General features: G+C 73.7%; 404 protein-coding genes, 1 tRNA gene and 8 pseudogenes (2 of these 413 running past the window's edge). 162 read left to right on the top strand and 251 right to left on the bottom strand.

The features are described from left to right. The 7 genes from EV376_RS25820 to EV376_RS25845 form a co-directional block, all read right to left on the bottom strand. On the bottom strand, positions 1-769 hold the 5' portion of the coding sequence (locus tag EV376_RS25820) for a L,D-transpeptidase family protein (protein WP_165438120.1). Its footprint begins 11 nt before the window's first position; 769 of the gene's 780 nt are visible here — the first part of the coding sequence; its start codon is at positions 767-769; its stop codon lies off the left edge, out of view. 411 nt (positions 770-1,180) lie between these two features. Further along, complete coding sequence (locus EV376_RS25825) at positions 1,181-1,936, bottom strand: DUF4184 family protein (RefSeq protein WP_130327377.1); 756 nt, start codon at positions 1,934-1,936, stop codon at positions 1,181-1,183. A 16-nt stretch (positions 1,937-1,952) separates the two neighbouring features. After that, positions 1,953-2,654 carry an HAD family hydrolase gene (locus tag EV376_RS25830; RefSeq protein WP_130328867.1) on the bottom strand — a complete coding sequence of 234 codons (702 nt, stop codon included), beginning with the start codon at positions 2,652-2,654 and terminating at the stop codon, positions 1,953-1,955. Between the two features lie 210 nt (positions 2,655-2,864). Beyond that, positions 2,865-3,728, bottom strand: a complete 864-nt coding sequence (locus EV376_RS31105; RefSeq protein WP_486482807.1) for a helix-turn-helix domain-containing protein — start codon at positions 3,726-3,728, stop codon at positions 2,865-2,867. A gap of 37 nt (positions 3,729-3,765) precedes the next feature. Then, on the bottom strand, positions 3,766-3,993 hold the full coding sequence (locus EV376_RS31110) for a helix-turn-helix domain-containing protein (RefSeq protein WP_486482808.1): 228 nt from the start codon (positions 3,991-3,993) through the stop codon (positions 3,766-3,768). Positions 3,994-4,075: 82 nt separating this feature from the next. Then, complete coding sequence (locus EV376_RS31115; protein ID WP_130327379.1) at positions 4,076-4,582, bottom strand: DUF892 family protein; 507 nt, start codon at positions 4,580-4,582, stop codon at positions 4,076-4,078. A 203-nt stretch (positions 4,583-4,785) separates the two neighbouring features. After that, the gene (locus EV376_RS25845) at positions 4,786-7,521 is read right to left on the bottom strand and encodes an MGH1-like glycoside hydrolase domain-containing protein (protein ID WP_130327380.1); all 2,736 of its coding nucleotides are present in this window, start codon (positions 7,519-7,521) and stop codon (positions 4,786-4,788) included. Between the two features lie 42 nt (positions 7,522-7,563). On the opposite strand from EV376_RS25845, the gene EV376_RS25850 reads away from it, so the two are divergent. The 7 genes from EV376_RS25850 (at position 7,564) to EV376_RS25880 (ending at position 16,660) form a co-directional block, all read left to right on the top strand. Beyond that, positions 7,564-9,501, top strand: a complete 1,938-nt coding sequence (locus tag EV376_RS25850) for a glycogen debranching enzyme family protein (RefSeq protein ID WP_130327382.1) — start codon at positions 7,564-7,566, stop codon at positions 9,499-9,501. A 146-nt stretch (positions 9,502-9,647) separates the two neighbouring features. Further along, positions 9,648-10,976, top strand: coding sequence for a glycosyltransferase family 4 protein (locus EV376_RS25855; protein WP_130327384.1), 1,329 nt, complete (start codon positions 9,648-9,650; stop codon positions 10,974-10,976). Positions 10,977-11,137: 161 nt separating this feature from the next. After that, positions 11,138-12,889, top strand: a complete 1,752-nt coding sequence (locus EV376_RS25860) for a serine/threonine-protein kinase (protein WP_130327386.1) — start codon at positions 11,138-11,140, stop codon at positions 12,887-12,889. A 140-nt stretch (positions 12,890-13,029) separates the two neighbouring features. Then, positions 13,030-14,643, top strand: coding sequence for a serine/threonine-protein kinase (locus EV376_RS25865; protein ID WP_486482935.1), 1,614 nt, complete (start codon positions 13,030-13,032; stop codon positions 14,641-14,643). Between the two features lie 102 nt (positions 14,644-14,745). Beyond that, a complete protein-coding gene (locus tag EV376_RS25870) occupies positions 14,746-15,555 on the top strand; it encodes a metal-dependent hydrolase (protein ID WP_130327388.1) in 810 nt (269 codons plus the stop codon). Positions 15,556-15,626: 71 nt separating this feature from the next. After that, on the top strand, positions 15,627-15,758 hold the full coding sequence (locus EV376_RS25875) for a DUF1707 domain-containing protein (protein ID WP_130327390.1): 132 nt from the start codon (positions 15,627-15,629) through the stop codon (positions 15,756-15,758). Between the two features lie 11 nt (positions 15,759-15,769). After that, positions 15,770-16,660: an amidohydrolase family protein gene (locus tag EV376_RS25880; RefSeq protein WP_486482809.1), complete on the top strand. Its 891-nt coding sequence runs from the start codon at positions 15,770-15,772 to the stop codon at positions 16,658-16,660. Between the two features lies 1 nt (position 16,661). On the opposite strand, the gene EV376_RS25885 is transcribed toward EV376_RS25880, so the two are convergent. From EV376_RS25885 to EV376_RS25895, 3 genes are all read right to left on the bottom strand, one after another. Further along, positions 16,662-17,255 carry a nucleotidyltransferase family protein gene (locus tag EV376_RS25885; protein WP_130327392.1) on the bottom strand — a complete coding sequence of 198 codons (594 nt, stop codon included), beginning with the start codon at positions 17,253-17,255 and terminating at the stop codon, positions 16,662-16,664. Positions 17,256-17,391: 136 nt separating this feature from the next. Then, on the bottom strand, positions 17,392-19,077 hold the full coding sequence (locus tag EV376_RS25890; RefSeq protein ID WP_130327394.1) for a bifunctional 3'-5' exonuclease/DNA polymerase: 1,686 nt from the start codon (positions 19,075-19,077) through the stop codon (positions 17,392-17,394). Between the two features lie 36 nt (positions 19,078-19,113). After that, on the bottom strand, positions 19,114-19,965 hold the full coding sequence (locus EV376_RS25895) for an AraC family transcriptional regulator (protein WP_486482810.1): 852 nt from the start codon (positions 19,963-19,965) through the stop codon (positions 19,114-19,116). Between the two features lie 50 nt (positions 19,966-20,015). Between EV376_RS25895 and EV376_RS25900 the strand changes: the two genes are divergently transcribed. Further along, on the top strand, positions 20,016-20,438 hold the full coding sequence (locus EV376_RS25900; protein ID WP_130327396.1) for a DUF2000 domain-containing protein: 423 nt from the start codon (positions 20,016-20,018) through the stop codon (positions 20,436-20,438). A gap of 62 nt (positions 20,439-20,500) precedes the next feature. On the opposite strand, the gene EV376_RS25905 is transcribed toward EV376_RS25900, so the two are convergent. Beyond that, on the bottom strand, positions 20,501-21,400 hold the full coding sequence (locus EV376_RS25905) for an oxidoreductase (RefSeq protein WP_130327398.1): 900 nt from the start codon (positions 21,398-21,400) through the stop codon (positions 20,501-20,503). 90 nt (positions 21,401-21,490) lie between these two features. Beyond that, complete coding sequence (locus EV376_RS25910; protein WP_486482936.1) at positions 21,491-22,126, bottom strand: ArsR/SmtB family transcription factor; 636 nt, start codon at positions 22,124-22,126, stop codon at positions 21,491-21,493. A gap of 126 nt (positions 22,127-22,252) precedes the next feature. On the opposite strand from EV376_RS25910, the gene EV376_RS25915 reads away from it, so the two are divergent. After that, positions 22,253-22,915: a cytochrome P450 family protein gene (locus EV376_RS25915; RefSeq protein WP_130327402.1), complete on the top strand. Its 663-nt coding sequence runs from the start codon at positions 22,253-22,255 to the stop codon at positions 22,913-22,915. Beyond that, positions 22,912-23,649 (top strand): isocitrate lyase/PEP mutase family protein, encoded by a 738-nt coding sequence (locus EV376_RS25920; RefSeq protein WP_130327404.1) that lies wholly within the window; start codon positions 22,912-22,914, stop codon positions 23,647-23,649. Before EV376_RS25915 ends, EV376_RS25920 begins: the two co-directional genes overlap by 4 nt. Positions 23,650-23,698: 49 nt before the next feature. Here EV376_RS25920 and EV376_RS25925 read toward each other — a convergent pair whose 3' ends face one another. The 6 genes from EV376_RS25925 to EV376_RS25950 form a co-directional block, all read right to left on the bottom strand. Next, a complete protein-coding gene (locus EV376_RS25925; protein ID WP_486482937.1) occupies positions 23,699-24,385 on the bottom strand; it encodes a LysE family translocator in 687 nt (228 codons plus the stop codon). 90 nt (positions 24,386-24,475) lie between these two features. Continuing rightward, the gene (locus EV376_RS25930) at positions 24,476-25,432 is read right to left on the bottom strand and encodes a carbohydrate ABC transporter permease (protein WP_130327408.1); all 957 of its coding nucleotides are present in this window, start codon (positions 25,430-25,432) and stop codon (positions 24,476-24,478) included. A gap of 11 nt (positions 25,433-25,443) precedes the next feature. Continuing rightward, entirely contained in the window at positions 25,444-26,385 is a 942-nt protein-coding gene (locus EV376_RS25935) for a carbohydrate ABC transporter permease (RefSeq protein ID WP_130327410.1), read from the bottom strand. Positions 26,386-26,410: 25 nt separating this feature from the next. Further along, complete coding sequence (gene ngcE / locus EV376_RS25940; RefSeq protein WP_130327411.1) at positions 26,411-27,811, bottom strand: N-acetylglucosamine/diacetylchitobiose ABC transporter substrate-binding protein; 1,401 nt, start codon at positions 27,809-27,811, stop codon at positions 26,411-26,413. Between the two features lie 25 nt (positions 27,812-27,836). Next, positions 27,837-28,586 (bottom strand): SIS domain-containing protein, encoded by a 750-nt coding sequence (locus tag EV376_RS25945; RefSeq protein WP_130327413.1) that lies wholly within the window; start codon positions 28,584-28,586, stop codon positions 27,837-27,839. Continuing rightward, positions 28,583-29,539 (bottom strand): MurR/RpiR family transcriptional regulator, encoded by a 957-nt coding sequence (locus tag EV376_RS25950; protein ID WP_130327415.1) that lies wholly within the window; start codon positions 29,537-29,539, stop codon positions 28,583-28,585. The genes EV376_RS25945 and EV376_RS25950 overlap by 4 nt, the downstream gene beginning before the upstream one ends. Before the next feature lie 190 nt (positions 29,540-29,729). Here EV376_RS25950 and EV376_RS25955 point away from each other — a divergent pair, with 190 nt between their 5' ends. Continuing rightward, the gene (locus EV376_RS25955; protein WP_130327417.1) at positions 29,730-30,716 is read left to right on the top strand and encodes a BadF/BadG/BcrA/BcrD ATPase family protein; all 987 of its coding nucleotides are present in this window, start codon (positions 29,730-29,732) and stop codon (positions 30,714-30,716) included. Between the two features lie 197 nt (positions 30,717-30,913). On the opposite strand, the gene EV376_RS25960 is transcribed toward EV376_RS25955, so the two are convergent. The 3 genes from EV376_RS25960 to ngcE (EV376_RS25970) all read right to left on the bottom strand — a co-directional run bounded on the left by EV376_RS25960 (position 30,914) and on the right by ngcE (EV376_RS25970) (position 34,208). Further along, positions 30,914-31,822: a carbohydrate ABC transporter permease gene (locus EV376_RS25960; RefSeq protein ID WP_130327419.1), complete on the bottom strand. Its 909-nt coding sequence runs from the start codon at positions 31,820-31,822 to the stop codon at positions 30,914-30,916. Continuing rightward, on the bottom strand, positions 31,819-32,727 hold the full coding sequence (locus EV376_RS25965) for a carbohydrate ABC transporter permease (RefSeq protein ID WP_130327421.1): 909 nt from the start codon (positions 32,725-32,727) through the stop codon (positions 31,819-31,821). Before EV376_RS25965 ends, EV376_RS25960 begins: the two co-directional genes overlap by 4 nt. Before the next feature lie 68 nt (positions 32,728-32,795). Next, positions 32,796-34,208, bottom strand: a complete 1,413-nt coding sequence (gene ngcE, locus EV376_RS25970) for an N-acetylglucosamine/diacetylchitobiose ABC transporter substrate-binding protein (RefSeq protein ID WP_130327423.1) — start codon at positions 34,206-34,208, stop codon at positions 32,796-32,798. A gap of 185 nt (positions 34,209-34,393) precedes the next feature. On the opposite strand from ngcE (EV376_RS25970), the gene EV376_RS25975 reads away from it, so the two are divergent. Beyond that, entirely contained in the window at positions 34,394-35,809 is a 1,416-nt protein-coding gene (locus EV376_RS25975; RefSeq protein ID WP_130327425.1) for an acyltransferase family protein, read from the top strand. Here EV376_RS25975 and EV376_RS25980 read toward each other — a convergent pair. The 4 genes from EV376_RS25980 to EV376_RS25995 form a co-directional block, all read right to left on the bottom strand. Then, positions 35,781-37,271 (bottom strand): CoA-acylating methylmalonate-semialdehyde dehydrogenase, encoded by a 1,491-nt coding sequence (locus EV376_RS25980; protein ID WP_130327427.1) that lies wholly within the window; start codon positions 37,269-37,271, stop codon positions 35,781-35,783. The two genes, EV376_RS25975 and EV376_RS25980, sit on opposite strands and share 29 nt — an antisense overlap. Then, complete coding sequence (locus EV376_RS25985; RefSeq protein ID WP_130327429.1) at positions 37,268-38,575, bottom strand: aspartate aminotransferase family protein; 1,308 nt, start codon at positions 38,573-38,575, stop codon at positions 37,268-37,270. Before EV376_RS25985 ends, EV376_RS25980 begins: the two co-directional genes overlap by 4 nt. Positions 38,576-38,679: 104 nt before the next feature. Further along, positions 38,680-39,525 (bottom strand): hypothetical protein, encoded by an 846-nt coding sequence (locus EV376_RS25990; RefSeq protein WP_130327431.1) that lies wholly within the window; start codon positions 39,523-39,525, stop codon positions 38,680-38,682. A gap of 7 nt (positions 39,526-39,532) precedes the next feature. After that, on the bottom strand, positions 39,533-40,408 hold the full coding sequence (locus tag EV376_RS25995; protein WP_130327433.1) for a hypothetical protein: 876 nt from the start codon (positions 40,406-40,408) through the stop codon (positions 39,533-39,535). A 99-nt stretch (positions 40,409-40,507) separates the two neighbouring features. On the opposite strand from EV376_RS25995, the gene EV376_RS26000 reads away from it, so the two are divergent. Beyond that, positions 40,508-41,491 (top strand): hypothetical protein, encoded by a 984-nt coding sequence (locus EV376_RS26000; protein WP_130328871.1) that lies wholly within the window; start codon positions 40,508-40,510, stop codon positions 41,489-41,491. 34 nt (positions 41,492-41,525) lie between these two features. Here EV376_RS26000 and murD read toward each other — a convergent pair whose 3' ends face one another. Next, complete coding sequence (murD, locus tag EV376_RS26005; protein WP_130327435.1) at positions 41,526-42,872, bottom strand: UDP-N-acetylmuramoyl-L-alanine--D-glutamate ligase; 1,347 nt, start codon at positions 42,870-42,872, stop codon at positions 41,526-41,528. An 86-nt stretch (positions 42,873-42,958) separates the two neighbouring features. Here murD and EV376_RS26010 point away from each other — a divergent pair, with 86 nt between their 5' ends. Then, a complete protein-coding gene (locus EV376_RS26010) occupies positions 42,959-44,308 on the top strand; it encodes a MurL-like N-terminal domain-containing (RefSeq protein WP_130327437.1) in 1,350 nt (449 codons plus the stop codon). 180 nt (positions 44,309-44,488) lie between these two features. On the opposite strand, the gene EV376_RS26015 is transcribed toward EV376_RS26010, so the two are convergent. Further along, positions 44,489-46,378: a PucR family transcriptional regulator gene (locus EV376_RS26015; RefSeq protein ID WP_130327439.1), complete on the bottom strand. Its 1,890-nt coding sequence runs from the start codon at positions 46,376-46,378 to the stop codon at positions 44,489-44,491. Positions 46,379-46,464: 86 nt separating this feature from the next. Beyond that, complete coding sequence (locus EV376_RS26020; protein ID WP_486482938.1) at positions 46,465-47,340, bottom strand: TrmH family RNA methyltransferase; 876 nt, start codon at positions 47,338-47,340, stop codon at positions 46,465-46,467. Between the two features lie 243 nt (positions 47,341-47,583). On the opposite strand from EV376_RS26020, the gene EV376_RS26025 reads away from it, so the two are divergent. Next, positions 47,584-49,011: a glycoside hydrolase family 10 protein gene (locus EV376_RS26025; RefSeq protein ID WP_130328872.1), complete on the top strand. Its 1,428-nt coding sequence runs from the start codon at positions 47,584-47,586 to the stop codon at positions 49,009-49,011. A 175-nt stretch (positions 49,012-49,186) separates the two neighbouring features. Then, positions 49,187-51,034: a thiamine pyrophosphate-requiring protein gene (locus tag EV376_RS26030; protein WP_130327442.1), complete on the top strand. Its 1,848-nt coding sequence runs from the start codon at positions 49,187-49,189 to the stop codon at positions 51,032-51,034. Positions 51,035-51,044: 10 nt separating this feature from the next. On the opposite strand, the gene EV376_RS26035 is transcribed toward EV376_RS26030, so the two are convergent. Then, positions 51,045-51,227, bottom strand: a complete 183-nt coding sequence (locus EV376_RS26035) for a DUF397 domain-containing protein (protein WP_130328873.1) — start codon at positions 51,225-51,227, stop codon at positions 51,045-51,047. Next, positions 51,224-52,024 (bottom strand): Scr1 family TA system antitoxin-like transcriptional regulator, encoded by an 801-nt coding sequence (locus EV376_RS26040; RefSeq protein WP_130327444.1) that lies wholly within the window; start codon positions 52,022-52,024, stop codon positions 51,224-51,226. Before EV376_RS26040 ends, EV376_RS26035 begins: the two co-directional genes overlap by 4 nt. 187 nt (positions 52,025-52,211) lie before the next feature. On the opposite strand from EV376_RS26040, the gene EV376_RS26045 reads away from it, so the two are divergent. Beyond that, positions 52,212-52,754: a hypothetical protein gene (locus EV376_RS26045; RefSeq protein ID WP_130327446.1), complete on the top strand. Its 543-nt coding sequence runs from the start codon at positions 52,212-52,214 to the stop codon at positions 52,752-52,754. Positions 52,755-52,781: 27 nt separating this feature from the next. Here the strand turns inward: EV376_RS26045 and EV376_RS26050 are convergent, their stop codons facing one another. Beyond that, positions 52,782-53,297, bottom strand: a complete 516-nt coding sequence (locus EV376_RS26050; protein WP_130327448.1) for a winged helix-turn-helix transcriptional regulator — start codon at positions 53,295-53,297, stop codon at positions 52,782-52,784. A 112-nt stretch (positions 53,298-53,409) separates the two neighbouring features. Here EV376_RS26050 and EV376_RS26055 point away from each other — a divergent pair, with 112 nt between their 5' ends. Genes EV376_RS26055 through EV376_RS26065 form a run of 3 tightly spaced genes read left to right on the top strand, consistent with a single transcriptional unit; the run spans position 53,410 to position 55,664 of the window. Next, positions 53,410-53,967, top strand: a complete 558-nt coding sequence (locus tag EV376_RS26055) for a dihydrofolate reductase family protein (RefSeq protein WP_130327450.1) — start codon at positions 53,410-53,412, stop codon at positions 53,965-53,967. A gap of 6 nt (positions 53,968-53,973) precedes the next feature. Beyond that, positions 53,974-54,306, top strand: coding sequence for a YciI family protein (locus tag EV376_RS26060; protein ID WP_130327452.1), 333 nt, complete (start codon positions 53,974-53,976; stop codon positions 54,304-54,306). 47 nt (positions 54,307-54,353) lie between these two features. After that, the gene (locus EV376_RS26065) at positions 54,354-55,664 is read left to right on the top strand and encodes a phospholipase D-like domain-containing protein (RefSeq protein ID WP_130327454.1); all 1,311 of its coding nucleotides are present in this window, start codon (positions 54,354-54,356) and stop codon (positions 55,662-55,664) included. 80 nt (positions 55,665-55,744) lie between these two features. On the opposite strand, the gene EV376_RS26070 is transcribed toward EV376_RS26065, so the two are convergent. The 4 genes from EV376_RS26070 to EV376_RS26085 all read right to left on the bottom strand — a co-directional run bounded on the left by EV376_RS26070 (position 55,745) and on the right by EV376_RS26085 (position 60,636). Then, a complete protein-coding gene (locus EV376_RS26070) occupies positions 55,745-57,961 on the bottom strand; it encodes a transglycosylase domain-containing protein (RefSeq protein WP_130327456.1) in 2,217 nt (738 codons plus the stop codon). Between the two features lie 132 nt (positions 57,962-58,093). Continuing rightward, entirely contained in the window at positions 58,094-58,912 is an 819-nt protein-coding gene (locus EV376_RS26075; protein WP_130327458.1) for a hypothetical protein, read from the bottom strand. Positions 58,913-59,051: 139 nt separating this feature from the next. Further along, positions 59,052-60,164 carry an SPFH domain-containing protein gene (locus EV376_RS26080; RefSeq protein ID WP_130327460.1) on the bottom strand — a complete coding sequence of 371 codons (1,113 nt, stop codon included), beginning with the start codon at positions 60,162-60,164 and terminating at the stop codon, positions 59,052-59,054. Between the two features lie 4 nt (positions 60,165-60,168). Continuing rightward, positions 60,169-60,636, bottom strand: a complete 468-nt coding sequence (locus EV376_RS26085) for an NfeD family protein (RefSeq protein ID WP_130328874.1) — start codon at positions 60,634-60,636, stop codon at positions 60,169-60,171. 85 nt (positions 60,637-60,721) lie between these two features. On the opposite strand from EV376_RS26085, the gene EV376_RS26090 reads away from it, so the two are divergent. After that, entirely contained in the window at positions 60,722-62,035 is a 1,314-nt protein-coding gene (locus EV376_RS26090; protein ID WP_130327462.1) for a serine hydrolase domain-containing protein, read from the top strand. A gap of 57 nt (positions 62,036-62,092) precedes the next feature. Here EV376_RS26090 and EV376_RS26095 read toward each other — a convergent pair whose 3' ends face one another. Next, complete coding sequence (locus tag EV376_RS26095; RefSeq protein ID WP_130327464.1) at positions 62,093-62,908, bottom strand: DUF3097 domain-containing protein; 816 nt, start codon at positions 62,906-62,908, stop codon at positions 62,093-62,095. Between the two features lie 216 nt (positions 62,909-63,124). Between EV376_RS26095 and EV376_RS26100 the strand changes: the two genes are divergently transcribed. Further along, positions 63,125-63,919: a hypothetical protein gene (locus EV376_RS26100; protein ID WP_130327466.1), complete on the top strand. Its 795-nt coding sequence runs from the start codon at positions 63,125-63,127 to the stop codon at positions 63,917-63,919. 139 nt (positions 63,920-64,058) lie between these two features. Here the strand turns inward: EV376_RS26100 and EV376_RS26105 are convergent, their stop codons facing one another. The 4 genes from EV376_RS26105 to fabG form a co-directional block, all read right to left on the bottom strand. After that, positions 64,059-64,838, bottom strand: coding sequence for an HAD-IIA family hydrolase (locus EV376_RS26105; protein WP_130327468.1), 780 nt, complete (start codon positions 64,836-64,838; stop codon positions 64,059-64,061). A gap of 37 nt (positions 64,839-64,875) precedes the next feature. Then, positions 64,876-65,907 carry a ferrochelatase gene (locus EV376_RS26110; protein WP_130327470.1) on the bottom strand — a complete coding sequence of 344 codons (1,032 nt, stop codon included), beginning with the start codon at positions 65,905-65,907 and terminating at the stop codon, positions 64,876-64,878. 112 nt (positions 65,908-66,019) lie between these two features. Then, entirely contained in the window at positions 66,020-66,787 is a 768-nt protein-coding gene (gene fabI / locus EV376_RS26115) for an enoyl-ACP reductase FabI (RefSeq protein WP_130327472.1), read from the bottom strand. 17 nt (positions 66,788-66,804) lie between these two features. After that, positions 66,805-67,509 carry a 3-oxoacyl-ACP reductase FabG gene (gene fabG / locus EV376_RS26120; RefSeq protein WP_130327474.1) on the bottom strand — a complete coding sequence of 235 codons (705 nt, stop codon included), beginning with the start codon at positions 67,507-67,509 and terminating at the stop codon, positions 66,805-66,807. Positions 67,510-67,664: 155 nt separating this feature from the next. Between fabG and EV376_RS26125 the strand changes: the two genes are divergently transcribed. The 5 genes from EV376_RS26125 to EV376_RS30360 all read left to right on the top strand — a co-directional run bounded on the left by EV376_RS26125 (position 67,665) and on the right by EV376_RS30360 (position 72,042). After that, on the top strand, positions 67,665-68,891 hold the full coding sequence (locus EV376_RS26125; protein WP_130327476.1) for a histidine kinase: 1,227 nt from the start codon (positions 67,665-67,667) through the stop codon (positions 68,889-68,891). Beyond that, positions 68,888-69,550 (top strand): response regulator transcription factor, encoded by a 663-nt coding sequence (locus EV376_RS26130; protein WP_130327478.1) that lies wholly within the window; start codon positions 68,888-68,890, stop codon positions 69,548-69,550. Before EV376_RS26125 ends, EV376_RS26130 begins: the two co-directional genes overlap by 4 nt. Positions 69,551-69,651: 101 nt before the next feature. After that, positions 69,652-70,551 carry an alpha/beta hydrolase gene (locus EV376_RS26135; protein WP_130327480.1) on the top strand — a complete coding sequence of 300 codons (900 nt, stop codon included), beginning with the start codon at positions 69,652-69,654 and terminating at the stop codon, positions 70,549-70,551. Then, complete coding sequence (locus EV376_RS26140) at positions 70,548-71,654, top strand: acyltransferase family protein (RefSeq protein ID WP_130327482.1); 1,107 nt, start codon at positions 70,548-70,550, stop codon at positions 71,652-71,654. The genes EV376_RS26135 and EV376_RS26140 overlap by 4 nt, the downstream gene beginning before the upstream one ends. Before the next feature lie 235 nt (positions 71,655-71,889). Next, a complete protein-coding gene (locus tag EV376_RS30360; RefSeq protein WP_165437928.1) occupies positions 71,890-72,042 on the top strand; it encodes a hypothetical protein in 153 nt (50 codons plus the stop codon). Between the two features lie 49 nt (positions 72,043-72,091). Here EV376_RS30360 and EV376_RS26145 read toward each other — a convergent pair whose 3' ends face one another. The 3 genes from EV376_RS26145 to EV376_RS26155 are packed head-to-tail and all read right to left on the bottom strand — an operon-like array spanning position 72,092 to position 75,119. Next, a complete protein-coding gene (locus tag EV376_RS26145) occupies positions 72,092-73,042 on the bottom strand; it encodes a VWA domain-containing protein (protein WP_130327484.1) in 951 nt (316 codons plus the stop codon). Continuing rightward, on the bottom strand, positions 73,039-74,040 hold the full coding sequence (locus tag EV376_RS26150) for a DUF58 domain-containing protein (protein ID WP_130327486.1): 1,002 nt from the start codon (positions 74,038-74,040) through the stop codon (positions 73,039-73,041). Before EV376_RS26150 ends, EV376_RS26145 begins: the two co-directional genes overlap by 4 nt. After that, positions 74,019-75,119 carry an AAA family ATPase gene (locus EV376_RS26155; protein WP_130327488.1) on the bottom strand — a complete coding sequence of 367 codons (1,101 nt, stop codon included), beginning with the start codon at positions 75,117-75,119 and terminating at the stop codon, positions 74,019-74,021. Before EV376_RS26155 ends, EV376_RS26150 begins: the two co-directional genes overlap by 22 nt. 240 nt (positions 75,120-75,359) lie before the next feature. Between EV376_RS26155 and EV376_RS26160 the strand changes: the two genes are divergently transcribed. From EV376_RS26160 to EV376_RS26170, 3 genes are all read left to right on the top strand, one after another. Further along, positions 75,360-75,584 carry a hypothetical protein gene (locus tag EV376_RS26160; protein ID WP_130327490.1) on the top strand — a complete coding sequence of 75 codons (225 nt, stop codon included), beginning with the start codon at positions 75,360-75,362 and terminating at the stop codon, positions 75,582-75,584. A 22-nt stretch (positions 75,585-75,606) separates the two neighbouring features. Continuing rightward, positions 75,607-76,188, top strand: a complete 582-nt coding sequence (locus tag EV376_RS26165) for a PH domain-containing protein (RefSeq protein ID WP_130327492.1) — start codon at positions 75,607-75,609, stop codon at positions 76,186-76,188. Between the two features lie 422 nt (positions 76,189-76,610). After that, positions 76,611-77,927, top strand: coding sequence for a PH domain-containing protein (locus EV376_RS26170; protein ID WP_130328875.1), 1,317 nt, complete (start codon positions 76,611-76,613; stop codon positions 77,925-77,927). 3 nt (positions 77,928-77,930) lie between these two features. On the opposite strand, the gene EV376_RS26175 is transcribed toward EV376_RS26170, so the two are convergent. Next, positions 77,931-78,974 carry a phosphatase PAP2 family protein gene (locus tag EV376_RS26175; RefSeq protein WP_130327494.1) on the bottom strand — a complete coding sequence of 348 codons (1,044 nt, stop codon included), beginning with the start codon at positions 78,972-78,974 and terminating at the stop codon, positions 77,931-77,933. 104 nt (positions 78,975-79,078) lie between these two features. Between EV376_RS26175 and EV376_RS26180 the strand changes: the two genes are divergently transcribed. The 3 genes from EV376_RS26180 to EV376_RS26190 all read left to right on the top strand — a co-directional run bounded on the left by EV376_RS26180 (position 79,079) and on the right by EV376_RS26190 (position 81,724). Then, the gene (locus EV376_RS26180; RefSeq protein ID WP_130327496.1) at positions 79,079-79,474 is read left to right on the top strand and encodes a thioesterase, FlK family; all 396 of its coding nucleotides are present in this window, start codon (positions 79,079-79,081) and stop codon (positions 79,472-79,474) included. Next, positions 79,471-80,298: an MBL fold metallo-hydrolase gene (locus tag EV376_RS26185; RefSeq protein WP_130327498.1), complete on the top strand. Its 828-nt coding sequence runs from the start codon at positions 79,471-79,473 to the stop codon at positions 80,296-80,298. The genes EV376_RS26180 and EV376_RS26185 overlap by 4 nt, the downstream gene beginning before the upstream one ends. 190 nt (positions 80,299-80,488) lie before the next feature. After that, entirely contained in the window at positions 80,489-81,724 is a 1,236-nt protein-coding gene (locus EV376_RS26190; RefSeq protein WP_130327500.1) for a multidrug effflux MFS transporter, read from the top strand. A 10-nt stretch (positions 81,725-81,734) separates the two neighbouring features. Here the strand turns inward: EV376_RS26190 and EV376_RS26195 are convergent, their stop codons facing one another. Next, positions 81,735-82,670, bottom strand: a complete 936-nt coding sequence (locus tag EV376_RS26195; protein ID WP_130327502.1) for a PfkB family carbohydrate kinase — start codon at positions 82,668-82,670, stop codon at positions 81,735-81,737. A gap of 361 nt (positions 82,671-83,031) precedes the next feature. Between EV376_RS26195 and EV376_RS26200 the strand changes: the two genes are divergently transcribed. Then, positions 83,032-84,147: a lytic polysaccharide monooxygenase gene (locus tag EV376_RS26200; protein WP_130327504.1), complete on the top strand. Its 1,116-nt coding sequence runs from the start codon at positions 83,032-83,034 to the stop codon at positions 84,145-84,147. Between the two features lie 55 nt (positions 84,148-84,202). On the opposite strand, the gene asnB is transcribed toward EV376_RS26200, so the two are convergent. Continuing rightward, positions 84,203-86,164 carry an asparagine synthase (glutamine-hydrolyzing) gene (asnB, locus tag EV376_RS26205; RefSeq protein WP_130327506.1) on the bottom strand — a complete coding sequence of 654 codons (1,962 nt, stop codon included), beginning with the start codon at positions 86,162-86,164 and terminating at the stop codon, positions 84,203-84,205. Between the two features lie 133 nt (positions 86,165-86,297). Here asnB and EV376_RS26210 point away from each other — a divergent pair, with 133 nt between their 5' ends. From EV376_RS26210 to EV376_RS30365, 6 genes and pseudogenes are all read left to right on the top strand, one after another. Then, the gene (locus EV376_RS26210) at positions 86,298-87,779 is read left to right on the top strand and encodes an aminopeptidase P family protein (RefSeq protein ID WP_130327508.1); all 1,482 of its coding nucleotides are present in this window, start codon (positions 86,298-86,300) and stop codon (positions 87,777-87,779) included. 404 nt (positions 87,780-88,183) lie between these two features. Next, a complete protein-coding gene (locus EV376_RS26215) occupies positions 88,184-89,935 on the top strand; it encodes a hypothetical protein (protein ID WP_165438121.1) in 1,752 nt (583 codons plus the stop codon). A 585-nt stretch (positions 89,936-90,520) separates the two neighbouring features. Beyond that, positions 90,521-92,212 carry a right-handed parallel beta-helix repeat-containing protein gene (locus EV376_RS26220; RefSeq protein ID WP_130327512.1) on the top strand — a complete coding sequence of 564 codons (1,692 nt, stop codon included), beginning with the start codon at positions 90,521-90,523 and terminating at the stop codon, positions 92,210-92,212. Positions 92,213-92,487: 275 nt separating this feature from the next. After that, positions 92,488-94,084 (top strand): annotated as a pseudogene (locus tag EV376_RS26225) (right-handed parallel beta-helix repeat-containing protein). Between the two features lie 354 nt (positions 94,085-94,438). Continuing rightward, positions 94,439-96,055, top strand: a complete 1,617-nt coding sequence (locus tag EV376_RS26230) for a right-handed parallel beta-helix repeat-containing protein (RefSeq protein ID WP_130327514.1) — start codon at positions 94,439-94,441, stop codon at positions 96,053-96,055. Between the two features lie 198 nt (positions 96,056-96,253). Continuing rightward, positions 96,254-97,777 carry a right-handed parallel beta-helix repeat-containing protein gene (locus tag EV376_RS30365; RefSeq protein ID WP_165438122.1) on the top strand — a complete coding sequence of 508 codons (1,524 nt, stop codon included), beginning with the start codon at positions 96,254-96,256 and terminating at the stop codon, positions 97,775-97,777. Positions 97,778-97,837: 60 nt separating this feature from the next. Here the strand turns inward: EV376_RS30365 and pulA are convergent, their stop codons facing one another. The 5 genes from pulA to EV376_RS26260 form a co-directional block, all read right to left on the bottom strand. Next, complete coding sequence (pulA, locus tag EV376_RS26240; RefSeq protein WP_130327516.1) at positions 97,838-103,345, bottom strand: pullulanase-type alpha-1,6-glucosidase; 5,508 nt, start codon at positions 103,343-103,345, stop codon at positions 97,838-97,840. A gap of 149 nt (positions 103,346-103,494) precedes the next feature. Further along, entirely contained in the window at positions 103,495-104,163 is a 669-nt protein-coding gene (locus EV376_RS26245; protein WP_130327518.1) for a cellulose binding domain-containing protein, read from the bottom strand. Between the two features lie 73 nt (positions 104,164-104,236). After that, entirely contained in the window at positions 104,237-104,935 is a 699-nt protein-coding gene (locus EV376_RS26250; RefSeq protein ID WP_130327520.1) for a hypothetical protein, read from the bottom strand. A 140-nt stretch (positions 104,936-105,075) separates the two neighbouring features. Further along, positions 105,076-105,465 carry a hypothetical protein gene (locus EV376_RS26255; RefSeq protein WP_130327522.1) on the bottom strand — a complete coding sequence of 130 codons (390 nt, stop codon included), beginning with the start codon at positions 105,463-105,465 and terminating at the stop codon, positions 105,076-105,078. 37 nt (positions 105,466-105,502) lie between these two features. Next, positions 105,503-106,207, bottom strand: a complete 705-nt coding sequence (locus EV376_RS26260; protein ID WP_130327524.1) for a C40 family peptidase — start codon at positions 106,205-106,207, stop codon at positions 105,503-105,505. Positions 106,208-106,264: 57 nt separating this feature from the next. Here EV376_RS26260 and EV376_RS26265 point away from each other — a divergent pair, with 57 nt between their 5' ends. Continuing rightward, positions 106,265-106,450 (top strand): hypothetical protein, encoded by a 186-nt coding sequence (locus EV376_RS26265; protein ID WP_130327526.1) that lies wholly within the window; start codon positions 106,265-106,267, stop codon positions 106,448-106,450. Position 106,451: 1 nt separating this feature from the next. Here the strand turns inward: EV376_RS26265 and EV376_RS26270 are convergent, their stop codons facing one another. After that, complete coding sequence (locus tag EV376_RS26270) at positions 106,452-106,838, bottom strand: thioredoxin domain-containing protein (RefSeq protein ID WP_486482811.1); 387 nt, start codon at positions 106,836-106,838, stop codon at positions 106,452-106,454. Positions 106,839-107,059: 221 nt separating this feature from the next. Here EV376_RS26270 and EV376_RS26275 point away from each other — a divergent pair, with 221 nt between their 5' ends. Beyond that, positions 107,060-109,915, top strand: coding sequence for an aconitate hydratase (locus tag EV376_RS26275; protein ID WP_130327530.1), 2,856 nt, complete (start codon positions 107,060-107,062; stop codon positions 109,913-109,915). A gap of 82 nt (positions 109,916-109,997) precedes the next feature. On the opposite strand, the gene EV376_RS26280 is transcribed toward EV376_RS26275, so the two are convergent. The 7 genes from EV376_RS26280 to EV376_RS26310 form a co-directional block, all read right to left on the bottom strand. Beyond that, a complete protein-coding gene (locus EV376_RS26280; protein WP_130327532.1) occupies positions 109,998-110,600 on the bottom strand; it encodes an ATP/GTP-binding protein in 603 nt (200 codons plus the stop codon). Further along, positions 110,581-110,967, bottom strand: coding sequence for a DUF742 domain-containing protein (locus EV376_RS26285; protein WP_130327534.1), 387 nt, complete (start codon positions 110,965-110,967; stop codon positions 110,581-110,583). Before EV376_RS26285 ends, EV376_RS26280 begins: the two co-directional genes overlap by 20 nt. Positions 110,968-110,972: 5 nt before the next feature. Beyond that, positions 110,973-111,392: a roadblock/LC7 domain-containing protein gene (locus tag EV376_RS26290; protein WP_130327536.1), complete on the bottom strand. Its 420-nt coding sequence runs from the start codon at positions 111,390-111,392 to the stop codon at positions 110,973-110,975. A 95-nt stretch (positions 111,393-111,487) separates the two neighbouring features. Continuing rightward, positions 111,488-114,154, bottom strand: coding sequence for a nitrate- and nitrite sensing domain-containing protein (locus EV376_RS26295; protein WP_130327538.1), 2,667 nt, complete (start codon positions 114,152-114,154; stop codon positions 111,488-111,490). A gap of 108 nt (positions 114,155-114,262) precedes the next feature. Next, the gene (locus EV376_RS26300) at positions 114,263-115,867 is read right to left on the bottom strand and encodes a prenyltransferase/squalene oxidase repeat-containing protein (RefSeq protein ID WP_130327540.1); all 1,605 of its coding nucleotides are present in this window, start codon (positions 115,865-115,867) and stop codon (positions 114,263-114,265) included. Further along, complete coding sequence (locus EV376_RS26305) at positions 115,864-116,751, bottom strand: terpene synthase family protein (protein WP_130327542.1); 888 nt, start codon at positions 116,749-116,751, stop codon at positions 115,864-115,866. The genes EV376_RS26300 and EV376_RS26305 overlap by 4 nt, the downstream gene beginning before the upstream one ends. 7 nt (positions 116,752-116,758) lie before the next feature. Continuing rightward, positions 116,759-118,153 carry a cytochrome P450 gene (locus EV376_RS26310; protein ID WP_130328876.1) on the bottom strand — a complete coding sequence of 465 codons (1,395 nt, stop codon included), beginning with the start codon at positions 118,151-118,153 and terminating at the stop codon, positions 116,759-116,761. Positions 118,154-118,419: 266 nt separating this feature from the next. On the opposite strand from EV376_RS26310, the gene EV376_RS26315 reads away from it, so the two are divergent. Then, positions 118,420-118,674 carry a DUF2630 family protein gene (locus tag EV376_RS26315; RefSeq protein ID WP_207228437.1) on the top strand — a complete coding sequence of 85 codons (255 nt, stop codon included), beginning with the start codon at positions 118,420-118,422 and terminating at the stop codon, positions 118,672-118,674. A gap of 81 nt (positions 118,675-118,755) precedes the next feature. Here EV376_RS26315 and EV376_RS26320 read toward each other — a convergent pair whose 3' ends face one another. From EV376_RS26320 to EV376_RS26330, 3 genes are all read right to left on the bottom strand, one after another. Next, positions 118,756-119,691: an RIO1 family regulatory kinase/ATPase domain-containing protein gene (locus EV376_RS26320; RefSeq protein WP_130327546.1), complete on the bottom strand. Its 936-nt coding sequence runs from the start codon at positions 119,689-119,691 to the stop codon at positions 118,756-118,758. Between the two features lie 155 nt (positions 119,692-119,846). Next, positions 119,847-120,491, bottom strand: a complete 645-nt coding sequence (locus tag EV376_RS26325) for an HAD family hydrolase (RefSeq protein ID WP_130327548.1) — start codon at positions 120,489-120,491, stop codon at positions 119,847-119,849. 59 nt (positions 120,492-120,550) lie between these two features. Next, positions 120,551-121,420, bottom strand: a complete 870-nt coding sequence (locus tag EV376_RS26330) for a carbon-nitrogen hydrolase family protein (RefSeq protein WP_130327550.1) — start codon at positions 121,418-121,420, stop codon at positions 120,551-120,553. Positions 121,421-121,512: 92 nt separating this feature from the next. Here EV376_RS26330 and EV376_RS26335 point away from each other — a divergent pair, with 92 nt between their 5' ends. The 6 genes from EV376_RS26335 (at position 121,513) to mug (ending at position 126,247) form a co-directional block, all read left to right on the top strand. Continuing rightward, complete coding sequence (locus EV376_RS26335) at positions 121,513-122,085, top strand: TetR/AcrR family transcriptional regulator (RefSeq protein WP_130327552.1); 573 nt, start codon at positions 121,513-121,515, stop codon at positions 122,083-122,085. A 102-nt stretch (positions 122,086-122,187) separates the two neighbouring features. Then, the gene (locus EV376_RS26340; RefSeq protein ID WP_130327554.1) at positions 122,188-123,102 is read left to right on the top strand and encodes a TIGR04222 domain-containing membrane protein; all 915 of its coding nucleotides are present in this window, start codon (positions 122,188-122,190) and stop codon (positions 123,100-123,102) included. Then, positions 123,099-123,917, top strand: coding sequence for an MbnB/TglH/ChrH family RiPP precursor modification enzyme (locus EV376_RS26345; protein WP_130327556.1), 819 nt, complete (start codon positions 123,099-123,101; stop codon positions 123,915-123,917). The genes EV376_RS26340 and EV376_RS26345 overlap by 4 nt, the downstream gene beginning before the upstream one ends. After that, positions 123,914-124,357 carry an SCO6045 C-terminal-like domain-containing protein gene (locus tag EV376_RS26350; protein ID WP_130327558.1) on the top strand — a complete coding sequence of 148 codons (444 nt, stop codon included), beginning with the start codon at positions 123,914-123,916 and terminating at the stop codon, positions 124,355-124,357. The genes EV376_RS26345 and EV376_RS26350 overlap by 4 nt, the downstream gene beginning before the upstream one ends. Before the next feature lie 565 nt (positions 124,358-124,922). Beyond that, the gene (locus EV376_RS26360; RefSeq protein WP_130327562.1) at positions 124,923-125,684 is read left to right on the top strand and encodes an SDR family oxidoreductase; all 762 of its coding nucleotides are present in this window, start codon (positions 124,923-124,925) and stop codon (positions 125,682-125,684) included. After that, positions 125,684-126,247 (top strand): G/U mismatch-specific DNA glycosylase, encoded by a 564-nt coding sequence (gene mug, locus EV376_RS26365; protein WP_130327564.1) that lies wholly within the window; start codon positions 125,684-125,686, stop codon positions 126,245-126,247. The genes EV376_RS26360 and mug overlap by 1 nt, the downstream gene beginning before the upstream one ends. Here the strand turns inward: mug and EV376_RS26370 are convergent. From EV376_RS26370 to EV376_RS26385, 4 genes are all read right to left on the bottom strand, one after another. Next, positions 126,244-128,220: an ABC transporter ATP-binding protein gene (locus tag EV376_RS26370; RefSeq protein WP_130328877.1), complete on the bottom strand. Its 1,977-nt coding sequence runs from the start codon at positions 128,218-128,220 to the stop codon at positions 126,244-126,246. The two genes, mug and EV376_RS26370, sit on opposite strands and share 4 nt — an antisense overlap. Before the next feature lie 113 nt (positions 128,221-128,333). Beyond that, complete coding sequence (locus tag EV376_RS26375; RefSeq protein WP_130327566.1) at positions 128,334-129,101, bottom strand: enoyl-CoA hydratase/isomerase family protein; 768 nt, start codon at positions 129,099-129,101, stop codon at positions 128,334-128,336. A 46-nt stretch (positions 129,102-129,147) separates the two neighbouring features. Next, entirely contained in the window at positions 129,148-129,375 is a 228-nt protein-coding gene (locus EV376_RS26380) for a helix-turn-helix domain-containing protein (protein ID WP_007072022.1), read from the bottom strand. A 264-nt stretch (positions 129,376-129,639) separates the two neighbouring features. Continuing rightward, positions 129,640-131,244 carry an ABC-F family ATP-binding cassette domain-containing protein gene (locus EV376_RS26385; RefSeq protein ID WP_130327568.1) on the bottom strand — a complete coding sequence of 535 codons (1,605 nt, stop codon included), beginning with the start codon at positions 131,242-131,244 and terminating at the stop codon, positions 129,640-129,642. Positions 131,245-131,487: 243 nt separating this feature from the next. Between EV376_RS26385 and ypfJ the strand changes: the two genes are divergently transcribed. Next, on the top strand, positions 131,488-132,402 hold the full coding sequence (gene ypfJ / locus EV376_RS26390) for a KPN_02809 family neutral zinc metallopeptidase (protein ID WP_130327570.1): 915 nt from the start codon (positions 131,488-131,490) through the stop codon (positions 132,400-132,402). A gap of 53 nt (positions 132,403-132,455) precedes the next feature. Continuing rightward, positions 132,456-132,651 (top strand): annotated as a pseudogene (locus EV376_RS26395) (IS481 family transposase); the annotation flags it as partial. Positions 132,652-132,657: 6 nt separating this feature from the next. On the opposite strand, the gene EV376_RS26400 reads toward EV376_RS26395, so the two are convergent. The 21 genes and pseudogenes from EV376_RS26400 to EV376_RS26505 all read right to left on the bottom strand — a co-directional run bounded on the left by EV376_RS26400 (position 132,658) and on the right by EV376_RS26505 (position 154,963). Further along, positions 132,658-133,326 carry an acVLRF1 family peptidyl-tRNA hydrolase gene (locus EV376_RS26400; protein WP_130328878.1) on the bottom strand — a complete coding sequence of 223 codons (669 nt, stop codon included), beginning with the start codon at positions 133,324-133,326 and terminating at the stop codon, positions 132,658-132,660. A gap of 300 nt (positions 133,327-133,626) precedes the next feature. After that, a complete protein-coding gene (locus tag EV376_RS26405; protein ID WP_207228439.1) occupies positions 133,627-134,745 on the bottom strand; it encodes an ABC transporter permease in 1,119 nt (372 codons plus the stop codon). 86 nt (positions 134,746-134,831) lie between these two features. Then, entirely contained in the window at positions 134,832-135,497 is a 666-nt protein-coding gene (locus tag EV376_RS26410; protein ID WP_130327574.1) for an ABC transporter ATP-binding protein, read from the bottom strand. After that, a complete protein-coding gene (locus EV376_RS26415) occupies positions 135,494-136,852 on the bottom strand; it encodes a peptidoglycan-binding protein (RefSeq protein ID WP_165438123.1) in 1,359 nt (452 codons plus the stop codon). Before EV376_RS26415 ends, EV376_RS26410 begins: the two co-directional genes overlap by 4 nt. A 37-nt stretch (positions 136,853-136,889) precedes the next feature. Further along, entirely contained in the window at positions 136,890-137,759 is an 870-nt protein-coding gene (locus EV376_RS26420) for a hypothetical protein (RefSeq protein WP_130327578.1), read from the bottom strand. A 126-nt stretch (positions 137,760-137,885) separates the two neighbouring features. After that, on the bottom strand, positions 137,886-138,266 hold the full coding sequence (locus tag EV376_RS26425; RefSeq protein ID WP_165438124.1) for a peptidase inhibitor family I36 protein: 381 nt from the start codon (positions 138,264-138,266) through the stop codon (positions 137,886-137,888). A gap of 29 nt (positions 138,267-138,295) precedes the next feature. Then, positions 138,296-138,718, bottom strand: coding sequence for a peptidase inhibitor family I36 protein (locus EV376_RS26430; protein WP_130327582.1), 423 nt, complete (start codon positions 138,716-138,718; stop codon positions 138,296-138,298). 129 nt (positions 138,719-138,847) lie between these two features. Next, positions 138,848-139,255 (bottom strand): peptidase inhibitor family I36 protein, encoded by a 408-nt coding sequence (locus EV376_RS26435; protein WP_130327584.1) that lies wholly within the window; start codon positions 139,253-139,255, stop codon positions 138,848-138,850. Positions 139,256-139,620: 365 nt separating this feature from the next. Then, positions 139,621-140,016 (bottom strand): hypothetical protein, encoded by a 396-nt coding sequence (locus EV376_RS31120; RefSeq protein ID WP_486482812.1) that lies wholly within the window; start codon positions 140,014-140,016, stop codon positions 139,621-139,623. Between the two features lie 1,123 nt (positions 140,017-141,139). Then, positions 141,140-141,551 (bottom strand): annotated as a pseudogene (locus tag EV376_RS26450) (acVLRF1 family peptidyl-tRNA hydrolase); the annotation flags it as partial. A gap of 97 nt (positions 141,552-141,648) precedes the next feature. Further along, positions 141,649-145,356: a reprolysin-like metallopeptidase gene (locus EV376_RS26455; RefSeq protein WP_486482813.1), complete on the bottom strand. Its 3,708-nt coding sequence runs from the start codon at positions 145,354-145,356 to the stop codon at positions 141,649-141,651. Between the two features lie 214 nt (positions 145,357-145,570). After that, on the bottom strand, positions 145,571-146,203 hold the full coding sequence (locus tag EV376_RS26460) for a LysE family transporter (protein ID WP_130327588.1): 633 nt from the start codon (positions 146,201-146,203) through the stop codon (positions 145,571-145,573). 384 nt (positions 146,204-146,587) lie between these two features. Then, positions 146,588-146,989, bottom strand: coding sequence for a metal-sulfur cluster assembly factor (locus EV376_RS26465; protein WP_130327590.1), 402 nt, complete (start codon positions 146,987-146,989; stop codon positions 146,588-146,590). After that, complete coding sequence (gene iscB, locus EV376_RS31125; protein WP_486482814.1) at positions 146,986-148,398, bottom strand: RNA-guided endonuclease IscB; 1,413 nt, start codon at positions 148,396-148,398, stop codon at positions 146,986-146,988. The genes EV376_RS26465 and iscB overlap by 4 nt, the downstream gene beginning before the upstream one ends. A 220-nt stretch (positions 148,399-148,618) precedes the next feature. After that, on the bottom strand, positions 148,619-149,110 hold the full coding sequence (sufU, locus tag EV376_RS26475) for a Fe-S cluster assembly sulfur transfer protein SufU (protein WP_130327594.1): 492 nt from the start codon (positions 149,108-149,110) through the stop codon (positions 148,619-148,621). Next, entirely contained in the window at positions 149,110-150,414 is a 1,305-nt protein-coding gene (locus EV376_RS26480; protein ID WP_130327596.1) for a cysteine desulfurase, read from the bottom strand. Before EV376_RS26480 ends, sufU begins: the two co-directional genes overlap by 1 nt. Positions 150,415-150,437: 23 nt before the next feature. Beyond that, on the bottom strand, positions 150,438-151,211 hold the full coding sequence (gene sufC, locus EV376_RS26485; protein WP_130327598.1) for a Fe-S cluster assembly ATPase SufC: 774 nt from the start codon (positions 151,209-151,211) through the stop codon (positions 150,438-150,440). After that, positions 151,211-151,537: a non-heme iron oxygenase ferredoxin subunit gene (locus EV376_RS26490; protein ID WP_130327600.1), complete on the bottom strand. Its 327-nt coding sequence runs from the start codon at positions 151,535-151,537 to the stop codon at positions 151,211-151,213. Before EV376_RS26490 ends, sufC begins: the two co-directional genes overlap by 1 nt. Next, positions 151,537-152,679, bottom strand: coding sequence for a Fe-S cluster assembly protein SufD (sufD, locus tag EV376_RS26495; RefSeq protein ID WP_130327602.1), 1,143 nt, complete (start codon positions 152,677-152,679; stop codon positions 151,537-151,539). The genes EV376_RS26490 and sufD overlap by 1 nt, the downstream gene beginning before the upstream one ends. Positions 152,680-152,765: 86 nt before the next feature. Next, on the bottom strand, positions 152,766-154,196 hold the full coding sequence (gene sufB / locus EV376_RS26500) for a Fe-S cluster assembly protein SufB (protein ID WP_130327604.1): 1,431 nt from the start codon (positions 154,194-154,196) through the stop codon (positions 152,766-152,768). After that, entirely contained in the window at positions 154,193-154,963 is a 771-nt protein-coding gene (locus tag EV376_RS26505; protein ID WP_130327606.1) for a helix-turn-helix domain-containing protein, read from the bottom strand. Before EV376_RS26505 ends, sufB begins: the two co-directional genes overlap by 4 nt. 116 nt (positions 154,964-155,079) lie before the next feature. Between EV376_RS26505 and EV376_RS26510 the strand changes: the two genes are divergently transcribed. Beyond that, complete coding sequence (locus EV376_RS26510; protein ID WP_130327608.1) at positions 155,080-156,027, top strand: COX15/CtaA family protein; 948 nt, start codon at positions 155,080-155,082, stop codon at positions 156,025-156,027. Positions 156,028-156,254: 227 nt separating this feature from the next. On the opposite strand, the gene EV376_RS26515 is transcribed toward EV376_RS26510, so the two are convergent. The 3 genes from EV376_RS26515 to EV376_RS26525 form a co-directional block, all read right to left on the bottom strand. After that, entirely contained in the window at positions 156,255-157,166 is a 912-nt protein-coding gene (locus tag EV376_RS26515) for a hypothetical protein (RefSeq protein ID WP_130327610.1), read from the bottom strand. An 18-nt stretch (positions 157,167-157,184) separates the two neighbouring features. Then, positions 157,185-157,520, bottom strand: a complete 336-nt coding sequence (locus EV376_RS26520; RefSeq protein ID WP_130327612.1) for a hypothetical protein — start codon at positions 157,518-157,520, stop codon at positions 157,185-157,187. Between the two features lie 251 nt (positions 157,521-157,771). Further along, positions 157,772-158,728, bottom strand: coding sequence for a heme o synthase (locus EV376_RS26525; RefSeq protein ID WP_130327614.1), 957 nt, complete (start codon positions 158,726-158,728; stop codon positions 157,772-157,774). A gap of 266 nt (positions 158,729-158,994) precedes the next feature. Between EV376_RS26525 and tkt the strand changes: the two genes are divergently transcribed. From tkt to pgl, 6 genes are read left to right on the top strand one after another with little or no spacing between them, the layout of a single operon-like run. After that, positions 158,995-161,133: a transketolase gene (gene tkt, locus EV376_RS26530; RefSeq protein ID WP_130327616.1), complete on the top strand. Its 2,139-nt coding sequence runs from the start codon at positions 158,995-158,997 to the stop codon at positions 161,131-161,133. A 16-nt stretch (positions 161,134-161,149) separates the two neighbouring features. Next, positions 161,150-162,328 carry a transaldolase gene (tal, locus tag EV376_RS26535; RefSeq protein WP_130327618.1) on the top strand — a complete coding sequence of 393 codons (1,179 nt, stop codon included), beginning with the start codon at positions 161,150-161,152 and terminating at the stop codon, positions 162,326-162,328. Beyond that, a complete protein-coding gene (locus EV376_RS26540; protein ID WP_130327620.1) occupies positions 162,325-163,974 on the top strand; it encodes a glucose-6-phosphate isomerase in 1,650 nt (549 codons plus the stop codon). The genes tal and EV376_RS26540 overlap by 4 nt, the downstream gene beginning before the upstream one ends. Before the next feature lie 37 nt (positions 163,975-164,011). Continuing rightward, entirely contained in the window at positions 164,012-165,529 is a 1,518-nt protein-coding gene (gene zwf / locus EV376_RS26545; protein WP_130327622.1) for a glucose-6-phosphate dehydrogenase, read from the top strand. Between the two features lie 34 nt (positions 165,530-165,563). Further along, entirely contained in the window at positions 165,564-166,577 is a 1,014-nt protein-coding gene (locus tag EV376_RS26550; protein ID WP_130327624.1) for a glucose-6-phosphate dehydrogenase assembly protein OpcA, read from the top strand. Continuing rightward, positions 166,574-167,341, top strand: coding sequence for a 6-phosphogluconolactonase (gene pgl, locus EV376_RS26555; RefSeq protein WP_130327626.1), 768 nt, complete (start codon positions 166,574-166,576; stop codon positions 167,339-167,341). The genes EV376_RS26550 and pgl overlap by 4 nt, the downstream gene beginning before the upstream one ends. Before the next feature lie 51 nt (positions 167,342-167,392). On the opposite strand, the gene EV376_RS26560 is transcribed toward pgl, so the two are convergent. From EV376_RS26560 to rapZ, 8 genes are all read right to left on the bottom strand, one after another. Next, complete coding sequence (locus EV376_RS26560) at positions 167,393-167,743, bottom strand: RNA polymerase-binding protein RbpA (RefSeq protein ID WP_130327628.1); 351 nt, start codon at positions 167,741-167,743, stop codon at positions 167,393-167,395. 142 nt (positions 167,744-167,885) lie between these two features. Beyond that, on the bottom strand, positions 167,886-168,146 hold the full coding sequence (gene secG, locus EV376_RS26565; RefSeq protein ID WP_130327630.1) for a preprotein translocase subunit SecG: 261 nt from the start codon (positions 168,144-168,146) through the stop codon (positions 167,886-167,888). Positions 168,147-168,241: 95 nt separating this feature from the next. Then, a complete protein-coding gene (gene tpiA, locus EV376_RS26570) occupies positions 168,242-169,033 on the bottom strand; it encodes a triose-phosphate isomerase (RefSeq protein ID WP_130327632.1) in 792 nt (263 codons plus the stop codon). Continuing rightward, on the bottom strand, positions 169,034-170,233 hold the full coding sequence (locus EV376_RS26575) for a phosphoglycerate kinase (RefSeq protein ID WP_130327634.1): 1,200 nt from the start codon (positions 170,231-170,233) through the stop codon (positions 169,034-169,036). Continuing rightward, entirely contained in the window at positions 170,230-171,234 is a 1,005-nt protein-coding gene (gap, locus tag EV376_RS26580; RefSeq protein ID WP_130327636.1) for a type I glyceraldehyde-3-phosphate dehydrogenase, read from the bottom strand. Before gap ends, EV376_RS26575 begins: the two co-directional genes overlap by 4 nt. A 266-nt stretch (positions 171,235-171,500) precedes the next feature. Further along, positions 171,501-172,481: a DNA-binding protein WhiA gene (gene whiA / locus EV376_RS26585; RefSeq protein WP_130327638.1), complete on the bottom strand. Its 981-nt coding sequence runs from the start codon at positions 172,479-172,481 to the stop codon at positions 171,501-171,503. A gap of 54 nt (positions 172,482-172,535) precedes the next feature. Beyond that, the gene (locus EV376_RS26590; protein WP_130327640.1) at positions 172,536-173,702 is read right to left on the bottom strand and encodes a 2-phospho-L-lactate transferase CofD family protein; all 1,167 of its coding nucleotides are present in this window, start codon (positions 173,700-173,702) and stop codon (positions 172,536-172,538) included. Then, the gene (gene rapZ / locus EV376_RS26595) at positions 173,699-174,583 is read right to left on the bottom strand and encodes an RNase adapter RapZ (RefSeq protein WP_130328880.1); all 885 of its coding nucleotides are present in this window, start codon (positions 174,581-174,583) and stop codon (positions 173,699-173,701) included. The genes EV376_RS26590 and rapZ overlap by 4 nt, the downstream gene beginning before the upstream one ends. Positions 174,584-174,821: 238 nt before the next feature. On the opposite strand from rapZ, the gene recQ reads away from it, so the two are divergent. Next, positions 174,822-176,672 carry a DNA helicase RecQ gene (gene recQ / locus EV376_RS26600; protein WP_130327642.1) on the top strand — a complete coding sequence of 617 codons (1,851 nt, stop codon included), beginning with the start codon at positions 174,822-174,824 and terminating at the stop codon, positions 176,670-176,672. A gap of 164 nt (positions 176,673-176,836) precedes the next feature. Here the strand turns inward: recQ and uvrC are convergent, their stop codons facing one another. Then, a complete protein-coding gene (uvrC, locus tag EV376_RS26605; protein ID WP_130327644.1) occupies positions 176,837-178,816 on the bottom strand; it encodes an excinuclease ABC subunit UvrC in 1,980 nt (659 codons plus the stop codon). Between the two features lie 202 nt (positions 178,817-179,018). Between uvrC and EV376_RS26610 the strand changes: the two genes are divergently transcribed. Then, complete coding sequence (locus EV376_RS26610; RefSeq protein ID WP_130327646.1) at positions 179,019-182,255, top strand: penicillin acylase family protein; 3,237 nt, start codon at positions 179,019-179,021, stop codon at positions 182,253-182,255. Positions 182,256-182,419: 164 nt separating this feature from the next. Here EV376_RS26610 and EV376_RS26615 read toward each other — a convergent pair whose 3' ends face one another. The 3 genes from EV376_RS26615 to rsgA all read right to left on the bottom strand — a co-directional run bounded on the left by EV376_RS26615 (position 182,420) and on the right by rsgA (position 187,356). After that, on the bottom strand, positions 182,420-182,899 hold the full coding sequence (locus EV376_RS26615; RefSeq protein WP_130327648.1) for a Rieske (2Fe-2S) protein: 480 nt from the start codon (positions 182,897-182,899) through the stop codon (positions 182,420-182,422). A gap of 237 nt (positions 182,900-183,136) precedes the next feature. Beyond that, positions 183,137-186,079 (bottom strand): excinuclease ABC subunit UvrA, encoded by a 2,943-nt coding sequence (gene uvrA / locus EV376_RS26620; RefSeq protein ID WP_130327650.1) that lies wholly within the window; start codon positions 186,077-186,079, stop codon positions 183,137-183,139. A 197-nt stretch (positions 186,080-186,276) separates the two neighbouring features. After that, positions 186,277-187,356 (bottom strand): ribosome small subunit-dependent GTPase A, encoded by a 1,080-nt coding sequence (gene rsgA / locus EV376_RS26625; RefSeq protein ID WP_130327652.1) that lies wholly within the window; start codon positions 187,354-187,356, stop codon positions 186,277-186,279. A 170-nt stretch (positions 187,357-187,526) separates the two neighbouring features. On the opposite strand from rsgA, the gene EV376_RS26630 reads away from it, so the two are divergent. Together EV376_RS26630 and EV376_RS26635 are read left to right on the top strand one after the other, a co-directional pair. After that, a complete protein-coding gene (locus EV376_RS26630; RefSeq protein WP_130327654.1) occupies positions 187,527-188,243 on the top strand; it encodes a maleylpyruvate isomerase family mycothiol-dependent enzyme in 717 nt (238 codons plus the stop codon). Between the two features lie 8 nt (positions 188,244-188,251). Further along, positions 188,252-188,905, top strand: coding sequence for an MBL fold metallo-hydrolase (locus EV376_RS26635; protein ID WP_130327656.1), 654 nt, complete (start codon positions 188,252-188,254; stop codon positions 188,903-188,905). 145 nt (positions 188,906-189,050) lie between these two features. Here EV376_RS26635 and EV376_RS26640 read toward each other — a convergent pair whose 3' ends face one another. Further along, on the bottom strand, positions 189,051-189,653 hold the full coding sequence (locus tag EV376_RS26640) for a VTT domain-containing protein (RefSeq protein ID WP_130327658.1): 603 nt from the start codon (positions 189,651-189,653) through the stop codon (positions 189,051-189,053). Between the two features lie 92 nt (positions 189,654-189,745). Further along, positions 189,746-190,426, bottom strand: coding sequence for a 50S ribosomal protein L11 methyltransferase (locus EV376_RS26645; protein WP_130327660.1), 681 nt, complete (start codon positions 190,424-190,426; stop codon positions 189,746-189,748). A gap of 186 nt (positions 190,427-190,612) precedes the next feature. Between EV376_RS26645 and EV376_RS26650 the strand changes: the two genes are divergently transcribed. Further along, positions 190,613-190,816 (top strand): cold-shock protein, encoded by a 204-nt coding sequence (locus EV376_RS26650; protein ID WP_130327662.1) that lies wholly within the window; start codon positions 190,613-190,615, stop codon positions 190,814-190,816. Between the two features lie 69 nt (positions 190,817-190,885). Here the strand turns inward: EV376_RS26650 and EV376_RS26655 are convergent, their stop codons facing one another. The 3 genes from EV376_RS26655 to EV376_RS26665 form a co-directional block, all read right to left on the bottom strand. Then, positions 190,886-191,755: a hypothetical protein gene (locus tag EV376_RS26655; RefSeq protein WP_130327664.1), complete on the bottom strand. Its 870-nt coding sequence runs from the start codon at positions 191,753-191,755 to the stop codon at positions 190,886-190,888. Between the two features lie 183 nt (positions 191,756-191,938). Next, the gene (locus EV376_RS26660; RefSeq protein WP_130327666.1) at positions 191,939-193,576 is read right to left on the bottom strand and encodes a CocE/NonD family hydrolase; all 1,638 of its coding nucleotides are present in this window, start codon (positions 193,574-193,576) and stop codon (positions 191,939-191,941) included. A 9-nt stretch (positions 193,577-193,585) separates the two neighbouring features. Beyond that, the gene (locus EV376_RS26665) at positions 193,586-194,098 is read right to left on the bottom strand and encodes a MarR family transcriptional regulator (protein ID WP_130328881.1); all 513 of its coding nucleotides are present in this window, start codon (positions 194,096-194,098) and stop codon (positions 193,586-193,588) included. A 167-nt stretch (positions 194,099-194,265) separates the two neighbouring features. Here EV376_RS26665 and EV376_RS26670 point away from each other — a divergent pair, with 167 nt between their 5' ends. Continuing rightward, positions 194,266-196,392, top strand: coding sequence for an efflux RND transporter permease subunit (locus EV376_RS26670; RefSeq protein ID WP_130327668.1), 2,127 nt, complete (start codon positions 194,266-194,268; stop codon positions 196,390-196,392). Between the two features lie 46 nt (positions 196,393-196,438). Here the strand turns inward: EV376_RS26670 and EV376_RS26675 are convergent, their stop codons facing one another. After that, positions 196,439-197,296, bottom strand: coding sequence for a transglycosylase SLT domain-containing protein (locus EV376_RS26675; RefSeq protein WP_130327670.1), 858 nt, complete (start codon positions 197,294-197,296; stop codon positions 196,439-196,441). A 62-nt stretch (positions 197,297-197,358) separates the two neighbouring features. Beyond that, positions 197,359-198,825, bottom strand: a complete 1,467-nt coding sequence (locus tag EV376_RS26680; protein ID WP_130327672.1) for a DedA family protein — start codon at positions 198,823-198,825, stop codon at positions 197,359-197,361. Between the two features lie 136 nt (positions 198,826-198,961). Here EV376_RS26680 and typA point away from each other — a divergent pair, with 136 nt between their 5' ends. From typA to EV376_RS26695, 3 genes are all read left to right on the top strand, one after another. Further along, entirely contained in the window at positions 198,962-200,830 is a 1,869-nt protein-coding gene (gene typA / locus EV376_RS26685) for a translational GTPase TypA (protein ID WP_130327674.1), read from the top strand. 96 nt (positions 200,831-200,926) lie between these two features. After that, the gene (locus EV376_RS26690) at positions 200,927-201,787 is read left to right on the top strand and encodes a serine hydrolase (RefSeq protein ID WP_130327676.1); all 861 of its coding nucleotides are present in this window, start codon (positions 200,927-200,929) and stop codon (positions 201,785-201,787) included. 155 nt (positions 201,788-201,942) lie between these two features. Continuing rightward, positions 201,943-202,638, top strand: a complete 696-nt coding sequence (locus EV376_RS26695; RefSeq protein WP_130327678.1) for a lysoplasmalogenase — start codon at positions 201,943-201,945, stop codon at positions 202,636-202,638. Here EV376_RS26695 and EV376_RS26700 read toward each other — a convergent pair. Further along, positions 202,607-203,404 (bottom strand): tyrosine-protein phosphatase, encoded by a 798-nt coding sequence (locus EV376_RS26700; protein WP_130327680.1) that lies wholly within the window; start codon positions 203,402-203,404, stop codon positions 202,607-202,609. The two genes, EV376_RS26695 and EV376_RS26700, sit on opposite strands and share 32 nt — an antisense overlap. 44 nt (positions 203,405-203,448) lie before the next feature. Here EV376_RS26700 and EV376_RS26705 point away from each other — a divergent pair, with 44 nt between their 5' ends. Together EV376_RS26705 and EV376_RS26710 are read left to right on the top strand one after the other, a co-directional pair. Then, entirely contained in the window at positions 203,449-204,546 is a 1,098-nt protein-coding gene (locus EV376_RS26705) for a dipeptide epimerase (RefSeq protein ID WP_130327682.1), read from the top strand. 59 nt (positions 204,547-204,605) lie between these two features. Further along, positions 204,606-205,523, top strand: coding sequence for an NlpC/P60 family protein (locus EV376_RS26710; RefSeq protein ID WP_130327684.1), 918 nt, complete (start codon positions 204,606-204,608; stop codon positions 205,521-205,523). An 88-nt stretch (positions 205,524-205,611) separates the two neighbouring features. Here the strand turns inward: EV376_RS26710 and EV376_RS26715 are convergent, their stop codons facing one another. Then, positions 205,612-206,610, bottom strand: coding sequence for a TerC family protein (locus EV376_RS26715; protein ID WP_130327686.1), 999 nt, complete (start codon positions 206,608-206,610; stop codon positions 205,612-205,614). Positions 206,611-207,047: 437 nt separating this feature from the next. Between EV376_RS26715 and EV376_RS26720 the strand changes: the two genes are divergently transcribed. Beyond that, positions 207,048-207,341 (top strand): antibiotic biosynthesis monooxygenase family protein, encoded by a 294-nt coding sequence (locus EV376_RS26720; RefSeq protein WP_130327688.1) that lies wholly within the window; start codon positions 207,048-207,050, stop codon positions 207,339-207,341. A gap of 101 nt (positions 207,342-207,442) precedes the next feature. Here EV376_RS26720 and EV376_RS26725 read toward each other — a convergent pair whose 3' ends face one another. The 4 genes from EV376_RS26725 to uvrB form a co-directional block, all read right to left on the bottom strand. After that, positions 207,443-208,303: a Scr1 family TA system antitoxin-like transcriptional regulator gene (locus EV376_RS26725; RefSeq protein WP_130327689.1), complete on the bottom strand. Its 861-nt coding sequence runs from the start codon at positions 208,301-208,303 to the stop codon at positions 207,443-207,445. A 140-nt stretch (positions 208,304-208,443) separates the two neighbouring features. Then, positions 208,444-208,812, bottom strand: a complete 369-nt coding sequence (locus tag EV376_RS26730; RefSeq protein ID WP_130327691.1) for a VOC family protein — start codon at positions 208,810-208,812, stop codon at positions 208,444-208,446. Positions 208,813-208,835: 23 nt separating this feature from the next. Continuing rightward, positions 208,836-209,687, bottom strand: a complete 852-nt coding sequence (locus tag EV376_RS26735) for a helix-turn-helix transcriptional regulator (RefSeq protein ID WP_130327693.1) — start codon at positions 209,685-209,687, stop codon at positions 208,836-208,838. A gap of 4 nt (positions 209,688-209,691) precedes the next feature. Then, positions 209,692-211,794, bottom strand: coding sequence for an excinuclease ABC subunit UvrB (uvrB, locus tag EV376_RS26740; RefSeq protein ID WP_130327695.1), 2,103 nt, complete (start codon positions 211,792-211,794; stop codon positions 209,692-209,694). A 528-nt stretch (positions 211,795-212,322) separates the two neighbouring features. Between uvrB and EV376_RS26745 the strand changes: the two genes are divergently transcribed. Beyond that, positions 212,323-213,870 (top strand): hypothetical protein, encoded by a 1,548-nt coding sequence (locus EV376_RS26745; RefSeq protein WP_130328882.1) that lies wholly within the window; start codon positions 212,323-212,325, stop codon positions 213,868-213,870. A 4-nt stretch (positions 213,871-213,874) separates the two neighbouring features. Here the strand turns inward: EV376_RS26745 and coaE are convergent, their stop codons facing one another. Continuing rightward, positions 213,875-215,056, bottom strand: coding sequence for a dephospho-CoA kinase (coaE, locus tag EV376_RS26750; RefSeq protein WP_207228441.1), 1,182 nt, complete (start codon positions 215,054-215,056; stop codon positions 213,875-213,877). Between the two features lie 254 nt (positions 215,057-215,310). Further along, the gene (rpsA, locus tag EV376_RS26755) at positions 215,311-216,795 is read right to left on the bottom strand and encodes a 30S ribosomal protein S1 (protein ID WP_130327699.1); all 1,485 of its coding nucleotides are present in this window, start codon (positions 216,793-216,795) and stop codon (positions 215,311-215,313) included. 373 nt (positions 216,796-217,168) lie between these two features. On the opposite strand from rpsA, the gene EV376_RS26760 reads away from it, so the two are divergent. The 3 genes from EV376_RS26760 to EV376_RS26770 are packed head-to-tail and all read left to right on the top strand — an operon-like array spanning position 217,169 to position 218,674. Further along, positions 217,169-217,984: a class I SAM-dependent methyltransferase gene (locus tag EV376_RS26760; RefSeq protein ID WP_486482815.1), complete on the top strand. Its 816-nt coding sequence runs from the start codon at positions 217,169-217,171 to the stop codon at positions 217,982-217,984. Positions 217,985-218,037: 53 nt separating this feature from the next. Beyond that, positions 218,038-218,256: a hypervirulence associated TUDOR domain-containing protein gene (locus EV376_RS26765; RefSeq protein ID WP_130327702.1), complete on the top strand. Its 219-nt coding sequence runs from the start codon at positions 218,038-218,040 to the stop codon at positions 218,254-218,256. Beyond that, on the top strand, positions 218,243-218,674 hold the full coding sequence (locus EV376_RS26770) for a DUF3140 domain-containing protein (protein WP_130327704.1): 432 nt from the start codon (positions 218,243-218,245) through the stop codon (positions 218,672-218,674). The genes EV376_RS26765 and EV376_RS26770 overlap by 14 nt, the downstream gene beginning before the upstream one ends. 10 nt (positions 218,675-218,684) lie before the next feature. On the opposite strand, the gene polA is transcribed toward EV376_RS26770, so the two are convergent. After that, on the bottom strand, positions 218,685-221,384 hold the full coding sequence (polA, locus tag EV376_RS26775) for a DNA polymerase I (RefSeq protein WP_130327706.1): 2,700 nt from the start codon (positions 221,382-221,384) through the stop codon (positions 218,685-218,687). A gap of 115 nt (positions 221,385-221,499) precedes the next feature. Here polA and EV376_RS26780 point away from each other — a divergent pair, with 115 nt between their 5' ends. Next, on the top strand, positions 221,500-221,745 hold the full coding sequence (locus EV376_RS26780; protein WP_130327708.1) for a hypothetical protein: 246 nt from the start codon (positions 221,500-221,502) through the stop codon (positions 221,743-221,745). Between the two features lie 105 nt (positions 221,746-221,850). Here the strand turns inward: EV376_RS26780 and EV376_RS26785 are convergent, their stop codons facing one another. The 7 genes from EV376_RS26785 to EV376_RS26815 form a co-directional block, all read right to left on the bottom strand. After that, a complete protein-coding gene (locus EV376_RS26785; RefSeq protein WP_130327710.1) occupies positions 221,851-222,561 on the bottom strand; it encodes an ABC transporter ATP-binding protein in 711 nt (236 codons plus the stop codon). Further along, entirely contained in the window at positions 222,551-223,489 is a 939-nt protein-coding gene (locus EV376_RS26790) for an ABC transporter ATP-binding protein (RefSeq protein WP_130327712.1), read from the bottom strand. Before EV376_RS26790 ends, EV376_RS26785 begins: the two co-directional genes overlap by 11 nt. Further along, positions 223,482-224,639 (bottom strand): ABC transporter permease subunit, encoded by a 1,158-nt coding sequence (locus EV376_RS26795; RefSeq protein WP_130327714.1) that lies wholly within the window; start codon positions 224,637-224,639, stop codon positions 223,482-223,484. The genes EV376_RS26790 and EV376_RS26795 overlap by 8 nt, the downstream gene beginning before the upstream one ends. Then, positions 224,636-225,619 (bottom strand): branched-chain amino acid ABC transporter permease, encoded by a 984-nt coding sequence (locus tag EV376_RS26800; protein ID WP_130327716.1) that lies wholly within the window; start codon positions 225,617-225,619, stop codon positions 224,636-224,638. Before EV376_RS26800 ends, EV376_RS26795 begins: the two co-directional genes overlap by 4 nt. A 61-nt stretch (positions 225,620-225,680) precedes the next feature. Then, the gene (locus EV376_RS26805) at positions 225,681-226,829 is read right to left on the bottom strand and encodes a branched-chain amino acid ABC transporter substrate-binding protein (RefSeq protein ID WP_130327718.1); all 1,149 of its coding nucleotides are present in this window, start codon (positions 226,827-226,829) and stop codon (positions 225,681-225,683) included. A gap of 303 nt (positions 226,830-227,132) precedes the next feature. Then, positions 227,133-228,311 (bottom strand): hypothetical protein, encoded by a 1,179-nt coding sequence (locus tag EV376_RS26810; protein ID WP_486482939.1) that lies wholly within the window; start codon positions 228,309-228,311, stop codon positions 227,133-227,135. Positions 228,312-228,385: 74 nt separating this feature from the next. After that, positions 228,386-229,006 (bottom strand): response regulator, encoded by a 621-nt coding sequence (locus tag EV376_RS26815; RefSeq protein ID WP_130327722.1) that lies wholly within the window; start codon positions 229,004-229,006, stop codon positions 228,386-228,388. 94 nt (positions 229,007-229,100) lie between these two features. Between EV376_RS26815 and EV376_RS26820 the strand changes: the two genes are divergently transcribed. Both EV376_RS26820 and EV376_RS26825 read left to right on the top strand, forming a co-directional pair. Next, positions 229,101-229,184: transfer RNA gene (locus EV376_RS26820), tRNA-Leu, on the top strand. A 47-nt stretch (positions 229,185-229,231) separates the two neighbouring features. Continuing rightward, positions 229,232-229,966 (top strand): transcriptional regulator, encoded by a 735-nt coding sequence (locus tag EV376_RS26825; RefSeq protein WP_165438125.1) that lies wholly within the window; start codon positions 229,232-229,234, stop codon positions 229,964-229,966. Between the two features lie 21 nt (positions 229,967-229,987). Here the strand turns inward: EV376_RS26825 and EV376_RS26830 are convergent, their stop codons facing one another. Then, the gene (locus EV376_RS26830; RefSeq protein WP_130327726.1) at positions 229,988-231,166 is read right to left on the bottom strand and encodes a PLP-dependent transferase; all 1,179 of its coding nucleotides are present in this window, start codon (positions 231,164-231,166) and stop codon (positions 229,988-229,990) included. A gap of 83 nt (positions 231,167-231,249) precedes the next feature. On the opposite strand from EV376_RS26830, the gene EV376_RS26835 reads away from it, so the two are divergent. Together EV376_RS26835 and EV376_RS26840 are read left to right on the top strand one after the other, a co-directional pair. Continuing rightward, complete coding sequence (locus tag EV376_RS26835) at positions 231,250-231,729, top strand: Lrp/AsnC family transcriptional regulator (RefSeq protein WP_130327728.1); 480 nt, start codon at positions 231,250-231,252, stop codon at positions 231,727-231,729. Positions 231,730-231,775: 46 nt separating this feature from the next. Next, the gene (locus tag EV376_RS26840; RefSeq protein ID WP_486482816.1) at positions 231,776-232,786 is read left to right on the top strand and encodes an LLM class flavin-dependent oxidoreductase; all 1,011 of its coding nucleotides are present in this window, start codon (positions 231,776-231,778) and stop codon (positions 232,784-232,786) included. Positions 232,787-232,949: 163 nt separating this feature from the next. Here the strand turns inward: EV376_RS26840 and EV376_RS26845 are convergent, their stop codons facing one another. Next, positions 232,950-235,202 (bottom strand): rhamnogalacturonan lyase family protein, encoded by a 2,253-nt coding sequence (locus EV376_RS26845; protein WP_130327731.1) that lies wholly within the window; start codon positions 235,200-235,202, stop codon positions 232,950-232,952. A gap of 206 nt (positions 235,203-235,408) precedes the next feature. Here EV376_RS26845 and EV376_RS26850 point away from each other — a divergent pair, with 206 nt between their 5' ends. Further along, positions 235,409-236,842: a pyridoxal-dependent decarboxylase gene (locus EV376_RS26850; protein ID WP_486482817.1), complete on the top strand. Its 1,434-nt coding sequence runs from the start codon at positions 235,409-235,411 to the stop codon at positions 236,840-236,842. Between the two features lie 197 nt (positions 236,843-237,039). Here the strand turns inward: EV376_RS26850 and EV376_RS26855 are convergent, their stop codons facing one another. The 6 genes from EV376_RS26855 to EV376_RS26880 form a co-directional block, all read right to left on the bottom strand. After that, on the bottom strand, positions 237,040-238,068 hold the full coding sequence (locus tag EV376_RS26855; RefSeq protein ID WP_130327733.1) for a sulfite exporter TauE/SafE family protein: 1,029 nt from the start codon (positions 238,066-238,068) through the stop codon (positions 237,040-237,042). Between the two features lie 120 nt (positions 238,069-238,188). Beyond that, positions 238,189-238,659: an RrF2 family transcriptional regulator gene (locus EV376_RS26860; protein ID WP_130327735.1), complete on the bottom strand. Its 471-nt coding sequence runs from the start codon at positions 238,657-238,659 to the stop codon at positions 238,189-238,191. A gap of 85 nt (positions 238,660-238,744) precedes the next feature. After that, positions 238,745-239,629 (bottom strand): acyl-CoA thioesterase, encoded by an 885-nt coding sequence (locus tag EV376_RS26865; RefSeq protein WP_130327737.1) that lies wholly within the window; start codon positions 239,627-239,629, stop codon positions 238,745-238,747. Beyond that, a complete protein-coding gene (pyk, locus tag EV376_RS26870; RefSeq protein ID WP_130327739.1) occupies positions 239,626-241,074 on the bottom strand; it encodes a pyruvate kinase in 1,449 nt (482 codons plus the stop codon). The genes EV376_RS26865 and pyk overlap by 4 nt, the downstream gene beginning before the upstream one ends. 229 nt (positions 241,075-241,303) lie before the next feature. Then, a complete protein-coding gene (locus EV376_RS26875; protein WP_130327741.1) occupies positions 241,304-241,669 on the bottom strand; it encodes a YciI family protein in 366 nt (121 codons plus the stop codon). Between the two features lie 208 nt (positions 241,670-241,877). Further along, entirely contained in the window at positions 241,878-242,717 is an 840-nt protein-coding gene (locus EV376_RS26880; protein ID WP_130327743.1) for an alpha/beta fold hydrolase, read from the bottom strand. A gap of 240 nt (positions 242,718-242,957) precedes the next feature. On the opposite strand from EV376_RS26880, the gene EV376_RS30375 reads away from it, so the two are divergent. Further along, positions 242,958-244,298 carry a pentapeptide repeat-containing protein gene (locus tag EV376_RS30375; protein ID WP_165438126.1) on the top strand — a complete coding sequence of 447 codons (1,341 nt, stop codon included), beginning with the start codon at positions 242,958-242,960 and terminating at the stop codon, positions 244,296-244,298. 203 nt (positions 244,299-244,501) lie between these two features. On the opposite strand, the gene EV376_RS26890 is transcribed toward EV376_RS30375, so the two are convergent. Beyond that, positions 244,502-245,935, bottom strand: coding sequence for a DEAD/DEAH box helicase family protein (locus EV376_RS26890; RefSeq protein WP_486482940.1), 1,434 nt, complete (start codon positions 245,933-245,935; stop codon positions 244,502-244,504). Positions 245,936-245,949: 14 nt separating this feature from the next. Between EV376_RS26890 and EV376_RS26895 the strand changes: the two genes are divergently transcribed. Then, positions 245,950-246,333: a PIN domain-containing protein gene (locus EV376_RS26895; protein ID WP_130327747.1), complete on the top strand. Its 384-nt coding sequence runs from the start codon at positions 245,950-245,952 to the stop codon at positions 246,331-246,333. A gap of 9 nt (positions 246,334-246,342) precedes the next feature. On the opposite strand, the gene EV376_RS26900 is transcribed toward EV376_RS26895, so the two are convergent. Beyond that, a complete protein-coding gene (locus EV376_RS26900) occupies positions 246,343-246,774 on the bottom strand; it encodes a hypothetical protein (protein WP_130327749.1) in 432 nt (143 codons plus the stop codon). Positions 246,775-246,965: 191 nt separating this feature from the next. On the opposite strand from EV376_RS26900, the pseudogene EV376_RS26905 reads away from it, so the two are divergent. Further along, positions 246,966-247,789, top strand: a pseudogene (locus EV376_RS26905) (IS5 family transposase). A gap of 128 nt (positions 247,790-247,917) precedes the next feature. Here the strand turns inward: EV376_RS26905 and EV376_RS26910 are convergent. After that, a complete protein-coding gene (locus tag EV376_RS26910) occupies positions 247,918-248,136 on the bottom strand; it encodes a winged helix-turn-helix domain-containing protein (protein ID WP_130327751.1) in 219 nt (72 codons plus the stop codon). Positions 248,137-248,409: 273 nt separating this feature from the next. Then, positions 248,410-248,628, bottom strand: coding sequence for a winged helix-turn-helix domain-containing protein (locus tag EV376_RS26915; protein ID WP_130327752.1), 219 nt, complete (start codon positions 248,626-248,628; stop codon positions 248,410-248,412). A gap of 257 nt (positions 248,629-248,885) precedes the next feature. Here EV376_RS26915 and EV376_RS26920 point away from each other — a divergent pair, with 257 nt between their 5' ends. The 3 genes from EV376_RS26920 to EV376_RS26930 all read left to right on the top strand — a co-directional run bounded on the left by EV376_RS26920 (position 248,886) and on the right by EV376_RS26930 (position 250,342). Continuing rightward, the gene (locus tag EV376_RS26920; RefSeq protein WP_130327754.1) at positions 248,886-249,113 is read left to right on the top strand and encodes a hypothetical protein; all 228 of its coding nucleotides are present in this window, start codon (positions 248,886-248,888) and stop codon (positions 249,111-249,113) included. Then, positions 249,110-249,310: a hypothetical protein gene (locus tag EV376_RS26925; protein WP_130327756.1), complete on the top strand. Its 201-nt coding sequence runs from the start codon at positions 249,110-249,112 to the stop codon at positions 249,308-249,310. Before EV376_RS26920 ends, EV376_RS26925 begins: the two co-directional genes overlap by 4 nt. 573 nt (positions 249,311-249,883) lie before the next feature. Further along, a complete protein-coding gene (locus EV376_RS26930; RefSeq protein ID WP_130327758.1) occupies positions 249,884-250,342 on the top strand; it encodes a hypothetical protein in 459 nt (152 codons plus the stop codon). Positions 250,343-250,352: 10 nt separating this feature from the next. Here the strand turns inward: EV376_RS26930 and EV376_RS31130 are convergent, their stop codons facing one another. The 7 genes from EV376_RS31130 to gltB form a co-directional block, all read right to left on the bottom strand. Continuing rightward, entirely contained in the window at positions 250,353-251,384 is a 1,032-nt protein-coding gene (locus EV376_RS31130; RefSeq protein WP_486482818.1) for a hypothetical protein, read from the bottom strand. Then, positions 251,384-253,993: an FtsK/SpoIIIE domain-containing protein gene (locus tag EV376_RS26940; protein WP_130327760.1), complete on the bottom strand. Its 2,610-nt coding sequence runs from the start codon at positions 253,991-253,993 to the stop codon at positions 251,384-251,386. Before EV376_RS26940 ends, EV376_RS31130 begins: the two co-directional genes overlap by 1 nt. 100 nt (positions 253,994-254,093) lie before the next feature. Next, the gene (locus EV376_RS26945) at positions 254,094-256,778 is read right to left on the bottom strand and encodes a type 1 periplasmic-binding domain-containing protein (protein ID WP_130327762.1); all 2,685 of its coding nucleotides are present in this window, start codon (positions 256,776-256,778) and stop codon (positions 254,094-254,096) included. A 119-nt stretch (positions 256,779-256,897) separates the two neighbouring features. Beyond that, a complete protein-coding gene (locus tag EV376_RS26950; protein WP_130327764.1) occupies positions 256,898-257,695 on the bottom strand; it encodes an SGNH/GDSL hydrolase family protein in 798 nt (265 codons plus the stop codon). 184 nt (positions 257,696-257,879) lie between these two features. Then, entirely contained in the window at positions 257,880-259,334 is a 1,455-nt protein-coding gene (locus EV376_RS26955) for an MFS transporter (RefSeq protein WP_130327766.1), read from the bottom strand. 209 nt (positions 259,335-259,543) lie between these two features. Next, entirely contained in the window at positions 259,544-261,052 is a 1,509-nt protein-coding gene (locus EV376_RS26960) for a glutamate synthase subunit beta (RefSeq protein ID WP_130327768.1), read from the bottom strand. After that, the gene (gene gltB, locus EV376_RS26965) at positions 261,045-265,796 is read right to left on the bottom strand and encodes a glutamate synthase large subunit (protein WP_130327770.1); all 4,752 of its coding nucleotides are present in this window, start codon (positions 265,794-265,796) and stop codon (positions 261,045-261,047) included. The genes EV376_RS26960 and gltB overlap by 8 nt, the downstream gene beginning before the upstream one ends. Before the next feature lie 153 nt (positions 265,797-265,949). Between gltB and EV376_RS26970 the strand changes: the two genes are divergently transcribed. Next, positions 265,950-266,786 carry a GNAT family N-acetyltransferase gene (locus EV376_RS26970; protein WP_130328885.1) on the top strand — a complete coding sequence of 279 codons (837 nt, stop codon included), beginning with the start codon at positions 265,950-265,952 and terminating at the stop codon, positions 266,784-266,786. A gap of 37 nt (positions 266,787-266,823) precedes the next feature. Here EV376_RS26970 and EV376_RS26975 read toward each other — a convergent pair whose 3' ends face one another. Both EV376_RS26975 and lgt read right to left on the bottom strand, forming a co-directional pair. Beyond that, positions 266,824-268,011: an FAD-dependent oxidoreductase gene (locus EV376_RS26975; RefSeq protein ID WP_130327772.1), complete on the bottom strand. Its 1,188-nt coding sequence runs from the start codon at positions 268,009-268,011 to the stop codon at positions 266,824-266,826. Between the two features lie 14 nt (positions 268,012-268,025). Continuing rightward, positions 268,026-269,291, bottom strand: a complete 1,266-nt coding sequence (lgt, locus tag EV376_RS26980; RefSeq protein WP_130327774.1) for a prolipoprotein diacylglyceryl transferase — start codon at positions 269,289-269,291, stop codon at positions 268,026-268,028. Positions 269,292-269,394: 103 nt separating this feature from the next. On the opposite strand from lgt, the gene EV376_RS26985 reads away from it, so the two are divergent. Next, positions 269,395-269,958 carry an NUDIX domain-containing protein gene (locus EV376_RS26985; protein WP_130327776.1) on the top strand — a complete coding sequence of 188 codons (564 nt, stop codon included), beginning with the start codon at positions 269,395-269,397 and terminating at the stop codon, positions 269,956-269,958. Between the two features lie 30 nt (positions 269,959-269,988). Here the strand turns inward: EV376_RS26985 and trpA are convergent, their stop codons facing one another. Genes trpA through trpC form a run of 3 tightly spaced genes read right to left on the bottom strand, consistent with a single transcriptional unit; the run spans position 269,989 to position 272,859 of the window. Then, a complete protein-coding gene (gene trpA, locus EV376_RS26990) occupies positions 269,989-270,786 on the bottom strand; it encodes a tryptophan synthase subunit alpha (RefSeq protein WP_130327778.1) in 798 nt (265 codons plus the stop codon). Positions 270,787-270,791: 5 nt separating this feature from the next. Beyond that, positions 270,792-272,024, bottom strand: coding sequence for a tryptophan synthase subunit beta (gene trpB / locus EV376_RS26995; protein WP_130327780.1), 1,233 nt, complete (start codon positions 272,022-272,024; stop codon positions 270,792-270,794). Positions 272,025-272,055: 31 nt separating this feature from the next. After that, positions 272,056-272,859, bottom strand: a complete 804-nt coding sequence (gene trpC, locus EV376_RS27000) for an indole-3-glycerol phosphate synthase TrpC (RefSeq protein WP_207228616.1) — start codon at positions 272,857-272,859, stop codon at positions 272,056-272,058. 512 nt (positions 272,860-273,371) lie between these two features. Between trpC and EV376_RS27005 the strand changes: the two genes are divergently transcribed. Further along, positions 273,372-273,635, top strand: a complete 264-nt coding sequence (locus tag EV376_RS27005; RefSeq protein ID WP_130327784.1) for a hypothetical protein — start codon at positions 273,372-273,374, stop codon at positions 273,633-273,635. Between the two features lie 69 nt (positions 273,636-273,704). Here the strand turns inward: EV376_RS27005 and EV376_RS27010 are convergent, their stop codons facing one another. The 3 genes from EV376_RS27010 to hisI all read right to left on the bottom strand — a co-directional run bounded on the left by EV376_RS27010 (position 273,705) and on the right by hisI (position 276,345). Continuing rightward, positions 273,705-274,220 (bottom strand): Trp biosynthesis-associated membrane protein, encoded by a 516-nt coding sequence (locus tag EV376_RS27010; RefSeq protein ID WP_130328886.1) that lies wholly within the window; start codon positions 274,218-274,220, stop codon positions 273,705-273,707. Between the two features lie 155 nt (positions 274,221-274,375). Beyond that, a complete protein-coding gene (locus EV376_RS27015; RefSeq protein WP_130327786.1) occupies positions 274,376-275,923 on the bottom strand; it encodes an anthranilate synthase component I in 1,548 nt (515 codons plus the stop codon). Further along, positions 275,920-276,345 (bottom strand): phosphoribosyl-AMP cyclohydrolase, encoded by a 426-nt coding sequence (gene hisI, locus EV376_RS27020; protein ID WP_130327788.1) that lies wholly within the window; start codon positions 276,343-276,345, stop codon positions 275,920-275,922. Before hisI ends, EV376_RS27015 begins: the two co-directional genes overlap by 4 nt. Positions 276,346-276,471: 126 nt before the next feature. On the opposite strand from hisI, the gene EV376_RS27025 reads away from it, so the two are divergent. The 3 genes from EV376_RS27025 (at position 276,472) to EV376_RS27035 (ending at position 278,634) form a co-directional block, all read left to right on the top strand. After that, positions 276,472-277,200, top strand: a complete 729-nt coding sequence (locus tag EV376_RS27025) for an ABC transporter ATP-binding protein (RefSeq protein WP_130327790.1) — start codon at positions 276,472-276,474, stop codon at positions 277,198-277,200. Beyond that, positions 277,197-277,952 (top strand): ABC transporter permease, encoded by a 756-nt coding sequence (locus tag EV376_RS27030; protein WP_130327792.1) that lies wholly within the window; start codon positions 277,197-277,199, stop codon positions 277,950-277,952. Before EV376_RS27025 ends, EV376_RS27030 begins: the two co-directional genes overlap by 4 nt. A gap of 85 nt (positions 277,953-278,037) precedes the next feature. Next, positions 278,038-278,634, top strand: a complete 597-nt coding sequence (locus EV376_RS27035; RefSeq protein WP_130327794.1) for a TetR/AcrR family transcriptional regulator — start codon at positions 278,038-278,040, stop codon at positions 278,632-278,634. 103 nt (positions 278,635-278,737) lie between these two features. Here the strand turns inward: EV376_RS27035 and EV376_RS27040 are convergent, their stop codons facing one another. The 3 genes from EV376_RS27040 to EV376_RS27050 form a co-directional block, all read right to left on the bottom strand. Then, positions 278,738-279,475, bottom strand: a complete 738-nt coding sequence (locus EV376_RS27040; protein ID WP_130327796.1) for a DUF2470 domain-containing protein — start codon at positions 279,473-279,475, stop codon at positions 278,738-278,740. A 65-nt stretch (positions 279,476-279,540) separates the two neighbouring features. Next, entirely contained in the window at positions 279,541-281,325 is a 1,785-nt protein-coding gene (locus EV376_RS27045; protein WP_130327798.1) for an ABC transporter ATP-binding protein, read from the bottom strand. Beyond that, positions 281,322-283,202 (bottom strand): ABC transporter ATP-binding protein, encoded by a 1,881-nt coding sequence (locus EV376_RS27050; RefSeq protein WP_130328887.1) that lies wholly within the window; start codon positions 283,200-283,202, stop codon positions 281,322-281,324. Before EV376_RS27050 ends, EV376_RS27045 begins: the two co-directional genes overlap by 4 nt. A gap of 179 nt (positions 283,203-283,381) precedes the next feature. Between EV376_RS27050 and EV376_RS27055 the strand changes: the two genes are divergently transcribed. The 3 genes from EV376_RS27055 (at position 283,382) to EV376_RS27065 (ending at position 287,044) form a co-directional block, all read left to right on the top strand. Next, a complete protein-coding gene (locus EV376_RS27055) occupies positions 283,382-284,011 on the top strand; it encodes a TIGR03085 family metal-binding protein (protein WP_130327800.1) in 630 nt (209 codons plus the stop codon). Between the two features lie 124 nt (positions 284,012-284,135). Further along, positions 284,136-285,077, top strand: a complete 942-nt coding sequence (locus EV376_RS27060) for a terpene synthase family protein (RefSeq protein ID WP_165438127.1) — start codon at positions 284,136-284,138, stop codon at positions 285,075-285,077. A 140-nt stretch (positions 285,078-285,217) separates the two neighbouring features. Beyond that, positions 285,218-287,044 (top strand): AMP-dependent synthetase/ligase, encoded by a 1,827-nt coding sequence (locus tag EV376_RS27065; RefSeq protein ID WP_130327804.1) that lies wholly within the window; start codon positions 285,218-285,220, stop codon positions 287,042-287,044. 52 nt (positions 287,045-287,096) lie between these two features. Here the strand turns inward: EV376_RS27065 and EV376_RS27070 are convergent, their stop codons facing one another. Both EV376_RS27070 and yczR read right to left on the bottom strand, forming a co-directional pair. Next, positions 287,097-288,410: a low temperature requirement protein A gene (locus EV376_RS27070; protein ID WP_207228443.1), complete on the bottom strand. Its 1,314-nt coding sequence runs from the start codon at positions 288,408-288,410 to the stop codon at positions 287,097-287,099. 56 nt (positions 288,411-288,466) lie between these two features. Further along, a complete protein-coding gene (gene yczR / locus EV376_RS27075; protein WP_130327806.1) occupies positions 288,467-289,924 on the bottom strand; it encodes a MocR-like transcription factor YczR in 1,458 nt (485 codons plus the stop codon). Between the two features lie 59 nt (positions 289,925-289,983). Between yczR and yczE the strand changes: the two genes are divergently transcribed. Together yczE and EV376_RS27085 are read left to right on the top strand one after the other, a co-directional pair. Beyond that, the gene (gene yczE, locus EV376_RS27080) at positions 289,984-290,628 is read left to right on the top strand and encodes a membrane protein YczE (protein WP_130327808.1); all 645 of its coding nucleotides are present in this window, start codon (positions 289,984-289,986) and stop codon (positions 290,626-290,628) included. Positions 290,629-290,775: 147 nt separating this feature from the next. Beyond that, positions 290,776-291,237 carry a hypothetical protein gene (locus tag EV376_RS27085; protein WP_130327810.1) on the top strand — a complete coding sequence of 154 codons (462 nt, stop codon included), beginning with the start codon at positions 290,776-290,778 and terminating at the stop codon, positions 291,235-291,237. Between the two features lie 98 nt (positions 291,238-291,335). Here the strand turns inward: EV376_RS27085 and hisF are convergent, their stop codons facing one another. The 11 genes from hisF to hisD form a co-directional block, all read right to left on the bottom strand. Beyond that, positions 291,336-292,103 (bottom strand): imidazole glycerol phosphate synthase subunit HisF, encoded by a 768-nt coding sequence (gene hisF, locus EV376_RS27090; RefSeq protein WP_130327812.1) that lies wholly within the window; start codon positions 292,101-292,103, stop codon positions 291,336-291,338. Between the two features lie 89 nt (positions 292,104-292,192). Continuing rightward, positions 292,193-293,191 carry an MDR family NADP-dependent oxidoreductase gene (locus EV376_RS27095; protein WP_130327814.1) on the bottom strand — a complete coding sequence of 333 codons (999 nt, stop codon included), beginning with the start codon at positions 293,189-293,191 and terminating at the stop codon, positions 292,193-292,195. Next, a complete protein-coding gene (locus tag EV376_RS27100) occupies positions 293,188-293,613 on the bottom strand; it encodes an organic hydroperoxide resistance protein (RefSeq protein ID WP_130328889.1) in 426 nt (141 codons plus the stop codon). Before EV376_RS27100 ends, EV376_RS27095 begins: the two co-directional genes overlap by 4 nt. A gap of 5 nt (positions 293,614-293,618) precedes the next feature. Next, complete coding sequence (locus EV376_RS27105; RefSeq protein ID WP_130327816.1) at positions 293,619-294,062, bottom strand: MarR family transcriptional regulator; 444 nt, start codon at positions 294,060-294,062, stop codon at positions 293,619-293,621. A gap of 93 nt (positions 294,063-294,155) precedes the next feature. Beyond that, complete coding sequence (priA, locus tag EV376_RS27110) at positions 294,156-294,881, bottom strand: bifunctional 1-(5-phosphoribosyl)-5-((5-phosphoribosylamino)methylideneamino)imidazole-4-carboxamide isomerase/phosphoribosylanthranilate isomerase PriA (protein WP_130327818.1); 726 nt, start codon at positions 294,879-294,881, stop codon at positions 294,156-294,158. A gap of 15 nt (positions 294,882-294,896) precedes the next feature. Continuing rightward, positions 294,897-295,220, bottom strand: coding sequence for a hypothetical protein (locus EV376_RS27115; protein WP_130327820.1), 324 nt, complete (start codon positions 295,218-295,220; stop codon positions 294,897-294,899). Positions 295,221-295,253: 33 nt separating this feature from the next. Beyond that, entirely contained in the window at positions 295,254-295,886 is a 633-nt protein-coding gene (hisH, locus tag EV376_RS27120) for an imidazole glycerol phosphate synthase subunit HisH (protein WP_130327822.1), read from the bottom strand. Next, positions 295,883-296,056, bottom strand: a complete 174-nt coding sequence (locus EV376_RS30380) for a hypothetical protein (RefSeq protein ID WP_165438128.1) — start codon at positions 296,054-296,056, stop codon at positions 295,883-295,885. Before EV376_RS30380 ends, hisH begins: the two co-directional genes overlap by 4 nt. After that, entirely contained in the window at positions 296,056-296,667 is a 612-nt protein-coding gene (gene hisB / locus EV376_RS27125) for an imidazoleglycerol-phosphate dehydratase HisB (protein WP_130327824.1), read from the bottom strand. Before hisB ends, EV376_RS30380 begins: the two co-directional genes overlap by 1 nt. Then, positions 296,664-297,737 carry a histidinol-phosphate transaminase gene (locus EV376_RS27130; protein WP_130327826.1) on the bottom strand — a complete coding sequence of 358 codons (1,074 nt, stop codon included), beginning with the start codon at positions 297,735-297,737 and terminating at the stop codon, positions 296,664-296,666. The genes hisB and EV376_RS27130 overlap by 4 nt, the downstream gene beginning before the upstream one ends. After that, entirely contained in the window at positions 297,734-299,056 is a 1,323-nt protein-coding gene (gene hisD, locus EV376_RS27135; RefSeq protein ID WP_130327828.1) for a histidinol dehydrogenase, read from the bottom strand. The genes EV376_RS27130 and hisD overlap by 4 nt, the downstream gene beginning before the upstream one ends. A 106-nt stretch (positions 299,057-299,162) precedes the next feature. Between hisD and EV376_RS27140 the strand changes: the two genes are divergently transcribed. Further along, positions 299,163-299,867 carry an LON peptidase substrate-binding domain-containing protein gene (locus tag EV376_RS27140; protein ID WP_130327830.1) on the top strand — a complete coding sequence of 235 codons (705 nt, stop codon included), beginning with the start codon at positions 299,163-299,165 and terminating at the stop codon, positions 299,865-299,867. Here the strand turns inward: EV376_RS27140 and EV376_RS27145 are convergent. The 25 genes from EV376_RS27145 to mraZ form a co-directional block, all read right to left on the bottom strand. Then, positions 299,782-300,636, bottom strand: coding sequence for a DUF2567 domain-containing protein (locus tag EV376_RS27145; RefSeq protein WP_130327832.1), 855 nt, complete (start codon positions 300,634-300,636; stop codon positions 299,782-299,784). The genes EV376_RS27140 and EV376_RS27145 overlap by 86 nt on opposite strands. 56 nt (positions 300,637-300,692) lie before the next feature. Beyond that, positions 300,693-302,057, bottom strand: a complete 1,365-nt coding sequence (locus tag EV376_RS27150; protein ID WP_130327834.1) for an AAA family ATPase — start codon at positions 302,055-302,057, stop codon at positions 300,693-300,695. A gap of 77 nt (positions 302,058-302,134) precedes the next feature. Further along, positions 302,135-303,160 (bottom strand): hypothetical protein, encoded by a 1,026-nt coding sequence (locus EV376_RS27155; RefSeq protein ID WP_130327836.1) that lies wholly within the window; start codon positions 303,158-303,160, stop codon positions 302,135-302,137. A gap of 48 nt (positions 303,161-303,208) precedes the next feature. Further along, positions 303,209-304,153: an RluA family pseudouridine synthase gene (locus tag EV376_RS27160; protein ID WP_130327838.1), complete on the bottom strand. Its 945-nt coding sequence runs from the start codon at positions 304,151-304,153 to the stop codon at positions 303,209-303,211. Then, positions 304,150-304,830: a signal peptidase II gene (gene lspA / locus EV376_RS27165; protein WP_130327840.1), complete on the bottom strand. Its 681-nt coding sequence runs from the start codon at positions 304,828-304,830 to the stop codon at positions 304,150-304,152. Before lspA ends, EV376_RS27160 begins: the two co-directional genes overlap by 4 nt. 66 nt (positions 304,831-304,896) lie before the next feature. Beyond that, positions 304,897-305,316 carry a TraR/DksA C4-type zinc finger protein gene (locus EV376_RS27170; RefSeq protein WP_130327842.1) on the bottom strand — a complete coding sequence of 140 codons (420 nt, stop codon included), beginning with the start codon at positions 305,314-305,316 and terminating at the stop codon, positions 304,897-304,899. A gap of 221 nt (positions 305,317-305,537) precedes the next feature. Then, positions 305,538-307,037, bottom strand: a complete 1,500-nt coding sequence (locus EV376_RS27175; RefSeq protein WP_130327844.1) for a potassium/proton antiporter — start codon at positions 307,035-307,037, stop codon at positions 305,538-305,540. 34 nt (positions 307,038-307,071) lie between these two features. Next, positions 307,072-307,386 carry a DUF167 domain-containing protein gene (locus EV376_RS27180; RefSeq protein WP_165438129.1) on the bottom strand — a complete coding sequence of 105 codons (315 nt, stop codon included), beginning with the start codon at positions 307,384-307,386 and terminating at the stop codon, positions 307,072-307,074. Further along, entirely contained in the window at positions 307,379-307,969 is a 591-nt protein-coding gene (locus EV376_RS27185) for a hypothetical protein (protein ID WP_130327848.1), read from the bottom strand. Before EV376_RS27185 ends, EV376_RS27180 begins: the two co-directional genes overlap by 8 nt. Before the next feature lie 72 nt (positions 307,970-308,041). Beyond that, positions 308,042-308,848, bottom strand: coding sequence for a DivIVA domain-containing protein (locus EV376_RS27190; protein ID WP_130327850.1), 807 nt, complete (start codon positions 308,846-308,848; stop codon positions 308,042-308,044). A gap of 44 nt (positions 308,849-308,892) precedes the next feature. Then, a complete protein-coding gene (locus tag EV376_RS27195; protein WP_130327852.1) occupies positions 308,893-309,198 on the bottom strand; it encodes a YggT family protein in 306 nt (101 codons plus the stop codon). Between the two features lie 31 nt (positions 309,199-309,229). Then, entirely contained in the window at positions 309,230-309,919 is a 690-nt protein-coding gene (locus EV376_RS27200; protein ID WP_130327854.1) for a cell division protein SepF, read from the bottom strand. Positions 309,920-310,114: 195 nt separating this feature from the next. Then, positions 310,115-310,861 (bottom strand): YggS family pyridoxal phosphate-dependent enzyme, encoded by a 747-nt coding sequence (locus EV376_RS27205; protein ID WP_130327856.1) that lies wholly within the window; start codon positions 310,859-310,861, stop codon positions 310,115-310,117. A 9-nt stretch (positions 310,862-310,870) separates the two neighbouring features. Then, a complete protein-coding gene (gene ftsZ, locus EV376_RS27210) occupies positions 310,871-311,986 on the bottom strand; it encodes a cell division protein FtsZ (protein ID WP_130327858.1) in 1,116 nt (371 codons plus the stop codon). 227 nt (positions 311,987-312,213) lie between these two features. Then, on the bottom strand, positions 312,214-313,077 hold the full coding sequence (locus EV376_RS27215; RefSeq protein WP_130327860.1) for a cell division protein FtsQ/DivIB: 864 nt from the start codon (positions 313,075-313,077) through the stop codon (positions 312,214-312,216). Beyond that, positions 313,074-314,606: a UDP-N-acetylmuramate--L-alanine ligase gene (gene murC, locus EV376_RS27220; protein ID WP_130327862.1), complete on the bottom strand. Its 1,533-nt coding sequence runs from the start codon at positions 314,604-314,606 to the stop codon at positions 313,074-313,076. The genes EV376_RS27215 and murC overlap by 4 nt, the downstream gene beginning before the upstream one ends. Then, positions 314,603-315,709: an undecaprenyldiphospho-muramoylpentapeptide beta-N-acetylglucosaminyltransferase gene (gene murG, locus EV376_RS27225; protein ID WP_130327864.1), complete on the bottom strand. Its 1,107-nt coding sequence runs from the start codon at positions 315,707-315,709 to the stop codon at positions 314,603-314,605. Before murG ends, murC begins: the two co-directional genes overlap by 4 nt. Further along, a complete protein-coding gene (locus tag EV376_RS27230; protein WP_486482941.1) occupies positions 315,709-317,133 on the bottom strand; it encodes an FtsW/RodA/SpoVE family cell cycle protein in 1,425 nt (474 codons plus the stop codon). The genes murG and EV376_RS27230 overlap by 1 nt, the downstream gene beginning before the upstream one ends. A gap of 278 nt (positions 317,134-317,411) precedes the next feature. Further along, positions 317,412-318,536, bottom strand: a complete 1,125-nt coding sequence (gene mraY, locus EV376_RS27235; protein ID WP_130327866.1) for a phospho-N-acetylmuramoyl-pentapeptide-transferase — start codon at positions 318,534-318,536, stop codon at positions 317,412-317,414. Then, complete coding sequence (locus tag EV376_RS27240; RefSeq protein WP_130327868.1) at positions 318,533-319,969, bottom strand: UDP-N-acetylmuramoyl-tripeptide--D-alanyl-D-alanine ligase; 1,437 nt, start codon at positions 319,967-319,969, stop codon at positions 318,533-318,535. The genes mraY and EV376_RS27240 overlap by 4 nt, the downstream gene beginning before the upstream one ends. Then, complete coding sequence (locus EV376_RS27245) at positions 319,966-321,510, bottom strand: UDP-N-acetylmuramoyl-L-alanyl-D-glutamate--2,6-diaminopimelate ligase (protein WP_486482819.1); 1,545 nt, start codon at positions 321,508-321,510, stop codon at positions 319,966-319,968. The genes EV376_RS27240 and EV376_RS27245 overlap by 4 nt, the downstream gene beginning before the upstream one ends. Positions 321,511-321,601: 91 nt before the next feature. Beyond that, positions 321,602-323,764: a peptidoglycan D,D-transpeptidase FtsI family protein gene (locus tag EV376_RS27250; RefSeq protein ID WP_130327870.1), complete on the bottom strand. Its 2,163-nt coding sequence runs from the start codon at positions 323,762-323,764 to the stop codon at positions 321,602-321,604. Positions 323,765-323,767: 3 nt separating this feature from the next. After that, positions 323,768-324,361: a cell division protein FtsL gene (ftsL, locus tag EV376_RS27255; RefSeq protein ID WP_130327872.1), complete on the bottom strand. Its 594-nt coding sequence runs from the start codon at positions 324,359-324,361 to the stop codon at positions 323,768-323,770. Continuing rightward, complete coding sequence (rsmH, locus tag EV376_RS27260) at positions 324,351-325,454, bottom strand: 16S rRNA (cytosine(1402)-N(4))-methyltransferase RsmH (protein ID WP_130328892.1); 1,104 nt, start codon at positions 325,452-325,454, stop codon at positions 324,351-324,353. Before rsmH ends, ftsL begins: the two co-directional genes overlap by 11 nt. Before the next feature lie 205 nt (positions 325,455-325,659). Next, positions 325,660-326,091, bottom strand: a complete 432-nt coding sequence (gene mraZ, locus EV376_RS27265; RefSeq protein ID WP_130327874.1) for a division/cell wall cluster transcriptional repressor MraZ — start codon at positions 326,089-326,091, stop codon at positions 325,660-325,662. Between the two features lie 356 nt (positions 326,092-326,447). Here mraZ and EV376_RS27270 point away from each other — a divergent pair, with 356 nt between their 5' ends. From EV376_RS27270 to EV376_RS27280, 3 genes are read left to right on the top strand one after another with little or no spacing between them, the layout of a single operon-like run. After that, the gene (locus EV376_RS27270; RefSeq protein ID WP_130328893.1) at positions 326,448-327,695 is read left to right on the top strand and encodes a MurT ligase domain-containing protein; all 1,248 of its coding nucleotides are present in this window, start codon (positions 326,448-326,450) and stop codon (positions 327,693-327,695) included. Beyond that, positions 327,685-328,404 (top strand): type 1 glutamine amidotransferase family protein, encoded by a 720-nt coding sequence (locus EV376_RS27275; RefSeq protein WP_130327876.1) that lies wholly within the window; start codon positions 327,685-327,687, stop codon positions 328,402-328,404. Before EV376_RS27270 ends, EV376_RS27275 begins: the two co-directional genes overlap by 11 nt. Before the next feature lie 47 nt (positions 328,405-328,451). Then, positions 328,452-329,135, top strand: a complete 684-nt coding sequence (locus EV376_RS27280) for a TVP38/TMEM64 family protein (protein WP_486482942.1) — start codon at positions 328,452-328,454, stop codon at positions 329,133-329,135. Positions 329,136-329,175: 40 nt separating this feature from the next. Here EV376_RS27280 and EV376_RS27285 read toward each other — a convergent pair whose 3' ends face one another. Both EV376_RS27285 and EV376_RS27290 read right to left on the bottom strand, forming a co-directional pair. Further along, complete coding sequence (locus tag EV376_RS27285) at positions 329,176-329,832, bottom strand: response regulator transcription factor (protein WP_130327880.1); 657 nt, start codon at positions 329,830-329,832, stop codon at positions 329,176-329,178. Beyond that, positions 329,829-331,049 carry a histidine kinase gene (locus EV376_RS27290; RefSeq protein WP_130327882.1) on the bottom strand — a complete coding sequence of 407 codons (1,221 nt, stop codon included), beginning with the start codon at positions 331,047-331,049 and terminating at the stop codon, positions 329,829-329,831. The genes EV376_RS27285 and EV376_RS27290 overlap by 4 nt, the downstream gene beginning before the upstream one ends. Positions 331,050-331,181: 132 nt before the next feature. On the opposite strand from EV376_RS27290, the gene EV376_RS27295 reads away from it, so the two are divergent. Both EV376_RS27295 and EV376_RS27300 read left to right on the top strand, forming a co-directional pair. After that, a complete protein-coding gene (locus EV376_RS27295; RefSeq protein ID WP_486482820.1) occupies positions 331,182-332,096 on the top strand; it encodes an ABC transporter ATP-binding protein in 915 nt (304 codons plus the stop codon). Continuing rightward, positions 332,093-332,947 (top strand): ABC transporter permease subunit, encoded by an 855-nt coding sequence (locus EV376_RS27300; RefSeq protein WP_130327884.1) that lies wholly within the window; start codon positions 332,093-332,095, stop codon positions 332,945-332,947. The genes EV376_RS27295 and EV376_RS27300 overlap by 4 nt, the downstream gene beginning before the upstream one ends. A gap of 71 nt (positions 332,948-333,018) precedes the next feature. Here EV376_RS27300 and leuS read toward each other — a convergent pair whose 3' ends face one another. Beyond that, a complete protein-coding gene (leuS, locus tag EV376_RS27305; protein ID WP_130327886.1) occupies positions 333,019-335,859 on the bottom strand; it encodes a leucine--tRNA ligase in 2,841 nt (946 codons plus the stop codon). A 468-nt stretch (positions 335,860-336,327) separates the two neighbouring features. Here leuS and EV376_RS27310 point away from each other — a divergent pair, with 468 nt between their 5' ends. Genes EV376_RS27310 through EV376_RS27320 form a run of 3 tightly spaced genes read left to right on the top strand, consistent with a single transcriptional unit; the run spans position 336,328 to position 341,168 of the window. Then, entirely contained in the window at positions 336,328-337,380 is a 1,053-nt protein-coding gene (locus EV376_RS27310) for an AAA family ATPase (protein WP_130327888.1), read from the top strand. Position 337,381: 1 nt separating this feature from the next. Continuing rightward, on the top strand, positions 337,382-338,680 hold the full coding sequence (locus tag EV376_RS27315; protein WP_130327890.1) for a DUF58 domain-containing protein: 1,299 nt from the start codon (positions 337,382-337,384) through the stop codon (positions 338,678-338,680). A gap of 16 nt (positions 338,681-338,696) precedes the next feature. Further along, positions 338,697-341,168 (top strand): transglutaminase TgpA family protein, encoded by a 2,472-nt coding sequence (locus tag EV376_RS27320; RefSeq protein WP_130327892.1) that lies wholly within the window; start codon positions 338,697-338,699, stop codon positions 341,166-341,168. Between the two features lie 152 nt (positions 341,169-341,320). On the opposite strand, the gene EV376_RS27325 is transcribed toward EV376_RS27320, so the two are convergent. From EV376_RS27325 to EV376_RS27360, 10 genes and pseudogenes are all read right to left on the bottom strand, one after another. Beyond that, positions 341,321-341,722, bottom strand: a complete 402-nt coding sequence (locus EV376_RS27325; protein WP_130327894.1) for a DUF3040 domain-containing protein — start codon at positions 341,720-341,722, stop codon at positions 341,321-341,323. A gap of 115 nt (positions 341,723-341,837) precedes the next feature. Then, entirely contained in the window at positions 341,838-343,097 is a 1,260-nt protein-coding gene (locus EV376_RS27330) for a DNA polymerase IV (protein WP_130327896.1), read from the bottom strand. 40 nt (positions 343,098-343,137) lie between these two features. Continuing rightward, entirely contained in the window at positions 343,138-344,382 is a 1,245-nt protein-coding gene (locus EV376_RS27335) for an alkaline phosphatase family protein (RefSeq protein WP_130327898.1), read from the bottom strand. Then, on the bottom strand, positions 344,379-345,146 hold the full coding sequence (locus EV376_RS27340; protein ID WP_130327900.1) for a methyltransferase domain-containing protein: 768 nt from the start codon (positions 345,144-345,146) through the stop codon (positions 344,379-344,381). Before EV376_RS27340 ends, EV376_RS27335 begins: the two co-directional genes overlap by 4 nt. A 37-nt stretch (positions 345,147-345,183) precedes the next feature. Beyond that, entirely contained in the window at positions 345,184-345,360 is a 177-nt protein-coding gene (locus EV376_RS30385; protein ID WP_165438130.1) for a hypothetical protein, read from the bottom strand. A gap of 99 nt (positions 345,361-345,459) precedes the next feature. Then, positions 345,460-348,852 (bottom strand): error-prone DNA polymerase, encoded by a 3,393-nt coding sequence (locus EV376_RS27345; protein WP_130327902.1) that lies wholly within the window; start codon positions 348,850-348,852, stop codon positions 345,460-345,462. A gap of 279 nt (positions 348,853-349,131) precedes the next feature. After that, positions 349,132-349,485, bottom strand: a pseudogene (locus tag EV376_RS31135) (DNA polymerase Y family protein); the annotation flags it as partial. Between the two features lie 174 nt (positions 349,486-349,659). Further along, positions 349,660-350,940 (bottom strand): annotated as a pseudogene (locus tag EV376_RS27350) (DNA polymerase Y family protein); the annotation flags it as partial. Beyond that, positions 350,937-351,719 (bottom strand): hypothetical protein, encoded by a 783-nt coding sequence (locus tag EV376_RS27355; protein WP_130327906.1) that lies wholly within the window; start codon positions 351,717-351,719, stop codon positions 350,937-350,939. The gene EV376_RS27355 and the pseudogene EV376_RS27350, both read right to left, overlap by 4 nt. 117 nt (positions 351,720-351,836) lie before the next feature. After that, positions 351,837-352,286 (bottom strand): SAV_6107 family HEPN domain-containing protein, encoded by a 450-nt coding sequence (locus EV376_RS27360; protein WP_130327908.1) that lies wholly within the window; start codon positions 352,284-352,286, stop codon positions 351,837-351,839. A gap of 455 nt (positions 352,287-352,741) precedes the next feature. On the opposite strand from EV376_RS27360, the gene EV376_RS27365 reads away from it, so the two are divergent. The 6 genes from EV376_RS27365 to EV376_RS27390 all read left to right on the top strand — a co-directional run bounded on the left by EV376_RS27365 (position 352,742) and on the right by EV376_RS27390 (position 358,143). After that, the gene (locus tag EV376_RS27365; protein ID WP_130327910.1) at positions 352,742-353,230 is read left to right on the top strand and encodes a YbaK/EbsC family protein; all 489 of its coding nucleotides are present in this window, start codon (positions 352,742-352,744) and stop codon (positions 353,228-353,230) included. 73 nt (positions 353,231-353,303) lie between these two features. After that, the gene (locus EV376_RS27370) at positions 353,304-354,044 is read left to right on the top strand and encodes a monooxygenase (RefSeq protein ID WP_130327912.1); all 741 of its coding nucleotides are present in this window, start codon (positions 353,304-353,306) and stop codon (positions 354,042-354,044) included. Next, entirely contained in the window at positions 354,041-354,604 is a 564-nt protein-coding gene (locus tag EV376_RS27375; protein WP_130327914.1) for a GNAT family N-acetyltransferase, read from the top strand. Before EV376_RS27370 ends, EV376_RS27375 begins: the two co-directional genes overlap by 4 nt. Further along, positions 354,601-355,470, top strand: coding sequence for a carotenoid biosynthesis protein (locus tag EV376_RS27380; protein ID WP_130327916.1), 870 nt, complete (start codon positions 354,601-354,603; stop codon positions 355,468-355,470). Before EV376_RS27375 ends, EV376_RS27380 begins: the two co-directional genes overlap by 4 nt. A 46-nt stretch (positions 355,471-355,516) precedes the next feature. Next, positions 355,517-356,644, top strand: coding sequence for a glycosyltransferase family A protein (locus EV376_RS27385; protein WP_130327918.1), 1,128 nt, complete (start codon positions 355,517-355,519; stop codon positions 356,642-356,644). 11 nt (positions 356,645-356,655) lie between these two features. Continuing rightward, positions 356,656-358,143 (top strand): phytoene desaturase family protein, encoded by a 1,488-nt coding sequence (locus EV376_RS27390; protein WP_130327920.1) that lies wholly within the window; start codon positions 356,656-356,658, stop codon positions 358,141-358,143. A gap of 102 nt (positions 358,144-358,245) precedes the next feature. On the opposite strand, the gene EV376_RS27395 is transcribed toward EV376_RS27390, so the two are convergent. Further along, a complete protein-coding gene (locus EV376_RS27395) occupies positions 358,246-358,935 on the bottom strand; it encodes a CDP-alcohol phosphatidyltransferase family protein (RefSeq protein WP_130327922.1) in 690 nt (229 codons plus the stop codon). A 44-nt stretch (positions 358,936-358,979) separates the two neighbouring features. Beyond that, on the bottom strand, positions 358,980-359,897 hold the full coding sequence (metF, locus tag EV376_RS27400; protein WP_130327924.1) for a methylenetetrahydrofolate reductase [NAD(P)H]: 918 nt from the start codon (positions 359,895-359,897) through the stop codon (positions 358,980-358,982). 148 nt (positions 359,898-360,045) lie between these two features. Here metF and EV376_RS27405 point away from each other — a divergent pair, with 148 nt between their 5' ends. Next, positions 360,046-361,128, top strand: coding sequence for a polyprenyl synthetase family protein (locus EV376_RS27405; RefSeq protein ID WP_130327926.1), 1,083 nt, complete (start codon positions 360,046-360,048; stop codon positions 361,126-361,128). Positions 361,129-361,184: 56 nt separating this feature from the next. Here EV376_RS27405 and EV376_RS27410 read toward each other — a convergent pair whose 3' ends face one another. Continuing rightward, positions 361,185-361,553 carry an Rv2175c family DNA-binding protein gene (locus tag EV376_RS27410; protein ID WP_130327928.1) on the bottom strand — a complete coding sequence of 123 codons (369 nt, stop codon included), beginning with the start codon at positions 361,551-361,553 and terminating at the stop codon, positions 361,185-361,187. 231 nt (positions 361,554-361,784) lie between these two features. On the opposite strand from EV376_RS27410, the gene pknB reads away from it, so the two are divergent. Together pknB and EV376_RS27420 are read left to right on the top strand one after the other, a co-directional pair. Further along, positions 361,785-363,770, top strand: a complete 1,986-nt coding sequence (pknB, locus tag EV376_RS27415) for a Stk1 family PASTA domain-containing Ser/Thr kinase (protein ID WP_130327930.1) — start codon at positions 361,785-361,787, stop codon at positions 363,768-363,770. Continuing rightward, positions 363,761-364,663 carry a deoxyribonuclease IV gene (locus EV376_RS27420; RefSeq protein ID WP_130327932.1) on the top strand — a complete coding sequence of 301 codons (903 nt, stop codon included), beginning with the start codon at positions 363,761-363,763 and terminating at the stop codon, positions 364,661-364,663. The genes pknB and EV376_RS27420 overlap by 10 nt, the downstream gene beginning before the upstream one ends. A gap of 198 nt (positions 364,664-364,861) precedes the next feature. Here EV376_RS27420 and EV376_RS27425 read toward each other — a convergent pair whose 3' ends face one another. The 5 genes from EV376_RS27425 to EV376_RS27445 all read right to left on the bottom strand — a co-directional run bounded on the left by EV376_RS27425 (position 364,862) and on the right by EV376_RS27445 (position 371,067). Continuing rightward, positions 364,862-365,932, bottom strand: a complete 1,071-nt coding sequence (locus EV376_RS27425) for an IS110 family RNA-guided transposase (RefSeq protein WP_130326087.1) — start codon at positions 365,930-365,932, stop codon at positions 364,862-364,864. A gap of 226 nt (positions 365,933-366,158) precedes the next feature. Next, positions 366,159-367,178: a GntG family PLP-dependent aldolase gene (locus EV376_RS27430; RefSeq protein WP_130328895.1), complete on the bottom strand. Its 1,020-nt coding sequence runs from the start codon at positions 367,176-367,178 to the stop codon at positions 366,159-366,161. A 117-nt stretch (positions 367,179-367,295) separates the two neighbouring features. Next, positions 367,296-368,702 (bottom strand): class II 3-deoxy-7-phosphoheptulonate synthase, encoded by a 1,407-nt coding sequence (locus tag EV376_RS27435; protein WP_130327934.1) that lies wholly within the window; start codon positions 368,700-368,702, stop codon positions 367,296-367,298. A gap of 82 nt (positions 368,703-368,784) precedes the next feature. Further along, complete coding sequence (locus tag EV376_RS27440; protein WP_130327936.1) at positions 368,785-369,264, bottom strand: nuclear transport factor 2 family protein; 480 nt, start codon at positions 369,262-369,264, stop codon at positions 368,785-368,787. Positions 369,265-369,441: 177 nt separating this feature from the next. Next, on the bottom strand, positions 369,442-371,067 hold the full coding sequence (locus tag EV376_RS27445) for a glycosyl hydrolase family 18 protein (RefSeq protein ID WP_130327938.1): 1,626 nt from the start codon (positions 371,065-371,067) through the stop codon (positions 369,442-369,444). Between the two features lie 873 nt (positions 371,068-371,940). Between EV376_RS27445 and EV376_RS27450 the strand changes: the two genes are divergently transcribed. The 8 genes from EV376_RS27450 to EV376_RS27485 all read left to right on the top strand — a co-directional run bounded on the left by EV376_RS27450 (position 371,941) and on the right by EV376_RS27485 (position 379,579). Next, positions 371,941-373,269, top strand: coding sequence for a quaternary amine ABC transporter ATP-binding protein (locus EV376_RS27450; protein ID WP_130327940.1), 1,329 nt, complete (start codon positions 371,941-371,943; stop codon positions 373,267-373,269). After that, a complete protein-coding gene (locus tag EV376_RS27455; RefSeq protein WP_130327942.1) occupies positions 373,266-374,153 on the top strand; it encodes an ABC transporter permease in 888 nt (295 codons plus the stop codon). Before EV376_RS27450 ends, EV376_RS27455 begins: the two co-directional genes overlap by 4 nt. Positions 374,154-374,252: 99 nt before the next feature. Next, entirely contained in the window at positions 374,253-375,155 is a 903-nt protein-coding gene (locus EV376_RS27460; protein WP_130327944.1) for a glycine betaine ABC transporter substrate-binding protein, read from the top strand. Positions 375,156-375,273: 118 nt separating this feature from the next. Next, a complete protein-coding gene (locus tag EV376_RS27465; RefSeq protein ID WP_130327946.1) occupies positions 375,274-375,768 on the top strand; it encodes a glutathione peroxidase in 495 nt (164 codons plus the stop codon). A 119-nt stretch (positions 375,769-375,887) separates the two neighbouring features. Then, entirely contained in the window at positions 375,888-376,739 is an 852-nt protein-coding gene (locus EV376_RS27470) for a DUF4397 domain-containing protein (RefSeq protein ID WP_130327948.1), read from the top strand. Further along, positions 376,736-377,425, top strand: coding sequence for a class F sortase (locus tag EV376_RS27475; protein ID WP_130327950.1), 690 nt, complete (start codon positions 376,736-376,738; stop codon positions 377,423-377,425). The genes EV376_RS27470 and EV376_RS27475 overlap by 4 nt, the downstream gene beginning before the upstream one ends. A 65-nt stretch (positions 377,426-377,490) precedes the next feature. Beyond that, a complete protein-coding gene (locus EV376_RS27480; protein WP_130327952.1) occupies positions 377,491-378,783 on the top strand; it encodes a DUF1343 domain-containing protein in 1,293 nt (430 codons plus the stop codon). Positions 378,784-378,919: 136 nt separating this feature from the next. Further along, entirely contained in the window at positions 378,920-379,579 is a 660-nt protein-coding gene (locus EV376_RS27485; RefSeq protein WP_130327954.1) for a flavoprotein, read from the top strand. 138 nt (positions 379,580-379,717) lie between these two features. Here EV376_RS27485 and EV376_RS27490 read toward each other — a convergent pair whose 3' ends face one another. From EV376_RS27490 to EV376_RS27505, 4 genes are all read right to left on the bottom strand, one after another. Continuing rightward, positions 379,718-380,521, bottom strand: a complete 804-nt coding sequence (locus tag EV376_RS27490) for an SGNH/GDSL hydrolase family protein (RefSeq protein ID WP_130327956.1) — start codon at positions 380,519-380,521, stop codon at positions 379,718-379,720. A 206-nt stretch (positions 380,522-380,727) separates the two neighbouring features. Beyond that, positions 380,728-381,546: a pyrroline-5-carboxylate reductase gene (gene proC, locus EV376_RS27495; protein ID WP_130327958.1), complete on the bottom strand. Its 819-nt coding sequence runs from the start codon at positions 381,544-381,546 to the stop codon at positions 380,728-380,730. 73 nt (positions 381,547-381,619) lie between these two features. Continuing rightward, the gene (locus EV376_RS27500; protein WP_130328896.1) at positions 381,620-382,648 is read right to left on the bottom strand and encodes a 6-phosphofructokinase; all 1,029 of its coding nucleotides are present in this window, start codon (positions 382,646-382,648) and stop codon (positions 381,620-381,622) included. Between the two features lie 149 nt (positions 382,649-382,797). Further along, positions 382,798-383,322, bottom strand: coding sequence for a polyadenylate-specific 3'-exoribonuclease AS (locus tag EV376_RS27505; RefSeq protein ID WP_130327960.1), 525 nt, complete (start codon positions 383,320-383,322; stop codon positions 382,798-382,800). 261 nt (positions 383,323-383,583) lie between these two features. Between EV376_RS27505 and EV376_RS27510 the strand changes: the two genes are divergently transcribed. Further along, positions 383,584-384,276, top strand: a complete 693-nt coding sequence (locus EV376_RS27510) for a Crp/Fnr family transcriptional regulator (RefSeq protein WP_130327962.1) — start codon at positions 383,584-383,586, stop codon at positions 384,274-384,276. A 13-nt stretch (positions 384,277-384,289) separates the two neighbouring features. On the opposite strand, the gene EV376_RS27515 is transcribed toward EV376_RS27510, so the two are convergent. Beyond that, positions 384,290-384,994: a lysophospholipid acyltransferase family protein gene (locus EV376_RS27515; protein ID WP_130328897.1), complete on the bottom strand. Its 705-nt coding sequence runs from the start codon at positions 384,992-384,994 to the stop codon at positions 384,290-384,292. A 202-nt stretch (positions 384,995-385,196) separates the two neighbouring features. Here EV376_RS27515 and EV376_RS27520 point away from each other — a divergent pair, with 202 nt between their 5' ends. From EV376_RS27520 to EV376_RS27530, 3 genes are all read left to right on the top strand, one after another. Continuing rightward, entirely contained in the window at positions 385,197-386,561 is a 1,365-nt protein-coding gene (locus tag EV376_RS27520; protein ID WP_486482821.1) for a serine hydrolase domain-containing protein, read from the top strand. Between the two features lie 193 nt (positions 386,562-386,754). Next, positions 386,755-387,576: a DUF308 domain-containing protein gene (locus EV376_RS27525; protein WP_130327965.1), complete on the top strand. Its 822-nt coding sequence runs from the start codon at positions 386,755-386,757 to the stop codon at positions 387,574-387,576. 213 nt (positions 387,577-387,789) lie between these two features. Continuing rightward, on the top strand, positions 387,790-389,208 hold the full coding sequence (locus EV376_RS27530; protein WP_130327967.1) for a trehalose-6-phosphate synthase: 1,419 nt from the start codon (positions 387,790-387,792) through the stop codon (positions 389,206-389,208). An 8-nt stretch (positions 389,209-389,216) separates the two neighbouring features. On the opposite strand, the gene EV376_RS27535 is transcribed toward EV376_RS27530, so the two are convergent. From EV376_RS27535 to EV376_RS27560, 6 genes and pseudogenes are all read right to left on the bottom strand, one after another. Next, on the bottom strand, positions 389,217-390,032 hold the full coding sequence (locus EV376_RS27535; protein WP_130327969.1) for an alpha/beta fold hydrolase: 816 nt from the start codon (positions 390,030-390,032) through the stop codon (positions 389,217-389,219). Positions 390,033-390,084: 52 nt separating this feature from the next. After that, complete coding sequence (locus tag EV376_RS27540; RefSeq protein WP_130327971.1) at positions 390,085-391,494, bottom strand: NAD(P)-binding domain-containing protein; 1,410 nt, start codon at positions 391,492-391,494, stop codon at positions 390,085-390,087. Between the two features lie 93 nt (positions 391,495-391,587). Then, a complete protein-coding gene (locus EV376_RS27545) occupies positions 391,588-392,289 on the bottom strand; it encodes an endonuclease/exonuclease/phosphatase family protein (RefSeq protein WP_486482943.1) in 702 nt (233 codons plus the stop codon). Between the two features lie 7 nt (positions 392,290-392,296). Next, positions 392,297-393,253, bottom strand: coding sequence for an ROK family glucokinase (locus EV376_RS27550; protein ID WP_207228448.1), 957 nt, complete (start codon positions 393,251-393,253; stop codon positions 392,297-392,299). Between the two features lie 381 nt (positions 393,254-393,634). Next, positions 393,635-394,231, bottom strand: a pseudogene (locus EV376_RS27555) (hypothetical protein); the annotation flags it as partial. Between the two features lie 28 nt (positions 394,232-394,259). Next, on the bottom strand, positions 394,260-394,715 hold the full coding sequence (locus tag EV376_RS27560) for an SRPBCC family protein (protein WP_130327976.1): 456 nt from the start codon (positions 394,713-394,715) through the stop codon (positions 394,260-394,262). 127 nt (positions 394,716-394,842) lie between these two features. On the opposite strand from EV376_RS27560, the gene EV376_RS27565 reads away from it, so the two are divergent. The 5 genes from EV376_RS27565 to EV376_RS27585 all read left to right on the top strand — a co-directional run bounded on the left by EV376_RS27565 (position 394,843) and on the right by EV376_RS27585 (position 401,858). Beyond that, positions 394,843-396,642 carry an AMP-dependent synthetase/ligase gene (locus EV376_RS27565; RefSeq protein WP_130327978.1) on the top strand — a complete coding sequence of 600 codons (1,800 nt, stop codon included), beginning with the start codon at positions 394,843-394,845 and terminating at the stop codon, positions 396,640-396,642. 14 nt (positions 396,643-396,656) lie between these two features. After that, entirely contained in the window at positions 396,657-398,348 is a 1,692-nt protein-coding gene (locus tag EV376_RS27570) for a sensor histidine kinase (protein WP_130327980.1), read from the top strand. 7 nt (positions 398,349-398,355) lie between these two features. Next, positions 398,356-399,021: a response regulator transcription factor gene (locus EV376_RS27575; protein ID WP_012014490.1), complete on the top strand. Its 666-nt coding sequence runs from the start codon at positions 398,356-398,358 to the stop codon at positions 399,019-399,021. Positions 399,022-399,175: 154 nt separating this feature from the next. Beyond that, entirely contained in the window at positions 399,176-399,985 is an 810-nt protein-coding gene (locus EV376_RS27580) for an SAM-dependent methyltransferase (RefSeq protein ID WP_130327982.1), read from the top strand. Positions 399,986-400,205: 220 nt separating this feature from the next. Further along, entirely contained in the window at positions 400,206-401,858 is a 1,653-nt protein-coding gene (locus EV376_RS27585; protein ID WP_207228619.1) for a bifunctional diguanylate cyclase/phosphodiesterase, read from the top strand. 76 nt (positions 401,859-401,934) lie between these two features. Here the strand turns inward: EV376_RS27585 and EV376_RS27590 are convergent, their stop codons facing one another. From EV376_RS27590 to EV376_RS27605, 4 genes are all read right to left on the bottom strand, one after another. Beyond that, a complete protein-coding gene (locus EV376_RS27590) occupies positions 401,935-403,059 on the bottom strand; it encodes a glycosyltransferase family 4 protein (RefSeq protein WP_130327984.1) in 1,125 nt (374 codons plus the stop codon). Between the two features lie 61 nt (positions 403,060-403,120). Continuing rightward, complete coding sequence (locus EV376_RS27595; protein WP_130327986.1) at positions 403,121-404,380, bottom strand: M48 family metallopeptidase; 1,260 nt, start codon at positions 404,378-404,380, stop codon at positions 403,121-403,123. A 221-nt stretch (positions 404,381-404,601) separates the two neighbouring features. Further along, complete coding sequence (locus EV376_RS27600; protein ID WP_130327988.1) at positions 404,602-404,814, bottom strand: hypothetical protein; 213 nt, start codon at positions 404,812-404,814, stop codon at positions 404,602-404,604. 160 nt (positions 404,815-404,974) lie between these two features. After that, the gene (locus tag EV376_RS27605; protein WP_130327990.1) at positions 404,975-406,528 is read right to left on the bottom strand and encodes an NYN domain-containing protein; all 1,554 of its coding nucleotides are present in this window, start codon (positions 406,526-406,528) and stop codon (positions 404,975-404,977) included. Positions 406,529-406,657: 129 nt separating this feature from the next. Between EV376_RS27605 and EV376_RS27610 the strand changes: the two genes are divergently transcribed. The 5 genes from EV376_RS27610 to EV376_RS27630 all read left to right on the top strand — a co-directional run bounded on the left by EV376_RS27610 (position 406,658) and on the right by EV376_RS27630 (position 412,172). Continuing rightward, positions 406,658-408,415: a DEDD exonuclease domain-containing protein gene (locus EV376_RS27610; protein ID WP_130327992.1), complete on the top strand. Its 1,758-nt coding sequence runs from the start codon at positions 406,658-406,660 to the stop codon at positions 408,413-408,415. Positions 408,416-408,543: 128 nt separating this feature from the next. Further along, the gene (locus EV376_RS27615) at positions 408,544-410,331 is read left to right on the top strand and encodes a RelA/SpoT family protein (protein WP_130328899.1); all 1,788 of its coding nucleotides are present in this window, start codon (positions 408,544-408,546) and stop codon (positions 410,329-410,331) included. 52 nt (positions 410,332-410,383) lie between these two features. Further along, positions 410,384-410,926 (top strand): NUDIX domain-containing protein, encoded by a 543-nt coding sequence (locus EV376_RS27620; RefSeq protein ID WP_130327994.1) that lies wholly within the window; start codon positions 410,384-410,386, stop codon positions 410,924-410,926. Between the two features lie 65 nt (positions 410,927-410,991). After that, entirely contained in the window at positions 410,992-411,888 is an 897-nt protein-coding gene (locus EV376_RS27625) for a sugar phosphate nucleotidyltransferase (protein ID WP_130328900.1), read from the top strand. Next, a complete protein-coding gene (locus tag EV376_RS27630) occupies positions 411,885-412,172 on the top strand; it encodes an Lrp/AsnC ligand binding domain-containing protein (protein ID WP_130327996.1) in 288 nt (95 codons plus the stop codon). Before EV376_RS27625 ends, EV376_RS27630 begins: the two co-directional genes overlap by 4 nt. Before the next feature lie 80 nt (positions 412,173-412,252). Here EV376_RS27630 and EV376_RS27635 read toward each other — a convergent pair whose 3' ends face one another. The 5 genes from EV376_RS27635 to ctaE all read right to left on the bottom strand — a co-directional run bounded on the left by EV376_RS27635 (position 412,253) and on the right by ctaE (position 417,349). After that, positions 412,253-412,930 carry a DUF4142 domain-containing protein gene (locus EV376_RS27635; RefSeq protein WP_130327998.1) on the bottom strand — a complete coding sequence of 226 codons (678 nt, stop codon included), beginning with the start codon at positions 412,928-412,930 and terminating at the stop codon, positions 412,253-412,255. Between the two features lie 134 nt (positions 412,931-413,064). Then, positions 413,065-414,687: a cytochrome bc1 complex cytochrome b subunit gene (qcrB, locus tag EV376_RS27640; RefSeq protein WP_130328000.1), complete on the bottom strand. Its 1,623-nt coding sequence runs from the start codon at positions 414,685-414,687 to the stop codon at positions 413,065-413,067. After that, a complete protein-coding gene (qcrA, locus tag EV376_RS27645) occupies positions 414,684-415,772 on the bottom strand; it encodes a cytochrome bc1 complex Rieske iron-sulfur subunit (RefSeq protein ID WP_130328002.1) in 1,089 nt (362 codons plus the stop codon). Before qcrA ends, qcrB begins: the two co-directional genes overlap by 4 nt. A 67-nt stretch (positions 415,773-415,839) precedes the next feature. Further along, positions 415,840-416,676 carry a cytochrome bc1 complex diheme cytochrome c subunit gene (qcrC, locus tag EV376_RS27650; protein WP_130328004.1) on the bottom strand — a complete coding sequence of 279 codons (837 nt, stop codon included), beginning with the start codon at positions 416,674-416,676 and terminating at the stop codon, positions 415,840-415,842. A 73-nt stretch (positions 416,677-416,749) separates the two neighbouring features. Further along, positions 416,750-417,349: an aa3-type cytochrome oxidase subunit III gene (gene ctaE, locus EV376_RS27655; protein WP_130328006.1), complete on the bottom strand. Its 600-nt coding sequence runs from the start codon at positions 417,347-417,349 to the stop codon at positions 416,750-416,752. Between the two features lie 108 nt (positions 417,350-417,457). On the opposite strand from ctaE, the gene EV376_RS27660 reads away from it, so the two are divergent. The 4 genes from EV376_RS27660 to EV376_RS27675 all read left to right on the top strand — a co-directional run bounded on the left by EV376_RS27660 (position 417,458) and on the right by EV376_RS27675 (position 420,408). After that, positions 417,458-418,402 carry a cytochrome c oxidase assembly protein gene (locus EV376_RS27660; protein ID WP_130328008.1) on the top strand — a complete coding sequence of 315 codons (945 nt, stop codon included), beginning with the start codon at positions 417,458-417,460 and terminating at the stop codon, positions 418,400-418,402. A gap of 94 nt (positions 418,403-418,496) precedes the next feature. Continuing rightward, a complete protein-coding gene (locus EV376_RS27665) occupies positions 418,497-418,892 on the top strand; it encodes a hypothetical protein (RefSeq protein WP_130328010.1) in 396 nt (131 codons plus the stop codon). 82 nt (positions 418,893-418,974) lie between these two features. Beyond that, positions 418,975-420,033, top strand: a complete 1,059-nt coding sequence (trpD, locus tag EV376_RS27670; RefSeq protein WP_130328012.1) for an anthranilate phosphoribosyltransferase — start codon at positions 418,975-418,977, stop codon at positions 420,031-420,033. Positions 420,034-420,198: 165 nt separating this feature from the next. Next, positions 420,199-420,408, top strand: a complete 210-nt coding sequence (locus EV376_RS27675; RefSeq protein ID WP_130328014.1) for a hypothetical protein — start codon at positions 420,199-420,201, stop codon at positions 420,406-420,408. Positions 420,409-420,590: 182 nt separating this feature from the next. Here EV376_RS27675 and EV376_RS27680 read toward each other — a convergent pair whose 3' ends face one another. Both EV376_RS27680 and ctaC read right to left on the bottom strand, forming a co-directional pair. Beyond that, positions 420,591-421,016 carry a cytochrome c oxidase subunit 4 gene (locus tag EV376_RS27680; protein ID WP_130328016.1) on the bottom strand — a complete coding sequence of 142 codons (426 nt, stop codon included), beginning with the start codon at positions 421,014-421,016 and terminating at the stop codon, positions 420,591-420,593. A 10-nt stretch (positions 421,017-421,026) separates the two neighbouring features. Beyond that, positions 421,027-421,998 (bottom strand): aa3-type cytochrome oxidase subunit II, encoded by a 972-nt coding sequence (gene ctaC, locus EV376_RS27685; protein WP_130328018.1) that lies wholly within the window; start codon positions 421,996-421,998, stop codon positions 421,027-421,029. A gap of 309 nt (positions 421,999-422,307) precedes the next feature. Here ctaC and EV376_RS27690 point away from each other — a divergent pair, with 309 nt between their 5' ends. Together EV376_RS27690 and EV376_RS27695 are read left to right on the top strand one after the other, a co-directional pair. After that, positions 422,308-423,459, top strand: coding sequence for an aminotransferase class V-fold PLP-dependent enzyme (locus EV376_RS27690; protein WP_130328020.1), 1,152 nt, complete (start codon positions 422,308-422,310; stop codon positions 423,457-423,459). Continuing rightward, the gene (locus EV376_RS27695) at positions 423,456-423,689 is read left to right on the top strand and encodes a sulfurtransferase TusA family protein (protein ID WP_130328022.1); all 234 of its coding nucleotides are present in this window, start codon (positions 423,456-423,458) and stop codon (positions 423,687-423,689) included. The genes EV376_RS27690 and EV376_RS27695 overlap by 4 nt, the downstream gene beginning before the upstream one ends. 31 nt (positions 423,690-423,720) lie before the next feature. Here EV376_RS27695 and EV376_RS27700 read toward each other — a convergent pair whose 3' ends face one another. The 3 genes from EV376_RS27700 to EV376_RS27710 form a co-directional block, all read right to left on the bottom strand. Continuing rightward, positions 423,721-424,698: a carbohydrate kinase family protein gene (locus tag EV376_RS27700; protein ID WP_130328024.1), complete on the bottom strand. Its 978-nt coding sequence runs from the start codon at positions 424,696-424,698 to the stop codon at positions 423,721-423,723. Positions 424,699-424,861: 163 nt separating this feature from the next. Then, positions 424,862-425,230, bottom strand: a complete 369-nt coding sequence (gene erpA, locus EV376_RS27705; RefSeq protein WP_130328026.1) for an iron-sulfur cluster insertion protein ErpA — start codon at positions 425,228-425,230, stop codon at positions 424,862-424,864. Between the two features lie 155 nt (positions 425,231-425,385). Beyond that, entirely contained in the window at positions 425,386-426,522 is a 1,137-nt protein-coding gene (locus tag EV376_RS27710) for a glycerate kinase family protein (RefSeq protein ID WP_130328028.1), read from the bottom strand. A 68-nt stretch (positions 426,523-426,590) separates the two neighbouring features. Between EV376_RS27710 and nadA the strand changes: the two genes are divergently transcribed. The 3 genes from nadA (at position 426,591) to EV376_RS27725 (ending at position 429,997) form a co-directional block, all read left to right on the top strand. Then, positions 426,591-427,766 carry a quinolinate synthase NadA gene (gene nadA / locus EV376_RS27715; protein ID WP_130328030.1) on the top strand — a complete coding sequence of 392 codons (1,176 nt, stop codon included), beginning with the start codon at positions 426,591-426,593 and terminating at the stop codon, positions 427,764-427,766. Positions 427,767-427,974: 208 nt separating this feature from the next. After that, a complete protein-coding gene (gene murA, locus EV376_RS27720) occupies positions 427,975-429,330 on the top strand; it encodes a UDP-N-acetylglucosamine 1-carboxyvinyltransferase (RefSeq protein ID WP_130328032.1) in 1,356 nt (451 codons plus the stop codon). Positions 429,331-429,403: 73 nt separating this feature from the next. Further along, positions 429,404-429,997, top strand: a complete 594-nt coding sequence (locus EV376_RS27725; protein ID WP_130328034.1) for a DUF3043 domain-containing protein — start codon at positions 429,404-429,406, stop codon at positions 429,995-429,997. A gap of 55 nt (positions 429,998-430,052) precedes the next feature. Here the strand turns inward: EV376_RS27725 and EV376_RS27730 are convergent, their stop codons facing one another. After that, complete coding sequence (locus EV376_RS27730; protein ID WP_130328036.1) at positions 430,053-430,361, bottom strand: AzlD domain-containing protein; 309 nt, start codon at positions 430,359-430,361, stop codon at positions 430,053-430,055. Then, positions 430,355-431,101 (bottom strand): AzlC family ABC transporter permease, encoded by a 747-nt coding sequence (locus tag EV376_RS27735; protein WP_130328038.1) that lies wholly within the window; start codon positions 431,099-431,101, stop codon positions 430,355-430,357. Before EV376_RS27735 ends, EV376_RS27730 begins: the two co-directional genes overlap by 7 nt. 66 nt (positions 431,102-431,167) lie before the next feature. Between EV376_RS27735 and EV376_RS27740 the strand changes: the two genes are divergently transcribed. Next, complete coding sequence (locus EV376_RS27740) at positions 431,168-431,728, top strand: XRE family transcriptional regulator (protein ID WP_130328040.1); 561 nt, start codon at positions 431,168-431,170, stop codon at positions 431,726-431,728. Here EV376_RS27740 and EV376_RS27745 read toward each other — a convergent pair. Genes EV376_RS27745 through EV376_RS27755 form a run of 3 tightly spaced genes read right to left on the bottom strand, consistent with a single transcriptional unit; the run spans position 431,674 to position 434,346 of the window. Continuing rightward, entirely contained in the window at positions 431,674-432,687 is a 1,014-nt protein-coding gene (locus tag EV376_RS27745; RefSeq protein WP_130328042.1) for an ATP-binding cassette domain-containing protein, read from the bottom strand. The two genes, EV376_RS27740 and EV376_RS27745, sit on opposite strands and share 55 nt — an antisense overlap. After that, positions 432,684-433,502 (bottom strand): ABC-2 family transporter protein, encoded by an 819-nt coding sequence (locus EV376_RS27750; protein WP_130328044.1) that lies wholly within the window; start codon positions 433,500-433,502, stop codon positions 432,684-432,686. The genes EV376_RS27745 and EV376_RS27750 overlap by 4 nt, the downstream gene beginning before the upstream one ends. After that, complete coding sequence (locus EV376_RS27755) at positions 433,495-434,346, bottom strand: ABC-2 family transporter protein (protein WP_130328046.1); 852 nt, start codon at positions 434,344-434,346, stop codon at positions 433,495-433,497. Before EV376_RS27755 ends, EV376_RS27750 begins: the two co-directional genes overlap by 8 nt. Positions 434,347-434,577: 231 nt before the next feature. Between EV376_RS27755 and EV376_RS31140 the strand changes: the two genes are divergently transcribed. Both EV376_RS31140 and EV376_RS27770 read left to right on the top strand, forming a co-directional pair. Next, positions 434,578-439,374 (top strand): WG repeat-containing protein, encoded by a 4,797-nt coding sequence (locus EV376_RS31140; RefSeq protein ID WP_486482822.1) that lies wholly within the window; start codon positions 434,578-434,580, stop codon positions 439,372-439,374. A gap of 68 nt (positions 439,375-439,442) precedes the next feature. Next, positions 439,443-440,441: an aldo/keto reductase family protein gene (locus EV376_RS27770; RefSeq protein ID WP_130328047.1), complete on the top strand. Its 999-nt coding sequence runs from the start codon at positions 439,443-439,445 to the stop codon at positions 440,439-440,441. An 87-nt stretch (positions 440,442-440,528) separates the two neighbouring features. Here the strand turns inward: EV376_RS27770 and EV376_RS27775 are convergent, their stop codons facing one another. Further along, a complete protein-coding gene (locus EV376_RS27775) occupies positions 440,529-441,326 on the bottom strand; it encodes a site-2 protease family protein (RefSeq protein ID WP_130328049.1) in 798 nt (265 codons plus the stop codon). Further along, on the bottom strand, positions 441,326-441,526 hold the full coding sequence (locus EV376_RS27780; RefSeq protein ID WP_130328051.1) for a hypothetical protein: 201 nt from the start codon (positions 441,524-441,526) through the stop codon (positions 441,326-441,328). The genes EV376_RS27775 and EV376_RS27780 overlap by 1 nt, the downstream gene beginning before the upstream one ends. 116 nt (positions 441,527-441,642) lie before the next feature. On the opposite strand from EV376_RS27780, the gene EV376_RS30605 reads away from it, so the two are divergent. From EV376_RS30605 to EV376_RS27800, 4 genes are all read left to right on the top strand, one after another. Continuing rightward, a complete protein-coding gene (locus EV376_RS30605; RefSeq protein WP_207228450.1) occupies positions 441,643-443,535 on the top strand; it encodes a serine/threonine-protein kinase in 1,893 nt (630 codons plus the stop codon). Positions 443,536-443,605: 70 nt separating this feature from the next. Then, entirely contained in the window at positions 443,606-445,573 is a 1,968-nt protein-coding gene (locus EV376_RS27790) for a bifunctional adenosylcobinamide kinase/adenosylcobinamide-phosphate guanylyltransferase (protein ID WP_130328053.1), read from the top strand. Then, a complete protein-coding gene (gene cobS / locus EV376_RS27795) occupies positions 445,563-446,336 on the top strand; it encodes an adenosylcobinamide-GDP ribazoletransferase (protein ID WP_130328055.1) in 774 nt (257 codons plus the stop codon). The genes EV376_RS27790 and cobS overlap by 11 nt, the downstream gene beginning before the upstream one ends. 67 nt (positions 446,337-446,403) lie before the next feature. Continuing rightward, the gene (locus EV376_RS27800; protein WP_130328057.1) at positions 446,404-447,699 is read left to right on the top strand and encodes a DUF2314 domain-containing protein; all 1,296 of its coding nucleotides are present in this window, start codon (positions 446,404-446,406) and stop codon (positions 447,697-447,699) included. Positions 447,700-447,740: 41 nt separating this feature from the next. Here EV376_RS27800 and gcvT read toward each other — a convergent pair whose 3' ends face one another. After that, positions 447,741-448,871, bottom strand: a complete 1,131-nt coding sequence (gene gcvT / locus EV376_RS27805) for a glycine cleavage system aminomethyltransferase GcvT (protein ID WP_130328059.1) — start codon at positions 448,869-448,871, stop codon at positions 447,741-447,743. Between the two features lie 160 nt (positions 448,872-449,031). On the opposite strand from gcvT, the gene EV376_RS27810 reads away from it, so the two are divergent. Then, positions 449,032-450,603: a leucyl aminopeptidase gene (locus EV376_RS27810; RefSeq protein WP_130328061.1), complete on the top strand. Its 1,572-nt coding sequence runs from the start codon at positions 449,032-449,034 to the stop codon at positions 450,601-450,603. 153 nt (positions 450,604-450,756) lie between these two features. On the opposite strand, the gene EV376_RS27815 is transcribed toward EV376_RS27810, so the two are convergent. Continuing rightward, complete coding sequence (locus EV376_RS27815; RefSeq protein WP_130328063.1) at positions 450,757-451,086, bottom strand: hypothetical protein; 330 nt, start codon at positions 451,084-451,086, stop codon at positions 450,757-450,759. 181 nt (positions 451,087-451,267) lie between these two features. On the opposite strand from EV376_RS27815, the gene lpdA reads away from it, so the two are divergent. The 6 genes from lpdA (at position 451,268) to EV376_RS27845 (ending at position 457,745) form a co-directional block, all read left to right on the top strand. Next, positions 451,268-452,656, top strand: coding sequence for a dihydrolipoyl dehydrogenase (lpdA, locus tag EV376_RS27820; RefSeq protein ID WP_130328065.1), 1,389 nt, complete (start codon positions 451,268-451,270; stop codon positions 452,654-452,656). A gap of 67 nt (positions 452,657-452,723) precedes the next feature. Continuing rightward, a complete protein-coding gene (gene sucB / locus EV376_RS27825) occupies positions 452,724-454,544 on the top strand; it encodes a 2-oxoglutarate dehydrogenase, E2 component, dihydrolipoamide succinyltransferase (protein WP_130328067.1) in 1,821 nt (606 codons plus the stop codon). A 107-nt stretch (positions 454,545-454,651) separates the two neighbouring features. Continuing rightward, entirely contained in the window at positions 454,652-455,983 is a 1,332-nt protein-coding gene (locus tag EV376_RS27830) for a low temperature requirement protein A (protein WP_486482823.1), read from the top strand. 49 nt (positions 455,984-456,032) lie between these two features. Further along, complete coding sequence (locus EV376_RS27835; protein ID WP_130328071.1) at positions 456,033-456,302, top strand: type II toxin-antitoxin system prevent-host-death family antitoxin; 270 nt, start codon at positions 456,033-456,035, stop codon at positions 456,300-456,302. Continuing rightward, complete coding sequence (locus tag EV376_RS27840; protein WP_130328073.1) at positions 456,292-456,708, top strand: type II toxin-antitoxin system VapC family toxin; 417 nt, start codon at positions 456,292-456,294, stop codon at positions 456,706-456,708. Before EV376_RS27835 ends, EV376_RS27840 begins: the two co-directional genes overlap by 11 nt. An 83-nt stretch (positions 456,709-456,791) precedes the next feature. Next, entirely contained in the window at positions 456,792-457,745 is a 954-nt protein-coding gene (locus tag EV376_RS27845; RefSeq protein ID WP_130328075.1) for a TIGR03621 family F420-dependent LLM class oxidoreductase, read from the top strand. Positions 457,746-458,057: 312 nt separating this feature from the next. Here EV376_RS27845 and EV376_RS27850 read toward each other — a convergent pair whose 3' ends face one another. From EV376_RS27850 to EV376_RS27865, 3 genes and pseudogenes are all read right to left on the bottom strand, one after another. Continuing rightward, entirely contained in the window at positions 458,058-458,249 is a 192-nt protein-coding gene (locus EV376_RS27850) for a DUF397 domain-containing protein (protein WP_130328077.1), read from the bottom strand. Continuing rightward, positions 458,240-458,934 (bottom strand): annotated as a pseudogene (locus EV376_RS27855) (DUF5753 domain-containing protein). Before EV376_RS27855 ends, EV376_RS27850 begins: the two are co-directional and overlap by 10 nt. 504 nt (positions 458,935-459,438) lie before the next feature. After that, on the bottom strand, positions 459,439-459,825 hold the full coding sequence (locus EV376_RS27865; protein WP_486482824.1) for a MerR family transcriptional regulator: 387 nt from the start codon (positions 459,823-459,825) through the stop codon (positions 459,439-459,441). A 54-nt stretch (positions 459,826-459,879) separates the two neighbouring features. On the opposite strand from EV376_RS27865, the gene EV376_RS27870 reads away from it, so the two are divergent. Then, positions 459,880-460,887 (top strand): aldo/keto reductase, encoded by a 1,008-nt coding sequence (locus tag EV376_RS27870; RefSeq protein ID WP_130328081.1) that lies wholly within the window; start codon positions 459,880-459,882, stop codon positions 460,885-460,887. A gap of 46 nt (positions 460,888-460,933) precedes the next feature. Continuing rightward, a protein-coding gene (locus tag EV376_RS27875) for a TIGR01777 family oxidoreductase (RefSeq protein ID WP_130328083.1) crosses the window boundary here: on the top strand, positions 460,934-461,373 show its beginning. The gene runs 460 nt beyond the window's last position; the window shows 440 of its 900 coding nt (coding positions 1-440); the start codon lies at positions 460,934-460,936; its stop codon lies beyond the right edge, outside the window.

A 461,373-nucleotide genomic window follows, 5' to 3' on the forward strand; every position in this document is an offset into this window, starting at 1 on the left:
ACAGGTTCTGGACCGGGCACATGACGATGCGCGGGTTCGCCCGGGGGTCCAGCCACCGCAGCACTCCGACCAGGTGGTCGTGGGACAGGCCGACGCAGCCGGCGGTCGCGTTGCCCCCGGCGGTGCTGAACTCGTGCAGGAAGATGGCGCTGCCGGCGTACGGAACGGGCTTCGGCACCGACGGCGGCATGTTGTAGGTGATCACCGCGAAATGCGTGTACGCGGGCTTCACCGTCCACAGCGCCTCGCTCCACCCGCCCGGATTCGTGCTGGTGTGCTGGAACGTGTTGTACGCCGCCGACTCCGGGTTTCCGTTCCACCAGTCGTTGGTCACCAGCCGGTGGTAGGGGTAGCGGACGCCCGGGCTGGGGGCGATGCCGTACATCGTCGGGCCGATCGCGTACGCGCCGGTCGGCGTGGTGGACCCACCCTCGACGTGGTTGTCGCTGAAGCCCTTTGAGCCGATCCGCGCCGGCAGCGGCGCCGAGACGGGCCGCCAGCGCCGGCCGGAGAGGGCGAAGCTCTCCAGCGTCGCGTAGGAGGTGCCGTAGCCGGTGGCGGTGACCAGGATGACCTGCCGGGTGTCGGCGGGCAGGGTGGTGAGCTTGTCAGCCTTGGTCTTGCCCAGGTAGCGCCGCGGAAGAGGGCCGGTGGGCACGGTGCCGCCCGCGTCGGGATCGGTCACGACCGCAGCGGCGGGGGCGGCTCCGGCGACGACGGGCGCGGCCACACCGGCCGCCGCGCCGAGGATGAGGGTACGCCGTTTCATGCCGACGATCCTGGCAGGCGACGCGGACGTCCGCTGCCCCGAAAACCATGACATTTCCGACCGGTACGCCATCGTGATGCTCTGCGGCGAAAGGGATGGGTCAGGACCGGGTCCGCAACTCCCCGGTCCTGACCCCAGCCGTCCGGCGTGGTAGCGGACATCGCCATGGTGGACCCGCGGGCGGGGCACGCCGCCCACGCAGGGCCACCACAGCGAGCCGGCCCGCCTGCACTCAGCTCCACGGTGCCCAACTACCGGACTCGGCGCGCCCCCGACTCACCCCGAAGAGCCGTGGGCGCCGGCTCAGGTTAGGAGCGTCTCTCCAGCTCGGACAAGGTGTGCGACGCCCGCGAGAGCGTGATTGATGTCAACCTGCAAAAGCGGCATGTCGGCGTAACACGACGCCCGGGCTCAACGCTGTTTCCCCTCGAAGCGAGGACTACGCCCACCCCCGATCAGGGCGGCCGCGAACGCGCCGGCGATCAGGGCGCACGCCAGCACGTGCAGCAGGCGTACGCCGGTCGGCGCGACCTGGTCCGCCGCCGGCAGCACCGCGACCAGCCCCACCCCGGCGGCGAGGGTCACGGTCGCCACCGGCAGGAACGCCGCCGATCGGGCCGGATCCGTCCGCTCGTCCCCGGGCAGGATGTCACGACGCCGGGCGACCCGCCCGGCGAACCACACGGCGACCACCGCGCCGAGGAGGGTGCTGGCGGGATCCGAGACCGTCCACCAGTGCAGACCGGTGGCGGCGTACCAGTCGACGCCGAACGTCCGCAGCCAGTCGGTGTGCGTCACCAGATCCCACCCGATGTGGCTGGCGGCACCCAGCAGCGCCGACGCGGCGGTGACGGCCAGCGGGTGCCGGTGGGTGCCGAGCACCGCGTAGTCACGCCAGCGGAACACGCGACCGCCCGGCAGATGCGGAACGACCGCCGCGACGACACGGCGGGCCAACCAGGCGTACGCGAGCGCCACCGGCAGGCACCACCAGAGCAACCCGGCGAGCGTGTGCGTCCGTGGCAGCTCCCACGGCGTCCCGACGAACAGGTACGCCACATCCGGTGACACGGCTCCGGTGACCAACGCGACACCGTCGAACCAGCGTGGACGCCAGAGCTTCAGCGGTAGGACGGCTGCCGGGTGGGAGGGGAAGGTCAACGGCACGCCGGGAGGCTATCGCTCAGAAGTGGTCAAGCAGCTCCGGGAAGGCGGCGAGCTGCAGCACCCCCGCGTCCGTCGGGTCCAGCTCGTCGTGCTCCAGCACCCACGTGTGCTGGTTGGGGATGTACACCGCGTTCAGGCCGGCCGCCCGGGCCGGCGCGATGTCCGACTTCGGGGAGTTGCCGATCATCCAGGCCCGGGCCGGGTCGAAGTCGTGCTCCTTCGCCAGCCACCGGTAGGTGTCCGCGTTCTTCTCCGGCACGATGTGCGCGGCCCGGAAGTGGTGCAGCAGGTCGGCCGCGTCGAGCTTGCGCTGCTGCTCCTCCCGCTCGCCCTTGGTGAGCAGCAACAGCTCGTGCCGGCCGGCCAGCTCGTCCAGCGCCTCGGCGACCCCCGGCATCAGCTCCACCCGGTGTTCGATCAGGGCGACGGCCAACTCCTGGATCTCCCGCCGCTCGGCCTCGGTGGCCGGCCGCTCCCGCAGGCGCTCGAAGCACTCCCCCAGGCTGCGCAGGAACACCTTGCTCCCGTAGCCGTGCACGACCGAGTTGGCGCGCTCGATGTCGTCGAGGATGCCCCGGATCTGCGTACGGTCCAACGTCGGGTGGTCCATCCAGTCGAGGAAGTCGTCGATGACCCGCTCGAAGACGACGTTGTTCTCCCAGAGCGTGTCGTCGGCGTCGAAGACCAGCACCTGCCCGTGCCGTCGCGTCCCGTCCAGCATCCCTGTCCTCCCGTCGCGGCCCGGGCCACCGTACTGGGCGCCGCCCGCTCGGTCACGGGCTTTTCGGCGGGACAGCCGCCGGTTCGACGGAGGTCACCGACAGCCGCGGTCCTCGGATCCGGGCCCCTGCTGACGGAGGGCCGTTCGGGCGGCAAGGGTCAGCCGGTTGCGGATCTGGGCCCGGGACAGGAATGCGACCTCACCCGGTCAACCCACCCCGTGGGTGACGGCGAGCCGCGTGATCATGGTCGGGGCGCGCGGGTCCCGGGCTACCTCGGCGAGGACGTCCCGGGCGGCGGGCCGGTGCAGGACCTCGGCCGGCGCGGCGCGCTCGACCTCGATCAGCATCCGGGCGGCGTTGATCGCATCATCGGCGTGCAGGAAGGCACGTGCGACGTTGAGCAGATGCGCGGCGCGGTGTTCGGCCGGTAGCCACCGCCAGCCGGCCCGTTCGGTGACCTTCTCGTGCCAGGCGATCGCCTCAGCGGCTTCGCCGGATTCGACGGCTACGGCGACGCGGGCAAGGTCGACGGCGGTGGGTCCGAATCCCGTGCGGTGATGGTCGTGCCCGTCGCCGACCCGCTCAGCCATGCTGGCGGCCTCGTCGATCAGCTCGGTGGCGGCCCGCTCGTTTCCGCACTGTGCCGCTGCCAGGGCAGCTTGGATGAGCAGGGTTCCGCACAGGGACAACTCCGGCGGTGTGCCGTCTTCAACCGCGGGCGGGGCAATCTGGTACGCGGCGGCGAGCATCAGCGCCTTCGCCGCCCGCGCCCGCCCCGACGCGCGCAACACCTGGCCGAGCTGCACGGCTGCGGCGGCCACCAGGTCCCGGTGACCGGTGGCGGCCAGCATCGCCCGGTCAGTGGCGAGCCACGCCGACTCGGCGTCGCCGAGCTTCACCAGCACAGCGGCGGTGACTCGGTACGCCTCGACCAGCGGCACCCGACCCGCCACCGGGGCTTGGGCGTGCGTGCGTTGCGCATTGGTGAGCAGGTCCGGTACCAGGTCAATCACCTGCGGATAGCGGGCGTACTGGAACGTCGTCCAGGCGTGCCCCACCTCGCGCAGCATCCGGTCCACAGGCAACACTGACCGGCGAGCCGCCGGCCTACTCAACGGGATCTCGTACCGGGACAGCGCCCGTCCTGATCCGGTCGACGCCCTCGGCGCGATCCGTCGCCCCGACCGGCTCGGCGTCCCGACCGACCAGAACGGCGGTGTCGCTACGGAGCACGCGGGCGATCTCCTGGAGCGTGGACAGCCTGTCCAGCGACCGGACTCCACGTTCGACCTTGTCGACCCAGCTCGTCGACTTGCCGAGCCGGTCGGCGAACACCTGCTGCGACAGCTTCCGCCGCCCCCGCTGCCCTACGAGCCTTCGACCTCTCGCCTGGTCCCGGCGGTAGCTGACGGAAGGCTCACGCGGAGCGCCCGACGGGTGCCAGGAGTCGGACACCCAGCTCGTGGCCGTATCGTTCGATTTCGGCCACGCTCTCCTGCTTCTGCAAAATGTTGGCGTGCAGGCACTGCACGCACTTGCCCTCATGCATGAGGACCGCCCAGTCGAAAAGGGATTTGTGTGCCGCAATGGTGACGTACAAGAATCGGATCATGGTGTCGACTGCAAATTGATCGATAATGCCCGGTGAGGGATCCAGGCGCACGAAGGTCTCGAACCGTCCATACATGCCTTGGGCGATATCAGACCGTGCCGCACGCAGCGAGGTATCCATTTCCGCCGCACAACATTGGAGGTTCTCCTCCCACCCCGAGCATTCCTCTTGCTTGTTCCGTACGATTTGCCGGAGGTCGTCGCTACTGACCCGGTGAGCCAAAAAGTCCAGGTTCTGCCGCCCGGCTCTTTCCATCTCACTCAGAATGCCCAGCTCATAGATGAATAGGTCGCGCGTCGTGTGGATCCCCATGTGCTCCCCCTGATCTCGCTGGCGAGACGCCACGGCCTACCCACCTGAAGACCGGGAAAACCGCTGCCGGTTGTGTCCGGTCTCGGGACCTGTGACGTTCAGAAGCGGCGGGTCACGTCAGGCTCGCGGGACGTCATCCTGAATGACACGTGGGCGCGCGCCAGCACGTCAACCGGGGAGACGGGCGGCCGTGGCTGACGGGTTCACCGGCGAAGGGTGAGGATGAGGTCGGCGACCAGGGCCGTCCAGCCGGTCTGGTGCCAGGCGCCCAGGCCGGCGCCGTTGTCGCCGTGGAAGTACTCCGGGAAGCAGATCAGGTCCCGCCAGTCCGGGTGGGTCTGGAAGAGCTGCGCCGCGCCGTAGATCGGCCGGCGGCCCCAGCCGTCCCGAGTGAACAGGCTGATCAGCCGCGCCGACAGGTCGTCGGCGATCTCGTCGAGGCTGCGCTTCACGCCGGACCGGGTCGGGTACTCCACCTGCAGGTCGTCGCCGAAGAAGGCGGCGTAGTCGCGCAGCGCGCTGATCAGCAGGAAGTTCGTCGGCATCCAGATCGGACCGCGCCAGTTGGAGTTGCCGCCGAACAGGCCGCTGGTCGACTCCGCCGGCTCGTACCCGACGCAGAACTCCTGCCCGCCGAGGGTGACCGCGAACGGCTTGTCCAGGTGGGCGCGGGAGAGCGTGCGCAGCCCGTACTCGGAGAGGAACTCGTCGGTGTCGAGCATCCGGGCGAGCAGCCGGACGAGCTGCTCCGGCCCCACCATCGACAGCAGGCGCTGCTGGCGGCCGTCCGGGCCGAGCCGGCGCTCCCCGATCACGGCGGCGTACTCGGGACGGTTGGTGAGGAACCAGCGCAGCCGGGCGCCCAGCTCGGGCAGCCGCTGCAGGGTCCGCGCGGTAAGCCGGGTGACCGCCGCGAGCGGCAGCAGCCCGACCACCGAACGCACCTTCAACGGAACCTTGGTGCCGTCGGCCAGCCGCAGCACGTCGTGGAAGAAGGCGTCCTCGTCGTCCCACAGACCCTGCTCGTACGCGGCGGCGGCAATGTAGGCGAAGTGCTCGAAGAACTTCGTCGCGGTGTCCACCCAGGTGCGGTCCTGCTCGGCGAGGACGATGGCGATGTCCAGCAGGTTGAGCGCGTACATCGCCATCCAGCCGGTGCCGTCCGACTGCTCCAGCACCCCGGCGACCGGCAGCGCCGCCGAGCGGTCGAACGGCCCGACGTTGTCCAGCCCGAGGAACCCGCCCTCGAAGACGTTGTGGCCGCCGGTGTCCTTGCGGTTGACCCACCAGGTGAAGTTCAGCAGCAGCTTGTGCATCACCCGGGCGAGGAACGCGTGGTCACGACCCCCGTCGATCTCGAACACCTTGAGCGCCGCCCAGGCGTGCACCGGAGGGTTGACGTCGCCGAACGCCCACTCGTACGCCGGGATCTGCCCGTTGGGGTGCAGGTACCACTCGCGCAGCAGGAGCAGCAGCTGCTCCTTGGCGAAGCCCGGGTCGACCCGGGCGATGCTCACGCAGTGGAACGCCAGGTCCCAGGCGGCGTACCAGGGGTACTCCCACGGATCCGGCATCGAGATCACGTCGAAGCTGGTCATGTGCCACCAGTGGCTGTTGCGCCCGTGCCGGCGGCCGGCCGGCGGCGGGGCCGAGCCGGGATCGCCCTCCAACCACCGCTGCACGTCGAAGTGGTAGAACTGCTTGCCCCACATCAGCCCGGCGATGGCCTGCCGGGCGATCAGCGCCTCGTCCGGCGTCGCCGCCGCGGGGATCAGTCCGGCGAAGAAGCGGTTCGCCTCGGCCCGCCGCGCCCACACCACCGCGTCGAACCCGTCGCCGAGGTCGGCCGGCGGGGGCGGCGCCGCGCCGGGCGGCGGCGCGGTCCGGGTCAGCCGCAGCCGGATCTGCCGCTGCTCGCCGGCCGGCACGGTGAGCACGTAGTGCAGGGCGCCCTTGGTGCCCTGCCGCTCCGGGTTGACCGTCGGCGCGCCGCCGACCACGTGGTCGTTGATCCCGTCCTTCGGGTAGCGGGACCGGCTCGGCAGCCCCCACAGCCGCTCCGCGTTGGTGTCGTTGTCGCAGAGCAGCGGGGTGGGCTCGCCGTCGCCCTCCAGCAGCAGTTGGCCGAGCACCCAGTGCTCGCCCAGCAGCCGGGCGCCCGGGCCGCCGGGCGCCGGGTCGGCCGCCGATCCCACGAGCAGCGGCACCCGGTCACCGCCGGGCAGCCCCCACGCCCAGGTGTTGCGGAACCACAGCGTCGGCAGCACGTGCAGCGTCTCGGCCCGGTCGCCCCGGTTGGCCACGGTGATCAGGACGCACAGGTCGGTCGGGCCGGCCTTGGCGTAGTCGACGGTCACCGCCCAGTACCGGTCGTCGTCGAAGATCCCGGTGTCGACCAGCTCGTACTCGGTGTCGTCCCGGCCGCGCAGGGCGTTGACCGCGACGAGTTCGTCGTACGGGAAGGTGGCCTGCGGGTAGTGGTAGCGCCAGCGCATCCACGAATGCGTCGGCGTGCTGTCGAGATACCACCAGTAGTCCTTGGCGTCCTCCCCGTGGTTGCCGCCGTCCCCGCCGAGGCCGAACATCCGCTCCTTCAGGATGGGGTCCCGCCCGTTCCACAGGGCGAGGGCGAAGCAGAAGGTCTGCCGGTCGTCGCAGACGCCGGCCATGCCGTCCTCGCTCCACCGGTAGGCTCGGGACCGCGCGTGGTCGTGGGGGAAGTAGTCCCACGCCGTGCCGTGTTCGCTGTAGTCCTCCCGTACCGTCCCCCACGCCCGCTCGGACAGATAGGGACCCCATGCGCGCCAGTCCTGCTCCCCCGCGTCGGCCTGGGCGAGCCGGATCCGCTCAGGGTCGGGGGCGGGAGCGTCGGAGGGCGGCACGTCGGTGATCACTCGCCCATCTTCGACGCCGCCGGGGTACCTCACCACAGCGGCCATTCTTCCCATGCCGTGTCACTCCGCGCCGCCGGTGGAGGGAAATTGATCGACATCGCGTTCGGCCCGCAGGTGTGCGGCGACCTGAGCAGCGCCGCGACCCGCGAATGGCTGGTCACCGACGGCCTCGGCGGGTACGCCATGGGCACCGTCGCGGGGCTGCGCACCCGCCGCTACCACGGGCTGCTGGTGGTCGCCGGCGTCACCCCGGCGTCCCGGCGGGTGGGACTGGCCAGCCTCGATCCGGCGGTGCTCCTCCCGTCCGGCGCCCGGGTACGCCTCGGGGCACACGAGTGGGCCTCCGGTGACGTCGACCCGCGCGGATTCGAGCTGCTGGAGCGCTTCGACCTGACCGACGGGCTGCCCCGCTGGCGGTGGCGCATCGGCGACCTGGTGATCGAGCGGGAGCTGGCGGCGGTGCCCGGCCGGCCCGGCGTCGCGGTGGTGCACCGGCTGGTCAGCGGCGGTCCGGTGCGGCTGGAACTGGCCGCGGCGTGCACCTGGCGGGACGCGCACGGCGAGCGCCGCGCCGACGGGCCGGCTCCGCGGATGGACCCGGTCGCCGACGGCGCCGTGATCGAGGGGGCGTTCCGGCTGTCGGGCCCCGGCTGGGCGCCGGAGGGCCAGTGGTGGCTGGGCGCGCACCACCGCGAGGAGGCCGCGCGGGGCCTGAACCCGGACGAGGATCTCTGGTACGCGGGCCGCTTCGCCGGTGCGCTGGACCGGCCCGGCGACACCGTCTCGGTGCTCGCCTGGGCGGGCGATCTGGCCGCCGAGCCACCGGCGGGGCCGGAGGTGGTGGCCGCCGCCCGGGCCCGCAACCGGGCCGTTGTGGCCGCCGGGCAGCCGGCCGACCCCGTCGAGGCGACGCTCGTCCTGGCCGCCGACGCGTTCGTGATCGACACCGATCGCGGGCCGGACGTGGTGGCCGGATATCCGTGGTTCGGGGCCTGGTCGCGGGACACGATGATCGCGTACGAGGGGCTGTTCCTGTGCACCGGTCGCGCGGACGAGGGCCGGGCGCTGCTGCGGTCGTACGCGGCGACGCTGTTCGAGGGGATGCTCGCCAACACCGCCGACACCGGCCGGGTGGAGTACAACACCGTCGACGGCACCCTGTGGTTCCTGCACGCGGTGAGCCGCCACGTCGCGGTCACCGGCGACACGGACCTGGCCGCCGAACTGCTGCCCGCGCTGCTGGAGGTCGTCGGCGCGCACGTGGCCGGCACCCGGTACGGCATCGCCGTCGACGCGGCCGACGGGCTGCTCACGCAGGGCGCCCCGGGCGCCGCGCTGACCTGGATGGACGCCCGGGTGTACGGAGTGCCGGTGACCCCGCGGACCGGCAAGCCGGTCGAGGTCAACGCGCTGTGGATCAACGGGCTGGCCGGGCTCGCCGAGCTGGCGGAGGGGGTCGGGCAGGACGCCGCCGAGCTGTGGCGCCGGCACGGCCGGGCGGTCGCGGCGTTCCGGGAGCGGTTCCCCGCGCCGACCGGGTGGCTGTACGACGTGGTGGACGCGCCCGCGCCGGCGTACCCGCTCGGCGCGGCCGCGGTCCACGACGACGACCTGCTGCGTCCCAACCAGCTGCTGGCCTGGTCGCTGCCGTACGCGCCGCTGGACCCGGACGAGCCGACGCTGCGCCGGATCGCCGCCGAGCTGCTCACCCCGCTCGGCCCCCGCAGTCTGGCTCCCCGGGCACCCGAGTTCGTGGGCCGGCACCGGGGCGGCCCGGCGGACCGGGACAGCGCCTACCACCAGGGCACGGTGTGGCCGTGGCTGCTCGGGCCGTTCGTGGACGCCGGCCGGCGCGCCAAGCTCCCGGTGGACGGGCTGTTCGTCGGCGTGGAGGCCCACCTGGCCGAGTTCGGCCTCGGCTCGGTCAGCGAGACCGCCGACGGGCTGCCCCCGCACCGGGCGACCGGATGCCCGTTCCAGGCGTGGTCGGTGGCCGAGCTGCTGCGGGTCCGCCGGGCCCGCTAGGCGCGCTTTACAGTCTCGCAACGACCGCGTCTCCGCTGGTTAGCCCGCAGCCAGCAGGATGAGTCCCGATCCGGTCGCGACGAACGGGGCGCCAGCGAGGGTGCCGGTCGGCGCGTGCTCGGGAACAACTCAAAGGGGGGCCACGCGTGTCAGCAGACGCCGACGTGATCGACATCCAGCCCGCCCGACAGCAGCGCGTGCTGATGCTGTCCTGGGAGTACCCGCCGGTGCTCGTCGGCGGCCTCGGCCGCCACGTCCACGCCCTGTCCGTCGCCCTCGCCGCCGCCGGCCACCACGTCACCGTCGTCACCCGCCACGCCGACGGCGCGCCCTTGGAGGAGTACGCCGACGGCGTGCGCATCATCCGCGCCGCCGCGGACCCCGTCCGGTTCCCCCTGGCCACCGACTCCCTGCTCGCCTGGACCATGGCGTTCAACCACACCCTCACCCGCGCCGCCCTGCGCGCCACCGAATCCGGTTCGTACGACGTCATCCACGCCCACGACTGGCTCGTCGCGCACACCGCGATGACCCTGCGCGAACACCTCGGCCGGCCGCTGGTCAGCACCATCCACGCCACCGAGGCGGGCCGCCACCAGGGTTGGCTGCCCGCGGAGATGAACCGCACCATCCACGGCGTCGAACACTGGCTCGCCAACGAGTCCGGCCGGCTCATCACCTGCTCCCGGTACATGCGCGACCAGGTCACCACGCTCTTCGACATGCCGGCCGGCCGCGTCGACGTGGTGCCCAACGGGGTCGACGACCGGGCGTGGCGGGCCCGTCCCCGGGCGGTCGCCTCCGCCCGGGCCCGGTTCGCCGGGGACGGCCCGCTGGTCGGCTACGCCGGCCGGCTGGTCTACGAGAAGGGCGTGCAGCACCTGGTGGACGCGGCGCCGTACCTGCGCCGGCGGCACCCCGGGCTGCGGGTGCTGATCGCCGGTGACGGACCGTACCGGGACGAACTCGTCGAGCAGGCGCGGCGGCTGCACCTGGACGGCACCGTCCGCTTCGCCGGGTTCCTGGACGCCGGACAGCTGCCGGCCGTGCTGGGCGCCACCGACGCGACCGTGGTGCCCAGCCTCTACGAGCCGTTCGGCATGGTCGCGCTGGAGGCGGCAGCGGCGGGAGCGCCACTCGCGGTGTCCGCGACCGGCGGCCTCGCCGAGATCGTCGAGCCGGGCGTCACCGGTGTGACCTTCCCGCACGGCGACCCGGACGCCCTCGCCGGGGCGGTCGACGAACTCCTCGCCGACGAGGTGTTCGCCCGCCGGGTGGCGCGCCGCGCCCGGGCGATGGTCGGCGAGCGGTACGGCTGGGCGGCGATCGCGGCGCGGACCGCCGGCACCTACGTCGCCGCGCAACGGGAGCACGGCCCGGCCGGACGGTGCGTCGCGGCGCGGCCCGGCGATGGCCGGCCGGCCATCGAGATCCCCGACGGCAACCTGCTCGCGGTCGGCGGCGCCTCCGGCTGAACCAGCCGACGCCGACGGACGGCCCGCCACCGCGCCCGCTTCGGCCGATGGGCGCTCCCTCCCTTGGCCGGAACGCTCTCGGGTGACGCGCGGGTCCGCGCGGGCAGCCCGGCCACCCCGACAGCCTCTAGGGTGTACGCCGGGCCACGGATGGGAGCACTGTGGAGCGAGTGCTGATCGCCGGCCGGTACCGGCTTCTCGAACTGGTCGGTCGCGGCGGCATGGGCCGCGTCTGGCGGGCCCGCGACGAGGTGCTGCACCGCGAGGTCGCGGTCAAGCAGGTCGTTCCGCCGGCCTGGCTGACCGGCGCGGAACGCGACGAGGTCCGCCGCCGCACGCTGCGCGAGGCCCGCACGGCCGCGCGCATCGACCACCCGAACGTCGTCAAGGTGTACGACGTCGTGTCGGTGGGCGACAGCCCGTGGATCGTGATGGCGTACGTGCCGTCGCGGACCCTGCAGGACCTGCTGGACGCCGACGGGCCGCTGTCACCGGCCCGGGCCGCCGCGGTCGGGCTGGACCTGCTCGCCGCGCTGCGCGCCGCCCATGACGCCGGCGTGCTGCACCGGGACGTCAAACCGCCGAACGTGCTGATCACCCACGACGGTCGGGCGCTGCTCACCGACTTCGGGCTGGCCGTCTTCGACGGCGGCGACGGGGCGATGACCCGGCCGGGAATGGTGCTCGGTTCACCGCAGTACGTGGCTCCGGAACGCGCCGCCGAGGGCATGTCGAGCGTGGCCGCCGACCTGTGGTCGCTCGGTGCGACCCTGTACGCGGCGGTGGAGGGAAAGTCCCCGTACGCCCGCAGCACCGCGATGGCGACGCTGAGCGCGCTGGCCGCGCAGCCACCGGACCGGGCGGTGAACGCCGGGCCGCTGGCCCCGGTGCTCGCCGGGCTGCTGCGCCGCGACCCGGCGGACCGCGCCGACCACGAGGAGACGCGCCGCCGGCTGGCGGCGGTGGCCGACCTGGCGACCACGCCGGCGGTCGATCCCGGCCCGGCGACCGGGCCGGCGGCGGCCGTCCCGGCGGCGGAACGGGAGGCCGGTGACGACCGGACGACGCAACCACCGGCCGATGCCGGCCCGACCGGCACGTCCGCGCCGACGGGACCGGTCACCGGGGTCGACGGGCCGGGCGGGCGGGCACGGCGACCGCTCACCCGGGGCTGGGCGCTGGCCGCCACGGCGACGCTGGTCGCGATCGCCGCCGGCGTGGGCACGGCCCTCGCGGTCACCGACGAACCCGGCTACCGGGCGGACGGGTTCGTCCCGACCGGGAGCCCGGTCCGCGGTGAGCGGCCGGGATCCGGGGCACCGGACGGCCCTGCCGCGACCGCCGTGGACCGGCCCGGCCATCCCCCGCCACCGCGCGGCCGGGGCGGCTTCCCGCCGCCGCCGTTCCCCTGCGTCCGCCCCGACGTGGTCGGCGAGCCGGTGGTCGCGGCGACCCCACCCGCCGGTGAGCGGTTCCGACCGCCGGACGGCTGGGTGTGGCACGCCGACCGGCGGGGCTTCCGGGTCGCGCTGCCGGCCGGTTGGCGCCACTCGGGTGACGGTGACGTGGCCTGCTTCCAGGACCCGACGACCGGGCGGGCACTCAGCGTCGCCGGCGCACGGGACGCGGCGGGCAGCGCCCTGGACCGGCTGCGCGCCGTCCGGCAGCGGGAACTCGCGGCCGGCACGCTGCCGGCGTACGAGGAGTTCCGGCTCGGCCCGGCCGGCCGGGCGGCGGAGTGGGAGTGCGGGTGGGAGACCCCGCACGGCAGCCGGCTGCGCGCGGTGCAGGCGGTGCCCACCGAGGGGCCCGCCGCCGGCTGGACGCTCGGCTGGATCATCCACGGCGACGACTGGGCCGCCGCGAAGGAGCAGTTCGCCACCGTCCGGGCCAGCCTGCGCGTCGACCCCTGACCCGACACCGCCGCGCCCGGATGAGAAACCCGGCGACGCTGGATATCTTGTGACCGGGGGTGACCGAGGGGGAACGCGACGTGCGGCAGCGGCTGATCGCGGGACGGTACCGGCTGCTCGACCTGGTCGGCACCGGCGGCATGGGCCGGGTCTGGCTGGCCCGGGACGAGATGCTGCACCGCGACGTCGCGGTCAAGGAGGTCGTCCCGCCGGGCTGGCTCGCCGAGCGGGAACGCGACCAGGTACGGCTGCGCTCGCTGCGGGAGGCACGGACCGCCGCCCGGCTCACCCACCCCAACGTGGTACGCGTCTACGACGTCGTGCACGTCGGGGACAACCCGTGGATCGTCATGGAGTACGTGCGGTCCCGCTCACTGCACCAGATCATCACCACGGACGGGCCGCTGAGCCCGCGGCGTACCGCCCGGATCGGGCTGGCCGTGCTGGCCGCGCTGCGGGCCGCGCACGCGGCGGGCGTGCTGCACCGGGACGTCAAGCCGCACAACGTGCTGGTGGCCGACGACGGCCGGGTGGTGCTGACCGACTTCGGGCTGGCCACCTTCGACGGTGGCGACGGCGCCATGACCGGGCCGGGCATGGTGCTCGGCTCGCCGGAGTTCGTCGCACCGGAACGCGCCCGCGACGGGGTCTCCGACCCGCGCACCGACCTGTGGTCGCTGGGCGCGACGCTCTACGCGGCGGTCGAGGGACGCTCCCCGTACGCCCGGGCCAGCGCGATGGCGACGCTCAGCGCGCTGGCCGTCGAGCCTCCCGACCCGATGCGCCGGGCCGGGCCGCTGCGACCACTGCTGACCGGCCTGCTGCAACGGGAACCGTGGCGGCGGTTGACGGCGATCGAGGCCGAGCCGCTGCTGCGTGCCGCCGCGGCCGACCCGGAACGTGCCGTCGGGCCGGCGCCACCGCCGGACGCGGGCAGCGGCCGGTCACCGTCCGGCCGCGACGGCCCACCGGCACGGCCCGGACAGCCACCCCCGCCGCCTGGCCCGGACGGCACGGCAGCCGGCGGCGCCGGTACGCCGGCCCCGGCCGTACCGCCGCCGCGGGGGCCCGGCGGTCCGGCACGACGGCGATCACCACCGCGCCGGATCGCCGTCGCGGCGGTGGCCCTGGTGCTCGCCGCGGTGGGGATCGGCGGGAGCCTCCTCACCCGGGCCGGCGGCCCGGTCCACCAGCCGGACGGCACCGGCGGAGGCGCGACACCGGAGCAGCGCGCCCCGTTCGCCTGCGCGGCGCCCCCGGCGGTCGCGACACCGGTGCCCTCGGTGCCGCCACCCGCCGGCGCGCTGCGCCTGGTCCCCGGCTGGACGTGGCACGTGGACCCGGGCGGGTGGCGGATCGCCGCGCCGGTGGCCTGGCTGCGCTGGACGGAGGGGCCGGTCACCTGCTTCCGGGAGCCCGGCGGCGTGCGGGTGCTCAGCGTGGAGACGGGACCGCGCCGGCCCGACCCGGTGTCCTGGTGGCGGGCCGAGGAACGGCGGCTGACCGGCGACGGGTCGCTCGCCGGCTACCGGAACGTCGCCATCTCCGCCCTGGGCGACTTCTTCGAGGGCGCCGCCGTCTGGGAGTGCGCGTGGGTGAGCGCGGCCGGCGAGCGGGTGCACACGGCACGGCTGCTGGCGAACGTGTCGCCCGGGCGCTCGTACACGGTCTCCTGGCTGACGAAGGAGTTCGACTGGGCGGTGAACAGCCAGTACTTCCTGATGATCCGGCAGAGCTTCGCACCCCTGTCGTGACCGTCCACGCCGGAGCGGCCGGGCGTCACCCCACGCGGTGCGGCCCTGAACTACAGTGACGTAGTTTCCGGCGTCCAAGATCCTCAGGATGGTGAACGGGCAATGATGGGACCGTCGCACGCGCTGTCCGGCGCGGCGGTATGGCTGGCCGGGTCCTGGGCGCTGGACCACTTCGCCGGCTACGAGCAGTCACCGCTGGCGCTGGCCGTCGGCACCGCCGTCTGCGCCGGTGGAGCGCTCTTCCCCGACCTCGACCTGTCCGGCAAGGTGACCCGCAACCAGGGCGGGGCGACCGTCGCCCGCACCTTCGGCGTCTTCTCGCTGTTCATCGCCGAGGTGATGGAGAAGGTGTCGCTCGGCGTCTACTACGCCACCAAGCTCAGCAAGGACCCACGCCGCACCAACGGCCACCGCACGCTGACCCACACCATCCCCTTCACCGTGCTGGTCGGCTGGGGCACCACCGCGCTGTGCGCCGCGTACGGCAAGTGGGCGGTGATCGGCATCCTGTTCTTCATGTTCGGTCTCGCGCTGCGCGGTCTCTTCGACGAGTGGGCCGAGCGCGCCGGCTGGGTCGTCGTCACCCTCGCCTCGCTCGGCGCGGCCTGGTTCACCTTCGCCACCCTGCCGGGCGACCGCGGCTACCCGATGATCGGGCTGGCCGTCGGCGTCGGCTCCTTCGTGCACATCCTGGGCGACATGATCACGAGGGCCGGGGTGCCGATCCTGTGGCCGATCCCGATCAAACGCCGGATGTGGACGATGATCAGCCTGCCGGACTCGATCGCCCTGCGCGCGGGCGGCAAGACGGAGGTCGTGGTCGTCCGGGCCGCGCTCACCGTCGTCGCGGTGCTCGCCGCCGTCGGGCTGGTGGCGCCGGCGGTCCTGCAACGGTTCGACGTCGGCGGCTGACCGAGGTGACCGGGGCCGGCACGGGCCGGCGCGCCGTCGCCGCGGTGCGCAGCCCGACTAGGCTCCCGGTCGTGGAGCCGGAACGGTACGCCGACCCTGATCGACTGCGAGTCTCCGAGCGGGAGGAGGCCGTGGCACCGCTCGGCGGGGCCACGGCCGAGGGCCCGCTCACCCTCGACGAGTACCGCGAACGCCGGTGGTGACGCCCGGTCCGGTGAGCACCGTCGACGACGCCGACGTGCCGGCGTTCTGGCAGCGGCTCGGGCTGCCCGGCCTCGCCGACGTGCACGTGCACTTCCTCCCGCCGCGGCTGCTGCGCCGGGTGTGGGCGTACTTCGACGCGGCCGGGCCGCTGGTCGGCACCGAGTGGCCCATCCGGTACCGGTGGAGCGACGCGGAGCGGGTCGCGCACCTGCGCCGGCTGGGCGTACGGGCGTTCACCGCCCTGGCGTACGCCCACAAGCCGGACATGGCCGTCGAGCTGAACCGGTGGACGCTGGACTTCGCCCGCGCGACGCCGGGCTGCCTGCCGTCCGCGACGTTCTTCCCCGAGCCGGGCGCGCCCCGGTACGTCGCCGACGCGCTCGCCGAGGGCGCACGGGTGTTCAAGGTGCACGTGCAGGTCGGCGGGTTCACCCCGACCGACCCGGCGCTCGACCCGGTCTGGGGGCTGCTCGCCGATGCCGGCGTACCGGTGGTGGTCCACGCGGGGCACGCGCCGGTCGGCACCGCGCACACCGGCCCCGACCCGTTCGCCCGGGTGCTCGCCCGGCACCCGGCGCTCACCGCCGTCGTGGCGCACCTCGGGGCGCCGGACTATTCGGCGTTCCTCGACCTGGCCGAGCGGTACGAGCGGGTCCGGCTGGACACGACGATGGCGTTCACGTCGTTCTTCGATCGCTTCGTGCCGTTCCCCACCGGTGACCTGCCCCGGTTGCGGGAACTGGGCCTGGCCGGCAAGGTGCTGCTCGGCAGCGACTTCCCGAACCTGCCCTACCCGTACGCGGAGCAGCTCGCCGGGTTGGCCCGGCTCGACCTGGGCGACGACTGGCTGCGGGCGGTTTGCTGGGACAACGCGGCCACCCTGTTCGACCGGTCCGCCTGACTCACACGCCGACGCGCTGTTCCGGGACGGTCAGGCCGTAGAGGGCCATCAGCTCCGGGCTGTCGACCCGGCTGCCGTCGGCGACCGAGTCGCAGGCGATGTCGACGATCTGGTCCTTGTGGGCCAGCAGGTACGGCCGCGCGCCGACGTCGGCGTTGGCCAGCGTGGCGATGCCGGACCAGTGCCGGCGGCCGAACAGCATCGGGTACCCGCGCAGCCCACCGTAGGTGGCGCAGACGAGCACGTCCGGGTACGGCAGCGCGACGACCCGGCGGACCGCCGCGACGGTCAGGCCCGGCATGTCCACCGGTACCACGACGACCGCCTCGATCCCGTCGTCGTCGATCGCCGCGAGGCCGGCCCGGATGGACGAGCCGACGCCGGTCCCCCACGCCCGGTTGACGACCACCGTGGCGCCGGTCAGGTCCGCCGTCTCGCGCACCTGGTCCGCCGCGGCACCCAGGACGACCACGATCTGCTCGCAGCCCGCCTCCGTCATCGTGTCGATCATCCGGCTCACCAGCGGCTTCTCGCCCTGGTGCAGCAGGGCCTCCGGGCCGCCGATCCGGCGTCCCCCGCCCGCGGCGATGATCATTCCTGCGATCCGGTTCAGCGGTGCACCTCCGTCGTAGGGACGGACCGGGCAGAAGCTGCTGCCCGGGCCGTGACGCACAACGGACCCAACGAGCGCGGCACGGCGCGGGTAGCGGGGCAAAATAGGAAAATTGTGCCTAAGCCGCGTCGGCGTAGCAGTCCACGATCGACAGGTCGAGGGGAAACCGCACCGGGGTGTCGCCGAACAGCAGCGCCGTGGCCCGCTCGCCGGAGCGGACCACCGCCGCCGCGACCGCGTCGGCCCGCTCCTTCGGGCAGTGCACGACCACCTCGTCGTGCACGAAGAACACCAGCTCGCCGCCGGTGCCGGTCAGCTCGCCGCGCAGCGTGGCGAGCAGGGTCGACGCCCACTCGGCGGCCGTGGCCTGGATGACGAAGTTGCGGGTGAACCGCCCCCGCGACCGGGCCCGCGCCGACCGGTCGCCGCCCTCCGGGGCCGGCTCCTCCCCGTCGAACCCCACCGAACCGGGCGGGCAGGTACGCCCCAGCCAGGAGCGCACCAGCCCGCCCGCCTCCCCCGTGCGGGCGGCCGCCTCCACATACGCGAACGCCGTCGGATAGCTGCGGCGCAGCACCTCCAGCGCCGGCACCGCCGACCCGCCCGTCTGCCCGTACATGGCGCCGAGCAGGGCCAGCTTGGCGCGGGCCCGGTCGCCGCCGAAGGCGTCCCGGGCCAGCGCGGCGTAGAGGTCGCCGGCACCGCCGGCGGCGGCGAGCCGGGCGTCGCCGGAGACCGCCGCGAGGACCCGCGGCTCCAACTGCCCGGCGTCGGCGACGACGAACGTCCAGCCCGGATCGGCCACCACCGCGCGACGGATCACCTTGGGGATCTGCAACGCGCCACCGCCCCGGGTGGCCCACCGGCCGGAGACCACACCGCCGGGAACGTACTCCGGCCGGAACCGCCCGTCGCGCACCCACGCGTCCCGCCAGGCCCGACCGTGCGCCGTCCAGATCCGGTAGAGCTCCTTGTACTCCAGGACCAGCGGCACCGCCGGATGGTCGACGCCGCGCAGCACCCAGGCCCGCGTGTTCGGCACCTCCACGCCGGCCCGGGCGAAGGCCTTCACCAGCTCCGCCGGCGAGTCGGCGTGCAGCTGCCGGACCCCGAAGGCGTCGGCGATGCGGGCGGTCAGCTCCGCCAGCCGCCGGGGCGGCCCGCCGACCCGGGACGGCTCGCCGAGCAGCTCGGTCAGGAGCGTGTCGTGCACGTCGACCCGCCATGGCAGCCCGGCCGCACCCATCTCGACGGCGATCAGCGCACCGGCCGACTCGGCGGCGACCAGCAGCCGGAACCGGCCGGGATGCTCGGTGGCCGCGCCCCGGGCGAGTTGGTCCGCGTACACCCGCCGCAGGGCCTCGACGCCGGGGCCCGGCGGGCCCGGCAGCGTCTCGAAGAGCGCGTCCTGGCCGTGGCCGGGCGGCTCGGCCGGGCGCGGCGGCGGGTCCGGCGGCACCGGCGCGCCGGTGAGCCGCGCCCAGGCGGCGGCCAGCGAGCGCGGCTCACCCCAGCGGCCGGCGTGCCCGAGCAGCAGCGCCTCGGTCAGCTCGACGTCGTGGCAGCGGTCGACGCGGACACCGGCGCGCACCAGCGCCGGGTAGAGCGCCGCCCCGGACGCCCACACCCAGCGTGGCTGCCCGGCGCGCTCGCGGGCCGCCACGGCCGCGGCCAGGTCGGCGACCGGCTCGGGCGGCGCGGTGGGCCGCCCGGCGGCGTCGAGGGGTTGCAGCACTCCCCCGCCGCCCTCGCCCGCCACCACCGCCACCAGCACGAACGTGATTCTGCCTCGCCGGTGCGACACTCGCGTCGGGACGTGCCGCGCCCGGCCGGGACGCGGTCAGGGCAGCCGCCGGCGCCGGCCGTCGACGGCCGCACGCCGGGGCGCGGTCAGGCCGGCGTACCGGGCGGGGCTTATCCCGAGGTGACGCTTGAAGTGCCGGGTCAGGTGGGACTGGTCGTAGAACCCCGCCGCTGCGGCGACCTCGGCTGGACGCTGGCCGGCGAGCAGCAGCCGGCGGGCGACCTCGACCCGCCGACCGGTCAGGTACGAGTGCGGCGGCAACCCGTGTGCCCGGGTGAACGCCCGGACCAGGTGGGTGGGGTGCGCGTGCAGCACGTCGGCGGCCTCGCGGAGCGTGACGCCCTCGGTGATCCGGGCGTCCAGCAGTTCGCGCAGCCGGACGGCGAGGACGTGGGCGCCGCCCGGCTCGTCCCGGACCCCGGCCCGCCCGCGCAGGTGCCGGTCGAGCCGCTCCAGGACGAACGCGAGACGGCTGTCCGCCTCGAACGCCTCCCCTGGCTCGACGAGCGCCTGGTGCAGCTGGTGGATCCGGTGCCGCAGCCGGTGGTCGGGCAGGATCGGCCGGTCGGCGGCGGCGCCGGCCAGATCCGCGCCGAGCAGCGACGTGTCGAGGTACAGGACCCGCTTGCGGAAGCCGTGCCGGGTGGCGGCCCGCCCGTCGTGGGGCACCTGCGGCGGAAGCAGCGCGACCGACGCCGGCAGGGCGCCGTGCTGATGCCGGTCGAGGTCGAAGCGGATCGCGCCCGCGTCGACGATCAGGAGCGTCCAGACGCCGTGCGTATGCGCCGGGTACGCGTGGTCCACGAAGTGCGCGTGGAACACCTCGGCGATCCCGGCAACCGCGGGTCGCCAGGCGGTGACGTGCGGACCGGCCGGCCGGATGGCCACGCTAACAACGTACAAGACCGGTCCGCCGCGGCCGGGGCAGGCTCGAAGCCATGAGTGAGCCCATCCGCTTCGACACCAAGATCGCTGTACTGGTCCGGGACGACCTGGCGGTCTGGCAGCGTCTGAACGTCACCGCGTTCCTGGTCAGCGGCGTCGCCGGCGCCGAGCCCGAGTTGCTCGGCGAGGAGTACCTCGACGCGGACGGAACGCGGTACCTGCCCATGTTCCGCCAGCCGGTGCTGGTCTTCGCGGGCGACCGGACCACCCTGACCAACGCGCTCGCCCGAGCCTACGATCGCGGCCTGCGCGCCTCGATCTTCACGTCCGAACTGTTCGGTACCGGCAACGACCGTGACAACCGGGCAGCCGTGCGAGCGGTGTCCCGCGAGAAGCTCGACCTGGTCGGGCTGGCGCTGCACGGCCCGCGCAACGCGGTGGACAAGGTGGTCAGGGGAGCCGCCCTGCACCGCTGATCGCTGGGCCGGTCCGGCCGGTCCCGCCGGACCCTGCCGACGTACGGAAGCCGGCCCGGCGCTCAGGCCGAGGCCAGGGTCGGCCCGTACCCGACGCCGGTCAGCCGCTCGGACTCGGCCCACAGGTCCCGGGCCAGCACCTCGTCGTGCGCCTCGGCGGTCGCCTGGACCAGTTTCGGGGCGCCCCGCAGCTCGCCCAAGCCGCCCGGGCCGTAGTACTGGCCGCCGACGGCTTCGGGGTCCGTCGCGGCCCGCAGGATGGCCAGCGCACCCCGCTCCGGCGACTGCGTCATCAGCCGGCCCAGCGTGTTCACCAGCAACGTCGGGTTCGCGTCGCGGAACAGCCCGGTCCAGACGCCACCCGGGTGCGCGGCGAGCGACCTGGTCGCCGCACCGGCCCGCGCCAACCGGCGGTGCAGTTCGAACGCGAACAGCAGGTTCGCCAGCTTGGAGCGCGCGTACGCCGCGGTGTGCTGGTAGCTGTCGAGCATCGGCAGGTCGGCCAGGTCGATCGCGCCGGCGCGGTGGCTCACGCTACTCACCGTGACCACTCGCGAGGCCGGCGTGGCCAGCATCGCGCCGAGCACCAGGCCGGTGAACGCGAAATGCCCGAGGTGGTTGACGCCGAGCTGCAACTCGAACCCGTCGCGGGTCTCGGTCCGGGTGGCTGACCACGCGCCCGCATTGTTGATCAGCAGGTCGATCCGGGGATACGCGGCGGTCAGCTCGGTGGCCGCCGACCGCACCGAGTCGAGCGCCGCGAGATCCAACCGGACCACCGCGGTCGAACCGCCGATGCGCGCCGCCGCGTCGGCGCCCCGCGCCGGGTCCCGCACGGCCAGCACGACGTGGCACCCGTGCTCCGCCAGCGCCTTGGCCGTCGCGAAACCGATGCCGGCGCTGGCACCGGTCACCACGGCGACCCGACCGGTCTGGCTCGGCATCTCGTCGATGCTCCACATACCACTCTCCCCGACGTCGGCTCCCGTGAACCGCAACCTACCCGCTCCACGCCGGCCCTGGGCACCGTGATCCGCCGAGCGCTGGACGCACTAATCGATTCCGGACAGGCCCAGGAGGTCCCGCAGCGCCGCCTTTCCGTCCGGGGTGAGCCGCACCGCCCGGGCGGACCCGATCCGCACCACCCAACCGTTGGCCAGGAACGTCTTGCAGAGCTTCGCCCCGGCCAGCCCGGCGAGATGCTGCCGCCGCTCGGTCCAGTCGAGGCAGCCACGCACCAGCGGTCGTTTCCCGGGCCGTAACGCCTCCCGGTCCAACCCGAGGGTGTCGGTCAGCCAGGTCATACCGTCCGCCGTCAGGGCGAAGCCAACCGTCTGGTCCAGCAGCCCCGCCCCGGTCATCGCGTCGGTCACCGCGACGCCCAGCCGCCCGGCCAGGTGGTCGTAGCAGGTGCGGCCCCGTCGCAGGGCCGCGCTCGCGGTCACCGCCCGAAGCCCGCTCGACGCGGCCGGGCGGCGCTCGATCCGGGCCGCCAGATCCTCCAGAAGCTGCGCGACGGAGGGACCGGCAAGCCGCACGTACCGGTGCCGGCCCTGACGCTGCTCGACGAGCAGCCCGCCGTCGACGAGGCGGTGCAGGTGCTCGGTCGCGGTGGAGCGCGCGACGCCGGCGTGGGCCGCCAACTCGCCCGCGGTCCAGGCGCGGCCGTCGAGCAGCGCGAGGCACATCGCCGCCCGCGTCTCGTCGGCCAGGAGAGCCGCGAGCGACGCCAGGTCCGATGCGGAGGTCACCTACCCAGCCTAGGCCGGGTCCGTTCGGCGACCGCCGAACGGACCCGGCCGTACCGTCGCCGCATGCAGCAGATCAACGGTCACGACGCCGCGTTCGCCGTCCTGAACGACCCGGCCTTCGTGGTACCGCCGGTCCCACCCGCGGACGCCGGGGTCGCCTGGCTACGCGCCACAGTCGGTCGATTCAGCACCGGAGCGGCCCACGAGCGTCGGCGTGCGCTGTCAACCGCGATCCTCGACGCGATCCCGCTGAGCGTCCTGCGGGAGCACGGTCCGGCGCACCCGGTGGCGATCCTCGCCCGCACGATGGGCATCGACGAGCCCGTCGTGGACCTGGTGCGCGACGTCGCCCAGGCGTACCACCCGGGCACCGGCGACGAACCCACGGCCGGCGCGGCGGTCGCCCGGCTGGTCGCGCTCCTCGGTGGCGACTACGACGAGCCGACCGCGGCCCGCATCGGGGTGCTGGTGCAGGCGTGCGAACCCACCGCGGCGCTGATCGAACGGGCCCGGCGCCGCCACGTCGAGGCGGCGTTGCGCGACGATCCGCCGGTCGCGGCGACCAGGCGGCAGGCGCTGGTCCGGACCACCGTCGGTGACGTCACGGTCGAAGCCGGCGAGGTGGTGCGGGTACGCCTCGCCGGTGAGCTGGCGTTCGGGGCCGGGCCACACCGCTGCCCGGGCCGGGCGCACGCCCTCGCCCTCGTCGAGGGAGCCCAGGCATGAGGGACTTCGCCGCCCTGCACCGCGCCGGCGAACCGCTCGTCCTGCCGAACGTGTGGGACGTCGCGTCAGCCCGGTGTCTGGTCGAGGCCGGTTTCCCCGCGCTCGGCACCACCAGCCTCGGCGTCGCGGCTGCGCACGGCCTGCCCGACGGTGCCGGTGCCGCCGACGCCGAGACGCTCCGCCTGACCGCGAGCCTGGCGAGCCTGCCGGCCCACCTGACCGTCGACATCGAGACCGGCTCGGTCGACACCGCGGTCGCGGTGGCCGCGGCCGGGGCGGTCGGCGTCAACATGGAGGACGCGCTGCGCCCGGCCGCCGCCCACGCCGCGTTGATCCGAGCCGTGAAGCGGGAGGCGCCGCAGCTGTTCGTCAACGCCCGGACGGACACCCACTGGCAGCGACCCGGCGACCTGGCCGAAACCATGCGCCGGGTGCGGCAATACGCGGGCGCCGGCGCCGACGGCGTGTTCGTTCCCGGCCTGGCGGAGCCCGCCGACATCGCCGCCGTCGTGGCGGCGGTCGACGTGCCGGTGAATGTCCTGTTCCTGCCCGGCCGGCACACCGTCGCCGCCCTGGCGGACCTCGGCGTGCGGCGGGTCAGCACCGGCTCCCTGCTCTTCCGCGCCGCGCTGGCAACGGCCGTGGACACGGCCGTTGCCGTCCGCGACGGGCACCCCGTCCGGCCGGACCTGCCGTCCTACGTGCAGGTCGACGCCGGGTCGACGGCACGCTGAAAAGCGGACGGAGGGCGGCCCGGGTGGGCCTCGGCGCGGGTCGCGGCGGTCAGCGGCTGGCGGCTGCCACCCGTAGCCCCAGGGCGATGAGCACGGTGCCGCTCACCGCTTCCAGCCGGCGGCGGATCACCGGTCGACGGAACCACGCGCCGGCGCGCCCGACCACGGCTGCCAGACCGAGGTAGAGGACCACCTCGACCGCCACCTGGAGCAACGCGAGCAGGGCGGTGGTCGCGAACAACGGCCGGTCGGCCGGCACGAACTGGGGATAGAACGCGATCATGAACATGGCGGCCTTCGGGTTGGCGAGCATCACCACCGCACCCTCGCCGAACGCCTTCCACCAGCCCCGCTTCGGGTCGGCCAGCAGGTTTGCGGTCGGCTCCTGGACCGGCCCCGGCTTCCGGCTCCGCCAGGCGGTCCGCCAGGCCTTGACTCCCAGGTAGATCAGGAATCCGGCACCGATCACCCGGAGGACGAGGAAGGCCGCCTCCGAAGCGGCGACCATGGCTGCCAGACCTGCCGCGGCGAACAACGCCCATAGGTACAGACCGGCCTCCAGGCCCAGTACGGTCGGCACCGCTCCGGCGAATCCGCGCAGCGCGGCCCGACGCAGGATCAGCGCCATCGCAGGGCCTGGCGACGCCGAAATCAGCACAACGGCAACGACGAAGGCCGGTAGCGACGCGACGACATCCACCAGCGGATCATCCCGGCCGCCGCCGCCGCGCTCAATCCCTTTCCAGAGCCAACCGGCGACCGCGCCGCAGCGGGTGGCCGTTGCCGTGGAACGACCACCCGCTGCGGCGGTACGTGTGCCCGCGGTCTACTTGCCGACGCCGGCGGTCAGGCCGGACTGCACCTGGCGCTGGAAGACGATGTAGACGACCAGCACCGGCAGCATCGCCATCGTGACCCCGGCGAACAGGCCGGACCAGTCGGACTTGTAGCCCTGGTTGACCGACAGCTCGATCAGGCCCTGCGCGATGACCTGGTTCTTCGGCTCGCCCGCGACCGACTGCATGAGCAGCGTCGGCAGGTACCACTGGTTCCACTGGCCGAGCACGTTGAAGATGCCGATGCTGATCAGGCCGGGCTTGGCCATCGGCAGCATCACGCTGAAGAACAGCCGGCTGTGCGACGCGCCGTCCACCATCGCGGCCTCGGCGATCGCGTTGGGCAGCGTCCGGAAGAACGAGTGCATGAAGAAGACCGTGAACGACAGCGACCAGGCCACGTAGACCAGGATCAGCATGACGTGCTTGTTCGGCCCGAGCGGCGGCAGGACCACGCCGGTGTTGTAGACGCCCTTGAACAGCGGGACGGCGGCGAGGTAGATGGGCAGCGTCAGCCCGGCCAGGAACATCCAGTAGATCAGCCGGTTGCCGGGGAAGTCGTAGCGGGCCAGCACGTACGCGGCCATCGAGCCGAGCAGCATGGTGAGGGTGACGCTGCCGGCGAGCACCAGCAGCGTGTTGAGGAAGAAGCTGTCGATGCCCGCCGTCCAGGCGCGGGCGAAGTTGTCCCACTGCAGCGACTCCGGCAACAGCGACAGCGGTTCGCGGATCACCTCGGAGTCGGTCTTGAGAGCGGACATCACCACCCAGACCAGCGGGTAGACCACCATGACCGCCCACACCGCGAGGAACAGGTGCGAGAAGCCGTTGAAGATCCGCGCGCCGGCGCCCTTGCCGCCGGGCTCGTGCGACCGGCCCGACGTGGGGCGGGTCGGCGGGACCAGGTCCGGCCGGGCGCGGCCGGAGTCGTGGGTCACCGTGCTCATCACCAGTCTCCTCAGTACTCGATCCGCTCGCGACGGGTGATCCGCAGCTGCAGCGCGGCCAGCAGGATCGTGAAGATCGCCAGCGCCACGGCGATCGCGCAGGCGTAGCCGAACTGGCCCTTCTGGAACGCGTTGAAGTTGATCACCGAGGCGAAGATCTCGCTGGCGTGGTTCGGTCCGCCCTGGCTCGGCGTCATCACGAAGACCAGGGCGTACATGTCCAGGGCGATGAAACCCAGGTAGACCCAGGCGACCGAGACGGTGTCCCGCAGCAGCGGCAGGGTGATCCGGAAGAACGTCTGGAACCGGCCGGCGCCGTCGAGGATGGCCGCCTCGAAGACGTCCTTGGGGATCGACTGCATGGCCGCGGAGAAGAGCACCATGTAGAAGCCGGCACCGCTCCACACCGCGATCAGCAGCAGCCACCACAGCACGGCGGGGACGCCGAGGAACGGCTCCGGGTCGTTGGTGAACGCGATCGGGTTGTCCGCGTCCACCAGCCCGAACTTGATCAGTACGCCGTTGATCAGGCCCTGGCCGTCCGTGCGGTAGATCTGCTGCCACATGACGGCGATGACGACCAGCGACAGCACCTGCGGGAAGAAGAAGATGACCTTGTACACGCCGGAGCCGAAGACGCCCCGGATGCCGGCCCTGTCCTCGCGTCCGCCCACGTTGAGCAGGAACGCGAGGAACAGGGCCAGCGCGATCGTGAACAGCGGCACGGTGACCAGGAAGAACACGTTGTGCCAGAACGCCTTCCTGATCAGCTCGTCGGAGAGCAGCCGGACGTAGTTGTCCAGCCCGACGAACTGCTGCCGGTCGGAGTAGCCACCCCAGTCGGTCAGCGAATACCCGGCGGCCTGGGCGAACGGCCAGACCACGTAGAAGAGGTAGAGCGCGACCGGCAGGGCCAGGAAGCCCGTGACGAACCGCGCGACACCGTGCCGCATTGGACTCACTCTTTCCGTTCGGGGGTCAGGCGTCCCGCGTCTGCTTCTTGATCGACGAGTCCTTGGCGACCTTGTCGGCGGCCGCCTGCATCTTGTCGATGAACTGCTGGGCGGTCAGCCGGCCGGCCATCAGCTCCTCGGAGAGGTTCTGGCTCTCCTTGTCCAGGTCGGCGTAGAAGTCCCAGAGCTTGACCGAGATGAGGTCGGAGCCCGCGTTCTTCATCAGCGCGTTCGCCGACGCCAGCGCCGAGTCCTGCACGTTGTCCCCGGAGCCCTTGGTCGAGGCCAGCGACTTGGTCAGCTCGGCGAACTTGGCCGAGCCCGCCTTCGAGAGCACCGCCCGCAGGAACTCCTTCGCGGCCTCCTTGTTGGGCGCCTTGCTCGGGATCACGAAGCCCTCACCGGAGCCCGCGTAGACGTCCTTCGCCGCCTTGTCGCCGGCGTTGCTCCAGTAGTCCGACAGCGTCAGCTCGAAGCCCGGCGGGATGGTGGCCGCCATCTCGTTCTTCAGCCACGTGCCGACCTGGATGAACGCCGCCTTGCCGTCGAGCCACGCCTGCTGCGACTGGGTGTGGTCGAGCTTGCCCGGCAGCAGCAGCTTGTCCTTGACCAGCTTCTCCCACGGCTCGAGCGCCTTGAGGACGCCGTCGGCCTTCCAGGCGTTGTCCTTGAGGTTGTCGATGTCGACGACCGCCTGCTTGCCGGCGGACTTCCAGATGCTCGCCATGAGCGCCCAGCGCGGGTAGTAGCCGTGCACCGCGTCGTGGACGTACGGGGCCATGCCCTTGGCCTTGATCTTCGGCGCGAGGGCGAAGAACTCCTCCCAGGTGGTCGGGGCCTGCCAGCCCTCCCGCTTGAAGAGGGCGGCGTTGTACCAGTTGCCCCAGACCGTGTAGGCGATGTTGACGACGTAGAACTTGCCGTTCTGCGTACCGTCGGAGACGGTGCCCGGCAGCAGCGTGTCGGCGACCGTGCCCTCGCTGTCCCAGGCGGGCGCGCTGAGCAGGTCGTCGAGCGGCTCGATGGCGCCCTCGTTGATGAGCGTGCTGCGGTCCATCGAGTCGGCACCCGAGTTCATGATCAGGTCGCTCGGCTGGGTCGCCATCTTCGGCTGCTCTTCGGTCTTGATCTTCTGGGTGGAGCTCATGTTGACCGTGATGTTCGGGTGCTTGGCCTTGAAGATGACCTCGTCTTCCTTGGCCCACTGGTCGCCCAGGCCGCCGTTGAAGATGACCACCTTGACGGCGCTGCCGTCCTTGACGCCGAACGGGTTGTCCTTGCTCTTCGTGCCTTCGTTGCTGTCGTTCTTGGCCGGCTCGCTGCCGGCACAGGCGCTGAGCAGACCGGCGGCCGGTGTGACCAGCAGACCCGCGGCCGCGGCGCGACGCAGCAGGGTCCGGCGGTTCAGTTCGGGGGAAACGGACATGATGCGACTCTCCTTGGGGTTCGGGTCAGGCGGTCCGCCGGAGGCGCCCGGCGTACCGCGACTCGAGGGCGTGGTTGTGCTCGTCCCCGCCGGGGACGTTGGCCGAGAGGTAGATAGGGGGCACCTCTCCGGCCTGGTGGAACCGTCGTACGACCTCCGCGGTCAGCAGCTGCGCCAGCAGCGCAGCGGTGACCGAGGAGACCGCACAGACCGCGCCGCCGCCCTCGAGCGGCAGCAGTGCGTCGCCGTACGGCGCGCCGTTGTCCAGCACGACGTCGGCGAGTTCGGCGAGCCGGCGACCGGACGGGTGCCGGGGGGCCACCCGCGCGGTGTGCTCGACCGAGGTGACCGCGATCAGCGGGTGACCGCGCCCGGTGACCAGCGCCGCCAGCTCGACCACCGAGCCGTTGATGCCGGACTGGGACGCCACCACGAACACGTCCTGCGGTTGCGGGGCCGCCAGGGCGTAGATCTGGTGGGCGATGGAGGGGTCGCGCTCCAGCTTCGGATCGGCGAGCACGTCCCGTGGGGCGTTGCCGTGCAGCACCAGGTCGTGGATGGCGAGCCGGTTGGCGGGGACCAGCCCGCCGGCCCGGGCGACCAGTTCCGCGGCGAACGCCTCGGAGTGCCCCGCGCCGAACGCCTGGAGCACGCCGCCGGCGCGGAGGCTGGCGGCGATCAGGTCGGCGGCGGCGGCGAGCGCGTCGGCGCTGGCGTCGACCAGCCGGTCGAGCACCGGCCGGACCGCCTCGGCGTACCGCTGCGCACTGATCACTGCGTACTCCCCTTCGCGGCCTTGTGCCCGTCGACGGCCTGGGCGGTACGCCGGAAGGCCGCGTGGGCGCGGTCGTGCGTGCGTTGGGCGACGGCGATGTAGAGCAGGTCGAGCACGACCAGCTGGGGATGCCGGGCCGACAGCGCGTCGGGGCGGAAGGTGGTGGCCTGGCTGGCGGTGAGCAGCACGATGTCCGCCAGCTCGGCCAGCGGCGAGCGCGGGAAGCCGGTGACGGCGACCGTCGTCGCGCCACGGCTGCCGGCCTCCGCCAGCATCTCGATGGTCTCCCGGGTCTGGCCGCTGTGCGAGACGCCGAGCGCGACGTCGCCGGCGCGCAGCAGGGCCGCCGAGGCGAGACCCTCGTGGACGTCGTTCCACGCCCAGGCGGCGACGCCGATGCGGTGCAGCATGAACTGCATCTCCTCGCCGACCAGGGCGCTGCCGCTGGCGCCGAAGATGTTCACCCGGCTCGCCCCGGCGATCGCCACGGCGGCCCGTTCCACCTCGGCGAGGTCGAGCAGGGCGGCGGTGTCGTGCATGGCGCGGGTGTCGGCGGCGATGATCTGGTCGAGCACCCGGCGCAGCGGGTCGCTCGGCTGTATCTCCCGTCCGATGTCGACGGTCCAGCCGGCCGAGCGGGCCCGGCCGGTCTCGGCGGCGATGCCCAGCCGCAGGTCCGCGTATCCCTCGAAGCCCATCGCGCGGCAGAAGCGGGTGATGGTGGCCGGTGAGGTGCCGCTGCGCTCGGCCAGCTCGACGATCGTGGCGCGGGCGGCGCCCTCCGGGTCGCTGAGCACGTGCTCGGCGACGCGCCGCAGCGCACCGGTCAGCTCGCCCGCACCGGCCCGGACCCGGGCCAGCACGCCCTCGGCCGGGCCGCGGCCGCGACGGTCGAACCCGTCGGTGTCCACCACCGCGGTCCCCGCGGCGGTGTCCACCTCGTGATCAACCATCGGGCACCCTTTCGGAAAAGACTGTTAACTGTTAGTGGTAAAAGTTCTTACTGAAGGGGTGTCTATGTCAAGGGCGTGGGCGAAGTTTTCAAACTGTTACCTGGCGCACAGCTGCGACGGCGCCCTCCGCCTTGCCCCCGGGCACGAGGCCGACCAGCATTAACCCCGCTTCGATCAAGGAGGTGGGCCGGTGTCCGGCGCCGTCGTGGTCGGTCTCGACATCGGGGGTACGTCCACCCGGGCGACCGCCCTGACCCTGGACGGGCAGCGCCTCGGCACCGGCCGGGCCGGCGGCGGCAACCCCACCAGCCACGGCGCGGACGCGGCCGCCCGCGAACTGCACGCCGCCCTGAACGCCGCGCTCGCCGACGTCGACCCCGCCCGCGTCCGCGCCGGGGTGATCGGGCTCGCCGGCGCCGGCCGGCTGCTCGCCGACCCGGACGGGCGCGCCGCCTTCGACCGGGCCTGGCACGACGCCGGACTGCGCTGCCCGTACGCCGTGCACGGCGACGCGCTGGTCGCCTACGCCTCCGGCACCGCCGCGCCGGACGGCACGGTGCTGATCGCCGGCACCGGCGCCATCGCCGCCCAGGTGTGCGGCCTGCGGCTGGACCGGGTCGCCGACGGGCACGGCTGGCTGCTCGGCGACGCCGGGTCCGGCTTCTGGCTGGGTCGCGAGGCGGTCCGCCGGCTGCTGGCCGACCTGGACGCCGGCCACGCCCCCGGCCCGCTGGGCCGGCAGGTACTCACCGACCTGCTCGGCTCGGCCGAGGTGGCACCCCGCTCCCGGGACACCGTCGACGTGGTCGTCCAGGCCGTCACCCGGCGCCCGCCGGTGGAACTGGCCCGGCTGGCACCCCGGGTGGTCACGGCCGCCCTCGACGGCGAACCGGCGGCCGGCCAGCTCGTCGCCGAGGCCGCGGCGCACCTCACGCGCACCGCGGCGCGGATCCGGCCGGCCGGCGACAGCACGCCGATGGTGCTCGGCGGAGGGCTGCTCACCGGCGACACCCCGCTGGCCACCGCGGTCCGCGCCGAGGTGGCCCGGCGCTGGCCGGACGCCGACGTACGCTCCGCCGGGGACGGCGCCGCCGCTGCCGCCTGGCTCGCCGCCCTCGACCTGCCCGAGGCCGGTGACCCGGCCGCCCTGCACGCCCTGCTGGTCCCCGCCCGCTGAGCGTCCCGCCCCGTCCGGCGGGCCGCCGGCTCGCCTCCCGGCCGGACCGGCGGGCCGGCGGGCCGGCGGGCCGGCCAAGGTCACCCTCGAACGCCGAAGTAGTGGCCTCCCACACGGCAAGCGGCAGGAGGCCACTACTTCACGGATCGAGCACTATCGTGCAGCGGGTCAGATCGTTTCCGGACGGGCCAGCCGCCTCACTTGAGTTGGCCGGCGGTCAGGCCGGTCTGGATCTGGCGCTGGAACAGGATGTAGACGGCCAGCACGGGCAGCGTGGCGATGGTCAGGCCGGCGAAGAGGCCACTGTAGTCGCCCTGGTAGCCCTGGCTGACCGCGAGCGCGGCGAGCCCCTGCGCCAGCACCCACTTGGAGTCGTCGCCCTGCATGAGCACCTGGGGCAGGATGAACTGGTTCCAGTGGCTCAGGAAGTTGAAGATCGCAATGCTGATCAATCCCGGTCGGGCCATCGGCAACATGATCCGGAAGAACAACCGGAAGTGACCACAGCCGTCCATCAGCGCGGCCTCCGCGACCGCGGTCGGCAACGTCCGGAAGAAGGCGGACAGGAAGAAGACCGTGAACGGCAGCGAGTACGCGGCGTAGACCAGCATCAACCCGGTCCAGGTGCCGAACAGGCCGGCGTTGCGCACCACGAAGAACAGCGGCACGAGGGCCAGGAAGACCGGGAACATCATCCCGCCGACGAACAGGTAGTACAGGAACTGCCGGCCGCGGAACTCGTACCGGGCGAAGACGTACGCGGCCGTCGCGCCCAGCAGCATGGTCAGCGTCAGCGAGCCGGCCACCACGATCGCGCTGTTCAGGAAGTACCGGCCGATGTGCGCCTCGGTCCAGGCGCGCGCCCAGTTCTCCAGCCGCAGCGCGCCGGGCAGGCCCCACGGGTCGGACAGGATCTCCCCGTCGCTCTTGAACGAGCTGAGGAACATCCAGAGCAGCGGCAGCACGGTCAGCGCGCCCCAGAACAGCAGGAACCCGTGCGAGAAGACGTTCACACCGCCGGCCTCGCGGCCCGGTCTGCGCTCCTTGGCCGCCGGCCGGTCCCCGGCCGCGCTCGCGGCGGAGGCGTCCTGGTCGAGAATGGTCACGAGTACTCGATCCGATCACGCCGGGCGGCCCGCAGTGCCAGCACCGCCACCGACAGGGTCAGGAAGAACAACACGACACCGATGGCCGAGGCGTAGCCGAACCTGCTCTCGCTGCCGAACGCCGTCTCGTACATCCGCAGGCCGATCACGTCGGAGGAGAAGTTCGGCCCGCCGTTGGTCATCAACTGGACCAGGATGAACCCGTCCAGCGCCGCGATCGCCAGGTAGATCCAGGCCACCTGCACGGTGTCCCACAGCAACGGGATGGTCACCTTGCGCATGGTGGTCAACCGGGACGCCCCGTCGAGCATCACCGCCTCGTAGATGTCGCGCGGGATGGCCGACATGGCCGCGCCGAACAGCACCACGTAGAAGCCGACGTTGGCCCAGACCATCACCGCCAGCACGCACCAGAAGGCCGTCCGCGGGTCGCCGAGCCAGGTCGGCGCGGGCAGGCCGAGGGCCCGCAGCGTGCCGTTGAGCAGACCGCTGTTGGGGTGGTAGACCTCCCTCCACAGCAGGGCGATGATGACCACCGAGAGCACCTGCGGGAAGAAGTAGACCATCCGGTAGAAGGGGGTGCCGCGCACGCCGGTCACCCCGGCCCGGCCCTTGCGACCGCCCATGCTGAGCATCGTGGCGAAGAAGAGGCCCAGCCCGATCGTCACCACCGGCACCACGGCCAGCAGCCAGGCGTTGTTCTTGAGCGCGTTCCACACCCGCCCGTCGTCCAGCAGCCGCTCGAAGTTCGCCAGGCCCACCGAGTTGGCCTCCGCCGAGTAGCCGAGCCAGTCGGTGGTGGAGATCTGGAAGGCCTGCAGGTACGGCGAGATCACGAAGATGCCGTACAGCAGCAGCGGCGGCACCAGGAACGTGATGATCAGCGGGTACTTGCCATGTTTCACGTGAGGGACCTACTCCTGAAGGCGGTGGGCCGGTGGGGACGGATGATGCCGTCCCCACCGGCCGGATGTCACGCGGCCCGCTTGTACTTCTTGATCGAGCTGTCCTGGGCGATCGAGTCGGCGCCCTGCTGGCACTGGTCGAGGAACTCGGCCGGGCCGATCCGGCCGCTGAAGAACTCGCCGCACGCCGCGTCGACGAGCTCGCGCTCCAGCTTCCGGTAGTAGTTGTTGTAGACCCAGTTGAAGCCGTTGCTGCCGGAGGCGTCCAGCGCCTTGGTCACGGAGCTGAGGCCGAACGGCAGGTCGATGCCCTCGGTCGCCCCGGCCACCACGGTCAGGCTGGAGACCTTGCGGGTGAAGTCCTGGGCGCCCTTCTTCGACAGCATGATCCGGAAGTACTCCAGGCCACCGGCGATGTTCTTGGCCTTGGCCGGCACCATGAACGGCTCGCCGGCGGTGCCGCGGATCGCCTCGAACGGCAGCTTGTCGCCGCTGCCCAGGCTCGGCGTCGGCTGGATCGTCATGTTGAAGCCCTCGGGCGTGACCTTCGCCTGCTCGCTCTCCAGCCACGACCCGCAGGAGATGAAGGCGGCCTTGCCCTGGCACCACGCGGTCTGCGACTGCACGTGGTCGAGGCCGGGCGAGCCGTCCAGGATGTACTTGTCCTTGACGATCTGGTGCCAGGCGTCCGCCGCCGCCTTCATCGCGTCGGACTTCCAGGCGTTCGGCTCGAGGTTGTCGATCGCGGTGGCGACGGAGGGCCCGCCGAACTTGATGGCCGTGGCGATCAGCGGCCAGCTCATGTAGCGGGGGTGCTTGCCGGCGTACGTCCACGGCGCGATGCCGGCGGCCTTGATCTGCTTGCAGAGCGCGATGTGCTCGTCCCAGGTCTTGGCGTACTGCCAGCCCCGGTCGGCGAACAGCTTGGTGGAGTGCCAGATGCCGTACGCCGTGTAGGTGTAGTTCAGCACCAGGAACTTGCCGTCGTAGGACCCGACCTCGACCGCGCCGGGCAGCAGCGTGTCCTTGACGGTCTTGCCGGGGATGTCGAGGCTCGGGGCGTTGAGCAGGTCGCCGAGGTCGGCGATGGCGTTCTGCGAGACCAGTCCGTTGAAGTCGATCTGACCGGCGCCGGAGTTGTTCACCACGTCCGGCGGGGTGCCGTCGACGAAGCGCGGCTGGAGCGTCTTGTTGATCTCCTGCGTCGCCGAGTGCTTGATCGTCGCCTTCGGGTACTTCTCGGTGTACATGGCCTCGTGGGCCTTCGCGTACTCTTCGCCGAAGCCACCGTTGAAGATGACCACCTCGAGCGGGGCGTCCTCCTTGACGCCGAGGGGGTTCTGCTCGCTCTTGGTGCCCTTGTGGGTGCCGGCGTCGCTGTCGTCACCACCGCCGGTGGCGCAGCCGGCGAGCAGGCCGGCGGCGGGGGTGGCCAGGAGGCCGGCGGCGGCGGTACGCCGCAGGATGTCACGCCTGTTCATGGTCGCTCCTCGGATCGGGTCTCCGGCGGCCGCCGGACACGGGGGTGGCGGGCCGTCGCGCGAGGCGGGGGGAAGTTTGTCTTCAGTTTGTTGAATCTTGCTGAAGAATTTCTACGACAGGAGCGCCCGGACTTCAAGCCCCGAACACCGAACCGTTACCGCCGGGGTCGCCTACGCTAGCGGCCATGGGCCGACTGCGCCGGCTCGCCGAGGCCACCCCACCGGGCCGGGACCGCTACATCGACCTGCTCCGGGCCCTCGCGATCGTGCTGGTCGTCCTCGGTCACTGGGCGGTCGCCGCGATCGCGTACGACGACGGCCGGCCCACCGCCCGCTCCGCGCTGCCCGACCTGCCCTGGGCCTACCCGCTGACCTGGGCGGTTCAGGTCATGCCGGTCTTCTTCCTGGTCGGCGGCTACGCCAACGCCGCCTCCCTGACCACGCACCGCGGCCGGGGCGGCGACGGCACCGGCTGGCTGCTCGGCCGCAGCGCGCGGTTGCTGCGACCGACCAGCGTGCTGGTGCTCGCCCTGGCGGCCGGGGCCCTGGCCGCCCGGCTCCTCGGCGCCGAGCCGTCGCTGATCCGCACGGTGGTCTGGTTCGCCACCATCCCGCTGTGGTTCCTCGTCGCGTACCTCGTGGTGGTGCCGCTGACGCCGCTGATGTACGCGCTGCACCGCCGCTACGGGCTTCTCGTGCCGGCGGCCCTGGCGCTCCTGGTGGCGGCGGGCGACCTGGGCCGCGCCCTCGGGCCGGGCGAGGCGGCCCTGCCGAACTACGTCCTCGGCTGGCTGGCCGTGCACCAACTCGGCTTCGCCTGGTACGACGCCCACCGCGAACCGCCGGCCGAGGCCCGGGGCGGACCGCGGACCCGGCGGTTGCCGCTGTCGAGGCGGGCCGGCTGGGCGCTCCTGCTCGGCGGCCTCGCGGTGGCGGCGCTGCTCACCGGGCCCGGCCCCTACCCGATCAGCATGATCAACATCCCCGGCGAGCGGCTGGACAACGCCGCGCCGCCCAGCCTCGCGCTGCTCGCGGTGACCACCGCGCAGCTCGGGCTGATCCTGCTGCTGCGCGGGCCCGCGCGGCGCTGGCTGCGCCGCGACCGGCCCTGGCTGGCGGTGATCGCGGTGAACGCCGTCGTGCTGACCGTCTTCCTGTGGCACCTGAGCGCGGCGATCCTCGCCGTCGGCGGCCTGCACGCGCTGGGGCTGCTGCCGACCCCGCCGGCCGGCTCGGCCGCCTGGCTGGCCTGGCGGATCCCGTGGCTGCTGCTGCTGGGGGTGGTGCTCGCCGCCCTGGTGGCCGTCTTCGGGCCGGTCGAGGCGCGCACCGGCCGTCCCCCGGCCGCCCGCGTCCCCCCGCCGTCCGGGGGCCGCGCGACGCCGGCCGACCGGGGGGCGCCGACCGGCGGCCGCGCCACCGTCCGTACCGCCCTCACCGCCGCCGGTTTCGCCGCCGTGGTGTACGCGCTGGCCGACAACGCCGTCACCGCCCGCGCCGCCCCGGAGCCGCTCGGGCTGCCCGGCCCGGCCCTGGTGGCCTACCTGGCCGGGGCGGGCACCCTGCGGCTGCTCAGGACTGGGTGGGGAAGCCGAGGTTGACCCCGCCGTGGCGGGGGTCCAGCCACCGGCTGGTGACCACCTTGCCCCGGGTGTAGAAGCGCACCCCGTCCTCGCCGTGCGCGTGCAGGTCGCCGAAGAGCGACGCCTTCCAGCCACCGAAGGAGTAGTACGCCATCGGGACCGGGATCGGCACGTTGATCCCGACCATGCCGACCTCCACCTCGTGCTGGTAGCGCCGGGCGGCGCCACCGTCGTTGGTGAAGATCGCCGTCCCGTTGCCGTACGGGTTGGCGTTGACCAGGTCGACCGCCGCGTCGTACGAGCCGACCCGGAGCACCGACAGCACCGGCCCGAAGATCTCGTCCGTGTAGATCGACATGTCCGTGCTGACGCGGTCGAACAGGGTCGGGCCGAGCCAGAAGCCGTTCGGGTCACCGTCCGGCCGCACGTCCCGCCCGTCCACCACCGGGACCGCGCCGGCCGCCACGCCCGCCTCGACGTACGACCGCACCCGCTCGGCGTGCGCGGCGGTGACCAGCGGGCCCAGGTCGCAGCCGCGCCGGCCGTCGCCGGTGCGCAGCCCGGCCATCCGCTCGGCGATCCTCGCGACCAGCGCGTCGCCGACCGGCTCCACCGCGACCAGCGCCGAGATCGCCATGCACCGCTCCCCCGCCGACCCGAACCCGGCGTTGACGGCCGCGTCGGCGGCCAGGTCCAGGTCGGCGTCGGGCAGCACCACCATGTGGTTCTTCGCGCCGCCGAGCGCCTGCACCCGCTTGCCGGCCATCGACCCGCGCTGGTGCACGTACCGGGCCACCGGCGTGGACCCGACGAACGACACCGCCTTCACCGCCGGGTGCTCCAGCAGGGCGTCCACCGCCTCCTTGTCGCCGTTGACGACGTTGAGCACCCCGTCCGGCAGGCCCGCCTCCGCGAACCACTCCGCCAGCAGCAGGGCCGCGCTCGGATCCTTCTCGCTGGGCTTGAGCACCACCGCGTTGCCGGCGGCCACCGCGACCGGGACGAACCACAGCGGCACCATCACCGGGAAGTTGAACGGGCTGATCACCGCCACCACGCCGAGCGGCTGGCGGATGCTGTACGAGTCGACCTCGGTCGACACGTTCTCGCTGAACCCGCCCCGCAGCGCCGACGGGATGCCGCAGGCGTACTCGATGACCTCGAGCCCGCGCTGCACCTCGCCGGCGGCGTCGGCGAGCACCTTGCCGTGCTCGGCGGTGATCACCTCGGCGAGCCGGTCGCGCCGCGCGTGGACCAGCTCGCGGAAGGCGAACAACACCGCCGTCCGCTTCGCCAGGGAGGCGTCCCGCCAGGTCCGCGCGGCACGCTCGGCGGCCTCGACCGCGACCGCGACGTCCGCGACCGAGGCCAGCTCGACCTGCCCGGTACGCGCGCCGGTGGCCGGGTCGAAGACGTCGCCGCGCCGCTCGGCGGCGCCCGAGACGCGCTTGCCGTCGATGAAGTGCCCGATCAGGTTCATGCGTCGGCCCCCTCGACCGTGCCGGCGTGGATCGCGTCGACCAGGATGGCCAGCCCCTCGCGGGCCTCGTCCTCGGTCAGCGTGAGCGGCGGGCCCATCCGCAGCACGTTGCCGTACAGGCCGCCCTTCCCGACGAGCAGGCCGCCGACCCGGCACGCCTCGAAGACCCGGGTGGTCAGCGCCGGGTCCGGCTCGCCGGTGCCCGGCCGGACGAACTCGACGCCGAGCATCAGGCCCTTGCCGCGTACCTCGGCGACCTCGGGCAGCCCGCCCACGGCGGCCCGCAGTCCGTCGGCGAGGATCGCGCCGACCCGGGCCGCGTTGGCCTGCAGGTCGTGGTCGAGCAGGTAGTCGAGGACCGCGTTGCCGGCGGCCGTGGAGACCGGGTTGCCGCCGAAGGTGGAGAAGCTGATCGCCGGCACCGACTCGACCACCTCGGCCCGCCCGACCACGCCGGCGAGGGCGAAGCCGTTGCCGATGCCCTTGGCGAAGGTCAGCAGGTCCGGGGTGACGCCGTGCGCCTGGTAGCCCCAGAAGTGCTCGCCGGTACGCCCCCAGCCGGTCTGCACCTCGTCGCAGACGAGCAGGATGCCGTGCTCGTCGAGGACCTTCTTCCACGCCGCGAAGAGCCCGTCCGGGCCGTGCACGAATCCGCCGACGCCCTGGATCGGCTCGGCGATCAGGCAGGCCACGTCCCCGGCGGTCTGGGTGGCGAGGACCTCGCGCAGGTCGTCCACCGCCGCGTCGATCCGGTCCGCCTCCGGCAGCCGGGCGAGCAGGCCGCGCAGCCGCTCGCCCGAGTGCAGCCAGGCCACCTGCAACGGGTTGAGCGGGCTGGCCGACCAGCCGCGGTTGCCGGTGACGCCCATCGCCGCGTACGAGCGGCCGTGGTAGCTGTTGCGCACGGCGAGGACCTGGTGCGAGCGGCGGTGGTTGGTGGCCATCAGCAGGGCCGCCTCGTTGGCCTCGGTGCCCGAGTTGGTGAAGAACACCCGCGCGTCCGGGATGCCGGACAGCCGCGCCACCTTCTCGGCCAGCTCCACCTGCTGCCGGATCAGGTACAGGGTGGAGCTGTGCACGATCCCGGTACGCAGCTGGCGCTGCACCGCCGCGCGGATCTCCGGGATGTCGTAGCCGATCATGTTGGTCAGCACGCCGCCGAAGAAGTCCAGGTAGGTGCGGCCCTGCGCGTCGGTGACCCGGCGGCCCTCGCCGGAGACGAGCTCGATCGGTTCGGCGTAGTACAGCGGCATCCAGGACGGGAGCACGGCCCGGTGCCGGGCCAGCAGGTCGTCGGCGGTCATCGTGCACCTCTCAGCGCGGTAGGGGTCTTCGCACGCTCTCACCGGGCCGCGCCGGGGACAACTGGCACGGTGTAGCGTGCCCGGCCCCGCCGCCTGACAGGACGTCAGGCGACGGGCTTCGTCCGCGTCCGCGGCCACCGCCGCGGCCGGCGCGTCCCGGCGCCGCCGGACGGACCGTCGGCGCCGGCCCGCCGCCACCGTCGACCGCCGCCGCCGCGGGGCGCCGGCCCGGCGCCCCGGACCCACACCGGCAGCTGCAGCGCCGCGGCGACCAGCGCGTACGCGGCCCAGGCAGCCGCCAGGGCGGAGCCGGTGGAGACGTCCTGGAGCCGGTGGTAGGCCGCGAGGAAACCGACCAGGGCCAGGCTGTTGCGGCTGAAGTGCCGGGTGAACTCCACCAGGTGCCGGCGCGCCTCCACGGCGACCAGGACCCCGGAGTACGGAAACGTGACCACCATCCCCCGCAGCAGGTGACCGAGCAGGCCGGTGCAGACCGACCCGGCGAGGATCACCGCCAGCTTCGCCGGCGCCGACAACCCGTCCCCGCCGCCCGCGCCCGGCTCGACCGGGTCCGCGGCCCGGCCGGCCCACCGGTGGCCGGCCACCATCGCCCCGGCCCAGAGCAGGAGGGCCACCGCCAGCGCGGCCCCGAACGGCAGCGGGACGGCCAGCAGCACGGCGCTGGTCGCCACGTACAGCCCGATCCCGGCCAGGTCGGCGAGGGCGATCGGCCACCGCCACCGCTGGTGGGTGAGGGCGACCGTGCCGAAGAAGAGGTTCAGCCCGACGACCCCGAGCAGTTGCGCGCCGTCCACCCGGTGCCCGGTGGCGACCAGGGCGAGCGTCATCGGCAGGGGCAGGCTGTAGACGAGGGCCCGCAGCCGCACCGACCGGATCAGGCTGACCGCCCAGACCACGGCCGTCACGAGCAGGACGCCGCTCCACGTCACCGGGCGGTCAACCGTCCTGGTAGGTCGCGGCCGCCGCGCACCGGTCGAACGCCCGCGACAGCCGCTCGACGTCCGGCGGGTGGACCGAGAAGATGTTCTCGGTGACCTCGCCGTGCGCGCTCATCCGGGCCTCCCAGCAGCTCGTGCCGTCCCAGACCGCCAGGTTGCCGTGCCACCGCGGGCCGATCACGCCCAGCTGCAGCAGGCCGACCCGCACCCCGGCCCGGCGCTGCTCCGCCACGAGCGCCGACAACTCCTCGGACGCACCGACGTAGACGAAGATCCGGGTGATCGCGACGCCGCGGCCGAGGGCCGCGAGGTTGGCCGCCCAGTACCGCCGCCCGATGTCGCTGCGCCACCACGCCAGCTCCCCGCCCAGCCGCGGCACCACGTTGGTCACCGCGTCCAGCCGGCGCACGCACTCCCGGGTGGCGGCGAGCAGGTCCTCGTCGTCGTCGCCCGGCCGGCTGATCCGGCCGGCGGCCAACTGCTCCGCCTCCTGCCGGAACTCCTCGAAGCGGCGGCGCGCCTCGGCGGCCACCCGGGTGCCCGCGTGCTCCTCGGCCGCCGTGCGCACGGCGGTGACCAGGTGCGGCGTGGCCTGCGCCAGCCAGGGCGGGCCCTCCAGCAACGACCGCAGCTGGAAGCGGCGCTCGCCGCGGGCGAGCGAGTCGACCAGCAGCGAGATCGTGATGCCCATCAGACCGGCCAGCAGGGACTCGACACCGGTCGCGGCGTTGGTCAGGTCCAATGTGATCGACAGCAGGACGGACAGCCCGATCCCGGTCAGCGCCACCGGATCGGTGTGCGCCAGCAGCCGGACCACTCCACCGGCCGCCCTGCCCCGCCGGCCCGCCCCGCGCCGGAGCACGTCACCCACCATCGGTGCCCTCCAATCGGGATCCGCCGCCAGCGTACGAGCCGGACACAAGGCGTCACCACCCCACCACGCCGGGTACGTCGTTAGGATCGTCCGGTGCGGATGGAGACTGTGGCCCTGCCCCGCGCAGCCACCGGCACGGACGCCGGACGGATCGCCGCCCAGGTGCGGGACTGGGTCGAGTCGGCCCCGCTGCGGGCCCTCGTCGCGCGCTTCGGCGGCACCTGGCCGAGCGGCGACCTCGCCGACGTCCTCGACGGGTTGGACGCCTTCTCCGCACGGCACTGGGGCTTCCGCGCCGGCCGGGAACGCCCGGACGCCCGCGAGCCGGTCCTCGACCCGGCCACCGCGAGCCTGGTGCTCGACGCGGCCGCCGCGCTCGGCCTGGTCCACCCGGTCCCGCCGGCCCGGTCCGGCTACGCCCACCTGGTGGTGCTCGGCGGCCTGGCGCACGCCTGCGTACGACGCGTGGCGTACGCCGCCCACCTGCTGCGCGCCGGCGTCTCGGCGAGCGGCGAGCTGGCCGTGCTCGGCAGCTTCCGCCCGCTGTCCGACCTGGAGCGGCGGGCCCTGGCCGACGCCGGGCTGCCGGCCGGCCCGACCGAGGTCGACGTGCTGGACGCGGCCGTGCGGCGGCTGTTCGGTGTACCGGCGCCGGCCGAGGAGGACGGGCACGCGGCCGGCCACCCGCACCACTCGTGGTCGTCGCGCACGTACCGGCCCGGTGGCCTGCCGCCGGTGCGGGTGCTGGCGGCGCCGTCGAGCGAGCCGGAGCGGCGGCGGGCGCACACCGCCGACACCCAGCGGTTCTGGGCCGGGCACGTCGCCCTCTCCCCCGGCGATCCGGTGCTGCTGGTGACCGCACCGATCTACGTGCCGTTCCAGCACTGCGACGCGCTGCGCACGCTCGCCCTGCCGCACGGCTGCGGCATCGAGACGGTCGGCGTCGACCCGGCCCTGCCCGAGGTGGCCGTGCTGCCCGAGCCGACCCTCACCCCGGGCCGGTACCTGCAGGAGATCCGCTCGGCGATCCGCTCGCTGCGCGCCCTGCACGCCGCGCTGCGGTGCGGAAGGGCCCCTTCCTGACGCCTGGCGTCGTAGCGGATCCCTTCCGCACACGTCACCCGGCGGTGTCGCGGACCGCCTGGGCGAACACCTCCGAGCGGTGCTCGAAGTTGCGGAACCGCCCGTAGCTCGGCGCGGCCGGGGACAGCAGCACCACCCCGCCGGCCGGGGTGACCTGCCGGGCCAGCCGGACCGCGTCGACCAGCTCCTCGACGGCCTCGCAGCGCACCTTCGGCAGGCCGTCGAGCGCGGCCACGATCCGCGGCCCGCTGTCCGGGATGCCGATCACGGTGAGCTCCCGCTCGGCGAGGTGCTCGCGCAGCGGCGTGTAGTCCAGGCCCCGGTCGGTGCCGCCGACGATCACCGTGAGCGGCCGCCCGTCGTACGCGTCGATGGCGTGCATGGCCGCGTACGGGCTGGTGGCGAGCGTGTCGTCGACGAAGGTGAGCCCGGACGGGTCGACGATCTCGGTGAGCCGGTGGGCGAGCCCCTGGAACTCGGCGACCGCCACGGCGAGGGTGTCCCGGCGGCCGGCCACGTCGACGCCGAGCGCGTCGAGCACGGCCAGCGCCACGCAGAGGTTGCCCTCGTTGTGCCGGCCCACCAGCGGCAGCACCGCGCGCGGGAAGAGCGGCTGGTCGCCGAGGTGGAACCAGGACGCCCCGTCCGGGCCGCTCGCCACGTGGGTGGTGTCCGGCGCGCCGGCGCGTACCGCGGGCCGGTCGCCGAGCTCGGCGGCGAGCCTCGGGTCGGCGCCGTTGACGACGATGGTCTGCGGGTCGTGCGCCAGCAGGTTGAGCTTGTCGTGGTAGTACTCCCGTTCGCCGCCGTGCGCGTCCAGGTGCTCGGGGAAGAGCGCGGTGACCACGGCAACCCGGGGCGAGTCGGTCAGGTCGCTGCACTGGTAGCTGGACAGCTCCAGGACGTACAGCTCGGCGTCCGGCAGGTCCAGGGTCGGCACGCCGATGTTGCCGCCGAAGACGTTGGGCCGGTCCACGGCGGTGAGCAGGTGGCTGATCAGGCTGGAGGTGGTGCTCTTTCCCTTGCTGCCGGTGACGCCGACCGTGCGCGCCGCGTGGTCGGCCATCCACAGCGCGGTGCCCTGGGTGACCGGCACGCCGCGGCCGCGCAGCTCGACCAGCCACGGGTGGGTGTTCGGCACGCCCGGCGACCGGACCACCACGTCGGCGGCGGCCAGCCGGTCGAAGCCCGCCGCGCCGGTGACCAGCGGCGCCGCCTCCGCGAGCGGGCCGTCCCAGGGCAGGCTGAGGAACGATCCGCTGTCGTCGACGGCGACCAGGTCCGCCGGGCCGTGCGCGGCGATCGCGGTCACCGCGGCCCGGCCCTCCCGGCCGGTCCCCCAGACGGCGACTTTGCGTCCGCGCAGGTCAGACAGGCGCACGGGGCTCTCCTCGAGGTGTCGACGACGTCGGCGGGCGGGTCCGGCGCACTCGGGCACGGCGGACGAACCAGGGCCTAGTATGGCGTGTGCCCAACGAGCAGCCGCGGCGGATGGACGCCTTCACCTTCCCGTCCTACTCCATCGACCTGTCCACCGGAGAGGCGTTGTTCGACTACGCCCTGACCGGGCCCGACGGCGAACAACGCTGCACCGAGGTGGTCACGCTCCCGCTGCCCGCGGCGCCGCCGTCGGACGAGCAGGTGGCGACCCTGGGCCGGGTCCTGGAGCTGTTGCACGTGGTCGCGGGCGTCAGCTACTACAAGACCGCCGCGCCGCGCCGGCTGGTGCTGCCGGCGCCGCTGGGGTCGGCCGCCGTCGAGCTGGTCACGGCCGTCTACACCAAGGGCCTCGGGGAGTACGCGTACCGCAACGCGCTGCCGCACGTGCTGGAGCTGCGTCCCGAGGTACCGCCCGGTGAGGTGGCGCCGGCCGTCGGGTACGACACCTACGGCCGCCGACCGGTCTCGGCGGTGGGGGGCGGCAAGGACTCGATCGTGAGCCTGGAGGCACTGCGCCGGGGCGGGTTCGACCCGATGCCGTTCTCGGTCAACCCGAACCGGGTGATCGAGTCGGTGAACGCGGCCTCCGGCCTGCCGGCGCTGGCGGCGCGGCGGCGCATCGACCCGGTGCTGTTCGACCTGAACGCGGCGGGTGCGCTGAACGGCCACATCCCGGTCACCGCGATCAACTCGCTGATCGCGGTCGCCACGGCGGTGCTGAACGGGCTCGGCCCGGTGGTGATGTCCAACGAGCGCTCGGCCTCGGACCCGAACCTGGTGTGGAACGGGCACGAGATCAACCACCAGTGGTCCAAGGGCGTCGAGGCTGAGGGGCTGCTGCGGGCGGCGCTCGCCGAGCACGCCGGGCTCACCGACCCGTACTTCTCGCTGCTGCGCCAGCTGTCGGAGCTGCACATCGCCCGCCTGTTCGCCTCGATCGACCGCTACGACGACGTGGTGACCAGCTGCAACGCGGCGTTCAAGCTGCGTGGCGCGACCGAGCGCTGGTGCCGGAACTGCCCGAAGTGCCGGTTCGTCTTCCTCGCCCTGGCGCCGTTCATGCCGCGCGAGCGGATCACGCACATCTTCGGCGGGGACCTGCTCGCCGACCCGGCGCAGCTGCCGGGCTACCGCGAACTGCTCGGCGTGGACGGGCACAAGCCGTTCGAGTGCGTCGGCGAGGTCGAGGAGTCCGTGGTGGCGCTCAGCCTGCTCGCCGAGCAGGACCAGTGGCGCGACGCCCCGGTGGTCCGCGCCCTGATCGACGCGGTACCGGAGACCGCCTGGAGCGCAGCGGCCAGCTCCGACGTGCTGACCCCCGGCGGCCCCACCCACACTCCCACCCTCTACCTGAAAACCCTGGACACCCTGACCTAACCCCACCCCACCCACCCCCACCCCACCCACCCCCACCCCACCCACCCCCACCGCGTTGATCAAGAAGTTTTGGTCCTGATCGAGGCTGAATCAGGACCAAAACTTCTTGATCAACCTGGTGAGCGGCCGGGGCGGCGGGGGCGGGAGGGCGGGGCGGGGTGGGGGCCGGGTGGGGCGGGGTTACGGGGTGCGGATGGCGTCCAGGGCCAGTAGGGCCACGTGCAGGCTGAGGCAGGCGTCGACCGAGTCGAGGTCGACGTCCAGGATGCGGCCGATGCGGGCCAGCCGCTCGTAGAACGCCGGGCGGGACAGGTGCGCCGCGCTCGCCGCCGCCGTCTTGTTGCGCCCCTGCTCCAGGTACGCGCGCAGCGTGCCGAGCAACTGCTCCCGCGGGTGCTGGGCGTCGTACGCCAGCAGGGCGCCCAGCTCGCGCTCGACGAACGTCTGCAGGCGCGGCTCGTCGCGCAGCAGGTGCAGCAGGCCGGCCAGCCCGACGTGCGGAAGCCGGAAGACCGGCAGGTCCCGCCGGTCCCGCCGGGCGGCGTCGGCGACCTGCCGCGCCTCGACCAGCGAGCGGCGCGCCTCCCGCAGGCCACCCACGCCCGAGCCGGCGGCGATGACCACCGCCCCGACCGCGGCGGTGGGCACACCCGCCTCGCCGGCGCGCGGCAGCGGGGCGCCGCGACCGATCGGGACGCCGTCCGGGCGATCGGCCCACGCCGCCTCGCCGGGGCCGGGCGCCCCGTCGGCGCCGGGCCGGTCACGGGCGGCGAACGCCTCGGGGCGATGCCGGCGCAGGGCGGCGGCGAACGCCGCCAGCGCGCGCTCCTCGGCCGCCGCGTCCGGCACCGCGAGCAGCGCGCCCACGGACTGGTCGTCGAGGGCGCTGGTCAGGGCGCTCACCTTCGCCTCGCGTACCGCGTGTCCGACCGCCTCGGCGAGGTCCCGCAATCGGGCCGGCCCGGCCTCCTGCCCGCCCGGGGCGAGCCAGTCGCCGGCGGGTTCGGCCCCGCCGTCCGGGGGCGCGTCGTCGCGGTACCGGACCACCACGCCCACCAGGTGCCGCCGCTCCAGCACCACGCCCAGGGCCCGGGCCCGCAGCGCCACCTCGTCGACCGGCCGGGAGTGGTCGAGCAGCGCCGTCAACAGGGTGCGGTGCAACTGCCGTTCGAGGCTCTCGGCGTCGCGGCGGATGAGCCGGCCCAGGGCCAGGGTCGAGGCGGCCCGCTCGACCAGGATGGTGAGCCGGGTCGGTGCGGTGTCCGGGGTACGGCCGGGGACCGGCGTCCGCCCGCCGCCGTCGGCCCGGCCGTGCGCGGGCGCACCGCGCCGGGTGGTCAGTTCGCCGTCGCCGGGCCAGCGCAGCAGCAGCCGCCCCCAGTCCTGCCCGCGGGCACCGACCATGGTCACCAGCCAGCCGCTGTCGGCGTCGTACGCCGTCCGCCCGGCCGGCCGGATCCGCCGGGAGTGCTGCTCCCAGCCGTCGAGGAGCAGCTCGGCGCTCTGCCCCGCCGGGTCGTACGCGAGCACCTGCCGGGAGAGGTTCTCCAGCACCACCGGGCAGCCGGACAGCTCGGCGGCCTGCCGGACCACCTCGCCCGCCCCGGCGCCCTCCACCGACAACTCGGTGAAGCGCTGGTGGATCTCCTCGGTGGCCCGCAGCTCGGTGAGCTGCGCGTCGACGATCAGCGCGTGCACCGCCTCGGTGATCCGCACGAAGGGCGTGGTCCGGCGCAGCTCCACCAGCGGCAGCCCGCGCCGCTCGGCGGCGGCGGCCATCACCCGGGGCACCCCGCCGACGTAGCGGCGGCCGAGCTCGACCACGAGGCCGGACACGCCGACGTCGGCCAGGCCGCCGATGAACGCCCGCAGCCCGGCGTCGTCGGCCGGCAGCCCGATCCCGGTGGTCAGCACCAGCTCGCCGCCGCCGAGCAGGGTGGCGATGTCGGGCACCTCCGCCACGTGCACCCAGCGGACCGGCCGGTCCAGCCCGGCGTCGCCCGCGACGAGGCGTGGCGCGCCGTGCCGCAGGGGCTCCAGCGCGAGGACCTCACGGACGGTAGGGAACACGGGCGATACGCTACCGTCCGTCACCAGGCAGGGCGAGCGGCCGAACCGGCGCAGCGTACGGCCCTCGTGCTGAGTGCCTCCGGCGGTCAGAGCGGGTCGTCGCGGCCCAGTTCCCAGGCGGCGACGGCGGTGGCGGCGGCGACGTTGAGGGAGTCCACCCCGCGCCGCATCGGGATCACCACCCGCACGTCGCTGGCGTCCAGGGCGGCCCGGGTCAGGCCCGCGCCCTCGGCGCCGAGCAGCAACGCCGCGCGGGCGCGCTGGCCGGCGTCGAGGTGCTGGATCGGGACCGCGTCCGGGGCCGGGGTCATCGCCAGCACGGTGAACCCGGCGGCGCGGACCTCGGCGAGCGCGTCCGGCCAGGGGTCGAGTTTCGCGTACGGCACGGCGAACACCTCGCCCATGCTCACCCGTACGCTGCGCCGGTAGAGCGGGTCGGCGCAGGTCGGCGACAGCAGCACCGCGTCGACGCCGAGCCCGGCGACGGCCCGGAAGATCGCGCCGAGGTTGGTGTGGTTGTTGACGTCCTCCAGGATCACCACCCGGCGGGCGGCGGCGAGCACGTCGGCTGCCGCCGGCAGCGGGCAACGCCGGAACGACGCCAGCACACCCCGGTGTACGTGGAAGCCGGTGGCCTGCCGCAGCACGTCCGGCGTGGCGGCGTAGACCGGCGCCTCGCCGGTGTCCAGGTCGGCGATCTGGTCGACTCGTTTGGCGTCCACCAGGTACGACCGGGGTGGGTACCCGGCCCGCAGGGCGCGGCGCAGCACCAACTCGCCCTCGGCGATGAACAGCCCGTGCGGCGGTTCCCAGCGGGTCCGCAGTTCGACGTCGGTGAGCGCGCGGTAGTCGGCGATCCGCTCGTCGTCGGGGTCGGTGATCTGGTGGACGGGCACCCGACGATTCTGCCGGACGGCGGGGACGGCTCGACGAGGACCGGCACCGGTCGCGTTATCGGGAATCTTCCGGCCGCTCGCCCCGACCACGACTTGGTCTGCTGGCCGTCATCTGCGGGAAACCAGTCGACATCGACGGTTGAGGCTTCCGGAAACATTCCGATAGCATCGATCCGCGCGGATGAGATTCTCCAGGTCGTGATCTTCAGCAGGCCTCCGGGCGGCCTGCGCGGGTCGCTCCCGGCGCGGATGGGCAGCGCCGGCCCCGGCACCCGCACCCACCATCCGACTTTCCCGGAAGGCATCGACATGAGCAACCCCCCGGTCCCACGTGGGGACCGATCGACCCGGGCCCATACCGCCCGGCGCCTCGCCCTGACCGTCGCGGTCACCGGCGCGCTCGTCGCCGGCGCGACGGTCGCCCTCGCCCCGACGGCCAGCGCCGGTACGACGCTGGGCGCGTCCGCCGCCGAGAAGGGCCGCTACTTCGGCGCCGCGGTCGCGGCGAACAAGCTCTCCGACGGCACGTACGTGGGCATCCTGAACCGCGAGTTCAACTCGGTCACGCCCGAGAACGAGATGAAGATCGACGCGACCGAGCCGCAGCAGGGGCAGTTCAGCTTCGCCAACGCCGACCGCATCGTCAACCACGCCCGCTCCAACGGGATGAAGGTACGCGGCCACACGCTGGCCTGGCACTCGCAGCAGCCCGGCTGGATGCAGAACATGTCCGGCAGCGCGCTGCGCCAGGCGATGCTCAACCACGTCACCCAGGTCGCCACCTACTACCGCGGCAAGATCGACTCGTGGGACGTGGTGAACGAGGCGTTCGCCGACGGCAGCAGCGGCGCCCGGCGCGACTCCAACCTGCAGCGCACCGGTGACGACTGGATCGAGGCCGCGTTCCGCGCCGCCCGGGCGGCCGACCCGAACGCGAAGCTCTGCTACAACGACTACAACACCGACGACTGGAGCCACGCCAAGACGCAGGCCGTCTACCGGATGGTCCGCGACTTCAAGCAGCGCGGCGTGCCGATCGACTGCGTCGGCCTCCAGTCGCACTTCAACAACCAGTCGCCGTACCCGAGCAACTACCGCACCACCCTGTCCAGCTTCGCCGCGCTCGGCGTGGACGTGCAGATCACCGAGCTGGACATCGAGGGCGCCTCGGCCGACACCTACCGCCGGGTGGTCGAGGACTGCCTCGCCGTCGCCCGGTGCAACGGCATCACCGTGTGGGGCATCCGGGACAGCGACTCGTGGCGGTCCTACCAGAACCCGCTGCTCTTCGACGGCAGCGGCAACAAGAAGCCCGCGTACACCGCGGTGCTGAACGCCCTCAACAGCGGCACGCCGCCGCCGACCACCCCGCCGCCGTCGACGCCGCCGCCGAGCACCCCGCCGCCCACCACCCCGCCGCCGACCACGCCCCCGCCCGGCCCCGGCGGGTGCTCCGCCGCGGTGAGCCTGCAGACCTGGAACGGCGGCTTCGTCGCCACCGTCCGGGTGACCGCCGGCTCCTCCGGCACCAACGGCTGGGCGGTCACCCTGGCGCTGCCCAGCGGCGCGACGCTGGTCAACACGTGGAACGCCACGCCCAGCGCCAACAGCGGAACGGTCCAGTTCAGCAACGTGAGCTACAACGGCCGGCTGGGCGCCGGCCAGACCACCGAGTTCGGGTTCCAGGCCAACGGCAACGCCAGCGGCACGCCGACCCCGAGCTGCTCGGCGAGCTGACCCTCGCCACGGCGCCCGGTGCGGGCTTCCCCTCCCCGCACCGGGCGCCACCCGTTCGGGGCGTTTCCACGCCGACGCCCGGGGAATGTCGCCCCCGCGCGTAAGGAAGGGCCCCTGTCAACGCCCGCGATAGAGGAAGGGCCCTTCTCAACACCCGGGCAGCGGAGGGGATTCGATGAGCATCGACGGTGACGGGTGGCGGCCGACCGCGCCGTGGTCCCTGCCCCGCAACCCGACGGTCGCCGACCACCTCGTGCAGCGGCTGGCCTGCTGGGGCGTCCGCCGCTACTTCGGCTTCCCGGGCGACGGCATCAACGGCATGACCTCCGCCCTGCAACGCACCGCCGAGAAGGCGCAGTTCATCCAGGTACGCCACGAGGAGACCGCCGGCTTCGCGGCGTCGGCGCACGTCAAGTACGGGGGCGGGCCGCTCGGGTGCGTGCTGGTCACCAGCGGCCCGGGGGCGATCCACGCGCTCAACGGCCTGTACGACGCGAAGCTCGACCACCAGCCCGTCGTGGCGCTGGTCGGGCACACCGCCCTCACCGCCGAGGGCGGCGGCTACTACCAGGAGGTCGACCTGCTCGCCCTCTACAAGGACGTCGCCGCCGCCTTCCTCGCCCAGCTCGACCACCCCGCCCAGGTCCAACACCTGGTCGACCGGGCCTGCCGGACCGCGCTCGCCCGGCGTACCGTCACCGCCCTGGTGCTCCCGCTCGACGTGCAGGACAAGCCCGCCGTGCCGGAACCCCCGTACGCCCACGGCTACTACCACACCAGCAGCGTGCCGAGCAGCGCGCCGACCGTGCCCCCGGAGGCCGACGTCCGCCGCGCCGCCGAGGTGTTGCGCGGCGGTGAGCGGGTGGCGATGCTCGTCGGGCAGGGCGCGCTGGGCGCCGAGACGGAGGTCCGCGAGATCGCCCACCGGCTCGGCGCCGGCGTGGCGACCGCCCTGCTCGGGTTCACTGCCGTCGACCACCGCGAGCCCTGGGTGACCGGCGCGATCGGCCTGCTCGGCAGCCGCCCGAGCTGGCAGCTCATGCAGGGGTGCGACCGGCTGCTGATCGTCGGCAGCAACATGCCGTACTCGGAGTTCTACCCGCCGCCCGGGCAGGCCCGCGCGGTGCAGATCGACCACGACGGCACCCTGCTCGGGCTGCGCTACCCGACCGAGGTGAACCTGACCGGCGACGCCGCCCCGACGCTGCGGGCGCTGCTGCGCGAGCTGGGCCCCGGCCCCGGGCCGACGCGCTGGCGGGAGACGATCGCCCGGGACACGTCGGCGTGGCGGCAGTCGCAGCGGGAGCTGGCCGGGCAGTCGGCCGACCCGGTCAACCCGCAGCTGCTCTTCAGCAGCCTCAGCGACCGGCTCCCCGACGACGTGCTGCTCGCCGTCGACTGCGGCACCGCCACCGCCTGGTACGCGCGGCACATCCAGGTCCGCCCGGGGATGCTGGCCAGCCTGTCGGGCACCCTGCTGTCCATGGGCGGCGCCATGCCGTACGCCCTCGCCGCCAAGTTCGCCCACCCCGACCGGCCGTTGGTGGCCCTCATCGGCGACGGCGCGATGCAGATGAACGGCGTCAACGAGCTGATCACGGTGGCGAAGTACTGGCGCGGCTGGGCCGACCCGCGCTTCGTGGTGCTGGTCCTGAACAACCGGGACCTGGCGTTCGTGAGCTGGGAGCAGCGCTCCAGCGAGGGCACCCCGATGTTCCCGGACAGCCAGCAGCTGCCCGACATCGGCTACCACCGGTGGGCGGAGGTGCTGGGGCTCGGCGGCGAGCTGGTCGACTCCCCCGACCAGGTGCCCGCCGCCTGGGATCGCGCCCTGAACGCCGACCGCCCCACGGTCATCAACGCCCTGGTGGACCCGGCCGAGCTGATGCTGCCGCCGCACTTCACCGCCGACCAGGCCCGCAAGACCGCCGCGGCGGTGCTGCGCGGCGACACCGACTGGGCCGGCATCCTCCGCCGGGGCCTGCCGGCCACGGTCAGCGCGTACAAGCCGCGCCGGGGTTGAGCGCCGCCGGTCAGTCGCGCTTCACCGCGGCGACGAAGACCCGCCAGGCGTACGGCTCGAAGCGCAGCGTCCCGCCGTCGCGGTCCTTGGAGTCGCGCACCAGCACCACGCCGGGAAGGTTGTCGGCAACCTCCACACAGGACCCGCCGTTCGACCCCGAGCGGGTCGACTTCCGCCACTGGGCTGCGGTCACGTCCATGGCTTGGCCACCTCCTCGATCAGTGCGAGTGACTGAATCCGCGACAGAGCTTCACCCCGCACCGTCTCCCACATCCCTTGAAGAGTAACGATGTCGTCGGCCTGCGCGACGACCTGCGCCCTGACCTGGTGGTCAAGGTGGGCCACTGTCGCTCCGTCCGGCAGCGTGCCCAGGATGAAGCCGCCCTGCAGTCCGGGGTGCAGGCCGGCGGTCGTCGGTACCACGGCCAGCTGGATGTTCGGCTGCCGCGCGCGGTCAAGCAGCAGCCGGAACTGCTCCGCCATGACGGATGGGTGGTTGGCCGTCGGCCGGCGGAGCGCCATCTCGTCGATCACCACGAGAACCTGCGGCGGGTTCTCCCGATGGAGGATCTCCTGGCGGGCGAGCCGGGCGGAGACCAGCTGATCCACCCGGGACGCCGGCAGCGGAACTCCGGCGAGCGTCGCTCGGGCGTACCCCTCGGTTTGGAGCAGGCCCGGGATGAACGCCGGTTCGTACCAGCGGAGCAGGACCGCCTCGCGTTCGACCTCGATCCATTCGCGCAGCCAGACCGGGGCGGCGTCGCCTTTGACCAGGTCGGACCAGAGCCGGACGAACAGCCCGCCGGTGTCGAGCGCCTTGTCGATCGCGGCGAGGTAGTCCTCGCGGGGCGGCCGGGTGCCCAGCTCGACGGCGCTGACCTGTTTGCCGGAGAAGTGCGCCCGCTCGCCCAGCTCGTCCTGGGTGAGGCCGGCGAGGGTGCGCTGGCGGCGCAGCTCGGCCAGGAGGAACTCCGACGCGGACACGCTCATCGGCTCTCCACTCGCTCTACGCCGACCCGGCGCGGCTCACGGTCGTTCTCCGGCACCGCGCCCGGGCTCCCCGGCTACCTGCGGAAGCTTCCCAGCGTAACGGTGTCGTCACCAGGCTGGGGGCGGCGGCGCCGGGCGTACCAGATCCCCCGCTCGTTCCGGCGCCGCCGCCTGTGGAAGGAGGCCCATGACCGCCCTACCGTTCGTGCTGCCGTTCTGTGGCGAGGCGGCGTCGGCGCGGATCGAGGTCTACTCGGCCGGTTCGCTCGACGCGAACGCGTACGCCTGCGACCTGCACACCGACCCGGCTCTCGCCGCGATCGGCCGGGCCGGCCTCCAGGGTCATCCCGTCCCCCTGGCCCCGGACGTCACCCGGCCCTGCGGGCACGTGCACGTCTACCCGACCGGCCGGCTGGGCGACCGCCGCGACCCCGGCCATCCGCCGTGGTGCGACCGGCGGGACTGCCGCGCCCGTGGGCGTCACCGGTCGGTCCGGCTGCCGATCGGCGGCGGCCAGCCGGAGTCCGGCGTCGTCCACCTGACGCTCGCCCAGGGTGTCGCCCCGGGTGCGGAGCCGGCTCTGGCGCTGGCGGCCGTCGACACCGGCGCCGAGGTCGCGGTGTCCCTGCGGCACGGGCGCGTCCTCACGTGCCAGATCCGCCGGCTGCTCGACCTGGCGGCGCACCCCAGCGCCCGGTCGCCGTTCGCACCGGTCGACCGGTGGCGCTGAGCGGGACAGGTCCACGACGGGCGGGTGTCACGTGGACGGTTCGGGATGCTGCTCGGTCACGGCCAGGTAGGCCTCGTGCAGGCGTTCGCGCACGCTCCTGCCGTCGGGTGTCGGCTCGACGGGGATGCCGAGGTGTTCTTCGCGAAGCTCGGCCATGAACCGCTCGTGGAGTTCCGGCCCGCCCTCCTCCAGCAGCTGCGCCCGGATCGCCAGGTCGGGGGTGACCGGCAGCCACCGACGACCCCAGCCGCCCAGGGCCGCCAGCACCGGGACGAGCTGGATGGACGCCTCGGTCAGGCTGTAGATCGTCTTCTGTTTGTGCCCCGGATCGGGGTGTCTGGTGAGCATGCCGAGATCGACCAGGTGCTTCAGCCGGGCGGCCAGGATGTTGGAGGCGATCCTTTCCTGCGAGCCGTTGAGCAGCTCACGGAAGTGCCGCCGCCCGCCGAAGATCATGTCGCGAAGGATCAACAAGCTCCACCTGTCGCCGAAGACCTCGAGCGACAGGTTGATCGGGCAACCCGAGCGGGGCGCGACGGCCACTCCGGTCCCCCCTCTCCGACGACTGGTTGCGATATGAAAGCAGTCTACGCTACGGTCGGCGAGCTGGTTGCAGACCGCAATCGGTCACGACGACGAGGCAGGGAGGCCCCGCATGGGCAAGCTGATCTACTCGATGATCACGTCACTCGACGGCTACGTCAGCGACCGGGACGGCAACTTCGGCTGGGGCGCACCCGACGAAGAGTCGCACCAGTTCATGAACGACCGCATGCGCTCCATCGGCACATACCTCTACGGCCGCCGCATGTACGAGGTGATGAGCTACTGGGAAACCGCCCACACCGTGCCGGACCAGCCACCGTTCATCCTCGACTGCGCGCGGATCTGGCAGGCGGCCGACAAGATCGTCTATTCCACGACGCTGGACGAGGTGTCCACCGAGCGGACCCGGATCGAGCGGACCTTCGACCCGGAGGCGGTGCGGAAGCTGAAGGCGGAGTCCGAACTCGACCTCACCGTCGACGGGCCACACCTGGCGGCACACGCGATCCGGGCCGGGCTGGTCGACGAGTACCAGCTCATCGTCGGCCCGGCGATCGTCGGCGGCGGCAATCCCTTCTTCCCCACGGATGTGCGCGCCGACCTGGAGTTGCTCGACGAGCGGCGGTTCAGCAACGGCGTGGTCTACCTGCGCTACCGGGGAAGGTGATCCACCGTGGCCAAGTTCGTGACGATCGGGTACGGCGACCAGGACGGCTACCACCGCACCGACACGGCGGTACGCGACGAGGCGCACGCGCACGATGCGCGGTTGCGCGCGGCGGGAGCCGACCTGGGCATCGCCGGTGAACCCGTGCAGGTGCGCAACCACGACGATGCCGGCGTCACCGTGGCGAGTGGCCGCTTCATGTCGTCCGCACTCCCGGTGGCCGGGTTCGCGATCATCGAAGCCGCGACGATCGAGGAAGCCATCGCCCTGGCGTCGAAGACGCCGTGTGCGGTCGCGCACGGCGTGGTCGAGGTCTGGCCCCTGCGGGAGTCACCCTAGGCCGGGAGGGGTAGCCGGGCGGCCGGCGCCGGTGACAGCATCCAGGGATGCAGATCTGTAGATTTCTGCCGTCGCGCGCGCTCCGGTCGGCGGTGGTCTTCACGACCGTCCTGGCCGCCGCCGGCGTCCCCGCCCTGCTCCCCGCGCCGGCCAGCGCCGCCGAACCCGATCCGGTCATGAACAAACCGGTGTTCAGCCGGCCGCTCGGCACGGTCGCCGAGCAGAACGCGATCTTCACGCAGCTGGCCCGGATCATCGACCGGGTCCCGGCCGGCGAGGAGATCCAGATGTCGTGGTTCCACTTCTCGTTCTCCGACGTGACCGACACGGCGAGCACCCCGGACATCCCCGGCCGCCTGATCCGGGCCCACCAGCGGGGTGTCCGGGTGAAGATCATCCTCGACCACTCCTCGGCGACCGGACGCCCGTTCCAACGCCTGCAACCGGTCCTCGGCTCGAACGACACCGCCGGCTCGTACATCGTGCACTGCTCGGACCGGTTCCCCAGCCAGGACCGCGGTTGCATCGGCACCCGGGCGATCAGCTACACCGACTCGACGGTCACCGCGTACAACCACAACAAGTTCCTCACCGCCTCGAAGGTCGTGCTCGACACCGGGGTGACCGTGCCCAACGTGGTCTTCCAGGGCTCGGCGAACCTGACCTGGTGGGACGCGAACGAGGCGTACAACAACGCGGTGACCTTCAGCGACGCCACGACGTACAACGCGTACCGGACGTACTTCGCGGATCTGCGCTCCCACCGGTACAGCTCGACCGGCGACAACAACTACTACTGGCTGACGCCGACCGGCAGCACCTACAAGGCGCACTTCTTCCCCCGCCGGGAACGCTCCGGCCAGCCGATCTCCGACCCCGCCACCGACACCGTCGTCAGCATCCTGAACTCGGTGACCTCGTGCAGCTACGACGACGCGGGCACCCGCCGGCAGACCGACGTCCGGGTCAACATGTACTCGTTCACCCGGCCCGAGGTGGCCAAGCGGCTCACCGCGCTGCGCAACGCCGGCTGCTGGGTGGACGTCGTCTACACCGAGGCGAACACGGCGGTGCTCAACGCGCTGGGCGGCAACATCCAGCTCACCAGGTGCAACTTCAACATCGGCCCGGGGCTGGACGTCCGGACCCACAACAAATACATGCTCATCGACGGCGCGTACGACGACGACATCGTGCCGCGGGTCTTCACCGGCAGTCACAACTACGCGGTCTCGGCGCTGCGGCAGGCCGACGAGACCCTGGTACGCATCATGGGGCGCGGCATGCACGACGACTACCTGCGCGACTTCTGGCACGTGCGGGACACCTGCCGGGCCCGCGGCGGAGCCGTCCGCTGAGCGGTGCCGCCGCGCGGGTGTGTTTGAGAAGGGCCCTCCTCCAACGCCTGGCGTTGGACAAGGGGGCCCCTCCGCGCACCTCAGCCGCGGCGGTCGAGCCAGCGGCGGAAGGTCTCCAGCGGATCCTCGGCGCGGTCGCGCTGCGGCCCGCGCTCGTCCCGCTCGGGGCGCTCCACCCGCTCAGGGCGCTCGACCGGGCGGCGCGGGTCGCCGACCAGCTCCGGGCTGGGCGCGGCGAACGCCAGCTCCGGCTCGCCCTTGACGGCGGTGGCGATCACCCGGGCGACCGCGTCGATCACCCGCGCCTGGACGGCCGCGCCGACCGCGTCGGTCGCGTCGTCCGGGTTGGCGGCGATCCCGGCGACCGCGACCTGCGGGGTGAAGCCGACGAACGTCTCGGTGGCGTTCTCCTCGGAGCTGCCCGTCTTGCCGGCGACCGGCCGGCCGTCCAGGATCCGGTTCACCGAGGTGGCGGTGCCGCCGTTGCACTGACCGAACGGGGACTGCTGGCCGACCGGGCAGCGGGCCGCGTCGGTGGCGGCCCGGGCCACATCGGCGTCGAGCACCCGCTTGCAGGACGGTTCGACCGGCACCGCCGAGCCGTCCGGCGCGGTCACCGAGACCACCGGCAGCGGCTTGCAGTACGTCCCCTCCGCGGCGACCGTCGCGTACGCGTTGGCCAGGTCGAGCGGGGTGGTGGAGGCGACGCCGAGAGTGAAGGCGCCCCAGTTCTCGGCGTCGTTCGCGGCGAACGCGGCGTCGGCGTCGGCCCGGAACGTGATGCCGAGGCGCTGGGCCATCTCGACGACCTTCTCCGGCCCGACCTGCTCGGCGAGCCAGACGAAGTACGTGTTCACCGAACGGCCGAAGCCGTCCCACATCATCCGGTAACCGTCCATCCACTCCGGGTTGGCGTTGGCCGGGCACCAGCGGCCGGCGCAGGCGCCGTCGCCGTCCGCGGCGTACCGGGTGGGCAGCCGGCTCGGCGCGTCGAAGCCGGTGGACAGGGGCTTGCCGGCCTCCAGGGCGGCGAGCACGGTGAACAGCTTGAACGTCGACCCGGCCTGGTAGCCGGCGACGCTGCCGCCACCGGAGATCAGCGGGTTGACGGTGTTCGGGTGGTTGGTCTGGCCGTCCGGGTTCGCCGCCAGGCTGTAGTGCCGGTTCACGGCCATCGCGAGGACCCGGCCGGTGCCCGGCTCCACCGCGGCGATGGGCAGCGCACGCTTGTTGCCGTACCCGTAGACACCGGTGGCCTGCTTCTGCGCGGTCGCCTGGATCTGCGGGTCCAGCGAGGTGACCACGGTGTAGCCACCGCGGCGCAGCGCCTGCTCGCGCTCCTCGACGGTCTCCCCGAAGGCCGGCTGGGTGAGCCACCACTGGCGCAGGTAGTCGCAGAAGAAGCCCCAGTCGTCGTGGCCGCCGGCCATCGCGGTGCAACCGTTGGGCTGGGCGGAGGGCCGCAGCGTCAGCTTCTCGGCCGCCGCCGCGGCGGCCTGCTCGGCGGTGATCGCGCCGGTGGCGACCATGGCGTCGAGCACGTACGCCCGCCGGGCCAGCGCCGCGTCGGCGTCGCCGTCGATCGGGCTGTACGCCTCCGGCGACTGCACCAGGCCGGCGAGCAGCGCCGCCTCGGCCAGGGTCAGGTTCGCCGGCGACTTGGCGAAGTACCGCTGGCTGGCTGCCGCGATGCCGTACGCCCCGGACCCGAAGTACGCGATGTTGAGGTAGCGGTTGAGGATCTCGTCCTTGCCGAGGCGCTGCTCCAGCGCGTTGGCGTACCGGATCTCCTGGAGCTTGCGCCCGACGGTCTGCTCGGTGGCGGCGGCGCGCTCCGCGGCGGTGCGGCCGGGGTCGGTCTTGAGCACGTTGCGGACGTACTGCATGGTCAGCGTCGAGCCGCCCTGCGCGGTCTCGCCGCCGGAGACGTTGGCGACCAGGGCGCGCGCGATGCCGCGCAGGTCGACGCCCCCGTGGTCGTAGAAGCGGCGGTCCTCGGCGGCCACGATCGCCTGCCGCATCACCGGGGCGATCTCGTCGAGGGTGACGTCGGTGCGGTTGACGTCGTAGAACGTGGTGATCAGCGTCTTGCCGTCGTTGGCGTAGAGGTAGGAGCGCTGCGGCGTGGCCGGGGTACGCAGGGCGTCCGGCAGCGCTTCGTAGCTCCCGAAGGCAGCGCGGGTGGCGTAACCGAGCAGCAGGTTGCCCGGCAGCGCGGCGACCGCCAGGACGAGGCCGGCGAGCAGGCCGGCGAGCAGCACGGTGAACAGCCGCGCGAGGGGCGTACGGGAGGCCATGGTCCCCAAGGATTGCCACGAAAGCCACCAATCGACCACCCTCGGGGGTGACCTGTCAGCAACCTCACGGCAAGTAATCACCCCCCTCCCAGCCGAACTCCCCCACTCCCCCCACAACGGGGCGGGCGGGGGTCAGGTGGGGAGGGGGCCTTGGGGGGTGGTTGGGGTGGTTGGGGCGGGGGGGATTCCGGGGGTCGCCGAGAGGCTGGCGGCCGTCGCGTCGCGGATGATGTCGCGCGGGATCAGGCGGCCGGAGCGGTAGCCGATGCCGATACCGGCGATCAGCACGAAGATCGCGCCGAAGGTCTGCAGCGAGCCGATCAGCGACCCGGCCAGGCCGAGCAGCGGCGCCGCGATCATCAGCATGGTGCCGTCCCCCATGCTGAACATGCCCGAGCGGGCGACCGCCCACCCGGTGGCCAGCCAACCCAGGCTGTAGCAGGTGGAGCCGACGAGCACCAGGGTGCGGGCGCTGGTACCGAAGACCGGCGTCTCCTCGGCCAGGCCGGCGAACGGCAGCATGAGCACGGTCCCGGCGAGGCTCAGCAGCAGCCCGGTCACCGCGGCCCGGCGGCTGCGGGCCGCCGCGAGCAGGCCGGTCAGGGCGAGCAGGGCGAGCAGCCCGAGCCAGACCGCCGCGACCCAGCCCACCAGGTAGAGCGGCCGGCCGTCGGCCGGGTACGGGTCGTTGCCGATGCCGCCGTCACTGGCCATCGACACGAGGCCGTAGAGCAGCGCGTACGCCGGGAGCAGCCAGACCGCCGCGCGGGCCAGCCGGCGCAGCGACCACGCCCAGGTGGCGTTGGTGGCCGGCGCCGTCCACTTGGGCTCGGCGACGAAGGGCAGCACCCCGAACCCACCCCCGGTACGCCGGGTGCCGAGGGGCGCGACCGGATCGTGTGCCCCGGTCTCCGCCGCCGAGGAGGGTGATCGCCTACCCGGATCCTTCATGCGTCACCTCGCTCCGCACGAGCGGTGCGGGACGCGCCGGGGCGCCCCGAGGCCTGGTCACCACCCGCCCTACGACCGATGGTGGCAGGCACCGGAGCGCCCCATGAGTGTTTCTCGTATTTGCTGGACCGGTCTCCGGTCAGCCCCGCTCGCGCTGGTCGGCCGGATCGGCGAGCAGGCTCGCCGGGGAGACCGGCTCGGGCGCCGGAAGCCCCTGCGGCGCGCCCTTGCCGCCGGTGGCCTGCGCCTCGGCGACACGTACCTCGTCGTGGATCTCCTGGGCGGCGGCCGCCGCGGCCTGCGCGGCCTCGGCCGCCTCGCGCTCGACCTGGCTGGCGCCGTCGGCGGCCTCCGGCGCCGGCTCGTCGCCGACCATCTTGCTCAGCCCGCCCAGCGCGCCACCCATGCCCTCCAGGGCCTTGCTCAACTCGGCCGGGACGATCCAGACCTTGTTGGCGGTGCCGTTGGCGATCTGCGGCAGCGCCTGCAGGTACTGGTAGGCGAGCACCTTCTGGCTCGGGTTCGCCTGGTGGATGGCGTCGAAGACGGTACGAATCGCCTTGGCCTGACCCTCGGCCTGCAGGATGCGGGCCTGCCGGTCACCGTCGGCGCGCAGCACCGCCGCCTGCTTCTCACCCTCGGCGGTGAGGATCTGCGACTGCTTGTGCCCCTCCGCGTTGAGGATCGCGGCGCGGCGGTCCCGCTCGGCGCGCATCTGCTTCTCCATCGAGTCGCGGATGCTCGGCGGCGGCTCGATCGCCTTGATCTCCACCCGGGTCACCTTGATGCCCCACCGGCCGGTGGTCTCGTCGAGGACGCCGGACAGGTGCCGGTTGATCTCCTCGCGGCTGGTCAGCGCCCGCTCCAGGTCGAGCGAGCCGATGACGTTGCGCAGCGTGGTGACCGTGAGCTGCTCGATGGCCTGGAGGAAGTTCGAGATCTCGTACGTCGCCCGGACCGAGTCCACCACCTTGAAGTAGAGGACCGTGTCGATCGAGACGACCAGGTTGTCCGAGGTGATGACCGGCTGGGGCGGGAAGCTGACCACCTGCTCGCGCATGTCGACCTTGGTGCGCACCGAGTCGACGAACGGCACCAGCAGGTTGAGCCCCGGGTTCAGGGTCCGCTTGTAACGGCCGAGCCGCTCCACCACGTCCTGGCGCTGCTGCGGCACGATCCGCACCGACTTGGCCAGGGTCACCACGGCGATGACCGCCACGGCGATCAGCAGGGCCGGGAACACAAATTCCATGTACTCACCTTTTCGCGTCGGGTAGCTCACCGGGGGAAGAAATGTCATCCCGCCAGACCAGGGCGGTCGCGCCACGAAGCTGGATCACCTGCACCCGGTCGCCGGGGGCGAACGTCTGGGTCGCGTCGTAGGAGCGGGCCTGCCACAGCTCGCCGTCGATCTTGACGAGGCCGTGGTCGACGTCGACCTGCTCCAGGACGAGCGCGGTGGTCCCCTCGATCGCCCCGACGCCGAACGGCTCCTCGTTCCCGGTGAGCGAGGAGCGCCGGCGCAGCGAAGGCCGGAGGCCCAGCACGGTCAGCGCCGAGACGATCGCGAAGACGATCGCCTGGATCTCCACGGGAGCGCCCAGCGCCGCGGCGCCCGCGGCGGCGAAGGCGCCGACCGCGAACATGATCAGGAAAAGTGTCGTCGTGAAAATCTCGGCTATGGCGAGAACCACGCCGAGCACGATCCACAGCACCGCGTCCACGTACACGATCGTGACACGCCAATGCACGTTTCATCGAACCGTCATGATCCGTAAGCTGCGGACAACCGCCCACCGAGGAGGAAACGTGCCCGTGTTGTCCGGTACCGCCCGCCAGATCGACACCATGGTCGCCGAGGTGCAGTCCGCCGGCCGGGCGCCATCGCTGGTCATGGGCGTGGTCCGCGACGGCGCACTGGCCCACCTCGCCACCGCCGGCGAGCACCCCCGCCCGGACGCCGACCTGCAGTACCGGATCGGCTCGATCAGCAAGACGATGACCGCCACCCTGCTGCTGGGCGAGCGCGACGCCGGCCGGCTCACCCTGGACGACCCGCTGGAGCGGCACCTGCCGGGCACCAGGGTCGGCCAGCTCACCCTGCGCCAGCTGCTCGGGCACGCCAGCGGCCTGCAGCGGGAGCCGGTCGGCGACTGGTGGGAGCGGGCGGCGGGCGGGGACCTGGCCACCCTGCTCGGCGGGCTGACCGCCGACAAGATCGCCTATCCGCCGTACCGGTCGTACCACTACTCGAACCTCGCATACGGGCTGCTCGGCGGCGTGCTCGAACGGATCACCGGCACGCCCTGGGCCGACCTGGTGCGGGAGCGGATCCTGGAACCGCTCGGCATGCGCCGCACCACGTACGCGGCCACCGAGCCGTTCGCCCGCGGCTACGTCGTACACCCCGTCACCGACACGCTGCGCGAGGAGCCCCGGACCGACACCGGGGCGATGGCCCCCGCCGGTCAGCTCTGGTCCACGGTCACGGACCTGGCCCGCTGGGCGGCCTTCCTCGCCGACCCCGCGCCGGACGTGCTGGCACCGGAGAGTGTCGCCGAGATGTGCGCGCCCGTGGTGATCAGCGACCTCGACTCGTGGACCAGCGGGCACGGGCTGGGGCTGGAGCTGGTCCGGCGGGGCGACCGCGTGTACGTCGGACACGGCGGCTCGATGCCCGGCTACGTGGCCGCCCTCACCGTGCACCGCCCGAGCCGCACCGCCGTGGTCGGCTTCGCCAACTCGTACGGCTTCCGCACCGGCGGAATCGGTCGCCTCGCCCAGCGGATCCTGGACCTGGTGCTGGACACCGAGCCGGCGCCCCCGGCCCCGTGGCGACCGGCCACCCCGGCGCCCGAGGGCATCGCCGAGCTGGCCGGACGCTGGTGGTGGATGGGCGTGCCGATGGACGTCACCTGGGACTCCGGCGAGGGTGAGCTGGTGGCCGCCGTGCGCGGGGAGCGGATCAGCCGGTTCGTGGCGGAGGGCCCGGACCGCTGGCGGGGCCGCCACGGGCCGGAGAACGGCGAGATCCTGTCGGTGCTGCGCGACGGCTCGGGGGCGGTGGTGGCGCTGGACATCGCCACCTTCGTCTTCACCCGCGACCCGGACGACGAGCCCTGAGCGGCCCACCCCGCTCCGCCGTGCGCCGGCCCGGCCCCCAGGGCCGGGCCCGCCGGCTCACCCCTCCGGCCCGGTCACGAAGTCGATCAGGCGCTCCATCGCGTTGATCAGCGGCGTCTCGACGTCGGCGAAGCTGTTCACCCGGGCGAGGATGCGCCGCCACAGCTCGGCGGGCTCGGCCACGCCGAGGGCGGCGCACACCCCGTCCTTCCAGGGCTGGCCCGGCGGCACCACCGGCCAGGCCCGGATGCCCAGCGCCGCCGGCTTCACCGCCTGCCACACATCGACGTACGGGTGCCCGGTCACCAGCACGTACGGCGAGGTCACCCGGGCCACGATCCGGCTCTCCTTGGAACCGGCCACGAGATGGTCGACGAGGACACCGAGCCGCCGGCCCGGGCCGGGAGCGAACTCGCGTACCTCCGCGTCGAGGGCGTCGACGCCGTCCAGCGGCTCCACCACCACGCCCTCGATCCGCAGGTCGTCACCCCAGATCCGCTCGACGAGAGCGGCGTCGTGGACGCCCTCGACCCAGATCCGGCTGGCCCTGGCCACCTGGGCGGGTACGTTGTCGACGGCGATCGAGCCGGAGGCGGTCCGCCGCCGGGCGGCCGGGACGACGGGCCGCGCCGGACGGCGCAGGGTCACCGGCTGGCCGTCGAGCAGGAACGCCGCCGGCAGCAGCGGGAAGTTGCGCCGCCGTCCGTGCCGGTCCTCGAGGACCACCGCCCCCGACTCGAACCCGACGACCGCACCGCAGAACCCCGAGTCGACGTCCTCGACCACAAGATCGATCTCGGCGTCCACCTCCGGGGTGACCCGGCGCCGCCGCCAGTCGCCCGCCAACACGTCCCGGTCGTACCGCCCCGCCATGTCGATCACGCTAACGCTCCCGACCCCGGCCCCGGGCCACGGCACGCCGCCGCCACCCCGTCGGTCTTGCACGTGGTGCCCGGGCGAACCGGTCTGAACGCCGCGAAGAGCGGGCCAGAACTCCATGATCGGCGCGAGAGGGGGCGACCTGGCGCGAGTCGGACGGCCGGAGCGGCAGTCGAGACAGGGGAGGCCGTCAGCACGTACCCTTTCGGCATGTCCACCCCCGCAGCGGGCGCGGTCACTCTTGCGCCGCGCCGGTCCAGCCGGTTCGTTGCCTGGGTGCGCGCGTGGCGCGCCGGGCTGGTGCCCTTCGACGAGGTCGCCGACGCCATCGCCGGCGACGAGGAGCACCTGGTCGCGGACGCCCCGGGCACCTGGACCGACGTCCCGCTGCCCGAGGCGCTGCCGACGCTCGCCAAGCTCTCGCCCGACGACATCCGCCTGGTGCTGCCCGCCCCCGGTGACCCGCGTGGGCTGCCCGGGCCCGGCGACTTCGCCGGCGCCGCGCTGCTCGCCGGCGAGGCCGTGGTCGCCGGCGTGCTCGGCCTGATCCCGCAGGTCCGCACGCACACCTCCGGCTCCGGGGACACCTTCGAGACCGTGCTGTGGCGGGTCTACCCACTGCCGGCCGACGCCCCGGCCGCCTCGCTCGCCCTGCCCGGCGCCGCCGAGGCCGAGGCGGAGCTGGCCGCCGCCCTGGCCGAGACCACCGCCGCGCTGACCCGGCTGGACGTCGCGCAGTGGCGTCCCGAGCTGGCCGGCGCGCTGGAGGCGCTGCGCCGCCCCGACGGCATCACCGACCTGCCGCCGGGATTCGACCCGCGGGCCCGCCGGCTCTTCGCCCGCGCCGCCGTGCTCGACCGGGTGCTGGCCCTGGCCGGGCACGCGGCGCCGGGTGGCGCGATCAACAACTACGAGGCCCAGCAGCGCGACGCCGCGCTGCGCCCGCTGACCACCGCCTGCCGGCAGGCGCTGGTCGCCGCCTGCAACGCCCCGCTGCGCCCGTAGGCCGTCCCGCCGGCCCACCAGCCGTCTCCGGCCCGCCCGCCGGCCGTACCGGCCGCGCGCCTGCCCGCCGTCCCGGTGGCTGCCGTCCCGTGCCTGCCGCGCCCGGACGGGCGGCCCGCGACGGCGACGGGCCCCGGTGTCAGATCTCGTCGATCAGGTCGGCGACCGAGTCGACGATCCGCGACGGCCGGTACGGGTAGCGTTCGGCCTCGACGCGGCTGCTGATGCCGGTGAGCACGAGGATGGTCTCCAGCCCGGCCTCCAGCCCGCAGAGGATGTCCGTGTCCATCCGGTCACCGATCATCGCCGTGGTCTCCGAGTGGGCGTCGATGGTGTTCAGCGCCGACCGCATCATCATCGGGTTCGGCTTGCCGACGAAGTACGGCTCCACCCCGGTCGCCTTCGAGATCATCGCGGCGACCGAACCGGCGGCCGGCAGCGCGCCCTCGACCGACGGGCCGGTGGCGTCCGGGTTCGTGCAGATGAACCGGGCCCCGTCGTTGATCAGCCGGATCGCCTTGGTGATCGCCTCGAAGCTGTAGGTGCGGGTCTCCCCCAGCACCACGTAGTCCGGCGCGAAGTCGCTGAGCACGTAGCCGACCGCGTGCAGCGCCGTGGTCAGGCCGGCCTCCCCGATCACGTACGCGGTGCCGCCCGGCCGCTGGTCGGCCAGGAACTGCGCGGTCGCCAGCGCGGACGACCAGATCGACGACTCCGGCACGTCCAGCCCCATCCGGGCCAACCGGGCCTGCAGGTCCCGCGGGGTGTAGATGGAGTTGTTGGTCAGCACCAGGAACGGCTTGCCGGAGGCGCGCAGCCGGGCGATGAACTCCGGCGCGCCGGGCACCGGCTGGCCCTCGTGCACCAGCACGCCGTCCATGTCGGTGAGCCAACTCTCGACGGGCTTGCGGTCATGCATCTCGTCAACCCCCGGGGGTGTCGGGCCGCCGGGGCGGTCAGTTGGGGCGGCGGGCCGGGACGCAGCAGACCGACGGGCAGGTGTCCCACATCGGCAGCTCGCCGAGGCGCCGGCGCAGCGCCGCGCCGTCCGGGTCGGTGCGCTCGCGGACCAGTTCCCGCACCATCGCCACGAAGCGGGGATCGGTGCCGGGCGTGCCGGCGCGGACGAAGTCCAGGCCGACCTGCTTGGCCGTCTCAAGGGCCTCGGTGTCGAGGTCCCACACCACCTCGAGGTGGTCGGAGACGAAGCCGATCGGACTGACCACCACGCTGGTGACGCCCTGCCCGGGGAGGGTGGCCAGGTGGTCGTTGACGTCCGGTTCCAGCCACGGCACCTGCGGCGGCCCGGAGCGGCTCTGCCACACCAGGTCGTACGGCAGGTCCGGGGCGGCGGCCGCGTGCACCAGGCGGGCGGTCTCGGCCAGCTGGGCGGTGTACCGGCCGCCGTGCGGACCGGCGCTGGCCGCGGCCGACAGGGGAACCGAGTGGGCGACGAACACGATCCGGGTGCTGTCCCGCCGCGCGGGGTCGAGCTGGGCCAGCGCCGCCCGCACCGCGTCGGCGTGCGGCTCGACGAACCCCGGATGGTCCCAGAACTGCCGCAGCTTCTCGATGACCGGGGCGTCCGGGCCGACCGCGGCGCGGGCGGTCGCGATGTCCTCCTGGTACTGCCGGCAGGACGAGTAGCCGCCGAACGCGCTGGTCACGAACGCCAACGCCCGCTCGACGCCGTCGTCGCGCATCCGCGCCACGGTGTCGGCGAGCATCGGATCCCAGTTGCGGTTGCCCCAGTAGACCGGCAGGTCGACGCCGTTGGCGGCGAAGTCCTCCCGGACGGCGGCGAGCAGCTCGCGGCACTGCTGGTTGATCGGCGACACGCCGCCGAAGTGCAGGTAGTGCTCGGCGACCTCGGCCAGTCGCTCCGGCGGCACGCCCCGGCCCCGGGTCACGTTCTGCAGGAACGGCATCACGTCCTCGGGCCGCTCGGGCCCGCCGAAGGAAACCAGCACCACCGCGTCGTACGCCATGGTCCTATTCTTGCCCGCCGGCCGCGGCGGCCGGACGAGGCCCCCGGGTCCCGGGCGTCAGGAAGGGGCCCTTCCGCTACCGGAGGCGTTGCGAAGGGCCCTTCCTTACCCCTCAGGCGCCGATGGCGTGGTAGCCGCCGTCGACGTGGACGATCTCGCCGGTGGTGGCGGGGAACCAGTCGGACAGCAGCGCGAGGCAGGCCCGCGCGGCCGGCTCGGAGTCGGTGAGGCTCCAGCCCAGCGGCGCCCGCTCGGACCAGGCGTCCTCGAACTGCTCGAACCCGGGGATCGACTTGGCGGCGATGGTGCGCAGCGGCCCGGCCGCCACCAGGTTGCTCCGGATGCCCTTCGGGCCCAGGTGCAGCGCCAGGTACCGGCTCGCGGACTCCAGGCCGGCCTTGGCCACGCCCATCCAGTCGTAGACCGGCCACGCCTTGGCCGCGTCGAAGGTGAGCCCGACCACGGCCCCGCCCGGCGACATCAGCGGCAGCGCCGCCATCGCCAGCGACTTGTACGAGTACGTCGACACGTGCACGGCGGTGGCGACGTCCTCCCAGGGCGCGTCGAGGAAGCCGCCGCCGAGGCAGCTCTGCGGTGCGAACCCGATCGAGTGGACGACGCCGTCGAGGCCGTCGACGTGCTCCCGGACCCGGTCGGCGAGACCGGCAAGGTGGTCGCTGTTGGTCACGTCCAGCTCGATCACCGGCGCCGGCTCCGGCAGCCGCTTGGCGATCCGCTCGACCAGGGAGAGCCGGCCGTAGCCGGTGAGCACGACCTGCGCGCCGTTCTCCTGGGCGAGCCGCGCCACCGAGAAGGCGATCGAGGCGTCGGTGATGACCCCGGTGACCAGCAGCCGCTTGCCGGCGAGCAGTCCTGACATGTCTCCTCCGTGCTTGTTCAGTGACCCATGCCCAGGCCGCCGTCGACCGGGATGACGGCGCCGCTGATGTAGCCGGCGGCGTCGCTGGCCAACCAGGTGACCACAGCGGCCACCTCCTCCGGCGAGGCGAACCGGCCGGCCGGGATGGCCTTGCGGTACTCGGTCTTGCGGTCCTCGGGCAGCTCGGCGGTCATGTCGGTCTCGACGTAGCCGGGCGCGACCACGTTCGCGGTGATGTTGCGGCTGCCCAACTCCCGCGTGATCGACCGGGCGACGCCGACCAGACCCGCCTTGCTCGCCGCGTAGTTGACCTGCCCCGGACCGCCAAAGAGGCCGATCACCGACGAGATGAAGATCATGCGGCCCCACCGCGCCCGCAGCATCCGCGTCGACGCGCGCTTGGCGCACCGGAACGACCCGGTCAGGTTGGTGTCGACCACCCGGGTGAACTGCTCCTCGGTCATCCGCAGCAGCAGCGTGTCGTCGGTGACGCCGGCGTTGGCGACCAGCACCTCGACCGGGCCGAGCTCGGCCTCCACGGCGTCGAACGCCGCGTCCACCGAGGCGCTGTCGGTGATGTCGCACCGTACGCCGAAGAGGCCGTCCGGCACGCCGCTGCCGCGGTGGGTCACCGCCACCCGGTCGCCCTGCTTGGCGAAGGCCTGCGCGATGGCCAGACCGATTCCACGGTTGCCCCCGGTCACGAGCACGGTACGGGCCACGCTTCCCCCTCTGCTCAGCCGATCTCCACGTCGCGTCGGAGCCTAGGGGTTACCGACAGGTAAGCGCTAACCGCGGACACCTCGTACCGGGGTACGAGACGCGGGTCAACCCACGGGGGCACGACCCGCCGCGCGTACCGACGTAGCCTGCGGTGATGGCCCGACCGGACAGCGCCGCGCGGCTGGCCCTGCGCGACCTGGGCCGGCTCCTCGCCGGTCCCGACGCGCCGGCGCCGGCGGTCCGCTGGACCCGGTGGCGGCAGTTCCTCGTCCAGGCGGGCCTGCTCGCGGCGATCGGCCTCACCGTCGCCGCGGCCCAGTACCTCCAGGACACCCGGGGGCTGCCGGAGCCGTGGGCGCTCGCACTGGGTGTCGCCTCCACCGTCCCACCCGCGCTGGCCGTGCGCCGGCCGCTGTGGGCGTGGCGCGTCGGCTACCCGGCGCTCTTCCTCGGTGTGCTGGGCACCACCGTCGAGGAGCCGTGGCCCTGGAACCCGGTGCAGATCATCGGCTGGCTGCTCGTCCTCGTCGCCGTGGCGGCCCGGCGGGACACCGGCGTGGCGGCCTGGGCGGGTCTGCTCACGCTGCTACCGGTCTACCTGTTCGTCGCCGAGCGGGCGAACGCGCACGGCGTCACCGTCCTGGTGGTCATCCTGCTGGTGCTCGGCGACCAGATCCGGCGCCGCCGGCAGAGCCAGGCGGCCCTGGTCGAGCAGGCCGAGCTGAGCGAGCGGGAACGCGACCGCCGGGCGGTGCTGGAGGAGCGTGCCCGGATCGCCCGCGAACTGCACGACGTGGTGGCCCACCACATGTCGATGATCGCCGTGCAGGCGGAGAGCGCCCCCTACCGGCTCGGCGACCTGCCGGAGCCCACCCGCGCCGAGTTCACCGCCATCGCCGGCTCCGCCCGGGCCGCGCTGGCGGACATGCGTCGGCTGCTGGGCGTGCTGCGCAGCGCGGCGGAACCGTCGCCGGTGACACCGCAGCCCGGCCTGCCGGACGTGCCCGACCTGGTGGACACCGCCCGCCGCGCCGGCATGACCGTCACCCTGGCCACCGACCCGCCACCGGCCGTGCCCGCTCCGGTCGGGCTCGCCGCCTACCGGATCGTGCAGGAGGCGCTGGCGAACGCGGCCCGGCACGCGGCCGGCGCCGCGGTGCGCGTCACGCTCGGCGCGCACCGGCGGACCCTGACCGTACGGGTCGAGAACGATCCCGCCCCGGCCCGCCCGGTCGAGCGCGGGAGCGGGCACGGACTGACCGGCATGCGGGAACGGGCGTTGGCCCCCGGCGGTACGTTCGCCGCCGGGCACACGGCCGACGGCGGCTACGCGGTGCACGCCGAGTTGCCCTGGGACCACACGGAGGACGGGAACGGATGATCCGGGTACTGATCGTCGACGACCAGGCGATGGTCCGGCAGGGCTTCGGGGCGCTCCTCGCCGCCCAGCCCGACCTGCTCGTCGTCGGCGACGCCGCGGACGGCGCGCAGGCGGTCGCCGCGAGCCGCCGCCTGGACCCGGACGTGGTGCTGATGGACGTGCGGATGCCGGTGCTCGACGGCCTGGCGGCCACCCGGCAACTCCTCGGCGACCGGCCGGCCGACCGGCCGCGCGTGCTGATCCTCACCACGTTCGACCTGGACGACTACGTCTATGAGGCGCTGCGGGCCGGCGCGAGCGGCTTCCTGCTCAAGGACGCGCCCGCCGCCGACCTGGTGCACGCCGTGCGGGTGGTGGCCGCCGGTGACGCGCTGCTCGCGCCCGCCGTCACCAGGCGGCTGATCGCCGAGTTCGCCGCCCGTCCCGACCGGCGGCGCCCCCGCCCCACCGCCCTGGCCGCGTTGACTCCCCGGGAGACCGAGGTGCTGCGGCTGATCGCCCGGGGCCGGTCGAACACCGAGATCGCCGCCGACCTGGTGGTCGCCGAACAGACCGTCAAGACCCACGTCGGCCGGATCCTCGCCAAGCTCCACCTGCGCGACCGCGCCCAGGCCGTGGTCCTCGCGTACGAGACGGGTCTGGTGGCCGCCGGCGAGTGACCCCCCGGTACGGGGTCGGGAACCCCGCTCGGGGGTGACGCCGCGGCGCCGGCGCCCCGCGCACGCTGCCCACCGCAGGATCTCGCGGAGGGAGAACGGCGATGCGGTGGAGCGGCGTGGTCCGGGTCGCGCTGGCGGCGGTGCTCGGCACCGGGCTGGTCGTCCCGGCCCGACCCGGCCCGGACCCGGTGACCGGCTACGTCGAGGCGTACCCGGTGACGGCGGCGGCGATGCGCGCGGCCGGTCCCCCGTACGACGGGTGGGCGCGGCAGGGGCGGCGGTTCCTGGCCTTCGACCCGCGCGGCGACGGCCGGGCCGTGGAGGTCGTCGGCGACCTGGCCGCCGCGGACCGGATCGCGGTCCTGGTGCCCGGGGTGGGCAGCACGGTGCGCGACTTCGACCGGGGGCTGGGCGGGATCGCCCGGCGGGCCCCCGGGCGGCAGGCCCGCGACGTGCACGCCGCGGTGCGGGCGGCGGAGCCGGGGGCGCGGGTGGCCGTACTGGCCTGGCTCGGCTATGACCCGCCCGACCGGGCGTTCGGTGCGGCCGGTGCGGCCAGCGCCCGGCGTGGCGGCGCGGCCCTGGCCGGCCTGCTGCGCACGCTGGCCGCGCACCGGCCCCGGGCGCGGATCACGCTGATCGGGCACAGCTACGGCGCGCTGGTCGTGGGCCACGCCGCCGTCGGCGCGCCGCCGCAGGTGACCGACCTGGTGACCCTCGGCGGCGTCGGCGCCGGCGTGGACCGGGCGGACCAGCTCGACGGCGTGCGGTTCTGGGCGGCCGAGGCGGCGACGGACTGGATCCGCCGGGTACCCCAGGTACGCCTGCCCGGCCTGGGGCACGGCACCCGGCCCGGCGACCCCGCCTTCGGGGCGCGGCCACTGCCCGTCGCCGGGGTCACCGGCCACGACGGCTACCTGGCGCCGGGTGGCCCGACACTGGACGCGGTCGCGTCGGTGGTGCTCACCGGCACGACGGAGCCGGCGGGAGCCGCCCGGTGAGCGGCCCCGGCGGGCCGCGCGACGCCGCCGTCGACGGGCTCCGGGCGTACGCGGTGGCCGGCGTGGTGCTCGGCCACTGGCTGGTCACCGGCCTGGTGCTGACCTCCGACGGCTCGTTGACGCAGGCCAGCCCGCTGGCCGCGATGCCCGGCCTCGCCCCCGCCACCTGGGCGTTCCAGACCATCGGCCTGTTCTTCTTCGCCGCCGGGTACGCCTCGGCCCGCTCGGCGTCCCGGGCGTCGGGAGGCCGCGCGTGGCTGGCCCGCCGGCTGGGCCGGCTGGTGCTGCCGGCGGTGGCCCTGCTCGGCGCCGGGTCCGCCGTGCTGCTCGCCGCCATCGTGGCGGGCACCCCGGACGCGACCCTCACGGTGGCGCTCACGCTGGCGGTCAGTCCGCTGTGGTTCCTGGCGCCGCTGCTGGTGCTGGTGACGCTGACCGGTCCGCTGCGGGCCGCCCTGCGCCGGTGGGGACCGGGGCGCTGCGCGGCCCCCGCCGTCGGCGTGGTGGCCGTGGCCGACCTGATGGCCCGCCTGACCGACGTCGAGCCGGCGCCGGTCGGGGTGCTGGCCGCCTGGGCGGTGCCCTACCTGCTCGGACTGGCCCACGCCGACGGCCGACTGCCCGGCCGGCCGTACGGGCCCCGGCTGGCCGCCGCCGGGGCGGCCGGGCTCGCCGCGCTCGTGGCGCTGGGCTACCCGGTCAGCGCCGTCGGCGTACCGGGCGCCGGGGTGTCCAACCTGAACCCGCCCACGCTGCTGGCGGTGGCGCTCGCCGTGACCCAGGTGGGCCTGGGGCTGACCGTCCGACCGGCGCTGGCCCGCGTGCTGAGCCGGCGACTGCCCGGGCGGCTGGCCGGCGCGGTCAACCGGGACGCGGTCCGGATCTGGCTCTGGCACCAGCCGGTGCTCGTCGGCGTCGCGGTGCTGCTCGGCCGCGCCGGGGTCGCGCTGCCCGGCCTGCACACCGCCCCGGCCGACCCGGCCTGGATCGCCGCGCGGCTCTGCTGGCTGCCGCTGCTGGCGGCCGTCCTGCTGGCGCTGGTCCGCCGGCCGGATCGGCCGATCGGGCGAGTGCGGACGCCGCGCTCGGCGGGTGTACGATGATCCCGTTTGCGAGCCGGTCGTTCGGCTCGTGTCTTCCGGGCCCCGCCGACCGCTGGAGGTGATCGCTGTGCGAGATAGCGATCCTCCCAGTCGTGGCCGGGCCGACCGTCAGCCCCGCTGAGCCCCACCGCGCCAGCCCCGGCTGACCAGCCCCGCTCCTCCGCGCCACCGACCCGGCCACCGGCCGGGCGGAGCACCGGTGCGCGGCCGGAGCCGCCCGGTCACGACTTCGTGTGTGCGTACTGACCCACCCTCGCGGGCCGCCCCGTGCCCGCGCCCAGCCGCCACCGGAGCCGATCCCATGAGCCGTTACGTCGCACCGCTGGGTTTCACCCTCGCCGCCGTCTGGGTGGCCGTCCTCTTCGTGCTGGCCGGCGGCGGCCACTGAGCCCCGCCGGCCCCACCGCCGGCCGTCTCCGTCGCCCGCGGCGCCCCGGTCAGAGGATCCGGGACGACCACAGCAGGCTCGTCGCCCCGGCGCAGAGCGCGAACAGCAACGCGATCCCGGCGTACCACTGGGTGATCTCGCGCGGTTCGGTCCGGAACCCGATCGACGAGCCCATGTCCTGGTAGACCTGCTTCAGCTCGGTCACCGAGGCCGCCTCGTAGAAGTACCCCTCGGTCGTCTCCGCCAGCTCCGCCAGGGCGAGGCGGTCCACCGGGACCCGCTGGAGCTGGCCGCCGATGTCCACCTGGCCGCCGTCGGTGCCGAACGCGATGGTCGAGACCGGCACGTTGGCCGCCTGCGCCGCCGCCGCGGCCTCCTCCACCGACCGGCCCGACGTGCGGTAGCCGTCGGAGAGCAGCACGATCCGCGCCGGCGGGATCCCGGCCGCCCCGTCGGCCGGGACCGCCCGGATCGCCTCCAGACAGGTGAACACCGCCTCCCCGGTCGCCGTGGACTCGGCCAGCACCAGGCCGTCGATGGCGGTCACCACGGCCTGCCGGTCCTTGGTCGGGGACACCAGCACGTTGGCGGCCTTGGCGAACGAGACCAGCCCGAGGTTGTAGCTCTCCGGCAGCTCGTCGACGAACTGCTTCGCCGCCTCCTGGGCCGCCTCCAGCCGGTTCGGCGCCACGTCGTCGGCCTGCATCGACAGCGACACGTCGACGGCCAGCATGACGGTGGCCCGTTCCAGCGGCTCCCGGGTGTCGACCGCCGGCCGGGCCAGGGCGGAGGCCAGCACCAGCAGGCACAGCAGGAACGCGGTCGCCGGCACGTGCCGACGCCAGCCCAGGCCCTTCGGCGCGAGGGTACGCAACAGGTCCACGTTGGTGAAGCGCATCGCGTACGCCCGGCGGTGCAGCTGCCGCCACACGTAGAGCGCGGCGAGGGCGAGCACCGGCAGCACGGCCAGCAGCCACCACGGTTGCAGAAAACGGATCATCGCGTTGTCCCCCGGGTGCGGGCGTGCCGCTGCGCGGCGACGAAACGCACCATGTCCAGCAGCCAGTCTCGGTCGGTGCGCAGTCGTAGGTGGGCGGCGCCGGCGGCGCGCAGCGCGGTGGAGATCTCCGTCCGCTGGGCCGCGGCCGCCTCGGCGTAGCGGTGGCGCAGCCGCGGGTCGGCGGTCTGCACCTCGTGCAGCTGCCCGGTCTCCGGGTCGACCACCGGCAGCACGCCCACGTCGGGCAGTTCCAGCTCGCGCGGATCGACCACCTCGACGGCCAGCACGTCGTGGCGTACCCGCAGCTTGCGCAGCGGGCGGGCCCACTGCTCGGTCGGGGCCAGGAAGTCGGAGACGACCACCGCCACGCCCCGCCGGCGCGGCGGCCGGTTGAGCATGTCGACGAGGACGCCGAGGTCGCCCCGCCCGGGGCGGATCTCGGTGCCGGCGACCGCCCGCACCAGGCCCTGCGCCTCCTTGCGGCCGGACCGGGCCGGCAGCCGGGTGAACTCGCCGGGCCCGGGCACCGGCCGCCGGCGCCACCGGCCACCGCCGGCCGCCTCGCTGCCGGTGCCGATCACCGCGCCGATGCGGTTGCCGCCCCGCACGGTCAGGTGGGTCAGCGCCGCGACGGCGGCCACCACCACGTCCCGCTTGAGCCACCGGCCGGTCCCGAAGTCGAGGCTGGCCGAGAGGTCCACCGCCAGCCAGGTCTCCAGCTCCCGGTCGGCCACCGTACGCCGGACGTGCGGCATGGTCGTCCGGGCCGTGACCGGCCAGTCCATCCGCCGCACGTCATCCCCCGGCCGGTACTCGCGCGACTCGCCCGCCTCGCTGCCGGGCCCGGGCAGCAGGCCGACGTAGTCGCCCTGGAGCAGGCCGTCGAGCTTGCGGGTGACGAGCAGTTGCAGCCGGGACAGGACGGCTTCGGTGCGGTCGTGGGGGGCGGCGTCGGGGGATCGGCGGGTGGGTGGGGTCACGGCCGCTGCCCGGGCCACCCGGCGCCCGCAGGCGGAGCGGCCGGTGTGGCGTTCTGCCGGGGCGCGACCGACGGCAGCGGGATGGTGGCCATCACCCGCTGGACGACGTGGTCGGCCGGCACGTCGTCGGCGAGCGCGTCGTAGCTCAGCACGAGCCGGTGGCGCAGGATGTCGGGCGCGATGTCCTGTACGTCCTGCGGCAGCGCGTAGTCCCGGCCGCGCAGCAGTGCCAGGGCCCGGGTGGCCCGGACCAGGCCGAGCGAGGCGCGCGGGCTGGCACCGTACTGGATCAGCTGGGCGACGTCCGGCATGCCGTGCTCGGCCGGGGTCCGGGTGGCCAGCACCAGCCGGACCGCGTAGTCGACCAGCGCGTTGTGGACGAAGACCTGGTCGGCCTTGCGCTGCAGCGCGACCAGGTCGGCGGTGGTGAACACCGGCGTGGGCTCCGGCGGGGCGACGCCCATCCGGTAGACGATCTCCCGCTCCTCGGCGTCGGTCGGATACCCGACGATGATCTTCATGAGGAACCGGTCCCGCTGCGCCTCCGGCAGCGGGTAGACGCCCTCCTGTTCGATCGGGTTCTGGGTGGCCATGACGAGGAACGGGTCCGGCACCCGGTGCGTCTCGCCGCCGATCGAGACCTGCCGCTCGCTCATCACCTCCAGCAGCGCCGACTGCACCTTCGCGGGCGCCCGGTTGATCTCGTCGGCGAGCAGGAAGTTGACGAACACCGGCCCCAACTCGACGTCGAACTTCTCGCTCGACTGCCGGTAGATCCGGGTGCCCATGATGTCCGCCGGAACCAGGTCGGGCGTGAACTGCACGCGCGCGAACGACCCGCCGACGACCTTGGCGAGGGTCTCCACGGCCAGCGTCTTGGCCACGCCCGGAACGCCCTCCAGCAGGCAGTGGCCCCGCGAGAGCAGCGCGACGACCATCCGCTCGACCATCCGGTCCTGCCCGACGATCACCCGCTTGATCTCGAACAACGCGCGCTCCAGCAGCGTCGCGTCCTCGGCCGGCGTGGTCGCCGGGGCGGGTGTCTCCGGGCCCGACCCGTTCGGGGTCGTGGCGTCGGGCGTGGTCGGCTGGGCCACCGGTCCTCCACAGCATGATCGGTTGTCGGGCGTGGTGCGTAACAAGACTGACATGCCCGGCTGCGTACCGAGGCGGCGAGAACCCGAATTCCGCCACGCCGTCCGCTTTGCCGAATCGCCGGTGCGGGGTGGACAGCGACGGGTGTTCCGCGTGTACCATTCACCCCGTCGCCGGGCGGCTCCCCCCGTGGCCGCCCGGCGCTCATCTCTCTTGTCTCCCGCCACCCTAGACTGGCCGGGATGGACGCCCCCGCACCCGACGCCCTGGTCTGCTCGGCCCGTGGCTGCCGCGCCCCCGCCGAGTGGGCGCTGCGGTGGAACAATCCCCGCCTGCACGACGCCGCGCGGCGCAAGACCTGGCTGGCCTGCGCCGAGCACCGCACCACGCTCGGCGAGTTCCTCGACGTACGGGGCTTCCTACGCGAGGTGGTCCCGGTCGCCGGATCGCCTACCCTCGAATCGTGAGCGCGCACAACGGATTCCCGCGGTGACCGGCGACGACCGGCTCGGGCCGGCTCCGGCACCGTCCGGCCCACCACCCGCCGACCGGCCGCCGGTGGATCCGCCCGCCGGTCCGCCGCCCGGTCCGCTGGAGCCGTGGCCGGAGACGGTCCGCTGGCAGTCCGTCTCGGCGGACCTGATCTGGGTCGAGCTGCTCCGGCTGGCGGCGCTGCTCGTCGTCGTGGCGGCCGGGCTCGCCGTGGCCTGGGCGGTCAGCGGCAGCGGTCTGTTCGGCGTGGCGCTGGCCGGCGTGGCCCTGCTGGGCGTGCTGCGCACCGTCGCCATCGTCCGGGCCGTGCACGCCTGGGGGTACGCCGAACGCGAGGACGACCTGCTGGTCCGGCACGGCCTGCTGATCCGGCGGCTGTCCATCGTCCCGTACTCGCGGATGCAGTTCGTCGACGTCAGCGCCGGCCCGCTGGAGCGCGCGTTCGACCTGGCCACCGTCCAGCTGCACACCGCCGCGGCGGCCAGCGACGCCCGGGTGCCGGGCCTGCGTCCGGCGGAGGCCTCCCGGCTACGGGACCGGCTCACCGCGCTCGGCCGCGACCGCGCGGAGGGCTTGTGAGCGATCCTGCCGCGCGGGGCCCGGACGGGGTCCGGCCCTCCGTCCCGGAGCCGCCCCCTGGCCCCTACCCGCCCGCCGGGCCACCACCACCCGCGGGCGCTCCGCCCGCGGGGCCCGGGGCGTCGCCCGGCGGGCCGCCGGCACACCCGCCACTCGCGCAGCCGGCACACCCGCCCGCCGGCCCGTACCCGCCGCCGGTCGCCGCGCCGCCACACGCCGGCCCACCCGGGTACCCGCCGCACGGCGGCGCGCAACCCCAGCCGCCCCACCCCGGCCCGCAGCACCCGCCGCCCCACCCCGGCCCGCAGCACCCGCCGTATCCGGGCGCGCCCGGGCACCCGTACCCGTACGGCCCGGCGTACCCGTACGGCGCTCCCCGTCCGCCGGGCGGGCCACCCGGCGGGGTCGAGCCCCGGCAGCGGCTGCACCCGCTCTCGCCCGCCCTGCACGGCGCCAAGTCGCTGGTCGTGGTCATCGCCGGGCTCTCCTGGTCGACGCTGAACCGGGTGGGCTTCGGGTGGTTCGCGGCGCTGGCGGCGCTGCTCGCGCTCGGCGCCACCGTGCTCGCCGTGGTCAGCTGGTACTTCACCGGCTACCACGTGGTCGGCCGCGAGCTGCGGGTGTACGAGGGCCTGCTCTGGCGGCGCACCCGGGCCATCCCGCTGGAACGGCTCCAGGCCGTGGAGGTGGTCCGGCCGCTGCTCGCCCAGCTCACCGGGCTGGCCGAGCTGCGGCTTGAGGTGGTCGGCGGCGGCAAGACCGAGGCGCCGCTGGCCTACCTGAGCGTGGCGGACGCGAACGCCCTGCGGCAGCGCCTGCTCGCCCTGGCCGGCCGGGCCCCGGCGGGCGCACCCGTCGGCCCCTCCGCGCCCGGCACCGCCCCGGCACCCGGCACCGCGCCGGCACCGAGCATCGAGGCCGTCCCGCCCGGCCGGCCGCTGCACGCGGTACGGAACGAGGACCTGCTGCTCAGCCAGCTGCTCACCCCGCAGGCGTTCATGATCCCGTTCGGCGTGGCGTTCGTGGCCGCGCAGTTCCTCTCCGAGGGCTCCTGGTCGTTCGTCGCGGTCGCGAGCACGCTGACCGCCATGGCCGGCGTGCTGCTGCAACCGATCCGCCGGGTGCTCGACGACTGGAACTTCCGGCTGGCCCGCGACGCCGAGACCCTGCGGGTACGCAACGGGCTGCTGGAGACCCGGGCGCAGACCGTGCCGCTGCACCGGGTGCAGACGGTCCGCGCGACCTGGCCGCTGCTGTGGCGGATGAAGGGGTGGCTGCGGCTGCGGCTGGAGGTGGCCGGCTACGCGGTCGGCGAGGCCGACGAGCGCAACCGCCCGGACCGGCTGCTGCCGGTCGGCGACCTGCCCACCGCCGAGGCGATCCTCGCCGAGGTGCTGCCCGGCGTGCGCCTCGACCACCTGCCACTGACCACGCCGCCGTCCCGCGCCCGCTGGCTGAACCCGCTCAGCCGCCAGGTGCTCGGCGCCGGGCTGCACGAGCGGGTGTTCGCCGTCCGCTCCGGCCTGCTCACCCGCCAGGTGGTCGTCGTGCCGTACGCCCGGATCCAGAGCGTGCGGGTCGTGCAGGGACCGGCGCAGCGGCGGCTGGGGCTGGCGACGGTGCACGCCGACACCGCCGGCGGCGCCGGTGCCGCCGCGCACGACCGGGACGTGACCGAGGCGTGGGCGCTGGCGGCGGACCTGACGGCCCGCGCGCACGCCGCCCGCCGGGCCGGCTGAGGTTCACCCGGCGCGGCCGGGCCTGGCGGTCAGCGCGGGCACCGCATCCTCGGCCGGTGCGGCGGCGTCCTCCCCCGCGGCCCGGTCCGGCGCGCGCCGCGCGCGCCGGGCGGCCCACCAGCGCTCGGCCAGGCCGACGACGAGGAAGGCCATCCCGACGTACGCCCAGCCGACCAGGACGTCGATCACGTAGTGCTCGCCGCAGTAGACCAGCGTGAACGTCATCGCGAGGGGGTACGCGAGCAGCAGCGGCCACCATCGCTTCCGGGTGGCGCGGAGGAAGAAGAGCACCACGAACAGGGCGAACGCGGTGTGCAGCGACGGCATCGCGGCGACCGGGTTCGAGGCGATCTGGCCGGCGTTGAGCAGGTTGCCCGCGCCGTGCAGCCCGAAGGCCTTCCAGCCCCGGGTGGAGATCCGCGCGACCTCCTCCAGCAGCCCGTTCTGCGCCGCCCACCACGGCGGGGCGGCCGGGTAGAGGAAGTACGTCACGAGGCCGGTGGCGCAGAGGAACCCCCAGCGGCGCATGAAGGCCGCCCACCGCCCCCGGTCCCGCAGCCACAGCACCGCGGCGGCGGCCAGCGCCACCACGAAGTGCGAGAAGTACACCCAGCTCGCCAGCACGTCCCACCAGCGCACGTCGGGCTGGTAGAGGTGCTGCTGGAGCCAGACCGTGGGCACCTGCCCGTCGGTGGCCCAGCCGAACATGACCCGGTCGGCGACGATCAGTTCGTACGCGTGCGGCACCGCCCCGTTGTCGGCGAAGCCGCGGGACAGGTTGTAGGCGACGAGGAGCAGCACGACCGGCAACCAGTCCCGGGCGAACCGCAGGTGGCTGCGCCACGGCCGGGCGGAGTTCCAGGCGACCGTGGCCGCCCAGATCCACAGGAACGCGTACGCCGGGTCGGTGGGCAGGCCGATGGCGAGCCAGCCGGCGACGAAGGCGACACCCCAGGCGGTCATCGCGACCACACGGCGGCGGCCGCCGTCGGCCACCGGGGGCGGGCCGGTCGGGGCGGGGGGCTGGGGGTCGGTCGCGACAGACATCGCGGTCAAGGTTAACGGCGGTCGCCGCGGCGGCCGACGCAGGACCGAGCGGGCGGTTCGGCGCTGGCGTGGCCCGCCGGTGGCAAAGCACTTAGGCTGTGGCCATGCAGGAGCAGCCCTTCGCGCCCGGGTTGACCGCCCGGGTCGAGCTGACCGTCACCGACGCCGACACCGCGCAGGCGGTCGGCTCCGGGGACGTGCCGGTGCTGGGCACGCCCCGGGTCCTCGCGCTGGCCGAGGCGGCGACCGTCGCGGCGACCACCGTCCAGATGCCGAGCGGCTGGACGACGGTCGGCGTGCGGGTCGAGCTGGAGCACCGGGCCGCCACCCCGGTCGGCCGCACCGTCGCGGCGCTGGCCCGGCTGACGAAGGTCGACGGGCGGCGGCTGCTGTTCGAGGTGTCCGTCACCGAGGGTGACGAGACCGTCGCCGAGGGCCGGGTGGAGCGGCTGCTGGTCGACCGGCAGCGCTTCCTGGAGCGCGCCGCCCGGGCGTCATGAACGGCCACTTCATCGAGGTCGCCGACCGCGTCCACGTGCTGTGCGAGCCGCTGCTGCGAGTCAACGTCACGCTGGTCGTCGGCGACGGCGAGGCGCTGCTCGTCGACACCCTCTCCACCGCCGGCCAGGCGGCCGAGCTGGCCGAGGCGGCCCGGGCGGTCACCCCGCACCCGTGGACGGTGGTGAACACGCACCACCACTTCGACCACTGCTTCGGCAACGCCACGCTGGCCGGCGACCCGCCCCGGCCGGTGTACGCGCACGAGCTGGCCGCCGCCGCGATGCGCGACCCGGAGCGCCTGCGCCGGGAGGCGTACGAGGAGGTGCGCGAGGAGCTGCCCGCCCTCGCCGCCGAGCTGTCCGGCACCGAGCTGCTCGCCCCGACGCACACGGTGCACACCGAGGAGGTGCTCGACGTCGGCGGGCGGCGGGTGGTCCTGCGGCACCCGGGCCGGGGGCACACCGCCGCGGACCTGGTGGTGCACGTGCCCGACGCCGACGTGCTGGTCGCCGGTGACCTGGTGGAGCAGAGCGGCCCGCCGGCGTTCGAGGAGTCGTACCCCCTGCAGTGGCCGGAGGCGGTCGCCGACCTGCTGCGGATGACCACGCCCGCCACGGTGGTCGTCCCCGGGCACGGCGACGTGGTGGACGTCGACTTCGTACGCGCCCAGCACGCCGAGCTCAGCGACCTGGCGTGGCTGATCCGTGCCGGCCACACCGGCGGCGCGCCCCCGGAGCGGGTGGCGGCGGAGGCCCCCTTCGGCGCCCGCCCCGCCCTGATCGCCGCCCGCCGCGGCTACGCCACCCTGACCAACACCCTGTAACTCCCCACCCCGCTTTCCCGTCGATCTTGCACCGTCTGCCCTCGATTCGCGGCCTCAGGTCCGGTTGGTCGGGGCAGGAAAGTGCACGATCGCGGCTGGGTGGGGTGGTGTTGAGCACGTTGGTGAGGCCGGGGACGGAGGTGGGGCTAGGGTCACGCGGGCAGAGGGGACCGAAACCGGGGGACTTGGCATGCGCACCGCTTCGTCGACCGCGACGGCAACGACGCCGACGGAGCGGCCGGACGGCACGGCCGGCGGGGGCCTCGGGCTGCTGATCCTGCTCGGCGCGATCACCGCGATCGGACCGCTGTCGCTCGACATGTACCTGCCGGCGTTCCCGGCGATGACCCGCGACCTCGACGCCGGCCAGGCGCAGATCCAACTCTCCCTGACCACATGCCTGGTCGGGCTGGCCCTCGGGCAGTTCGTCACCGGCCCGCTCAGCGACCGGTGGGGCCGGCGCCGCCCGGCGCTGGTCGGCCTCGGGGCGTACGCCCTGCTGGCCCTGGCCTGTGCCGCGGCGCCGAGCGCCCCGGCGCTCGCCGCGGTCCGGTTCGCCCAGGGCTTCGCCGGCGGCATGGGCGCGGTGGTGGCGCGGGCCGTCGTCCGCGACCTGTACTCGGGCCGCGCCGCGGCGAAGTACTTCTCCCGGCTCACCCTGGTCTTCGGCCTCGCCCCGATCGCCGCGCCCGCCGTCGGCAGCCTGGTGCTGCGGTTCGGGTCCTGGCGGGCCGTGTTCGTCACCCTCGCCGTCATCGGCGCGCTGCTCACCGTCGCGGTGGCCGCCCGGTTGCCGGAGACGCTGCCCGCGCACCGGCGCAGCACCGGCGGGCTCGGCGGGACCGCCCGGGCGCTGCGCGCGCTGCTCGCCGACCGGGTCTACCTGGGATACACGCTCACCCAGGGGCTGGCGTTCGCCGGGCTGTTCGCGTACATCTCCGGCTCGTCGTTCGCCTTCCAGGACGTGTTCGGGCTTTCGGCGGGGACGTTCAGCCTGCTGTTCGGCCTCAACGCGCTGGCGTTCGTGGTGGTCGGGCAGGTCAACGCGCGGCTGCTGGACCGGTTCGAGCCGCGGACCCTGCTGGTCGGGACGCTGGTGGTGGGCACGCTGGCCGCGGCCGGCGTGCTCACCGGGGCGCTCACCGCGGGCGTGGTGGTCGTCGCGGCGGCACTGCTGGTCTTCGTCGGTTCGCTCGGCATGGTGATGCCGAACGGCACCGCCCTCGCCCTGGACCGGCACGCGAACCACGCCGGCACCGCGGCCGCGCTGATGGGCGCCCTGCAGTCGGTGATCGGCTCGCTCGCCGCACCGCTGGTCGGGCTGGGCGGCGAGGGCAGCGCCGTCCCGATGGCGGCGGTGCTGGCGGCCTCGGCCGCGCTCTCGCTCACCGCCGTGCTCACCCTGGCGCGCCCCGGCCGGTCCTGACCCGGCCCGCTCAGCCGGCGAAGCGGCGGATCACCTCCGCCCTGGTGGGCATGGCCGTGGCACCGCCCGGCGACTCGCAGACCAGCCCGGCGACGCGCAGCGCGTACGCCACCCGCTCGTGCCAGCCCTCGGGCGCCACGGGCTCACCGTCGGCGAGCAGGTCCGCGACGAGCGCGGCCATCACCGAGTCACCCGCGCCGGTGGCGTCCACCGCGCTGACCTTGGGCGCCGGGACGCGTACCGGATCCCCGCCGGCGGGGGCGACCACCGCGCCCTGGTCGCCCAGCGTGACCACCACGGTCGCGGCCCCCAGTTCGCGCAGGTACGCGGCCACGCCCTCGACCGGCTCGGTGGGGTACAGCAGTTTGGCGTCGGCGCTGCTCAACTTGACCAGGTGCGCGCCGGCGGCGAACTCGGCCACCACGCCCCGCAGATCGTCCAGCGCCTGCGGGCCGGTCAGCAGGCGGGGACGGACGTTCGGGTCGAACACCCGCAGCCCGGCCGCGAGGGACCAGGCGCGGCGGGCGGCGGCCAGGGTCGCCGGGTACAGCAGGACGATCGAGCCGCAGTAGAGCACGTCGGCGCCCGCGACCAGGTCGGCGTCCAGGTCCTCGGCGGTGAGCAGCGCGTACGAGCGGGGCTCGCCGTAGAAACGGAAGTCCGGCTCGGGGCCGGTGTAGGTGGCCACCGCGAGGGCGGTCGGCGCCGGGACGGTGACCGCCCCGGCCAGCCCGACACCGGCGCCGGCGAGGAGACCCCGGATCCGGGTGGCGAGGGCGTCGTCGCCCAGCGAGCCGACGAACTCCACGGCACCGCCCAACCGGGCCACGCCGACCGCCACGTTCAGCGGCCCGCCGCCGACCGCCTGCCGGTAGACCGGCTCGCCGTCGTACTCGGTGTCGAGAAGGTCGACGAGCGCCTCGCCCAGCACCACCGCGTATCCCATGCAGACACGGTAACCGCTGGCGAGCAAGGGCCCCTCGGTAACGCTGGCGGTAGCGCACGGGCTCCCGCGCACCGTCCCAGCCGCCTGGGCGCGGCAATCAGCACATCGAGCAACGGCTATTGCATGGGGCGCGGCGCCGTGATGGGATGGCGGTTGCCGGGCGGCCCGGGGGCTGCCGCGCCGCCGGCACGGGCATCCACGCGAGGGCACCGGTCCGCAGGGACGGACCGCAGGGCGCGCGTGCCCTCCTCTCCCGCGCACGCCGCCGACCGTCGTGTCCGCTCGTCGCAGCGGGGCCGGCCGAACGCCACCCCGCGCGTCACCCGCGGGGTCGTACGCGCCCCGCGAGTCAGGAGTTCCCGTGTCCTACCGTTCCAGAACGGCCGCGCTGCTCACCGCGGCCGCGACCCTCCTCGTGGGCGCCGTGACGCTCACCGCCGGACCCGAACCGGCCGCGGCGCACGGCGCCGCGATGGTCCCCGGCAGCCGCACCTTCCTGTGCTGGAAGGACGGCCTGTCCCCCACCGGTGAGATCCGGCCGAACAACCCCGCCTGCTCCGCCGCCGTCGCCCAGAGCGGGGCGAACTCCCTCTACAACTGGTTCAGCGTGCTGCGTTCGGACGCCAACGGCCGCACGGTCGGCTTCATCCCCGACGGCCAACTGTGCAGCGGCGGCAACACCGGGTTCCGCGGCTACGACCTCGCCCGCACCGACTGGCCGCTGACCCACCTGACCGCCGGCCGGACGATGGAGTTCCGGTACAGCAACTGGGCACACCACCCGGGCACCTTCTACTTCTACGTCACGAAGAACACCTGGAGCCCGACCCGGGCGCTGGCCTGGAGCGACCTGGAGGAGCAGCCGTTCCTGACCGTCACCAACCCGCCGCAGCGCGGCGCGGTCGGCACCAACGACGGGCACTACTACTTCACCGGGACGCTGCCGGCCAACAAGAGCGGCCGGCACATCATCTACTCGCGCTGGGTCCGCTCGGACAGCCAGGAGAACTTCTTCGGCTGCTCGGACGTGACCTTCGACGGCGGCAACGGTGAGGTGACCGGGATCGGCTCCGGCGGCACCACGCCGCCACCGAACACCACGCCCCCGCCCAACCCGACCACCCCGCCGCCGAACCCCACGACCCCGCCGCCGAACCCGACCACGCCGCCGCCGCACAGCGGTGACTGCATGGCGGTCTACAAGGTGGTCAACTCCTGGTCGGGCGGCTTCCAGGGTGAAGTCGAGATCATGAACCACACCAGCTCGACCTGGTCGGGATGGACGGCGAACTGGACCTGGCCCAGCGGCCAGTCGATCACCCAGGTCTGGAACGGCACCCACACCGGTTCCGGGTCGTCGGTGACGGTGACCAACGTGTCGTACAACGGCACGCTGGCACCCGAGGGAAGAACCACGTTCGGCTTCCTCGCGAACGGCAGCAGCGCACTGCCCACGGTCACCTGCACCGGCCGCTGACCGGCGCACATGAAGGAGGGGCCCCTGGCGTCGTCCAGGGGCCCCTCCGCACAGCTCAGCGGACCATGCTCCCGACGACCGGCTTCGTCAGCAGGGCCGACTGGTTGCGCTGGATGCCCGGGTCGAGGGTCTTGGCCACGAAGATCGCGTGCCAGATGCAGAAGATGAGCACCGTCCAGACCTTGCGGGAGTGGTCGGCCTCCTCCCGCTTGTGCTCCTCCAGCAGCCGCAGCGCGTACGACAGGTCGAGCAGGTCGCCGGCCCCGGAAGTGGCCAGCACGTGCCGGGCCCACTCGTACATCTCGCCGCGCAGCCACACCCGCGTCGGGGTCGGGAAGCCGAGCTTCTTCCGGTTGACGATGGCCGGGGGCACCACACCCTGCAGCGCCTGACGCATCGCGTACTTGGTGGCGTCGGAGCGCGGCGGCAGCTTCAGGTCCACCGGGATCGTCGACGCCACCTCGAACACCTCGCGGTCGAGGAACGGCACCCGCACCTCCAGCGAGTGCGCCATCGAGATCCGGTCGGCCTTGACCAGGATGTCACCCCGCAGCCAGGTGTAGAGGTCGACGTACTGCATCCTGGTCACGTCGTCGAGCTCGGTGCACTCGGCGTAGATCGGGGCGGTGACGTCGGTGTAGCGCACCGACGGGTCGTAGCGGCGCAGCAGGTGCTGCTTCTCCTCCTCGGTGAACATCCGGGCGTTGCCGTAGTAGCGCTCCTCGATGGGGGTGGTGCCGCGCTCGAGGAAGCTCTTGCCCTTGACGCCCTGCGGGATCGCCTTCGACACCGCCCGCAGGCCCTTCTGCACCCCGCCGGGCAGGCCGTTGACGGCGCTCAGCGACAGCGGCTCGCGGTAGATCGTGTAACCGCCGAAGAACTCGTCGGCGCCCTCACCGGAGAGCACCACGGTGACGTGCTCGGCGGCCTTCTTCGCCACGAAGTAGAGCGGCACCAGCGCCGGGTCGGCGACCGGGTCGTCCAGGTGCCAGACGATCTTCGGCAGCGCCTCCATCATGTCCTGTGGCCCGATCTTGGTCGGGATGGTGGTGACGTCGAGGTGGCGGGCCGACTCCTGGGCGACGTCGATCTCGGAGTAGCCGGCGACGTCGTAGCCCACGGTGAAGGTCAGGATGTTCGGGTTGAACTCGCGGGCCAGGGCGACCACCGCGGTGGAGTCGATGCCGCTGGACAGGAACGAGCCGACCGGGACGTCGGAGCGCATGTGCATCCGGACGCTCTCCCGCAGCGTCTCCCGGATCTCGTGGTACAGCTTCTGCTCGTCGGGCACCGGCGCGGGCCGGAACACCGGCCGGTACCACCGGCGGACGTCGATCCGCCCGCCCGGCGTCCAGGTCAGGTACTCCCCCGAGCCGATCCGGCGGATCCCCTGGTGCAGGGTGCCCGGCTCCGGCACGTACTGAAGCGTCAGGTAGTGGCTGAGGTTGGCCGTGTCGATGCCGGCGTCACCGGCGTAGTTGGCCGGCGCGAACGGCAGCAGCGCCTTCTTCTCCGAGGCGAGGTAGAGACCGTCGGCGGTCTCCAGGTAGTGCAGCGGCTTGATGCCGAAGTAGTCGCGGCCGCCGAACGCGCGCCGCTCCTGCCGATCCCAGATGACGAACGCGAACATGCCGCGCAGCCGGGTGAGCACCTGCTCGCCCCAGTAGTGGTAGCCGGCGACGATCACCTCGCCGTCCCCGGCGGTGGCGAACTGCGCCCCGAACTCCCGGGCCAGCTCCTCGCGCAGCTCGATGTAGTTGTAGATCTCGCCGTTGAACGTCAGCAGGTAACGCCCGTTGGCGTAGGGCAACGGCTCGTGGCTGGAGGCCACGTCGATGATCGCCAACCGCTTGTGGGCGAACACCCCGTCCGCGTACCGGCCGGACGCGTCGCCGACCACCTCGACCCCGGTCTCGTCGGGGCCACGGTGGTGCAGGCATTCCAACGCCCCGGCGATGTGGTCGCGGTGGGCCGCGGCATCGCCGCGCGCGCTGAAGAAGGCCAGGAGTCCGCACATGGTCGTCATCTTTCCACGCGACCCTCACGACCGTCGCGGCCGTCCGGCTAACGGGGCGGCCGTCGCCGGATCCCCCGCCGGCTCCCCCGCGCGGTACCGTCGGGGCCAGCAACGACGCGAAGGGAGCGGGACCATGACCGAGGAGCGCACCGACAGCAAGCCGGCGGACGGCACCGAGTCGCACGACCCGGACTTTCCGGAGGCGTTCCTGGCGTTCATGCGGCAGGGCTGGCGGGACACCACGCTGCCGGTCGGCCCGCGCCCGGAGGTGCCCAACTACGCCAAGCGGCGGGCCGCGCTCTCGGCGGCCTTCCCGGGCGAGACGCTGGTGATCCCCACCGGCGGTGAGAAGGTACGCGCCAACGACACCGACCACCGGTTCCGGCCCGGCAGCGACTTCGCGTACCTGACCGGCGACTACGACCCGGACAGCGTGCTCGTGCTGCGCCCGAACGGGTCGGGCCACGACGCCGTCCTCTACATGCGGCCCCGCTCGTCCCGGCTGACCGACGAGTTCTTCCGCAGCCGGCATGGTGAGCTGTGGGTCGGCCGGCGGCACACCCTCGCGGAGAAGTCGTCCGAGCTGGGCCTGCCGACCGCCGACCTCACCGAGCTGGACGGGGCGCTGGCCGACCTCGCCCCGGCCCGGACGCGGGTGCTGCGCGGCTTCGACGCCCGGGTCGACGCGGCGGTGCGCCCCTACGACGGGCCCCGCGAGGAGGGCCAGCCGGCCCGCGACCGGGAACTGGCCACCGCGATCTCGGAGCTGAAGCTGGTCAAGGACGAGTGGGAGATCGCCCAGCTCCAGGACGCGATCGACGCCACCGTCCGCGGCTTCGAGGACGTGGCCCGGGCGCTGCCGGCCGACCGGGCGGTCTCCGAGCGGCTGCTGGAGGGGATCTTCGCCCTGCGCGCCCGGCACGACGGCAACGACGTCGGCTACGGCTCGATCGTCGGGGCCGGCGAGCACGCCACGATCCTGCACTGGGTGCACAACCACGGCACCACCCGGCCGGGTGAGCTGCTGCTGATGGACATGGGCGTGGAGAACCGCAACCTCTACACCGCCGACGTGACCCGGGTGCTCCCGGTGAACGGCCGGTTCACGGCGCTCCAGCGGCAGGTCTACGACATCGTGCACGCCTCGCAGCAGGCCGGCATCGACTTCATCAAGCCCGGGGTGAAGTTCAAGGACGTGCACCTGACGTGCATGCGGGTGCTCGCCGAGGGGCTGGCCGACCTGGGTCTGCTGCCGGTGAGCGTGGACGAGGCGATGGACGAGAAGTCGACCGTCTACCGGCGCTGGACCCTGCACGGCTTCGGGCACATGCTCGGCATCGACGTGCACGACTGCTCCAACGCCCGCAAGGAGATGTACCGGGACGGCTCGCTGGGCGAGGGCTACGTGCTCACCGTCGAGCCCGGCCTCTACTTCCAGCCCGAGGACGAGCTGGTCCCGGAGGAGCTGCGCGGCATCGGCATCCGGATCGAGGACGACGTGCTGGTCACCGCGACCGGCGCGGTGAACCTCTCCGCCGGGCTGCCCCGGACGGCCGAGGACGTGGAGCGGTGGCTGGCCGAGCAGCGGGAGGCGGGCCCGCGGCTGCCCGGCTGACCCGAGGCCTGACGTCGCTGACGGCCCGGCCGGATCTCGATCCGGCCGGGCCGTTCCACGCGTACGGGGATGTCTAGTTTGCCCCTAACGCGGGTATCCCTCACCTAACGCCCCCATTGCGAAGAAACCTCGCCTACGGTTTCCCCATCCGATATTGGTGCGTCTGCCGGCTACGAGCTGACGCATCTGTTGACTCCGAGGAGACATGGGTGAGGGATATGTCAACGAATGAGGCTGGAAGTACCGAAAGCGAACGACCGCCCGGGCGACGACGCCGTACTGTCTGGGTCGCAGCCGGTGTCGTCGGCCTGACCGGCGCGGTCGGCCTCGCGGCCGCCAGCGTTGCGGCCCTGCCGGATGGGACCGACACTCCCACCCGGCTCTCCGACCAGCACCTCGCCGACGTGTCCGCTCAGGCGGCGAAGGCCGGCGCCGACGGGAACGCGACCAGCCGCGACGGCGGGAAGCCGGGGCCGAAGGAGCCCACCGGCAAGGGCAAGGACGGCAAGGACCACCGCGTCACGGACGTGCCCTGCGACTCCGACCAACTGATCGTGGCGCTCAACCGGCTCAACGCCGGTCACGGTGGAACGCTGAAGCTCGCCAGGAACTGCACCTACCTGCTCACCCTGAGCCGGAACGGGAACGGCCTGCCGGAGATCGTCCGGCCGGTAACGATCAAGGGCGAGGGCGCCACCATCCTCCGTGCCGCCGGCGCCCCCGCGTTCCGGATCTTCAGCGTCGGGCTCGGCGGCGACCTGACCCTGCGCGACCTCACGGTCAAGGGCGGGTTCGCCCAGACCGATCTCGGCGGCGGCGGCCTGCTGGTGCAGGCCGGGGGCAGGGCGACGATCCAGGACAGCCGCATCACCCGGAACCAGAGCAGCACCGCGGGCGGCGGCATCACCAACTTCGGCGTGACCAGGATCCTCTCCGGCAAGGACGGCAAGGACGGCAAGGACGGCAAGGAGCACGGCGACGCCCGGAACGGTAGCTACGGGCCGGCTGGCCCGGCGGCCGAGAACGCCGGCGCCGACCAGCTCGCCCCCGGGGCCGAAGGCCAGCCGGCCGGGGAGGCCGTCCTCGAGCTGCCCGCCGCGGAGACCGCCGTCGGCCCGTCCGCGGCACCCGCCGTGGCCACCGAGCCGTCGGCCGCGCCCGCCGCGAGCAATGCGGCCTCCGCCGCGCCCGCGGTGGGCACCGAGCCCTCCGCCGCGCCCGCCCCGAGCAACGCGGCCTCCGCCGCGCCCGCGGTGGGCACCGAGCCCTCCGCCGCGCCCGCCGCCGAACCTGCGGCCGCCGAGACCGGCGCCCCGGAGGGGGGTACGGCGGGCGCGGCTACCGGCGACGGCTCTCCGCTCGCCGAGGCGACGGCCGGCGAGGGCACCACCTCGCGACCCGGCACGGGTGGCCAGGGCGAGGGGGAGGGTCACGGCAGCGAGGTCAGCTACAACACCGCGGTGAGCAGCGGCGGTGGCATCCGCAACGTGGGCCTGCTGTTCGTCGAGGGCACCCGGCTGAGCCACAACCAGAGCGGGGACGCCGGCGGCGGGCTGACCAACGCCGGCACCGCGGTCGTCGCCGACAGCGTGATCGCGGACAACCACGCGGCCGGCTCGGGCGGCGGAGTCCAGGCCGGCGGGAACCCCGTTGTCGTCACCACCATCAAGAACAGTGTCGTGACCCGCAACAGCTCCGACTCGTCGGGCGGCGGCATCGACAACGGGGGCCGGATGTTCGTGCAGGACAGCACGGTCAGCCGCAACGACGCGGACAGCGACGGCGGTGGCATCGCCAACTCCGGGGTGATCTTCGGTGGCCTGGTCGTGTCCAACAGCAAGGTCAACGAGAACGTCAGCCGGTTCAACGGCGGTGGTATCGCCAACCTCAACGGCGAGGTGATGATCTTCAAGTCGGAGGTCGACCGGAACCGGATCGCCGCGGAGGAGGTGAACGGCGGCGGAGGCGTCTACAACCAGGGCGGAACGGTGCACCTGGTCAAGTCGCAGGTCATCCGGAACTCGTCGCTGCGGGCACCCGGCGGCGTCTACTCGGACAACAACCAGGTCACCGTCGACGACAAGACCGTGATCATCAAGAACACGCCCACCAACTGCGAGGGCAGTGCCGTCCCGATCCCGAACTGCTTCGGCTGATCGAGGCGACCGCCGGCGTGCGACCGGCGTACGCGGGTGGGATCCGGCGCCGTCCGGGAGGGGCCGCGACAGCGGCTGCCCCCGGGCGGCGCCGCACCCTGTTCGCCCAGACCAGCCACAACCTGGCCGCGGCGAACCCCCATCGGCCCGTCCCCACGGCGGGCACCCCGTCACTGATCCACCGAGCGGCCCGCACACACCGAGGAAGGTCCGTCGCAGGCTCGCCCGATCTTGGACAGGTTCCGTTCGACGCGAGCGGAAACTGTCCAAGACCTCATGCCGACTCCCGTGAACAGGGCCGCTCGACAGCGCCCTGGTGTGCTGAACGACCATGTGACACCCCGGGGCGGTGTCCCGATCGCGGCCGTACGGCGCTCTTTGCGCTGGTCACACGGCTTCATACCGCACGGCACAGTTACGGACAGGCGACCGCGCTGCGGCGAATGTGGGGGTTTTTCGGATACGTCCTCGTCGCGAGGATCCTTCTCATACGGTGTTCATCAGAAGCTGCAACCGATTTGTAGCGGGACGCCCCGGCTTCGGCCGGTGCGGCCTTCTTCGGTAGCCGAAAGGGCGGAAGCTCTGATGTCTGATGACGTAGTGACTCCTGGCGGCGCGGCCGACTCCGGCCCGCCGAACCAGGGGCGGCGAAAACTGTGGGTCGCCGCAGGCGTTGCCGGGATCACCGGCATCGTCGGACTGGCCGCCCTGGGTGGTGTCGCCACCCGTGACAACTCCCGCGTCCCCTCGGACCGGTCGGACGCGCAGGCCAACGCACAGCGGGCGGTCAGCGACGCCGGTAGGGCCGACGACGCCGGCGAGGAGAAGGGCAAGGACGAGCGGTCCGGGAGCGGCAAGGACGAGCGCCGGGATCACAAGGACAAGGGCAAGGCCAGAGACGTGCCGTGCATCGCCGACAAGCTGATCCAGGCGATCGTGCGCGCCAACGAGACCGGCGGCGGCGTGCTGGAGCTGGCCAAGGGCTGCACGTACGAGCTGACCCGCGCCGAGCACGGCAACGGCCTGCCGGTGATCAAGGAGCCGATCGTCCTCAAGGGCCACGACACCAAGATCGTCCGGGCGGCCACGGCCGAACATTTCCGGATCCTCAACGTCGGGCGCGGTGGTCACCTGACGCTGAAGGACGTGACCGTCAAGGGCGGCCAGACCACGCCCCGGACGATGGCCGCACGGCCGATGGGTACCGGGCTGTTCGGTAAAGAGACCGGCGCCCCGGCGGCGTCCGCCGCGGCGCCGGCGGTGGCCGCACCCCGACCGGCGGCCACGGGCGCACCTCAGGTGTCTCCCACACCGGCGGCCGACAGCGGGCTGGTGGCTCCTTCACCGGTGGGCACCCCGGCACCCGCGCCGGATCTCACCCCGCCCACCACCTCGCCGCTCGGCAGCGCCGACGGAGCTGGCCTCCTGGTCCAGCGCGGCGGCCACGCCGACATCGAGCACAGCGCCTTCGTGCAGAACCAGGCGGGCGGAAACGGCGGTGGCATCGCCAACTACGGCACCACGAACGTCCGCCACAGTACGGTCGAGCACAACACTGCGGAAGCCTTCGGCGGCGGGCTGTTCAACGCCGGCGTCCTCCGTGTCGAGGAGTCGAAGGTCGCCAACAACACCGCGGGCGAGGGCGGCGGCGGGATCGCCAACGGCACCGCACCGAACGGCCTGACGGCCAAGGCCGGCACGGTCTGGGTGTGGAAGAGCACGATCAGCCACAACCGGACTCCCGGCCTCGGCGGCGGCGTCTTCGACAATGACGGCAACGTGACGATCAGCCACAGCCGCATCACCGACAACATCGGCAGCGAGGACGTCGGGGGTGTGATCGCCTTCCGCGGCACCAGGCTCAGCCTGGAGCACGTCCTGGTCGCCAACAACTACACCGAGGGTGAAGGCGCCGGCCTCGGGATCGGCGCGGGTGCCAACGCGGTGATCGAGCACAGCGTGATCAAGGAGAACGTCGCCGAGGGCTTCGGGGGCAGTATCTACACCGACAACCTGGGCAGCGCCACCCTCCGCGACACCGAGGTGCTGGCAAACCGGGCGGTCGGCCCGGACTCGGTCGGCGGTGGCATCATCAACGACTTCGGCCAGACCACGCTGATCAGGACCAAGGTGGCACACAACGTGGCAACCCGGCCGCCGGGCGGCATCTGGACCAACAACGACCGGGTCTTCATCGACAAGAAGTCCGCCGTCAACGACAACCGGCCGACGAACTGCCAGGGCAGCCCGGTCATCCCGGACAACTGCTTCGGCTGACTCACCCAGAGCGACACCACATAGAGGAGGGCTCCTCCGGGCCGCCGCGGCGGCCCGGAGGAGCCCCCGCAGTGCGGGGTCCGGGCGCTCGTGGTCGTCCAGGTTGTTCATTCTTCCGCCCGCGTCGAACCAAAAGCGGGACAGCATCACATACAACCGTATTATGAGAGATTTTCCCATACGGTGGATCTCGGGGGGTTGTAGCCGATTCATGGTTGGCCGCACCCTTCGGCGGGAGCGGTCCTATCTGGTAGCAGGAGAGGGCGGAAGCTCTTATGTCCAGAATTACAGCGAACCAACACGGCGAGCGCGCGCCGGGGACAGGACGACGAAGACTGTGGCTGGCCGCCGGGGTGGCCGGGGTGGTCGGCCTGGCGGCAATCGGCGGCGTCGCCGCGCGGGACACGTCGTCCGACGGCACCTGGGGCGGGTCGGACTCACCCGCCTCCGCGCCGAGGCAGAACGTCAGCGACGCCGGCCCCGCCGGCGGCAACGACTCCGGCGGGGTCGCGGACGACCGGGCCGGTGACGGGCAGAAACGCGACCGGCGCGAGAAGGACCGCAAGCACGACGGTCGCGCGCAGGAGGTGCCCTGCCACACCGACAAGCTGATCCAGGCGATCGTGCGCGCCAACGAGACCGGCGGCGGCGTGCTGGAGCTGGCCAAGGGCTGCACGTACCAGCTGACCCGCTCCGAGCACGGCAACGGCCTGCCGGTGATCAAGGAGCCGATCGTCCTCAAGGGCCACGACACCAAGATCGTCCGCGCGGCCACCGCCGACTTCTTCCGGATCCTCAACGTCGGCCGGGGCGGCCACCTGACCCTGAAGGATGTCACCGTCAAGGGCGGCCAGACGGCGGCCGACCTGATCGGGTCGATGCCGGCGCCGGTGCGGGTCGATGTCGCCGGCGCGAGGGCAGCCAAGGCAGCGCAGCCGGGTCCGGCGCCGGGGCGCGGGACCGTCGCGACGCCTCCGGCCACGAGCACCGGCGGTGCTCAACCACTGGTGTCGGGCGGGCCCAGCGACGGTGCCGCCATCCTGGTGCAGCGGGGCGGCAAGGCCCACATCGAGGACAGCAAGCTGCTGCAGAACCAGGCCGGCGGGCATGGGGGCGCCATCGCCAACTACGGCACCACCACCGTCGCCGGCAGTCTGATCGAGCGCAACAGCGCCGCCGGGGTCGGCGGCGGCGTCTTCAACGCCGGTGTGCTGCGGGTGGAGCAGTCCAGGGTCTCGGCGAACACCGCCGCCCTCGGTGGAGGCGGCATCGCCAACGGCGGTCCGACACCCGGCGGCACGGTCTGGGTGTGGAAGAGCACCATCGCCCACAACCGGACCAGCGGCGGGGGTGGCGGCGTGTTCGCCTCGGGCGGCGACACCACCCTCCGCGAGAGCAAGGTCATCGACAACTACACCGGCGCCGACGTCGGCGGCATCGTCGTCCAGGACTTCGGCAAGCTCTACCTGGAGTACGTCGAGGTGGCCCGCAACTTCGCCAGGGGCGACATCGGTGGAGTCGGGGCGCAGTCCAGCACCGCGGTCATCCAGCACAGCGTCATCCGGCAGAACGTGGCCAGCGGAGACGTGGGCGGCCTGTTCAACTTCCAGGCCTTCGTCACCGTGCAGGACTCCGAGGTCGTGGCGAACCAGGCGACCGGCGGGAGCGCCGTGGCCGGCGGCGTCTTCAACGCCATCGGCGTGACGAAGCTGATCCGGACGAAGGTCGTCCACAACATGTCCACCCTGCCGCCGGGCGGCATCTGGACCAACAGCGACGGGGTGACGATCGACAAGAAGTCCGCCCGTCAAGGACAACCGGCCGACGAACTGCCAGGGCAGCCCGGTCATCCCGGACAACTGCTTCGGCTGACCATTCCCTGCTACGCGAGGGTGCGGGCTCCTCCGCGTCGCCCCGGCGACCGGAGGAGCCCGTCACCGCCCGGCTCGTCCCCGCCCGAGCCGTCCGACCCAGAGGGCGCCACCTGCAGCGACTACGTTCCGTAATCGTCGGTGCGTGGGCCTAGCGACCGGCGTGCGCCGATGCTGCCGTCCCATGCCGCGCTCGGCGGACGCCGCACCGAATGTGGGGGTTTTTCAGATATGCCTCCGAGGCGAGGAAGATTCTCATACGGTGCTTCTGGGAGCTACAACCGATTTGTAGCAGGGGACGCTCGCCTGTGGCGTCGCGACCCTGTCTGGTACGAGGAGAGGGCAGAGAGCTCCGATGTCCAACTACCTAGCTAAGAACAACGCCGCCGAGCCGGGGGCGACGCCGAATCGGCGGCGCAGGCGCTGGCTCGTCAGCGGCGTCGCCGGTCTGACCGGCGTGGTCAGTATCGCGGCAGTCGGCATCGCCAGCGGCGCCGGCGCGGTCGGCGCCAAGGATCTGGCGTGGTCGACGGCTCAGGTCACCAAGGACGGCGAGAGGGCCGCCGAGGAGGACCGCTCGAAGGAGAAGGACCACAAGGACAAGCGGGACGACCGGTTCGACGACAAGAAGGAGCGCGGGAAGGAGGTGCCCTGCAACTCCGACAAGCTGATCCAGGCGATCATCTTCGCCAACAACAACCACGGCGGCGTGCTGGAGCTCGCGAAGAACTGCACCTACAAGCTGACCCGTTCGGACCACTACGGCAACGGCCTGCCGGTGATCAAGGAGCACATCACGCTCAAGGGTCACGACACCAAGATCGTTCGGGACTCGCAGGCCGACGACTTCCGGATCCTCAACGTCGGCCGGGGCGGGCACCTGAAGGTCAAGGGCCTCACCATCAAGGGCGGCAAGACCATCGAGCACGAGCGCCTCGGTGACACGCCGGAGGCGGTGTGGTCGCGGTTCTCGAACTCGGTCGAGGCGGGCAAGGCGGCCGAGGCCGGCAAGCCGTACCTGCCGCTGCTCCAGGCCCAGCCGAAGGGGGCGGCGCTGAAGGCCGCGCAGGAGGCCAAGGCCGAGTTGGCCATCGTCAAGGACGGCAACCACAACGACGGCGCCGGCGTCCTCGTGCAGGAGGGCGGCACCGCGGAGTTCGAGAAGACCCACATCGTGGACAACCAGGCCGGTGGCGTCGGAGGCGGCATCGCCAACTTCGGTAAGACCAGCCTCCACCACACCACGGTCGCCGACAACCACGCCTTCTTCTACGGCGGCGGCATCTTCAACGCCGGCATCCTGAAGGTCTCCGAGTCGACGGTGAAGAACAACGACGCCGTCATCGGCGGTGGCGGCATCGCCAACGGCGCGGCGTTCCTCTTCCGCCCGGACATCAAGGGCGGCACGGTCTGGGTCGAGAAGACCGAGATCGACAGCAACGAGGTTCTCGGCTTCGGTGGCGGCCTGTTCGACTTCGCGGGCGACACGACCGTCCAGCACTCCAAGATCACGGAGAACCTGGCGGTGCTCGCCGGTGGCGGCGTCGCGGCGGCCTTCGGCAGCAACCTGGACCTGAAGGGCGTCAAGATCGCCAACAACAACACCTTCGGTGTCGGCGGTGGCCTGGTCCTGGCCTTCAAGGCCGTCGCCAACGTGGAGAAGAGCGAGATCAAGGACAACAAGGCCGGCCTCTTCGGCGGCGGGGTGTTCGTCTTCGCCTCCGCGGTGACCTTCCGGGACAGCGAGATCTCCGGCAACTTCGCCGGCATCGCCGGCGGCGGGATCTTCAACGTCCTGGGCAAGGTCGACCTGAACAAGACCAAGGTGTCGCACAACAAGTCCACCTTCAAGCCGGGCGGCGTGTTCAGCATCGGCGGCGACGTGGACGTGGACGACAAGTCCGCGATCAAGGGCAACGACCCGACGAACTGCAAGGGCAGCTTCGACAAGATCGAGAACTGCTTCGCCTGACGCGACAGCACCGGAGCCCCTCCCCACCGCCGGTGGGGAGGGGCTCCGGTCAGCCGGAATGGACAGCGCGCACCGCTCAATTCGGACCAATGATGAGCAAAGCTCGTATACCGTCCTATTAAGAAACTCATTCCGGTTGGGGCAGGACCGCCCGCAGCGGGGCCGCCCTGTCCCTATCAGAGAGGACGGAGAGCTTCGATGTCCGATCATCTGACCAACGACCACCGAACGCCCCGACCGACCTCCGCGGCCCGGCGGTGGTGGGTCGCCGGCGTGGCCGGCCTGACCGGCATGGTCGGCCTCGCGGCGGCCGGCCTCGCGGCCACCGCGGGCGCCGCCGACACCGGCGGCCGGGGCGGCCTGTCGTCGGCGGCCCGCCAACTCGTCAAGGACGACGGCCCGGCACGGGACGACCACCGGCGAGCCGGCGAACACGGCGGTCAGGACCCCGGAGGTGGTCGGGACCGCGCCCGGGACCACGACGACCACGGCGGCAAGGTCCGCGAGGTGCCCTGCCACACCGACAAGCTGATCCAGGCGATCATCCTCGCCAACCAGGACCGCAGCGGGACGCTGAAGCTCGCCAAGGGCTGCACGTACCGCCTGACCAGGTCTGACCAGGACGGCGACGGCCTGCCGGTGATCACCGGGCGGATCGCGCTCAAGGGCGAGAAGACCACCATCGCCCGCGACGCCGCCGCCACCGAACGGTTCCGCATCCTCAATGTGGGCCCGGGCGGTCACCTCAAGCTGCACGGCCTCACCGTCACCGGCGGCCTGACCGCACCGCCGGCTCCGGCGCTCGCCACGCCGCCCTCCGCCGACGGCGCCGGCATCCTGGTGCAGTCCGGTGGTCGGGCCGACGTCAAGGACAGCCGTGTCGTCCGCAACGAGAGCGTCGGCAACGGCGGCGGCATCGCCAACCACGGCACCACCACCGTCGAGCACACCACCGTCGACCACAACACGGCGGCCCGCTTCGGCGGCGGCATCTTCAACGCCGGCCTGCTCAAGGTCACCGAGTCCCGGGTGACGTACAACAACGCCGTGCTCGGCGGCGGTGGCGGCATCGCCAACGGCGCGCTCGACGAGATCGAGGGCGTCACCGGCGGCACCGGGCCCACCCGCCCGCTCCAGAACGGCACCGGCATCGACGGCGGCACCGTCCTGATCGACAAGAGCACGGTCAGCCACAACCGGGTGGTCGGCTTCGGCGGCGGACTCTTCAGCCTCGACGGTGAGGTGAAGATCGGCCACACCGAGATCACCGGCAACGACGCCTCGCTCGGCGGCGGCGGCATCCACACCCGCGGCACCCAGGTGACGTTGCGGCACGTCAAGCTGACCCGCAACACCACCGCACAGGGTGGCGGCGGCGCCGCTTTCGACCAGAACAGCCGGGCCACGATCGAGAACAGCACCGTCAAGGAGAACCGGGCCGACGTGCTCGGCGGCGGCGTCCTCGTCGCCGTAGGCAGCATCACCACCGTACGCGACACCGAGGTGGCGGCGAACCAGGTGAGCAACCGGGGCGGCGGCTTCTACGTCACCGGAGTGAGCACACTCCGGCTGATCAACTCCAAGGTGGTGTTCAACAGCGCGGTCTTCGAGGGCGGCGGGATCTACACCGGCCCCGGCAACACCGTCACGCTGGACGACAAGACGAAGGTGTCCGCCAACCGGCCGGACAACTGCTTCGGGGTGCCGGGCTGCTTCGGCTGACCGGGACGGCACGCGACCGGCCCCCTTCCGCCAGCGCGGAAGGGGGCCGACGCGTCACCGCTACCGCTGCACGAAGACGGCCACGCTGCGGGCCGGCACCGTGAACGTGCCGCTCGACGTCGCGAACGACGCCGTACGCAGGGCCGGGTCCGCAGAGTCCCGCAGCACCGGGTGCAGGGCCACGTCCGCACCGCGCAACCCGGCGAGCCGCTGGGTCGCCGTCCCGGTGGTGGCGTTGAAGATCACCGTCAGCGACGTCCAGCGCCCGTCCAGGCCCCGACCGTCCAGCGTCATGGTGAGCACGCCGGGCGTCTCCGCCTCGCCGGAGAGCGGGAACGCCACCCGCTTCTGCACCTGCTCGGCGGTGGCCAGGCCGAACACCGGCGAGGACGCGCGGATCCTCAGCAGCTCCGCGTACCGGGCGTCGGTCAGGTCGATCGCCGCGCAGTCCGGCACCAACCTTGGGTCGGCCAGCAGCGGCTTCGCGTACGGCCACTTGTCCCGGTTGTCCTGCTCCGGCGGGAGTCCCACACCGAACCCGTTGCCCTGCGCGCAGTCCCAGCGGATCTGGTTGAACCAGTCCCCCGAGTTGTACGAGTTGCGGTCCAACGACTTGGACCGCAGCCGTTCGCTGCCGGTGGTGACGAAACCGGTGCCCTGCCCCAGCAGGACGGTGCCGAGCGCGAGCACCTGCATCCGCGCCCGGTCCACCGCCGCCGTGTCCTGCGGCAGCTTGTACGCCAGCGCGTCGTACAGGATCTCGTTGTCGTGCGCGTCGACGTAGGTGACCGCCTCCCCCGGCGCCGCCGTGTAGCCGGCCGGTGCGCCGTTGTAGTCCACCTCGGCACCGGTGACCTGCTCGCCGGCGGAGTTGGTGAACCGGTAGCCGCGCAGGTTGCCGGTGAGCCCCACCTTGATCAGGTCGTGCTGGTGCAGCAGCCGGGCCCGCTGGGCGGCGGCCGAGCCGTTGACCGGGTCACCGTTCGGGTCGGTGAACAGGCCGGAGGCGAAGCCCTGCTGGCGCGGGTTGGCGTCGAAGGGACCGCCGCCGCGGACGGCGTCGCGGAGCCGGTCGTTGAAGGTGCCGATGCCGGTGCCGGCCATGTTGGCCTGGGTGGCCTGGACGAACCGGGCGTCGTTCGCCACCTCGCCGAAGTTCCAGCCCTCGCCGTAGAGCAGGATCTTCCGGCCGTCGACCCCGTCCCGGCCGAGGGTCAGCCGGTCCAGGGCGGCGCGGACGGCGAGCATGTTCGCCTTCGGGTGGTGGCCCATCAGGTCGAACCGGAAGCCGTCCACCTTGTACGCCTTCGCCCAGGTGACGACGGAGTCCACCACGAGCTTGCCCATCATGGCGTGCTCCGGGGCGGTGTTGGCGCAGCAGGTCGAGTTGGCGACCGTGCCGTCCTCCAGCAGCCGGTGGTAGTAGCCCGGCACGATCTGGTCCAGCACCGACTTCGGGTCGGTGCCCGCCGCGGAGGTGTGGTTGTAGACGACGTCCAGCACCACGCGCAGACCGGCGCCGTTCACCCCGGCGACCAGCTGCCGGAACTCGGTGGTCCGATTCGCCGGGTCGACGGCGTAACCACCCTCCGGCACGGTGTAGTGCAGCGGGTCGTACCCCCAGTTGTAGCCGTCGGTGTCGGCGACCTCGGCGACGCACCTCTGCTGCTGGTCCGAGTCCGGCGGCAGGCCCGCCAGGTCGCAGGCGGGCTGCCGCTGGTCGGCCCGGCGCTCGGGGATCGTGGCGAAGTCGAACGCCGGCAGCAGGTGCAGGTGGGTGACCCCGGCGTCGGCGATCCCCCGCAGGTGCTTCATCCCGGCGGTGCCGGGGTCGGTGAAGGCGAGGAAGGTGCCGCGTCGCTCGGCCGGGACGGTGGTGTCGGCGATCGAGAAGTCGCGCACCGACAGCTCGGAGATCTGCACCTTCGCCGCGGGCACCGCGGCCGGCTTGCGCAGGTCGCCCCAGCCCTTCGGCGCGAGCCGCGGGTCGGCCAGGTCGACGATCCGGCTGTGCGTGGAGTCCGGTGCGAGGGCCAGCGAGTAGGGGTCGGTCACCGACGCGGTGACCATCTTCTGCGCCGCCGGCTGCCACGCCTCCACCCGGTAGCGGTAGTACTTGCCGATCCAGGACCGGGAACCGCGTACCGACCAGGCGCCGGTGCGGTCGTCCCGCCGCATGCTCACCGTCTCCGGCTGCGCGGCCGGCGAGTCGAACAGCTGCAACGACACGCTCCGGGCGGTCGGCGCCCACACCGCGAGCGCCGGCACGCCGCCGGTGAACGTCGGGCCGAGCCGCGCCTGGGTCGCCCGGGAGTAGACGTCGTCGAGTACGCCCGGGATCTGCACGCCGGTGGCCGCCAGCAGCGTGCCCTGGGCGTCCCGCTCGGTCACCACGAGCTGCCCGCGCAGCGCCGCCGGGACCTTCGCCAGCTGCGCCCGGTCCAGCGTGAAGGCCTGGTACGCCCACAGGTGCGGGAACCGGTCGCGCTGCGCCTCGGTCAGGCCGTTGCGCTGCGCCCGCAGCGGGATCGTCGTATACGTCCCGGTCAGCTCCCCGTCGGCGACGGTCACCCCGCCGGCCGGGGCGGCGACCAGGGCGTACGTCTTGCCGTCGGTCGGCCCGGTCGCCCAGGCGACGGTGGAGCGGTCGATCCAGTGCGCCTTCCGCTTCGTCACGTCGAGATCCTTGGCGGCGCCGGTGGTGGCCGCCGGCAGCAGCCGCCCCCGGGTCCCGGCGAGCAGCCACACCTCCCGGCCCGCGCCGGCGAAGTCCAGCCGCTGGTCTTCGGGCAGGTCCTTCTCGTCCCCCTTGTGGACGATGTAGCTCAGCCCGCTGGCGCCGGCCGCGAGCGGCACCCGGAACACCGCGCCGAAGGAGTCGACGCTGGTCGGCGGCATCGGGTTCGCCCAGTCGGTCGGGCTGGCCGCGCCGTCCCACAGGTGCAGGCCCCAACCGTCGTAGTTGCCGTCGGCCCGCCGGTAGTGGAGGATCGCCGTCCCCTCCTCGACGGGCGAGTCCGGCTCACCGGTGGCCGCCTGCCGGGTCGGGTGGATCGCCGGGTCGCCGGCCTTGAGCCAGATCTCGCCGGTCTGCGTCACGTCGACCGTGCGATCCTGGTCGACGTCCTTGGTGCCGTTCCGGTCGACGACGAGGAAGCCGACCGACCTCGCGCCGGGCTTGAGCTTCACCCAGGCGAACCGGCCGTAGGAGTCCTCGCCGGCGAACGGCTGCCCCTTCGGCCACTCGGTCACGTACGCCGGGTCGATGTCGCCCCAGGCGTACAGGCCCCAGTCGTCGTACCCGCCGGCCGGCCGCTGGTAGTGCACGACCAGCCAGTCACGGGACTGGCCCTGCTCCGGGGTGCCGACGACCGCGGCGGTGCGGGCGGTCGCGGTACGACCCCGGCCGTCCCGGACCACGGCCTTGTACTCGACCTTCGTGCCGCCGGCGAGGCCGGCCAGATCGTGGTGCACGGTGTACGGCGCGCGGTCGGCCGACCCGAGCAGCGTCCACCGGCCGCCCCCGACCCGGGCGGCCACCGTGACCGTGGCGAGCGGGTCCCCGGTGACCTGGGCGGTGACGGCGACGCGGGTCGGGACGACGGCGCCGGCCTCCGGCGCGGTGATCGTCACGGTGGGCTTCGCCGAGGGCGACGCGATCGGCGTGCCGGCGCGGTACGCGACGGCCGACAGGGCCGGCACGGTCAGCGTGAGCCGGCCGTCCCCGCCGGCCACCGGCGCGTCCGAGGCGCCGTGTACGCCACCGAAGGTGGCACCGGCCGACCAGGTGTCCACGGTGACAGTCTGCGGGGTGGTGGCGTTGTTGACGGCGACGACGTACTCCGTGCGTTGCCGCGGATCGACGCGGGACGCGGCGAAGACGCCCGGGCCGTCGGCCGCGTACCGGGTGACCTGGACGCCGTCGCGCAGCGCGGGGTGCTCCGCACGCAGCTTCGCGAGTTCGGCGATCGTCCGGTACAGCGGGTGCTGCGGGTCGAACTGGTCGACGGCGTGGGTGCGGTCGGTGCCGAGCAGGTCGTCGTCGAGGTAGTCGGCGGTCTTGGAGGCGAACATGTCCTGCCGGGCGTCCTTGTCCCCGCCGGCGCCGGTGAAGCCCTGCTCGTCGCCGGAGTAGATCACCGGCTGGCCGCGGGTGAGGAACATCAGCTCGTGGGCGAGCTGGGCGCGGCGCAGGTGCGTCGCGGCGTCGGTCTGCCCGTTGGCGATGAACGCGCCGATGCGGCCCATGTCGTGGTTGCCGAGGAAGGTGGTGAGCCGGTTCGCGTCGGTGTCCCGGGCGTGGTACAGGTCGTCGCGCGCGTACACGTCGGCGAGGGCCGTGGCGGAGCCGGCGCCCGCGACGAAGCCGCGCGCCGCGTCCTGGAACGGGAAGTCCAGGGTGGCGGGCAGGCCACCCCGGCGCACGTACGTCGAGGTGATCTCCGGGTCGGCGCTGTAGACCTCGCCGAACATGAAGAAGTCCGGCTTGCCCGCCCGGTCCGCGGCCTGCTCGACGCCCTGGCTGAACTGGGGCCAGAACTCCAGGTTGGAGTGCTTGACGGTGTCGATGCGGTAACCGTCCACCCCGGTCTCGCGCACCCAGTCGGAGTAGATCTTCGTCATGCCCCGGACCACCTCGGGACGCTCGGTCCACAGGTCGTCCAGCCGGGCGAAGTCGCCGTACTCGGCGTTCTCACCGACGAACGTCGAGTCGCCGCGGTTGTGGTACATCGTCGGGTCGTTCAGCCAGGCCGGGACCTTGACCTTGGCGTCCGCGGGGGTGGCGAACGTCGGCGTGTACGGGAAGGACTGCGTGTTCACCGCCGGGAAGTCGCGGCTGCCGTCGGCGTAGTGGCGGTCCTCGAAGGGCCGGCCCTGCGCGTCGCGGTACGGCGAGGTCTTCTTGTCGACGTAGGTGAACCGGTCCTCGGCGTACGTGATCACGTCGGCGGTGTGGTTGACGATGATGTCCAGGTAGACCTTCAGGCCGCGCTGGTGCGCGAGCCGGACCAGCTTCTTCAGCTCGTCGTTGCTGCCGAAGTGCGGGTCGACCTGGGTGAAGTCGGTGATCCAGTAGCCGTGGTAACCGGCGGAGACGTCGTCGTCCCTGCCCTGCACCGGCCGGTTCTTGAACACCGGCGCGAGCCAGATCGCCGTCGTGCCGAGGCCCTGGATGTAGTCCAGCCGGTCCATCACGCCCCTGAGGTCGCCGCCGTGGTAGAAGCCCTTGTCCGCCGGGTCCAGGCCGGTCTTCAGCCGGTCGCCGGTGAGGCCGCCCCGGTCGTTGCGCGGGTCGCCGTTGGCGAAGCGGTCCGGCAGGACGAAGTAGAACTGCTCGGCCCGGGCGCGGCTGTCGCCGGCGGCGAGCAGGGCCGCGGCGGAGGGCTCGGCGTCCCACTGCTTCGCGCCGGCCGCGGCGAGCGCGTCGGCGCCGGCCGCCGTGCCGGTCGGGCTGTTGCGCTGGTCGCCTCCCAACTGGTGGACGGCGACCGGCGCGCCGACGAGGGTGAGGGCGAGGAGCGAGACGAGGGCGAGCAGAGCCTTGCGCGATATCGGCGGGCGTTTCATCGACGGCCTTCCTCTGGTCGCTGATTCGCCCGCACGCTAGTCCTTGCCGAAACATTCTGCAATACCTTGCAAACACAGTCGCAACAATGCAGTCCGCTTTCAGGCGCCTCGCTGCCACCCGGACCGGCGTCCGATGTCCGACGTGGACGTCAGAGGATCACGCAGGGCCGGCCGTCGACCGTGCAGGAGGTCGGGCGGGAGTCCGTCCGCTCCAGGTGGAACCGCAGGCTGGCGGTGCCGCCCGGGGCCACGTCGACGCCACTGCGGTAGGTGAAACCGCCGTCGAAGACGGTGGCGGTCCCCTGCTCGACGCCCTCCACCCACGCCGTCACGAAACGTCCACCGGAGTAGGTCAGCCGGACCGTCCACCCACGCCGGTCCGCCGTCGCGTTGATGATCAGCACCTCGGCGATGAAACCGCCGTCGAACGAGCTCACCACCCGGTACCGGCCGGTGAGCCCGGCCGGGGGCGGCGGTGCGGGACGGGGAGCACCGGCGGTGGCGGCCCGCGTGGGAACCGGCGGCGACGCGACGCCGGTGGTCGGCGGGGCGGACGCGCGCGGCGACAGCCCCGGCCGGGTCGGTCGGCTCGGGCTCAGCGCCGGCTCACCGGTCGTGGGCGACGGTTCGGGCAGGAGCAGCGGCGGGGCGGGCGGCTCCGGCCGGGCGTCGACGCCGTCGCTCCGCCCCCGGTACGCCCCGAGCGCGACGACCAGCAGAACGACCATGACGACGACCCCGGCGGCCACCACGATCCACGGGGAGGAGGCGATGGCGGCGAGCGCGCGGGACCGCGGGGCGCGACGTGAGCCGGACATGTCCCTCCTCAGCGAGCCGTCGAGGAAGCGTACCGACCGGCGGGCAGGACCCGGCGGGCCGCCGGGCGGGCGCTCATCCGATGACGCAGTCGACACCGTTGACGGTGCACCGGCTCGGCTGGTCGCCGCCACCGTCCCGCCGGATCCGGAGCGCCAGCCGCTCCTGCTCCCCGGGGCGCAGGTCACCACGAAGGACGTACCGCCCGCGGCCGTCCGTCCACACCGAGATGCCGGAACCGCCGTACACCCGGATGCTCCTGACGGCGTCGGTGAACTGGAGTTCCACCCGCCAGTCCCGGCTCCGGTCGGTCCGGTTGGCCAGCAGCAGCTCCGCCCGGAACGAGTCGCGGTCGCTGTCGGTCACCTCGTACCGGGCGGTGACCTCGGCCCCGGCCGGGTCGGCGGCCTCGCCGTTGGCCACCAACGGCTGCGGGCTGGCGGAGCTCGACGCCCCGGAGCCCGGCCCGGGCGACGAGGTGCGGGCCGCGCGAGAGGGCGTGGCCGCCGTGGTCGGCGGCCGGGTGGGCGACGGCGTCACGCTGGTGGGCGACGGGTCCACGGGGGTGGTCACCGCGCGGGGCGTGGGCAGGGGAACCGGCGGCGCCGGCGCCGGGGGCAGCGCCTGCCGCTCCGGGCCACGGAAGGACAGCAGCGCCACCAGGAGCAGCGTCGCCAGCAGCCCGACGCCGAGGACCACGACGACCCACGGGAACGACGCGAGCAACCGGGACGCGGTCCGCCCGCCGGCCTCCCCGGCTGGCCGCAGAGACAATTGAGGTTCCCTTTCGTCGAGCCGACGCGCAGCCTATCCATCCGTTGCCCGGAGACGGAACCGCGTGGTCACCGATCCGACCGAACGGATGGCCGGCCGGCCGACGTCCGGTCCCCGGCCGGACCCCGGTGGCGTGACGCTCACGCGGACCGGACGACGGTGCAGATGACCGGCCCCTCATCGGTCGTGCGCAGCAGGTAGCGGTAGCGCTCGCCGGGCACCCGGCGGCCCTGGCTGTCGAGGAACTCCCACTCGACCGCCACCATCGTCAGCAGCGCCGACACCGGCTGCACGTCCTCGATGGTCGCGTGCGCCGCCACCAGCTCCCGGTCCCGGTAGTCGGGCGCGGCGCCCACGAAGGACAGTGCCACCGCCGCCGGGGACGTGAACGAGAAGCTGTAGGTGTCCGAGACGACCAGGCCCGGCAGGGCGTAGCAGCTGGTCAGGGCGGGCACGTCGCCTGCGGTCAGCGCTGCGCCGTACCGGCCGAAGAAGTCGGTCAGCGCGTCCAGGTCGGTGAAAGCCGTCACGACCGGAGAGATTTCCGGTGCGCGGCGAGCCCAAACCTCAGCGCGGCGGTACGCGCACCTCGATCTCCGCGCCGAGTCGCGCGCCGCCGGCCAGGCCGAGGTCGTCCCCGCTCCAGAACCGGCCCGGGTCGTACCAGTTCGGGTGCCGGCCGGGTGGCAGCAGCCCCATCGCCTCGTACGTGACGGCCACGACCTCCGCGCAGTACGCCGTCTCCAGCCGGTGCTCCGGCACCGCGCGGTCCCGGCCTTCGGGCGCCCGGCCGTTCAGGGCGTCCGCGCGGGCCGGACCCGCCGGCCGCCGCCCGCCGGGCAACCGCACGGGCGGCACGCGACCCCGCAGCCACCGCCAGGCGAGCTGGGCGGTGGACGGGAACGGCGTGCCGTCAAGGCGCGCGACGGTGCGCAGCACCGCGTTCTCCATCGCCGCGTCGGCCGGCGGGTCGAGCTGGCGCAGCCAGGCCCGCTGCCCGTACCGGTTGGCCCAGACGCCGACCGCGTCACGCAGGTCGTGCAGCTGCACGCCACGCTGGTGGGTGCCCGACCACAGGTCGGGCAGCGAACGGCCCAGCTCGGCGTGCCACATCAGTGGAGGCATGTCGTCCAGCACCACCGCCATGCCCACGTGGTTGACCGGGCTGTTGGTGGTGAGCTGGATGGCCCGGTCGGGCACGCTGCGACCACGGAACACCCACACGTCGCCGGTGCGGGTCAGCTCCACGGCCTCGTCCAGGTCGAGGATCACGCCGACGCTCCGCTCCGCTTGCCGAGGGTCACGTCCATAAGCGTCTACCCTAGGCCGATGCGGCGACGGATGCGGTGGTGGAAGGTGCTCGGGCTGGCCGGCCTGGCCGGCGTTGCGGCGTCCGGTGTGGTCATCGCCCGGGCCGAACGGCGGCGCCGGGCGTACACCCCGGAGGAGATCCGGGCCCGGCTGCGCGACCGGCACGCGGAGGCGGCGGCCGCGCCGGGCGACGACCGCCGCTGAGTCACTCGCCGCCGCGCCGCGCGCGCCGCACGGCCTCGGCCAGCGCCTGCGGGGTACGCCCGACCAGGGCGCTCCCGTCGTCGAGCAGCAGGATCGGGCGCTGGATCAGCTCCGGCGCCGCCACCATGGCCTCGACCCAGCGGGGTTCGCTGGCGTCGTCCCGCGGCCAGTCGGCCATTCCCCGGTCGACCGCGGCCGGCTCCTGGATCCGGCAGACCTCCCAGGCCCGGACGCCGAGCCGGCGCAGCACCTCGGTCAGCTCGGCCACGGTCGGCGGCCGGTCCAGATAGGGGCGCACCTGGTAGGCGACGCCGGCCTCGTCGAGGGTCTCCCGCGCGCCGACACACTTCGAGCAGGACGGGTTGTTCCAGATCTCCACGCCGGCCATCGTGGCATCCGGCGGTCGGAATGGACAGCTGCGGGCGGACCGGCGAGCCGCCCATGGTGAATCATGACGGAATCTCCTCGTCCGCACCGTGCACGAGGTTGCGCGAATAGCAAGACGGACGTACGGTTTGGATAGGCGCCCGAGGCGGGTAAGTGTCACCTAAGCACGGCACGTCCCCGGCCGGTGCGACAGACTGCTCAGGACTACTCACGGTCGCTGGTGTGAAGGAGTACGACGTGGCGAGCCTCGACACCTTCGGTGCGAAGACCCAGCTACGCGTCGGAGACGCGAGCTACGAGATTTTCAAGATCAGCAAGGTGGAGGGCCAGGAACGGCTCCCCTACAGCCTGAAGATCCTGCTGGAGAACCTGCTCCGGACCGAGGACGGCGCGAACATCACCGCCGACCACATCCGGCAGCTCGGCGCGTGGGACCCGACCGCGGACCCGAGCGTGGAGATCCAGTTCACCCCGGCGCGGGTGCTGATGCAGGACTTCACCGGCGTGCCCTGCGTGGTCGACCTGGCCACCATGCGCGAGGCCGTCCGCGACCTGGGCGGCGACCCCACCAAGGTCAACCCGCTCGCGCCGGCCGAGCTGGTCATCGACCACTCGGTGATCGCCGACCTGTTCGGCCGCGAGGACGCCTTCGAGCGCAACGTCGAGCTGGAGTACCAGCGCAACAAGGAGCGCTACCAGTTCCTGCGCTGGGGCCAGAGCGCCTTCAACGAGTTCAAGGTCGTCCCGCCCGGCACCGGCATCGTGCACCAGGTCAACATCGAGTACCTGGCCCGCACGGTGATGGAGCGCAACGGCCAGGCGTACCCGGACACGGTCGTCGGCACCGACTCGCACACCACGATGGTCAACGGCCTGGGCGTGCTCGGCTGGGGCGTCGGCGGCATCGAGGCCGAGGCCGCGATGCTCGGCCAGCCGGTCAGCATGCTCATCCCGCGGGTCGTCGGCTTCAAGCTCTCCGGCGAGATGCCGGCCGGCACCACCGCCACCGACCTGGTGCTCACCATCACCGAGATGCTGCGCAAGCACGGCGTGGTCGGCAAGTTCGTCGAGTTCTACGGCCCCGGCGTGAGCGCGGTGCCGCTGGCCAACCGGGCCACCATCGGCAACATGTCGCCGGAGTACGGCTCCACCGTCGCGATCTTCCCGATCGACGCCGAGACCGTCCGCTACCTGGAGCTGACCGGCCGCGACCCGAAGCAGGTCGCGCTCGTCGAGGCGTACGCCAAGGAGCAGGGCCTCTGGCACGACCCGGTCGCCGAGCCGGCGTACTCGGAGCGCCTGGAGCTCGACCTGAGCACGATCGAGCCGTCGCTGGCCGGCCCGAAGCGCCCGCAGGACCGGGTGCCGCTGGGCAGCGCCAAGACGCTGTTCCGCTCGGCCCTCAAGGACTACGTCGCCGCCGACGAGACCGGTGGCGACCCGGGCCGCAAGCCCGGCGTGCCGCAGCAGGATAAGCCGTACGGGGTCGTGGGCCACGCCGACGAGGCCAGCGCCGAGTCCTTCCCGGCCAGCGACTCCCCCGCCAACGGCGTCAACGACCCGGCCGACGCCCCGCGCGACCTGGCGACGGCCGCGGTCGGCGCCGGCGGGCGGGCCACCAACCCGATCCGGGTCACCGGCGACGACGGCAACGAGTTCGAGCTGGACCACGGCGCCGTGGTGATCGCCGCGATCACCTCCTGCACCAACACCTCGAACCCGCAGGTCATGATCGGCGCCGCGCTGCTGGCCCGCAACGCGGTGGAGAAGGGCCTGTCCCGCAAGCCGTGGGTGAAGACCACCCTCGCCCCGGGCTCGAAGGTCGTCATGGACTACTACGAGCGGGCCGGCCTCACCCCCTACCTGGAGAAGCTCGGCTTCCACCTGGTCGGCTACGGCTGCACCACCTGCATCGGCAACTCCGGGCCGCTGCCGGAGGAGATCTCCGCCGCGGTGAACGAGAACGACCTGGCGGTCGTCTCGGTGCTCTCCGGCAACCGCAACTTCGAGGGCCGGATCAACCCCGACGTCAAGATGAACTACCTGGCGTCCCCGCCGCTGGTCGTCGCGTACGCGCTCGCCGGCACCATGGACATCGACCTGGCCAACGAGCCGATCGGCGAGGACGCCCAGGGCAACCCGGTGTTCCTGCGGGACATCTGGCCGAACAGCGCCGAGATCCAGGACGTCATCGCCTCGGCGATCGGCGCCAGCGGCTTCAGCTCGGCGTACTCCGACGTGTTCGCCGGTGACGAGCGGTGGCAGTCGCTGCCGACGCCGACCGGGGACACCTTCGCCTGGGCGGACGGGTCGACGTACGTCCGCAAGCCCCCGTACTTCGAGGGCATGCAGCGCGAGCCGCAGGCGGTCGGCGACATCACCGGCGCCCGGGTGCTGGCCAAGCTGGGCGACTCGGTCACCACCGACCACATCTCCCCGGCCGGCTCGATCAAGCCCGACTCGCCCGCCGGCAAGTACCTCGCCGAGCACGGCGTACCGCGCCACGAGTTCAACTCCTACGGCTCCCGCCGCGGCAACCACGAGGTGATGATCCGGGGCACGTTCGCCAACATCCGGCTGCGCAACCAGCTGGTGCCCGGCGTCGAGGGCGGCTTCACGGTCAACCACCTGACCGGCGAGCAGACCACCATCTACGACGCCTCGGTGGCCTACCAGGAGGCGGGTCTCCCGCTGATCGTCCTGGCCGGCAAGGAGTACGGCTCCGGCTCGTCCCGGGACTGGGCCGCCAAGGGCACCATGCTGCTGGGCGTCAAGGCCGTCATCGCCGAGTCCTACGAGCGGATCCACCGCTCGAACCTGATCGGCATGGGCGTCCTGCCGCTGCAGTTCCCGGCCGGCGAGACCGCCGAGTCACTCGGCCTCACCGGCACCGAGACCTTCTCGATCACCGGGGTCACCGCGCTCAACGACGGCGCGACCCCGCGCACGGTCAGGGTCACCACCGACACCGGGATCGAGTTCGACGCGGTGCTCCGCATCGACACCCCGGGTGAGGCGGAGTACTACCGGCACGGCGGCATCCTGCAGTACGTGCTGCGGCGCATGATCGCCAGCTGACGCACCACCCCGACAGGGCCCCTTCCCGGCAGCGGGAAGGGGCCCTGTCGCGCTCTCGCCCGGCGCTCCCGGCTCGGCCTGGTCAGTCGGCCTCGCGGCGCGCCTCCAGGGTCTTCATGGCGTGCTCCATCAGCGTGATGAGCACCTCCTTGCCGGACTCCCGCTCCCGCGCGTCGCAGAGCAGCACCGGCACCCCCGGGTCCAGGTTGAGCGCCGCCTGCACCTCGTCCAACCGGTACCGGCGGGCGCCCTCGAAGCAGTTGACCGCCACCACGAACGGCGTGCCCCGCCCCTCGAAGTAGTCGATCGAGGGGAAGCAGTCGGCCAGCCGACGGGTGTCCGCCAGCACCACCGCACCGATCGCGCCGAGCGCCAGCTCGTCCCAGACGAACCAGAAGCGGTCCTGGCCCGGGGTGCCGAACAGGTACAGCACCAGGTCGTCGCTGATGGTGATGCGGCCGAAGTCCATCGCCACGGTGGTGGTGCTCTTGTCCTCCACACCGGACAGGTCGTCGACGCCGACCCCGCTCTCGGTCAGCACCTCCTCGGTACGCAGGGGGCGGGTCTCGCTGACGGCACCGACCAGCGTCGTCTTGCCGGCACCGAAGCCACCCGCGATCAGGATCTTGAGCGCGGTGGGCAGGGTCGGCGCTCCCGCCGGCCGCTCAGAGGGCCCGAAGTCCATTGATTACCGCCTCGAAAACACTGTTGTCGGGAAGGCCGGCCGTCGTCCGCGGCTCGCGTACCTGCACCAGGTCACGGGCCATCAGGTCACCGAGCAGGACCCGGACGGTCCCCACCGGAAGGTCCAGGTGGGCAGCGATCTCCGCCACTGACTGCACCCCCTGGCAGAGCCCGACGATGGCCACGTGCTCCGGGCCCAGACCGATCTCCGGCGTGACATCCGCCCGGGTGGCGGTCACCAGGGAGATCAGGTCGAACGTGCCGGCGACCGGGCGGGCCCGCCCGCGCGTCACCGCGTACGGACGCACCACCGGCCCGGCGTGGTCGTCGACCCACTGCTGCTCCGCGGACTCTCCCTGGACCGTCATCGCCGTTACTTCCCGGCGGCCGGCTGCTCGGTGCGTGACGGCGACGCCACGTACTTGCCGACGCGGGTCACCAGCATCGCCATCTCGTACGCGATCAGGCCCACGTCGGCGTCCTCGCTCGCCAGGACCGCGAGGCAGGCGTTGCGACCGGCCGCCGTGACGAACAGGAACGACGATTGCATCTCGATGATCGTCTGCTGCACCTGGCCGCCGCCGAACCGCTTGCCGGCGCCCCGCGCGAGGCTCTGGATGCCGGCCGCCATGGCCGCCAGATGCTCGCCGTCGTCCCGGCTCAGCCCTCGGGAGGCCGCCATCAGCAGGCCGTCCGTCGACAACGCGACCGCGTGCTCGGCCTGCTTCACTCGGCCGACAAGATCGTCCAGCAACCACGTCAGGTCGGCCGTCGAAGCCGTCTTCTGCGTCACTCGTCGCCCTCTTCTCCCCCGGCGCTGCTCGCCGGCTCGTCCTCGGCTGGCTGTCACGCCGGGGGCGTCCGCGACGCCTCGCCCGGCGGTGCCGATCAGGTTGCCTGCTGGTCTCCCGGGTCGGGGCCCGCGTCCGGCGGGTCACCCGCGCCGAGCAGCCTGGCCGCGTCGGTGCGGCCCCGGCGGGTTCCGGTCTGGTAGGAGCTCATCATCCGGCGCACCTGCTCCGGTGGACGCACGATCTCGACGGCCTCGACCTCGGCCGGCTCGTCGCGAAGCTCGGGGGCGATGCTGGCCTGCCGCACGCGCACCGGCAACCCCGACTCGGTCCGGTCGGGCACCGGCGGGGACCCGCCCTCCGGCGCGGCCGGCACCTCATCCGTCCCGGCGACCGCCACCTCCGTGGCCGCGGCGGTCTCCGCCGGCCCGGTCGGCGCGTCGGCCGGGCCGTGCGCGGACGACTCCTCCGACACCGCCGACTCCGCGACCGCGCCCTCGGCCACCGGCCCGACAGTCGCGTCCGCGGACGGCTGCCCGTCGGCGGTCGGCGCCGGGACGGAGGTCGTGGTGGCCGCCGCGGCGACCGGCAGGCCGGTCGGGATCGTCGGACCGTCCAGCGCGCCGGTGCCACCCCTGGACCGGACGGGCAGACCTTCGGCGGTCGCCTCGGCGAGGGCCTGGCCGCGCGACCGCACCGGCAGCCCATCGTCGATGTCACCGCCCGACCCGGGTTGCGTTCGGGGCCGGGGTGCGGCGGGCGGCTCGGCCAGAGCCATCGGAGCCGACGAGGGGGAGCGCTGCGGGTGCGCACCGGCGCCCGCGCCGGCCGGCAGCCCGGTCGCGCCCGCCCCCGCCAGGAAACCAGCCGGGGCGGCCGGGTCGTCCTCCGTGGTCACCAGCTCGGCGGGGATCAGCACGACCGCCGTCGTCCCGCCGTACGCGGACTCCTTCAACTGCACCCGCACGCCGTGCCGCTCGGTCAGCCGGCTCACCACGTACAGGCCGAGCCGGGTGGCGTTGGCCAGGTTCAGCTCGGACCGGTCGACGATGCGCTGGTTCGCGGCGGCGAGGTCCTCCTCGCTCATGCCGAGGCCACGATCCTCGATCTCGATGACGAAGCCGTTGGCGACCAACTGGCCCCGCACCTCGACGATGGTGTGCGGCGGCGAGAACGACAGGCCGTTCTCGATCAGCTCGGCGAGCAGGTGGATGACGTCGCCGACCGCCCGGCCCGCGAGCGAGACCCCGCCCAACGGCAGCACGGTCACCCGGGTGTAGTCCTCCACCTCGGCCACCGCGCCCCGGACGACGTCGACCATCGGGACGTTGCGACGCCAGGCCCGGCCCGGAGTGGCGCCGGAGAGCACGATCAGGTTCTCCGCGTTGCGTCGCATCCGGGTGGCGAGGTGGTCGACCCGGAACAGGTCCTCCAGCTCCTCCGCGTCCTGCTCGCGCCGCTCCATCGCGTCGAGGAGAGTGAGCTGCCGGTGGACCAGCGCCTGCGTGCGCCGGGCCAGGCTGAGGAACACCTCACGCACGTTCCGGCGCAGCTCGGCCTGCTCGACGGCGGTCCGGATCGCCGTCTCCTGGACGGCGTTGAACGCCTTGCCCACCTGGCCGATCTCGTCGTCGCCGAACTCCAGCGGTGGCGCCTCCGTGCCGACGTCGACCTCCTCGCCGCGGCCGAGGCGCTCGACCACACCGGGCAACCGCTCGTGGGCGAGCGCCCACGCCGCCCGGCGCAGCCGCTCCAGCTGGCGGACCAGCGCGCGGGCGGTGGTGATCGACACCACGATCGAGGCGATGACGGCGAGCAGGCCCAGACCGGCAGCCAGGATCAGCCGTACGATGACCCAGACGGCGACCGGCGTGGCCCGCTCGACCAGCGCGTCACCGCCGGCCAGCACCGCCTTCTCCTGCTCGTCGAGCGCGGGACCGACCACCGCCGCCCAGTCCGCGGCGCTCACCGGCAGGCTCGAACCGGGCCGCCCGTCCCGGATGATCCGGTCCTCCAGCTCCCGCAGCCCGGCGAACGCCGGGCTCCCGGCGAGCTGCTCGAAGCGGTCCCGGTCGGCGTCGGGCAGCTCGGCGGCGGCCTCGGCGGCGAGGAACCGCTGCGCGCCGACCAGCTGCGCGAACCGCGCGTACTCCTGCTCGGTGATCCGGCCCGCCGCCGCGACCCCGCTGAGCAGGGCGTCCTCCTGCGAGATCAGCTCACGGACGCGGACCAACTGCACGAGGGTGGTGGTGTCCTTGGCGATCTGCTCGTCGTCGAGCTTCGCGAGCGACCCGTACACGTGGAACAGCGCGTCGAGCGCCCCCGTGTAGGCGTCCGCGGCGCCGGCCCGGTCGACCGACCGGGCGGTCACCGCCTCCCGGACCGACGTCAGCCCGTCCAGCTCGACGATCGCGGCGTCGAGCCGTTCGATCAGCTCGTCGCTGGAGGCCAGTCGCGCCTGCCAGGTCCGCGACGACTCCTGGAACCGGGCGGTCAACTCGACCGTGCGCTCCCGCTGCTCCGCCAACTGCTGGAGGGTCTCCTCGGTCGGCCGCCCGAGGTAGACGACCGAGAGCCGGCGCTCCTGCTGGAGCTCGTTGCGCAGCGTCTCGCTCGGCTCGGCGACCCGGGTGTCGAGGGTCTGCACGCCGAGGACGTTGAGCCCGTCCTGCAGCGTCACCCAGGCCGCGAAGGCCCAGAGCGCGGCAAGCGAGACCAGCATGGCCACAACCTTGGTGCGCAGACTTGCACTGCGGGGACCCATCACACCGTCTCTCGCCCGTCTTGGTTCACGGTAAGGAAGGGCGGCACCTCATGTGGCCGGCCTCGGCGCACGCTAGCAGTGTCCACAACTTCACTCAAGCATCGCTGATCATGAACCAGTTGGTAGGTCGGTTACGGTGGCCAGTCGCGTGGCCTGCCACCGGGCGGCCACCACGGCCGCCCGGACGATCACCGGCGGCTGGTAGAGGTCCTTGTCGTGCCACAGCGGCGCACCGGTCGGCGCACCGTCCAACCCGGACAGCGCGGCCGCGGCCCGGGTGGCGGCGACCGCCGTCCCCGCCTCGGCCCTCGGCGCCGCCGCGAGCACCTGCACGGCGTACGCGGTCTCTTCGGCGGTCCCGTCCCACCGACCCCACGTCCCGTCGGCGCGCTGCTCGCCCAGCACCCACCGGACGGCGCGGGCGACGGCCGGCCGGCCGCGCGGTCCGCCGTACCGGGCGAGCGCCGCCGCCGCACAGCTCGCGGCGTAGTACGGCGACGCGTGCCAGCGGTCGGACCACCGCCCGTCGGCGGCCTGCCGGTCGACCAGCCAGTCGGTGAGCCGACCGACGGCGGCGGCGAGGCGCGGCGCCGGCCCGGGGGCCCGCGCCAGGTGCCAGCCCAGCACCTCCAGCACATGGGCGTTGGTGGTCACCGAGGCACCGTCCTCCCCCGGCCAGGTGTCGAAGTGGACGCCGGTGTCGTACGACCACAGCGACGCCGGGTCGACCGGCTGGCCGAACCGCGCGAGGGCGTACAGGGTGACGGCGGTGGTGTCGGCGTCGGTGGGCAGGCCCGGCCCGGTCGCCGCGCCGCCCGGTCCGACGGCGGCCCGCAGGCTGTCGAGCACGGCCTGCGGCGGTTGGACCGGCACGCCCGCCCGAGCCAGCGCCGCGAGCGTCCACGAGCGCTCGAAGACCGTGATCGGCGTCGCGCAGGGCACCGGGCCGGCGTGAGCGTCCACCGCCCGCTCCAGGTAGCTCACCGCCTCGCGCACCCCGGCGTCGGGGGTCCCGATCCAGCCGGCTGTCGCGGCGGGTGAGGCGCCCACCGCCCCGCCGCGGCCCGGCCGCACGCGGGCGTGCCGGCGGGCGCCCGGGCCGACGGCCTCCAGGGCGTGCAGCAGCTTGTCGGGCAACGGCGCGCCGGAGTCCACCAACCGGCGGACCCGGTCCAGCCGGCCGCGGTCCAGCCCGGGCGGCAGCGGGAGGCGGGGGTTCCACCCGCTCAGCTCGACGGGTGGGCGGGCCAGCCGCCGGCCGATCCGCTCGACCAGCCCCGGCACGATCAGGTCGGCGGCCGGAAGGTCCGGCAGTGTGCCCTTCCCGGTCTCCCCCAGCCGCTCGTGCAGCCGCGCCAGCGCCCGGTGGACCGCGCCCGTGACGTCGGCGCGCGACCAGCCGTCCGGCTCGTCCCGGTCGAGCGCGGCGAGCAGTCCCTCGGTGGCGCTGAGCGTGGGCACGACCCAGTACCCGTCCGGGCCGCCCCACCCGCCGTCCGCCCGCTGCGTGTTCAGCAGGAAGCGGATCCGCTCGGCGTGCCGGCGCACCCACGGCGCGAGCGACACCAGCCGGGCGGTCTCGTACACCGACGCGGTGGTCCGCCCCGCCGGCACCCGCACCAGGTCGGCCACCACCTCGGCGGCGGCGCGCAGTTGGGCGTCCGGCGCCGGCTCGACCGCCGGCGAACGGCCGACGACCGCCTCGGCCGTCACCGGACCCCCCAGAAGTCGGTCGAACGGTAGAAGCCGCTCGTGTACCCGAGTTGCCGGGACAGGTAGTCGACCTCGCGCGGCGCGTCGGGCCGCAGCCCGGCGAGCAGCTCACCGCACTCGGTCATCACGCCGGCCAGGTGCCGCTCCACGACCGCCCGGTCACCGACGAGCAGGATCGCGTTCAGGTCCCCGGTCCGGACGTCCCGGTCGACCGTCGCCAGGTCGTTCACCAGGCGCAGCGCGCGCTGCACCGCGTCGCTGGCCGCCACCAGCCGGTCGGCGTGCCGGGCCGCTTCCGGCCCGCCGGTGCGGATCCAGTGGGCGACGTTGACGACCGTGCACGCCAGGTTGTCGGCGTTGGCGAGGTACCCGTCGAGGTCCGGCGCGGTGCCGGGGTCGGCCCGCCAGTCCCACTCCCGGCTCATCGCGGTGAGCGTCCGGTCCACCGCCTCCTGCCATGCGCCGCTCAGCGCGGCGAAGGCCGGCGCGGCGGCCAGTTCGGCGCGGATGTCGGCCAGCAACGAGCCGAGCGCGTCGCCCGGCTCGGGCACCGCCCCCGCCGCGACGGCGCACTGGCGGCGCAGCAACTCGTCCAACTCGACCCGGTCGACCGCGAGCCGGTCGACCTGCCAGTCGAGCGCGAACCCCCAGAGCACCAGCCGGTTGGTGGTGCGCAGCTGCTCGGCCTCCGCACCGGGCTCGCTGAACGCGATCGCCAGGGCGATGTTGCTCAACAGCGTCGCGTCGAACGGGTCGTCCGGGAACAACGCCGGGTACGCGGACCGGCACCGGGCCAGGTCTCGCTGCCCGGACGCGGCGAGGGCGCAGACGCGGCCGTTAGCGGCGGCCTGCTGGATCGGGTCGAGGACGCTCGTCGTGCTCATCGGCGGCTCAACTGAGCACGTGCTGACGGTGCGGCGTGAGCAGCAGGTCGACCCGCTCTCCCGGGCGCAGCGAGGCGGCGAGCTGCGGCCTCGGCATGCCCGGTCGACAGAGCCGGAAGCGGTACCGGCTGAGCAGGGTGGCCACGATCAGCGGCGCCTCCAGTTGGAACAGGTACTGCCCGATGCACTGGTGCGCCCCGCCCCCGAAGGGGTAGTAGACGTAGCGGTGGGCGCGGCGCGGCTGGTCGGGACCGAACCGTTCCGGATCGAACACGTCCGCCCGGTCCCAGTACCGCGCCAGCCGGTGGGTGACGTACGGGCTGAGGACCACGATGCCGCCGGCTCGGATCCGGGTGCCGCCGATGACGTCGTCGTCGACCGCCGTACGGGGCACCAGCCACCCGGACGGGTAGGTGCGCAGCAGCTCGTCGAGGACCATCCGGGTGTAGTGCAGCCGTGCCAACTGCTCCCGCCCGACCACGTCACCGGGGGCGACCACCTCGTCGATCTCCGCGTACAGCCGCGCGGCGATGTCCGGGTGCTGTTCGAGCAGCGGAAACAGCCAGGTGAGCACCACGTACGTGGTTTCGGTGGTGGTGGCGAACATGGCGACGACGTCGTCGCGTACGCGCTGCTCGTCCAGCGGGCGCCCGGCGGCGTCGCGGGCCCGGGCCAGGGCGGCGAAGATGTCGTCGCCGCCGTCCGGGTGCGCGCGCTCCGCCCGCACGATCGGCAGCAGGATGTCGTCGATGTTGCGGACCGCCTGCCGGAACGCCCGGTCGCCCGGCATCGGCACCCGGTCGGGCATGAAGGGGGCGAGCAGCCGGAACCGCAGCGCGGTCGCGACGGTGTCCTGTTCGGCGACCACCCGCACGCCGTCGGCCACCTTGATCTTGTCGCCGAAGAAGACCCGGATGACCGCCTGGCAGATGATCCGGGAGATCTCCTTGGCGGCGTCGATCGGCTCGCCCCGACCGGTGGGCGCCGCGAGTTCGTCCACGGCGTCGCTGATCGCCTGGCTGAGCGCCTCCACCGCCGCGTCGACCCGCTTGGCGGTGAAGTGGGGCTGGAGCCGCCGCCGGCTCGCCTCCCACTCCGGTCCCTCGCCGAGAATGCCGTCGCCGGCGAGCTTCCGGACCGACTTCCACAGCATGCTGTTCCCGCCGCGGGTGTAGTTGGCGGCGTTGTCGCGGAGCACGTGCTGGACGTGCGCCGGCTCCGTCACCAGGTACGGGCGGATGGTGCCCAGGTTGACCTGCACGACCCGCCCCGGCGCGCGGTCGGCGAGGGCGACCAGCGTGCCGAGCGGGTCCCGCGACAGGCCCGGCAGGGTCCGATGAAGTGGCGCGCGGACGGGACGGCCAGCGGGCGCCCCATCGTACGAATCGTCATTCTGGGGCACCCGCACGGTTACCTCCACTCACAGAAGCGTCACTGTCGGCACATCGCGTCGTCGCCGAGCGTGAGTCCGTCTCGCAGAGCATGCCATTGACGCGACAACTTTCTCTAGGAGTCGCACGTGTGGAATTTTCATCAATAGCGGCGTCGGTCCTCTGTGGCAGGTCGGCGGGGCGCCCGCCCGGCGACGCACGCGAACCTGCGGAGGGAACGCCGAACCGGTGTGGCCGCCGGGAATCCGGGCGCGTGCGGGCACCCTGTGCCAGGCTCATGGCCATGGACGACAAGACCATCCTGAAGCGGATCTCCGAGCTGGTCGACGAGGAGCACCGGCTCCGCGCCGAGGCCCAGGCCAACGAGGCGGGCACCGACGAGGAGGGCCGCACCCGCCTGCGCGAGCTGGAAGAGTCCCTGGACCAGTGCTGGGACCTGCTGCGCCGCCGGCGCGCCGCCCGCTCCACCCACGGCGACCCGGACGCGCAGGGCGTACGCCCGCTGCCGGAGGTCGAGCGCTACATGCAGTGACGCGGCGGGGTACGGCCCGAACCGCGCGTCGGTCCACGCCCGGTCCCGGGCGGCCACGCCGGCCGCCCGGGACCGTCGTGGTCAGCGCAGGCCCGCCTCCCGAAGCAGCCGCTCGGTGAGGGCCAGCCGATCGGCCTGCGGCGCCGGCAGCCCGCGCGCCGCGAACCAGGTGGCGACCACCCGCACGTCCCGGGCCAGGAACTCCGGGCCCTGCGGGTTGGCGACCAGGTCGACCACCTGGGGCAGGTCGATGAGCACCAGGCGTCCCGCGTGCACGAGCAGGTTGTACGGCGACAGGTCCCCGTGTGCGTGCCCGGCGCGGGCGAGCACTGTGAGCGCTTCGACGAGCTGCTCCCACAGGTCGCGAAGCTCGGCGCCGTCCGGTCGCAGCTGCGCCAGCCGGGGCGCGGCCAGGCCCTCGTCGGCGTCGCCGATGAACTCGAGCATCAGTTCGGTGCCGCGTAGCTGGACCGGGTACGGCACGGCGACCGTGCCGTACCGGGCGCCGATCTCCCAGAGGCGCGCGAGCGCCGCGAACTCGGCCGCCGCCCACTGGCCGGCGATCATCTGACGGCCGAAGGCCGTCCGACCCGCCATCGCCCGCATCTCCCGGGACCGGCGGACCCGGCGCCCCTCCAGGTAGCCGGCGTCGCGGTGGAACAGCCGGTGGTCGGCGTCCCGGTACCGCTTGACCGCGAGCAGGCAGGACCGGTCGGTACCCGGCACGGCCCGGCGGACGAGGTGGACGTCCGCCTCCTTGCCGGTCTTGAGCACGCCGAGCTCGGTGTCCTTGGCGGCCAGCTCGGTGACCAGCCAGTCCGGGTGCGGCTGCGGGCCGTGGACCGCGTCGTCCCAGGACGACCAGGTCTCGCCCGTCTCCGGGTCCGGTTCGGTGTCGGGCTCGGCGAGCAGCGGCTGGGCGGGCCGGCCGCGCTTCAGGAAGTGTGGTTCGTCGTCGTCGAAGCGGCGCTTGCCGCGGGTGCGGCGCTCGGGCGCCGGAAAGTCATGGTCACGCACTGCGGTGAAGATCCCTTGGTCGAGGTTGCTGGAGGCCGGTGGAAGCGACCTGCGAAGACGGCCATGACCGACCCCCTCTCCTCGACCGGGCGTCGACGCCCGGGTGCACGATGCGGCACCATGCTCGCCGCCGGGCTGCCGGCGGGGCAACCGATTTACGCCCCGAGCACCGCCGCGATCGCGGCGATCACGCTGTCGACGGTGAACGTCGGGGCGAATCGCGCGTCGCTCCAGGTACGCCCCCGGTGCAGCCAGACGCTGGGCAGCCCCACCGCCGTCGCGCCGCCGATGTCCGCCTCCGGACCGTCCCCGATCACCCAGGCGCCCCGCAGCGGCATCCGCACCCGCTGCGCGGCCAGCGCGAAGATCCGCGGGTTCGGCTTGCTGACCCCGGCCTCCTCGGAGACGACCCAGTCGGCGACGTACCGGTCCAGCCCGGTGCGCCGGATCTTGCCCTCCTGGTGGCGCACCGCGCCGTTCGTTACCACCACCGGCACCCAGCCGGCGTCGTCGGCGATCCGCAGGGCGCAGGCCACCAGCGGGTCGAGGCGGGAGAAGGCGACCACCCCGTCGTGCAGTTCCTCGACCAGGTCGATGGACGGGATGCGCAGGGCGTACCGGTCGCGGATCGCGTCCGCCACGTCCCACCGGTCGGTCAGCCCGTCCGCGTCGATGGACAGCAACCAGTCGATGTCGGCGGTCGGCGCGCCGATCTCGGCCAGGAAACGCTCACCCCAGGCGCGGAACGGACCCTCCCGGTCGAGCAGGGTGTTGTCCAGGTCGAGGAGGAGCAGCGGCACTCGGGCACCTTACGGGACCGACGCGCCCCGCCGACAGGGTCCAGCGGCCCGCCTCCGGATCAGGCCGTGAGCGACGCGCGGGCGGCACCCTGGTGCGGAAGCCGGTCGAGCAGCATGGAGTGGGCTTTCCGGGTGCGGGCCAGCGCCGCCGGGTCCAGCGTGGCGACCAGCACCGCCTCCTCGGTGTCGCCACCGCGCGCCAGCGGGCGGCCCTCGGGGTCGTACACCGCGGCGCCGCCGTTGAACCGCCACGGGTCGGCGCCGCCGACCACGTTGGCGAACACCACGTACATCGTGTTGTCCAGGGCCCGTGCCGGGTAGTAGAGGTCGCGGCGGTGCTCGGAGCCGGCGAGATAGCCGCTCGGGCAGAGGTAGCCGTGCGCCCCGTCGCCCGCGGCCGCCCGGCCGTGCTCGGGGAAGCAGCCGTCGTAGCAGATGCCGAGGCCGAACCGCCAGCCGTCGACGACCAGCGTGGCGCCCCGGTCCCCGGGGTCGAACAGCTCCCGCTCGCCGCTCCAGAGCTGCTGCTTGTCGTACCCGACGTGGACGTTTCCGGCCCGGTCGACCACCAGGGCGGAGATGGTCCGGCGACCGTCCGGCTGCCGGACCGCCGCGCCGACCACCACCACCGCGCCGCCGTCGCGCGCGGCGTCACACAGCGGGGTCAGGCGGGAATCGGCGACGCTCCGCGCGTCGTCGGCCACGACGTCGGTGCCGGCCGGGTCGGCGGCCAGGGCCGGCGGATGGTACGCGGGCAGGTACAGCTCCGGCAGGACGACGACCCGGGCCCCCTCGGCGGCGGCCCGGCGCACCAGGGCGGCGCCGGTGACCGCGTTGGCGGCCACGTCGCCGGGGACGGGCGCGGACTGCACCGCCGCGACCGTCAGGGGCGTGGCGGGAAGGGTGGGGGCGGTGGGGGATGGCGTCACGGCCGGATCCTAACCGGCGGGCCGGTGGGACGAGCAGAACCAAGCCGTACGTACGGTTTGCATAACGCGGCGTTACCTGACACGATCCACGTGTGCCCAGAGTAAGTCAGGACCAGCTCGACGCGCGCCGGCAGGAGATTCTCGCCGCCGCCCGGGCCTGTTTCGCCCGGCACGGGTACGAGGGCGCCACCGTGCGCCGCCTCGAGGAGGCCACCGGGCTGTCCCGGGGCGCGATCTTCCACCACTTCCGCGACAAGGACTCGCTCTTCCTCGCCGTCGCCGAGGACGACGCGGCGACGATGGTCGAGACGGTCGCCCGCAACGGCCTGGTCCAGGTGATGCGGGACCTGCTCGCCGGCGCGGTCTCCCCCGACACGACCGGTTGGCTGGGCAGCCAGCTGGAGGTCTCGCGCCGGCTGCGCACCGACCCGGCCTTCGCCAAGCGGTGGGCCGAGCGCTCGGCGGCCATCGCGGACGCGACCCGGGAGCGGCTGCTGCGCCAGCGGGAGGCCGGCGTGCTGCGCGACGACGTTCCGATCGACGTGCTGGCCCAGTTCCTGGAGCTGGCGTACGACGGCCTGGTCCTGCACCTGGCGATGGGCCGGCCGGCCGGCGATCTCGGGCCGGTGCTGGACCTGGTGGAGGAGGCGGTCCGCCGCCGCTGACGGCGACAGGTTGCGGTCCGGTAACTGCGTCCCAGCGGCGGATCCGGTCTGGCGGGCCTGCTCCACAATGGGGCCGCGTTCCCCTCGCGACAGGAGCAGACCATGACCGTCCTCGCCGCCCCCGGCGACACCTGGGGCATCCCCGGCCCGGTGTTCCTCCAGCTCTACCTGCTGGCCGCGGCCCTGCTCGTCGTCGGCGGCCTGGTCCACCGGGCCCGGCTGCTGGGCGGCCCGTCGACCGCCGCCGGTCCCCTCGGCCCGCAGCAGGTCGCCTACCTCAACGGCGGTGCGCCGCTGGCCGTCCTGACCTCCATCGGCGGGCTGCGCAGCAGCGGCGCGATCGGCGTCACCCCGGGCCGGCAACTCACCACCGGCGGCCCGCTGCCCGCCGGCACCACCCCGCTGGACCAGGCGATCCACGTCGCCGCCGGCCGGGGCCTGCGCACCCGCGAGATACGCGACGACCAGTGGGTGCGGCAGGCCCTCGACGAGCTGCGCACCGGGCTCGAACAGCGCGGGCTGGCGTTGACGGCGGAGCAGCGGGCCGCGCTCCGCGTCGTGCCGCTGCTGCTCACCGCCCTGTTCGCGCTCGGCATCCTGCGGCTCTTCGCCGGCCTGTCGAACGACCGGCCGGTGGGCTGGCTGTTCCTGGCCCAGTTCCCGCTGCTCGTCGCGACGATCCTGCTCTACCGGCGGCCGTGGCGCACCCGCGCGGCCAACCGGGCACTACGCGAACTGCGCCGGGAGCACACGTACCTCTCGCCGCGCTCCGCGCCGGCCTACGCCACGTACGGCGCCGCCGGCGCCGCGATGGGAGTCGCTCTCTTCGGCACGGCCACCCTGTGGGCCATGGATCCGGGCTTCGCCGAGCAGGCGGAGATCCAACGCTCGGCGCTCGTCAGCGGCGGCGGCACCTCCGGCGGCTGCGCCGGCGGAGGCGGCGACAGTGGCGGTGGCGACGGCGGCGGCGGTGGCGGCTGCGGGGGCGGCGGCTGCGGAGGCGGGTGCGGCGGATGAGCGGACCGGCCGGGCTGGGCATCGGCTGGCGACCGGAGATCGCCGGTTTCGTCGCCGAGCTGCCCGGGCTGCGGTTCGTCGAGGTGATCGCGGAGTCGGTGCCGCCCACCGGCCCACTGCCGGAGGGGCTCGCCGCGCTGCGGGAGCGCGGCGTCACCGTCGTACCGCACGGGGTGCGGCTGTCCCTCGGCGGCGCCGAGCCGGTCGACCCGGCCCGGGTGGCCCACCTGGCCGCGGTCGCCGAGGTGGCCGGCGCGCCGCTGGTGAGCGAACACATCGCGTTCGTCCGCGCCGGCGGCCTGGAGGCCGGTCACCTGCTGCCCCTGCCGCGCAGCCGGGAAGCGGTCGCCGCGGTCTGCGCCAACGTGGCCCGCGCCCAGGCCGACCTGCCGGTGCCGATCGCGCTGGAACCGATCGCGGCGCTGTTCGACTGGCCCGACGACGAACTGGACGAAGCCGCGTTTCTCACCGAGATCCTCGACCGCACCGGCGCCCTGCTGCTGCTCGACGTCGCGAACGTCTACGCCAACGCCCGCAACCGCGACGCCGACCCGCTCGACCTGCTGGACCGACTGCCGCTGGAGCGGATCGCGTACGCGCACGTCGCCGGCGGGGCCGAGCACGGCGGCTTCTACCACGACACACACACCGACCCGGTGCCACGCCCGGTGCTCGACCTGGTGGGCGAGCTGTGCGCGCGGCACCGGCCACCGGCCCTGCTCCTGGAACGGGACGGGCACTACCCGCCCGCCGACACCCTCCGCGCCGAGCTGGACGCGCTCGCCGCCGCGTCCGGATTCCCGGTGGTCACGTGAGCGACCTGGCCGCCCGGCAGGCGGCACTCGTCGCCGCGCTGGTCGCCGGAGCGCCGGCGCCGTCGGGCTTCGCGCCGGGGCCGCTCGCCGCCGCGCGTACCGCCCTGCTGCGCAAGCGGGCCGGCGAGGTGGCCCGGCACTGGCCGCTGCTCGCCGCTGGCCTCGGCCCACGGTGGCCGGAGGTCTTCGCGGACTGGGCCGAGGGGCGACCCCCCGCGGGCAGCCTGCGCGACGGCTGGGACCTCGCCCGCGCCCTGCGCGACGCGGGCAGGCTGCCGCCGCTGGGCGCGGACGAGCTGGCCACCCGGGAGGCCGGCCAGCGCTACGACGGACGGAGCGCGCCCCGGCCGCGTCGGCTGCCGGCCTGGGGGCGCGCCGGCAGCGCCGTCGCGGTCCAGCTCGCCGGTCGGGTACGCCTGCTGCGCCCCGCCCGCCGCTGAGGTCCCGGGCCCGCGGGCCTCTCAGGCCGCACCTCCGGCGCCGACGTCGCCACCAGCACGGCCGCCGCGGATCACGCCTCCGGCACCGACGTCACCACCAGCACGGCCGACCGCCGATCGCACCTTCGCGGCACCGCCATCGCCGCGGCCGGCTTCGGGTCGCCCCCGATGTTCGGCGGCTTTGGAGCTGATCCGAAAACGTCATCAGGCGGTTGCCCCGTCTCCCGTACAGCACGGCGGCCGTCCCAACAGCTTCGGCCGCAGCCGGCGATCCTCGCGGTCCGCCAATGGCCGGCAGTCCACGCGATCCCCCCCCCCCCCCCCCCCCCCCCCCCCCCCCCCCCCCCCCCCCCCCCCCGCGACCCTCGCCCTCCAACAACCGCCCGCGACCCACACCGTCCAACAACCGCCCGCGACCAACGCAGCCCGGCAACCGCCCGCGACCCAACCGCCGGCGACCCACACCGTCCGACAACCGCCGGTGGCATCGGGACGTCCAGGCGATCCACCCACGACATCAGTTCCAAAGGACGGCACCGCAGACCAATAAGGCAGGATCAGCGGTATGGATCTCGGACTGACCGACCGGGTGTACGTCCTGACCGGCGCCTCCCGCGGGCTCGGGTACGCGACGGCCGAGTGCCTCGTCGCCGACGGCGCCCGGGTGGTCCTCTCCGCCCGCGACCCCGACGCGGTGACGGCAGCAGCGCGGCGCCTCGGCGGCCCGGCGCACGCCGTCGGAGTGGCCGCCGACCTGTCCGACCCTGAGCTGCCCGAGCGTCTGGTGGCGACGGCCCGCGACGCGTTCGGCCGGCTCGACGGCGCGCTGGTCTCGGTCGGCGGCCCGCCGCCGGGCAGCGCGGCCTCGGCGACCGACGAACAGTGGCGGCGGTCCTTCGAGACGGTGTTCCTCGGCACCGTCCGCATGGTGCGGACCGTCGCCGCCGCGCTGACCGACGGCGGCGCGATCGGGCTGGTCCTGTCCATCTCCGCCCGGGCGCCGCTGCCCGGCCTGGGCATCTCGAACGGCCTGCGCCCCGGCCTGGCCGGCGTGGCCAAGGACGTCGCCGACGAGTACGGGCCCCGGGGCGTACGGGTGGTGGGGCTGCTGCCCGGACGGATCCTGACCGACCGGAACGCGCAACTGCTCGCCGCGAGCGGCGACGCCGAACGGGCCCGGGCCGAGGCGGAGGCGGAGATCCCGCTGCGCCGGCTGGGCGAGCCGGCCGAGTTCGGCCGGGTGGCGGCGTTCGTGCTCTCCCCCGCGGCCGGCTACCTCACCGGGATCACGATCCCGGTCGACGGCGGCGCGCTGCGGGGGCTGTGATGGCCAGCCCCCGCTACCCGCGCCCGACCCGCGAGGAGCTGGCCGCGGCAGCCGACCGCCTTCTCCCGGACGTCATCGCGCCCGGCCTGGACGTGCTGTTCGTCGGGATCAACCCGGGCCTGTGGTCCGCCGCGACCGGATGGCACTTCGCCCGGCCGGGCAACCGATTCTGGCCGGCCCTGCACCGGGGCGGGTTCACGCCTCGCCAACTGCACCCGAGCGAGCAGCACGAACTGCCCGGCTACGGGCTCGGCATCACCAACATGGTGGCGCGGGCGAGCGCCCGGGCCGACGAGCTGACCGCCGCCGAGCTCGTCGCCGGCGCGGACGTCCTGGCCGGCAAGGTCGCCCGGTACCGGCCGCGGTGGGTGGCGGTGGTCGGGGTGACCGCGTACCGGATCGGGTTCGCCCGGCCGAAGGCCGGCTTCGGGCCGCAGCCGGCGACGCTCGCCGGCGCCCGGCTCTGGGTGCTGCCCAACCCGAGCGGGCTGAACGCGCACTTCACCCCGGAGTCGCTCGGCGCGGCGTTCGGCGAGCTGCGGACGGCCGTCGCCGAGGGCTAGTTGGCGGCGGCCGGAGGCAGTGCCTCGTCGGCTAGGTACGGGCGCATCGGCACCGCCACCGGCTCCGGCCCGGTCGCGTCCTGGTACGGCGCGGGCGAGTCGGCGACGGCGAACTGCGTCCGGTACAGCTCGGCGTAGAGCCCGCCGACGGCGACCAGTTCGTCGTGCCGGCCGCGCTCCACGATCCGCCCCTCGTCGAGCACCAGGATCTGGTCGGCGTCCCGGACGGTGGAGAGCCGGTGCGCGATGACCAGCGCGGTACGCCCGGTCAGCGCCACCGACAGCGCCCGCTGCACCGCCGCCTCGCTCTCCGAGTCGAGGTGGGCGGTGGCCTCGTCGAGGATCACGATCGACGGTGCCTTCAGCAGCAGGCGCGCGATCGCGATGCGCTGCTTCTCACCGCCGGAGAAGCGGTAGCCGCGCTCGCCCACGACCGTGTCGAGGCCATCCGGCAGGGCGCGCACCAGGTCCGCGACCTGGGCGCCGGCCAGGGCGGCCCACAGCTCGTCGTCGGTGGCGTCCGGCTTGGCGTAGCGCAGATTCTCCGCGATGGTCTCGTGGAACAGGTGCGAGTCCTGCGTGACGACGCCGATCTCGTCCCGCAGCGAGTCGAGCGTGGCGTCGCGGACGTCGACCCCGCCGACCAGCACCTGCCCGTCGGTCACGTCGTAGATGCGCGAGATCAGCATGGACAGCGTCGACTTGCCGGCGCCGGAGGGCCCCACCAGGGCCACCATCTGCCCCGGCTCCACGCTGAACGACACGCCCCGCAGCACCGGCTCGGTGACCGTCCGGTCGAGGGCGGCGACCTCCTCCAGGGACGCGAGCGAGATCTCGGAGGCGCTCGGGTAGCGGAACCGCACGTCCCGGAACTCGACCCGGCCGGCGCCCTGGGGCACCGGGACCGCGTCCGGCTTCTGCGTGATGGCCGGCTGGAGGTCGAGTACCTCGAAGACCCGGTCGAACGAGACCAGCGCGCTCATCACGTCCACCCGGACGTTGGACAGCGCGGTGAGCGGACCGTAGAGGCGGGTGAGCAGCAGCGCGAGCTTGACCACCGTGCCCGCGCTGACCACTCCGGCGACGGCGAGCCAGCCGCCGAGGCCGTAGGTCAGCGCCTGGGCCAGCGAGGCGACCAGCAGCATCGCCACGAAGAACGTACGCGAGTACATCGCTGACTGGATGCCGATGTCGCGCACCCGCTCGGCCCGACCGGCGAACCGGCGCGCCTCCTCGTCGGGCCGGCCGAAGAGCTTGACCAGCAGCGCCCCCGAGACGCCGAACCGCTCGGTCATCGTGGCGTTCATCTTGGCGTCGAGGTTGTAGGACTCGCGGGTGATCTCGGCCAGCCGGCGCCCGACCCGGCGGGCCGGGATGATGAAGACCGGCAGCAGCACCAGCGACAGCACGGTGATCTGCCAGGACAGGATCAGCATCGCGCCGGCGGTGAGTACCAGTTGGATGACGTTGCTGACCACGCCGGACAGCGTCGAGGTGAACGCGCGCTGGGCGCCGAGCACGTCGTTGTTGAGCCGGCTCACCAGCGCGCCGGTCTGCGTACGGGTGAAGAACTGCAGCGGCATCCGCTGGACGTGGTCGTAGACCCGGGTCCGCAGGTCGAGGATGATCCCCTCGCCGATCCGCGCCGAGTACCACCGCTGTGCCAGGGAGAAGAACGCGTCGGCGACCGCGAGCCCGGCGATGATCAGGGCGAGCCGGATGACAGTCGAGCCCGCCTCCGCGCCGCCGTCAGCGATCGCGTCGATCACCTCACCGGCGAGCAGCGGGGTCGCCACCCCGATGACCGCGGCGATCACCACGGTGAGCAGGAAGATGTGGATGTCGCGCCGGTATGGTCGGGCGAAGGCGAGGATCCGCTTGGCGGTGCCGCGCTTGAGCTGGTGGCTGGAGATCTCGTCGCGGTTGCGCATCGACCGGAGCATGCTCCAGCCGCCCATGCCGCCGCCGGCCATCGGGTTGGACACACTCACCTCCGGGTCGTCGGGCCGACCGCACCGTCTGAGTCAATTTTCCCGACGACTGTGACAACCTCGGTCGTAACCCGGATCTTCCCGAACGGTCCTTACTATTCTCCGCGCCCGGCGAGGTCCCGCAGCCGGCGGGTCTGTGCCTCCCGCTCCGCCCGCTGCTGCTCGGCATGGGTGCGGCCGGCGGCACCGGCGATCAGCGCCTTGATCTCCACCACCGCGTCCCGGTTGTTGGCGAGCAGCCCGGCGGTCAGGTCGCGGACCGCACCGTCCAACTCGCCGGGCGGCACCACCAGGGTGGCCAGGCCGATCCGGTCGGCCTCGGCCGCGTCCATCCGGCGCCCGGTGGCGCAGATCTCCAGGGCCCGCGAGTAGCTTACGAGCTCGACCAGGCGCTTGGTGCCGGCCAGGTCGGGGACCAAGCCGAGCGTCACCTCGGCCATCGAGAGCCGGGCGTCCTCGGCGAGCACCCGCAGGTCACACGCGAGCGCCAGCTGGAAGCCGGCACCGATCGCGTGCCCTTGCACGGCGGCGATCGAGATCAGGTCGGGCCGGTGCAGCCACGTGAAGGCGCTCTGCAAGTCGGCGATGCGGTCGGCGCACTCCTGCTCCGGCAGGGTGGACAGTTCGGCGAAGGAACCCGGCCCGGACGCGCCGGCCACCGACAGGTCGAGGCCGGCGGAGAACGCCCGGCCCTCCCCGCGGACGACCACGACACGCACGTCGCCGGGCAGGTCCCGGGAGAAGTCGCTCATCGCGCGCCACATCGCCGGGGTCTGCGCGTTGAGCACGTCGGGCCGACACAACGTGACCGTCGCGATCGGCCCGTCGCATTCCAGCCGGACCCCGGTCGCCTCGGCGGTCACCGGGCGGCCCGGGGAACGGCGCTGATGGACGACGCTGCTCGGCGGGTCACGCCTTCTTGCGACGCCGGGCGCCGCCGCGCTGCCGCAGTTGCACCCCGGACTCGGTGAGCACCCGGTGGATGAACCCGTAGGAACGGCCGGTCGAGGCCGCGAGGGCGCGGATGCTCTCTCCCCCGGTGTACCGCTTTACCAGGTCCTTGGCGAGCGTCTGGCGCTCGGCTCCGACGATCCGGCGACCCTTCTCAGTGCTGGTGGCTGTGCCGGTGGCTGCCATGCTGTGTCCTCACGTCCCAGACTGTGCGGTTCGGATACGGTCCCACCTATTAGACCGCCTCGAACGATCATGCGCCAGATATCAACTATTCGCCAACCGACACGCTGCGCGATGTCAGCTTCCCGATAGGGTGACCCGCGTGGTGGTCGGCACGTTCGGCGTGGCCGACGTGACGATCGCCATCGGCGCGGTCATCCTGGTCACCTCCGGCGTCCTCGGCCACCTGCTCGACCTGACCGCCTGACCGGCCGCCGCCGCCCGCGGTCAGGCCAGTTCGACCAGTTCCAGGAGGTCGTCACTCCACGCGTCCTCGTCCCCGTCGGGCAGCAGGATCGCCCGGTCTGGCTTGAGCGCGGTCACCGCGCCGGGGTCGTGCGTGACCAGCACGATCGCCCCCGGGTAGCGGGCGATGGCGTCCAGCACCTGCTCGCGGCTGACCGGGTCGAGGTTGTTCGTCGGCTCGTCCAGCAGCAGCACGTTCGCGCCGGAGCAGACCAGGGTGGCCAACGCCAGCCGGGTCTTCTCCCCGCCGGAGAGCACCCCGGCCGGCTTGTCCACGTCCTCCCCGGAGAACAGGAACGCGCCGAGGATCTTCCGCAGGTCCGTGTCGCTCTGCTCCGGGGCCGCGCTGCGCATGTGCTCGAGGATCGTCCGCTGCACGTCCAGCGTCTCGTGCTCCTGGGCGTAGTAGCCCAGCCGCAGCCCGTGGCCCGGCCGCACCTCCCCGGTGTCCGGCTCCAGCAGGCCGCCGAGAATCCGCAGCAGGGTGGTCTTGCCCGCGCCGTTGAGACCGAGGATCGCCACCCGGGAACCGCGGTCCACCGCGACGTCCACGTCGGTGAAGATCTCCAACGACCCGTACGACTTCGACAACCCGGTGGCGGTCAGCGGGGTCTTCCCGCACGGTGCCGGGGTCGGGAAGCGCACCTTCGCCACCTTGTCGGCGACCCGCACCTCGTCCAGGCCGGACAGCAGCCGCTCGGCCCGGCGGGCCATGTTCTGCGCGGCGACCGTCTTGGTGGCCTTGGCCCGCATCTTGTCCGCCTGCGCCATCAGCGCGCCGGCCTTCTTCTCCGCGTTCGCCCGCTCTCGGCGGCGCCGCCGCTCGTCGGTCTCCCGGGCCTCCAGGTACGCCTTCCAGCCCAGGTTGTAGACGTCCACCACCGACCGGGTGGCGTCCAGGAACCAGACCTTGTTGACCACGGCCTCCAGCAGCGAAGCGTCGTGGGAGATCACGATCAGGCCGCCCTTGTGGTTGGCGAGGAACCCGCGCAGCCAGGTGATCGAGTCGGCGTCCAGGTGGTTGGTCGGCTCGTCGAGCAGGAGGATGCCGCCGCCGTTGTCGCCCGCGTCCCGGAACAGGATCCGGGCCAGCTCGATGCGGCGGCGCTGGCCGCCGGAGAGGGTGCCGATGGGCTGCGCCAGGGCCCGGTCGGGCAGCCCGAGGTTGGCGCAGATTCGGGCCGCCTCCGCCTCGGCGGCGTACCCGCCCAGGGCGGCGAACTGATCCTCGAGCGCGCCGTAGCGGCGGACCAGCTTGTCGTCGGGCTGCTCGGCGAGCTGCGCCTCCAGCTCCTTCATTCGGGCCATCAGCACGTCGAGGCCGCGGGCGGAGAGCACCCGGTCCCGGCCGGTCACCTCGAGGTCGCCGGTGCGCGGGTCCTGCGGGAGGTACCCGACGTTGCTGCGCCGGTCGATCTGCCCGGCGTATGGCTGGCCCTCGCCGGCGAGGACCTTCAGGGTCGTGGTCTTGCCGGCGCCGTTGCGGCCGACCAGCCCGATCCGGTCGCCGGGCTGTACCCGCAGCGTGGTGTCGGACAGCAGGATCCGGGCGCCGGCGCGGAGCTCCAGGCCGGTGGCAGTGATCATGTCGGAGGACTCGCTCTCGAGGTCTGGAAGGGCTGACTCAGGGCACGCGAGAGCGCCGGCGGGCCTCAGGACCGTCGGCGCGGGGCGGTTCAGCCTTCGCAGAGCAGCACGCGGCAAGTGTACCGGGCGCCGCCCGGCGCTCCCGCCGGATTACCGGCCAAGATCATCGGGTACCGAAACGGACGTCCGGACCCGGTCCGGTACCGCAACCACAAACGGATTCAGACGCTGATCGGGGTAGACATGGAGCTGAACGAGAACGCGCGGATCGACACCAGCCAGGTGGACGACCGGCGGGGATCCGGGGGCGGCGGTGGCATCGGCGGGATCCCCATCCCGATCGGCGGCGGCCGCGGTGGCATCGTCGGCATCATCATCGCCGTGCTGGTCGCCCTCGTCGGCGGCGGTTTCGGCCTGAACGCGGCCATGGACGGCGGCGAGCAGCAGGGCGACAACACGTCCCTGGAGCAGAAGTGCTCCGCCGACGACGCCCTCCAGCAGCTGGACTGCCGCAACACGCTGTACGTCAACTCGATCCAGGCGTACTGGCGGACCGCCCTGCCGGAGGCGTTCGGCGAGCAGTACGGGGCCACCGACACGGTCTTCTTCAACCAGGCGGTGAGCACCGCCTGCGGCCAGGCCGACTCCGGCGTGGGGCCGTTCTACTGCCCGGCCGACGCGCAGGTGTACATCGACCTCGCCTTCTACCAGGTGCTCGCTCGGCAGCTCGGCGCCGAGGGCGAGTTCGCCCAGCCGTACGTGCTGGCCCACGAGTACGGCCACCACGTGCAGAACCTGCTCGGCACCAACGAGCAGGTACGCCGCCAGCAGCAGCGCGACCCGGACGGCGCGAACGCCCTGTCGGTTCAGCTGGAACTGCAGGCCGACTGCTACGCCGGCGCGTGGGCGCGCAACGCCACCGGCACCGCCGACGACAGCGGCCAGAAGATCTTCAAGAGCATCACCGAGCAGGACATCGCCCAGGCGATCGACACCGCCGAGAAGATCGGCGACGACGCGATCTCCGAGCGCGCCAACCGGCCGGTGAACCCGGAAGAGTTCACCCACGGCTCGTCACAGCAGCGCCGCGAGTGGTTCACCCGCGGCTACGAGACCGGCGACCCGAAGTCCTGCGACACGTTCCGCGGCGGCCGCTAGCTGTAATGCCCATGAGCGTTGTTGACGGCGTGGCGGCCTGAGACGAGGCGAGGCTGACCATCCACGGCCGGCGGCTACTCATCAGGCGTGTCATCGACCAAGGTCGCCTGGTCGCCCATGTCGTGAAGGAACTGGGCTGTTCCCGCGCCACCGGCTACAAGTGGCACGATCTGCACCGCCTGGCCTGGCTCGACCGGCCCACCGGCCAGGTCATCCGCCCGCTACGAACGCGACCGGCCCGGCGAGCTGAACCGATCACCGCTCGCGGGTAGCGTCGACCTCCGTCTCCCGTATCAGGATGCGTACCGACCGAGCGGCGGCGACGGCGGCCACCAGCACCGCGTGCCGGGGTTCGGGCACGTCGAGCAGGCGCTCGGCCCGCAACTGCGCCAGCGGCGCGAGCCGGCGATCCGCCAGCACGGTGTCCACCCTCCGCCGGTCACCACCGCAGACCAGCGCGGTGAGCCTGCCCACCTCCGGAAGCAGCAACCGCTCGGCCAACTTCACCGCGTTGGCCGTGGCCGCCTTAGCCTGGTTGTCCCGGCGCCGAGCGAACCGCTGCTGCGACCAACCGCCGGCCGCGGTGCGACCCTGCACGTAGAAAGTGTCCACCTTGGACGTCTCCAGCGTTTCTCCCACCGCGACGCCGACCGCCACCGCGCCCTTCCGGGCGAGCAGCAGGCCGACCCTGCGGGGCGCGGTCGCGGCCGCCACGAATTCGGACAGATCGCGTGGGGCGGGTGCTCCGGGTGGACTATGCAGCTCGGCGGTGGTGCCGTCAGGCGCAGCGAGGAGTATCCCGTAATCGCGGCTGGTAGCCGCCGAAGTACCGTGCCGCGCGGTGAAACGGTCGATCCAGCGGGCAAGGCGGATCGGGTCGACGTCAACCCACCGGCCGCCGTGACCTGCGGGTCGGCTACTCATGCGCAGAACCGTACAGCCCCTGCCGCCAGACCAGCCATCCTGGGAACCAACGGTGGTCAATGGTCGAGTTGCGCGTTGCGCCGGTTTGCCTTCGCGCCTGTAGTTCGCGCACTTCTGGCTGATGACGTCCCTTGGCCACGAACAGCCCGATCGCCACGTTCACCAACCGCCTTCGCCGCCCGCTCCAAGATCCGACACCCCGATTACTCGTCAATACCGGTTCGGAGCGCCCCAGCTGGTTACGGCCCTGGCCGACACGGCACCTGCCGATCGCAAAGAGGAGGGCAGGTGAACGGACGATCAGCGTCGAAGCGCCCGGTTCGGCGCGATCATGGCAGCCCGTACCGCGGGGTACGTCCCGGCGACCAGTCCGACCCCCGCGCCCAGCAGCGGTGCGCCGAGCACCGTCCACGGGGCGATGATGGCCGTCCACTGCTGACCCAGGGCGACACTGACCACCACCGTAGTGCCGAGCCCCCCACCCACCATGCCCCCGAGCAGCCCGAGAGTGGTCGACTCGGTGAGGAATTGAGCGGCGACGTGACGTGGCCGCGCGCCGAGGGCGCGACGGAGCCCGATCTCCCCGGTCCGCTCCAGGACGGATACGAGTGTGGTGTTGGCGATACCCACCGCGCCTACCACCAGCGAGGTCAGCGCGAGGAGGAGAAAGAGCGTGTCCAGGTCGTTGGCGACCTGGCTGCGCAGCACCTGCGGGCTCTGCGGGACGACCGCCTTGATCCGCGCCGGCAGATCCGGTCGTAGGGCGAGTGGCGCCTGGGACGCGATCAACTCTGCCGCCCCCAGTTTCGTCTCGACCAGCATCTTCGCCCGTTGTCCGGTGGGAACCCCGTAGTCGGCGAGGGCGGTGGCGGTGGGAATGATGATGCTGAACAGCAACTCGGGCATTCGCTCGAAATCCTCGACAACGCCGAGCACGGTGTAGGGCATCTGATCGACGAAGACCGCCGGATAGCCGTCCAGTCGGGTTATCCCGAGCCGCGAGGCTGCTGCCGCGCCCAACAGCGCCACCCGCTCCCCACGGTCGTTGTGAAAGCGGTCGTAGAGTCGCCCTTCGCGCAGTTTCGGGTGCATCGCGCTGAGTCCGGTGGGCTCAACCGCCGTGATAGTCAGGCCCGCGGCATCCATCGCCATGTCCGGCACCGCACCGATCTGCGCGGCCCGCGGCGAGACCGGCCACCAGAGACCAGCGTGTACGACGCCGTTCAAGGACTCGATCCGGGTCGCCGCGTCCTCGGGGAAGGAGAGCGCCGTGTCCGCCGGATTCGAACTGCCGACGTCCTCGATGACGACCTCGGTAGCGGCCAAATCAGTGAAGCGCTTGTCTATCTGCCCGCCTGCGGTGGCGGTGAGTCCCAGCACCGCAACGGACGCGCCGACCCCGAGCACGGTGCCGAGCATGGTCAGCAGCGAACGGGAGGGGCGTTGGAGTAGGCCGGCGAGGGCTTCTCTGAGCAGGTCCGGCAGCGGTAGGCGACTCGACCGGATCATGTCAGCGCCCCGTCACGGATTGTCACAGTCCGTTGTCCTCTAGCCGCCACGTCCCGGTCATGCGTGATCACCATGATCGTCATGCCTTCGCGGTGCAGCTCATCAAGCAGATCCAAGACATTCCTGGCGGTTGCGGTGTCCAGACTGCCGGTGGGCTCGTCACAGAGCAGCAAGCTGGGCGAGTGGGCCACGGCCCGGGCAATGGCCACCCGCTGCTGCTCCCCTCCGGAGAGCATCGTCGGCAGTGCGTGCGCCCGGTGGCTCATGCCGACCCGGTCCAGGGCCTGCCGCGCCACGGTTCTGCGCCGGCTCCGGTTGACCCCGCTGTAGAGCTGGGCCAGTGCCACGTTGTCGAGTGCAGTGCGGTACGGCAGGAGGTGGAAGGCCTGGAACACGAAGCCGATGTGCTGGGCGCGGAAGGCGGACCGTTTCCGCTCCCCCAACTGCATGACGTCCATTCCGGCGAGTTCGTACGCACCCTCGGTGGGACGGTCCAACAGCCCGATGACGTTCAACAGGGTCGACTTGCCGGAGCCGGACGGGCCGACGACGGTCACGTACTCGCCGGCTGCCACGTCGAGGTCACTGGGGAGCAGCGCACGCACCGGCGGAGGGCCGGGATAGACGAGCCCGACCCCGGTGAGGCTGATGACCGCGCTCATGCGCCCGCACCCACACCCACCACCACCTCGTCGGCTTCGGTTAGTCCGCCCGCAACCGGGGTGACCTCGACGAATCCGTCGCCGGAGATGCCCGGGCGCACCTCGACCCTCCGGATCTGGCCGGTTGACTCGACCACCGAGACTGTTGTCTGGCCGTCCGCTCCAGCGGAGACCGCAGACAAAGGTACGACCAGTACAGGGGCCTTGGTGCGGGCGGCAGTGATGGTGACGCGCACGTCCAGCCCTGCCCAGCCCGCCGCCAACGGCTTCTCCGGCGTCAGCATTGCCGGGTGGTGGGGCGGCTCTTCCTCGCCGTCGCCAGCGGAGAGGTCACCGATCGAGGTGACCTTCGCGTCCACCTGTTGCCCCAACGCCTCGGAGGCGAGCTTCACCGGCATGCCTGTACGTACCAGGCTGGCCTGCTCCGGACGGAGCTTCACCGAGACCCCAAGCCGCCCGGCCGCCAGCGTGATCAACGGTGCACGCACCTGGTCCGCAACCTTCGCCGACAGCGCGGCAACCCGGGCGGGAAAACTCGGCACGAAGACGAACTCGGCGAGCGGGAGCATCGGCCCACTCTTCGCGATCAGCTCCGACCGAGCCTGCTGCGCACCGGCCAACCGCTGCCGCAACCGGGTTAGCTGATCGCGCAGCGGCTCAGCGCCGGCCGGTGCGGTCTCTCCGGCTGCGATACGCCGCTCGAGATCCGTCACTGCCTGGTGCGCACTCTCCACCTCTCTCTCGGCGGCCGACAGGGCAGCCCGGCCCGCGGCGGCATCCGGCCCGTTGTTCTCAGGCACGTCGTAACCGACCCGGCTGTACAGCCGCCGTACTGCGGCCTTTGTCGCGGCGCCGAAGTGACCGGCGGGGTCCCCGCCCCGATAGTGCCCAAGCACGTCCAGAGCACGTTGGAGTTGCTTTACGTCGGCGCCGCTGTCGCCGGGCTTGAGATCCCGGTAACCCGGCAACTTCCCCGGCAACGCGATCAACGGACGGCCGGAGACAGCTAACAGCACCTGACCAGGCTTAACCGTGCCTCCCACCTTCACGTTGATCGCCGTGACCACCTGCGCAGCAGCCGATGCGACCACCGGAGTCACCTCAAGCCTGCTCTCCGCCTCCACGGTGCCGCGGGTGACCAGCGTGTTCGCCAGTACCTTCCGCTCGACCTGAGCGGTCAGTCGGGAGGCCGTCGGCGGACCCGCCTCCGCACGAACCTGCTCCGGTGACCTGACGAATGAGTCAGCGAGCAGGCCGCCAACCGACAGCACACCGAACACCAGCACTGAGGTCACCAGAATGATCTGGCGGCGCAATAGATGAGCACCCTGCCCGTCGGGCTTCGCCTCGGACACCGGCATTCCTCGCTTTCAGGTGAAGGTTCCCCAGTCGTCAGGACCGGCCGGCCACCACATCCGCCGCCGCCCGCAGCTGCTTCTCCAGTCGCTCCCGGGCCGCCCGCAGCTGCTCCGCATGCTGGTCGATCGACCGCCTCTGGTAGGCCGACTCGACTGCCGCCATCAGGTCGATCAGACTCGACTCCCGTTTGCATCGCACATCAGCAACGGCGGTTGCGATCTCCCCTTTGGATGCCGTCGCGGTGGCGAAAACCGGATCATCATTCGCGCGCCCGGGATCCGGGTAGTTGTAGCCGGCCCGGCTCATGCACTCGCTCCAGCGGGCAACAGCCGCGACCACCCGGCTGTCCTTCTGCGTCCGGCTGTAACTCTCGTTCGTAAGCCTATGAACAAGTTCCCGGCCGGACTCCGCGCCCTGGTCGGCACCCAGGCCCTTGCTTGCCTCACCCAGGCAACCGCCTTCGGGTACGGACAGTCCACCCACGACGCTCGCCCCCTCACCGCTCATCACAGAGCGGGCCTCCAGCGACAGCTCCGGTTCCGCTGGCCGTGGCGCCTGAGTTATCTCCGGAACCTTGTACCCGTATGTCTGAGCCCGCTCCTCATCGGCGATCAGATAGCGCAGCTGGTTGTTTCCGATCGACGATGGCTCCGGCAGCTCCGGGGCCTTGATAGCGAAGCCGAATCTGGCCAGACATCGAAGGGCAAGAATGTTGCGGGCCTCAGTCAATGTACGTGCCTGCCTCGGGTCGGGGAGGTAGGCGTCCAGCGGAAGCTGAAACGTGGTCATATCTATCTGGGGCAGCGCCGCAGGTAACGACGGTTCACCCTGCGGCACCGCCTCCGCCTGCACCGAACATCCGACCGGAAGCAGCATCGACAGGACTGCCGCCGCGAAAATCACACTTCGCCGTCTCATTCCAGATTCCCCTTAATCTGAGACATCGCTGATGGCTGCGGAGTCTCCACTCCGCAGCCATCAGCGCTGTTCACCCGTGGATCCTCGCGCTGACCGACGGTCTAGCGTCAGTCAGCACAGGCCACAGAAAACGAACTTGTGCGACGAGAACATGTTTCCCCAGTAGCTACCGAAGCTCCCGTTCGACTTACCCTTCATAAGCCAGTACGCGTCGCCGCCGTAGTTGGCGTGCTGGTAAAGCAGAACGTCCGACCACGATGCCTTGTTCTGTGCCGAATCCACAGCGTCATTGAGCCAGACCGAAGAGTTCCAGAAGTGCCACGCCGTGTAGTTGGAGACGTTGTCGTAGAAGTCAGCGCGCGCGCCCGTGTAGTTGACCCCGTCCCAGAGACACACCTCGCCTGATTCGCAGCTGCCGTTGAAGTTGCCGGCGTGGGCAGGCATCGATACGAGCCCCATACTCACGGTGGCGACAACGGCGGCAAGCAGCATTGCAATCGATTTTCTCATGCCACTACCCCCTATTTGCAGAACCTGAAGTCATGTGATGACACCTTGTCGTTCAGGTCGACGTTCCCGTTGTTAAGGCTCGTCATCCATTCGCTCTTGGTCATGATGATGAGCCGACCACCGTAGTTGGCGTGCTCAAAGAGGTACGGGCAGGTGATCCATGTATTGGCCTTCGCTGACCGAGTATTGTCATTCAGCCAGTAGCTAGAATTGTAGAAGTGCCAGGCCGTGTAATTCGATACGGCATCGTAGAAGTCCGCGCTGGGCCCCGAGAAATTGTACTGGTACCAGAGGCACACTTCGCCCGACTCACACTTTCCGTTGAAGTTCCCGGCGGCGGCCGGCGCGGCCGAGGTCAACGCCAAGCCGGTTCCGACCAGCGCGCTGACCAGTACGGATGCAAGCCACCGAGGGGCCGAAATCTTGCCCGACATGTGCTTCCTCCTTGCATAGTTTGATAAAAATGCAACCCGGCCAACGCAGAAGGAACCGACGGCAATGCCTACAGGCTGACCGGACGCGTCTGGGCAACTGGGCGGAACCACTCGGCACGAGTTGCAGGGTTAGCAGAGGATCCAGTCGTGTGACGATCCCCTGTCGTTCATCCACCCGAAGTCCGAGACGCTCTGACCCGGCGTGAAATGTCTCCAGGTGCCACCGTAGTTCGAGTGCTCGTACAGCTTCGCACACCAGAAAACGGCCCGACTCTTGCCAGAGCGCGTGTTGTCGTTGAGCCAGGCACTGGATTTGTAGAAGTGCCAGCCGCTGTAATTCGGCACCTCGTCATTCATATCCGCGATGTACCCGCTGTAGCCGCTGAGGTAGTAGAGACAAATCTCGCCCGACTCACAGCTACCGTTGAGCGTCTCGGCTGAGGCCGGCGCGGCCGTTCCGACCGCCACTATTGCGCCCGCTGCCAGCGAGACCGCAGCTACGGCGGATCGACGCACCGAGGCCCGAGCAATGCCCATTCTTCATCCTCCCGCTCCTGGTGACCTGGGAACCGGCAGGCGTACTGCCGCCGTACTGCGAACGTAGACATAGGCGTGGTCCACAGCAATAGATGACGGTGCTCGATGCGGTTTTCCGCAACGGACGATGTGGGACGGACCGGCTGCACAATCAGCAAGAGGGGGAAGTCAGGGCTATTGCATAGGGGTCACTCCTGGTCACGGCGTCGATGAGGGTCGTGTGGACGGTGGTTGGCGCGTCGGGTGGCCTCGGCGAGTTGGTGGCGCCGTTGGTGCGGTGGTGGGCCGACCGAGGTGTTAGGGAGCGTGGCGAAGACGGTAGGGGCCGTTGCCGGTTCGGGTCTGATGGGCGTCTTCACGCAGCGTCACGTCCTGACGTAGTGCACGCGATTCTCGATGTGCCGCTCAGACCGTGGCCAGGTGCCCAGGTCGGCGGGCTGGGCCTGTTCGGCGGGCAGGGACATGGCCGTTTCGCGGGTAGTTCTGCCCTCGATCGTGCGGTCCCGGCCGGACGGCCTGCTGTGCGTGGGGAAAGCCCAACCCCCCGGGGTCTGGATGGTGATCGCTTTGACGGTTCGGGTCTCTTTACTGCAGTGGCGGGGTGTCCGAGTCTGTCCCCCGACCGGCACCTGTTCCCACGGCAGGGCCTTGAGCTGCGCGAACAGCTTCGGTTGGTTCCCCTTGACCGCGGGAACTCGATCAGTGAACCCGAGCCGGCCCCACACCGATCGATCCTGATCGCGCACCCAATCGGCGATCATGGCGTGTGAATGCCCTGGCCAGCGCCTTCGTGGCTGGCGTCGGCCAGGGTCGGCGGATCCAGCGTGGCGGCCGCCCAGTAGAGGGCGCCGGTGACGTCCAACCGCTGGGCGCAGGTGAGGTCATGGAGGTGTCCGGGGCACCGCGTCGGACGTCCAGCTCGGTAGCCCGTTCGGGCGCGTGATTGCGATGGACTTCGCCCCGGGGTCGCGGTGTTTCCCGGAGCACCAGGCGTCGATGGTGTCTCCCTTGGCGCTGGTGGTGGTTTCGACGAGCCGGTCGTGGAGGAGCCCACTCGGAGAGCGGGCCGTATCGCAAAGACCTGTCTACCGATGGCTCCACATCCTTAACCAACGCCATCCGCTATGGACGCTACGCCCGTTTCATCCGCGATCCGCTGCTCTCACCTTGCTGAGATCACCTCGATAGCCCTGGGGGACAAGTTGAGGCATAAGTAATAAGACGCGTCATCCCCCAATGCCACAGATTATCGGCCGGAGAAACCCTTGGCGTCCGAGCCCAAGCACACCGCACCGTGGCCCGAAGGAAGAACCAGGGAAAGCCAAGAAATGAGACTGAAGGACACCAATATTCCCAGCCAACTGCTAGCATGATTTATGCCGGACTGGCGCGAAATGGTCCACAGGCGACCACGGGGGAAGGAGCTGTCCTGTCATGGATACCAATGCCTCACATGCCGCAGCTTCTAGAAGAAACACACTTCTTAGACTCAATGGAGACGAACGTCGGCTGCTGCACCTGCTGCTGTCTGGACATACGGTGGCATCCGCAGCGTGCCAGTTATTCATCAGCGCTCGGAAAGCTGAATTGATGCTAGCCGGCCTTCGGGCACGAACCGAGACCAGCAACCTGTATGGCCTGGGTGCCGCAGCTGAACGGCACGGCTGGCATGCGTCCTGGCCGGAGAACCAGCCGCATCCGCCGGCCGGGCATCGCGAGGAGGCACAACCGGACGCGTAGGTGAATCGGGGTCGGCAACCCCCGGTAAGCCGGCTCTTCATTGCCGGGGCGGTCCAGGGTGTAGGTCGACAACCGCTTCGCCTTCGACGGCGGCCGGTCCGCCCGCCTTCGTCACGGCGACGCCTTCCACCTTCCGCCACGGCCGTCGGCCAGCGCCGCCTTCGCCTGGTTGTCCCGCCGTCGCGCGAACCGCTGCTGGGACCACCCGCCCGCCGCCGTACGGCCCTGCACGTAGCGGGTGTCCACCTTGCACCGGCAGCCGCTCCCCCTCCGCGACGCCGACCGCCACCGCGCCCTTACGGGCGAGCAGCAGCCCGATCCGGCGGTCCGCGGTCGCGGCGGCCACGAAACCGTCGAGGTCGGTGGCGGCGGGGGCACCGGGTGGGGTGTGCAGCTCGGCGGTCGCGCCGTCCGGGGCGGCCAGCAGCAGCCCGTACTCCCGGGCGGCGACGGTGGGCGGGCCGTGCCGGTCGGCGAAACCGGCGACCCAGCGGGTGACGCGGGCCGGGTCGACCTCGACCCACCGGCCGCCCCCGGCGGCGGGTCGGCTGCTCATGCTCCCGACCGTACGCCACCGGGAACCTCCGCCCGACGGCGGGAAACCGAACGCGGGAGGACACCTGGAAACGGTGTCCTCCCGCGCTGTCAACCGGTCAGTGCACGGTGAGGTTGCCGCTGGTCAGCTTCACCTCGCCGGTCCCCTCACCCGTCCAGTCGGAGGAGAGGAGCAGGGTGCCGCCCTGCCACAGGGTGACGCCGACGGTGTCATTCCGGCCCGGGGCGCCCCGGTCGGTCACCGTCACCGCCAGTGTCAGGCCGGCGGCCACCACCCGGCCCTGGCTGTCGTACAGGCTCGCCCGGTAGCGCACCTCCGCCACCTTGCCGGCGGAGGTGACACCGAGACCGTCGATGGCGCTGGCCTTCACCCGGTACGTCCGGCCGTCGGACCGGAACTCGATCTCCGCGGCGCCGGAAGCCGGCTTGCCGGACCTCGGTGGCTTCGCGGTCAGCTCCACCGCGACCGTGGACCGCGGGTCCGCCGGGTGGGTTCCCGCCGAGCGGGCGAGGGTCACCGCACCGTCACCGGTGAGGAACCCGCCGTCCGAGGCGCCCACCGTCACCGTGGCGCTGGTGCTGCCGGCGTAGTGCCCGCCGACCGTCGCGGTGACCGTGTGCCGTCCCGCGGGCAGGCCAGCCTCGCACGCCGCGGCCCCCGTGGTGGTGGCTGCGGCAAGCAGCTCGACCGGGGCCGTGCAGAGCGTGGCCCCGCCGGCGGTGAAGGTCACCGTGGCATTGCGCAGGTCACCAGCGGTGGTGTCCGACGCCGACGGGAGCACCGAGCTGTCCCGCAGGACCGCCCGGAGCAGTGCCGTGCCGCCGGCCCCGCTGCCCGCGGTCGTCACCAGCGTGTCACCGGCCCAGGTCGCCGCCGCGTCCTCCGCGGTGACCGTGACGGTGAACGACGTGCTGGCCGCCAGCCCGCTGTCGTCGGAGACGGTCACGGTCACCGGATAGGCGCCCGGGGCCGCCGTGGTGGCGCCGGTGACCGTCCAGCTCCGGGTGCCCGGTCGGGCGTCCGGGGCCGAGGCGCCGGCCGGGGCCAGCGACAGGCCCGCGGGCAGGCCGGAGGCGACCGCGGTGAGCGCCGGGCCGGCGCTGTCCGCGTCGGACGCGGTGACCGTCACGGTCGGGGACAGCGCGTCGCTGTACTGGACGGCGACCCCGCCGGCCGGGGCGTCGGTGGAGACCTCGGGCACCGCCCGGATCGTGAGGTCGGCGTCGTTGAGGTCGAAGAAGACGTTGCCGACCGCCTCGATCCTGATCCGCGCCTGGTCGGTGGCCACGTTGGGCAGGGTCACCGTGGCGCTGCCGGTGTTCGGGACGCTCTCCGCCAGCACGTGCGGGAAGGTCTTCCCGCCGTCGGTTGACAGCGTGATCCGCACCTGGCTGACGTTCACCGGCGCCACGTCGGTGCCCGCGACGTCCCAGGTCACCGGCTGGGTCGAGGCGCCGTCGAGGACGGCGCCGGCGTCCTGCGAGGTGACCAGGAACGGCCCGGCGTCCGGGGCGAGCACCACCGCGACGTCGGCGCTGCCGATCCCGCCGCCACCGAGCCGCCCGTCCCGGGCGGTCAGCTTGAAGTGCATGGTCCGGTCGTTGGTGAAGCCGACCCAGTCCCGGGTGGGCAGGAACTCCGAGTAGCAGTCGAGGATGTCCGCCGGCACGTTGGAGGCGCCACCGCTGGCCGGCGGCGGCGGGGCCGCCGGGCAGGCACCCGTCCTGGCGTTGGTGTTGTTGGCCGCGATCTGCGCCAGGTCCGGGAACACCCGCGTCGGATCGGTGGTGACCGCGTTCTGGCCCGGCGAGTGGTACTTCAGGGTGTCCTCAGGGGACACCCACGCCGGCTCGCTGAACACCCGGAACAGCGGACCGTTGGTCTTGGTGTTGTTCATCAGCGCCGTGCCGGCGCTGCCACCGCGGTCGTTCTGCTCCCAGAGGTACGTCAGCGTGTCGCCGTCGGCGTCGGTGGCGCTGCCGGTGAGGGCGAACGGGGTCCGCACCGGGATCGTGACGGTGTCCGGCACGGTGACCACCGGGGCGTGGTTGCCGGTCTGCTCGACCAGGTGGCCGCCGTTGTCGATGGCGCCACCCTTGGCGGTCTCGCCGACGAACCCGGACGCGCCGGAGGTGTTGGTGAGGGCGAGCTGGCCGACGTTGGTGGCGGCCAGGGTGCCACCGAAGGTGACCTGGAAGCCGGTGTCGGCCAGCGCGCCGCTGCCACCGAAGGCGGCGACGGTGACGGTGGCGCCCGCCGGCCAACCCGGGATCGCCTCGATCGCGGCCTTGATGCCGGCGGTGGTGTAGTTGGTCCCGCGCACGATCGGCGCCGAGTCCGCGCCGCCGTAGCTGACCGTGAACGAGTCGCCGTCGGTGTCGAAGTCGCGCAGCGACACCGTCTGCACCTCGTTGATCGCCGGCCGGGTCGACGTGACGTAGTTCGTGATCTCCGTGTAGCTGCGGTGCGACCAGTACGGGTCGGTGTGCGGCTGGAGGTTGTCCTGCTGGCAGATTCCGGCGTACGCCATGATCGAGGAGCCGCTGCCCGGCTCGTACGAGTTGGCGGCGCTCCGGTTGCCACCGGAGCAGTTCCACTGGTTGCCGTTGAAGGTGTGGTTGCCGGCGAACTGGTGACCGATCTCGTGCGCGACGTAGTCCACCGCGAAGAAGTCACCGATCGGCGTCGGCAGGCCGGTGCAGCCCTGCGCCTTGCCGTTGCCGCCGACCACGCCGAGGCTGGCGATGCCGCCGCCGTTGACGCCGAGGCCGATGTGGCCGACGTCGTAGTTGCTCGCCCCGACGAGCTGTCCCAGCACGACCCGGTTGCGTTGCAGGGTGCTGCTGCCGCAGGAGGTGAGCTGCGCCGGCGTGAAGCAGGCCGCCGCGCCGCACGGGCCGTTCGGTTCGGTGGCCAGCGCCGGGGTGTTCAGGTTCGTCTTCTCGGTGTCGTCGATCAGGACGAGCCGGATCGCGGTCTCGTCCTCGTAGATCTGGTTCACCCGGTTGATCAGCGTCACCTTCGCCGCGGTCACGTTCTCCGCACCGAAGAAGGTGGCGTACGACGGGTCGGTGACGAACGCGAGGCGGTAGGTGCGCAGCGTCACCAGCGGACCGACCACCGGCTCGCTCTGGGCCGCGGCGATCTCGTCCTCCAGCGCCTGGGCCGCCGACGCCACGTCCTCCCGCTCGACGAAGTCGCCGTGCTGGTTCACCAGGTCGCGGGCGAAGTAGCTCGCGTACAGGCTCTGGTCGCGGTGGTAGTACGGGTCGACGTACCACGTGCCCGCGGCAGAGCGGACCGCGGCGTGGAAGCCGAGCGGGGTAAGGTCGGCCCGGACCGTCGCGGTCGGATCGTCCACGCCCTGGCCGACGTACGTGCTGATCTCCGGGTGGGCCGCCGCCAGGCCGGCCTCCAGCACCGGCGACTCGACCAGCGCGAAACGCTGGAAGGTGCCGTCCGGGGCGGGCAGGGAAACCACCAGCCGCTGCTGGCGCGCCGCCCGGCGCTGCTCCATCGGCGCCCGGTCGAGCAGGCTCTCCATGCCGGCCCGGTCCAATGTGTAGGTCGACAGCCGCTGCGCGTCGACGGCGGCCGTCCGGCCCGCCTTGGTCGCGGCGGGCTTGCCGTCCGCTTTCCGCCACGGTCCGTCGGCTGAGGGCGCGGCGCTGGCCGGTGCGGTCACCGCCAGGACCGGAAGTAACGCCGCGGTCAGCGCCGCGGCCAGGATGGCGGCCAGTCGACCACGGCGTGCTGTGCCGCCGCTCGACCGTCCGCGCGCTCGGCGGGTGAGGTTGGTCCTCAATTCGTCCCCCTTTTCGTGCAGGGTGAGACCGGCCGCGCCTCCTCCGGGTCGCCGGAGGGAACGCGAATGATCTATGGATTGGCCTGCACCCTAGATGGACGAAGGAGGTCGGACATCAGCCGGAAGTCGGAAACGCCGCTGCCATGCGGCCGTCCAACCTGGGCAGCCGGCGGTGTGCGGCCGGGCTCACCGACGCTCTCGCCGGCCGTCGATCTCATCCACCGAGGACGGTCGCGGCGGCCAGCGCCCCGATGATGCCGCTGGAGAGCAGCGCGGTGACCAGCCGCCCACGGTCGCCGGTGAGGACCCGGCCGACCAGCGAGCCGCCCCCGGCGATCAGCAGTTGCCAGCTCGCCGACGCCAGGAACGCCCCGAGCACGAACGCGGCCGCGACCGCCGGGTCCGCGTCGCCGGCGTCCCGCCGGCCCAGGACGAGCGCCGCGAAGTAGACCACGGTCGCCGGGTTCAGCAGGGTCAGCGCCAGCACCCCGGCGAACGCCCGGCCCGGGGCCTCCAGACCGCCCCGCCGGCCGGGCGTGGCGGCCGCCGGCCGGTGCCGGGAACGCAGGGCGCGCCCGGCGGTGTGCGCGGCGAGCCCGAACAGCACGACGGCGGCCACCACCCGCAGCGGCCCGGCGACCGGCGTGATCAGAGCGGCCAGCGCGGCCCCACCGAAGGCGGCCAGCGCCGCGTAGAGACCGTCGGCGGTGGCAACCCCGAGCGCGGCGGCGGCGCCCACCCGGAACGAGGTCCGCGCGGCCAGCCCCATGATGAGCACGGCGATCGCGCCGACCGGGATCGCGACGCCGTAGCCGGCGACCAGGCCAGCCAGGAACGCCCCGGTCACGACGGGTGGCGAATCGAGCCGGACCCGGGCACGGTCCGCTGTCGACGCGCGGCGACGGCCGCGCGGACAGGAACCTGCCGGGGGTACGTCTCGATCACCCCGCCATCCTGCGCCACCGTCCGCCCCGCGGCCACTGATTTCCGTACGAGATCATCTCGATGCCAGCGGCATCGGAGCGTTCCTGCTCTGGCCATGCTCCGATGACGGCGGCATGGAGTCGATCCGCCTCGAAACGCGATCGGCCGGTCCGGGCTGCGGCGGGTGGGCGCACGGGGGCGGAACCGGATTCCGGGCCAGCACCGCGAGGCAGCGCACGGCGCGGAACCCGGACGCACCTCGGGCGCGGCACCCGCTGGGGTGCCGCGCCCGATCGGGACCGGTCGGTCAGACGTTGAAGCCGAGGGAGCGGAGCTGCTCGCGCCCCTCGTCGGTGATCTTGTCGGGGCCCCACGGCGGCAGCCACACCCAGTTGATCCGGATGTCGTCGACCAGGCCGCCGCCCGGCCCGGTGGTCAACGCCTGCCGGGCCTGGTCCTCGATCACGTCGGTCAGCGGGCAGGCCGCCGACGTGAGGGTCATGTCCAGGGTGGCGACGTTGTCGTCGCCGACGTGGACGCCGTACACCAGGCCCAGGTCGACCACGTTGATGCCCAGCTCGGGGTCGACGACGTCCTTCATCGCCTCCTCGATGTCGGCGACGGCGGCCTTGCCGTCACCCGGCACGGCAGCACCGGTTGCCGGGGCAGCAGTACCCGTGGTCGGCGTCGCGGCTTCTTCGCTACTCATGACATGCGCGGCGTAGACACCTGGCCGTTGAGGGCCTGGAGGAAACGCCGCTCCTCCTCTCGCGTGTAGGCCCATCCATCTGCTCGTTGCAGTCGGCGGATGTGACGGTGGTGCACGCCCTGCACGAGGGCGTGTCTGGTTCTGATGTTGAAGGAGCCGGTGTTGCGTACGGCGACTCGTCCGGTATGACGGCCGCGGTTCTTCCCGGAAGGTACAACCGCGTGTACCAGGTCGCCGGTCTGGAAGCCGCGTACGGATTTGCTCCTGGGCAGCCGCAGTCGGGGAAAGCCGTACCGGTCGCAGCGGGTGCGAGCGTACGAGCCGCGACCGGATGCGGCTGCCACCAACACCCATCCTGGGTATACCTTTACGGCGGTTAGCCTCCCGACGTGGAGGGCGTCGAGGGTGTGAGTCTTCGGCGCGCCGGTTCGGTGCCGGTTCCACTTCGTGCGGCCGCCGGTGGCAACTGCTACCGGCAGGCCGGTGCCGTGCAGTTCGTGCCACAGCCTCGCCCGGGTGGCCGACACGGCTGCGGCGTCGGGTAGCGGCAGCTTCTGCAGGGAGCGGATCCGGGCCAGCACAGCTGGCCGATCCACGAGGAAGATCTCGATCGAAGTGGCGCCCTTAGCCTGATTGCAGCCCACGCATGCCAGCGTCAGGTTCGACACACGGTCCGAGCCGCCCCGCGAACGCGGCACGATGTGATCGATGTTCAATGGCACCCCGGCCGCGCCGCAGTAGGCACACGCACGCCCCCACGTGGCGAGCAGATACTCGCGCACCTCGTAGCCGTGCAGGGTGCCGTGCTGGTACTCGACCCCTGCAATGTCAGGGTCTTGCATGAGTTGGGTGTCGAACGCGACCCGCTCGACGTGGACCTGCCGCACAGGTGCCCAGCGGCACAGCCGACCGACCCAGGACATGATGCCCTCAACCCGGTGTCGCAACGACGGTGCCAGCCATCCGTCCGGCCGAGTGCGATTGTCGAACCGGGGCGCACGGTAGCGCAGGTTCCGCGACCGGCGACCACGGCGGAAAGCGGCGCGAGCGGTCAACTTATCGCGGATCTGTCCGCCCCGATGACGAACTTCGAGCGCGAACAGACCCGTCCGGACCGCGTCGTCAGCGCGGAACACTGCGAAACCGCTGAACTTCGAACCCGGGTCGATGCCCAGTTCGACACCGGCCACCTGCGAGCACTCGACGTCACGATCCCTGAGCCGGATCACGAAAGGCGTGTGACGGTGTACCACCGCGCGCCCAGCGGCGAGCAGCTTCCGGGCCCGCGCCGGAGAGCACGGCTGCAGCGGCCGGTGGCGGCGGTCAACAACGAACACCACCGGATGGATGTGGGCCTCACGGCCCGCTCCGGTTCCCGCAGATGCGAGTTCCGGGTGACGCCGGCTCACGCCGGTCTCCCCTCGCCCATGTCGCACACCGGCTGCCTTGCGGCGTCCGCATCCCGTTTCGTGGCTTCTCGGGGCCGTGTCTGCTGACGCGGATTCCATAGTCCGGGGCTGAGGAAGCACCCCGGAGTGGGTCTTCACACCTGTGTACAACGTAGATCCCTCCCTCAGAAGTTTCTGGGGCTGGTCAACCACCCCGAGGAACCGAGCAAAGCTCACTCCTTCAGGGCCGAGAAGTTGACGCCTTCACCTCCGTCGGGCTCGCGCCCACGCCGGCGCGTGCCGCCGCGTCCTTGAACGCCATCCACGGCAACAGCGCGCACTTCACCCGGGCGGGGTAGCGGGCGACACCCGCGAAGGCCACCCCGTCACCGAGCACGTCCTCGTCCGGCGTGACCTGGCCACGACCGGACATCAACTCCACGAACGCCTCGTGCACCGAGAACGCCTCGCCGGCCCGACGACCGGTGAGCAGCTCGTGCAGCACGCTCGCCGAGGCCTGGCTGATCGAGCAGCCCAGCCCCTCGTACGAGACGTCGTGCAGCACCTCGCCGTCGGTGGCCACCCGCACGGTGACCTCGTCACCGCAGGTCGGGTTGACGTGGTGCGCCTCGGCGACGACGGTCGCCGGGTCGTCCGCGTCGCGCAGGCCCCGGCCGTGCGGATGCTTGTAGTGGTCCAGGATGATCTCCTGGTAGAGCTGGTCGAGCTGCATCAGCCGAACACCTTCCGCACCTGCTCCAGGCCCGCCACCAGGGCGTCGATCTCCTCCGTGGTCGTGTAGAGGTAGAACGACGCCCGAGTCGTCGCCGGCACCCCGAAGCGGGTGCACACCGGGCGGGCGCAGTGGTGGCCGACCCGGACCTGCACACCGAGCGAGTCGAGGACCTGGCCGACGTCGTGCGGGTGGATGTCACCCAGGGCGAACGAGATCGTGCCGCCCCGGCCGACCGGCACGGTCGGGCCGAAGATCCGCAGCCCGGGCACGGTCGCGAGAGCGTCCAGCGCGTACGCGGTCAGCTGCTTCTCGTGCCACTGGATGGCCGCCATGCCGACGCCGGACAGGTAGTCCACCGCCGCGCCGAGCGCCACGGCCTCGGCGATCGGCGGGGTGCCCGCCTCGAACCGGGCCGGCGGCGCGGCGAAGGTCGACCCCGACAGCGCCACGGTCTCGATCATCGAACCGCCGCCGAGCACCGGCGGCATCGCGGCCAGCAGCTCGGCCCGGCCCCACAGCACGCCGATGCCGGTCGGGCCGCACATCTTGTGGCCGGTGAAGGCGATGAAGTCCGCGTCGTAGTCGACGACGTCCATCGGCATGTGCGGCACCGACTGCGAGCAGTCGAGCAGCAGCAGCGCGCCCACCGCACGGACCCGCGCGGTGATCCGCGACGTCGCGTTGACCGTCCCGAGGATGTTCGACATGTGCACCAGCGAGACGATCTTCGTCCGCTCGGTGATCAGGTCCTCCAGGCCCGACTCGTCGAGCCGGCCGTGGTCGGTGACCGGGAACCACCGCAGCGTCGCGCCAGTGCGCTCGCAGAGCAGCTGCCACGGGACGATGTTCGAGTGGTGCTCCATCTCGGAGATCACCACCTCGTCGCCCGGGCCCAGCCGGAACCGCGGGTCGGCGTCGGGCCGCAGCGACGCGTTCGAGAACGCGTACGCCACGATGTTGATCGCCTCGGTGGAGTTCTTGGTGAACACCACCTCGTCCACGCTCGGGGCGTTGATGAACGCCGCGACCTTGGCCCGCGCCGCCTCGTACGCCTCGGTGGCCTCGGTGCCCAGCGTGTGCACCGAGCGCGAGACGTTGGCGTTGTGCCGCTCGTAGTGCTGGCGCAGCACGTCGAGCACCTGCCGCGGCTTGTGCGACGTGTTCGCGCTGTCGAGGTAGACCAGCGGGTGCCCGTTGACCTCCCGCCCGAGGATCGGGAAGTCGGCCCGGACGGCGGCCACGTCGAAGCGCGGCACGCCGTCGTACTGCGGCATGCCCGGTGGGATCGCGATGCTGGTCATCGTCGACCGACCCTTCCTTGAGGTCAGGCTCGCGCCGAACCGGCTCCGGCGGCGTACCGCTCGTAGCCCTCTTCCTCGAGCTTGTCGGCCAGTTCCGGGCCGCCCTCCTCGACGATCCGGCCGGCGACGAAGACGTGCACCTGGTCCGGCTTGATGTAGCGCAGGATCCGGGTGTAGTGGGTGATCAGCAGCAGGCCGGTGTCGCCGGTGTCGCGCACCCGGTTGACGCCCTGGCTGACCACGCGGAGGGCGTCGACGTCGAGGCCGGAGTCGGTCTCGTCGAGGATCGCAATCTTCGGCTTGAGCAGCTCCAGCTGCACGATCTCGTGCCGCTTCTTCTCACCGCCGGAGAAGCCCTCGTTGACGTTGCGCTGGGCGAACGCCGGGTCCATCTGGAGGCGCTCCATGGCGCCCCGCAGCTCGCCGCCCCAGGTGCGCAGCTTCGGCGCCTCGCCGTCGATCGCGGTCTTGGCGGTACGCAGGAAGTTGGCCACCGACACGCCGGGCACCTCGACCGGGTACTGCATCGCCAGGAAGAGGCCGGCGCGGGCCCGCTCGTCGACGGACATCTCGAGGACGTCCTCGCCGTCGAGGGTCACCGAGCCGCCGGTGATCTCGTACTTGGGGTGACCGGCGATCGAGTACGCCAGGGTGGACTTGCCGGAGCCGTTCGGGCCCATGATGGCGTGGGTCTCCCCCGAACGCACGGTCAGGTCGACACCGTGCAGGATCGGCTTGAGCTCACCCTCGGGCAGCTTGACCGACACCTGCAGGTCACGGATCTCCAGGGTGCTCATTATCGGGTCACTCCATTGCTCGGCGTCAGGCTGACGTAGATGTCGCCGTCGCGGATCTCGACGGGGTAGACGGGTACGGGTTCGGTGGCGGGCAGCCCGGTCGGCTCGCCGGTGCGCAGGTCGAAACGGGAACCGTGCAGCCAGCACTCCAACGTGCAGCCCTCGACCTCGCCCTCGGAGAGCGGGACCGCGGCGTGCGAGCACTCGTCGTAGACGGCGTAGAACACGCCGTCCTCGCCGTGCACGATCGCCAGCTGGGTGCCGTCGACGTCCGCGCTGATTGCGGTGCCCTTCGGCACGTCCTCGGTGGAGCAGATGCGGATCATCAGGCGCCGGCCTTCGTCAACCGGGCCTCGATGGTCTCGCCCAGCCGCTCGCGCAGCTCCTCGACCGGGATCTTGTTGAGCAGCTCGGCGAAGAAGCCGCGCACCACCAGCCGGCGCGCCTCGGCCTCCGGGATGCCGCGGGCCATCAGGTAGAACAGCTGCTCGTCGTCGAAGCGGCCGGTCGCGCTCGCGTGGCCGGCGCCGGCGATCTCGCCGGTCTCGATCTCCAGATTGGGTACGGAGTCCGCCCGCGCGCCGTCGGTGAGCAGCAGGTTCCGGTTGATCTCGTAGGTGTCGGTGCCGGTCGCCTCGGCGCGGATCAGCACGTCGCCGACCCAGACCGTGCGGGCGCTCTCGCCCTGCAGGGCGCCCCGGTAGCCCACGTAGCTGCGGCAGTCCGGCACCGAGTGGTCGACCAGCTGCCGGTGCTCCAGGTGCTGGCCCGAGTCGGCGAAGTAGACGCCGTACAGCTCGGCCTCGCCGCCACGCTCGGTGTACTCGACGGTCGTGTACTGCCGGACCAGGTCGCCGCCGAGGCTGACCTGGACGTGCAGGACCCGCGCGTCACGGCCCAGCCGGACCTTGAGGTGCTGCGCCTGCACGGCGTCGTCGGCCCAGTCGGAGACCGTGACCAGGGTCAGCTTCGCCCCGTCGGCCACCGTCACCTCGACGTTGTCGGCGAGGGTCGCCGAGCCGACGTGCTCCAGCACCAGAATCGCCTCGGCGAACCGCCCCACCTCGACGAAGGTGTGCCCGAACGCCAGGCCCTCGGTGCCCTGCCCGACCACCCGCAGCGTCACCGGCTCGGCCACCACGGCCTCGCGGGCGACCTGCACCAGCAGCGCCTCCGCCGCACCGCCGTAGGCCAGCGCGCTGATCCGGTCGACCGGCGTGAGCACGCTGCCGACGCGGGGGGCGTCCTTCGCGATCCGCTCGACGGTGACGCCGGCCGGCAGGTCAGCGTGCTCGTGCCGGACCGTGCCGGTCGCCGCCGGCGCCCCACCGGTCAGGCCGCGGAGGCGCTTGAGCGGAGTGAACCGCCAATCCTCCTCCAGGCCGGTGAGGGCCGGGAAGTCGGCGACGTCGTACGAGCGGAGCGCCTGCGACTTGGTGCTGGGCGGCGCGGAAGCCTGGGTAGTCATCTCTTCCTTGCTGTTCTGCGACGATGTCTGGTGCTCGGTGCGGCGGGCCGGGGTCGCCCCGACCCGCCGCTCGGGTCGGGCCGGCGTCAGCCGACCGCGCCCTCCATCTGCAGCTCGATCAGGCGGTTGAGCTCCAGCGCGTACTCCATCGGAAGCTCCTTGGCGATCGGCTCGATGAAGCCGCGGACGATCATCGCCATCGCCTCGTCCTCGCTGAGGCCCCGGCTCATCAGGTAGAAGAGCTGGTCCTCGCTGACCTTCGAGACGGTCGCCTCGTGCCCCATCGACACGTCGTCCTCGCGGATGTCGACGTACGGGTAGGTGTCCGAGCGGGAGATCGTGTCGACCAGCAGCGCGTCGCACTTGACCGTGCTCTTGCTGCTGTGCGAGCCCTCCAGCACCTGGACCAGGCCCCGGTACGAGGTGCGGCCGCCGCCCCGGGCGATCGACTTGGAGACGATGGTGCTGCTGGTGTGCGGCGCGGCGTGCACCATCTTGGCGCCCGCGTCCTGGTGCTGGCCCTCACCGGCCATGGCCACCGACAGCACCTCGCCCTTGGCGTGCTCGCCGGTCATGTAGACCGCCGGGTACTTCATGGTGACCTTGGAGCCGATGTTGCCGTCGATCCACTCCATGGTCGCGCCCTCGTGGCAGACGGCGCGCTTGGTGACCAGGTTGTAGACGTTGTTCGACCAGTTCTGGATGGTCGTGTAACGGCAGCGGGCGTTCTTCTTGACGACGATCTCCACCACGGCGCTGTGCAGCGAGTCCGAGGAGTAGATGGGCGCGGTGCAGCCCTCGACGTAGTGCACGTACGCGCCCTCGTCGACGATGATCAGCGTCCGCTCGAACTGGCCCATGTTCTCCGTGTTGATCCGGAAGTAGGCCTGCAGCGGGATCTCCACGTGCACACCCTTCGGCACGTAGATGAACGAGCCGCCGGACCAGACGGAGGTGTTCAGCGCGGCGAACTTGTTGTCGCCGACCGGGATCACCGTGCCGAAGTACTCCTTGAAGAGGTCCTCGTGCTCCTTGAGGGCGGTGTCGGTGTCGAGGAAGACGACACCCTGCTCCTCCAGGTCCTCACGGATCTTGTGGTAGACGACCTCGGACTCGTACTGCGCCGCGACACCCGCGATCAGCCGCTGCTTCTCCGCCTCCGGGATGCCCAGCCGGTCGTAGGTGTTCTTGATGTCCTCGGGCAGGTCCTCCCAGCTGGTGGCCTGCTTCTCGGTGGACCGCACGAAGTACTTGATGTTGTCGAAGTCGATCCCGGTGAGGTCGGCGCCCCAGGCCGGCATCGGCTTGCGCTCGAACAGCCGCAAGCCCTTCAGGCGCAGGTCGAGCATCCAGGCCGGCTCGTTCTTCTTGGCCGAGATGTCCCGCACCACCGCCTCGTTGAGGCCGCGCTGGGCGGACGCCCCGGCCACGTCGGGGTCGGCCCAGCCGTACTCGTAGCGACCGAGGGCGGCGAGCTGCTCCTCCTGGGTCAGGGGCTGGACGATCTGCTCGGTCATCTATCTGTCCTCACAGTGGTGACGGTCTTTCCGGACTGGGCGCGCCCCGGCTGGGCCGGGATGTGCGTCGTGCACACCCCGTCGCCGTGCGCGATGGTGGCCAGGCGCTGCACGTGGCTGCCGACCAGACGGGAGATCACCGCGGTCTCGGCCTCGCACAGCTGGGGAAACTCGGCGGCCACGTGCGCCACCGGGCAGTGGTGCTGGCACAGCTGGCCGCCCGAGGCGATCGTGGACGCGTTGGCAGCGTAGCCCTCGGCGGTCAGCGCCCCCGCGAGCGCCTCCGCGCGCGCGAGCGGATCGTCGCCGGCGTCCTCCATGGCGGCCCGGCAGCGGGCCTCCAGCGCGGAGACCTGCTCGGCGGCGAACGCGTCCACCGCGTCCGAGCCGCCGTTACGCGCGATCCAGCGCAGCGCCGCGGTCGCCATGTTGTCGTAGTGGTGCGTGCCACAGCGGACCCGGGCGGCCTCGGTCAGCACGAACACCTTGGCCGGGCGGCCGCGCCCCCGGTGACCCCGCACCACCTGCTGACGGGCGACCACGTCACCCTCGGCGAGCATCGCGTCGAGGTGCCGGCGGATGGCGGCGGGGCTGAGCCCGAGGGCGTGCCCCAGCTGCGCCGCGGTGGTGGCACCTCGCTCCAGGAGCAACTGGGTGACCCGGTCACGGGTCGAGAGATCGGACGCGGCAGACTGGGGTACGCCCGGCTGACCGGCGGCCCCGACGGGCGCCGGCCGGTGCCCGGAGACTCCCGCCGCGTTTTTCACAACGCCAACGTTACGTATTTCGTCAGGCGCCTGCAAACCCGGGGTCCGGTGATCCGAGCCACCGCGCGTACGGAGGTCACCCGATCGGGTTCCACTACAGTGCGTAGGATTTGGCCGTGACTCCTGCCGTCCGGTTCCCGGTCTCCCGCACCCTGCTGCGCCGTCTGGCGTTCGCCAGCATCGTCGCGAACGTCGCGATCGTCGTCACCGGTGGGGCCGTCCGGTTGACCGCCTCCGGTCTGGGGTGCCCCACCTGGCCCCGGTGCACCGACGAGTCATACACCACCACGCCCGAGATGGGCGTGCACGGGGTGATCGAGTTCGGCAACCGCCTGCTCACCTTCGCGGTCGGCGTCATCGCGCTCGCCGTGGTGCTGGCCGTCCTGCTGCACCGGCCCCGTCGGCGGGGCCTGCTGCCGCTCGCGGTCGGCGTGCTGCTCGGCATCCCGGCACAGGCGGTCATCGGCGGTATCACCGTCCTCACCAACCTCAACCCGTGGGTGGTCGGGCTGCACTTCCTCGCCTCGATGGTGGTGATCGCGGCCGCGTACATCCTCTGGCGACGCAGCGGGGAGCCGGACGGCCCGGTGACGCCCGTGGTGCCCGGCCCGCTGCGCGCCCTCGCCGTGCTCACCACCGTGGTCAGCGCGTCCGTGCTGGTGGTCGGCACCTGGGTCACCGGCAGCGGCCCGCACGCCGGAGACGGCGGCGCGGCCCGCAACGGCCTCGACCCGGAGCAGATCTCCCAGGTCCACGCCGACGGGGTCTTCCTGCTGATCGGCCTCTCCGTTGCGCTGGTCTTCGCGTTCCGGGCGGTCGGGGCGCAGCGCGCCTACCGGGCGGCGCTGGTGCTGGTCGCGGTCGAGCTGGGCCAGGGCGTGATCGGCTTCGTGCAGTACTTCACCGACCTGCCGGCGATCCTCGTCGGCGCCCACATGCTCGGCTCCTGCCTGGTGCTGCTGGCGACCCTCTCGGTGCTCTGGTCCACCCGCGAGCGCCACCCCGTCGGCCCCGCCCCGGCCCCCGCCGCCGCGACCGAGGCGTCCGTCCCGGCCCACGCCTGACCCGTCCCGACCCCGATCACGCCACCGGCACGCTCACCGCGGCCTGCCCGCTCCTGCTCGCCGGTGGGTCCGAGGGCGCCCCGCGCCCCGCGCCCGAGCCCGAGCCCGAGCCCCACGCGCGTCGGCACACGGTTCTCGCGGCCCCCACGCGACTCGACACCCGTCGCAGCCCCACGCGCGTCAGCACCCGCGTACGAGCTTGCGCGGGCACCGACGTCCGGCACCTTTCAGGTGAGGTGCGTGCGGATCGCTTCGGCCAGGCGGTCGGGAGCGCCGTCGGCGTACCCCAGGAACAGCGACGGCTCGGTCAGCTCCAGCTCGACCAGGACCGGCGCGCCGTCCGCGCCCGGGATCAGGTCGACCCGGGCGTAGAGCAGGCGGTCCGGCCCGCCCGGCACGGCCGCGAGCGTCTTCTCCGCCACCGCGAGCTGCTCCGGCGTGGCGGTGCGGGCGGTGATCCGCTCGGGCTTGTACAGGCCGTCCACGCCCAGGTCGGGGCCGGTCAGCATCGCGCCCTTGCGGATCGCGTGGCTGAACGCGAGCCCGTCGGGGCCGGCGAGGAACAGCAGCGCGGTCTCCCCGTCGGTGTCGACGGCCGAGAGGTACGGCTGGACCATGGTGACCCGGCCGGCCTCGCCGAGCCGCCGGACGTGCGCCCGGGCGAGTTCCCGGTGCTCGGGGTCGGCCAGGTCGTACCGGCCGGTGTCCTGGCTGCCGGCGCTGACCGAGGGCTTGAGGACGTACTCCCCCCGGTCGGCGGGGAGCTCCCACTCCGCGCCCGGCGCGACCCAGGAGGTGGGCACCGTGGGTACGCCGGCGGCGGAGAGCTCGTCGAGGTAGCGCTTGTCGGTGTTCCAGGCGATGAGGTCCGCCGGGTTGGCCAGGGCGGGCACGGCGGCGGCCCAGGCGACGAACTCGTCCCGCCGGGGCATGTAGTCCCAGGGCGAGCGGAGCACCGCGAGGTCGTAGGCGGCCCAGTCGACGGTCGGGTCGTCCCAGACGGCCGGCTCGGCGGTCACACCCCGGGCCGCCAGTGGAGCGATGACGAGACGGTCGTCGTCCTCCAGCTCGGCCAGGGCGGCACAGGTGACGAGAGCGACCCGGGGTCTCCCCCGGGTCGCCTGGTAGTGGTTGGTCAATTCGGTTTTCTCAATATCTCAACGGGCCATCGTACGCCGGGCCATCGACCGCCAGAGGTCGTTGCTCGGACGCATCTGGTCCATCAGTTCACGCTCCCAGGCGTTCTCGACGGTGACTCCCGCCTTGGCGCACGCCTGCCGCGCGACGACGGTGTCGTCCGCGAACTGGTCGCCCCAGGCCCCGTCGGAGCCGACGAGGACGATGCGTGCGCCGCGCTTGCCGACGTACTCGATGACCGCCTTCGCCCCGCCGTGTCCGGCGGCGAACGACTTGATCCCCGCGACCAGGCCGCTCGGGGCCGGGTCGGTGGCGGTCTGCTCAGCCGTCAGCGTCGTATCGGAACCATCTGCCATGACGCGAAGCCTAAGCAGACTTGCACCCGGCCGGGCGAGTTCCGTGAACCTTTTGTGATGCCAATTACCTTGAGGTTTAAGGAAGACCAAAGGTGATTCGCCCGGTTATATCCGTATTTTCCTCGTGATTTTGCCAGGACAAAGTTGCCCAGACGTGAACAGCCAGGTCAGGCCGGATGTGTGGGAAATACCTCCGACTCATTGTCGGAAGCAGGACAGGCCATCGATCGCGACGAAAGCTGGTGCGGCGGTCAGATCAGCGCGTCCACGGCGACCGCCGCGAACAGGATGGTCAGGTAGGTCGTCGACCAGTGGAACAGCCGCATCGGCTTGACCGCCTGGCCCCGCGCCGCCCGGCGCGCCAGCTTGTGCGACTCCAGGATGAAGACCGCCCCCACGACCAGGGCCGGCAGCCCGTAGACCGCGCTCATCCCGAGCGGCCAGACCGCGAGCGACGTCAGCACGGTCAGCCACGCGAAGATCAGGATCTCGGCGTTGACCCGCCGGGTCGACGCCACGACGGGCAGCATCGGTACGCCCGCCCGCGCGTAGTCGTCCTTGTACTTCATCGCGAGCGGGTAGAAGTGCGGCATCTGCCAGAAGAAGACGACGCCGAACAGCGCCCAGGCCGCCGGCGAGAGCGAGCCGGTCACGGCGGCCCAGCCGATCAGCACCGGGGCGGCGCCGCACGCCCCGCCCCAGAACGTGTTCGCCGTCGTGGTCCGCTTCAACCAGAGCGTGTACACCAGGTCGTAGTAGAGGATCGCGGCGAGGGTGAGGCCGGCGGCCAGGAGGTTGGTGAACACGGCCATCAGGGCGACCGCGACCACCGCCAGCACCACGCCGAAGATCAGGGCGTTGCGCGGCGTGACGGTGTGCGTCGGCAGCGGGCGGCGCTTGGTCCGCCGCATCACCTCGTCGATGTCCCGGTCGATGTAGCAGTTGATGACGCTGGCCGCGCCGGCCGCCAGCGATCCGCCGACGAGCACCACGGCCACCAGCCACAGCGACGGCATGCCACCGTGCGCGAGCATCATCGCCGGCACCGTCGTGACCAGCAGCAGCTCCACGATCCGGGGCTTGGTCAGCGTCAGGTACGCCGCGAACACCGCCCGCAGGTCGCGCCGGGGGGGAACCGGCTCGGTCGCCGCCGTGCGCCCCGGCCGCCCCGCAGTCTTCCTGACGGGACGCTCGGTGATCATGCTCACGGATTGCCACCCTTCCGGCGTCGGCTGGGGAGGTCGGTGTCGGTCAGGCCCGCTCGGGCCCGCACACCGCCCCACACACTACGCGCTGTCGTTTTGGCTGCCCGGGCGACCCGGTAACGGTGCGAGCCGTCACACCCACGATCGAACGATCCAACCACCCGGAGCCGTACAGAACGGCATGCAGAGATCCCCGGGCGGACGTTTAGGACCGCTCGATAGGGTCAGCAAGTGAGGGTTCCGCCCATCTGCCGAGGAGCACAACCAACGTGGCTGCCAACCGATCCGAGCATCCTCCACTGAACTGGTCCGACCTCGACCGCCGGGCTGTCGACACCGTCCGGGTGTTGGCCATGGACGCCGTCGAGAAGTCCGGCAACGGCCACCCGGGCACCGCGATGAGCCTCGCGCCCGCGGCGTACCTGCTCTTCAACCGGGTGATGCGGCACAACCCCGCCGACCCGACCTGGCCCGGCCGGGACCGGTTCGTCCTCTCCGCCGGCCACTCCAGCCTCACGCTCTACATCCAGCTGTTCCTCTCCGGTTACCCGCTCAGCCTCGAGGACCTCAAGTCGCTGCGGCAGTGGGGCTCGCTCACCCCGGGCCACCCGGAGCACGGGCACACCCCGGGCGTGGAGACCACGACCGGCCCGCTCGGGCAGGGTCTCGGCAACGCGGTCGGCATGGCGATGGCGGCCCGCCGCGAGCGCGGCCTGTTCGACCCGGAGGCCGAGCCGGGCGGCTCGGTCTTCGACCACGACATCTGGTGCATCGCCTCGGACGGCGACATCGAGGAGGGCATCAGCCACGAGGCGAGCGCCCTCGCCGGTCACCAGCAGCTGGGCAACCTCTGCGTGATCTACGACGACAACGAGATCTCGATCGAGGACGACACCCGCATCGCGAAGAGCGAGGACGTCGCGGCCCGCTACGAGGCGTACGGGTGGCACGTCCAGACCGTCGACTGGCGCCGCGGCGACGCCGACCAGGGCGACTACCACGAGGACGTGGAGGCGCTGCACCGGGCGCTGCTGGCCGCCAAGGCCGAGACCGGCCGCCCGTCGTTCATCGCGCTGCGCACCATCATCGGCTGGCCCGCGCCGAACAAGCAGAACACCGGCAAGATCCACGGGTCCGCGCTCGGCGCCGACGAGGTGGCCGCCACCAAGCAGATCCTCGGCTTCGACCCGCAAGGGACCTTCGAGGTCGACGACGACGTGCTCAAGCACGCCCGGCAGGTGATGGAGCGCGGCGCGGCGGCGCAGCGCACCTGGACCGCCGCCTTCGAAGGCTGGGCGCAGGGCAACCCCGAGCGCAAGGCCCTGTACGACCGGCTGGCTGCGCGGAAGCTGCCGGACGGCTGGGCGGACGCGCTGCCGGAGTTCCCGGCCGACGCCAAGGGCATCGCCACCCGCGCCGCGTCCGGCAAGGTCCTGGAGGCGCTCGCGCCGGTGCTGCCGGAGCTGTGGGGCGGTTCGGCCGACCTGGCCGAGAGCAACAACACCACCATGAAGGGCGAGCCGTCCTTCGTCCCGGCGGTGCACGCCACCAAGGACTTCCCGGGCCACGAGTACGGCCGCACGCTGCACTTCGGCATCCGCGAGCACGCGATGGGAGCGATCCTCAACGGCATCGCGCTGCACGGCGGCACCCGCCCGTACGGCGGCACCTTCCTCGTCTTCAGCGACTACATGCGCCCCTCGGTACGGCTGGCGGCGCTGATGAAGCTGCCGGTGGTCTACGTCTGGACGCACGACTCGATCGGTCTCGGCGAGGACGGCCCGACCCACCAGCCGGTCGAGCATCTGAGCGCGCTGCGGGCGATCCCGGGCCTGGACGTGGTGCGCCCCGCCGACGCGAACGAGACCGCCTGGGCCTGGCGGCAGGCGCTGGAGCACACCGACCGGCCGACGGCGCTGGCGCTGAGCCGGCAGGCGCTGCCGACCCTGGACCGCTCGACCCTGGCCGGCGCCGAGGGCGTCGCCCGCGGCGGGTACGTGCTGGCCGAGGCGTCGAACGGCAAGCCGCAGGTGATCCTGATCGGCACCGGGTCGGAGGTGCAGCTCTGCCTCACCGCGCGGGAGCGGCTGGAGGCCGACGGCACCCCCACCCGGGTGGTGTCCATGCCCTGCCAGGAGTGGTTCGCCGAGCAGGACGAGGCGTACCGGGAATCGGTGCTCCCGAGAGGGGTACGCGCCCGGGTGAGCGTCGAGGCGGGGATCGCCATGTCGTGGCGGGCGATCGTCGGCGACTGCGGCGAGTGCGTCAGCCTCGAGCACTACGGGGCGAGCGCTCCCCACTCGGTGCTCTTTGAGCAGTTCGGGTTCACCCCCGACCGGATCGTGGCCGCCGCGCACGCGGCGCTGACCCGGGTCGGCGACATCACCGGTTTCACGACCGGCAACTGAGGGGAGCGTGACGGGCATGACGGACAGGTTGGGTGAGCTCACCGCCGCGGGCGTGGCGATCTGGCTCGATGATCTCTCGCGGGTACGGCTGAGCACCGGCGGGCTGGACCAGCTGCGCCGGGAGAAGCACCTCGTCGGGGTGACCAGCAACCCGACGATCTTCGCCAAGGCGCTGAGCGACGCCGACGAGTACGACTGGCAGCTGCGCGACCTCGCCACCCGGGGGGTGGACGTCGAGGAGGCGGTCCGCAACCTCACCGCGTACGACGTACGGTGGGCGTGCGACGTGATGCGCCCGGCGTACGACGCGACGGCGGGCGTGGACGGGCGGGTCTCGCTGGAGGTGGACCCGCGGCTGGCGTACGAGACGGACAAGACCGTCGCCGAGGCCAAGGCGCTCTGGTGGCTGGTCGACCGGCCGAATTTGTTCATCAAGATCCCGGCCACCGAGGCCGGCCTGCCGGCGATCACCGCCGCCCTCGCCGAGGGGATCAGCGTGAACGTCACCCTGATCTTCGGCCTGGACCGGTACTCACAGGTGATGGAGGCGTTCCTCGCCGGCATGGAACAGGCGAAGGCGAACGGCCACGACCTGTCGAAGATCGGCTCGGTGGCGTCGTTCTTCGTCTCCCGGGTCGACACCGAGGTCGACAAGCGGCTGGAGAAGATCGGCTCGGAGCAGGCCCGGGCGCTGCGCGGCAAGGCCGCGGTGGCCAACGCCCGGCTGGCGTACGAGCGCTACGGCGAGGTCTTCTCGTCCGCCCGCTGGCAGGCCCTCGCCGATGCCGGGGCGCACCCGCAGCGGCCGCTGTGGGCCTCCACGTCGACGAAGAACCCGGACTACCGGGACGTGATCTACGTCGAGGAGCTGATCGCCCCGGGCACGGTCAACACGATGCCGGAGGCGGTGATCCACGCCTACGCCGACCACGGCGAGACCCGTGGCGACACCGTCACCGGGGCCTACGACGAGGCCCGGAAGGTCTTCGCGGACCTGGAGTCGGCCGGCGTCGACATGGCCGACGTGATCGACATCCTGGAGCGCGAGGGTGTGGAGAAGTTCGAGGTGAGCTGGAACGAGCTGATCGACGGCGTCCGCAAGTCGCTCGCCGCGGCCGCCGGCGGCACCGGCCACCCGGGCGACGCCGCGAAGGGCAACGCGAAGGCCGCCGAGCGGGCCGGAGGAAATGCATGAGCGAGCTTCTCGCGCAGCCGGCCGACACCGCGGCCGGGCTCACCGTCCACGGCGCCGACTCGGTCGACAAGGCCGCCGCCGCCTCCACCCGGGAGGCGGTCGTCGCGAACGGCGTGCCGGGCCGGCTCGCCGCGAAGGACCCGACCCTGTGGGGCCCGGAAGCGGAGGCCGAGGCGAAGATCCGGCTGGGCTGGGTGGACACGCACACCCGCAGCCGGGACCTGCTCCCCCAGCTCGCCGAGCTGCGCGCGGAGCTGGGCGACCTGGACCACGTCGTGCTGGCCGGGATGGGCGGCTCCTCGCTGGCGCCCGAGGTGATCGCCCGCACGCTCGGCCGGCCGCTGACCATCCTGGACACCACCGACCCGGGGCAGGTCCGGGCGGCGCTCGCCGACCGGTTGGACCGTACGGTCGTCGTGGTGGCCAGCAAGTCCGGCTCGACGGTGGAGACCGACAGCCACCGGCGGGCGTACTGGCAGGCGTTCCTGGACGCGGGGATGTCCGAGGCGGAGGCCGGGCGGCACTTCGTGATCGTCACCGACCCGGGTTCGCCGCTGGCGGCGACCGCCGCCGAGATGGGCGCGTTCACCGTGCTGGCCGACCCGAACGTGGGCGGCCGGTTCTCCGCGCTGACCGCGTTCGGGTTGGTGCCGACCGCGCTGGCCGGCGTCGAGGTGGTCGAACTGCTGGACCAGGCCGACGCGCTCGCCGCCGCGCTCAACGGCGAGCGGGACAATCCGGCACTCGCGCTGGGCGCCGCCCTCGGCGCGGCGGCCACGATGGGCCGGGACAAGGTCGCGCTGGTCTCCGACGGCACCGGCATCGACGGGCTGGGCGACTGGGCCGAGCAGCTGCTCGCCGAGTCGACCGGCAAGGCGGGGGTCGGCATCCTGCCGGTCGTCGTCGAGTCGCCGACCAGCCCGGGCGCCACCGGCGACGACGTGCTCACCGTGACGTACGGCGGGGCGCTGGCGCCCGGGGCCGTGCCGGGTGGCGGGTGCGAGCCGGACGTGGCGGTGAACGGGCCGCTGGGCGCGCAGTTCCTCGCCTGGGAGTACGCCACCGCGGTCGCCGGCGTGGTGCTCGGCATCGACCCGTTCAACCAGCCGAACGTCACCGAGAGCAAGGACAACACCAACCGGATCCTGGCGTCCGGCCTGCCGGCCGAGGCGCCGTCGAGCACCTCGGGCGCCATCGAGGTGTACGCCCCGGCGGGCGCACCGGGTGACCTGGCGGGCGCGCTGCGCTGGCTGGTCGACGGGCTCGGCGACGACGGGTACCTCGCGGTGATGGCGTACCTCGACCGGTTCGCCGAGGCGGACGCGGCCCGGTTGCGGCCGGCGCTGGCCGAGGCGGCCGGCCGGCCGGTGACCTTCGGCTGGGGCCCGCGGTTCCTGCACTCCACCGGGCAGTACCACAAGGGCGGCCCGCAGGTGGGCAGCTTCCTCCAGATCACCGGTGCGGTCGACGTTGATCTGCCGGTGCCCGGCAAGCCGTACACCTTCGGGGAGCTGCAGGCGGCGCAGGCCGCCGGCGACCGGCAGGCGCTGGCCGGCCGGGAGCGCCCGGTGCTGCGGCTGCACCTGACCGACCGGTCCGCGGGCGTGGCCCAGCTGCTGGATACGGTCGGGGCACTGCGCGCGTGACGATGACCGAGGTGACGAGGCGGAGCGAGGAGACGGTGTGACGAACCCGCTACGCGACCCGCAGGACCGGCGGCTGCCGAGGATCCCGGAGCCCTGCGCCCTGGTGATCTTCGGCGTCACCGGAGACCTGGCCCGCAAGAAGCTGCTACCGGCCGTGTACGACCTCGCGAACCGGGGACTGCTGCCACCGGGCTTCGTCGTGCTCGGGTTCGCCCGCCGCGACTGGGGCGACGGCGACTTCGAGTCGCTGGCCCACGAGGCGGCGAAGGCGCACTCCCGCACCCCCTGGCGGGAGGAGGTGTGGGCCCGGCTGGCCGGGAACATCAAGTTCGTCGGCGGATCGTTCGACGACGACGCCGCCTTCGACCACCTGGCCGCCACGCTCCAGGACCTGCGCCAGTCGCACGGCATCACGGGCAACGCCGCGTTCTACTTCTCCATCCCCCCGGCGGCGTTCCCGGTGGTGCTCAAGCAGCTCGCCCGCACCGGGATGGCCGACAACGACAAGTGCGGCGGGTGGCGGCGGGTGGTGGTGGAGAAGCCGTTCGGGCACGACCTGTCGTCCGCCAAGGCGCTCAACGAGCTGGTCGACGACGTCTTCACCCGCCGGGACGTCTTCCGGATCGACCACTACCTGGGCAAGGAGACCGTCCAGAACATCCTCGCCCTGCGGTTCGCCAACAACCTCTTCGAGCCGCTGTGGAACTCGAAGTACGTCGACTCGGTGCAGATCACCATGGCCGAGGACGTGGGCATCGGCACCCGGGCCGGCTTCTACGACTCGGCCGGCGCGGCCCGCGACGTCCTCCAGAACCACCTGCTCCAGCTGCTGGCGCTGGTGGCGATGGAGGAGCCGACCAGCTTCGACGCCGACGAGATCCGCACCGAGAAGCTCAAGGTGCTCAAGGCGATCACCCTGCCGAAGGACGTCAGCCAGGGCACCGTACGCGGCCAGTACCTGCCGGGTTGGGTCGCCGGCCAGCGGGCGGTCGGCTACCTCGAGGAGGAGGGTGTCCCGCCGGACTCCACGACGGAGACGTACGTGGCGGTGCGTCTGGGGATCCAGAACCGCCGCTGGGCCGAGGTGCCCTTCTACATCCGTGCCGGCAAGCGGCTGCCCCGCCGGGTGACCGAGGTCGCCATCATGTTCAAGAAGGCCCCGCACCTGCCGTTCAACGCGACCGACGTCGAGTCGCTGGGCAACAACCAGCTCGTCATCCGGGTCCAGCCGGACGAGGGTGTGGTGCTCAAGTTCGGCTCCAAGGTGCCCGGCACCGCGATGGAGGTCCGCGACATCGCGATGGACTTCCAGTACGGCGAGGCGTTCACCGAGGCCAGCCCGGAGGCGTACGAGCGGCTGGTGCTGGACGTGCTGATCGGCGACCGGACGCTCTTCCCCGACGCCGCCGAGGTCGAGCAGAGCTGGGCGGTGGTGGACCCGCTGGAGCACGCGTGGGCGGGCACGACGCCGGAACCGTACCGGGCCGGCGAGTGGGGCCCCCGCGCGGCCGACGAGATGCTGGCCCGCGAGGGCCGGGCCTGGCGGCGGGCGTGACAACCGAGCGACGCGAGCGGACCGGGAGGCTCCTGTGATCAGCCTGTGGGACACCACCGGCAACGAGGTGGTCAAGGCACTCGCTGCCGAGCGGCGCAGCGCCGGCGGGGTGGCCAGCGGCATGGCGCTCAGCCTGATCGTGGTGGTGGACGAGAAGCGGGTCCGGGAGGCGGAGGCGGCGGTGACGATCGCCTCCGCCGCGCACCCGTGCCGGCTGCTGGTGGTGGTCCGCTCCGACGTGGAGCGGGACCGCAACCGGCTGGACGCGGAGATCGTCGTGGGTGGCCGGCTCGGGCCCGGCGAGGCGGTGGTCACCCGGATGTACGGGCGGCTCGCCCTGCACGCCGAGTCGGTGGTGCTGCCGCTGCTGGTGCCGGACGTGCCGGTGGTCACCTGGTGGCACGGCGAGCCGCCGGCGGAGATCGCGACCGACTTCCTCGGCGTGGTGGCCGACCGGCGCATCACCGACGCGGCGCAGGCCGCCGACCCGATCGAGGCGCTGCGCCAGCGGGCCCGCGACTACGTTCCCGGCGACACGGACCTGGCCTGGACCCGGATCACGCTGTGGCGGACCCTGGTGGCGGGCGCGTTCGACACCACGGCGGCGGAGGTCACCGAGGCGACCGTGGTGGCGCCGCGGAGCGACCCGACGGCGGCGCTGATGCGCGGCTGGCTGGCCGCCCGGCTCGGCATCGAACCGCAGTGGGCGCACACCGACCAGCACCCGCGGATGCACGAGGTGCAGCTGCGCTGCGCCAACGGCGACGAGCTGACGCTGACCCGCAACGACAGCATGGCGGTCTTCCGGCGTACCGGCCAGGAGGACCGGCACCTGCCGCTGGTGCGCCGGCCGCTCGGCGACGAGCTGGCCGAGGAGCTGCGCCGGCTCGACGCCGACCAGGTGTACGCCGAGGCGCTCGGCGCCGCGGCGGGGCTGCCCGGGCTGGAGCAGCGCCCCGCCCAGCGGGTGCACGTCTGGAAGGACCCGGCGGAGGCCCAGCGGGCCGAGGCGGGGGTCACCGCGCACGCAGGGACCGCGCAGGCATGAGCGAGGCTGCTGTCGCGGTGCACGCCGACCCCGACCTGCTCGCGCAGGCGGTGGCGGCCCGGCTGGTGGTCCGGCTCCTCGACGCGCAGGCCGAACGCGGCCAGGCGTCGGTGGTGCTGACCGGCGGGCGGATCGCCGCCGCAGTGTACCGGGCGGTGGCGGCGCTGCCGGCCCGGGACGCGGTGGACTGGGCCCGGGTGGACGTGTGGTGGGGTGACGAGCGGTTCCTGCCGGCCGGCGACCCGGAGCGCAACGAGACGCAGGCCCGGGCGGCGCTGCTGGACGCGGTGCCGCTGGATCCGGCCCGGGTGCACCCGATGCCGGCCTCGGACGGCCCGGCCGGCGACCCGGAGGAGGCCGCTGCCGGGTACGCCGCCGAGCTGGCCCGGGCGGCCCGCCCGGGCACCGCCACGCTCCCCCACTTCGACGTGCTGCTGCTCGGGGTGGGCGAGGACGGGCACGTGGCGTCGGTCTTCCCGGAGCATCCGGTGCACTACGAGAGCCGCCCGGTCAGCGCGGTGCGGGGCAGCCCGAAGCCGCCGCCGGTCCGCACCACCCTCACCCTGCCGGCGATCAACACCGCCGAGGAGGTGTGGCTGGTGGCCAGCGGCGCGGACAAGGCCCGTGCGGTCGGCATGGCGCTCGCCGGGGCGGGCCCGGTGCAGCTGCCGGCGGCCGGCGTGCAGGGCACGAGCCGTACCCTCTGGTTGCTCGACCGGGCCGCCGCGGCCGACGTGCCGGCCCGCTTCCGCAGCCTGCGCTGACCGGCAACGAGGGGCCCTGCTCAACGCCGGGCGTTGTGGAAGGGTCCCTTCCTAGCCCTCCGGGCGGCCGCGGCGGCGGCGCAGCGCGGCCAGGGCCTCGGCGAGGATCGCCGCGCCCTCGGCGTCGGTGCGCCGCTCCTTCACGTACGCCAGGTGGGACTTGTAGGGCTCGGGCCGGGCGCGGCCGGGCGGGTTGCCGGGGTCGCGACCGGCGGGCTGCCCGCAGCGCGGGCAGTCCCACAGCTCGGGGACCGGGGCCTCGGCGGCGATGCGGATCTCGACGTGGTGGCCGTTGCGGCACCAGTAGGTGACCGGCCGGCACGGCACCGGCTCGTAGCGTTCGGTGGGGCGGGCCGGGGCGGACCCGACCCGGCTGCCGCGGAGGACGTTACCGTTGCGCACGGCTGCTCGCTCCTGTCGTCGGAGGGGAACCGCCGTCGGAGGGGGGTGGCGGCGGGCGACGCGGTGCAGCGGGTTTGAAACGGACTGCGCGCGGCCCGTCGAGGACGGACCGCGCGCAGATTCTACGACTTGGCGGGCCTGCTCAGGCGACGCCGGTCTGCTGGAGTCGCAGCCACAGCCCGAGCCCGACGATGCAGGCGAACCAGACGATGCCCACCAGCACGGTGTAGCGGTCCAGGTTCTTCTCGGCGACCGACGACCCGGCCAGGCTGGAGCTGACCCCGCCGCCGAACATGCTGGACATCCCGCCGCCCTTACCGCGGTGCAGCAGGATCAGCAGGGTGAGCAGGATGCTCGTGATGACCAGCAACACGATCAACGTGTATGCGAACCAGATCGGCATGGCTGGGGACAGTCCTCTCGTTGCGATCCTCGCCCGGACAGATCGGGCACCGTGGCACCGACCGGCGGACGGGCGGGGTCAAGGATACCGAGCGATCAGCCGGCGGTGTGCTCCGGGAACCGGCAGATCTTCGCGAACTCCTCGGCGTCCAGGCTGGCGCCGCCGACGAGGGCCCCGTCCACGTCCGGCTGGGCCATGATGGCCGCCACGTTCGCGGACTTGACCGAGCCGCCGTAGAGGATCCGGACCTGGTCCGCGGTGTCCTGGCCGAAGTTCTCCGCCAGGCGCTCACGGACCGCCCCGCACACCTCCTGGGCGTCCTCCGGGGTGGCCGTCTTGCCGGTGCCGATCGCCCAGACCGGCTCGTACGCGACGACGACCTTGGTGACCTGCTCGGCGGAGAGCCCCTTGAGGGCGCCGTCGAGCTGCTCGCTGCAGTGCGCCACATGGGTGCCCTGGTCGCGGACGTCCAGCCCCTCCCCGACGCACAGGATCGGCGTGAGGCCGTGGGTCAGGGCCGCCTGCACCTTGGCGCCCACGAGCGCGTCGTCCTCGTGGTGGTACGCCCGCCGCTCCGAGTGGCCGACCACCACGTACGTGCAGCCCAGCTTCGCCAGCATCGGACCGGAGATGTCCCCGGTGTACGCGCCGGACGCGTGCGGCGACAGGTCCTGCGCGCCGTAGCCGATCAGCAGCTTGTCGCCGTCCACGGCGGTCTGCACGGTCCGCAGGGCGGTGTACGGCGGCAGCACGACCGTCTCGACGTCGGTGAGCTGCTTCTCGGTGAGGCTCGCGGCGAGCTTCTGCACCAGCAGGTTCGCCTCGAGGTGGTTGAGGTTCATCTTCCAGTTGCCGGCCATCAGCGGCCGGCGGGTGCTGCTCGCCATTCAGTTCTCCAGAGCCGCGATGCCGGGGAGGGTCTTGCCCTCCAGGTATTCCAGCGAGGCGCCGCCCCCGGTCGAGATGTGCCCGAAGGACGACTCGTCCAGACCGAGCGTCCGCACCGCGGCGGCGGAGTCGCCGCCCCCGACGACGGAGAACGCGCCGGACTTGGTGATCGCCTCGGCGACACCCCGGGTGCCGTGGGCGAACGGCGCCATCTCGAACACGCCCATCGGGCCGTTCCAGAAGACGGTCTTCGCCTGGGACAGGGCGGCGGCGAAACCGGCCACCGTCTCCGGCCCGATGTCCAGACCGAGCCGGTGGCTCGGGATGCCGTCGGCGGGAACCGTGTCGTGGGCCGCGTCGGGCGCGAACGCGTCCGCGGCCACCACGTCGACCGGCAGCAGGATCTTGCCCGGTGCCCGCTCCATCAGGTTGCGGCAGGTCTCGACCATGTCCTTCTCCAGCAGCGAGGTGCCCACCTCGTGGCCCTGCGCCTTGAGGAAGGTGAAGCACATGCCGCCGCCGATGAGCAGCCGGTCGACCTTCGGCAGCAGCGCCTCGATGACCGCGAGCTTGTCGGAGACCTTCGAGCCGCCGAGCACCACCACGTACGGGCGCTCCGGGTCACCGGTGAGCGTGGACAGCACCTCCACCTCGCGCAGCAGCAGCCGGCCGGCGACGTGCGGCAGCCGCGCCGGCAGGTCGTACACGCTGGCGTGCTTGCGGTGCACCGCGCCGAAGGCGTCGTCGACGTACGCGTCGCCGAACGCGCCGAGCTGGTCGGCGAACGCGCCCCGCTCGGCGTCGTCCTTGCTGGTCTCGCCGGCGTTGAAGCGCAGGTTCTCCAGGAGCGCGACCTGGCCGTCGGCCAGCCCGTCCACGGTGGAGCGCGCCGAGTCGCCGACGGTGTCCCCGGCGAACCGGACCTCGGCGCCGAGCAGCTCACCCAGCCGTCCGGCGACCGGGCGCAGGCTGAACTGCGGGTCCGGGCTGCCCTTCGGGCGGCCCAGGTGCGAGCAGACCACGACCTTCGCGCCGGCCTCGACCAGCGCGCCCAACGTCGGCAGCACCGCGCGGATGCGACCGTCGTCACTGATGTCGCCGGTCTGCTTGTCGAGCGGGACGTTCAGGTCGGCGCGCACCAGCACGCGCCGACCCGACACCCCCTCGGCGAGCAGGTCGTCGAGGGTCCGGATGCTCACAGCGACGAACCCACCAGCTTGACCAGGTCCACCAGGCGGTTCGAGTAGCCCCACTCGTTGTCGTACCAGCCGACGACCTTCACCTGGTTGCCGACCACCTTGGTCAGCGGCGCGTCGAAGATGCAGGACGCCGGGTCGGTCACGATGTCGGCCGAGACGATCGGGTCCTCGTTGTAGGTCAGGATGCCCTGCAGCGGACCGTCGGCGGCGGCCTTCATCGCGGCGTTGACCTCGTCCACCGAGGTCTCCCGGCCGACGGTGACGGTCAGGTCGGTGGTCGAGCCGGTCGGGATCGGCACCCGCAGCGCGTAGCCGTCCAGCTTGCCCTTCAGGTCCGGCAGCACCAGGCCGATCGCCTTCGCCGCGCCGGTGGAGGTCGGCACGATGTTCAGCGCGGCGGCACGGGCCCGGCGCAGGTCCTTGTGGGGGGCGTCCTGCAGGTTCTGGTCCTGGGTGTACGCGTGGATGGTGGTCATCAGGCCCTGCTGGATGCCGAACGTGTCGTGCAGGACCTTCGCCATCGGCGCCAGGCAGTTGGTGGTGCACGAGGCGTTGGAGATGATCGTGTGCTTGGCCGGGTCGTACTGGTCCTCGTTGACGCCCATGACGACCGTGACGTCCTCGTTCTTCGCCGGGGCGGAGATGATGACCTTCTTGGCCCCACCGTCGATGTGCGCTTTGGCCTTGGTGGCGTCGGTGAAGAAGCCGGTCGACTCGATCACCACGTCGACGCCCAGGTCGCCCCACGGCAGCTTCGCCGGGTCCTTCTCGGCGTACGCCTTGATGGTCTTGCCGCCCACGGTGATCTCGTCCGCGGTGGCCTTGACCTCGTGCGGCAGGCGACCGAGGATGCTGTCGTACTTGACAAGGTGGGCGAGCGTCGCGTTGTCGGTCAGGTCGTTGACCGCCACGACCTCGACGTCAGCGCCGGACGCCAGCACTGCCCGGAAGAAGTTGCGGCCGATCCGGCCGAAGCCGTTGATGCCAACCCGGATGGTCACAGGTCCCATCTCCTCGCGTTCTGGTCCGCCGGCGTGGTGACCCAGGGCCGGCGGAGTGGTGTGCGCCGACCGTTGGAGCCGGCCGTTGACGATTCATCTCGGCCGCCCCGCCGCGGTCTGAAGGGACCTGACCGCCCGAGGCGGTGAGCACGACGAGGAGCCCGGTGCCGGCCCCCTTGCCGTACTCAGCGACCATATCCGAGCGCACGTGCTCGCGCTGCGGCGGGTGGTGATCCCGACCGCATCGTGAACCCGCCACCGTCCTATCAGACCACGAGCATGTCCGGCGTGACGGCCGCTTCGGTATCCGGGATGCCAAGGTCACGGGCTCGCTTGTCGGCGAGCGCCAGCAGCCGCCGGATCCGGCCGGCGATCGCGTCCTTGGTCAACGGCGGGTCGGCGAGCGCGCCGAGTTCCTCCAGCGAGGCCTGCCGGTGCTCCAGCCGCAGCCGGCCGGCCGAGGTGAGGTGGTGCGGCGCGTCGTCGGCGAGGATCTCCAGGGCCCGGGTGACCCGGGCGGCCGCGGCCACCGCGGCGCGCGCCGAGCGGCGCAGGTTCGCGTCGTCGAAGTTGGCCAGCCGGTTGGCGGTGGCGCGCACCTCCCGCCGGACCCGGCGCTCCTCCCAGGCCAGCACGCTGGAGTGGGCGCCGACGCGGGTGAGCAGCGCGGCGATCGCGTCGCCGTCCTTGACGACCACCCGGTCCACACCGCGCACCTCGCGGTTCTTGGCGGTGATGCCGATCCGGCGGGCGGCGCCGACCAGGGCGAGCGCCGACTCCGGGCCGGGGCAGGTGATCTCCAACGCGCTGGAGCGGCCCGGCTCGGTCAGCGAGCCGTGCGCCATGAACGCGCCCCGCCACGCCGAGACCGCGCAGCAGACGTTGGCCGCGACGACGTGCGGCGGCAGGCCCCGCACCGGGCGGCCGCGCACGTCGAGCAGCCCGGTCTGCCGGGCGAGGGACTCGCCGTCCTTGACCACGCGGACGATGAAGTGGCTGCCCTTGCGCAGGCCGCCCGAGGCGAGCACGTGGATCTCGCTGGGGTAGCCGTACACCTCGGCGATCTCGCGCCGCAGCCGCCGGGCCACCGCGCCGGTGTCCAGCTCGGCCTCCACCACCACCCGGCCGGAGACGATGTGCAGCCCGCCGGCGAAGCGCAGCAGTGCCGCCATCTCCGCCCGCCGACAGCAGGGCTTGGGCACGTCGACCCGGCTCAGCTCGTCCTTGACCGCCGCCGTCATCGCCATTGTGCGTCCCCTCACGGACCGGTTCCGGCGTGTCGCCGGAGATTACGTACGTGTCTAACGAGCGGCGCCCAGTACCGGCACCAGAGCGGCGCCGAGGGCGGCCGGATCATGACGGGGAGTGCCGTCGGTGACCGCGACGGGGGCGAGGACCAGTCGGGCACCCAGCGATTCTGCCGCACGCTCCACCGGTTCGGGGTCACCCACTGCCTTGGAATCACCGAGCACGTAGTCCACCTTCAGCTCCGGGAGGTACCACCGCAGTTCAGCCAGGTGGTCGGCGACCGACAGGCCGAACGTCTCCTTCTCGGCCGCGAGGTTCAGCGTGACCAGCCGGCGGGCCGGGCTCGCGACGATCGCGGCGGCCAGCTCCGGCACCAGCAGGTGCGGCAGCACGCTGGTGTACCAGCTGCCCGGGCCGAACAGTAGCCAGTCGGCGCCACCGATGGCGTCCAGCGCCTGCGGGCAGGCCCGCGGCGCGTGCGGGTTCAGCCGCAGCGACTCGACGCGCCCGGTGGTCACCGCCACCTGGTGCTGGCCGGTGACCGTGGTGACCTCGTCCGGACGCCCGGCATCGGCGCCGCGCACCCGGGCCTCGATGCCCACCGGCTCGCACGACATCGGCAGCACCCGGCCGACCGCGCCGAGCATGGCGCCGGCGTGCTCCAGCGCCGCCACCGGGTCGCCGAGCAGCTCCATCAGCCCGCAGAGCACCAGGTTGCCCACCGCGTGCCCGGCCAGGCCCTCGCCCTGCGGCGCCGGGACGCGACCGGTACGGGTCGGCGCGCCCGTGCCGGGCGGCGGAGCGACCGACGACGTCGCGTCCCCCGCCGGCACGATTGACCCGCCGGTCGCAGCCGGCGCGCCGGGCCCGGCGGCCACGACGGGCGCGCTGACCCCGATCGGCGCGCTGACCTCGGCGGGCGCGCTGGCCCCGGCGGCCGCGGCCGGTGCCGGCACCGCCGCGAAGCGGTGCTGGAACAGCCCGGCGCTGCGCCGCGTCGACGGGTGGTCCCCGGCCAGCGCGACCAGCGCCTGCCGCAGGTCCCCCGGCGGCAGGCCGCCCCGCTCGGCGCGCAGCCGGCCGCTGGAACCCCCGTCGTCGCCGACGGTGACCACGGCCGTGATGTCCAGGTCGAGCTCGGGGGCACACCGGCGCAGCGCGCGCAGTGCGGCGGAGAGGCCGTGCCCCCCGCCGAAGGCGACCACCCGGGTGGCCGTCACTCGCGCCCCAGGTCGCGGTGCTGGGCGTTGGCGGCGATGCCGATCCGCCGCAGCCGCGCGGCCAGCTCCTCGGCGATGGCGACGCTGCGGTGCTTGCCGCCGGTGCAGCCCACGGCGACGGTCAGGTAGCGCTTGCCCTCCCGCTCGAAGCCGGCGGTGGTGGCGTTGATCAGGTCCGCGTACGTCGCCACGAAGGCGTCGGCGCCCTCCTGGCCCAGCACGTACGAGCTGACCGCCTCCTCCTGGCCGGTGTGCTCCCGCAACTCGGGCACCCAGTACGGGTTCGGCAGGAACCGGGCGTCACACACGAAGTCGGCGTCCGGCGGCACGCCGTACTTGAAGCCGAACGACACCACCGTGACCCGCAGCCGGCGGGCGTCCTCGCCGCCGAACAGCTCCTCGATGCGGCGGCGCAGCTGGTTGACGTTGAGGTGGCTGGTGTCGATGATCACGTCGGCCTGGTCGCGGGCACCCTCCAGCAGCCCGCGCTCGACGGCGATGCCGTCGGCGAGGCGCCCCTCGCCCTGCAACGGGTGCGAGCGCCGGACGCTCTCGAAGCGCCGGATCAGCACCTCGTCGTCCGCGTCCACGAAGACCACTCGCGGCGCGAAGCCCCGCTCCTTGAGCTCGTGGATCGCCCCCACCAGGTCGGTGGAGAACGCCCGCGAGCGCACGTCCAGCACCATCGCCGTGCGCCGGGCCGCCCCACCGGCCTTCATCGCCAGCTCGGCCATGTCGAGCATGAGCGCCTGCGGCAGGTTGTCCACCACGTAGTAGCCGACGTTCTCCAGGGCCCGGGCGACCGTGCTGCGCCCACCACCGGAGAGGCCGGTCACCACGACCAGCGTGGTGTCCGACTCCGCCGGCGCCGGCCGGCCCATCGTCTCCTCGGCCGTGTCGGCCGGCACGCCCTGCTCCGGCGTCCGCGCCTCGCTCACCTGAAACCCCCACCTGGTCACACCGCGGCCGGTCGGGCCGCGCATGGTCAGTCAGCGACTCTAACGGCTGCGACCCCGCCCGGGATTCCACGGGTGACGGTGGGAACACCTGTTCGTCCGGTTCGTCCGGCTCCGCCGCGGCGTCGCCCGGCCCGTCGGTCGGCGCTCGTAGACTGCCCCAATGTCCTCCCCCACCCGCCTGCGGACCGACCGGGCCGAGCAGGTGCTCCGCCGGGTGTTCGGCTACGACGCCTTCCGGGGCTTCCAGCGGGAGGTCGTCGACCACGTGGTGGCCGGCGGCGACGCGCTGGTGCTCATGCCGACCGGCGGCGGCAAGTCGCTGTGCTACCAGATCCCGGCGCTGGTCCGCGACGGCGTCGGGGTGGTGATCTCGCCGCTGATCGCGCTCATGCAGGACCAGGTCGACGCGCTGACCGCGGTCGGCGTCCGGGCCGGTTTCCTCAACTCGACGCAGGACCTGGCGGCCCGGCGCCAGGTCGAGGCGGCGTTCCTCGCCGGCGAGCTGGACCTGCTCTACCTGGCCCCGGAGGCGCTCGCCGGCCGGGGCACGCTCCAGTTGCTGGAGCGGGGGCGCATCGCGCTGTTCGCGATCGACGAGGCGCACTGCGTGTCGCAGTGGGGGCACGACTTCCGCCCCGACTACCTCAACCTGTCCATGCTGCACGAGCGCTGGCCCGACGTCCCCCGCATCGCGTTGACCGCCACGGCGACCAGCGCCACCCGCGCCGAGATCGCCACCCGCCTGCGGCTGGCCGAGGCCCGGCACTTCGTCGCCAGCTTCGACCGGCCCAACATCCAGTACCGGATCGTCCCGAAGCGGGAACCGCGCCGGCAGCTGCTCGGCCTGCTGCGCGACGAGCATCCCGGCGACGCCGGCATCGTCTACTGCCTGTCCCGCGCCTCGGTGGAGAAGACGGCGGAGTTCCTGGTCGACAACGGCATCCCCGCCCTGCCCTACCACGCCGGCCTGGACGCGGCCACCCGCGCGACGCACCAGCAGCGGTTCCTCCGCGAGGACGGGCTGGTCATGGTCGCGACCATCGCGTTCGGCATGGGCATCGACAAGCCCGACGTGCGGTTCGTCGCCCATCTGGACCTGCCCAAGTCCGTCGAGGGCTACTACCAGGAGACCGGCCGCGCCGGCCGAGACGGCCTGCCGTCGACGGCCTGGCTCGCGTATGGGCTGCAGGACGTCGTGCAGCAGCGCAGGCTGATCGACACCTCCGAGGGCGACCTGGCCCACCGGCGCAACCTCGCCGCCCACCTGGACGCGATGCTCGCGCTCTGCGAGACGGTCCGCTGCCGCCGGGTCCAGTTGCTGGACTACTTCGGCGAGACCTCCACCGCCTGCGGCAACTGCGACACCTGTCTCGAGCCGCCCGAGTCCTGGGACGGCACGATCGCCGCGCAGAAGTTGCTCTCCACGGTGTTCCGGCTCGACCGGGAACGCAACCAGCGCTTCGGTGCCGGGCACTGCATCGACATCCTGCTCGGCCGCGACACCGAGAAGATCCGGCAGTACGGCCACGATTCGCTGACGGTGTTCGGCGTCGGCACCGAGCTGAGTGAGGCGGAGTGGCGGGGCGTGGTCCGCCAACTGCTCGCCGAGGGGCTGCTGGCGGTCGAGGGCGACTACGGCACCCTGGCCCTCACCGACACCAGCGGCGAGGTGCTCGGCCGGCGCCGCACGGTCATGCTGCGCCGGGAACCGGCCCGCACGCCGACCAGCCGGTCGGCGAAGCCGCGCGGCGCGGCCACCGTGGTCGCCGAGCTGGCCCCGGCCGCCGCCGGCACCTTCGAGCGACTGCGCGCCTGGCGGGCGGCCACGGCGAAGGAGCAGGGAGTCCCGGCGTACGTGATCTTCCACGACGCCACGCTGCGGCAGATCGCCACCGACGCGCCGGCCTCCCTGGCCGAACTGTCCCGGGTCAGCGGGGTCGGCGAGGCGAAGCTCGCGAAGTACGGCGAGCAGGTCCTCGCGGTCCTCGCCGACGGATCCGCTCCAGCGTGACCAGGCAGCGCTGCCCGAACGTCACCCGGCCCTCCCGGCCCGGACGGCCGCCCGGTTGATCGACTCGGGATGCGGGAACCGGCGGTGTCCCGCGGCCCGGACGACCCGACGGCCCGCGCACCGTGGCGGTCCCGCCGAGCGGCCGCGGGCGGCTGAGCCGTTGGTCAGTCGGCCGCCGGCGGGGTCGGGCCGCCGCCGAGGGCGGTGCGGATCGCCTCGGCCGTGCGCCTGCCGACACCGGGCACCTCGGTGATCTCCTCGACCGACGCGGCGGAGAGCCGCTTGAGCGAGCCGAAGTGCCGCAGCAGCGCCTTGCGCCGCACCTCGCCCAGGCCGGGCACGTTGTCCAGCGCCGACTCGGTCATCCGCTTGGAGCGCCGCTGCCGGTGGAACGTGATGGCGAAGCGGTGCGCCTCGTCCCGGATCCGCTGCAGCAGGTAGAGGGCCTCCGAGGCGCGCGGCAGGATGACCGGGAAGTCGTCGTCGGGCAGCCACACCTCCTCCAGCCGCTTGGCCAGCCCGCACAGCGCCACGTCGTCGACCCCCAGCTCCGCGAGGGCCTGGGCCGCCGCCGCGACCTGCGGTGCGCCGCCGTCGACCACCACCAGCTGCGGTGGGTACGCGAACTTGCGCGGCCGCCCGGTCGTCGGGTCGACCAGGGCGCCGACCCGCGGCTCGTCGGTGACCCCCTGCCCGGCCGGGGCGTCCGGGTCGTCGGCCGACTCCACGCCCGCCTCGCCGGTCTCCGCCCGGGCGTCGAGGTAACGGGCGAAGCGCCGGCGCAGCACCTCGGACATCGCCGACAGGTCGTCGGTGGCGCCCCGGATGATGAACCGCCGGTACTCGCTCTTGCGGGGCAGCCCGTCCTCGAAGACGACCATGCTCGCCACCACGTCGGTGCCCTGGATCTGGGAGATGTCGAAGCACTCGATGCGCAGCGGCGACGTGCGCATGCCGAGCGCGTCGGCGATCTCGTCGAGGGCCTTGCTCCGGGTGGTCAGGTCACCGGCCCGCTTCAGCTTGTGCCGGGCGAGCGCGTCCCTGGCGTTGCGCTCGACCGTCTCGAGCAGGGCCCGCTTGTCGCCGCGCTGCGGGACGCGCAGGGTCACCCGGCTGCCCCGGTGACCGGAGAGCCAGTCGGCGAGCGCGTCGGCGTCGGCGGGCAGCTCGGGCACGAGCAGCTCCCGGGGGACGTCGGCCTCGCCCTGCTCGCCGCCGTACACCTGGGTGCAGAAGTGGTGGACCAGGTCACCGGTGCTCAGCTCCTCGGTCTTCTCGACGACCCAGCCGCGCTGGCCGCGGACCCGGCCGTCGCGGACGTGGAACACCTGGACGGCCGCTTCGAGGGGGTCGTCGGCGAACGCGACCACGTCGGCGTCGGTGCCGTCGCCGAACACCACGGTCTGCTTCTCCATCGCCCGGCGCAGGGCGGCCAGGTCGTCGCGCAGCCGGGCGGCGCGCTCGAACTCCAGCTCCGCGCTCGCCTCGGCCATCTCGCGCTCCAGCTTGCGCACCATGGTGTCGGTCCGGCCGGCCATGAAGTCGCAGAAGCCGTCGACGATGGCCCGGTGCTCCGCGGCGGAGACGCTGCCGACGCAGGGCGCCGAGCACTTGCCGATGTAGCCCAGCAGGCAGGGGCGCCCGACCTGGCCGGCCCGCTTGAACACGCCCGCCGAGCAGGTGCGCGCGGGGAACACCCGCAGCAGCAGGTCGAGCGTCTCGCGGATGGCCCAGGCGTGTGAGTACGGCCCGAAGTAGCGCACCCCCTTGCGCTTCGCACCGCGCATCACCTGCAGCCGGGGGAACTCCTCGTCGAGGGTCACCGCCAGGTACGGGTAGGACTTGTCGTCCCGGTAGCGGACGTTGAACCTCGGGTCGTACTGCTTGATCCAGGTGAACTCCACCTGGAGCGCCTCGACCTCGGTGGCGACCGAGATCCAGTCCACCGACTCGGCGGTGAACACCATCTGTCGGGTGCGCTGGTGCAGGTTGACCGGGTCGGCGAAGTAGGAGTTGAGCCGGCTGCGCAGGTTGCGCGCCTTGCCGACGTAGATCACCCGGCCGGTGCCGTCGCGGAACCGGTAGACCCCGGGTGACTCGGGGATCGTGCCGGGAGCGGGGCGGTAGGTCGAGGGATCAGCCACGCCATCGAGCCTAGTCGCCGGGGCTGACAGCCCCGGTCACACCGACGCCGCCATTCTCCCGATCGACATCTTCCGATCCCCGGCCCAGGACCGTTACCATCCGTTAACCGAAATTTCTTCGCGTCCTGCTGTCCGGTCCGACCCGCCGCCGACCCGTCCCGCTGCCCGGCCCGTCCTGATCCCCATCCCCCGGGAGATCGCCATGACCCGTCCCCGCCGCCTGCTGGCCGCCGCGACCACCCTCACCGTCATCGCCGCACTGCTGACCGCCGCCCCCGCCACCGCCGGCGCCGCACCCGCGACCACCGCGACGCGCGGCTCCGTCACCACGTTCCACCCCGACGACCACTGTCTCGGCGAGTGCTCCGACATCCTGCCGCCCGGGCAGAACGGCAACGCCACCCTGATCGAGATCCTCGGCAACCAGGCCCTCGGCACCCTTCCCCGGCACTCCGCCGACCAGCTCGGCCGGTACGCCAACCTCGTCTACGGCTACGCCGGCCTGCGCGAGGACCAGATCGGCAGCTTCTTCAACGACGCCTCCTTCGGGGTCCCGCCCGGACAGGTCGAGCGCGACTACTCGCCCCGCGCCGACGTACGCATCGTCCGCGACCGCGCCACCGGCGTCCCGCACATCACCGGCACCACCCGGGGCGGCACGATGTTCGGCGCCGGTTACGCCGGCGCCGAGGACCGGCTGTTCACCATGGACCTGCTGCGCCACGTCGGCCGGGGCACGCTCACCTCGTTCGCCGGCGGCGCACCGGGCAACCGGGCACTCGAGCAGAGCGTCTGGCGCAACTCGCCGTACACCGACGCCGATCTGGAGGCGCAGGTGCAGGCGCTGCGGACCAAGGCCGGCGCGCGCGGCGAGCAGCTCTACGCCGACGTGCGCGAGTACGTCGCCGGCATCAACGCCTACATCGGCACCTGCATGGCGAACCGCAACTGTCCCGGGGAGTACGTGCTCGCCGGCCACCTCGACGCGATCACCAACGCCGGCGGTCCGAAGCCGTTCCAGATGAGCGACCTGATCGCCATCGCCGGGGTCGTCGGGGGCCTGTTCGGCGGCGGGGGCGGCGCCGAGATCCAGTCCGCGCTGGTCCGCGTCGCCGCCCGCGCCCGGTACGGGCCGGTCGAGGGCGACCGGGTCTGGAACGGGTTCCGGGGCCGCAACGACCCGGAGACCGTGCTGACCCTGCACGACGGGCAGAGCTTCCCGTACGGTGACGCCGCCGACGACGCCCCCAGCGTGGCGCTGCCCGACGCCGGGTCGGTGCGGGTCGAGCCGGTGGTCACCGACGCGACCGGTTCGGCGACCGCCACGGCCACCACCAGCCGTTCCTCGCAGCTGGCCGCCGCGCTGTCCGGGCTCACCATCGGCACCGCGAACCGGGGCATGTCCAACGCCGCCGTCGTCTCCGCCGCGCATTCGGCCACCGGCCACCCGGTCGCGGTCTTCGGCCCGCAGACCGGCTACTTCGCGCCGCAGCTGCTGATGGTCCAGGAACTGCAGGGCCCCGGCATCAGCGCCCGGGGCGCCGCGTTCGCCGGGCTCAACCTGTACGTGCTGCTCGGCCGCGGGCGGGACTACGCCTGGAGCGCCACCTCCTCGACCCACGACATCACCGACACCTACGCGGTTCCGCTCTGCTCCCCCGACGGCGCGCCGCCGACCCTGGCGAGCAACCACTACCTGTTCCGCGGCACCTGCCTGCCGATGGAGGAGGTCACCCGGGTGAACCGGTGGAGCCCGACGGTCGCCGACGGCACGCCCGCCGGGTCGTACAAGCTGGTCGCCCGGCGGACCAACCTCGGCCTGGTGGCGTGGCGCGGCACGGTCGACGGCCGGCCGCACGCCTTCACGCAGCTGCGCTCCACCTACCGGCACGAGGCGGACTCGGCGATCGGCTTCCAGATGTTCAACGACCCCGACCAGATGGGGACGGCCGACGCCTTCCAGACCGCCGCGAACCACATCGAGTACGCGTTCAACTGGTTCTACGTCAACTCCACCGAGTCGGCGTACTTCAACTCCGGCCTCAACCCGGTCCGGGCCGCCGGGTCCAACCCCAACCTGCCGATGCGGGCCGAGCAGCGCTACGAGTGGCAGGGCTACGACCCGACGACGAACACCGCCGCGTACGCGCCGCAGTCCGCTCACCCCCATTCGATTGACCAGGACTACTACGTCAGCTGGAACAACAAGCAGGCCCGGGACTTCGGCGCGGCCGACGGCAACTTCAGCTTCGGTCCGGTGCACCGGGGCGACCTGCTCGACAAGCCGGTACGGGCGGTGATCACCGCCGGGCAGAAGTTCGACCGCGCATCCCTGACCGCGCTCGTGCAGAAGGCCGGCCTGACCGACCTGCGCGCCGCCGAGGTGCTCGGCGAGCTGATCCGGGTGCTGGAGAGCCAGCCCGTCACCGACACCGCGCTCGCCGCGGAGATCGACCGGTTGACGGCGTGGCGGGCCGCCGGGTCGCTCCGCGTGGAGACCGCGCCGGGTTCGAAGGTCTACCAGCACGCCGAGGCGATCCGCACCCTGGACGCCTGGTGGCCGCTGCTGGTCCGGGCCATGTTCCGGGCGCCGCTCGGCCCGGACCTCTACCAGTCGCTGGTCAACGCCCTGCAGGTCAACGAGTCGCCGTCCGGCCGCCAGGCCGGGGACGTCTCCACCCTGCCCACCTCGGCCAACAGCGCCCAGACCCACCGGGGCTCGGCCTTCCAGTACGGCTGGTGGGGCTGGGTCGACCGGGACCTGCGGGCGGTCCTCGGCGAGCCGGTACGTGGCGGACCCGGCCGCGCGTTCTGCGGCGACGGGAGTCTCGGCGCCTGCCGGCAGGTCCTGCTCGACACCCTGCGGACGGCGAGCACCACCCCGGCGAGCGAGGTGTACCCCGGCGACGAGCACTGCGCCGCCGGCAACCAGTGGTGCGCCGACGCGATCGTGCAGTCCCCGCTGGGCGGCATCAGGCACGCCACGGTCGCCTGGCAGAACCGGCCCACGTACCAGCAGGTCGTGTCGTTCCCGGCGCGACGCGGCGACGTCCTGCCGAACCTGGCGGCGGGCCGGACCGTCACGGCGTCCAGCAGCCAGCTGTTCCACGGTCCCGGGCGGGCGGTCGACGGCGACGACCGCACGCGCTGGGCGAGTTCCTGGTCGGACGGCCAGTGGCTCCGGGTGGACCTCGGGACGGCCCGGCCGGTCGGCCGGGTGGTGCTCGCCTGGGAGGCGGCGTACGCCCGGTCGTACCGGATCGAGGTCTCCACCGACGCGACCACCTGGCGGACCGTGTGGTCGGCCACGGCCGGGGACGGCGGCACCGACGTGGCCGCCTTCCCCGCGACCTCGGCCCGGTACGTACGCATGCACGGGCTCACCCGGGCCACCTCGTACGGCTTCTCCCTCTGGGAGATGGCGGTGTACGCCCGCTGAGCCCCCGGACGGCCGGCGCGGTCCGGCGGGCGGGACTTCCGCCAGGATCGTGCTCGAACGCCGATGTAGTGGCCTCGAACGCACGGCGAGGCCACTACATCGGCGTTGCAGCACGATCCTGCCCCGGCGGGCCGGCGGGTGCCGGCGGCCGGAGCGGTCGGTGGTCAGGCCAGCGAGATCTGGTCGCCGGTGACCTTGATGTCCTTCGGCGCGAGCGGCTTGGTGGCCGGGCCGGCCTTCACCGAACCGTCCTCGATGGAGAACTTGCTGAAGTGGCAGGTGCAGTTGATCGTGCCGCCGTCGACGGTCGACACCGGGCATCCCTGGTGGGTGCAGATCGGGTCGAAGCCCTTGAACTGGCCGGGGGACGGCTGGGTGATCACGACGCCCTGGGCGGCGAAGACGGCGCCGCCGCCGACCGGGATGTCGCTGGTGCGGGCCAGGGACTGGGCGCCCTGCCGGTCGCCACCGCCCGCGTCGCCGCTGCTGGGCACTGCCGGGCCGGGACTGACCGGCGCCTGGTCGCCGGAGTCCCCGCCGCCACAGGCGGACAGGGCCACCGCCACGCCGACCGCGCCCGCGCCGGTCAGCAGCGCGCGCCGGGTCTGCGTACCGGCCCCGGTCGGCACCTGATCGTCACTCATCCCGCACCCTCTCCTCGGCTGGTCGCCGCCCGTCATGATCCACGGCATCGCCCGGATACACGCACCACTCTGCCGGACGGTTCACCCGATCGGCGACCTGGCCCGGGGCGCCCACCCAGCCAGCCGACAGCCGCCCGGCGCCGCACGCCCACGCGCCATGCTTCGTTCGCCGGCGGGTTGACCCCGACCGGCGCTCAGCCGTCGTGCAGGGCCGGCGAAGTGCGCCCGCCGGTCGGGTCAGCGGGCGCCGGCCGGGACCTTGCGGGTCGGCCGCGCCTTCGTGCCGTTGGCCTTGGCCGCCCGCGAGGTGGCCGCCGCCGCGCCCTTGGCCTCGCCGTCGAGCTTGAGCACGTGGCGCAGGAACTGCCCGGTGTGGCTCTCCGGCACCTCGGCCACCTCCTCCGGAGTGCCGGTCGCCAGCACCGTGCCGCCACGGTGACCGCCCTCGGGCCCCATGTCGATGATCCAGTCGGCCGTCTTGATCACGTCGAGGTTGTGCTCGATGGTGATCACCGTGTTGCCCTTGTCGACCAGCCCCTCCAGGACCATCAGCAGCTTGCGGATGTCCTCGAAGTGCAGGCCGGTGGTCGGCTCGTCGAGCACGTAGACCGTCCGCCCGGTGGAGCGCTTCTGCAGCTCGGACGCGAGCTTCACGCGCTGCGCCTCACCGCCGGAGAGGGTGGGCGCGGGCTGGCCCAGCCGGACGTACCCGAGACCGACGTCGACCAGGGTCTTGAGGTGCCGGTGGATGGCCGGGATGGCGGAGAAGAACTCGGCCGCCTCCTCGATCGGCATGTCCAGCACCTCGGCGACCGTCTTGCCCTTGTAGTGGACCTCCAGGGTCTCCCGGTTGTAGCGGGCGCCCTTGCAGACCTCGCACGGGACGTACACGTCGGGCAGGAAGTTCATCTCGATCTTGATCGTGCCGTCCCCGGAGCACGCCTCGCAGCGCCCGCCCTTGACGTTGAACGAGAACCGGCCCGGGCCGTACCCCCGGACCTTGGCCTCGGTGGTCTCGGCGAAGAGCTTGCGGATGTGGTCCCAGACGCCGGTGTAGGTGGCCGGGTTCGAGCGCGGAGTGCGCCCGATCGGCGACTGGTCGACCCCGACGACCTTGTCCACGTGCTCCAGGCCGGCGACCCGGGTGTGCCGGCCGGGCACCAGCCGGGCACCGTTGATCTGGTTGGCGAGCACGGCGTACAGGATGTCGTTGACCAGGGTCGACTTGCCGGACCCGCTGACGCCGGTGACCGCGATCAGCTGGCCGAGCGGAAAGCTCACGGTGAGGTTGCGCAGGTTGTGCTCGCGGGCACCCTGCACGGTCAGCTCCCGGCCCGGCGTCTGCGGGCGGCGCTGCCGGGGCGTCGGGATCGCCTTGCGGCCGGACAGGTACGCCCCGGTGATCGAATCCGGATTTTCCAGCAGGGCCGGCACCGACCCGCTGTGCACGATCCGGCCACCGTGCTCGCCGGCGCCGGGGCCGATGTCGACGATCCAGTCGGCGGTGCGGATCGTGTCCTCGTCGTGCTCGACCACGATCAGCGTGTTGCCGAGGCCGCGCAGCCGGACCAGCGTCTCGATCAGACGGTGGTTGTCCCGCTGGTGCAGGCCGATCGACGGCTCGTCGAGCACGTAGAGCACGCCCACCAGGCCGGAACCGATCTGGGTGGCGAGCCGGATGCGCTGCGCCTCGCCGCCGGAGAGCGTGCCGGCCGGCCGGTCCAGGGAGAGGTAGTCCAGGCCGACGTCCAGCAGGAACCGCAGCCGGGCGTTGATCTCCTTGAGGACCCGCTCGGCGATCAGCTTCTGCCGGTCGGTCAGCTCGATGCCGGCCAGCAGGTCCGCGCACTCGCCGACGGACAGGTTGCACACCTCGGCGATGCTCTTGCCGGCGAGGGTGACCGCGAGCACCTCGGGCTTGAGCCGGGCGCCGCCGCAGGCCGCGCAGGGCACGTCCCGCATGTAGCCCTCGTACTTCTCGCGGGACCACTCCGACTCGGTGTCCGAGTGGCGGCGCTCGATCCACTGCACCACACCCTCGAACCCGGTGTAGTAGGACCGCTCGCGGCCGTACTTGTTGCGGTAACGCACGTGCACCTGGTCGTCGGAGCCGTGCAGGATCGTCTTCTGCGCCCGCGACGGCAGCGCCCGCCACGGGGTGTCGACGTCGAAGTGCTCCGCCTCGCCCAGCGCCTCCAGCAGGCGCAGGAAGTATTCCAGGTTGTGGCCGGTCGACCAGGGCTGGATCGCGCCCTCGCGCAGGGTGCGCTCGGGGTCGGGGATGACCAGCTCCGGGTCGACCTCCTTCTTCGTGCCCAGGCCCGTGCACTCGGGGCAGGCGCCGTAGGGCGCGTTGAAGGAGAAGACCCGGGGCTCCAGGTCCTCGATGGCGAGCGGGTGGTCGTTCGGGCAGGCCAGGTGCTCGGAGTAGCGGCGCTCCCGGTCCGGATCGTCCTCCGGCAGGTCGACGAAGTCGAGCAGGACCAGGCCGCCGGAGAGCCCCAGCGCCGCCTCGACCGAGTCGGTCAGCCGCTGCTTGGCCGTCGGCTTGACGGTGAGCCGGTCGATGACCACCTCGATGGTGTGCTTCTCCTGCTTCTTCAGCTTCGGCGGCTCGGTCAGCGGGTGCACCACTCCGTCGACCCGGGCACGCGCGTAGCCCTTCGCCTGGAGCTCGGCGAACAGGTCCACGTACTCGCCCTTGCGGCCGCGGACGACCGGCGCGAGCACCATGAACCGGGTGCCCTCGGCCATGGTGAGCACCCGGTCGACGATCTGCTGCGGGGTCTGCCGGGAGATCCGTTCGCCGCAGACCGGGCAGTGCGGCTCGCCGATGCGGGCGAACAGCAGACGCAGGTAGTCGTAGACCTCGGTGATGGTCCCCACGGTCGACCGGGGATTGCGCGAGGTCGACTTCTGGTCGATGGACACGGCCGGGCTGAGACCCTCGATGAAGTCCACGTCCGGCTTGTCCATCTGGCCGAGGAACTGCCGGGCGTACGACGAGAGCGACTCCACGTAGCGCCGCTGACCCTCGGCGAAGATCGTGTCGAAGGCCAGGCTCGACTTGCCGGAACCGGACAGCCCGGTGAACACGATGAGGGAGTCCCGCGGCAGGTCGAGACTGACGTCACGCAGGTTGTGCTCGCGCGCGCCACGGATGATCAGTCGGTCGGCCACGGTGCGTGTACTCCCGGGTGCAGAAGAATGAGGTGGATCTGTCCACTCGACGGCCTGTCCGAGCGGTTGTGCGGGCGCGGAAAAGCGCCTGGGCAAGACTAGCCCCGAGGTACGACACTTTTCCTCGCCCGCACATTCCCCCAGCTCAACCCGGTCAGCCCGGACCGGGGAGGCGGCCCGGCCGGGGCGCGAACGGCTCAGTAGTCGCCCGCCGCGGGCGGCCGGGCCGGGCGGCCCGCCCGACGGCGCGTCCCGCGCCAGCCGCCCCGCCGCTCGGCCGCCAGCCGGGCGTCGCGGCGCCGCGTCTCGTGGGCCACCTCGCGCTGCAGCCGGCGCCAGCTCTCCCACCGCCGGGCGGACAGGTCCCCGGACTCCAGCGCGTCCCGGACCGCGCAGGCCGGCTCGCCGTCGTGCGAGCAGTCGCCGTACCGGCAGCCGGTGGCGAGCGCGGCGATGTCCGCGAACGCCCGGTCCAGCCCGGCGGAGCCGTCGAGCAGGCCCACCGCGCGTACCCCCGGGGTGTCCAGGACCGCCCCGCCGCCCGGCACCGGCACCAGCGCCCGCCAGGTGGTGGTGTGCCGGCCCTTGCCGTCGACCCGCCGGATCGACTGCGTCGGCATCACCACCGCACCGGCCAACGCGTTCACCAGGCTCGACTTGCCCGCGCCGGACGGACCGAGCAGGCCGAGCGTGCGGCCGGGCGCGACCTCGCCGCGCAGCGGGTCGAGGCCGTGGCCGCGCTCGGCGCTGACCGGCAGCACCGGCACTCCCGGTGCCACGGCGGCGATCTGCCGCGCCAACGCGGCCGGATCGGGGGCCAGGTCGGCCTTGGTCAGCACCACCAGCGGGCGGGCGCCCGACTCGTGCGCGAGCGCGAGCAGGCGCTCGATCCGCCCGACGTCGGGCTCCGGGTGCACCGGCTCGACCACCGCCGCGGCGGTGAGGTTCGCGGCCAGCACCTGGCCGCTGGCGTCCTTGCCGGCGGTCCGCCGGATCAGCGCGGTACGCCGGGGCAGCACCGCCTCGACCGTGACGTTCCGGTCCGGCCAGGTGCCCAGCAGCACCCAGTCGCCCGCGCAGGGCAGGCAGGTCAGATCACGCGCGGCGGCGGCCAGCACGGCCCCGCCGAGCGTGGCGCGGACGGGTCCGTCCGCGCCCAGGACGGTGCACACGCCCCGGTCGACCCGGGCCACCCGGCCCGGTCGGTGGTCGGTGCCCCGCCGTGTGTCGTTCGCCCGGTCGGCGTCCCAGCCGAGGGCGGTCAGGTCGATGGTCATGGCTCCTCAAGGGTTTCGGTTCGGATGGCTCACGCGTGCTACGACCGGCACGATTCACCACCTCCTCCGACCTCGCGGCGCCGCGTTGACGCCGACGGTAGGGCCCGCAACGGCGCACCGAAACCGATTTCCCCGGCGACGTGGGAGCACCCGAGCGCTAGGGTCGATACGTGACCTCCGATCCGCTTCTGCTGACCGGCGAGGTGGACGACGCCACGGCCCGTCTGCTGCGCACCGCGGCCACGTTCGACGACGCGGACCTCGCCGCCCCGTCCCTGCTGCCGGGCTGGTCGCGGGGGCACGTGCTGGCCCACCTCGCCCGCAACGCGGACGGCTTCGTCAATCTGCTCACCGCCGCGCGCACCGGCGAGCCGATCCCGATGTACGCGAGCCCGGCCGCACGTGACGCGGACATCGAGGCCGGCTCGTCCCGCCCACCCGAGACGCAGCTGGACGACCTGCGGCGCACCGCGGACCGCTTCGCCGAGGCCGTCGCGGCGATGCCGGTCGAGGCGTGGGGCGCCACCGTCGAGACGCGCCGCGGTCCCTGGCCGGCCGCGCTGCTGGTGTGGGGACGCCTGCGCGAGCTGGAGGTGCACCACGTGGACCTGGCCGCCGGCTACCGGCCGGCCGACTGGCCGGAGGTGTTCGGCCACCGGCTGCTGCACGAGGTCGCCACCGGCCTGGCCGGGCGCGCCGACGCGCCGCCGATGGTGCTGCGTTTCGACGGCAGCCGGCACGAGCTCGTCATCGGCGACCGGGCGGCGGCTCCGACGGTGACCGGCGTCGCCACGGAACTCGCCGCCTGGCTCATCGGCCGCAGCCCGGGCACCGTGCTCACCGTCACCCCCGACGGCCCCCTGCCGACCCCACCGGAATGGATATAGGCGATCTCATGACCTACACCGGAGACGTCACGCCCGGCGGCCCGCCGGCCGTGCGCCACCTCGACCTGCTCACCATCACCAAGGTGTCGGTGGGCCCGATGGACAACAACGCCTACCTGCTGCGCTGCACGGCGACCGGCGACCAGGTGCTGATCGACGCCGCCAACGAGGCGCCGCGGCTGCTCGAGCTGGTCGGCGACGCCGGGCTCACCGCGGTCGTGACCACCCACCAGCACATGGACCACTGGGTGGCGCTGGAGGAGGTGGTGGCCAAGACCGGCGCCCGGGCGCTGGTGCACGCCGAGGACGCGGCCGGGCTGCCGATCGAGGCCGAGTCCCTCGCCGACGGCGACACCGTGCCGGTCGGCGACTGCGCGCTCGAGGTCATCCACCTGCGCGGGCACACGCCGGGCTCGATCGCCCTGCTCTACCGCGATCCGGCCGGCATCCCGCACCTGTTCACCGGCGACAGCCTCTTCCCCGGCGGGGTGGGCAACACCAACCAGGACCCGGAGCGCTTCGGCCAGCTCATCGACGACGTCGAGCACCGGCTCTTCGACCGGCTGCCCGACGAGACGTGGTTCTACCCCGGGCACGGAAAGGACAGCACCCTGGGCGCCGAACGCCCCGCCCTCCCCCAGTGGCGTGCCCGCGGCTGGTGACCCACCCGACCGAGGACGGCTCCACCCGGCCGGCGCCGCGCCCGACGGTCAACTCCGAGCGACGTCGGGGTGGGGCCGACCGGGACCGGCGGAGGGATCGAGCCTGACCGCCCGGAGCCGGTCACGGTCGGCCCCGCAACCACGATCAGGCGGAAACCAGCCGCCGCCGCGTCGCCGCCAGCACCAACCCCGCCAGCACGACGCCGGCCCCCATCGTCACCAGCATCGGGCTCGGTTCTCCGGGCAGCAGGCCGGCGACCGTCCGGGACGCCGTGCCGAGCGCCAGGTAGAGGCCGGACCAGGCCGCCGCGCCGAGCGCCGCGCAGACGACGAACCGCCGGTACGACATCCGCAGCCCGCCCGCGGCCAGCGGCAGCAACGCGTTGAACACGGGCAGGAACGGCGCCACCAGCACCATGCGCCCGCCGCCGCGGCGCAGGATCCCCTCCGCCGCCGCCCAGCGCTCCTCGCCGATCCAGCCGCCGATCCGGCTGCGCCGCAGCCGGTCCCCGAAGTGCCGGCCGGCCAGGAAACTCAGCGACCAGCCGGCCAGGCAGCCGACGACGACGGCGGTGATGGTGGCGAGGCCGGTGCTCGGCCCGCCCGCCCCCACCGCCGCGAGGATGGCCACGTCCCCGGGGACCAGCACACCCAGCAGCGGCACGGCGTCGAAGACCATCACCACCCCGAGCACCCCCATCAGCAGGGTGGTGGGAAGCTCTCCGACCTGGGCCAACCAATCCGCCATGCCACGTACGGTATTGCCGCCGCTCCACGCGGGCATCCGGTTTGATCCCCCGCCCACCCCTGGTTCCCGCCTCGGGGTCGCCCCTGAACACGTCAGCTCGGCCGCAGCACCTGGACCGTACGTACCGGTGAGTCGGGCGCCGGTTCGGTGGTCGGCACGGGATAGTCCGCCACGACGGCCAGGCTCCCCGGCGGGACGTGCCCCCGGCCGGGATCGCCCACCAGTACCTCGACGCCGGCGGACGCGGCGCGGAGCAGGAAGGGCAGCATCCGGGCCGCCGTCGCCCGGTCGTAGAGCACGTCGCCGGCGACCAGCAGGTCCGTTCCGGCCGGCGTGGTGTCGAGCAGGTCCTGGGCGGTGGCCTCGACCGCCACGCCGTTGACGCGGGCGTTGACGGTGACGGCCGCGACGGCGTACGGGTCGGTGTCGTCGGCGGTGACGTGGGCCGCGCCGGCGAGCGCGGCGGCGATCGCGACCACCCCGGAGCCGGCGGCCAGGTCGAGCACGCGGCGGCCGGCGACCAGGTCGGGGTGGTCGAGCAGGTGCCGGGCGAGGGCCTGCCCGCCGGCCCAGACCGACGCCCAGTACGGCGGCGGCAGGGTGTGCCCGGCCCGGGCCTCCATCCGCGCCCACCAGACGATCGGGTCCTCGGCCAGGTGCAGCCGGACCTCGGGCACGAACGGGGCGGGCACCAGGCACAGCCGGTCCAGGCCACCGCCGGGCAGGGTGACCTCCCGTTCCAGCTCCACCAACGCGCTCGCGGCTGCACTCACCGGCGCCAGCATGCCGCACCGGGCGGGTCGCCGCGCCGTGTTCGGCCGTGCGGTTCGGAGAGTTCACCCCATCGCCTGCGGCACTTCGCCCGGCAGATTGGGGTTTGGCCGGTTACTGTCGGGAAGGTACCGGGCGATCATCGGCCCCCACGGTCGGCGGTCGCCTGCTTGGACAGGGAGAGATGCATGGCTACCGGCACCGTCAAGTGGTTCAACGCGGAAAAGGGCTTCGGCTTCATCGAGCAGGACGGCGGAGGTCCCGACGTCTTCGTCCACTACTCGGCGATCTCGATGAGCGGTTACCGGGAGCTGAGCGAGGGCCAGAAGGTCGAGTTCGATGTGACCCAGGGCCAGAAGGGCCCGCAGGCGGACAACGTCCGCCCGATCTGACCCGCGCGGGGCCGCGCACCGGCGCGGTGCCGGTCCCCGGGGCGGTCGGGTGACCGGCCGCCCCACCCGTCATTCGGCCAGCCGTCGGGCCAGCTCGTCGGCCACCTGCTGGGCGAGCGTCGGCGGGATCGCCGCGGCGATCATCTCCGGGGTGAGCCCGGCCAGGACGCCCTGGATGATCGCCGGCTCGTCGACCAGGTCGGCGCCGGCCAGGCCGGACAGCATCGGCGCGACCACCAGGGCCGCCAGGTTGGCCTTGATCGATTCGCCGATCGATCCCGGCCCGGTGTAGGCCAGATCGCGGTACGGCTTGCCGTTGGCCGCCACCCACAGCGCGTCGTAGATGCCGCGCGCGGTCGCCGATCGCACCTTGTCGAGGTCTTCTTTCGTGAGTGGCATGTCGCCCTCCAGGAGTCCGATGCTGGTGAGGTAGCGGCGGAACAGCGGGGTCTGGTCCCGGCCCGCTTTGATCGAGTCGCGGAAGAAGCTGAAGTGCGTGTGCCAGAGGTGGGACTTGTCTCCGCTGGTCCGTCGCCGCAGCCGGTCCCACCGGCGGACGGACTTGCCGTCCGGACTGTAGATGATCTCGCGGATGTCCTGGGTGTCCGCTGCGCCGGCGGCGCACTGCTCGACGCACCAGACCGAGAAGCTGCGCAGGTTGTGGGTACGGCCGCCGGAGCGGATCTCGAACATGCCGACGTCCAGCGCGGCCGCGTCGAGGGTCAACCCCGACCTGTCCCGCGGCGATTCGACGACCGAGTAGTCGTTGGCCACCACGCGGTCGGAGCCGCAGTGGTACCCGCCCCGGTGGTTGGCGTCGCCCACGATGCCGACCTCGCCCGGTTCGAGGTCACTGTCGCGTACGGCGCCGGGGTCGACGTTGAGATAGGCGAGGAGCAGTCCGCGCACGGTCAGCAGGTTTTCCGGAGCCCGCGTCATGGGTCCCCCTTCCGGATGGTCGGGGCCGGGCACGACGGTGACACCGCGTACGCGGTGTGGGGGCCTCACGAGCGAACCCGGCCGAGGTGCGCACGGCGCCGGGCGTAGCCCCACGATAACCCGACCGCAGGACAAACGCCCAGCTCAGAGCGGCACTGTTTACCGTGGACGCGAGACCGGGGCCTACTGGACGGTGGGCAGGACCACGGCGGAGGGATGCGCCGGATCGTGCAAGATTTCTCGCCATCCGGCACGCAGAGTGATCGCCGTGCCGAGCGGTTCGCCGGTGCCCGGGTTGCGCGCGTACCGGGGATGCGCGCCACCGGAGACCTGGACCCGCAGCCGGTGGCCGGCCGCGAACCGGTGCGCCGCCGGCCACAGCTCCACCGGCACCCGCACCGCGCCGGTCGGGTCGGCGGGGAAGGTGTCCGGGCCGACCCGGACGAGTCCGTCGCACACGTTCCAGGACCGCCCCCGGCGGTCCACGTCGCACAGTCGCACGAAGACGTCGAGGTACGGCAGGTCACTTCGGACGAAGACGGTGGCCCGGACCGGCCCGACGACGTGCACCGGCCGCGCCAGGGGGGCGCTGGTCCAGGTGAGCACGTCGGGGCGCGCCTCGACCGGCCGGTTGTCGACCGGCCCCGCCCGTTGGGCCACGAGCAGCGGGCCGCCCAGCGACGGGGTGGGGTCGGCCGGGTCGTACCAGAACCCGTCCGGGCTCGACTCCGGCGGCGGCGCGGTGTCCAGTCGGCCGTGCGGGTGCAGCCGCCAGGTGGTCGGCGTCGACGGCGGCGGCCAGTCCGGCAGGTCCCACCAGCCACCGCCGGCGCCCCCGACGTGCACGCGAACCGGGGCGCGGGGCGGGACCGGCCGCCCGCCCAGGTGCTCGTCGAGCCAGTCGAGCCCGTTGCGCAGCGCCGCGACGAACAGCCCGGGGCTGCCGTGCGTCCACGGCCCGACGGTGAGCCGGGGCGCGCCGCCGGCGGCGCGCAGGGCCGCGAAGTCGCGCAGCTGCGCGGGCAGGAAGATGTCGTGCCAGCCGCTGATCATGGCTACCGGGGCGCGGACCTCCGCCAGCCGGTCACCGAAGACGCGGCTGCGCCAGTACGCCGCGTCGGGGGTGTGGTGGCGCAGCCACTCCTGGAAGAAGGGCACGGTGACGCCGGTGGCCACCCGGTCCGCCTCGGCCAGCGGCAGGTGGGCGAGCGCCGCGGCGAGGCGGGGCTGGCCCCGCTTGAGCTCCCACTGCCGGGCCAGCCACGGCACGGTCTGCGCCTGGAGCAGTTCGGCCCAGGTGAGCACGGTGTCCAGGGCGAAGGACTCCCCCGCGTACGTCGAGTCGCGGGTGCCGGAGGCGGTCACCACGGCGACCATCGCGCGCAGTTCGTCGCCGGCGTCGGCGGCGAGCGCCCACTGCACGAAGCCCTGGTAGCTGGCGCCGAACATGCCGAAGGCGCCGTTCCACCAGGGCTGGCGGCGCAGCCAGTCGAGGGTGTCGAGCCCGTCGTCGCGCTCGTGTACGAGCGGGTCGAAGACGCCGCCGGAGCCGCCCGTGCCCCGGCAGGACTGGATCACCACGTGGTAGCCCCGCTCGGCGGCCAGCCGGCCGAGCAGGCGCATCGGTCCACCCCGCCCGTACGGGGTGCGGATCAGCACCGTGGGCGCGTCCGGCAGGTCCGGCGCGTGGTGGTCGGTGCGCAGCGGGACCCCGTCGCGGACCCGGACCGGCAGGTCACGGGTCAGGGCGACCCGTCGGGTACGCGGCGGCGGCAGGCGCAGCGCGGCCGTGGCCACCCGGGTCACCAGCGCCGCGAACATGGGTGGGGCTCAGCCGTTGGTGGGCCGCGGCTCGGGGCGGGTGGCCCGGACGGCGTCGCGGTGCTCCCGCAGGGTGGCCCGCATCGCGGCGACGAACCGGTTCACGGTCTCCAGCTCCTCGTCGGTGAACTCGGCCATCACCGCGTCGGTGCGGCGGCCGAGCGGCCGGAAGAACTCCATCGCCACGGCGGCGCCCCGGTCGGCGTAGTGCAGCAGGATCTTGCGCCGGTCGGTGGCGTCGCGGTCGCGGCGGATGTGGCCGGCGCGCTCCAGCCGATCGACCAGGGCGGTCACCGACCCGGAGGAGAGGTTGAGCTGCTCGCCGAGGCGGCCCGGCGTGATCGGGTCGCCCTGCAGCTCGGCGTCCATGACCGCGATCAGGGCCTGCAGGTCGGTCGCCCCCAGACCGTGCAGGCTGGCGAAGGCGTGGCCGACGTGCTGGGCGTCGACCGCGTACCGCCGGAGGTTGTTGGTGATCTCCGCGGCCAGCTGCTCGCGTCGGGTGTCGCGCCGCCGGTACATGCCGTGAGCTGCCACGTCCCGTCGCTTCTCCTCGTCCTCGCCTGCGGTTGCAGCATATCTGATCAGTCGATAATCTCGGCAATCGAGATACTCGACAGTCAGGATGTTCGCGTACGCGAGTTCCGGCGGTCGCAGCCGTTCTCCCCCGTCGAGCCCGTGAGGAAACGATGTCCCTGTTCACCCACGTCGCCCGGAGCCGGTGGGCCGCCTGGCTCACCGTGGTCGCCGCGATCGTCGTCGGCGCCGCCGTCTTCGGGCTGCCGAGGCCCGACAACCCGGCACCCGTCTCGTCCACCGGGCTGTCCGAGCGGTGGCAGTCCACCCAGGTGGAGCGGCTGCAGGAGGAACTGCCGGCCAGCGAGGTCCAGCCGGCCGTCGTGGTCGTCAGCCGCGCCGACGGCGGGTCGCTCACCGCCGCCGACCAGGAGGCGGTCACCGGCCGGTCCGGCGAGCTGAGCCGCCTCGCGGCCGGCGGCCGGATCCCGCCGCCGCAGGTCTCTCCGGACGGAACGGTCGCCCTGGTCGTCGTGCCGCTGTCCACCGCCGGCGGGCAGGAGCGCGTCGTCGACCGCGTGGCCGAGCTGCGGACCGCCCTGGCGGACCCGCCGCCCGGCCTCACCGTCGAGGTGACCGGCGCGCCGGCGTTCACCGCCGACCTGACCAAGGTCTTCGACGGCGCCGACGTCACGCTGCTGGCGGTCACCGCCGGCGTGGTGGCGCTGCTGCTGCTGATCACCTACCGCAGCCCGTTCCTGTGGATCGTGCCGCTGGTCGTCGTCGCCGCGACCGAGCAGCTGACCCTGCGCGCCATCGAGACGATCGTCCCGGCGGTCGGCATCAACCTGCAGACCGGGGCCGTCACCGGCATCGCCAGCGTCCTCGTCTTCGGCGCCGCCACCAACTACGCCCTGCTGCTGATCGCCCGCTACCGGGAGGAGCTGCGCCGCGAAGCGGACCGTTTCGTGGCGATGCGCGCCGCGCTGCGCCGCACCGCCGAGCCCATCCTCGCCAGCGGCTCCACCGTCGTCCTGGGCGTCCTCACCCTGTTGCTGTCCGAGCAGGAGATGAACCGGGCGCTCGCCGTCGCCTGCGCCACCGGCGTCGTCCTCGCGATGCTGTCGGCGCTGCTCGTGCTCCCCGCCGCGCTGGTGCTCCTCGGCCGGGGCCTGTTCTGGCCCTTCATCCCGCGCGTCGGCGGCACCGCCCGCGAGGGCCGGCTGTGGGGCCGGCTCGGCGGCGCCGTCGTGCGCCGCCCGGCGTCCGTCGCGGTCCTGGCGACCCTGCTGCTGGCCGGCCTCGCCCTGGGCGGCCTGGGCCTGCGCACCGGCCTGTCCGAGACCGAGCAGTTCCGGGTGGAGCCGGAGGCCGTCGCCGGCGCGAAGACCCTGGCGCGGGCGTTCCCCGCCGGGGCGACCCAGCCGATCGCCGTGCTCACCACCCCGGCGGCGGCCGGCACGGTCACCGAGGCCGCGGCGGCGGTGCCGGGTGTCGCGTCGGCGCGGCCGGGCAGCGCCGGCGAGACGGTCGCCCAGATCGACGTGGTGCTGGAGTCCGAGCCGGGCACGGCCGTCGCCGACCGGACGGTGGAGGCGCTGCGCGACGCGGTCGCCGCGGTCCCCGGCTCGGCCCCGCCCGCCGTCGCCGGCGTCGGCCCGTTCGACGGGGCCGTGGTCGGCGGCACGGTCGCCGCCACCTACGACTCCGACGAGGCGAACGCGAAGGACCTGCGGCTGATCCTGCCGATCATCCTGCTGCTGGTCGCCGCCGTCCTGGTGCTGCTGCTGCGCGGCCTGCTCGCCCCGGTGCTGCTGGTGCTGACGGTGATCGCGTCGTACTTCGCCAGTCTCGGGGCGGCGTGGCTGCTCTTCGAGCACGTCCTGGGCTTCCCCGCGCTGGACAGCGGGGTCATCCTGCTCGCGTTCGTGTTCCTCGTGGCCCTCGGCGTGGACTACAACATCTTCCTGGTCACCCGGGCCCGGGAGGACGCCCGGCGGGCGGGCACGCGCGACGGGATGCTCTCCGCCGTGCGGGTCACCGGCGGGGTCATCACCAGCGCCGGTGTGCTGCTCGCCGCCGTCTTCGCCGTCCTCGGCGTGCTGCCGCTGATCCTGCTGACCCAGATCGGGATCATCGTCTGCATCGGCGTCCTGCTCGACACCCTGCTCGTGCGTACGGTGCTGGTGCCGGCGCTGGCGTTCCTGCTCGGCGACCGGTTCTGGTGGCCCGGCCGGGTCCACCGCCAGACCGTCGAGGCGGCCCCGGCCGATCCCGCGCCCGCGGCCGGGAACCACTGACGACAGCCGCGGTCCGGGGCGGGCCGGTCCCCGCACCCCGGTCCGGTCAGTACGTGAGGCAGACGCACTCGGTCATCAGGGCGCGGACGTTGCGCACGTAGCGGGGGTTGGGGACGGTGAGCGGCTCCCCCTCCCGGGCGACCGCGCCATGCCCGTAGTTGTACGCCGCGATCACCGCGTTGAGCAGGCACGAGTTCAGCTCGGTGGTGCACAGGGCGGCGTCGAGCCGGTAGTCGGATTCGAAGTACATGTCGCCGATGTACTTCGTGAGCCAGGCCAGGTAGTTCGCGCCGAGGTACGCGTTGTCGCGGTAGTCGCGCACCTCGTAGCTCTGCCCGAACCGCTGGTTCATCCAGTCGGCGGTCGCCGGCATCACCTGCATCAGCCCGATGCCGCCGTCGCAGGCGATGATGTCCGACTGCCAGCCGCTCTCCTGCCAGGCCGTGGCCTTCACCAGGTCCGACGGGATCCGGATGTCCGGCGCGGACGTCGGCCAGTACGTCCTCGCCGCGGCGTCGGCCAGCGCCGCCTTCACCTGCGCGCGGGTCGCCCGGGTGCCCTCGTAGCGGGGCGTGCAGGCGGTCGACGACGGCTTCGGCGGCGCCGGCGGCACCTGCGTCTCCGTCGGCGGCTTCGCCACCCGGCGCGGGGCGGTGGCCCCGGTCGGCTTCGGCGTGGCCCGGGCACTGGGCGAGACGCTGGGCCGCGGCGCCGCCCCCAGCGCCTGCCGGGCCGACGGCGTAACCGGCACGGTCGGCTCGGCCGCGGCGGTCGCCTCGGCCGTCGTCTCCACGCTCGCCCCGGCCGGGGCGCCGACCGGCTCCGCACCGTCCCGCGCGCATCCGGACAGCCCGGTCACCAGCACGACCGCGAGCGCCGCCGCGCGCACCGAACGCCTGTCCACCTCGGCCCCTCTCCCCGTGCCCGCCGCACGGTAACAGGCACCGACGGTCGCCCGCCGCCCCGTCACCCGCCGGCGACGCCCTGCGGGGGCCGCGGGCCCGGATCGACGGTCGCCACCCCCGCCGGATCCCCGGCGCCCTGGGCCACGACGCCCCGATCCCCGGCGCTCTGCTCGCCGGCGCTCCGATCCCCGGCGACGGCCCGGTCGCGGGTCACCCACGCCACCATGAACACAGCCGTCCAGGCCACGCCGAGCAGCACGCCGGTCAGGGCGCTGCTGGCGCTGCTGAGCCCCAGGTAGAGGCGGGCGCCGCCGAGACCGACGGCACCGGCGGCGGCGACCGTCCACGCCGCCACCGCGACCGGCCAGCGCGCGCCCCGGGAGAGCAGCCACGCGAGGGTGCACAGACTCGCGGTGACCACGGCGGTCTGCGTCGGGAACCACACCGGCGGACCGGACTGGTCGGGCCGGGCCACGTCGGCCGCGATGGCCAGCACCACCAGCGGCACGAACGCCCCGGCGGTGCCCAGGACGCTGAGCAGATCGGCCTGCCAGGGCCGCTGCCGCCACGCGACCACCGCGGCCACCAGCGCCACCACCAGGATCAGCACCGGCCCGCGCACCATCGAGACCACCGCCAGGGTCACGTCGACGGCCTCCGGCGTACGGCGGGCGGCGAACCAGTCGGCGATCGCACCGTCAACGGCCGACAGCCCGCTGTGCCGGATCACCAGGCCGAGCGCCCAGGCGACGGCGAGCCCGGCCACGAACAGCAGCAGCAGACCGGCGGCCAGGTTCAGCAGCAGCGTCCAGCCCGGCCCGATGTGCATGGCGAGCAGGAAGAACAGCACCCCGTACCGACCGGTGAGCCAGCGCACCGGCGGCAGCGCGCCGGCCCGGGCCAGCAGCGCCCGCACCGGGTCCGGGTTGCGGCCCAGCCAGCGCCCGGCCAGCAGCACCGCCACCACTGACCCGAGCAGCACCAGCACCGCGCCGGTGGCCCGGCCGAGCAACTGCGACACCGTCTCGTACGACTCACCGGCCAGGTTGCCGGCGACCACCGAACCGCCCACCCAGGTCACCACGCCGCCGAGGTTCCACACCGCGAACCGCCGGTACGGCATCTCGGCGGCCCCGGCCAGCCGGGGCACCAGGGTGCGGGCGAAGGCCACCCACCGGGCGGTGAACACCCCCCGGCCGCCCACCTTGCCGAGCATCGCGTCGGCCCGCCGCCACCGGTGCGGCCCGACCCGGGCCCCGAACCGGCTGGCCCGCAGCCGCGGCCCGTACCGCCGACCCGCGCGGAAGGCGAGTGTGTCCCCGATCACCGCTGCGACCACCATCACCAGTAGCGCCGGGCCGAGCCGTAACGTCCCCGCGTACGCTAGAAAGCCGACCAGCAGCAAGGTCGCCTCGCCCGGCACCAGCAGTCCGAAGATCACGGCGGTCTCCGCCATCACGATCAGGGCGGCGACCAGGTAGATGAGCAGGGGCGGCAGACCCTGCAGCGCGGTCAGCAGGTCGTGCACGTGGCCCCCATGAACACGAGGGTCAGCATGCCAGCCGATCGAACGGCTGGGACAGGAGTTTCGCCAGAGACCCGGGCCATCTGGGGGTTGACCCCGACGCGTCCTGGGCGACCGCAGACAGGAGAGTATGGAGGGTATGCAGCTTCGCACCGACCTCCGCAACGTCGCCATCATCGCTCACGTCGACCACGGCAAGACCACCCTGGTCGACGCCATGTTGCGGCAGGCCGGCGCCTACGGCGCCCGGGGCGAGGTGACCGAACGGGTGATGGACTCGATGGACCTCGAACGCGAGAAGGGCATCACCATTCTCGCCAAGAACACCGGCGTGCGGTACCTGCCGGCCGACGGCTCCGACCCGGTCACCATCAACATCATCGACACTCCGGGGCACGCCGACTTCGGCGGTGAGGTGGAGCGCGGCCTGACCATGGTCGACGGGGTGCTGCTGCTGGTCGACGCCAGCGAGGGCCCGCTGCCGCAGACCCGGTTCGTGCTCCGCAAGGCCCTCCAGGCGCGGATGCCGATCATCCTGGTGATCAACAAAGTGGACCGCCCGGACGCCCGGATCAAGGAGGTCGTGGACGAGGCGTACGAGCTCTTCCTCGACCTGGACGCCGACGAGGAGCAGATCGACTTCCCGATCGTCTACGCCTGCGCCCGCGACGGCATCGCCTCGCTGACCCAGCCCGCCGACGGCTCCGTACCCCAGGACAGCCACAGCCTCGAGCCGCTGTTCCGCACCCTGCTCGACACGATCCCGCCGCCCACCTACGACGAGACGGCCCCGCTGCAGGCGCACGTCACCAACCTGGACGCCTCGCCGTTCCTCGGCCGGCTCGCCCTGTGCCGGGTGCGTCAGGGCACCATCGCCAAGGGCCAGACCGTTGCCTGGTGCCGCACCGACGGCAGCACCCAGCGGGTCCGCATCTCCGAGCTGCTGATGACCGAGGGGCTGGAGCGCAAGCCGGCCGACTCCGCCGGGCCGGGCGACATCATCGCCGTCGCCGGCATCCCGGAGATCATGATCGGCGAGACGCTCGCCGACGCCGAGGACCCGCGGCCGCTGCCGCTGATCACCGTCGACGAGCCGGCCATCTCGATGACCATCGGCACCAACACCTCGCCGCTGGTCGGCCGGGTCAAGGGCGCCAAGGTCACCGCCCGGATGGTCAAGGACCGCCTCGACAAGGAGCTGATCGGCAACGTGTCGCTGCGGGTGCTGCCCACCGAGCGACCCGACGCCTGGGAGGTGCAGGGCCGCGGCGAGCTGGCCCTGGCGATCCTGGTCGAGCAGATGCGCCGCGAGTCGTACGAGCTGACCGTCGGCAAGCCGCAGGTGGTCACCAGGGAGATCGACGGGAAGACCTGCGAGCCGGTCGAGCGGCTGACCATCGACGCCCCCGAGGAGTACCTGGGCGCGATCACCCAGCTGCTGGCCACCCGCAAGGGCCGCATGGAGCAGCTGGTCAACCACGGCACCGGCTGGATCCGCATGGAGTGGCTGGTACCGGCGCGCGGCCTGATCGGCTTCCGCACCGAGTTCCTCACCGAGACGCGGGGCACCGGCATCCTGCACCACGTCTTCGAGTCGTACGAGCCGTGGTTCGGTGAGCTGCGGACCCGCAACAACGGCTCGCTGGTCGCCGACCGCGCCGGCGCCGCGACCGCCTTCGCCATGATGAACCTCCAGGAACGCGGCACGCTCTTCGTCGAGCCGGGCACCGAGGTGTACGAGGGCATGATCGTCGGGGAGAACTCCCGCTCCGACGACATGGACGTCAACATCACCAAGGAGAAGAAGCTCACCAACATGCGCTCCTCCACCGCGGAGGAGACGGAGAAGCTGATCCCGCCGCGCAAGCTGTCCCTGGAGCAGGCCCTGGAGTTCTGCCGCGAGGACGAGTGCGTCGAGGTGACCCCGGTCGCGGTCCGCATCCGCAAGGTGGTGCTCGACCAGACGCAGCGGGCCCGCACCGCCGCCCGGCGCAAGCACGCCGGCTGAGCGTCGGGACGGGGCCCCGCCCGCGTGTCGGGACGGGGCCCCTCCCGCGCGCGAGGCGTCCGGAAGGGGCCCGGCCGCACCGGCTACCCTCGGCGAGTGATCTTCGACGATCTCGACGCGCGCCTCGACCGCGTGCCCGGCACGGTGTCGGCGTACGTGGGACGCCTCGACGCCGCTCCCACCTGGACCCGGCACCCGGACGCCACCCACTACGCGGCCAGCACGATGAAGGTGGCCGTCCTGGTGGCGCTGCACCGCGCGGCCGAGGCCGGCCGCCTGGACCTGGACGGCCAGGTGCCGGTCCGCAACGAGTTCGACTCCGCCCTTCCCGGCGCGCCCCGGTTCTCCTGCGCCCGCCACTACGACAACGACGACGCCGTCTGGGACCGGGTCGGTGGCAGCGCCCCGCTGCGCTGGCTCGCCCAACGGATGATCGTCCGCTCCAGCAACCTCGCCACCAACCTGGTCATCGGTCACGTCGGCCGGCCCGCCCTGGCCGACGTGTGGGCCCGCGCCGGAGCCCGGCACAGCGTCACCGGCCGCGGCATCGAGGACTTCGCCGCCCGTGACGCGGGCATCACCAACCTGGTCACCGCCGCCGACCTCGCCGCCCTGCTCGGCGCCCTGGCCTTCGGCGCCGACCGGCCCGGCCCGCTGGCCACGCCGCCCAGCTGCGCCGCCATGCTCGACACCCTCGCCGCGCAGGAGCACCGCGAGGACCTCGCCGCCGGCCTGCCCGACGGCACCCGCGTCGCGCACAAGAACGGCTGGGTCCGCGGCGTCCGCCACGGCGCCGGCGTCGTCTACCCCGACGACGCGCCGCCGTACGTGATCGCCGTCTGCACCACCACCGACCTCGCCGACGGCGGCCCGAGCGGCGACGCCGACGACGACGCCTGCCACCTGATCGCCGACATCTCCCGCGCGGCCTGGACCGCCCGCCACACCCTGACCTGACCCCGCCCAACCCCCGCGATCTTGCAGTTTCGGCCCGTGACTCGCGACTTGTGCGGCATATGTCCGGGCCAAGAGTGCAAGATCGCGGAGAGGGGCGCTGGCCGGGGTGTCCCGGGGCCGCCTACGCTGCTGCCACCCGCCCCGAGGAGCCGCTCATGCCGTCCAGCCGGGCCCTGCTGGCCGCGTTCGCCGTCGTGACCGCCGCGAACCTGGTTGCCAACGCCACCGGCAGCGTCGTCGGGCTGTGGCTGACCAAGCCGCTGCTGATGCCGCTGCTCGCCGCGTACCTCTGGCGGGCCGCCGCCGACCGCGGCGCGCGTCCGGACCGCCTGGTCCTCGCCGCCCTGGCCTTCTCCACCGGCGGCGACGTCGCGCTGCTCAACGACGTCGACGTCGCCTTCCTCGCCGGCATGGCGCTCTTCCTCGCCGCCCACGCGTGCTACGTCGCGGCCTTCGTCCGGAGCGGCGCCGCCGCCGCGCTGCGCCGTCGGCCGCTGGTCGCCGTTCCCCTGGGGTACGCGGTGCTGACCGTCACCGCCCTCGCCTGGATGTGGCCGGGGCTCACCGACGCCGCTCTCGCCGTGCCGGTGGCCGCCTACGCGGTGGCCCTCGCGACCATGGCGAGCACCGCCGCGGCACACGGCTGGCGGGTCGGCCTCGGCGGCGCCCTCTTCCTCGGCTCCGACCTGCTCATCGCCACCGGTGTCGCCGGGGTGGGCACCCTGCCCGGCCCGCCGATCTGGGTGATGGCGACCTACGCCGCCGGCCAGGCCCTCATCGTCACCGGCTGGGCCGCCCGCCGGCCCGCGCCCACGGTGCTCACTCCAGCAGCCGCGCCCGCAACGCCGTGATCGTCGACCGGTCGACCCCCAGCCCGTCGCACAGGTACGCCCCGAACGAGCCGTGCACCCGCCGCACCTCGGCGTACCCGGCGTCGAGGTACTCGTCGCGTACCTCCAGCACCGGCCGGATCGCGTCGACGTCCACCTCCGGGTTCCGCCGGCGCATCGCGGCCAGCAGCACCTCCCGCAGGCTCTCGCTGAGCGCGTTGTTGGCCAGGTAGTCGGCCCGGATCGCCGCCTCGTCGACCCCGAGGGCGTGCAGCAGCACCACCGTCAGCCAGCCGGTCCGGTCCTTGCCGGCCGAGCAGTGGTAGACCAGCGGGAGGTTCTCCGCCTCCGCCGCCAGCCGCACCGCCGCAGCGAACCCGGCCCGCGCCGACTCGCCGGTCACGAACCAGCGGTAGATGGCCGCCATCGCCGCCGGGGTGCCCTCCTCCGCCAGCTCGTCGTACGCGGTCAGGTCGTGGCCGAGCAGCACCGCCGACACGTACGTGAACACCGGGTGGGCGGCGTCGTGCACCGGCAGGTGCACCACCCGCGGCTCCCCCGGCAGCCGGTCCGGCGGGGCGACCGCCTGCTCCGCGGCGTCCCGCAGGTCGACCACGCAAGCCGGCCCGAGCTTCGCCAGCACCGGCAGATCCTCGTCGGTCAGCCGGCCGAGGGCCGGGGTACGGATGAGCACACCCGGGCGGATCCGCCGCCCGTCCGCGCCGACCAGACCACCCAGCTCGCGCGCGTTCGGCGCGCCCACCAGCTCCCACTGTCGCTCGGACATGCAGCCTCCCCATCGTCCCCCGGTCTCCTTATAGGGTGCCCGACATGACGATCACCGCGGTACGCACCCACCGGCTCTCCGCGCCGCTGCACACCCCGTTCGTGACCGCGCTGCGCCGGACGACCACCGTGGACACCCTCGTGGCCGAGGTCGTCGACGCCGACGGGCGGCGCGGGTTCGGGGAGGCGCCGCAGGTGTGGCAGGTGACCGGCGCGTCCGTCGCCGGCTCGGAGGCGTGCGTCCGCGAGGTGCTCGGCCCGCTGCTCACCGGCCGCGACCCGGACGACCTGGTGGCGCGCTGCACCGAGGTGCAGAAGGCGGTGGCCGGGAACGACGCCGCCAAGGCCGCCGTCGACGTCGCCCTGCACGACCTGGCCGCCCGGCGGCTCGGCGTACCGCTGGTGCGGCTGCTCGGGGGCACCGCCCACCGCGTCCCGACGGACGTCACGCTCGCCGCCGGCGACGCGGTGGACCTGGCGGCCGCCGCCCGGGCCCGGCGGGCGGAGGGCTTCCACGTGCTGAAGCTCAAGGTGGGTACGGACGCCGCCGGGGACCTCGACCGGGTCCGCGCGGTCCGCTCGGCGGTCGGCAACCGGCTCCGCATCCGACTCGACGCCAACCAGGGCTGGACGCCCCGGGAGGCGGTCCGGGTCATCCGGGGCATCGAGGACGCCGGACTGGACGTCGAACTGGTGGAGCAGCCGGTGCCCCGGTGGGACCTGGACGGGCTGGCCTGGGTGAGCGACCGGGTGAGCACCCCGATCCTCGCCGACGAGGCGGTCTTCGGCGCCCGTGACCTGGTGGAGGTGATCCGCCGCCGCGCCGCCGACCTGGTCAACGTCAAGCTCGCCAAGTGCGGCGGGCTGCACCCCGCGCGTACCCTGCTCGACCTGGCCGTCGCGCACGGCCTGGGCACGGTGGTCGGCTCGATGATGGAGAGCCAGGTCGGCATCGGCGCGGCGGCCAGCCTGGTCGCCGCGTACGGCACCAGCGCGGTGTCGGATCTGGACGCCGCCTGGTGGCTGGCCTGGTCGCCGGTGCGGGGCGGCCCGGTGTACGACGGGGCCTCCGTCGTCCTGCCGGACGCTCCCGGCCTGGGCATCGACTCCGTGAATGAAGTAAAGATTCAGCCAAATGTTTGATCTCCGGCGGAAAGTTTCATAGGGTTCGCGGCAGCGCACGGGTGAGCGGGGGGTGGACCGTGGAGCTGCAACCAGGCCGCGAGGCAGTCGTCGGGGTCGGCGTGGCCACCCTGTGGACAGCGCCGGAGGCGGTACGCCCGGTCGACCGTCCCGTCCTCGCCGCACAGGTCGACCTACCCGCCTGGATCGCCGCCCTGGACTCCGACCAGCAGGTCGGCGACTGCGTCCTGAGCCAGCTGCTGCTCGGCGAGCGGGTGCTCGTCACCGAGCTGCGCGCCGACGGCTGGGCCCACGTGATCGCCGTCGAGCAGCCGGCCGCGAAGCTGGACCCGCAGGGCTACCCCGGCTGGCTCCCGGCCGCCCAGCTGGCCCCGGTGACCGCCCACCCCGACGGCGACCCGGTCGTCGTGGACGCCGCCGTCACCGCGCTGCACGCCACCCCGGACGGCCCGGTACGGCTGCCCGGCGTCGTACTGGGCACCCGGCTGGCCGCCGCCGGCGCGGCCGTGGACGGATGGCGCCCGGTGCACGCCCCCGGCCAGGAGGCGCCGCTGTGGCTGCCCGCCGCGCACACCGCCGCCCTGCCGGACGCGGCCCCGACCGCCGAGCAGGTGCTCGGCGTCGCCCGCCGGCTGCTGGACGTCGGATACGTCTGGGGCGGCGTCTCCACCTACGGCATCGACTGCTCCGGGCTGGTGCACCTGGCCTGGCGACGCTTCGGCGTACGGCTGCCCCGCGACGCCGACGACCAGGCGGGCGCGACCACGCCCCTGCGGCCCGGCACCGAACGCCCCGGCGACCTCTACTTGTTCGCCCGCCCCGGCCGGCGGATCCACCACATCGGGATCGTCACCGCGGATCCGCGCCCCGGCGACGACCGCCGGATGCTGCACGCCTGCTACCGGCAGCGCCGCGTCCTCGAGGAGCGGCTGCCCGCCGAGCGCACCGCCACCCTGGTCGGCGCCCACCGGGTCTGATCGGCCGGCGGCGCCCACCGGGTCTGACCGGCCGGCGGGGCGCACCGGACGGCGCCGCGGTACGCGGTCGCGGCTGCGTGCGCGCCGGTCAGCCGCGGGCCTTGACCAGGCTCCGCCGGCGGTCCCGGGACGACTTGACCAGGCTGGCCACGGTCGCCACCAGCAGCGTGCCCAGGATGACCGTCAGCGAGAGCCAGATCGGGATGTGCGGGGCCCACGCGACGTGCTCACCGCCGTTGACGAACGGCAGATTGTTCTCGGCCAGGGCCTCCAGCACCAGCTTGACACCGATGAAGCCGAGCACCACGGCGAGGCCGTAGCTCAGGTAGATCAGCCGCTCCAGCAGGCCGCCGAGCAGGAAGTAGAGCTGCCGCAGGCCCATCAGCGCGAACACGTTCGCGGTGAACACCAGGTACGGCTCCTGGGTGATGCCGAAGATCGCCGGGATCGAGTCGAGCGCGAAGATCAGATCCGTCGTGCCGATCGCGATCATGACGATCAGCATCGGGGTGAACATCCGCCGGCCGTTCTCGTGCGTGGTCAACTTCGCGTCGTGGTAGTCCCGCGAGATGGGCAGCGCCCGCCGGCTCCACCGGATCAGCACGTTCTCGGTGAACTCGTCCTCGTCCGGCTCGCCCTGCCGCGCCAGGTTGACCGCCGTGTAGATGAGGAACGCCCCGAAGATGTAGAAGACCCAGGAGAACTGGGAGATCAGGGCGGCGCCGGCGGCGATGAAGCCGCCGCGCATCACCAGCGCCAGCACGATGCCGATGAGCAGCACCTTCTGCTGGTAGGCGCGGGGCACGCCGAAGCGGGCCATGATGATCACGAAGACGAAGAGGTTGTCCACCGACAGGCTGTACTCGGTGAGCCAGCCGGTGTAGAACTGCCCCGCCGCGCTCGGCCCGGAGGCGAGCCAGAGGCCCGCGCCGAAGACGAGGGCCAGCCCGACGTAGAAGCCGACCCAGAGGCTCGACTCGCGCACGCTGGGCTCGTGCGGACGCCGGCCGATGATCCACAGATCGGCGACGAGGATCGCGGTCAGTGCGACGAGGGTCCCCGCCCACACCAGTCCGGACACGTCCAAGGTTCATTCCTCCGGCAGACACGCAACGTCCGGCACACCGTACGCTCCTGCGGAGCGCGGTGTGCCGGTGACGCTGACTCTGGTGACTGTCGGAGGTCTCTTCCACCACCGTCCGGGGACGGTGACCTACGGGGCCGGGTCGTGTCACCGGGGGCCGGTGGACGACCGTGCTGACGACTCCGTCGCGGGGGAATACTCCCCTCCGCCGTTCATTGTCACCCACCACCACCGCTGACCGCATCCCGGGGGTTGGTGTCCCTCGCCACGCCGGCCGACCCCTTCCTGCCGTACGCCCCTGGTCGAGTGCCCCGCCGCACGTCACGCAGGGTGTCCTAGGAGGCTAGCCCTGGTTCGCGGAGCGGGCAGGCGGCTCCGCCCGCCCGCGGGGAACCCGGCCCCGCTGCGAACTCCCCGGGCCCCCGTGGGAGGCTGCGCATATGGTGCTTGAGGTCGCGCTGATCGACGTACTGCCCGGACACGAGGACGCGTTCGCCGCCGCGTACGCCGAGGGCCACCCGGTGCTCGCCGGCACGCCCGGCTGCCGGTCGGTGCGGATGACCCGGGGCGTCGAGTCCCCCACCCGGTTCGTGCTGCTGGTCGAGTGGGACTCGGTCGAGGCGCACGACGAGAACTTCCGCGCCACCGAGCGGTTCACCCGGTGGCGGGAACTGATCGGCCCGCACTTCGCCAACCCGCCGCTGGTCGAGCACTTCACCGACGTGCCGGCCTGAGGCTGTCGTACCCGCCGTCTATCGTGCTCCCGCACGCGCCGGCCGCCGGTCCCGACGGGCTCGGGGGCGCCGGGCCCGGTGGCCGCGCGGCGTGCCGCCGGTCAGCCGGCGAGCCGCCCGCCGAGCGCCGCCACCGTCTCCTCCGGCGAGAGCGCGGCGTCCAGCAGCCAGGCGGTCAGCCGCTCGTACCGGTCCACGTCCAACGGAGCGACCAGCCGGACGTCGGTGGTCAGCGCCTCCAGCATGACGGTGCGGGGGTCGGCCGGGTCCGGGAAGGAATAGCAGGAGTACGGCGTCAGCGGCTGCACCCCGCCGCGCGGCACCCGGTCGCGGGGGAGCAGGCGGATCGTCACGTTCGCCAGCTCGGCCAGGTCGAGAAGGTGCCGCAGCTGCTCCCGCCACACGTCCGGCGGCATGTCGCCCGGGTCGCACACCGCCTCCGCGAGCACGGCCGTGTACCGGGGCGGGTCCTCCCGCCGCAGCACGTCGTGCCGGATCAGCCGGGCGCGCACGTCGCCCTCGACGTCCACGGTGGAATCCACCAGGTGCGCCGCGCTGATCCGCAGCCGCGCGTACGCCGGGGTCTGCAACAACCCCGGCACGACGGCGGGCTGCCAGTCCACGATGCTCGCCGCCCCGGCCTCCAGCTCCGCGTACGTGCGCTGCCGCTCCCCCATCTCGCCCAGCGCCCGCCACCAGCCCCGGCTGGTCGCCGCGTCCCGCGCGATGACGATGAGCGCGTCCCGCTGCGCCGGCGGCACCTGGTAGACGTCGAGCAGGTCCAGCACGTCGGCGAGGTCCGGCCGGCTCTGGCCGAGCTCGATGCGGGACAGCTTCGAGGTGGAGGCCCAGCCGAGCCGGTCGCAGACCTGCTCCAGGGTGAGCGCCTCGCGTCGACGCAGTTGGCGCAGCTCGGCACCGAGTCGCGCGCGTCGGATGACCGGACTTGTTGGCAACGGCATTTCCCGCCTCCCCACCGAGGGAGAGTACGCAGGACGGTCACCCAGCGCAATAGAGCGCTCGCGGAAAGCGACGGTCCCGGGACCCCGGCCACCCCCGTGCGCCGGCCATCCCCGTGCGCCGGCCGGGCCCGGGTGCCGCCTCAGGGCCGGTACGTGCCGAACGACCAGACCTGCCCGGCCAGGTCGCGGGCCACGTAGTCGCGCGAGCCGTAGTCGGTGTCGAACGGGGGCCGGACGATCTCGGCGCCGGCGGCCCGGGCCCGCTCGTGATGCCCGTCGAGGTCGTCGACGGCCACGTAGACGCTGTAGTCGTCGTCGGCCGGACGGGCCCGCGGCCCGGGCCCCGCCCCGATCATGATCATGCCGTCGCCGAGGACGAGTTCGGCGTGCGCGACGCTGCCGTCGGGCGCGTCGTGCACGGCGTGGACCTGGAAGCCGAATGCGGCGCGGAGCCACTCGATCGCGATACGGGCGTCGGGGTAACGGAATACCGGGTAGATGCTTCGCATGCCTCGATCCTGCCGCGCGCCGATCAGGCCGGATTGGACGAATGTGATCCCGCCAGCGCGGCCGGGGTGGCGCCGGCGAACTGCCGGAAGTCCCGGATCAGGTGCGACTGGTCGAAGTACCCGCAGCGCACGGCCAGCTCGGCCCAGCCGGCGTACTCCCCGACCGGCACGGTGCCGCCCGTCGGGACGGGCAGCACATTCCGGGACAGGGTCGCGTACGCGCGCTGGAACCGCAGCAACCGGGCCGCCGTCTTCGGCGCCAGCCCGATCTCCTGCCGGAAGCGGACGGCCAGGTGCCGGCGGCTCCAGCCCAACTCGTCGGCGAGCTGGGCGACGCCGACCCGGCCCGCGGTGCGGGTGAGCAGCCGCCAGGCGTGACCGAGCCGGGGGTCGAGCGGCGCGGCCTCCGCCAGCCGGCCGGCCACCGCCCGGTCGAGCAGCGCGAACCGGGCGGGCCAGGTGGCCTCCGCGGCGAGCCGGTCGCGCAGCCGGGCCAGCCACGGGTCGGGCAGCCGATCGGCGGCGACCGCCCGGTTGGTGAGCTCGCCCAGCGGCAGGCCGAGCAGCCGGCGCGCGGCGAGCGGCGTGAGGAGCAGCTCCACCCCCGTCCCGACGCCCTGCGTGGACGTGGTGCACCAACCGTCGTACGGCCCGGCGACGAACGACGTCACACCGGCGGCGCCGAGGTCGGGCCCGCGCGGGTCGACCACGTCCAGCGGGTCGCCCCAGCCCAGGATGAGGACGACGAACGCACCGGCCGCCTGGCGGCGCACCAGCGGGACCCGGGCCGTCTCCCGGTAGCCGAGGTAGTGGTCCACGTACGGGCGCAGCCCCGCCCCGGGGGTGCCGACCACCATCTCGTCAAGGCCTGTCATGCCGTCACTTCACGCCGGCGGCGTCCATGCCGCGTAGCTCCTTCTTCAGCTCGGCGATCTCGTCGCGGATCCGGGCGGCGAGCTCGAACTGCAGCTCCCGCGCGGCCGCGAGCATCTGGTCGTTCAGCTCCTGGATCAGCTCGGCCAACTCGGCGCGGGCCATCCCCTCCCGGGCCGGTCCGGCGGCGGCCCGGCCCCGGCTACGGGTCTCCTTGACCGGCGCCTTGCCCCGGGACAGCTGCCGCACCGCACCGCCGATGCGGGTGTCGGTGTCCTCCGCCTCGCGATAGATGTCGTCGAGAATGTCGTGGATCTTCTTGCGCAGCGGCTCCGGGCTGACCCCGTGCGCCTCGTTGTGCGCGATCTGCTTGGCCCGCCGCCGGTTGGTCTCCTCGATCGCCTCCGCCATCGACGGAGTGATCTTGTCCGCGTACATGTGGACCTGGCCGGACACGTTGCGCGCCGCCCGGCCGATCGTCTGGATCAGGGACCGGCCGCTGCGCAGGAAGCCCTCCTTGTCCGCGTCGAGGATGGCGACCAGCGACACCTCGGGCAGGTCCAGGCCCTCACGCAGCAGGTTGATGCCGACCAGCACGTCGTAGTCGCCCTTGCGGAGCTCCCGCAGCAGCTCGACCCGGCGCAGCGTGTCCACCTCGGAGTGCAGGTAGCGCACGCGGATGCCGTTCTCCAGGAGGTAGTCCGACAGGTCCTCGGCCATCTTCTTGGTCAGCGTGGTGACCAGCACCCGCTCGTCCCGCTCGGTGCGCAGCTTGATCTCGTGCATGAGGTCGTCGATCTGGCCCTTGGTGGGCTTGACCACCACCTCCGGGTCGACCAGGCCGGTCGGCCGGATCACCTGCTCCACGTACTCGCCCTGCGCCTGCTCCAGCTCCCACGGGCCGGGCGTGGCCGACAGGAACACCATCTGACCGACCCGCTCGAGGAACTCGTCGAAGCGCAGCGGCCGGTTGTCGGCGGCGCTGGGCAGGCGGAAACCGTGGTCGATCAGCATCCGCTTGCGGGAGGCGTCGCCCTCGTACATGCCGCCGATCTGCGGGATCGTCACGTGCGACTCGTCGACGACGGTGAGGAAGTCGTCCGGGAAGTAGTCGAGCAGGCAGTGCGGCGGGCTGCCGGGCAGCCGGCCGTCGATGTGCATCGAGTAGTTCTCGATGCCGGAGCAGAAGCCGACCTGCCGCATCATCTCGATGTCGTAGGTCGTGCGCATCCGCAGCCGCTGCGCCTCCAGCAGCTTGCCCTGCCGCTCCAGCTCGGCCAGCCGCTCGCCCAGCTCGGTCTCGATGTCGCGGATCGCCCGCTCCATCCGCTCCGGGCCGGCCGCGTAGTGCGTGGCCGGGAAGATCAGCAGGTGGTCGACCTCACGGACCACGTCGCCGGTCAGCGGGTTGAGGTAGTAGAGCTTCTCCACCTCGTCCCCGAACAGCTCGATGCGGACCGCCAGCTCCTCGTACGCCGGAATGATCTCCAGGGTGTCGCCGCGAACCCGGAACGTGCCCCGCTGGAAGGCCATGTCGTTACGCGTGTACTGGATGTCGACCAGCCGGCGCAGCAGCTGGTCGCGGTCGAGCTCCTGGCCGACGGTCACCCGCACGGCGCGGTCCAGGTATTCCTCGGGCGTGCCCAGGCCGTAGATCGCCGAGACGGTCGCGACCACCACCACGTCGCGCCGGGTGAGCAGCGACATCGTCGCCGAGTGCCGCAGCCGCTCCACCTCCTCGTTGATCGAGGAATCCTTCTCGATGTAGGTGTCGGTCTGCGGGATGTACGCCTCGGGCTGGTAGTAGTCGTAGTAGGAGACGAAGTACTCCACCGCGTTGTGCGGCAGCAGCTCGCTGAACTCCTTCGCCAGCTGGGCGCAGAGCGTCTTGTTGGGAGCCAGGACGAGCGTCGGGCGCTGCATCCGCTCGATCAGCCACGCCGTGGTGGCGCTCTTGCCGGTGCCGGTCGCACCGAGCAGCACCGTGTTGCGGTCGCCGCGGCGGACCCGCCGCTCCAGCTCGTCGATCGCCGCCGGCTGGTCACCGGCCGGCTGGAACTCGCTGACGACCTGGAAGCGGCCGTCGAGCCGCGGAATGTCGAGCGCCATGACCCCAACGGTACGCCCGGGGTCCGACACTCCGGCGCCACTACCGACGGTCCCTGATCGGCTTCGATATTCCCATTGTGTGCCCCATCCCGCCGGGCTACGCTTTCCGCGTAGGCCGCTCGCGGCGGCCGACCGGGCCGGTGGCCAGCCCTCGACGGCCGGCCGCCCCCGGCACGAGGGGTCGCAGCACCCGCATCGGCGTGCGCACCCGACGTGGTCGCGCTGAGGGCGCCGACCGGCCGCCGCGAGCGCCCCTATACGTCACCCCCGGCGGGCGAATTCCGTTCAACATCCGTGGAGTCCTCCGCCCGTCCCCGCCGCACGCCCACCGAGTCCGGCCGCCGGCCGCGCACCGGTCCCGGCCCGGGCCGACCGGACCCGCCAGAGCCGGACCTGGTCGCGCCGGATCCGCCCGAGGCGGACCTGGTCGCACCCGACCCGCCCGAGGCGGACCTGGTCGCACCCGACCCGCCCGAGGCGGACCTGGTCGCGCCCGACCCGCCCGAACCGGATTCGCCCGAACCGGACCTGGCCGCGCCGGGCCGGCCCGAACCGGACCGCCCCGAGCCGGTCCCGCCGGTCGCCGGCACGGCCCCACGCGGCCTCCGCCGGCCATCACGCGCCGCGCGCGGCATCGGCCGTCGGCGCCGGGCCCCCGCCAGCATCCCGGTGCCGCCCGCGCACCGGCCGCTGCCGGCCGGCACCCAGACGGGACAGTTCCCCCGGGTGGTCACCGGCCACCGCCGGGCCGTCCTCGGCGCGCTCGCCGCGGTCGCCGTGCTCTCCGCCGCAGCCCTCGTCGTCGGGCTGAGCTGGGCGCCCGAGCGGCCCGAGCCGCGCGCCCTCACCGTCGACGAGCGCACCCGGCTCGCCGCCGTGCGGGTCACCAACTACCGGGACCTGCGGGCCGGAGTGCACGTGACCATGGGCACCGGGGCCGGGCGCACCGAGCTCATCGGCTGGGTCGACTGGTCCCGTCCGCTGGTCTACCTGGACGTCGGCGGCCCGGGGGCCGGCGCTGAGCGGGGGCTGCTCCAGGCGACACCCGGGGTGGCGCTGCTCCGCCCGGACCCGGCCGCCGTACCGACTCCGGCGTCGCCGCCGCTGGTACCGCCCGCCGACCGGTGGCGCCTGGCCGCGCTGCCCGCCGGCGGGCGTCTCGCGGTCCTGCTCGACCTGCTGTTCGGGCTCGCCGCCGACCGACCCGACCCGCCCGACCCGGGCGCCGCCCGCTGGACCGGGCGGACCGACCTGCCGGCCGGGCCGCTGGACGTCCTCGACGCGCCACTGCCACCGGCCCGCTCCGGCACGCCGGCACCGCCGGCCGCGGCGGGGCCGGCGCGCTGGTGGGTGGACCGCGACGCCCGACTCAACCGGCTGGAGGTCCGGCTGGCCGGCGCCGGCCCCGTCGCCGTGCAGCTGAACCGGACCGACCGGCCCACACTGCGCCCGGTGGAGGCACTCGGCGGACGGCCCGGGACGCCACGGGCACTCACCGCGGCCGAACGGCGCCGCCTGGCCGCGCTGCCCGCCCGGCTACGGGCGGCGGGCGGGGCCGCTGTCACGCTGACCGCTCCCCTCGCCCCGGACCGGAACCTGACCGGAGCCGGGTGGATCAGTTGGCGCCGGCACAGCGCGTACCTCGCCGTCACCGGCCTCGAGACGCCGGGACGGCGGACGCTGCTGCGGCACGACGGTGCCCGCGCCACCCAGGTCGAGGTGTCGGCACCCGTCGAGGGCGGGCCGCCCGGACAGCCACCGCTGCCGGCACCCGCCCGCGGCTGGACGCCGGCCCCGGTCGACGGCCTCACCGCCCTGGTGGCCGCCGCCCTGCGCACGGCGACCACCGCCCCGGCCGGCACGGTGCTGCGGGTCCGGGGTGAGCGGCTGGCCGAGACCGACCTCGACGTGCTGGAGATGGACACGCCGGACGGCCCCGTGCGCCACTGGCTCGACCGGTCCGGGTTGCCGCACCGCGTGGAGCTGCGGACCGCGGCGGGAACATGGGCCCAGCTGGACCTCGTACCGGGGCCGGTGCCCCGAACGGACGGCCCGGGCGGGCCGGTCCGACGCTGAGCGGTCAGGGCCGCCAACCGGTCTGCGCGGCCCACTCCTCCGCCCGCAGGTACTCCTCGTCGAACCACGGGTCCTTGGCGGTGGGGTACGCGGCGCTGTCCGGCGCGGACCCCGCCAGCTCGCGCTTGAGCTGCAGGTACGCGGACCGCTGGTCCGGGTCGGCCCGCAGGTGGTCACGCATCAGCAGCGCGTACCGCCAGCCCGGCGAACCCGCCGCACGGATGTGCAGGTTCACCGGCCGGCCCGGGTCCGCGCTGCCGTGCAGCCGCTTCGGCCACCGGTCCGCGCTCGGCAGCCGGGCCGTGTCCCACCACTGCCCGGGCAGCCGGGGGAACCCGGCGGCCGCGAGGCGCTCGGCCATCGGCCCGTCGGCGTCCTCGAGGCGCGGCACCGTGAGCTGGATGTCGATCACGTCCTTGGCGGCCAGACCCGGGACGGCCGTCGAGCCGATGTGGTCGATGCGCAGGTCCGCCGGGGCGAGGGCGTGCCGGATCCGGGCGGCCAGCCGGGCGTACTGCTGCGGCCACGTCGGGTCGGCGTCGACCAGCTCCACCCGGGACGTCCGGACCGCCCGCCGATGCCGGAGGTTCGCCTCGTAGGGCAGCAACCGGTCCGCCCAGAGGGCGTCGATCGCGGCGTGCAGCTCGGCGAGGGTGCCGTCGTTGGCGAGCACCACGTCCGCCGCCGCCCGGCGACGCTCGTCGTCGGCCTGCGCGGCGATGCGCCGCCGCGCCTCGGCCGGATCCATCCCGCGGTCGCGGGTCAGCCGCTCCAGCCGGATCGGCACGGCCGTCTGCACCACGACCACCAGGTGGTACGTCGCGGCCAGCCCCACCTCCACCAGCAGCGGCACGTCGTTGACGACGATCGCGTCGGCGGGCGCCGCGGCCACCAGCTCGGCGGTGCGGGCCCGCACCCGCGGATGCGTGATGGCCTCCAGCCTGCGGCGGGCCGCCTCGTCGGCGAAGACCAGGGCGCCCAGCGCGGCCCGGTCGAGCCCGCCGTCCGGGCGGAGCACGCGGTCGGAGAACGCGGCGACGACCTCGGCGAGGCCCTCCGTGCCCGGTGCGACCACCTCACGGGCGACCACGTCGGCGTCGACGATCACCGCGCCCCGCTGCGCCAGCCGGGCCGAGACCGCGCTCTTGCCGGACCCGATCCCGCCGGTCAATCCCACCATCAGCACCGCACCAGTCAACCGGATCAACCGCCAACCCGCAGACCCACCCCCTCCTCTCTCCCAAACCTCCGCGATCGTGCGGTTGTGCCCGCGAGACGCGGCTCTCGCGGCTCGCCCGAAACCGCGCGATCGCGGGCGGGGTGGGTTGGGGGTTGGGCATGCGGAAGGGCCCCGCCTCCGGCGATCTCTCGATCGCGGGGACGGGGCCCTTCCTCAGTGCCGGTGCCAGGCCGCCCTGCGGCGAACTGGACTTCGTCGGGTCACTTGCCGCCGGCGAGCTTCTCCCGCAGCGCGGCGAGCGCCTCGTCGGTGGCGAGGGTGCCAGCCGGCTCCTCGGCCTGCCGGCTCGGAGCCGGGCTGGTCGTGGTGGTGGTGCCGGTGGCCGGGGCCGGGTTGGCAGCGGCCTCGGCGTCGGCGGCGCGGGAGGTCTGCACCTGCTTCTGGTGGGCCTCCCAGCGCTGACGGGCCTCGGCGTACTGCTGCTCCCAGGTCTCGCGCTGCTTCTCGTAGCCCTCGAGCCACTCGCCCGTCTCCGGGTCGAAGCCCTCCGGGTAGATGTAGTTGCCCTCGGCGTCGTACGTCGCGGCCATCCCGTAGAGGGTCGGGTCGAAGTGCTCCTCGCCCTCGACGAAGCCCTCGTTGGCCTGCTTCAGCGACAGCGAGATCCGGCGGCGCTCCAGGTCGATGTCGATGACCTTGACCATGACCTCGGAGCCGACCTGGACGACCTGCTCCGGGATCTCCACGTGGCGCTCGGCCAGCTCGGAGATGTGGACCAGGCCCTCGATGCCGTCGTCGACCCGGACGAACGCGCCGAACGGCACCAGCTTGGTGACCTTACCGGGCACGATCTGCTGGATCGCGTGGGTGCGGGCGAACTGGCGCCACGGGTCCTCCTGGGTCGCCTTCAGCGACAGCGAGACCCGCTCGCGGTCCAGGTCGACGTCCAGGACCTCGACCTCGACCTCCTGGCCCACCTCGACGACCTCGGACGGGTGGTCGATGTGCTTCCAGGACAGCTCGGAGACGTGCACCAGGCCGTCCACGCCGCCCAGGTCGACGAACGCGCCGAAGTTGACGATCGAGGACACGACGCCCTTGCGGACCTGCCCCTTCTGGAGCTTGTTGAGGAACTCGGTGCGCACCTCGGACTGCGTCTGCTCGAGCCAGGCCCGGCGGGACAGGACCACGTTGTTGCGGTTCTTGTCCAGCTCGATGATCTTGGCCTCGAGCTCACGGCCCACGTACGGCTGCAGGTCACGCACGCGGCGCATCTCGACCAGGGAGGCCGGCAGGAAGCCGCGCAGCCCGATGTCGAGGATGAGGCCACCCTTGACCACCTCGATGACCGAGCCACGGACGACGCCGTCCTCGTCCTTGATCTTCTCGATCGTGCCCCAGGCGCGCTCGTACTGCGCGCGCTTCTTCGAGAGGATCAGACGCCCCTCCTTGTCCTCCTTCTGGAGGACAAGGGCCTCGATGTGGTCACCGACCGAGACGACCTCGGCGGGGTCCACGTCGTGCTTGATCGACAGCTCCCGAGAGGGGATGACGCCCTCGGTCTTGTAGCCGATGTCGAGCAGGACCTCGTCCCGATCGACCTTGACGACGGTGCCTTCGACAATGTCGCCGTCGTTGAAGTACTTGATGGTCTCGTCGATCGCGGCGAGGAAAGCCTCCTCGGAACCGAGATCGTCGACGGTGACCTTGGTGGCGCTCGAGGGGGCCTCGATGCTGCTCGTCATGTGGGCGGTTGCTCCGGTCGGATGGGTTGTCATCGCGGACGTCGGCCGCGGTGACCTGTTCGCGCCAGCGGATCCGCCGCCGGGTACACCGAACAGTCACCAAGTGAGATCATGATGAAGCTTCGCCAGTGGTCCCGGAGACCGCGCACCTGCTCCCTGCCGAGGCACACGATCCGCGAGCGCATCGTCTAGCCTACCCGCTGCATTACCACAGCGTGCAAGCCCTCCCACCTCATCGCCACCTCGTCAGCTGCGAAAGCGGAGATTTCGACCGGAAGTCGCCTCAGTTGTAGCACGAGTCACACCGGCCCCGTTGGTCGCACCGAGCACCGTAGCGGCCCCGCCGTGCGGCGGCGACCGGGCGCCGCCTAGCGTGAGGCGGGTGGACGACGACAGCCGGGTGACCCGCCGCGCCGTCGGCGACGCCGAGGCGCGCCGGGCGAACCGCCGCTGGTGGGACGCCGACGCCGACGCCTACCAGGCCGAGCACGGGGCGTTCCTGGGCGAGGTGGACTTCGTCTGGTGCCCGGAAGGGCTGCGCGAGAAGGACGCGCGGCTGCTCGGGGAGCTGGCCGGACGCCGCGTCCTGGAACTCGGCGCCGGAGCCGCCGCGGCCGCCCGCTGGCTCGCCACGCAGGGCGCGCGGCCGGTCGCACTGGACCTGTCCGCCGGCATGTTGCGGCACGCCGCGCTCGCCGCCGACCGCACCGGCGTACGCGTGCCGCTGGTGCAGGCCGACGCGCTCGCCCTCCCGTTCGCCGACGCCGCGTTCGACGTGGTGTGCACGGCGTTCGGGGCGGTGCCGTTCGTCGCCGACTCGGCGGCCGCGATGCGGGAGGTCGCCCGGGTGCTGCGCCCCGGCGGGCGGTGGGTGTTCTCGGTCACCCACCCGATGCGCTGGATCTTCCTCGACGACCCCGGGGAGGCCGGCCTGGTCGCGGTGCACTCGTACTTCGACCGCTCCCCCTACGTGGAGCAGGACGAGCACGGCGTCGCCACCTACGTCGAGCAGCACCGCACGCTGGGCGACCGGGTCCGCGAGCTGGTCGGCGCCGGTTTCCGCCTGGTGGACCTGGTGGAGCCGGAGTGGCCGCCGGAGCACGAGGGGATCTGGGGGCAGTGGAGCCCGCTGCGCGGCCGGCTGTTCCCCGGCACCGCCATCTTCGTCGCCGACAAGCCGGGCACCTGACGCCCAGATCCCCGGGGTCGTTACCACCCGGTCGGACCGGGTAACCGGGCCGCATGGCCGAGCAGGAGTTCCACGAGGGCGACCACGTCTCCTGGGCCAGCCACAGCGGCCGGGCCCACGGCGTGGTCAAGGAGAAGCTGATCGACCGGACGCACGTCCGCGGGCACCCGGTGAACGCCTCGCCGGAGCACCCGCAGTACCGGATCCGCAACGACCACTCGGGACGGGACGTCGCCCACCGGCCGGAGGTGCTGCGCCGTGAGCCGTCGTGACGAGGATCCGCAGCAGACGTACCGGGAGTTCACCGAGGCGGTGAACATGAAGCCCGGCGAGCTGTCGAAGTGGCTCGAGACCGAGGAGTCGAAGCACGTCGGCTGGCGGAAGTCCACCCGGGGCGGCGAGTCGGTCGGCCACGAGTCCGGACGCCGGATCATCGGCCTGCTGCGACGCAGGCGCGCCGACCTCACCGACGACGACTACCGGCACATGCGCAAGGTGGTCGGCTACGTCCGCCGGCACATGGCCCAGCGTCCGAGCGGTGACGTCCGCGCAACCCGGTGGCGTTACTCCCTGATGAACTGGGGCCACGACCCGACCAAGGGCCCGCTGCCGCCGCCCGGCGGCCCGTCCCGCAAGGCGCTGCAGCGGCACGGCGCCCCACCGAAGGAGCGCCGGGGGCCGGGACGCTGACCGCCGCCGGTCAGTGGTCGGCGCTGTTCCAGTCCCGGCCCTCGCCGACCGACACCTCCAACGGCACCGACAGCGGGTACGCCCCACCCATCTCCCGCCGCACCAGGTCCTCGAGGGCCTCCCGCTCGCCGGGGGCGACCTCGAACACCAGCTCGTCGTGCACCTGCAGCAGCATCCGGGACCGCAGCCCCGCGTCGCGCAGCGCCGTGTCGACGTGCAGCATCGCGACCTTGATGATGTCGGCGGCGGAGCCCTGGATCGGGGCGTTGAGCGCCATCCGCTCGGCCATCTCCCGCCGCTGCCGGTTGTCGCTGACCAGGTCGGGCAGGTAGCGACGGCGACCGAGGATCGTCTCCGTGTAGCCGTCGTGCCGGGCCCGCGCCACCACCTCCTGCAGGTAGTCGCGCACCCCGCCGAACCCGGCGAAGTAGTCCTCCATCAGGCCGCGCGCCTCCTCGGCGGTGATGCCGAGCTGCTGGGAGAGGCCGAACGCGCTCAGCCCGTACGCCAGGCCGTAGTTCATCGCCTTGATCTTGCGCCGCTGGTCGGCGGTGACCGCCTCGACCGGCACCGTGAACACCGACGACGCGGTGGCCGCGTGGAAGTCCCGGCCGGAGTTGAACGCCTCGATCAGGGCGTCGTCCGCCGACAGGTGCGCCATGATCCGCATCTCGATCTGGCTGTAGTCGGCGGTGAGCAGGCACTCGTACCCCTCGCCGACGACGAACGCCCGGCGGATGCGCCGGCCCTCCTCGGTGCGGATCGGAATGTTCTGCAGGTTCGGCTCGGTGGAGGAGAGCCGACCGGTGGCCGCCACGGTCTGGTTGAAGGTGGTGTGGATGCGGCCGTCGTCGGAGACCGACTTGAGCAGCCCGTCCACCGTGGTCTTCAGCTTCGCCACGTCCCGGTGGCGCAGCAGGTGCGCCAGCACCGGGTGCGGGTTCTGCGCGTACAGCCACTGCAGCGCGTCCGCGTCGGTGGTGTAGCCGGTCTTGATCCGCTTGGTCTTCGGCAGGCCCAGCTCACCGAAGAGGATCTCCTGCAACTGCTTCGGCGAGCCCAGGTTGAACTCCCGCCCCACCGCCGCGTACGCGCCCTGCGCGGCGGCCTTCACCTCGGCGGCGAAGTGCGCCTCCAACTCCGACAGGTAGTGCGTGTCGGCGGCGATACCGGTGCGCTCCATGCCGGCGAGGACCCGCATCAGCGGCAGCTCCACCCCGGCCATCAGCCGGGCCGACTGCTCACCGTCGCGGGACAGCTCGGCGTCGATCGCGTCGGCCAGGTCGAGCGTGGCGCGCGCGCGGAGCATCAGGTTCTGCTCGGCCTCGCCGTCGTCGCCGAGACCGTCGAAGGTGAGCTGGCCGGTGTCCGGCGTGTCGACCCGCAGCTCGCGGTGCAGGTACCGCAGGGCCAGGTCGGTGAGGTCGTAGGACCGCTGGTCGGGGCGGGCCAGGTACGCGGCGATCTGGGTGTCGCGGGCGATACCCGCCAGCGACCACCCGTGCGCGGCGAAGGCGAGCACGGCCGGCTTGCTGTCGTGCAGCACCTTGGGCCGGGCCTCGTCGGCCAGCCAGCCGGCCAGCGCGGCCTCGTCGGCCGCGACCAGCCCGGCCGGGTCGAACCACGCCCCCGCCCCGGCGGCGGTGGCCAGCGCCATGCCGGTCACCGAGGCGGTGTGCCGCCGGTTCGGGCCGGTGTCCAGCGTGACGGCGACACCGACCGGCGTGCCGGCCGGCGCGTGCGCGCCCAGCCAGGCGGCCAGCGCGCCCGGCTCGGTGAGCACCTCGCCGGCGAGGTCGAAGCCGGCCTCGGCCTCCGGCTCGACGGCCTCCAGGTACTGGTAGAGCCGGTCGCGCAGGATGCGGAACTCGAGCGTGTCGAAGACCTGGTGCACCGCCTCCCGGTCCCACCCCGGCCAGCGCGCGTCGTCCGGGCGCAACGGCAGCTCCAGGTCGGACACCAGGCGGTTGATCTCGTAGTTGCGGATCACGTCGGCGAGCCGCTCCCGCAGACTCTCGCCGGCCTTGCCCTTGATCTCGTCGGCCCGGGCGACGACCCCCTCCACGCCGCCGTAGGTGGCGATCCACTTCGCGGCGGTCTTGGGCCCGACGCCCGGGATGCCGGGCAGGTTGTCGCTGGTCTCGCCGACCAGTGCGGCCAGGTCGCGGTAGCGCTCCGGGGGCACCCCGTACTTCGCCTCGACCGCCGCCGGGTCCATCCGGGCCAGGTCGGAGACGCCCTTGCGCGGGTAGAGCACCGTGACGGCGTCGCCGACGAGCTGGAACGCGTCCCGGTCGCCGGTGGTGATCAGCACCTCCATGCCCTGGTCGCGGGCCTGACAGGCGAGGGTGGCGATGACGTCGTCGGCCTCGTAGCCCTCCTTCTCCACCACCGGCACGCGCAGCGCCGCCAGGACCTCCTTGACCAGGCTGACCTGGCCCTTGAAGTCGGTCGGGGTCTCGCTGCGACCGGCCTTGTACTCCGCGTACTTCTCCGTGCGGAAGGAGCGCCGGGACACGTCGAACGCCACGACGATGTGCGTCGGCCGCTCGTCGCGCAGCACGTTGATCAGCATGGAGGTGAAGCCGTAGACCGCGTTGGTCGGCTGGCCCGTCGTGGTGGAGAAGTTTTCCACCGGCAGGGCGAAGAACGCCCGGTAGGCCAGGGAGTGTCCGTCGACGAGGAGCAGGCGCGGCGTCGTAGCTGTCACGGTGGCGACTCTAGTCCGTACCCCTGACAGCGCCCGGCGCCACCTCGCAGGGGGACAACGAACTTCCGCCAGAGCCGTTAGAGTTAGACGATCTTCTCTGAAACGGGGGTTGCCAATGAAGAGATGGACCAGCCGTGCCCTGGCGACGACGCTCCTCGGGCTGACCGGGGTGATCGGCGTGGCCACCCCGGCCCAGGCCGGCTTCTGGATCCACAACACCACCAACCCGTACGGCACCGAGGCGGCCTGCCACGAGGCGGGCTCCCAGTACGAGGCCCACTACTGCACCTTCACCACCTACCCGAAGAACTGCGGCCGGTGCGGCAAGCGCGGGTGGTACCTGAGCTACTACATCAACTGAGGTCCGCGGCAGGACCGGGTGAACGACCCGTCGCACCGCGACGGTCCCCGCACGCGAGCCGGCCGGCGAGGGGTGCCTCGCCGGCCGGCTCGCGTCTGCGGTGCGTCAGGCGACGCCGAGGTACGCCTCCTTCACCGCCGGGTCGTGCAGCAGGTCCTGGCCGGTGCCCTCCTTGACGATCCGGCCGGTCTCCAACACGTAGCCCCGGTGGGCGCGGGAGAGCGCCTGCTGGGCGTTCTGCTCCACCAGCAGGATCGTGGTGCCCTGCTGGTTGATCTCCGTGATGATGTCGAAGATCTGCTGGATGATCATCGGGGCGAGACCCATCGACGGCTCGTCCAGCAGCAGCAGCTTCGGCCGGCTCATCAGCGCCCGGCCGACGGCCAGCATCTGCTGCTCACCGCCGGAGAGGGTGCCACCCGGCTGCTTCCGCCGCTCCCGCAGCCGCGGGAACATGTCCAGGATCCGTTCCAGATCGGCCGCGATCCCGGCGTGATCCCGCCGGGTGTACGCGCCCATCTCCAGGTTCTCCAGCACCGACATGCCGGGGAAGATCTGCCGGCCCTCGGGCGACTGGCACAAACCCCGGACCACCCGCAGGTCGGCCCGCAGCTTGCTGATGTCCTCGCCGTTGAAGCTGATCCGGCCCGCCGACGGCGCCCGCGTTCCGGAGATGGCCCGCATGGTGGTGGTCTTGCCGGCGCCGTTCGCGCCGATCAGCGCCACCACCTCGCCCTCGTTGACCGAGAGACTGATGCCGTGCAGCGCCTCGATCCGGCCGTACGACACGGTGACGTTGTCCAGCTCAAGCAGCATCGGCGGGCTCCCCCAGGTACGCGGCGATCACCCGCGGGTCACGGCTGACCTCGGCCGGAGCACCCTCGGCGATCTTGCGGCCGAACTCCAGCACGACGATCCGGTCGGTGACCCCCATGACCAGGCGCATGTCGTGCTCGATCAGCAGCACGGTGACGCCCATCTCCCGGATCTTCCGGATCAGGTCGTTCAGCTCCTCCTTCTCGGCCGGGTTGAACCCGGCCGCCGGCTCGTCCAGGCAGATCAGCTTCGGCTCGGTGCCGAGCGCCCGGGCGATCTCCAGCCGACGCTGGTAGCCGTACGGGAGGTTGCGCGCGGCGTCGTTGGCCCGGTCGGCGATGCCGACGAAGCGCAACAACTCCATCGCCTTCTCCTCGGCCGCCCGCTCCTCCAGGATGTGCCGGGACATCCCGAACGTCTTGGCGAACGTCCGCCGCAGCTGCTGCCAGGTGCGCACGACGCCGCCGTCGGCGGTGACCTCCGGCAGCTCCTCCGGCCTGGGCCGCTTGCGCGGGATCCGGAACAGCGCGCCGATCACGCTGGTCTTGTGCCGGGAGTCGGTGCCGACGATGACGTTCTCCAGCGCCGACATCTCGGGGAAGAGCCGGATGTTCTGGAAGGTCCGGGAGATGCCCATCCGACTGATCTGGTGCGGCTTACGCCCGGTCACCCGCTGCTCGCGGAACCGGACCGCCCCCGAGGTCGGCTTGTAGACGCCGGTCATCACGTTGAAACAGGTCGTCTTGCCGGCACCGTTCGGGCCGATCAGGCCGAGGATCTCCCCCTCGTGGATCTCGAAGTTGATCCCGTCGAGGGCGACCACGCCACCGAAGCGGAGCGTGACGTTGTCGATCTCCAGCAGCGGCTTGCGCGGGCCCGGCTGCGCCGGGATCTTCGGCGCCGCCGTGGTGGTGGTCTCGTCAGACATGAGCGGGCGCCTCCTCCGCCTCCGCCGCGCGGTCCTTCAACTCGCGGGCACGTCGCCGGCTGGGGATCAGACCCTGCGGACGCAGGACCATCACCAGCACCATCGCCAGGCCGAACGCCAGCCACCGGTAGTCGGCGATCTCCCGGAACCGCTCCGGCAGGTACGCCAGCAGCACCGCGCCCAGCGACACACCGATCATGTTGCCGGAACCGCCGATGACCACCATGGCGACGAAGAGGACCGAGAGGTTGACATTGAACTGGGTCGGGTCGATGAACGCGTACCGGCTGCCGAACAGGAACCCGGCGAAGCCGCCCAGCGCCGCGCCGATAGCGAACGCCCACAGCTTGAACTTGAACGGGTACACGCCCATCACCGCGGCCGCGTCCTCGTCCTCACGGATCGCCAGCCAGGACCGGCCGACCCGGCTGTTCTCCAGCCGCCGCACGGCGAACACCATCACCAGCACGACCGTGATCGCCAGCCAGTACCACGGCTTCACGTCCACCAGGCCGAAGACCTTGTTGTCCGCCGACGGCGGCCCCTCCGGCCCGGGGATCGCCGCGATGCCCTGCGGGCCGTTGGTGACGCCCTCCAGGTTGCGCGCGACGATCCGGATGATCTCGCCGAAGCCCAGCGTCACGATCGCCAGGTAGTCGCCGCGCAGCCGCAGCGTCGGCCAGCCCAGCAGCACACCGGAGATCAACGCCAGCACCAGCGCGATGAACGCGCAGACCGCCCAGGTCACCGCCCACGTCGGGGGCAGGTCGAACTCCTGCTGGAACCACTTGACCACCGGCGAGTTCACCGAGCCGAACAGCGCCACCGCGTACGCGCCGATCGCGAAGAAGCCGATGTAGCCCAGGTCGAGCAGGCCCGCCAGACCGATCACGACGTTCAGGCCGATCGCCACCAGCACGTAGACAGCGCAGGTGAACAGCACACCGGCCCAGTTGCTGCCGCCGTCGATCGAGTCGGTCCGCAGCCAGGTCAACCCCGGGATGCCGAGCAGCGGCAGGTAGTAGAGGAACACCACGAAGGCGAGGAAGCCCACGGCCCGCTGCCACTTCGGCAGCGCCCGCCAGCGGTCCCCGACCGCCTCCAGGGCACCGACCCGGCGACGATCCGCCTTGCGAAGCTTGTCGATCATGCTCGGGCCCTCCCCAGCGACTCGCCCAGCAGACCGGTCGGGCGGAACATCAGCACCACGACCAGGACCACGAACGCGATGACGTCCTCCCAGTTGGACGCGAAGAGCGTGGCGCCGTAGACCTCGACGATGCCGAGGACGAAACCACCCAGCAGCGCGCCGCGCAGGTTACCGATGCCACCGAGCACGGCCGCGGTGAACGCCTTGAGACCGAGCACGAAACCGATGCTGCTCTGGGTGAACCCGAACCGCATGCTCCACAACAGCGCCGCGGCGCCGGCCATGATGCCGCCGAGCACGAAGATCAGCATGATCACGCGCTCCTGGTTGACGCCCATCAGGGCCGCCGTCTCCGGGTTCTGGGCCACCGCCCGCACACCCCGGCCGTAGCGGGTCTTGTTGATGAACCAGTCCAGGATCGCCATCATCGCCACGGCGGCCACGAACACGATCAGCTGGATGTTGCTGATCCCCGTACCAAGGACCGTGAACAGCGTCTTCTGCTCGATGATCGTCGGCATGCCGAGGATGATCCGCTCCCGCTGGAACATCGACGGCACCACGCTGCCAAGGAGCCTCGGCAGCACCAGGCCGAAGACCTCGACCAGCACCAACGACAGACCGATCGCGGTGATCAGGAAGATGAGGGGCGGCGCGTTCTTGCGCCGCAGGGGCCGGTACGCGACCCGTTCGATCGCCAGCGCCGTGCCACCGGAGGCGATCGCCGCGACGATCAAACCGAGCACCAGGAAGAGCACCGCCTGCCCGATCGGCGGGTTGTTCTCCACCCCGAAGGCGGTCCACAGACCCAGCACCGCGAAGGTACCGACCATGAACACTTCGGAGTGGGCAAAGTTGATCAGACGCAGAACGCCGTACACCAGGGTGTAGCCCAGGGCGATCAGGGCGTAGATCGCTCCTTTGGACAACCCGTCGACGGTGTGCTGGCCGATGTGGCCAATGAGGTCGTCGAAATTCACCGGGGTCTCCTTGCATCGAGTGCGGCCGGGGCGAACACCCCGGCCGCACTCCCAATGCGGGTCAGCTGAGCTTGAGCTCCTGCATCGGCTCGAACGTCGTGCCCTTGATCTGGTACGACCAGATGACGACCTTGGTCGGGTCGACGTCGCCGTTGTCAGCGAACTTGATGTACTTCGACACGCCCTGCTTGTCGTACGACCGCACGTACTCCAGGATCTCGCCGCGGGTCTTCTTGCCGTCCTTGAAGGCGTCCACGAAGATCTGCGCGGCGTCGAAGCCCTCAGCACCGTAGGAACCCGGCGCCTGGCCGAACTCCTTCTGGTAGTCGGCCGAGAAGGTGCCGCCGGCCTTGTCCGCCGGGAGGCACGGGCAGGTGATGATGGCGCCCTCGGCGCCACCCGAGGCGCCCTGCGGGAACGCCGGGTCGTACAGACCGTCCGGGCCGACGAACTTCGCCTGCACGCCGGCGGCGCGCATCTGGCGGACCAGCGGAGACGCCTCACGGGTGTAGCCGCCGTAGAAGACGTAGTCGGCACCCGCCGCCTTGATCTTCGAGATGGTGGCGTCGAACTGCGACTGCCGCTCCTGGATCTTGTCGCTGCCGGCGAGCGCCGGGCCCAGGTTCTTGGTCAGCTCGGCGGTGATGCCCGCGCCGTACGCGCTGCCGTCGTCGATGAGGAACACCTTCTGGGCGTTCTGCGCCTTCATGAACGTCGCCACCGCGACCCCCTGGGTGGCGTCGTTGCCGACCACCCGGAAGAACGACTTGTTGCCCTTCTGGGTCAGGTCGGTCCGGGTCGCCGACGGGGCGACCATCGCCATGCCCGCGGCCTCGTACACCGGCATCGTCGCGTCGGTCTCACCGGAGAAGTGACCACCGATGACGCCCAGGAACGAGGTGTCACCCGCGACCTGGTTGGCGACCGGGGTCGCCTGGGCCGGGTCACCCTGCGTGTCGAACTCCTGCAGGGTGATCTTGCAGTCCGCGTTCGCGTCGTTGTGCTGCTTGATAGCCAGCTTCGCGCCGTTCAGCGACGGCAGCACCAGACCCGCGTTGTCACCGCTGAACGCGCCGAAGATAGCGATCTTGCCGCCGCAGTCGCCCGACGCGGTGTCACCGTCACCGCCAGTGTCCTGGCACCCCGCGGCGGCGACCAGCACCGCGGCGAGCGCGGCAGTACCCAGCGCCCTTGAATAGCTACGCCTCACGGCTTCTGACCTCCTCCAGAAGCAGGTCGGCGCCTGACTGCGAGGGGTGCCGACAGACCAGTCCGCGACCACCACCACCGGCAGGGACGCCCCCTGCGTTACGGCTCGTGATGGCGGAGCGTACCGACACTCACACCCGCTAGGAAGGCCCAGACGCGGGGTCTGCGAAACCGTTACGAAGACGTGCGTGATTGACCCCGAACCCGTAACAGGTCAATCCCCTGACCGGTCCTTAGACGATTGCCGTCCGGAAAGTGAGACGCCCACCCCCGCTCGGATCCCGAACTCCGGCACACTCCACGCTCAGCAGCTCAACTCAGCCGGAGCCCACCACAGACGCCCACCCCCGCCGTCATCCGTCGCCACCCACCAACGGTCACCCACCCCGACCACCGTGACGTCCTGATCGACCCCCGTCGGCACCGCGACCGGCAACGCCACCTCCCGCCACGACCCACCCCGATCCCCGGAGCACCACAACGCGTGCCCCGCCCCGTCCGACACCGCCGCCAGAAGCCCCCCACCCGTGGCGGCGAGACCCGCCACCGTCGGCACCCCCGAAGCACCCGGCACGCCGAACCCGCCGGCCGCCACCCACTCCTTCGAATCCTGCCGCCAGGCGCCGAACGACCGGCCCCGCAGCCCGACCGCCACCGGACCGCCACCGGCGAAGGCGACCCGCTGCAACTCCTCGTACTCGGTCGTGGCCGGCAGCACCGTGCGCCGCCAGGACCGCCCGTCACCGGACGTCCACACCGCCGGGTCCCGGTCGATCCGGCCCGGCGCCAGCAGCCCACCCACCGCCACCCACCCCGCCCGCCCGGCCGCCGCCGCATCGAACGCCCAGGTCACGCCCCGCGAGTCGGTCGCCAGCTCCGGAGCCCCCTCGACGATCTCGAACTCCGCCGCGTCCGGCGACACCCACGCCGCCGCACCACTGGACCGGTTACCCACGATCAGCCAACCCGCCGAGCCCCCGGCCAGCCGGGACACGTTCACCGCCTTCGGCCCGCCGTACGTCTCGAACGACGCCGCCTGCACCTCCACCAGCGTCCCGTCCGGACGCTGCCGCCAGGTGCTCACCCGCGGGTTGCCGTGCGCGCCGCCGACCTTGCCACCGACCACGGCGGCCACCCCGTCCCGGCAGCCGACCGCGAACAACACGGCCTGCCGGCCGTAGTAGGAATCCGCGACCACCGGCACCGACGACCAGGACAGCCCGTCCCCGCTGGACCAGGCGGCCGGGCGGGTCGCCCCGGACGGATCGGCCACCCCGCCGACCGCGAACCACTCGCCCCGGCACGCGACCGCGTCGCGCAGCAGCACCCGACCCGGCGAACCGGGCGGCGCCGGCAGGGTCACCGACGACCACGCCGGACGCAGCGGCTCGGGCTCCGGGTCACCGTCCACGGTGGTCCCCTGCTCGCAGCCCGCCGCGAACAGCACCACGACGGCCGCGAGCACCGTCGTCCACCGCCGCATCCGCACGCATGTGATCCTATCGATCAGGACGCGGAACGCGAGGGCCACAACGGCACCGGTGGCCCGGCTCGTGCTCAGGTGGCCGGACGCGTCACCTCACCGCCGGCGGTCTCCTGAAGGATCCGCTCGGCGACCTCCTTCATGGTCATCCGGTGGTCCATCGCCGTGCGCTGGATCCACTTGAACGCCTGCGGCTCCGTCATCCCGTACGTCGTCATCAGCGCGCCCTTGGCGCGCTCGACCGTCTTGCGCACCTCGAGCCGGTCGGTCAGCCCGGCGACCTCCGACTCGAGCGCGGCGATCTCGGAGTAGCGCGACAGCGCGATCTCCACCGCCGGGACCAGGTCGCTCTTCTGGAAGGGCTTCACCAGGTACGCCATCGCGCCCGCCGCCCGCGCCCGCTCCACCAGGTCGCGCTGGCTGAACGCGGTCAGGATGATCACCGGGGCGATCCGGGCCCCGGCGATCCGCTCGGCGGCGGCCAGCCCGTCCATGATCGGCATCTTGATGTCGAGGATGACCAGGTCGGGCTTCAGCTCCTCGGCGAGCCGGACGGCCGTCTCGCCGTCACCGGCCTCCCCGACGACCGCGTAGCCCTCCTCGGCGAGCATCTCGGCGAGGTCCAGCCGGATGAGCGCCTCGTCCTCGGCGATCAGTACCCGCCTGCGCTCGGCATCCGTCTGCGTCTCGGCCACGAGCCACTCCCACGATCGTTCCCGGCACGGCTACCACCCATGCTCTCGCATGAGCCTAGTCAGGTACAGTGAGCCACACCCTCACCAGGGTGAGGCCGGGATGATGGAATCGGCAGACATGAATGCCTCAAAAGCATTTGCCCGAAAGGGCGTGCGGGTTCGAGTCCCGCTCCCGGCACTTTTGTCATACGCCTGTTCGAAGATGCGCGTGTGCACCCACCCGAGATGCGCTCCCGCGCCCGTGCCCTGCGCACCCGTGGTCTGAACATTCACGCGGTAGCTCGCGCCCTCTCCCTGCCGTACTCGACGGTCTGGCACTGGTGCGTCGACCGGCCCGAGCCCGCGATCTTCGGCACGGCGACGCGCTGCTTCCGGTGCGCGCCGGATGTCGCCAATCTGACCGACCCCGCGGCCTACGCGTATCTATTCGGCCTGTATCTCGGCGACGGGCACCTGGTGACGACTGACCGCACACCCGTCCTCCGGATCTACTGCGCCAACGCCTGGCCCAACCTCATCGAGGCCTGCGACGCGGCGATGCGTGCGGTCCTCGCCAACAAGGTCCAGCACGTCCAGAAGCAGGGTTGCGTGGCGGTGCAGAGCACCGGAAAGCACTGGCCGTGCATGTTTCCGCAGCATGGTCCGGGCAAGAAGCACGAGCGGCCCATCGTTCTCGCCAACTGGCAGCGAGAGATCGTCGCAGTGCACGCCGGGCACTTCCTCCGTGGCCTCTTCCACTCCGACGGCACGCGGTTCACCAATCGGGTCAAGGTCCGCGGCAAGGAGTACGACTACCCCCGCTACATGTTCTCCAACCGGTCAACCGACATCATGGGCCTCTGCCAGTGGGCGCTCGACCTGCTCGGCATCGCCTGGCGAATGAACCTGCCGTGGTCGCTCTCTGTCGCGCGGCGGGAGGCGGTCGCCGCGCTCGACAGCCACGTCGGTCCCAAGTCTTGAGGATGCGCGGTAGACGCTCCGTCAGCCGACCGCCGAGAGCGCCTGTTCCAGGTCGGCGCGCAGGTCCTCCGGGTCCTCCAGGCCGACCGACAGCCGCAGCAGCCCGGCGACCGGCTTGGCCTCCCCCTGCACCGGCCGGTGGGTGAGCGACGCCGGGTGCTGGATCAGCGTGTCCACCCCGCCGAGCGAGACGGCGTGGGTGATCAGCCGGCAGGCACCGGCGACGGCGGCCGCGGCGGGCGCGCCGCCGCGTACCTCGAAGGCGAGGAGGCTGCCCGGCCCGGACATCTGGCGGCCGACGAGGCCGGCGGGGTCGTGCAGCGACGGGTGGTGGACGCGCTCCACGGCCGGGTGGTCGGCGAGCCAGGCGGCGATCTTCTCGGCGCCGGCCTGCTGGGCGCGGACCCGCAGTGGGAGGGTCTGCAGGCCGCGGTGGGCGAGGTACGCCCCGAGCGGGTGCAGGATGGCGCCGGTGAGGGCGCGGATCTGGCGGAGTCGGGTGGCCCAGTCGGCGTCGCAGGCGATGACGCCGGCGAGGACGTCGCCGTGGCCGCCGATGCTCTTGGTGGCGCTGTGCAGGACGAGGGCGGCGCCCTGCCGGGCGGGCTGCTGGAGCACGGGGGTGGCGACGGTGTTGTCGACGAGCAGCGGCGCGGGGCCGGCGGCGCGGGCGAGGGCGGCGATGTCGACGAGGTCGAGGGTGGGGTTGGCGGGGGTCTCGACGAGGACGAGGGCGGTGTCGGGGCGGACGGCGGCGGCGACCTCGTCGGGTCGGGCCCAGGTGACCTCGGTGCCGAGCAGGCCGGTGGCGAGGACGTGGTCGGTGCCGCCGTAGAGGGGGCGGATGGCGACGAGGTGGCGTTTTCCGTCGCGGGTGGCGGCGAGCAGGGCGGCGGTGAGGGCGGCCATGCCGCTGCCGAAGGCGACGGCGTCGGTGGTGTCCTCGAGGTCGGCGAGGGCGGTCTCGAAGCGGGCGACGGTGGGGTTCCAGAGCCGCTGGTAGACGGCGCCGCCGTCGGGCGGGAGGGTGCCGCCGGTGGCGAGGGTCTCGTACGCGTCGCCGCCGGTCTCGACGGAGGGCAGCGGGTTGGTGGTGGAGAGGTCGATGGGGGCGGCGTGGACGCCGAGGGCGGCGAGGTCGTCGCGGCCGGCGTGCACGGCTCGGGTGTCCACGGTCGTCATGGCGGAAGGATCGAACATACGGGAGGTGTTGGGCAACAGTTCCGAAGATGATTCGGTATTGCCTCTTGAAGGGTGAGTCGGATTCGGGAAAGGTTGGCGGCATGCCCGTTGCACCGAATGATGTGCGGCCGTACGTGAGCCTGGACGACACCGATCGCGCGATCCTGGCGGAGTTGGCCGCGGACGGCCGGCTGCCGAACAATGCCCTGGCCGAGCGGGTGGGGGTGGCGCCCTCGACCTGTCTGGCGCGGACGAGGGCGCTGCGGGAGTGCGGGGCGATCCGCGGGTTTCACGCCGAGGTGGATCCGGCGGCGGTGGGGCTGCCGCTGCAGGCGTTGGTGTCGGTGCGGTTGTCGGCGCACGACCGGGCGGTGGTGGACGCGTTCCGGGCGCGGTCGGTGCGGCTGCCGGGGGTGGTGGCGGTGTTCCACGTGGCGGGCGCGGAGGATTACGTGCTGCACGTGCGGGCGGCGTCGGCGGACGCGCTGCGCGACTTCGTGCTCGATCATCTGGCGGTGGATCCCGCGGTGCAGCACACCCAGACCGCGTTGATCTTCGAGCAGGCGCGGGGCGTGGGTTAGCGCACGTTCCGGAACAACGGGGCACGTCGCGGGGTTGGGCAGGGTTGTGATCGACGTACCGCTCTCCGTTCTTGATCTTGCTCCGGTGGCTCGTGGCGCGAACGCCGGGGAGGCCCTGCGGCACACGACCGAGTTGGCGCGGCGCACCGAGGAACTGGGGTACCACCGGTTCTGGGTGGCCGAGCACCACAACATGCCGGCGATCGCGTCGTCGGCGCCGGCGGTGCTGTTGGCGCACCTGGCGGCGCACACGGCCACGATCCGGTTGGGCTCGGGCGGGGTGATGCTGCCCAACCACGCGCCGCTGGTGGTGGCCGAGCAGTTCGGCACGCTGGAGGCGCTGCATCCCGGGCGGATCGATCTGGGTATCGGGCGGGCGCCGGGCACGGACCAGGTGACGGCGCTGGCGCTGCGCCGGACGATGGAGGGGCTGTCGGCGGAGGGGTTCCCCCGGGAGCTGGCGGACCTGATGAACTACTTCACCGGGGAGGAGCCGGGGCCGATCACGGCCACTCCGGGCCGGGGTCTGCGGCCGGAGGTCTGGCTGCTCGGGTCGAGCGGGTTCAGCGCGCAGCTGGCCGGGCTGCTGGGTCTGCCGTTCTCGTTCGCGCACCACTTCAGTGCGCAGAACACGCTGCCGGCGTTGGCGCTGTACCGGCAGAGTTTCCGGCCGTCGCGGTGGCTGGAGCGGCCGTACGCGATGGTGGCGGTCAACGCGGTGTGCGCGGAGACCGACGAGCGGGCGGAGTGGCTGGCCGGGCCGGCGGCGTTGTCGTTCCTGCGGTTGCGGGCGGGCCGTCCGGAGCCGCTGGCCACGCCGGAGGAGGCGGCCGCTTACCCGTACACGGAGCTGGAGCGGGAGTTCGTCGAGCAGCGCCGGGAGGGGCAGGCGACGGGGTCGCCGGAGACGGTCGCCCGGCAGCTCGGTGACCTGGTGGCGCGCACCGGGGCGGACGAGCTGATGCTCACCACGCTGGTGTACGACGTGGCGGACCGGGTGCGCTCGTACCAGCTGATCGCCGAGCGGGTCGCCGGTGGCCTGCACCGGAGGCCCTGAAACACGATCTTTACGCCGACGTCACCCCCGGGACGCCTGCCGCCCGTAGCTTTGGTTCCGGTGGTGGTAGGGCGTTCCCGGTCGGGACGGGTCGGGAGCGCCACGGTGTGGCGCACCGGGCCGGAGCTGGTGGATTCCTCGGCTCCGGCCCGGTGCCTCACGCTCAGCGCAGGTGGATGTCCGGCGCGGGCGGTGTGCTCATGCCGGCCCCGAGGAAGAAGCTCGGGTGCGGGGGCTGGTTGTAGGCGGTGTTCTGCCAGGCGATGGCCACGCGGTACTGCGGGTCGTGCATGAGGGTGTGCAGGCGGACGTCGGTGATCGTCGGGGTGCTGTAGACGCGCAGGGCGCGGCTGTCGCTGGTGCGCCAGACGACCTCCTCGCGCCAGTCGCCGAACAGGTCGGCGGAGAGCGCCGGGGTGGCCTTGGTGCCGTTGTTGGCGGCGACGTCGCTGCCGGTGAGCAGGCGGGTGTCGCCGCCGGTGCCGTACTTGTCGATGTGGGTGGCGTCGAGCAGTTCGCGGACGGGGTCGCCGTCCCACCAGATGAGGAAGTTCGCCGAGGAGGGCTTGCGGCCGACGTTCTGGCCGCGGGTGTTGGCGAGGCCGCTGACGGCTGACGACCAGGACTCGGCGCCGGGGCTGCCGGCCCAGATGTCGGCGGAGACGCCGCGGCCGTTGTCGCCGGAGGCCGGGGTGGACCAGATGACCTGGCCGGTGCGGGCGTCGGCGAAGTAGGAGCTGGGCTTGCTGCCGTCCTCGTTGACCTTGAAGACCTCCAGGCCGGCGCGGTTCGGGTCGAGGTCGCCGACGTGCATGGCGTCGCCGTGGCCGAGTCCGGTGGAGTGCAGCAGGCGGCCGTCGTCGTCGATGGTGGCCGCGCCGTACACGATCTCCTGGCGGCCGTCGTTGTCGACGTCGGCGACGGAGAGGTTGTGGTTGCCCTGCCCGTGGGCGGCGCTGTTGCCGGCGGCGTTGGAGTCGAAGGTCCATCGCTTGCGCAGGGTGCCGTCGCGGAAGTCCCAGGCGGCGATGACCGCGCGGGTGTAGTAGCCGCGGGCCATGATCAGGGAGGGGCGCCGGCCGTCGAGGTAGGCGGTGGCGGCGAGGAACCGGTCGACCCGGTTGCCGTAGTTGTCTCCCCAGGAGGAGACGGTGCCGCGTGGCGGGTCGTAGTTGACGGTGGACAGGGCGGCGCCGGTGCGGCCGTCGAACATGGTGAGGAACTCGGGGCCGGCGAGGACGTAGCCGCTGGAGTTGCGGTGGTCGGCCGAGGCGTTGCCGATGACCTGGCCGGTGCCGGAGCGGGTGCCGTCGGCGGTCTTCATGGCCACCTCGGCGTCGCCGTCACCGTCGTAGTCGTACACCTGGAACTGGGTGTAGTGGGCGCCGGCGCGGATGTTGCGGCCGAGGTCGACGCGCCACAGCCGGGTGCCGGTGAGGGTGTACGCGTCGACGTAGACGTTTCCGGTGTGGCCGGACTGGGAGTTGTCCTTGGCGTTCGACGGCTCCCACTTGAGGACGAACTCGTAGTCGCCGTCGCCGTCGAGGTCGCCGACGCTGGCGTCGTTGGCGGAGTAGCTGTAGGTCTCGCCGGTGGGGGTGGTGCCGCCGGGCGGGATCTGCAGGGGGACGTCGAGGTAGCCCGCCGGGAACTGGAGTGCCGGGGCCGAGGCGGCCTGTTCGGCGCCGTTGACGACGGCTCGGACGGTGTACGACGCGCCGGCGGCGGCGCCGCTGTCCAGCCAGGTGGTGGCGCCGGTGATCGGGGTCGCGTTGACCCGGGTGCCGCCGCGGTAGAGGTTGAAGGCGACGCCGCTGGTCTCGGTGCCGAGCAGGCGCCAGGACACCAGGTTGCCGGTGCCGGAGCGGACGCTGACCAGGCCGCGGTCGAGGTCCTCCAGCTGTGTCCGGCCGGCCGGTGGCGGGGTGGTCGGCGGTGGCGTGGTCGGCGGTGGCGTGGTGGGTGGCGGCGCGGTCGTGGGTGGCGGCGCGGTGGTGGCGGGCGCGCCGGTGCAGGTGGTGCCGTTGAGGGCGAACGTGGTGGGGTCGGGGTTGCTGCCGGACCAGGAGCCGGTGAAGCCGAACCCGACGCTCGCGTTGGTGGCGATCGCGCCGTTGTAGTCGACGTTGCGCACGGTGACCTGGGCGCCGGTCTGGATGACGACGCCGTTCCAGAGCTGGGTGACCTGTTGACCGGCGGCCCAGGTCCAGGTCAGCGTCCAGCCGTTGACCGGGTCGCCGAGGTTGGTCACGGTGACGTCGGCGCCGAAGCCGCCGGGCCACTGGTTGGTGACCCGGTAGTCGACCCGGCAGCCGGCGGCGGCGGCCGAGGCGGTCAGGGCGGTGAGCGCTCCGGCGGTGAGGATGGTCGCGGTGGCCGCGGCGAGCAGGGCGACGCGGCGGGTGGCGCGGGGCATGGGGCGTCCTCCGGTGGAGGTGGGTGCGGCCCGGGAACCGTCCGGCCTGCCCGGGGCCGGCGGGGACCGCGCTGGCGGCAGAGGGCCGACGCATCGACGTCGGTGAGCGTTGCTCCGCGCAGCAGTGATGCTAGGGCAAGCGCTTTCTCAGCACAATCGGCCAGATTCCCTTGCCCCGACCCCGGCATCCTTGATCCACTCGCGGGGTGGCTGCGCACATGACCCCGGAGGAGTTCCGCCAGGCCGGGCACGCGGTGGTGGACTGGCTCGCCGACTACTGGAGCACCCTGCCGGAGCGACCGATCACCTCGCCGGCCCCGCCCGGCGCGGTGTCCGCCGCGCTGCCGGCCGGCCCGCCGGAGCGGGGCGAGCCGGTCGAGGCGGTCCTCGCCGACCTGGACGCGCTGGTGACGCCGCATCTCACGCACTGGCAGCACCCCGGCTTCTTCGGCTACTTCCCCGCCAACACCTCCGGCCCGAGCGTGCTGGGCGACCTGGTCAGCGCCGGGCTCGGCGTGCAGGGGATGCTCTGGGCCACCGGCCCGGCCTGCACCGAGCTGGAGACGGCGATGCTCGACTGGCTCGCCGACCTGCTGGACCTGCCGAAGCGGTTCCGCAGCGACGGCGCCGGCGGCGGCGTCATCCAGGACTCGGCCTCCTCCGCGACCCTCGTCGCGACCCTGGTCGCGCTGCACCGGGCCGGGGGCGGCCGGTGGCGGGAGGTCGGGATCGACCGCCGCTACCGCGTGTACGCGTCCACCCAGGGCCACTCCTCGATCGAGAAGGCCGCGCGGATCGCCGGGCTGGGCGACGACGGGGTCCGGGTGGTCGAGGCCGACCCGGACACCCTCCGGATGTCCCCGGCGGCGCTGCGCGCGGCGATCGAGGCGGACCGCGCGGCCGGGATCGTGCCCGCGCTCGTGGTGGCCACCGTCGGGACCACGTCGACGACCGCGATCGACCCGCTGCCCGAGATCGGCGCGATCTGCGCCGAGTACGGGACCTTCCTGCACGTGGACGCCGCCTACGCGGGCGCCGCCGCGGTCTGCCCCGAACTGCGCTTCGGGCACACCGGCCTGGAGTACGCCGACTCGTACTGCTTCGACCCGCACAAGTGGCTGCTCACCGGGTTCGACTGCGACGCGTTCTGGGTGGCCGACCGCAGCGAACTGATCGAGGCGCTCAGCGTGCTGCCGGAATACCTGCGCAACGCCGCCACCGAGTCCGGCGCCGTCATCGACTACCGGGACTGGCAGGTGCCGCTCGGGCGCCGGTTCCGGGCGCTGAAGCTGTGGTTCGTGCTGCGCTGGTACGGGGCGGAAGGGCTGCGCGCCCACATCCGGTCCGGGGTGGCGCTCGCGGCGCGCTTCGCCGAGCGGGTCCGCGCCGACGGGCGCTTCGAACTGGCGGCGCCGTACCCGTACTCGCTGGTCTGCTTCCGGCTGCGGGCCGAGGACCCGGTCAACGAGCAGCTGCTGGCCCGGGTGAACGCCTCCGGTCGGGTGCACCTGACGCACACCCGGGTGGCGGGACGGTACACGCTGCGGCTCGCGGTGGGCTCACCGCAGACCACCGAGGCCCACGTCGACGAGGCGTGGCGGCTGCTGGCCGAGGCGGCGGGCGCTCTCCTTCCCCGGTGACCCGCACCTCGCCGGCGGGCCGGCGGGCCGGCGGGCCGGCGGGCCGGCGGGCCGGCGGGCCGGCGGGCCGGCGGGAGCATGTTTCCGGAACCAGCGATATGCCGGAGAGGCATATTCATGACGCACAGGAATATCGCTCTCTCGCGACATTGCCTGCCGGCCACAACCCGCCGTGAAGACCGCCAACGGCGGGTGGGCTAGCGGCCGGGCGCGGCTGCCGGCTCGGGTGCGGCGTCGGCAGCCGGAGCGAGCGGGTCGGCGACGTACGGGCCGCCGCCGGCCGCAGCGAGCGGGTCGGCGGGGCGCGGGTCGGCGGGGCGCGGGTCGGCGGGGCGCGGGTCGGCCGCGAGGGCGGCGACGGACCGGGCGCGGCGGGCGCGCAGCAGCGCCCGGACGGCGAACGCGAGCGCGGTGACCCAGGCGGCGGCCAGCAGCGCGTACAGGGCGGGCCGGGCAGCGCCGCCGACGTCGGTGGCGCGCATCAGCGTGCGCGCGTTGGTCAGCACGATCACGCCGCCGATCGCCGCGCCGAGCAACTGGGCGGGGACGATGCGCACCAGCCAGGCGGCCACCGGCGCGGCGATGAGGCCCCCCACCAGCAGCGCCGCCACCATCGGCAGCAGGAACCCCTCCGAGCCGAGGCCGATGAGGAACCCGACGCTGGCCGCGCCGGCGACGAGGAACTCGGCGGTGTCGACCGAGCCGATCACCTTGCGGGGCTCCATCCGGCCGCTGACCAGCAGGGCGGGCGTGGCGACCGGGCCCCAGCCCCCGCCGCCGGTGGCGTCGACGAAGCCGGCGACCAGGCCGAGCGGACCGAGGAAACGCCCCCGCAGCCGGCCGGCGCGCCGCTCGGCGCGCAGCGGCCGGGAGAAGCGCACCAACAGGTACGCCCCGAGCGTGAACAGGATGCCCGCCATCCAGGGCGCGGCGGCCTCGGTGGAGATGGCCGACAGGAACGTCGCCCCGGCGAACGCCCCGAGCGCGCCGGGCACGGCGATGCGCCCGACCACCCGCCAGTCGACGTTGCCGAACCGCCAGTGCGCCACTCCGGCGGCGAGCGTGGTGCCCATCTCGGCGAGGTGCACCGACGCCGAGGCGGCGGCCGGCGCGACGCCGACGAGCAGCAGCAGTGTCGAGGAGGTGAGCCCGTACGCCATGCCGAGGGCGCCGTCGACGAGCTGCGCGGCGAGCCCGACGAGCGCGAGGACGAGCAGCTTGCGCACCGCACCTCCCAGTTTTTGGGTATCTCCTATCGGCTTGGTCGACAATGCGGGACGGGCGGCGCCCGGTCAACCCTCTGTTCGGTCAGTGGGACGTGGGCCCGGTCCGGCGGGACGGGGGAATCAGGTCCAGGCGCGCGGGTCGGCGGCCAGTTCGGTGACGCGCGGCGGGAGCGTGCCGCCGGCCACGTCGGCGATCGTCACCAGCTCGAGGATCTGCCGCTCGCTGGCCCGCAGGGCGATCCAGACGTCCTGCAACGCCCGGGCCGCGCCGTGGTAGCCGAGTTCCTCCGGCCGCTGCCCGCGGACGTGCGCCAGCGGCCCGTCGATCACCCGGATCACCTCGGCCAGGGAGATCTCCTCCGCCGGCCGGGCCAGCCAGTACCCGCCCTCCGGACCGCGCTGGGCGTGCACGACACCGCCCCGGCGCAGCTGCAGCAGGATGCTCTCCAGGAACTTCGGCGGGATGTCCTGGGCGCGGGCGATCTGGTCCGCGGTCACCGGCCGTCCCCGCCCGGCGGTGGCTCCGCCGGTCACCGAGGCGAGCTCGGCGACCGCGCGGAGGGCGTAGTCGACCCGGGCGGAGAGGCGCATGCCGGAAAGGTTATCCGGCCGGCCGCCCCGGCCGGCTGATCACCCCTCGGCCGATCAGGCAACCCGCGACCACCGCCGGTAGGCGTCAGCCGCCGACGCGGCGCAGCAGGCCCTCCTGGACGGCGCTGGCGATGTACCGACCGTCCCGGGTGAACATGCGGCCGGTCGCCAGCCCGCGGGCCCCTGACGCCGACGGGCTCCAGCAGTCGTAGAGGAACCACTCGTCGGCGCGGAACGGCCGGTGGAACCACAGGGCGTGGTCGAGGCTCGCCCCCACCACGCCGCCGGGGCCCCACACCTCGCCGTGCACCGAGAGCACCGAGTCCAACAGGGTGAGGTCGGAGGCGTACGTCAGGGCGCACGCGTGCAGCAGCGGATCGTCGGGGAGCTTGCCGTCGAGGCGCATCCACACCCGCTGGTGCACGTCGGCCGGGCGGTCGCCCGGGCGGACCCAGCCGGGCTCGCCGACGTAGCGCACGTCGATGGGGCGCGGGACCTGCGACCAGATGCCCAGCCGCTCCGGGTACCGGGCGAGCCGGTCGCTCATCGTCGGCACCTCGTCCGGGCCGGGAACGGCCGGCGGAGCCGGCGCGTGGTGGTCCAGCCCCTCCTCCATGCGATGGAAGGACGCGGACATGAAGAAGATCGGTTGGTCGTGCTGGAGCGCCACCGAGCGGCGTACCGAGAAGGAGCGGCCGTCGCGGACGTTCTCCACCTGGTACTCGATCGGCTCGGCCGGGTCGCCGGGGCGCACGAAGTAGCCGTGCAGCGAGTGCACGAAGCGCTCCGGGTCGACCGTGCGGCCGGCGGCGACCAGGGCCTGGCCGGCGACCTGTCCCCCGTACACCCGCTGCGGCCCGACCTGCGGGCTCATCCCACGGAAGGTCATCTCGCCGGTCGAGGTGAGGTCGAGGACCTCCAGCAGCTGATCGACGGCGGCCTGGCCGACCGCGACGCCCGGCCCGCTCACTGGAGCGCCCTCGCGGACGCGGCGTCGACCAGCGACCCGAGCTGGTGGACACGCAGCGTGTTGGTCGAGCCCGGCGTGCCGGGCGGGCTGCCCGCGACGATCACGACGTACTCGCCGGGGTTGGCCCGGCCCAGGCCGAGCAGCGCCTCGTCGACCTGCCGGAACATGTCGTCGGTGTGCTCGACGAAGGGCATCAGGAAGGTATCCACCCCCCAGGAGAGGGCGAGTTGGTTACGCACCTCCGGAACCGGGGTGAACGCGAGCAGCGGCAGGTCGCAGTGCAGCCGGGACAGCCGCCGGACGGTGTCGCCGGTCTGCGAGAACGCGACCAGCGCCTTGGCGCTGATGGCCCGGGCGATCGAGGAGGCGGCGATGGTGAGCGCGCCGCCGTGCGTACGCGGATCGTGCTGGAGCCGGGGCACTCCGATCGAGCCGGACTCGGTGGTCGTGACGATCTTGGCCATGGTGCTGACCGTGAGCACCGGGTACTTCCCGACGCTGGTCTCGCCGGAGAGCATCACCGCGTCGGCGCCGTCGAGCACGGCGTTGGCGACGTCGGAGGCCTCGGCGCGGGTCGGGCGGGAATTGTCGATCATCGAGTCGAGCATCTGGGTGGCGACGATGACCGGCTTGGCGTTCTCCCGGCACAGCTGCACCGCGCGCTTCTGCACCAGGGGCACCTGGTCCAGCGGCAGCTCGACGCCCAGGTCACCGCGGGCCACCATCACGCCGTCGAACGCCAGCACGATCGCCTCGAGGTGGTCCACCGCCTCGGGCTTCTCGACCTTGGCCAGCACCGGCCGGTGCACGCCCTCCTCGGCCATGATGGCGTGCACCAGCTTGATGTCGTCGGCGGAGCGGACGAAGGAGAGCGCCACCAGGTCGACGCCGAGGCCGAGGGCGAAGCGCAGGTCCGCCGCGTCCTTCTCGGACAGCGCGGGGACGCTGACGGCCACGTTGGGCAGCGACACGCCCTTGTTGTTGGAGACCGGCCCGCCCTCGGTGACCAGGCAGCGGATGTCGTTGCCGGTGACGTCGGTGACCTCGACCGCCACCCGACCGTCGTCGATCAGCAGCCGGTCGCCGGGCTTCACCTCCTGCGGCAGCTTGCGGTAGGTGCAGGAGACGCGGTCGCGGGTGCCGAGAATGTCGTCGCTGGTGATCACGACCGAGTCGCCGGTGCGCCACTCGTGCGGGCCGTCGGCGAACCGGCCCAGCCGGATCTTGGGCCCCTGCAGGTCGGCCAGCACCGCGACGGGCCGCCCGGCCGCGGCGGCCGCCTCCCGCACCAGCCGGTAGACGGCCTCGTGGTCCTCGTGGCTGCCGTGGCTGAAGTTGAGCCTCGCCACGTTCATCCCGGCCTCGACGAGCCCCCGGATGCGTTCGGGCGAGGACGTGGCAGGGCCAAGTGTGCAGACGATCTTCGCGCGGCGTGTCACGCCCATCAGGCTAGTCTCTCCTCCGGGCCGGAACACGGGCCGACCCCTGTCGCACTGCGAACATGGTTCTCCGACGACGCGCGGCTGCGCGACCGGCGGTGACACCTGCCGGGGACGTCGTTGGGGGCGGGCATCGGCGACCGCGCGCCCGGAATCGTACCGTCCGCCGCCGGGCGTGCCGGAAGGCCCACGTGAACGGTATCCGCACGGTCGACGAAGGTCGCTGGACCAGCGCTCAACTCTGGGTCTTGGCGAGCGGGAACTCCAGCGAGCCCGCCGGGCAGTAGAAGCTCATCACGTCGACCTTGTAGAGACCGGCCTGCACGGCCGGGTCGGCCTCCATCACGCTGCGGACGTCGTCGACCGAACCGGTGCGCGCCAGGCCGAACCCGAGCGGCGGGTCCGGCTCCCGGGCCGGCCCGTCGACCGCCCCGGCGACCAGGATGATGCCCCGCCGCTGCAGGGCCCGCATGTGGGCGAGGTGCTCGGCCTGGAGCCGCTGCACGGTCTCCGCCGGCAGCGCCCGGCCGGACGCACCGGGGTAGAGCACGATGCACTCGTACGTGTCGAGCGCGAAGTCGACCTCCGGCGTCCCCGTCATGGCGCTCTCCTCCCGCCGGTCGCCCGGTGGCGGGTCGGCGCCGACCGGCACCGGCACAGCGTCCCACGAGCCGGCGCCCGGCACGGCCAACTTCGTCGGCAACGCCGCGGCGGCGGCCGGGCGGATCCGGGGCGCCGGCGCGATGCCGGAGCGGCCGGTGCACCGGCGGGGCGGCCGGCGCGCCGACCGCCCCGCCGGGTGCCCGCGCCTACAGCGCGAAGCAGTTCGGCCGGATCGCCGCGTCACGCAGCGCCTGCCGGATCACCGTGTAGGTGGTGCCGTCCAGCGCCAGCCCGAGGTGCCCGACCAGGCGCAGCGGGCACCACGACTGGATCAGCACGTTGGTCGCCCCGTCCGCGAGGGCCGCGTTGCCGACCGGCCGGACCAGTTCGTCCTGCCAGGTACGGACGGTGGCGTACCGGACGGCGCCGGGGGTGTCGTCGCCGGCGTTGAGATCGGCGAGGAACGCCGAGCCGATGCTCATCTGCTGGCAGGAGACGACGCCGGCGCAGTTGCCGAGCCCGAGGAAGGCGAGGATGTTCGCCACGTACGTCCCGTACTGCGGGGTGCCGAGGCTCACGTACCGGCCGACGGCTCCGGTGCCGCCGAGCCGCTTGAGGTAGTAGCGGGCCGCCAGGCCGCCCTGGGAGTGCCCGACGAGGTCCACCTTCGCCGCGCCGGTGCGGGCGCGGACCCGGTCGACGTAGCCGGCGAGGGCGCGGGCCGAGGTGGGGATGTCGCCGAAGCCGAGCCCCGGCAGTTCGTAGATGAAGGGACGGAAGCCGTCGGCGCGCAGTCGCGCGGCGAGCGGCTCGTAGACGGCGGCGAAGCCGCTCAGGCCGCCGATGATGATCACTGGGTTGGCGGCGGCGAGGGTGGCCCGGTCGGCCCTCGCCGGGTCCCCGGCCAAGGTGCCGGCGGATGCGGTGCCGGCGGTGGCGGGTGCGGTGGCGGTGTGGGCGGGTGCCGCCGCGGCGCCGACGCTCGGGGTGAGGAGCGTGGCGGCGAAGGCGACGGCGAGCACGACGGCGGTCTTTCGGAGCAGCATGGCTGCACCTCCGTTGCGGTGGTGGGTGCATGTCCGATCGACCGGTGCGAACGATGATGCGGCTAACAATTCAGGAACGTCAATGGTCAGTTACCCTGCGGTAACCCGTTGTTCCAGCAGAGGCGCATTCCGGCAATCCGGATGCCGCAACTTCCACTGAGGAGAGTCGGAACCCGTTGCGCCGCAATGCTCCCGGCGCGGCCCCCCGCCCGGTCGTACCCCGATGGCATGCTGTGGGCCGTGACCTCACCTCGGGACGAGCGGCTGCGGGTGATGCCCTGGTGGCTGGCGCTGGTCGGGCTGCTGCTCGCCATCGCCCTCGGGTGGTGGGTGCTGGCCTGGCTGCTCGGCGAGGCCGACCGCGCCACCCAGCCGGACACCCGGGCCACCCTGCGCGTCGACGCGATCCGCACCGGCCTGACCGTCGTCGCCGGCACCGGCGGCGGCCTGGCCCTGCTGCTCGCCGCCCGCCGGCAGTGGATCAACGAACGCGCGCAGCGCCACCAGGAGGCCGTCGCCGCCGCCGACCAGGCGCACAACGAACGCGTCCAGGCCCACGCCGAGACCATCGCCGAGGCCGCGCAGCACCATCAGGACCGGCAGGCCGCGACCGCCGAACACGACGCCGCCGAGCGCCGGCTCACCGAGCTGTACACGCGGGCGGTCGAGCTGCTGGGCAGCGACAACGCCGCCGTCCGGCTCGGCGGGCTGTACGCGCTGGAGCGCCTCGGTCAGGACAACCCGGGGCAGCGCCCGACCATCGTGGCCGTGCTCTGCGCGTACCTTCGGATGCCGCCGGCCGACGACGCGCGCGAGACGGAGGTACGCCGCACCGCGCAGCGGCTGCTGACCCGGCACCTGCGCGCGGGCGACGACCGGTTCTGGCCCGGGGTCGGGCTGGACCTGACCGGCGCCCGCCTGGACGGCTTCGACGCCGGCGGGTGCACGCTGACCGACGCGGATCTGACCGGCGCCGTCTGCACCGGCACCACCCGCTTCACCGGGGCGCAGGTGCACGGCCGGCTGGCGCTCGCGGCGACGTTCGAGGAGCTGGTCCTCGACGAGGTCACCGGCGACGCGGAGATCACGCTCGACGGGGCGAGCGTCGAGCGGGCCAGCTTCGACCGCGCCGACCTCGGCGGCCCGCTGTCCGGCCGGCGCGCCAGCTTCGGCCAGGTGACGTTCCGGGGTACGACGTTCCACCGGTCGGCGACGTTCGACGCTGCCCGGTTCGCCGGGAGCGCCACGTTCCGGGAGGCGGTCTTCCGCGGCGGGCTCTCGATGGAGCACGCCGTGTTCGGCGGCTACGCGGGCTTCCGCCAGGCCCGCTTCGCCGACCTGGCGCTGTTCCGGTTCACGGAGTTCACCGGCGAGACGTGGTTCGAGCAGGCCCGCTTCGAGAGCAAGGCCAGCTTCGGCCGGGCCCGCTTCGGCGGCCCGGTCCGGTTCGACGCGGCGACGTTCGCCCGGCGGCCCAACTTCGACCAGGCCCGCGCGGGCGCGGCGCACGCGCACGCCTGGCCGGAGAAGACGCAGATCAGCCGGGCCGACGACGACTGGCTGCTGCTGACCGACCCGTGACCGGCCGTCGACCGACCTACTCCTTTGCTACAAGCACGGGAGGAACGTCCAAGCGCCGGCTAGCGAGCTCCAAGCCGCGCTCCTTGGCGACTGTCTTGTCGGTGAACCCGGCACACCACTTCCAACCGAGGTGCGACAGCTCGTTCGCTCCGGCGTTAAGCACAACGTCCGCGTAGCTGTCGATAACCTCAACCACCACTTGATCAGCGTGCTTGTGGACAGCCGTCGTCGGGCGTCTGGTAGGCCGCGTACTCGCGGAGGGTCTGCTTGCCGAGGTTGTTGCGGTCGACCAGGAACAGGATCCGCCGCGCCCGCGCGTGCTTGAGCAGCCGGTAGCTGGCCGTCACCGCCGTGTAGGTCTTGCCGGCGCCGGTCGCCATCTGGATCAGCGACCGGGGTCGGTCCTCGGCCAGCGACCGCTCCAGGCCGTCGATCGCGTCGATCTGCGCGGGCCGCAGGCCGAGCCGGTCCAGCGCCGGCATCCGGCGCAGCCGGGCGCGCAGCGTCGGCGCGGCCGGGTCGTCGTCCGCCTCCCGCATCCACCGCGCGAGGGTCTCCGGCCGGTGGAAGGCAGAAACCTCACGGGTACGCGGGTACGGGTCGAGCCGGTTGACGAAGGCGGTCTCGGTGCCGGTGGCGACGTACCCGAACGGCAGTGGCGCGTCCCGTCGCCACGCGGCGAGCTTCTGCGCGGCGGTCAGGCCCTTGAGATAGCGGTCGAGCTGCGCCTCCACCCCGCGCGGCGCGGTGCCCTCCCGCTTGGCCTCGATCACGCCGACCAGCCGCTGCTCGACGTAGAGCAGGTAGTCGGCCCGGCCGGTCGCCAGGGTCACCTCGCGGACCGCGACGCCGGTGCCCGCGTACAGGTTGAGCTGGCTCTCGTCCTGGACCAGCCAGCCGGCGGCGGCGAGCTGCCGGTCGATCTCGGCCCGGGTCTGCAACTCGTTGAGCGGCTCCCGGGATGCGCGCCGGGCGCGGGCGATGAACTCCTCCCGCTTCGCCGCGGAGATCTTCGGTGCCTTGGCGCTCTCGAACTCCTGCTGTGCCACCTCGGCTGCCGGTGTCAGGCTCGCCACCAGGGACGCCGCCTCCCCGCGCCGGGCGTCGGCGGCCAGGATGGCCCGTTCCGCGGCGAGGGTCGCCTCGTCGCGCGCCTGGGCCAGCGACGGCTTGTCCTCCAGCAGCAGCTTGGTGTCGGCCAACTGTTGCTTGTAGCGGGCGATCTCGGCTTGCAGTCCCTCGACGACAGTGGCGGGCACCTGCGCGGGCGGCGGGGTCGGCGGCACGAACCCGATGGGCGCGCGGTCCCCGGTCAGGAGCCGGTGGAACCACAGCCCCAGTTCAAAGCAGGTGTGCAGCAGCTCCAGCGCGGTACGCAGCTCGTCGAGGTGGTCGTGGACGGCCTTGTTCCCGACACTGCGCAGGCGCTCGAACGCGGTGAAGACGTGCGGGACCAGTGCGCCGGCGGCGTTGAGCGCCTGCACCTGGTGCACGAACCTGCCGCTGGTCGGCTTGGCGTTGGTCCGACGTACGACGTCCTTGGCGAGCACCTCGCCGAAGGTCCGCATCTTGACCATCGCCGCCTGGGCATCGACATAGACCAGCGCCTCCGCGCCCGCACCGTAGAAGACCAGCAGCGGATGGTCGAGCGGTGAGCCGCGGCATCCTCGACACCAGCGTTCTCATCGCCAATGACGTAACCCCGATTCCAGGAGAACTGGCCATCAGCGTCGCCAGCCTCGCCGAGCTCCAGTTCGGTGTCCTGATCGCGAAGACCGCCGAGGCGAGGGCGCTCCGGTTGGCGCGGCTGAGCGCCATCCAACGCCGATTCGATCCGCTGCCCATCGACGACGCCATCGCCGACAGCTACGCACGACTGGCCGCCCGCGTCGTCGAGACCGGCCGCCAGCCGCGAGCCCGGGTGATGGACCTACTCATCGCCGCTACCGCCCATGCCCACGACGCCGCCGTTTACACCCGCAACGCCGACGACCTCGCAGGACTCGAAGACCTCATCACGATCCGCACCATCTGACGTGATCAGTTAATCCGGATCCGGCAGCCGCACTCCGCCGGCGATCGGCAGCAGTTCCGCCGAGTCGACCAGCTCGGAATCGATCACGACGTTGACGGCGACGCCGGGCTCGGCAAGCCAGAACGCCTGCGTGCCGTCGAGCAGGCCGGCGCTCTCGCCGTGGGTGAACTCGGTCAGCGACCAATCGGCCGGATCGCGCTCGTGATACTCGGCGAGGAAGTCCCGCAGCGCGTCGAGGTCGGTCAGCCGCTCACCCCGCAGCACATGGATCCGCAGGTCCACCCGGTAGCCCTCGGGCACCTGCCGCTCCCATACCCGGGTGGCGAAGCTGACGTCCTCCCACTCGCTGGCGAAGTCCGACACCTCCTCGCCGACCTCGGCCGGCACATGCTCGATGTGGAACCCGTCCAGATCCCCGCCGTCGCGCGCCGCATCGCTCATCCCGCCGCCTCGATAGCCGCCTCCACCTTGTCCAGATAGTTGAACCACCACTCGCCTTCGCCCTTCGGCCGGAGCGCTAGGGCGTGTCTCCTGGATCTTGGGTGCAGATTCGGCTATCCACGTCTGTCGTGAGTGGGCGGTTTGAGCTGAGCGAGGTCGAGTACGCGCGGATCGCGCCGTTGCTGCCGGCGATGACACCGCAGCGTGGCGGGCGATGGCGTGATCACCGGCAGGTGATCAACGGGATCGTGTTCCGAGTGCGTACCGGGGTGCCGTGGCGGGACGTTCCGGCACGGTACGGGCCGTGGAAGACGCTGTACAAGCGGTTCGTCCGCTGGCAGGAGGACGGGACCTGGGCGCGGATCGAGGCGATGCTGCACACCGAGGCGGACGCTGCCGGGGACCTGGACTGGCACGGCAACGCCGATTCCACGATCGTGCGGGCCCACCAGCACGCCGCCGGCGCGCGTAAAGGGGGCTGAACAGCAGTGACGCAGCGCGACGGGAAGGGCTCGGCAAGTCGCGCGGCGGGTGGACCACGAAGATCCACACGATCGGGGACGGGCGGGGCCGGAACCTGACCAGCCACCTGACCCCAGGCCAGGACCACGACACCCGCCAGCTGGTGCGGCTGCTCGACGACGTGGCCGTGGCCCGCCCCGGCCGGATCGGCCGCCCACGCAAACGCCTCGATTCCCTCTCCGCGGACAAGGCCTACAGCTCGCGCGGCAACCGCCGATCGCTGCGGGCCCGGCGCATCCCGCACGACATCCCCGAGAAAGACGACCAGAAGGCCAACCGCGCCAGGAAAGGGTCACGCGGGGGTCGTCCGCCCTCGTTCCGCCCGCAGCGTTACCGGCAGCGCAACACCATCGAACGGCTGATGAACCGGCGCAAGCAGTTCCGCGCCGTGGCCACCAGGTACGACAAGCTCGCCTGCCGCTACCGCGCCACCGTGCAGATCGCCGACATCCTCATCTGGCTACGCGCGAAACCAGACCGCCCCAAACCATGATCCAGGAGACACGGCCTAGGAGGCTTGCTGCGACAACGAACGCCAGGACACGCACCGACAGTGACCACAGAGGAGAGTACGAGACTCGCGCACCCACCGCGACCCCGCGATCACCAGTGGTTCAACCTTCAGCGCTCGGCGACGAAGACGCCCACACCGGGGACGCCGACAAGCAAACCTTCGGCCTTCAAGGTCAGCATCGCGTTGCGCACGACGATCGACGAAACCTTATGGATCTCGCAGAGTTGCGAGGTGGACGGCAGCTTCTCACCGGGCGACAAGGCGCCCGACGCGATCTGCTCACGGATTTGCTCGGCAAGTTCGACCCATTTCGGGCTCGGCGGCATAGCGATACTCCCTGGTCAGCGCCTACGGAGTTGGTCCTTCCCCACCGCACAGAGCGCCCGGCCAGCCAGCCCCCGGTCGGCCGGGCGTGCCGTGGCCGACCCGCACACCGGCCACGGTCACCCGCACGGCTACCGGCGGACGGGAGACACCCTCGTGCGCCACGAACCCGACGACTTCCACCCACCACCCGCGAGACACAGCCCCGGACCGGCCGACCGGCTGGCATTCACCCAGGACGTCGAGGACGTCGCCGAGCCGTGGCCGTAGCAACCTCAGCGCTCCGTGACGAAGACTCCGAGCCCGTGCACTCCATGCACCCAGCCCTGCGTTTGCAGCACGAGGACGGCTTGTCGCACCACAGTGCTCGACACCTTGTGCTGCTCCTTGAGCTGAGCAGTCGACGGCAGCTTGTCGCCGGGTTGGAGCTGACCCGACTCGATCTGCTCCCGGATATGGTCCGCGAGCTGCTCCCACTTTGGTTTGACGGGCATTCGCACTCCCAGGTCTGCACCGTCATTCGATCACGCACGACTACTTGTGACAAGTAACGTGATGAGGTCCTTGCTTTCCGTGACTAGTTGTGTAAAGTTCGAATCGACCGGCTCCCAGGTCTGCAAACCGGAGTTGGTTTTCCCACCGCACAGAGCGCCCGGCCGGTCGATCCCCCCGGTCGGTCGGGCGTGCCGTGGTCGGCCCGCACACCGGCCACGGCCACCCGCACGGCTACCGACGGACGGGAGACACCCTCGTGCGCCACGATCCCGACGACTTCCACCTTCCACCCGCGAGGCACAGCCCAGGACCGGCTGACCGGCTGGCATCCGCTCAGGACATCGAGGACGCCGACGACATCCTCTTCGCGCACCCACCCCGCACGGTCACCCGCTGGGTGTGCGGGTGCGGCGAGGCGTACCCCTGTCCTGAAGTCCGCTTCGCCCAACTGGTCAAGGCAGCGACCGTGCGGACCAGCCGGTGAACGCCGCCGAGCTGCGCCGGCACGTCGACCGGGAGCTGGCCGACGCGCGGCAGACGATCGCGGAGCACGGCACCGAGGCGTACACCGGAGTCTGCCGGCGCTGCGGGCGGCCCGGTCCGTGCGACGAGCAGCGCGCCGCGCGCAACCGGCTCACCCGGTACGCCGCCCCGGTGGACCGGTTGCGTACCGCCTGGTAGGCCGGCATCGCGCCGGCCGACCGGGCCGGCGCGGTGCTGCACGGAGCCGGGCCGCCCGGCCGGCGGCTGCCCTGGCGGGACGCGGTCACCGAGAGCTGGCGGGCACTGAGCCTGGTGTACGCCGGCCTGGCCCAGGCCGGCGCCACCGACGCGTCGGCGGGTGACCTGCTGGCGGCGCTCCGGGAAGCCCGCGCCGACGCGGACCGGGCGGCCGCCGAGGCGGCTCGGGTGCGCTGGTGGCTGGGGGGCGGCCGAGGACCGCCTCCGTCGGGCGGCCCCGACCCACGGCGGCGTCGGGCGGCAGCGTGCCGCGCTACCCCCGGGCGATGCCACTGCGGCGCGGCGGTTCGCCGCCGCCGTCGGCCGGCTCGACGTGGTGGCGATCCGGCTGGCGATCGGCGGCCGGGCGATCGACCGGTGGGTCGCCGGGCTGACCTGCGCGCCGGAACCCGCCCGGACACTCCCCCTCGCTCCGGGCATCCCCGCCGCCGTGCTGGCCGACGGGCTGCGCGCGGCGGCGGCGCTGGCCGTCGCACGTGCACGGAACCGACCCCGACGACTCTGGAGGCACCGATGACCGACGACCTGACCCGCACGCTGCGTGCCCTGCTCGACGGCCGGATCAGCCGCCATGATCGGCGCCTGCGGCGGCTGACCGAGCCGCAGTGGCGACGGTACGCGGACCTGCTGGCCGGGGCGCTGCTGGTGGCGGTCCGCCGCCGGTTCGCCGCCGGCCAGGATCGCGCGCCGCTGATCCGGTTCGTCTCGGCGGCCCGGGAACGCTACGACCTGACCGGGTGCGACGTGGACCCGGCGCTGGCCGAAGCGCTGCTCGGTGCCGCGCTCGGGGAGCGACCGCCGCCACCCGGGACCGCCACAGCCGTCACTGTCGGCACCGTGCTGCTGCTCGCGCTACTTGAGGACGAGGGCTTGACCGCGGACGAGATGGACGCCTTCCTGACCGCCGCCGAGGCCGCCGCAGCCAGCTCCACTCCCGTCCCCGACCCGCGTACCGAAGCCGAGTCGACCTGAGCGTCGGCGTTCAGAGCACCGTGCGGAAGAGCACCAGGTAGCCGCAGTAGGCCAGCGGCACCGCCAGGAAGCACACCGCGATCCCGAGCAGCGGGTAGCGCGGCGGCGTACCGGCGACCATCGGCGCCCGGCCGAACCGGCCCAGCACCAGCCAGCCGGCGATCAGCGCCACGGCCGGCAGGCCGGCACACATCCACGCGTACAGGGTGAAGGAGTCGACCATCCCGACCCCGGAGGCGAGCACCATCACCAGCATCAGGACCACGCCGAGCGCGGCGCAGCCGAGGTACACCGCGAGCGCCCGGGACACCGGCGACCAGGTCGGCAGCAGCGGGGGCCGCTGGGCCAGCAGCTCGGCCTGCTGCCCGTACCGGTCGGCCTCGTCGGCGTAGCGCCGCGCCAGCTCCAGCTCCGCCGCCGGGTCCGCGTCGCCCGCGCGGGGCCCCGGCACCGCCAGCGCCGTCTCCCCCACCCCACCGGAGGGGTACGCCCCGACCCCCGGCCGCCCCGGCGCGGCGGCTGCGCCGCCGATCATCCCCGTCCCCGGCCCGCTGCCGGTGGGCCCGACCGGTGCCAGCGGCGGCAGCGGCGCACCCGAGACCGGCGCGGCCGGCGGTGAGCCGGGCTGTGCGGCCGGCCCGCCCCACGCCGGGGCCGGGGACGGCGGGCCCGGCGGCGGCAGCGGCGCACCCGAGACCGGCGCGGATGCCGGCGGTCGCGCCCACACCGATCCGGCAGTCGGCACGTCATCGCTGACCGGGGCCGTCGGGCTGCCCGGCACGGTGGGTGCCGGTGGGCCAGGGGGCGCGGCCGGCGGCGGACCGCCGGGCGGAGACGGCGGGCCGACCGCGGCGGGCTGCGCGCCGATCGCGCGGCCGAGCTGGTCGAGGCGCTGCCCCTGGGCGGTGAGCCGGTGCTGGAGGGACGCGACGGCGGCGTGCAGGTCGCGCCGGCGCTCGGCCTCCGCGGCGGCGCCCCGCTCGCCGGCGCGGCGCTGCTCGGCGAGCAGCCGGGCGAGGGCGGCGTAGTCGGCGAAGGACATCAACCCTCCCCGTCGTCGTCGGCGGGCTGGCCGTCGCGGGCGAACGGCACGACCAGCCGGGTGCGGTGGTCGTGCCGGTCGACCAGCAGGGCCCGGTCGGCGCGCGGCTGGTAGCTGAGCTCGGGCACGCCGAGGTGCAGCGCGAGGTCGGCGCCGGGCACGTTCAACGCGACCAGGCAGGCGACGTCGTCGCGGTTGTGCGTGCCGCCCAGGTCGTCGGCGAGCCGGCGCAGCCCGCGCCACCAGCCGAGCAGGTGCACCCCCCGCCCGGGGCCCTGCCGCAGCAGTTGCCGCAGGTCGTCGTGACCGGTGCGGAAGGTGGCCGGGTCGGCGGCGGTCAGCACGCCGGTCGCGGCGTCCACACCGAACACGACGAGGTAGGTGCGGCCGCCGGCCGCCTCGCCGGGAGCGGTCGCGCCACCGGAGGCCGCCCCACCTGAGGGCGCGCCACCGGAGGTCGCGCCGTCGGGCGCCTCGGCCGAGGGGTCCGCCGCCAGTTCCCCGAGCCGGGCGCGCAGCGCCGCCGCGTCGAGGCGCTCGACCGGGTGGCCGGCGGCGGCCAGCGCGCCGGCCGTGTCGGCCACGGCCGGCTCGGCGGCGGTCACCAGCGGGGCGAGCAGGAACCGCGCGTCGCCGGGAGCGTGCTGGCGGGCCAGGCTGAGGGTGGCCGCGCGCAGCACCTCGGCGCCGGCGGCGGAGGTGCCCACCACGGCCAGGTGCCGGCCCGGGGCGGTGTCCATGATGAACAGGGCGGTGGTGCCGTCCACGTCGACCGTGCGGCCGACCAGAGCCAGGGGACGCCGCCCGCCGGGACGCAGCCCGGTGTAGGTGGGGTCGTCCTCCAGCCGCGCGGTCTCGTACCCCTTGAAGACCGACGGCGGGCGCGCGCCGGTCGGGCGGGCCGCCCACAGCTCGTGGCGCAGCCGGGCGAGCTCGGCGGCGCTCGCGTGGGCGTCGGGGAAGCGGACCACGCTGTCCGCGCCGGCCGCGCCGGCGGCGGTGTTGAGCACGGCGGACCCGACCGGCAGGGTGGCGGCGGAGTCGTTCAGCGGGTCGAGCACTCCACCGCCGCCGGGCAGCGCCACCCGCAGCGCGAACTGCCCGAAGATCGCCTCGGCACGGCCGTAGAGGGCCTCGATGCCGGTGGTGGCCTGGCTGGCGAGCACCAGGTGGACGCCGTACGAGCGGCCCTTGCGGGCCAACTCCTCCAGCAGGTCGACCGACTCCCGGGCGGGGGCGTCGTTGCCGGCGAGCAGCACATGGAACTCGTCGACCACCGCGACCACCCGGGGCAGCCGCGCCTCCCGGGGCAGGTCGGCCAGCTTGGTGACGCCGTGCCGCTTGAACGCGGTGGCGCGGCGCTGCAGTTCCCGGCGCAGCTCGCGGAGCACCGCCACGCCGTACTCCCGGTCGGATTCGATGCCGCACGCCCGGGCGTGCGGCAACCAGGACGGGTCGCGGCCGGTGGGGACGAACTCGGTGAAGCTCACCCCCTCCTTGAAGTCGAGCAGGTAGAGCTGCAGCTCGGCCGGGGAGTAGCGGGCGGCCAGCCCGTACAGGACGTCGAGGAGGAACACCGTCTTGCCGGCGCCGGTGCGCCCGCCGACGAGCCAGTGCGGGGTGGCGTCGTCGAAGGCGACGGTGACCGGATCCCGCCCGCAGCGGCCGACCACGGTACGCAGACCGCCCGCCGACGACTCGGCCCAGCGCCGGCCGGGCAGCAGGTCCGCGAAGTGCGGCAGCGCGCCCTGCCGGACGGCGGCGCCGAGGTGCCCGGCCAGCGCCGCCACGGACGCGGCGGGCGGGTCGCCGTCGAGGCGCACCGGGGCGGCGAGACCACTGCCGTCGGCGCTGAACGGGTGCCCGGGCGGGTCGCCCACGTGGGCGTCGTCGCCGTCGAGGCGTACCGTCGTCGCCGTGCCGAGCGCGGGCGTCCCGGTGTCGCCGGCGAGCAGGACGCACACCGCGGCGGCCGGGCCGGCGTGGGTGAGCGCGGCGAGCCGGGCGGCCTCCCGCGGCGGCGGCGGGCCCGCGGCGACCACGAGCAGCAGGTCCTGGTCGGGCCGGTCGGCGGCGCGGGCCGTGCGGGCGTGCGCCTCGGCGGCGTCGAGTACGGCGGTGACCTCCGCCTCGGTGGTCGCCGGCGGGTCGAGCACGCCGGCGTCCAGCAGTGGGCGCAGCGGCCCGAAGGTGGCGCCGAGGGCGGCGGTGTCGAGGCCGGCGACCCGCACCGCGCCGGGCGGGGCGGTGGCGAGCAGCCGGAGCACCACCGCGCGCAGCAGGCCGGCCACGCGCGGGTCGCGGGCGTCGGTGTCGACCGCGAGGTGGTGACCGCCGCCGAGCGGGACGACGACCGGGAAGCCGCCGAGCGGCGTGGCCGCCTCGCCGAGGCGTACCGGCACCGGGCCGGCGCCGAGCGGGGTGGCGCCGGGGGTGGGGGTGGCCAGCTCGCCGCCGAGATGGGCGAGCCGGGCGAGCAGATCGGCCGCGCCGGCCGGCGGCGCGGGCGGCGGGGCGGCGCCGAGCGCGCGGCGGGCGGTGTCGAGGTGCGCCCGGGCCGCGCGGTGGGCCGCGGCCGCCTGCCCGTACGCCGACGCGAGCCTGCCCACCCTCGTTCCCGCTCCCGTCGCCTCGCCCGTCCCGGTCCGCCGAGAACCTTAACCGACCGCGGCGGCACCGGGACAGTCCGAACACGACCCGACACGCCGGTCAGCGCGGCGGCGGTCCACAGGGGGCGGGGCTCTCGGCCGGGCGGTCGGTGACGCCGCAGGCCCAGACCTCGACCGGCTCGACGGTCACGTCCGGCACCCGCTCGACCCGCATCAGCGCGAGCCGCTTGTCGACCGGCTCGCCCGAGTCCGGCAGGTACCGGATCAGGCCGGACACGCCCGGGTAGCCCCGGCCGGCGTTCTGCCGCAGCACCTCGGCGTGCACGCCGACCGGGTTGACCGCGGTCGGCTCCCACCGCTGCCCCGGGTCGGCGTGGTGCAGCCGGGCGGCCAGGCTCTCCACGGCGCGGACCATCATCATCGCCGCGTCGTACGCGAGGCTCACCCGCTCCCCCACCGGGTGCGGCCGGTCGGGCCGGCAGCGGGGCGGGTCGAGCAGGTCGTCGGCCTGGATCCAGGTGAGGAACGTGGCCCGGGCCTCGTCGCGCCGCTGCTGCGCGGCCCGCAGCGCGTCGCAGGTGCCCAGCGACGCCTTCGACACGTACGTGACGGGGATGTTGCCGGGTGCCGCGGCGCGCAGCCCGGGGTTGGCGATGTAGCGGTTGACCGAGTCGTCGCCGACGAGGTGCCGGGGCGGGTTGTCGCCGCACTCGCGCAGCGCCCGCAGGAACCCGTCGAACTCCGACCAGCGGCCGGCGAAGAAGAGCAGGCCCGGGTAGCCGCACTCGACGGTCAGCCGCTTACCGGTGCGCCACTCCTCCAGCCGGGTCAGCCGCGGGCCGAACCGCTCCCGCAACCCGTGGACGAGGGTGTTGACGTACAGGTCCCGCTCCAGCGAGCTGCCCTCCCCGGTCGTCCAGTACACGTGCGCCTCGTCGACCTTGAGCACCTGCCGCGCGTACGCCTCGACCATCCGGACCTGGTCGGTGTTGGGCGCGCTGACCTGGAGGTACAGCCGCGAGTTGGCGTCCATCCGGTCGGCCGACAGGGTGGGCGCCAGCACCGGCAGGCCGACCCGGTTCAGCTCGGCCAGCGCCCGGGCGGTGCTGGCGCGGCTCTCCACCATGCCGATCACGCCGAGCACCGTGGGGTCGTCGCGGGCCAGGTCGGCGAGCATGGCCACGGCGCGGTCGGCGTGCCGCATCTGCCGGCCGCCGTTGGCGACGACGATGCGCAGCAGCGCTGCCCCGTCCGCGCCGGCCGACTCCTTCAGCAGCGCGTACTGGGCGGTGGCCATGCCCTCCAGCTCCTCGCGTTCGGACACGTAGGACTCCTCGTCGGCGCGGGTGCGGTTGCCGGTGAGGGTGCCCAGGTAGACCAGCGTCAGGTAGGGGCGGCGGCGGTCGCTGCGCCGCCACACCTCCTCGGTGGCGCGGTTCTGGGCGAAGATGCGTTCCTGCACCGCGCGCAGCCGGTCCTGGCCGGGGTCGTTGTTGAACAGCTGGGCGGCGCTGTCGCTGTAGCCGACGCACTCGCCGTCGACCATCTCGACGGCGACCCGACCGCCGGTGAGCGACGGGTGGCAGCCGGGCCCCCAGCGGGTGCCGGCCCAGGTGCTGCCGGCAGCCACCAGCACCAGGGCCAGCGCGGCCGGCAGGAAACGCCGGGACCACCAGGGCGGTTCCGGCGCGCTGAACGGACGCAGGCCGCCGCGCGGCGGCGGGCCGCTCTCGGCGTTGTCCGGCCGCAGTACCACCAGCCAGGCGGCCGCCCGGCGTAGCCGGCGCATCTCGGGCAGCGCCTCGGACCACTCGTCGTACGCCTCGTCGGCCTCGTCCAGCGGGTGCGGCTCAGGCAGCTCGGGCGGCGGCCCGTCGGCGGCGGCGACCACCAGCAGCGGGTCGTTGCGCCCGGTCTCGTTGCGGACGTCGGTGAGCAGGCGGACCAGCAGGTGCCCGGGGTTGCCCGGTGCGACGCCGTCGAGCAGCAGGACCGGGTACGCCGTGCGCCGCCAGTCGGCCGGGCGCCACAGCCGCCGCCGGTACGCCTGGCGCAGGTCCTCCAGGAACGCGTGCAGCAGCAGCTTGTCGACCTGGTCGGGCTGCTCCCCGTCGCGCCAGCCCGCGGTGAGCCGCTCCGCGAAGCCGAGGAACGTGACCGACTGGCGGGGCGCCAGGTACTGCTGGCGCATGAACCAGCGGTAGCGCCGCCCGAGCACCGGCACCCGGCCGGAGACGGCGACCCGGAAGACCGCGCCGGGCACCGCCCGGCGGACCAGCCAGAGCAGCAGCTGCGACACGATCGAGACGGTGTCGCCGCCGGCCGGCACCGGGTCGGCGAGGCCGCGCGGCCCGCGCCGGTCGCGCAGCCGGCGGACCAGCGCCGAGCGGCCCTCGCCGGCGTCCAGGCCGACGCTGAGGCTCTGCTGCATCAGCCAGTCGGCGAGCCGGTAGTGCTCGAAGCGCAGCCGGGTCGTGCCGAAGGCTTCCAGCGACAGCTGCCGGTGCAGCTCCCGCAGGAGCGTGGGCATGTCGGCGGGCTGGGCGGCGGTGTCCAGGACGGCGTGCGGGACGCGGCGCCGCGGCCCCTGCCCGAGGAAGCGGCGGACGAGGGCCATCAGGTCGGCGGTGCCGGGTGGCCGGACCAGCCACAGCACCGGGAGCCGGCGGTCGCCGCGGCGGGGCCGGCGCAGCAGGCGGGCGAGCAGCCCGAGCAGCTCCCAGCCGCCGGCCGGCAGCCGGTCCCGGCTGGCCGGTGGCGGCTTCTGGCTGGTCGACTCGCGCATGGTCACCCCCGGGTCAGTGGCGCAGCGTGCCCGTCCGATCACCTCAGTGTGGCGGTCGGGAGCAAGCGGGCCGGCGGCCGGTGGTCCGGGGTGGACCACCGGCCGCCGGGTGGGCGCGGTCAGCCGGTGACGGCGTTCAGGGCCGGCAGGTAGCCGTAGCGGTAGCCGTCGGCGTTCGGGTGGTACGCCTCGATGATCCCGGTGACGTCTTTGATCCATGGGCTCGACGCGCAGACGCCGTGCCCGGCGAAGTAGGGGCGGGTGTCGGCGAAGGTGGCCCCGGCCGCGGCGGCCCGGGCGGCGGTGACGCTGGCGAGGACGTCGGCGGCCTCGTTGAGCATCTGTCGCTTGGTGCTGCTCATTCCGAGCAGCCCGCACCAGCCGGTCTCGAACAGGCGCGGGTAGCCGAGCACGATGAGCCGGGCGTTGGGCGCCCGGTTGCGGATCGCCGCGTACGTGGCGTCCAGCCGCCCGGGCAGGGTGGTGGTGGCGAACGTCTTGGCCGCGTTGACGGCGTTGGTGCAGTTGGCGGTGCTTTCGAAGCGGCAGGTGGTCATCACGTCGGCGAAGCCGGCGTCGTTGCCGCCGATCGTGATGGTCACCAGGGTGGTGCTGGTGCTCAGCGAGCTCACCTGGTTGTTGATGACGTCGGAGGTGACCGCGCCGCCGCAGGCCGGGAACCGGAAGCTGGTCACCGCGTTCGCGGCGGCCCAGAGCGGGGCGTACGACTTCTGGCTGCGCAGGCAGGTGGACAGGTCGTACGGGCCGGCGCCGACGCCGGAGGAGTACGAGTCGCCGAGCGCGACGTAGTTGACGGTGGCGGCCTGGGCGGTGCCGGGGACGAGTACCGCCCCGGCGACGGCGGTGAACAGGGCGACCAGCGCGGCCAGGGCGCGGGCCAGCGGGCGGTGTGGCATGAGGGACCTCCACAGGACAGGGGTGGTGGTGGCCCTGTGACCGCGCGCGTGGCCAGGGGTGCAACGGTTGTTACTAGTCGGTAATGCTATCGAAACATTTGGATAAAGTGAATAGCCGTTAAGCCGCGACGGCGGGCCGGCAGGGGCCCCTTAGCAACGCCTGGCGGAGTGGCAGGGCCCCTTGTCAACGGCCCGGCAGCGACCGGCCGGCCGCGCTCCGGTTGCGCGGGCGCGGCGTCGCCGGCCGGCGCAGGGCCACCCAGCGACGCCCGGCCGACCGCAGGGGCCGGAACGCGCCGGACACCACCGGTCGGGTCCGCCCGACGACCTGCGGGGCCGGACGGACGACCCGGGCCGCCGCGACCACCCGGCGGACCGGACGCCGCACCACCCGGGCGGTCAGGATCCGCGCGACCCGGTGCCGCAGCCGCCGCTCCCGCAGGTGGTCCAGGGCCACCCCGGCCGCCACCGTGGCCAGCATCGTGGCCGTTCCGGCCAGCACCAGGGTCTGCCGCGCGCCGGCGTGCTCGGACAGCCAGCCGAGCAGCGGCGCCCCGACGGCGGCGGAGACGGAGCCGGTCACCGCGAGGGCGGCGAGCACCCGACCGCGCATGGCGTAGTCCGTGTCGAGCTGGGCCCGGGCGCCGACCGTGGTGTCGATGACCACCGCCGCGGCGGCCACCGGCAAGATGACCGCCGCGAAGCTCAGCGTGCCCGGCGCCAGCCCGGCGACGACCTGCAACGTGCTGGCCAGCAGTCCGGCGCCGACCAGGACGCCGTACCCGAGGTGGCGGCGGCGGGCCGCCACGAACGCGCCGAGCACCGTGCCGACGGCGAAGACGGTGGAGAGCAGCCCGTACCCGGCGACACCCCCGCCGAGCGGGCCGTCGCTCATCGCGGCCATCGTCACCTGGTAGTTGCGACCCAGGCTGCCCAGCACGAACGACAGCGCCAGCGCGACCAGCACCACCGGTTGACGCAGCAGGTAGCGGAAGCCGGCCCGGATCCCGTTGGCCTCCGGGGCCGCGTCGGCCGGCTCCGGGGCGTACCGGTCGCGCTCCCGGATCGCCGACAGGGCGGCGATGACCGCGACGAAGCTGACGGCGTTGACCGCGAACAGCAGCGCCGGGCCGACGGCCGCGACCACCACGGCACCCGCGCTCATGCCGAGGATCCGCCCGGCGGAGTTGGTCAGCGAACCGAGGGCGAGAGCGTTGCCGAGGGTGTCCCGGTCCACCAGGGTCGAGCACCAGCGGCCCATCATCGGACCCTCGACGGCGGAGACCGCGCCGGTCGCCAGCGAGATCGCGTAGATCGCCGGCAGGCCGCCGGCACCGGTCGCGGCCACCAGGGCGAGGCCCGCCGCGAGCGCCGCGTGGGCGCCCTGCGCGGCGATCAACAGCGGCCGGGCGGACAGCCGGTCCGCCAGCGCCCCGCCCCAGGCGCTGAGCAGCAGCGCGGGGACCGCCTGGAGGAGGACGGCCAGGCCCATCGACGTCGCCGAACGGGTCTCGGCGAGGACGTACCAGTTGACCCCGAGCACCTGCATCCAGGTGCCGACGACGGAGACGAACCCCGCGCCGGCCCAGATCCGGTAGTTGCGGTGGCGTAGCGCGGCGAATGTGGCTCCGAACGCCACGGGGACCTCCCGACCGGACCGGCGGACATGCGAAGGCCGGACCACTCCGGGCCCGGCCGGCGCCAAGTCTGACCGGCGCGAACCCGTTCCGCCGCCGTACGTGAGGGGGTTCACCGAGCCGGTTCGGGCGGGCCGGACCGCCGTGGGACGAACCGGGCACGACGACGCCCCCGGTCCGGGCTCGGCCGGACCGGGGGCGTCGGGTCAGGTCAGCGGGCCGCCAGCGGCTGCGCCGCCGGGTACACCGGCGCCGGCAGCGACCCCGGGCCACCCAGGTACGCGTGGATGGCGGCGGCAGCCGCCCGGCCCTCGGCGATCGCCCACACGATCAACGACGCGCCGCGGTGCATGTCGCCGGCGACGAAGACGCCGTCCACGGCGGTCTGCCAGTCCGGTCGGGCGTCGATCGTGCCGCGCCCGTTGCGGGCCACCCCGAGCTGGTCGAGCAGCGGCTGCTCCTCGGTGCCGTCGAAGCCGATCGCCAGCAGCACCAGCTCGGCCGGTAGTTCGCGTTCGGTGCCCGGCAGCGCGGTGACGACGCGCCGGCCGTCCCGCTTCTCCACGGTCACCTCGGCGATCCGGACCGCCCGCACCGCGCCCGTACCGTCGTCGACGAACTCCCGCACGGCGACCGCGAACACCCGCTCGCCGCCCTCCTCGTGGGCCGGGTACTCGCGCAGGATCCACGGCCAGGTCGGCCACGGGTCCCGGGCCTCGTCCCGGCCGCGCGGCGGCTGCGGGTAGAGGTCGAGCTGGTGCACACCGGCCGCGCCCTGCCGGTGGGCGACGCCCAGGCAGTCCGCCGCGGTGTCGCCGCCGCCGATGATGACCACGTGCCGGCCCGCCGCGTCGATCGGCGTGCCGTCGGGCAGCACGGCGCGGGCCGGCCGGCCCGCCCCGGCCGCGGCGACCACCCGGTTGGCCGCGACCAGGTGATCCATCGCCTGGTGGACGCCGCGCAGCGCCCGGCCGGGCGTCTCCGGGGTGTCCCGGCCGGCGAGGGCGCCGCAGGCCAGCAGCACCGCGTCGTGCTCGGTGCGCAGCTGCTCGGCGGTCACGTCGACGCCGACCTCCACCCCGGTCCGGAAGCGCACCCCCTCGGCGGCGAGCTGCGCCAGCCGCCGGTCGATGTGCCGCTTCTCCAGCTTGAAGTCCGGGATGCCGTACCGGAGCAGGCCGCCCAGCGCGTCGTCCCGCTCGTACACGGTGACCGCGTGACCGGCGCGGGCCAGCTGCTGCGCGGCGGCGAGCCCGGCCGGGCCGGAGCCGACCACGGCGACCGACCTGCCGGTCGGCGGCGGCACCGGACGCGGCCGCAGCCCGCCGCCCGCCACCGCCGCGTCGGCGATCTCCACCTCGACCTGCTTGATGGTGACCGGCTGCTGGCCGCCGAGGCCGAGCACGCAGGCCGCCTCGCACGGCGCCGGGCAGAGCCGACCGGTGAACTCCGGGAAGTTGTTGGTGGCGTGCAACGACTCGACCGCGGCGGCCCAGTTGCCGGTCCGGACCAGGTCGTTCCAGTCCGGGATGCGGTTGCCCAGCGGGCAACCGTCGTGGCAGAACGGGATGCCGCAGTCCATGCAGCGGGTCGCTTGCTCGCGGATCAGCTCCTCACCCGCCGGTGGGTAGACCTCGCGCCAGTCCATGATCCGCACCGGCACCGGCCGGCGGGCCGGCAACCGCCGGTCGTAACGCAGGAAACCGTTCGGATCAGGCACGAGCCACCTCCTGGGCGGTCGCCCGCGGGGCGGGCGGCACCGGCGTTGCCGGATCGGACGGCGCCGGCTGCGCCGCCGGGGCGGCCAGCGCGCTCATCACCGCCTCGTCGACGTCGTGGCCGGCGGCTTCGGCGGCCCGCATGATCTCCAGCACCCGGCGGTAGTCCCGGGGCACCACGGCGGTGAACTCCTCCACCGCCTCCGGCCAGCGCTTGAGCAACTCCTCGGCGACCGCCGAGTCGGTCTCGGCGAAGTGCCGCTGCACCAGCTCGTGCAGCGTCGCCCGCTCCTCCTCGCCCAGTGCCGCCAGGTCCACCAGCTCGGTGTTCACCAGCCGCCGGTCCAGCCGCCACACGAACGCGGTGCCGCCGGACATGCCGGCGGCGAAGTTACGCCCGGTCGGCCCGAGCACCACGACGGTCCCGCCGGTCATGTACTCGCAGCCGTGGTCGCCGACGCCCTCCACGACGGCCACCGCGCCCGAGTTGCGCACCGCGAACCGCTCCCCGACCCGGCCGCGCAGGAACACCTCGCCCGACGTCGCGCCGTACAGGATGGTGTTGCCCGCGATGATCTGGTCCTCCGCCCGCGCGCCCGGCGCGGCGGCGGCGGCGACGAACGGCGCCGCGTCGTCGGGGCGGACCACCAGCCGGCCGCCGGAGAGCCCTTTGCCGACGTAGTCGTTGGCGTCGCCGTACAGCCGCAGGGTCACCCCGCGGGGCAGGAACGCGCCGAACGACTGCCCGGCGGTGCCGCGCAGGTCGAACTCGATCGTGCCGGCGGGCAGGCCGGCGCCACCGTAGCGGCGGGTCACCTCGCCGCCGAGCATCGCGCCGACGCTGCGGTGCTCGTTGCGGATCGGCACCTCCACCCGGACGTGCGGCGCCCGCGCCTCGGCGCCGGCCGCCTCCGCCCGCGACGCCGCGTCGCGCAGCGCCGGCGCGGCGAGCGCGATCAGCTCGTTGTCCAGCGCCAGGTCGAGGCCGTGGTCCTGGGCGCGTACGCCGCGACGGGCCGTGCCCTCGGGCAGCTCCGGCAGGTGCAGGACCGGGCTCAGGTCGAGACCGGACGCCTTCCAGTGGTCGACCGCCGGCGTGACGTCGAGCAGCTCCGTCCGGCCGATCGCCTCGTCGATCGAGCGCAGCCCCAGCTCGGCCAGGTAGCCCCGGACCTCCTCGGCGAGGAAGAGGAAGAAGTTCTCCACGAACTCCGGGCGGCCGGTGAACCGCTCGCGCAGCACCGGGTTCTGCGTCGCGATGCCCACCGGACAGGTGTCCAGGTGGCAGACCCGCATCATCACGCAGCCCTCGACGATCAACGGGGCGGTGGCGAAGCCGAACTCCTCGGCGCCGAGCAACGCCGCGACCAGCACGTCCCGGCCGGTCTTGAGCTGCCCGTCGACCTGGACGGTGACCCGGTCGCGGAGCTTGTTGAGCAGCAGCGTCTGCTGCGCCTCGGCGAGCCCCAGCTCCCACGGCGTGCCGGCGTGCTTCAGCGAGTTCAGCGGGGACGCGCCGGTGCCGCCGTCGTGGCCGGAGATGAGGATGACGTCGGCCTTGAGCTTGGCGACGCCCGCCGCGACCGTGCCCACGCCGACCTCGCTGACCAGCTTGACGTGCACCCGCGCCGACGGGTTGACGCACTTGAGGTCGTGGACGAGCTGGGCCAGGTCCTCGATCGAGTAGATGTCGTGGTGCGGCGGCGGGGAGATCAGGCCGACGCCCGGCGTGGCGTGCCGGGTCCGCGCGATCCACGGCCAGACCTTGTTGCCGGGCAGCTGACCGCCCTCGCCGGGCTTGGCGCCCTGGGCCATCTTGATCTGGATGTCGTCGGCGTTGACCAGGTACTCGCTGGTCACCCCGAACCGGCCGCTGGCGATCTGCTTCACCGCGGACCGGCGGGTCGGGTCGTACAGCCGCTCGACGTCCTCGCCGCCCTCGCCGGTGTTGGACTTGCCGCCGAGCCGGTTCATCGCGATCGCGAGCGTCTCGTGCGCCTCCGCCGAGATCGACCCGTACGACATGGCGCCGGTGGCGAACCGCTTGACGATCTCGCTGGCCGGCTCGACCTCCTCGACCGGCACCGGTGGGCGTACCCCGGTGCGCAGCGTGAACAGGCCGCGCAGCGAGCCCGCCTGCGCGGCCAGCTCGTCCACCTTGGCGGTGTACCGGCGGAAGACGTCGTACTGGCGGCTGCGGGTGGCGTGCTGGAGCAGGAAGACCGTCTCCGGGTTGAACAGGTGCAGCTCGCCCTCGCGGCGCCACTGGTACTCGCCGCCGACCTCCAGCCGGTCGGTCGCCGCCGCGCCCGGCGCCGGCCAGGCGCGCGAGTGGCGGGCGGCCACCTCGGCGTGGATCTCCGCCAGCCCGATCCCGCCGATCTTGCTGGGGGTGCCCCGGAAGTAGCGCTCGACCAGGCGGGCGTCCAGCCCGACCGCCTCGAAGACCTGGGCACCGCAGTACGACGACACGGTCGAGATGCCCATCTTGGACATGATCTTCAGGACGCCCTTGCCGAGCGCCTTGACGTAGTTGCGGACGGCCGCGGCGGGCTCGACGCCGGCCAGCACGCCGGTGGAGATCATGTCCTCCACCGACTCGAACGCCAGGTACGGGTTGACCGCCGCCGCGCCGTACCCGATCAGCACCGCCGCGTGGTGCACCTCCCGGCAGTCACCGGACTCGACGACCAGCGCCACCTGGGTCCGCGTCTGCTCGCGGACCAGGTGCTGGTGCACCGCCGCGGTGAGCAGCAACGACGGGATCGGGGCCAGGTCGGCGTTGGAGTCCCGGTCGGAGAGCACCAGGATGCGGACGCCGTCCTCGATGGCCTCGGAGACGTGCCGGCAGATCTCGGTCAGCCGGGCCTTGATGCCGGCGCCGCCCTCCCGGACCCGGTACAGCCCGGAGACCCGGACCGCCTTGAAGCCGGGCAGGTCCCCGTCCTCGTCGATGGAGAGGATCTTCGCCAGCTCGTCGTTGTCGATCACCGGGTACGGCAGCACGATCTGGCGGCAGCTCGCCGGGCCCGGGTCGAGCAGGTTGCCCTCCGGCCCGATGGTGGACTGCAGGCTGGTCACCAGCTCCTCGCGGATGGCGTCCAGCGGCGGGTTCGTGACCTGGGCGAAGAGCTGGTGGAAGTAGTCGTAGAGCAGCCGCGGCCGGGTCGACAGCGGGGAGATCGGCGTGTCGGTGCCCATCGAGCCGATCGGCTCGGCGCCGGCCCGCGCCATCGGCGCGAGCAGGATCTTCAGCTCCTCCTCGGTGTAGCCGAAGGTCTGCTGCCGGCGGCGTACCGAGTCGTGGGTGTAGACGATGTGCTCGCGGGCCGGCAGGTCGGTCAGCTCGATGAGACCGGCGTGCAGCCACTCCTGGTACGGCTGCGCCGCCGCCAGCTCCGTCTTGATCTCGTCGTCGTGCACGATCCGCCCGCCGGCGGTGTCGACCAGGAACATCCTCCCCGGCTGGAGCCGCCCTTTGGCGACCACGGTGGCCGGGTCCAGGTCGAGGACGCCGGCCTCGCTGCCGAGCACGACCAGCCCGTCGGAGGTCTGCCACCAGCGTCCGGGGCGAAGGCCGTTGCGGTCCAGCACCGCGCCGACGATCTCGCCGTCGGTGAACGCCACCGACGCCGGCCCGTCCCACGGCTCCATCAGGCTGGCATGGAACCGGTAGAAGGCGCGCTTGTCGGCGCGCATGTCCGGGTCGTTCTCCCACGCCTCGGGGATCATCATCAGCACCGCGTGCGGCAGGCTCCGGCCGGCGAGGTGGAGCAGCTCCAGGACCTCGTCGAAGTTGGCCGAGTCGGAGGCGCCCGGCGTGCAGACCGGGAAGATCCGGCGGATGTTGCCGGGCAGGTCCGGCGTACGCAGCAGCGCCTCCCGGGCCTGCATCCAGTTCCGGTTGCCGCGGATGGTGTTGATCTCGCCGTTGTGCGCGATGAAGCGGTACGGGTGGGCCAGCGGCCAGGACGGGAACGTGTTGGTGGAGAAGCGGGAGTGCACCAGCGCGATCGCGCTCGCCACCCGCTCGTCGGTCAGCTCCGGATAGAACTCCGGCAGCTGGTCCGGCGTGAGCATGCCCTTCCAGACCATCGTGCGGCCGGACAGCGACGGGAAGTACGCCGGCACGCCACGCTCGGCCGACTCCCGCTCGGCCTGCTTGCGGACGCAGAACGCCACCCGCTCCAGCTCGAGGCCGCCCAGCCGGGACCCGGCCGGGCCGGCCGGCGAGTCGGTGAGCCGGTGCGCGGCCAGGAAGAGCTGCCGGATCCGGGGCAGCACCGCGACGGCCGTCTCGCCGAGACCGGACGGGTCGACCGGCACGTCCCGCCACCCGAGCAGGTCGGCGCCCTCGACCAGCGCGTACTTCTCGACCACCCGGCGGGCGCGCGCCTCGGCCTCGTCGTCGTCCGGGAGGAACACCAGCCCGGTCGCGTACTCCCCGACCGGCGGCAGCGGGAAGTCCACCACCGCGCGCAGGAACGCGTCCGGCACCTGCGTCATGATCCCCGCGCCGTCGCCCGTGTTCGGCTCGGCGCCCCGGGCGCCCCGGTGGTCCAGCCGGCGGAGCGCGGCGAGCCCTTTCGCCACCACCCCGTGCGACCGTCGGCCGTGCAGGTCCGCCACGAAGGCCACGCCGCACGCGTCGTGCTCGTACGCGGGATCGTAGAGCCCGGCCGCGGGTGCTCCGGGGCCGAGGTGCGGGAGCTGCTGCAGGCTGCGGTGCGGGTACGGAAAGGCCACCGGGCCTCCTGTCGTCACTCAGTTGATCTCGGTGGGGACGACGTCGGCCCGCAGGGGTCATTTGAGTTTACGTTAAGGGGGTCCGCGCAAGGCCAGTGCAGATTGATCACACCTTCCAGACTGTGGGACAGGTAGTCTCGCGCGGTGGATTCCGTGCACAAGGATACGGTCGAGCGGCTGGAACGCTTCTACGACGCCGTCCCCCGCGACACCGCCCGCGCCGAGGAGCATGGCGGCCTGGTGCTGTTCGTCCGGGAGGGCGCGGGCTGGCCGTTCTACGCCCGGCCCCGGCTCGACGCCGCCGGTCCGCCCACGCTCGCCGACGTCGCCGCCGTCCGGGAGCGCCAGCGGGAGCTGGGGCTGCCGGAGGCCTTCGAATGGGTGCACGAGATCACACCCGACCTGCTCCCCGTCGCCCGCTCGGCCGGCCTGGCCGTGCTCGAGGCGCCGCTGATGGTGCTCGACCCGGCCGCCCTGCCGGACCCGGCGACACTCGGCGACCTACCGGTGCGGCTGCTGGACCCGGCGGACCCGGACTTCGCGGCGGCGGTCGCCGCCCGCCGGGCCGTCGCCGCCGTCGGGTTCTCGGCACCCGGCACCGATCGGGGCTCCGCCGGCCCCGCCGAGCGGGACGCCGCGGTCACCGAGCTGGACGTGGCGGCGCTCGACGAGGAACGGGCCCGCGTCGCCGACGGCCGACGGCTGTCGGCGCTGGCCGGCACCTCCGCGGAGGGGGCGCTGGCGAGCGGGATGGCGATGCGCGTCGACGACGTCGCGGAGATCGCCGGTGTGGCCACCCTGCCGGCCGCCCGCCGCCGCGGCCTGGGCGCCGCGGTCACCGCCGCGCTGGCCCACGCGCTGCTCGCGGCGGGCACCGACCTGGTCTTCCTCTCCGCCGGCAGCGAGGAGATCGCCCGCGTCTACCTGCGGGTCGGCTTCCGCCGCATCGGGACCGCCTGCATCGCCGAACCCACCCCCGTCCTCCCCTGACCGCCCCCGGTCTCCCGGCCCCCGCGCCGACCCGGGGTCAGGTCGGGGGGCGCCACTGGGCGGCCGTCGCGGCGGCGCTGCCGAGCAGGCGCGGGGTGAGGGTGCCGAGGGCGGCGTCTCGCGCGCGCAGGGCCAGGCGGCCGCGGGCCTGGAGCACCGCCGACATGCGGCGGGTCTGCCGGACCACCGCCGCCGCGCGGGGCCGGCGCGCCCGGTCGTACGCGGCCACCGCGTCCGGCAGCCGGGATTCCCGGACCAGCGCGGCGAGCGTCGCGGCGTCCTCGAAGGCGAGGCAGGCACCCTGCCCGAGGTGCGGCGGCATGGCGTGCGCGGCGTCACCGAGCAGCACCACCCCGCCCGGGCCGGCCGGGAAGCCGTACGCGCGGGGCAGTGGCCGCAGCTCGCGGATCTCCCGCTGGACCAGGTCGGCCGGGTCGGTGGCGTCGAGCAGGTCGGCGATCGGCGCGGGCCAGCCCGCGTACCAGCGGCGCAACAGGGCGAGCTGGGTCTCCGGCGGCTCCGGCCGGGGCGCGCCGGCCGCGGTCGCCACCCAGTAGATGCCGCCCCGGCTGGACGCCCCCGAGGAGCCGCGCTCGCCGAGCGAGGCGGACACGAAGCGGTAACCGGCGCCGAGGACCTCCCCGGTGACGGGGACGTCGGCCGGCAGCCGTGGCGCCCGGTACCAGGGGATCACCGCCCGCCACGCGGCGCAGCCGGAGCTGACCACCGCCGCCTCGGGCGCGAGCTGCGCACGGACCACGCTGTCGACACCGTCGGCGGCGACCACCAGGTCGGCCTCGACGGTCACCCGACCGTCGCCGACCGAGGGGCGGGCGCCCCGCTCGGCGCGCACGGTACGCACCGTCACGCCGGTCCGCAGCTCGACCCCGTCCCCCAGCCCGGCGATGAGCGCGTCGTGCAGGTCCTCGCGGTGCACCACGACCGGCGTCCGGTCGGCCGGCCCGGAGCGGGGCGGCACGAGCCAGTGGCCGTCCGGGCGGCGCACGCCGCCGTCGGGCAGCGGCGTGGCGATCGCGTCGAGCCCGGCGCCGAGGCCGAGGGCGTGCAGCGCGCGTACGCCGTTGGGCCAGAGCACCACGGCGGTGGGTTCCGGACGGATCCGGTCGGCGCGCTCGACGAGGGTGACCTGCCAGCCCGAACGCGCCAGCGCGCCCGCGACCGCGAGGCCACCGATGCCGGCGCCGACCACGACCGCGCTGCGCATGCGGCCCTCCCCGCTCAGCTGTCGCGGTCGGCGGGGCGGGTGCCGGCGGCGTCCGCCGCCCCGGCCTCCCCGTCGCTCGCCGACCGGCGCGCCGGCTCGGGCGCCCGGTCGGCCGCGTCGGTCGTCCGGTCGACGTCGGTGGTCCCGTCCCCGTCGGTCGTCCCGTCGGTGCCGGCGGACCGGTCGGCGTCGGTCGTGCCGTCGGCGTCGGTTCCGGTCCCGGTTTCGGTCTCGGTCGCGTTCTCGGTCTCGGTCTCGGTCTCGGTCGACGGCACCTCGCCGGTCTCCCGCCAGCGCCGGAACTCCTCCTCGCCGACCACCCGGTACCCCTCCGGCGCCGCCGACCGGGAACCCGCCTCCCGCGCCGACAGGTCGACCTGGGACACGTCCGAGTCGGGGGCGGGCGTCGCCGCCGCGCCGACCGGGATCAGGTACTCGCGAGGGCCGCGCACCCGCAGGAAGTAGACCAGCGCGGCGAGGAAGACGACGGCCGCGGTCCAGACGTTCAGCCGGACGCCGAGGATCGTGTTCGCCTCGTCGGTGCGCATCATCTCGATCCAGAACCGGCCGGCGGTGTAGCCCATCACGTACAGGGCGAAGGCCCGGCCGCGGCCCAGCTTCAGCCGGCGGTCGAGGAGCAGGACCAGGGCGGCGACGCCCAGGTTCCACAGCGCCTCGTAGGCGAAGGTCGGGTGGTAGAGCCCTTCCTCGAGGATGGGCTGCCCGGCGTCGTCGCGCAGCGCCCGGCCCGGGTTGTCCGGGTCCATCCGGTGGATCTCCAGGCCCCACGGCAGGGTGGTGCGGCCGCCGTACAGCTCGTTGTTGAACCAGTTGCCGAGCCGGCCGATCGCCTGCGCCAGGGGCAGGCCGGGGGCGGCGGCGTCGGCCACCACCGCGAACGGGATGCCGAGCTGCCGGGCGGCGAACCACGCGCCGAGCGCGCCGCCGGCGACCGCGCCCCAGATACCGAGACCGCCCTCCCAGACGGCGAACACCTTGAGCCAGTTGCCGCCGGTGCCGAAGTACTTCTCCGGCGAGGTGATCACGTGGTAGACGCGGGCGCCGATGATGCCCGCCGGCACCGCGTACAGCGCGATGTCGAGCACCGCGCCGGGGGCGACCCCGCGCCGGCGCAGCCGTCGCTCGGTGACCCAGCAGGCCACCACGATGCCGGCGATGATGCAGAGCGCGTACGCGCGGAGCGGGACGGGGCCCACCTGCCACACGGCGGTGGTCGGACTCGGCAATGCCGCCAGGGGTGTCTGCGAGGCGAGGGTCACGGGTGCACAGGCTACCGCCGATCGGCCCTCGCGTGGCACCCCGGTCCGCCGGGCGATCGCCATTCCATGACTTCCGGTCGGCACCGCCGTAGGCTCGACTGTCATGAGCGCGCTCACCTGGGCGGTCGCCGCCGTCGTCACCGACGGTGCCGGGCGGGTGCTGCTCTGCCGGCAGGGCGAGCGGCGGTACGCGCTGCCCGGCGGGCGGCTGCGCCCCGGGCGGAGCCCGGCGCGCGCGGTGACCCGCGACATCCGGGTCGAGACCGGCTGGGATGTCGAGGTGGTCGACCTGGTCGGGCTCTACCACCTGACCGAGCCGGGAATGCCCCCGGCCGGGCGCGGCGGCCCGCTGCCCGACGTGCTCGTGCACGTCTTCCGCGCCCGGGCGCTCGGGACGGCGCCGGCGGACGCTCCGGTCGGCGGCTGCCGACTCTCCTGGCACGACCCGTCGGAGCTGCCCGGGACGCTGACGCCGGCGACGCGCGCCGCCCTGACCGACGCCCTGGCAGGGCGCAGCGGCGTACTCCACACCGTCCCCCCATCCCCCCCATCCCCCGCATCCCCCGCCCGCACCCCACCCCCGCGCCCGCCAGCGCCGGTCGATCATGGGCTCATGGTGGGAACAGAACGGGATGGACCGGGCGCAACACCCACCACAACTCCATGATCGACGCGGCGGTGGGTGACCGGGGACGGGTTACGGGGTGCGGACGCCGGTCGCCAGTTCGGCGCTGAGGGCGCGGAGGGCGGTCAGGCCCGACGCGAGGTCCGGGACGTCCAGGAGGCAGCGGACCAGGGCGCTGCCGACGATGACGCCGTCGGCGTACCCGGCCACCGTGGCGGCCTGCTCGCCGCTGCTGACGCCCAGCCCGACGCCCACCGGCACGTCGGTGACCTCCCGGAGGCGCGACACCAGCACCGGCGCCGCCTCGGAGGTCTGTGCCCGGGCGCCGGTCACCCCCATGAGCGCCGTCGCGTAGACGAAACCGCGGCAGTGCTCGGCGGTCATCCGCAGCCGGGCGTCGGTCGAGGACGGCGAGACGAGGAACGTCCGGTCCAGCCCGTGCGCGTCCGAGGCGGCCAGCCACTCCTGCGCCTCGTCGGGGATCAGGTCGGGGGTGACCAGCCCGGTCCCGCCGGCGGCGGCGAGATCCCGGGCGAACGCGTCGACGCCGTACTGCTCGACCGGGTTCCAGTAGGTCATCGTCACCACCGGCGCGCCGGTCGCGGCGACCGCCTCGACGACGCGCAGCGCGTCGGCGACCCGGACGCCACCGGCCAGCGCGATGTCGCTCGCCTTCTGGATGACCGGCCCGTCCATCACCGGGTCCGAGTACGGGATCTCCAGCTCGATGACGTCCACGCCGGCCTCGACCATGGCGGTCATCGCGGCGATGCTCCCCTCGACCGTGGGGAACCCGGCCGGCATGCAGCCGACCAGGACCGCCCGGCCGTCAGCCCGTGCCTTGTCGAACGCGACCCCGATCCGACTCACGCTCGTCACTCCTTGTCGAGGATGCCGAAGTACTCGCCGGCGGTGTGCACGTCCTTGTCACCCCGGCCGGAGAGGTTGACCACCACGACCGGCTCGCGCCCCAGCTCGGCGGCGAGCTTCGGGGCGATCGCGACGGTGCCGGCCAGCGCGTGCGAGCTCTCGATCGCGGGGATGATGCCCTCGGTGCGGCAGAGCAGCTCGAACGCGGCCATCGCCTCCGCGTCGGTCACCGGCAGGTAGCTGGCCCGGCCGGTGTCGTGCAGCCAGGCGTGCTCCGGCCCGACGCCCGGGTAGTCCAGCCCCGCGGAGATCGAGTGCGACTCGACGGTCTGGCCGTCGGCGTCCTGGAGCACGTACGTGCGGGTGCCGTGCAGCACGCCCGACGACCCGCCGGTGATGCTCGCGGCGTGCCGGCCGGTCGCCACGCCGTCGCCGCCGGCCTCGAAGCCGTACAGGCGCACGTCCGGGTCGCCCACGAACGCGTGGAAGATGCCCAGCGCGTTGGAGCCGCCGCCGACGCAGGCGGTGACCGCGTCGGGCAGGGCGCCGGTGAGGTCGAGGCACTGCTGGCGCGCCTCGTCGCCGATGCCGCGCACGAAGTCGCGGACCATGGCCGGGAACGGGTGCGGGCCGGCGGCGGTGCCGATCAGGTAGTGCGTGTCGTCGACGTTGGCGACCCAGTCGCGCATCGCCTCGTTCATCGCGTCCTTGAGGGTGCGCGACCCGGTGGTGACCGGCACGACGGTGGCCCCCAGCATCCGCATCCGGGCCACGTTCAGCGCCTGCCGCCGGGTGTCGACCTCGCCCATGTAGACCACGCACTCGAGGTCGAACAGGGCGGCGGCGGTGGCGGTGGCCACCCCGTGCTGGCCGGCGCCGGTCTCGGCGATGACCCGCTTCTTGCCCATCCGCTTCGTCAGCAGGGCCTGGCCGAGCACGTTGCGCACCTTGTGCGCGCCGGTGTGGTTGAGGTCCTCCCGCTTGAGCAGGACCCGCGCGCCGACCTTCGCGGAGAGCCGCCGGGCCTCGTACAGCAGGGACGGGGTGCCGGCGTAGTCCCGCAGCAGGGCGGCGAACTCGGCCCGGAACGACTCGTCGGCGACCGCCGTGCGCCACGCCCCGTCGAGCTCGTCCAGCGCGGCCACCAGGGCCTCGGGGACGAACCGGCCGCCGAAGCGGCCGAAGTGCCCGGTGGCGTCCGGGTACGAACCGGTCGGGGCCGGCGCGTCGACGCTCATCGCGGCTCCTCTCGCTGCGGGCCCGGGGCGTTCAGCGCACCGGGCGGGGTGTCGCCGGGTGGTTGCCGGCGTTGACCAGTTCGGCCACCGCCTCGCGGGGACTCTTCTGGGTGACCAGACCCTCGCCCACCAGGACCGCGTCGGCGCCGGCCGAGGCGTACCGGATGAGGTCGTGCGGGCCGCGCACCCCGGACTCGGCGATCTTGACGACACTGCTGGGCAGGCCGGGCGCGATCCGCTCGAACACCGAGCGGTCGACCTCCAGGGTACGCAGGTCGCGGGCGTTGACCCCGATGACCTGCGCCCCGGCCTCCAGCGCCCGGTCGGCCTCCTCCTCGTCGTGCACCTCGACCAGCGCGGTCATGCCGAGCGACTCGATCCGCTCGAGCAGGCCGACCAGCGCGTTCTGCTCCAGGGCGGCGACGATCAGCAGCACCAGGTCGGCGCCGTGCGCGCGGGCCTCGTGCACCTGGTAGCTGGAGACCACGAAGTCCTTGCGCAGGACCGGGACGTTGACCGCGGCCCGGACGGCGGCGAGGTCGTCCAGCGAACCGCCGAACCAGCGCCCCTCGGTGAGCACGCTGATCGCCCGGGCGCCGCCGGCCGCGTACTCGCCGGCGAGGTCGGCCGGGTCGGCGATCTCCGCCAGCCGTCCCTTCGACGGCGAGGAACGCTTCACCTCGGCGATCACCGCCACGCCCGGCTTGCGCAGGGCCGCGTACGCGTCCAGCGGAGGCGGTGCGGCGGCGGCCAGCTCGCGGATGCGCTCCAGCGGCACCTGCTCCTGCCGCCGGGCCACGTCCTCGCGTACGCCGGCCAGGATCTCGTCGAGCACACTCCCGGGCTTCGCCGGACCGGCGTCGGCCCCTTCCGCGTGCGCATGCTCAGCAGTCACCAACGGACTCCCCTCTCCGGGTGTCATGGGCCGATGCTAGGGGGCGTCGCCGGACGCCGACCGCAGGGGGTATGGCGCTCCTCACGAAATGGGCTGCGGCATAATGCCCGACTTCGGGTGAGGACCGGATCACGTACGGCCACCACGCCCAGCCGCGGGGCGTGGCCGACCGGCGCCGGAAGAATCACCCAGGACATCGACGTCATGCTATCTGGGTGCGGATCCGGCCGGGGGCGGCGCGTGGCCCGGCGACGTCGCTCACGGACGCCGCCACGACGGCCGTCGATGTTGTGAGCAAGCTCAAGGACGAACGGCCCTTCCCTGGCCAGGGCCCAGGCCGGAGAGTTGACCCGGCGGTCACGTCAGCGAAACGTGAGCCGACGAGCATGTCCCTCGGGCAGACTCGACCTGGCGTCCGCCCGAGTCACCAGAACGATCCGTACGGGGTTGACATGAGCACTGAGAGCATCGGCCTCACCACCATCTCCCGTACCGTCGCGTCGCTGGCCGTCGGTGTGGTGCACACGCTCGAGCGGGCCGTGATCGGCGAGGGGCGCATGCGTACCGCCCGGGGCAACGCGTGGGAGGCGGTCTGCGCCGACCGCGCCCGAGCCGACCAGCGGGCCGAGCTGGACCGCCTGGTCGCCGAACTGGCCGCGGCCCGCGCCGCCGCCCGTGACCGCCGGCCGGCTCGCGACCGGCAGCCGGTGGGCTGAGCCCGGCCGCGGGCCGATGCCCGCCGCCGCCCGGAGGCCGCCGGAGGCCCGACCGCCCGCGCCGGGCGGTCAGTCGTCCGTCGGGTCCTCGCCGCGGTCCAGCGCGTCCCACGCCTCCGCGGTGCGGCGACCGGTCACCGGGCCCGCGACCGGCGCCGGCTCCGGCGTCCGGGCCCGCCGCTCGTAGCGGGCGCCCATCGCCGGCCACCGCGCGCCCCGGGCCACGGTCAGCAGGCCGCCGGCCGCGGCGAGCACGCCACCGAGCAGGCAGAGCAGGGGCCACTGGCGGTCGACCTCGCCGGCGAACGCCGCGCCCAGGCCGTAGCCGCCGCCGGCCGCCACCGCCGCCCCGAGCACCGCCAGCAGGCCGCCGAGCAGCCGCCGCGCCCGCCCCCGGGTGGCCAGCACCGCTCCGCAGCCGGCCAGCGCGACCAGGGCCAGCGCGGGCAACCAGGGCAGCAGGTCGGCGCCGGTGCGGGCCTCCCGGACCGGCGGCAGCGGCGCCGGGCGGGGCGTCAGCTCGACCGCCCAGCCGCGGGTCGCCGCCCACACCGCGAGGCCCGCGCCGGCCAGGCCGAGCAGCATGGCGTACGTCAGCTCACGCCGGCCCGCCAGGTCACTCCTCGCGCTCACCGGACCGCCATTTCGTTCGCGACTGCGGGGCTCGCAAGCTCACTCCTCGCGCTCACCGGACCGCCTTTCGTTCGCGACTGCGGGGCTCGCAAGCTCACTCCTCGCGCTCACCGGGCGGCCCGGAGCGTCTCGGCGGCGGCGATCGCGGCCAGCACGGCGGCGGCCTTGTTCCGCGTCTCCTGGTCCTCGGCGGCCGGGTCGGAGTCGGCCACCACCCCGGCGCCGGCCTGCACGTACGCGCGCCCGTCGCGCATCAGCGCGGTGCGGATCGCGATCGCCATGTCGAGGTCGCCGCCGAAGCCGAAGTAGCCGACCGTCCCGCCGTAGAGACCGCGCCGCACCGGCTCCAGCTCCTCGATGATCTCCATGGCCCGCACCTTCGGCGCTCCGGAGAGCGTGCCGGCCGGGAAGGTCGCGGCGAGCGCGTCGAAGGCGGTGCGATCGTCGGCGAGCGTGCCGACCACCGTGGAGACGATGTGCATGACGTGGCTGTACCGCTCGATGGTGGCGAACTCGGGCACCTCGACCGTGCCCGGCCGGCAGACCCGGCCCAGGTCGTTGCGGCCCAGGTCGACCAGCATCACGTGCTCCGCCCGCTCCTTCGGGTCGCCGAGCAGCTCGGCGGCGAGCCGGGCGTCGGCCTCCGGGGTGCCGCCGCGGGGCCGGGTGCCGGCGATCGGGTGCAGCAGCGCCCGCCGCTGCCCGTCGGCCTCGGTGGTCACCTTCAGGTGCGCCTCCGGCGACGACCCGACGATGTCGAAGCCGTCGAAGCGCAGCAGGTACATGTACGGGCTGGGGTTGGTGGTGCGCAGCACGCGGTACACGTCGAGCGGGTCGGCGGAGGTCGCCCGCTCGAAGCGCTGGGCGAGGACGATCTGGAAGCACTCGCCGGCGCGGATCGCCTCCTTCGCCTCCTCCACCGCCTTCGGGTAGCCGCCCTCGGGCGTACGGCAGCGCACCTCCCCCGCGGGCGCGCGGTCGACCGTGGAGATCATCGGCGGGATCGGCCGGGACAGCGCCGTGGTCATCGCGTCCAGCCGCCCGACCGCGTGGTGGTACGCCGCGGCGACCGCCGCCTCGCGGTCCGGCGCGTCCGGCGGCGGGAGGATCGCGTTGGCCACCAGGATCGCCGAGCCGTCGTAGTGGTCGAGCACCACCAGGTCGGTGGCGAGCAGCATGCCCAGCTCGGGCACGCCGAGGTCGTCCTCGGTGCGCTCGGGCAGCCGCTCGAAGCGCCGGACCAGATCGTACCCGAGGTAGCCGACCATGCCGCCGGTCAGCGGCGGCAGGCCCGCGTCGGCGGCCGGGCCGGCCAGCGCCGCGACGGTCTCCCGCAGCACGGTCACCGGGTCGCCGCCGGTGGGCAGCCCGGCCGGCGGCCGGCCCGCCCAGACCGCCGAGCCGTCCCGCTCGGTCAGGGTGGCGACGCTGCGGACGCCGATGAACGAGTACCGGGACCAGGCCATCCCCGCCGAGCCGACGCCCTGCTCGGCGGACTCCAGCAGGAAGGTGCCGGGGCCGCCGGCCAGCTTCCGGTAGACGCCCACCGGCGTCTCCGCGTCGGCGAGCAGCCGCCGGGTGACCGGGACCACCCGCCACCGGGCGGCCAGTTCCGCGAAGGTGCTCTCGTCCGGGCTCACCCTGCCGTCGGTCATGCCTCGACCTGCCCTTCGTTCCCGAGCACGCCGGCCACCGGAAGCTCGGTGTGGAAGCACGTGCGCTGCCCGGTGTGGCACGCCGGGCCGACCTGGTCGACGCTGACCAGCAACGCGTCGCCGTCGCAGTCGAGGGCGACCGAGCGGACGTACTGATGGTGGCCGGAGGTGGCGCCCTTGACCCAGTACTCGCGGCGGCTGCGGGACCAGTAGGTGGCCCGGCCGGTGGTGAGCGTGCGGTGCAGCGCCTCGTCGTCCATCCAGGCGACCATCAGCACCTCGCCGGTGTCGTGCTGGCGGACCACGGCGGCGACCAGGCCGTCCGGGGTGCGCCGCAGGCGGGCGGCGATGGCCGGATCCAGGCGGGAGGGCCGGACCGGGCCGGAGGCAGCGCGGGTCACCGGGGCGTCAGGTACGGGCACAGTCAGCCATTCTCCCGTACGCCGCCCGGCGGACGGAGCGGGCTCCCGCGAGGTGGGCCTTGCTAACCGGGCAGAATTTCACCTACCGTTGAGTTCAACAGACGATGAGTTTCGGGGAGGTGTGCGATGGAGGACGCCGTCGCCGTCCGTGACCTGGTCGTGGACCGGGGCGGGCGGCGGGTGCTGCACGGGATCGGCGCGACGGTGCCGCGCGGGACCGTGACCGGCCTGCTCGGGCCGAGCGGCAGCGGAAAGACCACCCTCATGCGGGCGCTGGTCGGCGTGCAGCTGGTCACGTCCGGCACGGTGACCGTGCTCGGGCGCCCGGCCGGCGCCCCGGAGCTGCGCCAACGGGTCGGCTACCTGACCCAGGCGCCGAGCGTGTACGCGGACCTGACCGTCCGGGAGAACGCCCGCTACTTCGCGGCGCTGCACGGCCGGGGTCAGGCCGACGCCGACCGGGCGATCGCCGACGTCGGTCTCGCCGACGCGGCCACCCAGCTGGTCGGCACCCTCTCCGGCGGCCAGCGCAGCCGGGCGTCGCTGGCCTGCGCGCTGGTCGGCGACCCGGAGCTGCTGGTCCTGGACGAGCCGACGGTCGGGCAGGACCCGGTGCTCCGGGCCGAGCTGTGGGCCCGGTTCCACGCGATGGCCGCGACCGGCACCACCCTGCTCGTCTCCAGCCATGTCATGGACGAGGCGGCCCGCTGCGACCGGCTGCTGCTGATCCGCGAGGGCCGGCTGATCGCCGACGACACCCCGGACGCGGTACGCGCGAGCACCGGCGTCGACGACCTGGAGGAGGCGTTCCTGCGGATGATCCGCGCGAGCGAGGCCGGACGGGAGACGTCATGAATCCACGCATCCTCGCGGCCACCACCGGCCGCATCCTGCGCCAGCTGCGCCACGACCGGCGTACCGTCGCGCTGCTCGTGCTCGTGCCGGCGGTGCTGCTCGCGCTGGTCTACTACATGTTCGTCGACCAGCCGGCGCCGCCGGGCGGGCCGTCGCCCTTCGACCGGATCGCGCTGGTGATGCTGGGGTTCTTCCCGTTCATCATCATGTTCCTGGTGACCAGCATCGCCATGCTGCGCGAACGCACCACCGGCACGCTGGAGCGGCTGCTGACCACCCCGCTGGGCAAGCTCGACCTGCTCTTCGGGTACGGCATCGCGTTCGGCCTGGCCGCCGTGGTGCAGGCGGCGGTCGCGTCGGCCGTGGCGTACTGGCTGTTCGGGCTGGAGACGGCCGGCAGCGCCGGGCTGGTCATCCTGATCGCGGCCGTCAACGCGATCCTCGCCGTCGCGCTCGGACTGTTCTGCAGCGCCTTCGCCCGCACCGAGTTCCAGGCCGTACAGTTCATGCCGGTCGTGGTGGCCCCGCAGCTGCTGCTCTGCGGGCTGTTCGTGCCGCGGGGCGAGATGGCCGGCTGGCTCCAGGCGGTCAGCGACGCGCTGCCCCTGTCGTACGCCGTCGAGGCGCTGCAGGAGGTCGGGGCCAACGCCGAGCCGACCGGCACGATGTGGCGCGACCTGGCGATCGTGGGCGGCGCCGCGGTGCTGGCGCTGGTGCTCGCCGCGGCCACCCTGCGGCGGCGCAGCGGCTGAGCGGCTCGCCGCCGCCGGTCCCCCGGGTCCGGCGGCGGCGCACGGCCGGCGGAGACCCACCTACGGCGACGAGCGAAGGGCGGCGATGAGGCGGCGGACCGGACGGCGACCGGGCAACCCGGACACCCGGGAGGCGATCCTGGCGGCGGCGCGGACGGCGTTCGCCGAGCGGGGCTTCGACAAGGCGTCGATCCGCGCCATCGCCGGCGAGGCCGGGGTGGATCCGGCGCTGGTGCACCACTACTTCGGCAGCAAGGACAAGCTCTTCCTGACCGCGATGAACGCGCCCGCCGATCCCCGGGAACTGCTGCCGAAGGTGCTCGCCGGTGACCGCGACGGCATCGGCGAGCGGCTGGTCCGGATGTTCCTCGGCCTGTGGGACTCGCCGGCCGGCACCGCCGGGGTGGCCCTGCTCCGCTCGGCGGTGAGCAACGAGTGGACGGCCCGCCTGCTGCGCGAGTTCCTGACCACCCAGGTGCTGCGCCGGGTCCTCGACCACCTCGACCTCGACCCGGCGGAGGTGCCGCTGCGCGGGTCGCTGGTGGCCAGCCAACTGGCCGGCCTGGCCATGATGCGGCACGTCATCAAGCTGGAGCCGGTCGCGTCCGCCGACCCGGAGACCCTGGTCGCCGCGATCGCCCCCACCATCCAGCGCTACCTCACCGGCCCCCTGACCAGCTGACCAGTTCCTCGCCGAGCATGGAGTTCCGGTGGTCGCGAATCGCCATATCCGTCACCTGTCCGGCACCACAACTCCGTGATCGGCGCGGGTGGGCGGGCGCGGTTCACGCGTGGTCGTGGGCGGTATGGAGCACTGGGTGCAGCACGCGCGCCAGGTCGGATTCGCCGGCCAGCGGCGTCGGGAACGTCAGGCGCGCGCGTCGTGGGGCACCACGCCGGCCGTAGGTGACGAGCAGCCCGTAGCGGTCGATGCGCACGACCCGCGGCGCGGCGCCGGCGTCGCCGAGGCCGAGCTGCCGGCGCAGGTACCCGGACAGCTGGTCGGCGTGGTGGTCGGCGAGGTCGGCCAGCAGCGCCGCCTCGACGGGGTGCAGCGGATCCGGCTCGGCCTCGGCGTACGCCTCGGGGTCGATCCGGCGCACCGAGCCGGCGCGTTCCCAGCGGGCCTCGACCACCTCGAAGCGGTGCAGCCGGAACCGGGTGCCGACGTCGAGCAGGTCGCCGGTGGGGTCCACGGCAGCGAAGTCGACCGCCGCGGCGCGCGCCTCGACGCCGTGCAGCTGCCGGGCCCAGCCGGAGACCCAGGCGCGGCCGAGCGTGGGTGCCCCGGCGGCCGGCGGCAGGTCCAGCACGTCGAGCACGGCCGCCACCTCGCCGCCGCCGTCGACGGGCCGGAGCGCGGCGGCGAGGTCGCTGACGACCGGCACCAGCAGCAGCACGCGGCCGTCCGGGTCGGTGACGTGCCGGACGTGGTGCGGGCCGGGCCGGTGGGCCACGTGGACGAGGCCGGGCAGCCGGCCCGCGACGAGGGTGCGGACGATCTCCGCCGGGCTGGGCCGCATGGCACGACCTCCTCAGTAGGTTAGGCTCACCTAACTCGGAGGGTAGAGCACCGGCCCCGCCACGTCTACCGGGTCTGCTCCAGCCAGGAGGCGTAGAGCTGCGCGTACACCGACTCGGGGTCGCGCACCAGCTCCTCGTGCGGGCCGCGCTGCACGATCCGGCCCCGGTCCACCACGATCACCTCGTCGGCCGCCTGCGCGGTCGACAGCCGGTGCGCGATGGCGAGCGTCGTCCGGCCCCGGGTCACCGCGTCCAACGTGCGCTGCAGCCGCACCTCGGTGGCCGGGTCGACCGCGCTGGTCGCCTCGTCGAGGACCAGCAGGTCGGGGTCGGCGACGTACGCCCGGGCCAGCGCGACCAGCTGCCGCTCCCCCACGCTCAGCGCCTCGCCCCGCTCCCCGACCGGCGTGTGCACGCCGGCCGGGAGGCCGTCCAGCCAGTCCGCCAACCCCAGCTCGGAGAAGGCGGCGGTCAGCTGCTCGTCGGTCAGCTCCGGACGGGCGAACCGGACATTCTCCCCGACGGTGGCGTCGAACAGGAACCCGTCCTGCGGAACCATCACCACCCGCGAGCGCAGCGAACCGAACCGCACCTGCCGCAACGGCACCCCGGAGAGCAGCACGTCGCCCTCGGTCGGGTCCATCAGGCGGGTGAGCAGCTTCGCGAACGTCGTCTTGCCGCTACCGGTCTCGCCGACCACCGCCACCCGGCTCTTCGCCGGGATCTCCACGTCGATGTCGTGCAGCACCGGCACCCCGCCCGGGTACGCGAACCCCACCCCGGCGAACCGGATGTCCAGCGGGCCCGGCGGCAGCTCCCGGCCCTGCTCGCCGGGGTCGGCGACGTCCGGGGCGACGTCCAGCACGTCCAGCACCCGGCGCCAGCCGGCGATCGCGTTCTGCGCCTCGTTGAGCACCTCGGTGGCGATCTGCACCGGCTGGATGAAGAGCGTGACCAGGAACAGGAACGCGGTCACCTCGCCGATGCTCAGCGTGCGGTCGGCGCCCAGCAGCACGCCCAGCACGACCACGCCGGCGAGCGCGATCCCGGCGGCGATCTCCCCGACCGAGCTGCCCAGGATGCTGATCCGGATCGCCTTCTGCTGGGCCTGCCGCTGGTTGTCGATCGCCTCGTCGAGCCGGCGGGCGGTGCGCCCGGAGATCCCGTACGCCCGGATCACCGGCGCGCCCACCACGCTCTCGGCGATCGCGCCGAGCAGCGTGCCGGTGCGCTGCCGCACCACCCCGTACGCCCCGGCCAGGCGCCGCTGGAGCAGCCGGATCACGAACACCGCCGGGCCGAACGCCACGTACACCACGAGGGTCAACTGCCAGGAGTACGCGAGCATCACGGCCGTGGTCACCACCAGCTGACCCAGGTTGATCAGCAGGATCACGCCGCCCCACTGGAGGAACTGGGTGATCTGGTCGACGTCGCTGGTCACCCGGGACACCAGCGAGCCGCGCCGCTCGGACTGCTGGTGCAGCATCGACAGGTCGTGCACGTGCCGGAAGGCGCGTACCCGGACGTTGGCCAGCGCGGTCTCGCTGACCGTGAACAACCGGCGCATCATCAGGTAACCGCAGGTCGTGGTGACCACGAGCACCGCGGCGGTCACGGTCACGACCGTCCACACCACGGTCAGGTCCAGGCCACCGGCGATCCCGTTGTCGATGCCCTGCTGCACGGCCACCGGCACGGCCGCCCGGCCGACCATGAAGACCAACGCCAGGCCGATCGTGCCGGCCAGGCCGACCCGCAGCTCCGGGGAGAGCGCCAGGCCGCGCCGCAGCGTGCGCCAGGTCGACTCGGTTGCCTCCGGTGCCTCCGGCGCCTCCGAGACCGTCACCGGTCCACCTCCAGTTCGAGGCCGGACGCCAGCGGCGGCGTGGCCTCGTCGTCGTACGTGCGCTGCTGGGCCTGCTCCACCTCGGCCTGCTCGTAGGCGGTCACCAGGTCGGCGTAGGCGGGAACGGTGGCCAGCAGCTCGGCGTGGGTGCCCCGGGCGACCACCCGGCCCTGCTCCAGGTAGATCACCTCGTCGGCGAGCGCGATGGTCGCCCGGCGGTACGCGACCACCAGGATCGACGCGGCCGCCGACCCGCCGGCCGACGACCGGAGCCCGGCCAGGATCGCCGCCTCCACCCGGGGGTCGACGGCGCTGGTGGCGTCGTCCAGCACCAGCAGGCGCGGTCGACCGGCGAGGGCCCGGGCCAGGGTGAGCCGCTGCCGCTGCCCGCCGGAGAGCGAGGTGCCCCGCTCACCGACGTGGGTGTCCAGCCCGTCGGGGAGGGCGGCGACGAAGCCGTCGGCCTCGGCCAGCCGCAGCGCCGCCCAGACGTCGTCGTCGCCGATGCCGGGCCGGTCCAGGGTGATGTTCGCCCGGACCGTGTCGTCGAAGACGAACGGCACCTGCGCGACGAGCGCGGCGGTGCGGGCCAGCGAATCCGCGGTGAGGTCCCGCACGTCGACGCCGTCGATCGCGACCGTGCCGGCGTGGGGGTCGACCAGCCGGACGGCGAGGGAGGCGATCGTGGACTTCCCGGCGCCGGTCGGCCCGACCAGCGCGACGGTCTTCCCCGCCGGCACCGTGAAGCCGACCTCGCCGAGCACCTCGGTGCCGGGCAGGTGGGCCTCGGCCGGCTCGTACGCGAAGTGCACGTCGCGGAAGGTGAGCGTGGCCGGCCGCGGGTCGGCCGGGTCGAGCACGGTGTCGCCGTACGGCATCTCGCCGGTCGCGTCGAGCACCCGCCGGACCCGGTCCCAGCCGGCGACGCTGCGCGGCAGCTCGGCCAGCACCCAGCCGATGGCGCGCACCGGGAACGCCAGCACGGTGAACAGGAACGCCACGCTGACCAGCTCGGCGACGCTGATCGCGCCCTGCCGCAGCCGGACGGTGCCGACCACCAGCACGGCGAGGGTGCCCAGGCTGGGCAGGGCCTCCAGCATCGGGTCGAAGACGCCGCGCAGCCGCCCGACGGAGACCAGGGCGTCGCGCAGCTCGCGGGCGCGGCCGGCGAACCGTTCGGTCTCCTGTGCCTCCCGGCCCATGGTCTTGACCACCAGCGCGCCGTCGAAGCTCTCGTGGGCGATGCCGCTCACCTCGGCGCGCAGCCGCTGCGCGCGGGCCTGCCGCGGCGCCATCCGCCGGGAGTAGACGACGTTGAGCGCGAAGAGCGCCGGGAAGACGCCCAGGCCGACCAGAGCGAGCGCCCAGTCGGTGACGAACAGCGACGCCACCGCGCCGACCAGCATCACCAGCGTGCCGACGGCGAACGGCAGGGGCGCGATCGGGTACCAGGCGGCCTCGACGTCGGAGTTGGCGTTGGCCAGCAGGGTGCCGGTGGCGTTGCGGTGGTGCCAGGACAGCGGCAGCTCCAGGTAGCGGCGGGTGACCCGGCGGCGGTAGGCGGCCTGCAGGCGGAACTGCATGTAGCCGGCGCCGAGCCGGCGGCCGAAGATCCCGACCACCCGCAGCACGCTGATGCCGAACAGCGCGGCGGCGGCCAGGGCGAGCACCCCGGCCTCGGCCCGTCCGTCGGCGATCGCCGGCACGACCACGTCGCCCACCACCGCGCCGACCACGAACGCGCTGGCGATGACCATCAGCCCGAACAACACACTGCCGGTCACCGCGACCGCGAAGATCCTCGGTTGTTCCCGGATCGCCCGGCCGAGGACGACCAGCCCCCGCCAGAGCACGTCCCGACTCGTACCGCTCGCCACGCTCTCCCCCGCCGTAAGCCGCAATTATCTCTCCCATCCTTACGCGTGGGGGCCCGGGCCGCCGCACCGGGACGACATGTCCGCCGTCACCCCGCCGGCGGGTGGGGCGGGGCCCACCGGTCACCCCGTCGCGGCGTTCCGGCGCGCCGGCACCGGACGCAGGCCCTACGATCGACGCCATGCCGCGGTACGCCCGATCGGAGCGCGAGTCGCTCGCCGATCTCTTCCAGACAGTGGGACCGGAAGCGCCGACGCTCAACGAGGGCTGGAGCACCCGCGACCTCGCCGCCCACCTGGTGCTGCGGGAGCGGCGCCCGGACGCCGCCGGCGGCATCTTCCTACCGCCGCTGCGCGGGTACGCCGAGCAGGTCCGCCGGCGGCTCGCCGCCGGCCCGTGGGAGCAGCTGGTCGAGCAGGTGCGCCGCCCGCCGGTGTGGAGCCCGGTCAGCAACCCGCTGACCGACGAGATCGCCAACACGATGGAGTTCTTCATCCACCACGAGGACGTCCGCCGCGCCGGCTCCGGCTGGCAGCCCCGGGACCTGCCCGCCGGGTTGCAGCAGGCGCTGTGGCGACGGGCGGGCGGGCTGGCCCGGCTGGCGCTGCGCCGCTTCCCGGCCACCGTGCTGGTGCAGGCGCCGGGGCACGGCGAGCGGTCCGCCGGCCGGGGCGGCGAGCCGATCCGGGTCGTGGGCGCGCCCGGGGAGCTGGTGCTGTTCCTGACCGGCCGGCAACGCGCCGCGCGGGTGCAGGTCGACGGCGCGGCGGCCCTGGCGGACCGGCTGCGCGGCGCCCGCCTGGGCCTATGAGGCTCGGTACGGCGATGGCCACACGCATGAGTGGGATTCCCTCGACCCACTGATCGCATCCGATGCCTGCCTCCCGTACGCTGTGCCGCGCCGCCACCCTCCCGGCGGCGCGACAGGGGGACGCATGCGGGCCTTCGCGGTCTCTGCGCTTCGGGAACCTCCCTTCCCCGCCGGACGCCACGTCGACACCGAGCGGGTGGGCGGGGAGAGTGTCACGTGGGCGCGACGCTTCGGTCTGGTCACCAGCGGGCACCGACTGCGCCGGGCCGACGCCGCCGGCCTCGCCGGACGCGCCTGCCCCGTCGGTCCGACCGACCGCCTGCGCCTGCTGGCGGACCTGATCTCCTGGCTGTTCGTCATGGACGACACCTGTGACGAGGACGGGCTCGGCGCGGCGCCGACCCGGCTGGCCCCCACCGTCGCGGCCCTGCTCGACGTGCTGGACCGGCACGGCGACCCGCGGGCGGCGCTGCCGACCGGGGTCGGGCCGCTGGGCGAGGCCCTGGACGACCTCTGTCGCCGGGTCCGCGACGCCGGCCCGCCGGACCTGCTGCGGCGCTTCACCAGCCAGGTCCGCACCTACCTGCTGTCGCTGCTGTGGGAGGCGGCCAACCGGGAGAAGGGCCGGGTGCCGCTGGCCCGCGAGTACGTGCAGATGCGCCGGCACACGGGCGCGGTCCAGCCCAGCTTCACCCTCACCGACCTCGCCGCCGGCGGCCTGCCCGGCCCGGAGCGGTGCGCTGATCCGGACCTGGCCGCGCTCGACCTGCTCGCCGCCGACCTGGTCTGCTGGTGCAACGACCTCTTCTCCTACGGCAAGGAGAACCGCGGCAGCCGGGACGCGCACAACCTGGTCACCGTGCTCGCCGAGACCTCCGGCGGCGACGAGGCGGTGGCCCTGCGGGCGGCGGCGGACCGGTTCAACCAGGCGCTGTCGGCGTACCTGGAGGCGGAGGCGGCGCTCCGGACGGAGGGGGACGAGGCGCTGCGCGTCGTGCTGGACAGCCGCCGCAACTGGATCCGGGCCACCTACGACTGGTCCCGGACGGCCGCCCGGTACGCCTGACCGGCGCGTTCCGACTTCCGGGACGGCGACCCGCCCGGGGCGTGGAGGGCTAGCCGATGCCCGAGGGAAGGCAATACTCTTCGGTAACGCACATTGGCGTGACAGCCGTCACGCCACCACCCCCGAAGGCGGCTACAGCGATGGCTCTCGATGTACCGTACCGTTCCATCCCTGACATGTTCCTGAAGCGTGTCGCGGCGACCCCCGACCGCCGCGCCTTCGCTTACCCGGCCCCGGACGACTCGGGGCCGATCTGGTTGAACTGGGAGCAGGTGGCCCAGCGTGCCAAGGCGATCGCCGCCGGGCTGCACGGCCTGGGCGTCGGTCAGGAGGATCCGGTAGCGATCCTGGCGAACACCCGGCTCGACTGGGTGCTCGCCGACCTCGGCATCATGTGTGCCGGCGGCGCGACCACCACCATCTACCCCACGACCGAGCCGGAGGACGCGACGTACATCGTCGCGGACTCGGGCTCGCGGGTGCTGTTCGCGGAGAACCCGGCCCAGGCCGAGAAGCTCGTCGGCGCCGACCTGCCGGCGCTGACCCATGTGGTGCTCTTCGACGGTGCGGCCGACCCCGCGGCGCAGATCCCCCAGCTCACCCTCGCCGAGCTGGAGGAGAAGGGCCGCGCGGCGCTCGCCGCCGAGCCGGATCTGATCGACATGCTGGTGGCCGGGATCGGCCCGGACCACCTGGCCACCCTGATCTACACCTCCGGCACCACCGGCCAGCCCAAGGGCGTCGAGCTGCTGCACGGCGGCTGGTGCTGGGAGGGCGTCGCGCAGGCCGAGCTGGGGCTGCTCCGCGAGGACGACCTGCAGTACCTGTGGCTCCCGCTGTCGCACTCGTTCGGCAAGACGCTGCTCTGCGGCGCCGTCCACGTGGGTCTGCCGACCTACGTCGACGGCCGGGTCGACAAGCTCGTCGACCTGCTCGCCGTGGTCAAGCCGACGCTGATGTGCGGCGCGCCGCGGGTCTTCGAGAAGGTCTACAACCGGGCGGTCACCACCGCGCAGGGCGCCGGCGGCGCGAAGGCCAAGATCTTCGCCTGGGGCGTCGGCGTCGGCAAGGAGAAGGTCGCGCTGGAGCAGGCCGGCAAGCCGGTCCCGCTGGGCCTCCGGCTGAAGTACGGGGTGGCCGAGAAGCTCGTGTTCAGCAAGCTCCAGGCGCGCCTCGGCGGGCGGATCCGGGTGCTCGTCTCGGGCGCCGCCCCGCTCAGCCCCGAGATCGCGACCTTCTTCGCCGCCGCCAACCTGCCGATCTCCGAGGGCTACGGTCTCACCGAGACCAGCGCCGGCAACTTCGTCAACCCGCCGGACGGCCTGCGCATCGGCACCGTCGGCAAGGCGATGGGCGACCTGGAGTGCCGCATCGACACCGACGGTGAGATCCTGATCAAGGGTCGGCCGGTCATGCGCGGCTACCACAACCTGCCCGAGGAGACGGCCGCGGCGTTCACCGAGGACGGCTTCTTCCGCACCGGCGACATCGGCACGCTCGACGAGAACGGGTACCTGCGGATAACCGACCGCAAGAAGGACCTGGTCAAGACGTCGGGCGGCAAGTACATCGCCCCGTCGCACATCGAGGGGATGTTCAAGGCGACCTGCCCGTACACGTCCCAGGCGATGGTGATCGGTCAGGCGCGCAACTACTGCACGATGCTGGTCACCCTCGACCCGGACGCGATCAAGGGCTGGGCGGCGGGCACGCCCCTGGAGGGCCGCAGCTACGCCGAGATCGTCTCCTCGCCCGAGGCGCAGGCGATGGTCGAGGAGTACGTCGCGCAGCTCAACGGCAAGCTGAACCGGTGGGAGACGATCAAGAAGGTCACCATCCTGCCGCGCGACCTGACCATCGAGGACGGCGAGATCACCCCGTCGCTGAAGATCAAGCGGCGCGGTGTGGAACAGAACTTCGCCGCCGAGATCGACAAGATGTACGAGGGGACGCTCGCCGAGCTCTGACGGCCCGACCGATCGGCCCCGCACCCGCCCCGGGTGCGGGGCCGATGCCTCGTCACAGGTGGTGGCCGCGCCACGCGGTCTGCTCGGCCTCGGCCGCGAGCTGCTCCTCCAGCGCCACCGCCCGGACCTCCCGGCGCAGCGGCGCGTCGACGGCGGTCTGGACGGCGACCACCACCACGGTGGTCGACGCGAGCAGGAACAGGTCGACCATCTCCGGCAGCGGCGCCACCACCGGCACGAGCGCGAGGACGAGCAGCACGGCCGTCACCGCCGGCCAGCCCACGGACCGGAGCACCCGGCGGCGGAGCGCCGCCAGACCGGACAGGTAGAGCGCCACGCCACCGTAGAGCGCCAGCAGGTCGAAGCCCGGTAGCGGCAGCCCCCACACCCCGGTGGCCGGCTCGGCGCCCTCCTCCAACAGGCCCTTCAAGCCGAGGGCGAACAGGATGATCCCGCTCACCAGCACGAGGTGCAGATAGGTGTAGGCGTCCCGGGCCAGCCCGGCGCGGGCCCGCTGCTCCCGGGTGCGGTGCAGGGCCTGCTCGCAGGCCAGCGCGAGCGTGTCGAAGTACGCCCACCACAACGCGGCCACCACGGCGATGCCGATCACCGCCGCGATGATGACCGGCCAGGTCAGCGCGAGGCCGGCGGTCTCGCTGGGCCCGATCCCGAGCGCGATGACCGACTCGCCGAGCGCCACCAGGACGATCAACGCGTGCCGCTCGGCCCAGTGCCCGGCGGACAGCACCGTCCAGCCGGTGCCGCGTACGGCGGTGCCCACCCCGTACTCGACGGCGATGGCCGCCAGCCAGAGCCCGAACCGGACCAGTCGCTCCGTGGTCTGGTCGGCGAACCGGTCCGGCAGCACCGCCGCCAGGAGGAGGAAGCCGGTCGCCGCCAGCACCGGCAGCGTCAGCAGCAGGAAGCGGCGGCGCAGCTCGGGATCGTGCCGGACCACCCAGCCGAAGATGGTCACCTGGCTGGCCCGGACGAGGAGGTAGCAGACCGCGAAGACCAGCGGCCCGGACAGGCTGCCCGGGCGGTCCACGAACGCGTTCGGCGTGGCCACGGCGAACACGAAGGCCGCGGCCGTGGTGGCGAAGCCGACAAACGGAACGATGCCCTGGTCGGTACGGACGACGTTGCCCAGGGCCGCGAACCCGGTCCAGGCCCACCACAGCAGGCTGAGCACCAGCAGGCACTGGACCAGGCCGCGAACGGTCAGGTTGCCGGCGGTGGCCGTGGTGACGTTGAGGAACGCGAAGACGAACACCAGGTCGTAGAAGAGCTCCAGGCGGGTGGCTCGCGAGCCCGGCGCGCTCGGCCGGATGCCGCGCGGCCACGGCAGCCGGTACACGCTCTCCACCCGCGCAGTCTCCCAGCCGGCGGGTGCCCGACCGGGCCGGATCGGGCGAAGCGTACTCAGGCGATGACGGCGGGCTCGGCCCACTGCGGACGGCGCGCCCGGTCCAGGTCGTAGCGCACCGCGGCGATCCGGCCGACGGCCTCCACCAGGTCGGCGGCGGGCAGGGTGAACGGCAGTCGCAGGAAGCGCTCCAGCGTCCCGTCCAGGCCGAACCGGGGTCCGGGCGCGAGGCGTACGCCGACCTCCTCGGCGGCGCGGGCGAGGGCGCTGGAGATCGGGCCGTCCAGCTCCGCCCAGAGGGTGACCCCGCCGTGCGGCACGGTGACCCGCCAGTCCGGCAGGCGCTCGGCGAGGGCGCCGAGCAGCGCGTCGCGCTGGGCGGTGAGCTGCGCCCGGCGGGCCGCCACGATCGCCGGCGCCTGGGCGAGGAGGTGGACGGCGACCAGCTGGTCCAGCACCGGGCTGGCCATGTCCACGCCGACCCGGGCGGCGGCGAGCCGCTGCACCTGCGGGGCGGACGCCCGGATCCAGCCGATGCGCAGCCCACCCCAGAACGGCTTGCTCATCCCACCGACGGTGACCACCCGGGAGTGCCGGTCGAAGCTCGCCGCCGGCGGCGGGACCAGCGTGCCGTCCAGCGGCAGGTCCACGAACGACTCGTCGATGACCAGGTCGGTGCCGACGGCGTGGGCGGTGGCGACCAGCCGTTCCCGCAGTTCCGCCGGCATCAGGTGGCCGGTCGGGTTCTGGAAGTCCGGGATCAGGTAGGCCAGTTTGGGCCGGCCCTGGCGCAGGGTGCCGAGCAGGAGGTCGGCGTCCCAGCCGGGCTCGCCGAGGGCGAGACCGTGGGTGGTGATCCGGGCCCGCCGGGCGGCCAGCGCGGCGAGCGCGTTCGGGTAGCTGGGGGCCTCGACCAGCACGCTCCCGCCGGGGGTGTGCGCCAGCCGGAGCACCAGGTCCAGGGCGTGCTGGGTGCCGTTGGTGACCATGATCTGCTCGGGCGAGGTGGGCAGGCCCCGCTCGGCGTACGCGTGGGCGATCGCCTCCCGCAGCTCGATGACGCCGGTCGGGTGGTAGCCCGCCCCGCCCAGGTAGCGGGGCAGGTCCTCGGCGGCGGCCCGGGCGGCGGGCAGCAGCTCCGGCGGTGCGGCCAGTGCGGCGACCCCGAGGTCGATCATGTCGCGGTCGTCGAGCGGGGTCCAGAGGCCGCTGCCGGCCATCCGGTGGTTGCCGGGGAGCATCGTCCAGCTGCCGGCGCCCCGCCGGCTGGCGAGGTGGCCGCTCTCCCGCAACTCCCGGTACGCCGCGGTGACCGTGGTCCGGCTGATCCGCAGCGACTCGGCCAGCTCGCGTTCGGCCGGCAGGCGTACTCCGAGCGGCAGGCGACCGTCGGCCAGCAGGCCCCGGACGGCGGCGGCCAGGGCGGCGTAGTCCGGGCTGCGCCGGCGGCCGGGGAGGGCGTGCCACTGACCGAGGAGCCGGGCCAATTGGACTCCGCGCACCTGACTGGTCATGGGCCACTCCCGCGATATTGGCTCTTCAACACCATCAATTGGACCCTAGAGTGGCACGCGTGGCACCGATTGGCAATCTCCGGTACCGGCCGACGCGACGGCTGACCCAGCTCTACGCCGGGCTCGTGCTCTACGGCCTGAGCATGGCCCTCATGATCCGCTCGGGCCTCGGCCTCGACCCGTGGGACGTCTTCCACCAGGGGCTCTCCGAGCTGACGGGGCTGTCCTTCGGCACCGTGACCATCGCGGTCGGTGCGCTGGTTCTGCTGCTGTGGATCCCGCTGCGCCAGCGCCCGGGCCTCGGCACGGTCAGCAACGTCGTCGTGATCGGGCTCGTGGTCGACGCGGCGCTGCCGCTGCTGCCGGCGGACCTGCCGCTCGCCGCCCGGGCCGCCCTGCTCGCCGCCGGCATCGTCGCCAACGGCGCGGCCACCGGGCTCTACATCGGCGCCCGGCTCGGCCCCGGCCCCCGCGACGGCCTGATGACGGGCTTCGTCGCCCGCCGGCCGGGCCTCTCGATCCGGCTTGTGCGTACCACCATCGAGGTCACCGTGCTGGCGCTGGGCTGGCTGCTCGGCGGCACGGTCGGCGTGGGCACGGTGGCGTACGCCCTCGCCATCGGTCCGCTGACCCAGTTCTTCCTCCCCCGCGTGACCGTCCCCCTCCCGGCCCCACCACCCCCCGCCCCCGTACCCACCCCCTGACCAGCGATCTTGCGCTTCGACCCTCGTTTCGAGTGCTCTTCCCTTCGGTCGGGGCACGACCACGGGGAGCGGTGCGGAGGGTGAGCGCGGTGTGGCGTACCGGGGTGGGGTGTTTTCTTTCCCGCCGGGGCTCGGCAGAATCTGGCCATGGGGGAGAACCGATGGCGGTGGACCGACGCCTGGATCTTCGTCTCGTTGGTGATCGCGAGCGGTGCCGGCCGGCACCGCCGGGCGGCGTCCAGTCGCCGGCCGGAGGGGGTCCGCCTCGCCGACGTGCTCTCCACCGCCGACCACCTCAACCACGCGATCCCCGAGCGGCACGAGGTCGAGACGGCCGTCCGCCGGCTGGCCGGCGCCGGCCTGGTCAGCGTCTCCGACGGCTGGTTCCGGATCACCGCGGACGGTGAGCAACTCTGGCGCACCCGGCCCAGCGCCGGCCTGGCCACGACCGTCGACACCGTCCAGAGCGCGCTGAGCCGCCGGCACACCCCGGGCGACGCGGACTGGCATCTCGACGAGGCCGATCACGCGGCGGCGGTGCAGGAGTACGCGGTGCGGTCCATCCCGATGCCGCGGCGCTCCCCGGAGAACCACGCCCGCCAGGAGTGACCGCCGGCCCGCGCACCTTCGCGGGCGCCGGGCCGGGACGGCACGGTCAGCCGACCGGGTGGCGCGCCCGCACGCGGCCTCCTCGACCCGGCCGACGGTCAGCGGACCGGGTGGCCCGCCCCGCGCAGCGCGTCCTTGACCTGGCCGACGGTCAGCTCACCGAAGTGGAAGACGCTCGCGGCGAGCACCGCGTCCGCGCCGGCGCCGATGGCCGGCGCGAAGTGGGCGACCTCGCCCGCACCCCCGCTGGCGATCACCGGAACCTCGACCACCTCCCGCACCGCGCGGATCAGCTCCAGGTCGAAGCCGGCCTTGGTGCCGTCGGCGTCCATCGAGTTCAGCAGGATCTCGCCCGCTCCCAGCTCCGCTCCGCGCCGCGCCCACTCGACCGCGTCGATGCCGGTGCCGCGCCGCCCGCCGTGGGTGGTGACCTCGAACCCGCTGGGCGTGGTGCCGCCCGGCGCGCGGCGCACGTCCAGGGAGAGCACCAGCACCTGCCGGCCGAAGCGGTCGGCGATCTCGGCGATCAGCTCCGGCCGGGCGATCGCGGCGGTGTTCACGCCGACCTTGTCGGCGCCGGCGCGCAGCAGCGTGTCGACGTCGGCGACCTGGCGCACGCCGCCGCCGACGGTCAGCGGGATGAAGACCGACTCCGCGGTGCGGCGGACCACGTCCAGCATGGTGCCGCGGTCACTCGCGGAGGCGGTGACATCGAGAAAGGTCAGCTCGTCGGCGCCGGCCCGGTCGTACGCCGCGGCCAGCTCCACCGGGTCGCCGGCGTCGCGCAGGTCGAGGAAGTTGACACCCTTGACCACCCGCCCGGCGTCGACGTCCAGACAGGGGATGACCCGTACCGCCACCGTCATGCCCGCGAGCCTATCCAACGCCGCCCCCACCGGCGGCCGGCGTGTGAGGCCGGCCACCGGCGGGTGGCTGGTGTCAACCAGGGGCCTCCTCACACCCGGACGAGCATCTTGCCCAGGTTCTCGCCGCGGAGCAGGCCCAGGAAGGCCGCCGGGGCGTTCTCGATGCCGTCGACGACCGTCTCGTCGTAGCGGAGCTTCCCCTCGCGCAGCCAGCCGGACACCTCCCGCACGAACTGGTCGCGCAGGTGGCCGTGGTCGCCGACGAGGAAGCCGCGCAGGGTGAGCCGCTTGCCGATGAGCAGCGCCAGGTTGCGCGGCGCGGCCGGCGGCTCGGTCGCGTTGTACTGCGCGATCATGCCGCAGATCGCGGCCCGGCCGTGCAGCCGCAGCGCGCCGATCGCCGCCTCCAGGTGGTCGCCGCCGACGTTGTCGAAGTAGACGTCGATGCCGTCCGGGGCGGCGGACCGCAGCAGCTCCCGCACCGGGCCGTCGTGGTAGTCGAAGGCGGCGTCGAAACCGAGCGCCGTCAGCCGTGCGACCTTGGCCGGGGAGCCGGCGCTGCCGACCACCCGGGCGGCGCCGCGGAGCTTGGCGATCTGGCCGACGATGCTGCCCACCGCGCCGGCCGCGCCGGAGACGAAGACGGTCTCCCCCGGCCGCATCCCGGCCACGTCGAGCAGCCCCGCGTACGCGGTGAGGCCGGTCATGCCGAGCACGCCGAGGTACGCGGTGACCGGCGCGAGACCGGGGTCCACCTTCCGGGCGGCCTTCGCGTCCAGCAGCGCGTACTCGCGCCAGCCGAGCCCGTGCAGCACGGTGTCGCCCGGCGCGAACCCGTCGACCCCGCTGGCCACCACCTCGCCGACCGCCCCGCCGTCGAGCGGCGCGTCGAGCGCGAACGGCGGCACGTACGACTTGACGTCGTCCATCCGCCCGCGCATGTACGGGTCGACGGACAGGAACGTGTTGCGGACCAGGAGCTGCCCCGGCCCCGGGTCGGGGACGTCGGTGGTGACGAGGCGGAAGTTCTCCTCGGTCGGCCAGCCGCGCGGGCGCGAGGCCAGGTGGATCTCGCGGCTCGCGGTCACGCCAGCGCCTCCCGGACCCGCAGCGCCACCTCGACGTTGCCCCGCGTGGCGTTCGAGTACGGGCAGACCTGGTGGGCCTGCGCCACCAGTTCCTCCGCGGCCGGTCTCGGCACGGCCGGCAGGTCGACCACGAGGGCGACGGTCAGTCCGAAGCCGCCGCCGTTCGGCCCGATGCCGACCTCCGCCGCGACCACCGAGCCGGTCACGTCCGCCTTCGCCCGGCGGCCGACCAGGCGCAGGGCGGAGTGGAAACAGGCGGCGTAGCCGGCGGCGAACAGCTGCTCCGGATTTGCGGCGCCACCCGCGCCCCCCATCTCCTTGGGCACCGCGAGGTCGAGATCCACTGTGGCGTCGGAGGTGCGGACGTGCCCGTCCCGGCCGTCACCGGTGGCCGTGGCGTGGGCGGTGTAGAGCACCTGCATGGTCGTCACTGCTCCTTCTGTCGGTGGATCGTCTCGGTGACCCGGGTGAGGGTGTCCCGGAGCGCGACGAGGTCGTCGGCGCCCAGCCCGGTCGCCCGGGCCACCCGGCGGGGCACGTCGGCCATGCGCTCGCGCAGGGCCCGCCCGCGCGGGGTCAGCTCCACCGCCACCCGCCGTTCGTCGGCGGCCGACCGCCGCCGGACCACCAGGCCGGCCCCCGCCAGCCGCTTGAGCAGCGGGGAGAGGGTGCCGGAGTCCAGGTGCAGGCAGCCGCCGAGCTCGGAGACCGTGGGCGGGTCGTCGTGCTCCCCCAGCACCAGCAGCACCAGGTACTGCGGGTAGGTCAGGCCGAACTCGTCGAGGATGGGCCGGTACACGTCGGTGAGGGCGCGCGACGCGGCGTAGAGCGCGAAGCACACCTGCCGCCGGAGCACCAGATCATCGGTCACCGGAGGAACGGTAGCGCACGATTAAGTTGTGCACAATCTAATCGTCCGGCCGAAGGCCGGCGCGCGGCACCGGTCCGGACGCAGCCGGCGGACTCAGGCCGCGGCCAGGGTCGCCAGGGCCTGCGCCACGGTGAAGGCACCGGCGTACAGCGCCTTGCCGGCGATCACGCCCTCCACGCCCAGCGGTTCCAGGTCGGCGAGCGCCCGCAGGTCGTCCAGCGTGGACACGCCGCCGGAGGCGATCACCGGCGCGTCGGTGCGGGAGCAGACGTCGCGCAACAGCTCCAGGTTCGGCCCGCGCATCGTGCCGTCCTTGGTGATGTCGGTGACCACGTACCGGGACGCGCCGGCCTTGTCGAGCCGCTCCAGCACCTCCCAGAGGTCACCGCCGTCGCGGGTCCAGCCGCGCGCCGAGAGGGTACGCCCCCGCACGTCGAGCCCGATCGCCACCCGGTCCCCGTACTCGCCGCAGACCCGGTCGCACCACTCCGGATCCTCCAGGGCGGCGGTGCCGATGTTGACCCGGGCGGCCCCGGTGGCCAGCGCGGCGCGCAGCGACGCGTCGTCCCGGATCCCGCCGGAGAGCTCCACCTGCACGTCCAGCCGGCGCACCACGTCGGCGAGCAGGGCGGCGTTGGAGCCCCGGCCGAAGGCCGCGTCCAGGTCGACCAGGTGGATCCACTCGGCGCCGTCGCGCTGCCAGGCGAGCGCGGCCTCCAGCGGGTCACCGTAGGTCGTCTCGCTGCCGGCGGCGCCCTGCACGAGACGGACGGCCTGGCCGTCGGCGACGTCGACGGCGGGCAACAGGGTGAGGCTCACAGGTCTCTCCTCGGGTCAGGTACGACGGTCCAGCGCGATCACCACGATCGCCGGCAGTACGAGCAGCAGGAGCGCGACCAGCGCGAGGCGCAGCGCGAGATCGTCCACCAGGGTCCAGATCAGCAGGATCGCCGCGGCGGTCAGCCCCACGATCGCGGCCCGCTCGCCCCGGGTGTGCCGGGGCAGCCGGCCGGTCCGCCCCCGACGCAACGTCGGCGTCAACCGGCGGACCAGCGCCCGCCGCCGCGCCCGGCGGGCGACCTGCCGCTCCCGGACGACCCGCTGCCGCGCCGCCTCCGCCTCGCGGGCCGCCCGGCGACGCGCCCGCTCCTTGCTCACCGGACGCCCCCGAGCCGGCGCCCGCCCGGTCGCTCAGCCATCGGCGGGGAGCGTGGCCAGCCAGTTCCGCAGCAGGGCGGCACCGGTGTCGGCGGACTTCTCCGGGTGGAACTGGGCGGCGGAGAGCGGGCCCCGCTCCACCGCGGCCACGAACTCCGCCTCGTGCCGGGCGGTGGTGACCGCGGCGCCGGCAGCGGCCAGCCCCGCCACGTCGCCCACGGCGTACGAGTGGACGAAGTAGAACCGGCTGTCGTCCGGCAGGCCGGCGAAGAGCACCGAGCCGGCCGGCGGGTGCACCGTGTTCCAGCCCATGTGCGGCAGCCGCCGGGCGGGCAACCTCGTCACCCCGCCGGGCAGCAGCCCGAGGCCCTTGGTCACCACCCCGTGCTCATCGCCGTGCTCGAAGAGCACCTGCATGCCGACGCAGATGCCGAGCACCGGCCGCCCGGCGGCGACCCGCTCGGCGATCACCGGGCCGGCGCCGAGCGCCTCGATCCCGGCCATGCAGGCGGCGAAGGCGCCCACACCGGGCACCACCAGGCCGTCCGCGTCGGCGGCGACGGCCAGGTCGGCGGTCACCGTCACGGCCGCGCCGGCCGCGGCCAGCGCGCGCTCCGCCGACCGCAGGTTGCCCGACCCGTAGTCGAGCACCACCACCCGGCTCACGATCCGTCCCCCGGCAGCAGCCACAGCCCGCCGGCCACGGCGGCCAGCACGGCCAGCACCGCGGTGACCACCACGGCACCGCGCGGGGCCCCCTGCCGGTGCAGCGACAGCACGCCGCCCGCCAGCACCCCGGCCAGGATCAGCAGCAGGACCGGCAGCAACGTACCCATCAGAGCGCGCCCTTCGTGCTGGGCACCACACCCGCCGAGCGCGGGTCGATCGCGGTCGCCTCGCGCAGCGCCCGCGACACCGCCTTGAACTGGGCCTCCACCACGTGGTGGGCGTCCGGGTGGCCGCCCGGCCGGGCCGCCCGCAGCACGTCGACGTGCAGCGTGATCCGGGCCGCCTGACCGAACGACTCCCAGATGTGCCGGGTCATGCTGGTCGGGTAGACCGGCCCGATGTACGGGGCCAGCGGCGGCTCGTCGTGCACCACGTACGGCCGGCCGGACAGGTCGACGGCCGCGCGGACCAGCACCTCGTCCATCGGGACGGTGGCCGAGCCGTACCGCCGGATGCCGGCCTTGTCCCCCAGCGCCCGGTCGAACGCGGCGCCCAGGGCCAGCGCCGTGTCCTCCATCGTGTGGTGGGCGTCGATCTCCAGGTCGCCGACGGTGTGCACGGTCAGGTCGAAGCCGCCGTGCCGGGCGATCTGGTTGAGCATGTGGTCGTAGAAGCCGACGCCGGTCTCGATGTCGGCCTTGCCGGTGCCGTCGAGGTCGATCTCGACGAGGACCTTGGTCTCCTTGGTGACCCGCTCGACCCGGGCGGTGCGACTCATGAAAGCTTCTCCATTGCGGACAGGAAGGCATCGGTCTCGGCGGGGGTGCCGGCGGTGACCCGCAGCCAGCCGGGCAGGCCGACGTCCCGGACCAGGACCCCGACTTCGAGCAGCGTGCGCCAGGCGACGGCCTGGTCGCCACCGACCTCGAACAGCACGAAGTTGGCGTCGCTGTCGGCGACCCGGCGGCCGCGGGCCCGCAGCTCCGCCACGATCCGGTCCCGCTGCTCCTTGATCGCCGCGACGGTCCCGAGCAGGGCGTCGCGGTGCGCGAGGGCCGCGCGGGCCGCGGCCTGGGTGAGCGCCGACAGGTGGTACGGCAGCCGGACGAGCTGCACCGCCGCCACCACCGCCGGATCGGCGGCGAGGTAACCCAGCCGGCCGCCGGCGAACCCGAACGCCTTGCTCATCGTGCGGGTCACCACCAGCCGCGGGTGGCCGGGGAGCACCGCGAGGGCGCTCACCGTGCCCGGCCGGGCGAACTCGGCGTACGCCTCGTCGACCACCACCACGCCCGGCGCCTCCGCCAGCACCGCGGCGACCACGGCCGGGTCGAGGGCAGTGCCGGTGGGATTGTTCGGGGAACAGAGGAAGACCACGTCGGGACGGTGCTCGCGGATCTGCGCCACCGCGTCGCCGGCGGTCAGCCCGAAGTCGGCGCCGCGCCGGGCCGGCACCCACCGGGTGCCGGTGCCGAGCGCCAGCAGCGGGTGCATCGAGTACGCGGGGGTGAAGCCGAGCGCGCTGCGCCCCGGCCCGCCGAAGACCTGGAGCAGCTGCTGCTGGATCTCGTTGGAGCCGTTGGCCGCCCAGACGTGCTCGACGGTGAGCCCGTGGCCCAGGTACGCCGCCAGGTCGGCGCGCAGCGCCACCGCGTCCCGGTCCGGGTACCGGTTGAGGTCGCGCAGCTCGGCGGCGAGGGCCTTGCCGATCGCCTCGGCCACCGCGTCCGGCACCGGGTAGGAGTTCTCGTTGGTGTTCAGCCGGACCGGCACGTCCAGCTGCGGCGCCCCGTACGGCGTCAGCCCGCGCAGGTCGTCCCGGATGGGCAGGTCGTCCAGGCTGGTCACGAGCCGTCCCCCGGGAAGCGGGCGCTGACCGCCTGGCCGTGGGCCGGCAGGTCCTCCACCGTCGCCAGCGTGACCACGTGCGGGGCCACCTCGCGCAGCGCGTCCCGCGTGTACTCCACCAGGTGGATGCCGCGCAGGAAGGACTGCACCGACAGGCCCGACGAGTGCCGGGCGCAGCCACCGGTGGGCAGCACGTGGTTGGAGCCGGCGCAGTAGTCGCCGAGCGACACCGGCGACCACGCGCCGACGAAGATCGCCCCGGCGTTGCGCACCCGCAGCGCCCACTCGCGGGCGTTCTCGGTCTGGATCTCCAGGTGCTCGGCCGCGTACGCGTCGACCACCCGCAGGCCCGCCGCCAGGTCGTCGACCAGCACGACGCCGCTCTGCTCCCCGGACAGCGCCGTGGTGACCCGCTCGGCGTGCTTGGTCGCCGGGACCTGGCGGGCCAGCTCCCGCTCGACCGCGTCGGCCAGCTCCGGCGAGGGCGTGACCAGCACGCTCGCCGCCAGCGGGTCGTGCTCGGCCTGGCTGATCAGGTCGGCGGCGACGTGCGCCGGGTCGGCGGTGTCGTCGGCGAGGATCGCGATCTCGGTGGGGCCGGCCTCGGCGTCGATGCCGACGACGCCGCGCAGCAGCCGTTTGGCGGCGGTGACCCAGATGTTGCCCGGGCCGGTGACCAGGTCGACCGGATCGCAGTGGAGCGCGCCCTCGGGGTCGACCGCGGCGCCGTACGCGAGCATCGCCACCGCCTGCGCGCCGCCGACGGCGTACACCTCGTCGACGCCGAGCAGGGCGCAGGCCGCCAGCACCCGCGGGTCGGGCAGACCCGCGTTGTCCTTCTGCGGCGGGCTGACCACGACCAGCGACCGCACCCCGGCCTCCTGGGCCGGGACCACGTTCATCACCACGGTCGACGGGTACATCGCCAGGCCGCCGGGCACGTAGAGGCCGACCCGGTCGACCGGCACCCAGCGCTCGGTGACCGTGCCGCCCGGCACCACCTGCGTGGTGTGGTCGGAACGGCGCTGGTCGGCGTGCACCCGGCGGGCCCGGCGGATCGACTCCAGCAGCGCGGCGCGCACCTGCGGGTCGAGCGTCCCCTCGGCCTCGGCGATCGCCGCCGCGGGTACCCGCAGCACCTCGGGCGAGACGCCGTCGAACCGCTCGCTCGCCTCCCGGATCGCCGGGTAACCATGCTCCCGGACCGCCTCCACGAGGGGCCGGATCCGCTCGACGGCCACCGACACGTCGAGCTGGGCACGGGGCAGCAGGCGGCGCGGGTCACGGACGCCGCCGCGCAGGTCGATCCGGTTCAACACCCTTGCGAGTCTAGGCGGCCGGCGGCCCGCCCGGCCCGCGCCGCCCGCACGGCGGGACGGTGAGCCGGGACACGCCGCCGGCAGCGGATCGGGCTACCCTCGACGCGTGACTGCGCGGCTTCCGGTGTTCCCGCTCGGGACCGTCCTCTTCCCCGGTCTGGTGCTGCCGCTGCACATCTTCGAGGAACGCTACCGCGCCCTCGTCCGCCATCTGGTGGGCCTGCCCGAGGGGTCGACCCGCGAGTTCGGCGTGGTGGCGATCCGGGCCGGCTGGGAGGTCACCCCGAAGGGGCCGGACGGGCGCCCGCTGCCGGGCGCCGGCGACGTCACCCTGCACGAGGTGGGCTGCACCGCCGAGCTGCGGCAGGTGACCGAGCTGCCGGACGGCGGCTTCGACATCGTCACCGTCGGCCGACGGCGGTTCCGGGTGGGCGAGGTCGACCGGGCCGGCGCGCCCTACCTGACCGCCGAGGTCGAGTGGCTGCCCGAGCCGGGCACCCCGGACGAGAGCGCCGACCTGCTCGCCGCGCGCGTGATCGCGGTCTTCCGGCAGTACCTGAGCCTGGTCCGCGCCGACCCGGAGGAACTCTCCGAGCAGCTGCCGGAGGACCCGACCGTCCTGTCGCACCTGGTCGCGGCGACGGCCGCGCTGACCGTCGCCGATCGGCAGCGGCTGCTCGCCATCGACGACACCGCCACCCGGCTGCGCGCCGAGCTCCGGCTGCTCAGCCGCGAGGCGGCCCTGCTGCGCCAGGTGCGGGCGGTCCCGGTGCCGCTGGGGGAGCTGGCGTCGCCGCCGACCCCCAACTGACGCCCGGCCCGTGGCCGCCGTCGGGCGCCGGGCCGGGCCGCAGCGACGGCCAGCGCGACCAGCCGGCCAGCAGGGTGTACGCGACCGCGGCGCCGAACGCGGGCAGCAGCACGTTGCCGTACGGCACCGGCAGCACGCCCAGCACCCACTCGATCCCCCCGGCCCGCAGGTCCGCCGGCTTGCCGAAGGACTGCCCCTCCGGCGCGGTCGCCAGCAGGCGCTCGAAGGTCGCCAGCCCCACCCGGCGGCCCACCTGCCAGGCGACCAGGGCCGCACCGAGCGAGCCGAGCACCACGGCGACCAGCCCGACCGGGCCCCGGGCCCGGCGCAGCACGAACCACAGCCCGACCGCGGCCAGGACGCCGAAGCCCAGCCCGAGCAGGCTGAACCAGCCGTCGGCGGCGATCGGCTGCTCCGGCTGCGGCTCCCCGTAGACGGCGCCCGCCGCCGTCTTCACCACCGGGGTGTCCGGCGCGAGCTCGGCCCAGAGCAGCCCGAGCGGGACGCCGAGGAGGACCACCGCGACGGCGCCGACCACGGCCCGCGCGACCCGGGGGCCGAGCGGCTCCCTCGGCTCCGGCGCCGGGGGCGGCCCGGCGTACCAGGTCGCCGGGTACCCCGGCCCGGCCGGTGCGGGGCCCTCGGGCGGCGTGCCGCCGCCGGGTGTGCCGTGCGGGTACGGCGCGGCGGGGTGGCCGACCGGGGGGTCGGCGTACGGCGGCACCGCCGTGGGGCGGGGCCGATCGGGGTCGGGGGTGTCCGGGCTCACCCGGTGATCCTCTCAGGCAAGGCGGCGCGTCGGGGTGCGGGTGGGCCAGCGACCCCTCAGCGGGCGAACGGCTCCAGCATCACCGCCGCGGCGGCCAGCCACGCCTCCCGGGTCGCCGGCTGGAGCTGGTGGTACTCGATCGACGAGCCGCTCTCCAGCGCCGGGTCGTACGGCACCACGGTCACCGCGCGGGTGCGGGTGGCGAAATGGCGCTCCAGGTCCGCTTGGAGGTCGGTGCGCCCCGGCGTCGGGCAGGAGATCAGCGTCACGGCGTTGTCGGCCAGCTCGCCCATGCCGACCTCGTGCAGCAGGTCGAGCATCCAGTCGGCGCTGAAGGCGGCGTCCTCCCGGGGCACCGTGGTCACCACCAGCTGGTCGGCGGCCTGCATGACGGTGCGCCAGTTGTCGCTCTCCACGTTGTTGCCGGTGTCCACACAGACCACGTCGTGGGTGCGGCGGAGCAGGTCCAGCACCCGCCGGACGGTGAACTGGTCGAGCCGCTGGGCGAACCGGGGGCTCTCCTCGCCGGCCAGCACGTCGTACGAGCCGTCCGAGGCGTGCCGCAGGTAGTCGTCCAGGTGGTCCAGCAGCTCCGGCCCGTCCTTGATCTCGATGTGCGCGAGGTCGTTGACCAGGTGCCGGATCGTCCGCGCGTGCCGGGCGCTGCCGGCGCGCAGTCCCAGCGTCCCGCGCAGCTCGTTGTCGTCCCAGGCGAGCACGCCGCGGCCGCGTACGCTGCCGACGGTCGCGGCGGCCAGCACGGTCGCGGTGGTCTTGTGGACGCCGCCCTTCGGGTTGGCGAACGCCAGCACCCGGGGGGTGCCCAGGTCGCGGCGGAGCACCGAGGCGGCCCGCTCCCGCTCGTCCTCCACCGAGGGGGCGCGCCACTCCACGCGGGCGTAGCCCCGGTCGGCCGGCGGTGCGTAGGCCGGCTCCGGCTGGTACCCGTTCGCCGGCGGGTAGCTCGGCCGCACCGGTTGCGCGTGCCGGTAGCCGTTGTCCAGCAGCGCGTACCGCGACTGCAGGGGCGGCGGCTCGGGCTCGGGGTAGCGGGGCTCCGGCGGCGCGGCCGGCGGATACGCCGGATCGGCCCGGTACGCCGGATCGACCCGGTAGGTCGCCTCGGCTCGGTAGCCGCCGTCGGCCCGGGGTTCCGCACCGTACGGCGGCGCGTCCGCACCGTACGACAGCTCGGCGGGGTGCCCGATGGCCGGCACCCGGGCCGCGTAGCCGCCGCCGGTGCCGCGCCGGGGCAGCGGCTCGGGCGGCGGGGCGTCGGCCCGCCGGTCCGGCTCGGCCTGCTCGGCGGCACGGCCGGCGTGCCGCGCCCGGTCGAGCAGCGCCCGCCACCGCGGTGCCGGTTCGGCCGGCCGTCCCCAGCCGGTCTCGCTGCCCTCCACGGCTCGCCCTCCCAGCGCCATCCTGCCCCGCCTGACAGGCTACGAACGAAACCCTATTAGGGCTACTCCGGTACGCCACCGGACGGGCCCGCCCGACGTCACGGCGCCGGCTCGGACGACCGGCTGGCCGTCGGGTTCGCCGAGGTCACCGACGTCGGTGCGGCGGTGGGCGACGGCGGCGGCGACGGCGAAGAATCCGGTGACGAATTCGTCACCTCGGGTACCGGCTCGGAGCTGACGCCACCGCCCGGCGTGCTCGGCGCGGGCGACGCCGAGGTCGCCTCGGCCGCCGGTGGCGCGGGCGTGGGCAGGGCGGCGTCCGCCGGCGGGCTCGCCACCTCGTCCTGCTCGGGCAGCGGGGGCGTGAACACGGTGCGGTCGAGCCGGCGCACCTCCGGCGCGGGGTCGACGACCCGCACGTCCGGCCGGGACGCCACCCGGCGCAGCGCCACCGGCTCCGCCCGGACCACGGCCGCGTAGACGCAGGCGCAACCGCCGCGGTACGCCGTGGCCTCCGCCGCCGCCACCTGCGCGCCGCTGACGTACAGCTGGCGCAGCTCGCGCTCCTCCGGCCCGCCACCGGTCAGCGCGGCGGCCCGGGCCCGGTAGTCGGCCGCCTCCCGGTCCTTGCGCGCGGCGAGGTCGGCCATACCGGCGACCACGTCGTCGGGCAGGCGCTGCGCGGAGATGCGGACGATCTCGGTCTGCCGGTCGGGCAGCGGCACCCGCCCGAACACGGCGGCGACCGGCACGTCGCCGAGGACGGTGGCCGCCCGCTGCGGTGTCAGGTACGCCGTGAGCGAGACCAGCGCGTAGGTGCCGTCGCCGGACTGCGGGTCGGCGGCCGGCAGGGCCGCCAGGTCGGCCGCGGCGGCCCGCACGTAGCCGGGGATCGACTCCCCGGCGGCCACGCCGACCCGGGTCACCTCGCCCACCGTGCGGTCGCCGACGGGCCGGTCGGCGCTGGCCCACACGGCGGTGAGCAGCACGGCCGCGCAGGAGAGCAGTGCGGCCGTGGGGAGCACACGGGGCCGGGCCGGGCCCTGGCCCAGCCGGGTCACGGCACCCAGCAGGCGGGGCAGCAGCCGCTGGTCCAACTGGCGCAGCAGGTCACCGGCGCGCACGGGCGGACATCCCCCTCGTCGGGTCGGGTCGGGTGGTCGCCGCCGCGGTCAGTCCCGCAGGAGTGCCAGCGCACGGTCCAGATCGTCAGGGTAGTCGCTGACGAAGCGGACCTCGTCCCCCGTTCGGGGGTGGCGGAACCCCAACTCCCGGGCGTGCAGCCACTGCCGGTCCAGCCCGAGCCGGGCGGCCAGGGTGGGATCGGCCCCGTACGTGAGGTCACCCACGCACGGGTGGCGCAGCGTCGAGAAGTGCACCCGGATCTGGTGGGTACGGCCCGTCTCCAGCCGGACGTCGACCAGGCTGGCCGCCGGGAACGCCTCGAGGGTGTCGTAGTGGGTGATGCTGGGCTTGCCCCCGGAGACCACCGCCCAGCGGTAGTCGTGGTGCGGGTGCCGGTCGATCGGGGCGTCGACGGTCCCGCGTAGCGGGTCGAGGTGGCCCTGCACCACGGCGTGGTAGCGCTTCTCCACCTCGCGGTGCTTGAACGCCCGCTTCAGCGCGGTGTAGGCCAGCTCGCTCTTGGCCACCACCATGATCCCGGTGGTGCCGACGTCGAGCCGGTGCACCACCCCCTGCCGCTCGGCGGCGCCGCTGGTGGAGACGCGGTGGCCGATCGCGGCCAGCCCGCCGACCACGGTCGGGCCCGTCCAGCCGGGGCTGGGATGGGCGGCGACGCCGACCGGCTTGTCGACCACCACGATGTCGTCGTCGGCGTACACCACGCGGAGGCCGGGCACGGCCTGCGGCACGACGGTCGGTGGGGCGGCCGGCGCGGGCAGGGTCACCTCCAGCCAGGACCCGGCCCGGACCTTGTGCGAGTTGGCCCGGACGGCGCCGTCGACCAGCGCGTCCCCGGCGTCGACCAGGGCCGCCGCGGTCGTCCGGGACAGGCCGAAGAGCCGCGCGACGGCCTGGTCGAGCCGCAGGCCGTCCAGCCCGTCCGGCACGGGCAGCGACCGGTGGTCACCGCCGGCCGCGAACGCGGACGTCATGCCCGCTCCCGCGGCCCGGCGGACGGCCCGGCGTCGCCGGCCGTCGCCGGCTCGCCCGCCGGTCGCCCGTCGCGGCCCAGTCGGCCGCCGTCGCGCTGCCGGCCGGTCAGCTCGAGGAGCACCGCGAGGATCACGCCGCAGACCAGCGAGCTGTCGGCCACGTTGAACACCGGGAACACCCGACCGTACGGCTCGAACACACTGATCATGTCGACCACGTGACCGACGAACCAGCCCGGGGCCCGGAAGATCCGGTCGGTCAGGTTGCCCAGGGCCCCGCCGAGCACCAGGCCGAGCGACACCGCCCAGGGCAGCGAGCGCAGGCGCAGCGCCATCCAGAGGATCCAGCCGACCACACCGACGGTGATCAGCGGGAAGACCCAGGTGTAGTCGGAGCCGATGCTCCAGGCCGCGCCGCTGTTGCGGGTGAGGCTGAGGTGGACCAGGCCGCCGAGCAGTTCCACCGGCTCGCGGCCCTCCAGGGACCGCAGCGCGAGGTGCTTGGTGAGCAGGTCGAGCGCCAGGATGGTCAGCCCGACGGCGAACAGGACCGACACGGCGCGCCGTCGGGGCCGCCCGCCGACCGCGGGCGGGCGGGCGGGCCCGGAGTCGGTGGCGGGCCGGGGCTGGCCCGCCGTCTCGGCGCGGCCAGGGCCGGGGGTCGGTCCTGCGGTCATCTGCTCCCCATCGACGTCAGCGGCGACGCCGGGGCGCCGCCTTCTCGGGCCGCCGGGGAGCGGGCCTCAGCGCCGCTCCTCCAGCTGTTTGCAGGTCACGCAGAGGGTGGCCGACGGGAAGGCGGCGAGCCGCTCCACCGGGATCGGGTTGCCGCACCGCTCGCACCAGCCGTATCCGCCCTCGTCGAGCCGCTCCAGCGCCCGCTCGACCTGCGTGATCCGTTCCAGGATGCTGTTGGCGAGAGAGATCTCCTGCTCCCGCTCGAACGTCTTGGTGCCGGTGTCGGCCTGGTCGTCCCCGGCCGAGTCGGTCAGCCGGTCGCGCTGCAGCTCGGTGATCTCGCTCAGCGTCTGATCGTACTCGGCGCGAAGCTCGTCACGCCGTGCCGCCAGGGCCGCCCGGATCTTCTCGGTCTCCGCCGCGCTGCGGGTGGCCTTGGCCACCGGCTTCCGGCCGGTGGTCCTGGTGTCGGCTGGCTTCGCCATCGTCGCTCCCTAGGCCGCGGAGCCGCGGCGGACCGCGGCACCTGGACAGGGCCACCGCGATCGGCGGCCCCAGGTACAAAACGGGCGCGCCACCACAGGGCAGCGCACTCCGGAGGGTGGCAAGAATACGGAACGTACAGGCGTCCGACAACGTGCCGCACCGACGCACCGTCGCTCGGCCCCAAGTTATGCCAAATCGGGGCAAAGGGAACGCTAGCAGATCAACCGTCCCGGTCCTCGCCGTACTCACCAAACCAGCGGGCCAACCGGCCCTGCCGGCTGACCGCCCGCAGCCGCCGCTCGACCTCGTCGCGCGCCCCCTGGGTGGCCACGATCAGCAGGCTGTCCCCGATCTTGAGGCGGAAGTCCCGGCCGGGCACGAAGCCCACCCCGTCGCGGAGCACCAGGGTCACCGCGGCGCCCGGCGGCAGCCGCAGCTCGTCGATGTGCACCCCGGCCAGCCGAGAGCCCGGCGGCACCTCCAACTGGAGCAGGTCGGCCCGCATCCGCTCCAGCGGCGCCGTCTCCACCCGGATCTCGGTGGCCTCCGCGGGCGCGGTCACCCGCAGCCGTCGGGCCACCGGGGCGAGAGTGCCGGCCTGCACCAGCGTGAAGATCACCACCAGCACGAAGACCGCGTCGAAGAGCCGGTCGGCCCCCGGCACCCGCTCGGACAGCGGGATGGTGGCGAGCACGATCGGGACGGCGCCACGCAGGCCGGCCCAGGACAGGAAGGCCTGGTCCCGCAGCCCGAGCCGGAACGGCAGCGCGGACACCGCCACCGACACCGGCCGCGCCACCAGCGCCAGCGCGAGCCCGGTGACCAGCGCCGGCAGCACCGCCGCGTCCAGCCGGGCCGGCGAGACCAGGAGTCCGAGCAGGACGAAGAGCCCGATCTGGGCCAGCCAGGCCAGCCCGTCGGCGAACCCCAGGATGGCCTGCCGGTGCGGCAGCCGCGCGTTGCCCAGCAGGACGCCGGCGACGTACACGGCGAGGAAGCCCGAGGCGTGCAGCACCGAGCCGGCCGCGTACGCCAGCACGGTCAGGCCGACCGCGGCGATCGGGTAGAGCCCGGCCGAGGGCAGCGCGGCCCGGCGCAGCGCCCACCGGCCACCCACGCCGGCCAGGTAGCCGACCAGGGCCCCCAGGAGCAACTCGTAGCTGAGCAGACCGGCCTCGTACCACCACGGATGCCCGCCGAACTGCCGGGACAGCAGCACCACCAGGAGCACCACCGGGGCGTCGTTCATGCCCGACTCGGCCTCCAACGCCGCCACCAAGCGGGGCGGCAGCCGCAGCCGGCGGAGGGTGGCGAACACCGCCGCCGCGTCGGTGGAGGAGAGCACCGCGCCGTAGAGCAGGGCCAGCCGCCAGTCCAGTCCGAGCAGCAGGTGCACGACCAGCCCGACCACCACGATGCTCACCACCACGCCGACCGTGGCGAGCACCGCGGCCAGGCCCAGCACCGGCCGCAGCGTGCTCCAGCGGGTGCTCAGTCCCCCCTCGGCGATGATCACGACGAGCGCGCAGAAGCCGAGCGTGCGGGTCAGGTCGACGTCGTTGAAGCGGATGCCCAGCCCGGCGTCGCCGATCGCCACCCCGAGCGCGAGGTAGACCAGGAGGCTCGGCACACCGAACCGGGTCGAGAGACGGATCGCGCCCACCGACACCAGCACGACCGCAGCGCCGAGCAGGAGCGCGACGTCCAGGCCGGGCGTCACGGGCGGGCCGCGCCGACGGCGCCCGGGCGTGCCCTCATCCGTCGCGGAGGCGGTGCAGCGTCCCGACCAGGTCGGGGTCGGCGCCCTCGACCAGGAAGAGCTTGTCCCGGCTGGCCGCCCCGGTGCGCAGCGACACCGCGGCCGGCCGGACGCCGAGCGCGTCGGCGACGGCCCGGCGGGCCGCCTCGGTGGCCCGGCCGTCCACCGGCGGCGCCGTCACCGCCACGACCAGGGCCGGACCGTGCGGGCCGTCGTAGCGGCCACCGACCCGGGTACGGGAGGCGCCCGGCTTGACCCGCACGGCGACGGTGAGCGGGTCACCGCCACGGCCGGCGGCCACCTCAGGCACCCGCGTCGCCGCTGGCGATCCGGCCGGCGTCCGCCAGCAGAGCGGTGGCCGGGGCGCAGTGGGCGCACGGGGTGAAGCCGAGGTCGACCGCCTCGGCGGCGGACAGCGCCTCGTGCTCGCGCCCGATCAGGTGCGGACAGCCGGCCAGGTGGTAGCGGGGGCGGCCGTCCACCACCCGCACCTCGCGGTCGACGCGGGCCAGCCGGGCGGCGTCCGCCGGCGGGAGGTCCTGCGCGGCCGGCTCGTCGTCCATCGGGTCCGCGGGCACCGGACCGCCGCCCGCCGACGGCTCGGGTGGTTGCCGCCACCCGGCGTCGTCGGTCGACGGAGGAACGTGCTGGACCGGGATGTCCGGGTCGGCGGCCCGCCGGGACGCGGCTCCGACGGTCGCCGTGGTCGACGGTCCGACCCGCTCCGCCGTCAGCCGGGCCGCGGCCGCCTGGCGGGCGCCCGCCACCAGCGCGACGGCGGCCAGCAGGCTGGCCGCGATGGAGAGGATCAGGAGGAGGCTGGAGCCGCCGGCCAGGCCGACCACCAGCAGCACCACCGCGAGGAGGATGAGCAGGAGACTCGCGACAATCACGGCTCACTCCCGCCGTGTCGTACCGATGTGGCGGGGCCGGCGACCGTCAGCGGGACGGCCGCCGGCCGTTGATCAGCGACCGGCTTCCAGCGCGCCGGAGCGACCGCCGCCGTAGGAGCCGGCGAGACCGGCTGCGGCGAGGCCGTTGCCACCGGCGGCGCGGCCACCGCTCTCGGAGCGGTTCAGCTCGGCCTCCAGGCCCTGGCCGCGACCGTCGAGGTCGCGCAGCTGGCTCTCCAGGTACGCCTTGAGGCGGGTGCGGTACTCGCGCTCGAACTGCTTGAGCTCCTCGATGTGCTTCTGCAGGGCGGTGCGCTTGGCGTCGAGGCCCCCCATGGCCTCCTGGTGCCGCTGGCGCGCGTCCCGCTCGAGGGCGTCGGCCTTCGCGCGGGCCTCGCGGGTGACCTCCTCGGCCTTGGACCGGGCCTCGGAGAGCAGCTGGTCGGCCTCGCGGCGGGCGTCGGAGACGTGGTCGTCCGCCGTCCGCTGGGCCATCATCAGCACCCGCAGCGCCTGCTGCTCGCCGTCGGCACCCACCGGGACGCCGCCGCCGGCGGCGCGGACCTGCTCCAGCTCCGCCTGCATCGCGCGGGCGGCCTGCTCGGCCGCCGACTTGTCCCGCTGCACCCGGTCGAGCTGGGCCTTGACCTCGTTGAGCTCCGCGGCGAGACGCGCGTCGCCACCGGGACCGGCGGGGGCACCGCCCCGGCCGCCGCGCTCCACCTGGGCGCGCAGTTCGTTGTTCTCCTCGATGAGACGGGCAAGCTCGCGCTCGACCTCGTCCAGGAAGGCGTCGACCTCCTCCTCGTCATACCCCCGCTTGCCGATCGGCGGCTTTTTGAAGGCGACGTTGTGGACGTCGGCCGGGGTCAGCGGCATCGAAACTCCTCGGGTCAGTTGCGGCCGCGAAAGCGCGTCGGTCATCAGGCGGTCCTGACGATCGACGGCCCTAACACGAACTCCATCAGCACGAACAGGATAACCAGGAGCACAAGCGAGGCCAGGTCGATGCTCACGGTACCAATTCGCAGCGGAGGGATCACTCGCCTCAACGCGTGGAGAGGGGGATCAGTGACGCTCCACACGGTTTCCAGTCCCGCCGATGCCCCACGCCCCGGTTGCCACCGCCGGCCGTACTGCAGAACGGCGCTCAACACGAAGCGGGCCAGGAGAACCAGGAGGAAGACGTACACGATCAGGTAGAGGACCTGGAGCACGATCGACAACACGACAGGAGACGTCCCTTGCGCTCGGGCGGGATCAACTGAGACTGAAAAAGCCGCCCTCAGCGATCTTGGCCTTGTCCTCAGCGGTGACCTGGACGTTGGCCGGTGAGAGCAGGAACACCCGATTGGTCACGCGCTCGATCGTACCGCGCAGCCCGAACGCGAGACCGGCGGCGAAGTCGACCAGTCGGCGGGCGTCCGCCTCGTCCATCTCGGTGAGGTTGATGATCACCGGAACGCCGTCGCGGAAGTGCTCGCCGATGGTCCGCGCCTCCCGGTAGGTGGTCGGGTGCAGCGTGGTGATCTGGTAACGCTGCTCCTCGTCCGCCGTCACGGCGCGCTCGCGCACCGGCGCCTGCGGTGCCAGGGCCAGGTTGTCGCGGGTGTGGTAGGTCAGCGCACCGGACGGCTCCGCGGCGGACCGGGTGATCGACCGGACGCTGGACCGCTCGACGCGCTCCGGCCGCTCGGCCTCGACGCGATCGAGGTCGCCGGACCGCGCCGCGGCCCGCTCGAGGCGGCCCCGGTCACCGAGCCGCGGCCGGGGCGACGGCGCGTCCTCGGCGTCGTCCTCGTCCTCGTCCGCGAACTCCTCGGAGTACCGGCTCGACCGGTACCGCGAGTCCCGGTAGCCGCCCTTGTCGTAGCCACCGTCGTCGTAGGCCCGCTCGTCGTCCTCCTCGACCAGACCGAGCCAGACCCCCGCCTTGCGCAGCGCACCCATCCCGCGCCCTTCCCGTCCGCCGTGCGGCACGCACCCCCGTGCCGTGTCGCTAGTCGCGAGTGGATCATCTCTGCCCACCGGACCGGATCGGCAATCCCCCGGCGCGCGATTCGCGTCGCGCGCCATGACCCCCGATCCGGGGTATGCCGCTCCCACAAACAACACTGATGTAATTTGCTCTCCTGCCGGGTCAGGCTACCGCAGCGTGGGACGCATTCCGAGCAACGCGCTGCCCACCCGGACATGTGTCGCGCCGTACCGGATCGCAATTTCCAGATCCCCGCTCATGCCCGCCGACAACAGCGTCGCCTCCGGATGCCCGCTCCGGAACCCGGCCGCCACCTCCGCCAGCCGGGCGAACGCCCGTTCCGGTTCCCAGCCCAGCGGCGCCACCGCCATCAGGCCGGCGAGTCGCAGGCCGTCCGCCCCGGCCACCGCCTCGGCCACCGGGTCGAGCCCGGCGTCCGGGTCGGCCGAGCCGGGCAGCGCACCGCCGCGCGCCGCGTCCCCGTCGATGCTGACCTGCACGAGCACGTCCAGCGGCCGGTCCCGGACCCGCGCCGACGCCGCGTCCAGCGCCCCCGCCAGCCGGACACTGTCGACCGACTGCACCACGTCGGCGTACCGGACCACCGACTTCGCCTTGTTGCGCTGCAACTGCCCGATGAAGTGCCACCGGGGCGTCACCCCGGCCCCCGCCACCTCGGCGGCCTTCGGCGCCGCCTCCTGGTCGCGGTTCTCCCCCACGTCGGCGACCCCGAGCCCGACGAGCGCGACCACGTCGCTCGCCGGGTACGTCTTGGTCACCGCGATCATGGTCACCTCGCCGCGGTCCCGGCCCGCCGCCGCGCAGGCGTCGGCGATCCGGGAACGGACGCGGGCGAGACCGGCCGCGAGGTCCGCACGCCGCTCCGGGCGCACCGAGGTGGAACTGTCGGTCATCGGAGCGGCTCAGGAACCGTTCTTGAGGAAGTCGGGCACGTCGACGTCGTCGAAGAGCACCCGGCGGGGCGACTGCTGCGGTGCCGGCACGGTGGTCTGCGGCGTCACCGCGGGGGTGGCCGGCGCCGGCTGGTTCTGGTTGGTCTTGCGCGCCGGCTCGGCCGCCTTGTACGCCGGAGCGCCCCCGTCGAAGCCCGCCGCGATGACGGTGACCCGCACCTCGTCGCCGAGGGCGTCGTCGATGACCGCGCCGAAGATGATGTTCGCGTCCGGGTGCGCGGCGTCGGTGACCAGCTGCGCGGCGTCGTTGATCTCGAACAGGCCGAGGTCGGAGCCGCCGGCGATGGAGAGCAGCACGCCACGCGCGCCGTCCATGCTCTGCTCCAGCAGCGGGCTGGAGATGGCGGCCTCGGCCGCCTCGACCGCGCGGTTCTCGCCCCGCGCGCTGCCGATGCCCATGAGGGCGCTGCCGGCGCCGCTCATCACGCTCTTGACGTCGGCGAAGTCCAGGTTGATCAGACCCGGGGTGGTGATCAGGTCGGTGATGCCCTGGACACCGGAGAGGAGCACCTGGTCCGCGGTGCGGAAGGCGTCCATCATGGAGATGTTGCGGTCGCCGAGCGCGAGCAGCCGGTCGTTCGGGATCACGATCAGCGTGTCGCACTGGTTGCGCAGCTCGTCGATGCCGGCCTCGGCCTGCACCTGGCGGCGCTTGCCCTCGAAGGAGAACGGCCGGGTGACCACGCCGATGGTGAGCGCCCCGAGCTTGCGGGCGATGTTGGCCACCACGGGCGCACCGCCGGTGCCGGTGCCGCCGCCCTCGCCGCAGGTCACGAAGACCATGTCGGCGCCCTTCAGCACCTCCTCGATCTCGTCGCGGTGGTCCTCGGCGGCGTTCTTGCCGACGTCCGGGTTGGCGCCGGCACCCAGGCCGCGGGTCAGCTCGCGGCCGACGTCGAGCTTGACGTCGGCGTCACTCATCAGCAGCGCCTGCGCATCGGTGTTGATCGCGATGAACTCGACGCCCTTGAGCCCAACCTCGATCATTCGGTTGACGGCGTTCACGCCGCCGCCACCGATGCCGACGACCTTGATGACCGCCAGGTAGTTGTGCGGAGGTGTCATCTGAAGGTCCTTTCCCCCTCGAGATTGGCATGGGCCGCCCCACACGGCTTCGCCAGGTCAGCGGTCGACGGAAGCTGTCACCAGCGGGGCTCGGGCGCAAACCCTCACCCTCTACTAGAGGGTTACAGTTATGTCAACCACTGATCCTCTTCGGGGCAACGTAAGCGCCCCCGCCCCATGAGCCAAGCAACCGCGGCGGCGTGTCGCCACCCGGTACGCGTCACACGTCAGCGGAAGGTCACGACGTCCGGAGCGCTCACGTCGATCGTGTCCGCCTGGCGGTCCAGCAGCGCGGTGGCGACCCGGGCCTTGTCCTCGCCCCGCGTCGCGTCGCCCCACACCACGCTCCGCTCGCCCCGCAGGTTGAGCGTGATCCGGGCCAACCCCTCGACCGTGACGTCCACGAGCTGCTCCCGCAGCTGCGGAGTCAGCGCCGCGAGCACCTCCAGGGCGGCCCCGGTCTCCGGGTCCGCCGGCCCCGGGGCCGCCAGCCGGACCAGCGGCAGCCCGTCGGGACGCTCGGGCAGCGTCCGGAAGACCACCCCGGCGCCGTCCACCACCGCGAACTGCCCGCCCTGCGGCACCACCGCCACCCCGGTCCGCTCGGTCACCCGGACCACCAGCGCGTCCGGCCAGTCCCGGGTCACGTCCGCCCGCTCGACCGCCGGCAGGGAACCGATCCGCCGGGCGGTGGCGGCCAGGTCGACCCGGGCCAGCGGCATGCCGTCGGGCACCCGGGCGGCGTCGCGCACCTGGACCGCCGTGACCAGCTCGGCGCCCTCCACCCGGACCTCCCGCACCCCGAACAGCCCGGTGCTGAGCAGAGCCCAGGCGACCAGGCCGGTCAGCGCCAGCACGCCGGCCGCGACCGCCCAGGGCAGGGCCGCGCGCATCCGCCGCTGCCGGGCACGGGCCATGAACCGCCGGGTCGAGGCGGGTACCGCGTCCCGGCCGGCCCGGACCAGCTGCCAGCGGCGGGCGGGACCCCGACGGCCCGCGCCGCCCTCCCCGCCCGAGGGGCGCGCGGGCGCCCGACGACCGGCGCCGCCGTCCGCGCCCGCCGGGCGACCGCGCGCGGGCCCCGGGCTCATCCGGCGGCGGAGGCGTCCGGGACCGGGCCGCCGGCGACACCGGGGACGGTACCCCCGATCGTCGTCGCACCACCGGTCTCGGCGCCGGGCGGCGTACCGGTCGGACCGTCGCGCCGCGCGGACAGCGCGTCGAGCAGCTCGTCGCCCATGAGCGAGATCGGCGGGGCGCCCATGGTCACCACGACGTCGCCCGGCCGGGCCCGGCGGGCGACCTCGACCGGCGCGGCCTCCCAGGAGTCGACGAAGACCTTCCGGTCGGCCGGCAACGGCACCGCCTCGACCAGCGCCGCCGAACCCTCCCCCGGCGCCCGCAGCTCACCCGGCCCGAAGACCTCCAGCAGCACCAGCTCGTCGGCGATCGCCAGGGCCTCGGCCATCTCCGCCTGCAGATCCCGGGTGCGGTAGAGCCGGTAGGGCTGGAACACCACGATCAGCCGGCCGTCGCCGGCCACCTCCCGCAACGTCTCCAGGGCCAGCGTCATCGAGGTCGGGTGGTAGGCGTACTCGTCGTAGACCAGCACGTCGTCCGCGACGCCCTTGCGCTCGAAGCGCCGCCGGACGCCCGGGAACGCCGCCAGCGCGGCCTCCGCCGCCTCCAGCGGCAGGTCCAGCAGGTACGCGGCGAGCACCGCCGAGGCGCTGTTGAGACCCATGTGGCGGCCCGGCACCGGCAGGCGGAACTCGCCCAGCGACCGCCCGTCGATCTCGGCCAGGTAGCGGACGCCCTTGGCGGAGGAGGCCATCTCGGTCAGCCGCAGGTCGGCGTCGGCCGACCGGCCGTACGTGTGCACCCGCCGGCCCTCGGCGCGCAGCGTCTCCGCCAGCCGCCGGCCGCCCGCGTCGTCGGCGCAGGTGATGATGAACCCGTCGGGGTCGGTGAGCCGGGCGAACTCGGCGAACGTCGCCTCCAGGTTGGCCAGGTCCCCGTACGTGTTGAGGTGGTCCGCCTCGATGTTGGTGATGATCGAGACGAACGGCCGGTAGATGAGGAACGAGCGGTCGCTCTCGTCCGCCTCCACCACGAAGTACTCCCCCGTGCCGTGGTGCGCGCCGGAGCCGACCTCGGAGATCTCGCCGCCGATCACGAAGGACGGGTCCACGCCGGCCTGCTGGAGCACCATGGTCACCATCGACGTGGTGGTGGTCTTGCCGTGGGTGCCGGCCACCGCCACCGTCCGCCGCCCGGTCATCGCCGCGGCGAGGGCCTCGGAGCGGTGCAGCACCCGCAGGCCGCGGCGGCGCGCCTCGACCATCTCCAGGTGGTCCTGGGGGATCGCCGAGGAGTAGACCACGGTGTCCACGCCGTCGAGGTTCGCCGCCTCGTGGGTCATGTGGATCGTTCCGCCGAGGGCGCGCAGACCGGCCAGGGACGGCCACTCGCGCAGCTCGCTGCCGGAGACCGGGATGCCGCGGGTGAGGAAGAGCCGGGCCAGGCCGCTCATGCCGACCCCGCCCACCCCGATCAGGTGGATGGTGCCGAGATCCTCGGCGGTCAGCGTGCCGGCCGGGGTGAACTGCCGCGCGCTCACCGGACCACCGCCTCGTAGACGAAGTTGAGCAGCGCCTCGTCGCCGTCCCGACGCCCGTAGGCGGCCGCGGCGGCGCCCATCGTGGCCAGCCGCTGCGGGTCCCGGATCAGCGGGATCAGCGTGCGCTCGGCCCACGCCGGCGTCAGCTCGGCGTCGTCGACGAGCAGCCCGCCCCCCGCCTCCACCACCGGCAACGCGTTGCGTTTCTGCTCCTGGTTGCTGTGCGGGTACGGCACGTAGACCGTGGGCAGCCCGATCGCCGCCACCTCCGCGCAGGTCATCGCGCCGCCCCGGCCGAGCATCAGGTCGGCCGCGGCGTAGCCCAGCTCCATCTGCGACAGGTACGGCAGGGTCACGTACGGCACCGGCAGGTCGCTCGGCACCGGCACCGGCTCGTTGCGGGCGCCGATCACGTGCAGCACCTGCACGCCGTTGCGGGCCAGTTCCTTGGCCGCGCCGGCGACCGCCAGGTTGATCGACCGGGCGCCCTGCGAGCCGCCGGCCACGAAGAGCACCGGCAGGTCGGGGCGGAGTCCGAAGTGGGCCCGGGCGGCGTTGCGGGCGGCGTACCGGTCCAGACCGGCGATGGCGCGGCGCAGCGGCACGCCGACGACCCGGGCGTCGCGCAGCGCCTCGGCCTGCGCCGGCTGGTGCGGGAAGCCGACGGCGACGTGCTTGGTGAACTTCATGCCGAGCCGGTTGGCCACCCCCGGCGGCACGTTGACCTCGTGGATGACGATCGGCAGCTCGCGCCGCCACGCGGCGAGGTACGCCGGGACCGAGACGTACCCGCCGAAGCCCACCACCACGTCGGCGCGCACCTCGTCGATGACCTTGCCCGCGGCGCGGGCCGCGGTCCACATCCGCCCGGGCGTCTTCACCAGGTTCATGTTGACCGAGCGCGGCAGCTGGTACGCGGGGATCTGGCGCAGGTCGTACCCGGCCGGCGGGATCAGCTCGTTCTCCAGGCCCTTGGGGGTGCCCACGCAGGTGATCCGGACGCCCGGGTCGTGCCGGCGCAGGCAGTCGGCGAAGGCGAGCAACGGGTAGATGTGTCCCCCGGTGCCACCTCCCGCGAGCACCACCGAACGCAGCGGACCCATCACCGTCTCCTCTCGTCCGCCGACCCGCGCCGGACCCGGTCCTGCCGGGCGCCACGCGAAGCGGCCTGGTCGTCTCCGCGCCGCTCCCGGGGCACCCGTGCTCGGGTGGCCGAACCGGCCTTCGCCCGGCGGCGGCCGGGAAGCGGCGGCAACGGGGCCCACACTAGTCGGACCCATCGGGCCGGCGGACGGGCATGGAGGGCTCTCGCCGCATCAGGTTCGGCGCGGGCGAACGACGCCAGCATGCCGACCGCGGCGAGCGTGACGACCAGGGCGCTGCCGCCGTCGGAGATGAACGGCAGCGGCACGCCGGTCAGCGGCAGCAGACCGACCACCCCACCGATGTTGATCACGGCCTGGCCGACCAGCCAGGCGGTCGCGGCGGCGGCGGCCAGCCGCCGGAACGGGTCGGCCACCCGGCGGGCGATCCGCAGCCCGGTGTACGCGAGGACGGCGAAGAGCGCGACGACCACGCCGCACCCGACGACGCCCAGCTCCTCGGCGATGACGGCGAAGATGAAGTCGTTCTGCGCGGCGGGCAGCCAGTCCCACTTCAGCGAGCTCTTGCCCAGGCCGGTGCCGAACCAGCCGCCGTTCTCGATCGCGTACCGGGCCTGGACCATCTGGTAGCAGTCCTCGAGCTTGCACTGGTCCGGCGGGGGCGGGTTGATGAACATGGTCAGCCGGGCCAGCCGGTAGTTGTCGGCGTCCTTGGAACCCGATCCGGCGCCGAGCGAGGCCACCGCGACCAGCAGGCCGATGCCGACCAGCCCGACCGCGGTGAGGGTGGCGAAGACCCGCAGCCGCACGCCGGCCGCCCAGAGCAGGCCGATCACGAGGGCGAGCAGGCAGAGCATGGTGCCCAGGTCGTTGTAGCCGACCAGCACGAACAGCAGCCCGACGACGGGGAAGAGCGGCGTCGCGAGCTCCCGCCACCAGCCGAGCTTCGCGCCCTTGCGGGCGACGACGTCGGCCCCCCACAGCACCAGGGCGAACTTGGCCAGCTCCGACGGTTGCAGCTGGATCGGGCCCAGGTGCAGCCAGTTGAGGTCCGCGTACACCGGGCCGAGCCGCTCGACGTCGGCGAGGGACTGGAGGGCCATCAGCACGTTCAGCAGGAGCAGCAGCACCACGGAGACGCCGAGGGCGGGCCAGCCGACCACCCGGAAGGTGCGCGCGGGCAGCCGCTGGCAGGCCCAGAACGCCACGATGCCGATCACCGCGAAGATCGCCTGCTTGGTGAGCGAGGCGGTCGCGTCGCCGCCCGCGGCGTAGTCGCGCACGCTGGTCGCCGAGAAGACCATGGTGAGGCCGATCAGCAGCAACAGGCCCGCGCTGGACAGCAGCAGGTAGTAGGAGGCCAGGGGCCGGTCCAGCAGCCCGCGCAGGGCGGCCAGCCCGCCGGCGGCGTCCAGCCCGCGCAGCGTCCCACCGCCGGGCTCCTCCGGCGGTCGGGTGCCGCCGGCCGGTTCGGGCGTACGCCCGCCCGACCGCCGGGTTGTCGACTCCGTCGTCACCTCGCTGCCTCGCGCCTCCCCCACCCCGCCATCATCGCGCCTGACCGCCGCCCGTACGCCCGCAACCGCCCCCTCGGCGTGTCGGCAGGTGCGCGCACTTTCCCGGAAAGAGTGGCCTTCCGGCGCCCGGAGGCCACTCTTTCGGTGCAAGTGCGCGGATGTTGAAGGGGGTGCTGCGGGGTGTCTCAGCCGACGTGGGCGAGGAAGTCGCTGTAGAACAGGCCCAGCGCGATCGCCACGCCGATGCCGGCGATGATCCAGAACCGCACCACGATGTTGACCTCGCTCCAGCCGGCGAGCTCGAAGTGGTGCTGCAGCGGCGACATCCGGAAGACCCGCTTGCCGGTGGTGCGGAACGAGATGATCTGGATCACCACGGACATCGTGATGATCACGAACAGCCCGCCGATGATCGGCAGCAGCAGGATCGTCCGCGTGGACATCGCCATGCCGGCGATCAGGCCGCCCAGGCCCAGCGCACCGGTGTCCCCCATGAAGATCCGTGCCGGGGAGGTGTTCCACCACAGGAAGCCGACACACGCCCCGGCGGCCGCGCCGGCGATCAGGGCGATCTCCAGCGGGTCCCGGACCGCGTAGCAGTAGTCCTGGGTGTAGTTCGGGTCGGCGCACCAGTGCCGGTACTGCCAGAAGGCGATCAGCGCGTACGCCGCCAGCACCATCACCGAGGCGCCGGTGGCCAGGCCGTCCAGGCCGTCGGTGAGGTTGACGCCGTTCGTCGCGGCCATCACCACGAAGATGAAGACGATCACCGCGCCGACCTTGGTGAGCTCCAGCGCCGGGATGTCCCGGATGAAGCTGAGCGTGGTGCTGCCGACCGTCTCGGTGTTGGTCACCTGCCCCTGGGCGTCGGTCATGGTGCTCGGGAAGTAGAGGGCGATCACCCCGAAGACCGCGCCGACCAGGATCTGACCGAGCAGCTTGCCGCGCTTGTTGAGACCGCCGCTGTGCCGCTTGCGTACCTTGAGGAAGTCGTCGATGAAACCGACCGCGCCGGAGAACACCATCAGCCCGAGCAGCACCAGCGCCGTGATGGTCGGCTCGACCTGGGCGATCTGCGCGTCCGGCAGGGTGGTCAGGGCCAGGTGGCCGGCGACGTACGCGATGACGGTGGCCAGGATGAAGACCACGCCGCCCATCGTCGGCGTGCCCTTCTTGCCCTGGTGCATCGCCGGGCCCTCGGCCCGGATCGGCTGGCCGGCCTTGAGCCGGGTGAACACCCGGATCGCGATCGGCGTGCAGAACAACGACACCAGGAAGGCCACCCCGACCGCGACGATGACCGCCCTCATGCGGCCTCACCGCCAGTCGACCCGGCACCGTCGCCGGCCGACCCGCCGGCGGCCACCGCGTCGGCGCGCAGCGCGTCCGCCACCTCCCAGGTGCGGTACCGCGAGCCCTTCACCAGGACGACGTCGCCCGGCCGCAGGTCGCCCCGCAGCGCCTCGACAGCGCCCGCCTGATCGGTGAGCAGCACCGATTCTCCTCCCCAGTCACGTACCGATGTCGCGCCCTCGTGGATCGGCGCCGCCGCCTCGCCCACCACGAGCAGGCGGTCGACACCCAGCTCGGCCGCGAGCCGGCCGACCTCGGCGTGCCCGTCCCGCTCGAAGGGCCCCAGCTCGGCCATGTAGCCGAGCACCGCCACGGTGCGCCGCCCCTGCCCGACGCCGGCCAGCGCGCGCAGCGCGGCCGCCATCGAGGCGGGGTTGGCGTTGTACGAGTCGTCGATGACGGTGACCCCGTCGGTGCGCTCGAACACGTCCATCCGTCGGGTCGAGACCAGACCCAGCGCGCCCAGCGCGGTCGCCAGCTCGGGCAGCGGCATGCCCAGTTCCCGGGCCACCGCCGCGGCGGCGAGCGTGTTGGACACCTGGTGGCGGCCGGTCAGCCCGAGCCGGACCGGCGCATCGCCCTCCGGCGTCACCAGCGTGTACGACGGCCGGCCGCGCTCGTCCAGCGTCACGTCGACCGCGCGGACGTCGGCGTCCGCCGCCTCGCCGTACCGGATCACCCGGGCCTGCGTCCGCGTCGCCATCGCCGAGACCAGGTCGTCGTCGGCGTTGAGCACGGCCAGCCCGTCCACGGGCAGCGCCTCGACCAGCTCGCCCTTGGCCAGGGCGATGGTCTCCCGGGACCCGAACTCGCCGATGTGGGCGACGCCGACGTTGAGCACCACGGAGATCCGCGGGGGCACCACGTCGCACAGGTACCGGACGTGCCCCACCCCCCGGGCGCCCTTCTCCATCACCAGGAAGCGGGTCTCCGGGCCGGCCTTCAGCGCCGTGTACGGGTGCCCCAGCTCGTTGTTGAAGGATCCGGGTGGCGCCACCGTCGGCCCGAGCCGGCCGGCGAGCTGGGCGATGAGGTCCTTGGTGGTGGTCTTGCCGGAGGAGCCGGTGAGACCGATGACGGTCAGGCCGGACAGCCGGTCCACCACGGCGCGGGCCAGCCGGCCCATGGCGGCGAGAGCGTCGTCGACGAGCACCATCGGCACGCCGGGCACCTCGCGGGTGCCGAGCACGGCGACCGCGCCGGCCGCGACGGCCGCCGCGGCGTAGTCGTGCCCGTCCACCTGCTCCCCGGGGAAGGCGACGAAGAGCCCGCCCGGGGCGACCTTGCGGGAGTCGAACTCGACCGGGCCGGTGACCGTGCCACCCGGGTCGGCGGCCACCAGCCGACCACCGACGGCCGCGGCCACCTCGGCCAGGGACAGCGGGATCACGGCTGCCCCGCCGGGTCGCCGAAGCGGGCGCCGAGCGCGGCGGCCAACTCGGTGCGGTCGTCGAAGGGGTGCACCTCCCCGCCGACCTCCTGGCCCTGCTCGTGGCCCTTTCCGAGCAGCGCCACGATGTCGCCGGGCTCGGCGAGCCGGACGGCCTCGACGATGGCCGCGCGCCGGCCGGGCACCTCCAGGATGCGGGCGTCGGTGCCGGCCCGGTACGCCCCGGCGAGCACCTCGGCGCGGATCTCGGCCGGGTCCTCGGTCCGGGGGTTGTCGTCGGTCACCAGCACCACATCCGCCCCCTCCGCCGCCGCCGCGCCCATCAGGGGGCGCTTGCCCCGGTCGCGGTCGCCGCCCGCGCCGAGCAGGCAGATGAGCCGCCCGGCGCTGAGCTCCCGCAGAGCGGTGAGCGCGGCGACGATCGCGTCGGTCTTGTGCGCGTAATCGACCACGCCCCGCACCGGGCCGGGGGCCCGGACCAGCTCCAGCCGCCCCGGGACGCCGCCGCAGGCGGCCACGCCCTCGACGGCGGTCTTCGGGTCCACCCCGGCCGCCACCAGCACGGCGACGGCGAGCAGCGCGTTGGCGACGTTGTGCCGGCCGGGCAGGGCCACTCCGGCGGGCAGGGTGAGCCCGTCCGGGCCGTGCAGCATGAACCGCTGCGCGTACCCCTCGCCGCCGATCTCGTCGGCCCACCAGGTGGCGGACCGGTCACCGGCCGCCGAGTACGTCACGGTGGCCGGCTTGTACAGCGGTCGCAGCGCCGGGTCGTCGTGGTTGAGCACCTCGACGTCGCAGCGACCGTCGAACAGGCGGGCCTTGGCCGCGAAGTAGTCGGCGGCGTCGGCGTGGAAGTCGAGGTGGTCGGAGCCGAAGTTGGTGTATCCACCGACGGTGAACCGGACGCCGCCGACCCGGCCCATCGCGAGGGCGTGGCTGGACACCTCCATGACGACGGCCGTCACGCCGCGTTCGCGGGCGGCGGCGAGCATCGCGTGCAGGTCGGTCGCCTCGGGCGTGGTGCGGACGCTGTCGATGACCAGGTCGCCCAGCCGGGTCTCGACCGTGCCGATCAGCCCGGTGGTGTGCCCGGCCGCGCGCAGCCCGGACTCGACCAGGTACGCCGTGGACGTCTTGCCGGCGGTGCCGGTCAGCCCGATCACGGTCAGCCCGGCGGTCGGGTCGCCGTACACCGCACCGGCCAGGTCGCCGAGCACGGCACGCGGGTCCGGCACCACCAGGGTCGGCAAACCCGCCTGCTCGGCCGCCGGAGCGCCGGCCGGGTCGGTGAGCACGGCAACCGCGCCGGCCGCGGCCGCGGCGGGGATGAATTCGGCGCCGTGGCGCCGGGCGCCGGGCAGCGCCGCGTACAGGTCGCCGGGGCGGACCTCCTGGCTGGCGTGGGTGATCCCGGTGACGACCGGCTCCCGGGCCGCGGACCGGGGGTCGACGGCGCCCGCGCCGGGTTCGGCGGCGAGCCGGGCGGCGAGGTCGCCGAGCCGGACGCCGGTCACGGTACGGGGACGAGGATTGCCGGACACGGCGTCAGACCCTACCCGGTCGTCCGGTTCCGGCCGTACAGCCGCCCCGGTGGTTCGTCCGCACGCACCGATGATGTCCCGTTTCCGCCGCTCAGCGCGGAAAGACCTGGAACTTCGGCGCGGCGGTCGACGACGGCGGCACCCGGTAGTGCCGCAGCGCGAACTGCATCATCTCCCGGAACGCCGGGGCGGCGATGTCCCCGCCACCACCGCCGGGGGTGTGCGCGAACACGGCGATCACGTACCGGGGCTTCTCGGCCGGCGCCATCCCGATGAACGACGCCACCTCGCCGGGCTGCTTGCGCCCCTCGACCAGCCGCCAGCCGGTGCCGGTCTTGCCCGCCACCCGGTAGCCGGGGACGGCCGCCGCCAGGCCGGTCGCGTGGTCGACGGTGGTCACCGCCTCCAGGATGGTGCGCAGCTCGGCGGCGATGTCCGGGCTGAGCACCTTGCGGGTCACCGGGGGTTCCGGCTCGGTCCGCTTCCCGTCCGGCCCGATGATCTCCTTGACCAGGCGCGGCTGCACGTACGTGCCGTCGTTGGCGATCGTCGCGTACGCGGTGGCCATCTGCAGCGGCGTGGCGTCGACGCTGTGCCCGATCGGCACCGACCCGTACGACGACCCGCTCCACTCGTCCGCGGGCAGCAGCCGGCCGCTCGCCTCGCCGGGCATCCCGACCCCGGTCGGCTCGCCGAGGCCGAACCGCTTCTGGTAGTCGATGAGCCGGTCCCGGCCGAGCTGCTCGGCGATCGTGATGGTGCCGACGTTGGACGAGTACGCCATCATCCCGGCCAGGCTCATCCGCCTGCCGCCCACCGGGTGAGTGTCGGGGAACCAGGTGTCGCCCATCTTGATCCCGTTCGCGATGGGCAGCGTCGTGTCCGGGGTGATCACGCCTTCCTGGAGCGCCGCCCCGAACGTGATCGCCTTGTGCACCGAGCCCGGGTCGACCACAAAGCTGGTCGCCACGTCCTCCCGCTCGGTCGGCTTACTGTCCAGCGGGTTCGCCGCGTTGTAGGTGGGGTACGAGGCCTGGGCCAGCACCTCGCCGGTGCCGACCTCCAGCACGACCGCCGCCCCGGTCGAGCCCTTGACCTTCCCCATCTGCTTCGCCAGCAGGACCTGCACCATGTACTGCAGGTCGCGGTCGATGGTGAGCCGCAGCGAGCTGCCCGGCTTCGCCTTCGTGGTCTCGCTGTAGCCGCCGGGGATCGGCGCGGCCAGGTCGCCGAGGCCAACCTCATAGACCCGCTTGCCGTCCACGCCGGCGAGCAGCTTGTCGTAGCGCGCCTCCAGCCCCTCCAGGCCGTTCATGTCGGCGCTGGTGAACCCGATGAGGTTCGCCGCCAGGTCGTCGCCGGGCACCTCGCGCCGCTCGTCCCGGTGGGTGTTGATGCCCGGCAGGTTCAGCGCCGTGATCTGCCGGGCCCGACCGACGTCCACCCCGCGGGCCAGGTACTCGAACTGCGACGGCTTGCCGTTGGGCCGGTTGCGCGGCGCCATCCGCTCCGCCAGGTCCGACGGCGGGATGCCGAGCAGCGGTGCGAGGGCCTTCGCGGTGGCCTGCACGTCCTCGATCTGGGTGGGGTCGGCGTAGACGTACCGCGCCTCGACGCTGTGCGCGAGGGCCGCGCCGCCCCGGTCGTAGATGGCGCCGCGGGGGGCCGGCAGGACCACGGTGCGCAGCCGGTCGGCGAGACCCGCGTCGGCGTACGCCGGGCTCTCCACGGCCTGGAGCACGACGAGCCGGATCCCGATGACGGCGAACAGCGTGAGGGCCAGCGCGGTGCCCAGCCGCAGCCGCCGGCCGGGATCGGCCAGCCGGGGCGGCTTCGGCGGCTTGCGTGCCGGGCGCCGGGCCGCCGGTCGGGCCGGCGCGGCGCGTGCGGGGCGGCGACGGGCCGGCGGCTCGTCGCGCGGCGCGCGCTCGGGCACGGTCCGGACCACCGACGTACGGCGCGGCGGCGGCTCCCGCCGGCCGGCGCGACCGCCGTCGAGCACCTGCAGGGCCGGGCGGAACGGGTCACCGGAGCGGCCGCCGCGCGGCGTCCGGCGCTGCTCGGCGCGGGTCGCCCGGGCGTCACCCAGCCGCTCCTCGCCGATGGTGCGACCCCGGGGGGTGTACGCCCGGGCGCCGGAGATGCCGCCGACGCCCGGCTCGGCCGAGCGGTGATCGGCGGCTCCGTCGCCACGGGACGGGCCGCGCCGGGAGCCCGTGGCGTCCCGGCGCGGTTCCTCCGATCTCGGCGGCACGGCCTACCCCCCGGTGCCCTGCTGGCTGGTGACCGACGGCTGCCCGCTGGCCGGCTGCGGCACGCCGATGGTCTTGCCGTCCGGCAGCCGGATGTACGCCGGCTCGTCGGCCTCGACCAGGCCGAGCTTGCGCGCGGCGGCGGTCAGGTTGCCCGGCGCCTCCGCCTCGGCGATCTCCCGGTTGAGCTGCTGCTGCTCCAGGTCCAGCTTGGCCTGCTGCTGCTGCAGCTTCTCCAGGCGGAACGCGTTCTCGTTGATCTTCGTGTTGACCAGCAGGATGCCGAGCACCCCGCCGACCACCAGCAGCACGATCAGCGCGGCGAACGGCGCGCGCGGCACCGACACCGGCGCCGGCGGCGCCACCCGCAGCCGGGGCGGACGCGCCGCGTTGGCGGCGGTCCGCTCCGGGCGCAGCGCGGCGGTGCCCTGCGTCGGGAACTCGCGCGCCCCCCGGGCGCGAGTCTCCGCCGACCGGGTCGCCCGCGGCGTGCCCGTTCCGGTGCGCGTGGCCCGCTCCGCCGCGATCCGGCCCCCCGACCGCGGTGTGCGCTGCCCGCCGCCGGTCACGTCCCGGCGGTCGCGCTTGTCAATCGTCATGTCCCTCCCCCTCTTCGTCCGTCCCTGTCCCGTCCCTCGGGGCCGGCCGTCGCACGGTCGACCCCGTCCCCGGTTGGTGCATCGCCCGGACCCGCCGGCGGTACCGTTCGCGGTCGGTACGCCGGTGCTGCTCCGCGGTCGGGTCGAGCCGCTCTGCGGCCCGCAGCCGCACCGAGGCGGCGCGCGGGTTCGCCGCGACCTCCGCCTCGCCCGGCAGCTCCGCGCCCCGGCTGAGCAGCCGGAACGTCGGACCGGTCCCGGGCAGCTCGACCGGCAGGTCGACCGGGCCCGTGCTGCGGACCCGGTCGGCCAGGGCGACCTTGGTGAGCCGGTCCTCCAGCGAGTGGTAGGACAGGACCACCATTCGGCCCCCCACCGTGAGCCGGTCGAGCGCCGCCGGCAGCGCTGCCTCCAGCGCCGCCAGCTCTTTGTTTACCTCTATCCGTAAAGCCTGAAACGTTCTCTTTGCCGGGTGTCCACCGGTTCGTCGGGCTGCTGCCGGAATGCTCTCCCGGACCAGTTCCGCCAGCCGGGCCGACGAGGTGATCCGGGCGCGTTCCCGCTCCCGCACGATCGCCGACGCGATCCGGGTCGCGAACTTCTCCTCGCCGTAGACCCGCAGCACCCGGGCCAGATCCGGGTGCGGATAGGTGTTGACCACCTCCTCGGCGGTCACCCCCCGGGTCTGGTCCATCCGCATGTCCAGCGGTGCGTCCTGCGCGTACGCGAACCCGCGGTCGGGCGCGTCGAGCTGCAACGAGGAGACACCGAGGTCGAACAGGACCCCGTCGACGGCCGGCAGACCGAGCCGGTCGAGCACCTCCGGCAGCTCGTCGTAGACGGCGTGCGCCAGGTGGATCCGGTCGGCGAACCGGGCCAGCCGCGCACGCGCGTGCGCGAGCGCCTCCCGGTCCCGGTCGAGCCCCACCAGCACCGTCCGCGGGTGTGCCGCCAGCACGGCCTCGGCGTGCCCACCCAGCCCGAGCGTGGCGTCCACGTGGACGGTCCGCTCGCCCCGGTCGAGCGCGGGGGCCAGCAGCTCGAGACACCGCTCGAGCAGCACCGGCACGTGCGTGCCGCGTAGCTCCCCCATCTCGACCCCCACTGGTTCAGTCCGTCCGTCGTCTCGCGCCTGTCGTCGGACGACGCCGTGCCGCCGTACCGCCAGATCCCCATCCGCTTCCGCCCGCCTTCCGGCCACGGCCCCCCGATCGGATCGTGCGCCTGGCACCGGGGAAGGGGTGCCAGGAACTCGAAAGCGGCTGGAGATCTCGCAGTACGCCGGGCGCCGTCACGCCCTACAGACCGCCGGGCAGCACCCCCTCCTCGATGTCGGCGAAGTCGTCTTCGCTCTCCGCGAGGTAGGTCTCCCAGGCGGTGCGGTCCCAGATCTCCACCCGGGTGTGCGCGCCGATCACGACCAGGTCGCGGTCGAGGGCGGCGTACTGCCGCAGGTGGGCCGGGATGGTCACCCGTCCCTGCTTGTCGGGGACCTCGTCGTGCGCGCTGGCGAAGAAGACCCGGCTGTAGGCCCGGGCCGCCTTGTGCGTCATCGGCTGTGCGCGCAGCTGCTCCGCGATCCGCTGGAACTCCGGCGTCGGGAAGACGTAGAGGCAGCGCTCCTGCCCTTTGGTGATCACGACACCCCCCGCCAGCTCGTCCCGGAACTTCGCCGGAAGGATCAACCGGCCCTTGTCGTCGAGGCGCGGAGTGTGGGTGCCGAGGAACATCGGCCCAACCCCCTCGCCCTCTAGCGGCGTTCGCGGCGCCGCTGACCCCCCGGGCCGGTGGGCCCTCCCGGCCTCACCATCGCGCCCCACTCTACTCCACTTCCCTCCACCTGCAACCGGAAATGCCCGCGTGGCGCGCGTGGCGCGCGGGCAAAACCGCACGTCAGAAGGGGTGGAGCGGAGTGGAGGGCGAAACGGCTCCGGCGACCGCGTCCGCTTTCCGACATAGATCAACTCCATCCGGCCGATGCCGGTCCGACCGGCCGACAGACGGTAGCCGGCCGAACGGTTCGCCGTCGGCGGCGATCTGGGGGGCCCGCCGGTGGAGTAACCTCGCTCGCGTGACGGACCCGAAGATGCCCCTGCGGGCGAAGGTGGCCAGCTCCGTGTCGCGGACCGCCGCGGCGCTGTCGCGCGCCGCCGGCCGAGGCGACGGCTCGGTCATCGGCGGCTGGATCGGCCTCAAGATCGATCCGGACCTCCTCGCCCACCTCGCCGCGGGCCGCGCCATCGCCCTGATCTCCGGGACCAACGGCAAGACCACCACCACGCGCCTAGCCACCGCGGCGGTCAGCGTCCTCGGCAAGGTCGCCACCAACTCCTTCGGGGCGAACATGCCCACCGGGCACACGTCGGCGCTGGCCAAGGCCGGCAGCACCCCGTACGCGGTGCTCGAGGTCGACGAGCACTACCTCGCCCAGGTGCTGGACTCCACCGACGCCCACGTGGTGGCGCTGCTCAACCTCTCCCGCGACCAGCTCGACCGGGCCAAGGAAGTCGCCATGATGGCGCAGCTCTGGCGCGCGGCGCTGGTCCGGCACCCCGAGCTCCGCGTCGTCGCGAACGCCGACGATCCGATGGTGGTCTGGGCCGCCACCCCGCCGCCCAACCACGACCACCGCATCACACCGCCGCAGGTCACCTGGTTCAGCGCCGGCCAGCGCTGGCACGACGACTCATGGGTCTGCCCCGAGTGCGGCTCGACCATCGCCCGGGAGGGCGACCAGTGGTGGTGCACCGGCTGCCCGCTGCGCCGGCCCGCACCGCAGTGGACGGTGGAGGACGACGGCGTGCTCGACCCGACCGGCGCCTGGCACAAGGTCAAGCTCCAGCTCCCGGGCAAGGTCAACCTCGGCAACGCGGCCACCGCCCTCGCCGTCGCGGCCGAGTTCGGCGTACGCCCCGTCGACGCGGTGCTCAAGCTCGGCTCGGTCACCTCGGTCGCCGGCCGGTACGCGCAGGTCGAGCGCGACGGGCGGCTGATCCGGCTGCTGCTGGCGAAGAACCCGGCCAGCTGGCTGGAGGCGTTCGACATGGCCGACGAGGCGCCGACACTGCTCTCCATCAACGCCCGCGACCCCGACGGGCTGGACACCTCCTGGCTCTTCGACGTCGACTTCAGCCCGCTCCGGGGCCGGCAGGTGCTCATCACCGGCGACCGGGCGTACGACCTGGCGGTCCGGCTCGACGTCAACGACGTGCCGTTCCAGCACGTCCGCACGTTCGCCGAGGCGATCCGGACGGCCCCGCCGGGCCGGCTGGAGGTCATCGCGAACTACACCGCGTTCCAGGACATCCGAGCGGAGTTGGACCGTGTCCTCTGACAGCCTGCGCATCGTCTGGGTCTACCCCGACCTGCTCTCCACCTACGGCGACCGCGGCAACGCGCTCATCCTGGCCAGCCGCGCCCAGCGGCGCGGCTACCCGGTCGAGGTGCTGGAGATCCGCTCCGACCAGCCGCTGCCCGCCACCGCCGACATCTACCTCGTCGGTGGCGGCGAGGACGGCCCGCAGGCGCTCGGCGCGCAGCGGCTGATCGCCGACGGCGGCCTGCACCGGGCCGTCGCGCAGGGCTCGGTCGTGTTCGGCGTCTGCGCCGGCTACCAGCTGCTCGGCTCCTCGTTCTTCGCCAAGGGCACCAAGTGCGGCGGGCTGGAGCTGCTCGACCTGTCCTCCGACCGGGGTTCCACCCGCGCCGTCGGCGAGCTGGCCGGCGACATCGACCCGCGCCTCGGCCTGCCGCCGCTGACCGGCTTCGAGAACCACGGCGGGCGCACCCACCTCGGCCCGGACGCGTTCCCGCTGGCCCGGGTGACCGCCGGGGTCGGCAACGACGGCGTCACCGAGGGCGCGTGGCGGGGCAAGCTGCTCGGCACGTATTCGCACGGGCCGGCCCTGGCCCGCAACCCGGACCTGGCCGACCTGCTGCTGCGCTGGGCGATCGGGGTCAACCAGCTGCCCCCGCTCGACGACACCTGGTCGGACCGGCTCCGCGCCGAGCGCCGCGCCGCGGTGGCAGCCGCGCGGCCGTGACCCGTCCCGGCCGCCCCGCGGCCGGGACCCGCGACGGCCGTCGCCACCTGTTCCGCGCCGTCCGCCGGGCCCTCGCCGATCCGGCCGCCATCCGGTTCGGCGTCCTGCTGCTCCTGCTCGCCGGGTTCGGCCTGGCGCTGCTCGTGGTACCCCGCCCGGAGCCGGCCCAGCTGCCGGACGGGGCCGACCGACTCGGCGGGTACGCCCCGGTCGCCGCGATCGTCGGCGGCGCGCTGCTGCTCGTGGCGCTGGTCCCCCGGACCTTCATCACGCTGGCCGCCGGCGCGCTCTTCGGCGCGCTGGCGGGAGCCGTCTACGCCCTCGGCGCGGCGCTGCTGGCCGCGGCCGCCGGGTTCGCGGTGGGCCGGGTGCTCGGGCGCGAGTTCGTCGCCGAGCGGGTCCGCGGCCGCCTGGCCCGGCTGGACGGCTGGTTCGCCCGGCAGAGCGTGCTCGGCGTGGTCACCGTGCGGCTGCTGCCGATCGCCGGGTTCGGCCTGGTCAGCTACGGCTACGGGACCACCGGCGCCCGGCTGCTGCCGTTCCTCGCCGGCAGCGTCATCGCGTCCGCGCCGACCGCGTTCGGGTACGCGGCCGTCGGCGCCGCGGTCACCTCTCCCGACGACGTCAACTGGTTCGCCGCCGCCCCGGCCGGGCTCGGCCTGATCGCCGCCGCGGTGCTCATCCGCCGCTGGTGGCGTGCCGAACGCGAGCGCCGCGGCGCCCCCACCTGAGGCCCGCGCGCCCGGGCCGCGCAACGTCGGTGGGGCCGCGTCAGGCGGGCGGGGCGACCAGGCCGGCCTCGTAGGCGGCGATCACCAGGTGCACCCGGTCACGCGCGCCGAGCTTGGTGAACAGCCGGGCCACGTGCGCCTTGGCGGTGGCCACGCTGATCACGAGTTCGGCGGCGATCTCCGCGTTGGACAGGCCCCGGCCGACCAGGGTGAGCACCTCGCGTTCCCGTTCGGTGACGCCGTCCAGGCCGCGGCGGGCGGCGGCCGGGGCGGGCCGGCGGGCGAACTCGGCGATCAGCCGGCGGGTCACGGCGGGCGCGATCAGCGCGTCACCGGCGGCGACCACCCGGACCGCGGCGAGGATCTCGTCCACCGCCATGTCCTTGACCAGGAATCCGCTCGCGCCGGCGCGCAGCGCGGCGTGCACGTGCTCGTCGTCGTCGAAGGTGGTGAGCACCAGCACCCGTGCGGGCCCGCCCTGCGCGGTGATCGCGCGGGTGGCGGCGATGCCGTCCGTGCCGGGCATCCGCAGGTCCATCAGGACCACGTCCGGGGCCACGTCGCGGGCCAACCGGACGGCCTCGGCGCCGGTGCCGGCCTCGCCGACCACAACCAGGTCGGGCGTGTCGGCGATCAGCACCCGCAGGCCGGCGCGGACCAGCGGCTGGTCGTCGACGAGCAGCACGCGTACGCTCACCGCTCCCCCGTCCCGGGTCGCGACCCCACCGGCTCCCCGGTCACCGGTGACACCGGCAGCCACGCCGCCACCCGGAAGCCACCCTCCGGCCGCGGGCCGGCGCGGAACCGGCCGCCGGCCAGGGCGACCCGCTCCCGCATGCCGACGAGCCCGTGCCCCGCACCGCCGACCGCGCCGCCCCGGCCGTCGTCGACGACCTCCACCGCGATCTCGTCCGGGCCGTGGGTGACGGTGAGCCGGCACCGGTCGGTGCCCGCGTGTCGGACCACGTTGGTGAGCGCCTCCTGGACGATCCGGAACGCGGCGAGGTCGACGTCGGCCGGGACCGGCCGCCGCTCGCCGCGCTGCCGCACCTCCACCCGGACCCCGGCGTCGGCGGCGGACGACACCAGCCGGTCGAGGTCGGCCAGGCCGGGCGTCGGATCCAGCGACGCCGCCTCCGACTGCGGGCGGCGCAGCGCGCCGAGCGTACGCCGCAGGCCGGCCAACGTGTCCCGGCTGGTCGCCTCGATGGTGGCCAGCGCGGCGCGGGCCTGTGCCGGCTGGCTGTCGATGACCCGGGCCCCCATGCCGGCCTGGATGGCGATCACCCCGATGCTGTGCGCGACCATGTCGTGCAGCTCGCGGGCGATGCGCAGTCGCTCGGCGGTGACCGCCTCGGCGGCGGTGTGCGCCCGAACGGCCTCGGCGTAGCCGCGCCGGGCACGGGCGGAGTTGCCGACCGTCCACGCGGTCAGGACCGCCAGCACGGAGAGCGTGGCCCGGCTGACGGGGTCGGTGGAGGGGTTCACGAAGCTCGCGGTGATCTGCACGACGAGCACCCCGACGGCCACCGGCACCGAGACCCGGCGGGACCGGGTCGCCGCGATCAGCCCCACCACCAGGTCGACCGCCAGGAACTGCGCGTACCAGATGTCGGTCAGGTAGCCGTCGTCCGGGACGCCGACGGCCGCGGTGACCACGCACGCCGCGACGAGCATCAGCGCCAGGGCGAGCACCGGCCGGCGGCGCAACAGGCCGGCGGGCAACCCCACGGCCAGCAGCGGCACCAGGTAGCGCTCCTCGAGCCACCAGTCGCCGAAGCCCACGCCGTCCCGGCTGCTCGCCAGGACCGGGGCCGTGAGCACGGCCACCGGCAGCACGGCCACCCCGACCCAGGGCAGGGCCGTCCGGGCCAGCGACGAGGCGCGGCGCGACAACGGCACGGTGGCGTCCATGCGGCCACGTTAGCCAGCCCTCGGCCGCCCGGTCATCGGCCCACGGGCGTACGCCCGGCGGCCGATGGCCGCCCTCCGGTTGTGACCGCCGGGGCGACGCCCCGCCGGCCGCCGCCCGGCAGCGTGGACCCCGTGATCGAACTGACCGCCCTGACCAAGAGGTACGGCCGCACCACGTCCGTCGACGGCCTCACCCTGACCGTGCGCCCCGGTCACGTCACCGGGTTCCTCGGCCCCAACGGGGCCGGCAAGTCCACCACCCTGCGGATGATCCTGGGCCTCACCACGCCGACCAGCGGCAGCGCCACGATCGGCGGGCTGCGCTTCGCCGACCGGCCGCGCGGGCTGCGCCACGCCGGCGCGCTGCTCGACGCCGGTGACGTGCACGGCGGCCGGACCGCCGCCGCGCACCTCTCGGCGCTGGCCCGCAGCAACGGCATCGGGCGCGCCCGGGTCGACGAGGTGCTCCGCGAGGTGGGGCTGGCCGGTGCCGCCCGGCGGCGCATCGCCGGTTTCTCGCTCGGCATGCGGCAGCGGCTCGGTATCGCCGCCGCCCTGCTCGGCGACCCGCCGGTGCTGCTGTTCGACGAGCCGTTCAACGGCCTCGACCCGGAGGGGGTGCGCTGGGTCCGGGAGCTGTTCCGGCGGCTGGCCGGCGAGGGACGGACCGTCTTCGTCTCCAGCCACCTGATGAGCGAGATGGAGAACTGCGCCGACCGGCTCGTGGTGCTCGGTCGCGGTCGGCTGATCGCGGAGCAGAGCCTCGGCGAGTTCGCCGCCCGCAGCGCCCGGGCGAGCGTGACCCTCCGGACGCCCGACCCGGCGGCACTGGCGGCGGTGCTGGCGGCCGAGGGCGCGCACGTCGTACCCGCCGACGGCGGGACGCTCGCCGTGACCGGCCTGACGGCCGCCCGGATCGGGGACCTCGCCCTCGCCCACCGGATCGGGCTGCACGAACTGACCACCCGTACCGCGTCGCTGGAGGAGGCGTTCATGGAGCTCACCGCCGGCAGCGTCGAGTACCTCGCCGGGGAGGAGACCCGATGACCGCCCTGACCGAGCTGACCCGTCGGCCGGCCGCGACCGAGGCACCGGCCCGGTTCCGGGACCTGCTGGCCGCCGAGTGGATCAAACTGTGGTCGCTGCGCTCCACCCGGTGGACGCTACCGCTGGTCTACCTCTTCGTGATCGCGGTCAGCGTCAACGCCAGCCTCGCCGACCACCGGAACTGGCCGTCGTACCCGGAGGGGCGGCGGGAGCTGTTCCACCTGTACGGACCGGTGCGGGACGCCTTCCCGGAGGCCGGCTACCTGCTGCTGATGCTGGCCGCGACGACCGTCGGCGCGCTGACCGTCGTCGGCGAGTACCACAGCGGACTGATCCGGGCCACGTTCGCCGCCGTTCCCGCCCGCCGCTCGGTGGTCGCGGCGAAGGCCACCGTGCTGACCGGGGTCATGCTCGCCCTCGGTCTGGTCACCTCGGGGACCTCGTTCTGGGTGTCCCAGGCGATCCTCGCCGACCGGAACGCCGGCTGGTCGATCGGCGAGCCGGGGGTGCTGCGCGCGGTGCTGGGCAGCGGTGTTCTCGTCCCGGTCTGCGCGCTGCTCGGCATGGGTCTGGGTGCCCTCATCCGGCACGCGGCCGGGGCCGTGGTCGCGGCCACGGCCGTGCTCGTGCTGCTGCCGCTGATCGTGGGCAGCGACGAGCACCGGTGGATCGCCGAGTGCCGCAACGCGCTACCGGTCGGGGCCTGGCAGCGGCTGATCGCGGTGCACCCCGACATCGTGAACCCGGATCCGTTCCCGGCCACGGTCACCGGTGCCTGGCTCGCCTACGCCGGCTGGTCGGTGGCCGCGACGCTCGCCGCCCTGACCGCCGTCCACCGCCGCGATCCCTGACCGACCGGCCGGGGCGCCGGCACGACGAACGGCGCCGGCGACCCAGGTCGCCGGCGCCGTTCGCGCCCGCTTCACAGCACCACGGAGACCATCCGGCCGGGAACCACGATGACCTTGCGCGGCTCCCGGCCGGCCAGGGAGCCGTCGACCGCCTCCAGGGCCGCGATCCGCACCGCCTCCTCGGCGGCGTCGGCCGGCACCTCGACCCGGCCGCGCACCTTCCCGTTGACCTGCACCGGGTACGTCACCGTCTCGGTCACCAGCAGGGCCGGGTCGGCGACCGGGAAGTCGGCGTACGTCAGGGAGGTCGGGTGGCCCATCCGGCGCCACAGCTCCTCGGCGACGTGCGGGGCGAACGGCGCCAGCATCAGCACCAGCGGCTCGGCCACCTCGCGCGGCGTCGCCGGCAGCCGGGTCAGCGCGTTGGTCAGCTCGATCAGCTTGGCGATCGCGGTGTTGAACCGGATCCCCTCCATGTCACCGCGGACCCCGTCGATCACCTTGTGCAGCAGCCGGCGGGTCGCCTCGTCGGCCGGCGTGTCCACCACCCGCGTCGCGCCGGTCCCCTCGTCGACGATCGCCCGCCACACCCGCTGCAGGAACCGGAACGAGCCGACCACCGCCCGGGTCTCCCACGGGCGGGACACCTCCAGCGGGCCCATCGACATCTCGTACACCCGGAACGTGTCCGCGCCGTACGCCGCGCACATCTCGTCCGGCGTCACCACGTTCTTCAGGGACTTGCCCATCTTGCCGTACTCGCGGTTGACCTGGACGTCGCCCAGGTAGTAGCCGCCCTCGCGCTCGACGACCTGCTCCGCCGGCACGTACGCCCCGCGCGCGTCGGTGTACGCGTACGCCTGGATGTAGCCCTGGTTGAACAGCTTCCGGAACGGCTCGAAGCTCGACACATGGCCCAGGTCGTACAGCACCTTGTGCCAGAACCGGGCGTACAGCAGGTGCAGCACGGCGTGCTCGGCGCCGCCGACGTACAGGTCGGTGCCGCCGCAGTCGCCCTCGCCGCGCGGGCCCATCCAGTACCGCTCGTTGTCCGGGTCGACGAACCGGCCGGCGTCGGTCGGGTCCAGGTAGCGCAGCTCGTACCAGCAGGAGCCGGCCCACTGCGGCATCACGTTGGTCTCCCGCGTGTAGCGCTTCGGCCCGTCGCCCAGGTCCAGTTCCACCTCGACCCAGTCGCGGCGGCGCGACAGCGGCGTCTCCGGGTTCGACCCCGCGTCCTCCGGGTCGAAGGTGCGCGGCGAGAAGTCGTCCACCTCGGGCAGCTCGACCGGCAGCAGCTCCTCGGGCAGCGCGATGGCGGCGCCGGTTTCGTCGTAGACGATCGGGAACGGCTCGCCCCAGTAGCGCTGCCGGCTGAACAGCCAGTCCCGCAGCCGGTAGGTCACCGCGCCGGCGCCGTGGCCGGTGGCCTCCAGCCACTCGATGATCCGGGCCTTGGCCTCGGCCACCCCCAGGCCGTCCAGGTCCAGGCCGCGGTCCGGCGCGGCGCTGTTGATCGCCGGGCCCTCCCCGGTGTACGCCTTGCCGGCGAAGCCCTCCGCCGGCTGCACGGTGCGCACGATCGGCAGCTCGAAGACCTCGGCGAACGCCCAGTCCCGCTCGTCCTGGGCGGGCACCGCCATGATCGCCCCGGTGCCGTAGCCGGCCAGGACGTAGTCGGCGATGAAGATCGGGATCTGCGCGTCGTTGACCGGGTTGGTGGCGTACGCCCCGATGAAGACGCCGGTCTTCTCCTTCGTGTCGGCCTGCCGCTCGACGTCGGTCTTCGCCGCGGCGGCCTTCCGGTACGCCTCGACCGCCGCCCGGGGGCTGGCGTGCCCGCCGGTCCAGACGTCCTTGGTGCCCTCCGGCCAGGTCGCCGGCACCAGCGCGTCGACCAGGTCGTGCTCGGGGGCCAGCACCATGTAGGTGGCGCCGAAGACGGTGTCCGGTCGGGTGGTGAACACCCGGATCGGCGCGACGGCGGTCGGGAAGTCGATGTGCGCGCCGGTGGAGCGGCCGATCCAGTTGCGCTGCATCAGCTTGATCGGCTCGGGCCAGTCCAGCTTGTCCAGGTCGTCCAGCAGCCGGTCACCGTACGCGGTGATCCGCATCATCCACTGCTTCAGGTTCCGCTTGAAGACCGGGAAGTTGCCCCGCTCGGAGCGGCCGTCGGCGGTGACCTCCTCGTTGGCCAGCACCGTGCCCAGACCGGGGCACCAGTTGACCGGGGCCTCCGAGACGTACGCCAGCCGGTGGTCGTCGACGATCGCCCGGCGCTCGGCCTCGGTCAGCTCGGCCCAGGGCCGCCCGTCCGGGGTGTGCCGGGTGCCGCCGGAGAACTCGGCGATCAGCTCGGCGATCGGCCGGGCCCGCTGCGCCTCGGTGTCGTACCAGGCGTTGTAGATCTGCAGGAAGATCCACTGGGTCCAGCGGTAGAAGTCGGTGTCGATGGTGGCGACCGAACGCCGCTCGTCGTGGGCCAGCCCCAGGCGGCGCAGCTGCGCCTTGTACCGGGCGATGTTCGCCTCGGTGGTGGCACGCGGGTGGGTGCCGGTCTGCACGGCGTACTGCTCGGCGGGCAGCCCGAAGGCGTCGAAGCCCATCGCGTGCAGCACGTTGCGCCCGGCCATCCGCTGGTAGCGGGCGAAGCAGTCGGTGCCGATGTAGCCCAGCGGGTGCCCGACGTGCAGGCCGGCGCCCGAGGGGTACGGGAACATGTCCAGCACGTACAGCTTCTCCGCCCCGGCGCGGGGGTGGTCGGGGTCGGCCAGCGGGCCGGTCGGGTTGGGGGCGTGGAAGGTGCCCTCCCGCTCCCAGGCGTCCTGCCAGCGGCGCTCGATCTCGTCGGCCAGGGCGGCGGTGTACCGGTACGGTGGGATGTCGCTGGCCGGTGCGGCTGCCTCAGTCATGGCTCTCCTCGCTTCGCTCGGCGCGGGTCGTCTCGTGCGGTCTCGGTCGGTGCTCACCGCCCGCCTGACACGGACCGGGCCGACGGCGGGCACAAAAAAGCCCCTCGCGCAGGAGGGGCCGCCGTGCTGTCGCGCGCTCAGCGCATCAGCACGGCCCGGTAAGAAGCAGGAAGACTCCGGCCATGCTCCGCAGTGTAGCGCGCCGCCGGGCCGGCCACGTGGCCGCCACCACGCGGCAGCGCTCCGTGATCGACTGCGGCACCAAGCGCAGTCGCCCCCTCCCCCGTATCGGCGAATATTCGGGGCGTAACCGGCGGTCCACCTGCGGGGGTCGGCGACAGCGACAAACATGGTTAGCCTGAGAGACCAGTGAGATTTTTGCGGCAGACGTGGCACGCTCGCGCGAACCCAACGGCGGGTCCAGGTGCTCTATTCAGAGCTGCCGTCCAGGCGACGAGGAGGAGGCCCGTGACACAACAGACCTGGGACGAGGTGGGCGGTCTGCTGCCGCACGACGAGTTCCGCGCCGCCAGTGACGCCATCGTGGCGAACATCGAACAGGTCATCGAGGGCAAGACCGCCACCGTTCGGCTCGCCCTGGCCGTGCTCCTCGCCGAGGGCCACCTGCTCATCGAGGACGTGCCCGGGGTCGGCAAGACCAAGCTGGCCAAGGCGCTCGCCCGCTCGATCGACTGTTCGGTGCGCCGGATCCAGTTCACCCCCGACCTGCTGCCCAGCGACGTGACCGGCGTCAGCGTCTACAACCAGGAGACGCACGACTTCGAGTTCCGCCCCGGCGCCGTCTTCGCCAACCTGGTGGTCGGCGACGAGATCAACCGGGCCTCGCCGAAGACCCAGTCGGCGCTGCTGGAGTGCATGGAGGAGCGGCAGGTCACCGTCGACGGCGTGACCTACCAGCTGCAGACGCCGTTCATGGTGATCGCCACGCAGAACCCGATCGAGATGGAGGGCACCTACCCGCTGCCCGAGGCCCAGCGCGACCGGTTCACCGCCCGGATCGCGATGGGGTACCCGGACGCCGGCGCGGAGCTGGCGATGCTCGACGGGCACGGCGCGACCGACCCGCTGCAGGAGCTCCGGCCGGTCTCGGACGCCAACACGGTGCGCCGGCTCATCGGGCACGTCCGGCAGGTGCACGTCGCCGACGCCGTCAAGCAGTACGCGGTGGACCTGGTCACCGCCAGCCGGGAGGCGCCCGACCTGCGCCTCGGCGCGTCGCCCCGGGCCACCCTCCAGCTGCTGCGCACCGCCCGCGCGGTCGCCGCGCTCGAGGGACGCGACTACGTGCTCCCCGACGACCTGCAGGTGCTGGCCGTGCCGGTGCTGGCGCACCGGATCATCCCCACCGCCGACGCGCAGCTGGCCCGGCGCACCACCGACGCGATCGTCTCCGACCTCGTGCACCGGCTGCCGCTGCCGCACGAGCGCCGCCGCTCGCCGTACGACACCCGGCCCGCCACCGGCAACGGCCGCGCCCCGTACGAGCCGCGGAGGCCCTGACGTGCGCGAGGGGCTGCGCGGGCTGACCACCCGGGGCCGGTCGTTCCTCGCCGCGGCGGCCGCCGCGGCGATCTCGGCCCTGATCCTCGGCGAGAGGGACCTGCTCCGGGTGGCCGTGCTGCTCGCCGTCCTGCCGCTGCTGGCGGCGCTCTACGTCGGCCGCAGCCGCTACAAGCTGGCCTGCCACCGGTCGCTGGACCCGCACCGGGTGCCGGTCGGGGCCAGCTCCCGCGTGGTGCTGCGCCTGCAGAACCTGTCCCGGCTGCCCACCGGCACGCTCCTGCTGGAGGACCGGCTGCCGTACGCGCTGGGCAGCCGACCCCGGGTCGTGCTGGACCGGCTCGGCGCGCACCAGGCCAGCTCGGTGGCGTACACCGTCCGGGCCGATGTGCGCGGCCGGTACGAGGTCGGCCCGCTGGTGGTCCGGATGACCGACCCGTTCGGTCTGTGCGAGCTGACCCGGGCCTTTCCCAGCACCGACCGGCTCACGGTGATCCCGCAGGTCACGCCCCTGCCGGTGGTCCGGCTCCCCGGTGAGTACGTGGGCAGTGGCGACAGCCGGGCCCGCTCGGTGGCGGTGCACGGCGAGGACGACGCGGCGACCCGCGAGTACCGGGTGGGCGACGACCTGCGCCGGGTGCACTGGAAGTCGACCGCGCGCACCGGCGAGCTGATGGTGCGCCGCGAGGAGCAGCCCTGGGAGAGCCGCGCCACCGTCCTGCTCGACACCCGGGCGTACGGGCACCGTGGCGACGGGCCCACGGCCAGCTTCGAGTGGGCCGTCTCCGCCGCCGCGAGCATCGCCGTGCACCTGCGGCAGGGCGGCTACAAGCTGCGCCTGGTCACCGGCTCCGGCGCGGACGTCGACGCCACGGAGGTGGCCGGCGACGGGGTGCTCCTCGATCACCTCGCCGAGGTCCGCCTCGACCAGCGCGTCGAGGTCACCACCCTGGTGCAGGCGGTGCGGCAGCGCTCGGACGGCGGCCTGATCATCGGCTTGTTCGGGACGCTCAGCACCGCCGAGGCGGAGTTGCTGGCCGGGCTCCGCGGCAACGGGGCCACCTGCGTGGCGTTCCTGCTGGACAGCTCCACCTGGCTCACCCTCCCGGCCAAGGCCCGGGCCGAGGCCGACCACGCGCACGCCACCGCCGCCCTCGCCCTGCTGCAGAGCGGCTGGCGCGTGATCGGCGTCGACCACGGCGCCCGGCTGCCGGCGCTGTGGCCGCAGGCGGGGCGGGGCTCGCAGGGCTTCGCCCTCCGGGCGGCGCTGGCCGAGACCGTGGCCGGCGGCATGCGATGAACGGAAGGTTCCCCTCATGATCGCCCACCGGAACCTGGGCCTGGTCGCGGCCGCCGCGACGGTGCTCGCCGCGGCGCCGCTGTCGGCCATCTTCGACCGCTGGACCTGGCTGATCCAGTCGACCATCGCGGTCGCGGTGGTCGCCGCGGTGGCCGCGCTGACCCGGCTGGGGCGGGTGCCGCTGTGGGGGCAGGTGCTCGCGATGCTGGGCGGTCTGACGCTCGCCCTGGCGTGGCTGTTCCCCTCCGGCTCCGAACTGTTCGGCGTGGTGCCCACCCCGGGGACGTTCGGGCATTTCGGCACCCTGGCCCAGACCTCGATGGAGGACATGCGCTCGTACGGCGTCAAGGTGCCGGACACCGACCCGCTGCTGTTCATCACCGTGCTCGGGGTGGGCGGCGTGGCGGTCATGGTCGACCTGGTGACGGTCGGGCTGCGCCGGCCGGCGCTGGCCGGCCTGCCGATGCTGGCCGTCTACTCGGTGCCGGTGGCCGTGTACGTGGACAGCGTCCCCCCGGTGCCGTTCGTCATCGGCGCGGCCGGCTACCTCTGGCTCCTGGTCACCGACAACGTCGACCGCGTCCGCCGCTTTGGCCGGCGCTTCACCGGCGACGGCCGGGGCGTGGACGTCTGGGAGGCCTCCCCGCTGGCCTCGGCCGGCCGCCGGCTCGCGGCGTTGGGCGTGGCGGTCGCCGTCATGTTGCCGCTCGCCGTGCCGGGGATGACCGGCGGCCTGCTCGACACGCTGGGCTCCGGCACCGGTGACGGCACCGGCCGCGCCGGGCGGGGCGGTGCCCCCGGCCGGATCGACCTGTTCGCCGCGCTCCGGGGTGAGCTCAACCAGAGCGAGGTCACCGACCTGGTCAAGGTGACCACCAACGAGCCGAACCCGTTCTACCTGCGCTTCGGCGTCGCCGACCAGCTGCGGACCGACGGCTTCCACGAACGCCCGCCGACCGGGCGGCCGATCAACCGGGAGTTCGGCCCGGCCGAGCCGGACCGCGCCGGGATCGACCGCAACCGGTACCGGGCCACCGTCGAGGTGACGAAGAACCTCGAAATGCCGTTCCTGCCGGTGTACTCCGAGCCGACGCGGATCGAGGGCCTGAACGGCAACTGGTACTACGACACGAGCATGCAGGTCGTCTTCTCCAACCGGGAGAACTCGCCGGGCAGGCGCTACGAGTTCGACTACGTGCGGTCGGCGTACACGCCGGACGCGCTGCGCCAGGCGAGGCCGTTGCCCGCCGACCACGCGCTGCGGCGGCAGATGATCACCCCGCAGGTGCCGGAGGTGGAGAAGCTCGTCGGCACCCTGATCGAGCGCAAGCGCACCGAGTACGACAAGGTGCGGGCGATCTACGACTACTTCTCCACGGACAACGGGTTCAGCTACGCCCTCAGCACCGAGGGCGGCACCAGCGGCCAGGACATCGTCAACTTCCTCACCAACAAGGTCGGCTTCTGCCAGCAGTACGCCGCCGCGATGGCCTGGCTGGTCCGCGCGGCCGGTGTGCCGGCCCGGGTGGCGTTCGGCTTCACCAACGGCTCGAACTCCGGCGACGGCACGTACACCCTGACCAACCGCAACCTGCACGCCTGGACCGAGGTCTACTTCGACGGGTTCGGCTGGGTGCCGTTCGACGCCACCCCGATGTACGGGGTGCAGGGCGGCGCCCGGTCGGCCTGGGCCCCGGACCTGGACGCCCCGGAGACGACGACCCCGGAGCCGGGTGCGACGGCCGGGCCGGACGAGCCGGGTTCCGCGGCGGACCGGGAGCAGCGGGACGAGGGGTCGGAGGGCGCCGCCTCCGGGCTTCCGGACGACACCGGGACGTCCAGCCGCCCGGTGCCGGTGTGGCTGTGGTGGACGATCGGCGCCCTGGCCCTGCTCGTGCTGCTCGCCGTCCCGGCGCTGCGCCGGCTCGCCCTGCGCCGGCGGCGCAGCGGCGGCCGGGCGCCGGCTCCGGTACCGGCGGAGGCGGTCGCGTCGGAGGCCGGCGAGGTGCCCGCCGACGGGCAGCGGATGGTCGTCCTGGCCGACGCGGACCGGGCCCGGGCCGACGCGCACGCCGCCTGGGACGAGCTGCTCGACACGCTGGTGGACTTCCGGGTCCGCATCGACCGGACGGAGACGCCGCGGGCCACCGCCGACCGGCTCGCCCGGGAGACGCTCCGCGCGGACACCGAGGCGGGGTCGGCGGTACGCCTGCTGGGCCGGGCCGAGGAGCGCGCCCGGTACGCCCGCGACCCGCTCACCGGCGAGCCGCTGCTGCCGGCCCTGCGCCGGGTCCGCGGCGCGCTCGCGACCGGGGCCGACCGTCGCACCCGCCTGCTCGCGACGGCGCTGCCCCCGTCGGTGCTCCTGCGCTGGCGGATCGCCGCGGCGGACAGCTCGGGCCGGCTGGTCGCCGGCTACGGGCGACTCCGGTACGCGGCGATGCGCTGGAGCCCTCGCCGCCTGCTCGCCAACCGCCTCGCCCGCTGACCGACGCTCAACCCGCCCCCGACCGGCTGGTGGCACCGGCCCGCTCGGGGCGGGTGCCCAGCGTGCCCGGGCACGCGAAAACGCCGGACCGTCGTCGACGGCACGGCGACGCGGCTCACCGTCGACGGTGGGCCGCGGTGGTCAGGCGGGCGTCAGCGGTGCCCCTCCGGGCGCTGCCGCCACCGGTCCTCCATCCGGTCCAGGATCGACGGGCGGCGCCCCGCCCGCCCGCGCGGACGCCGACGTGTGGTCGTCGTCGTCCCACCCACGACATGCAGGTCGGGTGACTGCGCCCGACGATGCGACTGCACCCCGAAGCCCAACGCGGCCAGCATGACGACGAACCCCGCCACTGCCAGCGGCGGAGTCTTGATCACCGCGCCGTAGACCAACAGGGCCAGGCCGACGACGACCACGCCGGCAGCGACGAGCAGGCGACGCCGCGCGTGGAAACGCGGATCGCTGGCGCGCACGGCCGAGGCGAATTTGGGGTCCTCGGCAAGCGACCGCTCGATCTGCTCGAACAGCCGCTGCTCGTGCTCCGAGAGCGGCACGGCACTCCTCCCCGGTCACGTGGGTCGGCCCGGTCGGGCCGACAGACCGTGGCAGCCAACCGGCTGCTTACCCGCAAGTCTACGAGGGGCCCCGCGCGTCGGAAAGCGGGACGACCTATGGCCGGCTCTGATTTTCCTCCGGGCGCCGATCTCGGGCTTGGAGCAGACTGGCCGGACCTATGACGGAACGCCCGAAACGGGCAGCGGCGGCGTCTGCGGCAGCTTCCGCTTCCCGCCAACCGTGCTCGGGCGCACCCAGCGCGAGCTGGCGAGGCGTCTCCCGGGCGGCCGAGAGCCCCTCGGCCCGGACGCCGACCAGCCGGATCGGCTCCCCCGGGTCGAGGGCGGTGTAGAGCGCCCAGGCGGTGTCGAACATCTCCCGACCGACGTCGGTCGGCACGTCGAGGGTGCGGGAGCGGCTGACCGTGCGGAAGTCGGCCAGGCGCACCTTCAGCGCGACCGTACGCCCGACCTGGCCGGAGCGGCGCAGGCGGGCGCCGACCTTCTCGGCGAGACCGAGCAGGGCGCGGCGGATCTCCTGCGGGTCGACCACGTCGACGTCGAACGTCACCTCCGCGCCGATCGACTTGTCCGGGCGCTCGGGGCTGACCCGGCGGGGGTCCCGCCCCCACGCCAGCTCGTGCAGATGCCGGGCGGCGGCGTCGCCGAGCGCGTGGCGGAGCATCCCGTACGGCGCCCGGGCCAGCTCGCCGACGGTGGTCAGGCCGAGCCGGCGCAGGGTCTCGGCGGAGCGCTCCCCCACCCCCCACAGCGCACCCACCGGCAGCGGGTGCAGGAAGTCGAGCACCCGGGCGGCCGGGACGACCAGCAGCCCGTCCGGCTTGGCCCGGGTCGAGCCCAGCTTGGCGACGAACTTGCTCGGGGCCACCCCGACCGAGCAGCTGAGCTGTTGCTCGCCCGCCACCCGCTCGCGGATCAGGCGGGCGATCGCCGCCGGCGGGCCGAACAGCCGCCGGGCGCCCGCCACGTCGAGGAACGCCTCGTCCAGGGAGAGCGGCTCCACCAGCGGGGTGACGTCCCGGAAGATCCGCATGACCGCCCGGGAGGCCGCCGAGTACGCGGTGAAGTCGGGCGGCAGGAACACCGCCTGCGGGCAGAGCGCGCGGGCCCGCAGGGTCGGCATGGCGCTGCGGACGCCGTACCGGCGGGCCTCGTAGCTGGCCGAGCTGACCACCCCGCGTGGCCCGAGCCCGCCGACCACCACGGGCCGCCCGCGCAGCTCCGGCCGGCGGCGCACCTCCACGGACGCGAAGAACGCGTCCATGTCGACGTGCAGCACCGGGCAGCCGGTGTCGTCGGCGTCCGGCCCGAAGCGCGGATCGCCGCCCCGGGGCAACGACTGGCTGCGGCCCATGCCGGGAAGGCTAGCGCCCGGGTCCGACGGAAACCGCCGGTCAGCCCCGCACCACCAGCAGCGGGATCGCCATCTCCGCCGCGGTGTCGGCCCCGTGGTACGCGACCAGCCGGCTCGCCATCGGCGGCTCGGACCGGGTGGCCAGCACGGCGTAGGTGTCGTTGCAGACCACCACCACGTCCCCGATCCGGCCCAGGTGCTCCTCGGGCACCGGCCCGAACCAGCCGGCCGCCACCAGGTCCTCCCGCGTGCTGACCCGGGCCGCGGCGCCGAGCACCGCCGACCAGGCGGCCAGCACGTCGTCCCGGGCACCGGGCCGGACGTGCAGGTAGCGGACCCGGGGCTCGCCGGCCACCACGGCCACGCCGTCCCGCAGCCGCGGGTCGGTGTCCAGGTCGAACCGGTGCCCGGCCGGGATGTCGAGCTGCCCGTGGTCGGCGGTGACCAGCAGCGCGGCGTCCGGCGGCAGCCCGTCGACCAGGCGGCCCAGCAGCCGGTCCACGTCGGCTGCGGCGACCCGCCAGGGCACCGAGTCCACCCCGCTGAGGTGGCCGTGTCGGTCCAGGTCCGGGTGGTAGCCGGAGACGAGGGTGGGCCCGGGCCCGGCGGCCAGCGCGGCGAGCATCTCCCGGCCCAGCGCGTCGACACCGGCCGCGCCCCGGTAGTCGCCGCCCCGGTTGGCGGCGACGGTGAGCCCACTGCCGCCGAACTCGGGCCGGCTCACCACCGTCACGTGGACACCGGCCGCCCGGGCCCGCTCGAGCTGGGTGGGGACCGGCTGCCAGCGCAGCGGCTCCGGGTCGCCGGTCCACTCGATGTGGTTGAGCACCCGGTCGGTGCCGGGAACCCGCAGCGTGAACCCGAGCACGCCGTGCGCGCCCGGTGCGGTGCCGGTGCCCAGGGTCACCAGGCTGGTCGGCGTGGTGGACGGAAATCCGGCGGTGAGGGGCCGGCCGACCGTCGCGGCCAGCCCGGCCAGTGTCGGCGCGTACGGCGCGGCGGTCGGGATCTGGTGCCAGCCGAGCCCGTCGACGAGCAGCACGGCGACCCGGCGTACGCCGGCCAGCGTCGCGGTCAGGCCGAGCGGGTCGGCGGCTCCGGGCACCCCGAGGACGGCGAGCGCGGCGGGCAGGACGTCGGCGAGGCTCGCCGCCCCGTACCGGGGGGCGATCGTCGCCAGCGGGTCGTGCGGCCCGGCGGCGTCGCCCCGGTCGGGCGGTCCCGCCCCGAACGGCGGGGCGTCCGGGCCCCGGCCGGCCCCGGACCGCTGGTGCGGGCCGGTCATGCCGGCCGGCGGGCGAACAGGTGCAGCTGGGCGGCGAGGTCCCGCCAGGGGGTACGCGCGGCGAGCGCCCGCTCCAGCTCCAGCAGGGCGGCCGGCTGGCCGTCGGCGACCGCGGCGGGAAGCAGGTCGGCGAGGACGCGTACGCCGTGGATCTCCTCGACCGCGAGGCCCGCGGCGGTGAGGAGCGCGGCGGCGCCCTCGGCGTCGTAGCGCCGGCGCAGCGTGTCCCGGGGCCCGGCGCTGCCGGCGGGATCGGCGGCGAGCGCGGCGGCGACGTCCAGGTGCCCGTTCATCGCGCGGCCGAGCACGGCGGCGGCCCGCCCGGCGACCAGCACGCTCGCGGCGCCGCCCGGGCGCAGGGCCCCGACCAGCGCGGTGACCACCGGAGCGGGGTCGTCGACCACCTCCAGGACGGCGTGGCAGAGCACCAGGTCCACGCTGGCCGGTTCGACGAGCCCGGCGAGCGCGTCACCGTCGCCCTGCAGGGCGCGTACCCGGTCGGCGACCCCGGCCTCGGCGGCCCGGCGGGTCAGCGCGGCGAGCGCGTCGGGACTGGCGTCGACCACGGTGACCCGGTGCCCGGCCTGGGCCAGCGGTACGGCGAAGCCGCCGGTGCCGCCACCCACGTCGAGCACGGTGAGGTCGGTGTCGCCACGGCGGTCCAGCTCGGCGCGCAGCACCGACCAGATCACGGCGGTACGGGGGGTCAGCGGCGGCCCGGCGAGCCGGCCTGGGGTCTGCTCCACCCCGACGAGCCTAGTCACCCCGTCCAGAGCCGCCCGGGACGTGGCCCGCGGGTGGTCAGGACTCGCCGCCGGCGTTCTCCTCGTCGTTGCGCGAGCGCACCGAGTTCGCCACCGGCCCGTCGGTGACCTCGTACTCGCGAGCCTCGGTGTGGTGCGCGGGCACCCACCCGGCGTCGAGCCGGGTCCGGCGCGTGTTGGCCACTCCACCGCTGTAACCGCGATACCCCGTCATCGGTTCGTTCTCCCTCGTGACGCGCGGGCCACCCTGCCCGCGCGGGCAGGAGTCTCCCTCCGGCGGCGGCCGGAAACCGTAACGGGAATCACTTATTGATCAACGGAAATCGCGTGCGGCGGGGCGGACCGGAGGATCAATCGGGTCCAACCGGTCGGCGGTGAGATTGATCACCCCCTCGTTCCGCTGGAGGCGACCGCGAACCACCAGGGCGGCGCTGGTCCTCGCCACCCGCCGGTAGCGCTGCCACAGCCCCGGGGAACAGGTGACGTTGAGCATCCCCGTCTCGTCCTCCAGGTTGATGAAGGTCACCCCGCCCGCGGTCGCCGGGCGCTGCCGGTGGGTGACGATCCCGCCCACCCGGACCCGCCGGCCCGGCTCCACCCGGCCGAGCCGGGCGATCGGCACCGCGCCCAGCGCGTCCAGCTGGTCCCGGATGAACCGGGCCGGATGGCTCTCCGGCGACAGCCCGGTCGCCCACACGTCCGCGACGAGCCGGTCGACCGCCGCCATCCCGGGCAGGGTCGGCGCGGCGGTGCCGGTCACCGTGCCGGGCAGGCGGCCCGGCCGGTCCTGGGCCGCCGCCGCGGCGGCCCACAGCGCCTGCCGCCGGGTCAGCCCGAAGCAGGCGAAGGTGTCCGCCGTGGCGAGCGCCTCCAGCTGCGCGGCGGTGAGACCCACGCGGCGGGCCAGGTCCGGCATGTCCCGGTACGGCCCGTGCGCCGTACGCTCGGCCTCGATCCGCTCGGCCACGTCCTCGCCGAGGGTGCGCACGCTGCCCAGCCCGAGCCGGACCGCCGGGCCGCCCAGCCCCCAGGCGTGCGGCGGCTCCCCCGGCCGGCTGCCCCACCGGGTGTCCGGGGTGGACTCCAGGACGGCCTTGGCGCCGCTGGCGTTGACGTCCGGCCGGCGGACCTCCACCCCGTGCCGGCGGGCGTCGTCGACCAGGGTCTGCGGCGAGTAGAAACCCATCGGTTGGGCGTTGAGCAGCGCGGCCAGGAACGGGCCGGGGTGGTAGCGCTTGAGCCAGGAGCTGGCGTAGACCAGGTACGCGAAGCTCATCGCGTGGCTCTCCGGGAAGCCGTAGCTGGCGAACGCGGTGAGCTTGCGGTACACGTCGTCGGCCAGCTCGCCGGTGATCCCCCGCTCGGCCATGCCGGCGTAGAGGCGGTCGGCGATCTGCGCCATCCGCTCCACCGACCGCTTGGCACCCATCGCCCGGCGCAGTTGGTCGGCCTCGGCCGCGTCGAACCCGGCCAGGTCGATGGCGAGCTGCATGAGCTGCTCCTGGAACAGCGGCACGCCCAGGGTCTTCTCCAGCGCGTTGCGCATCAGCGGGTGCGCGAACGTGACCGGCTCCTGGCCGTTCTTGCGCCGGATGTACGGGTGCACCGAGCCGCCCTGGATCGGGCCGGGCCGGATCAGCGCCACCTCCACCACCAGGTCGTAGAAGCAGCGGGGCTTGAGCCGGGGCAGGGTGGCCATCTGGGCCCGGCTCTCCACCTGGAACACCCCGACCGAGTCGGCCCGGCAGAGCATGTCGTAGACCTCGGGATCGTCCAGGGTCATGTCGCCCAGGTCGAGGCTCGTCCCGATCAGGTCGTAGCCGTAGTGCAGCGCGGTGAGCATGCCGAGGCCGAGCAGGTCGAACTTGACCAGCCCGACGGCGGCGCAGTCGTCCTTGTCCCACTGGAGCACGCTGCGGCCCGGCATCCGCCCCCACTCCACCGGGCACACCTCGATCACCGGCCGATCGCAGATCACCATGCCGCCGGAGTGGATGCCCAGGTGCCTCGGGAACCCCGCCCACCTCCCCGAGCCACCAGCCACCTCGTTGGCGTACGTGACGACCTGCTCGGGGATGTCCGCCACGTCCACCTCGGCCACCGACCCCCAGCGGTCGATCTGCTTGCTCCAGGCGTCCTGCTGGCCCGGGGAGAAACCGAACGCCTTCGCCACGTCCCGCACCGCCGACCGGGGCCGGTACGAGATGACGTTGGCGACCTGGGCGGTGTGCTCCCGCCCGTACCGGGCGTAGACGTGCTGGATCACCTCCTCCCGGCGGTCGGACTCGATGTCCACGTCGATGTCCGGCGGGCCGTCCCGTTCCGGGGCGAGGAACCGCTCGAAGAGCAGCCGGTGCCGCACCGCGTCGACGTTGGTGATCCGCAGCGCGTAGCAGACCGCGGAGTTGGCCGCCGAGCCCCGGCCCTGGCAGTAGATGTCCTGCTCGCGGCAGAACGCGACGATGTCGTAGACCACCAGGAAGTAGCCGGGGAAGCCCAGCTCCTCGATCATGTTCAGCTCGTGCTCCAGCTGCGCGTACGCCTCCGGGTGCGCCTCCGGCGGCCCGTAGCGCTCCCGGGCTCCCTGCGCGGTGAGGTGACGCAGCCAGCTCATCTCGGTGTGCCCCGGCGGCACCGGGTACGCCGGCAGCGCCGGTGCGACGAGCTGCAGGTCGAAGGCGAGTTCCGCGCCGAACTCGGCGGCCCGGGCCACGGCGCCCGGATACGCGGCGAACCGGGCGGCCATCTCGGCGCCGCTGCGGAGGTGGGCGGTGCCGGCGGCGGGCAGCCAGCCGTCGATCTCGTCCAGGCTGCGCCGGGCCCGGACCGCGGCGAGCGTGGTGGCCAGCCGGCGCCGCCCGGGGGTGGCGTAGTGCACGTTGTTGGTGGCCACCGTGGGCAGCCCGGCGGCGACCGCCAGCTCGGCGAGGGCGTCGTTGCGGTCCGCGTCGACCGGGTGGCCGTGGTCGGTCAGCTCCACCGCGACCGTCTCCGCGCCGAAGAGCGCGGTCAACCGGTCCAGCTCCCGGGCCGCCGCGTCGACGCCCTCGGTGAGCAGCGCGGCCGGCACGTGCCCCTTGCGGCAGCCGGTGAGCACCAGCACGTGGTCACGCAGCTCGGCGGCCACCTCCTCCAGCTCCCCGTAGACCGGGCGGCCCTTCTCGCCGCCGCGCAGCTGGGCGCGGGAGATGGTGGCGGCCAGCCGCGCGTACCCCTCGTGGCCGTGGGCGAGCAGCAACAGGTGCCGCCCGAGCGGGTCGGGTTCGCCGTTCTGCGGGCCGGGCAGGTCGAGGGAGAGTTCCGCGCCGAAGATCGTCGGCAGGTGCAGGGCGCGGGCCGCCTCGGCGAAGCGCACGACACCGTAGAAGCCGTCGTGGTCGGTCACCGCAAGGGCGGTCAACCCCAGCCGGGCGGCCTCCTCGGCCAGCTCCTCGGGGTGGCTGGCGCCGTCGAGGAAGCTGAAGTTGGTGTGCGCGTGCAGCTCGGCGTACGGCACCGCGCCGGCCGGGCGCTCCACCTCGGGCGGCTCGTACCGCTGGCGCTTGCGGGTCCACGCCGGGGAGTCCCCGCCGTCGGCGTCCACCGCCAGGGGATCCACCACGTGCAGGTGCCGCTCGCCGCGCTTCGTACGCCGCCCGCGGGCGGGCTTGCCGGTGAGCACCCGCTCCAGCTCCGACCAGGGCAGATCCGGGTTGTGGAAGCTCACCGGACGCCTCCCACCCCGCGCCCTCGGGGGCGGTCGGGCCGGTGCGGCCGGTCGGGCCGGTTGGGCATTTCGGACGGCTCCGGGGAAGGACACGCCGACGAGCGATATTCCTGCCAGGCATGAATATGCCGGACAGCCATATCGCTCCCGGGGGCATCGGTCTCCCGGCGCCGTGACCGACCGTGACCGCCACCGGGCCGGCCCGGTCCGCGACCGTTCCGGGCGGCTCGCGGACCGATCGGGCGGGTGCCGGCGGTGACCGGCGGGGCCGCGCGCTGGTCAGTCATAGATCGCCTCCACCAGCCAGCGGCCGCCCTCGACCGCGAGCAGCAGGGCGGTGCCGTCGGCGAGGCAGACCTGGAACCGGGCCCGCCGGCGGGCCTCGGCCGGCGCCCACCAGCGCTCGTCCACCGGCCACGGGCCGGTCCAGCCGGTGATCTCCACCGCCCGGGCGGTCCCGACGGCCAGCCGGGCCGGCGCCGCGCTCACTTCCAGGCGCGCGCTGACCACGACCGGCTCGCCGGCCGCGTCGTGCACCGTGGCGGCGAGCGGTTCCGGTAGCACCACCGCCGGCGACGGCGGCGGGAGCCGACCCGGCCAGGGCGGCTCCGCCGCCCGGCCTGGGCTCCCCGACCGGCCCGGACGCCTCGACCGGGACGGCCGGCCCGACCCGCCCGGCGACCCGGACCCGTCCGGGCCGGAGCCGGGCACGCTCTGGCCGGTGGCGCCGGCGGGGCGGCCGCCGGGCCGGGTGGGCGGTGAACCGAGATGGGCCGGCAGCGGATCCGGACCGCCCGGGTCGGGGTGGGACGGCGGCGGGCCCGGGCGGGCGGGGTGGCGCTCGTCCCCCCACGGCACGAGGCGCACCTGGTCGGCCGGGGAGCGCCCGCCGCCGAGCACCGCGGTGACCACCGCCTCGGGGCCGAGGATGCCCTGCACCCGGCTCAACGCCCGGTGGGCCCGTTCCCGTTCCTCGCCGGCCTCGCCCCACAGGCCGGGTTGCAGGGCACCCTGCGCGATCACCCCGTCGGGGACCAGCCGCAACCGGATGATGCCGGCGGTCGGTCGGGGCGGCCCGGCGCCCGCCCGGCCCGGCCGGCCGCCGGAGAGCCATCCGTCGAGCTGCCACCGCACCCGGTCGGCGATGGCGGCGGCGGTGAGCAGGCCGTCGTGCCGCCAGACCCGGTGCAGCTCCTGGCCGTGCGCGGTCACCGCCTCGATGCCGAGGCGGGTGCAGGCCAGCCCGTACGCGGCGAGACGCTCGTGCAGCCGCTCGGCCAACGCGCGGGCGACGAAGGCCGCCGCGTCGACCCGGTCGAGCGGCTCGTCCTGGTCGGCGGTGACCGCCAGGTCGGCCGGGGGCTGCCGGATCGCGAGCGGGCGGTGGTCCCGCCCGGCGGCCAGCCGGTGGGCCAGCGCACCGTCGAACCCGAACCGGGCCAGCACGTCACCCGGGGGCAGCGCGGCGAAGTCGCCGAGGGTACGCACGCCGAGCCGGCGCAGCAGGTCGGCCAGCGCCGGACGGCCGAGCGCCTCGACCGGCAGGTCGGCGAGGAACCGCGGCGTCCCGCCGGGCGGTACGACCCGGCCGGTGCGGGCGGCCAGCCCGGCCGCGAACACCCCGTCGGCGATGCCGACCTGGCTCTCCACCGCGCAGGCCTGGGCGACGTGCTCGACGATCCGCTCCGCCGCCGCCTCCTCACCGCCGAAGTAGCGCCCCGGCCCGTGGGCCGCCACCGCGCAGGTCCCCGGGCGGACCACCGCCACGCCGGCCACCAGTTCCTCGACCGCGGCCACGACCGGCTCGAACGCGCGGGCGTCCCGGGCCGGATCGTGCTCGACGACGGTGAGGCGGGGGCACCGGCCCTGCGCCTCCCGCCGGCGCAGCCCGCGGCGTACCCCCTCGGCCCGGGCCTGCTCGGAGCAGGCGACCACCCGGTTGGCGTGCAGGACCACGACCGGGCCGGTGGCCGGCACCCCGTCGACGATCTCGGCGGCGATCACCGGCCAGTCCGGGCACCAGAGCACCAGCGTGCGTACCGGTGCGGCGAGCCCGTCGGCCGGCTCCGGCCGGGGCGCGGCGGTCATGTCGGAGCCACCAGGGTGAGCGCCGGCGGCGGCTCGGCGGCCGGTGGCACCGCGTGGAGCCGGCCGGCGGCCGACCGGCCGGTGGCCGAGGCGGCGGGGGGGCCGGGAACCGGGCCTGGGATGACCCGGGTCAGTGCGTCGCCGGGCAGCCAGACCGTCGCCTCCCGGGGACGGGCGGCCGCGCCCCGCCCCCGTGCCGAGACGGTGACCTCCCGGCGCCGGAGCCGGCCCCGACCGGCGCCGAGCCCGTGCCAGGCCCCCCGGGTCACCTGGAGGGTCACGTCGGCGCCGTCCCACCGCCCGTACGGGACGAGGACACTGCCCCGCTGCCGGGCCCGGGCGGCCAGCCGGTTGGCGACCGGCGCGGAGATCCCGGCCGGGACCGCGGTGACCACGACGTCCACCCCGTCGATCAGCGCGGCGACGACGGTGGCCCAGTCCGGTCCCGGTTGCGGCACCAGGGCGAGCCGGTCCAGGACGATGCCGAGCTCGGCGGCGGCGACCGCCCCGAAGGCCGGCACCCCGACCACGGCGCACCACGAGCCGGCCCGGGACGCCTCGGCGAGCAGCGCCAGGATCAGGGAGGTGGCGCCGCTGTGCCGGGGCTGGCCCGCGGCGACCGCGATCGTGCTGCCGCGCCGCAGCCCCCGGTTGGGCAGCAGGCCGGTCAGCTCGGGGGCCACCGGCAGCACCCGGTGAGCGCCCGCCGGATCCGGCGCGCTCGCCGGGCGCACCAGACCCGCCAGCGCGGCGGAACCGACCACCATGCGGCCCGCCATCGGACCTACCCCCTGTCGTGCTGCTGTGCTGATGGCTCAAAACTGCTCGAAACGGGCCAGTGGCGGCCGGCTCCGTTCCGGGGCCTGCCGGCTCGGGCCCCGGAACGGAGCCGGAGATCAGGCCGCGAGGTCGCCGAGCACCGGTTGGTGGGCCACGCCGAGCGCGGCCTCCACCACCGTCACGAACTCCTCCGCCGCTCGCAGCAGGTCGTCCGCCTCCCGGGCGGTGACGACCCGCGGGATGCCCGCCTCGGCGGCGGCGCGCTTGCTGGCGCCGACGGCGAAGAACCGGGCCCACTCGTCGAGCTCGGGGGCGACTCCGGAGAGCAGGACCCAGACGCTGGTGACCCGGTGCCGCCGGGTCGGCGCGGGGCGGGCACGCGCGGCGAGCAGCGCCGCGGCGGCGCGCAGCGCGGCCAGGTGGGCCGCGGCGTAGCGGAGGCCGTCGGGGCCGGTCCGGGCGGCCTCGGCCAGCCCCTGGCGGGCCACCGCGAGGAGTTGGGCGGGGGTGCGGTGCGGCAGCACGTGCGCCGGCACCGTCGGTGCCTGAGCCGGGTTGGTCGGCATGTCTGTCTCCTCCACGTGGCCGAGGCGCGCACCCCGCGGCGGAGACCGCCGGCGGGACCGCCGGGACGAGTGGTGCGGAGGAAGACGCACCGGTGTGGGGGCCGGCCGGGTGTGGACGCTTCCCCACACCACACCCGGCCGGCAGTACCGGCGGGTTCGTCGCCCGCCGCCCGGGGGTCGAGGGCGGCGGGCGACGCTCCTGCCTGACGGGCCCGGGCTCGCGACTGCCCGGAACCTGGTGCGGCCCGCGAAGCCGCACCGCCCGGACCGACGCCGCGAAACACCGCTCCGGGCTGTTGGAACGAGCGTACGAGGCAATCGAACACTCGTTCTAACTACTGCTGACAGTACACCCTCCCTCCGACGAAAATGCAACGTGTGACGCGCGACGGATGCGCGCACCGGGCGGCGCGCCCGGCTGAACCCGCCCGAGGCGTACCGGGAAGAATGGCGGAATGCAGCCACACCCGAACGTACGGGCGGTGCAGGAGGCGCTCGACGGCGCCGGCGCGCGGGACGGCGCCGGCGCGCCCACCGCCGTCCGCCTGCTGCCCGACGCCGTCCACACCGCCGCGGCCGCCGCCGAGGCCCTCGGCGTCGAGGTCGGACAGATCGCCAACTCCCTGGTCTTCGACGCGGACGGCGCGCCGCTGCTGGTGCTGACCTCCGGGGCGCACCGGGTGGACACCACCGGCCTCGCCGCGTCGATCGGCGTCGCCCGGCTCCGGCGGGCCACCCCGGAGTTCGTCCGCGAGCACACCGGGCAGGTCATCGGCGGGGTCGCCCCGGTCGGCCACCCCCGGCCGCTGCGCACGCTGGTGGACGTCGCCCTGGACAAGTACGACGAGATCTGGGCCGCCGGCGGCGTACCCCGCGCGGTCTTCCCCACCACCTACGCGGAGCTGCTGCGGGTGACCGGCGGCGCGCCGGCACAGGTGGCGTGAGCGAGCGGAGCGAGCGAACCATCAGGCACAGAAGCGTGGCTCGCGCCGCCGCCGAGCGCAGCGAGGGGGCGGCGTGAGCGAGGCCGATCACCGGGAGCCCGTCCCCGAGCTCGTCACCCTGCACGTGTGGCGTACCGGCCGGGCCGGGCTTCCCCGGGCGCTGGCCCGGATGGCGCGCGACCCGCGCCGGCTGCGCGCGCTGCCCGGCGTCCGCTTCGCCAAGCTGCTCGGCACCGGGACCGGCACCGGCTTCGGCCCGGGCGACGCGGACCTGACCCGGTGGGCGGCGCTGACCGTGTGGGACTCCCCCGCCGCGGCCGCCGGCTTCGACGGCTCCCCGGTCGCGCGGGCCTGGGCGCGGATCGCCCGCGCCACCGTCCGGGTCGACCTGCGCCCGCTCAGCAGCCGGGGCGCGTGGTCCGGCCGGCGACCGTTCGGTGACCCGCCCGGCGGGCCGGCCGCCGGGCCGGTGCTCGCGCTGACCCGGGCCCGGCTGCGCCCCGCGCGGGCGGTCACCTTCTGGCGGGCGGTCCCTCCGGTGGCCGCCGCGCTGCACACCGCACCGGGCCTGCTCGCCCGGTTCGGGGTCGGTGAGGCACCGCTGGGTTGGCAGGGCACGGTCAGCGTGTGGCGCAGCCCGGCGGACCTGGTCGCGTTCGCGTACCGTCACCCGGGGCACCGCGCCGCGATCATGCGGACCCCCACCGAGGGGTGGTACGCGGAGGAACTCTTCGCGCGGTTCGAGGTGCGCGACGTGGTCGGCGACCGGGCGGTACTGGGCTGGGTCGCGAACGAAGAAGGTAGGACGGCATGAGGCTGGTGCGGTGGACACCGGACGATCTCGTCCGACGGCTGGACGACGTGGTGGCCGTCTACGGCGAGGCGATGGGGTACCGCACCGACCTGCTGGAGGCACGCCGCGGCTACATCGCCACCCACGTACGCCGGCCCGGTTTCCGCGCCGTCGCCAGCCTCACCACCGAGGGCCACCTGGCCGGCTTCGGCTACGGCTACCTCGGTGCGCCCGGCCAGTGGTGGCACGACCAGGTGTGGCGGGCGCTGGACCAGGCGGCCCGCCAGCGCTGGCTGACCAACTGCTTCGAGGTGGTCGAGCTGCACGTCCGGCCGCCCGCACAGGGGCACGGCCTGGGCGCCGGCCAGTTGCGCGCCCTGTTGACCATGGCCGAGGGGACGACCACCCTGCTGTCCACGCCCGAGGCCGACGAGCAGCGGTCCCGGGCCTGGCGGCTGTACCGGCGCTTCGGCTTCGTCGACATCCTGCGCGACTTCCACTTCCCCGGCGACGAGCGCCCGTTCGGGGTGCTCGGCCGGGACCTGCCGCTGCCGCCGCCCGCCGCCCCCGGGCCGGCATGACCCGCCCCGGCTCCGCACCGCCGGGCCGCGCCGCCCGTGCCGCCTGGGCGCTGCTGGCCGTGCTGGTGCTGGCGCAGATCTGCTACCCCCTGACCACCGGACCGACCCGGGCCCGGCTCACCGTCGCGACGGTGCTGCTCGGCTGCCTGCTCTCGGTCAGCCACGCGCTGCTCAGCCGCGGCCTCCGGGCGGCGGCGACGCTGGTCGCGGTGGCCACCGGCGGGGGCTTCGCCATCGAGGCGCTCGGCGTGGCCACCGGCTTCCCGTTCGGCAGCTACGACTACTCCGGTCAGCTCGGACCGAAGCTGGCCGGGGTGCCCCTGGTCATCCCCCTCGCCTGGACCTGGATGGCCTGGCCCGCCTGGCTGGTCGCGGTCCGGCTCACCGGCGGCCGCCCGGCGGGTGGGCCGGCCGGCGCCGGGCCGGGGCGGGCGATCCGGCGGATCGCGTTGGCGACCGTCGGGCTGGCCACGTGGGACCTCTTCCTCGACCCGCAGATGGTGGCGGAGGGCCACTGGGTCTGGCGGGACGCCACCCCGGCGCTGCCCGGCCTCCCCGGCATCCCGGTCAGCAACTACCTGGGCTGGCTGCTCTTCGCCATGCTGCTGATGACCGCCCTGCGCCCCCTGGCCGGGCCGGCCGTGGCCACCACCGACCGCCGCGACCACCCGATCCTCGCGCTCTACCTCTGGACGTACGCCTCCAGCGTGCTGGCCCACGCCGTCTTCCTCGACCTGCCCGCCTCGGCGTCGTGGGGTGCGGCCGGCATGGCGGTGACCGCCGTGCCGCTGGCGGTGACGTTGCTGCGCGACCGCCGCCGCCCGGCCGACCGGCACCCCCGTCCCCGCGTCGACGTCCCGGCATGAGGAAGCGCGACGGGCGGACCGACGCGCGGTGCAGCGGGGCGCCGGCATGAGTCCGACGCTCGCGCCGCTGCTGGTGGTGGCCGCGCTGACCGCACACACCCTGGTCAACGCCGGCCGTTGGCTGCGCCGGCCGACCACGGCGCCGGCCGAGGTGGGCGAGCCGGTGGCGGTGCTGCTGCCGCTGCGCGACGAGGCCGGGCGGGTCGCGCCGTGCCTGCGCGCGCTGCTGGCCCAGCGCGGCGTGCCGGGGCTGCGGATCGTGGTGCTCGACGACGGGTCGACCGACGGCACCGCCGACGTGGTCCGCGCGGTCGCCGGGGACGACCCGCGGGTCACCCTGCTCGACGGGGCCGCCCCGCCGCCCGGCTGGCTGGGCAAGCCGTACGCGTGCTGGCAGTTGGCGACCCGCGCCGATCCGGCCGCGACCGTGCTGGCGTTCGTCGACGCCGACGTGGTCCTCGCCCCGCAGGCGGTGGCGGCGGCGGTCGGCGAGCTGCGTGCCGGCCGGCTGGCGCTGCTGTCGCCGTACCCCCGGATCGTGGTGACGACGGCGGCCGACCGGCTGGTCCAGCCGCTGCTGCAGTGGTTGTGGCTGACGTTCCTGCCGCTGCGCGCGATGGAGCGGTCGGCGCGGCCGTCGCTGGCCGCGGCCGGCGGGCAGTTCCTGGTGGTGGACCGGGCCGGCTACCTCGCCGCGGGCGGACACGCGGCGGTGGCCGACAAGGTCCTGGAGGACATCGAGCTGGCCCGGGCGGTCAAGCGGTCCGGCGGCCGGATCGCGCTGGCCGACGGCTCGCGGCTGGCCAGCTGTCGGATGTACGACGACTGGCCGCAGCTGCGCGACGGCTACTCGAAGTCGCTGTGGGCCTCGTTCGGGCACCCCGCGGCGGCGGCCGCCGTGGTGACGCTGCTGCTCCTGCTCTACACCGCTCCCCCGCTGGTCGCCGTGGCGGCGCTGGCCGGCGGCGCGCCCGGGACGGCCGCCGTCGCCGCCGGGACGTACCTGCTGGGGGTCGCCGGCCGGGCGGTCAGCGCCCGGGCCACCGGCGGCCGGTGGTGGCCCGACGCGCTGGCACACCCCGTGTCGGTCGCGGTCCTCGGTTGGCTGACCCTGCGGTCGTACCATCTGCGGAAGCGGCGGCGCCTGAGCTGGCGGGGTCGTCCGGTTCTCTAGGGGGGCGCGGCATGGCGCGGATCGTGGTCATCGGCGCCGGGGTGGGTGGCCTCGCCACCGCCGCCCGGCTGGCCACCACCGGGCACGAGGTCACCGTCTTCGAGCAGGGCGACACGGTGGGCGGCAAACTCGGCAGGTACGTGCACGAGACCCCGGCCGGCCCGTTCCACTTCGACACCGGGCCCAGCCTGCTGACCCTGCCCCAGGTGTTCCACGACCTGTTCGAGGACACCGGCGCGAAGCTCGACGAGTACCTGGACCTGGTCCCGCTCGACCCGATCGTGCGGCACGTCTTCCCGGGCGGCGGGCCCACGCTGGACTCGGGTGCCGACCCCGGCGAGTTCGCCACCCGGATCGGGGCCGCCTTCGGCGAGCGGGCCGCGGCGGACTGGCGGCGGCTGTGGCGCCGCGCCGGGCGGGTCTGGGCGGCCTCGGAACGGGACGTCCTGCGCCGCCGCGTCGACTCGCCCCGGGACCTGGCGACGCTGGCCTGGCGGCTGGGCGACCTGGCCGCGATCGGGCCGGGCCGCACCCTGCGCGGGCTGGGCCGGGCGCACCTGTCCGATCCCCGGCTGCGGATGCTGCTCGACCGGTACGCCACCTACACCGGCGCCGACCCGCGCCGGGCACCTGCCGCGCTGGTCGCCGTCCCGTACGCCGAGCTGGCCTTCGGCGGCTGGTACCTGCGCGGCGGCCTGGGCACCCTCGCGGACGCCCTGCTGACCCGCTGCCTGGACCTCGGCGTGGTGGTGCAGACCGGCGCCCGGGTCACCCGGATCGACGCGGCGGGCGGGCGGGTGCACGGCGTACGCCTCGCCGGGGCCGGCGCCCCGGTGCCCGCCGACGCGGTGGTGGCCAACGTCGACGCGCTCGCCCTCTACCGGGACCTGCTGCCGGCGCCGCGCCGGCTGGCCGCGCTGACCGACCGGAGCCTCGCCGGCTTCGTGCTGCTGCTCGGCGTACGCGGGGACTCCGGGCTGGCCCACCACAACGTCTTCTTCCCCCACGACCACGACGCCGAGTTCGACGCGGTGTTCGGGGCACCCGGACGGGGCGTCCGGGCCCGGCCGGCGCCGGACCCGACGGTCCTCGTCACCGTCGCCGCCGACGAACTGGTCCGCCCGGCCGGTCACGAGGCGTGGTTCGTGCTGGTCAACGCGGCCCGGCACGGCACCGCCGCCGGCGCCGTGGACTGGCGGCGGCCGGGCCTCGCCGAGGCGTACGCGGACCGGATCCTCGACGTGCTGGCCGCGCGCGGGGCGGACGTGCGGGACCGGCTGGTGTTCCGGGAGATCCGCACCCCGGCCGACCTGGCCGCCTCGGCGGGCGCGCCGGGCGGGGCGATCTACGGCACCGCCGGTGGCCTGCTCCGCCCGCCCAACCGGGGGCCGGCCCGCGGGCTCTGGCTGGTCGGCGGCTCCAGTCACCCCGGAGGCGGCCTGCCGATGGTCGCCCTCTCCGCGCAGATCGTCGCCGACTCCATCGGCCCCGCCTGGTGAGGAGGGGCCCCTTCGCAACGCCTCCGGCAGTGCCCGGGCCCCGCTCGGCATCCGCGCTCACCATCCGGGCGCGCGCGACCCGCGCCGGCGGTACGGCGTGGCTCAGCCGGCGTCGACCAGCGTGCGGCGGACGGCGGCGAGCAGCTGCCCCAGGCCGAACGCGGCCAGCAGCACCCAGACGGCGGTCGCCATGGTGATGGTGCCGGCGGCCAGGTCCGGCTCGATCAGCCCGGTCAGCCCGGCCAGCAGCAGGCCGGCCAGGGCCACCGAGACGCGGGTCGGCCGCTCCCCCACCGTCACCGCCCCGATCTCGCGCATCCCGGCGGCGACCGACCGCGCGCGCACGTACTCGTGCAGCCAGGAGAGCCCGCCGGCGGCGGCCGCCAGCGCTCCCGGCGCGCCGATCAGCCAGAACGCGACCAGCCAGGCCGCCTCGCCGAGCCGGTCGGCCACCGAGTCGTAGACGTACCCGAGCCGGGTGGTGCGGTTGGTCGCCACCGCCACCGCGCCGTCGACGCTGTCCGCCACGGCGGCGAGCAACACGAACAGCGCGCCGAGGAACGGCCCGTCCTGCGGGCGTACGGCGAACAGCGGTACGCAGAAGCACAGCAGCACACCGACGACGGTGACCGCGGTCGGGCTGACCCGCAGCCGGCCCAGCACGTAGCCCACGTGGTACGCGAAGCGCAGCCAGGCGCGGACGACCGGAGCGGCGGCGCGCGGGTCGAAACCGCCGTGCAGGCGCGCCCAGGCCGTGGCGTACTGGTCCCAGTTCAGCTGTGTGCCCACCACGGCTCAACCGTCGCACCGATCGGGAGGTGTCGCGGCCCGTCCGCTCACACGCGGGCGCCGGCCCGCAGGTGCTGCCAGACCTCGCGGGTGGCGGTGGAGCGGTTGAGGGTGATGAAGTGGATCCCCGGCACGCCCTCGTCCAGCAGGCGCCCGCACATCTCGCTGGCCTGCTCGATGCCGAGCCGGCGGACCGCCTCCGGGTCGTCCGCGACCCGCTCGAAGCGCGCGGCCAGGGCCGGCGGGAAGGGCGCGCCGGAGAGCTGCGCCGACCGCTCGATGGTGCGGATCTGGGTCACCGGCATGACGCCGGGCAGGATCGGGGTGTCGCAGCCCGCCGCCGCCACCCGGTCGCGCAGCCGCAGGTAGTCGTCGGCGTCGAAGAACATCTGCGTGATCGCGAACTCGGCGCCGGCCCGGCACTTGCGGACGAAGTACGCCGTGTCGGTGGCGATGTCGGGCGAGCGGGGGTGCTTGTACGGGAAGGCCGCGACGCCGACGCTGAAGTCGCCCGAGTCCCGGACGAGACGGACCAGGTCCTCCGCGTAGTGCACGCCCTCCGGGTGCGGGACCCACTCGCCGGTCGGGTCGCCCGGCGGGTCGCCGCGCACCGCGAGCACGTTGCGCACGCCCGCGGCGGCCAGCCGGCCGATCACGTGCCGCAACTCGGCGACCGAGTGGTTGACCGCGGTCAGGTGCGCCATCGGCAGCAGCGTCGTCTCGGTGGCGATCCGCTCGGTGACGGCGACGGTCGTGTCCCGGGTCGAGCCGCCGGCGCCGTAGGTGATCGAGACGAACGACGGGCGCAGCGACTCCAGCTCGCGGATGGCCTGCCAGAGCAGCCGCTCGCCCTCGGGGGTCTTGGGCGGGAAGAACTCGAAGGAGAACGTCGGCTGGCGGTCACGGATCAGCTCCCCGATCGCCGGCTGCGGGTTGGGGAGGACCGAGGGGAGACCGAGCGCCACTCCCCGACTGTAACGGGCGGGGCCACCCGTACCCAGGTCTTCCCAAGCGGCGGACGGGTCCGCCGGGTGGCGGGGCGACGGTGAGCGGCCGGCGCGTCGCGTACCCGCCGGTACATCACGCACCGGCCGGACCGGCTAGCGTCGGGGCGTGACCCACGCTGCTCCCGTTTCCCCGGTCGACCGCGCCGGGCTGCGTCAACGCGTCGACAAGGCGCTGACCGAGTTCCTGGCCGCCCAACGCACCTGGATGACCGGCGTCGACGACGCCCTGGCCCCGCTCGCCGAGGCGATCGAGGCGTTCGTCCTCGGCGGCGGCAAGCGGCTCCGGCCGGCTTTCGCCTACTGGGGGTTTCGGGGTGCCGGCGGGGTCGACACCGACCAGGTGGTGACCGCCCTGTCCGCGCTGGAGTTCGTGCAGGCCAGCGCACTGATCCACGACGACCTGATGGACCGGTCGGACACCCGCCGGGGCGAGCCGGCGGTGCACCGGCGGTTCGCCGCCCGGCACCGGGCGGCCGGCTGGGGCGGGGACGCGGACGGGTTCGGCGACGCGGCGGCGATCCTCCTGGGCGACCTGTGCCTGGTCTGGTCGGATGAGCTGCTGCACTCCGCCGGGCTGGCTCCGCACACGGTGGCCCGGGCCCGGCCGGTGTTCGACCAGATGCGCACCGAGGTGACCGTGGGCCAGTACCTCGACGTGCTGACCCAGGCCACCGGTGACACCTCGCTCGAGCGGGCCGGGAAGGTGGCCCGCTACAAGTCGGCGAAGTACACGGTCGAACGCCCGCTGCTGCTCGGCGCCGCGCTGGCCGACGCCGCCCCCGACGTACGCGTGGCGTACTCCGCGTACGGGCTGCCGCTCGGCGAGGCGTTCCAGCTGCGCGACGACGTGCTCGGTGTCTTCGGCGACCCGGCGCAGACCGGCAAGCCGGCCGGTGACGACCTGCGCGAGGGCAAGCGCACGTACCTGGTGGCGGCGGCGCTGGAGGCGGTCGACGACGCCGGGCGGGAGGTGCTGCTCCGCGGCCTCGGTGACCCGGCGCTGGACGAGGCGGGGGTGGCCCGGCTGCGGGAGCTGATCGAGGCCAGCGGCGCGCTCGCCCGCACCGAGCAGCGGATCGGCACGCTCACCGACGCGGCGCTGGCCGCGCTGGCCACCGTCGACCTGGACACCGAGGCCCACCAGGCCCTGGTCGACCTGGCCATCGCCGCCACCCGCCGCCCCTCCTGAGCCCACCCCGCCCCGCGCCCGCACGCGCGCCGATCCCGCGGGTGGGGACGGGTGGGTCAGAAGCCCAGGGCTTGGGCTCGGCGTTTCACTTCACGGGCCTGGTCGCCGGCGAGGGCGGCGGCCGCGGTGCCGCCGGGGAGCGTGTCGTCGGGCTGGTACAGCCAGCGCAGGCTCTCCTCGTCGTCGTAGCCGGCGTCGGCCAGGAGGTTGAGCACCCCGGGCAGGTGCTTGAGCGCGCCCCCGGTCGCCACCAGGTCCGCCGGCACCCGGCGGACGCCGTCGCGACGGACCGCGATCAGCTCCCGGTCGCGGATCATCTGGTGGACCTTGCTGATCGGCAGGTCGAGACGCTCGGCGACGTCCGGCAGCGTCAGCCACTCGGCCGGTTCGGCGGCGGGGGTCCCGGCGGGTACGGAGTCGGTCACCCGACCACCCTGCCACGTCCGCCCCGGGATCCGACGACGGCACCCCGCAGCCGGCGGCCGGGCCCGGCGGGCGCCCCGGCGAGCGGGTCGGCGACCTTCCTCCCGGACCCCGGCGCCACCGCCCGGACCTGCGACGACATCGTCGTTGACGGTCGGCGGACCCGACCCGTCGGCCCTCGGCTGTAGCATCCTGTTCAACCTTCACCCCCTGGACACATAGACTCCCTGCCGATGGACACACAGGTCGCCGACACGTTGCTGGGCTCGCTGATCGACGGGCGCTACCGCATTCGCGGTCGCGTGGCCCGTGGCGGCATGGCGACCGTGTACACCGCCACCGACGAGCGCCTCGAGCGCACCGTCGCCGTGAAGATCATTCATCCGACCCACGGCCCGGACGCCCGGGGCCGGATGGCGGGCTTCGTGGAGCGCTTCACCGACGAGGCGAAGACGATCGCCCGGCTGACCCACCCCAACGTCGTCGCGGTCTACGACCAGGGCACCCACGCCGGCCGGCCGTACCTGGTGATGGAGTACGTGCGGGGTCGCACGCTGCGCGACGTGCTGGCCGAGCGGCGCCGGCTCAACCCGGACGAGGCCCTCGCGATCGCCGAGCAGATGCTGGCCGCGATCGCCGCGGCGCACCGGGCCGGGCTGGTCCACCGCGACGTCAAGCCGGAGAACGTGCTGGTCGCCGAGGCGCCGACCGGCGGGGTCGCCAACCTGGTCGACAGCGTGGTGAAGGTCGCCGACTTCGGGCTGGCCCGGGCGGTGGAGGCGAGCGCCGACGACGAGCACGGCAGCCAGCTCATGGCGACCGTCGCGTACGTCGCCCCGGAGCTGGTCACCCACGGCCACGCCGACCCGCGCACCGACGTCTACTCCGCGGGCATCGTGCTGTTCGAGATGCTGACCGGGCGCGTTCCGTACGACGGCGACCGCCCGGTCGAGGTGGCCTGGCAGCACGTGGACCGGGACGTGCCGGCACCCTCGACGCTGGTGCCGGGGCTGCCGAGGGCGCTCGACGACCTGGTCGCCCGGGCCACCCGGCGCGATCCGGGTGCCCGGCCGACGGACGCCGGGGCACTGCTGGCCGAGGTGCAGGTGGCCCGGGAAGACCTGGGCAACCCCAACACGCGTACGGCCGTGCTGCGCCGGGTGGCCGACGAGCCCCCGGTGGCCCAGCCCACCATGGTCGTCGCGGCCGTGCAGCCGGCCAACCGGCCGTCCTGGGCCCGCCTCCCCGACGGCGCGCCGCGCGGCGGCCGGCGGCGCGCGGCCCCCGACGACGGCGACATCTGGTCCCGACTCGCCGCGCTGCGGTCCAGCGTGCTGGGCGACCGGCGCGGCCGGATGGCGGTGGCCGCCGCCGTCGTGGTGCTCGGGCTGATGGCCGCGGTCGGCGGCTGGTGGGTCGGCGTCGGCCGGTACACGGTGGCGCCGCAGCTGGTGAGTCTCACCAAGGCCGATGCGGAGGCGCAGGCCGCGAAGGCCGGCCTCGACCTGCGGTACGCGGATCCGCGTCACGACGAGCAGGTCCCGAAGGACACCGTCCTGGCGCAGGACCCGGCGTCCGCCAGCCGCATCGAGAAGGGGGGCACGATCACGCTCACCCTCTCGCTGGGCCCGGAGCGCTTCCCGGTGCCGGATGTGGTGGGCAAGGAGTACGAGCTGGCCGCGACCGACCTGACGGACGCCAAGCTCACGGTGGTCAAGGGGGCCACCCGCTACGACGACAGCCTGCCGGAGGGGGTCGTGGTGGCGACCAACCCGAAGGCGGGCACCGAGGTCAAGCCGGGTGACGAGGTCACCGTCATCCTCAGCAAGGGCCGGGCACCGATCTCGGTGCCCAACCTTGTCGGCAAGAGCCTGGACGAGGCACGGCGGACCCTGGCCCGGCTCGGACTGGTGCTCGTCGAGCCGCCGACGGTGAAGGAGTCGGACAAGCCCAAGGACGAGGTCCTCGGGCAGAGCCCGGCCGACGGCACCGGTGTGGAGAAGGGCGCGCAGGTCCGGCTGGAGGTGAGCCAGGGCCCGCCGCTGGTCGTCGTTCCCCGCGTGATCGACCTGCCGTGCCCGCAGGCCAAACAGGTCCTCGAGGCTCAGGGCCATCCGGTGGCGGTGCAGTTCAACCCGAACGGCGTCGTCCGGTTCCAGAGCCCGGGTGAGAACTCGCAGGTGCCACCGGGCACCCAGATCACCCTCGGATGCCTGTGACGACGACGGCCCGGCCGGCCGGCCCGCACCCGCCGACGACGGCGCGGCCGGTCGGCACGCACACACCGACCTCGGGCGGCCTGGCGAAGGCGGCCCTGCCGTACGTCGACGCGGCGGGCTCGGAGGTCGTCCAGGTCTACGTGTCCAACTCGCGGGGCTGGGCGCTGCCGCCCGGCGACCCGGTGCAGGACGAGCTGTTCCGCACCGGCTGCGCCGACCGGGGCGTGCCCGTCTTCATCCACGCGTCGCTGCTGGTCAACCTGGGCTCCCCCACGGAGGCGACGGTGGAGCGGTCGGCCCTGACGCTGGCCCACGCGCTGCGCCGGGGCGCCGCGATCGGCGCCCAGGGGGTGGTGTTCCACGCCGGCAGCGCGGTCGACGCCGGGCACGCCGACGCGGCGATGCGGCAGGTCCGCGAGGCGTTGCTCCCGCTGCTGGACGCGGCGGGTGACGCGGGCGGGCCGATGCTGCTGGTCGAGCCGAGCGCGGGCGGCGGGCGGTCGCTCGCGTCCCGGGTGGAGCAGCTCGGGCCCTACCTCGACGCGGTCGACCGGCACCCGTGGCTCGGTGTCTGCTTCGACACCTGCCACGCCTGGGCGGCCGGGCACGACCTGGCCGTCGAGGGTGGCATGGCCGCCACGCTCGACACGCTGGTCGGGACCGTGGGTGCGGACCGGCTGCGGCTGGTGCACGCCAACGACTCGAAGGATCTGTGCGGCTCGACCCGGGACCGGCACGAGAACATCGGCAAGGGCGCCATCGGCGAGCCCGCGTTCGCGGAGCTGATGCGCCATCCGGCCACCGCCGGCGTACCGGTCGTGGTGGAGACGCCCACCGAGAGGCACGTGGGCCACGCCGCCGACGTCGCCACCCTCAAACGCCTGCGCCCCTGACCCCCACCCCCACCCCCCCCACCCCGCCCCACCCACCCCCGGTCCTCCCGCCCAAAACCGCGTTGATCAAGAGGTTTGCGTCGCCCGAACGCCGGAATCATGACCAGAACTTCTTGATCAACGGGCAGGGGGCCTGGGTGGGGGTGGGGTGGGGTGGGTGGGGTGGGGGGTGGGGGGTGGGGGATGCTCCTATGGATGTCAAGCAGCGAGTTCAAGATCGTTTGCTGTGATGATCTGATAGAGCTCGCGGGCGACGTATCGCTTTAGGCATCGAATGATCTCTTTCTTGGACAGGCCTTCTTTGGTGCGTCGCTCGGCGTAGGCGCGGGTGCGGGGGTCCCAGCGAAGGCGGCAGAGCACGACGCGGTAGAGGGCGGCGTTGGCCTGCCGGTCACCGCCGCGGTTGAGCCGGTACCGGGTGGTCTTGCCCGACGAGGCGGGGATCGGGGCGACGCCGCAGAGCATGGCGAACGCGGTCTCGGAGTTGAGTCGGGCGTGGTTTTCGCCGGCGCTGACGAGCAGTTGGCCGGCGGTGTCGGCGCCGACGCCGTTGGCGGCCAGCAGGCCGGGGTTGATGGCGGCGACGAGAGGCTGCAGCAGTTCGTCCAGGTCGGCGATCTCGGTGGTGAGCTGTTGGTGGCGGCGGGCCAGAGCACGCAGGGCGAGCTTGACGGCGGTGGCCGGGGTGGCGGCGTCGGCCCGGTCGGGTCGCAGGTTCGCGCAGGTGGCGATCAGCTGCTTGACGGTGAGACCGCACAGCCGGGCACGCAGTTCGTCGGGGGCGGTGACGATCAGGCTTTTGATCTGGCGTTGGGTGTCGGCGCGCTGGTCGACCGCGCTGCGCCGGGCCACCCGTAGGTTGCGCAGTGCTTCGACGCGGCCGTCGCGCTGCTTGGGGATGCCGGTGCGTTCCCCGGCCAGGGCGGCCTTGGCGGCCTGAATGGCGTCGATCGGGTCAGACTTGCCCTGGAACCGGCGGGTCTTGCGGTCCGGGCGGTCAACCTCGATCACGTCGACGTCCTCGTCGCGCAGCAGGCGAGCGAGTCCCGCGCCGTAGGCGCCGGTGCCCTCGACCCCCACGCGCAGCAGCCGGCCGAACCCGCGCATCCAGGCCAGCAGGGCGGCGTATCCGGCCGCCGTGGCGGGGAGCTGCTGGGTGCCTAGCACCCGCCCGACCAGGTCGATCACCGCTGCAGTGTGGGTGTCCTGGTGGGTGTCGACTCCACCGACGACCTCGATCGCGGCTTCTTCAGGTGTAATAGAGGGCATCGTCGTCCTGTCGCTCGTGACTGTGGGCAGGGCGGCACGCACCAGCCGGGCAACGCGGACAAGACAGAGATGGGGCCTCTGGCCAGGCTCCTATTAAGTCACAACGCCACGTCCAGTGAGTGCACGAGCACCTCCCGACCGAGGCCGACAAATCCCGTGAAGGACCCGAAGTCAGTCAGGCGCTGGGTCAGACCCCGGCGGGAGGTGCTCATGAACATCATCTCTGTCAGGCGCGCAGGGCGCGGGTTAGGGCGTCGATCGCGCGGCTGATGGCGGCGTCGTCGACGTCCATGTGGGTGACCAGGCGGGCGGTACGGGGGCCGAGCACCGAGACCAGGACGCCCTCCGCACGGGCGGCGGCGGCGAGACCGTGCGCGTCCTGGGGGTGCTTGCCGAGGTCCAGCGGGACGATGTTCGTCCGGACCGGACCGGCCAGCACGCCGAACGGGGCGACCGCCTCGGCGAGCCGGGCCGCCTTAGCGTGGTCCTCGGCGAGCCGCTCGACGTGGTGCGCGAGGGCGTACCGGCCGGCCGCGGCGAGGACCCCCGCCTGCCGCATCCCGCCGCCCATCCGCTTGCGGATGAACCGGGCCCGCTCGATCCGGTCGGCGCCACCCACCACCAGCGAGCCGACCGGCGCGCCGAGGCCCTTGGACAGGCAGACCGACAGGGTGTCGAAGAGTCCGCCGTACGTCGCCAGGGGCACCCGGTCGGCGACGTGCGCGTGCCAGATCCGGGCGCCGTCGCAGTGCAGCGCCAGCCGCGCGTCGTCGGCGACGCGCCGCAGCTCGCGCAGCGTGTCCAGCGGGATGATCCCGCCGCCGCCCCGGTTGTGGGTCTGCTCGACGGCGATGGCGCGGGTGGGCACCGCCCAGTAGCCGTCCGGCCGGATCATGGCGGCGACCGCGTCGGGGTCGACGTCCGCGCCGACCGCCGGCCAGGTCCGCGACGAGATGCCACCGTACGCGGCGGCGGCGCCGATCTCGTACGTCACCACGTGCGCGTCGGCGTCGCAGAGCAGCTCGTTGCCGGGCGACACCAGCAGTTGCAGGGCGATCTGGTTGGCCATCGAGCCGGTCGGGCAGAACAGCGCCGCCTCGTGCCCGAAGAGCGCGGCGACCTCGGCCTCGAGGGCGTTGACGGTCGGGTCCTCGCCGTACACGTCGTCGCCGACGTCGGCGGTGGCCATGGCCTCCCGCATCCCGGCGGTCGGCCGGGTGACGGTGTCCGAACGAAGATCGATCAGGTCAGTCACGGTCGTCCTCTCGGTTGCCGACTGCGGGGCTCGCAAGCGCACTCCTCGCGTCAGCCACTGTCATCCTCTCGGTCGCCGACTGCGGGGCTCGCAAGCGCACTCCTCGCGTCAGCCACGGAGCATCTCCGCGACGAGGAAGGCCAGCTCCAGCGACTGCTGGGTGTTCAGCCGCGGGTCGCAGGCGGTCTCGTACCGGCCGGGCAGGTCCAGGTCGTCGATGCCCTGGGCGCCGCCGAGGCACTCGGTGACGTCCTCGCCGGTCAGTTCGACGTGCAGGCCACCGGGGTGGGTGTCCAGGCCGCGGTGCACCTCGAAGTAGCCCAGCACCTCGTCGACGATCCGGTCGAAGTGCCGGGTCTTGTAGCCGTTGGACGACTCGTGGGTGTTGCCGTGCATCGGGTCGCACTGCCACACCACCTTCGCGCCGGCGGCGGTGACCTTGGCGACGATCGGGGGGAGCACGTCCCGCACCCGGTGGTTGCCCATCCGGCTGATCAGGGTGAGCCGTCCCGGCACATTGTCGGGGTTGAGCTTCTCGCAGAGCTCGATCGCCTCGTCCGGGGTGGTGGTCGGGCCGAGCTTGACGCCGATCGGGTTGGCGATCCGGGAGATGAAGTCGATGTGCGCCCCGTCGATCTGCCGGGTGCGCTCGCCGATCCACAGGAAGTGCCCGGACAGCCCGTACGCCCGGTTGCCCGAGACCCGGGTCAGCGCCCGGTCGTACTCGAGGGCGAGCGCCTCGTGGGAGCAGTAGAGGGTGACGGTGCGCAGCGCCTCGTCGTCGGTCATCCCGCAGGCCCGGATGAACGCCAGGGCCCGGTCGATCTCCCGGGCGATCGCCTCGTACCGCTCGCCGGCCGGCGAGTTGCGCACGAACCCCTTGTTCCAGTCGTGCACGGCGTGCAGGTCCGCCAGGCCGCCGGCCAGGTACGCGCGGAGCATGTTCATGGCGGCGGCGGAGTTCGCGTACGCCCGGATCATGCGCTGCGGATCGGCGACCCGCGCCTCCGGCGTGGCCTCCAACGAGTTGATCATGTCGCCGCGGTACGCCGGCAGTCCGCGCGCGTCGGTCGGCAGCGACCGCGGCTTGGTGTACTGCCCGGCGACCCGGGCGACCTTGACCACCGGCAGCGAGGCGCCGTAGGTCAGCACGATCGCCATCTGCAGCAGCGTGCGGGCGTTCGCGAGCAGGTGGCTCTCGGTGTTGTCGGCGAACGTCTCCGCGCAGTCGCCGCCCTGCAGCAGGAACGCCTTGCCCTCGCAGACCAGCGCGAGCTTCTGGCGGAGCTGGTCGACCTCGTAGGGCGCCACGACCGACGGCACGTTCTCCAGCACCTTGCAGACCTCGGCGACCTGGGCCGCGTCCGGCCAGGGCGGGGTCTGGGCGCGGGGCAGGTCGCGCCAACGGTCCAGACCGAGGGCGGCGTCCTCGGCGGAGTCGACGGTCGGCCGGCTGGTCTGCAGCACGGGGCTGCCGACGGCCGGATGGCTCAGCTGATGCCACTCATGGCGCATGACAGAAAGCGTACGGCGACCGACCCGGCCGCCGGCCGGCGAGGGGGACCGTTCCGTCGGGTGAGAGATCCCTCACCGCGGGTCAGGGCGTGACGGCTGGGCTGGGGGTGTGGCCGCCGGGCGCCTCCGCGGCGATGCACCAGTCGGCGCCGTCCCGGGTGACCGTGAACAGCAGCGGGCGGGTCAGCTTGCGCGTGCCGGCGGTCACCGACACCGTCGCGCTCACCTCCTGGCCCTGCGGGCCCGGCCGGATGTCGGTGATCTGCGCCTGCGGCACCTCGAAGTGGTCGGCGAAGTCGCCGTTCGGCCCGGTGGCGGCGGCGTCGAACGCCTCGTGCAACACCGCGCAGAGCTGGCTGCGCCCGGCGGCCGCGTCCTTGGCCGCCATGGCGTCGAGGTACGCCTGCACCCGCTCCCGGGCCTTGGCCGAGGCCTCCGCGGCGGGCGCCCGGCCGGGCCGCTCCGCCGGCTGGTCGTCGCCGCCGAGCCCGCAGCCGAGCAGAAGCACCGGCAGGGTCGCGCCGAGCGCCCCGACCGCCAGCCTCCGGTACGCCGTACGCATGCCACCTCCGAACGGTCAGGGACAGCCAACCCCGTCGAGCGGCGAGTCTGTCACATCCGACCCGTCACCCGCCCGTAGGGAAGGGCCCGTTCGCCACCCTCTCGGCCGCGCACCCGGGCGGGGAGGGACCGGTGTGCGGTCCCTCCCCGCCGGGTGGGTGGTGCGTCGGCCTCCGGACTAGCCGAGACCGCCCTTGATGGCGCCGATCAGCTCGCCGTTGCTGGTGTCGCCGGAGAGCTCCCAGAAGAACGCGCCACCGAGGCCCTGGTTCTTCGCGTACGTCATCTTTCCGCCGATCGTGGCCGGTGTGTCGTAGCTCCACCAGTTGCTGCCGCACTTGGCGTACGCCGTGCCGCCGACCGTGCCGGTCGCCGGGCAGGAGTTCTTGAGCACCTTGTAGTCCTCGATGCCCTGTTCATAGGTGCCCGGGGCGGGACCGGTCGCGGTGCCGCCCGGCGCGGTCTGGGTCACCCCGGTCCAGCCCCGACCGTAGAAGCCGACGCCGAGCAGGAGCTTGTTGGCGGGGATGCCCTTGCTCTTGAGCTTCTGGATCGCCGCGTCGGACCAGAAGCCCTGCTGCGGGATGCCCGGGTACGAGTGGAGCGGGGAGTGCGGGGCGGTCGGACCCTGCGCGTTGAAGGCGCCGAAGTAGTCGTACGTCATCGGCATGATCCAGTTGAGGTGCTGTGCCGCGCCGGCGTAGTCGGCGGCGTCGATCTTGCCGCCGTTGCTGCCGTCGGCGGTGATGGCCGCGGTGACCAGGGCTGACGAGCCGAAGCGCGAGCGCAGCGCGCTGGCCAGGTTCCGGAACGCGTTCGGGCCGCTGGAGTCGCAGGTGAGACCGCAGGCGTTCGGGTACTCCCAGTCGATGTCGATACCGTCGAACACGTCCGCCCAGCGCGGGTCCTCGACCAGGTTGTAGCAGCTCTCGGCGAACGCGGCCGGGTTCTGCGCGGCCTGGGTGAAGCCGCCGGACCAGGTCCAGCCGCCGAAGGACCAGATCACCTTGAGGTGCGGGTACATCCGCTTGAGCTTGCGCAGCTGGTTGAAGCTGCCGCGCAGCGGCTGGTCCCAGGTGTCGGCGACGCCGTCGACGCTGTCCGCCGCGGTGTACGCCTTCTCGTAGTCGGCGTAGCTGTCGCCGATGGTGCAGCGCCCGCCGGTGGTGTTGCCGAAGGCGTACAGGATGTGCGTCAGCTTCGAGGCTGAGCCGCTGGTGTGGATGTTCTTGACGTGGTAGTTGCGGGCGTAGACGCCCCACTGCGCGAAGTAGCCGACGACCTTCTTGCCGCCCGGGTCCGGCGGCGGGGTGGTCGGGGGCGCGGTGGTGGGCGGCGCCGTGGTCGGTGGGGCGGTGGTGGGCGGTGCCGTGGTGGGCGGAGCGGTGGTGGTGGGCGGCGTCCCGCCGGCGCAGGGCACGCCGTTGATGGTGCAGTTCAGCGGCGCCCGGTACGGGCCGCTGCCGTTGTAGCCCCAGTTGAACGTGGCGCCCGGGGCCAGGGGGCCGGCCCAGCTCTTCTTGACCGCGACGTAGTGGTTGCCGGTGCGGGTGACGTCGGCGTCCCAGAAGCTGCTGATGCTGGTGCCCGTGGGCAGGTCGAACTCGATGCGCCAGGTGCTCACCGACGTGCTCGAGCCGTTGGTGACCGTCACCCGCGTCTCGTGACCGGTCCCCCAGTCCTGCACCCGGGTGAAGGCGGCGGTGACACTGCCGGCCCCGAACGCCGAGGCCATCGGGACGGTCGCGGCCGTCAGCGCGACCACGGCGCCGACCCAGAGGGCCCGGCGGAGCGATCTCTTCATGTGGCGTCTCCCCAAACAGTTAGGAAACTTTCCAGAATGATGGGGTGACGCTACTCAGGCGTCACCACTTCGTCAAGATGTACATGCTTCGATTTGCGCTGGGTGCCGACGCGGGCCACCTCGCCCGCCGCCTGGACCGCGAGCCCGCCGCGAGCCGGGACCGCACCCGCCCCCGGCGAACGACCCGCGACCGGGCGTCGCCGGCCCCCGCCGAGCGGGACCGGACGCCACGCTCGGCATTTCGAGAGCGGTCGACACGTGCCGGACCACCGAAACCCGCGGCGCCGAGGAACTGTCCATGTAGGTCGCGTGTAGGTCCTGCATAGGTTTCATGTAGATCCTATGAAGGTTTCATGAAAGCGGAATTCTGTATCGCCTTTAGGCGCGGCGCCGATAAGTGCGCAGACGTCTCCCCGACACCCCCGGAAACCGACCTCGCGACGCAATTAACCGGAACGGCGGACGGGTGCGGAACGGGGCTGACGGTCACCCCGAGGCGACCAGCCGATCGGGTCACTCCGATCACCCACCGTCAAACCACCCGTCCGTTTGGGGAGCGATTGTCCGCAGAAGCGCGGCTCCGCGCCGCGCCTTCCCGGCCTACGCATTTCGAGCGGTAATCGCGGTGAATCACCGATGGACGAATACGCTGCGAAAATCACCTGGCCCCATTCGGGGCGTTACCACTGTCACTCCCCGTGCAACAAGACGGCAACGAGGTTGCCATTCGGGGACCGGCGTCGGGTAGGGTCGGCCAGGTTCCGCCCACCCGGGACTGTCCCGACCCGGCAGCCCGACGACTTGATTGATGCCGATGGCCGACAGGCCCCTGCACATCGTTGGAAATGGTCGTCACGCCGGATGTCCCTTGGAATGGAGACCGTGTCCGCACTCAGAGTGAAATCGCTGTACAAGATTTACGGCAACCGCGCCGAGAGGGCGGTCGAGCTTCTCCGCGACGGCGCGCACCGCGATGAGAAGCTGGCCGGCCAGTCCGTCACGGCCGCGGTCATCGACGCGAACTTCGAGGTCCGGCGCGGCGAGATCTTCGTGGTCATGGGGCTGTCCGGTTCGGGGAAGTCCACCCTGATCCGGATGCTCAACGGACTGCTGACCCCGACCGAGGGCACGGTGGAGGTCGACGGGGTCGACATCACCAAGCTCAAGCCGGCCGCGCTGCGCAAGCTGCGCCGCGAGAAGATCAGCATGGTCTTCCAGCACTTCGCCCTCCTGCCCCACCGGTCGGTGTTGGACAACGCCGGCTACGCGCTCGAGGTCGCCGGCCTGCCCAGGCCCGAGCGCCGGGAGCGGGCGCTGCAGGCGCTGCGGATGGTCGGCCTGGACAACTGGGCGGACAAGCTGCCGCAGGAGCTGTCCGGCGGCATGCGCCAGCGGGTCGGCCTGGCCCGCGCGCTCGCCGCCGGCACCGACATCATGCTGATGGACGAGGCGTTCTCCGCGCTCGATCCGCTCATCCGCCGCGAGGTCCAGGACCAGCTGATCGAACTGCAGGCCCAACTGGGCAAGACGATCGTGTTCATCACCCACGACCTCAACGAGGCGATGCGCCTGGGTGACCGCATCGCGGTCATGCGGGACGGCCGGATCGTCCAGATCGGCACCGCCGAGGAGATCCTCACCGACCCGTCCAACGACTACGTCGCCCAGTTCGTCGCCGACGTCGACCGGACCCGGATCCTCACCGCGTCGTCGGTCATGGAACGGCCGCTCGGTGTCGTGGACGTGAACTCCGGACCCCGGGTGGCCGCCCGGATCCTGCGCGAGACCCAGACGGCGGCCGTCTACGTCACCGGGCGGGACAAGAAGTTCCTCGGGATCGTGACCGCCGACGCCGCCGCCGAGTCGGTCCGGAAGGGCCGGCAGGACCTCCGGGAGATCGTGTCGACCGAGGACGTCCGGAGCGTCGGCGACGACACGCCCGTGGCCGACATCTTCGCCCCCTGCGCGGAGAGCCCGTACCCGGTCGCCGTGGTCGACTCCGCCGGGCGGCTGTCCGGCGTGATCCCGCGGGTCACGCTGCTCAGCGCGCTCGGCAGCCTCAGCACCGACACCGCCGACGACCGGACCGGGTCACCGCCCGACGCGTCGGCCGGATCGACGCCGACCGAAGGCGACGCAGCGACCGTACCGGCCCAGACCGTGGCCGCAGCACCCGTCCGGCTGGAGGGAGAGCCCGCATGAACAGCGCTGACGGACTGGACGGCCTGCTGCCCTACGTCCCGATCGGCGAGGTGTTCGAGGCCGGTGTCGACTGGTCGACCGAGCACCTCTCCGCGGTCTTCGCCGGCATCGCCTCATTCGTCGAATCGCTGGTCGGGCCGCTGGCTGACCTGCTGACCGCGCCGCCGGCGATCGTCGTGGTGCTGCTCTTCGCCGGTCTCGGGTGGTGGCTGCGCGGCTGGAAGTTCGGCCTCGGCACGGCTCTCGGGCTCGGCATGGTGGCCGGGATGCCGATCTGGGCACAGACCATGAGCACGCTGGCGCTGGTCCTGGTGGCCAGTGGGCTCGCGCTGCTGCTCGCCGTACCGTTGGGCATCTTCATCGCGGAGAACCCGCGCGCCTCGGCAGTCGTCCGGCCGGTGCTGGACCTGATGCAGACGATGCCCGCGTTCGTCTACCTGATCCCGGCCATCTTCTTCTTCGGCGTCGGCGTCGTGCCCGGCGCGCTGGCCACCGTGGTGTTCAGCATGCCGCCCGGCGTACGCCTGACCGAGCTGGGCCTGCGCCAGGTCGATCGGGAGGTCGTCGAGGCCGGCGAGGCGTTCGGCGCGTCCCCCTGGACGATCCTGCTGCGCACCAAGCTGCCGCTGGCCCTGCCCACCATCATGACCGGCGTCAACCAGGTCATCATGCTGGCGCTGTCGATGGTGGTGATCGCCGGGATGGTCGGTGCCGGCGGTCTCGGCGAGGTGATCACCACGGCACTCTTCCGGGCCCAGGTCGGCGCCGGTTTCGAGGGCGGCATCGCCGTGGTGATCCTGGCGGTGGTGCTCGACCGGCTGACCGACTCGATCGGCGCGCGCACCCCGTCGGCGAAGGCGCAACGCGCCATGCAGCAGGCCTGATCCCCCGTCCTGAACCAAGCAGGGAAGTCACGGTGCCGGTGCCCTGCCTCGCTCCCGCGAGTCCCGCCGGCGTAGCGGCAACAAGGAAAGGAACTCCACATGTGGGGCAGAAATGTTCTGCGTCGGGTCGCGCTGGCGGCCACGGCCGCCTTGGCGCTGACCGGCGTCGCCGCCTGCGGCGATGACTCCGGCGACTCCGCCGGCGACAAGAAGAAGATCTCCATCGGCTACATGGCCTGGGACGAGGCCATCGCCGCCTCCTACCTCTGGAGCAACCTGCTGGAGGAGAAGGGCTACGAGGTCGAGCTCAAGAACGTCGAGGCCGGGGTCGTCTACCAGGGTCTGTCGACCGGGGACATCGACCTGTTCCTCGACAGCTGGCTGCCGCAGACCCACGCCGACTACATGGAGCGGTACGGCGACAAGATCGAGAAGGTCGGTGTCTGGTACGACAACGCCAGCCTGAGCATCGCCGTGCCGGAGTACGTCACGGGCGTCGACTCGCTGGCCGACCTGGCCGCGAACGCCGACACGTTCAAGGGCGAGATCATCGGCATCGAGGCCGGCGCCGGCCTGACCGCCGCCACCCAGGACAAGGTGATCCCGGAGTACGGCCTCACCGGCAAGCTGAGCCTGAAGACCTCGTCGACCCCGGCCATGCTGGCCGCGCTGGACGGCGCGATCAAGGACAAGAAGCCGATCGTGGTGACCCTGTGGCACCCGCACTGGGCCTACGCGAAGTACCAGCTGAAGGACCTGGCGGACCCGAAGGGCACGCTCGGCGGGGCCGAGGAGATCAACACCCTGGCCCGGAAGGGCTTCAGCGAGGACTTCCCCGAGGTCACCGAGATGCTGAAGAAGTTCAAGATGGACGACCAGCAGCTCGGCACGCTCGAGGACCTGATGTTCAACGTCCACAAGGACGACGAGGCGAAGGCCGTCGAGGAGTGGCTGAAGGCCAACCCGGACTTCGCCACCTCGGTGGGCGGCGGAACCGCCTGATCCCCCACTGAGCGATCAGCCGCCGGGACGGGGCCGGCTCGTCCCCTCCCGGCGGCTGATCCGTCTCCGACGGGGCGCACCGGCGGCCGACGGGTCCGGCTCGCGTAGGGTCGGGCCCATGACCGTCTTCGACACCTCGATCGGCGCTCTCACCGGCGGCTCCGCCGACCTCGCCGGCTACCGGGGCCGGGCCCTGCTGGTGGTCAACGTCGCCTCGCGGTGCGGCCTCACCCCCCAGTACGCGGGCCTCCAGGCGCTGCACGACGAGTACGCCGGCCGCGGCCTGGTGGTGCTCGGTGTGCCGTGCAACCAGTTCGCCGGCCAGGAGCCCGGCAGCGCCACCGAGATCAGCGACTTCTGCCAGGTGAACTACGGGGTGACCTTCCCGCTCACCGAGAAGGTGGACGTGAACGGCCCGCACCGGCACCCGCTCTACGCCGCCCTCGTCGACACCCCCGACGCCGACGGCCACACCGGTGACGTGCGGTGGAACTTCGAGAAGTTCCTGGTCGCCCCGGACGGCACGGTGGCGGCCCGGTTCGCGCCGACCGTCGAGCCCGGCTCGCCGGAGCTGCGGGCCGCGATCGAGAAGGTCCTCCCGCCGGCCGCCTGACCCACGACACCGCCGGCGGGCGCAGGGGTCGCGCGGGCCGGCGTGTCGCACGTTGCGCGAAAGTCCCGTTGACGGGACTCTGGGACGGCGACCCACCCGTCCCGCGTCCCGGAGGCGACATGCACCCGCTCCGCACCGCGTCCCGCCGGCTGCTGGCCGCGGCCGGCGCGGTCCTGCTCGCCGCCGGGTCCGCCGTGGGGATCGCCGTGGCGGCCGCCGGTCCGGCCCACGCCGCCCCGGTCGGCTACGTCCGGCTCGCGCACCTCTCCCCCGACACCCCCGCCGTCGACGTCTACCTCGCCGCACCGGGGCGCGGGGAGCCGCAGGTCTTCCCCGGTGTCGGCTACGGGGTGGTCTCGGCGTACCTGCCGCTGCCGGCCGGGCGCTACGCGGTGGCCATGCGGGAGGCGGGCGACCCGCCCGACGATCCGCCGGTACTCACCACGGAGGTGACGGTGGGCGGCGGCGCCGCGTACACGGTGGCCGGGGTCGGCCGGCACGCGGACCTGGGGCTGCGCGTGCTCACCGACGACCTGAGCGCCCCTGAGCCGGGGCGCGCCAAGGTACGCGTCGTGCAGGCGTCGGTGCGCGCGCCGGTCCTCGACGTCGCGACCGTCGACGGCCCGCCGGTCGCCACCGGTGTCCGGTTCGCCACCACCACCGACTACCAGCAGGTCGAGCCCGGCCGCCTGCGCCTGCGGCTGAGCAGCACCGGTGGTCCGACGACCGACGCCGAGGTCACGTTGACCGCGGGCACCGTCTACTCCCTGCTCGTGCTCGACGCCGAGCGGGGCGGCCTCAGGACCGAGCTGCGGCAGGACGCCACCGGAGGCGTCGTGGTCGTGCCGTCGGGCGGCGTCGACACCGGGGCCGGCGGCCTGGCCGGGCCGTCCGCGTACCCCTTGATCGTGGGCGGGATCGCGGCGGCCGCGCTACTCGCGGGCCTGGCGCTGCTGCGCCGACGCCGGTGACCGGCCGGCCCGATCCCGTGCTCCGGCGCCACCGCGACCGCCGCGCGACGGGCGCCCTGCTCGTCGCGGTGGCCGCGGCGCTCGGCGTGGCCGCCACGACCGGGGTCGGGCCGGCCGCCCCCGCGACGCCCGGCCTGGCCGCCGCGACCGGGCCCGCCGTCCCCGCGGCGCCGCCCGTGGTCCGGCCGGGCTGCGCCGACTGTCCGGGGCCCGCTGCCGGGCCCGCGCGGGTGCCCGCCCCCACCCGGGTACGCGTGCCGCGGATCGCGGTCGACGCGCGGCTGGCGGCGCTGGGGGTCGACGCGGCGGGCGCCCTGGTCCCGCCGGCCGACTTCGCGGCGGCCGGCTGGTACGCGGGCGGCCCCGCCCCCGGCGACCCCGGCCCGGCGGTGCTCGCCGGGCACCTGGACTCCCGGGACGGGCCGGCGGTCTTCGCCCGGCTCGGCGAGCTGCGGCCGGGCGACCGGGTGCAGGTGTCGCGCGGCGACCGGGTGGTCTCGTTCCGGGTCACCGGCCTGCTGCGGGTGCGGAAGCAGCGGTTCCCGACCGCCGCCGTGTACGGCCCGACACCGGGGCCGGAGCTGCGGCTGGTCACCTGCGGCGGCGACTTCGACCGACGTACCGGTCACTACCGGGACAACCTCGTGGTCTTCGCCGTCGCCGAGCCGACCGACCCGTCCATGTAGCTAACCTTCCTTGACGTCCCATCGGCCCGTAGCTAAGTTTCATCGCAACCGACGGGAGGTCGATCATGGAGCGTAGGAGGTTCCTGGCCGGCGCGGGTGCGGTGACCGCGGGCGCGGTCGCGGCGGCCGCCCCCGGCTCACCTGGAGGCGCCGTGCCCGGCATCAGACGCGTGCAGACCGGCCTGGACGTGCTCGTCCGCTCCGGTTTCGCCGACCTGCGGGGAGGGCGGGTCGGCGTCATCTCCAACCCCACCGGCGTGGACTCCGCCTACCGGCACCTGGTGGACCTGATGCACGCGTCCGGCGCCGTGCGGCTCGCCGCGGCGTTCGGGCCCGAGCACGGGTTCCGCGGCTCCGCGCAGGCCGGCGGCAGCGAGGGCACCGGCGTCGACGCCCGCACCGGCATCACCGTCTACGACGCGTACGGCGCGTCGCAGGCCAAGTGGGAGAGCATGTACGCGGCGGCCGGCGTGGACACCGTCGTGTTCGACATCCAGGACGTGGGCGCCCGCTTCTACACGTACATCTGGACGATGTACACCTCGATGCTGGCCGCCGCCCGGGCCGGCAAGCGGTACGTGGTGCTGGACCGTCCGAACCCGATCGGGGGCCGCGCGTACGGGCCGATGATGACGCCCGCCTACACCTCGGGCGTCGGGCTCAAGGAGATCGTCCAGCAGCACGGGATGACCGTGGGCGAGCTCGCCCGGTTCTTCAACGCCGAGTTCCTGCCCGCCGAGGTCGGCCGGTCGGTCGACCTGCAGGTGGTGGAGTGCCGGCACTGGAAGCGCGACAAGCTCGCCGCCGACACCGACCTGCCCTGGGTGATGCCCAGTCCGAACATGCCCACTCCGGACACCGCGCTGGTCTACCCCGGCACCGGCCTGTTCGAGGGGGTTGCCTCGATCACCGAAGGACGGGGCACCTGCCGGCCGTTCGAGCTGATCGGCGGGCTGGCCGACGACTTCGACTACCACTGGTGCGACCGGCTCAACGCCCGCGAGCTGCCCGGCGTGGAGTTCCGCGAGGCGTACTTCACCCCGACCGCGGCCGGGCAGAAGCCGGCACTGCTCAACAAGCTCTGCGCCGGCGTCGAGGTGAAGGTCGTCGACCGGGCGTCCTACGACCCGATCCGGACGGCGGTCGCGATGCTGGTGGAGGCCCGGAAGTACCCGGCGTTCGCCTGGCGGCAGGACTCCTGGGACGCGGCGCGACCGTACTGGGTGGACAAGCTGACCGGTTCGCCGCGACTGCGCACCATGGTGGACGCCGGCGCCGACGTGGACGACGTGGTCGGCGCGTGGGCCGGGGAACTGGCCACATTCGAGCGGCGCCGGAAGCCGTACCTGCTCTACTGACCCTTCGATCAGGCGCGGACGCGAACCGATCCAGCCGGATAATTGGATTCCGGCTCGCGTCCGCGCCCGGCTCGCTACTCTCGGCTGCGGGACCCACACGGACAACCGCGGTGCACGTCATGCCGATAGGAGCGCCATGCCCGCCACGTCACGACCCCCCGTCCTCCACCTCGTCGTCTGCGGCGCCGACCAGATCGCCGACCTCGACTCCTTCGTCACCGCCTGCCAGCAGCTGGGCTGGGAGGTCCATCCCGTCGCCGCTCCGGACGCGCTCGACGCGATCGATCCGGACGACCTCGCCGAGCTCACCGGCCACCCGGTTCACACCGACGACCACGCGCCGGACGCACTGCCGCTCGCCGAGGCGTACGCGGTCGCGCCGGCCGGCTTCGACCTGGTCAACCGCTGGGCGTGCGGCTTCAACGACAACCTGGCCCTGCGGCTGCTCAACGAGGCCACGTCGATCGGCCTGCCGGTCGTCGTGGTGCCGGTCCCCGAGCCGGCGCTCGCCCGGCACCCCGCGTTCCTGGAGAACCTGGAGCGCATGCGGCACTGGGGCGTCGTGGTGACCGACCCCGCCGAGGACGGCGACCCGGCACCCTGGCGGGCCGCCGTACGGGTCATCACCGAGTGGACCCGCTTCGCCCGGGTTCCGGCGCTGCCGGTCGCGGTGCCGGCCCAGCCGACCGAGCCGGTCGACCAGTCCGCGGACTTCCCGACGCAACCGCTCGGCGTGCCCGTGCACCAGTTCGGCGAGCAGCGTGCGGCGGACGAGTTCGCGTTGCAGTCAGGCTGACGGCTCCGGTCGTCGCCCACGATCCGTCGACCCGCTCCGCCTGCTCGGACGGACAGCGGGCCGGCCGGCCCGGTGCGGTCACCCGCCCCGGGCCGGCCGGCCGAGCGGCGCGCGCTCGGTCTACCGCCGACCGCCGGATCAGCCGGCGACGCCGCGGAAGACCGGGTAGTAGCCGCCGGACTGCCCGGCCGCCGTCGGGTGGTACGAGACGGAGAGGTTCAGGTAGTTCAACGCGTGCAGCCACTTCTCGCCGTAGCTGCACAGTTGGTGGCCGACGAAGCTGGACCGTACGTCGGCGAACTGGAAGCCGGCCGAGGTGGCGGCCGTCTTGATGATCTCGTCGATCAGGTTGATGCCCTCGTTGATCTTCGCGCGGGACGTCGCGCTGAGTCCGACGCAGATCGTGCCGAGCTGGTAGAAGACCGGGTACCCGACCACCACCACCCGGGCCGACGGGGCCCGGCTCCTGATGCCGTTGTAGACGTTGGCCAGCTTGGCGGGCAGCTCGGCTTGCGCCTTGTTCTCGGCGGCCTGCACCGCGGCGACGCACTGGGTCTCGCCCTGGAGCACGCAGGTGGTCATGATGCTGGCGAAGCCGGCGTCGTTGCCACCGACGGTCACGCTGACCAGCGTGGTGGTCGACGACAACGCGGAGAGCTGTTTGTTGATGACGTCGGCCGTGGTCGCGCCGGAACACGCCACCGAACGGTACGAGGCCGGCCGGATGTTGGCGTTGTACAGGGCGGGGTAGGCGTTGGTACTGCGCTGGCAGGACCCGCTCTCCGCGGTGTAGCTGCCGGCGCCGACGCCGGAGGCGTACGAGTCGCCGAGGGCGACGTAGTGGTCGGCCGGCGCGGCCTGGGCGGGGGACGCCAGTGTCAGGGCGATGCCGAGGGACGAGGCCAGCGTCAGGGCGAGGGTGGCAAGACGGGATCTCCGCACGTCGCACTCCTGGGGGTGGGAAGTGGTGGTGCGAGATAGATATCAATGAATCGAAGGCCGCCGACAGTCCCCCGGATTCGCACGAAGAGCTGATAGATACTTATGGATACAAATAGTTTCCGCTACCTGGCGCGGGAGTGAAGGATTTCGCCACGCCCGACCGCGGGGACCGGCGGGGCGCCGGCACAGCGGCGAGGATCGGGAGGTCAGTCGGCCTGGGCGGCCAGCTCGCGGGCGCGGTCGCGGGCCGCCTCGAGGGCCGCCAGCAGCGCCGCGCGTACGCCGTGCTTCTCCAGCTCGCGCACCGCCGAGATGGTGGTCCCGGCCGGCGAGGTGACCGCCTCGCGCAGCTTGACCGGGTGCTCGCCCGAGTCGCGCAGCATGACCGCCGACCCGATCGCCGTCTGCACGATCAGGTCGTGCGCCACCTGGCGGGGCAGGCCGAGCAGGATGCCGGCGTCTATCATCGCCTCGACCAGCAGGTAGAAGTACGCCGGCCCGGAGCCGGACAGCGCGGTCACCGCGTCCTGCTGCGACTCCGGCACCCGGACGGTGGCGCCGAGGGGCTTGAACATCTCCTCGGCGAGCGCCAGGTGCGCGCCGGTGGCGTGCGCCCCGGCGGAGATGGCGGTCATCGCCTGGTCGACCAGCGCCGGGGTGTTGGTCATCACCCGGACCACCGGAGTGCCCCCGGGTAGCCGGCGGCTGAAGAAGGTGGTCGGCAGGCCCGCGCAGAGCGAGATCACGAGCTTGTCGGCGGGCACCTTGGGGCCGACCTCGTCCAGCAGCGCGGCGGCGTCCTGCGGCTTGACCGAGATAGCGAGCACCTCGGCCTCGGCCACGGCGGTCAGGTTGTCGACCACCCGTACGCCGTAGCGGGCGGACAGTTCCTCGGCCCGGGCCGGCCGCCGGGCGGTGGCCAGCAGCCGGTCCACCGGCCACCCCGAGCGCAGCAGCCCGGAGAGCATCAGCTCGCCGATCTTGCCGGCCCCGATCACCGCGACCGTGTGCACCGAACTCGCCATCGGGCCGTATCCCCTTCCTCGCGGGCCGGCGTCGCGGCGGACCGGACGGCCCGCCGCGACGCCGACGCGACGATCAGCTGCCGAAGAAGACCTCGGCCTCGGCGTACCGCTCCAGCGGGACGGTCTTCAGCTCGCGGGTGGCCTCGGCCAGCGGAACCCGGATGATGTCGGTGCTCTGCAGGGCGACCATCTTGCCCCAGTCGCCCTCGTGCGCCGCGTCGATCGCGTGCAGGCCGAGCCGGGTGGCGAGCACCCGGTCGAAGGCGGACGGGGTGCCGCCGCGCTGGATGTGCCCGAGCACGACGGTACGGGCCTCCTTGCCGGTCCTGGCCTCCAGCTGCTCGGCCAGCCACTGACCGATGCCGCCGAGGCGGACGTGGCCGAAGGCGTCCAGCTCCTGGTTGTGCAGGACCATCTGGCCCTCGAGCGGGTGGGCGCCCTCGGCGACCACGACGATCGGGGCGTACTGGTGCTGGAAGCGCTTCTCGACGTAGCCGGCGACCTGCTCGACGTCGAACTGCCGCTCGGGCAGCAGGATCACGTTGGCGCCGCCGGCGAGACCGGCGTGCAGGGCGATCCAGCCGGCGTGCCGGCCCATCACCTCCACCACCAGGGTGCGGTGGTGGCTCTCGGCCGTGGTGTGCAGCCGGTCGATGGCCTCCATCGCGATGTTGACGGCGGTGTCGAAGCCGAAGGTGTAGTCGGTGGCGCCGAGGTCGTTGTCGATGGTCTTCGGCACGCCCACCACGTTGACGCCCAGCTCGTGCAGCTTGGTGGCCACGCCGAGGGTGTCCTCGCCGCCGATCGCGATGAGCGCGTCGACGCCCTGCGCGGCGAGGTTCTCCTTGATCCGCTCCACGCCGTTCTCGATCTTGAACGGGTTGGTCCGGGAGGAGCCCAGGATGGTGCCGCCCCGCGGCAGGATGCCCCGCACCTCCGCGATGCCCAGCGGACGGGACAGGCCCTCCAGCGGGCCCTTCCAGCCGTTCCGGTAGCCCACGAACTCGTGGTCGTAGTTGGTGACGCCCTTCCGGACCACCGCCCGGATGACCGCGTTGAGACCTGGGCAGTCGCCGCCGCCGGTGAGCACGCCGATACGCATGATCTGCTCATCCTCCTGGAGCATGTGGGTGAAGCCCGGTAAGCCCCAGGATATGTGTCGGATCAGACCATCGGCGCCATTGCCGGCCCGGGGCGGGCCGTCAGTGCGAACTGTAGCCCGCTCAGCCGCACGCCGGCACCGCGCCCCGGCTACCGTCCAGTAGCCGGCCGCGGGGTCTCCAGGCCGGTCATGGCCCGCCACCGCGCGAGGTTGTGCCGCGCGTCCACCAGGGCGTCGTGCCGGGCCGCGTCGGCGTCCGGCAGCGGCGGGCGGCCCCGGTCGTCCCAGAGCTGGCGGAGCTCCTTGGTGAACCGGGGGATCTCCCGGGGCAGCGCCGGCATCGCCCCCCACAGCTGCGCGAGGGCCACGTGGTCGTACGCGGCGTACCAGGCCCACAGCTCCAGCTGCTCGCCGGGCCGGCCCCGGACCGGTTCGAGCAGGAAGTCCAGCAGGTCGTCGCGGATCCGCTCCCGGGACCGCCAGGCCCGGTCGGCGGGCGAGGGCAGCTTGTCGAGCACGTTGCGGCGCACCCAGGGCACGGCGCGGGAGTCGTCGAACTCGGTGGAGACGGCGTAGAACTCGCGGCCGTACTCGTCGACGACGCCGATCGACACCAGGTCGACCACGCGGCCGTCCTCGATGAACTCGCAGTCGTAGAAATAGCGGTAGACCATCACCGCCATCCTCGCCTACCCGGCCGTGGGCGGGGCGCCCGGGTGCCGCCGACCTGGGGCTCGTCACGTACGCGCAGGTCAGGGCCGGCTTCGACAGCGGCTCGAACGTCACGGAGACGAATTGAGGGGTGTACAGCAAGCGACCGGACCGTCATGATCTGATGTGTACCGCTACCGGAGGTGTCGGAGCGCCTGGGCGGGGGGGCCGCCAGCTTCACCCGGTGCGCGAGTTGGGGTTCTTGACCGGGGAGGGGTTGGACCGTGGAGGTGCGCCTGCCGGAGCCGGGTGACGCGCTCACGGGTGTCGAGATGTTCGCCGGTCTCGAGCCGGAGGTGCGGCAGCGGGTGATCGCCGCGGCGGTTCCCCGCACGTACCGCAAGGGCCAGCTGCTCTTCGTGGAGAACGACCCCGGCGAGTCGCTGATCGTGCTGCGCCGCGGCGCGGTGGCCGTCTTCCGCACGGCACCGACCGGCGAGCGGGCGGTGCTGTCGGTGATCCGGCCGCCGGACGTGCTGGGCGAGGTCTCGCTGCTCGACGCCTCCACCCGGTCCGCGTCCGCCGAGGCCATCGAGGACTGCTCGGCCCTCGCGCTGTCCCGGGGCGCGTTCATGGAGCTGGTGCACTCCAACCCGCGCATCCTGGACGCGGTGATGCGCTCCCTCGGCGGTCTGATCCGCCGGCTCACCGAGCAGAACGCCGACCACGTCTTCCTCGACCTGCCCGGCCGGGTGGCCAAGACGCTGGTGCGGCTGGCCGGCGAGAGCCAGGCGCCGATGATCACCATCGAGCTCAACCAGAGCCAGCTCGCCGAGATGGCCGGCGGTTCCCGGCAGAGCGTCAACCAGGCGATCGGCTCGTTCGCCAGCCGAGGCTGGCTGCGCACCGAGGGCCGGCGCATCGTGGTCACCGACGTGGCGTCGCTGCGCCGCCGCGCCGGCATGAGCGACCGGTGACCGCCCCCGAGGGTCAGGCGGCGACCGGCTCGCGTTGAGCCGGGGCGGGCGGCGTCTTGGCCTTCTGGGCGTACATGTCGACGTACTCCCGGCCGGACAGCTCCATCAGGTCGTACATGATCTCGTCGGTGACCGCGCGCTCGACGAACCGGTCCCCCGCCATGCCGGCGTACCGGGAGAAGTCCAGTGGCGGGCCGAAGCGGATCCGGACCCGCTGCACCTTCGGGACGATCTTGCCAGGTGGCTGGATCTCGTCGAGGTTGAGCATCACCACCGGCACGACCGGGGCACCGCTCTCCAGCGCGAGCCGGGCGACGCCGGTCTTGCCCCGGTAGAGCCGCCCGTCCGGGGAGCGGGTGCCCTCCGGGTAGATGCCGGCGACCCCGCCGGCCCGCAGCACCCTCAGCTGGGTGTCCAGCGCCGCCCGGGCCGCCCGGCCGCCGGACCGGTCGACCGGGATCGTACCGGTGCCGACGAAGAACATCCTCGTCAGCCAGCCCTTGATCCCCTTGCCGGTGAAGTACTCCGCCTTGGCGACGAAGGTGACCTTCCGCGGCACGATCAGCGGCGTGAAGATCGAGTCGGAGAAGGAGAGGTGGTTGCTGGCGAGGATCACCGGGCCGGTCGCCGGCAGGTGGTGCAGCCCCTCCACCTGCGGGCGGAAGATCAGCTTCAACAGCGGCCCGAGGATGACGTACTTCAACAGCCAGTACAGCACCGGCGTCCTCTCCGTGGGGTTCCCGGCAGCGCCGCCCGGGAGCGCTGCCATCCTCGACGAGCGTACGGAGCAGCGGCCACCCCCCACAACGGACGACCGATCAGCTTCCCGTCACACCACCCTGACCCGGCCCGGCCGCGTCACCACCGCAGTGGTGCGGCCCGGCTGGAATCGGCGGGAGGCACCTGCCATGATTCGGCGCATGCCGATCTCCCGGCGTACCGCGCTCGGCGCCGGCCTGGCCACTGCCGCCGCCACCCTCGCCGGCTGCCGCGAGGCGGTCCGGTCCGCGGGTGCGGGCGTGACCGCCGCGCCGAGCGCGAGTCCGAGCGCGAGCGCGTCGGCCGCGCCGAGCCGGTCGGCGGCACGCGTCGCCGCCCCGGACGTCACCGGGACGACCGGCGCGGCGGTACGCGACGGCGCGCTCGCGGGGGCCCGGCTGCGGCTGGCGCTGCACCGCCACCTCGCGCCGACCAGCGTCAACCCGAAGCACCCCGGCTACGCGGGCGCGGTGGCGCTCTGCCAGGTGAACGGCGCGACCGTGACGAGGGCGGTGGTCGGCAGGGCGCTGCGCTACGACGCCGGCCCGGTGCTGCTGCCCGAGTCGAAGCAGGTGGGGATGCGGTACGACTCGATCTTCGACCTGGCCTCGATCACCAAGGTCTACACGGCGATCCTCGCGCTGCAGCAGGTCGACAGGGGGCGGATCGACCTGTCCGCGCCGGTGGTCGACTACCTGCCCGGCTTCACCGGCGCCGGCAAGGACAGGGTCACCGTCGCGATGCTGCTGGCGCACACCAGCGGCCTGCCGGTCGGGGCGAAGGTCGCCGGGCTGCCCGACGACGCGGCCCGCCGGGCGGCGGTCCTGGCCACCCCCCTGGTCAGCGGTGCGGTACCGGGCACGGTGTTCCGCTACTCCAGCGTCGGGCTGATGGTGCTGGCGTTCCTGGTCGAGAAGGTCACCGGCGAGCGGTTCGACCAGGCGCTGAAGACCGGGTTGACCGGACCGCTCGGCCTGACGGACACCGGCTTCACACCCAGGACCTGGCTGAGCCCCGCCGACCAGGCGGCCCGGCTGGTGGCCACCGACGCCCGCTCGTCCCGAGGGCTGCTGCGCGGCGTGGTGCACGACGACGTCGCCAACCACATGGGCGGCGTCGCCGGCCACGCCGGCATCTTCAGCACCGCCGCCGAGGTGGCCGTGATCGGCCGGCTGCTGCTGGACGGCGGGACGTACCAGGGCACCCGGATCCTCTCCGAGGAGATCACCCGGCGGATGCTCAGCAACGTCAACGCGGGCCTGCCCGCGGTCGACCCGGAGCGGCCGAACCGCACCGCCGCGCACGGCCTCGGAGTGGTGCTGGACCAGCCGTGGTTCATGGGGAAGCTGAGCGGTCCCGGCACGTTCGGGCACACCGGCTTCACCGGCACCTCCCTGGTGGTCGACCCGGCCCGCCGGATGGTCCTGGTCCTGCTGACCAACCGCGCCCACCCCAACTGGAGCTGGGCGAACCCGGACCCGGTCCGGGTGGAGGTGGCGGACATCGTCGCGCCGATCCGGCCCTGACGCGCGCTTCGCGCACAAACGGACAATCATCCCCGTCCGCCACCAGCGCAACGGGCACCGGCGGCGCAAGACGCGACACAACGCACTCCCGGAACCTGCCCTCGACGTGTCACGATTCAAGGCACGGCGGGCGCAGAGACGCCGAGGGGGCTCGGGAGGTCGCGCCACGGGCGCGCGATGAGGAGGTTGTCCGGTGTCAGCGGGTGGGGCCCGCCGGGGGCGGCGGGACAACGGGCTCGACGCGAGCGAGTACGCGGTCGCCGGCGACGTGGATCCGCGGGTCGGCGAGCATCTGCTCGACGTGCTCGCGGCCGGCGGCATCGCCGCCTACCTGCAACCCTCCGCCGACCTCAACCCGGTCACCCGCACCACGACGGTTCCGGCCCGCCCGGTCGACCGCCTGTACGTGGACCGGTCGCACCTGCGGACCGCCCGGGACTACCTCACCCAGCTCGCCGACGAGGGCGCCGCCGACCGGGCGCGCGACCCGGAGCCCGACATCGAGGCCGAGTGGGCGCGGATCGTCGCCGGGTTCCACACGACCACCGCCGGCGGCGACCACCCGTGGCCCGCCGCCGAGGACGTCGACGACGACCAGCCCGGCCGGGCCGGCGGCGGCGCCGGCGAGGGCCCGACCGTCACCGACGTGCGGCGGCTGCCGTACGCGGCGGACGTCTCCGGGGTCACCGTCGGTCGCGACCGGGAGGACGAGCCGTCGCTGCTCGACGGGCTGGACACCTTCGGGGCGGACCTGCCCGACGACGAGGACGACGAGCGGTACACGCCGCCGCCGCCCCCGCCGCTGCCCCGGATCTCCAAGTACGCCGCGGCCGGCACGCTGGCCATCGTGGTCGGCTTCCTGCTGTTCCTGTTCCCGTCGCTGTTCCCCGCCGACCCGGGCATCGTCACCCTGCTCGGCTTCACCGGCATCCTGGCCGGCTTCGTCACGCTGGTCTGGCGGCTGCGCCCCGGCGACCGCGACGAGCACGACCCGGACGACGGCGCGGTCGTCTGACCGACCCGCCCGGCGGCGGGCGCCCCGGCGCCCGTCGACCACCGTCACTGCGCCCGTATCCCGGGACACCCGCTCCCCCGCCGGGGCCGCAACAGTGGTGTAACTTACGGTCAGTAGGAATACCGCTGTCCGTCATGTCCCCTCCGTTGACTGCCGGCCGTTCCTTCCCCTTCCACCCGGCGGTCGCTCCCCGGCAGATCGGAACGCCCCGAGATGCGACAGAGCTCCCTGGTAGTGGTCGCCAACCGCCTCCCCATCGACGACAGCGTGGCGCCGGACGGCGCCTGCGAGTGGCGTCGCAGCCCCGGTGGCCTGGTGAGCGCTCTGCACCCGCTGCTGCGACGCACTCCCGCCACCTGGGTGGGTTGGGCCGGCGGCACCGGGCCGGCCCCCGCGCTGCCCGACATCGACGGCGTCCGCATGCACACCGTGGCGCTCAACGCCGACGACCTGCGCGACCACTACGAGGGCTTCGCCAACGCCACCCTGTGGCCGCTCTACCACGACGCCGTCGAGCAGCCGGAGCACCACCGGCGCTGGTGGGAGGCGTACCAGCGGGTCAACCAGCGGTTCGCGGAGGCGACCGCCGGCGTGGCCGAGACCGGCGCGGTCGTCTGGGTGCAGGACTACCACCTGCAGCTCGTGCCGGGCCTGCTCCGGGCGCTGCGCCCGGACCTGCGGATCGGCTTCTTCCTGCACGTGGCGTTTCCGCCACCCGAACTGTTCATGCAGCTGCCCCGCCGGGCCGAGCTGCTGCGGGGGATGCTCGGCGCCGACCTCGTCGGCTTCCAGCGGGCGCAGGCCGCGCACAACTTCGCCCAGCTCGCCGTGAAGGTGCTCGGGCTGCCGGCCACCGACCGCCGGATCGCGGTCGACGACCGGGTGGTCCGCATCGGCGCGTTCCCGGTCTCCATCGACACCGCTGAGATGGCCGCCCTGGCCGCCCGGCCGGAGGTCGCCGACCGGGCCGCCCGGCTCCGCCGCGACCTCGGCAGCCCCGAGCACGTGATCCTCAGCGTCGACCGGATGGACTACACCAAGGGCATCGAGCAGCGGCTGAAGGCGTACAGCGAGCTGATCGCCGACGGGCACGTCAAGGTCCGGGACACCGTCCTCGTGCAGGTGGCGGTGCCGAGCCGGGAGCGGGTCGGGCAGTACCAGATTCTCCGCGAGCGGGTCGAGCGCGAGGTCGGCCGGATCAACGGCGAGTTCGGCCGGGTCGGTGAGCCGGCCATCCACTACCTGACCCAGCCGTTCGACCGCGCCGAGCTGGCGGCGCTGTACCGGGTCGCCGACGTGATGGCGGTGACCCCGCTGCGCGACGGGATGAACCTGGTCGCCAAGGAGTACGTGGCCGCCCGGGTCGAAGACACCGGGGCGCTGCTGCTCAGCGAGTTCGCCGGCGCCGCCGCCGAGCTGTCCCAGGCGTACCTGGTCAACCCGCACGACCTGGAGGGCCTCAAGCAGGGCCTGCTCGCGGCGCTGCGGGCGCGGCCGGACGACGTCCGCGAGCGGATGCGGGCCATGCGCGAGCACCTGCGCCAGCACGACATCCACGCCTGGGCCCGGTCCTACCTGTCCGCCCTCGACGAGGACGGCTCGCTGCTGAGCCGGCTCGGCGCGGCGGGCTGAGCCGGCCCTCAGCGCTGCCCCGGCTCCTTCGCCAGCCAGTCGAGGATCGCCTCCACGGGCTCCTGCCACCGGGTGTCCAGCATCAGGTCGTGCCCCATGCCGGGGAAGAGCAGCGGCGCCGAACCGTACCGCCGTGCCGTCCGGGCGAGCGCCGACGCCGGCACGACCCGGTCGTCCGGGCTGCCGAGCACCAGCACCGGCGGGTCACCCACCGCCGGCTCGGGCTCCCGGCCGAGCAGCAGCTGCCACTGCGCGCGCCGACCGGCCCGGCCCAGCCGGGACAGGTGCCGCCGGGCATCGTCCGCCGGCAGCTCCCGGCTGAACAGCTGCGCGCGGTTGAGTCGGAGCCGGCCGCCGACCAGCGCCGGCAGCGTCCCCAGCGGGTTGCGGCGCAGCGCGGCCACCGCCGTGGCCCAGCCGCCGAACACCGGCGCCACCAGCACGGCGGCGCGGGCCGGGTAGCGCGCCAGGGCGTGCGCGACCACCAGCGCCCCGGCGCCGTGCCCCACCAGCACCGCCTGGCGCGGCAGGCTCGCCGCCACCTGGACCACGTCATGGGCGTACGCCCGCAGCGTCGCGTCCGGCGCCGGCTCGCTGCCGGCGTGGCCGCGCAGGCTCAGCGCGTACGCCGGGAAGCCACGCGCGGCGGCGTGGCCCAACCAGTGCTCGGCGAACGCCCACGCGCCGTGCCCGAAGCCGGGCACGAACAGCAGCGGCGGGCGGCCCTCCTCGAACTCCGGGGTGGCGCCGAGCACCTCGCGCCGGACCGGACGGACCGGTCGGGCCCACTCCCATCCCCGCAGGACCCGTGTCTGCGCGGTCACTGTGCCAACCTCTCGTTCGCGACTGCGGGGCTCGCCGGCTCGCTCCTCGCGCTCACCGGGGCTTCTCCAGGTCGTGCAGGGCGCGCTGCAACGCGCGCAGGTAGTCGGCGTGCCCGACCTCGAACCAGTGCCGGCTGGTGTCCTTGACCGGCCCCGAGTAGCGCTCCCCGGCCCGGGCGGCCGCCGTCGCGGCGAACGCCGCCGCCCGGTCCGGCCGGGTCACCCGCAGCCGCAGCAGCCGGGCGAAGAGCACCGTCTGCCAGTGCGACAGCGCGAAGATGCCGGAGTCCGGTTGCACGAGGCCGGCCACGGCGAGGGTCGGGTGGTTCGGCACGAACGCGTTGAGCCACAGCACCGGCCGGCCGGTCCCGCCGTCGTCGCCGAGGACCTTCGGGTCGAGGAACTCGAACCGGGGCAGGTAGCCGGTGGCGAACACGACCAGCTCCGGGTCGACCTGCCGCCCGTCGGCCAGCTCGACGGCGGACCGGTGGAAGCGCGCGACGTCCGGCACCGGGTTGATCCGGCCGTGGCCGACGTAGTAGACGAGCTGGCTGTTGGCGATCGGGTGCGTCTCGTACACCCGGTGGTCGGGCCTGGGCAGGCCGAACCGGGTCAGGTCGCCGACGGTCAGCCGCAGCGTGAGGTGATAGAGCCACTGCCGCACCCGCCGCGGCACCCGCAGTGCCAGCAACGCGTCGTTGACCTGGTCGGCGGGGCGGCCGAGCACGTACTTCGGCGCGTACCAGTAGCCCCGCCGCGTGGAGTGCCAGCATCGCGCCGCCTGCTGCGCGGCCTCGACGGCGATGTCGCAGCCGGTGTTGCCGCCGCCGACCACCAGCACCCGCTTGCCGCGCAGCTGCGCCGGGTCCTTGTACGAGGAGGCGTGCATGATCTCGCCCCGGTACTCGGCAAGGCCCTCGTAGCCGGGCAGCTTCGGTGCCCAGTTGTGGCCGTTGGCGACCACCACGGCGGCGTACCGGGAGGTGCGTTCCGGACCGTAGCCGCCGGTGCTGCGGGTGGTCACGTCCCAGCGCTCCCCCTCGACCGGCTCGACCCGCACCACCTCGGTGCCGAACCAGATGTGCCGGCGCAGGTCGAAGTGGTCGGCGTACCGCTCGAAGTAGGACAGCAGCTGGCTGTGGTGCGGGTAGTCCGGCCAGTCGTCCGGCATCGGGAAGTCGGGGAACTGGGTGAACGGGCGCGACGAGATCAGGTGCGTGCTCGCGTACACCGGGCTGCGGTCGTGCCGCCAGTTCCACGCGCCGCCGACACCGGTCTCCCGCTCGTAGCAGTCGACGCCGAAGCCGTGCTCGGTGAGGTTCTTGACGGCGGTCAGGCCGCTCGCGCCCGCACCGATCACGCAGACCGTGTCACCCCGGTCGGAGACCGGGCGGCCGTCGCGGGTCAGGGCGAGGGCGTTCGACTCCGGGTCGGGCCGGCCATGGTCGGTGGAGGTGGACACCGAGGATCTCCTTTGTGCGGCACGTGTGCCGGGTCGCGCAGCATCCTGCCCACATCGGAAGGCCGATGTCCAGACCCGGCCCGGGCGGCGCGGTCAGTCCGTGGGCAGCAGCAGGTCGACCAGGACCGGGAAGTGGTCGCTGGCCCGCCGGGTCTGCGGGGTGTCCACCACGTCGTAGTCGACCACCGTGATCCGCGGGTCGACGAAGAGCGCGTCGATGCGGCGCCGGGGGTTCGCGCAGGAGAAGGTGAGCCGGTCGGCGCGGTCCATCGCCAGGGCCGCGTCGGTACTGCCGGCCGCCACGGTGGCCCAGGCCGGCCCGTCCGGCCCCTCGTTCAGATCCGCTCCGGCGATGACCGGGGCGGGCGCCCCGGCCAGCCCGCGGGCGAAGAGCTCGGCCTGCGCCGGCCGCTCCGCCGGGTCGGTGGACAGGTGCGATCCGGCGACGGTGAACCGGGTGTCGCGACCCACCACACAGTCGGCGTACGCGGCGCCGCGCAGGTGCCGGCCGGGCGTCAGCGGGAACCGCTGGCAGCGGGTGGCGGTCACCCGGACGCGCAGGCTGGTCAGCAGCAGGTTGCCCAGCGCGGGCAGCCCGCCGGCGGCGACCACCAGCCCGAACGAGTCGGCGAGCGCGGCGCACTTCTGCCGCCACCGGAACCGACGCGGCCCCTCCTGCACGATCACCACGTCCGGCGCCGCGGCGCGGACCACCCCGGCGAGGGCCGCGGTGTCGTCACGCTGGCTGTGGATGTTGTACGAGACGACGCGCAGCGGCACACCGGCACCCGACACCGACACCTCAGCTCCGGCGGGCGAGGTCGGCGGCGCCGATGACGCCCGCGGTGTTGCCCAGCTCGGCGGGGCGGATCTCGGCCACCGGCAGCCGGCCGCGCTGGGCGAGCGCGTCGATGAAGGAGCGACGGGTGGGCCCCATCAGCAGGTCACCGGCCTCGACGACGCCGCCGCCGACCACCAGCACCTGCGGGTCGAGGATCTGCGCCATGTCGGCGAGGCTGGTGCCGAGCCAGCGGCCGACCTGGGCGAACGCCTCGACGGAAACGGGGTCGCCGTGCTGGGCGGCGGCGGTGACCATGCGACCCGTGATCGCCTCGGCGTCGCCGACGGCCAGTTCCAGCAGGGCGGTGGCGCGGTGCGGCGCCTGGCGGGCGGCGGCCCGGGCGAACCGCACCAGGGCGCTGCCGCTGGCGTACTGCTCGATGCAGCCCAGCCGGCCGCACCCGCACAGGTGGCCGTCGGGCACGGTCATCATGTGGCCCAGCTCGGCGGCGACGCCGTTCGCCCCGCGCAGCAGCTGGCCGTTGAGGACGATGCCGCCGCCGACCCCGGTGCCGATCGTGAACATGACCATCGAATCGTCGGCGTCGCGGGCCGCGCCGTAGCGGAACTCGGCCCAGGCGGCCACGTTCGCGTCGTTCTCCACGATCACCGGCAGGCCGGTGGCCGCGCCGACGTAGTCGCGCAGCGGTTCGTCGCGCCAGGCGAGGTTCGGGGCGAAGAGCACCGTGGAGCGGCCCGCGTCGATCCAGCCGGCCGCGCCGATGCCGACCGCCTCGATCGGACGGCCGGTGGCCAGCTCCTGCACCACCTCGATGATGACGTCCCGGGTCTTGCCGACGTCCTCTGCGGGAGTGTCCCGTCGGGTCTGCACGAGCACCGTGCCGGTGTCGTCCACGACGCCGCCGGCCACCTTCGTGCCACCGACGTCCACTCCGATGGTCAGCGTCACCGCTGCCACTCCCCTCTGTCGTGCTGGCCCGGCCCACGGCGCTGCCGCTCCGGTCACCCGCCGCCGCGACCCTGACCGGCTACGTCTCAGCGGCGCCTCGCCCGGCGGGTCGGCTCGCTCACACGTATCCGATCATGGTGCCCGGTTCGGGTGCCTCGTGCTCGGCCCCCGGTCGTCGGCACCCGGGCCACCGGGCGCCCGGGCGGCGGGCACCACGGCCGGCGTCGGTGCGCCCTCCTGCCCGGCGACGTCGGCGGGCGGTGCGGCGGCCGGCTGGGGGCCGTCCGCCGCGCGGGTGGCGGCGGACCAGACGTCCCCCTCGGGCGCCGACGGAGAATCATGCCCGCTCCGGGTGGCCTCGCGCCACACGTGCTCGTCGCCGTCCGCAGCCGGGCCGGGCGGCGCGGCGGGCGCCGCCCGCTCGGGGGTCGACGCCGCGGGCTCCGCCCGCCCGGGGGCCGACGCCGCGGGCTCCGCCCGCCCGGGAGCCGACGCCGCGGGCTCCGCCCGCCCGGGAGCCGACGCCGCGGGCTCCGCCCGCCCGGGAGCCGACGCCGCGGGCTCCGCCCGCCCGGGAGCCGACGCCGCGGGCTCCGCCCGCCCGGGAGCCGACGCCGCGGGCTCCGCCCGCCCGGGGGCCGGCTCGGCGGGCGCGAACGCGCGCAGCAGGCTGGCGACACCGGCGGCCAGGTCACCCGCCCCGGTGGCGAGACGCTCGGCGAATTCGGGACTCGGGTCGCGCAGGGCGGCGATCGCCCGACAGACCGGACAGACGCAGCATTCGGCCGTGCCGGTGGCGAAACCGCCCCCGGTCGACCCGGCGGACCCACCGCGCTCCGCGCTGTGACCGAGCACACCCGACACGATCCCACCGAGCGGACCCCATGGGCCGCTGCCGCCGGCCGCGGCCAGCCGCGCGGCGGCCAGCAGGGTGGCGACCAGCCGTTCCGCCTCTTCCCGGGCCGAACCCGGATCCGTTGCCCCCATGGTCGGCTCCTCTACCGCGGCGGCCGCGTCACTGCGCCGCACCGGGTGCTTCTACCCGGCGCTTGAGCTGCTTCAACGCGGTATCCATGATCATTTTCTCGGCCTTGCGCCGGAACATGCCCAGCATCCCGACCGACAGCTCGACCTCCAGCGTGTAGGTCACCGTGGTCGTGCCGTCCGGATTGCCCACCAGGTCGTACGAGCCGCGCTGCGCCTTCTGCATCTTCGAGGGCGCCACCAGGTGCCACTCGATGCGGGTGAGGTCCACCGCGTACTCGTAGGCCAGCACGTACTCGTCGGCCAGCACGCCCGCGTCGATGGTGAACCGCACCTGGCTGGCGTAGCCGTCCTCGTACTCCTCGACGACCTCGACCCGCCGGATCGCCTCGGTCCACTCGGGGTAGCTGGGGAAGTCGCAGATGACCGCCGCCACCCGTTCCGGTGGCGCGCCGATGATGATCGACTGGGTGGAGGAGTCCGCCATGGGGGGAGGCTACCCGGCCATGTGACGAACCTGCCTGCGCCACCCACCCGCCGGGCCGGGTAGGTTTCGACAGAGCCGACCCGAGGTGGCGGCCCGACCCCGGCCAGTGTGAGCACGAGGAGTGCAGGTGCGCGAGTTCTCCGTCCCGCCGATCGTCACCGTCGGCGACTCGGCCAACCTCACCGACCCGGTCTGGGACAACGCCGAGGTCGCCCCGGACGCGGTGCAGTTCGTCCGGTCCGGCCCCGACGGCGCCCGGATCGAGGTGACCTGCCGGCAGTTCCGCGACGAGGTGGTGGCGGTGGCCCGCGGCCTGGTCGCCGCCGGCGTGCAGCCGGGCACCCGGGTCGCCCTGATGAGCCGTACCCGCTACGAGTGGACGCTGCTCGACTACGCCATCTGGGCCGCCGGCGCGGTCACCGTGCCGATCTACGAGACGTCCAGCGCCGAGCAGGCCGCCTGGATCCTGTCCGACTCGGGTGCGGTCGCCGCGCTGGTGGAGACCAGCGCGCACGCCACGCTGGTGGCCGGCGTCCGGGACCGGCTGTCCGAGCTGACGAACGTGTGGCAGATCGACGTCGGCGCGGTGGACGAGCTGATCGCGGCCGGCGCCGCGGTCGACCCGGCCGAGATCGAGCGGCGCCGGGCGGCGGTGCAGGCCGGCGACCTCGCCACCATCATCTACACCAGCGGCACCACCGGCCGCCCCAAGGGCTGCATGCTCACCCACCGCAACATGTACGCCGACATCGCCAACGCCGTGCCGGTGCTGCCGAACCTGTTCCGCGAGGGCGCGTCCACCCTGCTGTTCCTGCCGCTCGCGCACTCCTTCGCCCGGCTGATCCAGATCGGCGTCGTGCAGGCCCGCGCCACGCTCGCGCACTGCTCCGACACGAAGAGTTTGGTCGCCGAGCTGCAGGCGTTCCGGCCCACGTTCGTGCTCTCGGTCCCCCGGGTCTTCGAGAAGGTCTACAACGCCGCCAAGCAGAAGGCCGAGGCCGACGGCAAGGGCAAGATCTTCGCCCGCGCCGAAACGGTCGCCATCGCGTACAGCGAGGCCCTGGACACCTCGAGCGGGCCGGGCCTGGCGCTGCGCGCGCAGCACGCGCTCTTCGACCGGCTGGTCTACCGCAAGCTGCGGGCGGCACTCGGCGGCCGGTGCCGCGACGCCATCTCCGGCGGCGCTCCGCTCGGCGCCCGGCTCGGGCACTTCTTCCGGGGCATCGGGGTGACCATCTGCGAGGGGTACGGCCTGACCGAGACCTCGCCGGCGGCGGCCGCCAACCTGCCCGGCGCCACCCGGATCGGCACCGTGGGCCGCCCGCTGCCCGGCGTCGCCATCCGGATCGAGGACGACGGCGAGATCCTCATCGCCGGCGAGCTGGTCTTCGAGGGCTACTGGCGCAACGAGGCCGCCACCGCCGAGGTGCTCACCACCGACGGCTGGTTCCGCACCGGCGACCTGGGCCGGCTGGACGGCGACGGCTACCTCAGCATCACCGGCCGCAAGAAGGAGATCATCGTGACCGCCGGCGGCAAGAACGTCGCCCCGGCGGTCCTGGAGGACCAGGTCCGCGCGCACCCGCTGGTGAGCCAGTGCGTGGTGGTCGGCGACCGGCAGCCGTTCATCGCCGCGCTGGTCACCGTCGACGAGGAGGCGCTGCCGGCCTGGCTGGAGTCGGCCGGCCTGCCGGCGGACACGCCGGTCGAGCAGCTCCGCGAGCACGAGCGGCTGCGGGCCGAGATCCAGTCCGCGATCGACCTCGCCAACCAGGCCGTGTCCAAGGCCGAGGCGATCAAGGTCTTCAAGATCCTGCCGCGGGACTTCACCGAGGCGACCGGCGAGCTGACCCCGTCGCTCAAGGTCAAGCGGCAGGTCGTGCACAAGTCGTACGCCGCGGAGATCGCGGAGATCTACCGGACCTGACTACGATCCGTCACGTGCCCGCCTCGACATCCGGTCTGCCGCGCCCGCACCCTCTCGCCGCCGCCGCGCGCGTGGTCATGCTGGCGCTGGTGGCGGTCCTCACCCTGTTCGCCACGCACGACGTCACCCAGCTGTGGTGGATCGCGCTGCTGGCGGTCGCGGGGCTGCCGGCGATGCTGGCCCCGACGCACGAGCGGCTGGGGCCGCTGAGCCGGATCGCCGAGGTGGTCGTGCTGGGGCTCGCCGCGAGCCAGGTCGCCTCCGTCGCCACGATCGGCGCGACGAACGGCGGGCTGGGCGCCTCGGCGGTGCTGCCGTACCTGGCCGTCCCGGTCACCGTCACCGCGCTGCGCCGGCGGTTCCGCGAGGGCGCGGTGCTGCTCGCCGTCGCCGCGGTCACCCTGCTCGCGGCGGGCGCGCTGACCGAGGTCGCCGGCCGGCGACAGCTCGCCCAGGTCGGCTACCTGGCCGTCTGTGCGCAGTGGCTCATCCTCGCCGTCCTCGGGCTCTACGCGGCGCGCACGCTGCACCGGGTCATGCAGGCCCGCGGCGACGGCAAGCCCCAGCCGTACGCGGAGGCCACCCGCCTGCTCACCCAGCTGCGCACGGTGGCCCGGCAGCTGCCCGGCGCGACCCTCGACCCGGGCGGCATCTCCGAACACCTGCTCGAGGAGCTGCGGTCGGTGGCCCGGGCGGACCGGGCGGCCGTGCTGTCCGCCAGCGGCGGCGGTCGGCTGGTGGTGCTGGCCCAGTCCGGCGTCGACCGGGTGGACTGGGAGACGACGCTCGACGCGGACTCCGCGATCGCCGACGCGTGGGCCAGCCAGCAGCCGCAGACCGCCGCCCGGTCGCAGGCCCGCTCCCACGCCGGCGGCGACGTCTCCGCACTGATCGTCCCGCTGGTCGCCGGGGTGCGCACGGTGGGCCTGGTGGTGCTGGAGGCGGACGCCGCGCACGCGTACCCGGCCGAGGTCGTGTCCCGGGTGACCGCGCTGACCTCGCCGGCGGCGCTGCGCCTGGAGGCGGCCCTGCTCTTCGACGAGGTGCGCTCGCTGGCCACCAACGAGGAGCGGCAGCGGCTGGCCCGGGAGATCCACGACGGGGTGGCCCAGGAGCTGGTGATGGTCGGCTACGGCATCGACAACGCCCTGGCCACCGTCCACGACGACGCCGAGGAGACCGCCGAGTCGCTGCGGCAGCTGCGCCAGGAGGTCACCCGCGTGATCACCGAGCTGCGGCTGAGCCTGTTCGAGCTGCGCAGCGAGGTGGACCGGCACGGCGGCCTGGCCGCCGCGATCGCCGAGTACGCGCGCACCGTCGGCGCCTCCGGCGGGCTGCGGGTGCACCTGTCGCTGGACGAGTCGACCGCCCGGCTCCCCGCCGCCACCGAGGCCGAGCTGCTGCGCATCGCCCAGGAGGCGGTGACCAACGCGCGCAAGCACGCCGGCGCCTCCAACCTCTGGGTCACCTGCGAGGTGGATCCCCCGTACGCGCAGATCGAAGTGTCGGATGACGGTCACGGCATAGGTGACCAGCGCACCGACGGGCACTACGGTCTTGCGATCATGGCCGAGAGGGCGGAACGTATCCGGGGCCGGTTGGAGATCAGACCGCGACAGCCGAGCGGCACGACCGTCGCGGTCGTGCTCGGTTCGTCGCCCCGGCGAGATAACGTGCGTGGCAGCGCAGCAGGAGAAGGGGAGTAACCCGAGGATGACCACACCGACACCGGCCACCCGCACCAAGGTGCTCCTTGTCGACGATCACGACCTGATCCGCAAGGGGCTCCGGCACGCGTTCGAGCGCGACCGGCAGTTCGAGGTCGTCGGCGAGGCCGCCACGGCGGCCGAGGGCGTACGCCAGGCCGGCGCGCTCCAGCCGGACGTGGTGATCATGGACCTGCGCCTTCCCGACGGCAGCGGCCTGGAGGCCACCCGGGCGCTGCGCAAGTCCAGCGCCACGATGGGCATCGTCGTGCTGACCATGTACGCGGGTGACGACCAGCTCTTCGGCGCGCTCGAAGCTGGCGCGAGCGCCTTCGTCCCGAAGACCGCCCCGGCGGACGAGGTGGTCGCCGCCGCGCGGCACGCCGCCTCCTCGCCCAGCGCGTTCACCGCCGCCGACCTGGCCGAGGCGATGAAGCGCCGGCTGGCCCCCTCCGGCCCGCAGCTCTCCCCCCGCGAGGGCCAGGTGCTGCGGCTGCTCGCCGACGGCATGAGCGTCGCCGGCATCGCCAAGCAGCTCTTCGTCAGCGAGTCCACCGCCAAGACGCACATCTCCAAGCTCTACGAGAAGCTGGGTGCGGCCAACCGCGCCCAGGCGCTGATGACCGCGCTGCGGCTCGGCCTGCTCGAGGCCCCGGACGCTCCGAAGTTCTGACCTGCCGCCCGCGTCGATCCGCGCCCGCCCCTCGGCGGGCGCGGATCTTTTTCATCGACCGCTGTATTCGACCGGCCTGGCGGCGCGCTATGGTCTCCCCCGTCGGAATGCGGTCCACGGGCGGTGCGGCCCGTGCGCGGCGAAGAGGTGAGGCATGCGACGGCCGGACTGGGCACCCGAGGACATCGATATCGAACGCCCCAGCGTCGCCCGGATGTACGACTACTACCTCGGCGGCTCCCACAACTTCGCGGTCGACCGGGCGGCGGCCCAGGCCATGGTCGCCGCGGTCCCCGAGGCGCCGCTGATGGCCCAGGCGAACCGCGCCTTCCTGCGCCGGGCGGTGCAGTTCCTCGTCGACTCCGGCATCCGGCAGTTCCTCGACATCGGCTCCGGCATCCCCACCGTCGGCAACGTGCACGAGATCGCCCAGCGGGCCGCGCCTGACGCCCGCGTGGTCTACGTCGACGTCGACCCGGTCGCGGTGGCGCACAGCCGCGAGATCCTCGCCGGCAACGACGGAGCCGCCGTGGTCCAGGAGGACCTGCGCCACCCGGAGCGGATCCTCGACCACCCCGACGTACGCCGCCTGCTCGACCTCGACCAGCCGGTCGCCGTGCTGATCATCGCCGTGCTGCACTTCGTCTCCGACGACGACCGTCCCGCCGACCTGCTGCGCCGGTTGCGCGACTCCCTCGCCCCCGGCAGCTGGCTGGTGCTGTCGCAGGCCAGCGCCGACGGGCGCGGCGACGACGAGCGGGCCGAGGCCGAGGCGGTCTACCGGCGCACCGACAATCCGCTGTGGATCCGCAGCCGGGCCGAGTTGACCGGGTTCTTCGACGGCTTCGAGCTGGTCGGGCCGGGCGTCGTGTGGGTGCCGCAGTGGCGCCCGGAGTCGCCGGACAGCGCCGAGGACGCCGAGCGCTCGGGGTTCATCGGTGGGGTGGGACGGCTCGGTGGCTGAGCCGCCGGCGGCGGAACCCGGCACTCCACGCGGGGCCGGCCCGGCGACCCGTGCCAGGACGACGACGAACGCCGCGCCGTCGGCCGGCGTCAGCGCGGCGGCCCGCACCGGCGCGGCGGCGACCGGGGCGACCGCCGGCGCCGGCGGAGCGGTCAGCTCCGGCGCCGCGGTCTTCGCCCGGGCGTGGGCGAAGGCGGTCACCGGGACGAGTTACCTGCCGATGGCCCAGGCGCAGCTCGAAGGACTGCTGTGCCGCCTCGCCAGCCAGTTGGCGGCGGCCCTGCTCGCCGAGCCGTTCGACCTGCGTACCGGGCAGCGGGTGGGCGCCGAGCTGGTGGAAGCGCACATCGCCTCCGCCGAGGCGTTGGGACGTACCGTCGAGGTCGTCCAGCTGCGGCTGGTGCGCGACCTGGGACTGGTCGCCGAGGACGTGGAGGACCGGTTGGCCCGGCTGCTCGCCGCCGTCGCCACCGGGTACGCGCGGGCGCTCCGCGACCGCACCCTGGACGAGCAGGAGTCGATCCGGCGGGCCGCGCTGACCGCGCGGGTGGAGGCCGAGCGGGCCCTGCGGGTCAGCGAGGCGCGCTTCCGCCACCAGGCCACCCACGACCCGCTCACCGACCTGCCGAACCGGACGCTGTTCACCGAGCGCCTCGCCGCCGCCGTCGACGCGCCGGCGCGCAGCACCGAGCGGATCGGCCTCTGCTTCCTCGACCTGGACCACTTCAAGCGGGTCAACGACTCGTACGGGCACCGCGTCGGCGACGCCGTGCTCACCATGGTCGCCGGTCGCCTGCGGACGGCCCTCGACGGCCAGTTGGTCGCCCGGCTCGGCGGCGACGCGTTCGTCGTCCTGGTCGAGCGCACCGGCGGCACCCGGGACGTGATCGCGGTCGCCGAGGCGGCCCTGGCCGCCGTGCACGAGCCGGCCGTCGTGGCGGGGCACGAGGTGGCCGTGCGCACCAGCATCGGCATCGTGGAACGGCAGATCACCGGCACTTCGCCGAACGAGCTGATGCGCGCCGCCGACTGCACCCTGCACTGGGCCAAGGCGGCCGGCGGCGGCCGCTGGGAGCTGTACGACGCCGAGCGCGACCACCGGGAGCTGGCCCGCCAGGAGCTGTCGGCGGCGATCCCGGTCGCGCTGGACCGGGGTGAGTTCTTCCTCGACTACCAACCGTTGACCTCCCTGCAGGACGGGCGGCTGCTCGGGGTGGAGGCGCTGGTGCGCTGGCGCCACCCGGAGCTCGGCGTGCTTCGCCCCGACCGGTTCATCGGCCTGGCGGAGGAGACCGGGCTGATCGTCCCCCTCGGCGGCTGGGTGCTGGCGGAGGCCTGCCGGACGGCCGGCAGCTGGTCGGCGGCGGCCCGGGCGCCGTTCGTGAGCGTCAACCTGGCCGTCCGGCAGGTGCACCGGCCGGGCCTGGTCCAGGAGGTACGCGACCTGCTGCGGCACACCGGCCTGCCGCCGGAACGCCTGCAGCTGGAGATCACCGAGAGCGCCATGATGAGCACCGCCGAGGAGCCGGTGCAGACGCTGCGGGCGCTCGCCGACCTCGGCGTCCGGATCGCCATCGACGACTTCGGCACCGGCTACAGCAACCTCGCGTACCTGCGGGCGCTTCCGGTGACCGAGCTGAAGGTGGCCGGCGAGTTCGTGGCCGGCCTGCGCACCCCGGAGACCCGGGCGGACGAGCGGATCCTCGCGTCGCTGGTGTCGCTGGCGCACGCGCTGGACCTCACGGTCACCGCCGAGGGCGTGGAGACGGCCGGGCAGGCCGAGCGGCTGCGCGCGATCGGCTGCGACGCCGGCCAGGGCTGGCACTTCGGCCGCCCCGAACCCGCCGACCGGATCCTGGCCCGCCTGGGTTGAGCCGCCAGACGCGCCGGCACCTGGCAGCCGCGGCGTCGCAACCTCCCGCCGACCGCACGGACGCCGGGCTGAGTGGTCAGCCGGTGAGCAACTCCGTCATGCGCCGGGCCTGGGTCTCCCAGCGCCACTCCTGCTCGACCCAGGCGCGGCCGGCGGCGCCGAACTGGCGGGCCAGGTCCCGGTCGGCGAGCAGCGTCGCCACCCGGTCGGCGAGCTGGGCCACGTCCCGCCCGCGCACGACGTAACCGGTCTCCCCGTCGCGGACGGCGTCCGGCGCGCCGCCGGAGTCACCGGCCACCACGGGCAGCCCGGTCGCGGAGGCCTCCAGGTAGACGATGCCCAGCCCTTCCACGTCCAGACCGCGGTTGCGGGTGCGGCAGGGCATCGCGTACACGTCGCCGGCCGCGTAGTGGGCGGGCAGCTCGGCCGCCGGCACCGTGCCGGTGAACACCACGTCGCGCTCGACGCCGGCCTGCCGGGCGAGCTTCTCCAGGCTGGCCCGGTACGGGCCGCCCCCGACGATCAGCAGGGCCGCGTCCGGGACCCGACGGCGGATCTCCGGCATCGCCCGGATCAGCATGTCCTGGCCCTTGCGGGGCACCAGCCGGGACACGCAGACCACCACGGGACGGTCGGTCAGCCCGAGCCGCACCCGCACCGGCTCACCGTCGACGGACGGGTGGTAGGCGTCCACGTCGACGCCGGGGGCGAGGCGGCGCAGCTCGGTAAGGCCGTGCAGCGCGCGGTCCAGCCGGACCCGCGTGTACTCCCCCAGGTAGGTCGTCACGTCGACGCCGCGGCCGATGCGGCGCAGCGCGGCACGGGCACCGGGCAGCGCCGCCCAGCCCACCTCGTGCCCGTGGGTCTGAGCCACCACGCGGCGGATCCCGGCCCGGCGACGCAGGCCCGCGGCGAGCAGGCCGAGCGGCGCGGCCGCACCGAACCACACCGTGTCGCAGCCGTACGCGCGGGCCAGCCGGGCCGCCCGCCGGGCCACCAGCGGGGTGGGCAGGAGCACCCGGGTGCGTTCGCGAACCACCTCGAAGGGCTGGTCGGCGTCGAACTTCTCGGCGCCACGCCACCTGGAGGCGTAGACCACCACCGAACCCGGTGGCTGACGGACGGCGAGGTTGTGCACGAAGGACTGGATGCCCCCGGGCCGGGGCGGAAAGTCGTTCGTCACCAGCAGGGTACGGCTCATGCCGGCACTCCCGTGCGGCCCGGGGTCGGGCCGGTGTGGTGGCCCGCTCGCCGCCGGCCGCTCATCGCCCGGTCTCCCGGGCGTAGGCGCGGGCGGCGGCGATCCGCTCCACGGTGGACGGATGGCTGGCGGAGTAGAGGTATTCCAGGCGGGGCGGATCGGGGTCGGCGAGGTTGATGCCCGCCAGCCGGCGCTGCATCGCCTCGAACGCGGCCGGATCGCGGGTGAGCGCCAGCGCGTGCGCGTCGGCGCGCGCCTCGACCCGCCGGGACATCAACGCCTGTGCCGGCGCGGAGACCAACCCGGCCACCGTCACCAGCGCCACCAGCAACGGGAACGCGCGCGGCTGGGCGACCGAGTCGACGCCGGCGAGGCGGAGCAGCGGGCCGGAGGAGCCGAGCAGGTAGAGCGCGACGACCGCGGCGGCCGCGCCCAGCGCTCCGGTGAGCGTGCCGACCGCCACGTCCCGGTCCTTCGCGTGGCCCAGCTCGTGCGCCACCACCGCGGTCACCTCGGCGGGGCTCGCCTCGCGCAGCAGCGTGTCGTACACCACGATCCGGCGGGTCGGCCCGAGACCGGAGACGTATGCGTTGACCGCCCGGGTGCGGCGCGACGCGTCGGCCACCAGCACGTCGCGGACCGGCACCCCGTCACGGGCGGCCAGGTCCATCAGCTCGGTGCGCAGCGGGCCCGGCTCCATCGGGGTGAACCGGTTGAACACGGGCTCCACCAGCACCGGGAGCACGAACGACAGCAGCACCACCAGGCCGGCGGCACCGGCCGCGCCGAGCGCCCACCACCAGCGCGGCGCCATCCGGATCACGGCGTAGAAGCCGAGCAGCGCCACCGCGCCGATGACGGCGCTCACGGCGTACGACTTGAGCAGGTCGACCGTCCAGCCGCCCCAGCCGTTGGTGGCCAGTCCGTACCGGGTCAGGACGGCCTGCCGCCACGCGGCGAACGGCAGGGTGACCAGGTCGGCGACGAGCACCACGGCGAGCCCGCCGAGCACGGCCTCGGCCGCCCAGTGCCCGCCGAGGGGGCGCCCGGCCAGCTCGACCAGGCGGCTGCCCAGCGGGGTGAGCCCGAGCGCGAGCGCCACCAGCAGCCCGACGCCGACGGCCGCCCAGCCACCGGGCCGCAGCGCCGCCCGGAATTCCCGGCCCCGGGCCACCTGGTCGGCGGGGAGGTCCCGCAGGGCGGCCAACTGGTCGGCGCGGGGGGCCGGCGGGCGCTGCCACGGGATCAGGACCGCGGCGGCAACTCCCAGCGCCACCACCAGGCCGGCCAGCGTCAGCACCGCCCAGGCGCGGGGGCTCACCGGAAGGCCTCCGGGCCCGGCGGGTCGGCCGCCGCGACGGAGCCACCGGCCGCCGCGACGGACCCGCCGTCACTCCGCCGTACGCGCGTCATGCCGCTCCCTCCGCCGTGAGCGCCCATCGTAGTGGCCGCACCCACCGCCCCGATCGCGGTGGGCCGGGCATGGCCCGGCCACCGGCGCCGCCGCCGGATCGCCGCCGCGACGGCCGGGACGCGGGCCGCTCAGGCCACCCGACGTCGCCGAGGACGTGCGGGCACCGGCGCGGGCCGGGCCTCGGGCAGCAGCTCCACGTCGAAGCCGGCCCGGGCGAACACCTCGACCGCCCGGACCTCGGCGGCGCCGAGGGCGGGCGACGCGTCGTCGAACAGGGCGGCCACCAGGCAGCCGGAGCAGCCGTCGCCGCGGGCGCCGCACCGGTCGCAGTCGATGAGCATCGTCGCCTCCTGTCACGCTGGCGGCGGAGACTGTCGCCAGCCGGCCACCGTCGGTCACATCGACGCTAACGGCGGGGTACGACAGGAACCGGACAAGCGGCGGCCATCCGGAGATCCTGGCAGGAAACGGCCCGGGTGCCGCAGCCGGCTCGGCGGGCGGTCAGGAGCGGGCGAGGCGCCGCAGCAGCGAGTCGGCGCCGAGCGGGTACGCGCCGTGGCGGCGTACCCCGTCGGCGACCTCGCGGTCCGACGAGACCACCACCACCGGGCGGCCCGGCGGCTCGGCCCGCACGAGGCGGCGGATCAGCTCGTCGGCCGTCTCCCCCTTGCGGGAGAAGAGCACCCGCACGCCGCGCGGAGCCGGCGGCAGGCCGTGGATCCGTTCGGCGCCGTCGAACACGACGGTCACCTCGTCGCCGGTCTGCGCGGCGATCCCGCCCAACCCGGTGATGAGCCGCTTGCGCTGCTGCTCCAGCGACATCTCGCCGAACCCGCGCTTGGTGACGTTGTAGCCGTCCACCACGAGGTGCGCCCGGGGCAGGGCGAGCAACTGGTCCAGCCGGGCGGGGTCGTCGGTGTCCCGGGCGCGGGCCGCGGCGCCGGCCGCGGTGGTGCCGGACTGGTCGGCGAAGGCGTTGGCGACGAAGTCCGCGGGCAGCGTGTCCACCGGGTCCAGCGCCAGCTCGCGCCGCAGGCCCACGGCGGCCTGGCCGATCGTCTCCAGCAGCAGCCACAGCCGGGCGTCGTCGACCGACCGGGCCTCCTTGGCGCTGGCCCGGGCCGCACCGGCCGCGGCCTCGGCCTCGGCCAGCCGCGTCCGGGTCCGGCGCAGCTCCGCGTCGGCGTCGGCCGCCGCCCGGGTGGCCCGGCCGCGTTCGGTGGCGAGCATCTCGGTGGCCTTGCGTTCCCGCGCCTGTGTCTCGCGCAGCGAACGCGCGAGCTGCCGCGCCTCCTCGCGCAGCTGCCCCAGTTCCTCGCGGACGCGGGCCAGCTCGTCGCGGAGCTTCTCCGCCTCGACCCGGGCCACCGCCCGGTCGTGCTCGGCGCGGGTGGCCCGCTGTTCGGCCTCGCGGACCAGTTCGGCCACCACCGCGCTGTCCGCCTCGGCACGGACCGCCGCGCCGCTGGCCTCGATCAGGTCCCGCCAGCCCCGCGGTCGGGCCAGGTACGCCAGCGCCGCCACCTCCACCGGGTCGGCGGCGGCGGGCGCGGTGCCCTCGACCACCGCGCTGCCCAGGTCGCCCGCGTCGGCGAGCACCCGAGCGGCGACGCGCTGGCGGAACAGCGGGTCACCGGTCAGCTGGGCGGCGATCGCCGGCGCCCCCAGGCGCGCCCGGCGGTTCGGAGCGAACTTGGCCACCCGCCGCAGCGGGACCGGCACCTCGTCGGCGGGCAGCCCGGGCAGCACGGCCGCGGCGAGCGCCACGATCCGCTGACGGACCGGCTCGGGCAGGACCGGCTCCGGCTCAGGCCCGCCGCCGTCGGCGGACTCCCCGTCGGGACCGGCCGCGGCCTCGTCGGACGGGCCGGCAGCGGCGCCGGACGGGCCGACCCCGGAGGTGCCGGGCGTCGCGGGATCGGCGGCGGGCAGGGCGGCGCCGGCCGCGACCGGGTCGTCGAGGGTGCCCCCCGTACCCTCGCCGCCCGTGTCCGGCGCAGCGGCGACCGGTTCCTCCGCGGGGAGGTGGTCGTCGTACGGCTCGGCGAGGGGCATGTGGCAAGTCTCCCACCGCGACGGGGCCCACCGCCCGGCGAGTGAGCTGATCTCTCATCCTAGGTGCCGAGCGGGACGGACGGGTCGGGTGGGGCTGGAGTGTCGGACGGGACGGCTAGCGTGCCGCCGATGGCACAACAGGAGTACGTCCAGGAGTCGCTGGCCGGGCTCGACCCGGCGGTCGGCGGCGTCGACCCGGAGCTGCCGCTCCACGCGACCACGTTCGTGGTGGTCGACCTCGAGACGACCGGCGGCGCGCCGGACGGCGGCGGCATCACCGAGATCGGGGCGGTCAAGGCTCGCGGCGGCGAGGAGCTGGGGGTGCTCGCCACCCTGGTCAACCCGGGCGTGCCGATCCCACCGTTCATCACCGTGCTCACCGGCATCACCCAGGCGATGCTGCTGCCCGCCCCGCCGATCGAGCAGGTCCTGCCGAGCTTCCTGGAGTTCCTCTCCACCGACGCGGTACTGGTCGCCCACAACGCCCCGTACGACGTCGGGTTCCTCAAGGCGGCCTGCGCCGCGCACGGCTACCGCTGGCCGAGTCCGCGGGTGCTGGACACCGCGGCACTGGCCCGGCGGGTGCTGACCCGGGACGAGGTGCCCAACCGCAAGCTGGGCACCCTCGCGGCATACTTCCGCACCGCCACCCGGCCCACCCACCGCGCCCTCGACGACGCGAAGGCCACCGTCGACGTGCTGCACGGGCTGATCGCCCGGCTGGGCGGCCACCGGGTGCACACGATCGGCGAGGCGATCGAGTTCGCGCGGGCGGTGACGCCGACGCAGCGCCGCAAGCGGCACCTGGCCGAGGGGCTGCCCAAGGCGCCGGGGGTCTACATCTTCCGGGGCGCCGACGACCGCCCCCTCTACGTCGGCACCTCGGTCGACATCGCCACCCGGGTCCGCAGCTACTTCACCGCCGCCGAGAAGCGGGCCCGCATCTCGGAGATGCTGGCCGCCGCCGAGCGGGTGGAGGCCGTCGAGTGCGCGCACTCGCTGGAGGCGGAGGTGCGGGAGCTGCGGCTGATCGGCGCGCACGCCCCGCCGTACAACCGGCGGTCCAAGTTCCCGGAGCGGGTCGTCTGGCTGAAACTGACCGACGAGCCGTACCCCCGGCTGTCGGTGGTCCGCGGCCTCGCCCCGGGCGACGAGGCCTATCTCGGGCCGTTCACCTCCCGCCGGGCCGCGGAGCTGGCCGCGGCGGGCTTCTACGACGCGGTGCCGCTGCGGCAGTGCACGCACCGGCTCTCGGTGCGGACGGTCACGCCGGCCTGCGCGCTGGCCGAGCTGGGCCGCTGCCCGGCGCCCTGCGAGCACCGGATCACCCCGGAAGAGTACGCGGACCGCGCGGTCACGCCGTTCCGCACCGCCACCACCAGCGACCCCCAGGCGGTGGTGGACGCGCTGCTCGCCCGGATCGAGGTGCTCGCCGACGCGCGACGCTACGAGGAGGCCGCGGTGGTACGCACCCGGCTGGCCGCGGTGCTGCGCGCGGCGTCGCGCATGCAGCGGCTCGCCGCGCTGACCGGTATCACCGAGCTGGCCGCCGCCCGGCCCGCCACCGGTGGCGGCTGGGAGCTGGCGCTGGTGCGGCACGGGCGGCTCGCCGGTGCCGGTGTGTCACCGCCGGGTGTCCATCCGCGACCGACGATCGCCGCGATCCGGGCCACCGCGGAGACCGTCGTTCCCGGCCACGGCCCGGTCCCGGCGGCGTCCGCAGGAGAGACCGAACGCATCCTGTCCTGGTTGGAGCGTCCGGAGACCCGGCTGGTGGAGATGTCCTCCGGCTGGGCGTCCCCGGTGGCCGGTGCGGGCCGCTTCCGGGCCCTGTTGACGAAGGCCGAGAGCGCCGCGTCCCACCAACTCTCGACCGAACGCTCATGACCAAGTGACCGATCGGACTACGTCGACTCCCTTACCCTGTTAAGGAAGTGCAGTCCTGCCCGTTTCGTGGGCCTGCTCCCGGTTGCCGGGTCCGGCCGCCGCGGGGCCGGGGTGAGGAGGTGTCCCTCGTGGACGTCGACGCCGGACACGGCGCCGCCCTCGGGGGCGCGCTTCCGACCCAGCCGGGTGACCTGCCACTGACCCGCCGCCTGCGTTCGCTGCTGGCCTGGCCCACCACCGACACCGAGCCGGTCGGTCCGCTGGTCCGCGCGCACCGGTCGATCCACTCCGGCGCCGATCCGTCGGTGCTGCGCCGGGCGTACACGATCGCCGAAACCATGCACCGGGGCCAGTTCCGCAAGAGCGGCGAGCCCTACATCACCCACCCTCTGGCGGTCGCCCAGATCTGCGCCGACCTCGGCATGGACACCATCACCCTGGTCGCGGCGCTGCTGCACGACACCGTGGAGGACACGCGCTACACCCTCCAGGCGCTCGCCGACGACTTCGGGCGCGAGGTCGCCCACCTGGTCGACGGGGTGACGAAGTTCGACAAGGCGTTCTACGGCCAGGCCGCCGAGGCCGAGACGATCCGCAAGATGATCATCGCGGCCGGCAAGGACGTCCGGGTGCTCATCATCAAGCTGGCGGACCGCCTGCACAACATGCGCACCCTGGGCGTCCGCTCGGCCGCGTCCCGGGAGCGCATCGCCCGCAAGACCCAGGAGGTGCTCGTCCCGCTCTGCGACCGGCTGGGCATCCAGACCCTCAAGCGCGAGCTGGACGACGTCGTGCTGCTGCACCTCGAGCCGGACGAGCACGCCCGCATCGCCCGGCACGTGCACGACCGGCCGGGCTGGGACGCGTACCTGGCGGAGGTCGTGGCCCGGGCGAAGTCCGCCCTGCGCCACAGCCGGGTGACCGCCGAGGTGACGCCCCGGCCGCGGCACCTCTACTCGATCTGGAAGGACACCGTGGCCGGCGGCCACGCCACCCCGTACGACCTGCCCCGCATCGCGGTCGTCGTGGACGGTCCGGCCACCGACTGCTACGCGGCGCTGGGGGCGATCCACGGCACGTGGCGCCCGGTGCCGGGCCGGTTCAAGGACTACATCGCGTCCCCGAAGAACAACCTCTACCGGTCCCTGCACACCAGCGTCTGCGGCCCGAAGGACCGCACGGTCGAGGTGCTGATCCGCACCGAGGAGATGCACCGCTCCGCCGAGTACGGCATCGCCGCCAGCTACCGCTTCCCCCGGGCCGGGGCCAGCGCCGCCATGCGCGCCGAGCAGCTGGACTGGCTGCGCCGGGTGCTGGACTGGGAGCAGGAGACCGCCGACCCCGCCCAGTTCCTGGAGTCGCTGCGCAGCGATCTCGCCGAGGCGCAGATCCAGGTCTTCGCCGACGGGCGCCAGGTGGTGCTGCCCGCCGGCGCGACGCCGGTCGACCTCGCGTACGAGCTGGGCACCGAGCGGGGCGACCACTGCCTGGCCGCCCGGATCAACGGCCGGCTCGCCCCGCTCTCCTCCTGTCTGGAGGACGGCGACGTGGTGGAGATCTTCACCGAGACCGACGACCCGGCGAACGGCCTCGACACCGCCCCCCGGGGCCCGCGTAAGGAATGGCTGGGCTTCGTCAAGTCGCCGCAGGCGCAGATGCAGATCAACCGGTGGTTCGCCGACCACACCGAGCCCGGGATCTCCATCACCGACAAGGTCCGGCTCGGCCGGGCCACGATCGGGCTGGCCCTGCGCAAGCACGACCGGGGGCTCGCCAGCGACCTGCCCCTGCTGCGGCTCTCCGAGGAGCTGGGCTACCCCGACCTGGAGACGTTGCTCGTCGCGGTCTTCGACCGCGTCATCGAGCCGGACGCGGTGGTCCAGCAGCTCATCGACCTGGTCGACCATCGGCAGTGACCGGTCCGCCCCGGGCCGTCCGAACGTTCCTCGTCCGCACTAGCCTGGACGGATGATCCCCCGTTCGCGCGTCACCGGACGTGCCGTCGCGTACCAGGTCTTCTACCGGCTGCCGCTGCCGGTGCGGCGACGCCTGGTCCGGCTGGCCGTGCCGAAGTACATCGTCGGCGCGGTCACCCTGGTCCGGGACGCCGAGGCCGACGGTGCCGGCCGGCTGCTCCTGCTGCGGCAGCCGCCCGGCAACGGCTGGACGCTGCCGGCGGGGCTGCTGCAGCGGCGGGAGGCACCGGTGGTCGGCGCGGCCCGGGAACTGTACGAGGAGACCGGCATCCGGTTGTCCCCCCGCGACCTTCGCCCGGCCGTGCCGAACGCGATCGTCCACGACAAGGGGTGGGTGGACGTGGTGTTCACCGTCGAGGTGCCGGCCTCGACCACGGCCCTGAAGGTCGACGGCGCGGAGGTTTTCGAGGCCGCCTGGCACCCGCTGGACGATCTGCCGCGGCTGACCTGGCCGACGGCACGCCTCCTGGGTTACTACGACATCGGGCCGCTGGCGGGCCGGTTCCCGCCGCCGGTGCCGGACGTCCGGCCGTGAAGAAGCTGAGCGGGTCTTCGCTCGCGACTGCGAAACTCGCCGGCCCGGCTCATTCCTCGCGCTCGCTGGACGGCCTGTGCGCGGTGGTCCTCGCCGCCGGCGAGGGCACCCGGCTGCGCCCGCTGACCGACCGGGTGCCCAAGGCGCTCTGCCCGGTGGGGAACGTCCCGCTGCTGGATCGGGCGCTGGCTCGCCTCGCCGGCCTCGGCCTGGCCGGGCCCGACCGGGTGGCGGTCAACGCCAGCTACCTGGCCGGGCAGGTGGTGAGCCACGTCGGCGACCGGGCCCACCTGTCGGTGGAGCCCGACGGCCCGCTCGGCACCGCCGGTGGGGTGGCGAAGCTGCGGGACTGGATCGGCGGGCGGGGGGTGCTGGTGGGCAACGCCGACGCGTACCTCGACGACCCGGACCGTCCGCCCGGGCCGGACATCGCCGCGTTGCCGCGCGACTGGGACGGCGAGACCGTGCGCCTGCTCGGCCAGCCGGCCGCGGACCCGGCCGCGCCCGGCACGTTCGACGGTCACGCCTTCACCGGGTTCTCCCTGCTGCCGTGGCGGTGGGTCCGCGACCTGCCGGTCCGGTTCGGCGACCTCGTCCGGGCCGTGTGGCGGCCCGCCGAGGCGGCCGGCGCGCTGACCGTCGTCCGGTACCCGGGCACGTTCTACGACACCGGCACGCCCGGCGACTACCTCGCCGCCAACCTGCACGCCGCGGGCGGTGGCACGCTGGTCGACCCGACCGCCTCGGTGACCGGCCGCTGCCGGCAGGCGGTCGTCGGGGCCGGCGCGGTGGTGCGCGGCGATCTCAGCCGCGCCGTGGTCTGGCCGGGCGCCACCGTACGCGCCGGCGAGCACCTGCGGGACGCGATCCGCGCCGGCGACGATCTCACCGTCGGAGTCGACCGGCCGGCGTACGGGACTAGCATGAGCGGCGACGCCGACGAACGGAGAAATGCCCCGTGATCACCGCGATCGTGCTGATCGACTGCGCCACCGACTCCATCCCCGAGGTGGCCGAGGCCCTGGCCGCCCTGCCCGGCGTCAGCGAGGTCTACTCGGTCGCCGGGCACGTCGACCTGATCGCGATGGTCCGGGTCCGCGAGTTCGAGCAGATCGCGCAGGTCATCGCCGGAAGCATCTCGAAGGTGCCGGGCGTGCTCGACACGGAGTCGCACATCGCGTTCCGCGCGTACTCCCAGCACGACCTGGAGGAGACCTTCGCGATCGGCCTCGCCAACGCCGACTGACACCGCCGCCGGACGACCCTCGGCGCGCACGCGGCCGGCCCACCCCGAGGTGGACCGGCCGTCGTGTCACCCGTCCGGCGTCAGCTCACGCCCGGAGCCGGCGTCTCGGTGGTGCCACCGCCCGGGGCCGGCGATTCGGTGGTGCCGCCCGGAGCCGGGGTCTCGGTGGTGGTGCCGGGACCCGGCGTGGTCGCGCCCGGGCTCGGCGTACCGGTGCCGCTGGCCTGCGGAACCGGGATGCCCAGCTGCTCGGCGAGCTGGACCAGTTCGTCGTAGTGCGTCTGCAGCACCGGCAGCGCGGTCTGCGCCAGCTGGATCACCGTCTGCTCGGAGCCCTGCGAGATCTCCGTCTGGGTCGCCTGGATGGCCTGGACGTGGCCGGCCAGCTGGCTGGTCACCCAGAGCCGGTCGAACTCCTCGCCGCTGGCGTTGTTCAGCTGGTCGATCACGTCCTGCTGGTCCGCGGTCGGCTCGCTCGGCAGGTCGACGTTCAGCTGGCTGGCGGTGTCCTGGACCGACTGGTCGAACTGGGTGTGATCCGTCTTGAACATCTCACCCAGGTTCTTGACCTGCTCGTTCTGGCCCTTCTGCTGGGCCAGCTCACCGGTGGTGATCTCGAACAGGTTCACCTGGTGGATCGCCTGCAGGTACTGGGTGTCCTGCTGTGACGGCTGCACCGCGGCCTGGGCGGCCGCGGCGGGTGCGATACCCACCAGCACCAGTGCGGCCAGCAGGCCCAGACGTTTGATTCCCAACATGCTTCCCCCCCTTGAGACGTTGGACCGCACGGATACCCGGCTGGCCGGGGTTATTCCTCCGTCGTCACCCGTCCCGGAAGCGCCCGTGGCGCCCGCCGGATGCTCCGGCGGGCGCCACGCGAGGGTGCAGGGGGTCAGCGGCGTTCGCCGCTGCCGATCTCCTCCCGTTCGGCGCGGGCCTCGACCGGCGGGTGCCCCGGCGAGACCGGCGCCTCGGCCGGCTTCTCGATCGGGTAGAAGAAGCCCCGGATCGCCGGGCCGAGGGCGCCGAGCCGGTTCATCTTCTTCGGGACGACCCAGCCGGCGTACTCCAGCTCGCCGTGGCCGTCGTGGTCGGCGGCGCTGAGCGGCTGGTGGACCTCGATGAACCGGCCGTCCGGCAGCCGCCGGATGATGCCGGTCTCGACGCCGTGGGCGAGAACCTCCCGGTCGTGCTGCTGGAGGCCCAGGCAGATCCGGTAGGTGACGTAGTACGCGATCGGCGGAAGGATCAGCAGACCGATCCGGCCGATCCAGGTCATCGCGTTGAGGCTGATGTGGAACTTCTCGGCGATGACGTCGTTCGCCCCGGAGAAGGTCAGCACCAGGAAGAAGGCGATCGCCATGGCGCCCAGGCCGGTGCGGGCCGGGACGTCCCGGGGCCGCTGGAGCAGGTTGTGGCTCCGGTAGTCCTTGAGGCGCCGGGCCTCGAGGAACGGGTAGAGCGTCGACAACGCGACCAGGATGCCGGGCAGGACGACCGTGGGCCAGAACAGCGGTGGGATCACGTACCCGTCGCCGATCGGAATGTTGATCTCCCAGGCGGGCATCAGCCGGGTGGAGCCGTCGAGGAACATGACGTACCAGTCCGGCTGGCTGGCGGCCGAGACCACCCACGCCTCGTACGGGCCGAACAGCCAGACCGGGTTGATCTGGAACAGACCGGCCATCAGCGCGATCACGCCGAAGACGACCATGAAGAAGCCGCCCTGCTTCAGCGCGTACCGCGGGAACATCCGCTCGCCGACCACGTTGCCGTTGGTCCGGCCGGGGCCGGGCCACTGGGTGTGCTTCTGCTTGAAGACCAGGCCCAGGTGGACGCTGATCAGGGCCACCAGCAGAGCCGGGACGAGCAGCACGTGGGCGATGTAGAAGCGACTCATGATGATCGTGCCGGGGAACTCCCCGTCGAACACCGCCGCGGTGACCCAGGAGCCGATCACCGGGATCGACAGCATGATCGCCGAGGCGATCCGCAGGCCGGTGCCGGAGAGGCCGTCATCCGGCAGCGAGTAGCCGGTGAAGCCGGCCAGGAAGCCCACCCAGAACAGCAGCGAGCCGATGATCCAGTTGGTCTCGCGCGGCTTGCGGAACGCGCCGGTGAAGAAGACGCGCAGCATGTGCACCACGATGGCGGCCATGAACAGCAGGGCCGACCAGTGGTGCATCTGCCGCATGATCAGACCACCGCGGACATCGAAGGAGATGTCCAGGGTGGAGGCGTACGCGGCCGACATCGGCGTGCCCCGCAGCGGGGCGTAGCTGCCGTCGTAGACCACCTCGGTCATCGCCGGCTCGAAGAAGAAGGTGAGGAAGACACCGGTCAGCAGCAGGACGATGAACGCGAAGAGCGCGATCTCGCCGAGCAGGAAGGACCAGTGGTCCGGGAAGACCTTGTTCAGCAGCCGGCGCAGCGGGGTGGCCACCTGGAAACGGTCGTCCACCCCCCGGGCGATGTTGCCCGGGACGGCTGCCCTGTCAAACTTACGCCGCTTCACGGCCGCTCCCAGAAGTCGGGCCCGACGGTCTCGGTGTAGTCGGACTTGGCGACGAAGTAGCCCTCGGCGTCGACCTCGATCGGCAGCTGGGGCAGCCGCCGGCTGGCCGGGCCGAAGATGGGCTTCGCGTTGTCGGTGATGAGGAACTGCGACTGGTGGCACGGGCAGAGCAGCCGGTTGGTCTGCTGCTCGTACAGGCTGGCGGGGCAGCCGGCGTGCGTGCAGATCTTCGAGTAGGCCGCGTAGTTGCCCCACATGTAGTCGCCGTGGCCCTGCCGCTCGTTGTTGCGGCGCGACATCTGCGCGTCCTCGTCACGCAGGTGGATCAGCAGCGTCGGCGAGTCGGCGTGCCGGTTGCTCACCCCGTGGTCGATGCCGGGGAACACGGTGATCTGGCCGCCGGCGCTGACGTCGGCCGGCCGGATCGGCCGCCCGTCCTCGCGGACCAGGCGGATCTTGGTGCCGTCCTCGGCCGGCGCGAAGCCGGTCCGGAACATCTGGTTGTCCTTGTGGGGATCGGAGATCAGGCCACCCACCAGCGGCGCCGCGGCCACCGCGCCGACCGGCGCGAGACCGGCCAGCAGCGAGATGCCGAGCAGCGGACGGCGCTTCACGCCCAGCTCGTCGGCCATGTAGAGCATGGTCTGACCGGTGACGGTGCGCTCGTCCTCGCTGACCGCGCCCTCGTGCCGGTCCTGGATCGAGACCTCCTTCGGCAGCAGCTTCTTGCCCCAGGTGAGGATGCCGAAGCCGATGCCGAGCAGGGCGATGCCCAGGGTGACGCCGAGCAGCGGCGTGTACAGCTTGTCGCCACCGCGGCCGGGAGCGTACTCCCACGGCCACCAGATGTAGATCGCCAGGAAGGCGGTGGCGGCGAGGCCGGTGAGCAGGAAGAACGACGCCACCGTACGGGTCATCCGCCGCTCGGCCTTGCTGCCCGGGACGAACTGCGGCTCGTAGTGGACGATCTCGATGTCGTCCCGGCGCGCGCCCTCGCGGACGATGTCGAAGCGGCTCAGCCGCGGGTCGTTCACGTCGAGCGGCTCCCGGCCCTGCTGGGCCTGGTGCTCGGTGTGGGTGGTCATGCGGTCACCTCGCTACGGTCGGCGTCGGCACACGACACCAGCGCACTGTCACTCACCATTCGCCCGGTCACGACTTGCCCGCAATCCACAGGCTGGTGAAGACCAGCGCGACGATGCCCACCAGGAAGATCGCCAGGCCCTCGGTCGAGGGACCGTAGCGGCCGAGGTTGAAGCCGCCCGGGTCCCCGCTGTTGTTGAGCGTCTCCTGGATGTAGGCGATGAGGTCCGCCTTCTGCTCCGGCGTGATCTGGTTGTCGCCGAAGACCGGCATGTTCTGCGGGCCGCTCAGCATGGCCGCGTAGATCTGGCGGTCGGTCGCCGGGCGCAGGCTCGGCGCGTACTTGCCCGAGGAGAGGGCACCGCCGCCGCCACCGAAGGCGTGGCACTGCGAGCAGTTGATCCGGAACAGCTCACCACCGGCGGCGATGTTCCCGCCCTCGTGCAGGTCCTCGCCCGCCGGCACCTCCGGGCCGCCACCGAGCTCCTGGATGTACTGGGCGAGCTGGCGGGTCTCCTCCTCGGTGAAGAGCTCCGGCTTGCGCTGCGCCTGGGCCTCCTGACGGGCCATCGGCATGCGGCCGGTGCTCACCTGGAACTCGACGGAGGCGGCGCCGACGCCGATCAGGCTCGGACCGCGCCCCTCGACACCCTGCGCGTTGCGACCGTGGCAGGTCACACAGCTCACGTCGAACAGCGCCTTGCCCTCCGCGGCGGCGCCGGACAGCGGCGGGTCGTCCTGCGCCTGCACGCCGGGGGCGAAGACGGTGTAGGCGCCGCCGGCCAGCATGAGCGCGGCCAGCAGGCGGACCGCGGCACCCAGCCGGCGACGGCCCCTGCTGCGCGCTGCGGGCCGCTCGCGCAGCCGCGCGAGCAGACCGCGTCGGCGGTCGTTGTCAGAAGTCATGACCTGTGTCCTTAACCGGTTGGACCTTGCCTGAGGGAGACGGAGCAGCGGCGCGGTTCGTGACGCGCCAAGATCACTGGAGCCAGTAGATCATGGCGTACAGCGCGATCCACACCACGTCCACGAAGTGCCAGTAGTACGACACCACGATCGCCGAGGTCGCCTGGGCCGGCGTGAACCGCCCCATGGTGGTGCGGATCATGAAGATGACGAAGGCGATCAGACCGCCGGTCACGTGCAGGCCGTGGAAGCCGGTGGTCAGGTAGAACATCGACCCGTAGCCGTCACCGTTGATCTTGATGCCCTCGTGCACCAGCTCCCGGTACTCGTTCAGCTGGCCGAGCACGAAGATCAGGCCCATCACGAAGGTGATCGTGAACCAGCGCCGCAGCGCGTGCACGTCACCCCGCTCGGCGGCGAACACGCCGATCTGGCAGGTCACCGAGGAGAGCACCAGAATCGTCGTGAACACCGTCGCGTACGGGATGTTCAGGACCGGGGTGTGCTCCGCCCACTGCTCCGGCGCCGCCGCGCGGATGGAGAAGTACATCGCGAACAGCGCCGCGAAGAACATGAGTTCACTGGAGAGCCACACGATCGTCCCGACGCTGACCATGTTGGGTCGGGTCAGGGAGTGGATCCGGCTCTTGTCAATCGCTGGGGCCGCAGTCACGGGCTCATTATTGCCCTTGACCGGGGCCGGCGATCACCGGGGTGCCAAACCGGCGCCCAGGGCAGCCCGATCGGGGAGGTCCGGTTCGCCTGACCTAGGCTGAAAAGCGTGCTGCACGTCGATCCGATCTTCACCGCGACCTCGGTCGCCGCACCGACGGTGACCGCGGCCACCCAGCCACCGTTCACCATCACCTCGGTGTTCACCGAGACCCGGCTGGACAACTGGCTCGCCGTCGGCCTGGTGCTCGCCGCCGGGCTCTACCTCTACGGGGTGCACCGGCTCCGGGCCCGCGGCGACCGCTGGCCGGTCGCCCGGACGGTCTTCTTCCTCGGCCCGGGCCTCGGCGGCATCGCGGCCGTGACGGTCACCGGGCTGGGCGCGTACGACACCACGCTGCTGTCGGTGCACATGGTCCAGCACATGGTGCTGTCCATGGTCTCGCCGATCTTCCTGGCGCTCGGCGCGCCGGTGACGCTGGCCCTGCGCACGCTGCCGCCGCGCCCGCGCAAGCGGCTGCTGGCGATCGTGCACAGCCGGATCGCCCGGCTCTACAGCTACCCGCTGGTCGCCTTCGCGATCTTCGTGGTCAACCCGTTCGCGCTCTACTTCACCGACCTGTACCGCTACACCCTCGAGCACGTGTGGGCGCACGAGCTGGTGCACGCCCACTTCATCCTGACCGGCTGCGTGTTCTTCTGGCCGCTGCTCGGCCTCGACCCGCTGCCCGGCCGCTGGCCGTACCCGGGTCGGGCCCTGCTGATGCTGCTCTCCGTGCCGTTCCACACCGTGCTCGGGCTGACCATCATGCAGTCGAGCACCCTCTTCGGCGGCGACTGGTACCCCTCGCTGAACCTCACCTGGGCCGACCCGTGGCAGGACCAGGTGGTCGCCGGCGGCATCCTGTGGGCGGGCGGTGAGTTCGTCAGCGTGACCATGCTGGCCGTGCTGGTCGTGCAGTGGATGCGGCAGTCCGAGCGGGAGGCCCGCCGGATCGACCGCGAGCTGGACCGCCAGGAGGCCCGCCAGCGCGCCGCGGAGACGGCGGGCTGAGCCACCCCGGCGGTACGCCCACCGCCCCGCGTAGCCTTTCTCACACCGACCGGTACGATCGGCGGGCAGCTACGAGGTGGGAGCCAGTAAAGCGATGAGCGATCGTCTGTGCACCGTCCTGCTCTACAGTGACGACCCGGAGGTCCGCGACCGGATGCGGCTCGCCGTCGGCACCCGGCCCGCGCCCGGCCTGCAGATCGAGTTCGTCGAGGCGTCGGCCTACGACGAGTGCGTCCGGCTGGTCGACGACTACGAGATCGACCTCCTGCTCCTCGACGGTGAGGCCAACCCGGGGGGCGGCATCGGCATCGCCCGCCAGATCAAGGACGACTTCGCGGACCCGCCGCCGACCTGCGTGGTGATCGCCCGCGCCGCCGACCGATGGCTCGCCGCGTACGCCGAGGTCGACGCCACCCTGGAGCACCCGCTCGACCCGGTGACCACCGGCACGACGGTGGCCGAGCTGCTGCGGGCGCACGCCCCCGCCTGAGGTCCCCGCTCCGGCACCGCCTCGGCGCCGGATCCACCGGCGCCGGTTCCCCCATCCACTGGACCCGCTCGGGAGGCCCACCATGGGCGATCGGACCTGGCCGCACCTGCTCGCCACGCTGCTGCGCGGCGCGGAACTCTCCACCGCCGACACCTCCTGGGCCATGGGCGAGATCATGTCCGGCTCGGCGGCCCCGGCGCAGATCGCCGCCTTCGTCGTCGCCCTGCGGGCCAAGGGCGAGACGCCGGCCGAGGTGTCCGGCCTGGTGGAGGCGATGCTGCGGCACGCCGTCCCGGTCCAGCTGCCCGAGGAGCTGCGGGCGACCGCGGTGGACGTGGTGGGCACCGGCGGTGACCTCGCGCACACCGTGAACATCTCCACCATGGCCTCGCTGGTGGTCGCCGGCGCCGGCGTGCGCGTCGTCAAGCACGGCAACCGCGCCGCCTCTTCCTCCTGCGGCACGGCGGACGTCCTGGAGTTCCTCGGGCTCCCGCTCGACCTGGGCCCGGAGGGGGTGGCCACCTGCGTCGCCGAGGCCGGCATCGGCTTCTGCTTCGCCGCCCGGTTCCATCCGGGCATGCGGCACGCGGGGCCGGTCCGCCGCGAGATGGGCGTGCCGACCGCGTTCAACTTCCTCGGCCCGCTCACCAACCCGGCCCGGCCCCGGGCCGGCGCCGTCGGCTGCTTCGACGCCCGGATGGCGCCGGTGATGGCCGCCGTCTTCGCCGCCCGCGGCGACTCGGTGCTCGTCGTCCGCGGCGAGGACGGGCTGGACGAGTTCACCACGGCCGCGCCGACCCGGGTCTGGGTGGCGCAGGGCGGTACGGTCCGGGAGGCGGTGCTGGACGCGGCCGACCTCGGCGTGCCCCGGGCCACCCTCGCCGACCTGCGCGGCGGCGACGCGGCGTACAACGCCGACGTGGTACGCCGCCTGCTGGCCGGTGAGAAGGGGCCGGTGCGGGACGCCGTCCTGGTCAACGCGGCCGCCGCGCTGGCCACCCAGGGGCCGCTGGACGGGGATCTGACCGGTGCGCTGCGCGCCGGCCTGGACCGGGCCGCCGAGTCGATCGACTCCGGCGCCGCCGCCCGCATCCTGGACCGCTGGATCGAGGTCGCCCGCGCCGCCCGCCCGGTCGGCTGACCGGGCCGCAGGCACCCGCGGCGGGCCGGGCTCGGCCCGGTCGAGCGTCCGGGCGCGGCAGCGCGGGTGGCGTGCGGGAGAGTGTCGGACGGGCGTGGAAAACTACATGCGAGTAGTTCTCCGCCCCGTCGGCGTCCGACGGAGCCGCACCGAGAGGAGCCGCCCGTGTCGACCCGCGACCTGCACTGCGACGTCTGCCAGGGCGTGCGGCCGTTCGAGGCCCCGCCCTGTGCCGACGGGCACGGCGCCGACTGCCCCGAGCTGATCTGCACCGGCTGTGGCGCGGCCGTGCTCATCGCCACCTTCGCCTTCCGCGCCCCACGCCTGGCCGCCCGCCGACGCCAGCCGGCCACCCTGCACCGCCACGCCGCCTGACGGCACCTCAGCGCACCGGCTCCCCTGGTCCCCTCGACCTCGCGGATGTCGGGCGGTCCGCGCACGGCTGGACGACCCGGAACGCCGGGCCCGGAGCCGCCCCAACGCGGCCCGGGCCCGGAACGCCGAAGCCCGCCTCCCGGTCGGGGAGGCGGGCTTCGGCGTCGGTTACGGGTGCCGGTTCAGTGCTCGGCGGTGCGCCGGGTGCCGCTGTAGTACTCGAACAGCAGGCCGCAGGCGGTGAGGATGACCGCCACCGCGCCGACGCCCATCAGCCAGTACTGCCAGAACGCCAGGCCGAGGCCCGCGATGGTGGCGGACAGCGCGATGCCGATCGGCCAGTAGCTGCCCGGGCTGAAGAAGCCGACCTCGCCCGCGCCGTCGGCGATCTCGGCGTCCGGCCGGTCCTCCGGCCGCAGGTCGATGCGCCGGGACACGAACCAGAAGAAGCCACCGCACATCGCGCAGAGCAGGAAGCTCAGCAGCAGGGCCACGGTGCCGACCCACTCGACGTTGCCGCCGTCGGCGTAGGTCCACGAGGCGTAGAGGACCGTGGCGAAGAGCAGGAACCCGGCGATGGCGAGGAAGATGCGCCACTCGGTCTTCATCGGTGCCCCCTCAGTTGCCCGCGCCGGCGGACGCGTTGTCCTGGTTGAAGTTCGCCTGGGTGCGCCGCGTCTCGAACGGGCGGGTGGTCGTCGCGAACGGCTTCTCGCCGATGGCGGTCAGCGCCTCCTGGGTCGACCGGCCCTCACGCTTGGCGGCGAGGAACCGGTCGTACTTCTCCGGCGTGACGACCCGCAACTCGAAGTTCATGAAGGCGTGGTAGCTGCCGCACAGCTCGGCGCAGCGGCCCACGTACGCGCCCTCGGACTCGAACTTGGAGACCTCGAAGACGTTGCGGACCTTGCCCGGGAAGACGTCCCGCTTGAACAGCATCTCCGGCACCCAGAAGGAGTGCACGACGTCGCGGCTGGTCTCCTCGAAGCGGATGGACCGGTCGGTCGGCAGCACGAGGACCGGGATGACCTCGCTGGTGCCGAGCACCGAGGCGACCGTGTTGGCCTCCGGGCCCTGCCCGTCGCGGTAGTTGAACTGCCAGTTCCACTTGAAGGCGACGACCTCGACGGTCACGTCGGGGTTCTTCGTCGTCTTCACCACGTCCGTCTGCACGACCGCCGTGTAGTAGAAGAGCACGGAGACGATCAGGATCGGCGCGATGGTGTAGAGGAACTCCATCGGCAGGTTGTAGCGGGTCTGCACCGGCAGCTCGTTGCCCCGCTTCCGGTAGCGCACCACGCACCAGAAGATGAGCCCCCAGACGAACACGCCGACCGCGAGCGCGGCGATGCACGACGCGATCCACAGGTCGTACATCCGGTGCGCCTCGGGCGTGATGCCACCCTGCGGCCAACCGAACCCGCCGAACGCGGCGCCGACGTCGCAGCCCGTGAGCAGGAGCAGCAGCGCCGCTCCGCCGAAACCGAGCCCGGCGACCCGACCGGCGCCCCGACCCCGGCGCCCACCGGCTCCCGGGGAAGCGCTGCGCCGCACGGCCGTCGGCCGTACCTCCGAACTCCTTGCGACCACCTGGTCCTGCCTCCCTAGCGCGCCGCGGTGCGTCCTGCCCCTCCCGCCCGGGGGCGGATCGGCAGCACCGGCGGCAAAGGCGTCACCGACGGTCGCAGATTACTCGACCATGACGGGCTGGGCCGCCGTGGGGTCACTGTCCGCCCCCATCGGGGCGATCGCGGCCCAACGACGCGATAGCGTGGGCCACCGTGAGCGCGAGGAGTGAGCCGGGCCGGCGAGCCCCGCAGCCGCGAACAAAGGCGGCACCGTGAGCGCGAGGAGTGAGCCGGGCCGGCGAGCCCCGCAGCCGCGAACAAAGGCGGCACCGTGAGCGCTTCCCCGGTCTACCTGGACGCGGCGTCGGCCGCGCCGCTGCATCCGGTCGCCCGGCAGGCGCTGCTGGCCGCGCTGGACGACGGTTGGGCCGACCCGGCCCGGCTGTACACGCAGGCCCGCCGGGCACGCCAGCTGCTCGACGCCGCGCGGGACGCCGCCGCGGCGACGCTCGGCGTCCGGCCGGACGAGCTCTCCTTCACCCCCAGCGGTACGAGCGCGGCGCACTCGGCCGTCCTCGGCGGGCTCGCCGGGCGCCGCCGGGCCGGGGCCGGCCTGGTGCACTCCGCGATCGAGCACTCGGCGGTGTTGCACGCGGCCGGGAAGCACGTGGCCGCGGGCGGTTCGGCGACGTCCGTCCCGGTGGACCGGCTCGGCCGGGTCGACCTCGACGCCTGGTCGGCGGCGGTCGCCGCGCCGGGGGTGGCGCTCGCCGCGCTGATCGCGGCGAGCCACGAGGTCGGCACCGTGCAGCCGGTCGCCGAGGCCGCCGCCGCCTGCGCCCGGGCCGGTGTGCCGCTGTACGTGGACGCGGCCCAGGTGGTGGGCCGGGTGCCGCTGCCGGCGGGCTGGTCGGTGCTGAGCGCTAGCGCGCACAAGTGGGGCGGGCCGCCCGGCGTCGGGCTGCTGGTCGTCCGCAAGGGCACCCGCTGGGAGTCGCCGTGGCCGGCGGACGATCGCGAGTCGGGGCGTACCCCGGGGGTGGTGAACCTGCCCGCGGTGGTGGCTGCGGCGGCGAGCCTGCGCGCGGCGGCGGCCGACGCGGCCGCGGAGGCGGCGCGGCTCGCGCCGCTGGTGGACCGGATCCGGGCCCGGGTGGCGGCGGACGTGCCGGACGTCGAGGTGGTCGGCGACCCGGTTCACCGGCTGCCCCACCTGGTGACCTTCTCCTGCCTGTACGTGGACGGAGAGGCGCTGCTGCACGCGCTGGACCGGCGGGGCTTCGCCGTCTCGTCCGGCTCGTCGTGCACGTCGTCGACGCTGCGCCCGTCGCACGTGCTGGAGGCGATGGGGGTGCTGTCGCACGGCAACGTCCGGGTCTCGCTGCACCGGGAGACGACCGAGGCGGACGTCGAGCGGTTCCTCGCCGAGCTGCCGGGGATCGTGGCGGGGCTGCGTGCCGAGGCGGGGGTGGTGGGGCTGTGACGCTGCCGCAGGAGGTGCTCGACTGCCGGGGGCAGCGCTGCCCGCTGCCGGTCATCGCGGTGGCCCGGCGGCTGCCGGAGCTGCCGGTCGGCACGGTGGTCCGGGTCCTGGCCGACGACCCGGCGGCGGCGGTGGACATCCCGGCCTGGTGCCGGATGCGCGGCCAGGAGTTCCTGGGCCGCCTCGACGGCGAGGACGGCCCCGCCTACGACGTCCGCCGCCACCACTGACCGCGGCCCCGGAACTGAGGCTCCCCCGTGGTCAGGGCAGCAGGTGCGGCCGGACGTCCTCGGCGGCCTGGTCGCCGTACGACTCGGCCAGGCGCTTGACGAAGAGGTCGCGGCGGACCTGGTACTCCTGGGTGCCGACGGTCTCCAGCACCAGCGTGGCGAGCAGCGAGCCGACCTGGGCGGCCCGCTCGAGCCCGAGGCCCCAGGAGAGCGCGGTGAAGAAGCCGGCCCGGAAGCCGTCGCCCACCCCGGTCGGGTCGACCGCGCGGATCTCCCGGGCGATCGGCACGTGGATCGGGTCGATGTCGCGCCCGGCGATCTCCACACCCTGCTTGCCCAGCGTGGTGACCCGCACCTTGACCAGGTCGAGCAGCTGTTCGTCGCTGAGGCCGGCCTTGCTCTGCAGCAGCGACTTCTCGTAGTCGTTGGTCATCAGGTAGTCGGCGCCGTCGATCAGCGCGACGACGTCCTCGCCGGGCATCCGGGCCAGCTGCTGGGACGGGTCGGCCGCGAAGGCGTACCCCCGCTCCCGGCACTCGGCGGAGTGCCGCAGCATCGCTTCGGGGTCGTTGGCGCCGACCAGCACCAGGTCGAGGCCGTCCACGCGGTGGGCGACCGGCTCCAGCTCGATGTTGCGGGCCTCGCTCATCGCGCCGGCGTAGAAGGAGGCGATCTGGCACATGTCGGTGTCGGTGGTGCACACGAAACGGGCGGTGTGCGCCACCTCGCTGACGTGCACCGAGTCGCAGTCGACCCCGTGCCGTTCGAGCCAGGAGCGGTAGTCGGCGAAGTCGGCGCCGACCGCACCGACCAGGACCGGCCGCAGGCCGAGCTGGCCCATCCCGAAGGCGATGTTGGCGGCCACCCCGCCCCGGCGCAGCACGAGGTCGTCCACCAGGAACGAGAGGGACACCTTGTGCAGCTGGTCGGCGATGAACTGGTCGGCGAACCGGCCGGGGAAGCTCATCAGGTGGTCCGTCGCGATCGAACCGGTCACGGCGATCTTCATGTCAACCCTCGGGGTCGGGAAGCGGGGCGCGGTCAGCCTACCGGTCCGGTCAGCGGGGCATTACCGCTCGGTCGGGCGCCGTCCACCCCGCCGGACACCCGCAGAAACGCCGACGGGGCCGCTCCCTCGTCGAGGAGGGAGGCGGCCCCGCCGGCGGTACGGCTCAGCTGAACGAGTCGCCGCAGGCGCAGGAGTTGCCCGCGTTCGGGTTGTCGATCGTGAAGCCCTGGGCGTCGATCCGGTCGGCGAAGTCGATGGTGGCGCCGGTCAGGTAGGGGGCGCTCATCCGGTCGACAACGACCTCGACGCCGTCGTAGTCGGTGACGATGTCGCCGTCGAGCGACCGCTCGTCGAAGAAGAGCTGGTACCGCAGGCCGGAGCAGCCGCCCGGCTGCACCGCGACGCGGAGCCGCAGGTCGTCACGGCCCTCCTGCTCGATCAGAGCCTTGACCTTCTGCGCCGCGACGTCGGTGAGGACGACGGTCGTGGGGGCCTGGGCCTCGGTCGACTCGGTCTGCGCTGGCGTGGTCACGTGGAATTCTCCCTGCACGCGTACGGTGTGGTCGTCCTGGCCAACGTCACCTGTCGGTCAGCGATTCCCACTGTGGTCCGGTTTCCGATTGTAGGCCTCCCGGTGGCGGGTCACCCAGGTGACGCGGCCCGCACCGGCCCGGGTGGTCCCATCCGTCACCGGCTCCACTGCCGGGCCAGCCGGGCGGCCAGCGCCCGCAGCCCCTCGGCGGGCCGGCCCATGGCCGCCTCTACGCCGCCGCGTTCCTCCCCGCCGAAGTGCTCGACCAGGCTGTACGCCTCGGTGACGCCGGCCGCGGCGGCCTCCCGCCGGCCGGTACTGACCCGTCCGGCCAGCACCACGCAGGGCACCCCCCGGTCCCGGGCGGCGCCGGCCACCCCGGCGACCACCTTGCCGCGCAGCGACTGGTGGTCGAACGAGCCCTCGCCGGTGATCACCAGGTCGGCGGCGTCCAGCGCGCGGTCCAGGCCGATGGCGCGGGTGACCAGGCCGATGCCCGACTCGCACCGGCCGCCGAGGGCGAGGATCGCCGCGCCGAGTCCGCCGGCCGCGCCGCCGCCGGGCAGCGCGCCCAGGCCCGGCGGGCAGCCCGGCAGGTCCCGTTCCAGAACGGCGGCGAAGCGCTCCAGTGCCGCGTCGAGCAGCAGCACGTCGGCCCGGTCGGCGCCCTTCTGCGGGCCGAAGACGTTGCTCGCGCCGTGCAGCCCGAGTAGCGGGTTGTCCACGTCCGTGGCGGCCACCAGGCGGGCGTCGCGCAGCCGGGGCGCGCCGGCCAGCCCCGCGACGGCGGCCAGCGCCGCTCCCCCGTACGGCAGGGCCGTGCCCGCCTCGTCCAGCGGCGTCACGCCGAGCGCCGTGAACAGCCCGGCGCCCGCGTCGTTGGTGGCCGAGCCGCCGAGACCGATCACCACCTCGCGGGCGCCGTGCTCGACGGCGGCGGTGACCAGCAGCCCCAGACCGTACGAGGTGGTGCGTTTCGGGTCACGTTCGGCCGGGGCGAGCAGGTGCAGGCCGCACGCCTGGGCGCTCTCCACGTACGCGGTGCCGTCGGCGGTGACCAGGATCTCACCGGCCACCGGCCGGCCGAGCGGGTCGACGGTCGGCACCGGCACCCGGTGGGCGTCCACCGCGTCGGCGAGCACGTCCAGGAAACCGGGGCCGCCGTCGGCCAGCGGCCGGACGATCAGGTCGTCACCGCGGGCCACCTCCCGCCAGCCGGCCGCGACGGCGGTGGCCACGTCGGGGGCCGACAACGTGCCGGCGAACTTGTCGGGACACAGCAGCACGCGCATGCCGAGCAGTGTGGCAGCCCACACCGGTGGCGGCTGCGGCACGCCCGCGCTGTGGGACCATGGGGTACGTGACGTCGACCTGGGTAGAACCGTCCAACACCGCAACCGCACTGCTGCTGCTCGGTCGGGGCAGCGACCCGGCCGCCGAACGCGGCGTCGAGTGCCCGGGCGACCTGCCGGCGCCGAGCGACCCGGACCTGGTGGCCCGCGCGGCGACGGCGAAGGCGAAGCTGGGCAGCAAGGTGTTCGTGCTGGGCCACCACTACCAGCGGGACGAGGTGATCCAGTTCGCCGACGTGACCGGCGACTCGTTCAAGCTGGCCCGGGAGGCCGCGGCGCGGCCGGAGGCGGAGCACATCGTCTTCTGCGGCGTGCACTTCATGGCCGAGAGCGCCGACATCCTCACCTCCGACGCCCAGAAGGTGATCCTGCCCGACCTGGCCGCCGGCTGCTCGATGGCGGACATGGCGGTGCTGTCGCAGGTCGAGACGGCCTGGGACGTGCTGGCCGACCTCGGCCTGGCCGACCGCACCGTCCCGGTCACGTACATGAACTCCTCGGCGGACATCAAGGGCTTCGTGGGGCGCAACGGTGGCGTCGTCTGCACCTCGTCGAACGCGAAGCGGGCCCTGGAGTGGGCGTACCAGCGGGGCGAGAAGGTGCTCTTCCTCCCCGACCAGCACCTGGGCCGCAACACGGCGGTGCTGGAGATGGGCTTCTCGCTGGACGACTGCGTCCGGTACGACCCGCACAAGCCGAACGGTGGGCTCACCGCCGAGCAGCTGCGCGACGCGCGGATGATCCTCTGGCGCGGGCACTGCTCGGTGCACGGCCGCTTCACGCTGGACAGCGTCAACGACGTACGGCAGCGGGTCCCGGGCGTGAACGTGCTGGTGCACCCGGAGTGCCGGCACGAGGTGGTCCGGGCGGCCGACTTCGTGGGTTCGACGGAGTACATCATCCGGGCCATCGAGGGCGCGCCGGCCGGCTCGGCGTGGGCGGTCGGCACCGAGCTGAACCTGGTCCGCCGACTCGCGCTGGCCAATCCGGACAAGCAGGTCATGTTCCTCGACCGGGCGGTCTGCTACTGCTCGACGATGAACCGGATCGACCTGCCCCACCTGGTGTGGGCGCTCGAGGAGCTGGTCGCCGGGCGGGTCGTCAACCAGATCACGGTCGACGCCGACACCGCCCACCACGCCCGCGTGGCGCTGGACCAGATGCTCGCCCTTCCCGGCGTCTGATCACCCTCGGTAGCGGAGTTGGTACGGGAAAGTGCCGGATCACCGATAAATGCCCCGTAGGGCGAAGTGACCGGGTCCATTCTCGTCACGGAGGGCTATGCTGCCGGGGCGACGACGCGCGGGCCCGGTTACCGCCGCCGCCATCGCGGGTAGCAGGACACCCGCCCACCATCGACACACGGCACCACCCGACGCGCTGGAGGTTGCGTTGACCGACGACGTCCTGGTCGTACACGGAGGCACTCCGCTGCAAGGGCGGATCCGCGTGCGCGGCGCGAAGAACCTGGTCTCCAAGGCGATGGTCGCCGCTCTGCTGGGTGACAGCCCGAGCCGGCTGTACGACGTGCCGAAGATCCGTGACGTCGAGGTCGTCCGCGGGCTGCTCGGCCTGCACGGCGTCAAGGTCACCGACGGCGACGAGGACGGTGAGCTGGTCTTCGACCCGGCCAACGTGGAGAGCGCCAGCACCGACCAGATCAACGTGCACGCCGGCTCCAGCCGGATCCCGATCCTCTTCTGCGGGCCGCTGCTGCACCGGCTGGGCCACGCGTTCATCCCCGACCTGGGCGGCTGCCACATCGGTCCCCGCCCGATCGACTTCCACCTCCAGGCGCTGCGGGAGTTCGGGGCCACCGTCGACAAGCGGCCGGAGGGCCTGCACCTGTCCGCGCCGAACGGCCTGCACGGCACCAAGTTCGCCCTGCCGTACCCGAGCGTCGGCGCCACCGAGCAGGTGCTGCTGACCGCGGTGATGGCCGAGGGTGTGACCGAGCTGCGCAACGCGGCCGTCGAGCCGGAGATCATCGACCTGATCTGCGTCCTGCAGAAGATGGGCGCGATCATCAAGGTGCACACCGACCGGGTGATCGAGATCCAGGGCGTGCCGAAGCTGCACGGCTACTCGCACCGCCCGATCCCGGACCGGATCGAGGCGGCGAGCTGGGCGGCGGCCGCCCTGGCGACCCGCGGCCACGTCGAGGTGCTCGGCGCGGAGCAGGCCGACATGATGACCTTCCTGAACATCTTCCGCTCGGTCGGCGGCGAGTACGAGGTCACCGACGCCCGCCCGCCCCGCCTGGGGGACCCCGGCCAGGAGGGCGGCATCCGGTTCTGGCACCCGGGCGGCGAGCTGAAGTCGGTCGCGCTGGAGACCGACGTGCACCCCGGCTTCATGACCGACTGGCAGCAGCCGCTGGTCGTGGCGCTGACCCAGGCGCGGGGCCTGTCGATCGTCCACGAGACGGTGTACGAGCAGCGGCTCGGCTACACCGAGGCGCTCAACTCGATGGGCGCGAACATACAGGTCTACCGGGACTGCCTCGGCGGTACGCCGTGCCGCTTCGGGCGGCGCAACTTCAAGCACTCGGCGGTGATCGCCGGGCCGAGCAAGCTGCACGCCGCCGACCTGATCATCCCCGACCTGCGCGCCGGGTTCAGCCACCTGATCGCGGCGCTGGCCGCCGAGGGCACGTCCCGGGTGTACGGCGTCGACCTGATCAACCGCGGCTACGAGGACTTCGAGGCCAAGCTCGCCGACCTCGGCGCGCACGTCGAGCGGCCGTAACGTCGACCACTGACGCCGGCGCCCGCCGCACCGCGATGTGCGGCGGGCGCCGGCGTTTGGCTACCCTTGCCGCGTGTCGCTGTTTCGCCGCAAGTCCACCGACCTCGTCGACGAGGCCACCGCTCCGGTGACCCCGGAGGAGGAGCCTGCCGCCCGCCCCCGTGGCTACACCCCCGCGAAGGGGCGCGAGACGCCCAAGCGGCCCGCCGCCGGCCGGCGTCCGCCGGCTGCCACCAAGCCGCTGACCAAGGAGGAGCGGCGGGAGCAGCGGCGCAGGCTGCGCGCCGAGTCGGCCGCGGAGTTCCGGCGTGAGGGCGGCCCCCGCGACCGCGGGCCGGAGCGGCTGCTCGCCCGCAACGTGGTCGACTCGCGGCGCACGGTGGGCACCTGGTTCTTCGGCGGCGCGCTGGTGGTGCTGATCGGCTCCAACCAGGCGATGCCCCCGGTGATCCAGCTCGCCTCCAATCTCCTCTGGGCCGTGCTCGCCGTCGCCGTGATCGTCGACTCGATCCTGATCGCGCGGAAGATCAGGAAGCTGGTCCGCGAGCGGTACCCGAACACCGGCCAGCGGATGGGCTCGCTCTACCTGTACGCGATCATGCGGTCGCTCACCTTCCGCCGGATGCGGGCGCCCGAGCCGCGCGTCAACATCGGCGACCCGATCTGACCCGTGACGACGACGGCCCCTCCCGCTGCGGGAGGGGCCGTCGTCGTCACGGCGTTCACTCCACGCCGAGCAGTCGCAGCAGCGCGGTGGTGCCGGCGGCGGCGAGCACGACCAGCACGAACGGCACCCGGCGCCAGGCCAGCAGCACCCCGACCAGCACGCCCGCGGGTCGGGCCCAGCCGGCGAACCGGCCGGCCTCGGTGAGCGCGGCGGTGGCCGCCAGGGCGGCGAGCAGGGCCGCCGCACCCACCGGCAGCAGCCGCCGGGACCACGCGGGCAGGTCGAGCCGGTCGCGCAGCAGCACACCGGCGATCCGGAAGCCGTACGTCCCGGCGGCCAGCGCCACGATGACGGCGATCAGCACGAGTCCTCCTTCCGGCTGGCCGACACCGGCTCCAGCGCGTTCGGCTCCGTTCCGTCGGTCGTACCGGCCCGGCGCGCGTGGCGGACGGCGAGGACCGCCGGGCCGGCCAGGGCGAGCAGCACCGGAAGCCCGGCGGGCAGCAGCGGGGTGGCGAGCACCGCCAGCGCCGCGCCGGCCAGCGCCACCCGGCGGGTGTCCCGGTCCCGCAGGGTCGGCATCAGCAGGGCGATCAGGCCGGCCGGGAAGGCCGCGTCCAGCCCGAGGGCGGCCGGGTCGCCGGCCGCCCCGCCGGCCAGCACGCCGAGCAGGGTGCCGAGGTTCCAGGCGACGAAGAGCAGGACGCCGGCCAGCCAGAACGCGCGCCGCCGGGCGGCGCCGGCCGGCCGCCCCAGCGCGAAGGCGGTGGCCTCGTCGGTCATCAGGTGGCTGCCCAGCAGCCGGCGCCAGAGTGGGCCCCCGATGCTGTCGGCGAGGGTCAGCCCGAACGGCAGGTGCCGGGCGTTGAGCAGGAGCCCGGCGAGGACGGCGGCCAGCGGGCTGCCGGCGGCCACCAGCCCGACCGCCATGAACTGCGCGCCGCCGGCGTAGACCAGCACGGACATGGTGACGGTCGCCCACACCGGCACGCCAGCGGCGACGGCGACCGCCCCGAAGGAGGCGCCGACCGCGACCATCGCCGCCCCGATCGCGGCGACGTCGCGGAGGATGGCACCGTCCGCTGTTCGCTGTACCGTACGCACGGTACAGAATGATGAACGCGACCGGACGTGGTCGTCAAATCGAACAAACCGACTGATGGAGCGAACATGTCCGCGGAGCCGGCTCCCCCGCTCGCCACCATCGCCGCCGCGCTGCGCCGCGAGCGGGAGCGGGTCAACATCTCACTGACCGAGCTGGCACGGCGGGCCGGCATCGCCAAGTCGACCCTGTCCCAGCTCGAGTCCGGCGTCGGCAACCCGAGCGTGGAGACCCTCTGGGCGCTCGGGGTGGCGCTCGACGTCCCGTTCAGCCGGCTGGTCGAGCCGCCCGATCCGGCCGTCCGGGTCGTCCGGGCCGGCGAGGGCCCGCGCATCCGCTCCGAGCACGCCGAGTTCACCGCGACGCTGCTCAGCTCCGGACCCGCCCACGTCCGCCGGGACGTCTACCTGATGGAGCTGGAGCCGGGCACCGTGCGCACCGCCGAGGCGCACACTGCCCGCAGCGTCGAGCACGTCGTGGTGGGCGCCGGGCGGCTGCGGATCGGGCCGGACCCGGAGCTGGTGGAGCTGGGCCCCGGCGACTACGCCGCCTTCCCCGGCGACGTGCCGCACCGCTACGAGGCCCTGGCCCCGGGCACCTTCGCCGTGCTGGTGATGGAACACCCCTGAGGATCCCCCCGGTACAGGCGCGCGACCACGTCCTCGATGTCGGGCTCGACGATCGAGACATCGCGCAGCGCGCCGAGACCGGCGAGGGCGGCGACCACCTCGGCCACGCCCGCCGACTCCAGCGCGTACACCAGGCGGTGCCCGTCGGCCTCCACCCGCTCCAGCGGCGCGCCGGGCAACGCCGGCGGCCGGGCCGGCGCGGTGTCCAGGTCGGCGACGAGCAGGCGGCGCGACCCGTACCGGCGGTGCAGCGCGGCGATCGACCCGTCGTGCACCACCCGGCCGTGGTCGACCACGACCAGCCGCGCGCAGAGCCGCTCGATGTCGGCCAGATCGTGGGTGGTCAGCACCAGCGTGGTGTCGCCGGCGCGGCCCAGCTCGGCCAGGAAGCCGCGGAGCGCCTGCTTGCTGACCACGTCCAGGCCGATCGTCGGCTCGTCGAGGAAGAGCACCTCGGGCCCGTGCAGCAGCGCCGCGGTCAGCTCGCCGCGCATCCGCTGGCCCAGCGAGAGCTGCCGCACCGGCACCGCCATGAAGGCGTCCAGGTCGAGCAGGCTCCGGCAGCGGCGCAGCCGGGCCGCGTGAGCGTCGGCGGGCACCCGGTAGACGTGCCGGAGCAGCGCGAACGAGTCGCGCAGCGGCAGATCCCACCACAGCTGCGAGCGCTGCCCGAACACCACCCCGATGCACAGTGCGAGGCGGGTCCGGTCCGGGACCGGGCGCAGTCCGCACACCCGGGCCTCCCCGGCCGACGGTGTCAGCACGCCGGTGAGCATCTTCAGCGTGGTCGACTTGCCGGCGCCGTTCGGGCCGATGTAGCCGAGCATCTCGCCGCGGGCGACCCGCAGGTCGACGCCGTCGACGGCGGTGACCCGCCGCTTCTCCCGGCGCAGGCGGCCGGCGCGGACCCGCACCGTGAACTCCTTGCGCAGCCCGTCGGCCACGATGACGTCGGTCATGATCCCGTACTCCGGTAGTGGCGGACCCCGGTGCGCCAGGCCAGCGCGGCCAGCGCCGCGGCGACCAGCGCGACCGCCGGCGCGGCCCAGCCGACCACGGCCGGCAGGCCCAGCGGGTCGGCCCGGCCCAGCAGCGCCAGCGCCGGGTGGTAGCTGACGAAGGCCAGGCCCAGGCCGTACGCGAACAGCGCCCGGAACCAGCCACCGTAGACGGTGACCGGGTACGAGGTGAAGTCCCGCCCGCCGTAGGTGACCGAGTTGGCCAGTTCCCCCGAGTCCACCCAGAAGAACGAGACGGTGGCGGTGGCGACGAACACCGAGCCGAAGAAGACCACCCCGGCCAGCGGGGCCACGACCGCCAGCACCGCCCGCGCCGGGGTCCAGTCGATCCCGGCCGAGGCCAGTGCGACGGCGAGCACGGCCACGCCGAACACCGCCCGGGACACCTTGCGCAGCGGCAGGTCCATCAGCAGGAGCTGGGGCAGGGCGCCGAGTGGGCGGACCAGCACCGCGTCGAGGAGCCCGCTGCGCACGTACCGCGGCAGCCGCTCGATGTTGCCGACCAGCAGGTCCGCGGTGGCGAACGCGGCGGACGAGAGCCCGACGATCACCAGCGTCTCGGCGAGCGTGAAGCCGCCCAGTTCCCGGGTCACCCCGAAGATGACCAGGACGGTGACCACGTCGAAGACGGTGGAGCCCACGTTGCCGAGCAGGTCGACGACGAACGACGTCCGGTACGCGGCCTGCGCGCGGGCCTGGGCTCCCAGCAGCGCCCGGTACGCCCCGAGGGCGCCGCCGGAAGGAGGCTCAGCCACCCTGCACCACCAGCCGGTGCTCCGCGCGACCCTGCACCCACCGGGCGGCGAACAGGATCAGCGCCGTCCAGCCGGCCTGCAACCCGACCAGGCCGGCCTGTACGCCGGTCGGGTCCCGCTCGACCAGCACGTCGAGCGGGGTCTGCAGCAGGCTCGGGAACGGGGTGCCCAGCCACAGCGCGAGCTGCAGCCACTCCGGCAGGAAGCGCAGCGGGAAGTAGAGGCCGGCGAGCACGCCCGCCCCGACCGTCCAGAGGATCATCGGGCCCCGGACGTCGTGCAGCCAGTACGCGGTCGCGTTCACCAGGAACCGGCAGCCGAAGCAGAGCACCACGGCCAGGGCCGCGGAGACCGCGAACAGCGGGACGGTGGCCCACCGTGCCGGCAGGTGGACCTCGAAGAAGAGCGGCCCGATCAGCACCGGCGGCAGCATCCGGACCAGCACGGCGTGCCCGGCCCGGCCGAGGTCGGCCGCGAGGTACGCGGTGACCGGGTGCACCGGCCGGAGCAGGTCGGCGGCGATCTCGCCGGAGCGGATCCGGTCGGCCAGGTCGGTCCAGCCCCAGAGCAGGATCACGGCGAGCAGGCCCTGGCTGGCCCAGACGAACGTGGCCAGTTGGCCCCGGTCGTACCCGGCCACCGTGCCGGCCGCCCCGACGGCCGCGAGCAGCACGTAGCAACGCAGGAAGCCGAAGACCACGTTGGTGGCCAGCCCAGCGACCGAGGCCTGACGGTAGGTGGCGTAACGTCGGAAGCCCGATCCGGTTATAGCCTTAAATGTCCGGAACCATAGGATAACGTTTGATGCCCGGGACGGTGCCACAGTGGCGGTGACCGAGCCCACGCCGCTACCCTCCTTCCGCAGCTACGCCATGCCGGGACGGGGGACTCTACCGGCGGGCGGGACGCCCAGCGCGACAATGTGCAACGAGGTGACAATCGCCGTGAGCGAGCGGACGCGAGCCGGCCACCGGGGCGCGGCCGTGAGCGAGCGGACGCCCCTCGGGCGGTCCGTCACGCCCGTCCGCGCGGGGCACGGCCGCACCCTCGTGCAGACCGGCGACGGGTCCTCCGGATGAGTCGCGGCTACGGCGACCGGTGGCACGACCCCGCCGAGCCGTCCTGGGTGGTCGAGCCGACGAAAGAATGGCACCCCCAGTTCCCCGGCCAGCGCTACCCCGGCGACATCGGCATCGACCATCCCCCACCGCCCGCCCCGCGCGGCCGGGCCGCCGTGGTCGGTCGGGCCGAGGTGCCCCCGCTCGCGCCGACCCGCCCCGACGGCACGTACCTCGGCCGGTCCTGGGAGGACGAACCGGACGGCCGCCCACTGCCCCACGACGACCACCGCACCGGCGACCAGATGTACCGGCGCCCGGCCGACGGGGCGTACCCCCGTTCCGGCGACGAGATGTACCGCCGCCCGCCCGACGAGGCGTACCGCCATCCCGGCGACGAGATGTATCGCCGCCCGCCCGGTGACCCGGCCGGGGTGGGCGACCGGGGCCACCGGTCGGAACCGCGCAACAGCCGGGGCGGCGCCGACCCGGGACGGGGCCCCGACCCGCGACGCGCCGACCACACCGGGCGCGGCCGGTACGACGACCGGTACGCCCGCCGTGAGCCGGGCGGGCGCGACCGGCCCGTCTCTCCCGCGGGCCGGCCGGACGCGGACTGGTTACCCGAGCCGGACGAGGATCTGCCCAGGGGCCACGACCGCGACACCGGGCGGGGCGGGGCGGAGCCGCGCCGCACCCGCTACCCGTGGGGCCACTCGGGCGCGGGGGGCCGGGGACGGCCCGCCGAGGCGTACCCGGACCGCCCGGCCGGCGGACCTCGGGAGCAGTCGACCGCCGGCCCGCGTGACCGCGCCGTCGGCGCCGGGCGCGCCCGGCCTGCGGACGGGCCGGTCGACCGCGTGGTCGACGCGCCACCTGGCCGGCCCGGGGACGGCCGGTGGGACCGGTCCGTCGACGGACCGCCCGGGGTGGGCAGCCCGCGTGCCGCGGACGGTTCCTGGGACCGGGCGGCCGGTGCCGGGCCGGTCGAGCGACGGCGGGACGGCGGTTGGGACCGGTCCGTCGACGGACCGGGACACCGCCCGGCCGACCGTGGACCGCACCCGGACCGGTCGCACGGCGACCAGCAGTGGGCCGAGAGCCTCCGCCCGGACCGGGACGAGGCCTGGCCGGCACGCGAGGGGCGCGCCGAGCCGTACCCGCAGCGCCGCCCGGCCGACCCGGGCCGCCCGGCGGTGCACGGCGGCCCCGATCGGCACCGCGACGACGCGCCTGGCCTGGACCGCCGGCCCGACCGCCACGGTTCCGAGCAGGCGCACCCCGACCGGCGGCCCGAGGCCGGCCTGCCGTGGCCGCCACCGGGCCCGCTCCGGCCCGGCGCGGACCGCGAGGCCGCCCGGCACGGCGAGCCCGGCCCGCACCACGGCTCGCGCCCCGCGCCGGTCGACCGCCACCCGCACGACGGCCGGCCGGTCCGGCCCGAGACGCACCCCGCCGGCGCACCGGTGTCCGTCCCGCCGGCGCAGCCGCACGACCGATCCGGCTCCGGCGCACCCCCGCGTCCGGTCTCCCCCGCCCACCCGACGACCGGCCCCGACCACCGGCCCCCGGCGAACAGGCCGGTCGGCCACGGCACCCGGCCGGTCCCACCGGCCCCGGTCACCCGGCCGGTCTCCCCCGCGGCCGGCCCGCCGGTGTCGCCGGCTCCGGGCAGCTTCGACCACCCCGGCGCGGCCAGGGCCGGCGGCCCGTTCCCTGACCGGCCCCACGCCGGCACGCCCGTCCCGTACGGACCGGACCGCCCGGTGCCGCCGTCCCACCGACCGGACGAGGCCCACGTCCGACCCGTCTCGCCGGCACCGGACCGGGAGCGTGCCCGACCCGTCTCTCCCGCGCCCGAGCGGGGTCACGCCCGGCCGGTCTCCCCCGCACCCGGCCGGGAGCACGCCCGACCCGTCCCGCCGCCACCCCACCCGCAGGGACCGGCCGCCCCGCACAACCCGGACCGGCCCGTCTCCCCCGCACACCGTCCGGGGCCGACGGCCAACGTCCCGACCGACGGACCGCGGGCGGAGTTCCACCCCGGGCGGGGCGGCCTGCCAGCGGCCCACCCCGACGTGCCGGCGGAGCAGCCGACGCCATCGGAGCCGCCGGTCAGCGCGGCGGACTCCGGCACCACCTCCCCGCCGATGCCGGCCATCACGCCGTGGAACCCGCGCCGGTACGTCCCGCCGCCTCCCTCGGACCCGCCCGTCGTCGAGCCGCCGCCCACGCGGCAGCGCGGCGGACCGGGCTCCTGGTTCGCGCCGGCCACGCCGGAGTCGACGCCCGATCCGGCACCGGCCGCGACGGATGCGGCCCCGGTCGTCCCCGCCCCGCGGCCCGACCCGACGCGGGCCGCCCCGCCGTCGACAACCGGCCCGGAACCGGCACCCGACCTGCCCACGGACGTCCCGGAACCGGCCGCGCCCGGGGAAGCCGCCGCCGGACAGCCGGTACCCACGACGGCGGCACCCGGCACCGACGGCCTGGTCGACGCGTCCGCGCCCACGGTGTCCTCGGCGGCCCCCGGCGACCGTCCGGTCCCGGCACCCCCCTTCGAGACCGGACGCACCCGGCCGGTCTCCGCGCCGCCGGCACCGTCCACATTCGATGCCGCGCCGCCGGCCTCACCGGTCGCCCCGTCGCCCAGCGCGTCCACGCCGGCGCCGGCGGATCCGGCACCGGACGCCGTCGCCGCGCCGGCCACCGAGCCGGCAGCGGTGCCCGGCACCACACCCGAGCCCGCCACCACGGCCCCGACCGAACCGGCCCGCGCATCCCTGGCCGGCGATCAGCCGACCGCGCACCCGGCCGCGCCGGTGCCGGGCCCGGCGCCGGACGCCTCGGTCTCGACCGGACCGGGCCACGTCCCGCCGCCCGAGGAGCCGGTAACCGCACCACCGGCCGGACCGCAACCCGGCACCGTGCCACCGCCGGCCGACGCCGCAGCGGCGCCCCACCCGGACACCGCGGTCCCCGCGCCGGCCGTTCCACCGGCGGCCCCCGCACCGGACGCGACGCCACCCACCGCACCCGGGGTGGCGACGCCGGAGCTGGTAGGCCCGGACGCGGCACCGCAGACCGCACCGGCGGCGGCACCCGCCGAGCCGGTCGGCACCGCCGCGCCGCCACCATCCGCGGCCGTCCCGGTCAACAACCCCGACCCGGTGACCGAGGTTCCGGCCGGACCGGCGCCAGCCCACGCCGACGCCGCACCGACCCCGACCGCCGAGCCGGACCCGATCGCCGAGCCGGACCCGATCACCGCACCGGCGGCGGGGCCGGCACCCGGCACCACGGCGGTTCCCCGGACGTCCAGCACCGCGGAGGCCGCCCCCGGGGCCGGCCCGAGCGGCGCGCGGAAGGCCGCGCCGGACGGCGCGACGGACGCCGCCCCGCCGGCACAAGCCACGGACGCCGCCCCGCCGGCACAAGCCACGGACACCGCCCCACCGGAACAGGCCACCGACGCCGCGGGGGACGCGACCGACGCCGCCGCGGAGCGCCTGGCCGCGCAGGGCGACCCCGAGCAGATCCTGGCCAGCTACCGGTGGCAGCTGGACCCGGTGACCCTGCGCGAGATCAGCACGGATCCCGAGGAGTTCCTGGCGATCCGGCGCCGCCTCACCGAGAAGCTCGGCACGGCCATCGACAACCGGTCCCGCGCCCGCCTGCTCAGCCTGCGCGCGGTGGTGTCCCGGCTCGCCGGGGACCTCGACGACGCCCTGGCGGACGGCCGGCTCGCCCTCACCTACGCGGAGGCGACCGGCGAACTGCGCCGGACCGCCCTGGCCCAGGCCCGGCTGGCGCACGTGCTGCGCTGGCGGGGCGAGTACGCCGAGGCCGACCGGCTCTTCGCCGAGGCCAACTCGCCGGAGCTGCCCGACCGGCTGCGGGCGGCGCTGCACGAGCACGCCGGGCGGTGCTGCTTCGACCAGGGCCGCCTGATGGAGGCCTGCGCGCACTTCGAGCGGGCGCTGGACCTGCGCGGTTCCGCCGACCCCGAACTGCTGGCCCGGGTCCGGATGAGCCTGGACGCGGTGACCGACCGGGCCGCGGTGACCGGCTTCGGGCCGTACCCGCGCAAGCGCGAGGAAGTGCTGGAGCCGGACCGGCCCCCGGTGCCGGCACGCGACGGTGACCGCTGGGGGTACGCGGACCCGGAGGGCGACCTGGTGATCGCGGCGGAGTACGCGGAGGCGCAGCCGTTCCGGGAGGGGGTGGCCTGGGTCCGCCGGCCGGGGGACGACCGGTGGTCACTGGTCGACCTGGCCGGTACCACCGTGCTGGAGCCGTGCTGGCTGGCGGTCCGCCCGTTCTCCGACGGGCTGGCGTGGGTCTCCCGGGGCGAGCCGGGCGGCTGGTGCGCGATCAACCCGGGCGGCGAGGTGGTCGTGCCGCCGGGCTTCGCGGAGGTACGGCCGTTCCGGCGCGGGGTCGCCGCAGTCCGCCGGGAGGGTTGGGGCGCGGTGGACAGCACCGGCCGGCTGGTGGTCCCGACCCGCTACCACGGGTTCGCCACGATGCTCGCCGACGGCCGGCACGTCGACGGCTTCACCGACGACGGGCTGGCCGTGGTGGACGCCGCCGGCCGGTACGGGGTGGTGGACCGCACCGGGCGGGTGGTCGTGCCGCCGGTGCACGCGGCGGTGGTGGTGCACCCGGTCGCGTTCCTGGTGGCGACGGCCTCCGGACGGTGGGGCGCCCTGGACCGGCGGGGTGAACCGCTGATCGACCCGACGCACCCGGACCGGGACGGGGTGGTCGCCGAGATCGACCACCTGCTGACCGACACCGTGCCGGTGATCTGACGGCCGGGTCCGCCGGCCCGCGCCGACCGACCCGGATGGGACCGCCGCGCCCGGACTAGGGTCGGGTCATGGAATTCCGACACCTGGGCCGCTCCGGCCTGATGGTCAGCGAGATCTCGTACGGCAACTGGATCACCCACGGCTCGCAGGTCGAGGAGGAGGCGGCGTTCGCCTGCGTCCGGGCCGCCCTGGACGCCGGCATCACCACCTTCGACACCGCCGACGTGTACGCGGGCACCCGCGCGGAGGACGTCCTCGGCCGGGCCCTGCAGGGCGAGCGGCGCGAGGGGATCGAGCTGTTCACGAAGGTCTACTGGCCGACCGGGCCGGGCCGCAACGACCGGGGCCTGTCCCGCAAGCACATCATGGAGTCGATCAACGGCTCGCTGCGCCGGCTGCGCACCGACTACGTCGACCTCTACCAGGCCCACCGGTACGACTACAGCACACCGCTGGAGGAGACGATGGAGGCGTTCGCGGACGTCGTCCACTCCGGCAAGGCCCTCTACATCGGCGTCTCGGAGTGGACGGCGGCGCAGATCCGGGAGGCCCACCAGCTCGCCCGCGAGCTGCGGATCCCGCTGGTCTCCAACCAGCCGCAGTACTCGATGCTCTGGCGGGTCATCGAGGCCGAGGTCGTCCCCACCAGCGAGGAGCTGGGCGTCGGCCAGATCGTCTGGTCCCCGATGGCGCAGGGCGTGCTCTCCGGCAAGTACCTGCCGGGCCAGCCGCCGCCGGCCGGTTCCCGGGCCACCGACGAGAAGTCCGGCGCCGGCTTCATCGCCAAGTGGCTGAACGACGAGGTGCTGACCCGGGTGCAGCGGCTCAAGCCCCTCGCCGAGCAGGCCGACCTCAGCATGGCCCAGCTCGCGATCGCCTGGGTGCTGCAGAACCCCAACGTCTCCTCGGCGATCGTCGGCGCGACCCGCCCGGAGCAGGTGCACGACAACGTCAAGGCCGCTGGCGTGAAGCTCGACGCCGACCTGCTCAAGGCGATCGACGAGATCGTCGAGCCGGTCACCGAGCGGGACCCGTCCCGCACCGAGTCGCCCGCCCAGCGTCCGTAACCCTGCCCCGTCGATCCGGGGCCCGTCGGGCCCCGGATCGGCGCGTCGAGGGGCGCGGCCCGGGCGGGGGCCGCCCAGCCAGGCCGCTCAGCCCTGCCAGAAGCGGACCAGGTCCAGGCCGAGGGAGTACAGGCCCCGGGGCAGGCCGAGGGCGTCGCCGATCGCGAAGACCGCGCCGAAGAACCAGCCGGCGATGCGGGGGCTCCACAGCAGGGCGAACAGCAGGAGGAAGCCGTACGGCGCGAAGAGGTCGTACATCCGGCGGTACGGCGGGCTGAGCCACGGCTGGATCATGTTGCCGCCGTCCAGGCCCGGCACCGGGAGCAGGTTGAGCAGGCTCGCGGTGAGCTGGAGGAAGGCGAGCAGCGCCACCGCGGCCCAGAATTCGAGCGTCCCGCCCCCGGGCGCCAACAGCCGGACCGCGAGGACCAGCAGCAGCGTGAACACCACGTTGGTGGCGGGGCCGGCGAGGCTGACCAGGGTGTGCCGCAGCCGCCCCGGGATGGCGTGCCGGTCCACCCAGACCGCGCCGCCGGGGAGGCCGATGCCGCCCAGCAGCACCACCAGCACCGGCAGCGCGATGGACAGCAGCGGGTGGCTGTACTTCAGCGGGTTGAGCGTGAGGTAGCCCTGGTGGGCGACGCTGCGGTCGCCGGCGCGGAACGCGACGATCGCGTGCGCGTACTCGTGCAGGCAGAGGGAGACCAGCCACCCGGAGACGACGAAGAGGAAGACGTCGAGCCGGAGATTGCCGACCCCGCGCCAGGTCAGCACGCCGCTGGTCACGAAGATCGCCACCAGGGCGAGGAACACCGGGCTGGGACGGAACGCCGCCCGGGGCACGCCGAGCAGCAGCGGCCCGCTCCCCGGACGGTCGCCCGCCATCACTCCGCCGGGGGCAGCAGGCTCATCCGGTACTCCACGCGGTCGTCCTCGACGAGCGCGACCGAGGTGACGCCGGACGCCGCGAGCTCCCGCCAGGTCTGGCCGATCCACGACTCGGCATCCGCCTGGCTGCCGAACTGCTCCGCCGGCCCCTGCGCCGGCTCGCCGTTCGCGCCCTCGTACCGCCAGCTCCACGCCATGTGCGCGTCTCCCCTCGCCGCTGATCCCCCGCCAGACTAGTCGGCGCCGCGGACAACGGCTGCGCGTCGGGTGAGGGCTTGATCGTCCCCGATGTGCGGGCCGGTACCGTGGCCGGGTGCTGACTCAAGGTGTTCTGCTCGGCGACCGCTACCGGTTGGAAGCGCGGGTGGCGACCGGCGGCATGGGCGCGGTGTGGCGGTGCACGGACGTCGCGCTGGAGCGCGAGGTGGCGGTGAAGGTGCTGCTGCCCGCGCTGACCGAGGACCCGGACTTCACCACCCGCTTCCGCGCCGAGGCCCGCATGCTGGCGGCGCTGCGCCACCCCGGCGTGGTCGCCGTGCACGACGTCGGCCGGGCCGGTCTCGCCGACGGCAGCCACGTCGACTACCTGGTGATGGAGTACGTCGACGGCGAGCCCCTCGGCGCCTGGCTGCGGCGGGCCGGGCGGCTCGACCCGGCGTCGACCATGTCGGTGGTCGCCCAGGCGGCCGACGCGCTGCACGGCGCGCACGCCGCCGGCATCGTGCACCGGGACGTCAAGCCCGGCAACCTCCTGGTGAAGCGGGACGGCCGGGTCGTGCTGGTCGACTTCGGCATCGCGCGCTCGGGCACCACCGCCGGCCTGACCGCCGCCGACATGATGCTCGGCACCGCCACGTACATGTCTCCCGAGCAGGCCGCCAACCGGCCGGTCGGCGCCGCGTCGGACATCTACGCGCTCGGCGTCGTGGCGTACACCTGCCTCGCCGGGCGGCCGCCGTTCGACGGGGACAGCCCGCTTCAGGTCGCGCTGCGGCACGTGCAGGAACAGCCCGCGCCGCTGCCGGCGGAGACGCCACCCGCGGTCGTCGCCGTGGTGGAGCGGGCCATGGCGAAACGGCCCGGCGACCGCTGGCCGGACGCCGCCGCGCTGGCCGACGCCGCGAACCAGGCCCGGGAGGCGACGCTCGCCGTGGTCCCCGAGTCGGCCCGGCCGCCGTGGGCGGTCACCGGTCCGTCCCCGGCGGCCGCGCCGTTCGGGCCGGCCGGGCCGCCCGCGCCGCCCGCCGGGCCGACACCCGCCGCGGCACCCCCGGCCACGCCCGGCCCGGCCGCCGCGCCGCCCCCGCCACCGGCCACGCCCGGCCCGCACCCGGCCGACCCGATGACGGCCGGCCCGGCCGCCGCACCACCGACCGCCGGCCCGGCCGCCGCACCGGCGGGCACCGGCCCGGATCCCGCCACGCCCCACGGCTACCTCGGGCCGCCCGGTGCCGCCGCCCCGACCGGGCGGCCTGCCCCGTACCGGGAGACCCCGACGTCGCCCACGCTGGAGGAGCCCACCGGCCGTCGGCCGGTCCGGCGGGCCGCACTCGTCGGCGCCGCCGCCGTGTCCGTCGTGGTCGCCGGGGCCGTCGCCGCCACCGCGCTGCTCTCCGGCGACCCGGCCGCTCCCGGCGCCGCCGGCGGCGTCCCGGCCACCGCCGAGGCGACGCCCGGAGCCACCCCGGCGACCGAGACGGCACCGACCGCCGGCCAGCCCTCGACGGCCCCCACGGCGAGGCGCTCCCCGGGTGGCGGCGCCCCCGCCGGGGGCGTACCGGCAACCGGGGCACCGGAGCCGGGAGCCAGCAGCACCGGGGGCCGGTCGACTCCCCGCCCGACGGCCACCACCGGGGCACCCGCCAAGCCCAACCCGTACACGCCGGTCGAGGCGTGCGGCAGCGGCTACCGGGTGATCGACTCGGCGGCGCTGACCTCCGGCGGCGTCCGGCGGGGTCGGGTCTACCTGCTGTACCACGACGGTGCCGGCACCAACTGCGTGGTGACCATGAAGGAGACCGCCGTGGGCACGGCGACCGCCACCTCCGCCTGGCTGGAGGTCCAGGGCGGGCGCCGCGACACCGACAGCGGGTCGTTCGCGTACTACGCCGGACCGGTTCGCGCCAAGGCCGCCGGGGTGTGCGTCAAGTGGGGCGGGTCGACCGGCGGCGCCAGCTACGGCAGCGGCTTCGAGCACTGCGGCTGAGGTCCGCCCGGCGGCCGCGCCGGCGCGGGGCGGGAGGCGACCGGACGCCGGGCGGCTTTAAGGTACGGGCATGTCCGTTGACGGGTGGAACACGGTCCTGGTGCTCGGCGGTATCCGGTCCGGCAAGTCCGAGTTCGCCGAGTCCCTGGTCGCCGACGCGCCGGCGGTCCGGTACGTGGCCACCGCGACCGATGCCGGCGCCGACGACGAGGAGTGGGCGGCCCGCCTGGCGGCCCACCGCGCCCGCCGCCCGGAGTCGTGGACCACGGAGGAGACCGCCGCGGACCCGCGCCGGCTGGCGGACGTGCTCGCCGCCGCGGAGCCGCACGAGACGCTGCTCGTCGACGACCTGGGTGGCTGGGTGACCGTCCTGCTCGACCCGGCCCACCAGCCCGCCGACGACACGGCCACCATCGCCGAGCTGGCCGACGCCGTCCGCTCCTGCCCGGCCCGGCTGGTGGTGGTGAGCCCCGAGGTCGGGCTCTCCCCGGTCCCCACCACCCCGCTCGGGCGGGCCTTCACCGACGCGCTCGGCGCGGCCAACCGCGCGGTGGCCGACGCCGCCGATGCCGTGGTCCTGGTGGTCGCCGGTCAGCCGGCCTGGCTCAAGCCCGCACCGCCGGCCCGCCCGGGCACCGTACCCGCGCGGGCCACCCCGGACGTTGCCGCGGCGCCGACCGCTGCGCCCGCCGGGGAGCCGGAGGCACTGCCGGAGGTGCTGACGCCGACCGTCCCCGTCCCGACCGCCGAGCCGGACGAGGACGGGCGCACTCCCTGGTCGGCGCCGACGATGGCCCTGCCGATGGTGGCGACCGGCCTGGTCATCCAGCCGGGCATGGAGCTGCCCATGCCCGACGAGTACGCGGGCCCGCAGGCCGTCGACCGGCTGGCCACCCTGGACGTGCCCGGCGCCGGGTTCGGCGTGCTCGACCGCGTGGTCGGGTTCGCCGCCGGCACCCAGGGCACCCCCACGCCCGCCCCGTGGGACACGGTCCGGGTGCTGCTCGTGCACGGCGACCACGCGGGCGGCGCCGCCGCCGGCACCGTCCCCGGTGACTCCGCGCGCCGCGCCCGCGAGGCGCGGGCCGGCCGGGGCGCGCTGGCCCGGCTCGCCGCCGAGGCCGGGGCGAGCCTGCAGGTCGTCGATGCGCCGCCCGCCCGACCGATCGAGGTCGAGCCGGCGCTGACCCTGGACGAGGTCGAGTCGGCGCTGCGCCACGGCTGGCGGCTCGCCGAGCAGGCCGCCGACGCCGGCGTACGCCTGCTGGTACTCGGCGCGTGCGGCGCCGGCACCGACGCCGCCGCCGCGGCGGTGCTCGCCGCCACGGCCGGCGCCGAGCCGCCCGCGGTGCTCGGTCGGGTGCTGAGCGATTCGGGCGAGTACGACGACGCCGCCTGGATGGTCCGCTGCGCGGCCGTCCGGGACGCGCTGCACCGCAGCCGCCACTCGTCCCGGGGCGCCAAGGACATCCTGGCCGAGTTGGGCGGCGGGGACGTCGCGGTGGCGACCGGTGTGCTGCTCGGCGCGACCGCGCGGCGACTGCCGGTGCTGCTGGACGGACCGGTCGGGGTGGCCGCCGGCCTGGTCAGCCGGGACCTGGCCGGGCAGGCCCGGCACTGGTGCCTGCTCGCCGACCACGGCGGGCACCCGGCCGTGACGTTGGCGGCCGACGTGCTCGGCCTGACCCCGCTGCTCGACCTCCGCCTGGACCTGGGCGAGGGCGCGAACGCGCTGGTGGCGCTGCCGCTGCTGCGCTCGGTGCTGGGGCTGGCGGCGGCGCTGCCGACGCACCCGCACCTGGGCGGCCCGGTCCCGGACGAGCCGGCCGACGAGCCGCAGCCGGACTTCCGCGAGCCCGAGCCGGCCGGTCCCGGCCCGACCACCACCGAACCGGACTTCCGCGAGCCCGAGCCGGCCGGCCCGGGCCCGACCACCACCGAACCGGACTTCCGGGAACCCGAGCCGGTCGGCCCGGGCCCGACCACCACCGAACCGGAGTCCGCCCCGCTGGACCCGTCCGGCCGGCGTGCCGGCTGAGGGGCGGCTCGCCGCCGGGGCCCGGCTCGCGCTGACCACGTTCACCACGCTGCCGGTGCCCGCCGGCCGGATCGACCGGACGGTGGCGGGCACCGCGATGGCGCTCGCGCCGGCCGTCGGGGCGTTGCTCGGGGCCGTCCTCGGCGGGGTGCTGCTGCTCACCGGCGCGCTCGCGCCGCCGCTGGTGGCGGCCGGCGTCACGGTCGCCGCCGGCGCGCTGCTGACCCGGGGACTGCACCTCGACGGGCTGGCCGACACCGTGGACGCGCTCGGGTCGTACCGGCGGGGCCCGGCCGCGCTGGAGATCATGAAGAAGCCCGACGTCGGCCCGTTCGGGGTGGTCGCGCTGGTGGTCGTACTCCTGGTGCAGGCAGCGGCCCTCGCGGAGCTGGCCGGCCGGTCGGCGCCGGCGGCGCTCGCGGCGGTTGTGGCCGCGTCCGCCGCGGGCCGGCTCGGGGTGGCGGTGGCCTGCCGGCGCGGCGTGCCCGCGGCCCGGCCGGACGGGCTGGGCGCGCTGGTCGCCGGCACCGTCGGGCCGCTCGCGCTGGCCGCCGGCACGGCCGCCGTCGCGCTGGTGGCGGTCGCGGCCGTGCCGGGTCGCCCGTGGCAGGGGCCGCTCGCCGTCGCCGCCGCGCTCGCCGTCGCGGTGGGGCTGCTGCGACACGTGGTACGCCGGCTCGGCGGCGTGACCGGCGACGTGCTCGGCGCGACCGTCGAGCTGGTCACCACGCTGGTCTACCTGGGACTGGTGTTGTCCGGCTGAGTTCCGCCCGGCCCGGCGGGTAGCGTTCGGGGCGACAGCACCGGCACGGCCACCCCGGGGGAACCCCATGCTCATCACGGACGACTTCCTGCCCGTACCGGTCCCGGAGTCGTTGAGCGCGACCTACCTGGTGCCGATGGCCGGGCTGCCGGTGGTGAGCACGAAGACCGCGGTGGAGCGGCTCACCGGGCGGCTCGCCGGTTCGGTGCACGGGCTCGCCCGGCAGATGCTGGACAGCCCCTTGATGAGCGTGGACACCCGGCCGATCCACGAGTTCCCGGAGCTGCCGCCGGATCTGCTCACCGCGTTCGGCGCGACCGAGGCGCAGCTGGCCCGGTTGGCGGCGGCGACCCATCTGGTGGTGGTACAGGCCGAGTACCGGCCCGGGTGGCCGCCGGCGCACGAGTGGGCGGCCCGGGCGGTGGCCGCGGCGGTCGCCGACACGGTCGGCGGTGACGTGGTGGACGTCTTCGGACTCCAGTTCCTCGACCCGGCGACCGCGCTGCGCTCGCTGCCCGACGCCGAGGGGCGGATCCGGCTGGTCGACTGGGTGCTGGTGCCCTACTCGTCCGACGCCGACGGGCTGTGGTTCACCACCAAAGGGCTGCGCCGCTTCGGGCTGCTGGAGCTGCAGACGCAGGGCGTGCCGGACCACCTGACCCGGGCCTGGGGCGCGGTGCTGACCGGCGCGGCGCGGCGACTGCTGCGGGACTGGACCGACGGCCTGGCCGGCGAGGAGGTGCCCGCGTTCGTGCAGCTGCCGGTGCTGGCGACGGTCACCGGGCACGACATCGCGGTGGCCTACGGCAATCCGGAGCAGCACGGGGCGACCGCGCCGGTGTTGCTGCGGCTGGAGCTGGACCCGGCGACCGACCCGGAGGCCGACTCGTTCCTCAGCCTGCGCCCGCCGGCCGGCTACCCGGGGTCGGACGGCCGCTACTACGCCGCCGCGTGCGCGACGCTGTTCAGCGGCATCCAGCCGGACGTGCGGTACGCCCGCTCGGGCGACGCGATGAGCCGCGCGGTCGCCACCGCCCGCGCCTCGCTGGGCGACATCCGCGCCCGGTTCCTCGCCGGCCAGCTGCCGCCGGAGACGCAGCTGGTGGTGAAGTACGGGCTGTCCGGCGACGACGGCCCCGAGTACGTCTGGGCCGGCGTCACGTCGTGGGACGTCCCGGAGCGGATCGAGGGCGCCAGCGCCAGCGACGCGAACTCCGACCCGACCGTCCGCATCGGTTCCCCGGTGGTGGTCGAGGCGACCGACGTCGTCGACTGGGCGGTGCTGGACGGCACCGGCGTCATCGAGGGCGGTTGGACCCAGGCCGTCCTGGACGCCGGCGAGCGCCCCGCCCCACCGCTCTGACCCGGCGGTGCGGAGCGCCGCAGCTTCGTGATCAACCAGGGTCAGCGGACCGAGGGCTTGACGAACGGGGGGCGGGTCAGGCGCATGCCGGCGCGGCGGCCGCGGATGTCGACCGCGACCTCCGTGCCGTCGGCCAGGCCGGGGGCGGTGTCGACCAGGGCCAGGGCGATGCCCTGCTTCAGCGTCGGGCTGAAGGTGCCGCTGGTGACGGTGCCGACCCGCTCGTCATCCGAGTAGACGGCCATGCCGGGACGGGGAATGGCGCGGTCGACGGCCACCAGGCCGCGCAGCGTACGCCGGGGGCCGGCGGCCTTCTCCGCGAGCAGTGCGGCACGCCCCCAGAACGCCGGCTTGTCCCAGCCGACCGCCCAGCCCGAGCGGGCCTGCACCGGGGTGATGTCCGGTGACAGGTCCTGCCCGTGCAGCGGGTAACCCATCTCGGTGCGCAGCGTGTCCCGGGCGGCCAGGCCGCAGGCCCGCAGCTCGTACGCCGCACCGGCGGCGAAGAGCGCGTCCCACACGGCGACCGCCTCCCCCGCCGGCACCACCAGCTCGTACCCCAGCTCCCCGGTGTAGCCGGTGCGGCAGACGGTCAGGCCGGCCCCGGCGACCGAGCCCTCCGAGAAGCTCATGTAGTCGTGCCCGGTGCCCAGGCCCAGCTCGCCGAGCAGCTCCGCCGAACGGGGACCCTGCACGGCGAGGACGGCGTACGCCTCGTGCTCGTCGGTGACCGTGACCGACGACGGCGCGGCGGCGCGCAGCCGGCGGACCACCTCGGCGGTGTTCGCGGCGTTCGGGACGAGGAAGATGTGGTCGTCGGCGTACCGGTAGGCGATGATGTCGTCCACCACGCCACCGGTGGCGTCGTCACAGCAGAGCGTGTACTGGGCCCGCCCGGGGCCGATCCGGTCCAGGTCGTTGCTCAGGCAGGCGTTGACGAAGTCCGCCGCGCCGGGGCCGGTCACCCGGGCCTTGCCGAGGTGGGACACGTCGAAGACGCCGACCGAGGTGCGGACCGCGGTGTGCTCCTTCAGCACCCCGCCGCCGGCGTACTCCAGGGGCATCTCCCACCCGCCGAACGGGGCGAACTTGGCGCCGGCGGCGGCGTGCCGGTCGTGCAGCGGGGAACGGCGCAGCCGGGTCTCGGCGGGGCCGGAGGTCACGTCGGTCATGGGTGGGAACTTACCGGTGCTGGGGGCGCTGGTTAGCATCGGCGGGACCGCCGGTGCTGTCGGCGGGACAGCCCTGACCTCCGGCGGGTACGGTCCGCCGGAGACCTTCATCGCCGGTACGCGACGACGCGACCGGCCCGGCCCGCCCGGAGTAGCTTCAGTGACATCGCCCAGCACCAACCTCAGCCTCGTCGACACCGACCCCGCCGAGCTCGCCGTCGACGCGATCGTCATCGGCGTGCACAGCCAGACCGGTGAGCAGGCGGCCGCCGGCGGCCCCGCCGCCGCCCTGCTGCTGGCCAGCGGCGCCGAGAGCATCGCCGCGGCGTTCGACGGAAAGCTGACCGAGACGCTGGCGCTGCTCGGCGCGACCGGCGGCCCCGGCGAGGTGATCAAGCTCGCCACGCTCGGCACGGTGACCGCTCCGGTGATCGCCGCCGTCGGGCTCGGTCCGGAGCCGAGCGGCGCGGCTCCCGCCCCCGAGACGCTGCGCCGGGCGGCGGGCGCGGCCGTGCGGGCCCTGGCGGGCGCCGCCCGGGTCGCGCTGGCCCTGCCGCTGCCGGACGACGCCGACGCGCCGGCGGCGCTGCGCGCGGTGGCCGAGGGCGCCCTGCTCGGCGGCTACCGGTTCGCCGGCTACAAGACCCGCCCGCAGCCGGCCCGGCGGGAGCCGGTCGCCGAGGTGCTGGTGGCGGTGCCGGACGCGGGCGACGCGGTGGCCACCGCCGAGGTCGCCCGGGCGCGGACGGTGACCGACGCGGTGCGCCGCACCCGCGACTGGGTGAACACCGCCCCGAACGACCTGCGCCCGCCGGCCTTCGCCGACGCCGTGGCCGCCGCCGCCCGCGAGGCCGGCCTCGAGGTGGAGGTGCTGGACGAGACCGCCCTGCGCGAGGGCGGCTACGGCGGCATCGTCGCGGTCGGTCAGGGCTCGGAGGCCCCGCCGCGGCTGGTGCGGATCAGCTACACCCCGGCCGGCGGCGGCGCCGGCAAGCGGGTGGCGCTGGTCGGCAAGGGCATCACCTTCGACACCGGCGGCATCTCGATCAAGCCGGCCCAGGGCATGTGGGAGATGAAGTCCGACATGGCCGGCGCCGCCGCGGTCGCCTCCGCCATGCTCGCGGTCGCCGCGCTCAAGCCCGACGTGTCGGTGACCGCGTACGTGCCGATGGCCGAGAACATGCCGTCCGGCACGTCGTACCGGCCCGGTGACGTGATCACGATGTTCGACGGCAAGCGCGTCGAGGTGCTCAACACCGACGCCGAGGGGCGGATGATCCTCGCCGACGCGATCGCCCGCGCCTGCGCCGACGGCTGCGACTACCTCCTCGAGACCTCCACCCTGACCGGCGGCCAGGTCGTCTCGCTGGGCAAGCGGGTGGCCGGCGTGATGGGCACGCCGGAGCTGTGCGAGCGGGTGCGCGACGCCGGCGACGCGGTCGGCGAGCCGGCCTGGCCGATGCCGCTGCCGGACGACGTGCGCAAGGGCATGGACTCCGACGTCGCGGACATCTCCCAGGTGAACGCCGGCATGGACCGGGCGGGCCACATGCTCCAGGGCGGCACGTTCCTGCGCGAGTTCGTCACCGCCGAGGTCGCCTGGGCACACATCGACATCGCCGGCCCCAGCTACCACTCCGGCGAGGCGACCGGCTACTGGACCAAGGGCGGCACCGGCGTCCCGGTCCGCACCCTGCTGCACCTGATCGAGGACGTCGCCGCCAACGGCTGAGTCGAACGCGAGCGGGGGCGGCCCGTCCGGGGCCGCCCCCTCGCGTCTCCGCGCGGTTCATGATCCGCGCAGCTTCGGGGAAGTTGTCGCCGCACCGCCCGTGGAGGCGGCAGGTTCCCCGACGTTGTCGCCGCCGGGGCGACGTCGGGCGGGTCAGAACAGCTCGGGGCGGCGCTTGCGGCGCTCGTTGTAGTCGCGCATCCGCTGCGGGTAGCCCATCAGGCGCACGTCGTACACCGGAATGCCCAGCCGGAACGCGAAGCGCCGCGCGCCGTCCGGGCCGTCGATCCGGCGGCGGGTCCACTCACCGTCGCCGGCGATCAGCATGACCGTGGTCTCGGTGACGGTCGTCCGCGGCTCGATGTACGCCTCGACGCCGCGTCGGGTGCGGACGAAGTTCTCGAGGTGCTCCAGATCGGCACGGTCGGCCGCGCGGTCCAGGCTCACCGGACGCGCCTTCTTCCGTCGTCGGAACAGTCCCACCGGCCGTCTCCCCCAAACCCTCGTCATCGAAGCCCGTGCCAAGGGTACGTGTCACGGACGTGTCGTTGGGCACCTCGTTACGCGCACTGGGCGCAGTGGTGACAAGATGACCGAGGTGGGGTGTGTCCGCAATACCCCGCCGTGACCCCCCGAATGCAGCGACGCGACCTGGGAGTTGGACGTGAGCGAGCCGAACGAGACCTTCGACATCGTCATCCTCGGAGGTGGCAGCGGCGGCTACGCGGCGGCGCTGCGCGCCGCCCAGCTGGATCTCTCCGTCGCGCTGGTCGAGAAGGGCAAGCTCGGCGGCACCTGCCTGCACAACGGCTGCATCCCCACCAAGGCGCTGCTGCACGCGGCCGAGATCGCCGACCAGACCCGCGAGTCGGAGCAGTTCGGTGTCAAGGCCGAGCTGGTCGGCATCGACATGGCGGCGGTCAACTCGTACAAGGACGGCGTGGTCGCCCGGCTGTACAAGGGCCTGCAGGGTCTGGTCGGCGGCGCGAAGAACATCACCTTCGTGGCCGGGGCCGGCAAGCTGGTCGCGCCGAACACCGTCGAGGTCGACGGCAAGCGCTACACCGGCCGCAACGTCGTCCTGGCCTCCGGCTCGTACGCGAAGACCCTGCCCGGCCTGGACGTCGACGGTGAGCGGATCATCACCAGCGACCACGCCCTGGTGCTCGACCGGGTCCCGTCGTCGGCGATCGTGCTCGGCGGCGGTGTGATCGGCGTCGAGTTCGCCAGCGTCTGGAAGTCGTTCGGGGTGGACGTCACGATCATCGAGGCGCTGCCGCGGCTGGTCGCCACCGAGGACGAGGAGTCGTCGAAGGCGCTGGAGCGGGCCTTCCGCAAGCGGAAGATCAACTTCAAGGTCGGCAAGCCCTTCGAGAAGGTCGAGAAGACCGGCAACGGCGTCAAGGTGACCATCGCCGGCGGCGAGACGGTCGAGGCGGAGCTGCTCCTGGTCGCGGTCGGCCGCGGGCCCAACACCGCCAACCTCGGGTACGAGGAGCAGGGCGTGAAGATGGACCGGGGCTACGTGCTGGCGGACGAGCGGCTGCGCACCAGCGTGCCGAACGTCTACGCCGTCGGCGACATCGTGCCCGGCCTCCAGCTCGCGCACCGCGGCTTCCAGCAGGGCATCTTCGTCGCCGAGGAGATCGCCGGCCTGAACCCGGCGGTCATCGACGAGGCCGGCATCCCCCGGGTCACCTACTCGGACCCGGAGCTGGCGTCGGTCGGCCTGACCGAGGCGAAGGCGAAGGAGCAGTACGGCGCCGACAAGGTCAAGTCGTACAACTACAACCTGGGCGGCAACGGCAAGAGCCAGATCCTCAAGACCGCCGGCTTCGTGAAGCTGGTGCGGGTCGAGGACGGGCCGGTCGTCGGCGTGCACATGGTGGGCGCCCGGGTCGGCGAGCTGATCGGCGAGGCCCAGCTCATCTACAACTGGGAGGCGTACCCGGCCGAGGTGGCGCAGCTCGTGCACGCCCACCCGACGCAGAACGAGGCACTGGGCGAGGCGCACCTGGCCCTGGCCGGCAAGCCGCTGCACGCGCACGCCTGACACGACAACCGCGGCGTCCGGCGACGGGCGACGATCCCACCAGGGGAACCGAAGGAGTCTGGAGAACATGCCGGTATCGGTCACCATGCCCCGCCTCGGCGAGAGCGTCACCGAGGGCACCGTCACGCGCTGGCTCAAGCAGGAGGGCGACACCGTCGAGGTCGACGAGCCGCTGCTCGAGGTGTCGACCGACAAGGTGGACACCGAGATCCCGTCCCCCGCGGCCGGCGTGCTGACCCGGATCGTGGTCGGCGAGGACGAGACCGCCGAGGTCGGCAGCGAGCTGGCCGTGATCGACGGTGAGGGCGGTGGCGGTGGCGAGGCCGCGCCGCAGCAGCAGGAGGCCGCGCCGGCCGAGCAGGCGGCCGAGGCCGCCGCGGAGCCGCAGGCCGAGGCGGAGCAGCCGGCCGTCGAGGAGCCGGCCCAGTCGCAGGCCGCCCCGGCGCCGTCGGGCGAGGGCACCCCGGTGAAGATGCCGGCCCTCGGCGAGAGCGTCACCGAGGGTACGGTCACCCGCTGGCTCAAGCAGGTCGGCGACACCGTCGAGGTGGACGAGCCGCTGCTGGAGGTCTCCACCGACAAGGTGGACACCGAGATCCCGTCGCCGGTGGCCGGAACGGTCCTGGAGATCACCGTCGCCGAGGACGAGACGGCGGAGGTCGGCGCGACGCTGGCGATCGTCGGCGCGGCCGGTGCCGCCCCGGCCGAGGCGAAGCCGGAGCCGAAGCCGGAGCCGAAGCCCGAGCCCAAGGCGGCGGCCCCGGCGCCCAAGCCGGAGCCGAAGCCCGAGCCGCAGGTCACCGAGCCGACCCCGGGCGTGTCGTACAACGAACCGGCCGCCGAGGCCGAGGTCGCCGCCGAGCCGGCCAAGGCCGAGCAGGCGGCCACCCCGCCGTCCCCCGCGCCGCAGCAGCGGCCGTCGACGCCGGGCGCGGAGGAGGCCGCCGGGTACGTGACCCCGCTGGTCCGCAAGCTCGCCGGTGAGCACGGCGTGGACCTGTCCACGGTCAACGGCACCGGGGTGGGTGGCCGGATCCGCAAGCAGGACGTGCTGGCGGCGGCGGAGCAGGCCCGGGCGGCCAAGGCCGCGCCGGCGCCGGCCGCGCAGCCCGCCGCCGCCCCGACCGCTCCGGCGAAGCCGGCCGCCAAGCCGACGCCGAGCGCCAAGCGCGGCACCACCGAGAAGCTGCCCCGGATCCGCGCGGCCATCGCCAAGCGGATGCACGAGTCGCTGCACGAGATGGCGCAGCTCACCACGGTGGTCGAGGTGGACGTCACCAAGATCGCCAAGCTGCGGGCGCAGGCGAAGGAGTCCTTCCAGCAGCGGCACGGCGTGAAGCTGTCCTACCTGCCGTTCTTCGCCCTGGCCGCGATCGAGGCGCTGCAGACGTACCCGATCGTCAACGCCCGGATGGATCTGGCGGCCGGGACGATCACCTACCCGGACGCGGAGAACCTCGGCATCGCCGTGGACACCGAGCGCGGCCTCCTGGTGCCGGTCATCCACAACGCCGGTGACCTCAACCTGGGCGGCATCGCCAAGCGGGTCGCCGACCTGGCCGAGCGCACCCGGACCAACAAGATCAGCCCGGACGAGATCGCCGGCGCGACCTTCACGCTGACCAACACGGGCAGCCGGGGCGCGCTCTTCGACACCCCGATCATCCCGTCGCCGCAGTCGGCGATGCTCGGCACGGGTGCCGTGGTCAAGCGTCCGGTCGTGGTGAACGACCCGGATCTGGGCGAGGTCGTCGCGGTCCGCCACATGGTCTACCTGGCCATGTCGTACGACCACCGGCTGATCGACGGCGCCGACGCCGCCCGCTTCCTGGTCGCGGTCAAGGAGCGGCTGGAGGCCGGCAACTTCGAGGCCGAGCTCGGCCTGTAACACCCGGTCCGCCGACGGAGGCTCCCCGGATCACCGGGGAGCCCTCCGTCGTTGCCGGCTGAACCGATTCCGGCCCGCGCGCCGCCGGGCGCTGGGACAGTGGTCGGGTGGGCGGGAAGGGCTTACGCGGGCGGCTGGGGCCCGCCATGGCGATCGCCCCCGGCGCCCGGGTGGACCGGTTCGAGGTCTTCTTCGACCTGGTCTTCGTCTTCTCCTTCTTCATCATCACCCGGGCCACGGCGGCCCACATCACCGCCCAGACGCTGCTGCACGCCATGCTCGTGCTGGCCGTGCTCTGGTGGGCCTGGGTGATCCACAGCGTGGTCGCCACCCGCGTACGGCTCGGCGTGGGCTTCGTGCCGGTGCTGATGGTGATCGGGATGGCCGCGCTGTTCTGCTTCGCGCTCGCCCTCCCCCAGGCGTTCGGCGATCCCCGGGAGGGCGCCGCCGGGCCGGTGGTGGTCGCGCTCAGCTACATCGTGATCCGGGTCGTGCACTTCCTGCTCTTCTGGCACGTCACGCGCGACAGCCCGGACGAACGGCGGCAGCTGTACCGCTTCGCCCCGGAGGTGGTGTTCAGCACCGCGCTGCTGATCGCCGCCGCCATGGTGCCGTCGGTGATCGAGGATTCGGGCGCGGCCATGCTGACCCGGGACGGGCTGTGGCTGACCGTGGTGATCCTCCAGTACGCGACCGGCATCCTCGTCGGCACCTGGGGCTGGGGCGTCACGTCGGCCGAGCACTGGACGGAGCGCTACGACCTCATCCTGATCATCGCGCTGGGCGAGTCGGTCATCTCCGTCGGCGTGGGCAGCAACCTGCTCGGCCAGCCGCCGACCTGGCCCGCCGTCGCGGCGGCCGTGCTCGGCATCGTCTTCACCGCCGCTCTCTGGTGGGCCCACTACGACATGATCGGCCCGGCCGCCCGGATCGCCCTGCACGCTGCCAAGGACGGCCCCCGGGTGGCGATGGCCCGCGACGCGTACGCGTACCTCTACCTGCCGATGATCGCCGGCATCATCCTGTTCGCGTTGGGCGCCGAGGAGATCGTGCACGAGATCGCCGACCCGCTGAGCTCGGTCATGGAGCCGGCCCACGACCTGGGCGTGCCGCTGCTCTTCGGCGGGGTCATCTGCTACCTGCTGTCGAACATGCTGTTCCAGCTCCGGACGCTGCACACGTTGTCGTGGACCCGGGTCGGGGCGGTGCTGACGCTCGCGGCGAGCATCCCGATCGCCTCCCGCCTGCCCGGGCTCGCGGCGCTCACCCTGCTGACCGCGATCTGCGTCGGTCTGGTCGCGGTCGAGGTGGTGCTCTTCACCGAGGCCCGGGACGCGCTGAACTCCACCGTGCTGGAGGAGCGCACCACGCACGAGGCGCACGAGGCCGCCTGGCGGGCCCGCTGGCACGAACCCGCCCCCGACGAGCCGTCGACGTAACCCCGTTCAGGTCGTAGCACCTTGTAGCACCTTGGACTAGCATCAAGCCATGGCCGAGCGTGCTCATCGAGAAATCACCCAACGCGAACTGCGCAACGACTCGGGTGCCATCATGCGCGGGGTCGAGCAGGGCGAGTCGTACCTGATCACCCGTAACGGCACACCCATCGGCAAGCTCATCCCCCTCCGCCGGCGCACCTTCGTCCCGCGAGCAGAGGTCATGGCGGCGTTCGCCGCCGCACCGGTTCTCGACACCGACCGGTTCCGCGAGGACATCGACTCGGCCGCCGACCAGGACCCGTTCAGCCGTGAGTGGTGACGCGGCGAGTCGCGGCCTCATCGACACCAACATCGTGATCCTCCTTAGTGCTCTTGACCCTGATGAGTTGCCCGACGAGCTGGTCATTTCGGCAGTCACCCTCGCTGAACTGTCCGCCGGCCCCCACCACGCCGACGACCGCACCGAGCGAGCGCGCCGGATGAGCCTCCTCCAGCACGCCGAGGCCACCTTCGAACCACTACCCTTCGACGCCGAGGCGGCACGCGCCTTCGGCATGATCACTAGCGCTGTCCTGGCTGCCGGGCGGACCACCCGGCGGCGCCTGGCCGATCTGATGATCGCCTCGATCGCGTACGCCAATGGACTGCCCCTCTACACGACCAACCCGGCGGACTTCGTCGGCTTGGACGATCTCGTGACCGTCCAGGCGGTCCGGCGCCCCTGACCGGCAGGGGGCGGCGTCTGCCGTTGGCAGAACCGGGCCGCCGAGGCTCGCCGGACGCACGCCCGGCCGGGCAGGGTGGTCCGGTGACCACGTTCAGCCTGCAGGCCTCCCCCACCGATGCCGCCGACTGGCTCGCGCTCGCCCGACGGGCGGAGGCGGCCGGCTACGACGCCCTGCTCGCAGCCGACCATCCCGGTGCGGTGGCGTCGCCGTTCGTCGCGCTGGCCGCCGCGACGCCGGTCACCACCACGCTCGGGCTCGGGTCGTACGTGTCGAACGCGGGCGTCCGCGAGCCGGCCCTGCTCGCCGGTGACGTGGCGACGCTCGACCTGGTCTCCGGCGGGCGGGCCCGGCTCGGGCTCGGCGCCGGGCACACGCCGGCCGAGTGGCGTGCCGTGGGCCGCGAACGCCCCGACGTCGCCGGTCGGGTCCGCCGCTGCGTGGCGGTCGCCGAGGCGGTGCGCGCGCTGCTCGACGGCGAGCAGGTCGACGTCGACACCCCCGACCTGGTCGTGCGGTCGGCCCGGCTGGCGAAGCCCCGGCCGGTGCGGGCCCGGATCCCGCTCACCATCGGCACCGCCAACTCGCGCCTGCTGCGCTGGGCCGGCGCGCACGCCGACGTGGTGGGGCTCGCCGGGCTCGGCCGTACCCTGCCGGACGGCTACGCGCACGCGGTGCGCTGGCGGGAGGCCGACATCGAGACGCAACTGGCCCAGGTCGCGGCCGGCGCGGCGGGCCGTGCCACGCCACCGGAGCTGGAGGCGCTGGTGCAGCGGGTCGCGGTCACCGACGACGCGGAGGCCGCCGCCGCACCCACGGCCGCCGAGGTCGGTCTGACCGTGCAGGAGCTGCTGGCCACCCCGTTCGTGCTCATCGGCACCGAGGACGAGATCGTGGCGGCGGTCGCCGGGCACCGGCGCCGCTGGGGCGTCACCCGCTTCGTGGTACGCCGCGACGCGCTCGACCCGCTCGCCCCGGTGCTGTCCCGCATCGCCGCCAGCCCCTCAGCCACGCCGCCCTCACCGGCGAACCGATGATGACGTGCCGGTCGAGGCGCCCCGCCGGGACCCGCTCGCCATCATCCGAGCACCGCGCCGTCGCCCTGGCGTGTCGCACGGCGGAGGTGATGTCGCCGACGAGCAGTATGCCTGAGCGGCATATTCATGACTGACAGGAATATCGCCCAGATGTCGTTACACGGTCGGCCGCTCCTACGTAGTCACTGGTGAGTTGAAGAGCAGGATCGACCGCCTCTGAGACGCCTTCTGGCGGGGTGACCCAAGCGTCGTCCGCACACGAAAGCGCTCGCCCCAACCTCAGGGCGAGCGCTTTCGTGTGTCTGCGGTCTGTCAGCCGTGCTCGGCGATACGGGTGACGAACGCGCGCCAGGCGGCCGGCGTGAAGACCAGCGCCGGGCCGGCCGGGTCCTTCGAGTCCCGAATGCCGACCACGCCAGGGATATTGTCGGCGACCTCGACGCACGAGCCACCGTTGTTGCCGCTCTTCGTGCTCTTGCGCCACCGCGCACCGGTCATGTCCATGATGCTGCCGCTTCCCTGATCAGGTCCAACGATTGCGTCCGGGAGAGGGCTTCGCCCCTGATGCGTTCCCACCTACGACTCAGCGTAGCAACGTCCGCCGGCTGCTTGAGGATCTGCGCGGGGGCCTGGCTGTCGACGTGCGCGACATGCTCGCCGTCTGGTAGCTCGGCGAGGATGAACCCCCACCGAGTCCCGGGTACATGCCAACGTCCTTCGGCACGATGTGCACCTGAACCGCCGGCAGAGCCGCGCACTGTGCAAGGTGCTCAGTCTGCTCACGCATCAGGGCCCGGTCGCCGTACGCCGACTGGTAGAGCACACCTTCGAAGATGACGGCAGTCAGCAGGGGTGGACGCTCCCGCCGCAGGATGGCCTGGCGCTCGATACGAGAAGCGACCAGTTCGTCAACCTCGGCCGAAGTGAGTGCCTCCCCGGCGAGCGTCGCCCGTGCATACGCCTCGGTCTGAAGCAGCCCGGGTATCCATGTGTGCTCGAACCAGCGCAGCGCGACCGTCTCCCGTTCCCAGTCCACCCATTCACGCAGCCACTGCGGTTCACGTCGCTTCAGGACATCGGGCCATAGGTCACTGATGTCCCGCCCAAGGATCACGGCCACTTGCGCACGCCGACGCGGTTGCGGCACACGTCCTGGCGAGATCCAACGTGCTGCCGTCTTCGGATCCACGCCGGTCTGAGCTGCGAGGCTTTCCGCCCGTCCGGGACGCGAACCTGCCGGCCGCCCTGTTCGCGCCGACCCGACCGATCCCGACCGTCCAACCCGGCCGCGCGGGGACGCTGACCCCGGGGCAGCAGTTCCGCGCGAACGGCGGCCGCTGGTGAACGCCGGTCCCCTGCGCGCCGGAGATGTCGTCCTCCTGACCCGCGCGGCGTCGCCTCAGTTCATCCGCCCGCTTACCGTCCGCGTGATCCGGGAGCTGACCGACCGGCATCCCTACGCCGGCTGGTTCTGGTTCGAGGGGTACGAGCTGGATCGGCGCGCGGGGTTGCGTCCCGCAGCGGCTCACGGAGTGCAGCCTCGCGGCCTCGGAGGAGAGCGGACGCCGACGCGAACGGGTCAAGAACCGGTTCGATGACCACCGCCGACAGCTGTTGAACCGGCTGGACCGAACCGGTCCGGTGACCCGTCTGGACAGCTGGCAGCGGCTGGTCGAGGCGGTCGACCAAACGGTCAAGAGCTGGCGCTAGGCGTCGGTGTTGATTCGACCTCAGCGATCCGCTCGTAGTAGCGGATCTTCCCGCGGAGGTGGTCGTACTGGCGCTGGAGCAGGCGCATCTGCTCCTCGACCCGCTCGGCGTGGCGCTCCAGCAGAGCCTGCCGCTCGCCGACCGTGTGCTCGCCCGCGCGGGCCAGTTCGGCGTACCGGCACATCTCCGCGATCGGCATCCCGGTGTCCCGCAGGCACCGGAACAGCTCCAGCCAGCCCAGGTCGTCGTCGGTGAAGACGCGCCGGCCGCCGGCCGTGCGACCGACGCTGAGCAGGCCGATCTTCTCGTAGTAGCGCAGCGTGTCCAGGCTGAAGCCGCTGCGGCGGGCCGCCTCGGAGGGTGCGTACATGTCCGGCACCGTACCTCTTGACCTGGAGTGCGCTCCAGGTTGAAAGCTGTCCACATGACGATGACACGGACACTGGGCCGCAGCGGTATCGAGGTGGGCGCGATCGGCATGGGCTGCTGGGCGATCGGCGGTCCACTGTGGGGCGACGGCGGGCAGCCGTTCGGCTGGGGCGAGGTCGACGACGACGAGTCGGTGCGCACCATCCACGCCGCGCTCGACCTCGGCGCGACGCTCTTCGACACGGCCAGCAACTACGGTGCCGGACACAGCGAACGGATCCTCGGCCGGGCGCTGGCCGGCCGCCGCGACCGGGCGGTGATCGCCACCAAGTTCGGCAACCGGTCGGACGAGGCGACCCGCCGGTGGACCGGCACCGACCACAGCCCCGGTTACGCGGTGGCGAGCCTGGAGGAGTCGCTGCGCCGGCTCGGCACCGACCACGTCGACCTGTACCAACTGCACATCAACGAGCTGCCGGTGTCCGCCGCGCTCGACCTGGTCGACACCCTGGAGGGCCTGGTCACCCAGGGCAAGATCCGGGCGTACGGCTGGAGCACCGACAACCCGGAGTCGGCGGCGGCGTTCGCGACGGCCGGCCCGCACTGCGCGGCCGTCCAGCACGACCAGTCGGTGCTGGCGGACAACGCCGCGATGCTCGCGGTCTGCGACCGCCTCGACCTCGCCAGCGTCAACCGTGGACCGCTGGCGATGGGCCTGCTCACCGGCTCGACCCGGGTGGTCGGCGCGGACGACGTACGCGGGCGGGCGCCGGAGTGGCTGGCCTGGTTCACCGACGGGCGGCCCACCCCACAGTGGGCGGAGCGGGTGGCGCAGGTCCGGGCGGCACTCACCGCCGACGGCCGTACCCTGGCGCAGGGCGCGCTGGGCTGGCTGCTGGCCCGCAGCCCGCGGACGGTCCCGATCCCGGGTTGTCGGACCGTCGCCCAGGCCGAGGAGAACATCGGCACGCTGGCCCGCGGTCCGCTCCCCGCCGACGCGTACGCCGAGGTGGAGCGCCTCCTCGCCGACCTGCGTCCGGCGCCGGCCGAATCCGGGGTGTGATCCGCTCAACGCATCCGGATCGGCGTGCGTACCCGAAGATATGAGCATGCGGATCCTCATGGCCGGCGCGTCCGGCTTCCTCGGCACCCGGCTGGCCGACCTGCTGACCGCCGGCGGGCACGAGGTGACCAGGCTGGTCCGCCGCCCCCCGCGCGGCGCCGGCGAGCGGGAGTGGAACCCGTCCGCCGCACAGCTCGATCCGGCGGTGGTGGCGCGGGCCGACGCGGTGGTCAACCTGGCCGGTGCCGGGGTTGGCGACCGCCGGTGGAACAACGAGTACCGGGGGGTCATCCGGTCCAGCCGGGTGGACACCACCACGACGCTGGCGATCACGATCGCCGGGCTGCCCGCCGCCGACCGGCCCCGGGTGCTGCTGAACGCCTCGGCGGTGGGCTGGTACGGGGACACCGGTGACCGGGCCGTGGAGGAGGACGCGCCGGCCGGCGAGGGCTTCCTCGCCGACGTGTGTCGGGTGTGGGAGGCGGC

It is taken from the genome of Micromonospora sp. CNZ295 (genome assembly GCF_004217535.1).

What these genes read in the sequence shown, in the direction of transcription:
- EV376_RS26130 (WP_130327478.1), top strand. Translation starts at nt 68,888, where the DNA reads ATGATCCGGGTACTGATCGTCGACGACCAGGCGATGGTCCGGCAGGGC.
- EV376_RS27290 (WP_130327882.1), bottom strand. Translation starts at nt 331,049, where the DNA reads ATGGACGCCACCGTGCCGTTGTCGCGCCGCGCCTCGTCGCTGGCCCGG.
- EV376_RS26915 (WP_130327752.1), bottom strand. Translation starts at nt 248,628, where the DNA reads ATGCCCGTCAAACCAAAGTGGGAGCAGCTCGCGGACCATATCCGGGAG.
- EV376_RS26280 (WP_130327532.1), bottom strand. Translation starts at nt 110,600, where the DNA reads ATGGACTTCGGGCCCTCTGAGCGGCCGGCGGGAGCGCCGACCCTGCCC.
- EV376_RS27835 (WP_130328071.1), top strand. Translation starts at nt 456,033, where the DNA reads ATGGCCGAGCGTGCTCATCGAGAAATCACCCAACGCGAACTGCGCAAC.
- EV376_RS25935 (WP_130327410.1), bottom strand. Translation starts at nt 26,385, where the DNA reads ATGCGGCACGGTGTCGCGCGGTTCGTCACGGGCTTCCTGGCCCTGCCG.
- EV376_RS26065 (WP_130327454.1), top strand. Translation starts at nt 54,354, where the DNA reads ATGCAGATCTGTAGATTTCTGCCGTCGCGCGCGCTCCGGTCGGCGGTG.
- EV376_RS31140 (WP_486482822.1), top strand. Translation starts at nt 434,578, where the DNA reads ATGAGTCGCGGCTACGGCGACCGGTGGCACGACCCCGCCGAGCCGTCC.
- EV376_RS27450 (WP_130327940.1), top strand. Translation starts at nt 371,941, where the DNA reads ATGGAGACCGTGTCCGCACTCAGAGTGAAATCGCTGTACAAGATTTAC.
- EV376_RS26405 (WP_207228439.1), bottom strand. Translation starts at nt 134,745, where the DNA reads ATGCTCGGCACCGTGCTCGGGGTCGGCGCGTCCGTTGCGGTGCTGGGA.
- EV376_RS25980 (WP_130327427.1), bottom strand. Translation starts at nt 37,271, where the DNA reads ATGAACCTGATCGGGCACTTCATCGACGGCAAGCGCGTCTCGGGCGCC.
- EV376_RS26135 (WP_130327480.1), top strand. Translation starts at nt 69,652, where the DNA reads ATGCGGTGGAGCGGCGTGGTCCGGGTCGCGCTGGCGGCGGTGCTCGGC.
- trpB (WP_130327780.1), bottom strand. Translation starts at nt 272,024, where the DNA reads ATGAGCGTCGACGCGCCGGCCCCGACCGGTTCGTACCCGGACGCCACC.
- EV376_RS26810 (WP_486482939.1), bottom strand. Translation starts at nt 228,311, where the DNA reads ATGCGGCGGTGGACGACGGTGCTCGCGGCCGTCGTGGTGCTGTTCGCG.
- EV376_RS25900 (WP_130327396.1), top strand. Translation starts at nt 20,016, where the DNA reads ATGAGTGAGCCCATCCGCTTCGACACCAAGATCGCTGTACTGGTCCGG.
- EV376_RS27530 (WP_130327967.1), top strand. Translation starts at nt 387,790, where the DNA reads ATGCGACAGAGCTCCCTGGTAGTGGTCGCCAACCGCCTCCCCATCGAC.
- tpiA (WP_130327632.1), bottom strand. Translation starts at nt 169,033, where the DNA reads ATGGCGAGCAGCACCCGCCGGCCGCTGATGGCCGGCAACTGGAAGATG.
- fabI (WP_130327472.1), bottom strand. Translation starts at nt 66,787, where the DNA reads ATGTCAGGACTGCTCGCCGGCAAGCGGCTGCTGGTCACCGGGGTCATC.
- EV376_RS26945 (WP_130327762.1), bottom strand. Translation starts at nt 256,778, where the DNA reads ATGCGCGAGTCGACCAGCCAGAAGCCGCCACCGGCCAGCCGGGACCGG.
- EV376_RS25865 (WP_486482935.1), top strand. Translation starts at nt 13,030, where the DNA reads ATGGGCCGGGTCTGGCTGGCCCGGGACGAGATGCTGCACCGCGACGTC.
- EV376_RS27030 (WP_130327792.1), top strand. Translation starts at nt 277,197, where the DNA reads ATGAATCCACGCATCCTCGCGGCCACCACCGGCCGCATCCTGCGCCAG.
- EV376_RS26195 (WP_130327502.1), bottom strand. Translation starts at nt 82,670, where the DNA reads ATGGGATACGCGGTGGTGCTGGGCGAGGCGCTCGTCGACCTTCTCGAC.
- EV376_RS27575 (WP_012014490.1), top strand. Translation starts at nt 398,356, where the DNA reads ATGACCACACCGACACCGGCCACCCGCACCAAGGTGCTCCTTGTCGAC.
- EV376_RS27455 (WP_130327942.1), top strand. Translation starts at nt 373,266, where the DNA reads ATGAACAGCGCTGACGGACTGGACGGCCTGCTGCCCTACGTCCCGATC.
- EV376_RS27445 (WP_130327938.1), bottom strand. Translation starts at nt 371,067, where the DNA reads ATGAAGAGATCGCTCCGCCGGGCCCTCTGGGTCGGCGCCGTGGTCGCG.
- EV376_RS27380 (WP_130327916.1), top strand. Translation starts at nt 354,601, where the DNA reads ATGACCCGCCCCGGCTCCGCACCGCCGGGCCGCGCCGCCCGTGCCGCC.
- gcvT (WP_130328059.1), bottom strand. Translation starts at nt 448,871, where the DNA reads ATGACCGACGTGACCTCCGGCCCCGCCGAGACCCGGCTGCGCCGTTCC.
- EV376_RS26360 (WP_130327562.1), top strand. Translation starts at nt 124,923, where the DNA reads ATGGATCTCGGACTGACCGACCGGGTGTACGTCCTGACCGGCGCCTCC.
- EV376_RS27700 (WP_130328024.1), bottom strand. Translation starts at nt 424,698, where the DNA reads ATGAAGATCGCCGTGACCGGTTCGATCGCGACGGACCACCTGATGAGC.
- EV376_RS27270 (WP_130328893.1), top strand. Translation starts at nt 326,448, where the DNA reads ATGCCCCTGCGGGCGAAGGTGGCCAGCTCCGTGTCGCGGACCGCCGCG.
- whiA (WP_130327638.1), bottom strand. Translation starts at nt 172,481, where the DNA reads ATGGCGATGACGGCGGCGGTCAAGGACGAGCTGAGCCGGGTCGACGTG.
- EV376_RS26040 (WP_130327444.1), bottom strand. Translation starts at nt 52,024, where the DNA reads ATGAGCGTGTCCGCGTCGGAGTTCCTCCTGGCCGAGCTGCGCCGCCAG.
- EV376_RS26220 (WP_130327512.1), top strand. Translation starts at nt 90,521, where the DNA reads ATGTCTGATGACGTAGTGACTCCTGGCGGCGCGGCCGACTCCGGCCCG.
- EV376_RS27150 (WP_130327834.1), bottom strand. Translation starts at nt 302,057, where the DNA reads ATGGCGCTGGGAGGGCGAGCCGTGGAGGGCAGCGAGACCGGCTGGGGA.
- EV376_RS26930 (WP_130327758.1), top strand. Translation starts at nt 249,884, where the DNA reads ATGACCGACGACCTGACCCGCACGCTGCGTGCCCTGCTCGACGGCCGG.
- EV376_RS27740 (WP_130328040.1), top strand. Translation starts at nt 431,168, where the DNA reads ATGTCCGCGGAGCCGGCTCCCCCGCTCGCCACCATCGCCGCCGCGCTG.
- EV376_RS26830 (WP_130327726.1), bottom strand. Translation starts at nt 231,166, where the DNA reads ATGTTCGATCCTTCCGCCATGACGACCGTGGACACCCGAGCCGTGCAC.
- leuS (WP_130327886.1), bottom strand. Translation starts at nt 335,859, where the DNA reads ATGACTGAGGCAGCCGCACCGGCCAGCGACATCCCACCGTACCGGTAC.
- EV376_RS25910 (WP_486482936.1), bottom strand. Translation starts at nt 22,126, where the DNA reads ATGTGCCTCGCGCTGCTCGACGGCCGCGCCTGGACCGCGGGCGAGTTG.
- EV376_RS27520 (WP_486482821.1), top strand. Translation starts at nt 385,197, where the DNA reads ATGCCGATCTCCCGGCGTACCGCGCTCGGCGCCGGCCTGGCCACTGCC.
- EV376_RS30380 (WP_165438128.1), bottom strand. Translation starts at nt 296,056, where the DNA reads ATGGGTACGTTGCTGCCGGTCCTGCTGCTGATCCTGGCCGGGGTGCTG.
- EV376_RS27085 (WP_130327810.1), top strand. Translation starts at nt 290,776, where the DNA reads ATGGGGGAGAACCGATGGCGGTGGACCGACGCCTGGATCTTCGTCTCG.
- EV376_RS26110 (WP_130327470.1), bottom strand. Translation starts at nt 65,907, where the DNA reads ATGGCGTACGACGCGGTGGTGCTGGTTTCCTTCGGCGGGCCCGAGCGG.
- EV376_RS25920 (WP_130327404.1), top strand. Translation starts at nt 22,912, where the DNA reads ATGAGGGACTTCGCCGCCCTGCACCGCGCCGGCGAACCGCTCGTCCTG.
- EV376_RS27005 (WP_130327784.1), top strand. Translation starts at nt 273,372, where the DNA reads ATGAGCACTGAGAGCATCGGCCTCACCACCATCTCCCGTACCGTCGCG.
- EV376_RS26900 (WP_130327749.1), bottom strand. Translation starts at nt 246,774, where the DNA reads ATGAGCGATGCGGCGCGCGACGGCGGGGATCTGGACGGGTTCCACATC.
- EV376_RS27800 (WP_130328057.1), top strand. Translation starts at nt 446,404, where the DNA reads ATGCTCATCACGGACGACTTCCTGCCCGTACCGGTCCCGGAGTCGTTG.
- EV376_RS26880 (WP_130327743.1), bottom strand. Translation starts at nt 242,717, where the DNA reads ATGCTGCTCCGAAAGACCGCCGTCGTGCTCGCCGTCGCCTTCGCCGCC.
- yczR (WP_130327806.1), bottom strand. Translation starts at nt 289,924, where the DNA reads ATGACCAGTCAGGTGCGCGGAGTCCAATTGGCCCGGCTCCTCGGTCAG.
- EV376_RS26055 (WP_130327450.1), top strand. Translation starts at nt 53,410, where the DNA reads ATGGGCAAGCTGATCTACTCGATGATCACGTCACTCGACGGCTACGTC.
- EV376_RS26785 (WP_130327710.1), bottom strand. Translation starts at nt 222,561, where the DNA reads ATGCTGCTTGAGCTGGACAACGTCACCGTGTCGTACGGCCGGATCGAG.
- EV376_RS26160 (WP_130327490.1), top strand. Translation starts at nt 75,360, where the DNA reads ATGGACGCCCCCGCACCCGACGCCCTGGTCTGCTCGGCCCGTGGCTGC.
- EV376_RS26410 (WP_130327574.1), bottom strand. Translation starts at nt 135,497, where the DNA reads ATGAGCGCGGTCATCAGCCTCACCGGGGTCGGGCTCGTCTATCCCGGC.
- EV376_RS26295 (WP_130327538.1), bottom strand. Translation starts at nt 114,154, where the DNA reads ATGGGTCCCCGCAGTGCAAGTCTGCGCACCAAGGTTGTGGCCATGCTG.
- EV376_RS26720 (WP_130327688.1), top strand. Translation starts at nt 207,048, where the DNA reads ATGGTGCTTGAGGTCGCGCTGATCGACGTACTGCCCGGACACGAGGAC.
- trpD (WP_130328012.1), top strand. Translation starts at nt 418,975, where the DNA reads ATGGGCGATCGGACCTGGCCGCACCTGCTCGCCACGCTGCTGCGCGGC.
- secG (WP_130327630.1), bottom strand. Translation starts at nt 168,146, where the DNA reads ATGCCGATCTGGTTCGCATACACGTTGATCGTGTTGCTGGTCATCACG.
- recQ (WP_130327642.1), top strand. Translation starts at nt 174,822, where the DNA reads ATGTCCTCCCCCACCCGCCTGCGGACCGACCGGGCCGAGCAGGTGCTC.
- EV376_RS26095 (WP_130327464.1), bottom strand. Translation starts at nt 62,908, where the DNA reads ATGGCGGGGCGGTACGACCGGGACGTGTTGGCGGGCGACTGGCGGCGG.
- EV376_RS31105 (WP_486482807.1), bottom strand. Translation starts at nt 3,728, where the DNA reads ATGCTGCGCGAGGTGGGGCACGCCTGGACGACGTTCCAGTACGCCCGC.
- EV376_RS27100 (WP_130328889.1), bottom strand. Translation starts at nt 293,613, where the DNA reads ATGCAGGTGCTCTACACCGCCCACGCCACGGCCACCGGTGACGGCCGG.
- EV376_RS26345 (WP_130327556.1), top strand. Translation starts at nt 123,099, where the DNA reads ATGAGCGGACCGGCCGGGCTGGGCATCGGCTGGCGACCGGAGATCGCC.
- rapZ (WP_130328880.1), bottom strand. Translation starts at nt 174,583, where the DNA reads ATGGGCCGGCCGGCGCCGGCGGAGTCGGACACCACGCTGGTCGTGGTG.
- EV376_RS26000 (WP_130328871.1), top strand. Translation starts at nt 40,508, where the DNA reads ATGGAGACTGTGGCCCTGCCCCGCGCAGCCACCGGCACGGACGCCGGA.
- EV376_RS26655 (WP_130327664.1), bottom strand. Translation starts at nt 191,755, where the DNA reads ATGACGCGGGCTCCGGAAAACCTGCTGACCGTGCGCGGACTGCTCCTC.
- EV376_RS26370 (WP_130328877.1), bottom strand. Translation starts at nt 128,220, where the DNA reads ATGGCCGGCGGCGGCATGGGCGGCTGGAGCATGCTCCGGTCGATGCGC.
- EV376_RS27780 (WP_130328051.1), bottom strand. Translation starts at nt 441,526, where the DNA reads ATGGCGTGGAGCTGGCGGTACGAGGGCGCGAACGGCGAGCCGGCGCAG.
- ngcE (WP_130327411.1), bottom strand. Translation starts at nt 27,811, where the DNA reads ATGTCCGTTTCCCCCGAACTGAACCGCCGGACCCTGCTGCGTCGCGCC.
- EV376_RS25870 (WP_130327388.1), top strand. Translation starts at nt 14,746, where the DNA reads ATGATGGGACCGTCGCACGCGCTGTCCGGCGCGGCGGTATGGCTGGCC.
- EV376_RS26315 (WP_207228437.1), top strand. Translation starts at nt 118,420, where the DNA reads ATGGCCATGGACGACAAGACCATCCTGAAGCGGATCTCCGAGCTGGTC.
- EV376_RS26180 (WP_130327496.1), top strand. Translation starts at nt 79,079, where the DNA reads ATGCAGGAGCAGCCCTTCGCGCCCGGGTTGACCGCCCGGGTCGAGCTG.
- EV376_RS27560 (WP_130327976.1), bottom strand. Translation starts at nt 394,715, where the DNA reads ATGGCGGACTCCTCCACCCAGTCGATCATCATCGGCGCGCCACCGGAA.
- mraY (WP_130327866.1), bottom strand. Translation starts at nt 318,536, where the DNA reads ATGAGGGCGGTCATCGTCGCGGTCGGGGTGGCCTTCCTGGTGTCGTTG.
- EV376_RS26860 (WP_130327735.1), bottom strand. Translation starts at nt 238,659, where the DNA reads ATGCGCCTCTCCGCCCGGGTCGACTACGCCCTCCGCGCGGTCGCCGAG.
- EV376_RS27850 (WP_130328077.1), bottom strand. Translation starts at nt 458,249, where the DNA reads ATGGACATGACCGGTGCGCGGTGGCGCAAGAGCACGAAGAGCGGCAAC.
- EV376_RS26080 (WP_130327460.1), bottom strand. Translation starts at nt 60,164, where the DNA reads ATGGAATTTGTGTTCCCGGCCCTGCTGATCGCCGTGGCGGTCATCGCC.
- EV376_RS27620 (WP_130327994.1), top strand. Translation starts at nt 410,384, where the DNA reads ATGATCCCCCGTTCGCGCGTCACCGGACGTGCCGTCGCGTACCAGGTC.
- EV376_RS27355 (WP_130327906.1), bottom strand. Translation starts at nt 351,719, where the DNA reads ATGGCGGGCCGCATGGTGGTCGGTTCCGCCGCGCTGGCGGGTCTGGTG.
- EV376_RS26735 (WP_130327693.1), bottom strand. Translation starts at nt 209,687, where the DNA reads ATGACAGGCCTTGACGAGATGGTGGTCGGCACCCCCGGGGCGGGGCTG.
- EV376_RS27205 (WP_130327856.1), bottom strand. Translation starts at nt 310,861, where the DNA reads ATGACCGACAGTTCCACCTCGGTGCGCCCGGAGCGGCGTGCGGACCTC.
- EV376_RS27420 (WP_130327932.1), top strand. Translation starts at nt 363,761, where the DNA reads ATGCCTGTGACGACGACGGCCCGGCCGGCCGGCCCGCACCCGCCGACG.
- EV376_RS26435 (WP_130327584.1), bottom strand. Translation starts at nt 139,255, where the DNA reads ATGGGCATTGCTCGGGCCTCGGTGCGTCGATCCGCCGTAGCTGCGGTC.
- pgl (WP_130327626.1), top strand. Translation starts at nt 166,574, where the DNA reads ATGAGCGAGGCTGCTGTCGCGGTGCACGCCGACCCCGACCTGCTCGCG.
- EV376_RS26650 (WP_130327662.1), top strand. Translation starts at nt 190,613, where the DNA reads ATGGCTACCGGCACCGTCAAGTGGTTCAACGCGGAAAAGGGCTTCGGC.
- EV376_RS25975 (WP_130327425.1), top strand. Translation starts at nt 34,394, where the DNA reads ATGGGCCGACTGCGCCGGCTCGCCGAGGCCACCCCACCGGGCCGGGAC.
- qcrC (WP_130328004.1), bottom strand. Translation starts at nt 416,676, where the DNA reads ATGACTTCTGACAACGACCGCCGACGCGGTCTGCTCGCGCGGCTGCGC.
- EV376_RS26640 (WP_130327658.1), bottom strand. Translation starts at nt 189,653, where the DNA reads ATGGCGGATTGGTTGGCCCAGGTCGGAGAGCTTCCCACCACCCTGCTG.
- hisF (WP_130327812.1), bottom strand. Translation starts at nt 292,103, where the DNA reads ATGACGGTGGCGGTACGGGTCATCCCCTGTCTGGACGTCGACGCCGGG.
- EV376_RS26780 (WP_130327708.1), top strand. Translation starts at nt 221,500, where the DNA reads ATGAAGAGATGGACCAGCCGTGCCCTGGCGACGACGCTCCTCGGGCTG.
- EV376_RS26950 (WP_130327764.1), bottom strand. Translation starts at nt 257,695, where the DNA reads ATGCCACACCGCCCGCTGGCCCGCGCCCTGGCCGCGCTGGTCGCCCTG.
- EV376_RS27460 (WP_130327944.1), top strand. Translation starts at nt 374,253, where the DNA reads ATGTGGGGCAGAAATGTTCTGCGTCGGGTCGCGCTGGCGGCCACGGCC.
- EV376_RS27505 (WP_130327960.1), bottom strand. Translation starts at nt 383,322, where the DNA reads ATGGTCTACCGCTATTTCTACGACTGCGAGTTCATCGAGGACGGCCGC.
- EV376_RS26380 (WP_007072022.1), bottom strand. Translation starts at nt 129,375, where the DNA reads ATGGCAGCCACCGGCACAGCCACCAGCACTGAGAAGGGTCGCCGGATC.
- EV376_RS25915 (WP_130327402.1), top strand. Translation starts at nt 22,253, where the DNA reads ATGCAGCAGATCAACGGTCACGACGCCGCGTTCGCCGTCCTGAACGAC.
- EV376_RS27635 (WP_130327998.1), bottom strand. Translation starts at nt 412,930, where the DNA reads ATGTTGGGAATCAAACGTCTGGGCCTGCTGGCCGCACTGGTGCTGGTG.
- pyk (WP_130327739.1), bottom strand. Translation starts at nt 241,074, where the DNA reads ATGGGCGTGACACGCCGCGCGAAGATCGTCTGCACACTTGGCCCTGCC.
- EV376_RS26730 (WP_130327691.1), bottom strand. Translation starts at nt 208,812, where the DNA reads ATGCGAAGCATCTACCCGGTATTCCGTTACCCCGACGCCCGTATCGCG.
- EV376_RS26795 (WP_130327714.1), bottom strand. Translation starts at nt 224,639, where the DNA reads ATGATCGACAAGCTTCGCAAGGCGGATCGTCGCCGGGTCGGTGCCCTG.
- EV376_RS26540 (WP_130327620.1), top strand. Translation starts at nt 162,325, where the DNA reads ATGAGCGAGCTTCTCGCGCAGCCGGCCGACACCGCGGCCGGGCTCACC.
- EV376_RS26270 (WP_486482811.1), bottom strand. Translation starts at nt 106,838, where the DNA reads ATGGCCGGCGTGGAGATCTGGAACAACCCGTCCTGCTCGAAGTGTGTC.
- EV376_RS26100 (WP_130327466.1), top strand. Translation starts at nt 63,125, where the DNA reads ATGTCCACCCCCGCAGCGGGCGCGGTCACTCTTGCGCCGCGCCGGTCC.
- EV376_RS26490 (WP_130327600.1), bottom strand. Translation starts at nt 151,537, where the DNA reads ATGATCCGCATCTGCTCCACCGAGGACGTGCCGAAGGGCACCGCAATC.
- EV376_RS26075 (WP_130327458.1), bottom strand. Translation starts at nt 58,912, where the DNA reads ATGAAGGATCCGGGTAGGCGATCACCCTCCTCGGCGGCGGAGACCGGG.
- EV376_RS27055 (WP_130327800.1), top strand. Translation starts at nt 283,382, where the DNA reads ATGCCGCGGTACGCCCGATCGGAGCGCGAGTCGCTCGCCGATCTCTTC.
- EV376_RS27470 (WP_130327948.1), top strand. Translation starts at nt 375,888, where the DNA reads ATGCACCCGCTCCGCACCGCGTCCCGCCGGCTGCTGGCCGCGGCCGGC.
- pknB (WP_130327930.1), top strand. Translation starts at nt 361,785, where the DNA reads ATGGACACACAGGTCGCCGACACGTTGCTGGGCTCGCTGATCGACGGG.
- EV376_RS27580 (WP_130327982.1), top strand. Translation starts at nt 399,176, where the DNA reads ATGCGACGGCCGGACTGGGCACCCGAGGACATCGATATCGAACGCCCC.
- EV376_RS27215 (WP_130327860.1), bottom strand. Translation starts at nt 313,077, where the DNA reads ATGAGCCCGGGGCCCGCGCGCGGTCGCCCGGCGGGCGCGGACGGCGGC.
- EV376_RS26825 (WP_165438125.1), top strand. Translation starts at nt 229,232, where the DNA reads ATGCGCTCCCGCGCCCGTGCCCTGCGCACCCGTGGTCTGAACATTCAC.
- asnB (WP_130327506.1), bottom strand. Translation starts at nt 86,164, where the DNA reads ATGTGCGGACTCCTGGCCTTCTTCAGCGCGCGCGGCGATGCCGCGGCC.
- EV376_RS26025 (WP_130328872.1), top strand. Translation starts at nt 47,584, where the DNA reads ATGAGCAACCCCCCGGTCCCACGTGGGGACCGATCGACCCGGGCCCAT.
- EV376_RS31130 (WP_486482818.1), bottom strand. Translation starts at nt 251,384, where the DNA reads ATGTCCTTCGCCGACTACGCCGCCCTCGCCCGGCTGCTCGCCGAGCAG.
- EV376_RS27170 (WP_130327842.1), bottom strand. Translation starts at nt 305,316, where the DNA reads ATGGCGAAGCCAGCCGACACCAGGACCACCGGCCGGAAGCCGGTGGCC.
- EV376_RS26385 (WP_130327568.1), bottom strand. Translation starts at nt 131,244, where the DNA reads ATGATCACTGCCACCGGCCTGGAGCTCCGCGCCGGCGCCCGGATCCTG.
- EV376_RS27320 (WP_130327892.1), top strand. Translation starts at nt 338,697, where the DNA reads ATGATCGCCCACCGGAACCTGGGCCTGGTCGCGGCCGCCGCGACGGTG.
- EV376_RS26835 (WP_130327728.1), top strand. Translation starts at nt 231,250, where the DNA reads ATGCCCGTTGCACCGAATGATGTGCGGCCGTACGTGAGCCTGGACGAC.
- EV376_RS26635 (WP_130327656.1), top strand. Translation starts at nt 188,252, where the DNA reads ATGACCTACACCGGAGACGTCACGCCCGGCGGCCCGCCGGCCGTGCGC.
- mug (WP_130327564.1), top strand. Translation starts at nt 125,684, where the DNA reads ATGGCCAGCCCCCGCTACCCGCGCCCGACCCGCGAGGAGCTGGCCGCG.
- ypfJ (WP_130327570.1), top strand. Translation starts at nt 131,488, where the DNA reads ATGGAGCTGAACGAGAACGCGCGGATCGACACCAGCCAGGTGGACGAC.
- EV376_RS26660 (WP_130327666.1), bottom strand. Translation starts at nt 193,576, where the DNA reads ATGTTCGCGGCGCTGGTGACCCGGGTGGCCACGGCCGCGCTGCGCCTG.
- EV376_RS31120 (WP_486482812.1), bottom strand. Translation starts at nt 140,016, where the DNA reads ATGATCGCCGATTGGGTGCGCGATCAGGATCGATCGGTGTGGGGCCGG.
- EV376_RS27775 (WP_130328049.1), bottom strand. Translation starts at nt 441,326, where the DNA reads ATGGCGGGCGACCGTCCGGGGAGCGGGCCGCTGCTGCTCGGCGTGCCC.
- EV376_RS27015 (WP_130327786.1), bottom strand. Translation starts at nt 275,923, where the DNA reads ATGACCGACGGCAGGGTGAGCCCGGACGAGAGCACCTTCGCGGAACTG.
- EV376_RS26985 (WP_130327776.1), top strand. Translation starts at nt 269,395, where the DNA reads ATGAGCGCGCTCACCTGGGCGGTCGCCGCCGTCGTCACCGACGGTGCC.
- hisB (WP_130327824.1), bottom strand. Translation starts at nt 296,667, where the DNA reads ATGAGTCGCACCGCCCGGGTCGAGCGGGTCACCAAGGAGACCAAGGTC.
- EV376_RS26230 (WP_130327514.1), top strand. Translation starts at nt 94,439, where the DNA reads ATGTCCAACTACCTAGCTAAGAACAACGCCGCCGAGCCGGGGGCGACG.
- EV376_RS27865 (WP_486482824.1), bottom strand. Translation starts at nt 459,825, where the DNA reads ATGTACGCACCCTCCGAGGCGGCCCGCCGCAGCGGCTTCAGCCTGGAC.
- EV376_RS26210 (WP_130327508.1), top strand. Translation starts at nt 86,298, where the DNA reads ATGACCGAGGAGCGCACCGACAGCAAGCCGGCGGACGGCACCGAGTCG.
- EV376_RS27385 (WP_130327918.1), top strand. Translation starts at nt 355,517, where the DNA reads ATGAGTCCGACGCTCGCGCCGCTGCTGGTGGTGGCCGCGCTGACCGCA.
- EV376_RS27010 (WP_130328886.1), bottom strand. Translation starts at nt 274,220, where the DNA reads ATGCTGCTCGGCCTGGCCGGCGCGGGCCTCGCGGTGTGGGCGGCGACC.
- EV376_RS27440 (WP_130327936.1), bottom strand. Translation starts at nt 369,264, where the DNA reads ATGCGTACGGCGTACCGGAGGCTGGCGGTCGGGGCGCTCGGCGCGACC.
- EV376_RS27330 (WP_130327896.1), bottom strand. Translation starts at nt 343,097, where the DNA reads ATGGGCCGCAGCCAGTCGTTGCCCCGGGGCGGCGATCCGCGCTTCGGG.
- EV376_RS26665 (WP_130328881.1), bottom strand. Translation starts at nt 194,098, where the DNA reads ATGTACCGGCGGCGCGACACCCGACGCGAGCAGCTGGCCGCGGAGATC.
- EV376_RS27160 (WP_130327838.1), bottom strand. Translation starts at nt 304,153, where the DNA reads ATGACGTCCGCGTTCGCGGCCGGCGGTGACCACCGGTCGCTGCCCGTG.
- sufC (WP_130327598.1), bottom strand. Translation starts at nt 151,211, where the DNA reads ATGAGCACCCTGGAGATCCGTGACCTGCAGGTGTCGGTCAAGCTGCCC.
- EV376_RS25905 (WP_130327398.1), bottom strand. Translation starts at nt 21,400, where the DNA reads ATGTGGAGCATCGACGAGATGCCGAGCCAGACCGGTCGGGTCGCCGTG.
- tal (WP_130327618.1), top strand. Translation starts at nt 161,150, where the DNA reads ATGACGGACAGGTTGGGTGAGCTCACCGCCGCGGGCGTGGCGATCTGG.
- EV376_RS27365 (WP_130327910.1), top strand. Translation starts at nt 352,742, where the DNA reads ATGCAGCCACACCCGAACGTACGGGCGGTGCAGGAGGCGCTCGACGGC.
- EV376_RS27035 (WP_130327794.1), top strand. Translation starts at nt 278,038, where the DNA reads ATGAGGCGGCGGACCGGACGGCGACCGGGCAACCCGGACACCCGGGAG.
- EV376_RS25885 (WP_130327392.1), bottom strand. Translation starts at nt 17,255, where the DNA reads ATGATCATCGCCGCGGGCGGGGGACGCCGGATCGGCGGCCCGGAGGCC.
- EV376_RS26725 (WP_130327689.1), bottom strand. Translation starts at nt 208,303, where the DNA reads ATGCCGTTGCCAACAAGTCCGGTCATCCGACGCGCGCGACTCGGTGCC.
- EV376_RS25985 (WP_130327429.1), bottom strand. Translation starts at nt 38,575, where the DNA reads ATGACCGCCGACGACCTGCTGGCCCGGCACCGGGCCGTGCTCCCGTCC.
- EV376_RS26265 (WP_130327526.1), top strand. Translation starts at nt 106,265, where the DNA reads ATGCGGCGACGGATGCGGTGGTGGAAGGTGCTCGGGCTGGCCGGCCTG.
- EV376_RS26340 (WP_130327554.1), top strand. Translation starts at nt 122,188, where the DNA reads ATGACCGTCCTCGCCGCCCCCGGCGACACCTGGGGCATCCCCGGCCCG.
- EV376_RS26875 (WP_130327741.1), bottom strand. Translation starts at nt 241,669, where the DNA reads ATGACGGGGACGCCGGAGGTCGACTTCGCGCTCGACACGTACGAGTGC.
- EV376_RS26610 (WP_130327646.1), top strand. Translation starts at nt 179,019, where the DNA reads ATGACCCGTCCCCGCCGCCTGCTGGCCGCCGCGACCACCCTCACCGTC.
- sucB (WP_130328067.1), top strand. Translation starts at nt 452,724, where the DNA reads ATGCCGGTATCGGTCACCATGCCCCGCCTCGGCGAGAGCGTCACCGAG.
- EV376_RS26245 (WP_130327518.1), bottom strand. Translation starts at nt 104,163, where the DNA reads ATGTCCGGCTCACGTCGCGCCCCGCGGTCCCGCGCGCTCGCCGCCATC.
- ftsL (WP_130327872.1), bottom strand. Translation starts at nt 324,361, where the DNA reads ATGACGATTGACAAGCGCGACCGCCGGGACGTGACCGGCGGCGGGCAG.
- EV376_RS27665 (WP_130328010.1), top strand. Translation starts at nt 418,497, where the DNA reads ATGAGCGATCGTCTGTGCACCGTCCTGCTCTACAGTGACGACCCGGAG.
- sufU (WP_130327594.1), bottom strand. Translation starts at nt 149,110, where the DNA reads ATGCAGCTCGACCAGCTCTACCAGGAGATCATCCTGGACCACTACAAG.
- EV376_RS26705 (WP_130327682.1), top strand. Translation starts at nt 203,449, where the DNA reads ATGACGATCACCGCGGTACGCACCCACCGGCTCTCCGCGCCGCTGCAC.
- EV376_RS27485 (WP_130327954.1), top strand. Translation starts at nt 378,920, where the DNA reads ATGCCCGCCACGTCACGACCCCCCGTCCTCCACCTCGTCGTCTGCGGC.
- EV376_RS26125 (WP_130327476.1), top strand. Translation starts at nt 67,665, where the DNA reads ATGGCCCGACCGGACAGCGCCGCGCGGCTGGCCCTGCGCGACCTGGGC.
- EV376_RS26910 (WP_130327751.1), bottom strand. Translation starts at nt 248,136, where the DNA reads ATGCCGCCGAGCCCGAAATGGGTCGAACTTGCCGAGCAAATCCGTGAG.
- EV376_RS26030 (WP_130327442.1), top strand. Translation starts at nt 49,187, where the DNA reads ATGAGCATCGACGGTGACGGGTGGCGGCCGACCGCGCCGTGGTCCCTG.
- EV376_RS26765 (WP_130327702.1), top strand. Translation starts at nt 218,038, where the DNA reads ATGGCCGAGCAGGAGTTCCACGAGGGCGACCACGTCTCCTGGGCCAGC.
- EV376_RS27585 (WP_207228619.1), top strand. Translation starts at nt 400,206, where the DNA reads ATGGCCCAGGCGCAGCTCGAAGGACTGCTGTGCCGCCTCGCCAGCCAG.
- murG (WP_130327864.1), bottom strand. Translation starts at nt 315,709, where the DNA reads ATGGGTCCGCTGCGTTCGGTGGTGCTCGCGGGAGGTGGCACCGGGGGA.
- EV376_RS26045 (WP_130327446.1), top strand. Translation starts at nt 52,212, where the DNA reads ATGACCGCCCTACCGTTCGTGCTGCCGTTCTGTGGCGAGGCGGCGTCG.
- EV376_RS25995 (WP_130327433.1), bottom strand. Translation starts at nt 40,408, where the DNA reads ATGGTGGGTGACGTGCTCCGGCGCGGGGCGGGCCGGCGGGGCAGGGCG.
- typA (WP_130327674.1), top strand. Translation starts at nt 198,962, where the DNA reads ATGCAGCTTCGCACCGACCTCCGCAACGTCGCCATCATCGCTCACGTC.
- EV376_RS27375 (WP_130327914.1), top strand. Translation starts at nt 354,041, where the DNA reads ATGAGGCTGGTGCGGTGGACACCGGACGATCTCGTCCGACGGCTGGAC.
- EV376_RS31115 (WP_130327379.1), bottom strand. Translation starts at nt 4,582, where the DNA reads ATGGGGATCCACACGACGCGCGACCTATTCATCTATGAGCTGGGCATT.
- EV376_RS27040 (WP_130327796.1), bottom strand. Translation starts at nt 279,475, where the DNA reads ATGCGGCCCAGCCCGGCGGAGATCGTCCGCACCCTCGTCGCGGGCCGG.
- EV376_RS26145 (WP_130327484.1), bottom strand. Translation starts at nt 73,042, where the DNA reads ATGATCCGTTTTCTGCAACCGTGGTGGCTGCTGGCCGTGCTGCCGGTG.
- EV376_RS26105 (WP_130327468.1), bottom strand. Translation starts at nt 64,838, where the DNA reads ATGCATGACCGCAAGCCCGTCGAGAGTTGGCTCACCGACATGGACGGC.
- EV376_RS27790 (WP_130328053.1), top strand. Translation starts at nt 443,606, where the DNA reads ATGTCCGTTGACGGGTGGAACACGGTCCTGGTGCTCGGCGGTATCCGG.
- EV376_RS27065 (WP_130327804.1), top strand. Translation starts at nt 285,218, where the DNA reads ATGGCTCTCGATGTACCGTACCGTTCCATCCCTGACATGTTCCTGAAG.
- EV376_RS26175 (WP_130327494.1), bottom strand. Translation starts at nt 78,974, where the DNA reads ATGTCTGTCGCGACCGACCCCCAGCCCCCCGCCCCGACCGGCCCGCCC.
- EV376_RS30385 (WP_165438130.1), bottom strand. Translation starts at nt 345,360, where the DNA reads ATGACGGGGTATCGCGGTTACAGCGGTGGAGTGGCCAACACGCGCCGG.
- EV376_RS27590 (WP_130327984.1), bottom strand. Translation starts at nt 403,059, where the DNA reads ATGAGCCGTACCCTGCTGGTGACGAACGACTTTCCGCCCCGGCCCGGG.
- ngcE (WP_130327423.1), bottom strand. Translation starts at nt 34,208, where the DNA reads ATGAACAGGCGTGACATCCTGCGGCGTACCGCCGCCGCCGGCCTCCTG.
- EV376_RS26695 (WP_130327678.1), top strand. Translation starts at nt 201,943, where the DNA reads ATGCCGTCCAGCCGGGCCCTGCTGGCCGCGTTCGCCGTCGTGACCGCC.
- EV376_RS26190 (WP_130327500.1), top strand. Translation starts at nt 80,489, where the DNA reads ATGCGCACCGCTTCGTCGACCGCGACGGCAACGACGCCGACGGAGCGG.
- uvrB (WP_130327695.1), bottom strand. Translation starts at nt 211,794, where the DNA reads ATGGCGCTCGACATTCCGCGGCTCGACGGCCGCTTCCAGGTCGTCAGC.
- EV376_RS26975 (WP_130327772.1), bottom strand. Translation starts at nt 268,011, where the DNA reads ATGCGCAGCGCGGTCGTGGTCGGCGCCGGCATCGGTGGCCTCGCGGTC.
- EV376_RS26400 (WP_130328878.1), bottom strand. Translation starts at nt 133,326, where the DNA reads ATGAGTAGCCGACCCGCAGGTCACGGCGGCCGGTGGGTTGACGTCGAC.
- EV376_RS25845 (WP_130327380.1), bottom strand. Translation starts at nt 7,521, where the DNA reads ATGGCCGCTGTGGTGAGGTACCCCGGCGGCGTCGAAGATGGGCGAGTG.
- EV376_RS27870 (WP_130328081.1), top strand. Translation starts at nt 459,880, where the DNA reads ATGACGATGACACGGACACTGGGCCGCAGCGGTATCGAGGTGGGCGCG.
- EV376_RS27425 (WP_130326087.1), bottom strand. Translation starts at nt 365,932, where the DNA reads ATGCCCTCTATTACACCTGAAGAAGCCGCGATCGAGGTCGTCGGTGGA.
- EV376_RS26070 (WP_130327456.1), bottom strand. Translation starts at nt 57,961, where the DNA reads ATGGCCTCCCGTACGCCCCTCGCGCGGCTGTTCACCGTGCTGCTCGCC.
- proC (WP_130327958.1), bottom strand. Translation starts at nt 381,546, where the DNA reads ATGGCGAGTTCGGTGCACACGGTCGCGGTGATCGGGGCCGGCAAGATC.
- EV376_RS27390 (WP_130327920.1), top strand. Translation starts at nt 356,656, where the DNA reads ATGGCGCGGATCGTGGTCATCGGCGCCGGGGTGGGTGGCCTCGCCACC.
- EV376_RS27465 (WP_130327946.1), top strand. Translation starts at nt 375,274, where the DNA reads ATGACCGTCTTCGACACCTCGATCGGCGCTCTCACCGGCGGCTCCGCC.
- sufB (WP_130327604.1), bottom strand. Translation starts at nt 154,196, where the DNA reads ATGACCGAGCAGATCGTCCAGCCCCTGACCCAGGAGGAGCAGCTCGCC.
- EV376_RS27060 (WP_165438127.1), top strand. Translation starts at nt 284,136, where the DNA reads ATGCGGGCCTTCGCGGTCTCTGCGCTTCGGGAACCTCCCTTCCCCGCC.
- EV376_RS27025 (WP_130327790.1), top strand. Translation starts at nt 276,472, where the DNA reads ATGGAGGACGCCGTCGCCGTCCGTGACCTGGTCGTGGACCGGGGCGGG.
- sufD (WP_130327602.1), bottom strand. Translation starts at nt 152,679, where the DNA reads ATGACTACCCAGGCTTCCGCGCCGCCCAGCACCAAGTCGCAGGCGCTC.
- EV376_RS27610 (WP_130327992.1), top strand. Translation starts at nt 406,658, where the DNA reads ATGGCACAACAGGAGTACGTCCAGGAGTCGCTGGCCGGGCTCGACCCG.
- EV376_RS27600 (WP_130327988.1), bottom strand. Translation starts at nt 404,814, where the DNA reads ATGCTCATCGACTGCGACCGGTGCGGCGCCCGCGGCGACGGCTGCTCC.
- EV376_RS26305 (WP_130327542.1), bottom strand. Translation starts at nt 116,751, where the DNA reads ATGAGCACGACGAGCGTCCTCGACCCGATCCAGCAGGCCGCCGCTAAC.
- rpsA (WP_130327699.1), bottom strand. Translation starts at nt 216,795, where the DNA reads ATGACGAGCAGCATCGAGGCCCCCTCGAGCGCCACCAAGGTCACCGTC.
- EV376_RS26520 (WP_130327612.1), bottom strand. Translation starts at nt 157,520, where the DNA reads ATGGCAGATGGTTCCGATACGACGCTGACGGCTGAGCAGACCGCCACC.
- EV376_RS27500 (WP_130328896.1), bottom strand. Translation starts at nt 382,648, where the DNA reads ATGCGTATCGGCGTGCTCACCGGCGGCGGCGACTGCCCAGGTCTCAAC.
- EV376_RS27480 (WP_130327952.1), top strand. Translation starts at nt 377,491, where the DNA reads ATGGAGCGTAGGAGGTTCCTGGCCGGCGCGGGTGCGGTGACCGCGGGC.
- EV376_RS27360 (WP_130327908.1), bottom strand. Translation starts at nt 352,286, where the DNA reads ATGCCGACCAACCCGGCTCAGGCACCGACGGTGCCGGCGCACGTGCTG.
- EV376_RS26615 (WP_130327648.1), bottom strand. Translation starts at nt 182,899, where the DNA reads ATGAGTGACGATCAGGTGCCGACCGGGGCCGGTACGCAGACCCGGCGC.
- EV376_RS27190 (WP_130327850.1), bottom strand. Translation starts at nt 308,848, where the DNA reads ATGCCGCTGACCCCGGCCGACGTCCACAACGTCGCCTTCAAAAAGCCG.
- EV376_RS26845 (WP_130327731.1), bottom strand. Translation starts at nt 235,202, where the DNA reads ATGCCCCGCGCCACCCGCCGCGTCGCCCTGCTCGCCGCGGCCACCGCG.
- EV376_RS27435 (WP_130327934.1), bottom strand. Translation starts at nt 368,702, where the DNA reads ATGCGCCATGAGTGGCATCAGCTGAGCCATCCGGCCGTCGGCAGCCCC.
- EV376_RS26700 (WP_130327680.1), bottom strand. Translation starts at nt 203,404, where the DNA reads ATGTCCGAGCGACAGTGGGAGCTGGTGGGCGCGCCGAACGCGCGCGAG.
- EV376_RS26425 (WP_165438124.1), bottom strand. Translation starts at nt 138,266, where the DNA reads ATGCTGCTTGCCGCCGTTGTCGCCACCGTGAGTATGGGGCTCGTATCG.
- EV376_RS27770 (WP_130328047.1), top strand. Translation starts at nt 439,443, where the DNA reads ATGGAATTCCGACACCTGGGCCGCTCCGGCCTGATGGTCAGCGAGATC.
- EV376_RS27605 (WP_130327990.1), bottom strand. Translation starts at nt 406,528, where the DNA reads ATGCCCCTCGCCGAGCCGTACGACGACCACCTCCCCGCGGAGGAACCG.
- EV376_RS27745 (WP_130328042.1), bottom strand. Translation starts at nt 432,687, where the DNA reads ATGACCGACGTCATCGTGGCCGACGGGCTGCGCAAGGAGTTCACGGTG.
- EV376_RS27680 (WP_130328016.1), bottom strand. Translation starts at nt 421,016, where the DNA reads ATGAAGACCGAGTGGCGCATCTTCCTCGCCATCGCCGGGTTCCTGCTC.
- EV376_RS27710 (WP_130328028.1), bottom strand. Translation starts at nt 426,522, where the DNA reads ATGCGCGTGCTGCTGTGTCCCGACAAGTTCGCCGGCACGTTGTCGGCC.
- EV376_RS30365 (WP_165438122.1), top strand. Translation starts at nt 96,254, where the DNA reads ATGTCCGATCATCTGACCAACGACCACCGAACGCCCCGACCGACCTCC.
- EV376_RS26465 (WP_130327590.1), bottom strand. Translation starts at nt 146,989, where the DNA reads ATGAGTAGCGAAGAAGCCGCGACGCCGACCACGGGTACTGCTGCCCCG.
- rsgA (WP_130327652.1), bottom strand. Translation starts at nt 187,356, where the DNA reads ATGACCATCGACCTGACCGCCCTCGGCTGGGACGCCGACCGGGCGAAC.
- EV376_RS26480 (WP_130327596.1), bottom strand. Translation starts at nt 150,414, where the DNA reads ATGACCAGCATCGCGATCCCACCGGGCATGCCGCAGTACGACGGCGTG.
- ftsZ (WP_130327858.1), bottom strand. Translation starts at nt 311,986, where the DNA reads ATGACACCTCCGCACAACTACCTGGCGGTCATCAAGGTCGTCGGCATC.
- EV376_RS25950 (WP_130327415.1), bottom strand. Translation starts at nt 29,539, where the DNA reads ATGGTTGATCACGAGGTGGACACCGCCGCGGGGACCGCGGTGGTGGAC.
- lspA (WP_130327840.1), bottom strand. Translation starts at nt 304,830, where the DNA reads ATGACCGCAGGACCGACCCCCGGCCCTGGCCGCGCCGAGACGGCGGGC.
- mraZ (WP_130327874.1), bottom strand. Translation starts at nt 326,091, where the DNA reads ATGTTCCTCGGCACCCACACTCCGCGCCTCGACGACAAGGGCCGGTTG.
- EV376_RS26790 (WP_130327712.1), bottom strand. Translation starts at nt 223,489, where the DNA reads ATGTCTGACGAGACCACCACCACGGCGGCGCCGAAGATCCCGGCGCAG.
- EV376_RS26670 (WP_130327668.1), top strand. Translation starts at nt 194,266, where the DNA reads ATGTCCCTGTTCACCCACGTCGCCCGGAGCCGGTGGGCCGCCTGGCTC.
- EV376_RS25930 (WP_130327408.1), bottom strand. Translation starts at nt 25,432, where the DNA reads ATGAGCACGGTGACCCACGACTCCGGCCGCGCCCGGCCGGACCTGGTC.
- EV376_RS27300 (WP_130327884.1), top strand. Translation starts at nt 332,093, where the DNA reads ATGACCGCCCTGACCGAGCTGACCCGTCGGCCGGCCGCGACCGAGGCA.
- qcrA (WP_130328002.1), bottom strand. Translation starts at nt 415,772, where the DNA reads ATGACCACCCACACCGAGCACCAGGCCCAGCAGGGCCGGGAGCCGCTC.
- EV376_RS26285 (WP_130327534.1), bottom strand. Translation starts at nt 110,967, where the DNA reads ATGACGGTCCAGGGAGAGTCCGCGGAGCAGCAGTGGGTCGACGACCAC.
- EV376_RS27335 (WP_130327898.1), bottom strand. Translation starts at nt 344,382, where the DNA reads ATGACCGGCCCGCACCAGCGGTCCGGGGCCGGCCGGGGCCCGGACGCC.
- EV376_RS27200 (WP_130327854.1), bottom strand. Translation starts at nt 309,919, where the DNA reads ATGGGTGCGCTGCGCAAGGCGGGGGTCTGGCTCGGTCTGGTCGAGGAG.
- EV376_RS26430 (WP_130327582.1), bottom strand. Translation starts at nt 138,718, where the DNA reads ATGTCGGGCAAGATTTCGGCCCCTCGGTGGCTTGCATCCGTACTGGTC.
- rsmH (WP_130328892.1), bottom strand. Translation starts at nt 325,454, where the DNA reads ATGGGGGAGCTACGCGGCACGCACGTGCCGGTGCTGCTCGAGCGGTGT.
- EV376_RS26185 (WP_130327498.1), top strand. Translation starts at nt 79,471, where the DNA reads ATGAACGGCCACTTCATCGAGGTCGCCGACCGCGTCCACGTGCTGTGC.
- pulA (WP_130327516.1), bottom strand. Translation starts at nt 103,345, where the DNA reads ATGAAACGCCCGCCGATATCGCGCAAGGCTCTGCTCGCCCTCGTCTCG.